Here is a 414,918-nt window from a genome sequence, read left to right as displayed (position 1 = left end):
GAAAACTCCCCTCATAATAGACGTAGAAGTTTTGTTTTTTTCTACTGTCTACTATGAGGGGAGCATATCAAGGACAACCTCTTTTTTATGTTTATATTGTTTTAACTGCTAATTATTCACTGCGTTTCAGAACACTCTTGTGATGCGAGAACACATCAAAGCTCTGTTGTCCGTGATATGAGCCCATACCGCTCTCTCCTACACCACCAAACGGTAGATAGTGTGAAGTCATATGCGAAAGTGTGTCATTAATACATCCCCCACCGAAGGATACTTGATTCAGAACCTGATCCTGCAGTTGCTCATCCTGTGTGAAGAGATATAGCGCCAATGGTTTTGGCCGGCGAACAATCTCATCCAGCATAGGATTCAGGTCACTGTACGTAAACACAGGAAGAATCGGACCGAAGATCTCTTCTTGCATCACAGCTGATTCCCATTTCACATCTCCAAGTACAGTCGGCTCAATGAGCAACTGCTCACGTACAGAACGTCCACCAATTAGCGTTTTGCCCTCTGTGAGGAATTTCGACAACCGATCAAAGTTACGCGCATTGACAATATGCGGGAAATCAACGTTCCGTAACACATCATCCCCAAATTTATCTTTTATCTCTGCGTCAATCATATTGATCAATTCATCATGAACTTGTTCATGCACAAGCAAATAATCCGGAGCAACGCAAGTTTGGCCTGCATTCAGGAACTTACCACGAACAATTCGCTGGGCCACCAGCTTCAGATCTGCATCACTATGCACAATAGCCGGACTCTTACCACCCAACTCAAGAGTTACAGGAGTCAAGTGCTCCGCAGCTGCCTTCATCACAATGCGACCAACACCTGTGCTGCCTGTGAAGAAAATATAATCAAACTTCTCTTTCAACAATGCTGTACTGGCCTCAACTTCTCCTTCCATAACCGCAATATACTCCTGAGGGAAGATCTCCTGAATCAGATCATACGTCAGACGAGATACGGCTGGTGTTAATTCAGAAGGCTTGATAACTGCACAGTTACCGGCTGCAATTGCTCCAATCAGTGGACCAAAGGCCAGTTGGAAAGGATAGTTCCAAGGTGCAATAATAAGAGCCACTCCATATGGTTCAGGGTAAATGGTGCTCACCCCATCCGGCATAGCCGAATTGGTTGGGACTTGTTTTGGTGCAGCCCATTCCTGCAGGTGTTCTAATGCAAAATCCAGTTCACCCAAAACAAAGCGAATCTCGGAACCGTAAGCTTCCGCCTCAGATTTGTTCAGATCAGCCCGAAGTGCGTCTTGAATCCGTTGCTGATACTTTTCAATTCCCTTTCTAAGCTGTTGAAGGGCATTAATCCGATATTCAGTATTTTTAGTTTGTCCTGTATAAAAAAATGTACGTTGTTCTGTCACCAGTTGTTTTGCTTGATCCATATTAACATCTCCAATTAATTATTCAAAATTAAATTGCTTAAAATTTAATTAAAGTATACCTCTTCTATATGAAACTTTCAACATACACATGAAACATTAATATGAAAGTATTTATTGTCAGTCTTAATGTTGAACAATAGCAATAACAGCATGTTGAAGTGAGACAGAAAAAACAGCGAATACAGTGTATGTGAAATCAACTGAAACAGAACCAGTAGAAACGAATGTATTAGTAGACACTGAGTAGGCAACAGAAGAAACTAAGCAAGAGGAAATAGCAAAAACAGTTGAAGCAACCGAATATGAACTTGATGGTTTAAAAATATCAGAATTGTCCGTCAAAGATGAAAATGGGATGTGGTCTTTAACAGCCTCTATTAAAAACACTGATTAAGAATTCGAAGTTGCTTTGCTCAAGGCGACCATTAACAACAAAGACGGAAAACAAATCGGTACAGCAGACGGTACGGCTGACTTCCTGTGAAAAGGTGAAAGCAAAACGGTTGAATTTGACTCAATGGATGATCTTTCGGGTTACGATTCTTTCAAATTTCAGATTGACAGTAAATTGTAATGAAGATCGTATTGTGAAGCCCAGCCTGAAAGAGCATTTTCCGGCTCAAACCAATATAAATAAGTCATCGTTCATCTAACTGGGATATGGATAGCTATGAAATCCGAAATGTGCATTTTATAACTAAGTCTACCATCAGACGAAAATCGACATTGTTAAGAAAAGTCTGATTAAATGAAAATAAGGCCCTGTCAGCTAAGTGCTGATAAGGCCTTATTCTATTTCGAAACGCCTGGAAATATATCGCTTATAAAAAATTATCTACATTTAATGATAAAGTAGCACTCATAGTTTTTCAATTACAGAGTAAATTACTATGAAAAAATCTCTTTGATTAATCTTGTTATATAGAACGTCATTAAGAAACTAACAAAATTTCTACAGTCGCCAAATTGGGTAATACATGGTAAATAAACTCGAGGCGGCAATGAACATGAGTAACAAAGAGACTGAACGTTTGAATACAGCCATGAAACAAACCTCAGACAAACGGCTTTATGAAAGATATCTAGCGGTTCGCCTTCGTTTAGAAGGACACACCTTTGATGAAATCGGTGAGTTGCTTAGTCGTGCGCGTCAAACGATCAGTATTTATTGGCAAGCCTACCAAGCTCAAGGGCTGAAGGGTCTGGAGATGAACCATTCTCCTGGACAACCGACAAAACTCACGAAAGAACATCGTCATCGATTAGCCGTGATGCTGGAGCAACATTCACCCGTCGATGTGGGTTTTGAGGCTCGTTATACCTGGACCCTTCCGTTGGTGGCGGAATGGATGAACCGAGAATTTGGGGTCACCATGAGCGTACGCGGGATTAGCGCAATGCTCAAACGAATAAACTTTAGCTTTACCAAGGCCACTTACACACTCGCCAATGCTAATGAAGAGGCCCAAGCTTTCTTCAAAAAACATACTTTTGCTCAACTCAAGAAACAGGTGGAGATGGAAGAAATCGACCATCTGCTGTTTGAAGACGAGTCCATGATTCTTTCGTATCAAGCCCTTCAGTACAATTGGTTTCCTCGCGGCAAACAACGCAAAGTGCCAACGTACGGCAAACATGAAGGAGCTAAATTATTTGGTGCTACTAACTACGAAACAGGCCAAGTTCATCATCAAGAAGAAGAAAAAGCAGATACGGCTGCTTTTATTCGATTTCCACATGATCTTCTCTCTGCCTATCCAAATGGAAAAATGGCATTGATTTTGGACAACAGCCGGATTCATCACGCTACAGTGTTACAGCCGTTTTTAAAGGAACATCCGCGGTTGCAGTTAGTTTTTCTACCACCTTACAGCCCAAACCTTAACCCGGTTGAAGGACTTTGGCTGTGGCTGTGGCTCAAAGCCGATGTGGTGAACAACATCTTTTTTGAAAAATTTTATAAGATCAGACTTCATGTGAATCAATTTATGAAGCGAATCAACAACCGACCGATGGAAACAATAGATCCTCTCCTCGTTAGGTTATAAACTTAATTGCGGTCTATATAATAACTATTTTTGTCCATTTATTTTCACACAAATAGAGAACTTTTGTTGGGATTTTGTGGGCACTTTGGTTTTTCATTAAGTATGTAGAGACTTGCCCACAAAAAGAAAAAAACCTCAGCGCTAGAGCACCAAGGGATGAGCTATTAGTACAACTTGATATATTGATCGCGTTCCCATTGGTAGACTGGTGTCCGGTTTATGTACGATCGTTTCACATTATTGTTTCTTTCAATATTTATGCGCTATTTACGAAATAAAATAGGAACTAATGTTCGTTTTCTATCATAGCTTTTCACGACTAGAGGAACGTTTGGGAGACGATTTGGGGGGATGTTCCACGAATTTTAAATGAACCGTCAGTACCGCTCCAATGGATTATAAATCATATGTCAGAAACACCCCAATACAATAGTAAAACAGCGGTCAGGCGATACCGATTGCCACACTCAAAAGCATCGACCAAAAGGTTAGCGAGTTTTCTTATTTACCAAAACCAAAATAGTAAGGTAACAACTTAAATTTTTAATTATTGTTTATATTTTCCATATAAGGTATGATAAATTTACCGATCGGGATAAAATAACTAAAGGGAGAGTAGATTAAATGAAAAAAAAATTACTTGCTGGATTATTAGCTGTATCTGCATGTTTTTCAATTGGATCCACGTCCTTCGCTGCTGATGCCACTATTTCAACATCTAATTCTTCACCATCGGTAATGTCCCAGGGGATAGCACCTCATGCTTTTTTTGAGCGCGATATTTACCTAAAAGTAGGCCAACCTGGGCAATGGTATAGCGGCTACACTTATGATGTAATCTATAGCGATGGCGCTTGTGATATTGGCCCTGACTTTTTAGTTACTCCTATTCAACCTGGGCTTACAGTTGTAAGTGCAAACCACGGTACTTATACGATACTTTTCAAATTCCATGTTAGCTATTAGTATCAACGAACAATGACAAACTTTAGTGCCCCCATGCCAGGTGCACTAAAATAACAGGCGCTGTCAGAAGTCCCTCCGACAGTGCCTGTTTTAAATCGAACTGGTTTTTCCTATTCTTTCATTACGATAGTTAATAACTAACAACCTCCAAAAATCATAGCTACCTATATTCTCATCTATGCAGTCCTTGTAATACTCATAACCTTCTTCTGTCCATTTAGGATATTCCATGTTCTCCTTTGCCTTCTGACTGTATTCCACTTGGCCTGCGATTTAACAATGGCCTTCAGATCATCCAACTGTTCACAATTCTATCGTCATAGGCTTCTCCCCCTTCACGGATTTAGTCTTCAGTCCCAGGTATGCCACAATACCAAGAACATGACCCGTCAATAATCGCATCAATCACCGAAGCCTGCTTGAGACGATCCAAAAAGGAAGTCCACTTTATTGATTCCGATGATATACCATTGTTTATGCAAAACTAACGTCATTATGGTTATGTATACTGGATATTTTTCCGAGTGTTAATTGAAACTGGTATGCGAAAAGGCGAAGCAGTTCCTCTAAAATGGATCGATATTGATTTGGATAATCATTTCATTACAATTGATGAAACTCTAGATTTCACAGCGAAAAACAAAGAAGAATTATTCTGTGACACCAACAGAGAGTGGCAGGAACATAACAAAGGGATACTTGGGGATAGATACTACCATGACCTTGATCTGGTACTATGTAGGGAAGATGGAAACTTCATGCCTAAATCATCATTGTTCAATGCCTTCTCCCGCATCTTACAACGTTGTGATCTCCCATCCCTCCCCATTCACTCTCTCCGACATACCTGCGCGGTTCTTTTACTTGAGTCCGGGGCAGATATGAAATTCGTTCAAGAACAATTAGGTCACGGAAGTATTCAGATCACATCAGATGTATATGCCCACATCTCAGGCAAGATCCAGAAAAGCAATATAGATAGATTTGAGAAATTCACTGAAGAAATTTTCGAATAGAAAAATATTTTGTGGGCATTTTGTGGGCACTTTGTTTTTTCTTTAAATATATAGGTACTTGCCCACAAAAAGAAAAACCCCTCAGCGCTAGAGCGCCAAGGGATTGAGCTATTAGTACAAAGTGATATATTGATCGCGTTCCCATTGGTGGACTTGTGTTCTGTACATATCCCACTCAATTTCTTTCAGCTCATAGAAGTGAGCCAAGGCGTGGTCGCCGAGAGCATCACAGATGACTTCGCTGCGGATCAATTCATTCAATGCTTCTTTCAGGTCAGCTGGCAAGCTTGGAATGCCTTCTTCCACACGCTCTTCTTCTGACATGATGTAGATGTTACGGTCAATTGGAGCCGGTAAGGAAAGCTCACGTTTGATTCCGTCCAGACCTGCTTTCAACAGAACAGACAAAGCCAGGTAAGGGTTAGCAGCCGGATCCGGGTTACGAACCTCAACACGTGTACTCAGACCACGGGAAGCTGGAATACGAATCATTGGGCTACGGTTACTAGCAGACCATGCTACATAGCAAGGTGCTTCATAACCTGGTACAAGACGTTTGTAAGAGTTCACAGTTGGGTTAGTAATTGCTGCAAACGCACGTGCGTGCTTCAGAGTTCCAGCCATGAAGTGACGAGCAGTTTTGCTCAGACCCAACTCGTCCGACTCATCAACGAATGCGTTCTCATTGCCTTTAAACAAGGATTGGTTACAGTGCATACCGGATCCGTTCATACCAAACAGCGGTTTCGGCATGAATGTAGCATGTAAACCATGCTGACGTGCAATCGTTTTAACAACGAGTTTGAACGTTTGGATCTGGTCAGCTGCTTTCAGAGCATCAGCATATTTGAAGTCGATCTCATGCTGACCTGGAGCTACCTCATGGTGGGAAGCTTCGATCTCAAAGCCCATTTCTTCAAGTGTGATAACAATGTCACGACGACAGTTTTCACCAAGATCCGTAGGCGCAAGGTCGAAATAACCACCTTGGTCATTCAGTTCGTTAGTTGGGTTTCCTTTTTCGTCTGTTTTGAACAAGAAGAACTCGGGTTCAGGACCGACGTTGAAGGAAGTGAATCCCATATCCTGGGCTTCCTTCAGGTTTCGTTTCAAGATGCCACGTGGATCTCCTGGGAACGGATTACCATCCGGAAGATATACGTCGCAAATCAGGCGTGCAACACGGTTCTCTGCGACCCATGGGAAAATAAGCCAAGAATCTAGATCTGGATAGAGGTACATGTCGGACTCTTCAATACGTACATAACCTTCAATGGAAGATCCATCAAACATCATTTTGTTATCCAGAGCCTTAGTCAACTGACTCACAGGAATCTCAACGTTTTTGATAGCTCCAAGCAAATCAGTAAATTGCAATCGAATGAATCGTACGTTTTCTTCTTTCGAAATGCGGAGAATGTCTTCTTTTGTATAACTCACTATAACCTCTCCCTTTCTTATCTGCGTATTTGGCTTGCCTGTTATATTTGTACATTAGAAAGTTCCACGGGTCAAGGAGTCTCACACCAAAAGTGCATGTTTTCCCCTCACTCGCCAAGTTATACGAATTTACTTTTTATTAAAAAATCGGGAAAGCTCTCCCTGAATGAGAGATACTTGTCCAGGTCTCTTACCTGATACAAGCTGCTGCTTCAGCAAGCGGTGCAACTGTGTATCGGACAGCTCTCTGCGTTTAACTTCAGTGTCTGGCGTGATAACTGTAGCTTCCTCGGATTCTTTCGAAACAGGATTCATCACTTGTTTGATCCCCGCGATGTTAACTCCTTTTTCAATCAAAGCCTTGATCTCTAGCAATCTCTCTACGTCATTAAAAGAGAACAAACGTTGATTACCTGACGTTCTCGCAGGAACGATCAAGCTGTGCTGCTCATAATAACGAATCTGACGTGCAGACAGATCCGTAAGTTTCATTACAATACCAATCGGGAATAAGGCCATATTTCTGCGAATTTCATCACCCATGTTCATCAACCTTCCAGTCATCTATTCTTCACCCTATTGTACATTTAGTTATTACCAAGTGTCAATGATGTGTTAGATAAACTCACAATAATTTACGATCTTTCATCGTCTGTAACGCCATCAAAACGCCATATTTGACATGAGAGTAGGTTAATCCGCCTTGCATATACCCGATATACGGCTCCCGAATAGGCGCGTCGGCTGATAATTCCAGACTTCCACCCTGAATGAACGTACCTGCCGCCATAATGACAGGGTGCTCATAACCAGGCATATCCCACGGTTCAGGAACCACATGACTATCCACAGCTGCTGCACGCTGAATCCCCTGCACGAAGGCGATCAGATGCTCGGCAGAGCTAAACTGAACAGCCTGGATCAGATCTGTGCGAGCTTCATTCCAGGCGGGTTTGGTTACAAATCCGGATTCAGCAAACATCGCAGCAGCAAACGTACTTCCTTTGATAGCTTGTCCTACAATTGTCGGTGCCATGTAAAGTCCTTGGTAGATGCCGCGTGTTGTTCCCAACATTGCTCCAACCTCTCCCCCAATTCCCGGGGCTGTCAGACGATAAGCTGCCAGCTGAACGTATTGTTCCTTCCCACATATGTATCCACCGGTTTCCGCAATACCTCCACCAGGATTCTTGATCAGTGATCCGGCCATCAGATCAACTCCGACTTCTGTCGGTTCACGTTCCTCCGTGAATTCACCGTAACAATTATCTACAAAGACGATGACATCTCCCTTCATTGCTTTGACACGGGTAACCATCTCAGCAATCTCAGCAACACAGAAGGAGGAGCGCCATTCATAACCACGTGAACGTTGAATCCCAATGACTTTTGTAGCCGGTGTAATGCTTTTCTCAACTGCTGCCCAGTCCACTCCACCCTCAGCAGTTAAGGCTGTCTCACTATAGCCGATGCCAAAATCGCGTAGCGAACCTGTACCATCACCGGGTTTGCCAATAACTTTATGCAATGTGTCATAAGGCTTACCCGTGATGTACAACAATTCGTCACCTGGACGCAACACGCCAAAGAGAGCTGTACTAATCGTATGTGTACCTGAGGCAAAATGAGGACGTACCAGTGCGGCTTCCGCACGGAACACATCAGCATATACTTCATCAAGCACTTCACGCCCACGATCGTTATACGCATAACCTGTTGAACCTGCAAAGTGAAAATCACTTACTTTTCGCTGTTGAAAAGCATTAATGACCTTCCATTGATTGTGATCTGTGATCCGATCAATCTGTTGCAGTTGTCCTTCAATCTGACGCTCCACTTGACGTTGAAGTTCAGATATTTCTGAATCAAAGCTTACCATCTTACTTCATTCTCCTTCATAGCACGAATCTGACGTCGAATATCCATTACCGTGTAACTTATCACATCAATATGTCATGAATATTACAATTCAATGAATTCTTCAAGCATATAACCAAATTTCTCATATTCACCTTTTTGCAATTCAACTTCATAAATTACATCATTCTCTTCAAAGCTGGTATCCACTACATCACCAATTTTGTAGAGTACCGACGTAAGATCACCACGTTCTGCCGGAATACGGAAGCGCTTCGTATCACCTGTCAGCTCTGTCTGAATTAATTCACGGATTTTAAGCAGATCCTCCGAGTCTAATGCGCTTACTTTAATATGACCTTTATCCAATGGAAGCATCTCAAGTTGCTCTGGCGTGCACGCATCTTTTTTGTTATACAGGACTAACTGCGGCTTGTCCCCTGAACCAAGTTCTTGCAAAATCGTATTAACTGTCCGCATCTGATCTTCGCGCATAGCTGATGAGGCGTCCACAACATGCAGGATCAGGTCAGCTTCATTCACTTCCTCCAGCGTTGCCCGGAATGCTGCAATCAGATCATGCGGGAGATTTTGAATAAATCCAACCGTGTCGGTAAGTACGATTTCTTTTCCACTTGGAAGTTCCATCGTACGTGATGTTGGATCCAGAGTAGCGAACAGTTGATCTTGAATATACACATCTGCAGCAGTCAACTGTTTGAGCAAGGTTGATTTGCCAGCATTGGTATAACCAACAAGGGCCACCTGTACAATACCTGTTTTTTTGCGGCGTTCACGATGCAATTTACGATGACGAGTCAATTCTTCCAGATGACGCTTCAGATCATCGATGCGACCACGGATGTGACGACGGTCTGTCTCCAGCTTGCTTTCACCCGGGCCTCTTGTTCCGATTCCGCCCCCGAGTCTGGACAGGTTCTTGCCATGACCCGACAACCGTGGCAGCAAATAGCTATGTTGAGCCAATTCCACTTGAATAATACCTTCTCTAGTGTTGGCACGTTGTGCAAAGATGTCCAAAATTAATTGGGTACGGTCAATAATTTTGAGATCAAGGGTTTCTTCCAGATTACGAACCTGTGCACCTGACAATTCCTGATCAAAAATAGCTGTAGTTGCTCCGAGTTCCTCTGCAATTGCACGAAGCTCTTCCACCTTACCTTTACCAATGAACCATTTGGTATCACGTTTCTCCCTGTTCTGAGAAAGTACACTTAGCACTTCCACTCCAGCTGTCTCCGCAAGTTTCACCAGTTCCTCTAAAGAGTACTCAGGGTTGATACCTGTACGTTTTACATCATCCGTAACAAGACTCACCAAGACGGCGCGATCTTTTTTGACCATATCTGTATCATGCGTGCCATTTGTCATGTATATGTTCACTCCCTCTAATTACTAATCCGTTGATATACATTGCCACGAATATGCCATGGCATGCCTTAAGCCGAACCGGTTGGCCCGGCCGGCTGGTGTAAAAACTATATTATCGCTTACTTTCGCTCAAAGTTCAAATCCTCTGTACGGATTGTCATCAGCTCCAGTTTTCCTGGGCTGCCTTCCGAGTATTGTTCCAACAAACGAACCGCCTGATGCCTGATCGAACGCTCAATGGCATTACGAACGTATCTGGCGTTACTGAACGCATGAAGCGAATCATTTTTTTCCTGAAGCAAATGCTGCTTTAGCTTGAGTATGGTCTGTGGCATTAGAATATAATCACGCTCTTTGGCCATAATCTCAGAGATTTGAATCAACTGATCAATGCTATAGTCTGGAAACTCCACTTGAATGGGGAAGCGGGAAGGTAATCCGGGATTCGTCTGGAGAAAAAAATCAATCTCTTCCGAGTAACCGGCAAGAATCAGTATAAACTGATTTTTGTTATCTTCCATGGACTTAACAAGCGTATCAATAGCTTCCTTGCCAAAATCCTTCTCTCCACCGCGGGCCAAACTGTAAGCTTCATCAATGAACAATATCCCACCGAGTGCCTTCTTAACCAGATCTCTTGTTTTCTGCGCCGTGTGACCGATATATTCTCCAACCAGATCCGCACGCTCTACTTCAATAAGATGACCTTTACTCAACACACCCATCTTCTGAAAGAGTTTGGCAACGATCCTCGCCACGGTGGTCTTACCGGTTCCCGGATTGCCTTTGAAGATCATATGATACACGTGCGCACCACTAAGTAAGCCTGCTTCGGTACGCATCTGAGCAATCTGTAGGAAAGCATAGATCTCAAATACCAAGTCTTTGATATTTTCAAGTCCAACCAGTTGCTCCAATTCACCTTGTATCTCCTGGAAGTGCGCATGTTTGGTTATACTTTTGGCTGCCTGTACTGCCGCTGCTTCATCTTTGACCAACATCTGAGGTTCCTGGTTACGCAACACAATATTAATTTGTCTGGATGGTCTGCCTCCTGGTTGCTCTCCTGCAGCCATGACCCGTCCGTTCATTCGCCATCACCTCTATTTTATCGGGCTGAACTCTCCTGATTATTAATGTATTCTATCAGGTGCTCCAATATTAGAAGGATCATGAAGAATTCTACGGATAGGTACATGTCTCAAATCTGAATGTTTTTTCGAAACTCTCCGTTCTCAAACAAACTCTGCCTATGCTTCAGCGATAGCTGAAAGTATGGGAATACATGTGCATCAATGGCATGCAGCAGTTCCTTTGCCGTTTTGTTAGCCAAGTCATAATCACCTGTAGTAATATGCTTCCGTGACAATGCATCTTCAAGCTCATCTTCATCCAGCAAAAATACTTCTCCATCTTTCAGTACAACGACATCCAGATACAGGTCATCAAACCAAGGAACACCCTGATCGGTTATCCCCTGACTGCGACATGTATCAATGTACCATTCCACAATCCGTTTCTGATCGTCAAACATCGCCGTAACTACAAAGTGCTCTCCCTTCGGATAGTATTGCAGCCAGGAATAACCTTTATCTGCGATACAGAAGGTACTGCCTCCATATGTTTTCCACAGAGGTTCTTTCAAATCCTGTATGGTGTACAACGTAATATAACCTGTGAAAATTTTGGATTGAACGAACCGGCATGTGAATTGTCGGTTCGTAATCCGGCGCCAGTTCGCGCGGTCCCCGAATTTCCGTTTCATACGAACCCCTCTTTGCCGACTACAGGTCCGTGACCTGCTCTGATGTTATTGATGAACAATGTAATAACGTCCGCATATGCATTCCAGCGCTCTGGGCCCATCTTGCACAACGTATTACGAATAGTTACAGCTTACCATATTTAAGGTTTACACTCAAAATCAAGCTTTGTCCCACCTATTCGTCAAATCAGCTGCTATTCTGTATAACAAAAAAACTGCTTCACCGAAATTTCGGGAAGCAGTTTTTAATGCAGCTATTTAGTGATTCAATGGCTTAGCCGCCGGTTCCAGCTTGAGAATCTGCAGGTGCATCTGTCCCTCCAGTATCTCCACTCGATCCGCTGTCTGGAGTTACAACCTCGCCTGGCGTTGTTACGGCTCCATCATCGGAACCTTCACCGGTACCGCCTGGATCTGTTGTCCCCTGACCAGGTGGGGGCGTATTTCCTTCCCCAGGTTGACCGTTTCCGCCGTTATTACCACCGTTGCCATTGTTTCCGTTATTACCATTACCATTTCCGTTGTTACCATTTTCATTTCCATTACCGTTATTACCGTTTGAGTTGCCATTATCCGGTGAACCATTGTCCGGATTCTCTGTACCTGGCTGCTCAGGATCTATCTCTGTTCCAGGATCTATACCAGGATCAGGTTCTTCCGGCGGCATTTCCTGTGCTTCAATCATCAAGGAAATAGTGTTGGAAGGATCCGTCTCAAGTCCTGATGCCAAGTCGTAAGCTGTCACATAGTACTCATAGGTTAGACCAGGCAACGCACTTAAATCTTGTGCATTGGTCGTTCCTATTGCATCAATGAGATGCGCGAACTGGGCTTCAGAAGTTTCTTTACGATACACCCGATATTGCGTACTCGCGTCCCCCGTTCCAGTCCAACTCAGGGAGACGGTTTGTGCATTTGGATCGTATGATCCACTCAGCCCACTAACGGACAAAGCTGGCTGCTCTGGTTCTTCTACTGGCGGAGGTGCCTGCCCTCCAGCCGGTGCTTTGAATTGCTTCACAGGTACACCTTTCAACGCATCTCCCATGACTTTGGCAAAGAAAGCTGCCGACAGCTTACTGCTGTTCTTAAGCATATGGTTCGCATCCGGATTGTCATAACCCATCCAGACTGCGGCAGTCCATTCCGGTGTGTATCCAACAAACCATACATCACGGTTGGCACTGTTGCCAGAGATACCACTTTGAACTGTTCCTGTTTTACCCGCTACCGGACGATCCAGACGCGCTGAACGTCCCGTACCGTCATTAACGACATTCTGCAGCATCTGTGTGAGCTGATACGCATTTTGCTCACTCATGACACGCGTTGTGTCCGAGTTATCATGTTTGTACGTGGTTTTGCCTGCGCTATCCTTGATTTCTTTAATCGCATAGGCTTGTCGGTATTCTCCGAGGTTGGCAAATGCACTATAGGCTTGCGCCATCTCCAGTGTATTTGTACCTTTACTTAGACCACCAAGGGCAATCGCCAGGTTTTTGTCTTCATCTGTCAGCTGTATGCCTACACTTTTGGCAAAATTAATGCCTGTGTTAACGCCTATTTTATCAAGCAACCAAACCGCAGGAATATTTTCCGACTTCGTGATGGCATCCGTCATACTGATTGTTGAAGAATATCCATGCAAGTTACCAGGACAGTAGTTACCAAAACATTGCTTCGCATTACTCAGCGACGAGTTAGCACTGTAATTTCCTGATTCAAGAGCCGGTGCATAAGACACAATCGGTTTAAAAGCTGAACCTGGTTGTCTTCGACTCTGCGTTACACGGCTATAACCTTTAGTCTGATAATCCCGTCCACCCAGGAGGGCAACGAGACTGCCATTCTCGTGGTTCATGATAACCATGGAGCCTTGGACCTGTTGATCGTCTTTACTTGCCTCGAACAGACTATCATCTGTAAAGGCAGTTTCCATGGCTGTTTGAGCCTGAGCATCCATGGTTGTATAGATTTTGTATCCGCCGATATTCAGATCATCTTCCGTTTTACCTGTTACACGCTCAGCTTCACGGAGCACATAATCTATAAAACCTTGATACTTCCTGTCTTTCTCTGGTCGCTTGTAATTATAGTTAATCTCTTTTGCTTCATCCATCTCCGCCTTGGTAATGTAGCCTTGTTCGTACATCAGCTGTAATACCACACCTCGACGTGCTTTTGAGTCGTTTGGATTGCTAACCGGATTATAGGCAGAAGGCCCTTTCGGCATAGCTGCCAATGTAGCAATTTGCCACAACTTTAACCTCTTGAGATCAGTAACTCCAAAGTAAAATTCAGATGCCGCTTTAATCCCGTAACGCTGATGACCGAAGAAAATCCGGTTCAGATACATCGTCAGGATTTCGTCTTTTGTGTACTTGCGCTCCAATGCCATAGCAATCGATACTTCCGTTGCTTTACGGAAGAACGTCTTGTCACGGGACAAGAACATGTTCTTGGCAAGCTGTTGGGTTAGTGTACTACCACCTTCTACCATGGAACGAGCCATGACGTCCTTAACCGCTGCACGCCCAATGGACCAGATATCCACGCCCTGATGATCGTAGAAGCGTTTATCCTCCGTCGCAACAAAGGCTTGCTTCACCAGCTCAGGAATATCATCTTCTTTGACGGGGTCCAGCTTCTGAATGGACAGCTCCCCCATTAATTGGCCATTGCGATCATATACTTTTGAAGTTTCATTAATTGTAGTTTTGTCTTTGTTGGCTTTGAGCAGATTTTCACCACTCACCATAATAAATAAATATCCACCGAGTGCACAGAATATGGCGATTGCCATTGTGAAAAACAGTGTCCATCCAACGCGTTTACCCGTAATTTTTTTCTTTTTAGAGGTCTTTGGCTTCGCTTTTTTGGGTGACTTGTTATTGTTGTTGCGATTGTTAGACCTCGATAACGGATCGTTTGGCATGTTTACCTCCTGACTCCCTTTCGGTTGCATAATTTCTAATCGTCTGTAGGCTCAGGCGTATATTAAACATATTTTGCCCGGAATGAAAAGAACAACCCTTTATTCAGGTTGCTCTGTTTCGATACCTATACTTGTAGACGAAATGGTTGGTGAAAAGGTTTCGTAATTTTTTTAAGCTTCGCCGCTGTTATCTTGCTGCATCAGCGATACGCTGCGTTGCGGCGTGAACGTGGAGATGGCATGCTTGTAGACCATTTGCTGGCGTCCGTCGCTGTCAATGACGATCGTAAAATTGTCAAATGCCTTGATCGTCCCGCGGATTTGGAAGCCATTGGTCAGATAGACCGTAGCAGGAATATTTTCTTTCCGCAGTTGGTTCAAGAACGTATCTTGGATGTTGATGGACTTGTTCATTAGCCGTACCCCCATTGGTTCATTTGAATTCGTGTTCGAGTAATATTCAATATCGCTGAGTAGCTTTCGTGCTATTATATCATGAATAGTTTCATATAATCCACAAAAACCCCTTGTCTGCTATTTTTCACCCAATCTTGACGTGGTACATAACTAGAAGACTTATCCATTATACACCGCTTGCCAGATTTGCAAAAGAGGGACAAATTTTTGATTTTAAAACTCATTTATTCGTTGTTTAGCGAACCTTCAATCTCTTCCATCTGTTCTAGTGATAAGTAAAAACCTCTATCCTTTTGATGACTAAAAGGTAGAGGTTTACATATCCTGATCTAATCGATGATTGTCAGAACAATACTATTAATCGCATAAATCAATCAAATTTTCGTGTAATCAATTCACTTATCTGCTTGTATTTCCCTTCAAAATCCTGGGTATCCGTCATGTCCACCCATTCAATATCTTTCATATGCCGGAACCAGGAGAGCTGCCGTTTGGCAAAACGACGCGTATCTCTCTTCAACCACTCTACTGCGGCTTCCCAACTCACTTCCCCTTGCAGAAACGCTGCAATCTCCTTATACCCCAGTCCTTGCATGGAAATATGACCTCTGGCCACTCCGCGTTCCAACAGGGACTTCACTTCATCCACCAGACCTTGTTCGATCATGAGATCAATCCGCTCTTCTACCCGGGCATACAACTTCTGGCGATCCATTGTCAAACCAACAATAAGAAGGTCATAAGGCGACTCTTTCTTCTGTACTGCCAGCTGATCAGACCACTTCTCGCCTGTGAGGTGATGGATCTCAAGCGCACGTACAATTCGCCGCTGGTCATTGGGGTGCAGACGATCCGCACTAACTGGGTCAACTTCCCTCAATCGATCATGAAGGGCCTGAGCTCCATGTTGCTCAGCATAGCTGAATTGTTCCTCTCTGAACGCTTCATCTGAACCGCTATCGGAAAATTGGAAGCCGTAACATACCGACTCCACATACAGACCGGTGCCCCCTACAATAAAAGGCATTTTACCACGTTCATGGATTTCACTGATCAATCGTGTGCAACTCTCCTGAAACTCGGCCACAGAATACGGATACTCCGGTTCATGGATATCAATGAGATGATGAGGTACACCCTTCATTTCTTCAGAGGTAATCTTGGCTGTTCCGATATCCATTTCACGATATACCTGCATCGAATCCCCCGAGATAATCTCACAATTGAAAGCTTGGGCCAGTTCGATGCTCATTCTTGTTTTGCCTACTGCTGTTGGTCCAACCAACACAAGCAGTTTAGGTTTTGGTTTAACTTCCACGTTCAACATTAATCACTCCGTACAGGGTTTTTGCATTCGCCCGATCAAGTATTTCAAATCCGAGCCTGTCAAACTCCGCGCTGCCGCGCTTTTCTTTCATCACTACCCGTTTACGGGCAACCCGTTTCGCTTCCATAATGCTCTGTTCGTCCAGCGCGTGAGCATTTGCATAATCTCGCAAGGGCTGTATAGCGCTTGAATCCATCATCGGTTCACGGAACATGGGGTCAAAATATACGGTATCACAGCTTCGATCCGGCATGGACCGCAGCAACTCAAGATGATCCACATGCCGTAGGTCTATGCGCCTGAAAGCCTCATCCACCAAGGGCTGATTGCTCTTATAATGAGACATGCCCTCTAGCAGCAGGGTATAGAGCGGCTGAGAACTTTCACATGCAATGACTTGTCCACTCTTCCCAGCAGCAACCGAAAATACCAGCGCATCTGAACCGAGTCCAGCAGTACAATCAACAATGATGTCTCCTTCGAGTACCGCACCAGCTTCCAGCATAGGATCGGCTTCACCTCTTAGAACACGTTTAGCGCGAACAAATCCCATACTGGGGTGGAACTCAAGCTCCGTAGCATCCTTGCGGAACAAGCGCGCTCTGCCATTGAGCACGACCAGTATTTCGTTGGTACCATACTGTTCAATCAGTTTGGGTAAAGACGTTCTATTGCGCGGTACGTAGGTACCTCCTGTCGTTTCGGCGAGCTTACGCGCACGATCCACCTGAGAGGCAATCTCCTTGTCACCGGTTGTAATGTACATAATGTCCCCCTAAATAGCTACATCACTCGTTTAAATAATTTCTCCAGATCATACGTTGAAAATGAAACTACAATCGGCCGCCCGTGCGGACAAGTGTAGGGCTGACGACATGAACCCAGACGCTGAATCAGCACTTCTGCTTCCTGATCCGTCAGCTTCTGATTCGCTTTAATAGACGCCTTGCAAGAGCACATAATAGATGCAGCTTCTCGCATCTTGGCCACATCTATGCTGCGTTCACTAAGAACCCATTCGGACATTTCTTCAATAATGTCTTTCTCGTCTCCTTTGGGGAACCAGAACGGATGGGAGCGCACACGGAACGTTTGTCCACCAAAATGCTCCAAATATACACCTGCCTGCTCGAACCAGGCCAGTCTCGTTTTCAGCTTCTGCGTCTCCGAAGGTGTAAACTCCAGCGTAATAGGCAGCAGTAACTCTTGTGAGGCCTGGGCAGGGTTACCAAATTTCTCGTAATAGTACTCATAATTTACGCGTTCATGAGCGGCATGCTGATCAATCAAATATAAACCTTGGTCATTTTGCGCGATCAAATACGTACCATGATGCTGTCCGATCAGACTCAGCTCCGGAAATGCGGGCATGGATGCATCCGATTTAATGGCAGCAGCAAGTTTAGTGGCATCAGGCAGACCTGAGGTTTTCCATGTCCGTTCACCTCTTGCAATCGTAGACGGGTTGTAGGTTGACCGAGCTTCCCTAACCGGTGAATTTACGGATTCGGAGCGATACGTAGCCGGTTTGCCTTCAGCCAGCGGTTTCTCTGTTGTTCCACGCCCTCCACCATCTTGAGGAAACAGGTCCGTTTTGGGAAAAGCTTCGGTAGAACTTGTACTTGAACTTGTACTTACATCCTTAGTGCCTTCTTGCACGTTAACGGATGTATGCCCCCCATCATGACTAGCAATTTTCTGTAAAATATCCCCGTTCCAATTTTCTAACTGCTCTGGGGGGGGTGTAATCTCAGGTGGAGCTTCGGGCAACGGCACTGTCTGTCCCTGTTCAGATACTGGCTGTGCTGCAGTCACATCCGCCGGAGCATCCAAATCCAGATCATCATCTTCGGCAGTCAACTTCAGCGGTGCAGCGGTAGGTTTCCCCAGCGGGCCATGCTGACCATATCCTTCTGCATCAGATGTTTCTTTCAGAGGACCACGTGGAAAGAGGAATTGTTCCTGGATAAAGGAACTATCGTCTCCACGTCGAATCTGCTGTTTTTTGACCTGTGGAATCAATACCTCCTGCCGGAGTATCCCCCGCAACGTCGTCTCTATGAATTCATACAGTTCTGGCTCCTTGCTGAAGCGAACCTCCAACTTGGCCGGATGCACGTTCACATCCACAAGAGATGGGTGCATCTCCAACTGCACTACGACAAGTGGGAAGCGATTAATGGGCAGCAAGGTATGGTAGGCTTTGAGAATCGCCTGATTGAGACCGTAATTGCGAACAAATCGCCCATTAACAATCGTCGACATACCACCACGATTCGCTCGTGTCCATTCTGGCAGGCTGATCAGCCCGCTCAACCGGTAATCCAGACTTTCTCCCTGGATGGGAAGCATCGCTTTGGCAGCACTTGTACCATAGATGGCTGCAACCACTTGCAGCAGATCGCCGTTGCCCAACGTCTGAAGCAACACATTCTCATTATGGCGCAGTCGGAACGAAATGTTCGGATGAGACATCGCCATCCGGTAAAGGACATCTGATATATGTCCCAGTTCCGTCTGGATCGTTTTCATATATTTGAGTCTGGCTGGTGTATTGTAAAATAGTTCTTTCACTGCAAAATCCGTACCTTGGGGTGAGGTTGCATCTTCATGAGAGACAAGGTTCCCGCCTTCAATCACGATGCGGCGTCCTCGCCCGTCATTGTCACTTGCCGACAATACCTCTACCTTGGATACTGCAGCAATACTCGCCAAGGCTTCGCCACGGAATCCAAGACTTGTGATATGAAACAGATCTCGGCCATGGGCTATTTTGCTGGTCGCATGACGATAAAAGGCGGTTTCCATATCCTCTGGCTCAATACCTGTACCATTGTCTTTGACACGAATACTGAGGAGTCCGCCCTCTTCCACTGTTACTTCAATCTTGGTAGCGCCTGCATCCACTGAGTTTTCGAGCAACTCTTTGACAACCGAAGCAGGCCGTTCAACCACTTCACCCGCCGCAATCTGGTTGGCAATATGTTCATCAAGCACATGTATTTTCGCCACAGGTTTTCCCCTCCCTTATATTCAGGATAATTGCTGTGCCTTCAATTTGAGATCATTCAATATCTGCATCGCCTGAAGAGGCGTCATATTCATGACATCGATATCTTTCATCGTACGGATGAATTCTCGCGCTGGTTTATCCACCGCAACTACATCCGGTTTCGTTGCTACACTCGGCTCATCATCCCCAAAGATGGACAGTTGAAATACATCCGAATGGTTTGCATCGGACTGTTCTTTGCTGTTTGCTTTCTTCGCATGTTTCTTCCCAGCCAAATCTTCAATAAGAGGTGTGTTCTCTGCACTCTTCGCAATCTCGTGTTCCCGGATCATTGGTGCTGAATCCGTGTGATGGAATTCTACACCCTGTACATTCAAGCCTGCTTCCTGCTTCTCATTGCCGATATATTCACTGCCCACTGCTACCTGAGCAGCTGCATGTTCAAACCCATGCAACAGTCCATTCGCGCGCTCAATAATGCTATCAGGCAGACCTGCAAGGCGTGCACAATAGATACCATAACTGCTGCTGGCTGCCCCGGCAATCAATTTGCGCAGGAAATTAACTTTGTCACCGCTCTCCTGTACCGCCATCGAGTAGTTGGCCAGCTTGTCCAGACTCTCTTCCAGATGGGCAAGCTCATGGAAATGAGTTGATACAAGGGCTTTACACCCGATGATATCATGTACATATTCAATAACAGACTGAGCAATGGCCATACCTTCGCTGGTTGACGTTCCCCGTCCCAATTCATCGATAATAATCAGACTGCGTGGTGTGGCTTTGTCCGTCATGACCTGAATGTCCGCCATCTCCACCATGAATGTGCTTTGTCCACCAATGAGATCATCCGCGGCACCAATCCGTGTGAAAATGCGATCCATGATCGGCACTTCCGCCTGACCTGCAGGTACAAAACAACCTACTTGCGCCAAAATAGAGATTAAAGCGACCTGTCGCATATACGTACTCTTACCAGCCATATTCGGACCGGTAATCAGCAGAATACGTGCCTCTTCCTTGGTCATTGCCGTGTGATTGGCAATAAATGCGCCATCTCGCATGACCGCCTCAACGACCGGATGGCGTCCTTCTTCCACAACCAGATCATAACCGTCGGTCAACGTAGGCCGTACAAAGTTGCGCTCAGCACTGATCACCGCAAAAGATTGATACACATCAATTTCCGCTACCTGTTCAGCGAGCTTCTGCAGTCTTGCGATCTCTTTGTTCAACCGCTCGCGCAGCTCTGCGAACAGCCCATACTCAATATCAACCATTTTGTCCTGAGCTTCGAGAATCAACGTCTCTTTTTCCTTCAACTCCGGCGTGATGTAACGTTCTGCATTGGCAAGTGTCTGTTTACGTTCATAACGCCCCTCTGGCAACGAGGATAGATTGGACTTGGTGATCTCAATATAATAACCAAACACTTTGTTATATCCAATCTTCAGCGATCGAATGCCTGTCGCCTCACGCTCTCGTGCTTCCAGCTCTGCAATCCACTGTTTCCCGTTAACCGAAGCCTCACGCAATTCATCCAGACGTTCATGGTACCCTTCACGAATCAGACCTCCGTCCCTTACCGATACCGGCGGCTCATCCACAATGGCTTGCCCGATAGCTTCACGCAGATCATTGCAATCATCCATCGTTTCGGCAATGTACTGCAATGTTGCTGAAGATGATCCAACGCAATGTTGACGAAGTCCTGGAATCTTCTCCAGCGATGACTTGAGCGCATTCAGGTCACGACCATTGGCATTACCAAAAGCAATCCGGCCCACCAAGCGCTCCAGATCATAGATATCTTTGAGTTCTGCCCGCAGGTCCTCACGCAATATAAACTGGTTATACAACGTATCCACCGCTTCAAGACGCTCATTAATCTTCCCTTTTTGCAACAATGGCTTATCGACCCAGCGACGCAGCATTCTTGCACCCATAGACGTCTCAGTCCGATCAAGCAACCAGAGCAATGAACCTTTTTTGGAGCGTTCACGCACGGTTTCCACCAATTCCAGGTTCCGTCGGGTAAACGGGTCCAGGATCATATAATGATCCGGCTCATACGTTGAGATTTGTGTTAATTGCCCAAGAGAACGTTTCTGTGTCTCACTCAGATAGGAAAAAAGTCGTGCAATGCACGCTTGACGTTCAGGCTCTAATCTTGCCCACACAGCCTCGCCAAACTGCTGACGGACCAGATCTTCCTTATTCTTTGTCCACGACGTGTAGACCACCGGGCGACCGATTGGAGATGCCTCGGCTTCTACCGTTTCAAGCAGCGCTGCATCCCCTACCAGCTCTGATGGTTCGTAGATGCCGATTTCATCCTTGAGCCATTCCTTGGAATAGGGTACGGATGTCACATACAACTCCCCCGTTGACAGATCACAGGCCGCGAGCGCCAGCGTATTTTGATTACCTGTAAGACACACCATATAGTTGTTGGATTTATCCCCCAGCGTTTTGCCTTCCATTACCGTTCCGGGGGTAACCACACGTACAATTTCACGTCGTACCATGCCTTTAGTTACACTTGCATCTTCCATCTGTTCACATATCGCAACTTTATATCCTTTTTCAATCAGACGCTGTATGTAATTGTCAGCCGAATGATAAGGTACACCGCACATCGGAATTTTGTCATCCGCTCCACCATTACGTGCGGTCAGCGTGATCTCAAGTTCACGGGCAGCATTAATCGCATCCTCGAAGAACATTTCATAGAAGTCACCCAGTCTAAAAAATAGAAAAGCATCCTGTGCTTCGGCCTTCACTTGCAAATATTGTTGAATCATTGGCGTATACTGAGCCATGATGAATATCCTCCATCCCGTTCCTATAATGTCAGGAAGAAACGCGTCCTGGAAGGACAATAAGACGGTCAGGCACTGTGTTTACGCCTCCGCCTTATGTGTTGGCTATTCGCCACTTCCTTCAAGGGTTGCTGCTCCATCTCTTCCGTAGTAGCTTATTACTCATAAAAGACTTGTTTCTTATTATATCAAAAAAACGTCCGCTCTTCATGAACCTGGCCGAATATTCCAGAGTTTACGGATATCTCGGCTCTCATCCCAGGTTCTTCCCAGTTTTAATTGAAGGAGTAGCGGAGATGCATACCGTTCATAACGTGCATATCCATCCAACTTCTTCAGGTCATCTATAAGAGCTGGAATGTGTTCCTTGATCACCTCGCGCTTTCCTTCATAAAAAGCGGTATGAACCTCAGCTTTTGCCAACGGACGCTGCCGTAATTGAGTATACCCGCTCGCGATCAGACCTGCCAAGGCCACAACCCCTTTCGCAACAAGGGGCGACACAAGAAAGCTGGGTAACGTACGATACTCAAACCCACCGTAGGATTTCAGGCGAAAATCACCAAGTGCTCCATAACGTGGTCGTCTTCCCGATCCACGCGGGTCTTGAAGAAATGCCAATGGCAATGCAAGATAATTGTCCAGTGCACGGAGCAGTTCCCCGGTAAGATTCACCCCGCTAAAATGAATATGACCACCCAGAGGTAACCCCCGCTGCGGCATCCCTCCTGCCTGCCAGATGAGCGAGTGATCACTGATGCTGCGGGAAGCGGCTGCGAATGCCCTCATCAGATGAGCCAGTAGCTCTCGTGGTTCGGAGCTGGGAGCGGGTCTCAGTTCGGCAACCGGATATATACGCCGCCCACCAACCGTCACCGAATCACAGCCTGCCATTCCTGTACGTTCAAGAAATCTGGAGGCGGGTACGATTTTGGATTCGGGCATCTGCACCAGAAGAAACTCCGGGTCCATGCCGAGTATCGGAGTGGGTCTGTGACTCGCCTCCTCATTCAACAGTTCCTGATGTTGCTTCCAGCTTTCCCTATAGGTTGCAGCAAGGTTGGTCATCCCTTTCCATGGATCCGGATCGATCGAAATCACTGCACATCCGCCGTTCCCTGAGGATTCCAGTCGAACAGCTCCATGATCCAGTCCTAGCGTATACAGCGTTTTGATCGCAAGTCGTTCTATGCGCTTGAACAAGGTTGAACTGGCTTCACGCTCCAACAGAGTTTCCTGTCCCCCTCCCATGCCACTAGTATCCTTGCGCTTGATCCGGATCGCCTGCAGACAGCTTATCTCTACGTCATAGCGTACACGCAAGCCTGGTTCACGTTTGCGTCGATCGTGCAGTGACAATACTTCAATGCCTGCCTGTTTCAACCGTTCTGCACGTTCTCCAGAAGTCATCTTTTCATATCGGTGGAGCGCTTCCTCCGCTTGTTCCATCACATTCATTACGTCCCCCCTCCCGGATCATGCAACCAAAATAAAAATAACCCCGCAATGCGGAGCCTTCCCGTGAAAGGTATTCCAGGCACATTGCGAGGCTCGTTACCACCCATTTTTCAATATTTAAGAAGAAAGAGGGCTTACGCCCTCTTCACCGCGCCTTCTGGCGCATATGATACCTTAGGTTATCAAATACAGGCGTCAAACTCACAGCTCATCGTCGAGCAGATCGGGATCGAGATCGTCATAATCTCCATCGGCACTGCCAAAGTCATAGTCCTTGTCTTCGTAATCACCGCAACCATCTGTGCAGACCTTCACACAAACTTTGGTTTCGGCAACGAGTTCCACAGCGAATTCCCGTTCAACCCGGATAATTACACTGCTTCCACCTGCTGATACTGTGGCTTCCACACAGCTGGGTTCCTGCGTTGCATCCGCAGATACCTCCACTGTGGAAGTCCGGTGTTTCGGGTCCAGATAGGACAATGGCACATGTTCTACATACGAGACCGTTTCTTTGGCTACATCCGTCTGAGAATTCTTGTCGTAGGAATACCAAATGTTGATATCGTAAGTACCAATAACTTCAATTCCGTCACCCGCTGATACGGCTTCATATTGGTGGTTGATAATCCAAGCCCCCAAAATACTTGTCGGACCATTTGGCGGAGTCACGGTATGTGTTACGGTAGAGAACTTACGACCTTTGCCGCAGATCGCCTTCGTGATAATCTCTCTACATTGATGTTTATGACTCAATGACATCTTTAAACCTCCTCCATACAATCATTCACTACAAGTGTATGCAGGGCATTCGTCTAGGGTGACAACTATTTTCTATTATTCGTTTGTAGATTGGGACCGGTCCGAGATTGGGGACGGTGCTTTGTCCTTCTTCGCGACTTTCAGATACAGCGCGAGTTCGCGGCACAGCTGGAGAATTGCGGAACGAATCTCGAATTCTTCCCTTGTATCCGGCAGCTCCATACGTTTGAATTCTTCTTGCACATCCGCAAGAAGTTTTTCAGTTCGTCCGGTGTAGGATTCAGTAAGTACATCCTGACTAAGCTGATCGAACAGCTCCGATACCATTTCCGCATGTGGCATCTTCTGATAGATCTGGGACACAAGATGCATCATGTGCTGGATGGAGTCGAGCTGCGTTTTGCGCATATAGAAGTAGACACTCCATTCCTCGTTCGGATGAATCACCTGATTCTCCAGAGAACGCTTGGCTGCATCAATACCGCCCAGAATCGCTTTATCCGCTTCAATCAGCTCTCTCCCCGCCCATGCTTCATTGGGATTACGCAGCGTGGCTGCGAATTCCTTGAAAATCTTCGAAAAGAGTTCATCGATTCGTTTGCGAATGCGAAGCATCTGTGGATCTGCTGCCGGCATATAGGCCAGGTTAACCGCCATTGCGGAACCAAGACCAATCAGCAGCAAAGCAATTTGTTCGAGGACGACATACACGTCCATCTCCCCGCCGCCGAACACCCGAAACACCACAACTGAACCTGTTACAATACCTTCCTTGAAGCCTACCCGGACAATGACGGGGAATGCGATCAATATGTATACGGCCAACACCCAATAATGGAAGCCTAGAAAGTGAAAAAGTACACTTGCAAATAAAAGTCCAACTACTGAAGCAAAGAACCTCGCCGATATGGTGCGAATACTTCGTTTTCTCGTTACATCCACCCCAAGAATGGCAAGCAATCCCGCTGATGTTGGTCCTGGCAAGCCACACCAGTCCGCAATCAGCACGGCCATTAATGCGGCGATTGCGGTTTTAATTACCCTAAAACCCATTTAACATTCCATCTCCTCTAAGCTGCAAAAAAATTCTTAGCCAGCTCGTCGCCTCATTCATTTATCATGACTAGTATGTCTCATCCAAATGTAAACTAGACGACATCAACCGACATGCGCATGCATGCCGGTCACAGCAACACGCCCCGAATGAGGGACGCTGGCAAGTTAGATCGTTGCGACAGAACCTCAAGGCCCTCTTCTCCAATCATCGCATTCATTCCGGGTCTGCGCGGAATATTCATACTAAATATGGTACTTGATTTTACAGTATCGGGCAACGTGACACCCCTTGTGAAATTGTATACATATCATACCCGGTCACATTACGAGTAAAACACGTCCGAATTACCTGCGGCCAGCCAGCATTTTGCGTTCTGCATAGACAACAAGTTGATACATGGCTGTTGCAACTGCAGCAATAATTAACAGACTCGATAATACAAGCGTGAAGTTGAATACCTGAAATCCGTAGATAATGAGATAACCGAGCCCTTGTTTGGCGACCAGAAACTCACCCACAATTACACCCACCCAGGCCATGCCCACGTTTACTTTCAAGGTGGATACAATCGCCGGAAAAGAAGCAGGCAATACAACTTTCATAAAAATCTCGGAACGCTCTCCACCAAACGTACGAATCACTTTAATATAATTGGGATCCACTTCATTGAAGCTGTTATACACGACCAATGTCGTAATAATGACCGTGATGGACAATGTAGTCATAACAATGGCTGTAAAACCAGCGCCAAACATAACAATAAAGATCGGGCCAAGTGCTACCTTTGGCATACTGTTGAACACAACCATATAGGGGTCTAGCACTTTGGACAAAAAAGGAGACCACCAAATTAAAACCGCAAGCAAGGTTCCAACGAGTGTTCCCAGTAAAAAACCAACTGCCGTTTCCCCTACGGTTACCCCAACATGTGCCCATAATTCGCCACTAGCGATGTCCTTGCCGATCTGGGCAAAAATCTTACTGGGATAACTGAATAACAGTACATCAATCCAACGGAGTCTGCCTGCCACTTCCCATAGCAAAAACATACATACCAGCATGGATAATTGTACGGCAAGCACTTGATGTCGCCATCTGGCCATCTGCTGAATATGATTACGATGCAATTGCCCCATCCATTCGTCACGCTTTTCCTGCTTCGGATTCGTTTGATTCACGCGTCTTTCTCACCTCCCCCGGACTGGTCCAGTTCACTCCATAACGCCTGAAACAGCTCATTGAATCCTTCTTGCTCCCTGGCATGGAACGGCTGAGATTTGCGTATTCCATCGGGAATGATAAATTCACGACGGATGCGGCCCGGATTGCGCTCAAGTACAATGACGCGGTCACTGACAGCGATGGCTTCAGACAAGTCATGGGTGACAAGTACAGAGGTTTTGCCAAACTGTTTTAACGTGTCCGAAACCAGATCCTCCAGTTGCAGCTTGGTTTGATAATCGAGTGCCGAAAATGGTTCATCCAACAATAAAATTCCCGGGTCGGTTGCCAGCGTGCGCACCAGAGCCACCCGCTGTCTCATGCCCCCTGAAAGCTCTGAAGGGTACTGATTCTCCGTTCCTGCCAGACCCATACTTACCAGAAGTTTACGCACACGCTCACGACTCCGTTCATCCAATCTACCTGTCAGTTCAAGTCCGATCAACGCATTATCCAGAATGGTCCGCCATGGAAACAGATAGTCCTGTTGGAGCATATAACCAATCTGCGATGAGGGGCCGCCTACGAGCTTGCCTTTAACCTTAACCTCTCCTTGAGTGGGTGTGAGCAGCCCTGCGATGATCGACAACAATGTCGTTTTACCGCATCCACTCGGTCCAACCAGACTGACGAACTCTCCTTTTTGGATCTCCAGACTCAAGTCTTCAATCACCAATGAAGCTTCCCGCTCGCTGACGTAGACTTGAGAGATCCCCTCCAGTCGGATCACACTTTCGGATTCAGGCATTCCTGCTCACTTCCTTTCCTGAATACCCATTACTTTGATTTCGTGACTTCTTCCGCATAGGCATTATCCACAATGGCATTCAAATCCACGCGTTCTTTCAGCTCGCCAGCGGCACTCATGACATCAAGTAGATTGTTCCACTCTTCCTCATCAATGATCGGGTCCGTTGCATAGCTACCCTGTTCCTTATAACGGTTTACACTACTGATCAATATGGCTGAATCGATGTCTTTGAAAAAAGGAGAAATGACCTCCGCAATCTCTTCAGCGCTGTGGGAATCTACCCATGCCTGCGCTTTGTGCAGACCATTTGTAAATTTCTGCACGATATCCTTATTGTCATTCAGATAACTCTGTTTCGTCATAAAGACGGTGTAAGGCAAACGACCACTTTCTGTTCCAAACGATGCAACAACCTTGCCCCGATCTTCTTGTTCAAAGATGGATGCCTGGGGTTCAAACAGTTGAACATAATCTCCCGTACCTGAGGCGAAAGCAGACGCAATATTGGCAAAGTCCACATTTTGAATCAGCTCCAGATCACTTTGCGGATCAATACCATGTTTGTTCAGTGCGAACTCCCCTGCCATTTGTGGCATGCCACCTTTGCGCTGTCCAAGAAATGTGGAGTTCCTCAGTTGCTCCCAATCAAAACTGCCTTCCGTGTTACGAGCGAACAGGAACGTACCATCTGTCTGCGTGAGTTGGGCAAAGTTAATGACCGGGTCTTCCGCTCCCTGCTGATAGACATATATGGACGTCTCCGCCCCTACCAGTGCGATATCCACCGAACCTGCGAGTAATGCCGCCATCGTTTTGTCACCGCCAGCAGTCGTTTGAATACCCACCTCAAGTCCCTGCTCTTCAAAAAAACCTTGAGCCACAGCCACATACTCTGGTGCGTAAAATACCGAACGAGTCACTTCGCCAATCGTAATCCTGGCTTCATTCTCTTCCTTATTACAGCTGGTGAGCGCCACAATGATAATCAGCAGAATAACGATCCCCCGGACGAACCATGGCGTGTATTTCATGTTGTTTCCCTCCTTCACTGGTTTCAGCAGTTTCTCTCTATTATGGATATGCCGATGCCCAACAAAAGGTTAAGAACTTAAATACAAAAAAGAGCCGGGCAATGATGCCCGACTCTTCAGCTCTTCGAAATGTTATACAATATGTTATTTATGGGATGCCTACAGCTTGTAAATCTCGGCATATTTGGCTTCCAGATAATCGGCCAGATAATCCGGGTTCAATTCTTCACCCGTTACGGCAACAATCAATTCGGAAGGTGTGCGACTTTTACCATAACGATAGATCTTGTCTGTAAGCCATTCCTTAATTGGAATCAGATTACCTTCGGCAATAAGGGTATCAAACTCCGGCATTTCATTGCGCAATGTATGTAGAATTTGAGCTGCATACATATTACCCAGAGAATACGAAGCAAAGTAACCAAAGTCACCACCAGACCAGTGAACATCCTGAAGAACGCCGTCTCCATCATTCGTCGGCATAATACCGAGGTATTCCTTGTATTTTGCATTCCAGGTCTCTGGCAAGTCTTTCACTTCCAGGCCATCGTTGAATAACATTTTTTCAATCTCATATCGGATAATAATGTGCAGGTTATAGGTCAGTTCATCCGCTTCAATCCGAATGAGTGAACTCTCCACCCGGTTGATTGCACGATAGAAATCTTCCAGTTCAACCTCACTCAGTTGCGGGAAATGCTGCTGCAAATCTTTGTAATAACGTGACCAGAATGGCAGGCTGCGACCAATCATGTTTTCCCAAAGACGGGACTGGGACTCATGAATCCCCATGGACGTTCCTTCGGCAAGCAGAGTACCCGCCAGACTGTCATCAATATTTTGTTCGTACAGGGCATGTCCGCCCTCATGCAGTGAACTGAAGACTGCGCTTGCTACATCATCTTGCAGATAATGGGTTGTGATCCGCACATCACCCGGGTTAAGACCCGTTGCAAAAGGATGAACACTCTCGTCCAATCGTCCAGCTTCAAAGTCATAGCCCATTTGTTCCAAGATGAACAGACTGAACTTTTCCTGCTGTTCGGTGTCAAACAACTGATTCAAAAACTCTGTATTTGGCTTGTTTTCTGAAGCATTAATCTTCTCTTGCAGAGGCACCAAGCGTGCTTTGAGGCGGGCAAATACAGCATCCACTTTCTCAACCGTCAGATCCGGTTCATACATATCAAGCAGCGTATCATAACGTGTATCCTTCACACCCCAATAATCAATAAACTCTTGTTTGAGCTTAACGATATCTGTCAGATATGGGGAGAACCCTGCAAAATCACTGTTATGCTTGGCATCTTCCCATGCGGTTTCGGACTTGGCCGTGAGCACGGTATATGCTTGTACTTTCTCAGGTGGTACAGACTGACTGCGATCATATTCTTTCTTGCAATCTTCAACCAGACGACGATCTATATCTTCGAGCTGTTCCAATACCGCTGGAGTCGCTAATGCATCCAGGTAAGTCTTCATGTCGGTCGAAGTTTGCAGCTTGAATGCTTCGGTGGACAACATACCCAGCGTCTCCGAACGAGTCGGAACGCCTTTTTTCGGCGCACCTGTGCGCAGATCCCAGTGAAGCAAACCAATGGCTTCATGATAGCTCTTAATTTTACGAGCCAGATTACGGAAGGATTCCAAATGTTCCTGTGTTTGTTTATCCATTGTTATCGTTCACCTCTTCAAAAAAAATGTAATACCCTATTGATGATACTTTTTGCATTGCGTATAATCAACTTTTAACAGATGAAAATTGCATTGTTCTCCTAAAGATACGTGTTCAAAAAGTCTGGTTTTCATTACCGAGAAGATAGAAATGGAATTCAACTTCGATGCTGATGATGCCCTCAGGCATGATTTGTAATCAAAAGTGGACTTTTTGAACAACCTCTAAAAGGTTGGAGTAATGCCATCTGCTGACCATGAAACACTATCAAAGCAAAGGCGCGTAGGACAAGTTGCATCATATGCAAGTGGCCGTGCTCGTCGTATTGGATAACAGGAGGCAATGGACATGAACAACATTCAAGAGATTTTGGCTTACAACAAATCATTTGTCGAGACCAAAGAATACGAAAAGTATACGACTAGCAAGTTTCCTACCAAAAAGATGGTTATCATCACTTGTATGGATACACGTCTGGTGGAATTGCTGCCCAAGGCTATGAACCTGAAAAACGGTGATGTGAAAATCATCAAAAACGCAGGCGCAATTATCTCTCAGCCTTTCGGGAGTGTAATGCGTAGTGTACTTGTCGCCATCTATGAACTGGGTGCAGATGAAGTCCTGGTAGTGGGGCATACGGAATGTGGTATGGCTTCCCTTCACGCTGAGACCATGATTGGACATATGGTAGAGCGTGGTGTATCGGAAGAAGTCATGACTACTCTGGAGAATTCGGGCATCCGTTTGCAAAAATGGTTGCGCGGGTTTGACAGCGTCCAAGAAGGGGTAAAACATACTGTGGAAGTGATCAAGAAGCATCCTTTACTTCCTCCCAATGTACCCGTCCACGGCATGGTTATCGATTCTGCCACAGGTGAGCTTGATCTTGTCGCTGAGGGGTATGGACAACAGGCATCTCTCTAAATGGTTTGGAGTGCGGACCTTATGGTTCGCACTTTTTTTGTCTAAATTAAGGCAGTTGTTCTGTCAGGTTGTCAAACCATACAGTTTCAGTGTACACTTTTTATGAAAGCGGTCAAAGAAAGTAAAAACGATTGTTCTCTCTGACCTAGCCCTAATATTAAGGAGACATGTGCATGAACATACTTTCCTACGGATTACTCGGGCTGCTTACCCGCGAGGAGTCATCGGGCTATGATCTGATGCTGAAAATCCAGCCTCATTGGCAGGCGAAGCACAGCCAGATCTATCCACTCCTGTCCAAGATGGAAAACGATGAGTTATTGGCCTCCCGCTGGGTACAACAGTCTGACAAACCGGACAAGAAAATGTACGCAGTTACGGAAAAAGGCATTGAAAAGCTCTTGGAATGGATGATTACTCCTGTTACCGCACCGGTTACACGCGATGAATTTAATCTGCGTATTTTGTGTGTTGGCATAGCGGAAGACGGAAGCATGAGACGCATTCTTAACGAGCGTAAAAGCTGGTTTATGGAGCGCATACGTTATTTCGAGGATCTGAAGTCACGTATACCTCAAGATAATCTTCGTGTAGGCAACCGAGATTTTGGAAGCTACATCCTGGTACAAAAAGGGTTAATGCACGCACAAACAGGCCTGGAATGGTGTCATTGGGTTACCCAATTGCTTGATGGCCAAGCTGCAATTCAAGACCCAAGTCCAAGCGTTTCAGAAATTCAATAAAATTTGAAACGTTCCTGCAAGTTGACCGTATCACATGAGTAAGGCCCTTTTTTGGGCGATTCAAACAAATTAATCGGGGGGTTACGATCTTTACAATGAAGAAAAAATTTGGAGTTAAACATCTAATGATGGTATTTATGGCCTTTACATTATTGTTCGCAACAGTGGGAGTAACGAATCCGGATTCTGCGGATGCAAGACGTGGTGGCGGATTCAAATCCGGTACAAAAAGTTATACCAACACTCCTAAGAAATCCGACTCCAACAACAACGTGAATCAATCCAATTCCGGTAATAACTCCGGTACTGGTGCAGCTGCAACCCGTGGTGGTGGATTCTTCGGCGGTGGCGGTGGATTCATGAAAGGCATGATGCTTGGTGGTCTTGCTGGTATGATGTTCGGCGGACTGTTCGGTGGCATGGGTGCTCTGGGTAACATCCTTGGATTGCTCGTGAACGTTGCAGCAATTATGTTGATTGTTATGCTGGCTATGGCACTCTTCAGAGCCATCTCTAATCGTCGCAAACCTGCAGCGGATGGCCGTTATGACCGCCGCAATGATCGTGATGATGACCGTAACAGAAACGGACGGTACTAATCTCTATGGTTCTGAGCATGGATGAAATTGTGAATGCAATCTGTATTCATATGGCAGAACGTAAGGGTGTACGTCCAACCGATGTGAACGTAGAACTGAGCTGGGAAGAAGATACAGGTTATTCCGCTGAAGTTTGGATTCAAGGCCGCAGTCAATATCTGGTGGAGTCCAATATGATTGAAGCGATTCTTCGTTACCTGCACAGTGAATACAACATGCGGGCGTACCGTGAGAACGTACGACTTGATCTGGATGAAGAGATCACAGCAATCGTTAATCAATAAACTAGGTCAAGCAATGACCTGTTATACTAAAGACCGTCTCCCTTCTGTCGCCTGACAGAGATGGAAGACGGTCTTTTTGTTTCTGTATTTGGTTTTTTTGTATTTCTATTGTAGTCTCTTACGTGTCTGTGTTACGTTCTATTTCTTCGACACCTACGATTGAAGTTTAACCAAGCTGTAATTCTTCTTACCTTTACGGATAATGATGAATTTACCGCCAATGGCATGCTCTGCCGACACTGTGAATTCAAGCTCTGTGATTTTCTCACCGTTCATGGAGATAGCGCCTTTGGTGACATCCTCACGCGCCTGGCGCTTCGATGGCTCCAACCCCAGCTCTACGAGCCAGTCGACGATATTTTTTGCTAAGCCATCCGTTTCAAATGTTGGCATTTCCTTGAAGCCCTGCTCGATTTCATCTGCTGTCAGGGAACGGATATCACCACTGAACAGCGCCGCTGTAATACGTTTAGCCTGTTCGAGCATTTCTTCGCCGTGAACGAATTTTGTCATTTCTTCCGCGAGTGCTTTCTGTGCTTCACGTCTGTGCGGCTCTGTCTCTACCTTTTCAGCCAAAGCTTCAATTTCTTCTTTGCTCAAGAAGGTAAAGTATTTCAAGTATTTGATCACATCACGGTCATCTGTATTTGCCCAGAACTGGTAGAATTCAAATGGTGTCGTTTTGTTCGGATCAAGCCAGATTGCGCCGCCAGCTGTTTTACCGAATTTGGTTCCGTCGGATTTGAGCATGAGCGGAATGGTCAGACCGTACGCCTTCGCTTCAGATCCTTCTTTTTTGCGAATCAGATCAAGACCACTCGTGATATTCCCCCATTGATCAGAACCGCCGATTTGAAGCTGTACATCTTCGTTCTGGAACAGGTGCAGGTAGTCGAGCGATTGAAGGATCTGGTAGGAAAACTCAGTGAACGAGATTCCGCCTTCCAGTCTGCTCGCAACGACATCCTTAGCCAGCATTGTGTTAAGGTTGAAGTTTTTGCCGTAGTCACGCAAGAATTCAATGACATTGATTTTGTGTGTCCAATCATAGTTGTTCACCATGCGAACCTGATTATCACCGTCTGTTACAAACAACTTCTTCATCTGCGCGGTCAGTGCATCCACATTCTCCTGCACTTGCTCCATCGTTTGCAAAGAACGCTCTGCCTGACGACCACTTGGATCACCAATCGTGCCTGTAGCTCCACCAATCAAAATGACTGGACGATGTCCTGCCAGTTGAAAACGTTTAAGCATCATGAATGGAATGAGATGTCCGATATGCATGCTATCCCCCGTAGGGTCAACGCCGCAGTACAAAGAAACGGACTTCGTTTCAGTCAATTCACGTAATCCCTCTGCATCCGTCTGCTGGTTAATGGCGTCACGCCATTGTAGTTCATCAATAATATTCATTTGTACAACCCCTTTTCTATCCTCAAAATTCAGTCATGATCTACGTCAAATTACGAAATAACACGCTGGAACGGATTTTTTGGACACAAAAAAATCGCCTCCTTGTCTTCATTAGACACAGGGACGATTATCATAACCGTGGTACCACCCAAATTGCATGGACAACACGTAACCTTAACACGTTATCCATACCACTTTTAGCAATATATCGTTTGCCCATCCGCTTGGCATTACCCAAGTACTCCAGAGTGTAATTCGCAGCCCTTGTATGTATCAGGTTCCATCAACCCCTGACTTTCTGTAACAGGGACAAAGCCGCTACTGCGCTCTATCAACGTGATTCATGTATTCAATTTATAGCAAGTATAGCCGAACGTTTCAGTCATTGCAAGACCAAGTATGCAATCTTTGAACAGAACAACGGATGTATAGTTGAAACCAAATTATATTATCATTATGTTCAATTTTCCGTGATAATAACCATAGGCTTTCTCTGCAAATACGTATCTTCTCTACTCGCTACATAGGGCACCCCATCCCACTTAAGGGTCTCAAACAAGCGGTTAACATAGTTTTGCATCTGTTCCCTAGGAAAAGATGTACGCTCTAAAAGCTGTAAAAGGATGTCTACCAATTGTTCTTTGCTTAACATGTTGGACATGAATGCACCTGCCTCTATAAAAGTTAAATCTCTACTTCTCTAATTATTGTATGACAATCTCCAAATTCAATAAAAACGTTCGATTCTAACGTTCATGACAGAATGAAAAAAATGAAAAAGCTGCCCAAGGCAGCCTCTTCATTCCACATTGTTAAATCAGGTTCCACAAAAAGTTTGGTACGAAGTATTGCATTGTGCAGGTAGTTCGGCATATTGAGCCTGCTCAGGTGAGTGCGCAAACGGATCTGAAAGAACTGCCAAAAGCTTCTGCATCACGCTAAGATCTCCGTAGTTCTCCGCTTGCTCAAGCGCTTCCTCGACCCGATGATTGCGGGGGATGACCGCTGGATTGTTCGTTCTCATCAACTGTCGAGAGACTTCCTTCTCCTCTTCCTGTCTGTCCAATCTTGCTTGCCACCGCTCATTCCATTCAGCAAATTCTGTCGTGCCAAACAAAGCAGTCCCTTCCAATGTATCAAATGTCAATGCCAGGAACGTATTCGTGTAATCTGAACTATGCTTCTCCATAAGTTCAAGAAGATCCTTGATCATGGCCTCATCTTCGGCCTCTTCATCCAACAAGCCCAGTTTGGCACGCATCCCCTTGAGCCAGTGATGATGGTACAATTCAGAAAATTGTGCGATGGTATCCTGCGCGAGTTGCACGGCCTGTTCTTCATCTTCATGCAACAACGGCAGAAGTGTCTCGGCAAAGCGAGCCAAATTCCACCCGGCAATATACGGTTGATTACCATAAGCATAGCGACCTTGTCTGTCAATGGAGCTGAATACGGTTGAAGGATTGTAAGCATCCATAAAGGCGCACGGACCATAATCGATGGTCTCACCACTGATCGCCATGTTATCCGTGTTCATCACGCCATGAATGAAACCAACATGCTGCCATTGGGCAACGAGTGCCGCCTGCCGTTTAATTACTTCCTGAAGGAGCAAAAGATAACGATCTTCAGCTTGAGCAACCTCAGGAAAATGTCGATTCAACGTATAGTCAGCCAATGCCCGAAGATCGTCTATAGAACCCCATCTGGCTGCATACTGGAAGGTTGCTACCCGGATATGACTGGAAGCCACCCGGGTTAATATGGCCCCAGGCCGCTCTGTTTCGCGGATAATGTTTTCTCCTGTTGATACCACCGCCAGACTGCGTGTCGTTGGAATACCTAGTGCATACATCGCTTCACTAATGATATATTCTCGCAACATGGGCCCCACAGCAGCACGTCCATCTCCTCCACGAGAGTACGGTGTTCTCCCTGAACCTTTCAGCTGGATATCCACTCGCTCGCCCTGTGGCGTAATCTGTTCACCCAGCAGCAAAGCCCGTCCATCTCCAAGCATGTTAAAATTGCCGAATTGATGTCCTGCATAGGCCTGAGCCAGAGGCTCGGCTCCTTCCGGAATCGAATTACCCGCAAAAATTTGCGCTCCTTCATCACTGTCAAGAGACTCCACATCCAGTCCCAAGCTGGAGGCAAGCAATCTATTGAAAATGATCAGCTTTGGTGATTCAACAGGCACCGCGCCCTGACTTGTGAAAAAGGGTTGCGGTAACTGCGCATAACTATTCTCCAAGTTCCACCCTTTGTTCAACGTTTCTTGTTGCATAGTGAACACAACTCCTTTTCTGTACCCAATGGATATCCCCTGGTTTTTATTTTAGCCTTGTGAACCAATGCTCATTTATGTAGTCGCATGGAAATTCAATTCAAGAGGTTGTTGACTTAAACGAACATCTAAAATGTTCTTGATGAAACTTTAGCATATTTGCATGCCTTTTGCATTCTCATGAATCGTAAGCACAAAAAAATCCAAGAGGTTTCTTTGCCAAGTGGAGTCATTGTCTTTCATTCCACTTCCCAGAAAACCATCTTGGATCTATTCCGCTTACTACCAGATGACACGTCCGTTATTACAAGGATTTACGTATGTGCTTCCTGAGCCTGTACAGGCTGTACTGGCAAGCTCTCTTTTTTCAAAGCGAGGTTAAAGAAGACATTAAGCAGAATCGCTGACAGGCTTCCCGTGATAATACCATCGCTAACAATAATCCGAATACTTTGAGGAAGCTGGGCAAACAGGTCGGGTACAGCAGTAACACCGAGCCCAAGTGAAACGGAGCAAGCCACGATCAATAGATTGGATTGTTTGCCGAAGTCGACATTTTGCAGCATTTTGATCCCGGATGAGACGACCATTCCAAACAGGACAACAGTTGCTCCTCCAAGGACAGCACTTGGAATAATGGTTGCAAAAGCAGCTACCTTCGGAATGAGTCCCAGAAAGACCAGAATACCTCCGGCTGCAACAACAACATTGGTCGTTTTCACTTTGGAGAGCTGAACCAAACCGACATTCTGTGCAAATGTATTGTATGGAAAAGCATTAAATATGCCGCCCAGGACAAACGCAAGACCTTCTGCACGATATCCCCGTGCCAGATCTTTTTCGTTGATCGGTTGATCACAGATTTTACTCAAAGCCATAAATACACCTGTTGATTCGATGATAACCACCGTACCTACAATAATCATTGTAATGATTGGGCCGATTTCGAAGGTAGGCCATCCAAAGTAAAAGGGTTGAGGTAAATGGAACCAGGAGGCTTCCTGTACAGAGGCAAAATTCACTTTTCCCATGATGGATGCGATGAGGGTTCCCACGATAATACCAAGGAGAACAGCCAAGGATTTAACAAACCCGCGAGCATAGCGATTCAGGATTAGAATGAACAGTAATACACCAAATGAGAGGGCCAAATTATCCAAACTCCCAAAATTCTCACTGTTTGCTCCACCCGCCATGTTTTTAATGCCAGTTGGGATTAGCGCAAGACCGATAATGGTTACCACTGTACCGATCACGACTGGCGGAAACAATTTGACGATTTTGCTAAAAAATACGGCAAAGATGACGATAAATAACCCGGCTGCGATGATCGACCCATATATGGCAGGTATTCCGTATTGCGATCCAATCGCAATCATGGGTGTCACCGCTACAAAAGAACTTCCGAGCACCGCTGGCAAACCAATACCCAAGTACTTTCCTTTCCGAGCCTGAAGCCATGTTGCAATCCCGCACGTTAACAGGTCAATGGATACCAGATACGCCAACTGCTCTGCAGTCAGATTTAGTGCTCTGCCCACAAGCAAAGGCACCAAAATTGCTCCCGCATACATCGCGAGTACGTGCTGAATCCCCAGTGAAAAAACTCTCATCTTTTTGGTTTCTTTCATTCCACGTTGCCCCCTGAAATTAGAATCAACCGAACCGCTGCAAAATCATGTTATGTTGATTCACATTATATAAACTATTCAGGGAAGTTCCATGATTCATAACATAGAATTGTGATAAGAGATAAAGAGCCTAACTTAAATTGGGCGTGTTGTACAAAAGGGGCTCTCAAACCGTTTATGTCGTGTTATATTAGTTTACACAGAATATTTAAATAATTCTTTTACACTCAGAAGCAATGAAACATAAACGTGGAATTTAAATTCAGTGATTCATACCTGTATGAGGCAAAAGTTCATCCACTGAAGGATCTGCCATTTGCAGCAAACCTAATATTTGTTATGTCAGGGTATCTTCGTCGTCCTCCCCATGGATGATTTTCTCCAGCCCTTCTTTTCCACGTTTCACCTTCGGCCAATCTGTATTAATCAAGTGATTACTAATCCCGTATATCCCGGTTCCAACTTCATCATGACGTTGCCCACATTATCCATTCAAATAGTAATGCAATTTCGTTAAAGGGTTGCAGTAATTTTCAGCGTTTTGAGATCTACATCCTCCGCTACTTTGCTCATTAATTCAAGAAGGAATTGCTCCAGCTGTGTCTTGATGTTTTGTTCAATAATTGGTGTAACTGTCTGATATTTTTTGATGCATCCATTACTCGAGAGACGTAATAATCACATAATGAAAATATAAGCTGCTGTATGGTTTCGGCTGATAACCGGGCATCCGGGTTCACCCTTTTCGTTACATATTCCATACAAGCATCCGATAACAAGGCTTCAAGCAGTGCATATTTATCCTGAAAATGCTGAAGTTGGAGCAGATAAAACAACACATCCAGGTACGGGCGAACTCATGAAGCGATATAAGCAACTTATAGGCTTGAACTCATGAATCAACTATACTAAGCAAAGGGCTCCTTTCCCTCCGGGACTTCGGGAATTTTTTTAGGGATATCTGTCCGTTCAAACACTTCGAGCAATAGCAATATCGTTCAAGAAAATTCCTTCTTTACAACCTATACTGACCTTAACATACCAGAAAGAAGGTGCATCATGACTCGGGAAGTCCGGACTGTGGTATTTGATACCGATCTACAGCTAGAAGCTTATCAATTTGAAGGCATTATGCAAAAGTTTCCCAATCATTTTCATGACTATTACGTCATTGGATTCATTGAGCAAGGCAAGCGACACCTCGTCTGCAACAACGAAGAATACATTCTGAATAGTGGTGACATGATTGTTTTTAATCCACATGATCCTCATGCCTGCGAACAGGTCGATGGAAGAACCCTCGATTATCGCTGTATCAACGTCCAGCCTGAGGTTATGCGAGAGTATGTGAGAGAGATTACTGGACAAGCTTACATGCCACGGTTTACATCCCCCGTTCTCTACCAAAGTGAACTTGTGGATTCTCTGCACGAGCTGCATCAGATGATTCTGGAAGAGCAATCCGATTTTTGCAAAGAAGAATTGTTACTCTTACTACTGGATCAATTGCTGCGAGATTATTCGGATGCTGAACCACCTGTTTCCACACAGGATGTTACTGCTGAGATCAGACGCATATGTGACTACATAGAAGCTCATTACATGGAGAGCATCTCGCTGAACGAGATAGCCGACTTGACGGAGATGAGTAAATACCACCTGCTGCGTTTATTCACTCGCCAGAAAGGGATATCACCTTACCGTTACCTGGAAACGATTCGCATTAATCAAGCCAAACGTCTTCTGGAACAAGGCCTGCTTCCGATTGAAGTAGCCGCACAGACAGGATTCAGTGACCAAAGCCATTTCACGAATTTTTTCAAAAAACTGATCGGCCTGACGCCGAAGCAATACAGACGTATCTTCAACCATGATACGGAGTTGAAACGAACCATCGATAACCTCGTATGACGAGTCATCATAACACCAATGCCACTACCGGACATTTGCTCGCTTTATTTACTATACTGATCTGGGGAACTACCTTTGTCTCCACGAAGGTTCTGCTGATTGATTTCACTCCTGTAGAAATTTTATTTTTTCGTTTCCTGATGGGGTATTTGGTACTGTTATTGATCTATCCACGTTCACTGCGGATCACCTCATTCAGAGAAGAGTTGTTATTTATCGGCGCAGGACTATGTGGGGTGACATTATATTTTCTTATTGAAAATATTGCTCTGGTGTACACAACAGCATCCAACGTGGGTGTAATTGTCTCCATTGCCCCGTTCTTCACTGCCGTGCTCGCACACTTCTTCCTGGATGGTGAGAAGTTAACTCCCCGCTTCATTATCGGATTTGGGATTGCCTTGAGCGGCATCCTTCTCATCGCACTGAACGGCAGTTTCATTCTGCAACTGAATCCGGTAGGTGATCTGCTTGCTTTCATAGCACCTGCGGTATGGGCGATTTATTCTGTGTTAATGCGGAAAATTGGCCAGCTTTCCTATCACACCATTGGTGCGACCCGCAGAGTATTCTTCTATGGCCTGATCTTCATGCTGCCAGCTCTGTTCCTGTTTGAATTCCATTGGGATCTCGGGCGCTTCACGAGTGTGACCAATCTTTCCAATTTTCTATACCTCGGTGTAGGTGCCTCCGCGTTATGTTTCGTGACCTGGAACCGGGCCGTGAATCTTCTCGGAGCTATCAAAACGAGTGTCTACATCTATCTGGTGCCTGTCATTACTGTCGTGTCATCTGCACTAATTCTTCAGGAACGGATAACCTGGGTGATCATACTCGGGGCGTTCTTAACCCTATTTGGCTCTTACATTTCAGAGCGAAAAGGACACAAGCTTAACAACAAAAACACTAATCTGCATAGGGGTTAGTGTTTGCTTCATTTTTTACTAATAATTTAATTGAGACATCAGAATCTCCAGTTCATCTTGCTCCAGATGACGCCATTGCCCCCGCTCCAGTTGATCCAGCGTAATATTCATAATTCGCACGCGCTCCAGCTTCAGGACTCGATACCCCAAAGCTTTGCACATTCTGCGGATCTGCAGGTTGAGACCCTGTGTCAGAATAATACGAAATACATTGTCACTTTGCCTATACACTTCGCAGGGCTTGGTCACCACATCCAGAATTTCAACGCCATCAGACATGGACTTTACAAATTCGTCGGTTATGGGTTTGTCTACAGTCACTACATATTCTTTATCATGATTATGCTCCGAACGCATCATCTTGTTCACAATGCCTCCGTCATTCGTAAGCAGAATCAACCCCTCAGATGCCTTATCCAGCCTGCCTATCGCAAATATGCGAGAAGGATAATTCATATATTGAATAATGTTCCCCTCCACATGTTCTGCTGCTGTGCAGACAATACCGATGGGTTTGTTCAGAGCAATGTAGACAGGTTCGCTGTCATTACGAGGAATCTCCTTCCCATCAATGAGTACCACATCATGAGGTTCAACATCCTCCCCTTTTTCACATATCCTGCCATTGATCGTTATACGTCCAGCTGCAATTAAACGGTTCGTTTCCCTGCGGGAGCAGAATCCCTTTTCACTTATGTATTTGTTAATTAACATGTGTCACCGCTTCTCATCTGTAATATATCTGCTGGTTCATTGATTTAATGATACATTCATTTACTTCATATAAGAGTTAGTACCTTGTACTGATTTTCATTCCACATCATCTCATTTATACTGAAACGAAGCAATGATTGGTTATATGAAAACACATACAACGGTATATAGGAAAGCCAAAATACACTTTGAAAGGAGTCTCTCATGTACAAAGTTACTCGATTTACAATTGACCCCGATGATCCAAACCAAGACTCTGGCATGTGGATTGGTGGAGAAATGGCATACGTTTGCGACTGGCCGCTCAATCCTGAGGGGCAGCCTTTATTACATCTGTTCTCCATCAATTGCAATACATTTTCACAGCAGGTTCATATCCCTTCTTTGCCACAAAACAAATATATCTCGGTCTTCTCGACCTACTCCGCCTCAGAATATTTTCTGGATCAGGTAACCTATACCGGAGATGAGCTGGAATGGAGCGAGAATATTCTCGCCGGATGCACTTATGTGTCGGTATCTTCGAATCCACTCACTTCCGTATGTCCCGTTCCACCCATTCCATTAAGCGGCATACGTTTGATTGAAATGGAGCTTCACGATCAGGAGTTTCCTGCATTTTCATTTTTCTCTCCCACTTTACCAAACGGTGTGAAAGGGATTGACCATTTGCTAGAGGAACATCAACTGGTGTGTCAAATATATTCCGGAGATTTTCCTGAACCTTATCGGGATATATTGGGTCTTCCCGATGCAAACGGTTATTTATTTTTGCGAAGAGGTCCCGCGTCTGCTCACGCACCATTCGATGGAATTTTCTTTGTACAGACTGCTTAATGGTGATATGTTGAGGTCAGGTGTCATCATATAGAACGGCTAATCAGAACGTTTCCCGTCTACTCAGACAGGGAACGTTTTTTATTATGCACATTTTACAATTCCTGATCAATACACATGCCAAACATTGTTAAAAGGTCATATTGATTTGATCATATCTATCCTTTCGACACAAAATCAATTTAGGATAACACGATTCGATAAACTTGATTTATTCGCCAAAATATAACATTATTTTACAATAAAAAGCATGTACAATTTCATGATTATGGTATAAGTTATATACGAAAGATACATTTATTACATAATATTAAATTTATATCCACCTCAGGAGGCTAACGGATGAGACGAATTTTCGCTTTAAGCTGCGGTTTTTATCTATTAATCGGCATAACCAGCGTAGTAATGGGGGCTCTTTTACCCGTGGTGTTGTCACACTATGGGCGCGGTTACAGTGATGGCGGCTTTTTACTCTTTTTGCAGTTCCTCGGTTTTCTTGTAGGGGTGCTTGTCGCTCCTTCAATGACTGCCCGCATCGGAAGAAAATCCATGCTGCTGATTGCGCTTGTCTGCATTGTAGCTGCTTATGCTGTTCTCGGATTTTTGCCTTCCTGGACTGTCGTTCTTCTACTTACCATTCTCATAGGCTTCGGCTCAGGTATCATTGAACCCTCTGTAGGTGCATTTACGATCGAATTCACTGAGAATCAAAAAGCGGTCGCCATGTCCAAGCTGGATGTCTTCTTTGCTCTTGGAGCACTTCTCATCCCCGCTGTCGCTGCTTTATTTATCTGGATGGATCTGTGGTATCTTACTTTTTACACAGTGGCCGTGTTGTCACTGGTTCTCATGCTGCTGTGGATCACCATGCCCCGTTCAGCCGCACTATATCTGGAACAGGCTGGCGAGAATACAGTGGCACATGCAGCAGGTAAAGCCCGATATTCGAGAAAACATCTGGGTCTGCTGACAATCTTCGTCATCTTCTTTTTCATCTACATGGGATTGGAACTGGGATTGATGAACTTCCTGCCCTCCATTCTTGTAGAACGACTGCACCTTCAGGAATCTGTCGCATCGCTGAGTGTCTCCATCCTGTGGATTGCGATGATCATCGGTCGTCTTTTCTCCGGGAAAATAGCGGAAGCCGTCAACTATATGCCTTTCCTGATCTGGAGTACGGTTGGCACGCTTTTGTTCACAGTCGCTATGGTATTTGTAACTGGACAATGGGCAACGTATGTGCTCATCTTCGGAACCGGTCTGTTCATGTCAGGCCTGTTCTGTATCGCACTGGTCTATGCAAATATTCTAATTCCTGGTATGACCGAGCGGACAACCAGTATCCTGATCGCATCAGGTGGTATTGGAGGTGCCATCTTGCAGTATGTGACTGGATGGAGTATGAGCACAGGGCCTGTCGTGAATACAATCTGGATTTTGGCCGGATTCTGTCTGATCTTGCTGCTCACATTGATGGTCTCTTATCTATGGACTGTAAAAAATAATGCAGTACGTGTTGCTCTCTCACAACATAACAAGGAAATGTAAACATCGTTTCTTAAGGGAGGTGATGCCCGCATCATCCGGGATTGTTGAGCTTCATTCGAGCTATTACACCATTATATTGGAGGAAATCGTATGCAAACTTTAACCAACAACCGCTTCATAGCCGGAAAAGGGATTAAGTTGATTGACGATTCAGGTGTGGAATACCTAGATGGCGTGTCGGGCACGTTTAATCTGTCACTGGGCTATAATCACCCACATGTTGTCAGCAAAATTCAGGAACAAGTCGGCAATCTGACGCATATGTCTTCCTCCTTCACCGAACCGTACGTAAATGAAGTGCTTGATCACTTAATCGAATATGCTCCAAACGACATTAATGCCGGATGGATGCGGGATATCACTGGTTCAACTGCAAACGAATGTGCAACCAAAATTGCGCAGAAGTATACCGAATCGACAGACATCATCAGCCTGTATCTGTCCCATCATGGGCAGACCCAATTTGCCACCGGGATTTCGGGGAATGCCTTCCGGCGGAAACGCTTTCCCAATTCGGCTGTGGCTAACGCTCTCCATGTACCTGCCCCATACTGTTATCGCTGCCCATTCAAATCCTCAAATGGAGACTGCGGCTATCAATGTGTTGAAGCTATATCTGATGCGATAGAATATGCAAGTTCCGGCTCAGTCGCCTGCATGATTATCGAACCCATACTCGGGAATGGCGGCAATATCATCCCTCCCGCTGGATATTTCAAACGTCTGCGTAAACTGTGTGATGAGTACAATATTATTCTCATTGCTGACGAAGTGCAGACAGGAATCGGTCGTACCGGAACGATGTTCGCCAGCGAACTGTTTGATATCCAGCCTGATATGATTACCCTAGCGAAAGGTCTTGGCGGAATCGGCGTACCTGTTGCTGCGGTATTAATGCAATCCCGGCTGAATGTGCTCGAAAAACACGAACACTCCTTCACCTCAGGAAGCAATCTGATCTCCGTAACCGCTGCCAAATCCACCTTGGAAGTGGTATCCGAGCCTGGGTTTCTGGATGCCGTGAAACGCAAAGGTGAAATTTTGGGTGAATTGCTGCAAGAATTGGCTATGAAATACCCAAGTATCGGTGAAGCTCGTGGTGTCGGGTTAATGTGGGGGTTAGAGATCGTAGCTGACGGTAATGAACCCGATACGCTAAAAACCAATGCCATTGTTGACCGCGCTTTTACAGATGAACATCTGATCTTGAGAAGTTCAAGATATGGCTTCGGCAACGTTGTTAAGGTCCGGCCTTCCCTTACCACAACCGAAGACGAACTGGTTGAGATTGTAGAGCGGCTGGATTCAGTGCTCGCCAGCGTTAATTAAAACATTTCAATGCAACTGTTCGAAGTGGTCGTTTCGGTTACGAATCGTTCTTATGATCGCTGTTATCAACGGATTTTCTTGATTTCCCTTTCCCAAGGGAAAAATCCGTTGATAGCGTGTGCTTCCGAAGTAGCTTTCTTTCAGAAAGCTTTGAGGCGAACGCTTCGCTTCTCCAGAATCGATTTCGTCCCCTTCATTACTTTCGTATCTTGAAAAAACTATTTTAAGATGAATCGCTATTTTTATATTTTATATAATTACAAGGAGGTTATATCATGCTTGCATTGGTATACAAATCGGCTTGGGATGTGGCGCTTGAGGATCGGCCTGTACCGGTAATTACAAGAGATAATCAGCTGTTGGTTCGTATTCGAGCAACCGGAGTATGTGGTACCGATCTAGGCATCGTCAGCGGTAAATATCATGCGGTTCCTTCTGTCATCCTCGGTCATGAGTCTGCCGGTGAAGTCATTGATGTTGGCTCTGCGGTAACGACATTACAACCGGGCGACCGCGTTGTGATCGACCCTACCTACTATTGCGGACAATGTGACATGTGCAGAACAGGCAGACAAAATCATTGCACACACAAGTCTGTTACCGAGACAGGTGTGAGTGCTGACGGAACATTTACAGATTATTATGTGACCGAGGATCGCTTTTTGTACAAATTGAAGGATCATGTGAGCTATGAGGAAGCAACTTTGACGGAACCGCTCAGCTGTATGCTGACGGGGATTAATCAGATCCATTTACTACCGAATTTCAGAACAATTATCCTCGGCGCTGGTCCGATTGGCATTCTGTACAGCTACGCGCTCGCTTCCAAAGGGGTCACCGGCTGTCTGGTCGACATCTCCGAAGAACGCTTAGCCATTGCCGGTTCCATTTCACCCGATCGTTGGGAGGTTCATTCTTCCTTCGAAAATGCAATAGAATCACTGTCACCCGCAACCCACCAGGTTGATATGATCGTGGATACAACAGGTGTTGTGGGCACACAAGTGCTTTCCCAGCTCGCCAGCGGAGGTTACCTGATGCTGGTTGGGCTGAGAGATGGAATCACATCATTCAATCCCAAGGAAGTTGTGGACCGCAGTCTGAAAATTATTGGTTCCATCGATTCTCTGGGGACATTTGCTACCGCACATTATATGATTGAACAAGGGATTATTCCGGCAAAAAAAATCATCACCCACTCCTTCCCGTTGGAGGATTACGAAGAGGCATTCCGCACACTTGGCTGCGATATTCAGGGACGCACACTTCAAGCCTCTTCACATGCCATTAAAGTTGTGCTGCAATCCAGCGGTTCCAGTTTCTAAAGTGGAAGGTTAACCATGAATGGATTACATTAGAGATATATGTTTACACAACCCTGGAGGAGGAGTACAACATGGCAGCAAACAAAGAATCTAACAGACTGGGAGCACCCAATGATGACATCATTCAAGCAGTCATTTTTGACATGGATGGTGTACTGATTGACAGCGAACCGATTTATTTCGAGATTGAGCGTAGCTCTTTTGCCCATTTTGGCGCAAGGGTGACTGATGAAGAACATCATACCTATGTTGGAGTTACGCTGGAATCCATGTGGCAGCAAGTATTGGACAAACATCAGCTGACAGCTACGCTGGAAGAAATATTTGCTTATCATCAGCATAATGTGATGCAAACCATGCTTGCCCATAAGAATCTGACGGCAATGCCTTCCGTGGAACGCTGGTTAAGCTGGCTGCATGAGCAGGACATTCCCATAGCCGTTGCTTCTTCCTCTCCACGTGCACTGATCGATTTGATCATGGACAAGACCGGACTTGGGCAATACTTTGAGGTACGAATGACAGGAGAGGAAGTTACAAACGGCAAGCCGGCACCAGATATTTTCCTGACCACAGCTGAAATGATTGGCGCATCCCCGTCGAATTGTCTGGTGATCGAGGACTCTCGCAATGGTGTTCAGGCCGCCAAAAGTGCAGGCATGCGCTGCATGGGCTATCGCAATCCGGGATCAGGCAACCAGGACTTGTCCAAAGCCGATTTTCAGATTTCCAGTTACGATGAGTTATGGACATTGAAGGATACGCTACCCTTTGAAGGCAGATTGCCAAGTTTGTCAAAGTTTCGCTGAGAAGATCGTAATAAAAAGATCGTAATTTCGGAATGAGTAATAAGAAAAAAACAACCAAAACGGCCTCAATTCATTCGAATTGGGGCTGTTTTGGTTTTGCTTGCTGCAATGGGTGTTACATGAGGACACATGCTGTAATTTCAACTAAACCGAAAGATCGAGACTTCCACCCAGATTGGGATGAGGAGCAGGCACTGACTTCAACATTTCCGCCATCTGCTGGCCTTGTTGCTGTGCCATGTCTTTCGTAATCGACATCACTTGCAAGCTTGCCGACTGCACTACTGAAGCTTGGCTCATCGCCATTGATAATGCTGCAATATCCATGTTCTGTGCTCCTTTCAATTCGGATCACTTAGGCGTACTTATTATATATCGGACAATGAGGATCAAATGTTGAGCAAATCAGATCAAGCAAATAATTTCTGGTTATGACCGTTAGCTTCATGCTATAGTTTTAAGGTAAAAAAATACTATACGAGGAGAATCTGCGATGAATAGTTTTAAGAAATTGATCTGTATTTTTATTAGTTTTAGTTTACTGTTCATATTACTTCCGTCTCACATGTTAGCGGCTGGGAATCCTCTAGCTGAGTCTTACCGTGATATTGAATACACTGTATTCATTGATGGAAAGCTTGCAAGTTCCAAAGATCAAGCATATTTAGCGGATAATGATACCCTCTACATCCCTATCAAAATGTTCAAACAAATCGGTTCACTTATTGATGTAGGAAATGGATTTGAAGTCAAAACCAAATTAAAGAAAGAACAAGTAAGTAAGAAAGACACCATATTGTACAAAGGAACAACCTACATATCATATGAGAAGTTTTTAAAGGTTTCCGGTTACTCAGGTAGGAATGAAGATGATTTAATGGTGGCATTTATATGGGGAGACGAGGATGGAGCAACACGGACAAAGAAATTAATGAACGGAGTCCTTAGTGTTCCCAAAGCATATCGTTCCGTTTTTGGATCAAAAGTATACTCCTATGCGCTAGATCAACCTGGCTGGATCGTTGGCATGACGCAACTTTATCAACTCACGGAAGTAACTATACAATCAGCAAGTGGAAAGACCGTTACAGAATACATATATAAAGACATTGGATTTTCGAATTTTTGTTATTATTTTGATTACGAACATTTCATACATATAGCTTTTAAGGGGGGCGAATATTGGGCTAACAAAAATAATTTACCTAATTCAAATCCACTTTATCATTTAGAAAAAATAAAAATTCTTTCCGTTGATATTAAAAATAATAATGTGATTGTGAAAGCCAAAAGAGCTAGTGGAAAATCGGTTACGTTCAAGTTGCCTGTTACAGACGAGCCAAATGATTTTATTAAAGGGTTGTTCTATGACAGTGATCCTAAAAAAGATTACCCAGGCTGGCCTTCAAACGTCTGGAAACTTATTAGTCAGCAAAAGATCAAATTAGGGATGACGTTTAATCAAGTGTTACTTTCTTGGGGGAGTCCAAATAGCACCAGTAACTCTACTAGTTCATTAGGTTCTATTGATATTTGGGTCTATGGAAATACCTACGTAACCTTCTACAATGGACAAATATATTCATGGTCCGATTACTAAAATTCGAGAGCAACTAGGTTGCTCTCTTTTTATTAGCTGTTCATTAGTGATTCCGTATGCACTTACCCCTCAATCAATCCATACTTCACAAAACTATGATACAATCCATCTTCCTCTACTGTTCCAGTAATATCATCTGCAATGGCTTTCAGACCTGGCTTGGCATTGCCCATGGCAATTCCGACTTTACAAAATTCCAACATCTCGGCATCATTCATTCCATCACCGATGGCGAATGTATCCTCCTGCGACATGCCCAGATGCTCCAGCAGATCGGCGATTGCAATGGCTTTGTGAATGCCAGGGATCATCAGCTCACCACTTCCTTCACCAAAGATCGGCACGGTACACTGAATGACTTCGAATTTCCCTTCAAACTCTTGCTTGATCCGCTCAAACGGGATGACTGAACTCTCCAAGAAACATACTTTGTTCACGTCATCCTTGTACAGGTCGGCCTCTCCATACGTCAATCCGGCAATAAACGGATGCGGTTTCAGCTCCTTCTTCTCTCTGGCTACAGGGTCATTCTCCACATCGCCATAGATACGGCGTTCCAGGTGAGGTTGAAGATTGCTACTCGCATACAATGCCGAATTGGATTCAAGATAGAAGTCAATGCCTTGTTCATTGAAGAAATCAACCATATGTCGAACATCTTCCGCTGTTACCCTTTTGTGATATAACACGTCCTTGCCAAACTCCACATAGCCTCCACCTGCACCAATCAGACCATCAAATCCGACATTCCAGATGGAATCATAGATCTCCGCCTTGGAACGACCTGTACATAAATAGAGCAAATGCCCATTTTCACGAGCCTGTTTGCAAGCCTTCTGTGCTGATAACGGAATGTTTCCATCATCGTCAACCAATGTGCCATCAATATCAATAAAAACAATTTTCCGCTTCGTTTCTTGCATCTGCTTATACTCCCATCATGTAAATTGTCTATGTCTATGTTATCGAGTATATAATTACCGATTCCTTCAATAATTCCAATGGTTACTTACATGCCAACTTGTCCATATGCACGGTTTGCCAGTCATCATCCTGCTCAGCAATAACCGTAAACCCTTGGCGTTTCCAGAATTCTACGGCTCCCGGCAAGAAGCGATGGGTATGCAAATACAGCGTCGTATAGTGCATATCCTTTACCACGTTCTCCAGTTCGTTCATCAGCATCGAACCAATGCCGAACCTACGATACGCAGGATCTACATAACATTTTACTATTTCAGCAGCCGATTGAGCTGCATATCGACCTTCCACAGCTTCAATACGTCCATCATATGGTAGTATCCCAATAGAACCGACGATGCCCGCATCCCCCATCATTGCAACGAGAAAAATCGAATCATCGGAATTCAGATAATGTTCTCTGAACTGCTCGAAGTCCACAGGCAATTTTGTATGATCCATCATCGGAAACACTTCTCTGCGTACACGCATGGCAAAATCAATGGCATCATGAATCTGGTGCGCCTGAACTGGTGTGACTGTCGGTATACTCTGAAGTTGTGTCAATACATCCACATTCCTTATCCTCTGTATTAGGAGCTACTTCTTGGCCCTTCCTTAAATCTTGTTCATGCCAGATCGGCTCTCTTCATCTCATCTTAACGAACTTATCCCGCCCTATCAACCTATCTACACTACTAACCAAATTGAAAGAGTGCCCACGCAGTCTGATAGAGTTCGCATACGATAAGGCGTGTCACAATCCTTATTGGAGGGAGAAACGCTCATGTGGTTATGGTTAGGTGTTTTTGGTTTCATTTTGCTAGCAATCATCGTGTTCATGTATCGTTATCTGGACCAACGTGCCGAGAGCAAGTTTCACCCTCATGCTCCCAAGCAACTCTTAGTCAAATTCAAGGAAGGTACAACGGAGGATGAAATGCACACCCTTCACAAAAAAGGGAGATGTAAGGTCGCTGAGACCTATGAAGATTTAGGGTGGTACCGTGTGGAATCTCGCAAAAAAATGCACCGGATGCTGAAACATTACCAAGATCACGTGCTTATTGAACATGCAGAGCCGAATTACCTCGTTGAGGCATCCTTCACTCCCAATGATCCATTCTTTCCTTATCAGTATAACCTGTCCAAAATCAATGCACCCGCTGCATGGGACATTACTCAAAGTAACAGCTCTGTCAAAATCGCCATTATCGATACCGGTGTACAGTTAAACCATCCAGAATTGGCCTACAAGCTTCTCCCCGGTTATGATTATGTTGATTATAATAACATCCCTGAGGACGGGAACGGTCACGGCACCCATGTAGCCGGGATCGCTGCCTCCGTTACCAACAATGGTGTTGGCATCGCAGGTGCTGCACCACTCGCATCCATCGTTCCGCTCCGGGTACTGGATAACAACGGGCAAGGAACGATAGGTAATGTCGGTAACGGGCTTGTCTTTGCTGCCAATAACGGTGTACAGGTTGTTAACCTGAGCCTTGGTGGGCCGATGGGAAATGCTTTCCTTCAAGCTGCCATACAGTATGCTTGGGATCGTGGAGCTGTGATTATTGCTGCAGCCGGTAACGACAACACTTCATTCCCGATTGTACCCGCATCGTACCCCAACGTGATTGCCGTCGCTTCAACCAATCCTTCTGATCTCAAATCCAATTTCTCCAACTATGGTTCCTGGGTAGATATGGCTGCACCGGGTGATATCATTCTATCCACATACCTGGGTAGTTCCTATGCCTACCTTAGCGGGACGTCTATGGCTGCACCTCATGTGGCTGGAGTGGCTGCACTTCTCGCTGCACAAGGAAAAACAAATACCCAAATTCGGGATGCGCTGTGTTTCGCTTCTGATCCAGTATCAGGCTCCGGGATCTACTGGAAGTATGGTCGACTGAATGCTTATCAGAGCTTGCAGGTGCCATAAAACCCACCTGGATCCGCACATCATTGCACAAAGGATTATCCTTTGTCTTTTTCACGAATACAAAAACGAAGGAGCATCTGTAAGTAAGATGCTCCTTCGTTTTTTAAAGTAATCGATGTTACACTTTTGCTGCCCAAAGCTCTATTTCAATTTTAATCTCTGGGAGACCTAACGCCGTAATATATCCAATCGTCATTGCAGGATAATCCGTACTAAATAATTGTCCCCACTCGGTATATAAGAAATCCCAATCGATTTCCTCGGTTGCCCATACGTTCACTTTGATAATATGTTCAGCATCTAAGCGCTCAGATTCGAGCACTGTTTTAATATTATTAAATGTATTCGTGACCTGCTCATTCAGACTCTCTGGAAAGAGTCCATTATGATCTGCTCCAATTTGACCCGAAGTCACAAATAACTCTGCATTCCTCGGAATTCTTGTAATATGCGTGTACTGACCTACAGGAGCTGGCATATTGGCTGGGTTTGTTCTAGTAATTTTGTCCATATTCATTTGGATTACCTCATCATTCTTAAGATTTTTCTGCGTTATTTCCTAGTTTTCTTCCGATTTTGGGCAGACCTCACCCTTGGAATAGATTCTAGAAAAAGACAGCAGTGGAGTATCCATATCCCGAAGATATAAACGCAAGTGATTTTTTCTTCATGAGTGGATGCTCCTCCCTTCTTAAGTGACAAGATTCTCTTGATTTTTTTATTATATCTGAAAGCCACATCATGGGTCAAATTCATCCCCTCATAAACAAAGAGCAATCCCGTAATAACGAGACTGCTCTTTGTTTATTCTATAGCGTTGGACACCTTGTATCAGAAATATTGGGCGCCATTACTCGCAATGACATCTTTGTACCAGTGAAAACTCTTCTTTTTCACTCTGCGAAGTGTACCCGTACCATCATTATTTCGGTCTACATAGATATAGCCATAACGTTTCTTCATCTCTCCGGTACCCGCACTGACCAGATCAATCGGTCCCCAGCTTGTGTAACCTATGAGCTCTACACCGTCTTGAATCGCTTCAGCCATTTCGGCAAAATGACTATTCAAATATTCGATGCGATAGTCATCTTCAACGGAGTCATCGTCTAAGAGCACATCGGTTGCACCAAGTCCATTTTCTACGATAAACAAAGGTTTGCCATAGCGGTCATGCAGTTGATTAAGCGTAATTCGAAGTCCCTTAGGATCAATGGTCCATCCCCACTCGGATGCTTGGAGATACGGGTTCTTCACTGAACCAAATACATTACCTTCTGTCGAATCTTTCAAAATCTCAGGGTCCGTACTTGTACACCGGCTTGCATAATAGCTAAAACCGATATAGTCGACCGTGTTCTGCATCAAAATATCTGCATCTTCCGGTTGCATGTCAATCCAAATGTCATTTTCCCTGAAGAATCTTTTGGTATAACCCGGATATGCGCCCTTCGACTGCACGTCAATGAAGAAGAATGACTCGCGATCTTTCTCCATGGCCTTCCATACGTCATCCGGATTAGAACTGTATGGATACACCATTCCAGCGGCTAACATACAACCAATCTGTGCATCCGGAATGATCTCATGACAAGCCTTAACAGCAAGTGCACTCGCTACCAATTCATGATGTGCTGCCTGATACAGAACCTGATCTTTGTTTTCACCATCCTGCAGAACAATCCCCGCTCCAATGTACGGGAGATGCAGCAACATGTTGATCTCATTAAACGTCATCCAGTATTTCACTTTATTCTTGTATCGATTAAATAGCGTCGTCGCATATTTCTCAAAAAAACCAATCATCTTACGATTCTTCCAACCACCGTAAGTCTCGACCAGATGTACAGGTACATCGAAATGGCAGATCGTTACCACAGGTTCAATATTGTATTTTAATAACTCATCAAAGACATCATCATAAAATTGTAAACCTGCTTCGTTTGGCTCCGCTTCATCACCATTAGGGAAAATCCGTGCCCAGGCTATGGAAAGCCTGAGGCACTTAAATCCCATTTCTGCAAATAACGCAATATCTTCCTTATATCGATGATAGAAGTCAATGGCTTCATGTGAAGGATAGAATTCCCCTGCTTTTGGCTCATACGAATCCAGGTTACCCAGAGCAATATTCCATCGATTGGCACCAATCGGAATGAGATCTACTGTTGTTAAACCTTTGCCACCTTCCAGATAAGCACCTTCCAATTGATTCGCTGCGGTTGCTCCTCCCCAGAGAAAATTCTCCGGGAAGGCTGTAAATTTTTCATTCATTGAGGAGTTCCTCCTTAACCATCCTTAGTTTCAATTAGCTTAATACCGTGATCAATTTATCTTTCTCATGAACGGATGCCTCTTTTGTTCCTACAATGTCCAAATAATTTGAAGTATTAGTCACAATGATCGGTGTAACCGTCTCATACCCTGCATCCTTAATGGCTTGCAGATCAAACTCAACAATCAGGTCACCTGCGTTAACACGGTCTCCATCTTTCACATGGGTTGTAAAATGTTGACCTTTCAGTTTGACCGTATCCTGTCCAATATGGATCAGCATCTCTACACCATCATCGCTTACAAGACCAATGGCGTGTTTGGTACGATATACGGTTTGAACAACACCTGTGATTGGAGATACCACTCTACCACTGGTTGGACGAATTGCAATCCCTTTACCCATGTGCTCACCTGCAAACGTTATGTCATTAATTTCGTTCAGTGCAACAACTTCACCAGCCATTGGGCTTACAATTTCGTATCTGCTGTTCGGATTTGGATCAAGTACTGGTGCAGGTGTAGACGCTTTATCGACCGGATCTTTGAAACCAACAACATATGTCAAGATGAAACCAAGGATGAATGCAATAATAGTTGCTGCAACCGTCCAGAAGAATACGGAATTCATTCCCTCTGTAGGACTTACATAGCTCGGATAACCGAAGATTCCAAGACCACCAATTATATAACCTTTAGTTCCGACAAAACCAAGGATACCACCACCAATACCACCAGCAATACAGCTCATAATAAATGGTTTTTTCAATGGCAATGTTACACCGTATATCGCTGGCTCAGTGACCCCGAAAATACCGGATATAAACGCAGGTGCACCGAGTGTTTTTATTTTTTGACTTTTCGTTTTCAGAGTAACCGCAAGCACTGCACCAATTTGAGCAAAGGAAGCTGCAAAAGACAATGCCAAAATCGAATCATAGCCAAGCGTTGCAAGGTTAACGAATACCAATGGAACGAGTCCCCAGTGGAGTCCGAACAATACGAATACTTGCCACAAACCGCCGATTACAAGTCCTGTAAGTAAAGGGCTCAGTCCGTAAATCGAAGATGTGAATGCACCTAACAGTTGACCCGCCCATGTCGCAACCGGCCCAATTACCAGGAACGTAACTGGTACAATAACTAACAAAGTACAAAATGGAACTAGGAAATTGCTGACTACTTTAGGCATAACCTTTTTGAAGAAACGTTCAATTTTGACCGCGAAGAACGTTGCTACGATAATCGGAATAACGGATGAAGCATAATCCATTAAAATTACCGGTATACCTAGAAACTCGATCCTAATCGGTGATTCGAACAAAGTGCCTGCAAACAAAGTGTATAACGGTTCTCCATCACGAATTCCCGCAAGTGTTGGGTAGACTAACGATGCACCGATAGCCATACCTAGGAATGGACTTCCACCGAATTTTTTTATAGCTGTGTAACCAAGGAAGATAGGGAAGAAGTAGAATAAGCAATCCCCTATGGCATTCAATAAGGCGTACGTACCAGCAGTATTGTCGATCCAACCCAGGGACACGAACATAGCTGTGAAACCTTTAATCATCCCCGTCGCTGCAAGCAATCCGAGCACTGGAGTAAATACACCCGAAATCATATCTACAAAACGGTTAAACAAATTGCCTTTGGGACCTGAATCTGCATCGTTCTCATCTACTTGACCTTCAGTAGACAAATTCCCTGCTTTAACAACTGCTTTATATACATCCGGCACTTCGTTGCCGATAACAACTTGATATTGTCCACCACTTTGCATAACGGTAATAACACCTGGCAGATTTTTAAGTTCTTCCGTTTTGGCTACGCTTTCATTTTTAAGTTTAAACCGCAGTCTTGTTACGCAATGGAATACACTGTTTACATTCTCGCGACCACCTACACGTGACAGAATGTCCTTAGCCAATTGATCGTAGTTGCTCATTGTAATTCTCCCTCTCTAAGTAGACTCCCCTTGCTTTTTGAAACAAATAAAACCTGAACCACTGAACATACACAACATACCGGATCGTCCGGAAATCAGTCGTGTTATTCAGCAATTCAGGTTTTGCCCTTAACGGTTGCAACCCTGCAAGGCTGTACACATTGGTATTTAATTATTTGGATAACGAAAGTAAGTTACATTCCATACCCTCTGAACTGAGGATGGTCGGCATTGCCTGATTAAACAGTTACAACCCGATTGATGTATGCGCTTACTTCTTGAACTCATCATAGTACATCTGAACTACGTTTGCAACACTTATTTTTATTAATTTCACAAATACATTTTAGTGACGGAAAATGAAAAACGAGACCACTTCGAAAACATCGAAGTGGTCTCGTTATAGCTTAACGTTCACATTAATAAATAGCACTGAATCAAAATCAACCAATAACCGTAACCAATTTATCCTTTTCTTGCACTTCACGACTTGTTGTAGCAACCACGTCTAAATAATCAGCCGTATTAGTTACAATAATCGGTGTTACGGTCTCATAACCCGCCTCAATAATGGCCTGCAGATCAAATTCAACGATCAGATCGCCAACACTCACACGATCTCCATCTTTCACATGGGCAGTGAAATGTTGACCTTTGAGCTGTACCGTATCCTGACCGATATGGATTAGAATCTCTACACCCTGATCATCTACAAGTCCAATTGCATGTTTGGTACGATAAATCGTCTGTACCACACCATTAATCGGGGACACAACTCTCCCACTGGTTGGACGAATGGCGATCCCTTTACCCATATGTTCACCAGCAAATGTAGCATCGTTAATTTCTTGCAAAGGAACCACCTCACCGGTCATCGGGCTGGCAATTTCGTAGCGATTGTTTGGATTAGGCTCAAGTGCAGCCTTCTCTTCTTTTACTGGCTCTGGAGCCTGTTTGGCAGCCTCTGGATTAGCAGGGTCTTTGAATCCTACAAAATATACGAGAACAAAGCCTAGTACAAAAGCAATGATAGTAGCAATCATGGCCATCCAGAATTCATAGTTGATCCCCTCTGTGGGACTAATCAGCGCTGGAACACCAAAGATTCCTGAAGCAAATACAAACATTTTGGAACCTGCAAAGCCAATAATACCACCAGCGGTTGCAGAGGCAATACAACTCATAATAAATGGTTTTTTCAGTGGCAAAGTAAGACCATAAATAGCAGGCTCGGTTACACCAAAAATCCCGGACACAAAGGCAGGAACACCCAGTGATTTGAGTTTGGTATTTTTCGTTTTAAGCATAACGCCAAGAACGGCACCAATCTGAGCAAAAGAAGCAGCAAACATCATCGCCAGTATCGGATCTGCTTTCAGAGTGGACAGATTGAGCAGCATAATTGGTACGATACCCCAGTGTAACCCGAAGATCACCAACACTTGCCACAATCCACCAACAACAATACCGGTTACCAACGGACTCAAGTCATAGATGCCCGATACCCCGGCACCAATCAGCTGACTTGCCCATGTTGCGATTGGACCAATCAAGAGGAAGGTTACAGGTACAACAATTAGAATTGTAAAGAATGGCGTGAGGAACGTTCTCACAACAGAAGGAATGATCTTTTTGAAGAATGCTTCTACCTTTGCTCCAAAATAAGCAGCAATAATAATCGGAATGACGGATGAGGAATAACTCATCAAGATAACGGGAATACCCAGGAACGTGATATGAATCGGTGATTCAAACAATGTGCCTGCAAACAGCGTATAGAGCGGTTCCCCACCACTAAGACCGGATAAGGTCGGATATACAAGTGATGCTCCGATGGCCATCCCGAGGAATGGAGATCCACCGAATTTTTTCATAGCTGTGTAACCCAGGAAGATTGGGAAGAAGTAGAACAAACAGTCTCCTGCAGCATTCAACAATTGATATGTTCCTGAAGCCGGGTCCAGCCATTCGAGAGAAGTAAACATGGACAGGAAACCTTTGATCATCCCTGTTGCAGCAAGCAGGCCGAGAATTGGTGTAAATACACCTGAGATCAAGTCGATAAACTGACCCAAGAGACTCTCTTTTTTACCGGAAGATTCTGAATCATCACTTGAGACCGGTTCATCCGCATTCATATTACCCACCTGTAACAAGGCTTTATACACATCAGACACTTCGTTACCCACAACTACCTGGTATTGCCCCCCGCTTTGCATTACTGTTATAACTCCAGGTAGATTTTTGAGTTCGTCTGTTTTGGCATTATTGTCATTTTTTAATTTGAAACGAAGTCTGGTCGCACAGTGCACCACGCTGTTAATGTTCTGTTTTCCACCAACGCCAGACAGAATGTCTTTGGCTAATTGCTCGTGTTTCATGAAGTCTTTTCTTCCTTTCTGGCTAGACACGGATTCGAAGCATATTGGAGAGAATAAAAAAACCTGAACATTTGAATGTATGGAACATCCCGTTAACGGTATGTTCTGTCATTCAAGCGTTCAGGTTTTGCCCTAGTGGTTGCAACCCTGCAAGCTGATCTATGGGATTATTCAGAAGTTGCATTCACAACTCTCTCAATATGAATCGTTAAGTACATCAATTCTTCGTCAGTTAGTTGATACGTGTAGTTGCTTTCAATGAATTTCTTAATTTTCTCCGAGCACTTGTGCGCTGCTGGATACTTTTTCTGAATCATCAGGAACAGTTCATCATCGTTGTTGCTCTTGTAATGTTTTCCCTTCACCAAACGTTGGGCGAAAAACTTCAAATGCGTCACAAAGCGATAAAATGTCAGTGAGTTCTCATCAAAATCAATCTTGAAATGATACTTGATGATTGTCAAGATTTCCTGCATGACCTGGGTCATACTCTTGATGTTGGGCATTTCCTCATTCAAAGCTGCATTGACAAAGTGAAGTGCCATAAAACCGGCTTCGTCCTCGGGCAAGATCACACCAAACTGATCACAGATCATATTGAGCGCTTCCATTCCGACTTCATATTCCTCTTTGTATAACTGCTTTGTCTCCCAGATTAACCCGTTGCGTATGGGCAGATTCTTGCGATACCGCTCAATGGCAAAGTGAATATGGTCTGTGAGATGTAAGTAAATGCTCTCATTTAATTTCTTGCCAAGTTTTAGCTTGGCGTAAGCAATAATTTCCTCGGATACTTTCATGTATTCCAGAGGAATGCTTGAAATTAATGCCTTGAAGTTTTCCTGAATATCTTCATTCTGTAAAGTAAATATCTTGTCGATATGCTGCTCGGAAACCATATCACCCGCCCGCTTCTGATAAGCAATCCCCCGGCCAATGATAATAACTTCCTGTTGTTCGTCATTCATTGCAACTACAGCATTGTTGTTCAGCACCTTCTCGATTTTCACTTTATCACTCCAATATACAGAAAAAGACAAACCAATCCCTTTTCTCAAGGTATACGGCTTTGCCTGATTCAACAGTTACAACCCGATATGTTGTACGCGCTTCCCTCATAATATTACAAATTTCTACACAGTGCAACAAAAAGTTAATATCGAATTAGCATGACTCCTGATCTAGGTAAATATACTCACAGGAGTGAGCAAATCAAGAATTATTTTACAGGAATTCACGGTTTATTGTTTTTGCTTTCTTTCTCCAGTTCCGCTTCGATTCTTCGATTAATCATGTTCATTTCTTCTGAACTCAATTGATCAACTTGCGTATATTCTTTATCCAACTCGTACTCTTTTGCCTCATTATTGTTCATTAGGCCCAGATGATTCTTGATATCCCGGATATCTTCACGCATATGCATCGTCTGGCGGTATTGGTCTACAACAAGTGCAAAAATAATACCCCCGGCCACTATTGGACCGAATGGGATCAGATAACATAAAACAAGTCCTATGAGCAGAAATATAACAAAGTACATGATGTAGTGCCCCTCTCATATAAAGTATCTACTTTGCTAAGTTAGACGTTTCTCAGATTACAAATTAAATCGTTCCTGAATTAACTTTGCCACCTCATCCGGGCTCTTGTGTGTGTTATCAATCCGTATGTAGTGTTCATGTGTGATTTCCCCCGGTTCCGAATTCAATCGATAAAGCTTCATCGTATCAAGCAAATCTCGCTCAGACCACGCGATGTCACGCTTGGTTGGCTTATGCAGCAAGCGATGCGGACTTTTATTGCGCTCCAATCTTTCCGATGGATCAGCCTCCAGTTCCACATAACAGACCTGTCCTCCCTTGAGATGTAAACAACTCACTGATCTCACGGATGTATTCACTATCTGACTCCGCGTCCAAAGCCCACACAAATGTGAAAATTAAACCCGGCGGGTCACTCAAACAATTTAAGCTTTGTTATCTTCTCCAGCTCTTGCCCCACCGTCATCTTGCCCACAGCCTGCGGACCAAAAATAATCACTAATTTCATTCGATCACTCCTGACAAGGTAGTGTTCATTCCATTAATTCAATTTTATGGACATTAAACTCTATAATACCTTCTTTAGCGCAAATAAAAAAGAGTTTTCAAGTGATTCCCTCAACGTGTGAGGGCTTGAAAACTCTTATCTTAAATGGCATATGTTTATTTTAACTTAACGTCCAATCAGTACCCATCCCCACTTCATCCGGCGCAATCCCATCGCGCAGATCCATGAGATCAGAAGCGCCACAACATAAGATAGTATGATGCCTACGCTGAAGTGCCGAGCCAGTTCATCTGTGAATTCACGCCTCCAGAAGAGCAGTACGAGTGGATGCATTAAAAATACACCGAACGCAACTGTACCCAAGGAGTCCAGAATACGCGTAGCTTTCCGAACCTCGGTATGTTTTCCTGTGCCGATTCGTTCACTAAAAGTCAGCAGGAGCAAGCAGGCTGACAAGGTAAACAGATTTCGGAACAGAAACAGCAAGGTATAGGTAATAACCGGGTATGCAGCAAAAGCGGTTTTGATATAAGCATTACCATATATAAAAATGGCACCTCCGCTCAACAACGTAGCTATAAGTACATAACGGTGAGTATACAGTTTCTTTAATGCCCACTCAAAGTTCAGCCCAACCCATGCGCCAAATCCAATCACGATCAGATAACTGGGTAACAAACTTCCTGTCCGTTCGAAGTGAAACTGCAAATGTAGTGCATAGAAGATCGCTTGGCCCGCAATAAAGAATAATGGCAAATAACGATTAAACAAACCGTGGCGTGTAAGGGACAGAAGCCATGGAAAAACGATATAGAATTGAATAATAATCAGAAAAAAGTACAAGTGCGTATGAGCGGTTCCCATCACCAATTGTTTGGCAAATTGAACACCATGGGTCAAAGGTTCTTTGCCCGCAAGCAACTGTTTAATAGCAAAGTAGATAAGGGACCACACCAGATAAGGTACAAATACATTAAATAAACGCTTTTTATAAAAAGCGAGCATCCAACCCTTTTCATTCACCTTGGAGCTGTAGTTGTAGAACAAGACCAGGGATGACAGAAACAGAAACGCTGGAACGGCAAATTGCAAAAACGTGTTCCAGAAATAATACACATCATGATCTAATGTATGCTTGGGGTAATGCGCGACTGCTGTTGAAGTTGCATGAATAGCTACCACTGCCATGATGGCAAAAGCACGATAGAGATCCAGATACTCAATTCGCCGGGGCCGATTAACCGGTTGATTCATAAAGATAACCTCACTTGTGCCTGATATGGGATGATAGTTTCCGGCCGCAATCCAGATTCTATGCTTCATTTTAATCAGCACACGAGGGTAATACAATCATAATCTATATTATTTTCGTTAAATTACATCGTTATTCTGCATTATTCGACAATTTCTATCCAGAATCGTTCAACAATGTTGCCATTGGACTCCACATAGTCTTCATCCCGAATGCCACCATTTCGAAGGATAACCCTTCTGGAAGGCTCATTAACCGCATCGCATACGATCAATACTTTGGTAATTCCAAGCTCTCTTGTTTTCTCCAAAGAAAGCCTGAGAATTTCGGAACCATAGCCACTTTGCCGCTCTCCTGGACGAATGCCATATCCAATATGCCCTCCACTGTTGAACAATTTATCGTTAAGCTCATGTCTTATATTCACGGCACCCACAATTTTTTGACTCTCCGTGACCAGCCAGTATGTACTGTCTTTGACCCAGCCTTCCGGGATGTCGATCCCTTGTTCATTGCGCTGCAAAAACGCCAACATCTCATCAAACGCAGAAGGATCTTTGGAAATGACCCAAGGTACCATCGATTCTCCACTTCTGACCCAGTCTTCATAAAATGCCAAATACGCATCCTTATAGGCTTTTGATGGTTTAATTAATCTAACGTTTTCTTTCACCATGATCACTACATCCTCCCAACAGATATTGATATTGCCATGTTCTCTCTTCCAGGACACGACGTTCTTGCTCTTCCATCAGACAGGCATAAAAGATAGCTTTCACTGCATACGTTGCGGCATGCACCGCATGGCCTTTGACATGGGCCGTTGCAGCTGCATGCCCCGCCGCACGAGATGCAGCAGAGGCAGCGACATTATCGGCTTCCCGTGCAGCAGTATGAGCTGCAAAAGCCGCCTTTCGAGCATCAACCATGGTAATCTCACCACAGATCCAACCTCTTCCTGCGTCAATGGCATCACGGGCGCGGAGATCCTCCGTCTTCTTCTTCTCAAATATATGCAAGACACGTGCCGCACACTCCGCAGCCCAACAGGCCAATGTATGGTGATCCTGTTGCTTAGCCAGATTCTCTATTTCGCGGCGCAAAGGCGCATCTTTAAATTCAGGTTTTGCCATGGTCATGCTCCTTTCATTGTTCAAATACTACCAATTCACTCTCAGACAAGTTCGAAAAAGGACCTGCGTGTGTGCAGATCCTCTTCAAGTGTACCTCTTACCGCTTATTCTATCATTATACGGACTCTGTCAATGCAGCCTCCTGAACATCCCGATCCTTTTTCGCATCCGTGTCTTTGTAAGTAAATTGGTAAATTCCAGATCCAAGGGTGACTTCAACATCGTCTCCAATGTTCTGAATATCCTGAACTCCATTTATCTGATCCAACGGTTTCCCTTGTTCCAGAACGATCTGTGCACCCGCTCCAGGAAGACGTACCGTACCTCTTGTGTTGGCGGGAATATGCACACGAATCTCCATTTCACTCTCCGCCAGCCGGTGCCAGCTTGAAGCAACTTGACCATACATCGTCTCCAGACTCGCTTCCACCCAATCCAGTCCAGGTCCGGGTTGCGGCTCGATATGTACCATTCGGAATCCTGGCTGATGTTCATCGGACCGAATGCCGGCAACGTAACGGTACAACCATTCCCCAATCGCACCGTACGCATAGTGGTTAAATGAGTTCATATCAGCACTCCAGAGACTGCCATCCTCCTTGATCCCATCCCAATGTTCCCAAACGGTCGTTGCGCCTTGAGTCACCTGATATAGCCAGGACGGATAATCCTCTTGAAAAAGTAATGTATAAGCCAGGTCGTGAAGACCTGCATCACTCAATACCGGATTCAGATAAGGTGTGCCCACAAAGCCTGTAGTAAGATGATTGCCCGCCTCTTTCACGAGTTTCGCCAATTGTTCAACTGCACGAGCTCGGGCAGTGGTGTCCAACAGGTCAAATTGAAGCGCAAGAACATGTGCTGTTTGCGTAGGAACAGCAATTTTTCCGGATGGGGTCACGAATTCATTTCGAAACGCATGAACAATGTTTGTATGCAACTGCTTGTAATATTCAGCATCATCTGTCTTTCCAAGGACCTCAGCCGCTTTATGAGTTAACGAAACCGAATAGGCATAGAATGCAGTTGCCACATAATCCGTGTCCGTTGCGCCGACATAACTATCAGGCTTGGAGTCCAGTCCCAGCCAATCGCCAAAATGGAATCCCGTGTTCCACAGGTACGGATTGTCACCCTGCACGTGAATATACTCGATCCACTGCTTCATACTCTCATATTGCTCGGCCAATAATCTGGCATCCCCATACATCTCATAGATGGTCCAAGGACAGATGACTGCTGCATCACCCCAAGCAGCGGAGGAATGACTGGTGTCACCCCATCCTCCCGACGTGGAACTTCTCAGATCCGGAACGAAGAATGGAATACCGCCATCTTCTCCCTGATCCGCTTCCAGATCCCGCAGCCATTTAGTGAAGAAGGGTGCCGTATTCATAAGGTAGGAGGATGTGCGGACAAACATCTGTGCATCGCCAGTCCATCCTAGCCGTTCATCCCTCTGTGGACAGTCTGTCGGCACGTCAAGGAAATTCCCTTTTTGCCCCCACAATATATTGTGATGCAGTTGATTCACCAGTGGACTGGAGCATGAAAACTGACCTGTTTGCTCCATATTCGAGTGCAGCACTATTCCGGTGAATTCATCCAGACGAACGTGTTCCGGGAAGCCAACCAGCTTCACATATCGGAACCCTTGGAACGTAAAATGCGGTTCAAATGTTTCCACTCCATCCCCCTTAAAGGTGTAGCGAATACACTGCTTGGCGGCGCGAAGATTATCGGTGTAGAAGTTGCCTTCATGATCCAATATCTCAGCATGGTGCAGCTCAACCGTCTTACCTGCCTCAGCTTGAATGCTAAATCTCACCCATCCCACCATATTCTGCCCCATGTCTATTACACGATCTCCCTGTGGTGTTGTTAACAAGGCGATTGGCTGTAGTTGTTCGACTTGAGTAACGGGTACATTTTCCTGTGCAACGATGATATCTTTCGGATGCTCCAGTACGTTCACGGGTGACCAATTCGTCTGAGATGAATCCGACCAATCGGACTCCATTCGTGCATCATACGTCTCCCCCATATAGATGTCCGACATGCAAATGGCACTTGGAGCAGCCGTCCACTCCCCATTGGATAGAATACATTCCTCTGATCCATCTGCATATTTCATATGCAGTTCCAGCAACAATGCGGACGTTGAACCAAATATCTCCCGTTCTTGGTTCCAGCCAAGATATCCTCGGTACCAGCCATCTCCCAGATTAGCACCTAAAGTATTCTGTCCATCCTGAAGCAGGTGGGTAACATCATAAGTTTGATATTGTAATCGCTTACCATAAGAGGTCCAGCCTGGTGTAAAATAATCTTCTCCTACTCTTGTGTTGTTCATATACAACTCGTATAATCCAAGTGCTGTTACATATATTCTTGCAGACGTAACAGGTTGTTTCACATTAAACTGCTTGCGCATACGTGGGCATGACGTATCTCCATCAACTGATGGTTGAGCTGTGATCCATTCTGCTTGCCACTTGTTATGACTATCCATAAGTCCCATCTCGAAAAAGGCCGTTTCGGACCAACTCGAATCACTTCCTGCATCATCCCATGCCCGAATCCGGTAATAGTACCGCGTTCGCGGAGAAGGCTGAAAATGGTTTAGTTCCACATGTATGGATTGATCCGTGCTTATTTTGCCAGAATCCCATTCAATCCCATTAAAATCTTCTGACAGGGACAGCTGGATCTGGTATGCGGATTGCATGCAGTTTCGACGATCAGACTGTAACTGCCAGCTTAATCTCGGTGATTTGACATCAAGACCTATCGGGTTGATTCTATACTCACAGCGAAGGTGACTAACGTTGAACATTAGCAGATCATCCTTTCCATCTTGGCTTCCCATTCGGGGTTACGATATAATTATATCGATCCTGTTGCCCTAAATACCCGGTAATCAGGACTATTTCATCCGGTGATCCAGCCATCTGTGCGAGGAGGTTGCTTGTGAATTCATCTGTACAACTCATGAAAAGTGAATACTTTCTGCATAATCATCTGCAACTTTTTGTCAATCGTTGCTCTGAAGATTTTGTGCTTCCTTTTCACGCACATGATTTTATTGAGTATAGCTATGTTGCCGAAGGAAAGGGCTTTCATCATATCGGTGAAGATGTCATTCCGGTGACAAAGGGGATGCTGTTTGTCATTCCTGTCGGCGTTCCTCATGTCTTTCGTCCTGTCAGTACAAACGTAACCGAGCATCCGTTAATTATATATAATTGCTTATTTAATGCTGAATTGATCCACACGCTGACAGCGATTATTCAGGAAAAAGAAATCATTCAACATCTGATGGATCTGGCACAAAACCAGGTTCCTTATATTTCCGTTGTGGATCACAACGATCGGATTGAAGAACTAATGGTGAAGTTATATCGTGAATCCTCCGTTCAGGGAATCGGTTCGTCTACCATGTTATACACCTTGGTAAGCCAGTTGGTATTGATGACCTACAGACAACTTTATCAAAAGGAACATGATGAAGAGAATCATTCCACCGGTTTTGATTACATTCTTCACTATCTCAAGCAACACGTGAGCGACCGTATTCGGATGTCTGATCTGGTACGTGTATCGGGCTGGAGCGAAAAACAGATTGGAAGAATGTTTTTGCGGCATACCGGACAGACCTTCAGCAGCCACCTACAACATCTCCGTATACAAAAAAGCTGCGAACTTCTAAAGAGTTCACAGCACAAAGTCAGTCTGATTGCAGAGCTGGTTGGATATCGGGATATGGATTCATTCTATGCTGCATTCAAAAAAATAACAGGTGAAACACCTCTCGCCTATCGCAAAAAATCCAGAGCACAGCACTCTGGACAATAAGATTTACTTTCAGACACCAACAACCTGTAACACTTCATCTATGTATGCCTTGGCCTCTTTCCATGAAGACATCAACGGAAAGTTATATCGCTCACGCTCCTGTATATTCCACGGATGCGGGATACAGATGACCTTTTTGCCGTCCTCATGCGCGGGAATCAAATTATGTGCTCCATCATCAATGAGCAGATCGAAACCGAGCAAGTTTTTTCGTTTGCATGTAATAAACTGTTCAGCGGTTATAAAAGGCATGTGCTGCTGAAGCCAGTTCCACTTCTCAACAACTGTTTTTGGTTCTGCTGCCGTCACGACGATGACATCATAAACATCGTTCAGCTTTCGCATCTCATCTACAACATACTCATCATATAACTCCAATTCCTCAAACAGACCCGGCCGACCATAAAATACATCATGCGTGCTCTCTGGATGACGCAAATGGGATGTATCCCAATGAATCATATCCTCATAGCGCAACGGATAGGTCGGGAAGTTGAGGTTGTTGTGATAAATAGCCCGCTTGACCAGATGACATATCGTGTCATCCATATCTACAGCAATAATAGGCTTCTTCATGGTTATCCCTCCCCCAATACGATCACAGTATACCATCCAGTATGTTATGAAGTCATCCTTTTTACCTTGAAGTGCCATTAGCGTTGATGAGATGATGGTAAAAAGGCCCCCCGGTGACGTAATACCAGCTACGCCCGGGGTACCTTTATAGGTTAATCTATTCCAAGTTCTCGCCATTTGAGGCAATGACTTTTTGGTACCAGCCAAAGCTCTTTTTCTTATACCGATTCAATGTGCCTTGTCCGTTGTCATCCTGATCCACGTAGATCACGCCATAACGTTTGGACATTTCCGAAGTGGATGCACTGATGATATCAATTGCTCCCCAGCTGGTATATCCCATCAGGTCCACACCATCCATAACGGCTTCTTTCATTTGTGTAATATGTTTTCTCAGATAATCAATCCGGTAATCATCGTTGATGGAACCATCTGCTTCAACCGTATCTTTCGCGCCAAGTCCGTTCTCTACCACAAACAATGGCAGTTGATAACGGTCATACAGCTCTTTCAATGCAACACGCAGACCAATCGGATCAAGCTGCCAGCCCCATTCCGTACGCTCCAGGTTCGGGTTCTTGATCGTACTGTACAGGTTGCCTCCAGTTACTCCATATTCCTCTGGATTAACTGCAGATACCAGGGATGTATAATAACTGAATGAGATGAAGTCAACTGTATGCTCACGAAGGATCTGCTCGTCCCCCGGTTCCATGGCAATGGTAATCCCGTTCTCTGCCCAGTACCGAGCCATAAACGTTGGATAACTACCACGAACTTGTACATCCGTATGCAGCAGGTTCAGCTGGTTATCGATCTGTGCTTGCAGCACATCCTCTGGCTTCGACGTCGCCGGGTAGTGAATCATGCGCGCAAGCATACATCCAATCTGGAAGTTCGGGTTAATCTGACGTGCCTTTTCGGTTACCAGGCTGCTGGCTACAAATTGATGATGAAGTGCCTGATAAGAAGCCTGCATCGTATTCTCAACCCGGTCTTCAATAATACCGCCACCTGTGAAAGGTTCAATAATGGTTGTGTTAATCTCATTAAACGTCAACCAGTATTTAACCTTGTCCTTGTACCGGGTCATTACTGTTTCCGCATATCTTACAAAATGTCCAATCACTTCGCGGCCAGCCCAGCCGTTATATTTCAGGACAAGTGCCATAGGCATCTCATAATGTGAGAGTGTTACCAGTGGTTCGATATCGTATTTACGGAGTTCATCAAACACTTCGTCATAGAAACGTAGTCCCTCTTCATTTGGATCGGTATCGTAACCATTCGGGAAAATACGCGGCCAGTTGATGGACAGACGGAATGTCTTGAAGCCCAGCTCTGCGAAGAGCGCAATATCCTCTTTGAAACGGTGGTAAAAATCAATCCCGTAACGCTTCGGATAACCTTCTGCACTGTGATGTGCCATTGCTTTCTCAACCGTTGCACTGGTAACATGCATCAGTTCTCTAAGGTTGGTGTAATCCTTTTTCTCAAAATAAGGAACCATGTCGGCTGTGGACCATCCTTTGCCGCCAGCGTCGAATCCACCTTCGGCCTGATTGGCGGCAATAGCGCCGCCCCATAGAAAACCTTCGGGAAACCCTTGTTGATGAATCATCCGTATCTCTCCTTCTTTTCTTGAATTTGTCTATTAGTCCTAAGACAGTTTAGACTTCAGCTTTCAAGACGTCTTCACCCATCGTGATTTCGCCCAGTTTCACAGGTAGAACCTGCTTGTAATCTGCCGTATTGGTAACAACCATAGCGGTTGTAATGTCGTATTCTTTTGCAATCTCGGCCAGTTCAAATGTGAGAAGCTTGTCTCCGGCTTGTACACGTGCTCCTGTAGCAACATGTGCATCAAAATACTGTCCACGCAGCTTCACCGTGTTAATTCCAACATGAATCAACAATTCCATTCCGTTATCACTGCGGACAACGATCGCATGTTTTGTTTTGAACACATTCATGATGGTACCTGTCACTGGAGAAACCAATTCGCCCACCGTTGGAACAAATGCTACACCTTTACCCATCAGTTCATCACCGAATGTTGGGTCATTGACTTCTTGGAGCGGAATGGATTTACCTGTCATTGGTGCAACGGCTACCGCATTACTCGTTGGTGTTGGAGCGCCCATGTCGTCCACGTTCACGCTTGCCGCATCACTTGAAGGTGCTGTCGCTGCCGCAGAAGAAGCACCCGGTGAGAATTGAGCTAACGCCTCAGCGTCTCCTTCTTCTTCTTTGATACCAAATATTGTAGACATGATTGCACCCACGACAAAGGCCAAAATCATACCCCCAAAGGAATACCAGAAAGTTTGTCCGATAAGGGAAGGAAGTCCTGGGAGACCACCGTTACCCGCAAGCACATAAGCTTTCGCGCCAAAAGCAAGGGCGAATCCGCCACCGACTGCGCTACCAATCATCGCTGCAGCAAATGGTTTTTTATACTTCATGTTAACCCCGTACATAGCCGGCTCCGTTACACCCATGAGTGCGGTGAAGCTCGTTGACAATGCCACGGTTTTGAGTTTTTTATCTTTTGCCCGGAAGAATACGCCGAGTGTTGCACCAGCCTGACCCATATTGGAGATAAAGGTCAATGGCAAGAATTTATCAAAGCCCAGTGTAGCGATATTACTCAGGATGATCGGCACAAGTGCATAGTGCATCCCTGTCATAATAATGAGCGCCATCGCACCGCCAAGAACAATACCTGCAATCAATCCGCCTTCATTCAGCAGCCAGTTGATGCCGCCAGACAATCCGCTACCTACAAATGTACCCAATGGACCGATCGCAATCAGCGTTACCGGAACCATAACAAGTAAGGTAATCAGCGGCACAAGCAGCAGCTTGAGTGCAGCAGGGATAACGCGGTCAACCCATTTCTCAACATAGGACATCAACCATACAGCGAGTAAAATCGGAATAACCGATGAAGCATAACTTACTGCTGTAACCGGGATTCCCAAAAATCCAACCGATTCACCGCTAGATAACAATGCTGTCATGTCTGGATACATGAGTGCCGTACCTAGTGCAATCGCAACAAACGGGTTACTACCGAATTTACGAGCAGCGCTGACTGCAATCAGTAAAGGCAAGTAGTGGAATACGCCGTCACCGATGGCTGAAAGAATACGATACGTATCCGTTCCAGCAGACATCCAACCCAAGGACACGAACAGGGCGAGTAATCCTTTGAGCATACCTGCCGCAGTAATCGCTGGAAGCATTGGAGCAAAGACACCTGCGATTGTTTCAAAAATTTTCAGGACTACATTTTGTTTTTTATCCGACTTTGGCTCTTTATTTTCTGTACTTTGCTGGATTGCCGGATTTTCCTTCACCATGGCATCGAACACTTTTGCCACATCATTACCGATAATGACCTGAAATTGGTCACCAGAAATGTTAGTACCCATGACCTTATCCAATTTCTTGAGTGAGCCGTTGTCGACTTTCTCGTTGTCTTTCAGATCAAAGCGCAAACGTGTGACGCAGTGATAGACTGAGTTAATATTGTTTGTTCCCCCAACGGCTTTAATGATTTCCTGCGCCGTTTCCTGATGTTTCATGATGTTTCCCTCCTCATTTTTCCAATAAAAAATACCCGAACGAATCTAGCGCATATGGATAGCGCCATCTCATTCGGGTATTGCCTGATTGAACAGTAACAAGCCCATAGGATATCCAGTTGTGATTTGCTTCTATTGCGTGGACTTTTCGTTCCGCTTGGTTTTCATCAAACGTTCCAGATGAAGCGTTAGATATAACTGCTCAGAGTGAGTCATGTCATACTGATAGTTCTTATGGATAAAAGTCTCGATCTTGCCAATACATTTGAATGTCTCCGGATAGTTTTTCCGAACCACTTCATACAAATACTCCTCGGCATCATCATGTGAAGAATGCGTAATGACACGCTGACAGAAATATTTCAAATGGGTGATGAAGCGGAAATAATTGACGCTATCTTCATCCAATTCGATGTTGAAGTGATATTTGATGATATTCATAATCTCCTGCAGCAGCTGCATTAGATGAGTGACATCGTTCATGGAATCATTTACTTCCGCATTGATGAAATGTAATGCAATATTACAGATTTCATCTTTGGGAAACTCAATATCCAGTCTTTCCTTCAACAAGGTCAGTGCTTCTCTGGCCACATCATACTCCGCCTTATAGAAATGCTGAACTTCCCAAGAAAGTGGATTACGAGTAATCATTCCTTTTTCCAAGCGTTGAACAGCAAAATGAATGTGATCAGACAGCGAGACATAGATCCCGTCACTGATGGTTTTGTTCAATTGCGTTCGTGCAAGTGTCACAATATCATCTGTTGCTTGCAGAATCTCAATCGGCACTTCAGCTACGATGGATTTGAATTTCTCATAGATTGATGCATCCTGAAGACGAAATACCTTCTCAATCCGCTCTTCATCAATCTCATCGCCTGCTTTGAACTTGAATCCGATACCCCGGCCGAGGATCAGCAGTTCCTGATTTTTGTCATCCACGGTACTGACAATATTGTTATTAAATATCTGTTTAATAATCATTATGGACCCACCTGGTTTTTTTTGAGGAATAAAAAAGGGCAAAACCAAAACAGAAATAATAAAATCATTTCCATAGTGGTTTTGCCCGCATTACCGGTAACAAGCCTCGGATCTAAATTTATCATAACCTGAAAACGGTGTCAACCAAAAATACTACTACTGCTGCTCCACTTCATTCCTTTAACATGAGTTATTTTCCTAAGCTTCCACGTTTAAGGGCCATATGTATTAATATTCACATTTTGGAGCAGATTCAAACTGAGTCATCCAACAACTATCACTTGCTCGAACAAAAAAGACCCTTCTCTCGAAGGGCACTCTGTATTACTGCTGGAAGGTCACATTAATCTGTACAATCTCCGAACGGCTGCTTGTGCGAATTGGAGGTCCCCAGAAGCCAAATCCGGAGGTTACGATGGAGTGCATGGAGCCCTTTTGCAGATAACCCCAATCATTCTCATATATAGCCTGTGTGATGAACTGAGCAGGTGCAATCTGACCACGATGTGTGTGACCGGATACGACCAGATCTACGTTGTTCTGTTCCGCAATATCCAGATCATACGGCTGGTGATCCATCATAAGTACCGGTTGGCTCAACTCAGTACCTTGCATTAACGTAGCTACTTCTGCGCGATCCTTCTCTGTCCGGTCTTTACGTCCAATCAGGGTGATCTTGTCATCCAGTACGATCTTGTCATCGTACAGCACTTGCATGTTGCTCTTCTCCAGCGCAGCGATCAGATCTTCAATCGGACCATCGAACTTGTCGTGATTCCCAAGAGAAGCATAGACGCCGTACGGAGCCTGAATGTCACTGATAATATCGGCAATTCCGCTATTGAGGTACATATCCAGATTGTCATCAATAATATCTCCAGGGTACAGCACCAGATCCGGCTTCAGTGCATTAATTTCCTCCACCATGCGTTTGGCATGTGCAGGGCCAGACAGAAGTCCGAAGTGCATATCGGCAGCCATGACAATGTTGAGCTTATCTACACCTTCTACTTTTTTATCAATCTGGATATTATATGTTCTCACTACCGGGCTGTAGGCGTTGAAAATTCCATACCCCATTGTTGACACTAACAGTACCAGCGTAACGACTCCCGCCCATTTCTGTGTGTGATGTCTTGGAATACGGGTTAATCTCAGCAGCCACATCGTCAGGTGAACGACGGGCAGGATCAGCAATAACAACGAGAAGATTGCCAGCCAGTAAGAACCGATGATACCGAGGAACGAAATGCTTCCAAATACCCGTGCCAGAATGAAGGAAACGGCAAGAAATACAAGCCCTATAATATAAAACCATCGAAATCTGGCGGACACAACTGGTTTCATCCAACTCCAACCGCTCCAGCCTATGTAGAACACTAATAAACCGTATACGACCAAAAACAATATACCCGCTAATACAAACATGCCCGGTCTAACCTCCACGTCAATAAGTTGTATTCTGAATTTTCATCACGGACACAGGTCCGTCTGAACAAGTATAACGTAGTTGATGAGTCAGATCATCTGTTTGCCAAACCCAGATTCGTACATTTTATTACAATTTGATGATATTCAAATTCGAACCATTAACGAGAAAAAGCATTCCCGCAGCTTCCCTGAATAGCTAAATTCAAGGACAACTGCAGGAATGCTATATTTTCGGAATTAAAATTACTCGTTTGTGTCCATCCACTGGAAGTGGAATGAACCTTCTTTGTCCACACGTTTGAATGTGTGAGCACCGAAGTAGTCACGTTGAGCTTGCAGCAAGTTTGCTGGCAGACGCTCTGTACGGTAGCTGTCGTAGTATGACAGTGCGCTGGAGAATCCAGGTACCGGAATACCTTGTTTTACAGCAGCCGCTATAACTTCACGCCATGCACCTTGATAAGATTCAACGATGTTTTGGAAGTAAGGATCCAAGAGCAGGTTTTTGAGTTCTGCATCTTTGTCATATGCTTCTTTAATGTTTTGCAAGAACTGCGAACGGATGATGCAACCACCACGGAAGATCATGGCAATGTTACCGTATTTCAGATCCCAGCCGTATTCATCGGAAGCTGCACGCATTTGTGCAAATCCTTGTGCATAGGATACGATTTTACTTGCAAACAATGCTTTACGCACGTTCTCGATGAACGCTTTTTTGTCGCCGGAGAACGCTTCAATCGCTGGTCCATTAAGTATTTTGCTAGCTGCTACACGCTCGTCCTTCATCGCAGAGAGGAAACGGGAGAATACGGATTCCGTAATCATGGACAATGGAACGCCGAGATCCAGCGCACTTTGGCTTGTCCATTTACCTGTTCCTTTTTGTCCAGCCGCGTCCAGAATAACGTCAACCATTGGTTTACCCGTTTCTGGATCGTATTTGGAGAAGATATCTGCTGTGATTTCGATCAGGTAACTGTCCAGCTCCCCTTGATTCCACTCCGTGAAGATCTCATGCAACTCTTCAACGGAAACGTTCAATACGGATTGGAGCAAGTGATAAGCTTCACCAATCAACTGCATATCTCCGTACTCGATACCGTTATGCACCATTTTCACATAGTGTCCGGCACCATCTGGTCCGATATATGTGCTGCAAGCGTCATCGCCAACTTTGGCGGAGATCGCTGTCAGGATCGGTTCTACCAACCGATAAGCACTTTCCTGACCGCCTGGCATGATTGCCGGGCCTTTCAGTGCGCCTTCTTCACCACCGGATACACCTGCTCCGATGAAGCGGAAACCTTTTTCTTCCAGTTCTTTACTGCGACGTTGTGTATCAGGGAAGTAAGCATTACCTCCATCGATAATAATGTCGCCTTGATCCAGATGAGGAAGCAGCTGCTCGATCGTTGCATCTGTTGCTTTACCTGCTTGCACCATGATCAGAATTTTACGCGGGGACTCCAGGGATTCCACGAATTCTTCAATAGTGAACGCACCTGTCAGATTTTTACCTTCTGTTTCTTTCAGAAGATCATGGGTTTTCTCTGGGGAACGGTTAAATACCGATACCGAGAAACCTTTGCTCTCAATGTTCAAAGCCAGGTTTTTACCCATTACTGCCAATCCAATAACACCAATCTGTTGTTTACTCATTATGTCCTCCCAATACTCCATTATTTATATAGTAAGTTGAAACGAATAAACGGTTATAGTTTATTGTACTGTTTTATTCCAGTCCGCTGCAAATTTGTCCATACCTTGATCTGTCAGCGGGTGTTTGGAGATCTGTTCAATGACGGAGAATGGAACAGTAGCAATATGTGCTCCAGCCATGGCTACACGTGTAACGTGATCCGGATGTCTTACAGATGCCGCAATAATCTGTGCATCCAGGTTATGTGTACGGAACAATTCAGCAATTTTGGTAACCAATTGTACGCCATCCTCGGAGATATCATCGAGACGTCCCAAGAATGGGGATACATATGTGGCACCAGCACGCGCAGCCAGAAGCGCCTGATTCACTGTGAAGATCAACGTTACGTTGGTTTTCACACCTTTTTTGGTCAAGTAACGACAAGCTTCAAGTCCTGCAAGTGTCATTGGCAGTTTGATGGTAATGTTTTTGTCGCTGTTGTTAATTTTGATCAATTCTTCTGCTTGTGCAATCATCTCTTCAGCAGTAAGAGCATCTGGTGTAACTTCCGCAGATACGGACTCCACTTCAGGTACCAAACGCAAGATTTCTTCAATACGATCTTCGAATTTCACGCCCTCTTTGGCTACCAAAGATGGATTTGTTGTTACACCAGACAATACGCCGATTTTGTATGCTTTTTGGATATCTTCCACGTTAGCTGTATCGATAAAAAATTTCATGATTAAATTACCTCCAGATATATTTTGTATTTTGGTTTAGAGATTCGCATTAACCGCCAAGGGTATGCTATTTGTAACTACAGACTCCTGATCCGCCTGCTCATCAAACCACCAGTGGTGACCTTCTTCTTCAAGCATAACATCTGATTCAGCCGGTCCATAGCTACCCGCAGGATACAGATGAAGTGGCAACAGATTTTCCTGGAATGCATCCAGAATTGGCTGCACCCACGCCCATGACAATTCTACTTCATCCCAGTGGGCAAAGAATGTTGGATCACCCAGCAGAGCATCACGAATCAAATTCTCGTAAGCTTCCGCGAGGTCACCTTTATCCGGAGAAAGATCGATATGAACCGGTTTGAATTCACCTTTATTCTCAGGATCACTTGCATTCAGTTGCAATGTCATGCTCTGATCCGGACTCATCTCAATGACAAGCAGGTTTGGCTTGGAACCCTTGTTTTTCAGCACATTTGTCTGTCCTGAAGGTTCTTTGAATTCAATCACGATACGTGTTGATTTCTCCTTCATTCTTTTACCCGTACGAATGTAAAACGGAACACCACGCCAGAAGAAATCATCAATTTGCAATTTGGCAGCAATGAATGTGTCATTCATTGTATTCTCGGCTACACCCGGTTCAGCAGCATAAGCATTTACCGGCTGGCCTTGAATGTTGCCTGCTGCATACTGTCCACGGATGATGTTTGCGCCCACAGTTTGTTTTTGTAACGGCTGAATCGATTCCATGATGTGCTTTTTCTTCAATCCAACTTTTTCGGAAGTACTGTTGTATGGAAGTTGAATCGCCATCATCATGAGCAATTGCAACATATGATTCTGGAACATGTCTCGTACTGCACCAACATGATCATAATAGGATGCACGTTCTTCGACACCTACAGTCTCATTTGCCGTAATTTGCACATTGGAGATGTATCGGTTGTTCCATAACGCCTTCATGATTGGGTTACTCTGATGCAATGTCTCCAGACGCTGTACCATCGGTTTGCCCAAATAGTGGTCAATCCGATAAATCTCTTCCTCCGTGAACGATTCGCTTAATTTGCGATTAAGGTCTCTGGCGGACTGCAGATCGTGACCAAATGGCTTCTCGATGACGAAGCGTTTCCAGCCCTCTGTGGAACCCAGCCCACTTTCTTGAATATTCTCGGCAATCGGTTCGAAAAACTCCGGACCAACCGAGAGATAAAACAAGCGATTTGACGGAATGCCAAGCTCAGCTTCTCTTTGTTCAACTAATCCCAACAGCTTTATATAATCTTCCTTATGGCTTATATTCAATACACTGTAGCGGAAAGCTTTCACAAATGACTTCACAACTTCAGGATCAGCCTGGCGTCTGGAAAATTCATTTAATGATTTTTCCACTTGTGCCTGAAAGAATTCATCAGACCAATCTCTACGCCCCAGACCAATCAATGAGAAGGTTTCCGGAAGCTTCTGCTCAAGATATAGGTTATATAAGGCAGGATATATTTTTCTTTTGGCTAAATCGCCAGTAGCACCAAATAAAACAATGGTAGTTGGTTCCATCTCACCGTTCTCCTTCCAAGTAACTCTGGTTTCTTTGTTGTAGTTACACTATAATACGTTTTATAGCTATACAAGTAATTAATATATTTCACAGGAGCTATAGACCACATCTATGACAACAAATTACGAACTATATAAAGTCTTTTATTGGGCCGCCAAAACGGGAAGTTTGACACAGGCTGCGAAAGCACTGTATATCACTCAACCCAGCGTCAGTCATGCCATTAAGCAATTAGAAGAGAGCTTTGGTCTTATCTTGTTTTATCGAAATTCCAAGGGTGTAGCATTGACACAGGAAGGTGCCAGTCTGTACTCCTATATTGAACAATCCCAGATTCTGATCTCACTTGCGGAAGAAAAAATGGCCGCACTGAAGAATCTCGACAATGGTGAATTGAGAATTGGTGGCAGTGACTCCCTGTTCAAGCATTACATGCTGGCGTATCTAGAGGAATTCCACACCTTGTACCCTAACATCAAGCTACATCTGAGTCATGGAACCACGCCGGAAGTCATTACCTTTCTAAAAGAAGGCAAGATCGATCTTGGTGTTGTTCGGATGCCCATTGTTGATCCACAGCTTGAAGTCAGAGAAAGTATTCAGTTGAAAGACTGCTTTGTAGCTGGGGAACGATATGCTCAGTTGAAGGGTAAAGTCATGACACTTGAGATGCTTCTAGAGCATCAACTGATCCTCTTCTCCCGGAACAGCCGGGTTCGGATGGCTATAACCGAGTTGTTTAACAGCTATAATTACACGCTGAAGCCTGAGATTGAGGTGGGTAGCGTTGATCTGCTCATTGAATTTGCCCGTCGGGGATTGGGTATTTCCTATGTCACACGTGAATTTATATCCAAAGAGCTGGAAGAAGGTTCTCTCTTCGAAATTCAGCTTGATGTCCCACTCCCGCCTTCTCATGTGGGGATTATGACCAAACGTAATATGCCGATTTCTCTGGCAGCCAACCGATTTATGGATCTTATTTTCAAATCCTGAGTGGTCAAAAGGTACAATGAAGAGCCCCACCATCCAGGTATGGATGATGAGGCTCTTTGGCCTGCATAATACTTATTTACCGATTAAAGACTCACCAGATAGGACGCGTCCAATATAAGGGCAACCTTACCATTACCGAGGATCGTTGCGCCAGATAGATGGTTCATCGCACCCAGATACGTACCGAGTGTCTTGATCACCACTTCCTGATTTCCTATAATCTCATCTACTGCGTAAGCTGCAATTTTATCAACGGAACGCACGATCACAAGTGGAATAGTCTTGGATTTGCGGTCCGTTCGTGGATAGTTGAGCCTGTCGCACAGTCGGTGAAAAGGTACAATTCGTCCATGATTCAGAATGGCTTGTTGCCCCTGGATCATCTGAATATCTTCAGGTGAAATTCGAACAATCTCAGCAACATTATACATCGGCAAGATCAGCACACGGCCCGATACTTTAACTAACAGACCTTTAATAATCGCCAATGTGAGTGGTAGACGAATCGTAAATGTGGTGCCTACACCAACCTCCGTATCAATATCAATGATGCCGTTAAGCCGCCCGATCTGGCTACGCACGATGTCCATTCCAACACCGCGCCCCGATACTTCACTGACTGCAGAAGCTGTGGAAAAACCAGGCTCAAATATGAGATGGACAGCTTCCTGTGTTGTTAGACGTGCAGCCTGTTCCTCACTAATGATACCTTTGCCCAAGGCGGAAGCTTTAATCTGCTCACCATCGATACCTTTGCCATCATCCGAATAACAAATGACAACATGATTTTCTTCATGAAACGAAGTTAATGTAATACGTCCTTTGGACGGCTTACCGTTCTGCGCCCGAACCTCTACACTTTCAATGCCATGATCAGCACTGTTGCGGATGAGATGGATCAGCGGGTCACTCAATTCTTCAATGATCATTCGGTCCAGTTCAGTCTCTCCACCTTGAATAACCAGTTCCAGATCTTTACCCAGCTTCTGCGAAAGGTCACGAACCAATCTCGGAAAGCGACTGAATAGTTGATCAATGGGTAACATCCGTGTCTTCATTACACCTTCTTGAAGCTCTTTGATTACCCTGCCCATATGATCTGATACACCACTAATACTCTGAATGAGTGAAGATGGCTCTTTACGCACACCCGATCCACTAAGATCTGCAAGGGATGTCTGATCAATTAGCAGTTCACCGACCAAATTCATCAAATGATCCAGACGTTCAACACTCACACGAACTGTAGGTTGAGCAGCTTTCACTTTCTCACCCGGGCCAGACGTAGTCACGGTAGGCAAGCTTTGTTTTGTTTGCTCTGTTTCAGAGATTAATTCAAGTGGTGCAGAAGTCGCTGCAACCTCATTGGATTCCAGCAGATATGGATCAATCTCCAGCATATGAATATCCGAGTCTGAAGACAACTCTTCCTTAAGCTGCTGTGGGTCCTTCGACGTTGCCACGATGATGATGAACTGAGCATATTGATCATCTTCATTATCCGCACCCGGTTGGCTCTCCATGAGCGAAGTAGCGACAACCGTACCGCATATACCCTCAATGTGTTGTCGCAAAATATGATATCTTGCGGCTTTCATCATGCACTTCTGTTCCAGCACAATGTGAATGGACAATAGCTGTTTGCCTGATACAATAGCTACCTGTGCAACAATCGATTCTGCTGGTTGCAATTGAGGTGTTACAAGTTTCCCGACGACTGCCGGGGTTTGAATTAAATCCTTTATTTCTCGAACTACCGTTCGAAAGTCTGCATAGGCTTCCCCACGGATGTACTGATCACGAAGCACCTTCATGGCGTCCAAAGAGCGGAACAACGTATCAATTAGCTCCGATGTTATCTCCGGTTTCTTCTCCCGGACCCATTCAAGGGCATACTCCACTTCATGCGTGAGGTCGCTTAATTCACGGAAATCCATTGTGGATGCCGATCCCTTGATGGTATGGGCTGCCCGAAACAGCGTCTGAACCAGTTCTACAGAAGGTGTAAGCTCCAATGCCAACAAAGACTGATCCATACGTTCCAGTTGATCATTCAGTTCTTCGATAAAGATGTCACGGTAGGCAGACAAATCCATCATTCGTATATACCTCCCTAACCGCCCAATATTTCGTCCAGTTTCAAAATGCCTACAAGCTTGTCTTCCTGTTGACCCACACCATGGAAAAAGCCTTCACGGTTACGACCATATCCTCCGGTTGGCGGATGTATCTCCGAATATGTGGTTACCTTGTTCACACGATCCACGATCAAGCCAATATATTCATCCTGATGTCGAACTACGATAATACGAGTCGCTCTGGTGTCCGGTTCATCCGGCATACCCAGCAGGTTCCGCAGACTCATCACACATACAACCTTGCCACGCAGATTAACGACTCCTTTGATCTCTGGACGACTGAATGGGATATCTGTGATGCTCAGTATTTTAATAATTTCGTGAATTTCTTTGATTCGAATGGCGCAAGTCTCTGCACCTACAGACAGTTCAATATATTGTTCCTTCTGAAGTGAAGACATCGATTCACTCTCAATTCAATTGGTTTATTGGGTTTTGAAGACAGCTGCAGAATTCGCCAGCTCTTCCGCCAGATGTGCCAGAGATTGGCATGTTGCCGCCGTCTCTTCCGATGCAGCCGCGGATTCCTCACTGGAAGCCGAGATGGATTCAACAGAGCTCATCACCTCTGCCGCTTGAGCCGCTTCTTCCTCACATGCAGCTGCAATTTCGTTTACTTTCTGTGAGGAGTTATTGACCATATCAATGATCTGATCAAACGCCTGTCCAGTCATGGAAGACTGCTCAACACTGGCTGCTACGGCCTGTACACTTTGTCTCGTATTTTCCTGCATCGCTTTGATGATGGCTGTAATTTCTTTGGTCGCCTCGCCGCTTCGCTCGGCAAGCTTCCGGACTTCATCTGCTACTACGGCGAATCCTCGCCCTTGTTCTCCCGCACGTGCCGCTTCAATTGCAGCATTCAGCGCAAGCAGATTGGTCTGCTCAGCGATATCGTCAATCACTTCAATAATGTCACCGATTTTACGAGAATCATCTTCAAGCTTGGTCATTTTCGTATTAACAGCTTGCATGCCTACCAATGAATTCTGCACAACGAGTCCACCTTCACGCGCAGTCTTCACAGTATCATTGGACAATTCAGCCGCTTCTTCCGCACTTGCAGCGACAGAGTTAATGGCAAGTGAGAGCTCCTTGAACAATTCGGAGATGTTTCCTGCCTCGCTGGATTGACTTGTGCTGGTACTTGCAATTTCCTGTGTACTGGCTGAGATCTGTTCCGAAGAAGCGGCAACACTTTGGGAGTTCAACACAATATTGTTGATTAACTCTTTCAGATTATCAACCATCTGATTCAGTGCCACAGCGAGTTGACCCACTTCATCTTTGCTGGAGATGTCTGACTTGAGGGTCAGATTTCCTCCTGCAACTTCCTTAGCCAGACCAAGCATGGCCATGAGTGGCTTGGAAATGGAACGAGAGATGATATATCCAATGAGGATACTGAAGAGTACTGATGCCACAACCATGATGATTGTAACAGTGAAGGCTTTGGAGTAGGCTTCTTCAGACTTCGTGTTCGCTTGATCTGCCAACGTTACATTAAGGTTCACCAGATCCGCCAGCGTTTTTACAACCTCATCACCGGGAGGTTTCAATGTCGCTTTCAGGAATACTATAAAAGCTGTATCATCATCTGATAACGCTAGAGTGACACCTTGATCGTAAAATTTCATATAGCTGTCATACTGGGTATCTAATTTACGAAGTAATTCCGTTTCTTCCAGGGTAGTCGCAAGAGGGCGATACGACGCAAGTCGCTCCTCCATGGATTCACGAATCGTAGCAATATTCTCCGTAAGTCTGGTCTTTTCTGCTGCTTCAGTTTCGGAGTTCAAATCACGCACGTTAACCCGCAATCTCTGATATTCAACCTGAGCTGAGGACAGTTCTCTGACCGATACCAGATTGTTGTTATACATCTCTTGCATTCGTTCATTCGTACTTCTTAATGTTACTACAGAGTAGACGCCAAGCGCCGCAATGATTATCGACACAATTAAAAATGCTGAGATAATCTTTGTTGCTGTTTTTAAATTCCCAAACCACTTCATGTAATCTCCTCCTAGGCATCGTAGTGTCCAGTTATGTATATAACGCTTGGTAAACCCTTCTCTAGGGCACGCTCCAGACAACTTACGATCTATTTCGACATAAATATATTAAAACTGAATAGGAGATTTTTATTTCTATAATTTTGCACTATTATGAATTTTTATTTCAGATATAAAGAATCTTCTTTTTCATATAATTTATACTTTTTACCTATTAAATCGGTTTTTCTGCTTACATATATACGTATAATCAACATTCTGCATTGACTTACACATAGTTCTCCATACAAAATTTCATGTGACATGGTCTTCTTATATTTTTACATAAGATGTGTATAGTTCTTACGTCTAACAAATATCATTTTCCACGCAAAAAATTATGTATTTTGCTGTACACACTCAACATTTCAGGACTTAAGTCTAATAAATGTTTACTCAATACTGAGTCCATTTTCTCACAAAAAAACCAAACCCGAATCAACAAAGTTTGGTTTTGAAGCGAAAAAAACACACTTTAAATTAACATAAAACCCGTTTAAAACTAATTACTTATGTGTTATATAGCTGCTCCAGTTCAATTAAGCGGTCCTTAATCCTGTGCGGAATAATACCAAACAGTTCATCCCACGTCATGAACATCTCCGGCTTTAGTAAATATTGTTCGAACTCCATGGTAGGTACAAACGCTTTGGTCTGCAGATAACGCTCCACCTGAGCATCGATCTGTTCATTCGTTTCAAAATAACCTTGAAACAACTCATTCACAAGTAGCCCATCACATCCAGCTTCGGCACCTGCTGCACTATACAGGTTTGGCAATAACTCAAATACAACCGGAAGTGGTGAGAAAGCATGTTTGCCAGGCTGCGAGTACAGACATACATGATGTCCAACCACATTAACCCGTTCCTTCAACAATCCACGCAGCACCTTCCCGTGAAAGCTGGCTTCACAGTCTACTACCTCTCCGTCATGACCCACATAAACCCATACATGCTCCATTTCATACAGATGTCCAATCTCATAATCCCACCAGATTGCATATTCAATTACATATTGTACTGCCTCGGTCGGAAACTTAATGTCCCTCCTGAACGATGGTGAAGGCCCAGATTGATGCAACACAGAAATGCCAACAAAATCAGGATAAAAGGGTTCGTTTCTGTCAAACATCAGAATAGGTGCATAACTCATTGCAGTTTCAAGCGTTTTCATTTTTGACATGTTCATTAATGAGTCCTCCGTTTTTGTTGGATGTTCATACTATACTAACGATTATTACATCAACACGTCAAAAAACCTGTAACTGTTATTCTCCAGTTACAGGCTGTGTACTTTGATAATGAATAAGGAATCTTCAATTAAGACTTCTGTTTATTGGATAGTGACACAGACATCTTGGAAGGTGAAGTCGATTGATCAGAAACCTGCGTATCACACCCTATTGGAGGTCCCAGAATGGCATCATTTTTAATGGACGCAACGGCTCTGGCATATGCCTCTTCATCCAAACAGTACGCGCGGTGAGCCACCTCCGGCGGTGTAGCTGCCAAGAAATCCGCTCCAAACACAATATCAGGTGTTGGTTGATCAAAGATAGTTAATACATATACATCATCTGTCTCAGCGACAAACCAGTGAAACCAGCCTTTCGGAAATACCACAACCTGACCTGGTTTCAGACGATATGTCAATCGTTCACGTGTAAACGGATTGAATACTGACGCTGTAATTTCACCGGTGATGACCACAACCATCTCCGTAACATTGGTGTGCCAGTGCGGCTGCACAATGATTCCTTTACTTAAGTACACGTTGAAGAAACCATTCGCAATGGTTGGAAGCTGTTCTCCAAACAGCTGGGTTACATAGTTGCGTGAATCCCTCTGATAATTGACAACCGCATTGGAATCGGCTGCCAGCGGAACATTCGGGGCTTGCAAAATCGGATTCATCATACGATCATTTCTCCTCCTTGGCCATACACCTCATTGTTGTACTGTATGCCGGAGAATAGAAAGTAATACCGTTGACACATGTTATATATTGTTTTCAATCCTGAACTGTAGGTTTCTTGGAATCATGTACAAATGACCTGTCAGGAATCCCCGCCCCAATGGGCTGTAAGGAACCAAGCCCATGTTCAATTCATGCAGGACAGGCATAATCTCATCCTCAAGCTCTCGACTTCCTAATGAATATTCGGTCTGCAACGCTGTAATCGGATGAACAGCATGTGCACGCCGAATGATCTCTACTGGCGCTTCCGACAAACCAATAAATCGAATCTTCCAGAAAAGCTATAACTGTTGTTTCATCAACTTCATTAGATCCAAATATCATTGACTGCTGTTAATTCCGACTCGGTTCCGCCTGTATTTACTACTCCCCTAGGCTCTACCATCATGATATGACATTCCTGGTGTGCAAACGTTTTATGTTCAACTCCTCTTGGTACAATGAACATCTCTCCTTCGGAAATCTTTACTTGGCCATCGCGGAAATAAACAAACATCTCCCCTTTGATCACGATAAACACCTCATCGGTATCTTGATGATCGTGCCATACAAAATCCCCTTCGATTTTAACCAATTTAAACTGATAGTCATTCATTTCACCAATAACTTTCGGAGACCAATGTTCATTGAACTTAGATAATTTCTCATTAAAATTAATAGGCTGGTAACTCATATTAAACACTCCTTTTTATTGAGGCTTTAGGGCTAGACTATTGATTCAAAATAAGCATAAATAATTCATGGATAAGCAGCGGTTCATTATCTTCACCATTTTTACGTAAGAGTCATTCAGCTCTCCACTTATTCTGGGATTAAAATAATCATGGATTCTCATAAATTTATCTTGTATATTGATCTTTGAAATCATGAGATTCCCTCCTCATTATTCGATAACGAGATAATCAACCCGTTGGCAATGGTGTTAATCCCCCTGATTCATTAAGTTTACATCCTGTTATGCATCACGTAAAATTAAATAAAAGTATATAGATCATCATAATATGTGATGCAAAAGGAGAGGGCTGTTCTGGATATTAGGTCTTTGGAAGTATTTAAGGCAGTTGCCATTGAACAAAGCATCACCAAGGCTGCTGAGAAATTGAATTATGTACAGTCCAACGTTACTGCACGAATACAACGTCTTGAGCAAGAATTGGGTGTTCCTCTGTTATATCGATATCATAAGAAGGTATCCTTAACGCCTGCAGGACGTGAGCTGTTGCCGCATGTAAACAAGTTGCTTTATGATTTCGAGGAAGCGATTGAGGCAGTTAAACTTTCATCTGCCCCGCGGGGAACCTTGCGCATTGGAGCTATGGAGTCAACTGCTTCTACACGATTGCCATTGATCTTCACACAATATCACAAGAAATTTCCACAAGTAGAATTAAGCTTATATATGGCACCTACCGTAGATCAAGTAAGTACCCTTCTCGAATATAAGGTAGACGGTGCATTTGTGGATGGACCCATTCTTCATCCGGAGATTGTTGAATACCCTGTCTTTGAAGAATCTCTAGTTTTGATTACGAGTTTCTCTCCCGAGCCCTTTCAAGTAAAATCGATTTTACATGAACCACTGCTTTCGTCATTCGCACATTGCATCTATTTGGGACGTTGGCAACGATGGCTAGAGGATCATGGTTATGCTTCTATGAAGGTCATGGAATATGGCACACTAGAGGGTGTCCTGAAATGTGTCGAGAACGGGCTAGGAGTCACTGTTTTACCCGTGTCTATGGTTGAATCACGCATACAGCAGGGGAAAATTAGCTGTCATCCATTACCAGAATCGTATGAAAAAGTGCCCACGGTGTTTATAAGGCGACGTGACTCGTACATGACAAGTGCTCTCTCACAATTTATGGAGCTGGTGGGCATCACTAATCTCTGATTTATTTCCATATGCTCACTAGCCTGTTTGGCGTGAGCCTTTCTCTGTCAGAATTGCCGCAGCCGCACCTGCGGCCTCGCCCTTCTGTAACGTAAATTCCATAATCTAATCCATCTGCGACTTCATTATCAAGGGTAAACGCAAAAAACGGAACGAAACATGCTGATACCCTGCTTCGTTCCGCCCATCTTTTAATCTTCGTCCCATTTCGTTAGTGAACTTACTCTACTCTAAAGCAACCCTTTATTGAATGGAAAAAACTTCTTTTTTCAATAATTCTTCTGGTGTCTGCCCTATCACATCACTGTGAAAATAATCGCGTATAACGCCATCTTGAAGATAGTTGGCGATCGACACCATAATCATCCCTTGATCCAGTGCCAGATAAGCTTTTGCAAGTTCTCCCGTTTCAACATTGACTGAGTCATAGAACCCATATTTGCCAAACATTTTGAAGTTCTTTAAAGCTTTAATGTTCTTTCGAACAGCTTCAGGGGCATAATCCAAGGCCAGAAATGTTGCATGTGCTGTTACCGTTGCTCCATCTTTATAACCTGAGGTACCTAACGGCGTTGCTGCAAACTCACTGTAACCTGTCGGAGTTGCAGAAGGTGAAAAGCCCCATGCGGCATACCCTTTTTCTTTGGCATATTCGATCTGCAATTCAACATGACGCTGGTTGTTCAATCCCAAAGCTTGAGTACCCAACTCTTTTTCCTTTATGACCATACCGGGCATAAGAGCTTCAAACATACTACCTCCCCAGCTTGGCACGAACTTTTTATCCTTGTATACATAACTCCCTTCAAACACATCCACTCCATCGTACTTAACGGATTTACCTTGAGGAATCTGAGCTTGCCAATCCCATTCTTGTGGTAATGTGCGATACATCTTCCACCAATGATCTTGGGGAACGTCACCTTTCCCAATGGCAATATAACTGCCTACACGTGGTTCCGTATAAAACATCCCATAATGGTGGTCCGTCAGCGCGCCTTTAGACACATCATAACCTCCGCGGAATTGGCCGACTTCAGGATCATATAGCGGAGTATAATTCATATTTGTAACCAACTTGCTTGTTTCCCCATGAAGTTCTTCATAGGCTTGCCCAACAACAATTAAACCAGCGGATAACCAGCCATTATCGACTTGGGAAATAAATTGGCCCCAATCTTTCTTCACTGATCCGTCATCCGTGTTATACCAGTTATAAAATAGGCCGTTCCACTTTTCTAACTTTTCGAGGGAATGTATAGTCGTTTGCAGGCGTTGTACAGCTTCTTTCTTTGAAATAATGCCCAATTGTTGCGCTGAAACGGTACTCATCATATACATTGCAATGTTCGTGGGCGAGGTACGTTTAGCTTCTTCTGTCCCGTTTTCAGTGTGCCGTACTTCATCGTAAGTCAAGCCAGTGTTCTGATCTGTATAGTCCTCAAAAAACGTATAGGTCTTATATGCAATCGCTTTCAATTCTGCTCGAAATCCAATTAAATGGTTTGAGTCACCTGCTGAAGCCATAGGAGTTAAAGCTAGATTAGCTAACAGACAAAAAGTTAAAATAAAGCTGAATATTTTTACTTTTTTCATGATTTTCTCCCTTCAAATGGATTCGAAACGTTTCGTGTATATGTTATCATAATTTTCCCATTTCCGTAAACAATAAAATAAAACGCTTACAAAAACGGAATATAATGTGGCTTAATTATAAAGGTAAATTCGAAACGTTTCATTAAAGGAACTACTTTAAGGCAACTCACGTGGAATTATATGACGATTTGATCGTTCGGGGGACTTTTAGATTCAAAATTGAAGAGATAAAAAGCCTGACTCCATAGGAATCAGGCTTAACCCTTCACGTATCCATTCTGAACCTTTCTAATTTGCTACAACTGTTGTTCCGCAATACTCGCAGTCCGTTGATTGCTTAGGAAGCACTTTTGCCTTCGCCCCACACCCCGGGCAACTCACTGAAATAGGCCTTTGTGGCTCTTCAACTTTTTCTTCGGCTTTCTCTTCAGCGTTTTCCTTGTCTGAAAAATTGATCTCTGTATAGTTAATTGTATTATGACTACTGTAACTCACGGTGTTGCTATTGTAACTTGAATAAGTATGCGGATTCACATTTTCGCGATCAAGATGACCTCCATAGTCTCCTCCATAAAACTTTCGTTCCGGGACACGTTTTTTCCTAAGCAATTTAATACCAAAATATAAAAACAAAAATTCAACGATCATAAATCCAGCCATAGCAATGAGATTTTTAGTACCTCTGAAATTATTTGCATTAAACATGGCAATCGGGATCGCAATGGCATAAAATATAAAAAAGAGTCCAAATAACTTCCTTAACAACACGATTCCTCCTTAAAACATCACACTACACCTAGCTGTGTATATTACAAGTATCCGTAAAAGAAGTCATTGAGTCAGCTATGCAGTTTAAGAGATCCTCATTGTCGTTCCACAATACTCACAATCCGCAGACAAAGTAGGATATACCTTTACCTTGGCCCCACACCCTGAACAATTCACGGCTACAGATTCTTGAAGTTCATCTTTCTCTTCATATTTCTCATGATGCTGATCCTCGTAATTTTGCTTATCAATAGAATCGTAGTGATGATATTGATCAGTGTTAGAACGAGACTTAGGTCGACCACACATTTTAATGCCCGTAACAAGTACGATAACCCCAGGGATAAAAAGAATTATCGTACTGATAATGGCCGTTTCTGTTCCCTCGGATATTAATATTAAAGATAACAAGATCGTCAGAGACGAAAGGATAATGAATATAATTCCAAAAAATCTTTTCACCGCGTTTCCTCCTACAATTTATGATTTGCTTGTCATGATCTGTTGATTGCGCTCTTTCAAACGGAACTTTAACTGGGATAGTTGCGAAGCAAAACGTTCACTATTTATTAATTCCCCTGCTTCATACTGATTTGCAAGCTCACTGTTCATCAATTCAATATCCAGCAAGATCTGGCGGTCATTTTTCTCAAGGGAATCCGGTGTGATTGGGTCACTATACTTTACAAGTTCAATTAATGATTGAACGGTTTTGCGCTCCTCTTCCACAGTTAGGACGGGATGTTGCACCATGGTATGAAGCAATTGCTGTAAAGCTTTTTCGATTAATTGTAAGTTTGCGATTTTTGTCTGTTCATCTGTTTCATGACGGCGCACACTCTGAATATAGATCATAATGATTCCGCACAAAATAGTTGCGATCGCAATCGTTACCGTGTGTAACAATACGAACCAACGAAGCGCATGATCTGCTGAACCTGTTAACAACGTGTAGATCATCACACAAATTAGATAAATAACCAATACTACACCTAACGCTGTGTAACCTGGAACAAATCGTTTAAACCGATCCATATTTTGCATAATGAACCGTGCGTAGATCCAAATAGCCGTAATCGCTACATAAGAAGCAACGAGATTCATCCAAAAAGAAAACGATAGAAGCGCATGATTAAACACCGTAAAAGAAACGATTGACGATACTATCATGCATATTAAATAAACGACATCCAAAATCAGGAGATTGCTGCGTTTTACCACCACTATGCCTGTCCCCCTTCTTGCAGATTGTTTCCGCAATCAAGACAGAACTTCTGGCCGGGTTTTACTTCATGTTGGCACCGACTGCATTTCAAGCTTAAACTTGTGCCACAGTTGCCACAGAATTTTGTATGACCGGAATTCATATGGTTACAGTTAGGGCATGGGCTAGGCATCGGTTGATGACATTGAATACATTCCAATGCGTTCTCTGCATTATCCGCTCCACATGATGGACACGCATGGTATTTGTCACCACAGTTAGGACAGAATTTGGTTCCCTTTGGCAAAGCATGTCCACAATTGTTGCAATCTGTTGTTACTGCGGACTTTTCGGCTAGTGAATTGCCACATTTGCTGCAAAAAGAGCTGTTCTCCTGGTTCGGATGATTACACTGCTTACATATACTTACTGCAGGCGTTTCCTTAGTCGACATCACTTTAGACATCTGGGACATCTCGCTACTGAAAGAACCACCCAGACCAACCCCCATACCCATACCAAGTCCTGCGCCCATGATGTCTGACTGCATGCTTCCTTCATTCTTCGCTGCACCTTCAAGCGTATCAAACGAACGTTCTTGCTGATATGTGTACCCAATAATATCCATCTCAGCTTTGCGCGCCAACGCTTCTCTTAATCGAATGACGGAAGGATCTTCTTCGGGCAGATTGACGTTGTGAATATAGAGGTTGATCAACTCAATACCAAATTCTTCAAAAGTAGAAGCTATTGTGTCTGCGAAATGCTTTGAAATCTCGGCGATATAGGCATTGATCTCCAAAACACTAACTTTTCTATGTATTAGATAGGATGACAACATGGAGTTAATATTCATGATAATTAGCCCGCGGAAGTAATTAATCATATTAGCTTGGGTAAACTCAGGCAGTGTGCCCACAAGCTTGATCAAAAATTTCCGTGAATCCGAGATTTTAATTCCCATTTGTCCAAATGTTCTTACGGGAACAATAATATTATACTTGGGATCCTGGATCTGAATCGGATTCGCCGTTCCCCATTTAACGTCCAATGCGCTTACTTGATTGACATACCAGACTTCTGCTGCAAAAGGTGACTTTCCTCCGAACGGAAGGTTAACGAGTCGGTTCAAAATTGGGATATTCGCAGTACTCAGCGTATGCCTTCCGGGTCCAAACATATCAAGCGCTCTTCCGTCCTTGAAAAGAATTGCTTGTTGAGATTGATTCACAATCAACTGGGTCCATGTTCCCAACTCAGTCTCAGGATGTTTCCAAGCAAACACATCAGGTGAGCCATCATACTTAATTACGTCAATAATCGCCATGTTTAATTCCTCAATTCAGTATTAGATTACTATAATTTACTAAAAGGTTCTTTTGAAAAACACTGATTCTAGACCAATTCCTATATTAAAAATTTTTCAGAATCTTTCATAAACTTGTTTCCATGTTTAGGCATTGATATTTTACCATTTCTAACCTTAATGCGCACTAACATAGTTCATTTTTCATATGATATTTTTCCTATTTCGACATGTTTATAATAGTAAAAACCTCTTCCAAATGTTAAATAGGAAAGAGGTTAATAGAAAGTTCGTATACAATCTATCTAATTCAAGAAATCCTCTATAGCTGCAATAGGATCTCCCATGAACTCTTCAAATGTAGCTATCGTTCCATGTTCTTGATGTTCAATATCTGCATATCCAATCATTTTTTTACTCGGATTCCAAACAATCAGAATATGTGAGTATTGATCGATGTTTGAGGATATGCGCAGCAGCTTTTGCCTGCCCATTTTCATCTCCACCGTATCAATCAGATGAAAGAATTCTATATATCGGATGCCTGATTCATTATCTTGCAAGTCCATTCTTCTATGAGTGCTGGTTAGAAAATCAATGAGTTTTTGTGGCAGTTTATATGATTTCAATGCATGCAATTTGTTGCTCATATCCTGAAATTCTTGAGGTTCATGCCCCTTTAGATATTCCGCCATTTCTTCATTTTTCTGACTCACTGCAATCGTATACGCCCGCTCTCCATCCTTCTCCTGAATAGTCACATCTGCTCCTTGGTCCACCAGATATCGAACCATCTTCATGTTATTATGTCGTGCAGCTACCGTGAGAGGCGTAGCCTTGTACGGATATACCATATCCGGTTCATTGTAATTGACATCCACTCCTTGATCCAGCAAGTACTGGACTGTCATCATATCGTGATCAGCTACCGATTTCTGAATATCCAATCCCAGTTCATTCAGCACTGTTATATTCTTTTTGTTACCATAGTAGCCTTCATCATATGCACTAGATTTGACCCGATTAAGTCCATTTAACTTGGCACCGTGCTTGTACAGGTATCGCACCATTTCTTCTCCACAATATCTGACTGCCTTCAGGATCGCCGGATTATTTTTGGCATTCAGATTAACTCCATGCTCTACCAACAACTTAACCACTGCCGGTTGATTACAGATTAAGGCAAGGTCGAGTGGCGTTAATACTATGTATTTACTGAGCGTAATCTCTTCTTCGAGATCCATGCCCTGTTTAATGAATTGTTCTACAGCATCGGTATCTCCCTCGTATATTGCCCTGGCATGAGCAGGAAGCGTTTCAAACGATCCTTAATTTCCGATTTTGAACAAGAAAGTTCCCCCTATTCCTTTGTCTAAACCTCTTCTATATAACCACATGTTGTGAAAAATCAAAATATTAGCTTGAGTATCCACTCTCGATCATAATCAACGTCCCAATTTTGAATCCACTCGCAAAAGCCTCTTTTGAATGTATAGAGTGAACTTGATCCATCATATCAAACAATAACTGAAGTTGTTTAAATTCATCCTCCGAAAGCTCTCTCTTGAATTTTTCAATATAAGCTGTAATCTCCTTATTAATAGATCGATACGCCGAATCTTTAGGAACAATACTTTCCTCCGGTCTCAGGTTACCGTAATATAATTCTTCTATTATATTTCCCACATCACATCCCCCTTTCTCTAATAAATGCCTTGTGCTCTTCTCATGACAATTATATAAGATTGACAGACAATGCTGGAGATTTATGCAATATTCGCATGAGATTCTTATCGCTTTCATAGGATATCGCATTTTACAAGCTTGGTGTGACATAATAATGTAGCGCTTGTTGAGCCCTACCTCGGGAGTATGCTAAGATAATGGACACCTATTTCTACAAAATCCTATAACAAAACAATCGCACAGAAAGGACACTATGAATCCTTCATCACTGTCATCCAAATTACAACAGATTGTTCCACAGCTGGATCTGCGAAGCTGCCTCGTCAGCGTACGCGGTGAGATCATGTACGAACACTACCGCAACCAGGAGGCTGCGACCGATATTGCAAAAATTAATTCATGTACCAAGAGTGTGCTGTCCGCACTCATCTGTATAGCGATGGATAAAGGTTTGTTGCCAGAGGCTTCAACCCCAATCTCCACCTTTTTTCCACAGTTGACATCCGATCCTGACCCGCGCAAACCAGCGATCACACTGGAACAACTGCTCACCATGACAGCCGGATTCAACTGGGATGAGTTCGGTGGGCAGAATTCATTCCCTCGCATGACCCGCACCGATCATTGGGTGGATTTTGCATTGGAACAACGGTTAAGTCATGTACCGGGTACACATATGGAGTACAACTCAGGAGTATCACAGATCCTATCCGCCATCCTGATGCAAAATGCAGGTATGAACGTAGCCGAGTTCGCAGAACTTTATCTTTTTGGCCCGCTGGGAATTAAGCATTACGAATGGGAAAGTGATCCTCAAGGTGTACATACTGGCGGATTCGGCCTAAAGATGTTCCCCGTAGATCTGCTGAAATTCGGTCAGCTGTTTCTACAGCAAGGGATGTGGGAAGGGGAGTCTCTCATTTCCAGTCATCTCGTATCCCGTTCGACGCAGCCTTTCATTACAGTCACTCCACCGAATCACGGCAGTTATGCTTGGCATTGGTGGGTGGATGTCTATCCGAATGAAAGGTCTGCCGCCGAAGGTATTGCTGCTGAAGACGACCAACCCAATCTTCATTATTATTACGCGCGAGGATTTGGTGGTCAGTATGTATATATTGTCCCAGAGCTCGAACTTGTTACGGTGTTAACCAATGACAAACGAAAGAAAGAGAAACCTCCGTTGGATATTTTCCCTCGATTAATTGCCCCTGAGCTATGGAAAATGTTATAAACGCAGGCAGTCCTTCTCTCCTGTTCGACCAATAAACCCCCAACCTTATGTAGGCATAACCAGCCCATAGGTTGAGGGTTTATTCGTCATGCCAAAGCTTCTTCGATAGCAATTGTTATTGGATACGGACCAGACTCTTGATTAGAGACCACAACCAGTTGTAGATCATAGTCCGGATACACGGAAGACATGAACGAAACCCCTGGATCAAACCCCATGACATGAAATTTGAAAATGTCTTCCTCCTTGCGGTCAATCCAGATACCCTGCCCATAATACTCTTCATCCTCTTGATGAGCATGTGGTGTTAATAACTGCTGTGTCGTCTCTTCATTCAACAATTGGTGACCCAGCAAAGCCTCCCAGAATCGAATCATATCCGGCGCTGTAACATATGCCCCACCATCTGATCCACCTTTGACAGGAATAGAGAACATATTAGTATTCCAAGAGCCATCTTCATGATCGATATACCCTAAAGCTGTGTTACGCGGGAGCTGATCTGTTACGAAATAACCGGAGTCCTTCATGCCACACCTTTTGAAAATGTGCTCTTCCACATAATCTGTAAATGACAGTCCTGAATGTTGTTCCACGATAAGTCCCAGCACAATGAAACCCGCATTGTTGTAATGAAAACGTTCACCCGGAGCAGACTTCATTGGCAGATGCTGAAACATGGGCAGAAAGTCACTTAAACGCCGCATCGCGTAGACGGGTCTGTCTTTCCATAATTCTGAAAAGTCTTCCATCACTTCTTCATCGAAATAATCCGGAATGCCTGACGTGTGTGTTAACAACTGCTGGATGGTGATCCCTTCGTCCCACAGTGGGAACTCCACATCCAACACATCCGTAAACTTGGAATCCGCAGACAACTTGCCTGCTTCAATGAGTTGGCATATACTCACTGCCGTGAAGATCTTACATCCTGATGCAATTCCAAAGCGTGTGTCCACCTGATTGGCAAGCTCTTCACTGCGATTCGCATAACCACGTTTCATATTCAAAAGGGTTTTCCCGGCTTGCTGGAGTAATACAACACCCGAAAAATTCACGCGTTCCATGACTTCTTCTACTTTTGTTGTCAGCTCAACTGCATTTAACATTTTGTTGTTCACCTACTTGTCTATGTATTCATTACATTCTCATTCTTCGTTATATCCTACATACCTGCCAAATTTTCATAAAAAGAAGGATTACTCCCTTATAAAAGGAAATACCCTTCTTCAGACAACGTAAGATTAAGTTGGACAAAGCATGCTCAAATGCTGTTCAATCACTTGTTCCACTCGTTTTCCCGTAAGTCTATCTGGCTGCATGCCCCAAGACAACATGAGTTAGCGTAACGCTTGCAGGTCCGACTCGGGACTTTCTGCACTCTTCTTCGTTTCACCGAGAGACCTCGTATTGATCAGATAATACAATGCGGCATAGATTGAAGTGATAAACGTGCCAAAGAACAGGCAAAACGCAAGAGACGGGCGGCTTACACTTTCGTGCATCAGTTCAATCAGCGTCTCGCGATTTGTCAGTGCATCCCAGCTATTCAGTCGATATACACGTCCAAGCAATACCCCGTAACTTCCCAAAGCACTGCCAACCAGTACAAAGATCCAGGATGCCCAGCGTCCAATTCGGTGATAGATCACTTCCTGAAGCTGATACATCGACAGGAATCCAAGCAGGAGTCCAGTCCAGACAAACATTAATACAACACTCAAGTCGTACCAATACGTGTAGTCCACTCCGTTCCCACCATAATACCTGGAACTTCTCGCTGTCAGATGAACCAAATCCGTAACAATGTAAGAAGAGTTCGGGAAGAATAACAACCACAGCAGACCACTTGCGACTGCAAGCCATGCGGCACCTTTCCATTTCACATCACTTAGAAGATAGGCTGCATAAGAGAACACAAAAGGAATCCAGCCCAAGAACAGATTCCAGATCAGGAAGCGGAAATAACGCTGATCCAGCCAATCTGCGGCTACATAGTACAATCCAAGCGTTACTATTGTGACCACACTAAGGAAAATAAATATGCGAATATAATTCAGTTTTCTCAATGATTCTGACCTCACTTGATAAAATTCAAATTAATTTCGAAAATATCGGATGATTTCTTCCTTGTTCTTTTCAACACGTAAATTCAATCCACGTTTATCCTTTAATCCATACTGCTGTAGTTCATGGCCTGGATCAAGCACCAACGGTTTAGTCGCCACATCGACCAGCAAGTCCATCGTCAATTGATAGGTTTCCCGTAACTTGTCCATCGGCAGAGAAGATTCATACCGTTTAATGAGCTCAATCAGACGTTCAGCATACACGAGACGAACCATACTGTCCGCACTCTTCAATTGTCTTGAGGCAAATTCTGTAATTGCCTTAATTATATTGGGTTCTGTCCGATGTTTGGCAATCAACGCAAGTTCATCCACCGCATCCCAATTCATGATAGACAGCTCGGAACTTAATTGTTGAATTCGCTCCCCTATCCATTGTTCCTCTAACTCTTGGGGTACGTCCCATCGCTTATAGTTGGCATACACGCCTTCTCGATGCATCTGTATAGCGGTCCCGTAATGTTTGACGAACAAATCCTTTGCTACACCCCAATCGGTCTCTTCCATCTTTAACCACCACCATACCTGTTCCTAATTGTGCGTATATTCCTAACACATTACATAAGTTTACTACTCTCTAAGCATACTATAGAAGTTGAACTATACATTTGCACGAGAACGCAGAGGACAGAAAGAACCTGAAGAAGCAAAGCGTTCGCTAAAAGCTTTCTACAAGAAAGCTACTTCGGAAGCATAAGCTTATCACCGGATTTTCACCTTTGTAATATTAAATTAAAAATCTGGGGATAACAGCGATCGGAAGGTTGTTCTGTCATCGGAGTGGCAAGTGTAAATATTTTTTCGTTCAACTTATATAGAATCATACCATTTACCAAAGGAGAATCAAATTTACAATGAATCCAAATTCCATGAACCCTCAGAATGTAGTACAACCCACATTGAATGCTAATCCAAATGTCACCCCTAACATGAATCATGGCGGCCATGAGATGTTCGATGTGCATGAGATTCTGTCCTCCACCATTAACGTGCTGGATCAATACATGATCTTTCGTACATTTGTGCAGAGCCAGGAACTGATTGGTATTCTGGACCGGCAGTACAACTTCATATTATCCCAGTACAATCTGACAGCAGAGTGTTTTGCATCCGGACAGAAGCCTCATCAAGAGACGGCAACCTACATGATCCCCAACATCGTACCACCGGTATATGGCCTTAAGCCCTCAGCACCGAAAAAGCCAAACCAGAGCTTGGCCGATGTTAAGGATGCCGGGATTAGCGCTCATATGCTGGGACTGATCAAGTCACATGCGAGTCTGCTCGGCATGTCCTGCAGCGAGATCACAAATGGAACGGTTCGCCGAGTCATCGCTTCTCAGATCCAGCATTTTATCGAGATGGCCTATGAAATTTTCATGTTCCAGAATAAAAACGCCTATTATCAAGTCCCTCAACTCAATCCAAGTGATACACAACAGATGCTTCAGGCATATATTCCAGCAACCGGAGCACCTCAGATGCCTATTAACAGCAAACCACTTCATTAATTAGAAAATAAAGTCAGAATACCTAGAACAGTCTCTTTAACCCTTTCGGGTTTTAGGGGCTGTTCTTTAATTATTTGTAATCATTTCCCTACTGAAGACACTTGATTCGCTTACCAGAAACTGGTTTAATCAAAGACAGAACTTACATATTAAACATACGGATCATACATATAAAATGCGGTAAAATGCAGTTATAAGAAAATTCTAATGGCTTTTTCTTCATTACGGGGAGGTATACAAATGAGATGGAAGCAACCTGCTAAACTTGGTTTACTGGCTATGGCTCTCGGCTGTACTGCCATTGGCGCAATAATCACACCTTCAACAACACTGGCTGCACCTGTTCCCGCTTCCAAAGCGGTGTATCATCAGTTCCAAACCTATCGAACAGAGGCACTGAAGTCCACAGAAAGTCTGGTTAAAGCCCGTAAATACCTGATGAATCATATCAAAAAAGTCGGTCCTTGGCAGGCCACGCTAATGACGCTGCAACTGGAGAACATGCAGAACGTGAAATTGGCTAATATGGATCACCAAATGTATACGGAACAATTTCAACAGGCCATATCTCAAGCCCATGAACAACTTGGTTACGAACAGAAGCTTACATATAGTCGTCTGCTCAAAGAAATTAAAGATCCGACCGTGAAGAAGCTTCTGCAGGAAGCATCTGATCTCGGGTTCAAACTGGAAACCAGTGAAGGCTTGTATTACCCCATCATCAATTATGAGATATACCAAAAGTTCAAACCCTTTGTTAAGGCTGATATTGCTGCATACATTAATATTATGGCTACCGAATCCAACCAAATGACGACTTCAGATGGTGGCATTATCATCTCTTGGAACGAATTAATCCAGCGTGCATTGGAGAAAGAAGCCTTTTTGAACAAATTCCCGAATTCCAATCGCACATCAGCAGTGAAGCAAGGGTTATTTGTGGATTATCTCTTTTATGGAAGTGACAACACGCCTGCATATGATTGGTACACGGATGAAGAAATCCGCACCATGGACCCTGAGGTGAAAAAAGCTTACGAGAAAGCTTTGGCTAAGCGGGAGCCTAATACGGGGAGTGTTCTTCTCGATACCATGGAAAAGATTTTGCAGGTTCTGAATCAGAACAATGATGAGCTTACACCTGAAGTCCGAGCAATCATTGAGCCTGTTCAACAACAATTTTCCAGGGAATAATTGGATGCTAAATCGCAAAATGTGAATGCAAAAAAGCGGCAGTCCTCGAGAGAGAGGTTGCCGCTTTTTTGGCAATCATATTAAGTCCTTACATTTGGATCACAAAGTTGAAATGTCTATTGATGTAAGTTTGTTCGGATTAACGACGAGATACACGCCCTCAATCCGCTCTCCAGAAGCGTCCAACTCCAAACAGAGTACCTCGGACAATTGTCCGTCTTTCATCAACGCAAGTTGAAGCTCACCATTGATCCACATCGGTACCCATTCTCTCTCACGCAATCGCGTAAGGACTCGCCGTGAGGTCAGGAGTGCAAGCACACCTTTGTGCACGTTCATTGTTCTCATCACCGTATGCACAACGCCACCGCCATCTGCTGTAAATACAGGCTGATCCGCCAATAACTCGAGCATGGCAGAGACGTCATAACGAAGGAAAGCCGTTGTAAAACGGTTCAGCAATTCACCTTTGGCGATCATATCCGCATCACTCTGCTCGATCGGCGGAAGTCTTTCGGGCAGATTTCGTCTGGCACGGCTAAAGATTTGACGGCAGTTACTCTCCGTTTTGCCCAGCCAATCCGCAATTTCGGAATAATCATATCGGAATGCTTCACGAAGGACAAAAACAGCCCGTTCCATGGGCGATAGACGCTCCAACATGACCAGATAGGCGTAGGAGATCAGCTCTTTTTTCTCCATCGTTTCCTCTGGCATGTTCGCCTCTTCACTGTCACCCATCGGCTCTGGCAGCCACTCACCAACATAACTTTCCCGCTGATTACGGGCGGAATTTAGCAGATTCAAGCTTCGGTTCACAACCAGTCTGGCGATGTAGGACTTGGGATTACGAATATCCTGAGACGTGCTCTGAATCCCCGCAAAGCAATCCTGCACTATATCCTCAGCTTCTACCACACTGCCCAGCATGCGGTAAGCTATTGAAAATGCATATTTTTTATAACGAATATACAACTCACCAACATCCAGAGAAGACACTTCTGGCTCATTGGCGTGGAAATTAGAATTCATAAGAAGCCTCCTCTGGCATGGTGCGTGTATTTTTAGTTAAAGCAACCCGGATACATTCCAGTTGTGATCGCAATCCGGTTCCAGTTATTAATCGTGTTAATGGCCAAGATCAGATCCACCAGTTCGGATTCACTGAAATGTTCACGAACCTTATCGTACAACGCAAGGGGTACACCGTGCTCCGAGATTCGGGTCACCGCTTCAGCAAGCTCCAGCATAACACGTTCTTGATCCGTGAAGAAAGCCACTTCACGCCACACACTCAGCAGGAGAATATGATCCGCATAATCTCCCAGTTTCATCAGATCTTTGGCATGCATATCGAGACAAAAGGCACAGCCATTGATCTGGGACACGCGGATTTTCAACAACTCGTATAACACTTTATCCTCAAATTGCCCGGATATATATTGCTCCATCGCCATCATCGCTTTAAAAGCGCCTGGACTCACTGCTCTGTAGTTGGTTCTTAAATTCATTTCATTCGCCTCCGTCATTTGGTTTACATACTGTAGACAAACGACGGACGGGATCTGTGACATTCTTTGCGAAAATCTTTTTTATTCCCACACGAATGGTTGCTCAACTAACGAATATTCACACTGAGATTCTGATGACAGGACAACCTTCATGGAGTCCATAATCAGTAATAGAAAAACATACTGAAGGTTGTTCTCTTTTCTATAATTAACATCTGGCGTGAGAAAAATCCGGATTTTTCCGTATCCATGTACGGTTTTCACTAAGCTGTTTGTGATTTCAACCAAAAGTAGGTTGGATATATTGATACATTGACCAAAAGAGTAGTAACATACGGCTAATCAAGTAAACTTTTCTAACATCAATAAGAGAATCGTTTATTCATCTCGGCAAGGAGTGTTTAATATGATAACTTCCAACGCAAACCGTAATGTGACGTCCGAATTGCCTAGAGGCTGCACGTTCACCGCTGAAGACTGGCATGTATTATCCCAATATTGGTATCCGGTAGCCCAAGCAACCGAAGTAACAGACAAACCCCTGGCTGCTCAATTACTCGATGTGAAGCTGGTCCTTTATCGCAGTAATGATCAGATTGTCGTAGCCAAGGATCTTTGTTTTCACCGCGGGGCCCCGCTAAGCAAAGGCTGGGTAGAAAATGGCGAGATTGTCTGCCCTTATCACGGTTTTCGTTATAATTGTGAAGGAACATGTACCGCAGTTCCTGCGCACCCAAGTTCCAAGATCTCGCCTAAGCTCAAACTTATCGTGTATCCGGCAGTCGAACGTTATGGCTTAATATGGACCACTTTAGCGGGAACGGAAGAACAGATCCCCTCCTTCCCTGGATGGGATGATCCAGATTATATCAATATTTTGCCACCCAACTTTGACATTGCTGGTTCCTCTGGACGGCAAATGGAGGGATTCCTCGATGTATCCCATTTTGCCTATGTGCATACGGAAACGTTTGGTGACCGAAACAATACAGAAGTGCCCCAATACAAAGTGAAACGCGAGGGTAATGAGTTACTGGCCGAGTATTGGAGTACGGTGAGCAACTATGGCAAAGGGCAAGATCTGGTTGCTCCAGAAGGTTTCCAATGGTTGCGTGAGTTTCGGGTGTTCCCGCCTTTTGCGGCTTCTCTGACGGTACATTTCCCAGGAGACGACAAGCTGAATATTCTGAATTGTGCTTCGCCGATCTCTGCCCGTTATACACGTTTATTCTGTCCAATCACACGAAACTTTGACAAAGACGCTCCGATTGAAGACACAATCAAGTTCAACTTGCAGGTATTTGAAGAAGACCGCGAGATGGTCGAGTCCCAGAAACCGGAGGATCTGCCCCTGGATCTGCATGCCGAGGCCCATATTCCCGCTGACCGTACTTCAATTGCTTATCGTCAATTATTAACGGAGCTTGGCTTGGGACGAAATTACACATCGTAAATTTAAATCATATATAAGTTCAACTAATGAATATATTTACACTGGACGTCTATGATTCGTTAACACTCCATGCTCCGGACACGTTCAGGTATGGATCGGCTTTCAGCAGGTTTGAAGACACCTTTAATCAAAAAAGAAGCGTTCCTTTGCGGACGCTTCTTTGTCTATACCTAATTCAACTGAAGTACCACTGTGTATTAGATAAACCTTGCCTAATAAACCATCATTTTTCCACTTGATTATTCGTATTCACAGATAGCTCTCTATAATACGGACAGCCCGGCTCATGAATAATACGGGGATCTACCCAAGTACCCCAGTACGGAAGACGGTTTACGTAAGGTTGCATATTGGGCTGAATATTTGGTGGCATATTTGGTTGCGTGTTTGGTGGCATGTTGGGTTGTGTGTTTGGTTGCATGTTTGGCTGTACATTGGGTTGTACATTAGGCATTACGTAAGGCTGATGATTCACATTTGGAGCATTGTTAGAGGCAGGAGCAGTTGAAGGCTGGCAATCTGCCGGCGGGCCAATAATCACTGTTTTTTGGATGGGAGCCAGCGCATCTTGAACTTTTTTCTCATCCAGACAGTACGTATAAGCCAGAAGTTTTGCAGGTGTAAGTCGCAAGGTGTCTGAGCCAAATATCGCTTCAGGAACCGGAGCATCAAAGATTGCGAGTAAGTGTGTATGATCTGCAGTAGCCACTTCATAATGCCACCAGCCTTGAGGAACGTTAGCCACCTGCCCCGGAGTAATCGGGAAATGAAGCAGCTCGTTCGTAAACGGATTAATGAGGGAAACAACTGCCGAACCGCTGATGCAGTATACCAACTCGGTTGCATTCTGATGAATATGAGGTTCAACCACATTGCCAGTGTTGAGGAAAATATCCAGTAAAGAAGTATTGCCCAGTGTGTTTAACTGCCTGATGGAAAGAGAGTTAATATAGTTGTTCTCATCCTTCTTGAATAACGGATTCTTGCTCAAATCGTAAGTAAATTGGGTGGTTGGTAAAGTGTAATCCATGTATGAGGTTGCCAAAATAAAACGCCTGCCCTTCGCTCTCGGTTTAGGTCATAACTTATATGCCAGCTTATGCCCAGCGCCCAGATCCGTGAGCCCATTTCCTCCAAGTTATTAACGAGTAGCCAATGAGCCCTGAGTCAGACATCCCGAGCAGGGCTCATTTGATATTAAGATTTTGCTTCGTCGGGAATGTCCTCCCAACTAATCCCTAATGGAGTACTATTCAAATTTACACTCTGAAGCCAACTCATTCGCTTGACCATGTCTGGCATTCCCTCGATCAAACCATTAGTTACACTCAAATAACGTAGTTTCTTTAGTTTCTCTAGTTCAGGCGGAAGCTCACGAATACCAGAATACCCTATATCCAGAGTTACGAGTTCACTCAATTCACCAATCTCGGCTGGAATATGTTTCAGACCAAGATCCGACTTCTTCTTTGGCTTCCACCCGGTAGGAACATGATAAGAACTGCCGCAATAAATTCTAAGCTCTCGAAGTTGTTTCAATTTTCCAATGTCTTGGTGAATACCTTCCAAATCCGCCGTCATGATCTCCAATTCTTCCAATGATGTCAATTCAAAAAGGGCTGGAGGAAGCGTATAAACATCCTGCTCAAAAATTGTCAAACGTTTCAAGTGCTTTAATTCCCGAATACGTTCCGGAATCTCTTTCAAGTAATGTGAACTAATATTCAGCACATCCGTCTGATGCCTGATCGCATCGTCCAGTAAGCAATGAATGTCCTGATGCCGATCTAATCTAAAAAATAACCCAGTGATTCGCTCCATTAGCTCAATCGCTTCTTCTTCTGTAATATGCATGCCATACATATTCTCATGAGCAACAGTGTAGAAGTAGTCACTTCCATCCTCGTTCAAAAAACATAGATCATCTGGCATTGAGGGATATAACCAGTCATGAAAGCGGTTGGCTTCCTCCTTAAGGATCTGCCCTGATTCCGGCGTGCAACGATATATGTAATAAATCCCCTCTGAATACATGGCGCCACTTTTCATCATCATTTCTTCCATCGTACTGCTTTCAATCAGATACGGATCCAATCTCCGTAACACTGTGATAACTCTTTCGGGTGTAGCTTCCTCAGCATATTTTCTGTCAACCAGCATAAAACGATCTGTCTTCTCGATCAATTCGTCAATCAACAGTTCATAGGCATTTCCTCTTGGATCAGTGTGAAAAGCTACGGCTACCATACGTTCCCCCTCATGACTCTATATTCATTAATCTTCAATCTGCTGTATCATCTGAAACCACTGTGGCATAGGCTGATATCATCATTCCAGTTATTGGAGGCTTGTTACATGGCATACGGCCCTGGTTCAGCATCATCCCCGCAACCTGCGGGTTATCCTTACCCTTATTATCCACCACCACCGCCACCGTACCCTTACCCGTATCCTTATCCATACCCACCCATCGTTCCTGTTCCACTGCCATATCCGATCGGCGGACCTTTGTGGCATGGTGGATATCCCGGCGGTGGCTACCCCGGTGGACACCCTGGTCATTTTCCAGGAGGTGGCTATCCCGGTGGACCTCACGGAGGTGGATCTGGCGGTCCGGGTGGACACGGAGGACCTCCAGGGGGAGGATTTCACGGACATCGTTTCTTCCAGTGGTAATCTTTAGACTCATTCAAAGTACTGGTTCATATCAGATAAAGAAGTTGCTTCGGCAGCTTCTTTATTATTGAAGGAATTGTCTAATCGTTCAGGATTTAATACGTGATCTCATCCATCATCTTCAGATTATGGTTCGACATGCTGAGGAGATCCGTGAAGGTAGGCGTTAGATAATAGACAAAGTCCGGATCGTGCACGTACATAATAATCTGCCCATACGTGCCTTCCTCCGTTGGATCGAAATCGAGCATCGGATACAGTGAACCTCCCGCGATCGTTGCAAAAGGAATCCATGGTTTATGGAACAGGTATGGCTTGATCTCCGGGTCCAATTGGCTGATTTCTTCGGCAGAATAATACTCTTCGAGCTTCTCATCCACTTCACAGAAGTATTGTTTGGTCTCTCGAATCTCTTCCAATGACATCAGATAAAAGGGTGTACATCGGCCCGTCTCGGCATCACCCGGGTACAGCACATGCAACCCGTAACCACTGCCGTCTTTGCCTTGATAAAAGGTACGAAAATCGCCAGGCAACCGGACGCCATACTCCTTTTCGAATAAATCGAGACTTTCCTCGGATGCACCTTCCCGATGTTGATATTCTTCGAACAATTGCCGAATCTCTTGATCCTGTATTTTCTCATCTAACAAGCGATTTAGCTCGTCCATTAGCACGTTTAGTGATACATTCGGCTCCAATCTCACCACACCTCCCCTAACTCACTTCTTCCCTTCTTGCACATATTGATGATATCCCCAAAACGCTTCTTCCTCTCCGCCGCCTTCAATCAAAATCATGACTGCGTAGGATAACAATTAAGCCATTGTTCCATCAATGCCACCTGTTCGTCCGAGATGAGATTGTTTCTGCGGAGCATGCCCTCGGGTTCAACGGCCCAAGCACGGGCCATGTGAGTAATTCCCCATAAACATGCCATGACTTCCCGATCAAGTGAAGGCCGTGCAAATTCGGGTGCCAGAACCCGCAATACCTCCATCAACTCATGAAAATTCTCCTCAATCAAATGTCCACGGAAAGGCCGCAAACTTCCAATAAAACCGTTCTCCATCTTGGGTTGAGTCAGATCATCATAGGCAAAGGAGTGACATTTTAATAACGTTACAGCCTCTTCACGTTCCATTCCTTCACCCCTAACCAGGTCATAATGCTACCTCACCAGCGCAGAGGTTCCTCTCCACGCCACAACACATACCTCTCCAACTCACGAAGAGTGCCTGTACCGATCCCGTATTCATCCATCTCTTTCGAATGAAGATCGAGCACATGCAACATGCCACCATACGTACCTACTGCAAGTTTGGACCGCTCTGGTGATACGGCGAGAGAATAGATCGTACTGCCTACAAAATGACGCCATACTTCCTCACCCTTGTCATTCACACAATACAAATAACCGTATGCATCTCCAAGTACCATGCCCGCCTCTATTTCCACTGCTGCATACACACGTGCATTCTCATTCATCACTGGCCAATCTTCCTTTGTTTCGTTGCCTGCAATAGATTCCAGCGGGACCTGTATCGTGACCCCGTTATAGAAATGACATGCATTGAACCAGACGGTCTGGTTATCACTGGTGAATGCTGCATAATGAGGGTAGCTCGATTCTGGATAGAGAGAGTATGTTTTGTTCAGCTGGCGGTCCATCACCATATGATTGCTTCCTTGGCTACCATATCCAATCCATCGACCATCCCGTGATACAGCTGCATGTCCCATATCTATCTGTGTATCCTCTAGTTCATATTCTTCGATCTCTGAGAGATCGGGATGAAGCAAGGTCACCTGGGCTTGTGTGACAAGATATATCCCGTATCGTGAATGTATAAGTAGTGCTCTGCCTTCATCCATAGGTATAAGTCCTTCAAGTGTCCGTTCGGGATGCTCACAGTCCGCAAGCGATTCGATCCGAGGAAAGGAAGACTGTATCCGGGCTTGAATATCCTCCCAACGATATGTCGCCAACTCCTGTCCTTCCAACCTGCGATCAGGCTGCCGGATGACACGAATCCCATCCGGCCCTGCAAGCGCATAGTCCAATCCATCTGATGAGCACCCTGCAAAAGTATACGTAGAAATCAACTGCCATCCGTGCTGATCCATCGTATAGATCTGACCCTTCTCCGTGAAGATTCCCGTGTTACATACACACGTTTCTTCGTTCAGATAACCTGCAACTTTGACCGCTTGCATAGAAGTCTGAAACGCCTCATTCAGTGGCCACGTCGCTGCTGGCAGCTCACGTCGGAGCACCTCCAAGTCACCGTGGAGATTGGCCTGTCTCACCATATGGAACACTTCAGTACTCATTCTGCTTCTGGAGTCTCCCTCCACTCTAACCCTATTCATATGCCGTGCAATGATGTGCTTGCAAAAACAAACTGATTTCGTTATCCGTCGCCTCCTCCGCACCATTCTTTTCTTCATAGAACAGGGCAACCTCTCTCCCTGTTGCATAGTTAAATCGTAAATATCCTCCCATCGATACCATGAACATCTTGCACATGTACTCATTCTCCAACACAGCGTCCCACTTAAATTCTGTTTTGCATGTATCGGCGAGTTCCTTCATGGAGCTTCCCTGTTCCGTCCCTGAAAAATGGTAAAAGGTATGTTTCCGAAGCTCATTCCACGGTTCAAAGTATAGTGGCGTTATCGGTTTATCCTGATGGTAATACCCACAATAGATCCGGTCCAGCGTTTCGCCAAATTCAGTCTCTGAGCATGTCCATAAGGTGATATTCTCATCATGACGCGGTAGCCACAACAGTCCCTCAACTTCCGGATGAACAGCAAGGAAATCTCCATCTACAGAACTGCCGATGGAGATGCACTGCTCAAGTTGATGTTGACTTATAGGCGAATCATCCGTATGTATCCAAAAATTATATTCAACAAAAGGCTTCAGCACTTCAGGGTCCGGTCTCTGCACATTCATCCATCCCGTATATGTACCTTCCCCGTAGTGTTCAATCCAGGTACGGTATGACAAAGGTAGCGAGATGGCGTGCTGTTGTTCAAAGTGATCCAGTTCCTCTGCTGGAACTGGCTTAAGTACACGGGATACAATATACATTAGTCGACATCTCCCATCTCAGTTTGGTTCATTCGTGATCAGATCTAAGCCAGTTCTTCCTGTACAATTTCAGTCCATACCCCTTTACGATTCAGAATGCGAATGGCAAAGGCATCATATCCATTACGCTTGACCTGATCAAAATCCATGCGTTCTCCCGTGATCAGTTCATAGGCACCATTTTCATCTACATCTTCGCCAAACTCATCATCCCAAGGCACATTGTAGTAGGCCGTCAACTCTACCTCAAAGATATCCTCTCCTTCAACATCCAGATAAGGACGAAGGGGTCTGTCATGTAGTGCTTCTTCCGGATAGGTCTCACATAACATGGCATCATATCCATGCTTGGCAGCATCAATGAGCAGATAACGCTCACCCGTGACGGTATGCTCCGCATATACAAGAAGGGGTATCGAATCATGCCAGGCAATCAGATCATCTTCGGTTAAGTCACCATAATAAAAAATATGGAATTTATCATGTCCATCACTCGTTTGAAGTTTGCCTTTCCACTCCACTTCATCGGACGTTATGTCCTCTTGCTTCCAGGTTAATCCTTCCAGATAAACAGGTCCGTGTTGCACACCGTACTCATTCATCATCTTGCCTCCGATTTGTTCATTCGAATGGTAACCACTTTGTGTTCCTCATCCACTGTCAATTTCACATCAATGTTTAGTTTGTCGCGAAATAACGCCGTAATATTGATATAAGGATCGCGCACGGCTTCACCGCCACCCCCATTCGTAGAACGGCTCATTCCCTGATGAATAATGGATTCTACAAGCTGTTTATCCCCCTTGCCAGTGTTATCGTAGGTGTAGATCACCTGCCCATCCTGATCATACAGATTCAAAACCGTTGTGAAGTCATTCGCGTTCTCATACTGTCTCTCGGTCTGCACATAGTTGTGATCTGTACGTTGATAGTTTACAGTACCAGCTAGATACGGATTGTCCACGCCGGGCTTCACATCATACTCCTTATAGGCCAGATTAAACAGGTATTGGAGATGACTCATGTCGATCCGGTAATAAAACTGACGGTTCTCCTCTTGTTTATCCATCGCTGCAAAACTGTTAATCAGCGGCCAAGCTTCATAGGACTTGCCATTCACATCAACGGCGAGAGCATAGTCAGATAATACTGTCTCTTTTTGAAATACACCAAATGTCTGTAAAATAAAATAAGCCGGAATCATCAACATACCCAGAATGATTGCAAAAATGCTAAGTTTAACTCGTAGTTTCATGTCTTCTCTCCCTTGCAGCTTTAATGCTTCATCTTCGCTTACAGTCTCATCCAGTCTTATGCTGAAGCTTCGACAGTGTACGCACAACCATATCCCTGTTCTTCGCATCTTTAATATAAGCCGGAATACTATGTGAAGCTGTTCTTAAAGGCATATTTCCAGGTTTCTCACGCAGATCTGCGGAAACATAAGCAATGAGATAATTCAGGTGCTCCCGATTCACAGCCCATATTATTTTCCCTCTGAAATCATCCATGAAGTATAATTCCAACCCGAATACAGGATCTTTCCCTGCACAAATCTCGGAAAAATACCTTTGGTATGTCGGCTTGGCGTGTAATTCAACCTGATTTACAGAACTACAGTGCGGACATTCCACATGCGTCGATCGGTGAGAAGTCTTCTTCTCGTCTGTGACTTCCACGTTAAACCAACGTTCACATACAGCACAATTCCCCTTAGCTTTATATTGATATACTGGTTCTTCAAAAGCTTGAGCGTAACATTCGTAACACTTCCATCCCAGTTGACCATTCCGTTGATCAATCGAAGCGTGTCCACCGCATTTGGGACATTTCACATCAATCCGCTCTCCCCGTCGAAGAACCGAATAGAAACTATACTTATACGCACCTTCATCTTCGAAACGTTTCATCCTGCATTCACCCCTTTCCTGAAACTACAACACACCGCGTCATAATACTCAACATTTACCAATCCATCTCTCTAAAATTATATGAAACTCCGTTGCTCAGCACAACAATTGAAGACAGATTGTTGGAAATGCCTTAATACGACATACCCAAGTGTGTGCCTCATCACACCTGTCTCCACCTCAATAACGTAATCTATAACTAAATAACTACTGAAATGAAAGAAAACCTGCTTTTTAGATTGTGAAAAACATCACTTGAGTAAAGGTTGTGCAACTATGTTCTCCTTACTGAATGTATATAAATACTCTCTCGTCTTCGCCATCTTCACGGCCACTCTGTCTCATTGTAGTTCAACCGATACAGTTCCACCTGTTCACCAGGATGAAATCTCGCCTGCGCCCATCAGTCAAGCCCCGGTGGACCCGATCATCCGTAAAGAAGGCACAACAGTATATATTGAGATGACAGCTCAAGTTACAGATATCGAAATCTCCGAAGGCGTGATCTACAACGCTTGGACGTTTAATGGTACCGTTCCCGGACCCGTCCTGCGAGTGACCGAGGGAGATACCTTGGTGTTCACTCTAAAAAACAAAGATTCCAGCCTGCCTCACTCCATGGATTTTCACGCTGTACATGCCGCTCCCAGCAGCAAATTTATAGATGTTATGCCCGGCGAGGAAGGCACGTTCACCTACCCAACCTCATCACCCGGTGTATTCATGTATCACTGTGGAACCAAACCGGTTCTTGCCCATATCGCGAACGGTATGTGCGGCATGATTATTGTTGAACCCAAGGCAGGATACCCTTCCGATCATCTGGTTGATCGTGAGTATACCCTTGTTCAAAGTGAATGGTATAAAGAGCATGATTACGAAGCTTTTTTGAACGGGGAACCGGACTATGTCGTATTTAACGGCAATGATTATGGATTGACCAAGCATCCCCTGCTAGCCAAAGTAGGGGATACGGTGCGGATCTATGTCAGTAATGCCGGACCCAATGAAGTCTCTTCCTTCCACGTTGTGGGTACGATTATGGACCGTGTGTATACCGATGGGAACCCACGTAACATCCAGTATGGAATACAGACGGTTATGCTTCCCGCAAGTGGTGGAGCTGTCGTAGAGTTCACCGTGACCGAAGAAGGCGATTATGCGATTGTAACCCATCAGTTCAATCATGTAGCCAAAGGTGCTTCCGCCGTTCTCCGTGTAACCATGGATGGTACGGATCATGGTGGACCCGCAATGTCTCACTGAAACATGACAATGGCTATACCCATCCTGAACAATTCGAGGTGATTACACGATGATCTGTGCACATGAAGCGAAGGATGCCTGTTTCTCCAAAGTATCTCTGTTCCAGCATCTTGATCCAGCCGAAGCTGCATTGCTGACCTCCCTTTTGCATACCCGCAAATATAACAAAGGCGAAGTTGTCGTTCAGGAGGACGAACGCTCAGATACGCTTTACGTGGTTCATCAGGGATGTGTAAAGTTATCCAAATACAATGAAAATGGCAAGGAACATATTATCCGGTTTCTTTTTCCCGGTGATTTCTTTGGACAAGATTCCCTGTTACACCAAAAACCACATGCTGCGAACGCCGAAATTCTGGAGCCTTCAGCCATCTGCTCTATCAGCAAGCATGACTTTGACCAATTACTTGAACATGATCCGAAGCTTGCTTATCATTTCCTGCTTGCCATTTCTAAGCTGCTCCGTGAAACCGATGAATGGAACAGCTCGCTCAGTGCGATGACAACGGAACAGAAGATTGCCAAGTTGCTTTTGTATTTTCATACCCGAAATCATGCAAAGCATGAGATCCGCTTGCCTGTTTTCAAAAAAGATATGGCTCTGTTACTCGGGATCACACCCGAAACACTTAGTCGCAAACTCGCCATAATGCAGACCCAGGGACTGCTTCAGGTTACAGGGAACTGTATCCTTATTCTTCAACTGGAGCAGCTTAGGGAAATGGTTCCGTTCTGAACTAAAGATTATTTGCACTAACACCACGAGGGCAGAATGACCTTCCCATCAATGTTAACGTGTGAATGATTAGTTCAGCTTATATAGCTTTGGGACAAGTATTATATTTCACATTGGATGTGAGTATCGTCACAGTGAAGCTTAGCGTTACAGTATACAGTTAAGAAAAGATCTACAGGAGGTTTATACGATGAATACGGTTGTTAAATTGGACAAACAGATCATTATGCACAAAATGCAGGAGCTATGTTCACTGCTATTACAAGATGAAGGCTACAAAGAGATGCGAGACATGATTGATCAGTTTGCAGCAGATGAGCAAGCCACAACCCAGTATGAACAATTTATGGAGAAACATCAGGCACTGGAGGAGAAAGAACGACAGAACATTGAATTGCTTGCATCTGAAATCCAGGTGTATGAAGAGGAAGAACGTGCACTCTATGATCATCCCCTCATTCGTCGGTTCATCTATGCTCAGCGGGAATTCAGCCAGCTGCATCAGCAGATCAGTCACTACTTCACGAAATCCGTGGAATTGAACCGCCTGCCCGAAGCCAATGAACTAGGTAAGGAAGCTTGCGGGTGCGGAGGAAGCTGTTCCGGCAATCACTAGTCCTCTGAATACATATACAAGCAAAAAGAGTATCCGATCAGAAGTCACTCTGTTCGGATACTCTTTTTTTGCTTAATTCAATCTCTTGTTTACAGATCCAACAACAGCGATACGAGCAATCCCATGGATGCAATCAATCCCACAACAGGTCCGCCCTCTTCGAAAGCCTCCGGCATCATGGTAGAGCAGATCATAGCAATGATTCCGCCACCTGCAAATGCACCAATTGCTGCCCCCATCTCCTCTGGAAGCTGTTCCAGAAACAGATATCCACCCAAAGCCGCAAGCGCGGAGATCAATAGTACACTCAGCCACATTAATATGATTTTGCCACGGCTGTACTTGCCCTGTAGTCCAATCGTACTGGACAGACCTTCAGGGATGTTGCTGACAAAGATTGATACTACCAGGACCACACTAACACCGTTACCGGCTAGCAAGCTGGCACCAAGCATGATGGATTCCGGGATAGCATCCATTACCGTGCCTGCAAAGATTCCGAGTCCGCTCTGATTCGAATCTTCTGACTTTGCCGAACGTTTGCGCCCTGCCCCTCCCTTTGCAGAAACGAGCAGGTCAAACAGGGTATACACGACGGCACCCGCCGTAAATCCAATGGCTGTAGGTATAATCCCTCCATCATTCAGCGCATCTCCAAGAAGTTCAAATGTAGCTGCACCGATCAGTGTCCCTGTCCCAAAAGCCATAATCCAGCCTATGATTCGTTTCGGTATTTTCAGGAACAATGCGGTGAGTGCGCCAATGACAACCGCTGAGGCAGAGATGCCGCCCCACATGAATGCAGTCCACACCCGGACCGACCCCTCTCAAGTTCAATTATGTTCTATCATTCCATTAACCTTGGCTGACTAATTAAAAACAATGCTATAACGTTGTGATCTATATCACCTGTTGTGTTCAAAAATCACGCTATGATGAAATGATGCGGATTACAACAGAATAGACCAGAACAGGAATTGCACGGCTCCAATAATCTCGATCATACCAACCTTCATAGGGCGCAGTGTTCTGCCAGCATATATGAAGGTGCGCACAGTGGAATAGACATACGCCAAAGACATCCATGGGTATCCGATCATGATCGGTATGAGAATTAGAAGGATATGTACCAGACGAGTTAGCATCAGCCAACGCTTATTGGTTCGCTCTCGAAAGACCGATTTCACAAAGAACGTGCTTCCTGTAAAATGTAAGAAAGAAAACAAAACTACGATTGCCATTCCAGAATCCCAGTGCCCGCTCCCAATGAGATAAGCAGCTGCTCCCCCTAAAGAGAATACCAGCATGGCACACAGGTCATTGGTAAGCGAGCGTTCTACTTTGTGTCTCACATGCCAGATGTTCACAAGTAAGAGTCCACCCAGCACAGGGCCGAAGAATAACAGCGAGGTCTGACCCAGAACGGGTGGGATCAGACAGATTAGAGCCACTGTACCGTAGATTGCAGCCCACTTGTATAGGCGATGTCGGTTGGCATTTCTTTTCAAAGACTGCAGTAAGGGATACGCGGTTAGATATAGTCCAAGCCAGGCTACAAATAAGGGCACATGTAACCAGTGCGGACCACTTGCAATCACACCTACCAGAAAAGGTACACTAACCATGGCCCAGCCGCCATGTTCATGAGGGATAACGATTGTATTGGTTTTCACTTCACAGTTAACCTCCTAGGATTGAATGATGTCGAAGTTCAGAAATATGAACACAGAGAGGAAAGATTCTCATGAGCAGGGTAAACAAAGATACAGCAGCGGAGTTTCTACAACAGTTCCCCATCTTCCAGGACCTTAGCCCCGAGGAATTGAAGCAAGTCGAAGATATCGCCATTTCCAGAAGTATTCACAAGAAAACGGTCATTTTTAGCGAAGGTAGCGAAAAAGAAGCTGTCTTTTTCATTCGTACCGGCATTGTAAAAGCTTACAAAACCGATGAGAATGGACATGAACAGATTGTCTCTTTCCTCAAAACAGGAGATATGTTCCCGCATACCGGCTTTTTTAACGCGCACCCCTACCCGGCTACCGCTGAAGCGATTACGCCTACCGAACTACTGGCCATACCTGTCAGATTGTTCGAACGATTAATGCTGAGTACCCCATCGATTGCAATCAAAATTATGCGTGTACTCGGAGACAAAATACGTGAACTACAGGACAAATTGCAGGTGCTCTCTGGTCAGGATGTGCGCAACCGTGTGCTCTCTTTCCTTCTTATGCTCGCAGAGCAGCACGGACAGACGCATGAAGACCAAATTATCATTAACCTGCCCATGACACACCAGGAGTTCGCCAACTCTATCGGAACAACAAGGGAAACAGCGAATCGACTGTTAAACCAGCTCACCAAAGAACATCTGATTGAAGTCGATCGCAGTCGGATCATCATTCTTGACTTGCAAGCATTGAAGCAACAAAGGGATGCGTGACCATCCAGATCAACTGGTGTTTACCCCAAACCCTTACACCATTCCGGATGTGCAAAAAGAGACCTTAACGCCTGCAATCGATGTTAAGGTCTCTTGCTGTATACACAATTACTGATACATGTATCAGGCTATTGTGAGCTCTGGCCTGCCCATATCACTGAACATGGCCGCATAATATTTGACTTCGCCGGCTTCGTTACGGATTGCCGTAATACTCAGCCATTCCTGATAGATCTCTCCGTTTTTCTTCCGATTCCAAATCTCGCCCTGCCAATATCCTTTTTCACGTAATTCCATCCATAATTGGTCATAGAAGGGTTTATCCTGCTTGCCGGATTTCAGTAAGCTTGGCTTCTGTCCAACTGCTTCTTCGGCACTATAACCAGTGACCGCCGTAAAAGCCGGGTTCACGGAAGTAATAACACTGTTCGTATCGGTGATCAGAATCGCTTCAATGGTATTCTCCAGAATGCTGGCAGATAACTGAAGCTTCTCCTGGTAGAACATCCAGATCACGAGTACCAGACTGACCAACGCGATCTGGGATAACGCCATGAAACCAATCGCATAATGACCTGTAATGCTGTACAACAAAGTCAGCATCAGTGGAGGAAAGAATCCGCCTAGCCCCCCCATAGCCGAGATCATACCATTCGCTACACCTGGTTGTTTGACGAAATACATCGGCACTAATTTGAAAATAGTACCGTTACCAGTCCCTGCGCACAATGCAACAGTCAGGCACCCAATGGTGTAGATATAGAATGACGGCGCGAAAGATAATACAATAGCTGCAATCGTTAATCCGCCGAAAACAAACATTAATATTTTGAACGGATTAAATCGATCTCCAAGCCATCCTCCGATAGGCCGCATGATGGTAGCAACGAGAATAAATCCCGCTGTACGTATACCTGCATCGACTTTGTCCAACTGGAAGTTCGTAACCAGGAAGTTCGGCAAGTATACCGTAAATGCAACGAACGAGCCAAATGTCAGAAAATAAAACAGGCAGAGCAACCATAGTTTATTGTTGTGTGATATGGCCTTCAGTTGTTGCATGAGCGGAACATTAACACGAGTTTCCTTTTTGTCCCCCAAAGCAAAATTTAGCGCTGCCATCCCTAGTAGTAGAATACTGTAGAGCAGAACCGTCGTAGACCACCCCATACGATCAGCAATCAGCGGGGCTCCGAATGCAGACAGTGCTGTCCCCAGGTTACCAATTCCGTAGATCCCGTTAACAAATCCATGTTGCTCTTTCGGATAATATTTGGGCAGTGAAGTTACACCGACCGAGAAGACAGCTCCACCAATACCGAGGAACAGTCCACCAATCACCAGATCGCTGAACGACGTTGCACGGCTAATCCACCATACAGGGGCCAGCAGCAGGACAAAGCTGATCATGAAAATATTACGTGCTCCATATCGATTCGTCCAATAACCAATCGGAATACGGGCAATCGACCCGATCAATACGGGAATCGCTGTCGCCCATGCAAGCTGTGAAGACGTAAGCGCAATATCCTCTTTAATAAATGGCATCAGAGATGAGAGGATAACCCATACCATGAAACCAAGAACCAGACTTACAGTTTGCAAGGGCAGTTGAACCTTTCCTTTATGTTGCATTTACATCGCCCTTTCCTTTTTTTGTTCTTGATTCGGATACACAGATCCATCTCTTCTCCGATACAACACATAACTGCGTTTCAGATAACCCAGCGGCATACTAAGCATGTGAACCAGACGTGTAAATGGAAACACGCAGTACAGTACAAAGGTGAGCAGGATGTGTACTTTGAAGTTCATGGGTACCGTCTGCATCAGAACCGGATCAGGCTGGAATACGATCAGACCGCGCAACCACGGATTAATTGTTGTTCGATAGTCAAATCCACTGTGATTCACCGCATTGGCCGAGGTCGCCAGTATTCCGGTTACAATGACAATAATTAGCATGGCGAGTGCCAGCCAATCCCCGATGCTACTCGTTGCCCGTACTCTTCGAACAACATATCGGCGTACCAACAGAATGACTGCACCTGCAAATGCAATGATGCCTGCAGGCAGTCCTCCTGCAATAGCCATCAAGTGATATCCTCCATCACTTAGGCCAATCCAGCGATAGAATTCCACCGGTACAAGCAAACCGGCAATATGTCCACAGATTACAGCGAATATTCCGATGTGGAAGAGCAGGCTTCCCCATCTCAGCATACGTTTCTCCATCATCTCACTGGACTTGGACGTCCAGCTGAAGGGGTTCGTCAAATATCTCCAGATCGTCGCCGTAATACAGAAAACAATGACCATATAAGGGAGAGCGCCCCATAACAACAGTTCCAGTGTACTCACCGATTCCCCCTCCTCATCTGAGCTGCGATCTGCATAAGCTCTTCAGGTTGTTGTTGGTTAACTGCTTCCAATTGTTCTGGTATATCAGGGGCAGGAGGCTCAGGAATGACCTGTAACATCAGACTGAGCAATGGTCCATATGGGCTGTTCTTTCCCGTGATACTTTCGGTCATCGTGACCAGAGCCTTATGGCAGCTGGAGAGCACACCCAAGGCATCTTCCTCGGGAGCCTCAGCTACAAATTCAAGTACCATAGGCAGGTAATCTGGCAACTCACTTACTTCCATATAAAATCCCGCAGCTTCATATCTGCGTTTCAATTCAATCAGAGCCGGGCCCCGATCCCGCTCATCGCCATGAAGAGCATACGTGAGATAGAGGTTACACTTTTTATCAAAATCGAATGTGCGAACATAGGAGTCCTGCCACTCAATCGAGCTTACAGCCTGTACTTCTTCTACAAACATCAACAGGATCTGGTTCACCGTCTCATCGGAAATGGACCGTATAGCTTCCTGAACACCCGGCAGTCCCTCCCTCCACTCTGTATCGGGATATTGCAACAGATAAGAGATCAGCTTACAGACCATTCTTGCCTTATCCGTTCCATAAACCATAGGGTGTGTTCCTTCATTGGTATCGATCGTCATCGTTGTCGTTGTCTCCTCTCCCATCAGAATACCCCGCAAGAACCTGGACCACCTGCAAAATCAAGTCCGCAGCTGCCCTGTTCACTGAAGAGATCTTCTACTTCCTCGCGGTGGGCTGGCGGGATTACAAAACGATCATTGTATTTCGCAATGGCGAGCAGACGATACATGTCTTCCACTTCCTGAGCCTCCATGCCTACTCTTTCTAACAATGCCGACTCACTGGTCTTTCCAGTCTGCTGATTACGCATGTGAATGCGCATAACGGCCATTTTTCGCAGCACTTCACGGATTCGATCCGTATCTCCTGCCGTAAGCAGATTGGCCAGATATTCCACTGGAATACGCATGTTATCAATCGCCGGAAATATATCATTGGCTTCCAGCGAACTTCCCTGTCCCTCTACCCGGTTCGTGATCGGGCTAAGCGGCGGAATATACCATACCATTGGCATGGTGCGGTATTCAGGGTGAAGCGGGAGTGCAATTTTCCAGTCGATAACCATTTTGTAAATGGGCGACTGCTGCGCTGCAATAATCCAATCCTCAGGGATTCCTGCCTCGCGTGCTTCACGAATTACCTCAGGGTCATTTGGATCAAGGAAAATATCCATCTGGGATTCATAGAGATCCTGATCATTTTCAACCGAAGCTGCAGCTTCTACACGGTCTGCATCATACAGCATCAGGCCGATATAACGGATACGTCCCACACAAGTTTCGGAACAGATCGTTGGCAGCCCTGCTTCAATCCGCGGGAAGCAAAGGGTACACTTCTCGGCTTTGTTCGTCTGCCAGTTGAAGTAGACTTTTTTGTACGGGCAACTTGATACACAGAATCTCCATGCACGGCATGCATTTTGGTCGACCAGTACGATCCCGTCTTCTTCACGTTTGTACATCGCTCCAGAAGGACAGGAGGATACACAGGCCGGGTTAAGACAATGTTCACAGATCCGTGGCAGGTACATCATAAATACCTGTTCAAAATCCATTTTAATTGAATCTTCGACCCCCTTCATATTGGGATCTTCCATTCCGGTTATATGGGCACCTGCCAGATCATCTTCCCAGTTCGGACCCCACTCCAGATTCATATATTCACCCGTAATCTGGGATTTCGGTCTGGCTACAGGCTGATGTTTCTTCTCCGGACTGTTCGTCAGTTTCTCATACTCGTATGTCCATGGCTCATAATAATCATCAATCGTTGGTTGATCCGGGTTATGGAAAATGTTAAGCAAGCGTCTTGCCCGTGTGCCGGACTTCAATTCCAGTTTGCCATTCTTCATCTCCCAGCCACCGCGATAACGCTCCTGATCTTCCCACTGTTTTGGATAACCAATTCCTGGTTTAGTTTCTACATTATTCCAATACATATATTCTGCACCTGGACGGTTAGTCCAGGTGTTTTTGCACGTTACACTACATGTATGGCACCCTATGCATTTGTCCAGATTCATGACCATGCTGACTTGTGCTTTAATCTTCAAGCCAATCCACCTCCTGCAGTTTTCTAATGATGACGTTGAGGTCACGCTGGTTGCCTGTCGGGCCATAGTAGTTGAAGCCATAACTTAACTGGGCATAACCACCAATCATATGTGTCGGCTTCACATGAATACGTGTCGGACTGTTATGTGTACCCCCACGTGTCTGTGATATTTTGGTGCCCGGAACATTAATGTGACGGTCCTGAGCGTGATACATGAATGCCATGCCACGAGGAATACGGTGCGTTACGACTGCTCTCGCAACCACAACTCCGTTACGGTTGAAGCATTCGATCCAGTCATTATCGACCAGTCCAGCTTCTTCCGCATCCTCATGGTTCATCCAGATCGTTGGGCCACCCCGGAACAAGGTCAGCATCGGCAGTGCATCATAGTACATACTGTGGATCGACCACTTATTATGCGGTGTCAGATAGTTCAATACAATTTCCTTGCCGCCCTCAATCGGACGTTTGCTGTTTGGATGGAATGGCGTATGCTTCAGCACAGGTTTAAATGTCGCTAATGTCTCACCAAATTCGCGGAGCATCGCATGATCAATGTAGAACTGCTGTCTACCCGTCAATGTACGCCATGGAATCAGGCGTTCCACATTGGTGGTGAATGGCGAATATCGACGTCCACCTTTTTCCGATCCGCTGAATGCAGGCGAGGTAATGACCGTTTTCGGTCTCGAAGTAATCTCGTCAAACGTAAAACATTCCTCAGACCGTTCCTCGGCCAAATCTTTCAGATGCAACGCAGTTTTCTTCTCAAGTGCTTCCCATGCACGTACAGCCATCTTGCCGTTCGTTGTTGATGACAAAGTCAGAATAGCCTCCGCAACATTACGGTCTGTGCTCAGATCAGGACATCCTTGTCCAACACCATCTTTACGGTTCACGCCCAGAATATCCTTGAGTTTTTCATACTCTTCACTGGCAAACCATGATATGCCTTTGGTACCAATAGGTTTATCTCTTACAACAGGTCCAAGACTGATCATTTTGTTATATACGGCAGCATAGTCGCGTTCCACCACCTGAATATGCGGCATCGTTTTACCCGGAATTGCTTCACATTCTCCCGCACTCCAGTCTTTGATCTCTCCGTACGGTTGAGCAAGCTCATCCGGTGAATCATGCAACAGCGGTGTAGCTATGATCTCCTTCTGTGGACCATCGAATTGCTGCGCAGCCATCTCGGAGAATACACGTGCGATTTCCTTGAAGGTATCCCAGTCCGAACGAGATTCCCACTGCGTGGCTACCGCCGGGTTGAATGGATGAACGAACGGATGCATATCCGTACTGCTCAGATCGCTTTTCTCATACCAGGTTGCTGCTGGCAACACAATATCGGAATACATCGCTGTTCCTGCCATACGGAAATCCATATTGATCATCAGATCAAGCTTGCCTTCCGGTGCCTCATCAACCCACTCCACATGCTCCGGGCGCAGTCCATGATCGTCATCGTTCAGCAATCCGTTCGTTGCACCGAGCAAATGTTTCAGGAAATACTCATGTCCTTTGCCGGAACTTGAGATCAGATTTGCTCTCCAGACAAATAACACACGTGGGAAGTTCGCCGGATCATCCGGTTGCTCGATCGAGAACTTCAGATTTTTGTTCTGTAACTCGGAAGCAACATAAGCACTAATCTCTTCCTTCGTCGTTGCTCCGGCCTGCAATGCATCCTGATGCAGATCAATCGAGTTTCGATTGAATTGTGGATAGGATGGAAGCCAGCCCATACGTGCAGCCATGACATTATAATCAGCCACATGCTGGAACCGCGGTTCACCCTCAAGCGCTGAAGTCAACTCTCCTACTTGGGTCTCCTCGTATCTCCATTGATCTGTTGCAAAGTAGAAGAAGGATGTTCCGTTCTGCAGACGTGCAGGTCCGGTCCAGTCACGAGCAAAGGCAATCGTCTGCCAGCCTTCAGCTGGACGCAGTTTCTCCTGACCGACATAGTGGGCCCAGCCTCCGCCGTTCACACCCTGACAGCCTGTCATCAGTATTAGATTGATAATGGCGCGGTAGATGACATCGGAGTTGTACCAGTGATTAATACCGGCTCCCATAATGATCATGGACCGACCTTTGGTGTCGATCGCATTTTGTGCAAACTCACGTGCAATCTGTACGACAGTCTCTTGATCCACGCCAGTGATTTTCTCTTGCCACGCTGGAGTAAATGGTTTTACTTGTGGTTCATGCAAGATGTCGTTTCCACGGTTAACACGTACACTCAACTGCTCCGCACCAGTGACTACTTCTGCTGAATCCGCAGAACGTGTCATTTCACGTTCAATTCCGTATTTGGCAAGTACCAGATCGTATACGGCTGTTACTGTAATCCATCTGTCCCCCAGCCAGATCTGGCGTACAGGAATCTGCCGCTGCATGACATGTTTTCCCTCATCATCAAAGTACGGCAGTTGAATGGTTACGAGGTCATGATGAACACCAAGCATGGATAATCTTGGATCAATTGGCTCACCATTCTCCACCTGTTCCATTTTGAGATTCCATGTGCCTTCTTCACCCCAACGGAAGCCCAAACTTCCTTTTGGCATCGCATAGGTTCCACTGTTCTCATCGTATACCAGCGTTTTCCATGCCATGTTGTTGCCCGTGATACCCAGGTCTTCCCCAACGAGAAATCTGCCTGCTGTGTGTATGCCGTCCTTTTCTTCCACAATCAGCAGATTTGGAAAGTCCGTATACTGTTTGGCATATTGCATGAAATAGTCCGTAGGCTTTTCAATATAAAACTCTTTCAGGATGACATGGCCCATAGCCATCGCCAGAGCGCCGTCCGTCCCTTGTTTTACCGACATCCACGTATCTGCGAATTTCACATATTCCGCATAGTCCGGGCTGATTGACACCACTTTTGTTCCCCGATAACGTGCTTCAGCCAGGAAGTGGGCATCCGGTGTCCGCGTCATTGGCAGATTCGAGCCCCATACCAGAATGTATCCCGAGTTGTACCAGTCACTGCTCTCCGGCACATCCGTTTGATCGCCCCAGATCTGAGGTGAAGCCGGCGGCAGATCCGCATACCAGTCGTAGAAACTGAGCAATGGTGATCCCATTAAGGACAAGAACCGTGACCCTGTTGCATAACTGACCATCGACATGGCAGGAATCGGAGAGAAACCAATAATCCGGTCTGGTCCGTATTCTTTGATCGTATGAATCAGCGAAGCGGCAATAATCTGTGTCACTTCACCCCATGACGCGCGAATTAATCCACCTTTACCACGTACCGATTTGTATCTTTTCACTTTCGCAGGATCATCCGATATGCTCGACCACGCTTGTACCGGATCACCGTGTACCTGAAGTGCTTCACGCCACATATCCAGCAATGCACCACGTACGTAAGGATGTTTGACACGCAGCGGGCTGTACAGATACCATGAAAAGCTTGCTCCACGTGGACATCCACGTGGCTCAAATTCCGGCATATCCGGTCCGGTTGAAGGATAGTCGGTAGCCTGCGTTTCCCAGGTTACAATGCCGTCCTTTACATAGATCTGCCAACTACATGATCCCGTACAGTTAACACCATGTGTGGAACGCACCACTTTGTCATGCTGCCAGCGGCGGCGATAGACATCTTCCCAGTCCCGATTAACCGGGGACATTTCACTCCAGCCCTCCGCACTTTTTTCACGTTTGGCAAAATATTTGAGTTTGCCCATCCAGGGCATGCTTTTGTTACTCATTGTTGTCCTCCCACATATATGACCTTTGATGAAAGTCGAATCCTGAACTGCTGTTGCTAACCTCCGATTTGCGACATGTGTCGCAGCGTTGGCGTGCCGTCGATCTGTTGCCCGTTTAAGGCTTTTAACATGTCATGTGTTTCAGGTTTGGCTCCAAGCGCCTTATAAAATAAATCCTGCACCGCCTTGTCATCACCTACGAGTGGACGAACATTGAACTCATCCGACCAGTAGAGACAAGGTTTGATATTTCCGTCTGCCGTCAGCCTGAGCCGATTGCAATTTCCGCAGAAATGACTGCTGACCGGATGGATCAGACCAAAGGTTCCAGCAGCTCCCTTAATGCGGTAACTATCTGCGGGACCATTGCCGTATACTTCACCACAGCTTTCGTAGTTCCATGATGCTCCACAGGTTTCCAGCACATGTTCGAGTGGCATATATCCTGATCTCCAGCCATCACCACTCTCACCTATGGGCATGTACTCAATAAAACGAATATGAATGGGTTCATCCCGAGTCATCCGCAGGAAATCTTCCACCTCATCGTCGTTCACGCCTTTCATCAGCACCACGTTCAGCTTGATCGGATGAAATCCGGCCTTTTGGCTTGCCTTAATGCCTTCCAACACACGCTGCACCTTACCGCCTCGAGTAATGCTTGCGAATCGTTCTGGTTTCAAAGAATCCAGGCTTATGTTCACGCGGGTTAACCCGGCAGCCTTCAGCAGATCCGCATAAGCTGCTAAATAGATGCCATTGGTTGTCAATGCGATGTCCTCAATTCCGGGAATAGCGGATAAACTCGCAATTAGTTGATCCAGCCCCTTGCGAACAAGAGGCTCCCCTCCGGTCAAACGCAATTTCCGAATGCCCAATGGAGCAAGCGCCTTAACGATGGACGTGATTTCTTCATAGGACAGGATGCGTTCTGTCGGTTCAAACTGCATTCCTTCCTCCGGCATGCAATACACACAGCGGAGATTACAGCGATCCGTAACCGAGATTCTTAAATAATCATGCACTCTTCCAAACGGGTCCATTAATTTTGATTCCATACACGTACCTCCCTTCTCTAGGGTGCTGTCTTAACATCAGCCGAAGGAGGAACCTGCTCTTCCTCTCATCTAGTGTCATCTTGACGCTAAATATAAGGATGTCTCGATCAGCGAACTGTGCAAAATATCACAAGAAGTGAAACATAGCGCATAGTTGCACATCTATATATGCTCCGCAACCCTTTTCCAAACAGGATTCTGGTCTAAATAAGGCAAAATTATGGAAAAAGAAAATGTGTGAGCAGGCTCACACAGACCCCTCTTCACGTTTTCTATAATCAAATTGCAACACCACACTATCCCTATTTGGAGGAATGACACATGAACACATACGCAGCAACCATCAATGCCACGGAGTATCCACCGCATTTGAAACATAAAGTTATTTTCGAAACGTTTGATCAGTTGCAACCACAGGAATCCATGCTGCTTATTAACGATCACGATCCTAAGCCACTTCGATTCCAATTCCAGTCCACACATCCTGATGGCTTCAACTGGGAGTATATTGAGCAGGGTCCTACAACCTTTCAGGTCAAAATCAGCAAATTATAGATTGGAGCTGAACCGCTATGGCGCACGTTGAAATCATTGACGATACTACACTTCGCATCACGCTACGGCTGGAAGACGCCACAACCATGATTCAATTGGCACAGCGTGAGCAAGCGGAATATGCGCAAGAGATTATCACCATTTACGAAAAAATGCCTGTGTTCGAATATACTCATTTCTGTTTTTACGCCTATGACAGTGCAAGAGTTTTTGAGCGTGTGCTCGGCATGGACCCCAAAGCCTATCTGTCCTTCTCCCTCGATGCGCCGGAATCATTCTTCTATGCGCTGTACGGTGGGATGGCCGCCCTGTATGAATCATCTCTGCAGTTGGTACAGCAGGCGGGTGTAGCTAGTGCAGGATCGGATGTGAACGCACATGTCTCCATCTGATGTCCATATTGTTGAATTGGATGTGCGTCCTCATCTGAGTAAAAAGTTGGAGCCGTTTCAACTAATCATGGACACGGTCAAAGGCCTTCAACATGAAGATGTCTTTGTACTCCATGCTCCATTCAAACCAACGCCTCTGCTCGGTATTCTCAAGATGAAAGGGTACTCCAGCACATCGGAACGAAAGGGTTCAGATCACTGGGTTACCACGTTTGTGCACAAAAAAAATAAAACCGGTGCCAAAACATTATCTGCAATAGTTTTATCTGGATCGGAAGTCGATTCTGAGCCCGGTTCAGACGAAGAATCAGCTTCATGCAAAGGCCACCCAGAGGAGCAAGCTGTTGCGTTTGAAAACTTTGAATCCCTACAGGCGCCCACCATACTGGACAATCGCGGATTGGAACCGCCACAACCCATGATGCGAACACTTGCCGCACTGGAACGTTGCAAACCTGGGGAAGTCGTACTGATTCATAATGACCGTGTGCCAGTCTTCTTGGTTGAAGAGTTAAATAATCTCGGTTGCCCCTTCACGGTTGAGGATCAAGACGATGGTACGGCCAAAGTGAGAATCGAAAAAGGGTAAGGAGGCAAAAGCTATGTCCAGGTTGCCGTTTCTTTTTATCATCACGGGCATCTTTGGATTTGTAATGTATCACGCATTCTCCCTGCTCTCGCTGACAGGCTGGCTTGGTGATGAACTCAGAGGACCCGAAGGCTGGTTTCATGCTCATCTGTTTGTGCTCGGGTGGGCAACCATGCTGGCTATGGGTGCCGTTTATCAGTTGATACATGTTATTTTGCAATCCAATATTTACAGTCTGTTTCTTGGTTATTGTCATTATTTCTTGTTCAGTATCGGAATCGTGGGCATGTTATACGGCTTCATTCGTGCAGATGTCATCTGGATTGCCGGTTCTGCGACACTCGCGCTCTCTGGCATCCTGTTGTTCGGATGGAATATGGCTGTTACCCTCTTCCGTGCCTCACAATGGAATCCAGTAACGATTAGTGCAGCATGTTCGTGTCTTTATCTGATTCTTACCGGGCTATCCGGTATGCTGATGGGTCTGAATTTTGCCTTTGGTGATTGGAATGGTATGCATGAACGCTTATTCGGCGCACATATCTGGATGGGAACACTCGGCTGGTTTGGCATGTTAATTACCGGATTCAGTTACAAAATGCTGCCCATGTTCTACCTGTCCCACGATTATTCCATTCGACTGCAAAAAGTGGTCCTGGTTCTGTGGAATGCAGCTGTAGTTACAGGAGTTGTCGCATTTCTAACAGGTATTAAGGGAGGCCTGCTCTGGCTCGCGCTTTTACTTCTAACCTCAGCCCTGCTCTTTTATGTGTATCACTTGGAGCAAATTCAAGAGAAACGGCACAAAAGTAACCCAGGTCCGGGCATCCGCTGGTCTGTGTATGTAAGCCGTGCGTTTGCTGTATATGCTGTTGCCCTACTGATCTATTCCTCGCAAGGGACTGAACTGCTGCTCCATCCACGTGTTGTTCTGCTGTCTGGATGGGTATATCTCGGGGGTTGGGTGTCTCTCACCATACTTGGTTATGCCTCCAAAATCGTGCCTTTTCTATGGTGGACCCACAAATATGGCAAGCAGGCAGGCAGACCCGGAACACCGCTGATGGCAGGTATGCTGAGTGAACGGTATGTCAATTGGGGTATGCTCGCCATGGTGGCTGGAAGCCTTCTGCTTGTCAGTGGAATTCTGATTAATCTGGCAGAGGTCATGATGGTTGGTGGGACGATCTTGTCTCTTGTCTCCATCGTTTATATAACAAATATTGCTTTGGTATTCAGACGATAACATAAATAAGGTGGACTGGAGAGTGAACATGATGGAACAAACCACGCATTTGCTAGAATGTCTCAAGGAAGTGTATGACCCTGAATTAGGTGTCAATATCGTTGACCTGGGTCTGGTATATGAAGTAAGGGAAGAGACTGAACGGGTACATGTACGGATGACGCTGACTACACCAGGTTGCCCGCTGCACGATACAATTGTTGGTGCGGTGAAATGGGTTTTGCAGGAAAATACAAATAAGACCGATATTGATGTTCAAGTGGTGTGGGAGCCACAATGGTCTCCCCAGCTGATGTCGAATGAAGCCAAAGAAATGCTGGGATACTTCTAGGCAGAATGACTACAGACCGGATGAATGAACAAATTGCTGGCGGAATACGAAGAAGCGTACTTAAGATCTGATACTATCAGACCCAGGTATGCTTTTTGTTTTTCAATGGAAACATACATTTGATATACACCCCGGAGATTGCTAGAAGGACGAATGTTGCAGAAGAGTGTTCTTGAATAAAAATAAATAAGGAAACTCCAGAATAGAGTTTCCTTATTATTAGTGCCGAGCAGTGAATCATTTTATCGATTCCTTGATATTAGATCTTAGATGTCCTTTGCATACGATGCTGCTGGCACTTTGTTTAACACCACGAACAGACGAACCACCTGATCTCCTGTATTACGGAATGCGAACTCTACCTCACCACCGCAATGGATTACATCCTCTTGTTTCACCTCTTGTTCTTTTCCATCCAGTATAAGTGTACCCGTGCCTTCGACCACTAGCAAAATAACGTCTGTGCCCGGATGTTTATGAACGGGAAGCTGTTGGCCTGGCAGAAAATGAAGTACAAAGGTCACTCCTCCACCCTGTTGGAATAAAACACGTTTCGTAAAACGGTCCTCGCTGAATGCTTTGACTTCTTGCAATGACGTGATACTCATCATAATCGTCCTCCTCGATAATGTAAGCTGTGAATACATTCATCTTAACGCAAGAAAGCCCGCATTTCCTTGATTTGAATCAAGAAATGCGGGCAATGAACAGATCATGGTCGGTTCCTTATGATCGTTTGTTTCTAAATGGTTACACCATCATTTTGCGCAGAGAAGTGATATATCTCGAACGTATAACAATGAAATAAAACGTCTGTGCAAGTACAAAGGCACCAAATACAGTCAAGACCGGCATCGTATAATTGGTAATCCCGAATTCAGTCAGGAACGGCTTAACCACGACCAACGTTTCAATGATAGCTACTCCGATCGGTAAAAAGAACAGAATGGCAATCTGCACGGTGGATGATCGTTTCATCTCATGGAAACTGAGACCCATTTTCGAAAGAGAATGTACCATCTTTCCATCGGCTTCAAGATCGGTATGCAGTCTGAAATACAAAAAGCTTGCGGAAGAGATCGAGAAGATTAATCCGATAAATATACCCAGGAAGGTAAATAGTGCTGTCCCCTGTCGGAATCTTTCAAAATCACCGTACCGCGTACTCAGATATCCAGAGTGGTTATCGGTCGAAGCGTTGCTTCTTTGAATGGAATCCGCGGAGAATAGAAGCTGATCGCTAACCATAGCTTCCGAGGAGTGGCGGTCAGGTACCGCATGACCCCATGCAGGGATCTGATACAGATATTTACCAGATATCATATTCTCTTTGATCTGTTGGGCAATCTCTTCATACTTCTCATCCGGTAGGACAACTACACCTGTAGCATAGAGCAGTGTTCCAAACTGTGGATCGATATCTGTATCCGTAACCCGAGCTTCCAGTGGGCTAGCATCCAGACTCAACGTCAACTTGTCTCCCTTCGCATAATTACGAAATCTGTTGCGCTCGATCTGCCCCTTCTCATTACGTGTATCCACAAATAAGGCGGATCCGGTATCCAATTGGAACATCTTTCTCCCTTGTGTCAGATTGTATTGGTTGTAGTGACTAAGCGGCATAACCGAGACAGCACTCTGATCTGCATTAGACCAGAAATATTCAATATAGACTTGCTGATAATCCAAGCCTGCGGCTTCAAGTTTCGAATCAATAGCGCTCATATCCAATTGCTCTGTTGGTCTGAATACGTTGTATTGAATTGGGAAATCGTTGTTCGTAAACTGCTCCCGGTTCTCCTGATCCAGTGATAAAATTACAACTGCACTCATTGAAGCAATCGCAATCACCACGGTCACCATAAACAACATGCGGGCATTATCCTTCATTTTGTAACTCATCTCTGAGATCCATAACAGACGTGTACCTTGCCATACGGTTTTGCGGTTACGCTTCAGTAAGCGAATGATCAGCACAGAAAGTTGAGAGTAGAAAAAATACGTCCCCGCTATGCCTGTCACTGCTGCAAGCAAGATCGTCCCGCCATTCAACTCGCTGCGGAGTGCCACAAAACCGACTGTAAGTAATGCCAATCCCAGAAGTGAGAAGAGCCACGAAGCTTTGGGTTCTTTCTTAGGTTTGCTCGTACCCGTCAAGAGCTCTAACGTCCGCTTGTTCCCGATAAAGAGCAATGTGAAGAGTGAGATGCAGAAAAATAATAACAGAAAGGCCCCGATTGTAATCAGAATCGCTTTCACGGGAAAATAAAAGGGCAGATCATCCATCCCGATAAAACGAGTAGTTAACATCAGGAATAGCTTAGACAACAACATTCCCCCACCGATACCGGCAATAATGGACAGGCAGCCGATCAACATGTTTTCCAAAATAACCAATTTCCGAATCTGTGCGGGCTCTGCACCAAGTATGGTCAGAATGCCAAACTCCTTGTTCCGTGATTTGAGAAAAGCACTGATGGAATACATAACAAAGAAAAATGCAAACACATACACGATAAGCGAAGCGATCTGCATCCCCGTAGCGGTTGTGTCACCCATTGGCAACTCTGCCACATATGGATGATAGATAAATACCGCATAAGCGAAGAATATCATGACCATAAACACACTACTTAGAAAAAAAGCAATATACGCTCGCCCATTCCGGCGGATGTTATTAAACGCGAACTGAGGAAAGCTCATGTGAATTCCCTCCCCAGAAGGATAAAGTATCAATGATCCGCTGGAAAAACGTCTGTCGATTATCTCCGCGGTGTACCTCGGCTGCCAGTTTTCCGTCCTTGATGAACACGATGCGGTTGCAATAACTTGCCGCAAGCGGGTCATGTGTTACCAACATAATGGTCGTTTTCTCCTGCTGGTTAATCTGTTCAAGTGACTCCATGACCGCTTGGGATGACGCAGAATCCAGGGCACCGGTGGGTTCATCCGCCAAAACAATCGAAGGCATATTGATCATGGATCTCGCAATGGCTGTTCGTTGTCGCTGTCCACCCGAAATTTCGTAGACTCGTTTATCCAGAATGTGATCAATCCCGAGCTTGGCTGTAATGCGATGTAGTCTGCTCTCCATCTCCTTCAGTTTAACCTTGTCCAGTGTCAGTGGAAGTACAATATTCTCAGCAACATTCAGCGTGTCCAACAGATTGAAATCCTGAAAGACAAATCCGAGTTCCCGACGTCGGAACATGGCAAGTTCTTTCTTTTTCATATCAAACGGGTTCATGCCATTAATCAGCACCTTGCCTGAGCTGGGTTCATCAATGGTGGAGACCATGTTTAACAATGTGGTTTTGCCACTGCCCGACGGGCCCATAATACCCACAAACTCACCTTGCTTGATTGTCAGATGAATATCACTAAGGGCTTGAGTCTTCACTTTTCCCTGATATACTTTGTTCAGTCCCGATACCTGTAACATTTCCATGCGTAATTCCCTCCTGATCCATCATTCTTTATACATTAATTCTATTCTTATCCTAACTGACCTCCCGTAACGGTGTTATCGAATTACCTTAAACTTCCCTTACAGCACGTTTAAGGTTCTGTTCCCCTGCTTCTCTATCACACTTCTGTGCATTAAAAAAAGCACCTCGCCCATGGGCAAAGCGCTCTTCACTTCGGATATTTCGAATGAATCCAGCTGAATCTGACCAACGTCCCCTCATTCGGCTCCGAAAACAACTCGACACGGTTATCCAGGCGGACACTGATCTCACGAACCAGATATAATCCCATTCCCGTAGATTCGTGGTATTGTCTGCCCCGTTCACCTGTAAAATAGGGATTGAACACGCGGTGAATATCCTCGGACGAGATGCCGATTCCCTCATCCTGAATGTCCAGGATTGTACGATCTTCCTGTTTATAGCCTGTAATGATCACTTTTTTGCCTGATTTTCTATCGGAATAGTTCACGGCATTGGTCAAAATCTGGGTGAACATGAACCGCAGCCACTTGGAATCACTATATATCTGAAGGTCACCCTCCATCCGGATATCCGGCGTAATACCTCTGCGTATAAACAAACGTCGGTTCTCCGCTACACTGCTCCGAAGCACTTCTTGCAAAGACAACAGTTCCACACGAAAATCCCCTTCGAACTGTTCAAGCCGTGAAGAATGCAAGACCATTTCAAGTCCTTTGCGCAGCTTATCCAGCTCATCCTGAATACTGCCCGCCGTCTCATCGTCCACATCTTCCAATGTCAGTTGGATGATGGACAAGGGCGTCTTCATCTGATGAACCCAGCGATTCATGAATACCACCTGCTGTTCCTTGCTAGTACGTAACTCACCCATCTCGTTCTGCCGATTACGCTCCAGTTCATGTAACAATTCCTGGATGGCTTCCGCCACGACCGAATTTCCAAGCGCTTGAAAAGGCTCGTTTACCCGTTTACGTGGTTGTTGAAGCAGACGGTAATATGCTCGCAGCTGGAAGTAACGAGTGACCAGATAAACCAACAGCACAACAGTACTGATCAGCATGCCATAGAGGACAATCTTCATCGGACGGCCCTCACCAGAGAGCCAGTACACACACGGGACCAGCAGCATCTGTAACACATAAAATCCGACTAACATCAGGTGGTCTTTCAGGAAAAGTCTCATTTCCCTTTTCCCTGTGCGGTTGAATCCAGTTCCAATACGCGATAACCTGCTCCGCGAACCGTCTCCAAAATTTCTTCTGCACCCAGCTCCTTCAACTTCCGACGAACACGTGTAATATAGACATTCAACGTATTATCATCAATAAAATGCTGATCTTCCCACATCTGTTCAAGCAATTTTTCACGGCTGACCACTCGCCCTGCCTTTGCCATCAGTGCTTCCACCAGTATCGCTTCCTTCTGTGTCAGCTCTGTTGATCGTTCGTCATACTCCAGTACAAATCGCTCAGGATAGAGGATCATGGGACCATTCTTCACTGTCACTTCCTGCTGAACAGCAGCGTAAGAACCATAGGCTCGGCGTAGCTGACTACGGACTTTGGCAAGAACGACTTCATATTGAAAAGGTTTCGTAATATAATCATCCGCCCCATGTTCCAACGCCATAATCTGATCCATACCACTATCACGAGCCGATATGAATAAAATGGGACATATGGAATGTGTGCGTATCTGCCTGCACCAGTAGTATCCATCATATTGAGGCAAATTCACATCCATCAGCACAAGGTCCGGCTTCACTTCCACAAATTCATCCAATACATGACGAAAATCAACTGTCACCTGTACCTGGAATCCATTTCGGGTCAGATAAGCCGCCAGCAATCCTGCAAGCTTGGCATCATCTTCAACCAACAATATCGACTGCATCGTTAACCCTCTTTCCGTTTCCTGACGTCAGTGTAGCATATCTAGTTACCCATTCTAGTCGGAAACGGATTGAAAATAAAGGGTCAGACCACGAGACGCCCCCTCTTCTCTGCCAAACCAATGATGGCTTCCACCCCTGAATTAAACTCAAGAAAGTCCTGCTCGACCCCATCGCTGAAAATAACACCATCCTCTGGCATCTGGGATACAATGTGCAATGATTGCTTCGAATGAATCTGTCCAAACACGAGATTAGCCGCTGTCGTCCGGCTCGGGAACGGTTCACGTACTGAAAAATATAAGTACGGCGCATCCCAGTTAAAATGATTCAGCTCCTGCCTGCTTCCATGAATGGATGCCGATGCTGTAGCGACCTCTGCTTCGGAATTCATGTTCTGCCATGCAGCCGACCCTACAATTCCGGCGGCTCCGGCCAGCACACTTTTGAACCAGCCTGTCGATCCCATGCCTGTGGATACAATAATACCACTGGAAGATTGTTGTTCTGCGGATCTACCCAAACGCACTTCATAACGAGCCGATACATGTGTCTTTCGACCAATGAACAGATCATTCACACCATATAGATACTGTCCATCATTGAGTTCCACTTTGGCGAGAGTGACTTCTTTCAAGCTTCGTTGCTTTCGAATGACATCAGGAACAATGAAGCTCAGATCCTCCACGGTAAAAGGTAATAACACGCCATCCCACCGCATCGGGTCCGGATTCACACCAATGAGCGGCTGCTCGGTGACATATTTGAGGGTATTGGCTACAAGCCCATCCTGTCCAACCACAACCACGATATCCTGCTCTCCAAAGATAAAATTGGGCACATGTTCCCGATCAATCGTCTGGACGCGGCCCAATTGTCCCAGCTGCTGCTGCGCCTGCTGAACAGATAGCCGATAACGACGGTCTTCCTCCATATAATCACTGAAGTCTGCGCCCAGACGTTCAATATAGAACTGAGCTTGCTGCACCGTGTTATATCGAACCACCAGCTCTTCCAGTCTGGTCCGGCGCTTAACGAGAATCAGCTTGTGTTCGCTCATTCGTTCGTCCGTTGCAGCCTTCTGACGTACTGATTTTTCTGCCTGCTCTTTTCTTCCCAATCTCATCTCGCTCGACCTCCCTGATCTCTACTCGGCGCGGGAGACATCAATCCCTGCAACAGATCCGGCGAGATATTAAGCTGTCCAATCTTGCCTGCGTTTTCAGCCAGTTCCTGGAACGCAAGTGCGATCAGCTTATCAGAATTCATGCCCATGTTCGCCATCGCTTGCAGTACATTTGGCTGTACATTTTGTAACGAATTCATCACGGCAGCAATCTCATATGCTTTGGCATCTGCCTCGGCATTGTGATTGGCAATGGTTAACTCAATCAGTTGCTGCTTACGTTCCTCCATCGCTGTATTGAACTGAAGCTGCTCCTGCTCCATCTCGTTTTGTTTCTGTTTCACCGAGCGTTCTGTCTGCAATTGGGTCTCACGAATTTGCTGTTTCTTCGTCTCTACGGCAATTTCGGTGTTCAGTTCGTTCTCTTTCACTCGTCTTTCCTGTTCAATGGAGGCATTGCGACGCACATAGAGCGCTTCATCTGCTTGTCGCAAAATCTCTTCCCGCGCTTGTGCTTCCAATGCACGCATCGTTTCTTTATTAGGCAGAATGGCCAGTATCGATAGACTCATCAACTCAACGCCCAGTTTCTCCAACTCTTCACTTTGCACAACCTCGCGTTTCATGCTGCTTGCCAGCCGTTCACTGGATTGTATAGCTTCTTTCAGCGGCATTTGCTCCAGATGTTTCTTGGTTAGTACTTTGGCTGTGGTGATCACCCGTTGATCCAGCTTGCCGGGGTCGTCGGAGATATACCGATTTTTGCGCAAATTGTATGTGTAATTCAGGCTCTGCGTTATTTTCAAATAATCCACAATGCGATAGCTTAATTGCCCCTGCACAGTAACCGTCTGATAGTCACCTGTAATCTCTTCAAACATGAATGGTACATCCACCGAGGACACAGGTAGAACCACTACCGATGTAGTCGGCTCATAATAATAAAAGGACAATCCCACACCTTGACGCTGTACCTCACCATTTTTCACTTTCATGACATATTCACTGGGTTGAAACTTCACGAATCGGAATCCAAACATGGCTCATTCCTCATTTCTTAATATTGTCGTTTTGATATTATCGAAATGATAACAAATGGATTCGATATTGTCAATACGACATTAATAAATTGTTCATATGCCTATTTAGAGAAAGGGGTACAGTCTGATCTTCTTTTTTTCGCAAAAATAAAGAGACCGAATCACATGATCCGATCTCTTTACCTGCTTTGTTATTTTCTAATACAGTTGTTCCATCAGTCGGGCGACTGCAACTGCACCTTGTGCGCGATTCGCCGTTTCTTTCGGAGCAAACGTACCATCAGGCATGCCATTTAGCAATCCAAGTTTTTGCATCGAGGCTACAGCTTCTTTGGCGTATTCCGCGATCTCGGCGTTGTCTACAAACACCATATTTCCTTGTACAGAATGGGTCGCATCCTCACGCTGCACAACCTTCAGTGCTCTGTTCAGCATAACGGCCATATCTTCTCGTGAAATACGTTCATTGGCTCCAAAGCTTCCATCCGCCCGGCCTTGAATAATGTTCATTTCAATGCCAAGTCGTACTGAATCGGCATACCAGTGCCCCTCCTTCACATCCGTTGGTGTTGAAATAGATGGATCGGGCTGGCGTGTATCACCAATACCTTTAATAATCATTTGCAAAAATTGTGCTCTGGTTAGTTCACCTTGCGGGGCAAAACGAGTTGCACTCATCCCCGTAATAATCCCTTTACCGTAGAGGTTCTTCACCTCTTGGATTGCCCAATTGTGGTTTTGCAGATCATTTAATGGCACGTCAACTTCTGCAATGACATAACTGCCGGATTCCAGTGGTTTGAACGCCATCGTCTTCGTCTTGTCATCGTACTTGGAGTACGTAACAGGCTTCATTTCCCCACTTGGAGATATGGAATGTACAACCATAACTACATCATTCTTTTTAGGTTGCTCCACATTGGATAGAGCAACTTCAATCGCTCTGTTTGTCCATTGCAATGGCTTATTATTCATTAACAAATTCACATCAACAATTGCATGATTACCAATCGCTGCTTTTTGAGATGTGGACAGTGTATCTGTCGATCCTTTTGCCACTACGATGTCGAACGTTCCCGCAATCTCCGCAATGGTTAGCGGCAGTGATTTTAGAGGAACACGAACGGTAGTCTGTCCTACAACTACATCCAGGGATTGCACCTCCTCGGAACGAACCCATGCTGCCAGTTGACTTGCAGCCAACTGGAATGTGACTGTCTTGGCTGAGTCAGGCACATCTGCAATCAGCTTCAACGTACGATTTCCTGCGTCCATGGAATGAATTGCCTGTGTTAATTGGGATGCATCCGGACGAATCGAATACTTGTCATCCCCGGTTGCTGTTCCTTTTACCGTGATTGAACCCTTCGCTGGCGGATTACCAGGTTCAGCCGGTGAGGTTACAGCCGGATTCCCCGTCGAAGGAGCTGTTCCCGGGTTGGAAGGTTGTGAAGGTACACTTGGTTGTGATGGCTGGCCAGGGCCAGGTGTTACATCTTGACGTACAAGCTTACTCACAGCATCTTGTAACGCACGATCCGCATTACTCACATCTTCCGTTGAAGATTCAACATCCAGAATGAACGCCTTCGCTTCAGCAAGTGCCTTACTAAATACATTCCAGCTTGATGTCGTGTATTCGGTTTGTTTTAATTTCTCAGCGGCATCTACAGTAACTTGCAGTGCAGTTTTGTCTGCCGGGAACGTACCGTATGCTTCAAATTCCATGAATCCTACCCATGTGGGACCTGTTTTAATCGTTACCCGAATGTAACGTCCCTCCGTGCCTTCTGGAAGTACATGGCTAGGTGCGGTCGATACAACAACATCACTTGTGGTGTCCACTACTTTCACAAAATTTTTGTTATCATTGGACACTTCAATCGTATATTTGATGCCGCCACTCCACATCGACATTTCGATTTTGGAGAGGTTAGCAACCTGACCCAAATCCACTTGCCACCAGCTATCCTTACTCTGGTCTGTTCCCCATGAAGTGTTCGGATTGTTGTCAATCGCACCTTCAGGAGAGTTGGCTTGATTGCCTCCTGTCCCTGCACTACTTGAAGCCGTTGCCGTTTTCCCCGTTGTTAAAGCCTCCAGAGAGACCAGACTAGTAAAGGCTTGTTTCAACGTATTCAGTGCTGAATTCACCTCAGACTGAACAACAGCATTGTTATCTCGGACCTGAATCGCTGTCTGCAAAAATTGTTGCAATACAGACCAGCTCCGGCGTGTATAGGAAGATTCATTCTGCTGCTGCATTTGTTGAATGTACTGGTGCAGTTGTGTTTTGTCCACATTGGATAGACCTTGAATGGCATCATGCAAACGTTTAACCGCTGTATTCGCATCCGTCTGTGTTGCTCTTGGATCATTCAAGACCTGATCAGCGCTTTCCATCGCTTTGGTCAATACCGCCCAAGTGGCCGCAGACCAGTCAGCCTGCTGATACGAACGCGCTTCCGCTATTTTAGCTCTGAGCTCGTCAAGCTGCGGGGGGATAACCTGCATTTGCTGCATCACACGTTCCAATGCTGTTGTTGCTGCATCTGTATCTGCTTGAGTCACCCCACCCGGCGTGTATGCCTGTTGGTATACATCATTCGCTGCCGAGATTGCCGGAGCCAGAGTCACCCAGCTTTCTGGAGTAAAATCAGTCTGTACCAATGATTTGGCTCGTGTAAGTGCCGCATCCAGTTGCTGGCGGTCTGCGGGCAGAAGACCCAATCCACGTTTGTACACATCAAGGGACCATAACGCTCTGCCTTCATACGAATGCCCGCCGTTGGCCGGAAATTCATCGTAATCAAACATAGCTTGGTTCTCCCATGCATTCCCTTCAGATGCAATCCAGCCTACACCGGCCGGAATCCATGCTGGCTCCCAGTAGAAGAAACCTGCACCATGATTATTCGGCACGTCAGCAATCATGTCCATAATGCCGGCGATGGTATCATATTGACCTTGGACTGTTGCAGGGAATGTTGCTCCCCCAACATGCAGCGCTTCGTCCGACCCGATGATGTTCCCATGAGCGTCCCCGTTTTTATATGAAAAAGGATATGATGTCTCGGCAATAATCACGTCTTTTTTGAACTTGTCAGATACTTCATTCATGGTCTTCTGCACATCGGCAAATGTCCCATGCCAGAACGGATAATAGGAAAGTCCAATGATATCGTACTTCAGTTCGCGTTTCTCCAGCTCACTGAAATACCAGTCGAACGTATCCGCCTTGCCGCCTTCAGCCAGATGGATCATGATCTTCACCTTATCCGCGTTATTGGTGATCTCTCCTTCTACTGCACGTACAGCATCAATTCCGCTTTTCAGCAATGCAACATTTTGATTGAAATCCACATCGCTGCTCAAGCCGTTCAGAACACCACTGTTAATCTCGTTACCAATCTGCACCATATCAGGCATGGCGTCCTCTGCTTTCATCTCCCCCACAACTTCAACCGTATAATCGTATACAGCTTGCTTCAGCTCTTCAAACGAAAGACCTTCCCAAGCTTTTGGACGAAGCTGCTGACCCGGGTGCGCCCACTCATCCGAGTAGTGGAAATCCAGCAGGATCTTCATGCCTTTTTGCTTCACCCGCTTAGCCAGACGAATGACATCTTCCTTATCGTTGTAGCCCCCTGATTTCTGTGGATCATTCCATAGACGAAGACGCACATAATTGACACCGCGATCCTTGAGAATATCGAGCAAATCACGCTCTGTACCGTTGCTGTCCACGTATTTGCCACCTTTGTCCTCAATGGCAGTTAACGTGGAAATATCGACACCTCTAACATAATCCGTTCGATATCCCTCAACGATCACCTTAGCTTTAAGCTGAGGCTCTGGAGGCGCACCATATACGATCCCTGTTACCGTAAAATCGCCCGCAGAAGCGTATTCCAAAGGGTCGATAGTATCCCATGTCACAGGTACCATTCTCGATTTCCCCTTCGGGTAATGTGCTTTTACCTCGTTTGGCAGAATTGGCGCACTTCTTGTCACCGTTTTCACTTCGATTGGATCATATCCGGTAATGTTGGCAGGTTCAGTGCCTTCTGATTCTCCCCACACTTTGAACTCCAATATTTCCGGCCAAACTCCCTCACCCTTGTAAAAGGAGATGTTCAGTCTGATGTATCGTACATCATTCTGCTCAAACGTCAGATCAGCGATCTGTTTGGGATCGGCATTTTCACTTTGATCAACAACTTTGGTCCATTCCTGCTGGTCAGCAGACGTTTCTACCATATATTTCACAACCGTATTTTCTCTCCACGTTATTTCCGCTCCGGACAGATTGTACTCTTCACCCAGATCAATCATAGCCGATTGTGGCTGTTCCACCGTAGCTCCTGCGGTTGTACTCCAATGCGTATCACTTTTGCCATCAACCAAATGGTCTTTGTTACTACCCCACTCCAAATATTCTGTGCTTACCGTAACTGCCTTGTTAAGAGCCACGTTCACTTTTGCATCTTCTGCAGCCGCTGGACGAACCATCAGCCCCAGATCACAGAACAGCATCAGTAATACCAGACACCCGCTTATGTACCTCTTTTTCACTCTTGATCTCCCCCTTTTTGTGTTTGATTGTGCATGGATCAATGAATGTTATGAATCCTCCTCATTGTAAGCGCTTAATAGTGATGGGTAACACGGCATTATCCAAAGGAAACAGCAGTTATTTTAACAATATGATCCTGTAAAAGTTACATTTGTACGATAAGAATCACACTATTTGTAAGAAACAAAAAATCTGTCCGCCCACCGGAAGGCGGAAGCAGAACAGATTGTTAGGTATATGATCGTTGCTACACTTATTTGGAGAGTTTCAATTCAAGCTGTACCTGAATATCATTTTCAGTCGAGAGCACAACGGAGTGCGGATTTTCCATTCCGAAATCTTCGAAGGTTACCATCGATGTCGCCGACAACAATACTTCGTTATTCTCATAAGCAGCTTTTGCATCAAAAGTCACTTCTTTTTCAATACCTTTAACCGTAATGGTACCATTCATTTTGATATCAACCGTTTGACCGACAGGCCATTCCGCAGGTACCCCTTCAAAAGAAGTCGCTGTAAATGTAGCTTGTGGGTATGTCGCAATGTCGAAGAAATCGGCTTGCTTCACGTGACCATCACGCTGTCCATTCCCGGAATCAATTCCGTCCATTTCGATCTGTCCTTCTGCTTTCATCTGCGCAGCATCGTCTACATTAATCGTCCAATTGCCTGTTACCTGCTCGTCCACAAAATTAACTGTCTCCTGTGATGTGGTTACGGAGAAGTATACTTTGGAACCTTCGCTGATGCTCCAGTCTCCATTCAGTTGCTCTGCTCCCGCAGTTTCATTGGCTACAGGCGTTCCTGTGTTATCTACAGTTGTTGTGGAAGCCGCTGTGCTCGCAGGAAGCACCTGCTCAATCTCCACATTGTTCCCCAAGTAGCTATTAGTGAAGTAGTAACCACCGCCACCGATTACGGCAACCGCCGCTACACCTGTAATAAGCCATGCTTTTGCTTTCTTGTTCATCTCTATGTTTCCTCCAGTACATGATTGTTTAGGTTGCTTGTTGGAGTGAATCATATCAATTGAATGTGTCAGGAAGAAGTCAAGAGAAGATAAGTCCCATTATTTTTTTAAAACCGTAATACAAGATTGGCTTTACGCTCTGGCTCATGTAAAATCAGTACAAGTTTACAAAGCGAAAGGAGACCGCTTTTCTTGAAATCCATACTCATCGTTGAGGATGAGCAAGCTATTGCACGAGTACTGGCTGCTTATCTGAGAAAAGCAGAATTTGAAGTTCATCATGCTGCAGATGGACCGACTGCACTTACCCTTTTTGATACCGTAACGCCTTCCCTTGTATTACTTGATGTGATGCTGCCAGGAATGGACGGATGGGATCTGCTGCGGATTATTCGTGAAAAAAGTGCTTGTCCCGTGATCATGCTAACCGCACTGGATGACATTTCAGACCGTCTCAACGGACTGAATGCTGGTGCTGACGATTATATGAGCAAACCTTTTGTACCGGAAGAAGTGGTCGCCAGAGTTAATGCGGTGTTGCGCCGTAATCCACATTGGACCTCAGGTGGCGAAGAGAAGCGTTCCTTTGGAAATCTCGTCATTGATCTTGCGGCCAAGCAGGTGCTGCTGAACGGTGCAGAGGTTGCACTCACACCTCGTGACCTGTCGTTACTGTTCTTCCTGTCCGATTATCCGAATCGTACATTTACCAGAGATCATCTTATTGAACAGGTATGGGGGATGGACTATGATGGCAGTGACCGTGCTGTGGATTTATCGATTAAACGACTACGTCAAGCCCTCTCCCACTGGTCGCCAGAGACGGGAGAAATTCGGACGTTGCGAGGAATGGGGTATCAATTTTGGATCGCCAACTGAAACAGAAGAAACCCAAACGAACGATATCCATTCTGTCACACTGGACACTGCGATATTTTCTCATTTTGTGCATTGGTTTCACGATTATTGCGGCAGGGGCACTCTACTGGATTCGAACAACTTCCATTGAGAAAAGCCTCAAAACCGCAGAACTGCTTGGTCTGGAGATTGCAGATCGAGTAACCAGTGAAAATAATATGCTTCGGGTTCCGCCCGATCTTGACAGACTGGTAACCAAGCGAGAGAAACTATTTAATACAGATCATTATTTTTGTGTCATGATCTTGGACAATAACAATCAATTGATCTTTTCCCAGCCTAAAATGGAGCAAAAAGATGTGCATTATCGACTGTCAGACGACTATCTTGAACCGCGAAACAACAAATATGCAGGTGTAACGGTCAACATATCCGAGGGCGATCAAACCTTGGGTAAAGTGTGGGTTATGCAGTCCAAACAATCCATTACATTTGGTCCAGAGACCATATGGCTTGTCGCTCTAATTCTGGGAGGATTAATCCTCTGTGGATGGTTTACAATCTATCTCCTGTCCAATAAGTTATCCAGACCTATTCGTCAGGTAGCCTATGCCGCTGAACAGATTCGAGGTGGCAATTATGATGTCAGTCTTGACTTGAATACACGAGAGCGTGAGATCAATGAACTTGTCAATTCATTCCGCGATATGGCCACTCGTCTCCAACAACTCGAAGAATGGCGTACACTTTCGCTGGCAGGGGTGAGTCATGAACTCAAGACACCGGTAACTTCTATCAAAGGGCTTGTTATGGCAGTACGTGACGATGTCGTGAGTCCACAGGAAGGAAAAGAATTTTTGGATATCGCTTTGAAGGAATCTGAACGCATGGAGCGTATGGTCGCAGATTTGCTTGACTATAACGCCATGGTTGCAGGAAGTGTTGCCGTTCGCAAGGAACGGACGGATCTGAAGCTGTTGGTCGGTGAGATCATCTATCAGTGGAAGATTGCGTATGAGGACAAAATGCCAGAGGTTCAGCTACACTCCTCACCCGTTACGTTCTTTACCATGGGGGATGCTCTCCGCATTCAGCAGATCATTGTTAATTTGCTCAATAACGCACTTCATGCCACAGCTCCTGAACAAAAGGCTGTCTTCGATATTTATCTACACGCAGAAGAACAGATGCTGTACGTTGATGTCAAGGACAACGGCACAGGTATCGCGGCTGAAGACCAACCCAAAATCTTTGAACGCTTCTATCGTGGAGAGCTCAAGAAACGTCGTAACCGCGGCCTGGGTCTAGGATTAACATATAGCCGCCTACTCGCTCAGGAACAGGGTGGTGAACTGACACTTGTCTCCAGCAGCCCGGAAGGCAGCATGTTCAGATTAAGCCTGCCACGCTGGACTGCAACACAAGAAGCCATGAATACAGAAAAAGCATACGGAGCAGCCGTTAAAGTGTAACGAACCTCGCTAACATGACAACTAGCCCAGAACTCCATTCAGGAGACTGGGCTAGTTCAACGTGTTCCTTGTTGCTTTATCCAGAATGGAAGCAATCAACACTCTAATACACGTGGTCTGTATTCATCGTAAGCATCCGAGATCAGTTGCTTATGAAGCACACTACTGGTAATGATGGCTTTCCGCTTTGCTTTCAAAACGATCTGCTCTATATCCGCATAACTGCACCCTTCCAAGCGTTCACATATGTAATCTTCCAGCCGGGTCTCCTGTTCAAATGATCCCACCAACTTATGGATATACAATCTGCGACTTGAATCATCAGGCATTCCATAGGTCATCTTCGTATCAAAACGCCGCCAGATGGCATGATCCAGTTGGGTTTCCAGATTCGTCGCAGCCACCAGAATACTGTCCCCATCGAATTCGTCCAAACATTGTAACAACGTATTGACGACACGCGCCATCTCTTTTACTTCATCATTGCTCTCACGTGTCCGGCCTATAGCATCAAATTCATCCAGAAATAACACACAGGGATTCATTCTTGCATATTCGAATAACTTGCGTACGTTACTCCCCGTCTCCCCAAGATGGCTATGAATGATTGCATCTAATCTCACGAGAACCAGTGGAAGATCAAGTCGCTCCGCCAAATGTGATGCCGTTAATGTTTTTCCCGTACCGGGAGGCCCGAACATGACCATCTTGTTGGGGATTGATACATCATGCGCTCTGAACTTCTCTTTCATGCCCAGAATGGTGATAAATTCATTAATGATGCGTTCATTTTCAGCGGAAAATACAATATGCTGGGCTTTGCGCCTACACTCTTTCGGCGTGTAAAATGTAGCCATATCGATCCCTTTCGCGCGGGGAATCCGATTCATATGATTTATTTTGCTCATGTAAACACATGCTCCTTCATTTATGGTTTCGCTCATTAATCGTAATTATTACTATTAAATAATAACATACTACTTCCTTTTTGCAAAGATAACCACAGCACGTCCACTATTTTGCCACAGGAGGGGCATTTGGTTGCATGCTTCAATAAAATTTGCTATTCTAAATATGCATCGTTGTGTATAACGCAAAAAAGCCCTCCGAATTTCGCGAGAGCAAAAATTTCCCAGCTTCGCAAGCGGCAACTTGCTGTATCTGGATTCTTTATACCAACGAATGTAATCCAATTAAAGTGAGGTTAACAATCATGGCAAAAGACGTATTGTGTGAAGTTAATTCCTGTCGTCACTGGGCTCAAGAAAACAAATGTAACGCTTCTTCGATCTACATCGTGAGCCACAGTTCCAAAGAAGCAAGTCAGTCTGCTGAAACAGACTGTAAGACTTTTGAAGTAAAATAAGTAATCTCATGTGATTCACTTAAAGGAGCCCTTACCGGTTCCTTTTTTCTTTGTCTATTGTAACAAGAATGATAATTATTATCAAGCCTATTCTGTAAAAATCCTTCTCACCTCTTCAATGCACATTGGACAGATGACCTACGTACACTACGTAAGAAGTCAGTATGCCCATGAACGATTAGAACCAAGAGGTGAATAACAATGCCTGTTAAAAGTGGCACACAGTATCGCGAACGAATTGATGCACAGTCTGTCCCTTGCTGGTACAAAGGTAACCTTATTTCTGGAAAACGCTCTGAACATGTAGCATTTGCTGGTTTAATGGAGACTCAGATGTACATGTATGATCTGCAATCTGATCCTAAATTTGTAGAAACGATGACGTATGCCTCCCCGGCAGACGGCAAACCTGTGGGCATATCCTTCCTGCCTCCAACCAGTGCCGACGACCTCCGTAAACGACGGGAAGGGATGAATATCTGGGCAAATGTGCATCATGGCTTTCTTGGTCGCTCACCCGATTACATGAATACAGCCATAATGTCCTTTTACACAGGTGCCGATCTCCTGAACGAACTATCTCCCCTATATGCAGAAAATCTCAAGAATTATTATACGTACTGCCGTGATCATGATATCACGCTATCCCATGCCTTCATTCAGCCATATGCCAGCAAAATCTCAGGGCAATTGGATGCTACTGAGGATGCTATTGCCGCAAAGGTCGTGGATCGCACCGAGGAAGGCCTCATTATTAGCGGTGCATTCATGATGGCTACACAAGGTGCAACCTCGGATGAGATTTTTGTGTATCCGTCACCTTCTCCCGCCCCATTTGATGAAGAAAATCCATTTGCATTCTCTTTTGCTGTCCCCAATGATCTTCCAGGAATCAGTCTGGTATGCAGGGATACTTACGCAGCCGAATCTCACACTAATTATCCCCTGAGTTCCAGATATGAAGAAATGGACAATATCGTCATCTTTGACCGGGTGCTCGTTCCGCATGAACGAATATTTTTTGCAGGAAGTGAGAAAATGTCCTCACGTCTCTTCAGCGGTAGCAACTTTCATATTCACGCAGGTCATCAGGTATTGTGTCGTTATATTGCCAAGACGGAATTTGTTCTCGGTACAATCCAGCTTCTCACGGATACGCTGGATCTGAATACGGAAGCACATGTGATAGAGAAAACCGCACGTTTGTTCGCAGGTCTTGAATCGTTAAAAGCATTGGCCTTGGCCGCGGAGGCAGGTGCCATACCAGACGGAAGAGGATTTGTATTACCTGCACCCAAACCGTTGATGGCAGCCAATCTCCTTTTTCCGAAACTTTATCCTGAGATGATTGAAATTCTGCAGCTCTTGGGTTCGAGCGGGGTGATTATGATCCCTCAGGAAGAAGAGTTTCAATCCGATATCGCTCCTTCACTGAATATATATCTGAAAGGGAACGATATGGCTTCTCATGAACGCAACGCTCTGTTCCGCCTGATCTGGGAGCTTGGGGCTGGATCATTCGGGGGCAGACAGACCCAATTCGAACGATTCTTTTTTGGCAATGTCCTTACGTTATCCAATCGGTTGTTCTCCGTCTACAACAAAGATCAGACGAATCGTCAGCTCGTTCGTGATTTTCTATTCAGCACCAGCAAATAAGAGAACTAATGAATCATTTCTTTATACCAGATGGTCATAGACCGTCATCAGTTCAGAGGCTGGTCTGCTTGCATCCATATCCCGCAATGCTGGCTGGTCTCCGTAACCGATATGGAATACCCCCAGCACCTTCTCTTCATTTGTCAAACCCATCAAATTCATAAATACAGGATGTTGTTGATAATCATTGATCTTCCAGATCGCATTCAAACCCTGTTCCGCAGCCAGAATACTAAAACGTTTGCTCCAGGCTTTGGCCGGCAGAAGATCATCCTCACGGGCATTTCTCGGCGCCACGACAACCAGATGGGTAGGGATTGCTTCCGTGTATTGATATGTAGCCCAATCGCCGTAGCGATCTGCCAGATGGGGGGGATAGCTCTGTCTGACCGCTTCCAGATAAAGCTGTCGTCCTTCGCCTGCAAACAACATAAACCTCCAAGGTTCTGAACCCATTACATATAATGAAGGATCTGCTTCATCAAGCAACTTTCGTATAACCGACTGGGGTACTGGCAACGGACTGAATTCGCAAGTTCCTGCACGTCTCTTGCCGCTGCTTATATTTTGACTTAGATCGGTAGACATGGCGACTTCCCCTCCTTTATCTGCGTGATATATCGTTATCCTTCAACTGCCTTCACATCAACCATGTTTTCTTCGGTTCAACGGCTTCCGTTCTCCAGCGATCTACCTCTTCGTGTATGCGAGCTTTATCACGCGTCGTAAACTGTTCTGACTCCACCACTTCTGCTTGCGGCATGCTATCACGTACTAAGCGAATGTAGTCCATGGAACGTATCAAAGACTGGCGTCCAGGGATGTATCTAATTTTGCGTCCTTCCAACAAGCAGTATATCTCGATCATACCCGGTAATTTTCCGAAGGCTTCCCAGCAGAATGCACTGACCATATGCTGAAAGGCCTCAACTACGTTTGGATCATGGACAACTATATATTTCTGAATAAGCAACGAATCCCAGCCTTCTGGTTGCCAGGCCGTCTGAAATATCATCGACAAATGCATGGATAATGAAGGTAACTCCGTTCTCCACTGTTCAAAAAGAATGGCTGGATGCTTCAGATCATCGTTCATCGCAATCGCGAGTGACAATTCATCCGTAATCTTGTTCTTCACATCCCAGTAATGGAGAACAGATTCGAATCCATCCGTCTTTCTGGGCCACCACTTCTCAAGTAAATACTGTACGGGTACCTCTTTGCGAACATCGGGGTCGAGACTATAAAAGGCATTGACCGCATGGCTCACCGCATATTGTACACGGTGCCTCCATTGCAGTGGAGAACGCTGCTCAGACACTGGTTCAGGGCGGATGAATCGGTGTGGGCTGCGCAGCATTTCTTCCAATCTGTAATCTTCAAGCAGGCGTCCAGGAAGATCATTCCTTCCGACTGACATCGCTGCCTGAAAATTATGTCTTAACATGACCTTTAGGATACCTGTAATCCGGCAGCAGCGAAGCGTTTGCCAAAGTCACGGCATGTTTCTTTCTCCTGCTCAAGCGGACTATATTCAATTTTCAACATCTCTGGAGATACCTCCGCCCCACGCTCTTGCAACTTGGCAGCCGCGAGATCAACTGCACCGCAGAACTGCTCATATGAGGTGTCACCACTACCAAACACCGCAGCCCTCTTACCACTCAGGTCAAGCTCATCCAGCTCCTCATAGAAATCAAGGAATTCATCTGGCAACTCCCCGTCTCCCCAAGTGTAAACACCGATCATGAATCCGTCATAGTCCAATACATCAGATGCATTACAATCCGTTACGGATTTCAGGTCTGCCTCGTGGCCTCCCTGTGTAATTCCCTCCACAATCAGTTCTGCAATTTCTTCTGTATTTCCTGTCATGCTCGCATAAGCCACTAACAATTTAGCCATCTATTTTTCCCTCACTTTAATTTGATCATGTTATATTCTCTCTATGAAGAAAGAATGAATTTTGGATTAACAAAATCATATGTGATAATGATTATCATTGTCAAATTAAATTTTTGGTTATCTTTGTTTTTCAGTATATGGCGCACGTTGTATTTCAACACAGCTAAAATACTTCACCCTTTTAAGGTCAGATCCGCTCGGTTCCTTCAATCCCGCCCTTCCCCAACTGGCGTACAAGCCCTTTTTTGTTGTACAATAGTATCCAAATGACTTTTGAAGGATGGATAAATCATTATGTACGTAGCTAAGAATTGGAAGGACTATGAAGTAATCGATACAGGAGGCGGCGAGAAACTGGAGCGTTGGGGAGATGTGATTTTACGCAGACCCGATCCACAGATTATCTGGCCCCTTGAGCAAGAAACCAATGAATGGCGTCAGGTGCATGGTCACTATCATCGCAGCTCTTCCGGTGGCGGTAACTGGGATATGAAAAAGCCCATTCCCGAGCGCTGGACGATCGGATACGAAAACCTGAAATTCCACATTAAACCTACCAGCTTTAAGCACACGGGCCTGTTCCCTGAACAAGCCGCCAATTGGAGCTGGATGATGGATAAAATCTCCAATGCAGGACGCCCTATTTCCGTCTTGAACCTATTTGCATATACAGGTGGTGCAACGGTAGCTGCTGCTTATGCAGGCGCTTCTGTCGTGCATGTGGATGCAGCTAAAGGCATGGTTCAATGGGCCAAGGAAAATGTTCAATTATCCGGACTGGCTGATCGCCCTGTTCGTTTTATTACAGATGATGTATTCAAATTTGTACAACGGGAACAACGTCGCGGAAATCGTTACGACGCCATTATTATGGACCCTCCTTCTTATGGCCGAGGCCCTAATGGAGAGACATGGAAACTGGAAGAGAACCTATATCCTTTCTTGAAGTCGTGTATGACGATCTTGTCGGATAATCCATTATTCATGCTGGTTAACTCCTACACTACGGGCATTTCCTCTACGGTTCTGCGCAACATGTTGACCATGACGATGTCTGCTCAGTACGGTGGTGACATTACTGCAGGTGAAATTGGTCTGCCGATCACACGCAGTGGTCTAGATCTGCCTTGTGGTATTCTGGGCCGTTGGGAGTCTTAATCATGTCAGAACATCGGCATGACCACGATGCAATTCCAATTCTGTTCGAAGACAACCATCTGTTAGGTATTACGAAGCCGGTCAATGTACCTACCCAGGAAGATTCATCAGGTGATCTCGATTTGCTTACATTGCTGAAGCAGGATCTGAAAGAACGATACAACAAACCTGGCAATGTTTATCTCGGGTTAGTACACCGACTTGATCGCCCTGTTGGAGGGGCAATGATCTTTGCCAAGACATCCAAAGCCGCTTCGAGATTGTCCGAGACTGTACGCGGACGTCATTTCCGTAAAATATATGCGGCTGTTGTACATGGCAAGTTGCCTGCACAGCAGGGAACGTTAAAACACACGTTGCTGAAAGACGCGCGCACGAATACCGTTACTGTTGTGCCTAAGGGTACCGCTGGCGGTAAGGATGCCGTTCTGGATTACCGTGTTATCGGGGAAACAGACCGTTACAGCCTCGTCCATATCGAACTGCACACCGGCAGATCTCATCAGATTCGGGTGCAAATGAAAGAAATCGGTTGCCCTCTGTACGGGGATCAGAAGTACGGTGCAAGCGTGAATAAACCCGGACAACAGATTGCTCTATGGTCTGCAATTGCAGCTTTCCCCCATCCCGTTACCAAGGAAGAAGTTATTTTGCAATCTTTGCCTGCAAGAGAATTCCCTTGGGCAGAATGGCCCGCTGCCGTGTACCAAAAAGCTTTTGGACAACATCCATAAGTACGTGTTCAAAAAGACTGGTTTTCAGTACCGATAAGATGCGATCACAAGCGGTTTATCGAACAACCTCTTTAAATACACAGGATCAGGTTAGATCTGTCCATATCACGTGTCGTTCAGATTCTGTATCTGAACGACACGTTTTTTCATATTTTCAGCTATATACCTAAGATACAGAGAGGAGACATCATGATGACCCCTTTTACCAAACGAGTCGTTGCGATCATCGCGGCGATTCCCGAAGGTAAAGTGATGACTTACGGTCAAATTGCAGCACATGCCGGAAGTCCAAGAGCCGCGAGACAAGTCGTACGTATTCTGCACTCGATGAGCCGCAAGGAACGTCTGCCCTGGCACCGTGTCGTCAACGCAAAAGGCGAACTCTCCATACCAGATGAACACTCGCGCATGATGCAGGAAACAGAACTGATTAGCGAAGGTGTAGAGTTTCAACTGAATGGAACCATTAATCTCAAACAGTTCGGTTATGAGCCCGATCCTGTATTTCTTCTCGATCCAACGATCCAGCCCGAATAATAAGAGTACTCTCTTCATATCGCTCACACCAAAAAAAAAAAGAGATCTCAGGCAGTTAGGGTTACCCCTTTTCAACTGCTAGAGTTCTCTTTTTTGGTTTTTTATCTGATGTTCGTTACGCTGTAGCCGTCGCTTTTTCCTGTTCTACAGTAACAGGTTCAACAGCTGGTTTCGTTTTCCGAATAAAGAACGCCATGATCAAAGCAACCACGGTCATTCCGGTAGCCACGATGAATGCATAGTTAACACCGTAAATTGTTGCATCTGCTGTAGCAGCAATCATTGCTGTCTTATCATTTGGATTAACCTGACCCGCAGCCACTGCATCCGCCAGATGTGTTTTGAGCTTACTACTCATGATGGTAACCAGAATGGCTGTACCGATCGCACCGGCAACTGTACGCAATGTATTGGACATCGCTGTACCATGCGCGTTCAGACGCTGAGGCAGTTGGTTCAGACCTGCTGTCTGGATCGGCATCATCAGCATCGACATACCGAACATACGAGCCGTGTAGATAAACATCATGTAGCTGTAAGTGGTATCGATGGCCAGACGACTCAATCCAAAAGTTGTAATTGCCGTAATGGCAAGACCTGCAACCGAAAGCCAGCGTGCGCCCACTTTGTCAAATATGCGACCAGTAATAGGAGACATAATCCCCATCAATATCGCACCGGGCATCATCAGAAGTCCTGATTCAATCGGTGAGAATCCACGAATGTTTTGCAGGAAAATAGGGAGCAGAATCATACCTGCAAACATCGCCATTGTCACGAGCATATTGATAATCGTTGTTAATGTATACATGTTGTACTTGAAAATACGGAACTCAAGGAGCGGATGATCTGTTGTCAGTTGACGAATAACGAACAGAATCAGGGATATCGCACCTACAACGAGGCATCCAATGACAATTGCACTGCCCCATCCATCGGTACCCGCATCACTAAATCCGTAGAGCAAACTACCAAAACCTAGTGTAGATAAAATAACGCCTGGATAATCCAGTTTAGGTCTGGACTGACGTGTTACGTTTTTGACAAAAGCAATACCGATTGCCGTTGCAATAATAGAGAATGGCAAGATGATGTAGAACAACAATCTCCAGGAATAATGCTCAACCACATAACCTGAAAGTGTAGGCCCAATCGCAGGAGCCAGAATCATCGCAATCCCCATGGTTCCCATGGCCTGACCGCGTTTCTCAATCGGGAAGATGGTCAGGAATACAACGGTCATCAGAGGCATCAGGATACCTGCACCTGCCGCTTGAATGACACGACCTACCATCAGAATGGTGAAGGTTGGACTAAGACCACAGACTAATGTACCTATGGTAAATAGAGTCATGGCTGTAATGAAAATTTGACGCGTTGAAAATTTGGCAATCAGATATGCCGTAACCGGAATTAGTACACCGTTCACAAGCATGTAACCCGTAGTTAACCATTGGGCTTTGTTGGCATTGATCGCGAGGTCTTCCATGATTTTAGGAAGCGCTACGTTCATCAGGGTTTGGTTCAGGAATGCCACAAAGGCACCAATTAACAATGCCGCTACAATCGGGCCTTTCTTGATGTTGTCCATCGCGGAGGATGGAGCTGCAGCAGTAGTCGTACTCATATGTTGTTCATCTCTCTTCCTTCTAACTTTTCAATCATTTGACTATGAATTCTAAGTAGGTGCTCAAGGTCTTCCTTCGATATATCCAAAATAGGTGACACTCTTTCCATCCACAAATGGTGCGTTTCCTGTTGGGCCTGTTCCCCTTTGTCCGTAATCTGAAGCTTAACGGATCGGCGGTCAGCATCTGAACGTGTCCGAACGATATACTCGCCTTTGACCAGTCGCTCCACAACAGCGCTCATGGAACTGCTGCCCATATGGCATAGCTCAGCCACTTCATTGATGCCAATGGAAGGACGCTCCCTCAGAATGGATAACACCATAAACTGGATCGAAGTCAGCTCGATCTCCTTGTTTTCATTCCAAAATGCTCGAAAAAGCATTTGATTCACTTGGCGGAACGAATTAATAATATAGAATACTTCATACGTATCAGTCATTGATTCACCCTTTTACTTTTGGAATATAATATTTCGTACACGAAATATCAGGGGAACAATTATTTATTATAACAAAAATATTTACATAGTCAACTCTTTACATATTAAATTACAAAAATAATATTAGGACATACTAACTGTGTTACTTCCCTACCTTTACTCAACTAAACTAACTCGGACACAGTGTGTATCATATGTATTTTGTAAATAACATAACCATAGGGCTCCTGCATGAAACGAGCAGGCACTCCTATGGTTATTCAGAAGAATTAGCATGGTATCATACCGAAGTAGATAAGGCAGGCTCTTTGGTCTTAGGTGTTGTCATTTTGCCTAACAGATATACCAGCAATTGTTGATTGTGCATCGAAATGTTACTGAGAACAGAGTTCATGAATTCGTTACGGATGGTGATTCCCCGCTCTGTCTCCATTCTTCCTTTCTCTGACAGAGATACCCACACAATGCGTCGATCCTGATTATCCCGATTCCTGCGAATCAGATCATTCTTCTCCATCCGATCGAGCAGCATGGTTACGGCAGCTGGCGTAGTCGCCAGATAAGGAATCAGATCCGAAGGTTTCATCTTCTGATGATCTTCAAGCACCTCCAGAACAGCCAGCTGAGCCTCCGTTAATGAGGGTGCCAGCTCTTGATCCATATGCAATTTATAATCTTTGGTTAACCTGAACCAGCACTTGGCAAAATCGGAATTATACATCTTCCATCGCTCCTCTCTGCAACCGGTTATCACTTCACCTGCTTAAGTTTTCGCGCTCTAAAGCCGCATTCCTGCTGCCTTTTTTCAATTTCCTAGCGATCGACCGTAATCGACGAAGGTTGTTAAACTTCGCATGGATGACCTCTTCTAATCCGCCTTCGAACAACAAAAAAAGACTCTTCGCATGACAGGATTAGCTGCGCTGCGAAAAGTCTTGTTTGCTTTTTTTATGAACTTGTTTTTTTATGAAGATGCTGCTGGTTGATTCTCATTGAAGTCCCTCAGAAGTTCAACGATCTCGTCCTGTTTATCCACAGGAACGATCAGTTTGCCAATATGTTTGCGCTCAGTAATCGGAACACCTTCCGAAGAGATCGGATGCACTTGGCCTTCCTTGGTCATTACAGTGATGTTACGTTGCTCTTTGCAATAAAACGCTCCAACAATACGGCTGCCATTCGGTTTCACACGTTTGCCTTCTTTGAACTCAAATGTGGCAAGCCCCTTGCCTCCACGGCTCTGGACAGCATAATCCAGGAGTAATGAACGTTTACCATATCCAAGATCGGACAACACGGCAACTTCACCTACATCTCCTTCTACCCATAGGGCAGATACAACTTCATCTGTATCTTTCAACTGAATACCACGAACCCCACCGGATACACGTCCCATTGGATTAACCTCATCCTCTCGGAAACGAATCGCCATGGCTTCTTTTGTAATCAGCATAATATCTTGACTGCCTGTACTTAGATGTACAGATAACACTTCATCGTCCTTGCCCACTTTACAAGCCGCAACCGCACCGGAACGTTTGGTAATATAATCCTTCAGTTCCGTTCGTTTCACCTGTCCTCTTCGCGTAACGAAGACCAGACTGTGATTCGGTTCTTCAAAGGATTTCACAGCAAGCACACTTGCAATACGGTCATCTTTCGCAAGGGGAATCACGTTCACAATGGCTGTGCCTGGGTCTTTCCACTTGAATTCAGGTACCTGGTGAACAGGTAACAGGAAATACTGACCTTTCCTCGTAAAGACAAGCAGATTCTCAAGTGTATTTACTTCCAGAACCTGAGCGATATAATCGCCGTCTTTCACACCACTTCCACTCCGTTCACCACCAGAACGTGTAAAGGACTGCATTCCTGTACGTTTCACGTATCCTTCTTTGGATAACGTAACAAATACATCTTCCGCGTTCACAAGTACTTCGAGATTAACCTTGAGTTCTTCCACTTCACCCTGAATCGCAGAACGACGGTCTATGCCGTATTTCTCACGAATCTCCATCAATTCTTTGCGGATGACTCCAATGAGCTTGCGGTCACTATCCAGAATGGATCGTAGTTGTGCAATCTTTTTCATCAGTTCACCGAGTTCCTTTTCCAGAGAATTGATCTCCAGATTAGTCAAACGGTACAATTGCAAAGTAAGGATGGAATCCGCTTGGCGTTCTGTGAATCCAAACATCCACATCAGGTTATTTTGAGCATCTTGACGGTTCTTCGACGCTTTGATCGCTGCAATGACCTCGTCAAGGATGTTAAGAGCTTTAACCAAGCCCTCCAGCACATGTGCACGGTCTTCCGCTTTCTCCAGCTCAAACCGGGTACGGAATGTAACAACTTCCCGCTGATGGGCAATGTAAGCCTCCAGAATTGATTTCAATCCCAATTGTTGTGGTGCTTTATTCACAATCGCCACCATATTGAAGTTATAGGTGACCTGCAGGTCGGTTTTCTTCAGCAAATAAGCCAAAATACCTTGTGCGTCCGCTTCTTTTTTCAGCTCAACCACGATTCGCAGACCTTCACGTCCGCTCTCATCACGCACTTCGGCAATACCTTCAACCTTCTTCTCAAGTCGGATGTTCTCCATCGCTGTAACCAGGCGAGACTTCACAACTTGATAAGGGATCTCGGTAATGACGATTTGCTGTTTGCCACCACGCATGTTTTCAATATCGGTTTTGGACCGGATATAGATCCGTCCCTTACCTGTGCGATAGGCATCCAGAATGCCGTCACCGCCCATAATTAATCCGCCGGTTGGAAAGTCAGGACCCTTCATAAACATCATGATCTCGTCCAGCTCAATCGACGGTTTCTCCATCACAGCGATGGAAGCATCAATGACTTCACGCAAATTGTGTGGAGGAATCTCCGTTGCAAACCCTGAGGAGATACCGCTGACACCATTAACCAGCAAGTTCGGATAACGGGATGGCAATACAACCGGTTCTTTGGCCGTATTATCAAAATTATCCTTAAACAGCACCGTCCGTTTCTCGATATCGCGAAGCATCTCCATCGCGATGGGCGACAAACGGGCCTCCGTATACCGCATCGCCGCTGCCGGGTCATCATCCTGTGATCCCCAGTTACCATGACCGTCCACGAGCATATGGCCCATTTTCCAAGGCTGAGCCATCCGCACCATACCTTCATAGATGGAGGAGTCACCATGTGGATGATAATTACCCATTACGTCCCCAACGGTTTTGGCAGACTTGCGGTAAGTCTTGTCAGGCGTATTACCTGAATCGTACATGGCGTACAGAATACGCCGTTGTACTGGCTTCAACCCATCCCGGACATCCGGAATGGCTCGATCCTGAATAATATATTTGGAGTAGCGACCGAACCGGTCCCCTACGACCTCTTCGAGAAAGGCCGGCATAAATTGTTCTGATGGACTCATTCCAAGCACCTTCTATTCTTCGTACTCTGTAAAGTCGACGTTCTCTACAATCCAGCGTTTCCGCGGATCAACCTTATCACCCATGAGCGTAGATACACGACGCTCTGCTTTTGCTGCATCAACAATCTGTACCTTCAGCATCGCACGAGTTTCCGGATTCATTGTTGTCTCCCACAGTTGATCCGGATTCATCTCACCAAGACCTTTATAACGTTGAAGCTCAACATTATTACCGAATTCCTTCATATAATTCGCTAGTTCTTCATCCGTCCATGCATATCGAACACTCGCGAGCTTACCAGACTTACGAGTAAGTTTGTACAATGGCGGCTGAGCAATATATATTTTGCCTGCATCAATTAAAGGCTTCATATAACGATAAAAGAAGGTCAACAGCAGCACCTGAATATGTGCGCCATCCGTATCCGCATCGGTCATAATGATAATTTTGGAATAATTGCTGTCTTCAACTGCAAATTCGGTTCCTATGCCCGCCCCGATCGCCGCTGTAATAGCGCGGTATTCTTCATTTTTGAGAATGTCGGCCAGCTTCGATTTTTCCGGATTGAGGGGTTTTCCCTTGAGCGGCAGAATAGCCTGAATCTTCGAGTCACGTCCCTGTTTGGCAGAACCACCTGCGGAATCACCTTCAACAATAAATAACTCATTTCGGGTAAAATCCTTCGATTGCGCCGGCGTCAGTTTGCCGTTCAGGTTAGAACTTTCACTGCGTTTTTTGCCTGTACGCATATCATCACGTGCTTTGCGAGCTGCTTCTCTGGCTCTGGAGGCTTGAACCGCTTTGCGAATTAACGTTTGCGCTACCTGCGGGTTTTCTTCCAGGAACCTTTGAATATTTTCGGACACGACCGAATCCACTGCACTTCGAGCGGAAGCGCTGCCGAGCTGATCCTTGGTCTGACCTACGAACTCAACATCTGACATTTTGACACTGATGACGGCCATCATACCTTCACGCAGGTCATTACCTTCGAGGTTTTTATCTTTTTCCTTAATCATGCTGGTACGCCGTGCGTAATCATTCATTACACGGGTATACGCAGCCCTGAATCCAGTCTCATGAGTACCGCCGCCCCGAGTAGGGATCGAGTTCACGAACGAAGCCAGTGTTTCCGTATAACCCGCGTTATACTGGATTGCCACTTCGACTTCAATGTCATCCTTCTCCGCATAGAAGTGAATAACATCATGCAGCACATCTTTATTTTCGTTAAGAAAAGCAACAAACTGGCTTGCTCCGCCTTCATACATGTATTCATCCTGATTGCCCGAACGTTCGTCCTTGAGCACAATTTTCAGACCCGAATTCAGAAAAGCAATCTCCTGAAGACGTTCTGCCAATGTATCATAATTAAATTGAATGCCGCTCTGGAACACCCGAATATCCGGTTTAAATGTAACTTTTGTACCTGTCCGATTGGTATTGCCCAACACTTCGAGACCGGAGACCGGTTCACCGACATGTTCAATCCCTTTTTTGTCCTTCCAGTACTCGAATCGCTGACGATGAATCTTGCCATCACGGAAAATCTCGACTTCAAGCCACTCGGACAATGCGTTTGTAACTGACGCACCTACACCGTGCAAACCGCCTGATTTTTTGTATCCTGATCCACCGAACTTTCCGCCTGCGTGCAAAATCGTAAACACGACCTGGGGAGTAGGAATCCCTGTTTTATGTATACCTGTCGGAATTCCCCTTCCGTTATCCTGAACCGTAATAGAACCGTCCTTATGCAGCGTGATATCGATTTTGGAGCAGAATTTGGCGAGATGTTCGTCGACAGCGTTGTCGACAATTTCCCATACCAAATGATGTAGACCCGAAGTGCTGGTGCTGCCGATGTACATCCCCGGCCGTTTCCGTACCGCTACCAACCCTTCAAGTACTTGAATGTCGTCCGCGTCGTAGCCTGAAGACCCCTGTCCTCCGCCTGTCGAACCTGCCGACATATCGATTTGCTCGACCATTCATGCTCCCCCTTCTTAACTTGCAACTAAAAAAATGCCTAAAATGCAAACAGATGTTTTCTTATCCTTGTCCATTTTAATTCAAGATATCCCGTTTCGTAAAGACAAGGAATGACACAATGAGTGAAGCAATGCCCCAAACACTAAGCACAATAAGGGAAAAACCTAAATTCATACCCTCGATTGGTGGTAATCCGCCAGACAAATAATTCGGAAGTTCGAGGTTAACCATGAACAGATACTTCGCTGTCTGCCAGGATGCAGCCATACTGGTCAAGATTGTTCCTGCAATCAGCGCGGCCATCATGATAACGATACTTGCAGCAGTACTTCGCACAAGCACGGATACCATAAATGCAAGCATAGCCACAATTACACTCACAAACCAGATCAGTCCTGCCTGCATAAGCATATACAACCACTGGTCTACAGCATGCACTGCCGACATATCGACATCTGTTCCCACAACCTTGAATCCTGTGAAGATTGGCATGTTGAAGCCTTTATAACCAAAGACCGCACCCGATATGACATAACATATAATGTAGGCTGATACCACTATGATCGATACAAACATAATCAGCGTAATTAATTTGCTCAGAAGCACTTTCCAGCGTCTAACCGGACGTGTTAAAAGCATTTTAATCGTACCTGTCGTACGTTCACCGGAAACAAGATCTGAAGCAATAGCCATGATTAACAGTGGAATAAACAATCCAACCGCGTTGTTCATGAACTCCCGCGTAAAGGTAACACCACCCGGTTCTTTGGGATTGATGTCATTTTCAAGATAGTACTGCATCTGCTGGATATACACTGTTCTATATTTCTTGTACTCTTCAGGTACCCGATCACTACCGAGCGAGTTTTGATTGTCTGTGATGGCCTGTTGCAGTTCAAGACGCCAATCGCCGCCAAACTTGTCGCGATTATTCTCCGCAGATTTCATCTGGGCATACGTAAACATCGGTACGAGGACCGCAAGTACAATAAATATAATATAAAGCCGTTTTTTCTTCACCATCTTAATCGTTTCATTGCGAATCAGCGGCATGATATTATTCAATGGATTCACCTTCTGTCATTTTTAAGAATAGTTGTTCAAGCGTAGGCTGAATCCGCTGTACCCCTTCAACCTGTATACCAGCTTGAACCATCTGCTGCACCAGATCAGGGATTCGATCTTCATGCATCTCGGCAACCACAGCGTTGGGACCAAGGCCCGCAACAATGGTATCATCCATAACATCCGCAGGTCGACTTACCAGAGTAATGCCTGCATCCAGTAACATCTTTTTGCCTTGCTCCAGTGGTGAAACGTGCCATATAGCCAGCTTGGAATGATCTTCAATCAGTTCGCTTACACCTCCAACGGCAAGCACACGCCCAGCACTGATAATAGCTACTCTGTCACAGAGAAGCTGGATCTCACTTAACAAGTGACTGCTGACAAATACAGCCATACCTTCACTGGCAAGTTGCTTAATAAAGACACGAAGTTCCTTAATTCCTTTTGGATCAAGGCCATTCGTCGGTTCATCCAGAATGAGCAGACGCGGTCGACCAAGCAGCGCTTGTGCAATACCGAGCCGTTGACGCATACCGAGTGAGTATGTTCTGACTTTATCGTGAATCCGCTGATCCAGACGCACAATATCCACAACTTCCTGAATGCGCTCGTTGTCCACACCTGGTTGCATGCGGGCAAAATGCTCCAGGTTCTCCCACCCTGTCAGATATGTATATACCTCCGGATTTTCAACAATGGAGCCTACATACTTCAAAGCACGCTCAGGGTCCCGATTCACATCATAACCACAGACTTTGATTTTCCCTTCCGTCGGTTTGATCAGATCCACCAGCATCCGTATCGTTGTTGTTTTCCCGGCACCGTTGGGACCGAGAAAGCCAAAGATTTCACCAGGTTTTACGTCAAATGTAACGTCCTTAATGATCCACTTGCGTCCGATCCGCTTCTTCAGATGCTGTACAGACAAGACGGAATCATACTGCAGCTCTGCCATTTATTTTCCGCTCCCTTCTGCCGATGTATCTGCCTGGAATTCCTGTGCGATCCGAACTGCAATTTGCTCATAACCTTGTCCGTTGGGATGGAAATGATCTGACGAGAGATACTCCCCCAGATGATTTTCAAATAAATCGAATGTAGGGACCAGTGTCATCTTGTCCTCATTGTTCAAAATAGCCAGTGCAGCATCGTTCCAAGCAGCAACCACTGCATTACCCGGCTTCTCCAGTTCCTTCACATCGCCAAATGGATTGTACAGTCCTATGTACGCAATCTGTGCATCGGGATTAATTTCTTTGACTTTCTTCAAAATCTCTTGAAGGCGCTTCGACGTTTCCGGCAAAGCCGCTGCCAGCTGCTCTGCTGTTGGCGGATCTTCCCCCTGTAGAACTTGTCCTCCCTGAAACAAATCATTTGCGCCGATCGAGAGCAAAATAAAATTGGACTGTTGCAGGACGTAACGCACACCTTGCTCATCGAGTTTCTCCAATAAAGCATCTGTTCTCAAACCGTTTACACCCAGATTATTAAGAACCTGAACGTCATATCCTTTATCTTTAAGCAGGTTTCCTGCACGTCTCACAAAACCGAGTCCTTCATCATCTCCCGTGCCTCTTGCCAGGGAATCACCGATGACGGCCATCCGAATCTTGCCATCTTCCACGACTGCTGGCTCCCCCTCGTTATCCTTAGATGGAGCAGTTGTCTCCTGGCCTGTAGTTAACGCAGAGTCTCCCTCGGGGAAAATCACGTCTTTTATGGCATATCCAAATCCAAATAACAACAACAAAGTTGCCAAGATGGATACTGTACTGACAGTTCTCCAGATCCATGGTGCTGAATCAAGGCTTTTTTTCTTTTTCATCATCACATCTCCACTCATGTACACCAGTCCGGGTGCTTAATAATTTATAATGACTTTACATTAAGGCGTGTCTGAAAACTCCGAAGGAAGCGGATTTTCAGACACGCCCTGATGATGCTATTCCTAAATAACATAAATGTTCTGTCGTCAATTTGCAAATTTTGACGCCATATTCGCAGAATTCATTTTCCTTATGTCATTTTACGGAAAAAAGGTTATACCATACACAGATTTGAACTGTGTGCTGGCATAACCTTGTGGAAAAGAAATCCATACTCTCTTCATTATAAATCGATTACTTACCGATAAACTCTTGTGCCCAGTATCCGTTGTAGTAGCCTACACCGATATGCGTAAAGTTTTTGCTCAGGATATTGGCACGGTGACCTTCACTATTCATCCAGGCTGTAACAACTTCTTGAGGTGTTTTTTGTCCTTTGGCAATGTTCTCACCTGCATAGCTGTAAGTTACTCCGAATTGTTTCATCATATCAAACGGAGAACCATACGTAGGTGACTGGTGATCAAAATAGTTATTGTTACTCATATCTTTTACTTTAGCAACAGCTACTTTGTCCAGAAGTGCATCTGAAGTCAGAGCGTTCAGACCTGCTTTAGCACGCTCAGCGTTCACAAGTTTTACAACTTGAGTAGCAAAGTCGGATTGTGTGCTTTCGCTACCATTATTACTTGTATTGTTACCTGTATTACCTGTGTTACCTGTGTTTGAAGGATCTTTTGCTGGTGTAGTTGCCGGTTTTTCTTCTTGAGCTGGTTGTGCTGGTTTAGTCGGTTGCTCAGGCTTTGCAGTTGGTTGAGCAGGTTTAGCAGTTTCAGGTTTAGCAGTTTCAGGTTTAGTAGCAGGCTTTGTAGTTTCTGGCTGCTCAACAGGCTTCACTACTATTTGTCCCTCGGATACGGTGTATCCGTTTTGCTTCAGCCATTTCTCAATGTAAGCCTTCAGGCTGTCTGTGCTCGTAATCTTGTACGTCGTTGTAGTCTTATATGTTGTATCTGCAGCAGATGCGGAGGCAGGGAGCATGATCCCTACGGCCAGTACAGCTGTCAGACTGCTTGTTACGACTGTTTTCATCCATTTCTTCTTCAAATTTATTCATCTCCTTATGAATTAGTTATTACAACTTTGTAATGAATACTCTAGCAGTATATCAATTCAACAGAAGATTGTGAACCTATAAAATATGGAAAAGTAACTTTTTTGTCATTTTTTAGCCATAAAAAAAGACATTCGGACAAAAAATTCTTGTCGAATGCCACTTCATCATCTATTTATCATTCACCACAACAGAACGTGAAGATCACGATATAATGAGAATCGTTTAATTACAAGAGAACTTTACTGAAACGATAGCCTTTCTTCTGGAAGCCAATATGCTCATAGAAAGAACATGTTTTGGAAGTAATTTCACGGTTCGCACCCATGAAAAACAGTTGCTTACCGCCTTTTTTTCTACCCCACTCTTCAGCACGAGCCATCAGTCGGCGACCAATTCCGCCTCTACGATATTCCTGACCTACAATGAGGGAAGTAATTTGTGCTGCTGGTTCTGGATAGGCATGACTTTGTACACATTGCAAGCCAATCACACCAATAATTTGTTCGTCCACTTCGGCAACAAGCATACAAGCGTTTGGATTAGTCTCCAAATATTTAATGCGCTCTTTCATGACATTGGCTGTTGTCGGGTAGCTGACCTCTCGCATCAGTCCCGTTACCGCTTCAGCATCTCGCAGCTCACACTCTCGGATCATCAGTACAGGGGCCAGGGCATTATTGGACATGATTTACCTCCACTTTCAGCATATTAGCGGCTTGTACCGCTGTTTTACGAGCTTCTTCCACATCTTGGCCAGCACTTAAGGCTACAGCCATTCGGCGTCCTACTTTGGTCTCAGGTTTGCCAAATACACGAATCTGAGTACGAGGAAGAGCCAGTGCTTCTTCAATCCCGCCTACAGTAAAGTCAGATGTTGCATCATTAGCCTTCAGCGTTGCTGAAGCTCCCGGTGTCAACAGATGTACACCTGTGACCGGAAAACCAAGAATTGCACGTACATGCAGCGCAAACTCGGAACTGTCTTGCGTCACCATTGTAACCATACCTGTGTCATGCGGACGAGGAGATACCTCGCTGAACACAACACCATCCGAGGTGAGGAATAATTCCACTCCAAACAGTCCATATCCGCCAAGTTCATCCGTAACGGATTTGGCAATATGACAAGCCTTCTGCCATTGCTCAGGAGTCATTGCATGAGGTTGCCAGGATTCGACATAATCCCCATCCTTCTGAATATGACCAATCGGAGGACAAAATACGGTGCCTGATACAGACTTAACGGTGAGTAATGTAATCTCACTGTCAAATTGCACAAAGCTCTCCACGATAACACGAACGGATTTGCCACGAGCCCCCGAAAGAGCAATGTTCCAGCAATCCTCCACGTCGCCCGGTGTGCGGCATACACTCTGCCCTTTGCCGGAAGAACTCATCAATGGTTTAATCACACAAGGTGTGCCAAGCTCACGTACGGCTTCCTGAAGTTGTTCCAGGTTGTCCGCAAAAAGGTAGTCAGCTGTCGGAAGTTTCAATTGTTCAGCTGCAAGCCGACGGATGCCTTCGCGATCCATCGTTAGACGTGCAGCTCGGGCAGTAGGTACTACACAAAACCCCTCTTCCTCAAGCTCCAGTAATGCTTCTGTTGCAATAGCTTCAATCTCAGGTACGATGTAATGAGGTTTTTCTTTACGGATCAATTGTTTCAAAGCTTCGGCATCCAGCATGTCGATGCAGTAAGACCGGTGCGCGACCTGCATTGCAGGTGCGTTCTCATAACGATCAACAGCGATCGTCTCTACTCCCAGTCGTTGGGCCTCAATAACGACCTCTTTTCCCAATTCTCCACTGCCTAGTAGCAGCATTTTTTTGGCTTGAGCCGTAAAAGGAGCACCCCACATGTTCTTTCCAATCCTCCCAAAGAGAAATCTTCTATATCTGTCTCTCTATTTTCGGGGTTTTGGTTAAAGATTGCAAGAGTGCTCCCTATTTTTCTTGTGAATTTTACAAGATTTTTTGTGTTTTTTCGATCAAATTTTACAATTACCGCTCACAGATTCGATACTCTTTCCATTCCTCCCAAAATTAAGGAAATGTTAAAAGAGCAGACTTTGATAGTCCAACGAATCGGAATGGGCAAACAAATCCCAAGTTTAAAGACTTGGAATTTGTCGATTTTTTTCTCGGAAGATTTCATTATGGGAGGAAACGTAAGCCATCTGGGGTGCGTCTGGCGTCATATATTGTTTGGCACTATTAACTGCCACGATCGCATCATTGAAGGCTCCTGCAATGAGTCTAACTTTGCTCTCGTGGGTCGCACAGTCCCCTGCTGCAAAAATACCCGGAAGACTCGTCTGTGCATGGTGGCTCATTAGAACCATTCCATCGTCCATTTCTAAGCCACAGCTGGCAAGATCACTTAAATTGCTTTTATATCCATGACTAATAACGACTTCATCCACTTCCAGCACCACATTGGCCTGAGTTTTCATATGCGTGATCACAACCTGCTGGATTCGCTTGCCATTATTATGAAGCTGCGTGATGCTGTATGGTGTTCTCACATCCGTTATGCTGTTCATCTCACTTACATTTCGTTCCATCGCGCGAAACTCATTATTCCGGTGGATTACGACTACGCTACGAGCAAGTTGAGCAAGTTCAATTGCCCAATCTACTGCACTGTTGCCTCCACCTGAAATAAGCACACGCTTCCCAGAGAAATGTTCTGGATTTTGCACGGTGTAATGAAGATTTTCATACTCACATTCAATCGGCTCTTGCAGCTCCAATTTCTGAATTTCTGCGATACCCCGGCCTACTGCAACAATCATCGTACGCGTATAATGTATCTCGCCTCCAGTGGTAGACATACTCCATATTTCGTTATCCAGTCGATTGAACCTTTCCACTTTGCAATTCAATACAACCGTTGGATTAAATGTATTGGCCTGCTGAACAAGCCACTCGATCAACTTCAAACATTTCATAGGCGGCAGACCGCCTACATCCCAAATTGTTTTTTCCGCATAGGTGTGCAGAAATCCACCAAGCTGGTCTTTACCTTCGATGATTTTAACTTTCATATCGCGCATCCCTGCATAAAAAGCCGCATACATGCCGGCAGGGCCGCCTCCAATGATGGTTACATCATAGATATCTTCTTCATTCATTTTAAACACACCCTGTTAATTTAGTTATGAATTCGAGATACATGTAACTTTAGCAGTTTGCTTTATTTGTTTTTTGCTTCAAAAGCAGTAACAATATCGTCAATGACATATTCATCAGCAAGCGGGGACATTCCCAGATTAAACCATTCTTTGCCACCCACCATGTAAACATGGTCCTGTTTAACAGCTTTCAGATTTTTCCATAACGATGTCGATAACATATCTTCAAATTTCTTTTTAATTTCCGGATTTGTCTCATCATCCAACTGAACAATCAGATGATCTGCATCGTATTCAGGCAATACTTCCAAGGATACGGACATGGCAGTTTGATCTTTCGGGAAATTCGGAAGTGGCTTCATGCCCAATCGTTTGTGAATGAAGTTTCCTCGGTCAAGGTTCTCCCCATGAAGTACGATTTCTTTTTCCATCACTCTAATGTAGAGAACAGTCTCCTCACCAATCAGCTTATCCAATTTGTCAGCAGCTACCTTCTCCTTTGCTACCAAATCCTGAATAACCTTTTCTGCCTGCTCTTCTTTGTCCAGAATTTTGGCCATATCCCGCATTTCATCGCGCCAATCATCACGCTGTGGCAAAAGTACGGTAGGTGCAATCAGAGTAAGCTGATCATAATCCTTTTTGGACCACCAGTCAGGAGCGATAATTAAATCTGGAGCTGCCTCCATGAGGGCTTCAAAGTTAGGCGTTCTTCCTATACCCATTTTCATCGTGTTTGCGAATGGCTCTTGCAAGTAAGAAGGAAAATCCTCATGGTAGTTCTGTACAGCAATGGGTACGATGCCAAGTGAATATAAAAATTCTGGATATACAACGGACAGACCAACTATTTTTTGTGGGTTTACCGGGATTTCAACTTCTCCCATTTCCGTGTTCACTGTTTTCACCTGACTTGCTTCTGTTGTTGACGAATTGGTGGTGCCCGCTTCTTGTCCCTCGCTTGTGGACGTTTCTTTGCCTGCTGCACCACAAGCCGAAATAACAAGCATCAAGATCATTGTGCATATGACGGTTAACCATCTGAATCTCATTTCTGTATGTACCCCCTATAGGTCATTAATATATGACAATGTCTAATCAATAATAATTATCATTATCACTACGATATAGGAGTAGTATAATAAAATATGTTCAGGCATGATATTGACTATTCAGACTTTTTGCTATGGACGATCTTGCCATAACTTTAATATTTCGTCCAACATAAGCTCATGGGTAAACGCAGTGTAGTCCAGCAGAACGCTCGACAACAGGATATCCATTCTGCCATTCTGTACCGCTAACAATGCAAGCCATTCTTCAGACTTACACACAGCAGACCATGTCTGCCTGGATGTCTCATCATCCCCCACAATCAGTAATATTCTTTCCACGTTGAGAACAGATAACTCCTTAATGGTCACTGTGCCCCGTTCCCAATAAGTCTCAACTCCTTCGGGACCCTCCATTTGCATGTCAACGTAAAAAACGGAAGCAATGCTCCTTGGGCCTAACATCTGCAACGCTTCACCATGAACTTTGAGTACAATGAGCCTGTCTTTTCGTATGAAATCTGTAAGCTGATTCTTAATGCTTTTTGCCTTCTGTTCATATCTTTGAAGCCACACCTCTGCAATATCAGATCTGTCCAAAAAGCTTGCAACATATCTCAAATGTTCTCTCCAATCGCCTTTTTCCCACGGGAGGTCACACACAGGAGCAATGGATTGAAGCTGACTTTGCAGAGCCTCAGACTCTGTCCCAATCGTAATAATATAATCAGGTTTAACTAATCGAAGCTGTTCCAGCCAGGTGGTCTCACTCTCTGCAAGTGGCATAACTTTGTCCGTTTCATATTTACGTCTATAATAGTATGTCCATGGATGACTTGCCCGCGCGGCACATGGAATGATCTGCAATGCAAGCAGTATACCAATGCTCAGAGAATGAACTGCAGCAATTTTTTGTTTACTATTACGTATAAATGCTGCTGGTGGAATGCCAGAGATTTGCTTGAATTTACGCCGGAAATACGTTTCATCCTGATAACCCACGTACGATGCCACATCCTTGAGTCGATAACTGTGATCATTTCTCATTAAGATCTGGGCTTGTTTAATTCGGTATAGCGTTAAATAGTCCACTGGACTATAACCATACCTTTTCTTGAATAAACGCATGAAGTGTCGAGGGCTCATTCGTGCCACATTTGATAATTCCTCAATGGTTAATCTCTTCGAATAATTCTGCTCCATGTAGCCTTTTACATGTTCAATTGGTGAAGCCATATCCGTCTTTTCGGCACAGGCCACGTCGTAAAACATGGTATACAACAGTTCCTGAAAACGAATCTGACCATAGTACCTTTGCAAGCCATCCTTCTTCAATGTGTGGTGGTAAATCATCTGACAGATCACACCAACAGCAACGGGTGAAGATGAGCTGACCTCGCCATTCACGTCATTACGTAAAAGTTGTTTCATCATCTCAAGGGCTGTTCCACCCTCCTGCTCCAGTGCGTACATGACATCAAAACTCATGTGATACACGCCTCGTTCATCCAACGAATGCACATTGGCCTCAACCAGTTGCCCCGGGAAGCCTACATACAGTCCGCCCGCCTTCAATTCAATGAAACTGCCATCTATCTTTAACCACCCTTGTCCACTGGCTACAAATAATAACATGTATGTTTCAATGAAGTGTTTCCTCAGAAGCCACTCCGTCGCAGGATCACTCATATAATTCACGTGAAGGAGCCTAAAATTCATATGATCCAGGTGATCCAAATGCTTTGAATTTATTTCGTTATTGTCCATCTGCATTGATCTCCCTCCAGCCATGAACGATTGTATTGATTTCATTCTTCAAAAATATAACATACCACACTAACGAATAAAAAAAACACTCCGGCTATCCTCTAACCTGTCTTCAATGAATAAGATGCACTTATTATTGAAGGATCAGGCTATAGAACGCCAGAGTATTATAAGTTCATATCTATTCAGACGCTTCACAGGCGTCCAAGGAGTTCATCACAAAAATCTGTATTGAGCTTCTATTAATCCATTATAAACGCCTTGTTTTTGGATAAGCTGCTCATGGTTGCCCTCTTCTTTGATTTCACCATGATCCAGGACGATAATGTTATCTGCATTCCGAATGGTTGAGAGACGGTGAGCGACCATAAAGGACGTTCTTCCCTGCAACAGCACCTTTAACGCTTCCTGGATCTTAAGCTCTGTCTCCGTATCAATGCTGGCTGTAGCTTCATCCAGAATCAGTATGCGTGGATCAGCAAGCAGCGCACGGGCAAAGGATAACAGTTGTCGCTGTCCCATGGATAATACGTTCCCGCGTTCCTCTACTTCGGTATCATATCCGCCAGGCAGCTTCATGATGAACTCATGTGCATTGACTGCTTTGGCTGCGTCCTCCACCTCTTCATTCGTTGCATCCAGTCGTCCAAATCGAATATTGTCACGAATCGTCCCCGAGAAGATGAAGGTATCCTGTAATACAATGCTGATCTGGCTGCGTAAACTCTCTACCGTTACATCCCGCACATCCTGTCCGTCAATGGTGAGACGTCCGCCGGATATATCATAGAAACGACTGATCAGATTGATGATCGTACTTTTACCTGAGCCCGTATGACCAACAAGTGCAATCGATTGTCCCGCAGCCGCCGAGAAGCTGATCCCTTTCAGCGCCTGTCTGCCCTTCTCGTATTCAAACACAACATTTTCGAATGCGATATCTCCTTTAATAGAAGGAAGTGGCTTGGCACCTGGTTTATCCGCAATACTTGGTTTTTCATCCATGAATTCGAAGATACGCTCCGATGATGCCATCGCAACCAGCAACTGATTGTACATCTGTCCCAGACGGTTGATTGGGTCCCAGAAGTTGCCGACATAGTTGGCAAAGGCAACAAGTAATCCCACAGTCAATTGACCTTCCTGAATCAGATAAGCACCAAACCAGAAGAGGATTAATGTACCGAATCCGCCGGTAATCTCAATCAGCGGTCCGAAGCCCTGGTTCATCGCTGATGCTCTATCCCATGACTTTTTGCTGGACAGATTCATGTTGTCAAAATACTTCATGTTCTCTTTTTCCTGTGTGTAAGCCTGAGTCACTCGAATCCCCTGAATGGATTCATTTAAGTGGGAGTTAATCCGAGAGTTCTTCATGCGCACATCCTGCCAAGCCCGACGGATCAGCACCCGCAGTTTGGTCGAGATGATAAACATGATTGGCACCGTAATAATCACGGCAAGACCCAGTTTCCAGTTAATCAACAGCAAGATTACAATGATCCCGAGCAGCTGTACACAGTCGATCATGACGTTAACGGCACCGTTGGTAAACAGATCCTGAAGGGAGTTAATATCATTCGTAACACGCACCAGTACCGAACCAGCCGGTCTTTTGTCAAAAAAGTTAAAGGACAGCTTCTGGATATGCTTGAACAAATCCGAGCGAAGATCATAAATAACGCGCTGTCCGATAATGTTTGTCAGTTTGATCCGATACGTATTCGCAGCCCATTGAATCAGATACAACACAAATATGGAGCCTGCGATAAGATAAAGCATAGTCAAGCTTGGTAACCCTGTTGCAGGTGCGATGGCCCGGTCAATTGCCAGACTGATCAGAAACGGTACGGACAATTTCGTAATGGTGCCCAAGATCATCATTAGAATAACGAGTGGTAACAGTTGTTTTGCATAAGGTTTCATGTATGCAAACAAACGTCCGAATTCTTTCCAGTTAAACGGTTTTTCAATAATTTCATCATCCTGATACACAAATCGTTCATTCAGTTTCTTCTCAGAGGCCTCTTTTGCCTCGCGCCTGTCTGCTATCGTTTCGGCACTCATGAATTCACCTGCTCCCCAGCCTCCCGCTTACCGCGGGCAATATAATCTGCATATTGAATTTTATAAACATCCTGATATGGTCCAGGCACCTCAATGAGTTCGGTATGTTTGCCACGTTGTACCACGCGGCCTTCATCGAGCACCAGAATCTCATCTGCATGTCTCAGTGAAGATATCCGGTGTGCAATAATAAATGTCGTTCTGCCGCGCATGACTTCCTGGAAACCAGATTGAATCTCATGTTCCGTCTCCATGTCCACGGCGCTTGTCGCATCATCAAGTACCAAAATTTTCGGATTTTTCAGCAAAGCCCTTGCGATCGCAATCCGCTGTTTCTGTCCACCCGATAAACCCATGCCGCGTTCACCAACCACCGTGTCGTATCCGTCCGGGAACTCCATAATGAAGTCATGAGCCTTGGCCAGCTTGGCTGCACGGATGATCTCATCCATGGTGACATTCTTAAGTCCGTAGGAAATATTATTGCGAATACTGGATGAGAACAGGAATGTTTCCTGGAAAACAGAAGCGATCTGACTCCGCAAACTGCGAATACCTATATCTTTGATGTTTTTGCCATCCAGCTTGATCGTTCCCGAGTTCACGTTATATGCCCGCATCAGAAGCTGAATGATAGTCGATTTACCTGACCCTGTTCCCCCGAGGAAACCGATTACAGAACCGGGTGCAGCATCAAAGTTAATATCGGTTACCGCTGGCATTTTATTGCCGTAGGCAAAGGTAACGGATTCAAATGTTACATGGCCGTTGACCTGGTCTGCCTCCACAATGACCGGATCTTGCGTTTCTTCCACATCCACTGGCGTATTCAGCAGTTCGAGCACCCGTTCACCTGAAGCTTTGGATTGCGTATAGTTGTTGATATGAAACCCAAGGTTCCACATTGGACCGATTATGTACCAGATCAAACTGAAAAAGGCAACGAGTTCACCGAGTGTCAGCGTCTTCTGTATAACCATTCTTCCACCGATTATCAGCAACAGCACGATACTCACCGAAGCAAGAATCTCCATGATTGGAAAATAGCGACTCCACAATGTTGCGGCATGAATCTGATTTGTCTTGTAACGCTCATTACGTATGGAAAATTTCTCCACTTCATAAGGCTCACGTGCAAAGGATTTTACCGTACGTACGCCAGTGATATTCTCCTGTACCGCTGTTGTCAGTGAACTGAGTGCCAGCCGCATCTCCTGAAATGCAGGGTGAATTTTGGATTCGAATCTCAGCGCAACAAAGGCAAGTAATGGGATACATATGAGCGTGAACAGCGTCAGCTGCCAACTCATGGTGATCATCATGATTGCGCCAAATACGACCATGAAAACCATGTTGAGAATCTGGGCGAAACCAAATCCAATAAAGTTACGGATGGCTTCCAAATCTCCCGTGAGGCGGGACATCAGATCACCTGTCTTGGCCGTATCATAATAACGGAAGGATAAAAATTGAAGCTTTTCGTAACATGCGTTACGAAGTCTGTACGCCAGGAAGTTACCCAAGCGTCCTCCAAAAAAGCCATGTAAAAACTGCATTCCCGCTTTCAAAATAACTACACCTAACACAGTCAAAGCAATTATGGGAACGTCTTCAAAAGTGCGCGGAACAATGATGTCATCAATCAGTATCCTCAGCATGTACGGATACACCAACCCTAGTGCGGTCGCTATGGCGAGGAACAAGATTGATACAAATAAATACGTTCGCTTTTCCCAAAAAAAGGTTTGCAGTTGCCTAAGAACATCCATGTTTCTCCTCCTCTTATATCGTTCAAAAATACGATGAACATTTATGAAGTTTATCACCGTACCCCATTCGCGGCAAAGCGAATAACAGACCATATTCTGCCTGCTTTCAGCTTATTGACGCATTAACGAAGGTAAATACCCACCTTTCAATCAAATGTTTGAATATTCTCTTTATTTCAGGTTGTTCGTACCAAAAAAAGGCTCCCTATATGCCTTTTCGGCAGGGGCCTTTTTGGGTTGATTTTCACAACATTTTCAATGTGTTGCTGTATCATTCATTTTGTTTTACAAAGACTTCCAGAGAATACGCGTTATGCCGTGATTTTAACTGCGTTCAATCTGTTCCAGTTGGTTAGACAAGCTGGTCCATTGCTCCGCCGGAATTCCGCTCTCCAGTGTATCTTGAATTCCGCTCACCGCCTCGTCCAGACGTTCTTCCAACTGACGGGATTGGTGTTGCAAGGATTGACAGAGCTGGTTGTCATAAAACTGAATCAGCTTGTCTTGTGCAGCAGGAAGCACTTCAATGATCATCTGTTTGAGGACAGGATCCAGTGCCTCCTGTAACCGCTGACGCCCATCCCCTTCGAAGAACTGTTTCGGATTGCGGAAATAATTCAAATAGCTTTTCCATCCAGATGGTTCATCCAGACGAATTTCTTCAAGCACAGGGGTACTCCAGCGTTCGTTCAGTGGCAGTGACACATCCACGCCCCCTGATAACTGTCTCACCTCATCTATACAATCCGTAACTTGCTTCATCAGCCAGGTCTGACCCGCCTGTTCAAGTCTGAGGGTGGTAGCGAGCAGTTCCTGCTCCAGTTCAATGGCAATCATACGCAACAGTTCACGTCCACAGGCTGCAAAAGCCATCTTCAGATTGCCCCGATCCTCCCGAAGTACGGATGGATGGAATGCTTCTGCCATGAATAGGCCAAGGCGATAAGCAAGTCGCTGCCGCACATGGAAGAGCAGTTCTGCTGTTTCCTGTGACAGTTCTTCCTTCATGGATCGTGCTGCAAGTTGCTGTATGCGCTGGCGTGACTGTCCCTGAATGGTCTCCAGTTCATCCCGACGCTGCTGCAAGGCTTCCTCACCCTGAGCTGCATCCTCCGCGCGTTTCTTCAAACGCTGAATGACACGTGCCATCTCTTCGGAAGCGCCACCGACGGCAAGATCAGCTAATTCTCTGCCCGCAAATTGGTTGAACTCTTCCTCAAACCGGATAAATCCGGATTGCTCCAGCAGCTTCGAATCTCCGGCCATCTTGCCTTCCATCGCCAGGATGCTGGATACCGGGAAGAGTCGTGGTGCCCGAATTCCATTACTGCGCAGTTGGGTGCTCACATGATCGAGAACCTGCTCCAGTTCTTCCTCAGAGGAAGACAGGTCACTGGCATTCACAACAAAGAACATCTGATCCATGGCAGAACTATCCTTAACACGTCCCAACTGATTCAGGAACTGGCGATCTCCTTGGGAGAAAGCATGGTTGTAATACGTTACAAAAATGAGGGCATCCGCATTCTTCATATAATTGAAGGTTACACCCGTATGACGAGCATTCACGGAGTCCGCTCCTGGTGTGTCGACCAATACAATGCCTTGTTCAGTTACATCGCAACTGTAATACAGATCGATACTGTCTACAAAACAGGACTTTTTCTCGTTTGCCACAAAGTGACGATAACCGTCCAGATCCACCAGCACATCCTGACCTAACTGGTCCGCTGTTTCTTCCCAGCCGGCTGCCGCTGCCTGCAAAAAGCTGTAATGCGGGCGCCCCGCGGGGTGTACATCCTGTGGTGAGAGAGAGCGTACTCGCTTCTGCCACTCCGCTCCAGGCTCACCCAGTCCGAGCAGACGGAAGGAATAGCCGAGGTCTTCCTGGAAGGCCTCCCGGGTCTTCATGCGGACCCGGGCTGTTCCATGCTCCGCGCCCCCGGCAGGAGCCATGATCCGGTTAATCGCCGCTGTCGTTGGATGCGGCGAGACGGGTAATACAGCTTCGCCCAGCAACGCGTTGGCGAAGGAGGATTTGCCGGCGCTGAATGCTCCGAACAGCGCCAGAGTGAACGTGCCGCCCGCAAGCGAAGCCGCGCGTGCACGCAGATCCCGTACCGCCGACCCCATGGCGGGGTACGGCTCCACCAGCGCAGCAGCGGCTTCGAGCCGTGCCGCTGCTGCGTCCAGGCGTTGGCGGCGCTGCGCACCAGCCGCCGACGATGGCCCAGGCACCGCCGCTGCTACGACTGCGCGCTGCGCTGGCGGCGGTGCCGCTGGCGTCTGTGGCTGCACAGCCACAGACGCTGATGTGCCCGCATGCGGACCGGGAGCTTCGCCCGGTCCAGGCACCGCGGGCACGTGCGGGCCCTTCACCTCCGGCAATAGCCCGGAGGGAAGTGGGCCCGCATCGGGCAGCAGGCTGCGCAGCCCTGCTGCCTCTGCGGCGGCGCTGCGCTGGAGCGCCGTGTAGCGCGCCGCCGCCGCGGATTGCGCCAGCAGCGCTGCGCGGCTGGCGTCCAGCGCCTGGAGCGCGGCTTCGCCTCGCGCGCCCAGCGCTTCCAGCATGCGGTCGGCCAGCATCATGGCCGACCTGCGATAGCGGGCCTCAATCTCGCCCCGCACATCTTTACTGAACTGAATCACATACTCGGGAGATACCTCTGCACTGGCACTGCGTTTCATCTCCAGCAGTGCTTCATCTACAGCAGGCAGCTCTGTATTAAGCGCCTGCTCCCACTCCGCTCCCCATAGCTGATGGGATTCACCCAGCTGTCTAAGCATCGTACGAATATGTACCTCGACTTGTCCGGAAGCCTGATCCTGTAACAGTCTGACCAGCTCAGAAGCACGGCGTTGTTTCTCCTGCTCGGTTTTGCCACCAGAGAACAATAAGCCTACCCTGAAACCTGGTTTGCGGCTCTCCAAATAGGCGGCAGCCGACGCACGAATATCCGCAGGTGTAAGATTTGCATTTGCCAGAAGAGGTTCCAGCTCTGCCCGGAATTTCTCGCGCACTCGCGAAGGCCCGGTACGAATGTCTGCTGCTTGTTGATCAAGAAGCTCCAGCTCTCGTTCCAAGCGTTCAATTCCTTCCTTGCCACCAATCTCATCCAGCAGGGAATTCTCTTCGTCTTCACGTTTCTCCGCTTCTCTCGTCAGATGTTGCTCCGTTACATGACTGGCCGAACTTGCCAAACTGTGCGTAATTAACGCTTCCTTCTCTTGCATCATGTGACCAATGAGTTCCGGAAGCACATCCCACTGGTTGTAGCGATGCTGCTTGTCGCGGAGGGAAGTAAACAACAGTCCGTCATATCTGACTTCCCAGGCCGCAAATATAGCTTCGACACCTTCGGTATATTGGTCAAAAGAGAGCTCACGCTCCCGATGCTTGTCGATCTGGTTCACGATCAGAAACAGCGGCTTGCCCCAATCCGACAGACTCTTGGCAAATGAAAGGTTTGTCTCGGACTGAACATGGTTATAGTCCATGACATAGAAGACCACATCCGCCAGATGAAGCGCGGAATGGGTTGCGAGACTATGTCCGCGATCTGTTGAATCCACACCTGGTGTATCCAGCAGGACAGCATCATCTTTCAGCAGAGGAATATCATCCCATACCTCAATTGAGCTATAAGCTCCACCATTTTTGCAATACGCCTCCAATTCCTCTGGAGAAACTTCAAGTGCTCCTGCTCCATTGTCAGCGCTTACGTTTGGAGTAGTATAAATAAGCGCTCTTGGCTTACCATTACGTATGGATACCACATTTGCACTTGTTGGAACGGGACTTGAAGGCAGCACCCGCTTACCGCATAAACTGTTGATGAGACTCGATTTGCCTGCAGAGAAATGACCACAGAACGCAATCGTCAGATGTTTCATTTCCGCCTTGCTGATTAAATCCGTTATAGCCTGTACAGCCGTATGGTCCCCTGTCTGCTCCATCGCTTCACGCAGCGGAAGCAGAGGTTTGGCCATTTTTTTTGGGTAATCTGTTCTGGACATGACTGGCCTTCCCCCTGGCTCCTCTAATTTGACATCCATTTCGACGTCTATCTCTTTTACAACATTTATTTTAACATTATCAAGTTTGAATTTGAACGGTTGGAATTGAATATACATAAATGAACGTATAAGTTCTATAAATCTAAAAAAAATAAAACCGAACAAGTCGGTTTTATCTGTAATACGTTTTATACTCGGTATTTAGCAAAATTAATACAACAGAACCAATAGTGTAATCACTTCTTATGAAACTGCGTTCTCCATGGAAGGCAGCAAGATTTCAAATACTTGTCCATGTTGCAGAATTGTAATGTCTCTGCCTTTGTCTCTCATAACCACAACTTCTGGTTTAACGGACATACGCTCCAGATAATGTTCAGGCACGTCGCCAGAGTGGCTTACTGTGATGCCTTCTACTTCTTTTTCTTCATTTTCAGCCATTTCCTGTTCAACGATTTGTTCAAAGATATCGGAGAAGGCCTCAAAATTGTCAGTGTACACGGAAATGCATTTCATGATTATTCATCCTTTTCTGCTCATTAATTTATTTTTCGTTTTCGGGTGGTGACACGTTCCTTATCTTTCCTGATTTGGGACGTTTTCATACGTTTTTTCCCTTCCCTGCATATGTCCAGCAATGGACAGATATGACACGCAGGGTTCTGTGCCTTGCAATGGTAGCGTCCAAAAAATATAAACCGGTGGTGAGTTAAAGTCCACTCGTCCCGGGGTACGCGCTTCATTAGTTTCTTTTCGACTTCAAGTACGGAGTCATCCCAACCTGCAAGCGCCAGCCGCTTGGATACACGTTCAACATGCGTATCTACCGCAATTGCCGGTACTCCAAACGCATTGGAAACAACTACATTCGCGGTTTTCCGCCCGACACCTGGTAGCGTCACAAGCTGATCATGTTCCTGCGGTACATCACCGCCATACTGCTCTATTAAAATTCGGCACATGTTCTGAATATGCTTGGCCTTGTTCCGGTACAAACCGATTCGCCGAATATCCTGTTCCAACTCTTCGAGAGGAACCGCCAGATAATCTGCTGGGCTTCTGTACTTCTGGAACAAATCTGCGGTGACCTTGTTAACCGTTTCATCGGTGCACTGGGCAGACAAAAGGACAGCTACCGTCAATTCAAATGCATTGCTGTGATTTAATTCGCAATGTGCATCAGGAAACATTGCTTCCATAGTTTCGAGTATATGTCTAACCGTCGCTGCGTTCATGAAGAGCTACCTCCCACAAAATGACTCCACTCTGCGGAGCCTTACTTCGAAGCTTCATCCGAGTACTTTGCGGGGACCTCAAAAAGCTTGCAAAAAAAACGTCTTGATGCGGGAAAGATCCCGTATCAAGACGGTCATTCTTTTGATCCTCGAAAAGAAACGATTACTGTTTTTGAATCTCCAGAATAACATTGTTCAGGAGATACAATACAATATTATCATTATCTCTGAGAGATTGCACGCTTAAAGTATTGTCACCCTGGTGAACAAATACACTTGATCCGAGTGCAAAACGATAGTTCGTGTCTGCTGTCGTTTCCCGTTTAACCAAAATCTGGTTACCCACGCCATCATAAGACCAGAATTGTTTGCTCATGACAGTCAGTACTCTGAAACGTGTGGAATTATCCGTATCTTTTGTCATTTCCACACGATCTCCGACCGTAAGACTCGTCAATGAAGTTAATGTGGAGCCAGATTTTACGACTTTAACCGAACCGCTAACAGGCACGGTTTCAATCTGACCGTTAAACTGTTTGAGCGTTACAGATGAAGCATCCACCGCAGTAACTTCAGCTAGCGTACGCTTCACGACTTGAACCGCTTTTGGCGTAGCTCCTTCAAACGTTACATTAATCAGGTTGCCTGCTGTCAGTTGTGAAGTCGTGATCGTCTGACCACTCTCTCCTGTCAGTACTGCTTGATCCACGTAGAACTGACTAGTCAACAGATCGGATTTTACTCGAATACGACTATTTGCTTCCAAGGCAACCACTTCGAATTGAGCCACAGTGTTCAGCGCAACCTTCTGCACTACATCCTGATTTGCTCCAAGCGTTACGGTCACTTTGTCACCAATCTTCAAATCTCCCAGACTTGCGCCCGATTTGTTATAGATCTCAACCGTAGGTGCTGTAGTATAAGGCACTGTAATCGTCTGATTACCAGACAACACACTGATTTTTCTGCCCGTTGTGTCAATGTTGCTGATCGTACCTTCATACTTGTAAATCACTTTAACGGACAATGCACGTGTTCCCACATAGGTCAGATCCAATTTGCGGCCATCATTTAAAATCGACTCCAGACCAGCGAGTGTAGGTTTGGTCGTATTGTAGTCCAGTTTGGTTTTTTCGTCCAATGTAAATACAAACGGTTTTTTGTTGTTGTCCAGTACGGTAAGTACCTTTGTTTTGCTGTTGTAAGATACAACCGTTACTCCGTTCATAGGTTCCATTTGACGTCCAATCACCTGAATACGCGTTACCTGATCGTCAGCGTTTAATGACAACTCCACCTGATCCCCGTTCGTTGCATCTGTGATGAGATCATTTAGCGTCGCATCCTGAATACCATTAATAATAACTTCCGGCTTTTCAGTCAGCAGTTTCGCCTCAAGGGAGCCCCCTTCACGTTTGAACGTTAACGTGGACTGGTTGCCACCGATCTCAACCAATGTTCCGCGCACAGATTGCTCCACACCTTGAGACAATGTGATAGTTTGCAAAACACTGTCATTTACGGTGTATTTCACGGCACTGCCGGCTTTGAGATCAGCCACTGACATGATACGGTTTTGATATGTGATAAGAAGATTGTCATTGTATGCAAACTGCTCTGTTGCACCCGCTGCATTGACAAGTTTGATCGTTTTGCCAGAAGTGGATACTTCAGCAACTACGCCATTGTCACTCTTGTTAACAATGCCGGATTTCACACGAATAGCGACTGTTTTTTTGTCAGTCGAGAACGTCTCACGCTGTACTTCGATGATGCTATCTGCCGTAATATCGGACAGTTTGATTGCATTACCATTCTGATCGATGAATGCAGTTGCCTCATCATAACTGTACGTTTCGTAATTCTCGCCCACAAAGATACCAATCTTATTACCAGACAATGAACGTGCAAATGTACCTTCAACACTTTCCACCTGTGGTGTAGCATCCACAACTTCCACATAGGAAGCCCCACCTGCCGAACCTATAACCATAACTTTCGTATATAGTTTCACATCTGTGGCGGAAGCACGAGTTTCACTGTCTTTCGTAAAGTAAGGCGTACTGCTGTTCACTGCGAAGTTAACGGCTTTACCGTCCACAACCAGCGTGATCTGCCCATCTTTTAATCCAGTCACATAACCCGTGGATGTGTTCGGGTACTTAGTATCCGTTAACGATTCACCACGACTGAAGAAGGTAGCCAGTTGAGCACGGGTTACGGAACCGGTTGGATTGAATTTGTTACCTTCCACACCTTTGGCCAGATCCAGGCTAACAGCCAGATTGACATAACCTTTACCACTTTCGGAAATACTTGCATTATCAGCAAATCCGGTAGATTGATTGTTTTGTGCCTTGGCTTCAGCATCTTTGTCCAGTGAACGGATTAACAATTTCGTAATCCATTCCCGTGAAGCCGGCTTTTGACCCCAGGATGTCTTGGATACATCCACCGTTGATTCTTCCGTCTTGTCAATCAGTCCCAGTTGAAGTGCCAGCGCGACATATGGCTTGAAATAATTTCCCACTTCCATGTTTGTCGGTAATGCCGCAGCCGTATCGGTATTCAACTGGCCCTCTTGATTCATAAAACGGATTGCCATCGTTACAGCTTCTTGCTGTGTTACCGCGTCTCCTGGACGGAACAGGCCGTTGTTACCGAGAAGAATGCCTTGATATGCCAGTTTGTACACATGTTTTTCAGCCCAATATCCGACCTTGATGTCACTGAACAAACTAGTTGGTGCAGCCGTATTTGTTATTGCAGCAGTCTGACCCTGCCCCGTTTCAGTTGATTCTGCTGCCATGGCAGCTCCGCCGGCGCTAAGAGCCATCATGCCTGCAAGCACGGCTGATACTACTTTTTTAGAGTGTGATGAATTGTTATATTTAAAAGTCACCTATGATTCCCCTCTCTCATGTAAAACGACCCATATTCCGTGGATTAACGGTACAACAGCATGCTGTTTAGCCTATTCGGATCTTGTCATTGGATGTTCAAGATCCACATGGCCCATCAGACTCTCAGTCTGCTGACCATCCACCAGTAACTCAAGTGATTTCACTTCGTCAAACTGGAAGAACGTTTGTTTTAGGGCATCCAGCGCATAAGATTCCCCACCTGCTCCAAGACGTGCCGTATCTGGCATATGAATATCCAGCGTAAGAGCTCCATCCTTGAACTGTACAGATTTCAATTCAATTTCTTTAGCCCACAGTGGAACTAATTTGTCGTCTTTGCTCTGTTGCAATGATTCAAAGGCAGCTTTGTATTTTGCATCCTCCGATGCATATGAAATCTCTACCGAAGCTTTGTGCAACTCCAGTTCTTCTTCATCTGTATAGATTACAGTGATCGTTTTCTTTTCATTACCTTCGGAAGTTGCTGGCGTCTCCGTGGACGTTCCGCTAGGCGGAGTAGTCGTCTCTTCTGAGCTGCCTTCCGTGGATTCTGTAGATGTTGTGTTCTCTTCAGGTTCAGCGGTTACCGGTTCAGTAATTGTTTCGCCTTCAACCTCGGTTACATTGGTCTCGGTTCCTGCGCCTTGCGTCTGATTCGGAGCGGCTGTTGGCTTGCTTCCACATCCAGCAGCAACTGCCATAACCGTAACCAGCAAGGCTGCAATCCATATTTTCTTGTTCATTCTAACTCCGCCTCCTCAACATAAGGGCTTGTCCCTTATTTAATTCCCAGATACTCCTTGATTCCTGCAACAATCCCTTTGGCAACACTGTTCTGGAAACTCTCGGTGAACAGGGCAGCTTCGTCGCTCTTATTGCTAAGGAATCCACCTTCCAGCAGAACTGCTGGCATTGTCGTTTCACGGGTTACATGGAGACTTGCCGTTTTTACTCCACGATCTTTCAGTCCGGAAGACTGCAAAAGATACTTGTGCATTACAGTGGCAAGTGCTTTGCTGTTGGAGCGTGTATAGAATGTCTCTACACCGTTCGCAGCAACTGGGCCACTGTTAGCATGAATGGAGATAAAGATATCCGCTTTTATATCTTGTGCAATCTTCACACGTTCTTTTAATGCCAAAAATGTATCATCGCTGCGCGTTAACACAACGTCAATTTTGGATTCTTTTTTCAACAAGGCTTCCACTTTCAGAGCCATTGCCAGATTGAAGTCTTTTTCACGTTTACCAGTTACACCAATTGCCCCAGGATCCTGATCTCCGTGACCTGCATCAATAACAACAACTTTTTTGCCATTATTACCAACTGGAGGAGCAGGAGTACCACTTTGATTGTCGAGGTTAATCATGATTAGTCCAGAATCATTTTGCACACTGTACCCTTTCGAACTGGACAGATCGATCACAAAACGAAGTGTGGACGGACTGTTGCTGTATAACGAGTAACGAATCTTAGACACATCCGGATAGCCGCTAACGACGAGTTGTCCATTCTGGTTGCTGTCTAGAGCCTGTCCTTCACTGAATGAATCAGCAAATGCGGTATTCGGCAAGTCTATAACGATCCGATCTGGTCCTGTCATCGTGAAGACGTTCGGCTTCGTACTTCCGCTTGTTGCTATCATGAGGCGGTTGTCGCTGAAGCTGATGCCGTTCACCAGTACAAGACCTTCCTGATTCGATCCCCCGCCATTATTGCCAGAGTTCGGAGGAGTGATTGTCCCGTTTCCGGAACCTGAATTCTGGGTAACTAATGTTACCGTCTTCGTGGTATTGTTCCAACCCACCTTAAGACCCATTTCCTCACCAATAAATCGGAGAGGCACGAGTGTAGTACCGTTTTTCACGAGTGGCGGGGCATCCAGGGTTACGTTACTGCCGTTCACCGTTGCCGTCTTCTGTCCAACAATCATCTGCATGGCAGTGTTGTCTTTGCTGATAGTCACCGTTTGCGTTTGCTGCTTCCACTCCACGCTATACCCAAGATTTTCGGACACAACCCGGATCGGAACCATCACCTTGCTGTTGATAATTTCCGCTTTTGTATCCGATGGCTGCACGATTTCTTTTCCGTCCAGGATAATTTTCGTGTCTGTTGCTGCGTGACTATAGCCCGGTAATACGAGCCCAAAGACAAATAACAGTACCAAAAAACCGAACTTCTTCATCCTTCACCCCTACCATTCTCATATTTTTTCGCCGCATGTTGTCATTTTCCAACTCCGACTGACCGCTTGGGCATTACCAGACACCTATTAGACGCCCCACGCTCTCAAAAGTTGCGAATATATTCCAACATAACAGAAAAAAAACGTTGTCAGATCAAGCTTTTTTTACATTTTAATGTCTTCTTTTTACCTTATTTATCAAGTATACATCTCTAAACAACGTACTATCCTAACCTTCATATTTGCGCATAATTCAATTTACAGTCCCAAAAACTCAACGATTCCGTCCACAATCGCCTGTGCACATTTGTCCTGGTATTCTTCCGTGAGCATGACTGCTTCATCTGTAGGGTTACTTAAAAAACCAAGTTCAAGTAACACAGCAGGCATGGTTGTTTCACGCGTCACATGCAGACTAGCCGTTTTAACCCCACGATCCTTGAGTCCTGTTACCGGTAACACATATTTGTGAAGAGTGTCAGCCAAAGCCTTGCTTTCTTTACGACTGTAGAGCGTTTCAATGCCGTTTGGTACCGGTGTAGTGAATTTGTTTCCATGAATGGATACAAAAACATCTGCCTGATTCAATTCAGCAATATCCACACGCTGTTTGAGCGAAAGTTCTGTATCATCCTGGCGTGTAATGACCGTTTGAATATTTTGGTATTGTTGCAGGATTGCCTGTACCTTCAGCCCTACAGCCAGATTGAAATCCTTCTCATAAGCTCCTGACAGACTCACTGCACCCGATTGACGACCACCATGTCCCGGATCAATGACCACAATCGTTTTACCATCATTCGTAGGTACTGCCGGTTGGCTTGTCGGTTCTCCACTCGTGGCTGTCAGGTCAACGAGCAAGACATTGTTATCTCCAACAGACCATTTGGCTGTAGCCGTCTGATTCAGATCCAGAACGACACGAACGGTAGAAGGCGATTTACTGAACATGGCATACCGGACTTTGGAAACGATTGATGAATCCGTAACGAGAATCTGTCCACTGCCATCCGGATTAGATGCTTGTCCCTGAATGAATTCCTGAGAGAATGTAGCTGAAGGCAGATCAACAATAATTCGGTCTGGCCCACCAATACTGGATACTTTGGGGCTAATATTACCGTTTGTTGCTACAATCAACCGATCTCCGCTGAAGCTGATCCCTTGAAGTTCTGTCAGACCATCCGGGACAGGTGCCACGGCGGGGTCACTGTCACCTTCCGTTCCAACTACGGGAGGAATACTAAATAGGCTTACTGTCTTGGTTCCATTGTCCCAGCCAACACGCAGACCCATGCCTTCTCCAACAAAGCGTAATGGAACAAGCGTAGTTCCCTGTTTGATCAGTGGGGGCGAATCCAAGTTCACCACGTTTCCATTCACTGTAGCTGCATCTTTGCCAGCGGTCATTTGAATGGTGCTGCTTCCTTTTTGAACCTGGACTGACTGAGTTTCCTTCTCCCACTTCACCTTATAACCCAGGTTCTCGGATACAATTCGAATTGGAACCATGACCGTTTTTCCGATATTCTCTGCAGGTGCACCCGTCTTCTGGTTAATGGTTACACCGTCGAGTACAATCGAGGGAGTGGTGTCTGCATGGGCCATGACTGGGAATAAACATAGGAACAGAAGAAAAACGACTGCTACCGACCATTTTTTCATACCTCATCCACCATTCTTTTTGTCTTTTGAACATCCGACCTGATTCTCTGCAGCGTAACATCAATGACACTATGTAACCTTCCATAATCTACTAATCAGTTTATCAGATATTGTCTAATCATCCGGTTACAACGTTGTCATATTTAGTCGGAAACAAGATAATAAAGCAGATCACATTTAAGAATATAATCTCTTTTACACGAATGTGTATCGATCTCGTGTCAAGCAAGCTTCTGAAATTACAAAAAAGCTTCTGTCTCACCGATGGGAACAAGGTCCCTTGGGCGAGGCAGAAGCTTTCTGCTATGCAATACTTTAATGATTAACCGAACAGTTTTGCCGCGTGGCGTTGTTCGTAAGCAGCGATCTCATCATCATGTTGAAGAGTGAGACCGATATCGTCCAGTCCTTGCAACAGGAATTGACGACGGTGCTCATCCAGATCAAAATCGATATGCAGTCCGTATGCATCGGTGATCGTTTTATTTTCCAGACTTACATTCATCTCATAGCCTTCATATGTCGCTGTACGTTGGAATAAGTCTTCAACTTGCTCTTCTGACAACTTGATTGGCAAAATTCCGTTCTTGAAACAGTTATTATAGAAGATATCTGCAAATGATGGTGCAATCACGCAGCGGAATCCATAGTCCATAATCGCCCATGGCGCATGCTCACGAGAAGATCCACAGCCAAAGTTGGCGCGAGAAATCAGGATGGATGCTCCTTCGTAACGAGGTTTATTCATTTCGAAGGAAGGATTGTTGTTCCCCTCCTCATCAAAACGCCATTCATAGAACAAAAATTGTCCAAATCCCGTCCGTTCAATGCGTTTCAAAAATTGTTTAGGAATGATTGCATCTGTATCTACATTGACCCGGTCTACCGGTGCAACGATGCCTTGCAGTGTTTTGAATTCTTCCATATGATCCGTTCTCCCTTCTATCCGTTATTGGTTAGATAACCGCTTCTGTTTTGAAATTCCAGTCACGTACATCTACGAAGTGACCTTTAACTGCCGCTGCTGCTGCCATTGCCGGAGATACCAGATGTGTACGTCCTCCGCGCCCTTGGCGCCCTTCAAAGTTACGGTTGGAAGTCGAAGCACAACGTTGACCTGGCTGCAATACATCCGGGTTCATTGCCAGACACATGCTGCATCCTGCATCGCGCCATTCAAATCCAGCTTCCGTAAAGATTTTATCCAAGCCTTCTTTTTCCGCCTGGATTTTAACTCGTCCCGAGCCTGGGACAACGATTGCTGTAACATTACTGGATACCGTGTGACCTTTGGCTACTTGTGCAGCAGCACGCAGATCCTCGATCCGTCCATTGGTGCAAGAACCGATAAATACGTAGTCAATTGGAATTTCGGAAATTGGAGTTCCAGGTTCAAGCCCCATATATTCAAGCGCCTTTTCAGCCGCTTTACGTTCATTTTCTGTTGGCAGTTCAGCTGGAACAGGAACTTTAGAAGAAATGTCGGTTCCCATGCCAGGGCTTGTTCCCCAAGTTACTTGCGGAATCAATGTTTCCACATCGATTTCAACCACATGGTCAAATTCAGCACCCTCATCTGTTACAAGCTGTTTCCAACCTGCTACAGCTTCATCAAACTTGGCACCCGCAGGTACGTACTCACGTCCACGCAGATATTCGAATGTCGTTTCATCTGGAGCGATCAAACCAGCTCTTGCTCCACCTTCAATGGACATGTTGCAGACCGTCATACGCTCTTCCATGCTCAGCTCACGAATGGATTCGCCTGTATACTCGATAACATAACCTGTTGCAAAGTCTGTACCGTATTTTGCAATAACTGCGAGGATCATGTCCTTCGCTGTTACACCCGGATTACGTTTGCCGACAAAACGAACTTCCATCGTTTTGGCTTTGGCTTGCTGCAAACATTGGGTTGCCATAACATGCTCTACTTCACTCGTTCCGATCCCGAATGCCAGTGCGCCAAACGCACCGTGGGTGGATGTATGGCTGTCGCCACAGACAATCGTTTTGCCTGGATGAGTCAGACCCAATTCAGGTCCCATAACGTGCACAACACCCTGGTCAAGGGAATCCAGATCATACAATTTCACACCGAAGTCACGGCAGTTTTGCGAAAGTGTATCGATTTGTTGTTTCGAAATCGGATCAGTGATGTTGAAACGATCCTTGGTTGGAACGTTGTGGTCCATTGTTGCAAATGTAAGCTCAGGGCGACGGACTTTACGTCCGCTCAGACGAAGACCTTCAAATGCCTGTGGAGAAGTTACTTCGTGCACCAGATGCAGATCGATATACAGAATGCTTGGTTTGCCTTCTTCTTGATGAATCACGTGATTTTCCCAAATTTTCTCAAACATCGTTTTTTTACTCATCATTTTCACCTCATTATAAGTTCGGTCCTTGGAAGAGCCTCGTGTTTCCTTTAAAAAGTGAAGCTCTTGAATGACATAAATATATCACCCTGTCCTTCATTGTTCCAAGATATAATATCTATAGATGTAATAGGTTTAACCTATAATGCGAAAAAGGCAAATAAACCACTGCTCTAGGCAGAGGTTTCAATTGATAACAATTATCATTATCAGATAATTCTTATACTACGTTTCCGCTGCTTCGCTGTCAATGCTTTTTATCTAGAACATAAAAAAACAGCCCTGAATCCAGAGCTGCTTTGCTAGTTTCTGTTATAAAATGAAAATGATCATATCAACGCCCACTATGAGAGTACTTGTCCTACTACTGTATTACAAACCGTTATTCGCAATCAGATCTTTGTACCAATAGAAACTCTTTTTGCGTTTTCTCTCGAGTGTTCCATTGCCGTCATTATCCTGATCTACATAAATAAAGCCATATCTTTTCTCCATCTCTGAAGAAGAATAACTGATCAGATCAATCACTCCCCAACTGGTATAGCCCAACAGTTCAACACCGTCCAGAATCGCCTCATGCATCTGTTCAATGTGAGAGCGGAAATAATCAATACGATAATCATCCTGAATGCTACCATCAGCTTCAATCGTATCTACGGCTCCAATCCCATTCTCAACGATAAACAAAGGCACCTCGTAACGGCTGTACAGTTCATTCAGTGAGATGCGCAGACCTACCGGGTCAATCTGCCAGCCCCAATCATTCGTTTGGAGATAAGGGTTCTTCACCCCTCCAGTTGTATTGCCACTCACCTGCTCCAATCGGTCGCCATCCACACTTGATACGAGGGACATATAATAACTGAATGAGATAAAGTCCACAGTGTGTACTTTCAGAATCTCCTCATCCCCCTCAAGCATATCGAGGTTAATCCCTTTTTCGGCAAAAAATCTCTTCGTAAAGTATGGATACGCTCCTCTCACCTGTACGTCCGTAAACATAAGATTGAATTGATTATCCCGGGAAGCAACGAGTACGTCTTCGGGATTACATGTATGAGCATACGTCGTCAGTTTGGTAAGCATACATCCGATCTGGGAACCGGGAATGATCTCATGACAGTATTTCACTGCGAGCGCACTCGCTACAAATTGATGGTGCAACCCCTGATATACGGCCTGCTCCACATTTTCGAAACGCTCTGGAACAATACCACCGCTCGTAAACGGATGACGAACAATGCTGTCAATTTCATTAAATGTAATCCAATACTTCACTTTGTTCTTATAACGGGTGAACACGGTTTTGCAAAAGTGAACAAAATAATCGACGACTTTCCGATCCGTCCATCCACCGTGGTGATTCACCAGATACATCGGCATCTCGTAATGTGACAACGTAATCAATGGTTCAATCCCTTGTTTCAGCATGGCATTAATAACACGGTCATAGAACTGCAAACCGGCTTCATTCGGCTCTGTTTCGTTGCCATTCGGGAAAATTCGGGTCCAAGCAATAGATAAGCGCAACGTTTTGAGACCCATCTCCCCAAACAGGGCTATATCCTCCTCGTAACGGTGGTAGAAATCAATGCCTCTGCGTTTCGGATATTCTCTATCCGAGGTAGATTCCATCCCAGCCTTGATCTGTTCTTCTGTGATCACATTATGTTTCTTATACTCACTCTTGGCCACACCTTTTCGATAGATAGCAATGTCGGCTGTAGATAGACCTTTGCCGTCCACATTCCAGGCCCCTTCCGCCTGATTGGCAGCTATTGCCCCTCCCCATAGAAAATCTTCTGGAAACCTTCTTGTTGTAGTGGTCATTGTGTATTCCTCCCTCGATTAACTCTGTGACTCTTTCTTTCTTGCTTAATTACGACTCATGACTCGATTGATATGAATAATCAAATACATCATCTCCTCATTGGAGATCGTATGTTCAAACCGGGCTTCAATATAATCCTTGATCAGAAGTACGCAGGCTTCTTCCTGCGGATATTTACTCGCGATCTGCTCAAAAAGCTCATGATCCTGCGTGTTTAACGTTTTATGCTCAAAAAGCCTTTGAATAAAAAACTGCAAATGGGTCAAAAAGCGTGAATAGTTGATGCTGTGTGTATCCAGCTCCACGTGAGAGTGAATTTTGATAATATTGAGTACATCCTTGACGGTGTTGGTCATCAGCATGACCTGATTCATATTGTCATCATTCTGCTGGGCATTAACGAGATGAAAGGCGATATTGGCCGCTTCCTCTTCAGGCAGGGAGAGACCAAGCTGTTTTTGAATGAGAGACAGGCCGTGCAACCCGATACTGAACTCCTGCGGATAGAACTTTTTCACTTCCCACAACATTCGGTTCTGGATCGTCATATTGTCCTTGAATCGCTTCATGGCCATATACAGGTGATCCGTTAATGCGACATAAAGATGATCACTCAGATGGCGGGACAATGTATGTTTGGCATGGGAGATGATTTCATCAGCCAGAATCAGATATTCTTTTGGCGTTTCCTTCATCAGGGCAGTGAGATCCGAAGAGATCGTTTCATTTTCAAGAACATAGATCTTCTCGATCTCCTCCTCGCTCACGACATCTCCCGGTTTGCTCCTGTAGCCAACGCCCTTTCCCATCACAATAACTTCCTTGTCATCCTCACCACGTCTGGCGAGAACAATGCTCGAATTCAGTATTTTTATGACTTCCATATCAGGCTGCCTGCCTTTCATTCATATTTCAGCGGGTTATAACACCGTAATTAATGGTTTCCCCGGTCCCGTCATCGCCGCAGATTCATTGCCCAGTACCTCCAGATAATCCGAGGAATTGGTCACAATTACAGGGGTCGTGGTGTCATAACCTGCGGCTTGTATGGCTTCAAGATCAAATTCGATCAGGAGCTGACCATGGGAGATCTGTTCTCCCTCGTTCACTTTTACATCAAAATGCTGGCCTTTCAGTTTCACCGTATCCAGTCCTACATGAATCAGAAGTTCTACCCCCTCTACCGATCTCAGACCGATGGAATGTTTGGTACGGAACACCGTCTCAACGGTACCATCAAACGGGGCAAACACCTTGCCAACACTTGGCTGAATAGCCATCCCTTGTCCCATGGCTTCTTGCGAGAATGCCTCGTCCTTCACTTCTCTTAATGGCAGAACTTTACCTTCCAATGGAGAAAAAACGATCTTTTTCGATTTGATCCCTGTGGATGGCTGGATTTCAGATTCGCCTCCCGCTTTGGCTGCGGAGCTCCCCGCCATCGGCACTGCTGTTGGAACAACATCCTGAAATCCAATGACATATACTGCGACAAATGCGACAATGGCAGAGATCAGCATGGTAATGATCGCATAGATAATATTCATATGATCTTCACTGATAAACATGGGCATGGATGCAATCCCCGGACCCACGGCAGCATATGCCTTGAGATTCACAATACCTGCGAACAACCCAGCAACTCCGGCGCCGATCATGCAGGCAAACAGCGTTTTCTTAAGCCTTAAATGTACACCGTATAAAGCGGGTTCCGTGATACCGAATACACCTGAAATTCCTGCAGACAAAGCGACTTGTTTCAGCTTGATGTCTTTGGTTTTGAATGACACCGCCAGTGCGCCTGCTCCCTGTGCCATATTGGATGCCAGCATCGCGACCAGGACCAGAGTCTCGTAACCCGGTGAAGCCAGTGCTGCGAAAATAATGGGGTAAAACACTTTGTGCATGCCAAACATAACAATTAAAGGCATCAGTATTGCCATAATAACTACGGTCAACCATCCAATTTTGTCCTGAATCCAATAGATCAGGTTGGACATTCCCGTTCCGAGATACATCCCCAGAGGTCCAAGTACAATCAGGGCAACTGGAGCAACAATGAGAATAACAATTAATGGTTTAAGGAAAATCTTAACCGGTCCTGGTGAGATCTTGTCCGCGAACCTTTCAATATAAGACATGAACCAGACCGTTAAAATAATCGGTACCACGGATGTCGCATATTGGACGGAAGCAACAGGTATTCCAATAAAGGACACCGGATCTTCACCGCCAAGCAGACCAATCATATTGGGGTGTAACATGATGCCACCGAACAGAACGGCAACAAAGGGATTGGTTTTAAATCTATTTGCACTGGAATAGGCCAGTAGAATCGGCAGAAAATAAAAGGCAGCATCCGACATGACACTCAAAACGGTATAGGTCTGGCTCTCTTTGGACATCAGGCCGGTCACGGTCGTCAGTAACAACAGTGCCTTAAGCATGCCTGAGGCAGCAATAGCCGGGATAATAGGTTGGAAAATGCCTGCAATGACGCTGGCAAAGGTATTAAACAGACCTTTGGGGCTGTAATCTGCTTTTTGCTTTTCTTGAACCTCGCCTGATTGCTGCGTATCCACCATCTTGGCAAGTTCATTGTAGACGTATCCGACGTCATTGCCGATAATCACCTGGTATTGCCCGCCGCTGTTCACTGCGCCAATGACACCATCCAGGCTCTTAATTTCGCTGGTTTTCGCCATGTCCGGATTTTTAAGGGTAAGTCTTAGCCTGGTTGAGCAATGAATTACCGTATTGATATTATCATTGCCACCCACCAGTTCCATTATCGATTGAGCTAATTGTTTGTGATTCATGGTGCACCTCCGCCATTTCTTCTTGATGGGAACAAAAAAAGACCTAAAAAGGGTAGGAAAAAGAAACTCTTCCCACCCAATCTAGGTCTTGCCTGCCGAACAGTAACACGCCATCGTTGGATGAATTGTTATTCAATTATATAAACGAAAAAGAATATGAACATTTGAAGTGGTTCCGTGCTTAAGCTGGCACATACGAAAACGTTGATTTTGTTTTACCCGGGTAAGTGGTTCTCTTAAGCGTTTTCAAAATTAGTATATCAACTCTTCTTATGTAGTGCAAGCGGTTAAGCGAAATTAATGATTTCTTCATCTGTAGTGATATAATGGTGGCATAACGAAAGGAATGACCAATGACGATGGAATTCAGACAACTTCAATATACGCTGCAGATTGCGGCTGAACGCAATTTCTCACGGGCAGCAGAGAAGCTGCATATTGCCCAACCTTCATTAAGCCAGCAATTATCCAAATTGGAAAAAGAATTGGGAGTACTGTTGTTTCAGCGTAATACGAGTTCCGTAGAGTTAACCCATGCCGGTGTGACATTTGTCGAGCAAGCCCAGAAGATCGTAGATGCCGTGGAGCTATTGCGTCAGGAAATGTTAGACATCTCCCAGCTTCGCAAAGGCAAAGTCGTTGTGGGCAGCATGCCCATCACGGGTTCACACTTGCTCCCACACGTGCTTCCAGCGTTCCAACAAGCTTATCCCGAGATTGAGGTTACCTTATTGGAAGACTCCGGGCTTACGCTTGAGAAATTGACAGCAAGCGGCAAAGCAGATCTCAGTCTGTTATCTCTTCCTTTACAAGAGCCTAGTCTCGCCTACGTTGCCATTGGAGAGGAACGGATTGATCTGGCAGTTCCCCCGAATCACCCTCTGGCACGCAGGGCAGATCCGGAAAATCCGCTTCCTGTGCGAATTGAAGAGCTTCGGGATGAACCCTTTGTTGTATTGAAAAAAGGACAGGGTTTCCGCAAGCTTACATTTGATCTCTGTGAGCAGGCCGGTTTTGATCCGCAAGTTGTATTCGAGAGCACAAATATTGAAACCGTTCAGTCCCTGGTCGCCACAGGTATGGGCATTACACTGGTTCCACGCTTTATTGCCCGTGCGCCGCGCAGTGAATTCGTACCTGTGTACCTCCCGCTTGCTGAGCCTACTCCTAGCAGAACACTTGTTGTGGCTTATCGTCAAGGCAGAGTGCTGTCGAAGGCAGCCGAAGCATTCATCCATACGTTTCAACAAACGGTGGCCGAATTGTCAAAGGGAGACTAAGGAATTCCTCCTGGGTGCATGGGAACATTTCATACTGAACCAAAACAAAGGCTTGACCCTTATGGGCCAAGCCTTTGTCATATACTCGTTTCCCGCATCCGCAGGATAAAGTTCTTACTTTGCAATCACAGTAACTGGTTCCAGTACAATGTTGCTTGTTAAATTTTTAGCTTCAAATTTATAATGTTAACGTAGGAACGTACATAAGAAAACTTCATGTTTGGCGGTTTATTTACGCAAATTACGATCGCTTGTCAGCCTGTTTTGCTGATTCATTACACGGCCTTCGTCCTGAACAGTTGAATCAGGGGGTGATAGCCCTCCTGCTCCATTCTCTAAGAATGCCTTTAAGTGATCTTCCCTTGTGTTATCCTGTTCCAGTCTCCTGAGCGTATCTTTCACATGGTTGTCCATTGATTGATCATCCTCCTTGGTGACGGGATAGTTATCATTACCCGCGTCCTGGAAGAATAAACACTTTTTCTGAAGAATTTTATTTCAGTTTTTTATTTTTCGTCAAAATAAACGCCAGGTCGACGGTCTTCAAATACGGGAATACGTCCGCGAACCTCATCCACCAGGGAAGGGCGAATAATTCCGGTCACGATCTCTTCCTCTTCGCCACCTTCAGCCACAATCTCCCCCCAAGGATCAATGATGAGTGAATGTCCGAAAAATTCAGTATCTCCCCCTTTACCTACACGATTACAGGCGATCACATACATCTGATTCTCAATCGCTCGTGCCGTAAGCAACGTACGCCAATGGTGCAGACGAGGGTTCGGCCATTCAGCCGGAACAATCAATGCCTTGGCACCATTTAAAGCAAGGGTGCGGGCAAGTTCCGGGAACCGGATGTCATAACAGATCGAAGCACCCGCTGTAAGACCGTTCTGCAATTCAAAAATTTCAGGTTCCGCACCAGGCTGTAAATATTTCTCCTCGTCCATCAGACGGAACAAATGTAATTTATCGTATCGTGTTACCTGTTTTCCTTCCCGATCATAAGCGTACATTGTATTGTATATTTGACCATCCCGTTTCTCGGCAATTGAACCGCCAACGATGGAAATTTGATGTTTTTGAGCAAAAGCAGATAGCCATTCCCGAGATTTCTGGCCTTCCGGGTCAGCGAGTTCATGAATTTGAGTCAAAGCGTATCCGGTATTCCACATCTCAGGTAACACTGCCAGCCCCAGGTCCGGATATTGTTCTACCGCACGTTCAAGCAACGTCTGCATATGTTTATGATTGGCCTCAGGGTCTCCGAGTTGAATATCGCCCTGAATCAGGGCTACACGCATTTCTCCCTGTTGTTTTTCTGTCATGACAAGCACTCCTCTGAACCGTAATACCTGCTATCATAGCTTGATCCTCTTAAGGACTGCAACCCTGTTTCCGTTAGAAAAATCAATATAACAACACAGGGAGCAGGGTCAACAATCGATCGCTCGTGAGCGCGTCACCTATATTCCAGGTTGACTCCCTCACAGGGTACACCCGTCTATTCTTCACAGCTCTGCCCGCCGCAAGTGTTTCTTTAGCATAATGGACGTCCACTTACTGAATCGTTCTGTGTAGTCTTGCTCCATGTACTGTATATTCAAGTGTATTTCCCTCTATACAGCTCGGGATTGGCGTGATAAATTAATGAGAACTATTTAACATTTTTAATAACCGGAGTGATGAATATAATGACCCATTCAGCCCATATAACTGCTCGTTCAGCCTTTAAGATACCAACTTCTGATGTGATCGCACAGCTGCCAACGCAATTTTTTGCTACCCTTGTTCAAAATGTAAATCGTGAAATCGCAAGTGGACATGACGTGATCAATCTGGGTCAGGGGAACCCGGATACACCTACACCACCTCATATTGTGAAAACACTTCAAGAGTCTGCTGAGAATCCCCTCTACCACAAATACTCCCCTTTTAGAGGGTACTCTTTCCTGAAAGAAGCTGTCACCAAACGTTATAAGGAAGATTACAATGTTGATCTGGATCCCGAGACTGAAGTAGCCATTCTGTTCGGAGGCAAAACCGGATTGGTTCAGTTACCTCAGGTCCTGCTTAACCCCGGCGACACCGTTCTCGTTCCCGATCCGGGCTACCCGGATTACTGGTCTGGTGTTGCACTCGCAAAAGCAAACATGTCATTTATGCCTTTGCTGGAGTCCAACGCATTCCTGCCGGATTACGAAGCTGTTACAGCCGAAGATCGGGAGAAGGCCAAGCTGATGTTCCTGAACTATCCCAACAACCCGACGTCAGCGACGGCTCCACTTTCGTTCTACGAAGATACGGTTGAATTTGCCATTCAAAATCAAATCGTCATTGCCAGCGACTTTGCTTACGGTGCAATTGGATTCGACGGACATCGTCCAGTCAGTTTCCTGCAAGCCCCTGGTGCCAAAGAAGTGGGCATCGAGTTCTATACGTTATCCAAAACATACAATATGGCTGGATGGCGTGTTGGATTCGCACTTGGCAACGCAGAGATTGTCTCTAAAATTAATCTGCTTCAGGATCATATCTATGTCAGTCTCTTCGGTGGAATTCAGTCTGCGGCAACGGAAGCACTGACTGGCTCCCAGGAATGTGTGACCTCGCTGGTTTCACGTTACGAATCGCGTCGCAATACATTTTATGAAGCTCTATCCTCCATTGGCTGGCAAGCTTCGAAACCCGCAGGTTCATTCTTCAGCTGGTTGCCTGTACCTGCAGGTTATACCTCCGCTTCATTTGCAGACTTGTTACTGCGAGAAGCCAAGGTGGCCGTAGCACCAGGTATTGGTTTTGGTTCGCATGGTGAAGGCTATGTGCGCGCAGGACTGCTAAGTGATGAAAACCGATTACGCGAAGCTGTAGAGCGGATTGGCAAGCTGAATTTATTCAAGTAATTTACAGGACCATAACCCCTTTGCATATGCCAAGTTTCCATGGTATGTTATAAGAAATATTGAACGAAACGTGATGACGGGACCAGTAAGAGAATATCAGTCGCGCCCAGAGAGTAAATTCCACCCTGCTGAAAGAATTTACCGCGGCTCTTCTCTGAAACCTACCCCTGAGCGGCCTGTTAAGTACAGGACAGTGCCTTCTGTTACAGGGCATGAAGCCGGATGATCTAATCATCAATAAAGGTGGTACCGCGGAAGTAACGAACTTTCGTCCTTTTTAACTAAAGGGCGGGAGTTTTTTTTGTACCCGCAAAAGCCTGCTCCAGAAGCACTTATTAATCATGTTTAAGGAAGTGAAATCATGACTTCACGTATTGTAGTTAAGATTGGAAGCAGCTCGCTTACAACAGAAGAAGGTGGTCTGGATCGCAGTTCGATCACTTTTTTTGCCGGAGAAATTGCAGCATTGGCTGATCAGGGCCATGAAGTACTTCTGGTCACCTCAGGAGCAGTAGCGGCCGGATTCCGGGAGATCGGTTACCCTCAGCGCCCTAAACTGCTGCATGAGAAACAAGCTGCAGCGGCCGTTGGGCAGGCATTACTGATGCAGGCATATCAACAGGCTTTTGCAGCGCACCGCGTTACTACGGCGCAAATTCTGTTAACTCGTACAGACTTTCACAGTCGTAAACGCATGGGTAATGCAGGCATGACCGTAGAAGAGCTGCTCAAACAGCGAGTGATTCCGATTTTCAATGAGAATGATACGGTATCGGTGGACGAATTGAAGTTTGGTGATAACGATCTGTTGTCCGCATTGGTTGCAAACCTGGTGAAGGCACAGCATCTGATCATCCTTACCGATACCAACGGCCTGTACACCGCAGATCCGCGTAAAGATCCTTCTGCCGTGCGTTACGACCGGATCCCCGAGATAACGGCTGAGATCTACGCTTTTGCAGGTGGTTCAGGATCGTCGGTTGGCACTGGCGGAATGCGATCCAAAGTCGATGCAGCCAAGGTTGCTACGCGTGGAGGCGTACCTGTATTTGTGGGAAGTGTGAAAGAACCCGGAGATATGCAGAAGGCAGTTGATGGCACGGGCAAAGGAACTTACTTTGAGACACGACTCGCTTCGTTATCCCGTAAAAAGCAGTGGCTTGGCTTCATGTCTACTCCGCTGGGTACAGTCGTTGTGGATGATGGTGCTGAAGAAGCACTTGTCCATGGGGGCCACAGTCTTCTGCCTGTAGGGGTCAAGCGAGTACTGGGAACATTCCATGCCGGAGACGTCGTAGAGGTCATTGGTTTGGATGAAACCTTGCTCGGTCGCGGTATTGTCAATTATGATGATGACCAGCTTCGACTCATTGCCGGACTTCCCAGTGGCGAAGTGATGAAACAACTCGCTAGCATCCACAGACTTGAGGTTATTCATAGAGACGAGTGGATTACGTTAAAATAACTATGAAGCTATATAGTAGTTGGAATACTCAACTATATATATGAGGAGGAATTAAGATGAGTGAAGTCAGAGAAAAAGCCAGCAAAGCCCAAGCCACGGTTCCACAGCTGAACCGATTGAATACAGAACAGAAAAATACGGCCCTGCGTGTCATGGCAGATGCTTTGATTACAGAGACGGATTCCATCATTACAGCAAACGCTGAAGATCTGGAACGCGGCAGAGAACAAGGTACGCCGGAATCCATGCTGGATCGACTCGCACTTAATAAGGAGCGCATTGCTGGAATCGCTGAAGGATTACGTCAGATTGCAGATCTGCCTGATCCAGTTGGCGAAGTGTTAGAGACATTCACCCGTCCAAACGGATTGCATGTTGAAAAATTAAGAGTGCCGATTGGCCTGATTGGCATCATCTATGAAGCTCGTCCTAATGTAACTGTAGACGCAGCCGGATTATGTCTCAAAACAGGTAATGCAGTGCTTCTGCGCGGCGGCTCCTCTGCTCTGTCTTCCAACCGCAAAATTGTGGAGGTGCTGCATCAGGCACTGACCACGACAGCCATGCCTGCTGATGCGCTGCAACTGGTTGAGGATGCGGATCGTGCTTCCGTCGATGAGATGCTCAAGTTGAACGGCCTACTGGACGTTATCATTCCACGCGGCGGGGCCTCCCTCATTCGTAATGTGGTTGCCAACGCAACCGTACCTGTTATCGAAACTGGGGCAGGCATCTGCCATACCTATGTGGATGAATCAGCCGATCCGGTCATGGCAGCCGAAATTGCCATCAATGCCAAGGCACAACGTCCATCCGTATGTAACTCCATGGAAACGTTGCTGCTGCATGCCGCATATGCGGAAGAGCATCTGCCTGCTCTTGCCGAGCAATTCCGTGAGGCCAATGTGGTCTTGAAAGGTTGTGACACGGTGCGCCGTCTTGTTCCTTCTGCCCTTGAGGCAACCGAGGAAGACTATGCGACCGAGTACAACGATTATATTTTGAATATCCGTGTAGTTGAGAACCTGGACGAAGCGATGCAGCACATCGCACATTACGGAACCAAACATTCCGAGTGTATCGTAACCCGGGATACAGCCCATGCAGAGCGCTTCATGCATGATGTGGATGCAGCAGCCGTCTATCACAATGCGTCTACGCGTTTCACTGACGGATTTGAATTTGGCTATGGAGCCGAGATCGGAATAAGTACCCAGAAATTGCATGCACGTGGACCGATGGGACTGCCAGCACTGACGTCAACCAAATATCGTGTTACAGGCAATGGACAGATTCGTCAATAACATCCCAGCACCAGTTATATAGGAGGAACGATAAATATGAGTCAAGAGCAACAGACGTTACTACAACAGAAGATTACTTTCCACGGAGCAGGCGCGATGGCTGAAGCCATCGTGCGCGGACTGATCTCCCGCCTCGTCGTTCGTCCTCAGGATATAACGATGCTGAACCGCAGCAACCAGAAACGTCAGGAGGAGCTCAGCACCCGTTATGCTGTACATACCGGAACGGCCTCACAATCTCTGGATCATCTTGCCTCCACTCCGGTCATTGTACTCTGTATGAAACCGAAAGATGCTGCCGCAGCGCTGCGCGAACTCGGTCCATTGTTATCACCGGATCAACTGATCGTGTCTGTCATTGCCGGTTTATCAATTCGTACGATGCAATCCTTGCTTGGTCGTAAACAGCCGATTGCCAGAACCATGCCAAACACATCCAGTACCATTGGACTTGGTGCAACCGGCCTTGCCTTCTCTGCGGAGATAACGGATGAGCAGCGCAGTACAGTAATGACCATGTTTGAAGCTGTTGGTATCGTGACCATCGTGCCTGAAGATAAACTCGAAGTGCTCACAGGGATTTCCGGAAGCGGCCCTGCTTATGTATACTATTTAATGGAGGCCATGATTGCCGCAGGTATTCGCGGTGGCTTATCCAGCCAGCAATCTCGTGATCTCACTGTTCAGACGGTGCTGGGCGCGTCACGTATGGTACAACAAACCGGTTTGGAGCCGATGAAGCTGCGTAGTGATGTGACCTCCCCTGGAGGAGCAACCCAGGCAGCATTGAAGACGCTGGACGAAGGAGATTTCTTTGAAAATGTAATCGCAGCCGTCAACCGCTGTGCAGAGCGCTCACGGGAGATGGGAGCTGCTTTGGAAGGGGATTTAAAATGAATAACATGTGCACAGCCACATATCGTCTGCATGATGATCATGCAGACTTTCGCAAGAAGGCTCAATCCATCGCGATCGGCATGACCGTGGGTAGCTGGACTGAGTTGCCACAGGCCCAGCGTGAAGCGATGCAAAAGCATCTCGGTGAAGTCATAAGTGTAGAAGTCCATGAAGCTGATGGCATGGCTACAGGTGAGCGTTACGCCGACATTACCATTGGATATCCCGATATCAACTTCAGCCGAGATATCCCTGCCCTGCTCGTGACGGTCTTTGGCAAAATCTCAATGGATGGCCGGATCAAATTAACAAAGCTTGGTTTCTCGGATGGCTTCCTCAGTGCATTCCCGGGACCCAAATTTGGACTGAATGGTGTTCGTGATCTGCTTGGTGTGCATGATCGTCCACTGTTAATGAGTATCTTCAAGTCAGTTATTGGGCTAAATGCAGATGAACTGCGTGAACAATTTATTCGTCAGGCTCTTGGTGGCGTTGATCTGATCAAGGACGATGAAATTCTGTTCGAGAATAAATTGACACCCATTGAAAAAAGAGTCGAGGTCTGTATGAAAGCTGCCGAACAGGCACGCCGGGAGACAGGCAAGAAACTTCTGTATGCAACCAATCTCACTGGACCTACATCACGTCTGAAAGAGCAAGCTGAACGTGCCATTGGCGCTGGCGCGAATGCATTATTGTTCAACGTATTGTCATACGGATATGATGTGCTGCATGAACTCAGCAGTGATCCTGATATCCATGTGCCAATTATGGCTCACCCTGCACTTGCAGGCGCACTATATCCTTCACCATATTACGGCATGTCTGCTTCGGTTGTACTAGGCCAGTTGATGCGTCTTGCGGGTGCCGATCTGGTGCTGTTCCCTTCTCCTTATGGATCAGTTACGATGCCGAAGGAAGAAAATATGGCGATCACGGAACAATTACTGACAGCTGATCTGCCTGTACGAACCAGTATGCCAGTGCCTTCAGCCGGTATCCATCCAGGCCTTGTACCGCTTATTTTGCGCGACTTCGGCACAGATGTCATCGTTAATGCTGGTGGCGGTATTCATGGACATCCTATGGGCACTGAGGCAGGCGGACGTGCATTCCTGCAAGCGATTGAGGCAGCCCAGCGCTCCATTCCACTCGCGCAATATGCAACTGATCATCCGGAACTGAAAAGCGCACTGGATCTGTGGGGTGGCGAACGATGAGAAGTGATAAAAAAACAGTCATTTTCTGTGACTTTGACGGTACGATTACCCTCTCGGACAATATCGTAGCGATCATGAAACATTTCAAGCCTGAGGGCATTGAAGCGATTATGAAAGATACGATTGAGCAAAAAATCTCGCTGCGTGAAGGTGTTGGAGCCATGTTTGCTCTGTTGCCTGCATCCCAGAAAGATGAAATTGTGGAATTTGTGCTTGGACAAGCGGGGATCCGTGAAGGATTTAGCGAGTATCTTGACTATGTTCGCAGCGAAGGGATCGAATTCAATGTAACGAGCGGCGGCATGGACTTTTTTATCGAACCCTTACTCGCACCGTTCCATATCCCACGGGATCATATCTATTGCAATGGAGCTGATTTCTCGGGTGAAACCATTCAGATTGAATGGCCGAATCCCTGCCAGCCTCCTTGTGAGAACGGCTGCGGCATGTGTAAAACAACCGTAATTCGTACCTTCCCGGAAGATCAATATAATCGAATTCTCATTGGAGACAGTCTGACAGATTTTGAAGGTGCCAAAATTGCTGATCTCGTCTACTCCCGCTCCATTTTGACGGACAAATGTATTGAGCTTGGTGTGGACCATGTGCCATTCACAACTTTTTACGATATCATCGAAGATATGAAACAGAAGCAAACACAAGGAGTGCTGTAAACGATGGGTTTTGAAAAGATTACATTGGAACACAAACGTCAGGTCCTTGAAGAACTGGCTGATATTAAAGCATTGTTCGCCAGTCGTAACTGGTTCCCCGGAACAAGTGGCAACCTGTCGATGCGTGTAGGAGATTTTGACCCAGAGCAATTTTATTTTGCGGTTACCGCCTCTGGCAAAGACAAATCTCTTCGCACTCCGGAAGACTTCCTTTTTGTAGACAAGCATGGCAAAGCGATCGAAACAACAACGTTGAAACCGAGTGCCGAGACGTTGATTCACTGTGAAATCTATCGTTTGACTGGCTGCGGTGCTGTATTCCACGTGCATACCGTGTTTAACAACCTGATTAGCGAATTTTTTGGAGGAGATGGACATGTACCGATTCAAGGAATCGAATTGATCAAGGCTTTCAACATTTGGGAAGAAAATGCGGAGATTCGTGTACCCGTCCTGCCTAACTTTGCAGATATTCCATCTATCGCTGAGTTGGTACCGGATGTTCTGGATGCCAAAGTTCCGGGAATCTTGCTTCGTAATCACGGCATATATGCGTGGGGTAAAGATGCTTTTGAAGCGAAACGTCATCTGGAAGCGTTCGAGTTCCTGTTCGAAGTGATGTACCGTCAACTTCTGCTGAAGGGTGCTACGAAATAGCATTCATTTATTCAAAATCAAAGCTGCAAAACCAAAAACACGCCAGAGGCTGGCATACATAGCCCTTGGCGTGTTTTTATGTTGTGGGATAACAGCGATTGGAAGGTTGCTCTGTCATCGTAGTGTCAGTGTAAATAATCTTTAATTCAACTTGGATCGTAAATTACAGTCGATCATCCCGATCCTTGAATAAAAAGAGACTGTCTGCTCCCTCATCATTTCGATGAGCAGCACTATGGATCCCCGCCCCCCTCTGCTTGCCAAACAGCAGCTTCAAGCCGCCAAAAATGAGCAACAAGGATACAATGACGGTGTTCAAATAGGAACGGATCTCGTATGTCATAAATGCATTAGGGAAGAGCTCATTAAGCTGTGGAATGACAAGTCGGATCGTCAGGTAATATAGACCCAGCGCGGCAATTCCGAATCCAATCAGACGCTGATGGCGAGCCCAGTCCTTGAAGATCGGTTGATCAACCAAAGGCTCGCGTCCATAGCGACTGGAGTACTGTAGCCCGTCAAAGAAGCTGTAGAACCAGATCAGCGGAATCATGAACAGAAACACCGATAAGTGAAGCAGGTCCAGAACATAGATACTGCCCAGGAACAGGAACATCAATTGCATGCCTCTTTTTTGCAATCCCAGATAGAGATGACCCGCACCTGGAAAAGCGGATAGCAGCGTTGCAAGCACTTTACTTCGTCGTCCGGCTACTCTGCCCATCTCCAATTCTTCGAATAATGTCCGATCCTGCAATATCTCACCAGCCTGCTTACGGTGGACATGCTGCACCGCATCAAACATGCAATATACCCATATTACTGGCAGAATGAGTAAAAACATCAGAAATACTGATTCATTGGTGATCGAGGCCACAAAAACCATCATGGCAAATGAACCAAAGAACGCCATCAAGAACGACAAACCGCGATGCAACAATCCCAGATGAAGGTGGCCCAATCCCGGAACAAATGAGAGCAAAATGGTGAAGAACCTTTCACCCTCACTGCCTTTTCGGTACATGGGTTGACCATAGGGACCCTCATGATGACCATATTCACCACCAGGATGCTGATGCAGCTCCTCTTCATTCATCTGCTCCATAGGCCCTTGCTGCCCCATGTATGCTCCCTGGTAGGCCACTCCTGCATGTTGTGGTCCGTAATGTGCTCCGTATCCCTTGTAATGAGCATCTCGGGCAGAAGGCGCACGGAGGAGCACAATGACGATGTCCAGCATGCTGATTCCCCAGAAAAACATGGCACCAAGTGCACCAATAATCATTAAATCCTGGTCATTCACGACCATCGCGAGCATAAAGGAACCAATCGCTGTACCAAAGAACAACAAAGGATAGATCACAGCCTTTGCGGTTCGACCCCAATACAGAAAACCAAGACCGGGTATCAGGTTTAGTAGAAATGCAAGTAATTTATTACGATCTGAGTGCACAGTCGTCATCCTTTCTTTTCAGGCAATGCGAAACTATTTATGGTTTAGGCTTGAAGTTATCCAGCCATGATGTGGCTGCCTCCGTCCATTTCTCCGTAAAAGACCCTCTGTGGTCGCCTTCCTGGAACTTGTGATATGGTGCTACCTTGTCAAAAAGTCCAGACGAGAGGAAGATCAATGTCAAACAGGCTGCTACCGCGTAATGGAACACTTTATGTTCAAGCCAGCGCCGGTTTCGTCCAGCACGGGATTTGCGTTGTACCTTGGATGATTGAATGTCCTCAATCCGATGCATGACTGAATCCGCAAACCCTGTTGGGTCATGTAGCGGAGGCAGTTCCCCATGGATACCGAGTGCTTTCAAATAACTGTCCATCGCATCCGGGTCTTCCATCAGAAGCTGTTCCATTTGGTTCGCTTGAGTTTCACTCATATGGCCTTCAATATAATCAGTCCATTGCGCGGTGGTATACTTCTCCTGTTTACTCACGCCATTCATCCTCCTTCCAATGTTTTCGAATCCACTGCCGGGCACGATACAAGCGAGATTCCACGGTCTTGACAGCCACCTGTGCATCACTGGCAATCTGCTCATAATTTTTTTCGCTTAGATAATACGCAGTGATAATGTCACGATGCTGAGCAGGCAACTGATTAATTCGTTCGCGAAGTTTATCCTGACGTTCTTCACGAACGAGACGGGTAAGAACGTCTTCATCCCGTCCGGGCATATTGATTATTTTTTCTTCTCCACCCAGATCCTCAACAGTTCGTCTGCCCAACTTGCGTTTGGCATCAATCGCTTTGTGAAAGGCAATTCGGGTTAACCACGTTTTGAAACCTTCAGAACGGTAGTCGGGGAGAGACTTATACATCTGTATGAACGCCTCCTGAGCTGCATCCTGTGCTTCCTGATCGTTCCTGAGTACAGAATAGGCCACATGGTATACATGCTGGCTATACTTATCAATCAGAGTACGCATCTGGGATGTATCTCCTTGACGGATTTGTTCGATTACGCGCGCTTCATCAATAACTCTCCCCTCCTCTCCAATACAATAGACGACAGCTTGTGAGTTAACCCCTGCGTGATCCATCAAATTTTTGTGAAACAAAGTGAAATCATTGCCTGAAAGGTTGATGTTGCTGATCACTCATCCAATCTATAATCCAAAAAAAACAGGCACAGAATGACTTCTGGCCTGTTTTTTGTCCCTGTCTACACTTGAATTAACGTCCACCATTACGAAACCGCTGCGTGTACGCCTTCGCGTCTTGAACGGTCTTGACACGATTGCGACTCCACTCAAGCAGTATTCGATCGATATACCGGAAATGTACTTTGCCTGCAAAAACCGCTTCCTTCAGAGCCATTAGAATCAATTCCTCTTGGTAACGGTCCTGATCCAACCAGCCGGATATTGTCTCACACTCCATTGGAGAGAGAGGACGTCCGAATTCTTTTTCAAAGATCGAGAACATATTCCGTTCTTCCTCTTCTTTTTGAACACTGTTCGAATCTTGACGTGCTGTATTGCTGCTCAGCTGCTCCGCACGGTATGCGGCTACTTCTTCAGCAGTACACGCTGCAAGCTTGGCATATAATCCATGTAAATCATATCGCTCGTACTGGATGTCACGTTCTTCGTCACGGTGCTCGTCAATAGCAATATACCCATCCCTCATCAGACGTTGCAACATTCTGGCAATGCCTTCGGGTGCAAGTCCCATGCGCGCCGCAAGCTCTTCAAGCGTGGGAAACTCATTGAACTCCGCCTGACGGAACCCTAGCAATTGAATCAGAAGAAGCACTTCTGCATCTGATAGGCCAAGCTGGTGATAATAACGTAACAAGGCATACGGCAGATGGGCTGTACCCGAAGTCATGCCATAAGCTGCTCCATCCAACCAAGCTTTGGATGTGGTGTCTTCCATAGACGCTCCTCGGTTAAGCATTAAGGGTACAGACGATAGAGCATACGTGGGAATGCGATAGTTTCACGTACATGATCCAATCCACAGATCCATGCTACCGTCCGCTCCAATCCCAGACCGAAACCGGAGTGAGGAACCGATCCGTATTTACGCAAATCCAGATACCATTGGTAAGCTTCATCCGAGAGATTGTGCTCCTCAAAACGTTGTTGCATCAATTCCGGATCATCGATACGCTGCGAACCGCCAATAATCTCTCCGTAGCCTTCTGGTGCAATCATATCAGCACAGAGGACAACTTCAGGACGATTCGGATCTGGTTTCATATAGAATGCCTTGATTCCAGCAGGGTAATGTGTGATAAAGACGGGTGTATTGTACTTCTCAGCAATTGCTGTTTCGTGCGGTGCACCAAAGTCTTCTCCCCAAGGAATATCAAAGCCTTGTCCATGCAGGAATTCAATCGCTTCATCATACGTAATTCGTGGGAATGGCGCTACAATGCCTTCGAGCTTGGATACGTCACGACCGATAGATTCCAGTTCTGCACGGCAGTTTTTCACCACGGATTGAACGACATGAGCGATAAATTTCTCTTGTACACGCAGACTTTCCTCGTGATCTACAAATGCCATTTCCGGCTCAATCATCCAGAACTCAATCAAGTGACGACGTGTTTTGGACTTCTCAGCTCGGAATGTTGGACCAAAGGAATATACCTTGCCCAGCGCCATGGCTGCGGCTTCCATATACAATTGACCACTTTGTGTCAGATAAGCATCTTCATCAAAGTATTTGATGTGGAACAGGTTCGTTGTTCCCTCCGCAGACGATGGTGTCAAAATCGGAGGATCAACTTGTGTGAATCCGTTACCATCAAAGAACTGCTGAACAGCGCGAATAATCTCTGCACGAATCACCATAACAGCACGTTGCTTCGTAGAACGAAGCCACAGATGACGATGGTCCATCAAGAAATCAACACCATGCTCTTTAGGCGTTATTGGATAGTTTTCAGTCAGGTGAATGATCTCAACCCCTGTAACAGTCATCTCGTAACCGGACGCACTGCGAGGTTCTTCACGAATCATACCTGTAACATACAAAGAGCTTTCTTGTGTCAAGCTTTTAGCATTGTTCCAGATCTCTTCACTAACTTCACTTTTTACAACAACCCCTTGGATATATCCGGTTCCATCACGCAGTTGCAAAAACTGAATTTTACCGCTGGAACGTTTGTTGTTAATCCAGGCACCGATTGTTACGGTTTCGCCCACATGCTCGTTCACATTACGAATTACACAATTCGTATTCATGCCCATATCTCCCCTTGGTTCCTGAATTTGAAAATGCAGCGGGCAGGCTTATGCCTGTCCTCTGCACTTCCTTGTCATTCTATATTTACTTTACAGTTAGATTACTGAGAATTCAATACGATTCGGTGAGTATCACGTGCAATTACCAATTCTTCGTTTGTTGGCACAACGAGAACTTCCACTTTGGAATTCGCTGTTGTGATCCGGCGCGGTTCGCCGGAACGAATGGCATTCAACGCTTCATCCAGTTCAACACCCAGATAAGTGAGCTGCTCACATACTTTTTGGCGAAGAACAACGGAGTTCTCACCTACACCAGCCGTAAAGACGATCACATCTACACCGTTCATTGCAGCTGCATATGAACCGATGTATTTACGCAGACGGTATTCGTACATTTCAAAAGCCAGCGTGGAGTTGGCATCACCATTCTCCATACCTTCCGTAATCTCACGCATGTCACTGCTGATTCCGGAGATCGCTAGCAATCCGCTGTGTTTGTTCAACATGGAGTTCACTTCACTTACGCTCAGTTCTTCCTTGTTCATTACATAAGGTACGATGGCTGGGTCAAGGTCACCAGAACGCGTTCCCATCATAAGTCCCTCTAGTGGAGTCATACCCATCGAAGTATCAACGGATACGCCTCCTTTAACTGCTGTTACACTGCCGCCGTTACCAACGTGACAAGTGATGATTTTCAGATCTTCCAATGGACGATCCAGATACTCAGCAGCAGCCTTGCTTACGAAATCATGGGAAGTACCATGTGCGCCGTAGCGACGTACTTTATATTTTTTGTAAAGTACACGCGGAATGGCATACAGATAAGCTTTTTCAGGCATCGTCTGATGGAACGCTGTATCAAAGACCATAACCTGTGGCACACCAGGCATATTGGCTTCAGCCGCACGAATACCCATCATTGCTGCAGGGTTATGAAGTGGAGCCAGGTCGAACAAACGACGAATTTCAGCTTTGGCAGCATCATCTACCAATGCAGATTCTTTAAATGCTTCACCACCGTGAACAACACGATGTCCAACAGCTTGAATTTCACTTACAGAATCCAGTACACCATTTTCTTTGTGAGTCAAAATATCAATGACTTTACGGATCGCTGTTGTGTGTTCCAAAATTTCACTAACTTCTGTAACATCCTCACGGCCTGTCGGTTTGTGTGTCAGAATGGAGGAATCCATTCCGATACGCTCTACCAAACCTTTAGCCAGTACAGATTCGTCAGTCATATTATACAGTTGATATTTGAGCGAGGAACTCCCCGCATTAATTACGAGTACTTTCACAGTCGGTCACCATCCTTGTCGTACTTGAAGAATCCTTCGCCTGTTTTGACACCCAGGTGTCCTGCACGCACCATTTTCTTCAGGACCGTAGAAGGACGATATTTCAATTCTCCGAATTCACGGAACATTCTTTCGAGTGCAGCTTCAACAGAATCCAATCCGAAACGGTCAGCCATTTCGAGTGGTCCATGTTGGAAGTTGTATCCGATACGCATTGCATCATCGATATCTTCAGCAGATGCAACACCTTCTTGCAATACATGCAACGCTTCGTTAATCAGCAGGCAGATCAAGCGGGAAGTTACGAATCCAGGTGATTCATAGATCATTACTCCTTTTTTGTCCGCTACTTCTTCAACAAAACGTCTGGTCTCTTCGAATGTTGTATCCGAAGTTTTCAGTCCACGAATAATCTCTACAAGATCAACCCGGGATACCGGGTGAATAAAGTGCATACCAATAACACGCTCCGGGTATTTGGTCGAGCTTGCAAGCTCGGTCAAACTCAGCGTGGATGTATTACTTGCCAGAATGACATTGCTTGGGCAAACTTGGTCCAGTTGGCTGAATACTGCTTTTTTCGCATCCAGATCCTCTGAAATCGTCTCAATGACCATGTCGCAAGTTCCAAGTTCAGCTAAATGAGCTACCTTGGTAATACGGGAAAGAATCAATTTCTTCTCCGCTTTTGTAATCGCCCATTTCTCCAGTTGTTTATCCAGATTGGTTTCGATCATGTCATATGCATGATCCAGCTTTTGTGTTGTATGCTCCACGAGAAGCACATCAAGTCCTTTGGCTGCGAGCATCTGGGAAATACCTTGCCCCATCGTACCGCCGCCGACAACTCCTATTTTTTTGAAAAACATGGTTCTGCTCCATCCTTTCGGTTCTCTATTTCTCTATTGTACCCTGTTCGCCGAAAATTACAAATTTCGACCCAACATATAATAATATCTTAGCACGAGTGAAATGTAAAAAAAAATAACCAGCATAAATAAATTATGCTGGTAGAAGGGCACTGTCACGAAATTGACAACGAAATTGTTCGCCAGACAATACTTCCTCACGAATCAAGATGTCGAGCGAATTGTCGAAAATTGTCCGTTGTTCTTCAAGCAACTGCTTTGTCTGTTCCATCAGTTCTTGCAGAATTAATTTGTTCTCTCGCATCAGTTCCTCAGTTGTTACCATATCCATGTTCACAATCCCAAGTGAAGTCAACCCCGAAGCCATCATGGTCTGTACGACATTGGTTGCCTGATCAAAGTCATTGCGTGAACCTGTGGAACGACCACCGTAGTACATTTCCTCCGCAGCTGCTCCTCCGAGTGCAATCATAATCTGCTCTTCCAGGAAAAGCTTCGTATAGAGGAACTGTTCCTGTTGCGGGTTATGACGTACATATCCCAGCGCCTGACCGCGTGGACTAAGTGCTACCTGGCTTACACTGCCTGGACGCACAAGTTCAGCCATAATGGCATGTCCCAACTCATGAATGGCGACCCTTTTCTTCTCTTCCACACTGGATTCACGGTCTGTCTTCTCACCCATCATGACTTTATCAATAGCCAGGGACAAGTGCCGCTGTTCAATGTTTAACAGCCCGTCCCGCATGGCGTATATAGCTGCTTCGTTCATCACACTTTCGAGCTGTGCACCGGAGAAACCATATGATTCTTCTGCTGTCTTCTCCAGATTAACTTCCTTCATCAGAGGTTTGTTCACCGCATGCAGTTCCAAAATATGCTTTCTGCCCTTCTTGTCAGGCAAGTCCACTTGAATGTGGCGGTCAAAACGTCCCGGGCGCGTCAGGGCGCTATCCAGCATCTCTTTGCGGTTTGTTGCAGCGATGACAAGAATTCTCGGTGTATCGGAAGAATAGATTCCATCCATTTCGGTCAAAAGCTGATTCAGGGTTTGATCATATTCACGCTGTTGACCGCCCTCACGTTTCCCCCCGATGACATCGATTTCATCGATAAATATAATAGCGTTTTCCTTATTTTCCTTGGTGGCACGGGTTCTCGCGTCCTTGAACAAATCCCGAATTCTGCTGGCACCCACACCAACATACATTTCCACGAACTCACTACCCGATGCTGCTACAAAAACAGAATCGGTGTAATGGGCAGCAGCCTTGGCCATCAACGTTTTCCCTGTCCCTGGAGGGCCCGTCAGCAGGATGCCTTTTAACGGGCGAATCCCGAACTTCCGGATTTCTTCATGTTTGATGAGAAAGTCAAGTGCTTCACGCAATTCCTGCTTGGCACTGTCCTGTCCTCCAATTTCTTCAAAAGTAAGCTTGGAAGGTCCTTTTTTCTTCCGTTTACGTTCCTCGGCAGCGCCTACTGTAATCCCGCCACGCATTTGCATCATGAACAGCAAAGCTCCGACAAACACCGCTGCAATCAGAATCGGAACAATATTAACACCAGTAAAAGCAAGGAAAATAATCAATACGGGAAAAAATCCGATGGCAACTTCTTTTGTCCACTTAGGCATTAGGCCACACTCCTATCTGACCGGGCACACGCGGCAGAATAATAAACTTGCTGGCATCTCCGTCTCTGAGACTGACATACACATTGTTGTCATCCATCGCTGTATTTACCTTTATTCCATTCGTCGCCATCTTCGACAATGTCGGTGTAATCTCGGTATACTGCTTGTTCTCCATCGCCTGAGCTACAGTAAACATCGCATCACCCCACCAGCTCTCCAGTGCTTCACTGGAATGATCCACAACATCCAACTTTAGTGAGCGTGTTCCAATTAACGTCTGTCCTTCTTTGTGAATATATTGTACCAGTCTGCCTAAATCAACATCGGGTTGCAGATCCAGTTTCAATTGTACGTCATTGCGGTTAATAGTTAATTGAACGTCATTGACTCCATCGTACTGGGTAACCATCTTTTCAATCGGATTCTGCACGGCCACCTGACGATACACAAACCAACCTCCAAACAACAGGGCGGCTGAAATGACGGCAGTTAAAACAATAGGCAATACTTTTAGCTTCAAGTGAATTACCCCTCCCAGATTTTGGCCTAACCTACTGGCTTATTGGTATATACGAATATGTGCACATTGACTCCTGCGATATTTTCGACAGGTTTATTTGTTTTGAATGTTACTTTGAGTACATATCTGAGTATATCACATCGTATATACAATTTCGAAGGCGAAAATATGAATAAATTATTAATTTTAACTATTTAAATCAAAACTGTTTACAGACAACACAAAGAACCGGTTCAGTCGGATATCCGTCTGCCGGTTCTTTCAATTGTTTAATTCTCTAGATACGTTACTCTATTCGTTCTAGCTGTTCGGGAGTGTGTAGACCAAGTCCACCTGTTCTCCATTGCTAAAACGATAAAAGCGATAGTGGTTATGCGTACCGTCTTTATAATACACTTGCCACACATATATTCCATTCACAACTCCGGGCATGATTCGCTTAATCTCACCGGCAGGAACTTCAGAACTAAAGCGATTGCGGATCTGCGCTTCGGACATGCCATTCTGCAGCAACTCGCTGTGTACAGCGTTTGCACCCGTAGCAGGTTGATTGTTTGCATCGAATTTGACCCAGACCATAACATCCTGGTTATCTTTATTTTTGCCGATCAGTGTCCAGTAGATGTTGTCAGAGCCTTCTTTGTCTCCCCAGATGTACTTACGCAATTCATCATAAGATGTAATGCCCAGTTGCTCCTGTGCTACTTGTATGGCGAGCGCTTCTTCCTTGCGCTGGTCCTGCGTGACATAGACGTAATAACGCTGAAGTCCAAACAGAATCAGAACCAGTGCAAGCAGCGAAATCCATATCCACTTCTTTTTTTTCTTCAATGCCGAACTTCCTTTCCCTATGATGCTCTGTCCTGCAATTAACGAGCAAGCAGACCATCAAATGCCAATTGAGACTCACGCAAAATGCGCTCTTCATCCAGAGTCAGACATTCGCCATGTTTAACCACTTGTTTTCCATCCACCCATACGTGCTCTACATCTTTGGCAGAAGACGAGTAGACCGCATGTGAGATCAAGTCGGTATGTGGATAGAAATGTGCCTGTTCAATGTCAAGGGCGATAAAATCAGCCTTCATTCCGACCTGTAGTGCTCCGGTATTGTTCAAAAAGATAGATTTGGCGCCATATGACGTTCCGAGTAGTAACGCTTCGCCTGCTGGCACTGCCGTCGGGTCACCAGATACACCTTTGTGGATCAATGCAGCCAGTCTCATTTCCTCGAACATATCCAGGTTGTTGTTGCTTGCCGGTCCGTCTGTTCCGAGTGACACGGTAACTCCTGCTTTCAGCAACGCTGGTACCCGCGCAACACCGGAAGCGAGTTTCAGGTTGCTTCCCGGGTTATGGGATACAGCCACATCATGACGGGCCAGAATCTCAATCTCTTCGTCATTCAGATGCACCGCATGTGCAACCAGGGATGGACGGGAGAAAAAGCCCAGTTTCTCCAGATGTGCCACAGGACGCAGTCCATAATCAGCCACGTTCTGCTCGACTTCACGAAGCGTTTCAGACATATGTGTATGGAGAGGAAGGTTCAGGTCATTCGCGACCTGTACAAGCTTCTCTATGTAGTCAGGAGGGCATGTATATGGTGCGTGTGGCGAGATTACGGTTGTAATGCGACCATCTGCCTGTCCATTCCACTCACGTGCAAACGCTGCCGACTCCTCCAGCTTCCGCAGTTGCTCTTCTTCCGAGCACAACCCGATTACACCACGTGCCAGTGCTGCTCTAACGCCGGATTGCTCCACAACTTTGGCAACTTGATCCATGTGATCATACATGTCCAGGAAAGCTGTAGTTCCGCCTTTCAACATTTCAAGCACCGATAGCGAAGTTCCCCAATATACGTCTTCTGAGGTCATTTTCGCTTCCATCGGCCACATTTTTTCCTGCAACCATACTTGCAACGCAAGATCGTCTCCGTGCCCTCTGAGCAGCGACATTGCTGCATGACCATGCGTATTGATCAGACCCGGCAGGAAGAACAGTCCTTTTCCATCCACTTTGGTACAATTTTTGTCTCCATCCGGCAATGTCTCACCAATATGCACAATCTTGTCATTCTCAACAACCATGTATCCTTGAACCACGTTCCATGTTGTGCCGCCTTCATTAACGGCAAATTTGCCGTTGTGGATTACCCATCTATTTGTTGTCATCTTCCTCGTCGTCCTTTCCAGTCTCCAAGTAATAAGCCAAACTAAGCAGATCCGTTGTAAAGTCAGCATGGTGAATGCGGATATGCGGCGGTGTTTTTAGAATTGTTGGTGCAAAATTAAGGATCGCTTCGATCCCGGATTCAATAAGCTGATCGGCTACATTTTGAGCTTCCGTATCCGGAACCGTGATAATTCCGATGCGGATGTTTTCCGTTTTAACCGCTTCCGTCAATTCATCCATTGGTTTTACCGTCAAACTGTTGATTTGACTGCCAATCTTCGGTCCATATGCATCAAATACAGCAACAATCTTCATGTTGTCTTTCAGATATGCGTTGTAGTTGGACAAGGCTTGACCTAGATTACCCGCTCCTACCAGAGCTACATTAATTTGCTGATCGATTTTGAGAATGTGACGAATTTTCTCAATCAAATAGGATACATCATACCCGATCCCTTTACGACCAAAATCACCGAAGTAAGCCAGGTCTTTACGAATTTGGGCTGGATTCAGATCCAGCCTCTGTCCAAGCTCTTGAGAAGAAACAGTGGCCACCTCACGCTGATGCAACTCGTTCAAATAACGCAAGTATACAGGCAGACGTCGTACCACCGCTTCCGAAATTTTATCCGATTTCATTCTTGCTCCCCCTTACCAAGGTCACGATAAAATAATAGATGAAAAGATGAGCATCCTGTATAAACTCAAAGATAAACGTGACATTTTATACAAAATGCTCCTTGTAATTTAGGTTATAAGTTCTTACGTGCAACTGCTTTTAATCGGATACGGAAATATCTAATAAAAGTTTAACGCCAAACGATAGGGTCATGCAATGATATAACGAACAAAACAACCATTATTTTTGTTCATTAGCAGGTTTTTCCAACCACTCGGTAATTCGTGGAACCATCTGCTCCGTGAGCATATGCTCCATTTTGGGACCAGGTAATGAATATAAAAAGAATTTACCATAATATGCTTCTATCACCCGTGTATCATAAACAATGACAATTCCTCTGTCCTTTGCTGTACGCACCAATCGGCCAAATCCCTGCTTGAAACGAATGACCGCTTGCGGCACGGACAGTTTCATGAACGGATTTTTCTTCTGTTCCTGAAGCAGCTCACTCTTGGCTTCCACCAACGGATGATTCGGTGGCTGGAACGGCAATCGTACAATAGCGAGGCAGGTCAGCGCATCTCCCGGGATATCTACCCCCTCCCAGAAGCTGCTTGTGCCCAGAAGTACCGTTGCTTTGGCATCCTGGAATCTGCGAGTCAACTTGGAACGGCTTCCACTGTCAACGCCTTGCCCAAGCAACGAGATGTCGTTACCAGACAGTGCCTCCTTCAGCGGATCATAGACCTGTCGCAGCATCTTGTATGAAGTAAACAGAACCATCATGCGTCCACGCGTGGCAATTGCCGTCTCTGCGAGGGATTGCACCAGCATATTGACAAAGTGCGCATCCCCCACACTTCCCTTCACACTCGGGAAATCACGTGGAATCACCAGAAGTGCCTGATCACGATAGTTGAACGGTGATGGCAGCATCGACGTTAACAGCCGATTATTCTCGGAAGCTTCCTGCAAGCCAAGCTGCTCAATCATGAACTGGAATGACTTATCTACCGAGAGCGTGGCCGATGTAAGCACAACACTTTTCTTTTTGTCAAAAAATAAATCCTTAAGTTGTGTACTCACATCTACAGGTACGGCATACAGCTGGAGAGATTTACTGCGGAACTGGCCGCTGGCTTCCATCCAGTACACCGTTTTGGCATCATCCATACGCATGAAGAAACGTAGATTCTCCTTCAATGTGGTCAGATCTTTCAGCAATCCTGTAATATCCGTGATCAGACTATCCGATTGATAATCATCCTGATCCTCTTTCACCTCAAGCAGCAATTTGTCCCCTTTGCGAACCAAATCGCCCAGAGTGACATAGATCTGGTTCTCCAGATCCTGCAACTCCTGCCATTTGGCAGGTTGCTGAGATGCCTTCAGACGCAGGGAAAATTGCCCTGTTTCTCCTGGTGAAGCATCACTTCGTTCAGGCAACAGACCGAACAAGGCATCGCTCATTCGATCCCACAGTTCCTTGACCTCAACAGCGAGCGGGAACATCTGATCCACCATGGTGCCCCATTGCACCGAATTTTCATGCCCGGATAACTGCGAACGAAGCATAGGCAGCTGTCCATTACGACTGTCTTTAAACAGACGGGTCAGTGTATGAACCAAGGTGAAATATTTCATATGCATTCCAAGATGTTTACCAGCTACATCTTCCAGATGATGGGCCTCATCGATCACAAGACTCTCATAGGCTGGCAGCAGCTGATGCGCTGCTTTTACATCCGTAAATAATTTGGAGTGATTCGTAATTACGATATCAGACAACCCGGCCTCATGTTTGGCACGATGATAGAAACATTTGCGGAACCATGGACAGGATCTTCCCAGACAGGACTCAGATTCGCTCTGTACCGTCTCCCAGAAGTCCCCTCCGCGTCCGCTAAGGTTAAGCTCCTCATCATCTCCGGTTTCGGTCTGCGTAAGCCAGACAATCATCTGAGCAGCTGTGAAATAATCCTCTTTGGGTGTGGCGAATTCACGTTTATTGATTTTGTGTTCGAATTTGCGCAGGCACAGGTAATGTCCACGTCCTTTGAAGACAGCGGCCTTAAACGGGAATGGAACCACTTGGGTCAGCATCGGAATATCCCGCTCTCTCAATTGCTCCTGCAGGTTGATCGTATGCGTGCTGACCATAACTTTCTGTTCTTGTTTCACACTTTCGTAAATAGCAGGCAACAGATACCCTAGAGATTTACCGGTACCCGTTCCAGCTTCGATCAAGAGATGTTTCTCTTCATCCAGGGCTTGCCTTACACTGCTGAACATCTGCGTCTGCGCTTCACGCTCTTCGTAATGATCCAGCGTATCCTTCAGGTTCTCCCGAATCTGGTCCATAAACTGTTCAAAGCTTACAGCCTCGAGGGGGTTACCCTCCCGCTCATCGCGTGGTGCACCAATATCGGTCCAATCACTTACATTAAGAGCAAGCTGACGATAATAGGTATGTCCGTCCAGATCCTGAATCGGCTCTGCTTCCTTCTCACTGCGCATTCCGTCCATGAACCAGCCCAAGTCACTGTCTTCTGGTGCAAACAGGTCACTGAGGCGCTGAATCGTTATGAGCGGTAATTCCTTTAACTCATCCAGACATTTGAGCAGCACATAGGCTGTCGCCAGTGCATCACTGTCTGCCTGGTGAGGGCGATCATGTTGAAATCCAAATTCGGAAGAAACATAACCGAGTTGATAAGAACTCAGTGATGGGAATGTAATCTTCAGAAAATCAATTGTGTCCAGAATGCGACCAGTGAACGGCAAATAACCGCAACGGTCGAGAGCATTCTGCAAAAAGTGAAAATCAAAAGCGACGTTGTGTCCAACAAGCACCACATCATTAAGCAACGGAACCATCTCCATCATCATCTCTTCGAGTGAAGGAGCGTCCGCCACATCTTCATCGGTAATACCCGTCAACCCCGAAATAAACGGGGGAATCGGTACACCAGGGTTCACATAAGAACTATATATTTGAGTTATGCTGTAGTCATGATCTATGATGGCAAGCCCGGCCTGTATAATCTCACCGTCGGACTGCGTGCCGGTTGTTTCGAAATCCAATACGGCAAATTTCATTGCAATGTACGGTCCCTTCCATTCCAGTCTATGTTACAGCATAGCAAAAAAAAGGAGATTTGAAAATTAACTGACAAAAAAGCGGTGTCCCCGCCGCTATGCCAAAGGAGGGAACACCGTTTTTTGTCGCCGAATTCCCGCTTAATGAAGGGTCGTCAGCTGATTAGCATATTGCAATTTTCCCCTGTTCAACCTGCAAGCTTCCATGTTGTACAGTGGTTCGGTCAATGTCGGGTCATACTGAAGGGCCTGTGCAAAGAGTGAACATGCAGCTTCCGGATTCGCAAGCTTGGCTTGAATACAGCCCAAGGCGTTACACACAAGCCCTTTTAAGCGAGGTGAACCCTTAAGGTACATAATCTGCTGCAAATGTGTTCCGGCTTCAGCCATTTGTTCCAGATTCAGATACGCGAGCGCCAGGTAAAAACGAGTCAATGCACTCTCCGGATGGTCGTTCACAACCCGGGAGAACTGCATGATCGCCTGCGGATACATCTGTAATTTGAAATAGCCCTGACCTCGACTGAAACATTCCAGATGGAGTTCAGGCAGAGCGGTAACAGCTTCCTGTTCCGGTTCAAGGGAAGCAGGCTTATCCATCTCCCGCTCCCTCACCTGGCTCATCTTTTCTTCAAACAGCAGCCATTCATCCAGCATTCCGTCACTCATCCGCTTAAGCAAGTTCCACTTTTGCAGCAATTCTTGTTTGTTCAGGCCTTCAGCGGAAGGATAGCTCTTGATAATTTCATCTAACATGTCGTTCATTTCTGCGAAAACATGCTGGAACATCGATGCATCCCCACCCTTGAAAAAATGGATTAGTGCAGTGACCTGTACTCATTTTTTGCTTCAAGGGCCGATTTCATTCTCCTTACCAGTCGATTACATAATTGTTGCGTGGACTTCCTGTTTCATCGTTTGTACAGGTTTATTCTGTCCATCTACAAATACCACGGTTGGTTTGTGAGTATTTGCCTCTTCTTGCGACATCATGGCGTAAGAAATGATAATGACGTTATCTCCAGGCTGCACCAGACGTGCAGCTGCGCCGTTAAGACATATGACCCCGCTTCCGCGCGGTCCTGGAATCACATAAGTTTCCAGACGGGCACCATTGTTGTTGTTCACAATTTGCACTTTCTCGTTTTCCATCAAGTCGGATGTTTCCATCAAGTCTTCATCTATGGTAATACTACCCACATAGTTCAAGTTGGCTTCCGTTACCGTAGCCCGGTGAATTTTGGATTTCATCAGTGTTCTAAACATGGGACAGTACCTCCGATTTTTGCAACCTTATATTGTCAATCAATCTTGTTTTTCCGATTTTCACCGCAAGTGCAATGAGCAGATCTTCACGTCCTTGAACTTCTTCCTGATCTGTGAGTGGCTCCAGACTTGGAAAAGCCTGAATCTCAGCGTAGTCAATAACGGCAAGCGGTGAGCTTGCAATCTGCTCGCGCAGAATACGACGTATATCTGCGGCGTTTATAGCTATACCTGTATCTGCGGCTTCCTGAGCTGCGCGCAGTGCCTTCGACAGAACTAACGCCTGTGTACGCTGTTCAGCGCTAAGATAGACATTACGTGAACTGAGGGCAAGACCGTCCTCTTCACGAACAATCGGACAGGGTACAATTTCTACAGGCATATTCAAATCACTCACCATCTGTTGAATGACCGCAACCTGCTGAGCGTCTTTCATTCCAAAAAATGCACGCTGTGGCTGTACGATGTTGAAGAGCTTGGAGACTACAGTTGTTACTCCGTCAAAATGTCCTGGACGGGAAGCGCCACATAGGCGCTCTGTCAGTTTTGAGACAGATACCGTTGTTTGCGTTGCCTGTGGATACATCTCTTCAACAGAGGGAATAAATACGATATCCACTCCTTGTGAGCGTGCTGTTTCCAGATCTCTGGCCTCATCCCGCGGATAGCTGTCAAAATCTTCATTAGGACCAAATTGAATCGGATTAACAAATATGCTTAATACCACGATATCGCTCTGTTGTCTGGCTGCCTGCATCAAGCTGGCATGACCTTGATGAAGATAACCCATTGTCGGTACGAGACCTACAACGGACGCATTGGACCGAATCGCTTGACGCTTCAAGCTTAGTTCCTGTCTTAACTCTGCGATTGTCCGTAATACTTTCATGAGTTATTCCCCACCTTTTCCTTGCGTTGTCCGCCGTACAGTTGATCCAGTACACCATCCGCAGCATTGAATACATGCTCTTCGGCCGGGAACGAGCGATCTTTAACTTCTTTCACGTAAGCTTCGATGCTGGTTCTGATTAATGTACCCACATCTCCATAGGTTTTGACAAATCGTTTGGGCGTATACGGGGAAGCGTATTGAACCACATCGTGGAATACCAGTACCTGACCATCACAGCCTCGTCCTGCACCAATTCCGATGGTAGGGATGGACAGTTCCTCCGAGATCGCCCGTGCAACTTCTTCCGTAACCAGTTCAAGCACAATGCCAAACGCGCCTGCAGCTTCCAAGGCCTTGGCTTCGTCCATCAGACGTTTCGCATCCGCTGCATCCTTGCCCTGAATGCGGTAACCACCAATCTGATTAACCGATTGAGGTGTCAGTCCGATATGTCCAAGAACAGGCACGCCTGCTTGCACGACTGCTCTGACGGTGTCCGCTATTTCGACTCCGCCTTCCATTTTAACCGCATGGGCATGCCCCTCTTGCATCAGCCGACGTACACCCTTAAGCGTCTCATCCACGCTGCCATGATAGGTCATAAAAGGCATATCAGCCACTATAAACGTCTTCTCGGCTCCGCGCACTACGGAACGTGTGTGGTACACCATGTCCTCAATGGTCACCGGAAGCGTCGAGTTATAACCCAGTACTACATTGCCGAGTGAATCGCCAACCAGGATCAGATCGATACCCGCTTCCTCTGCGAGGAGTGCAGTTGGATAATCGTAAGCCGTGATCATGGTAAGCGGCACGCCATCCTGCTTGTATTTTTTCATTTTCACAATATTCAACGCTTGTTTGTTGGCCATTTTTTTCATGGCTCCTTTCTTCTTTTCAAATAAACGCAACAAAAAAACCTTTTAGTTTTCCACTAAAAAGTCCCGAAAAGTCAAAAAAGAGTCACTTGCGATCGTCCCTTCTGTCTCGGTCCTCTTCGGCTCAGAGCAGAATCCAACAACTCACTTCAACGTATTTCATTCTTGCACTGCGGTCTGCTTGTATAAAACACATCAAAGCAGAACAAAGGTTACTGCCTGCGGGAGTGCAATTCGGACTGCATTAGCCGATATCGCCTCACGAACACAGTATACCAAAGTTCTGCTCAAACTTCACGTCTTATGTTCATTTTACCAGTAAAATTCGACATATTGTTTACGACTTCCAGGAAATCTCACCAGAGATGATTAGTGTATGTTCTCCATCGTGTTTCTCAACAAGGAGTGCTCCTGAGGAGTCCAATCCGATTGCCTTCCCTTCAATGACACCATGAGGATTAGTCACTGTAATCTCTCGATTCATCGATACGGACAGGGCCTCCCATAGAGCTGAGATCACACCAAATCCTTCTTTTTGATACAAAAAATACAACTGTTCAAGCTCCGTCAAAATGGCAGCCGTTAGTTTGGTGCGATCAACGGACTGCCCCGTCTCCATCTTGAGCGAAGTAGCGATTGTGGTCAGATCTTCCGGATAATCCTCGGGATCAAAGTTCACGTCAACACCTATACCTGCAATGCAGTATCTGACTTCATGATCTTCCACCGTGGATTCAAGCAATATGCCACATACCTTGCGTCCGTCAATCAACACATCATTTGGCCATTTGATGCCTGCATCAGCTCCAGAACAAGCTCGAACGGCACGACATACAGCCACTCCTGTTAATAAAGTTAGCTGCGGCGTGTGCTGAAGTGGTAGATCAGGGCGTAACAGAATACTCATCCAGATTCCTTTACCTGGAGGAGAGAACCACTGTCGACCAAAACGTCCTCTTCCTCCTGTTTGTTCTTCCGCAATGACCACAGCACCTTCTGCCTGCCCTTGCTCAGCTAACTTTAGAACATCCCCTTGCGTAGACAAGGTCGAGGTCAGCAGAACAGCCTTACGGCCAAATACGGTTGTATCCAGTGCCAATTGGAGAGCGGTAGCATCAATACTTTCCGGCTTCGTTACCAGACGGTAACCTTTGCGGGATACAGCTTCAAACTCATAACCCATGTCTCGCAACTTGTTCACATGTTTCCACACAGCAGTCCGACTGATGGACAGATTACGACTGATCTCTTCACCTGATACGAATCGTCCTTCTGCATTTAATAACATATGTAACAGATCTTCATGCTTGGTCATCTTGAATCACCCGCTTCACTTCTGCACTTAGCACTTCATGCTGATTCGCTATCGTTCCAATCGCCGTTTGTCGTAACAAATGTTTCATCAGTTGACCCAGCCAAGGCCCACCTTTGCGCTGCACCATTTGTAACACTTGTTCCCCTGTGATATCCAGCTCTTTCAAGTGATGCACAGGGATCGTTTGACTCCATTCGCCTGCAAGTTCCTGTACCAAAACAGCCTGCATTTCTTCCTGTTCAGACTGATTCCTCCACCTTGCTGGCAGGACAGACTGTATTCGAAGCCAATCATCCGCCGCCTGAACGCCACAATCCAGAACAGTAACAATCCAATCGGAACGGAGACTGACCGTATCCTTCTGCTCCTGAACGGAAGTATGAATCAACTGCTCCACCTGAAGGACCCCTGTTATTCGAGAACGATGTTCATTGGAGAATGTCCACTGACGTAATAATACGTCTGCTTCGTCCTTGCTATAACCACCAGCAATCAGAATGAGTGACCAGCGGAGCAACACATGCTCACCTGACAATTGTTCCAGATTGGATAACAACGTCTTGTTAAAACGCGCCGAGCTAACCGGCGCTTTGATGTGCGCAAGGGAATCACTTCTGTATATCAGCTCCAACCCTCTTAGAGGATGCGGTCCCGACATCATTTTTACCATCTCGGTGCGTACCCGTTCCATTGCTATATGTTGAAGCAGGTCTTTCTGCCTTACAAGACCCTTCCAAGTATTATGGGCAATTTTGAAATCAAATACGGAAGCAAACCGGACACAGCGGAGCATCCGCAGTGCATCTTCACCAAATCGTTCCATCGCAGAACCCACACATCTGACTCGCTCTTTCTTGATATCTGCCTGTCCACCGAATGGGTCAACGATTGTCCCAGTGATGTCCATAGCAAGAGCGTTCATTGTGAAGTCACGCCGTTGTAAGTCTTCCTTGATATCCTGAACAAATTGAACCGCAGCAGGTCTGCGGTTATCCTGATATTCGGATTCTGTTCGAAATGTGGTCACTTCAAAGTAATAACCGCCTGAACGAACGGTAACCGTACCGTGCTGCAAACCTGTTGGAATACAATCATCAAAAAGTTCCATGACTTGCTGGGGAGAAGCGGATGTCGTGATATCCATATCGTCTACAACTCGTTCCAGCAATTCGTCACGAACACAGCCACCTACCCAATATGCCTTGTAGCCATGTTTGTTTAATGTTGTGAGTACATTCTCACTTTGCCTTGCCATTTCACGATCTACCTGTGTCCATTGAACCACCACATATCACCTCTTCTCTTGCCTGTTGTGGTATCCACAGTATAATTTCGTCAAAGAATGATTAACCGCATACTGGCTTCAAGTTCGGAACTTCCCTTCCCAACACCCGGTAATAAATCTGTTCATATTCTCGTCGAATTTTATCATTGCAAAAATCATGATGAGCGCGCTGTAGACACGCCTCCCTGAACTCAGCAGCCAAACGATCATCCGTCAACAAACGGATGGTGTTCTCGGCCATGGATTGTGTATCCCCAATCGCGGATAAATAACCCGTCTTACCATGTAAGACCAGTTCCGGAATTCCTCCGGCCTGTGAACCGATCGTGGGTACACCACAAGCCATTGCTTCGAGCGCCACAAGTCCGAAACTTTCCTTCTCCGATGGAAGCATCAATACGTCTGCCATGGAAATAACCTGAGCAATGTCATCCTGTTTGCCAAGGAAATGAACCTTATCATTCAAGCCGAGATCATTAATTTTCCACTGCATCTTCGGCAAATCAGGCCCTTCACCAACAAATAACAATTTGGCAGGAACCTGCTCCTGTACCTGACGGAAGACCTCCACCACATCCTGAGTTCTCTTCACCGGTCGGAAATTAGAGATGTGCATTAATATTTTTTCGTCGGGCGCAGCGAAGTCTCTTCGCAGACTGGCAGCATCCCGCGGATAATAAATTCGTTTGTCAATAAAATTATAGGTTAGATCGATTGGACGCTGAATATCCAGCAATTCGACCGTTTCCCGAATCAAATCTTGGGATACGGCAGTAACCGCGTCACTTTCATTAATGGCTAGACGGATCAGATCCTTCAAAGATTCATCCTGAGCCAGAACCGTAATATCCGTTCCATGTAACGTGGTAACTACTTTCAGGCCGTCCCCTACCATTTGTTTCGCGAGAAAGGCACATACAGCGTGTGGCACGGCATAGTGAACATGCAGCAGATCGAGCTGCTGTGACTTAGCCACCTGAGCCATCTTTGTTGCCAGTGACAGGTCATACGGAGGGTAACGGAAAACATAATAATCATTTACTTCAACTTCATGATAAAAAATATTCTTCTGGAACGTACCCAGTCTGAACGGGATACTGTTGGCAATAAAATGAACCTGATGCCCCTGTTCGGCAAGTAATTTGCCCAGCTCTGTTGCGACAACGCCAGACCCGCCGAGGGACGGATAACAGGTGATGCCGATTTTTAGCTTTTGATCCATCCTGTGGACGCTCCTTTGATCTCCCGCTTTTATGCAGGTTGATATAATGCAACGGAATAATGAAACCCTTCGTTTCATTAAACGTTAAATGTGAAATTGTTTATTGGGCACCCAAGCCAAATTGATGAACCACGTAAGGAGTAATTGTAGCAAAACCTTCTGCAAACGGGATGAGACTGCGTTGTCCGAGCAAGGAATCACGGGCTCTTACACGTTCAATATACCCTTGATTCAGTGGTGTCGAGACCGCTCCGTCTCCCAGTTCGAATTGGGAACGATAAGAGAGCAATGATGCTTCTTTTTGCTCATAGTGTTCCGTAATATCTACAATCAAATCCGTAGGCCCGATGTCATTAATAAAGTAAAAATAAAGTTCCTTCACCTGCACGGCAGGCATGTCCGGCATGTAGTTGCGAAGCTTGGCGTTAAATACAGCCTCCTGCACAAGTTTACTGCAATTGACATGATCCGGATGACGATCTTCCCAATAGGGAGCAAACACCATCCGAGGTGCATGACGACGTATCTCAGCCGTCACCGCCTGTACATGTTCAGGCGTAAGATACAAGCCACGATCAGGAAGTCCCAGGTTCGTTCGACACGAAAGACCGAGGACGCGGGAGGCTTGCTCCGCTTCCTCGGTTCTGCGCTCTACTGTTCCGTTGGAAGACATCTCAGCACGAGTCAGATCACACACGCCTACTTTCAAGCCAGTAGCGGTATGTTTGGCAATCGTACCACCCATACCAATCTCCGCATCGTCTGCATGTGCTCCAAAGATGAGAATATCCAGACTCATTCGGAATCACCCGAATTTAATCCAGCCTCCGGCTTGTATTTATGTACCAGCTCTCTCCAGGCAAAATCGCCACGATCCAGAGCCTTAACCAGAATCTCAGCGGTTGCGATATTGGTGGCAAGTGGAATTCCCTGCACATCACAAAGACGCAGCAACGCATTAATATCTGGCTCGTGAGGTTGTGCCATCAGTGGATCACGCAGAAAAATAATCAGATCCATCTCATTTTGCGCAACCAAAGCTCCAATCTGCTGATCTCCACCCAGTGGGCCTGATTCGAATCGATGAATCTTCAGAGACGTGCCTTCCATAATACGAAGGCCTGTTGTTCCTGTAGAATACAATTGATGGTCCGTAAAAACAGGCTCATATGCCGTCACGAAATTAACCATCTCTTCTTTTTTACGGTCATGGGCGATAAATGCTATTTTCAACATGACAATCTCCTTTAGTCAATAAAGTGGTCAAATCCGTAGATCATTCCTGTATATTCCATAACCTTCTGCACACCAATCTTAACACCAGGCATATAACCTGCGCGCTCGTAGGAGTCATGGCGAATTTTGAGTGACTGTCCATAGTCTCCGAAAACAACTTCCTGCTGCGCGAATACACCAGGCAATCGTACACTGTGAATTCGGAAGCCGTTGTAATAACCGCCGCGTGAGCCTTCAATGGTTTCTTCCTCATTTGGATTACCCTGACGAAGTTCTTCCCGATTGGCAGCAATCAGTTCGGCAGTTTTGATCGCTGTTCCGGAAGGAGCATCCAGCTTCTGGTCCCCGTGATATTCGATAATCTCCACATTCGGCATATGTTTGGCAGCCTGTGCTGCGAATCGCATCATCAGAATGGCACCGATCGAGAAGTTAGGGGCAATAAGCCCTCCAATTCCTTTGTCCTGACATTGCTTGTCCAACTGTTCAATTTGCTCCGGCGTAAAGCCGGTAACACCCATGACAGGTCTGACTCCATGACGGATCGCGATCTCGGTATGTGTAAAAGCATATTGCGGCACTGTAAAATCCACCATAACCTGAGGTTTTGTTTCGGCAAAAGCCATTTCGATATCATCAGTCACCAGCACCCCACACTCCGGCAAACCAACAAGGGTTCCTGCATCCGTGCCTGCTCCGGAGCGGTTGACAGCCGCTGCAAGCTCCAATTCCGGGTCCTGAAGTACCAATTTCACAACTTCACGGCCCATACGGCCAGCCGCTCCGATCACGGCAACTCTGATTACTTCACTCATATTGACTGCATCTCCTCGCTATGTTAGATCATATCGTTGAATCCATATCAACTCGAAAGAAATCTTTGCAAAATGAATTCTTATTGAATGGATTTCATACGTTGCTTGATTTCCTGTAACATCTGATGCAGTTGCCCATTCTGCGGGTCCAGCAAAATTGCCTCACGCAGCGCCTGAATTGCATAGTTAAATTCATTCAAATCACTGTAAGCCAGCGCAAGCATAACATGAGCTTCCACTGAAAGCGGATCAAGTTTGACCGCTTCTTGCAGAAGCGTAGACGCTTGCACATAGCGCTCCTGTGTTGCAATACCTGTCTGCTCCAACAGCAACTTCGCTCTGGAGGTCAATTGTTTTGCTTCCAACGTCTGCAGATGTAAAATATACTCTTCTGTTCCTGGCGACAATCCAACTGCCTTACGCGCATATTCAAGCGCTGGAACCAGATGCTTGCTGCGCGCGTGTGTAATGGAACAGCGATAATATAACTCCGCATGTTTTGGATGAGCGTGAATGGCTGACTCAAACCAACGAATCGCCTGCTCAAAATCATTTTGCAATATACAGCGGTAAGCCTGCTGCATGTATTCTTCCGGTTTCATCATTAAGCTGACCCTCCCCGATCGGGTGATGGTACAGCATATGTAATCTATGCCTAATCGGTGTTTTTGGGAGTCCACCGATTGGCATCGCGGGTGTTAAATTTATGCAAGACTTTATCGTGCGCCTCAGCCAGATCAATTCCCAGTGAGTTCGCAAAACAAATCGTGATAAATAAAATATCTCCAAGCTCAAGTTCAATGGAATTGGCTGCTTCGGAAGACTTCTTCGGCTTCTCGCCGAACTCATGATTCACTTCCCTGGCAAGCTCCCCAACCTCTTCAGACATCCGGGCCAACATAGCCAGAGGACTGAAATACCCCTCCTTGAACTGGGAGATATATTGATCAACCTCACGCTGCATTTCTGCGATGCTTTTCTCCATGAGAACGGATTCTCCTTTTGAAATGATGTCGTATTTGTCCCTAATAATATCAGTTATTTAGATTCACTTCCACCATCATCAGCGACAAATCATTTTTAAAGAATCAATAAACAGGTATACTAGATGAGAATGATAACTTCTTCATTCTAAATTTACTACAGCGAGGGATCTTATGAGCACTTCCAAAACCTGGGTTCAAGTTAAACTGGTTCTGCCCATCCTGCTGGGTACAGCCTTATATGCCTTTGGGCTCCTCTATTTCATTATCCCCAACCAGCTTATGGAAGGCGGCCTCACCGGGGTTACGGTGCTGATCAATTACGCTTTTGGCATCTCACCTTCACTTACAACCTTGATTCTGAATGTTCCCCTCTTTTTGATCGGGCTCAAAATCTTGGGCGGCAGACAGATGATCTATACGGGTATTGGAATCGGGGCACTGACCGTTTTTCTATGGTTGTTTGAGAAGTTGATTCATCTGGGCTGGATTGAACCATTACATACCGAGAATGACTTACTGTTAGCAGCACTATATGCAGGTGTCACCCTTGGAGCCGGTCTTGGCATCGTATTTCGTTGGGGTGGAACGACGGGCGGTTCAGACATCATTGCTCGTATTCTCAACCGCAAGTATGGGTGGAGTATGGGACGAGTATTACTGGGCATCGACTTCATCATTATCGGGCTCTCTCTCATCTACATCCCCAAAGAAAAAATCCTGTATACGCTCGTAGCTGTATTCATCGCCTCCAAAGTCATCGACTTTATTCAGGAAGGTGCATATTCTGCCCGGGCATTTATGATCATTAGTGACCATGCACCCGAGATTGCGGACCAGATCACACGGGATATGGATCGTGGTGTTACCCTTATTCCAGCCATTGGAGCGTACTCTAAACAGGCCAAACACATGGCCTACTGCGTGATCTCCAGGCAAGAGTTCAGACGACTGCAGACCATTGTACGTTCCATTGACCCCAGAGCTTTTGTCATCATCAGCGATGTTCACGATGTACATGGAGAAGGTTTCAAAGAAAGTTAATGCACTATACAGAAACTACAAGAAAACCTCTTTTCACATGAAGAGCCGTTACCGGGGCTGTTCATGCTGGAAAGAGGTCTTTTTTTTATATACCACGATCAACTTCATATCCAACTAGCGCCGAAAAGGAAAAATCCCCTGCTGCTGCGCACGATATTTACGATATCCGGCGTAACTTAACGTCGCCACAATAACCGAACTAATGAGCAGCCCGGCTGCCCTGCGATCAGGACCCTGTACAAACGGTACAAAGGCACTCTCGTCTTTCTCGCGACCAAATAACTGGTTCACCAGCTCCTCCCCATGGCCTACCATACTCTTTAACTGAGCCAGATCAGGCTGCTTGGCTGTGGTAAGCCCTTTGGTATGAGATAACCAGGCGTCCATCTGGGCGATCTCATACGGTTCACGGCGAATCAGTGCGGCAGGACGAATCGTCTCATAATGCTCCTCCAGAATGGCGTAGCGGTTTGCCAGTACAGCCGCAGTTTGCCCTTGATTTGTAGCAGCGGATAAAGCGTCCAGATCGTTTTTCACGATTTTATAATACTGCAACCATAAAGGCTTGGTTGGATTCGCGAGACTATCTGCTGCAAGTCTGAGTTTGGCAGAGGACTGCTGAAGAGAAGCATCGTCATTTTTCACCTTCACAACGGCTTGTTTCACTTCAACTATGGTTTCGGACAAGGCGTGAATGCCCTCAACTGTTGTTTGTCCCTCAAAGGAGATATGCTCCAGACTTTTACTGATACGCAAAATGCTTCCACGCACTTCTTCAATATTATTCTCGAGCGCCTGACGATACAATACGGCTGCTTCCTCATTAAGTTGTGCAATTGAATTGCTCGTGGACACTTGCTCATCTGAATTCGAATTCAATGCTTCACTTTGCGCGGATACACGATATGCTAAATTCGTCCAAAGCAGCAGAGCCATGAACGATACCACCAGTAAGCCCGTTTTGATCCCAAACGTTCTCTTCATGGACATCCCTCCCACCACCAATGTATGGCGAGGGACAGTTCGTTAGAACAAGCAGAGGACGATTCCTTACCTACTCGACTTGTGACCCTTCATCTAGAAAACGATACCTAAACCTGTTACATTATTTCCGATTTTTTGAATGGAATAGTTCATACTCTGCCCATCGTAAAATTCGATCCTGACCTTCATTCTGCCATCCGCAACCAAGCCGTCAAATGCATCTTTCAAGAGGGTGAATGTTCCATCCGTATAGTCAGCTGTAAAATCACTGCCAAACTTCATATATGGAAACCAGGCATTGCCGCCAATTCGGTTACCAGATTCATCGAGAAGTGAGGCACGTCTTACGTTGGTCCCGTTATATTGGACCGGAATGACGATTCCCTCTGTTATTGTGCCTGCTGTCGTTCCAAACACAGGTGTTGAATGTTTGATAATAAGCTGATGCCATTCTGCGCCTTTTGAGAATTCAAAAACCATATCAGCAATGGTGCCGTTTGAAGCCTGATTGAATTTCTCGTTTATAAATTCTTTAGAGATCGTAAGTGTTGAGGTAGCTTTATCAAATGAGTAATATTTTTTGGGGACTTCTTTAATGTGCTTAAAGCTATTTCCATTCAGAGTAAGCGGAATTTGAATATCGTTTGCAGCTTGCTGATTCACATAGATTTCATTCAAACCTGTGGAATAGGAAGAACGCTGTTTCATATTGGCTACTTGAATGGTAGTTCCATATTCATCATGCCAGTCAAAAGGTGGAACTCGCCAAAACGCACCTGGCCATATCATTGAGCTAACTCCATATTGGGATGCCTTGTAGTTCAGATATTCAAGATATTTCCGTTTTTCACCTGACTGCATTTTCGCCGCGCCATCATCAGGGGATAACCAGCCATATTCACCAATGACAACTCCAATCCCCTTGGAAATTAAGGCATGATTTAATGTGTTAAACATCTGGTCTATATTACTTCTTGGCGTATCTTGAATTCCATCGTAAAGCTTTTCATCAAAGCCCGTTCTCCCCAAGTTGCCGCTGAAGACCCAGTCGCTATAAAAATGCACAGTGGCGATTAAGTTTGGATCGTTCAGCCCCGTGATAAAATGATAGGCTGCATCGGCTTTATCCATATCTGCGCTCGTAGAATACGTTGGAATAACAATCATTCTTGTTGCATTATTTCCACCAGAGCTGCGGATAACATCATATGCAGCCTGATTGATCATATCCAATTTATCCTGTTTGGTGACGGTTCCGGTATCATTTTCGAAATAAGGTTCATTCATGGTCTCAAACATGACCCGCTCAGGTTCATTCTTAAAATGATTAGCAAGCTGCGTCCAGAGATCTACATATCTGATATATTCCTCTGACGCCTTATTTCCATCCCAATTGGAAAGCCATGTCCAGGAATCATGATGAAGGTTGATCATCACATACAGGTCTGCATCAACGGCCCAATCAACCACTTGCTCATATTTGGCCAACCATTCGGAATGGATTACATAGTGTCCATCTGCACCAAGTGTATACCTTGTATAGGCAGTCATTGGAATCCGAATACTATCAAAGCCTTTTGCTTTCGCTGATAATATTAATTCTTGGGTTACTTTTGGTTGCCCCCAGGAGGTTTCGTCAGACAGGGAGAGATCGTCGGTTCTAAAACTGTCATAGGTGTTGAATACGTTCCAGCCTTTACCCATTTTCTGCACATATGCCTGAGATGGAGTTTGTGGAGTGGCATTGGCTTGAGAATTCCCATCATCAACTTGATATGAAATTGATAACGCTATCAAAAATACAGTTAATAGTTTTACTATTCTTGTTCTTTTCGTCATACATGTCACCATCCCTCTCCGGATTATCTGACAAAGCAGATCACTCGTCACCTCTTTCAATATTGAGTAATTATGGAAAATAATTAAAAAAATCCAGTTTCAATTTTATTATAAGGTGCAGAACGGAGATATCCTTGATTTTCAAGCCATGAACTAGCACAATATGGACACAAAAAAAGCCGCTAAAATAGCGACTTTTCATGAGACGTGTTATTCTCTCTCCAAAGTATGAGGTCAAGATCAGGTACGTCTTGCCTGTCTTAAGGCCAGCCACGCGCACAGAATGCTCACCAGTGTCAGTCCGAATGTGAAATTACGCACACCATCTACATGATCATAGAGAGAAGCGGGTAACCAAGGGTAAATATCATATGTATAATCCATCGTATCGTTCCACAGCGTCCAGAGACCTGCAACGACAAGGGCAGCCCAACGGAAGCCGAAAAAACGTACATAAATAAGAGCTTCAATTGCCATCGCACTATGCGAAGCAATCAACATCCAGTCTTGCCAGTGCTGTGTACCGCCTTGCATCCAGCCAGCGAAAATAATGGCTACGGCCCACACGCCATATTTCACAGATGTGACCACGGCAAGCGCCTGAATCACATGTCCGATCCGTTTGATAATGATGGACCGTGGTGGGTACAAGACCCATAGCAACGCTAAAGTAAAAAACAAACTCGCTGTTGGGCTATCCGGCACAAATACGATCTGCCACACCGGCTGCTCAGCCAGCGTCAATTTCATTTGCTCTCCGTACCAGATGTATCCGTATACCGTTCCTACCGCATTACACCAAAATAATAGCCACAGGAAATAACGATTGGTTAGAAATTCCCTACTCCAGAAATACGATAAAGCCACATTCCCTGCCCCTTCCTTCTTCACATGTTGTGCACGTTACAGTGCTGACCAAAAAACACTTCAAAAAAACCTGACCGCATAAACGATCAGGTTTCATTGGTTATTTCGATTTTACTGTTCTGCTTTCTGTTTCGCAAGCCATTCGGTCAGATGAGTGATCTCTTCATCCGTAACACCTTGAGCAATAGCATTATTGTACTGAGGCTGCATCTCGTTGTAGCCTTCTTTGATAATGGTCAGAATCTCTTCCTGGCTATGCTTGTCACCCACACCCCGAAGTGAAGGTCCACTTGCGCCCTTCATATCAGCCGCATGACAACCAATACATCCAGCCTTTTTGTACGTTTCCATTGCAGGATCATCCTGTTCCACGATCGCAACTTCTTCTTGCTGTCCGGGTGCGTTGGAAACTGGTGCGAGCCCCTGTTCACGCCTCTCCAGCGCTTCTTCTTCACGTTGAATATGTTCAGGCTTCTGTCCATTTGCTTCCAACTCATGCTCGTAGTGAGTCCACGCTACATTTGTCAGGTAAAATACAGAAATGACCGACAAAATCATCAGTGATGAAGCAATTGGGCGTTTATAGAAACGCCGCTCCTTGCCTGTGTCCAGAAATGGTGCCAGCAGCAAAGCTCCAAAAGCGACTCCGCTGACCCCCAGTACCCCGAGCAAAACGTAATCGCCCGATGCGTATGGATACTTCAAGTACTGATATAGAAAAAGGAAGTACCAGTCCGGCATAGGAATTACGGATGCGCTTGGATTGGCCGGATAGCCCAAAGGTGCAGGTTCTGAGATCGTTAGTACCAGAATCCCCACCAATACAACGACACCAACCATCCATTCTTTCAGCAGGAAGTTGGGAATAAAGGCTTCGGATTTGCCAGGATACGCCGTGTAATCAGGAGGGGTAATAAATCCCGCCCCTTTACGGACCCGTGAATCACCGACAAAGATAACCTTTTCCTCATCATCCTTCTTATGTCCGTGAGCCATTGCGATTCCTCCCTTCTATCGTTTATAGTGGTCCCGAAATGCCCTGTCTGCGGATCATGATAAAGTGTCCGACCAGAAGCACCAGAAGCACAGCGGGGAGGAAGAATACATGCAGGGCAAAGAATCGGGTTAGTGTCTGTGCACCGACAATCGTACCGCCTTGCAGGAATTCTTTGATAATTGGTCCCAGCCAAGGAACCGTATTGGCAATCTCCAGGGTTACTTTTGTTGCAAAATAGGCTTTGTTATCCCATGGCAACAAGTAACCTGTCAGCCCCAGACCTAACATGACGAAAAAGATCAGCATGCCGACAACCCAGTTCATTTCACGCGGTGCCTTGTAAGAGCCTGTAAAGAACACACGCATCGTATGTAAGAACATCATTACGATAACCAGACTGGCTCCCCAGTGGTGCATGCCGCGAACAATTTGGCCGAAGGCTACTTTGGTCTGCAGGTACTCCACACTTGCGTAGGCATTGATAATATCAGGTACATAATACATGGTCAGGAACATGCCTGACAGAATCTGAATAACAGTAATAAAGAACGTCAATCCACCAAAGCAGTACACGAATGCGGAAAAGTGATGAGCCGGATTTACATGCTCTGGAACTTCATGATCCGCAACGTCCCGCCAGATTGGCGTGATGTCAAGACGCTCGTCAATCCAGTCATAGACATTTTTAAACATCTGCGTTCACGCCTCCTAATTCACTCGGGTGTTCGGAACAATGTCGCCCAGATATACCCAACCCTGCTCTTCCTTGACTACGTACTCATCCAGCGGTTTGGGGGCTACGGCAAGATTCTTCCCTTCCTTGTCATAGTGCGCGCCATGGCAGGGGCAATGATACTCGTCAGGGTACTGCTTGTCACTATTCCAGCCTACTGTACATCCCAGATGTTTACAGATAGGTGAGAGTGCATAAATTTTGCCCTGCTCGTCTTTGCGAATCCACGCCACTAACGATGCATTACTCAGATACCATCCATCCTGTTGTTTAAGTTCAAAGGTGAATTCTTGAGGCTCATTCGTAATTTTGCTGATTTCAGCTACTTTGACAGAGGTGCCTTCTCCCTTATGTTGCAAAATCGGGTCCACCGCAAAACGAACCATAGGAAGAATTGCACCGGCGGCCATGTAGGCTGTAGCTCCACCAAGCGTGTACGTCAAAAACTGCCTGCGTGACATCTCCATGCGGCTTGGCAATTTCAATGAAGCTTCGTGGTGGTCATGCTCACTGCTCATACTGTCTCCAACCCCCTTTTTCAGCCAACTCTCTCAAACGTTTTCATTTTCATAAATTCCACGACTTACTAGAACATACATAATCATATAGTAGCCCTAGAACACCGTCAAGAATTTGTCACACATTTTTAAGGTTCAATTGTAAGCGTTATTAAAAAAATGTTGGTAAATTGTCACATTTGTCGTCAAAAACTATTTTTTCCACAACTCTCGTATCTTTTCTCCTACAAATCTCGCAATCCCCTCTTCTCCGACCTCTTGAGTTAACACGGACCGACTCAAAACCAGATCAGCAGATGGAATTTCCACTTCATTTAAATGACCATCTGATGACATAATAACCACATATTTGAATCCTGAAGATTTAAGCTGACCGGACAAGGAATTTAATGTCATTGACAATTCCGAATTAGCATAATGAAAGGCTGGATAAGTCATGATTCTCCCTTTGAAAGGAATTTCGACCAGATCCAGAAAATCTCTCAGCCGCTCCAATGCCTCGGTAGCTTCTACTGGCGACTGCTCACCGCTAAGAGCTGTGTATGGAATAAGGCATGTATCCAGATAGAGTTGCAGTTCAGCCCAGCTGTCTTGAGTCATCTCACTGAATTTCAATTCCCTATATCCCCTCTCTATCCATTTTATTCCCATATTATATATGACCATACCTTATAAATCCAGACATTCATTTCGGAATTACACATATCAAAAAGGAAATACGCATCTGCGCATTCCCTTTTATCTCAGAAAGGATATATTTTGCCCATCAGTTTATGGTCCTCAGTTCATCCGTCAGACTCCGGAAAGCTACTTCGTCTCCGGTAGCTAACGCTTTATCGATTTCCAAATAGAGCTTCTCGCTGCGCTGTTTGCGAAGCGCTTCGTCCCACACCATCTCAGCTGCCAGCCCCAACATGACTTCGTACGTAACTTTCATTTTATCCAATAGGATGCACCTCCAAAACGGATTTAAGAGCTCCTATATTCTTTTCCTTTGGTAACATAACCCAGTGAAGTTCTGGACATCCGCTCCAGATCGGCATCAGTCAGCTCACGTATCACTTTGGCAGGTGTCCCCAAAGCAAGAGTATAGGGCGGAATTTTACTATTCTCAGTAACAACAGAACCGGCTCCAATCAGCGTATATGCGCCAATATCGGCTCCATTCAGCAGAATGGCTCCCATGCCGATTAATGATCCTGTTCCAATACAACAACCATGAATGATCGCTGTATGTCCTACTGAAACATCATCTCCCACAATCAAAGGTTGATCAGTATTGACATGCCCGACAACGTTATCTTGAATATTACAGCGCTTTCCAATGATAATAGGAGCCAAATCAGCCCGCAGGACTGCATTGAACCAGACGGAAGACTCTTCTCCCATTCTCAAATCACCGACCAGTTTTGCACCTTCAGCCATATATACCGAAGGGTGTAACTGAGGTTGTAGACCTTTGTATGGAACTATCATTATTATCACTCCTTAATTTGGGAGTGATTTTAGCAACTTGTCCTTCACTTGTCAAACATAATAGGTGTAATGTCTCCTGAGATGGAGCGACAGGATGCAGCAAGACGTGTGCCCCAGGCTGTCATTTGTATCGTCCGGCCTTCCTCATGTTCCCCAATACGGACCATGCCAAGATGCAACATCATTTTAACAATTCTGTTATCATAGATGGCCTCGGCCGTATCATAATAGAATGGCTGAATGAATGGACCGATCTGACGAAACAGCGACTCGGCGGTTGACCATTCTTGGGCACATTCGCCTGTCCAGTACACAATAGAGGACAGATTGGGAATAGCACCTTTATACAATCTTAACCAAAACCTAAATAGCTGTATCATTTCGGCTGTTTTCTCAGCCCCCAGCCTGTCTTCTCCAGCTGGTGATAACTTCAGCGTGCCTTGCTCCTCACGAACCAGCCGATGGTGAAATGCATAGTCGTAGAGCAGTGCGAAACGATCCGGGTAATCCTTGAAGGAACGGCCATATCCGAATCTCCATCCACCTTTGCCCACCAATTCCTCACTAATGTGCAGATGCTCCATAATTTGCTGTTGAGAGCGACGGTACATCATGCCTTCAGCGTTAAGGGCAATTTCGTGCTGCTGGACAAACTGCAGGAACAACTTGAGATCATCCGCTAAAAGATGATATTCATCCCGATACATGGGTGGTTCCGTTGTTTTGGTAATCCCTGCTCGCAGATGTGTGGATAACACATCCCTGAATCTTAATTTCAGATCCTGGGGTACCTGATACAAATACCTGGTCTGCTGCGTTGTCCCATTGAACAACCATCCACTCTTATTAAAGCGAACGATGAGATCACGTGGACTGGCGCCAGCCTCACTCTCCTTTTTGTCCATCGATTGACGGGCTATGGCAATGAGTTCTTCCATACCATAGTACTGGCGAGGATCAAACAACAAGTTGTTCAAAAAGCGCTGATCTGCTTGATTCAGTTGACGTACCTGCTGCTCAAAAAAGGGTCTGCTGCCCAATGTAGTGAGAATACTCTGGATGAGTTCATGTTTGGAATTGGGCTTGCATTCACATTGGTAATAGTCTGCTATTCGATTAAGCTGGCCAATATCGGCAAAAGTAAGCATATCCGCTAGATTCATGGGTCCATCGCCTCGCCCGTTAACTACTTCGACTGCTGATTCGAAGCCTGAAATAGTTTGGTTTTGTAAACATCGTTGACGGAATTCCCATAATCTAAACCTCTTTTTGGAAATCTTTTATGTTTGAATCAATTTCATAATATCTTTAGTGAATTATGAAATTAATTCGTTAATCATACTATGCCCGAAGTTGGTTAATCAGAAGAAAAATGAGAGGTTTGAAATCATATAAAGTCTTTATTTCCCCATAAAACGCAAAAAAAACAACCCAAGTTAGATTACTCAGGTTGTTTCGCTGTGTCCAAAGACAGATGTCGTGTGCAATTATATAACAGCGGACTCCAGTCATCACGTTCCTTTTCCAGGATCGTCAGTGACAGGTTTCCAATCCGTTCTGTATACCGATCTTTAAACAAGGCTGATAACAGGTTGGCTAAGAAAGCTCCGTGAGTGACAATGAGCACGTTTTGGTCCGGATAGGCAGACCATAGATCTTCCAGAAACGCCAGTGCACGAATCTGGATATCCGCAATCTGCTCCTGTCCCAAGTCCAATGTCTCCCAGGATTTGCCCCAACGGGCAACCCGTTCTTCTGAAGTCAGACCTTCAATCTGACCAAAAGCCCTTTCTTTCAACCGTGCGTCCGGCTCAAGCAAAGGTACATTCAACAGTTTAGAGATAATCTCCCCTGTTTCCTGTGCCCGCGATAATCCACTTGTGATGATATAGTCCCACTGGTATTCTTCCGTCAATAGACGTCTTCCCAGTCGTTCTGCCTGTTCACGACCTTCCACATTCAGAGGTATATCCGTCTGCCCCTGTATACGGCCTGCCGCATTCCAGTCTGTAAGACCGTGACGAATAAGCCCGATTCGCACTTACATCCCTCATTTCTCCACACGGCGAACGAAAGGTTATTACCTATGCACTCGCACCTTGTTTACGTTTATTCGTTGTTCGATGCATACGACCAAGAGAAAATAACGCCATTCCTATTGCAAGTAAAGAGAGGGCCATCCAATACTGCGGATAAGCAGGTCCCATGCTCACAACAAAAGGTTCTATGATACTTCCTCTGTCCGCTCCAGTCATGTTGTACTGATACATTCCAGAGGACGATGGTCCGCTTCCGGCAACCCCTGTCTCCAGGATACCCGTAGCAACAACGTTGGTTTGCTCAGCTTCTGATACGTCTGGCTTAAACATTGCCATATACAGAAAGCTGCATAAAAAAATAGCCAGGAACGCGGCAATCCACAAAGACATATGCTTGCGGATCACAGCAGAGAAACGATTAACCTTTGCCTCTTCCGGCAGTAGCCATGGAGACTCCGCGTAGATCCGGTCCATAACGTTACGGTTCACTCTCTGTGCTTGTTGTTCTGTCACTGGAACCGGAATGCTGTGCAGCAAGATCTGAGCTTCTTCCCAGACCTCAAACTGTTCGGAGCACTCTTCACAACCAGCGAGATGAGCATGAAATGCAATCCGCTGAGGATGAGTTTCCGGCAAGTCCCAGACCAGTGCAAACAGTTCCTGGGCTTCATTGCAATTCATCGGTTCTTCATCCCTTCATATGGCTCGTACACCGGTTCGAAGAAATAAGGTTCCAATTGAGTTTTTACGCTTGATCTTGCTCTGAATAATAACGATTTCACAGAACTGACGCTCTGCCCAAGAATATTCGCAATCTCTTGGTAGTCTAGTTGATCATACTCGCGGAGTATAATCGCAGAACGCTGCTTCTCCGGCAAATTGTTAATCGCATCCCTAACCAGCATCACTCGCTCACTGCGCAATACAGCATACTCTGGCGCATTCTCGGACGGAGCAACAGGTACAAAACCGCTCTCTTCGAGTGGAATATTCCCGCTGCGCTGTTTGCGAAGCTCACTCAATACCGTATTTCTCGCAATGGTATACAACCAGGTTGAGAATGAGGCATCCACCTCGCGGAATGAGTGTAGACTGCGGTACGCTTTATAGAAAGTCTCAGAACAGAGATCTTCCGCAAGCAGCTCCATATTGGAACTTTTCAACATATGATATACGAAAGCCAGTATTTTACGCTGATAACGACTCATCAGCTCGGAATATAACTCCAGGTTACCTTCCTTGATCTCTCGAATCAACTGGGAATCCGTCATTTGAGTGCGACCCCTCCTCGCCCATCCATGTGCTTCTCCCCGTTCGACTCTATCCATGTATTACCGAACAGGCACAAAAAAGTTGCGGTTCTCACCGCATATAAACAGCGTTCAGCGCCATAACTGGCCTTCCCGCCAAATTCCCCTATGTAATGGCAATTTCCCCAACGTTTCTACATTAACAGTATTTATTGTACAACGGTCTGCATCATCCTGGCAAATCCATTGCGATCGCCAGAACCCGACCTGTCATTCATATGCAGTCATTTTCACGTTCATGACTTCATTTTGAGCCTTTTTGGTAGGCCTTGCTTATATAGACGGACGAGATCCCGAAAAGGTTACAAAAATGTGATATTTTTTTGATCTAAGGTATCCCTAAAAAAAGGAGTTATTATCCTGAATTACCGAAAGATATAATTAATTCAAACAAATTCACTTAAAGTGTTGACAAAATGAAAACGTATACATATAATAAGGGTACAGTATGGTTTCTCTCCACTCCTATCCAATAACTGTATTGCTCCACGTGAGCAATGGCCGCTTTTGTAAGCGGTCTTTTTTTTGTCTTTAAAAAGATATCTATATGTTAATATTTATATAAACCCTCTTTGATCTGTGACTGAAAATCAAATAACAACTCCAATATAACCTCACAAAAAAGAGGGCTTTCGCCCTCTTTCTCGTCTTATATCCACACTTGATAGCCTAAGGAATCCAATAACGTCTTCGCTCGTTCCATATCCTCTTCCTGACGGAAAGACAGACGCATAATGCCCGGCACATCCACCCGGTTTTCGATAATCTCCAAGTTGCTCAGGTTGATATCATTCGCCCCAAGCTCAGTTGCGATCTTACCGATCATACCCGGTGCATCCTGTACATCGGTGTACAGATCAAATAACGAGGAAATCATGCCTTTGCGTCGTTCGGGCAATACACTGCGGAACTCACGGGCCTGACGAAATGCTTCTTCTATGCCTTCACCGTTCTTATGCTCCAGCATATCCGTAAAGGCCGTCATCTGGCTATTCCAGTCCTTAAGCAAGCCTAGCAGTACATCACGGTTGCTAAGCAAGATATCTCTCCACACAATCGCATCACTGGACGCAATCCGGGTAATATCCCGGAAACCACCTGCAGCCAGCATTTTATATAGCGGGTTCGACTCATTATATTCACGCACCTGATTCACCAGCGCAACAGCAATGACATGTGGCAGATGACTAATCGCCCCCACGATGTCATCGTGCAGCAGGGGCTCAACACGCACGATCTGTGCCCGCGTATACGCAAGCAGCTCAGACAGCCTGCTGTAGGCTTCCTCAGGTACATATTCTGAAGGAGTTAAGACATAGTATGCATTCTCGAACAACACGGCTGAGGCCGCATCTACGCCTGCACGCTCCGACCCTGCCATAGGATGACCACCAATGAAGTAAGCGTCAGTCAGCCGCACATGCTCGGCACAGGCGGCAATGGAAGCTTTAGTGCTTCCTACGTCCGTGATGATACATCCTTTTTTCAATGGCAGCTTGGAGAGCTTTTCGAAATAGGATTCAAGCAAACCTACGGGAACGCACAAAAAAATAAAGTCGGCATCCTCTACCGCTTCTTCCAGAGAGAGCGTAGCCTCATCCACTACACCGCTCGCTATGTACTTGTCCTTCAGTTCATCCAAGTGGGCGTAACCCATCACGGTTACACCTGGCTTGCCTTTGAAGCAGAGCGCCAGTGAACCGCCAATGAGTCCTACACCGATCATTGCAATTTTTAGTTTCATGGGTCCTCACTCTTTCATCGCCAGTATTAAGGGCGTGCTACCGCCTTCTCAGCCAGCGTGTTCTCCAGTGCCGTGACAAATGCACGGTTCTGTTCTGATGTTCCGACGGACACACGAATGTAAGTTGGATATACGTGAAATCCTGGGCGAACGATAATGCCTTGTTTGAGCAAGGATTGGAACGCAATTGCCGAAGGCATATTCAGATCAACCATAATGAAATTACCCTGTGAAGGGAAATACGACAATCCGAGCCGTGTAAATTCATTTTGCAGGAAATCCCGATCCGTTGCATTCCGCTTCGAGCACTCTTGAACAAAATCCTGATCCAGCAGTGCAGCCGTCGCCGCAACCTGTCCAAAACGGGAGGTGTTAAATGGCTCACGTACTCGGTTAATCAAATCAATAATTTCGGGACGTGCAATACCATACCCGATCCGGAGCGAAGCCAAACCGTAAATTTTGGAGAATGTCCGCAGAATGACCAAGTTCGGATACCGTTCGATCAATGGTACGCTTTGCGGGTATGCTTCATCGGTTACGAATTCATAATAAGCTTCGTCCAGTATGACCATCACATGAGCAGGCACACGGTCCATAAAGGCTGTAAGTTCCTGCTCGGAGATAATCGTACCTGTCGGATTATTTGGATTACACACCCATACTGCTTTGGTCTTGTCGTTAATTTGTGCGAGCATCGCGCTCAGATCATGCGTGCCATCTTTCAGAGGCACTTCGATGGTCACGGCACCCTCAATATCTGCATTGCTTTTATATACAGAAAATGTCTGATCTGCCATGATGGTCTCGTCACCCGGCAAGAAGAAAGCTCTCGTGATCAAAGCAATAATCTCATCGGAACCACAACCAAATATTAAGTTGTTCCGTTCAACGCCAAGATGCTTGGCAAGAACTCCCGTCAGCTCAACCGAGCTACCGTCTGGGTATATGCTTATATTAGTCATTTCTCTCGTAATGGCTTCCAGGGCGGCAGGAGAACTGCCGTACGGGTTTTCGTTGGAGGCCAGCTTGATGACTTGTTCAAGCCCCAGCTCACGTTTCACTTCTTCAATCGGTTTGCCCGGCTGGTACACAGGCAGATTGACAATCTGGGATTTCGGTTTCAACCCGACCGCCTCCTGTTATTGAAATAATGTCAGACACGAATCAGCGTGCACCTCACGTGTCCAAAAGATGTCCTTTCAGGACATCCCTATCCCTTTAATTGTGCCACAAAGTTACGAATTTGCAACAGTCCCGCTGCACGCGTATCCGGATTTTCAAGCAGAGGAATCGCATCTTCCACCTGACGAACAATGGCACTACCTACAACAACACCATCGCAGATGCGGGAGAAATGTGCCACCTGCTCATGACTGGAGATACCAAAACCTACCGCAACAGGGAGGTCTGTCAGACTTTTCACCGTCTCAATGAAGCTCTCTACGCCATCAAAGAAAGAAGCTCTCTCTCCGGTTACCCCAAGGGAAGATACACAGTAGATAAAGCCACTCGCTCCCGTTACAATCCGCTCAATCCGAGCATTAGATGTAGGTGCAACAAGCGGCACCAGATGCACACCAGCACGATTTGCACGTTGTCGCATCTCTTCCGCTTCCTCAATTGGCAGGTCCGGAATGATCATGCCACTAATATCGTGTTTGACCAATTCATCAAAGAATACATCCAGTCCTGTCTGCAATACCGGATTATAATAGGTGAACAGTACAAACGGCAGTTTCACACCTGCCTTACGAGCTTTTGCTGCGGTTTCCATAACAGTACGAATGGTAATCTGGCTTTTGAGCGCACGTTCGGAAGCACGCTGAATGACTGGGCCATCTGCAAGCGGATCCGAATAGGGAACACCCAGTTCCAAAATATCCGCTCCAGCCTGTTCAAGCTCCTTGATGATATCAATCGTTGTATCCACATCCGGGTCTCCCACGGTTAAGAATGGAATAAGTGCCGTGCGATTCTGTTGCTTCAATTGCTGGAAGGTCTGGTCCATCAGATTCATCCCAAGTCGCCTCCCGTGTATTTCATAATCGATTCAACGTCCTTGTCTCCACGTCCCGACAGACAAATAACTACAATATCATCTGCTGTGAGTTCAGGCGCCAGTTTGACAACTTGGGCAACCGCATGTGCAGACTCCAGAGCAGGAATGATTCCTTCTGTCCGACATAGCAATTGCAGGGCATCCAGTGCTTCCTGATCCGTGATCGGTACATATTTTGCCCGTTCAATATCCTTGAGATAGGAATGCTCCGGACCAACACCCGGATAATCAAGTCCGGCCGAGATGGAATGCGCTGGCTGAACCTGTCCATACTCATCCTGCAACAGGTAACTCATAGATCCCTGGAATACACCATGCGTACCTTTGGTCATCGTCGCCGCATGATACTCGGTATCGACCCCTTTGCCTGCGGCTTCAACACCAACAAGCTTCACATCCTGATCACCGATAAATGGATAGAACATCCCGATCGCATTACTTCCTCCACCAACAGCTGCTACAATTACATCCGGCAAACGCCCTTCGATCTCCTGAATCTGACGACGGGTCTCATCACCGATTACACGTTGGAAATTCCGCACCATCATCGGATATGGATGAGGACCAACCACTGATCCGAGCACATAAAACGTATCCTCCACATTGCTGACCCAGTAACGAAGCGCTTCATTACCAGCATCCTTCAGTGTCCGTGTTCCGGACGTCACCGGAATTACTTCTGCTCCGAGCAGCTTCATCCGAAATACGTTTAACTGCTGACGCTCTGTATCTTCTTCGCCCATAAATACTTTGCATTCCAGTCCAAGCAATGCGGCTACTGTTGCCGTTGCAACGCCATGTTGACCTGCACCTGTTTCGGCAATAACTTTCTTTTTGCCCATCCGTTTGGCAAGCAAACCTTGTCCAATGGCGTTATTAATTTTGTGCGCACCTGTATGATTGAGATCTTCACGTTTCAGATAAATTTTCGGTCCGCCCAATCGGCGTGACAATTGCTCTGCATGATACAATGGCGTTTCACGTCCAGAGTACTCACTCAGCAGATAGTTCAGTTCCTTGTTGAATTCCTCATCTTCAGAGAAGTGGCTATATGCCTCCTCCAACTCAATAAGTGCGTTCATTAATGTCTCAGGTACAAAGCGGCCTCCGAAGTGACCGAAACGCCCGTGTTGATCCGGCAATTGATGTGTCATGCCTGCTTCACCCTTTCTACGAATGCTGTAATTTTGGCAATATCCTTCACACCTTCAGTCTCAACGCCGCTGGATACATCGACGCCGAAAGGTGCATATGTCTGTATTAGTTCTTGTACATTGTCCGGCTGCAAACCTCCTGCAACAAACAGGGCAATTTCGCGACTTTTCGCCCATTCAGCATAGACAGGAATTCGCTCCCAGGCAAACGTTTTCCCAGAGCCCCCTCCATATAGAGGATCATGGGTATCAAGCAATATCGCATCCACGAATTTATCGTAAGTATCAAGAGCCCTTATGGCTGCATCATCAGCTTCCGGTCCCGTTTCATCTTTGGGAAAAGAAAAAACTTTGAACACTTTAGCATTCCACCTCTGCTTCACCTGCTGGCAAAATTCCGCAGTCTCCTGTCCATGCAGTTGAATAACATCCAGTTGAGCTAACATCATAATATGCTCCAGCTCTTCCAGCGTAGGATTCACAAATACACCCGCAAGCTTCGGTCGATCATAGGCCGACCATTCGAACAACACCGTTCTTAATGCAGCAGCCCGCTCGGGTTCGATTCGGCGGCGTGATTTGGCAAAAACAACACCAATGTAATCCACAGGCAAGTTTATCATCGATTTTAGCACTTCAACGTCCTGAAGTCCACATATTTTTACGGCCGCTGGCAGCGGGTTTCTCAGTTCTGACATACTGTCGCCTGTGCCATCGTGTATGGAAGTATTCATCATTTGGTTCCCATCAGATCATATACAGCCGCCTCGACATCATCCTTGCGCATGAGATGCTCACCTACGAGAATACCATGAACACCGGCCTGGATCAGAGGTACTATTGATTCTGGCCCGTCAATACCACTTTCGCTAATCAAGGTAACGCCACTTGGAATCAATTCCATCAAATCCAGTGTCGTGTTCAGACTGGTTTCGAATGTTTTCAAATTACGATTATTGATGCCCACTAGTGTTGCCTGCGGGATCTCCAATACTTGCTCCAGTTCTGTTCGATCGTGGACTTCAATCAAGGCATCCAGCCCCAAACTTTTGGCGAATTCCAGATATTGACGAATCTGTTCAGGTGTCAGAATGCTGGCAATCAGCAGTATCGCATCCGCACCCAGTAATCTTGCCTCGGCAATTTGTCGTTCATCTATAATAAAATCCTTGCGTAATAGCGGAATGTTCACCGCCCTATGGATCGCCTGCAAGTACTCGTTGCTCCCTTGAAAATACGATACATCCGTTAATACAGAGATGCAATCTGCACCCGCTCGCTCATAAGCAGCAGCAATCTCTACCGGATGAAAATCAGGACGGATCAATCCTTTAGATGGCGAAGCCTTCTTCACTTCAGCAATAAGGCCGAGTTTGCGATTGCGTCCGCTCGATAGTGCTTGTTCAAACCCACGTGTTGCGGGTAGTTGTTCGATTTGTTGGATAGCTTCATCCATGTTAAATGTTTGTGCCAGAACTTCAACTTCTTTATGTTTGGTTGCAACGATTCGATCAAGATACATGACTGTACGCCTCCGTTGTATGAATTAACTGTTCAAGTTTCCCGGCAGCTTTGCCCGAATCTACCGCTTCTGCGGCAAGTGTTACCCCTTCAGCAATGCTATCCGCAAGACCGGATACATAGATGCACGCTCCGGCGTTCAACAGAACGACATCACGGTAGGCACTCTGCTCACCCTGGAAGATCCTCTTAATAATTTCGGCATTCTGTGCTGCATCTCCTCCAAGCACCGCTTCGAGCGGATGCAGAGACAAGCCCATATCACGTGGATCAATATCATAGGTGTGCACTTCACCATTGCGAAGTTCAGATACCTGAGTTGGTGCCGAGATACTGATTTCATCCAGACCATCATAGCTGGCCACAACCAACGCTCTTTTGAGACCAAGACGATTCAATACTTCAGCAATCATCGGCGTCCGGGAACGATCATACAGACCAAGCAATTGGCGATCTGCTCCCGCAGGATTGGTTAATGGTCCCAGCATATTGAAAATGGTCCGAACACCCAGCTCCTTTCTTGGTCCTGCCGCATGTCGCATGGAAGGGTGATATACCTGGGCAAAACAGAAGCAGATTCCGATATCATCCAGACATTGTCTAGCCTGCTCCCCGTTCAGATGGATATTTACACCGAGGGCCTCTAATACATCTGCACTTCCCGCTCTGCCTGAAGCTGAACGGTTGCCATGTTTGGCAACCCGAACCGAGACGGCCGAAGCAATGATCGCGGATGCTGTGGAAATGTTGAATTTGTGAATACCCGATCCACCTGTTCCACACGTGTCCAGCAAGCCGCTGCCATCCGTTAGAATCCGTCCGCCCTGACCACGCATGGCTTCCGCAAAACCGGTGATCTCATCCACTGTTTCCCCCTTCATCCGCAGCGCCATCAGCAAACCTCCGATTTGAGCCGGCGTTGCCTCACCTCTCATAATCGAGTACATCAAATCTCGTGCTTCGGCTTGCTCCAGATGGCTGCCCTCCAAAATCTTTGCCAAACCATTCTTCATGCCATCCTCGCGATTAATCTCAGCAATCGGGGTTACAGGGTTCTCATTTATTATCGGGTTTATGTTCATCTCCTGTCTCTCCTCTCTCAGTTCTTAGCGGCCGCTGGTGTGACAAAGTAGTCTGCATTCGCCAGTCTCAACGTGCTGTCCTTTTCTTTGGCAGGAAACATCGCTTCTGCTGTTCGAATCGCCTTGAGCAATGCTTTAGCTTTGTTAACCGTTTCCTCATATTCATTCTCAGGCACAGAATCCCATACGATTCCCGCTCCGGCCTGTACATATGCTTTTCCTTTTTTGAAAATAATCGTACGAATTGTAATACAGGAGTCCATGTTACCCGAGAAACCAAGGTATCCGATTGCTCCTGCATAGGCACCACGTGCCTCTTTCTCCAGTTCCGCGATAATCTCCATTGCACGCAGTTTCGGTGCACCGGATACGGTACCTGCTGGCAAGCACGAGAGGAACGCATCGAAGAAATCCTTGTCTTCTCTAAGCTCGCCTGTAACGTTGGATACCATGTGCATCACGTGAGAATACCGTTCAATCTCCATGAACATGTCACACTTCACACTGCCAAAGCTGGATACCCGGCCCAGATCGTTACGGCCCAGATCAACCAGCATCAGATGCTCCGCGCGTTCCTTCTCATCCTGGAGCAGATCAGCAGCGAGTGCACGATCTTCCGCTTCAGTAGCTCCCCTTGGACGTGTGCCTGCAATCGGACGTGTCTCCACACGATTCCCGTCCACCTTGACCAGCGCTTCAGGCGAAGTACCCACGATAATCTCATCATCCATTTTGAGGTAGTACATATAAGGCGATGGATTCAGAGTCCGAAGCACACGATACACGTGAAGCGGAGAAACCTCCGTATCAATGTGGAAACGCTGGGATAATACCACTTGAAAAATATCACCTGCGCGAATATAATCTTTCGCTTGCTCCACATTGCCGATAAATTGCTCCTTCGTGAGGTTGGAGCGAATATCCCCCAGTTCCACGTCTCCCGGAATAGAACGCGGATTCAGGTTCTCCCCTGGTCCTTGCTGCTGCAAACGTTCTGCGGCCTGCTCCAGCTTCTCCGAAGTCACTGCATACGCTTGCCGTATCTCGTCATCCGTTGCACCGTCCTTGACGTGTACATTCCCGACGAGCAGCATCTGCTGCTTCACATGGTCAAACACGATAATCTGGTCACAGAACATAAAGCGAATGTCATCCATGTTCAGGTCATCCAGCGCATGGGCTGGAAGCTTCTCATAATAGGACAGCAGATCATATCCGAAGAAACCAATTGCCCCACCTGTGAATGGTGGCAGTTCATCATCTTTTGGGCTGCGATACTTACGCAGCAGTGCTTTCAGTTCTTCAATCGGTTTGCCTGGCAATTCACGAGTTTTCCCTGCTTCTTCTACAACGATCCGGCCCTTCTTCGCCGAAATCATCAGGAACGGATCTGTACCGATGAACGAGTATCTCGCCCATTGGATCCCCCCCTCTACACTTTCCAGCAGGAATGCCCGGTCGTTGTCAGCATAACGGCGGAATATTCGAATCGGTGTCTCCATATCTGCCAGAATCCGTTTGACTACCGGAATCAGATTATACTCATTCGACATTTTCAGTACTTGATTAACGTTTGGCGTTATCATCAGATCACGTCCTTTCAGATTTAGGTAGAAGAAAAGGGTATATGTACAAAAAAACCTCTACCATCAGGTAGAGGTTTGGTTATAAGCTGTATTTAACAGGGTGATGTTTCATAAATAACAAGTCCCTATACTTCGCTCTCGGATTATTCACAGGTCGCTGAATTGATGCATCTCACATCATCCAATTCGGGAAAATAGTTCAGTTATAACACTTCAACTACTCACTCCAATATTTCGTAAAATATAGGAGGGTGCATTGATTGTGTTTGTACCAAAATATATCAAAACAAGATGTCCTATGACACGTTTGTTTTCCCTGTTCCTGTTACGTATTCCGTAGCACGACGTACCGTGAATCAGTTGACCGGTTTCTGTTGCCCCGGTTACCACCCACTGGACTCTGCTATATACTCCACTAGCTCAGCTGCTCTCAGCTCAATCTCTACTCTACTCAACTGGTTCTCACTATACATCATTATGATCGGTTTGACAACCCACCACTTAAGAGCCGGAAGGTGCTGCCAAATCCGGACGTAATGCCTGTGCACCGTTCAGATACACATGGTTGATTTCATTCTGAGCTTTATTCGTATTGACATGCACCATGAAACGAATGCACTGTGCCAAGGCACCTTTAACAGGAACCTCCAGTGCACACATAAGTGGTACAAGTTCCCAGCCATCCAGTTGGCGAATAGCTTTTGCCGGGAAAGCAGCATCCAGATCCCCAGTTAACGTTATCCACACACTGCAGATATCTTCCGGTTGGATCTCATTGCGATCCACGATCTCCTGCAACAATACAGCCGTTTCCTTCAAAATCTGTTCTTCGTTGTTCTGCGTAACTGTTGTAGCTCCGCGAATTCCCCGTGTGACCATTGCCTGTTATTCTCCCTTCCTGAGCATTTCAATGACGTCCCGAACTGCCGACACAGGTACGTCCTTCACAATTCTTGCAGCCCCAATCCGATCAGGAATGATGAACACCATATGACCTTCACGGAACTTTTTGTCATGCATCATCGCTTCCATTAATGCATCCGTGTCCAGATGCGCAGGCATCGTTGTTGGAAGGCGAAGTGAACGCAACATGCGGACCGTATCTTCATAGAGCCCTGCTGGCGCACCAAGCTTCTCACCAAGCAATGCTGATCCAGCCATACCGATCGAGATCGCTTCTCCGTGCAGGAATTCTCCATAACCAGCAATCGCTTCAATGGCATGACCAATTGTATGTCCAAGGTTCAACAACGCACGTTCTCCATTTTCCCGTTCGTCTCTGGATACAATCTCTGCCTTAATACCACACCCGCGCTCCAAGCCGTATCCCAATGCTTCCGGATTAAGCGCAAGCAACTCTTCCGCATGCTCCTCACACCAATGTGCAAAAGCCTCATCACGGATCAGTCCGTGCTTCAGCATCTCTGACAACCCTGCCGAAACATCTCGTGGCGGTAAGGATTGAAGTGTGTCCACATCGTAGAGTACAAGTTCGGGCTGGTGGAATGCACCAATCATATTTTTAGCCAGCGGATGATTGACAGCCACCTTGCCGCCTACACTGCTGTCATGCGCCAAAATCGTTGTAGGTACTTGAACAAACTTGATTCCTCGCATATATGTAGCGGCAACAAAACCAGCCAGATCACCTACGACACCACCACCTAGGGCCAGAATCGCAGAACTACGATCCAGTTTACCTTCGATCGCAACGGTCATCATATCCTGGTACACCGAAAGGGATTTCGATGTTTCACCAGAGGGCACAACCGCCGATACGACGGTATAACCAGCCGTACGCAGCGTTTGCTCCAAACCTGACAAGTATTTGGGAGCCACATTTTCATCTGTAATGATGAGTAGCGGACTTTTTTTGGTCAAGCCATATTGCTCAAAATATTGAGGGGCTTGTGCCAATAGGCCGCTACCAATCAGAATCGGATATGAGCGTTCCTCCAACTGTACCGTCAGCTGACGCATATTAGTAACTCTCCAGTTGAGCGTTATAACTAGCAACATTGGCACGGATCTCTTCCATGGAATCCCCGCCGAATTTCTCCAGGAATGCTTTGGCAATTTCCCACGCTACAACATGCTCCATAACCACACTCGCTGCGGGTACAGCACAAGCGTCCGAGCGCTCCACCTGAGCTGTAAATGCTTCTTTTGTATCAATATCAACACTTTGCAGTGGCTTATACAACGTTGGGATCGGCTTCATTACACCACGTACAACTACTGGCATACCGTTTGTCATACCACCCTCGAATCCACCCAGACGGTTGGTTGCCCGGTGGTAGCCGCGCTCATCCGTATGCATGATTTCATCATGCACCTGTGATCCCCGAATGACTCCTGCTTCGAATCCGATACCAATCTCTACGCCTTTGAATGCATTAATGGACATTACGCCTTGAGCGATTCGTGCATCCAGCTTGCGATCGTATTGAACATAACTACCAAGACCAATAGGTACGCCTTCAACGATACATTCCACGATTCCTCCGATGGAATCGCCTTCTTGTTTAATCTGGTCGATGTAGGCTTCCATCTTCTTCTCTGTCTCAGCATCCGTGACACGTACAGAGGAAGCTTCTGTCACTGCGATCAGTTCATCAATCGGAAGGTCCTGATACGGAGCTTCGATCTCTCCAATACGAAGTACACGTCCAGCTACCTTGATTCCGAATTCAGCCAGGAATTGACGTGCAATGGCACCACATGCCACACGTACCGTTGTCTCACGTGCACTGGAGCGCTCCAGTACGTTACGCAAGTCTTTAAGATTATACTTGAGTCCACCGTTCAGATCAGCGTGTCCGGGACGTGGACGATGAACGCGACGTTTCTCTTCGTCGCTGCCTTCAATCGGCTCAATATTCATAATATTCTGCCAATGTTTCCAGTCGTTATTTTGAACAACCAGCGCTACCGGAGCACCTGTTGTATATCCGTGACGGATACCACCAACGAAATTCGCCTGATCCTTCTCGATCTGCATCCGGCGTCCACGACCATATCCCTTTTGGCGGCGGTGAAGCTGGAAATTCAGTTCTTCAAAATCAATTGTCAAATTACTTGGCAATCCTTCAATAATAGCGGTCAATTGGGGTCCGTGCGTCTCCCCTGCGGTTAAATAGCGTAAACTCATAATACGTTCCCCCTTTAAACTGTTAAACTTCACATTGCTAAAATCCCATAATTTCTTTGCTTATTATAGTATAGCTGACCGGCTTTGACAAGAAAGTCGGCTCTTTCTTGTGCTTGGTATACAAATAACCGCCTGATCACATGTACATGTGCATCAGACGGCTCAACAACCATTATCATTATTTTTTCCGATAGAAGAATGTCTCTGCTGTCTCCAGACCATATTGTCCCGGGGAGAAGATCTGCTCCGTACTACCCACAAACAAAATACCGCCTGGACGCAAACTTGCTGCAAATTTGTGATACAACAGGTTTTTGGCTTCCTCGGTAAAGTAGATCATGACATTCCGGCACACAATCAGATCGTACCCATCGTCAAAACGGTCTAACAGTAGATTTTGTTTCATGAATTTGATCGAATTTTTCAGCTTATCATCAATACGATAAACCAAGCCATCCTGTTTAAAGTAACGACTTGCCGTTTCTTTGGGTACATCCTTAAGCGAGCGTTCCATATAACGCCCTTCCTTGGCTTTGGCCAATGCACCTTCATCCAGATCACTTGCCGTAATGGAGCTGTCCTTCAAAATGCCCATCGTGTCCAGAATCATGGCGAGTGTATAAGGCTCTTCACCTGTTGAACAGGCTGCACTCCAGACTTTGACACGACGCTTGGACCCCAGCAGCTCAGGCAGGATCTCATCCCGCAGCACTTCCCAACGATTGGGATTACGCCAGAATTCCGATACGTTAATCGTCATACGATCAAGGAATTCGTAGAACAATGATTTATCCTTCTGCATAGCATCAAAAAAGTTAGAAAATGTATGAAACCCGTTTTTGTTGCGAAGTGTGGTCAGCCTTCTTTTCATCTGGCCTTCCTTGTATTGAGCAAGATCAATGCCTGTGCTCTCTTTGATTTTACGAATGAATCCGGTGTAATCCGGGTCTAGTAGTTGTTCTTGCTCCAGCATCGTGTATCACCCTTTTGGCTAATAATTACAACCAGGCTGCGATGCTCTTGTCGTATACCACCAGTTCATCTGAAGCAAAGAAATTTGCTGCTTCACGGGAAGCACTTTCCGGTGAATCTGCCCCATGAATCAGATTATGTGGTGTGTGGCTGGCGAAGTCTCCGCGAATGGTACCCGGAGCTGCTTCTTTCACATTGGTTTTTCCGATGACGATGCGCGCAAGCGCCACAATATCGTCCCCTTCCCACACCATGGCAAATACAGGCCCAGATGTGATAAAACGAACCAAATCATCGAAAAACGGTTTGCCCTCATGTTCAGCATAATGGCGTTTTGCCTGATCCTCAGACATCTGCACCAATTTGCCTGCCACCAACTTAAATCCTTTGTCTTCCAGACGGCTAATAATTCGACCGATCAATCCACGCTGCACACCATCCGGCTTCACCATCAAAAATGTACGATCCATCAGCTCACTCCTCACTCACGGTTCAAAGTTAATCACTATGTAAACGCAATCCCTCTGATTGTAACATACATGTCCAAATCCTCCCAATGAGGAATCTCACAGTTCTGTTCATCTTTGGGCATGAGCAATCCGAGAGTCGAAGGTCATACAAAGTTTAATGCGTACGTTTAACCACAAAATGAGCGATATCACGCAGGTTTTTGGTCGTCTTGATGTTAGGTAGCTGATCGAGAGCATCGAGCGCTTTCTTCATATATCGGTCAGCAAGGGCTTCTGCTTTAGCAATTCCTTGACTTTGGCGAATCATTCCAATTGCATCCGATGCACTTGCCCGTCCTTCTTCATGCTGGACACGGGAGATCTCCTTAAGCAAAGGTTCCCGCAGATCGGATTCTTCTAAGGCATAAAGTACTGGAAGAGTGATATTCCCTTGCTTCATATCACTGCCAGGTGGCTTGCCAAGTTGTTTCTCGGTACCTACCAGATCAAGTACATCATCTTGAATCTGGAAAGCCATCCCTACATTGTATCCGTACGTATACAGCAGAGAAGACACATGCTCAGGCGCACGTGTAGCCAATGCCCCTAACTGACAGCTAACCGCAATCAGAAGTGCTGTTTTGCGGCGAATTCGCAGCAGATAGTTACGAACACTTTGTCCCGTATTGAAAAAGTCGCGAATTTGCTCCATCTCACCAATGGACATCTGTACCATAGCTTTGGCAAGGATACGATGAATAGCTGGATCGGATAATCCGGCAGTCATTTCAAGTGCCTTACCGTAGATATAGTCTCCAGTATACATGGCAATCCGATTATCCCATTTTGACTTCACCGTGGGTTTGCCTCGGCGCGTCTCCGCATTATCAATAACATCATCGTGAACGAGGGATGCCGAATGGATGAGTTCCAGCGGAACCGCAACCAGCTTCAGACGTTCAATGTCGTATGTACCAAATTTCCCACCAAGTAACACAAAAACGGGCCGCAACCGTTTTCCTCCTGCTTTGAGCAAATGAAGTGACGTTTCACTCAGCAGCTTCTGTTCACCTCGAACACTGCGATACAACTCTTTCTCAATGTAATCCATGTCCTTTTTTAACAACCCGAAAATATCCAATAGTTTCATTCGTTCACCCGTATCAGCGTATTGTCAGTCCATAAATTCATGCTTACCTTCCCCTCCAGCAAGTCGGGCCTGCAGGCATTACGAAAAACCCGGCTTACCGTTCTTGCTTGTGTTTTTCTATAAGGTAATCTAACGTATTTTTCTTCTCCGAATGTCATAGCCGACACCCGGAAATTAAACGCAGCGACTTGTTCTGAAACAAAATACAGAAGTTGCCGGAGCATGGGTCAAGACTGTGGTTCATGAAGACTCACCATCAGCACTCACCAATACCCCGGGATTCGGGGGACAAATAAACCGAGCAACACTTTGGCAAAAAACAGCCTTGTATCGAACTCAGTCGTTATCCCCGTTCATCCGGTTCTCCCCATCTTGTAAACAGTTGATGTGGGATGCGCAAGCTATCCAGCACTTTCCCCACCAAAAACAGAATCAACTCATCCATAGTCTGAGGTTTGTAATAAAAAGCAGGCATAGCCGGTATCATTCGTACACCAAGACGAGAAAGCTTCAGCATGTTCTCCAGATGGATTGCATGAAGAGGCGTCTCACGTGGTACGAGGATCAATGTTCTTCCCTCTTTCATCATGACATCGGCTGCGCGGGACATCAGATTATCCGACGATCCCTGCGCGATGGACGAAAGAGTTCCCATAGAACATGGCATGATAATCATGCCGTCGGCCAGATAAGAACCACTTGCGATGGAGGCCCCTATATCACTCACAGGATGATAGATCAGAGAACCGGATCGGTTGCCAAATTTTTCTTCCAGCACCGCGTCCCGATTCGTCACATCCCAGTCCAATTCTTCTTTCAGTACACGCCACCCTGCATTAGATATGACCAGATGAACGTTATATTCCAAATCAAGCAGCGTTTCAATTAATCGAATGCCATATATGCTGCCACTCGCTCCGGTAATTCCGACAACCAGTCGTTTATTGTCCGGCTGCTGCACCATTTATTTCACCGCCAGATCAATCAGAGTGAACGTAAATACGATTAAACTAAGCAAACTGTTCATGGTAAAAAACGCCGTTTGAACACGGCTCATATCATTAGGCGATACAATATAGTGTTGATAGAACAGAATTCCATACGTCACCAACATACCTGCGCCATACCACCAGCTCAGATCTGTCATCAACAATAACGCAAGAAAACCAATTGCAGTAATCACATGGAAGAACTTAGCGATCTGCAATGATTTGACCAGACCAAAACGGGAAGGTATGGAGTGAAGACCCTCTCCCTGATCGAATTCCAGATCCTGACATGCATAGATAATATCAAAGCCTGCTGTCCAGAAAACAATCGTAACGTACAGCACAATCGCTGTCCAATCCATCGTTCCTGTTACAGCTACCCAGCCACCAAGTGGTGCCAAACCAATCGTCATTCCGAGAACGACGTGACATAACCATGTGAATCGTTTGGTGTACGAATACAGTACCAACATAAACACAGCAATAGGCAACAGTTGCATGGATAATACATTAAGATTGGATGAGGCCCAGAATAACAATATAAATGAGATAATGACAAATATAACAACTTCCCCATTTTTCAACAGTCCTGCCGGGATAGCTCTCATCGCGGTACGCGGGTTTTTGCCATCAATCGCTTGGTCAATAATTCGGTTCAAACCAAAAGCCGCACTACGTGCGCCGACCATCGCAAGCAATACCCACATGATCTGCATCCAGCTTGGGAAGGTATCATTCACTACCATGGAGCCCAGGATGGCCCCCATAAATGCAAAAGGTAAAGCAAAAAGCGTGTGTTCAATCTTGATCATTTCTAAAAAGATGCGAATTTTCCTAAACATGCTGATTCTCCTTGGTTCCAATATGCAGTGCCGCGATACCTCCGGTCAGAGGGTAGGCCTGCACTTGTTGTAATCCAGTTTCTGCAAAAATGTCTGCCAGTTCCTGCCTTCCCGGAAAAATGGCCAGTGAGTCCGGCAGCCATTTGTACTGCTCAAAACTTTTTGCAAACACTTTGGCAAGATTCGGTAAAACCTTCTCAAAATAAAAATAATAAATACCTTTGAACGGCTGCCATGTTGGCTTGGACAATTCCAGGCACACAACCATACCGCCCGGTTTGACCACACGTTTCATTTCAGACAACACTTGTCTGAGATCAGGTACATTACGCAGCCCGAACCCGATCGTCACATAATCAAATGAATTGTCTTCAAAAGGAAGTGACATGGCATTTCCCTGTGTCAGGGTAATCTGCTTTTGACGTTGCACCGCATTGATCTTTGTCTGGCCGACCTCCAGCATGTTGCTACTGAAATCAAGTCCGTGCATGTGCCCCGTTTCACTTGCCTCTGCCATAGCAAGCGTCCAGTCACATGTGCCGCAGCACAAATCTAGACCAGTATCGCCTTTGGACATGTTCATCTTTTTCATGGTGAATTTACGCCAAGCCTTATGCCTGCGGAAACTTAGAATATCATTCATAACATCATATTTTCCGGCTATACTCTGAAAAACCGAATGGACATATTCTTCTTTCGGTTTGGTCTCTCCGCTCCCCATTCGTCTGTCTCCCCCTCAATCTTCCCTTACTGCCGCATGTGAAGGCTGCAAATATGCCAAGTAAGGCTCTAGAATTGCATGTATCTCATGCAAGCCCATCCGCCCTTCCTCGTCTTGCAACAACAGTTGAATGCGGTGTGTACACTCGCGAAGCTTGTCCAGCAAAACCTCGCCAACCCTATGCTTCAGCACCATAGCGTTCCATGCACGTGTATCCGGTTCAGACTGACGCAGCACACTGCGCTCATCGTCATTACCATGCTCGTATATATGCCAGTATGCATAGCTGTGAAGATATTGTTTTGCGTCATTCATCCGCTTCAGTTCTTCCACGATCGTTTCGCAGGAGCTGAATTCGGTCAACAGGCTGTTCCATAATGACTCTTCATTATGTTGAATCATGCCTGTAAATGAAAGAAACAGCTGCATCCTCAGCTGTACCGTTTCACGCAAGTATTCGTCAGCCGAAACGAGAAGCTTCTTCATCCGTTCATACAGCGTCATCTTGCGTGCGTTCACTCCGGATACAGCACCACTGAGTTTGCCAATCATTTCAATTCTGCCCGCTTGGGCAAGCAATTGATAAAAGCGGCTACTTAAATAATCCCCGGCGAGTACATTCAACTGGCGTGAACGCATCTCCTGCTCTCTCCGCTCACCGGAAACGGTATCGATTCGATCATGCGTATCCATGGCCAACTGAACGAGCGAAGTTGCTAGAGCATATAACTCTTGATGCACCTTTTCGTCTGTGCGGCCCACAAATACCTGCAACAGACGTGCCCGGCTATCCGGAAATGATGGGATTTCCGTATGTTGTCGAATCATGTCGTAATCCGTATATTTCTTTGCTAGTTGGGGTACGCGATATGAATTCATTCTCAGCCTCCGAGCCTTAACATTGTTAAACCATTTATGCACTACAATCTTATATATTATAGCATATGTTGAACGGGCACGCACTGAATCCTGCTATTCTATTACCCCTTACTTGTCATTTCGAATTGCTTCTTCCAGAGTTCGGTCTCCATCAAATGAAACCAGTCCTTCAATTCATCTGAAAAGGCCGCACTTTTCCAGTTCCGTAATGTTTCAATCGCATACAGAGGCCACTCTCCACGCCGAATATCAGCAGCAAGTAACAGATGTCGTTTATGCATCCATTCATCTTCTGCCATCACACGTAGCAGCACCTGATCCACGTTATCCAGGCTCCGAAAGCCCAGATCCGCCACAGCTGCCATGTTCTCATAGATTTCAGTGTAACTTGTACCCGTTCCTTTAACTTTGAGGTCCAGTGTCAAAATGGACTGTTTCCATTCCACTCTTGCAATGGGAGTTGATAGTTGCATGGAGCTTAACACATCAACCAGATTGTCATCCGTCAGCTGAACTGGATGATGTGATGCAGAGGCAGGCAGTACGTTGGCCCCGCCCCATGTACGCATATGTAAGGTTTGTATCGCAACAAGCAGAAAGACCGCCGCAACCGTAGCCAGCATTGAAGCAGTAACAATCATCCGCGGTTTCATATACGCCTCCCTGCCTTTACCTGTTAGTGTAGTCTGTCCGGTAAAGGCTCATACCTCATTGTACAATGAAAAAAAGCAGGCTATGCCTGCAATCTTCATTTGAATGTATTCAATCTGTCCATTACTCCGATTCAATCTGTCCATGCTTGGTAATCAGCGTGGCTTTGCCCCGAATTTTAATAGCTGAAGTATGGGTAGTAAATTGGGCAAACATCACTTCACCCTTGTCCAATTTCTCGGTGTGGTGAAAGCGTGTATCCTGACCTCGGGTTAATCCGATCACCTGGACACCATTTTCCTCTGCCTTAATTACAATATAATCATTGCCGGTTGGATGATCCATCACGCATGTCCCCTTCTTTCGTTCGATAGCGTTAATGATGATTAAGATTGTTTCATTTGTCAACCTGCGCCTTCTACGAATGAACCGCAAGAATCATCGTTAAAAGGCAAAAGAAAAGGCCGTGAACAAGTCACGGTCTTTTTGTCGACATATGGAATATGTAGAAATCTTATTTAATTCCGTCTTTGAGCGCTTTACCTGGTTTGAATGCAGGAATTTTGCTCGCAGGAATTTCGATTTCTTCACCTGTTTGCGGGTTGCGTCCTTTACGTGCAGAGCGCTCGCGAACTTCGAAGTTCCCAAAACCAACCAATTGTACTTTATCTCCGCTTTGAAGAGCCTCAGAGATTGCTTCGAATACGGCATCAACCGCTTTCGTTACATCTTTCTTGGACAATTCAGTCGCTTCAGATACGTGTGTAATCAAGTCTGATTTGTTCATTTGTTTTTCACCTCCTGTATCAATGTCCTGAATGTTATACTGTGTTTCCGTTTTATAGCGAAATATACGTTCATACGCAAAAAATCTACGTACATCTTGAGCGCTGAACACAAATCTCCGCCTGCGGTCAACAGTCATTTTCGGCAGAATGTCGTCTGAAACCACTGGCATTTCAGACGCCGAACAAATTTCATACTAATACAGACAGCCCACAATTTCAAGTCCGGTTGCGGTTTAAGACGTAAAATGTAACCGCCAGGGCAAGCACGAGAACCCCACCTTTTACAATATCATGTGTGAAATACTGTACGTTCATCATCGTTAAACCGTTCACAAGAACACCAATCAGAACCGAACCAATGAAGGTTCCAATGACATTTGGTTTACCCGCGCCAAACACAGAGAAACCGACAAATACTGCAGCTACGGATTCCATTAACAACGGTGATCCCGCATCAATTTGTCCAGATCCTACTTTGGAAGCATAGATGATACCACCGATTGCTGCAAACACTCCAGCGGCTACATAAGCGAGTGTACGCACCTTTTTCACCTTGATTCCAGACAACCGTGCAGCTTCCTCATTACCGCCTGTAATGTACATCTGGCGACCATATTTCGTATACGTCAAAAAGATATGCACACCTATTACTGCAATAAGTAGCATGATAACCGATATCGGCATACCAAGCCATTTACCCTGCCCTATAAGCAGGAATGTTGAGTCCATCTCTCCCGCAGCTTTACTCCCGTCAGGGAACTGCATGTGATTGTAAATGGTATATCCCTGTGCATACGTTTTGTGAATACCTCCGATGATGTACATCGTGGCAAGGGTTGCGAGCAAATCCGGAATACGCAATTTTACAATGAGCAAAGCGTTCAGTAAACCAATAACAGCGCCAATGATTAGTGGCACAATAATTACAATTGCCAGAGGTTGTTGATACCAAATCATTAACGAAGCAGTAACGACGGTAGTTAATGAGACCGTCGCCCCAACCGAGAGATCAAATCCATCAACAATGAGAGATAACGTAACACCGATCGCTACAAACGTAACGATAGAGATCGAGCCCAAAATATCGGTCAAGTTACTGTACGTAAAGAAATAAGGCAATTTAATGCCGAAAAATGCGATAACACCTATGATGACTATAATCGCCCCGTAACGGAACGCAAAATCCAGTGATTTATCCTTCATGATTGCACCTCTTGTCCACCGCTTGCATAGTATAGCAGCTGTTCTTGGTTAGTCTCGCCTCGTTTGAACTCTTTTACGATAACACCCTCGCACATGACAGCGATTCGGTCACCAATTCCCATGCCTTCATCCAGTTCACAGGTGAAATAGATTACACCCTTGCCCGCCAAAGCCAGTTCATTGATGATGCGGAAAATGTCACTTTTTGCCCCAATATCCACGCCTTTGGTTGGCTCATCAAATATAAATACATCCGCATCCGCATTAAGCCATTTACCAATGGCTACCTTCTGCTGATTACCACCGCTTAGATATTTCACTTCCTGTTTCACGGACGATGTTTTGATTCCAAGCTGTTTCACCAATGACTCCGCATTCAGACGTTCCCGTTTGCGGCTTACGAAACCTAATGTACTGAGACGGCTTAACAAAGGCAGACTTAAATTCCGTTCCACGTTCTCCTGAATCAGGATTCCTTGTTTACGTCGCTCCTCCGGTACAGAAACAATCCCCAGAGCCGCCGCATCCGCAGGCTGAGACAGACGGAGGTTACGGTTGTTAAGCCGGATCTCGCCTCCCTCCAGACGATCTGCACCAATCAGCAAACGAGAGCTTTCCGTTTTACCCGCGCCTACCAGACCCACCACAGCAAGGACTTCACCTCGGCGTACAGAGAGGTCAACACCTTTGACCTTCACTCCACGACGAAGCCCACGTGCCTCTAACAGCAGCTCCCCCACGGGCGCTTCCGTCTTTGGAAACTCTTCTTCAAATGGTTTGCCTAACATCTGAGTAACCAAATCATTGATCGTCAGTCCATTTGCTTCACCGGTAAATACATGTTGCCCATCTCTCATAACCGTAACGCGATCACAGTGACCCGTCACTTCCGCAAGACGATGGGTAATGAAAATACAGGCTACTCCCCGTTCCTTCAGCAGATGAACAATCCGGAAAAATGCATCCGTTTCTTCCTGACTCAGCGGGGCAGTAGGTTCGTCAAAAATGATGACCTTGGCATCCTGAATTAAAATCCGTGCCAGCAGTATCATCTGTTTTTCTGCAAGTGTCAGATCGGCCACTTTTTGGTGAACGGATATGTCCGCCCCTAATTGTTTCAACGCCTCAACCGCACGCTGTTGCAGCTTCCGCGGACTTTTCCACCAACCCCCGGCAGATGAAGCCAGCTGATCCAACATGATGTTCTCCGCAGCCGTCAGCTGAGGCACCAGTGCCGCATCCACTTCCTGATAGACACAGTGAATCCCGCTTGCCTTCGCGTCTCCCGGAGAACTTAAATGAAGCGCTTGTCCACTCAACTGAATCGTACCCTGGTCCAATGGATAGGCACCCGACAGAATTTTCATTAACGTGCTCTTACCGGCACCATTGGCACCCAGCAGCGCATGAATCTCCCCGCCTTTTACAGAGAAATCCACATCCTTCAGTGCAGGAATACCTGAAAACTGCTTGTGGATATGTTCCATTTGAAGCAGTATCGGTGCAGTGCTCATGATGTTAACCTCCAATCGTTCCCTTCCGGGAGCATCCCTTTTTTCATCCAGACCCACATGTCTTCATTTATGTTTGAAAAAGCGCGCCTTGCGGCGCGCTTCCCATACGCTGCTTATTTAGCAGTAACTCCGTATTCGCTCATCCAGCCCTTGATTCCTTGTGTACTGCCTCCCCAACCCTCAACGAATTCTGACAGCTCCGAAGTGGAGATTTGTTTATCTGGCAGAGCTTCACGTTGAACATAGACCGGGTTAAGAACAACTGCATCTTCCGTCTCGTCTCCGTTCAGCTTCTGATAAGCATAACGTACCTGGACGCGACCAATATCCGTTGGATCAACAGCAGCTGAAGCTACCCAAGGATTTTTCGGGTCCTGAATCATTTGCAGGTCCTCGTCACTCATATCAATACCATACACTTTGATCTCGTCACGTCCAGCTTGCTGAATGGCACGTGCCGCACCTTTGGCGAACTCATCCCAAGCAGTCCATACGGCTGTAATTTCGCCTTTTGGATACTGTTTGAGGATGGCCTCCATTTTGGCCTGCGTATCCAGTGCCGGGTTCTGTGCAGAACCGAATGTAGCTATTTCCTTGATGTCCGGATTTGCTTTCATGAATTCACCGTATGCGATCTGACGGCGTTCCATCGGTGCAAAACCAGCTACCCATACTTTGACGATGTTACCTTGTCCATTGATATCTTTTTTCATTTGCTCCAGCGTCAGCTCAGCCATCTTCTGGTCATCCTGCGACAGGACTGTAGCTCCCGGAACACTAATAGCTGCGTCGAACACAACCACTGGAATGTTCTGTTCTACTGCCTTCTTCACACCTGGCTCCAGCAGGGAGTCCCCGTGATCCGTGAGAATGGCATCGAATTTCTGATTAATTGCGCTATCAAGCAAGGATACCATCTTTGCTTTGTCATTATCGGCAACAAACGTTGTCAGTTCTCCACCGAATTTTTCGATTTCTTCTTTTACACCCTGTACATATTGCTGCGAGAAAGTACCTGTATTAAACTCCATAATAAGTGCAATCCGCTTGCCACTTAGAGGGCCTGTAACTGCTTCCGTTTTTGGTGTATCATTTGATGCACCCGAGGCGGAAGTGGCAGCCGGTTCTTTTTTGATTCCGCAAGCGGACAGCGCCAATGTAAATACTAATAACACACTCAACCATACCCATTTTGTCTCTTTTCTTTTCATCTCTGTCTCCCCCTGTCCACTCTCTGTGATCTCGATCACAATAGTTGAATATTAATATAACGGCTAATCCCTAGTATGTAAATGGGTTTTAGCAATTTAAAGCTAAAACTCGCTAAGTTTTTTCGAAAGTACTATTCTTCCTATCCATTTCATCCAAAATAAAGAAATCGCATAAAAAAGACCGCGAGGGGATGCCCCCTTACGGTCTTTTGGTGTCTTACAGGATGATAGCGATCAAGCCACCTGAACCTTCATTAATGATTCTTCCCAGCGTCTCTTGCAATTTGTATCTTGCATTATCCGGCATCATGGCAATTTTGCCCTGAATACCTTCTCGCACAATGGAGTGCAGCGAACGACCGAACATGTCTGAATCCCATACCTTGATCGGATCGTTCTCGAAGTCCTGCATCAGGTATCTCACCAGTTCCTCACTTTGTTTCTCCGTACCGATGATTGGAGCGAACTCCGATTCCACATCAACCCGGATCATGTGAATGGACGGTGCCGTTGCTTTCAGACGTACGCCAAATTTGGTGCCCTGACGAATGAGCTCAGGTTCATCCAGAGCCATCTCGGCGAGAGATGGAGCAGCAATGCCGTATCCGGTCGTTTTGACCATCTCCAGCGCTTCTGCGAAGCGGTCATATTCTCTCTTCGCATGCGAGAATTCCTGCATCAATTGCAGCAGATGATCCTTACCGCGAATCTCGATGCCAACCACTTCCACGAGAATCTGATCATACAGTTCATCCGGCGCGTACAGGTCAATTTCGGCTACACCCTGCCCCATATTCATGCCACTCAGACCTGCGCGATCAATGAATTCATATTCCATGAACTGAGCGACTACCCGATCCACGTCACGAAGTCTGCGAATATCCTTGACGGTGTCACGTACGGAATTTTCGTAGTTGTTCCGCAGCCAGTGAGTCTCGCTCAGCACCATAACCCAGCTCGGCAAGTTTACATTCACTTCATGCACAGGGAACTCATAGAGCACTTCACGAAGTACACCCGTCACATCATCTTCCGTCATGGTCGCTGCACTGAGTGTCATCACCGGAATGTCGTATTTGGCAGCAAGCTCACTACGCAATTGCAGGGTTTCTTCACTGCGAGGACGAGTGGAGTTGATGACCAGGACAAACGGTTTACCCACTTCTTTCAATTCTGCAATGACCCTTTCTTCAGATTCCACATAGGAACTGCGGGCAATTTCGGCGATTGTGCCGTCTGTTGTTACCACAACACCCAGTGTAGAATGCTCCTGAATGACTTTGCGAGTACCAATCTCGGCGGCTTCCTGGAATGGAATTGGTTCCTCGAACCAAGGCGTGGAGATCATGCGTGGACCATTCTCATCCTCGTATCCCTTGGCTCCTTCCACCGCATAACCTACACAATCCACAAGTCGCACATTGACATCGAGTCCTTCTGCCACCTTGATCTGGACTGCGTTATTTGGTACGAATTTCGGTTCAGTAGTCATGATGGTCTTACCTGCTGCACTCTGTGGAAGTTCATCCACCGCTCGACCACGGTCAGCCTCGTTAGTGATGTTTGGCAACACAATGGTTTCCATGAATCGTTTAATAAATGTTGATTTTCCCGTCCGGACTGCGCCGACAACCCCGAGATAAATATCCCCTCCGGTCCGCTCAGCTATGTCCTTAAAAATGTCCACTTTCTCCAATGAAATCCCCTCCCTAAATTACTCCGAAGGAAAAATGCTAAAGAGCATCCGCTTCGTTTTTTCAATCAGAAGACTGAAATCCCTGCAACGGTAGAGCCGCCTTTGTGAGTGCCCGGAAGTCGTCCGCCGCCGAACGTTGCATTCTGATGAAACCGGCGAGAGCGGCGTTAACTCGTACATGCAATTGGACTAGTATCATCTTATGTATCCGTATGCGGCAATATGACGCGTATTTTTGTTTTTTTATCTTAAGGTGATGACATTAGGAGAATCCCCCGATCTCGGACTGCGCGTCTTTATTTCAATCTACTTTATGTGATCCGTGAAGCTTTTATGACGGTTATTGCTCATACTGACAAAAGAAAAAAGAGATATCCCTTATTTGGAATATCTCTTTTTGAACCATTAGAGCCATGGTGGTCATACAGCTAGAACATTTTGCAACCATGCTTATTTTATCGGCTGGGCAACTGGCGCATTATTTTGCCAAGCGTAGAAAATGGATTTTACAGGTACGAAGTAGGAGTGTTCCACCAGCAAATCCCGAACATCTTCAGTCTCTGCTGGAGACACGTCAGACTTTTCCACTGCCTGCATAATATCAAAAGCATAATCTACATAGACCTTGCCTTCGTCATCCATCATAAAAGGTAAGGCCTGACCTGAATATACACTATTCAATGTTATGGAAGGTGTACCCGCCTGTGAAGCCTGCTCCATATCCACAGCATATAACCCCGGATACAGTTCTTCCCCAGTTGGCAGCTTATTGTTATGTACGGACTTATATTGATTAACCATTCGCTGTACATCATTCACTTTCTGTACGGTCAGAAGATCCATCACTTTAACGGTGGGATTCACTTCTTCATCCTGGATCAGGAAGTAAGCGCTACCACCACTTTCAAAAGCGGTTCCCGGTATTTCATCCAGATACCCCAGTTGCTTCAACTTGGGCAGATCCACTCTGAACTTTTCATATTTTGGCGTTTCCATGTCTGCATTGATGATTGGTAAAATCCCCTCATCTTGCTGGAATGCCTCGACCGCACTCTGAATACGGTTTACGCTTTCTCGATAGGCGATCTTAGGGTCCGAATTGCTCTGCGATGGATACATACAACCACTTGCTGTAAAAGCAAACAACAGGAATAACAGCAGACCGCCCATCTGATACATAAGACGCTGCCGTCTGCTTCCTTCAACACATTTTGGCTTGTTCCTAATCATTCGTGTCCTCCTTGAATAACTCATTAGAGAATCAATTTCATAACGCTCAGAACCAGTCGTCTTCCTGTTGCTGACGTTCCAGTTGTTTGCGAATGGCTGCCTTCAGCGGGTCCTCTGGAACATGAACCGATAGAGATCCACACACCTTGGCCTGACAGGACAGTCGCGTACCTGCTTCCAACAGTGAACCCAGCTTGCGCTTTTCTGCATCTGTTGGTGGATACAGTTCCGCCCGATGTTCTTCGTCCACGTTCACCTTACACATCAGGCAAGCCGCTTTACCATCACATCGGGTCGTAATCTTAACTCCGGCACGTCGTGCTGCATGCAGAAGTGTTGCTCCTGGTTTGAGCGCTATCGATTTGTTCATAGGCAAAAAAGTAACTTTATAGTCCATTATTTTCCTCCCTCAACCTACTGGGGCCATGCAAAGCCAACAAGTTCTTCCACTTCGGCTCTAAAGCGGCTTGTCCATACATTCTGTTGACTTAACAGCATCATTATAGGTTGATGTGCATGTGGTTGCTGACGCATCTGTGACGCAATGGGTAGATAACGATCTTCACGACCTCGCAGCAGATTAAACAACAGCTCATGCGCAAGCGGCATAAGTCGCAGGGTATATGGACCCACTTGTGCTACTGGTGCATGCGGAGCAAGTACATGTTCAATCTCGATACGGTACCAACTTTTGCGAGCCCATATTTCGAAACCACCAACCAGTTCCAACGCACATTCACCCACCTGATAGTGGCTCAGCAGAGAAGCATACGGTCCTGTCTTGTCCACTGTAGGCTCGTCAAGCATTTCCCCCGGAGCGCTACGGTGAAGTCCTTTAGCAGCAGCAACATCCGCATAGATATCAATATCTCTCGGAGCCTGTTGCAACTCCACCCCTTGAAGCAGCAACCCACAACTTCCTCCAAGTAACCATGTCTGCGGCTGTGTGTTCCAGGCTTTGGCCGTTTCCAGCAAAGCCGCGTGTAATTCCGGATAACGCCCTGTCCGACCCTGCGTATCATGCGGCCCCATAGGCTCACACTCCCCTCATCCGTGTTCATTGTGTCAGTTCTTATGATGTGCTTATGCGGATGTTATCCTTCAGGCATAGGAAATCAGGTCAGAGAAGCGATTCCACCAAAAAAACCAATCAGCATAATCAAAAATGCAATCAGAGAAAGAAGCCCCCGTACAATACCTTTTGTTTTGGCACGAGCAAACGTAATCAGGAATACAGATAGTCCCATAATAAGGATGGCGACCAATGACAGCCACATCTTGTCCATTGCGCTCATAATCCAGCAGTCTCCCCTTTAGTCCGATATTCATCACTGACACTGTGACAATTGCAACCATTATAACACGAAATTCAGCTCAATTTTCCAAAAAAAAGACAAAAAAGCAAGCCGACAGGAGCCGACTCGTCTTTTTGTCTTACTGGATCACCTGCACAAGCAGGTGTGATCTATTATTTTTTCATCATCATTTTCATTAACGATTCCATACTGCTCGGATTCAATCCGCTTTTCTTGACCGCACTCACAATATCCTTAACCGTATCCTCAGATACCGGAACTTTCGCCATGGCGGATACTTGTTTGATCAATTGGCGCAACTGAGCTTCATTCTGAATCGTCGTTGGTTTCACCGTACTTGCCAATTTTTTGACGGCACCTTCTGTTATCGTTTTACCCGTTTTCTTGTTGATTGCATTCAGTGCATCTTTGGAAATGTTGTTACCCATTCGTCTCCCCTCCTCCGGCAATACTCATGTGTATAGTATGAGTCTGCTACAGAAAAGGTGAATAAGCTTCTTATTTCACAAGGTACATTTAGGCTCATTACAATCAGGAATGCCACTGCTCCCAGGTTTCAAGCTTCATGACTTCCATTTCAGTCTTCGGGTCACGTCCCATCAAGGCTTCAACCGCATCACGCGGCTGTCTCTCCTGGAATAAAACGTGATATAACTGATCCGCAATTGGCATTTGCACACCGTATTTTTGTGAGATGAAATAGGCAGCTTGCGTAGTTCGAATGCCTTCTACCACCATGCCCATGGACTTCAGAACATCATCCAACTTCTGTCCCTGGCCCAACATGGAACCTGCTCTCCAGTTCCGACTGTGCTGACTTGTAGCCGTTACAACCAGATCCCCGATTCCAGCAAGTCCCGAAAACGTTAGCGGATTCGCTCCCATCTCAACACCAATACGTGTGATCTCTGCCAGACCTCGTGTTAGCAAAGCGGCTTTGGCATTATCACCAAATTGAAGACCATCGGACATGCCAGCACCAAGAGCAATGATATTTTTGAATGCGCCCGCAAGCTCAACACCGATCATGTCCCGATTCGTGTAAACCCTGAAATAGGCATTCATAAACAAAGCTTGGGCAGACTCGGCAGATGCCTTATCCAGTGAAGCTACAACAACCGTCGTTGGACAACGCTTCACCACTTCTTCCGCATGGCTTGGGCCAGAAAGAACAACCACACGTCCTTCTTCAAATTCAAGCTCTTCTGAAATGACTGTGGACATCCGTTTCAGGCTTTCTGTCTCAAAACCTTTGGTTGCATGAATGACTAACATCTCAGGCTTGTAATAAGCCTTAAGCTGGTTCGTAACTGCACGCATGGCTGATGAAGGCGCAACAATTAACACAGCTATAGCGCCTTCCACCGCAGCTTCCATATCAGTTGTTGCTTGTATCCGTGTTGAAAGCTCCGCATCTGGAAGATAGCGAGTATTGGTGTGCTTGCTATTGATTTCGTTTGCCTGGTCTTCACCACGTGTCCACATCATCACATCCAACTGATTGGCGGCGAGTACACTGGCCAGAGCTGTCCCCCAGCTTCCAGCGACCAGAACAGCAACTTTTTTAGACAACTCGTTTACCCCCTCCAGGGTTTTTCGATCCCAATTTATTTTCCTGTCCTTTGGCGAGCTTCGCAATGTTGGTGCGATGTCTCCAGAACGCAAACAGACAAATAATCAGACTCCCCCAGAAGATATTCATTGAATATCCGGGTAATACCAAGATAAAGATGGGTGTAAATGCTACAAAAATCAGAGACCCCAATGAAACATAGCGTGTCAATACAATAGACAGAATGGCGATCACCCCAGCACATAACGCAGGTATGAAAGCAAGACTCACCAGAACACCAATGGCTGTGGCAATGCCTTTTCCTCCACGAAAATGGAAGTAAAGCGGCCAGTTATGTCCTGCGATGGCTGCTATACCACTGAGTGCAGGAATCCAGGCAGAACCGTCACTCAGCCAGATTCCAATCCATACAGCTGCAATACCCTTAAGTACATCAAGTAACAGAACAGCAACTGCCGGTCCTTTACCCAAAATACGTAATGTATTGGTAGCTCCCGCGTTTCCGCTTCCGTGCTGACGAATATCGATCCCCCGTATTGCTTTGGCAAGGAGGACACTAAAGCTGATCGAACCGAGCAGATAACTCAGTACAATCGCTGCGATTTGTAAAATCACACACTTCTCCCCTAACTTTCGTCGGACTTCTTCCGAGTAAATATGCGAATTGGTGTTCCTTCGAAATCAAACGCTGCACGAATTTTATTCTCCAAATAGCGCTCATATGAGAAGTGCATCAACTCAGGGTCGTTCACAAAAATAACCATGGTCGGCGGTTTAACTGCAACCTGAGTCACATAGTTAATTCTCATTCTCCGTCCTTTATCTGTTGGCGGAGGATTAATCGCAACCGCATCAGACACCACATCGTTAAGCAGATGTGTCTGCACACGTAACGAGTGTTGTTCTGCTACACGTTGCACAACCGGCAACAGTTTTTGTAAGCGTTGTTTTGTGAGGGCTGACAAGAATACAACCGGAGCATAAGTCATAAACAGGAAGTGATCCCGTATTTTTCGCTCAAACTCTTTCATCGTTTTGTCATGCTTCTCTACCACGTCCCATTTGTTCACAACAAACAATGACGCTTTACCAGCTTCGAAGGCATATCCTGCAATATGCTTGTCCTGTTCAATAATGCCTTCTTCACCATTAATGACAATCAGAACAACATCTGCACGCTCAATCGCACGCATCGCACGCATTACACTGTATTTCTCAGTTGTTTCATATACCTTACCACGCTTACGCATACCTGCTGTATCAATCAGCACGTAACGTTGGCCGTCTTTTTCAAAAGGTGTATCAATCGCATCCCGGGTCGTTCCAGCCACGTCACTTACAATGACACGCTCTTCACCCAGAATCGCGTTCACTAGTGAAGATTTACCCACATTAGGACGTCCGATCAGAGCTACACGAATGACATCTTCATCGTATGTCTCTTCCTCAAGTTCTGGCAACTTCTCCACAATTGCATCAAGCAAATCACCTACACCTGTGCCGTGACTTCCGGATACGCCGATGGGATCACCGAAACCAAATCCATAAAACTCATAAATGAGCTCACTTCGTCCGATATTATCCACTTTGTTAACGGCTACAACAATAGGCTTGCCTGAGCGGTAGAGCATCTCTGCTACCTCTTCGTCCGATTGCGTAATACCTGCTTTTGCATCACACATGAATACAATAACATCCGCTTCTTCAATAGCAAGCTCTGCTTGCATCCGAATCGATTTTAAAATTACATCTTCACCATCAATTTCGATACCACCTGTATCAATAATACTAAATGGTTTACCGTTCCATTCACCGATTCCATATATGCGGTCACGGGTAATGCCCGGCTTATCTTCCACAATGGCCAGTCTGTCGCCGATGATCCGATTGAAAATGGTGGATTTACCCACGTTCGGTCGTCCGACAATTGCCACAACGGGTCTTGCCATACATTCCACTCCTCCTGTCCATACTTACGATACTCATCATAGCAAAAAAGATATGTCTTGGCTAACGTTTCATGCCAAATTACTCGCAATAAAAACAATCGGCGAACCCGCCTTGGGCTCGCCGATCTTGCTTTTGATATTCAGCAAAATATGCAGTATATAACTAAGAACCATGCATTGTTAACTTATTTGAATTTGCTGAGTTTGTCTCCAAACAGTTCGCCGAGCGTAGTGCTCATACCTTGATTGTTCAAGGAAACGTTTGGATTGTTGATTTCTTCACGCGGAGCGTTGTTTCTTGAAGGTCTTTCTGATTTTTGTGGTTGAGCTGGAGCTTCTTCTGTTTCTTTGATGCTCAAGCTTACACGTTGCTCAGAAGGGTTCATGTCCAAGATTTTAACTTGAACTTCTTGTCCTTCTTTCAACACTTCATGAGGAGTGCCGATGTGTTTGTGGGAGATTTGCGAGATATGCACAAGTCCCTCAACACCAGGAGCGATTTCAACAAATGCACCGAAGTCGACCAGACGTTTTACAACACCTGTTACGATATCGCTGGAATTAAATTTTTCGCTTGCTGTTTCCCAAGGACCTGGTTGAACAGCTTTCATGCTCAGGCTGATTTTGCCTTTTTCAGGGTCAACTTTCAGCACTTTCACACTAACTTTATCACCTTCAGACAGTACGTCGGATGGTTTTTCAACGTGTGTCCAAGCCAGCTCGGATACGTGAACCAAACCGTCAACTCCGCCCACATCAACGAATGCACCGAATTGAGTCAAGCGTTGTACTGTACCTTCGATCACTTGACCTTCTTGCAAACCAGCCATTACTGTAGCTTTGTTTGCTTCGAATTCTTGCTCCAGTACGTCTTTTTGGGAAAGGATCACTTTGTTGTTCTCACGGTCGATCTCTTTCACTTTAACACGCAGTGTGCGTCCTTTGTAGTCGCTGAAGTCTTCAACGAAATGGCGCTCAACCATGGAAGCCGGGATAAATCCACGTACCCCCACGTCTGCTACCAGTCCGCCTTTAACAACATCACCTACAACAACCTCGAATACGTCTTGGTCTTCAAAATGCTTTTGCAATTGATCCCATGCGTTTTCGCTGTCGATTGCACGTTTGGACAGAACGAGTTTTTCTTTCTCGTCGTCGATGCTAAGAACTTTAGCTTCAACTTCTTGTCCAACTTCTACTGCGTCAGACGCGCTGTCAACATGTAATGAAGACAGTTCACGAATTGGAATGACACCGTCATATTTATATCCAATGCTCACATAGGCTTGGTTATCTTCCAATTTGACGATGGTTCCTTTTACGGTATCTCCTTTTTTCAAGGAAACGAATTGATCCAACTCATCTTGGGTTGCTTCTTGATTTTTCATTTCTTCCGACATGTCAAATACCCTCCTCAATTCAAAAACCCCATTATATTCAAACCTGCCTGTAGCAGAGTTCAAAACACTTTCATCACTGAGTGCTCAAGCTTAGTCTCCCTCAAAAATATGGAAACATGCACTCAGTTAACGACGATGCCACTACTTGCTTGGCACGCCCGTTTGCACCATTTCGTTTATCTTGGACATAATTTTTTCAGTCGCCTTCTCCAGAGCTTCTCCAGATGGGTCTTCCTTGAACTCGTCCAAACTTACTGGTGCTCCATATACAACTTTCATCTTACGAAAAACTTTGTAGTTACCGATAATAGCAGTAGGAATAACTGTAGCGCCACTGCGGAGAGCAAAACTCGCTGCCCCTTTTTTGCCGATACCTCCATCATTGTGACGGCTTCCCGAGGGGAAGATTCCAAGCACTTGACCATCACGCAAAATATTGAGTGAGGTTTTGATGGATTCCTTGCTGACACCTCCACGTTTAACGGGGAAAGCGCCCACGGCTTTAATAATTCGGCCGAGTACCGGAATTTCAAACAATTCGCTTTTGGCCATGAAACGCACCTTACGGCGAATTTTGATACCAACGGTTGGAGGATCGAAGTTACTAATATGATTGGAACATAAAAGTACGCCGCCTTCTTTCGGAATATTCTCCCGTCCAACGGCCTCCAGGCGGAAAAGAATGGTGTAAATGATCCGCAGTAATGTGCTGCAAAATGTGTAAATCATAGACCGATCTCTCCTCTGACCATTGTGCAATAAGATACGATTTTGTCAACCACTTCATGAATGTTCATCTCCGTTGTATCAAGGACGATAGCATCCTCAGCACAACGTAGTGGGGAAATTTCCCGATTCTCATCCAATCTGTCACGGGTGGCAATGTCTCGCTCCAGCTGTTGCAACGTCAGTCCTTCAGAGGGGTCCAGTTCTTTGAAGCGGCGAAGTGCACGCTCTTCGACACTGGCAGTCATGAAGATTTTCACTTCCGCATCGGGCAATACTGTCGTTCCGATATCGCGTCCATCCATGACGACGCCCTTGCGCAAAGCCATTTGCCGCTGAGTATCCACTAATTGCGTACGCAGCCCCTCGATTTGCGCATATCGGGACACGATTCCCGTCACTTCACGGGAGCGGATTTCCGAGGTTACTTCTTCCCCATTACAGAACACTTTCTGTCCGTCGGGATCCGGTTGTAAATCAATGACCAGCTTTTGGGCTTCCTGAAGTACCTGTGTCACTTCTTCCGGCGCAATATCTTTCCGAAGCATGTGCAAGGTTACCGCACGGTACATTGCGCCTGTGTCGACGTATACATACGCGAGCGCCTCTGCAACCAATCGGGCCACCGTGCTTTTCCCGGCACCGGCAGGTCCGTCAATTGCAACGTTCATTTTCCCGTTCTCTGATGTGTTCTGGCTTGCCAACGGGGCATTCCTCCTCAAACGATAAACCTCAATAAAAAAACAGGCATTGCCTGCATCGTGAAAATTATACCACACTCTACACATGGATGCAAAAACAGACAAATCACGGATGTTGATAATCATTTAAAGACTGCACTTGAATGGGTGTGCCTTCCAGACGGTCAATGGTGGTCAAATTCTTTTTGAAACCTGGTACCAACAGCAGTAATTGATACACCACAAGCAGGATTATAAGGGCTGTAATCAGAATCGTAACCTTTCGTTCCATTCGCCTGGAGAAAACATAATAAAGTCGTTCATATCTGCGGGTTGCATGACGATAATTCAAGGGAATACCTCCATTTTTTCATTACGGTACCCGCAGTTCACTCTCTTTATGCCACAACATTCCTATTTCGTGCGATAGTCCAGTTGCCGTTCGAAACAAAACTTGATAATTTTCTGGCGCTCCGAATCTGAAATCTGCACAAATTTCAGCATGCATAGCTGTCTGCCGGTTTCCAGGGTTTTAATACGCACAACTTCAGCTTCAAAATTCACATGTTCGATGGTTGAGTTCCGGTAGGGAACCAGTAACCAGCATTTCAGTTTTTGACCTTCAGCTATTGAAAACCCTGTTTCGCCGTAGATGGACAATCCACCGCCACCAATATCTTCAGTCAATCCGATGGCACGGGTCAGATCTTCACTCTGGATGGCTAATTCGAGGTTTGCATGAACGCGAAGAAAGCTGCGACGTTGTATTTTGGATATATCGCTCGGAAGAGGTTTGTGGATACGAACAAGACGGACCACATCTTCTTCAAATCCCGTAACATAAGTATTAAAATAATGCCGGACCCCATCCTCCGTAATATATGAAATAGACAATTCCTCTCCGAAAAAGAGCCTTTTCAGACGACTGCTTCCTTGTTGCATCGGTACCTCAATCAGAAAACTGCTATCATCCATATCTGCAATGCGTGATTTGTACTCTTTGTGTTCCTCTTTTTCATCTGCAGAAGCAATCTGGATGTATAAAATTTCATTTATTTTAGGAAACAAGCTATTCACCGCCACTTTATGTATTTATCTTCGTATGTACAAGGACTATTATACCATGACCTTTCTCACATTGAACAAGAAAAAACAGACCACATCGTGGTCTGCCGCAGTTATTCGCTCAACTTCAAATTTAAATTATCCATCTTTTTATGAGGTTGCATTGACCGGTTTGATCTCTTCAACCGCTTCTTCTATTCCTGTATTCGCATTAATGTATATCCGGTAACGGGAACCGTTAATTTTCCCTCCGAATTCATAACACAATACTTCTTTGCTGTAATCATTCTCAATCAAGGATTTGCGAACATAATGTTCTTCAAACTCCGAATTAAGCTTTTTGCGCACTTGTTGCTCCGTAAGAGTTGCTTTCGGAATTTTGCGCTTGTCATTATGTTCGTAGACAAAGTCACTCGCCTGGAAGCCGGTTACTTCGCCTGTATCCAAACCTACACGAACTGACATTTTCTCGGGATAGATCAAGGTGTCTCCTTGCTTACGCACATAAGTAAGGTTACCCAGATTACCATATTCATCGTAGTTTACAGCCTTCATATCCTTATAGCCTTTGTTCATTAGAAATTGATCTGCTTTAGCCATGGCATTCTGACGAGACACTTTTTTGGTACCGATTGGACGCGTATTACTGTAAGAGATCAGCATTCCGCCATTACGGGTGAAATCCATCATCAGTTTACCATTGTTGGCATGGTCAATCGTGGCAGTGTAGGACTCCCAGTCTGTTCCTTTGCCGTTCTCCTGCACTTGGATTTTGCTACTGTCCACATTAGAGAATTTTGCAGCCTTGCTCTGAATCTGTTCTTTGGTCACTGGCAAGCCGTCCAGTTTCTTCACTGATCGTTTAGCATAGATATTAGATACGGAAGGACCCCAATCAAGCTCCGGGTATTCCTGTACCTTTTTGTTCACAGTACGAAAACCATCAACAATCGTGTTGTCCATAGTTTGCTCTTGCGTTGCCATGGCAGTCTCTGCATCCATCCAGCGCAATCGGTCCGTCAGGACTTTCTCCTGCACATCCTGCAGATTCTTGGTAATCTCGGATGAATTCTGATACAGCTTTTTCAGGTTGCCCATTTCCTTCTCACTTAGCGGTTCGTTTGTTAGATCACGCATCGACGCCCGATAGGCAAAGTTGGAAATACGCGAGAGAAACTCCTCCGTCTCGTTAAATGGCAGCATGGTGAGTGGCAGTTGGTTGATCTCATTCTGCGCTTCACTGGTGAGTCGCCAAACATTCATCAAACCTTTGCGATGCATCCCCTGTGATGTAGAGTGAACCGCCAAGGTGTTACCAATCTCCGAATGCAATTTGTCCATATGAAAAGATAAATCGTGAAAGGCACGCTGATATTGATTCTCTGCCTTGATCAGAATTGCATTCTTCTCCTGATTCTCCTGATAGCCCCACACGAGCGCACCGACCAGCAGAACCGCAAATATCGGAAACATAACTGAACTTAAACGTTTATACATCGGTAGAGTCTCCTTTCTTCTAAACCACTACCTCTATTGTGGATCGAAGAAAGATCTCTTATGCATGCGATTTCCAGTCCTTACACAAGCAGGCTGCTAAAGTACCGTTTGGGTCCTCCTTTTAATTCAGCTGAATCCCAGTTGCCATGCCCTCTTCTTCAATTTCGAACTGGTCTCTGTTATCACAGAGGCACTGCTTGAATCCCGTCTCAATCCGGCCCCGTTCTTTCTTGCCTCGTAATGTAAATCGTTCACCGCATTGTTTACATCTGATTTTAATTTTAATTCTCATCACAACGATCTCCGTTTCTGTTGTTCATTCCCCGGGAGTTTAGCTATAAAAATAAAAACACACCGGAGCCATAGGCGCAATATGCGCTTTATGTCCACCAGTGTGTCCGTATTTTTATAATTTAACCTCTTCCTCCCGCTTCACAAAACGAAAAGGAGAACGGTTATTAGCTCGTGTGATTTTACCCATTGCCCCATACCACAGGCCCGCCATTAGCGGCGCTATAAACCACAACCAATGATTCACCATGGTGTTCATGATGACATCGTACAATGCATGCCAGAAAAAAGGTAAAACCAGAGACAGCACCAGATACCACCGCTTTTTCTTACCACCGATAAACTTGGCTTTACCCATGTAATAACCCATGATTACTGCGAACATAGCGTGCCCTGACACAGGGAGCAGTGCCCGAAGGAACATGGCTGAGACGGATGCATTCCCCGCAAAGGCATACAACACATTCTCAACAGTGGCAAATCCAAGTGAAACAGCGACTGCATATAAGATCCCGTCATACGGCTCATCAAATTCGGTGTGATTATAGATGATATGATAAAGTACGAACCATTTAACGAATTCCTCCACACCACCTGAGATCAGAATAGCCTCAAGATAAGGATTATCCCCGAGCCACATCATCATGCCACGCTGAATAATCATCACAGGCAGTACCATCAGAATCCCCATGAGGAAAACCCGCAATACCATATGAAGTGGCTCATAATCATAACGGTCTTTCAGGTAAAAGTATGTTAACAAGGCGAGACCCGGAGCAACTGCTGCCGCTAAGACCGAAAACAAAAGCACCGAAATTCCCTCCTCTGACTAAAGACGCGATTACAACTAGAGATTAATCCTGGCGTTTGAAGTGGGTGCAGATAACATCAATCGCTTGTGCAGGAATAACAACCTTACCATACTCTTCCATAACTGCCGGAGTAACTGAGGAGCCTTCACCAAATTCAGCAAGCAAGGCAATCAATGCCGCATGTTTGATGGAATCTACCTCATCAGGCTCCAAATGCAAGAACCACTTGTCTTTATAAGAATAAAGTCTCCCAGCATCCGTAACATGCTGACGCAACATATGTGCAGCTTCAATGAGCACTTCAAAGTCCTTGAATGCATAAACGATGGAATCGCTTTGCTCGAGTGTAACTTCCATTTCATATACTTCTTCAGGAAGATCATCTTCATGACCTAAACCATATTGTTGCGGATCATATTTTCCACGTGTGACAATGACAACCATCCCTTGAGCGGGAAGTGCGAATACTTCGACAGCGAGTGGACCTGTGGCATCAAATCCAAGTTCGGAATAGGCCTGATCCATCATTTCAGTGAACAGTTCATGAACCTTAGGTATTTCCTGCCACATATCTTCTTTTTGTATTCCGCGCTCGCTCAGATCGTCAAAGGTCAGGAAAATCCGTATCTTATCGTGACTTAGTCGTTCTATTTTCATACAGGATCTCCCCTTTATAAGCAAGTCTTATAACAGATTATGAAGCACAAAACAATATGTGCTGAAAATAAATCTATGTAGTTATGTTATCATTTTATACCTCTAAATGCACGAAGTAAAATCGACAAAAAAAGAATCATTCCACAGCCAATCCAGACTGTGGATGATTCTAATTGGAGGTTTTGGTTTATAAACCCGGTACTGTTGTGTTTGTTTGACTTAAAATTTGCTCTACTTCATGCTTCACATCGGGATTGGTGCGAATAAAATCTTTGAGCATGCTCATATTCGCTTCTTTTTCCTGTGGTGTGATTGCTCTTGCGGTCTTTGCTGCAGGATTTTTGTGGGATTCACCATGTTGATTTTGCTTGCTTGTGAACCCGTCCATACCCGGGAAAGTCATTTCCATCATCTTATGTTTTGCCTGATCCATCATATTTCGTGATGAACCCGATGACATCATGGGCAATTTGCCTTTGGACAGCCATGAACTGGCTGCAACACCAATAACAATGCCCCAAAAAAAGGATGACGTCTTCATTACACCAACCTCCTTCAAGTGTTAAAATCATATTTAGTGTTTGCGGTAATGAGCGATCTCATTCCGTATAAATACAGGAAAGCGAGTTGAAATCATGTTCAGACATACCGCCGCATTGATCATTGCTGCAAGTTTGCTGCTGTCAGCTTGTGGGACAGCGGAAGAAAAAACATCTGATAATTCCGCACCAGCAGGCGAATCAACTACCACGGTTCATGAAGAGCAAGGTAACTCTAACCCAACTGAAACAGGAGAATCCGGAACTGGTGTGCCCGAGCCATCAACCGAAGATTCAACTGCGACAGAAGAAGAACCTGAATCTTCGGAGAAGGTTTCTACAGAAGAGAAAGTGGAAAAGACGTATCATATGAATGAAAATTATTATATTAAACCAAACGATGAAGCGAGCCCAAACAAAGTGGTCTTGTTAACTTTCGATGATGGACCCAAAGAAGAAAAAATGATTACTTCTCTGATCGACACTTTAGATAAACATAATGCTAAAGCGATATTTTTCGTCAATGGATATCGGGTGAAAAGCCATCCGGAATTGCTCAAACTCATACATGAACGGGGTCAGATTGTAGGCAATCATGCCTGGGATCATGAGGATCTCAAAAAAATGTCAACCGCTGAGGCGGCAAAACAGGTTACAGATGTCCAAAAAATAGTGAAGGATACCATTGGTGAGGAACCGCAATTCTTCCGTCCACCTTTTGGGTCGGGAAATGATGCACTGAAGGCTGCTGTGAAGAAAAATGGCATGTTATATATGACTTGGTCTAATGGTTCGCTCGATTGGGATAAAAGCACCAAAGACAAACCGGAAAAAGTCATCCAAAATGTACTGGACCAGTTAAATCCCGGAAGCAATATTTTGATGCATGAGTTGCCATGGACGGTTGAAGCATTGGATGAGTTGCTGACCAAGCTTGAAAAGAAAGGCTATTCCTTTGTTGATCCGCGTGCAATAGAATTGGAAGCTCGTTAAATTGTAGTTTTGCGCATAAAATGAAACAGCCTTGATCCGATGGATCAAGGCTGTTTCTCTGTGAGTGCTTTTTCCGCGGGCACTCTTAACGTGATGATATGCATCTCCGCAGGACAACCTAGTCGGAGAGGAAGATGATTTGTACCGTATCCTCTGCTAACAAGCATTTTGCCTTCTTGATGAACGTCCTCGGCATTGCGCTTCAGGGAGTACCACCCATTAGATACGGGACGATACGCTTTGCTCAGGAACACAGGTCCGAAAAATGGTAAAACTAATTGTCCGCCATGTGTATGACCGCTTAAAATAAGATCTGCATTTTCTTCCAAGCGAAGGGCCTGCAAAGGATCATGAACGATAGCAATTTTGCAGAAACGGTTACCAATCTGCTGTAGTAATACATCGCCCTGTTTGGAACGATAGTCTATACCGATCAGGCTCAATCTGTCGTTGCCCCTTTGCAGATATTCCACATTATCCTGCAGGAGCTTAACGCCCGATTCCCGAAGAATTCGCGCAAGTTGAGCGGTACCAGCCCGCTTGTCATGGTTGCCATACACTGTAAAAGAAGGAGCAATGTTTGATAAAATTTTCATGTTATGTCTAACCAAAGACCATGAGATTCCTTTTTCCGCAACATCCCCACCGATGAGAACCCAGTCCACCTTGTTTTTAAATTTTTCCAGATCCTTCTGCTTCAGCTTGCGCTTGTGAGTGTCGGATACATACAAAATCATAGCCCCGTCAAAGGATGTTGGCAGATGAGGCACTTCAACCTCTTCTTCAATCATTTGATGAAGATGGGCTTCACGCCACATATGAAAAAGTACTAAAACTCCTATCAAAATGATTAAACATTCGAGTAAAAGCATTACCACGGCAAGGGAAGGAACGTATTCAGAGCGGGTGCCCCTTCAACCCCCCACCAAACCAGACTAATCGTTAACATGACAAAAATAAAAATGAGTGAATTGACAAACCTTTTGCTCAATTTTAGCCGACGTGAAGGATGTAATTCTGTTCGTGTAGGAAGCGAACCCGCTTCGGGGATCGATTCTTCCGTTGATTTTGGCGTTTTTTTGGAGCGTGATGGTGCCCTTTGAGGAAGTACTGGACTTTCCAGCTTTTCTGTATAGGGCTTCCGCTGTGATCTAGGTAAAGTAACGGAAGTAACTGGTGTGATTCCGCCAACCTCAGCAGCTGCTGCCGTTTCAGCAACGATGCTTACTTGAGAAACCACCTGACGCTCGGATGTCTCTTTTTTATCCGATTGACGATGGCGCTGACTGCCATATGTCTTCATTCTACTTAATGGCTGATTCATGATCCCCTCCGAAAACGTATCGCTAATCCGGACACCAAATCAATAATAAAGTGACATAATATAGGCGCCCATAATGTGCCGGATTGCATGTAAATCCAACCCAATCCATAACTTGAGACAAACACCCAGCCTGTTGGAATCCAGTGGCGCAAATAACGAATATGGATAACTGCAAATAAAATACTTGTCCAGTAAGGACCAATGGCGTGTTGGATGGCTCCACGGAATAATAATTCCTCACACACAGCAACAATGGCTGCTATACATACAATGTGCCAGATCGGACGCCCACGGAAAAGCATCTCGTTAATTCCACCGTCATCCATGCTTTCCTGAGGTATAACATACGACAGTACCAAGTCCATAACAAGCATAATACCTGCAAGACCAAAACCCCACCAGATAAATTGGTAATTGTCAGGCCATGCGAGTACATCTAACAAGTTTCGTTTCTGCAACAAGATCCACACAACTCCGATAATCAGTGTCAGACCTTGTGTAAAGTATAGATTGATCAAAAGCAAACGCTCGGTAAGCTGCTGTGGCTCAGCCTTCTGAATCTTGAACTTGGGAAACTTGAATTTTTTCATCGGATGCGTCTGTCCTCTTGAGTTAAATTTGATGGATAACAATTACGTTGTCCAATCGGATAGTATACTAAATGATAGCCAAAAAACCAAATAGGTTCAAGACCTGCCCCAAGTCCTGGTTTTATGTCCGTGCCATTACTTCATTAAAGCAGTAAAATCCAGTTCACCAAACAGCTTACTTTCCATCTTCTTGTGGTAGTTATATTCACTATTGTATTACTTATGGTGACTCTGTTTATGTATGAATCTAAAGACACCTGCAAAACAATTTAAAACATTTAAGCCTATTGACATGCTCATGTCAGCCATGATACATTATGAAAAAATTAGTCACGTTAAACACGATGATGGAAAAAAGACGTTGCTTCGTCTTACAGAGAGCCGATGGTAGGTGTGAATCGGTGGCAGGCAAATGGTCTTGAGCGCTCCTGAGTTATTGCATTGAAATTGGAGTAGGTGCAATCGGTTTAGACCCGTTATCCTCTTCGGTCTTCATTGACCGCTAAGACTGTCGTTGCGAAACGGCGGTGAATTAGGGTGGTACCACGACAACTCTCGTCCCTTATTGCGCAAGCAGTATGTGGATTGAGAGTTTTTTGATTTATTTTAAAGGATATCTGTGGGATCACTCTATTTGTTTCACCTTCCCCCTCTGCTGCGACACCGCGTTGTTGGGAGGAAGAAACAACCTGGTTTTAAGGAACACCTCTTCGCTGAGGTCAGACCTTGACGATATAGATACACATACCTAAGGAGGAAGAAACCATGTACAAAGTGTTAGTGTCGGACCCAATCAGTGATCTGGGTATCCAGCAACTGGTGGATGCAAATGATGTTGTTGTTGAGAAGAAAACCGGTCTTAGTGAAGATGAACTTGTTGCCATTATTGGTGATTATGATGCCCTCTTGGTTCGCAGTCAGACTCGTGTTACAGATCGTATTATGACGGCTGGTACCAACCTTAAGGTGATCGGACGTGCAGGTGTTGGTGTGGATAACATTGATCTGGAAGCTGCTACACAGCGCGGTATCATCGTTATTAATGCACCTGATGGCAATACCATTACAACCTGTGAGCACACGTTTGCCATGATGATGGCATTGGCACGACACATTCCTCAGGCATACGCCAAGACAATTCAGGGTACGTGGGATCGTAAAACCTTCCTGGGCGTGGAATTAAGAAATAAAACGCTCGGTGTACTGGGTATGGGACGGATCGGTAGTGAAGTTGCCAAGCGCGCCAAAGCATTCGGAATGGACATTCTCGCTTACGACCCATTCCTCACGGAGGAGCGTGCCGAGAAGCTGCAAGTGAAGCTGGCTAGTGTAGATGATATCATTCGCAATGCGGACTTCATGACCGTTCACACGCCATTAACTCCGGAAACACGGCATATGATTTCACGTCCACAATTCGAAGTGATGAAAAAAGGCATGCGTATCATCAACTGTGCTCGTGGTGGAGTTGTAGATGAGATGGCACTTGTCGAAGCCATTGATCAAAATATTGTTGCTGGTGCAGCATTTGACGTATTCGAAAGCGAGCCGCCAGCCGCTGATCACCCGTTCCTGAATCACCCTAGCATCATTGTCACACCTCACCTTGGTGCATCCACTGTAGAGGCACAAGAAAACGTAGCGATTGACGTATCCGAACAAGTTCTTCATATTCTGCGCAATGAACCGTTCAAGAACGCAGTTAACATGCCGGCTGTTGCACCAACCGTGATGAATAAATTGCAGCCGTATTTCAAACTGGGTGAAACGTTGGGTAGTTTTGCAGCACAGATTACACAAAATGCAGTGCAGGAGATTCGGATCGACTATGCTGGTGAACTTTCTGAGGTAGATACATCTCCTCTCACTCGCTACATTGTGAAAGGGATTCTCGCCAGACATTTGGGTGGAGAAGCCAACATCGTCAACTCCATGCATCTGGCCAAAATCCGTGATCTGAATGTCGTTGTAAGCCAAACCTCAGCAACTAAAGGATTCACTAACCTGATTACCGTAACATTGGTTACGACTCAGGATGCTGAGGAACGCCGTGTAGCAGGTACGTTGCTTGCAGGTTATGGAGAACGTATTGTTCGTCTGGACAAATTCCCGGTAGATATCGCTCCGGAAAGTCATCAAATCTTGATCTCCCATAACGATAAACCAGGTATTATCGGACGTGTAGGAACCCTTCTTGGACAAAACGATGTCAACATTGCATCCATGCAGGTTGGACGTAAAATTATTGGTGGTGCAGCGATCATGATTCTGACTGTAGATAAAGCTGTTCCAAAAGATGTGCTTGTGCAGCTTGCTGCGCTGCCTGAAATCAATACTGCTGTTGAAATTGTTCTGGAATAATCAAACTTATTTTTATAATGTATAAGGAGAGACGGACCCTCGTGGTTCCCGTCTCTTTTTGTTGTGTACCCGCTGAAATATCGGTGATGAAGCTTGCAAACAAAATTTAACTTAACTGAATAATGTTTAGTGTAGCTCCCGGAGGAGAAAGAACGGCTGCGCCAACAAGCCCGAATAATTGTAACTGTATTGTTGAACCAGCGGTAACGGTGACCATAAAGTCAGACTGCAGCTGACTGAGAGAAAGTACTGGAGATACTACACTCGCTGGAATAGCTGTACCGTTAAGTAAAACCCGAGATTGGATAGCAAGTGCAGCTGTCAGACTTATTTTGTATGAGATATAGTAACGACCTGCATTGGTCAGCGTGAAGGTGTCATTAGCCCCATTGACGGTTATACCTGTGCCAATATTTTGGTTATTCGGTAATGGAACGAGTGTACCACCCAATATTACAACAATCGTACCATTAGTGTTCTCAGCAAAATCCGAGTTAGATGTTACAGATGTTCCTGTTGCTCCTGTTGCTCCGGTAACGCCGACTCCCGTGGCTCCCGTTATACCTGTGGCTCCGGTTTCCCCAGTGATACCAGTTGCTCCGGTAATTCCCGTTACACCGACTCCCGTGGCTCCCGTTATACCTGTCGCTCCGGTTTCCCCAGTGACACCAGTAACTCCGGTAATTCCCGTTACACCGACTCCCGTGGCTCCGGTTATACCTGTAGCACCAGTTGCTCCGGTTTCCCCCGTAACACCGGTTGCTCCGGTACTTCCCGTTGTACCGACTCCCGTGGCTCCCGTTATACCTGTCGCTCCGGTTTCCCCAGTCGCACCAGTTGCTCCGGTACTTCCCGTTACGCCAACTCCCGTGGCTCCGGTTTCACCTGTCGCTCCTGTTTCACCAGTGACACCAGTTGACCCGGTACTTCCCGTTACGCCGACTCCCGTTGCACCTGTTATACCTGTTTCTCCGGTTGTACCTGTGACTCCAGTACTACCTGTTACACTTACTCCTGTGGCTCCTGTGATCCCCGTCGCCCCAGTCAACCCTGCAACACCAGTCGCTCCTGTTTCACCAGTACTTCCTGTCACTCCAACGCCAGTTGCCCCCGTCACACCCGTTGCTCCCGCACCAGCAAGCAACGTGTAATCCGGCGATGTGCCCGGCGTTCCGGTTGGTGATGCCACATTCGCAATATACGTACTGCCATTAAACGTTACTACCTGACCCGCTGGATACGTTGGGGCTACGGCTGGATCGAATGGTACTAGCCCTGTCAATCCCGCCCCTGTTGTTCCCGTTACACCTGATGCACCTGTGGCTCCTGTAGGTCCTGCACCAGCAAGCAATGTATAAGTCTGGCGAAGTACCTGGCGTACCCGTAGGAGAAGCCACAGTCGTTATATACGTACTGCCATTAAAGGTAACGACCTGACCGGCTGGGTACGTTGGAGCTACTGCAGGGTCAAACGGAACTGCACCATTGAGACCGATGCCCGTAGCTCCGGTCGCACCTGTAACTCCCGCTCCTGCTAACAACGTATAATCTGGCGAACTTCCTGGCGTACCCGTTGGCGAAGCGACATTTGTAATGTAAGTACTGCCACCAAACGTGACGATCTGTCCAGCTGGATATGTTGGTGCTAATGCGGGATCGAATGGCACGATGCCACTTAATCCTGCACCTGTGGCTCCAGTTGCACCAGTCGCCCCCGCAGCAGCGATTAATGTGTAATTCGATGAAGATCCTGGTGTTCCTAGAGGACCAGCTACACTCGTAATGTAAGTACTACCGTTATACGTAATTACTTGACCTGCTGGATAACTCGGGGCGAGCACTGGATTAAATGCCACGGCTCCTGTCAAACCAGCTCCGGTTGCTCCCGTTGCTCCAGTCGTTCCACCCGACAGCAAAAGCGTGTAGTCTGGAGAACTTCCGGGTGAACCCAAGGGACCGTTTACATTGGCAACATAAAGACTACCCTCGTAGCTTACTACTTGACCTTGAGCATAAGTTGGTCCCAGTGCAGGATCATATGCAGTAATATTGTTCAAGCCAACACCAGGTGCTCCTGCCGGACCCTGTGCTCCCTGTGGACCAACTGGGCCAACCGGGCCTACTGGGCCTACTGGTCCAATTCCTCCCGGTGTGCCATTAGCCCCTTTCACCCCCGGGACTCCTGGCACTCCCTGTGGGCCAGCTGGTCCGGTAATCCCTCCAGTTCCAAGAGTTGTCGTCGCCCGGCTTAGCGATATCGAGATCGATCGAATTAATCCCACAAGTTTATCTTTTTCTGCAGGTGGTGCTTCCAGAAGCAGCGTCACACTTAACAAGTCATCCAGTAAGTTTTGCAGGTTACCTGCGAGATTAATAAGAGGAACAGGGACAACCTCTGAACCTGCAATCGTTAATTCCAATACGGCTTGTAATTCAGCCTTTACCCCGGCACGAAATCCGGATTGATTTACAAAAGTAAGTAACTGACGTAATCCGTTCTGCAATGACAGTATATTGGCAGAAGTCGGCTGACTGATTGCAGCAGGAATAGCTACAGCCAAAGAACGCAGTATGGATTCAAACTGCTCCAGTTCACTTGTGGTTATTGGAATAAACGTAAGAGCCCGCTCTAAAAGATCTGCCTTCCAAGAATGCTTTAATATTGACCCTTTTTCGATCATCGGACATGCTTAACTCAATCCTCCTCTATCTTGCTTGCTTTTCAAGCTTATGTCATATAGGAAGAAAAATTATCTTGGACACTCTTTTTAGTCAAAAAAAGACCATTCATGTTCCACGTTGAACAAGATTAAACGGTAGTCTTCAACAAAAAAACACCCTGCATAAGAGGGTGTTTCCGCACTTTTTGTATGAAATTCAGCCTATTTCGATGAATCCAAAGGAAATTGCAAAATAAACTCTGTTCCTTCGCCAAGCACACTATTAACGGTAATCATGCCTTGATGCGCATCAACAATATTTTTCACAATCGCTAAACCAAGCCCCGTACCTACACTTTCTCCCCGAACACGAGCCTTGTCTGCTTTGTAGAATCGTTCGAAAATAAATGGCAAGTCAGATGAAGGGATACCTACACCCTGATCCTTCACAGAAACTCTGACAAATGGAGCACGAAGATAAGTGACCCGCTCGGCTGAGATCATTACATTTTTGCCAGTAGGCGTATGTCTAAACGCATTATCTAGCAAATTCGTAAATACTTGCTCAAGTCGATCCTCATCTGCTTGTTGAAGTGCAATGGTTGGCTGTTCGAACTTAAAGCGCAGTTGAATTCCCTGTTCTTTTGAACGGACCGAGAACTTCCGATATACACGCTCAAGTAGTTCTCCGAGGTCAACTTCCTTCATCACCATGTCCGTGTGTCCAGCTTCCATCCTCGCAAGGTCAAGCAAGTCTTTAACCAGTCTGCCCATCCGCAGGGACTCATCATGAATGACCTGGATCAGTTCTTCGCTCTCTTCCGGTGAGGTTGCCATACCGTCCAATAGGGCTTCACTGTAGCCTTGCATCATGGATAGCGGAGTTCGTATCTCATGAGATACGTTAGCCACGAAATCACGCCGCATTTTCTCCAGACGCACTTCTTCTGTTACATCTCTTAAGACAGCCACAGCCCCTCTGACAACACTGTCAGCATACAACGGTGCCATCTGAACAGACCAGACACCTTGCTGCACGTGAACATTGGAGTTCTGGTCCCTACCTTGCTCCATCACCATTCTGAACAAAGGAAGAAGGGGCTCAGGTACATCACGCGAAGTCTTGTCAGACTGCTCGGAATCTTGTCCTTCGTCCATTTTTGCCCAATCGAGATCATACCATGCCTGCATGATCTTCTCTCCTGGCGGATTCGTCAGAATAACTTTTCCTTCACCATCAAATGTAACCACCGCATCGGTCATGCTGCGAAGCACACTCGCCAAATGTTCTTTCTCATGGTTAAGGTTTCGAATATTATCTTCCAGTTGGGCAGCCATATGATTAAATGTGTTGGCAAGTTCACCAATCTCATCACTCGTTACCAGAGAGAGACGTGTTCCGTAGTTCCCTTTGCGAATCGCATTGGCTGCCTGAATCAATTGCTGCATGGGCTGCGTTATTTTGGTGAATAGAAACAATGCAAAAAACGTGGTTAAACTGAATCCGATAATACAGATATAGGTGAACAACCGCTTAATATCTCTGGATTCGGATTCTGCAAAGTTCGTATCAATGTAGGGCAGCAAAAATAGACCCAGCGCTATAAGTACACAACCCACAAGGCAGATAATAGTGATCCATAACTTCCCGACCAGTGATCTCCAGAAACTAAAACTACTTCGGTACTTCCAGTTTATAACCCACACCCCACACCGTCGTAATCATGGCCGCCGACTCAGGCGATACCTTGTTAAGTTTCTCGCGAAGACGCTTCACATGCGTATCCACGGTACGAAGATCGCCAAAGAATTCGTAATTCCATACATCTTTGAGCAATTCTTCTCTGGAGAAAACTTTGTCGGGAGATGTTGCCAGGTAGTGCAGCAATTCATATTCTTTTGGTGTAAGACTAATCTCTTCACCACCAGCGGTTACCCGGTGGGCATCATGCTCAATAACCAGATGCGGGAACACGATGTTGTTACTCGAATTGCTCTCCTTGGAGAGATAAGCTGTCGCGGAAGATCGACGCAAAATCGCTTTGACGCGATAAATCACTTCACGCGGGCTGAATGGTTTAACAACATAGTCATCAGCGCCAACTTCGAAGCCTTGAACCCGGTTAATCTCTTCACCTTTTGCAGTGAGCATCAAAACCGGCGTTGATTTCACCTGACGAAGACGGGTACACACTTCAACTCCATCCATACCCGGCAACATCACATCAAGCAAAATCAGCCCGTAGTCCCCTGCTGTTGCTTTACGCAGCGCAGTTTCCCCATCCTCCGCTTCATCGATTTCATAACCTTCTTTTTCAAGATACATTTTTAAAAGCCTGCGGATTCTCTCTTCGTCATCCACGACCAGTATTCGATTCTCATGTTCAACCATGCCTCTCCAGCCCCTTTGCAATAACTCCTCATCACTTCTATTATGTTCGATCTGGCGAACAATATTTGAATACCCTTCAATAAAAAGGTACGTTTGTGTTTCCCGCTTCTAAACTCAACCTTTGCAATACGAGTCTGTCCTTAGTCAGCTCCAGCATAAGAATGTAATCCGGCAATGATCAGATTCACTCCAACCAGCGTAAACATGACCACCAGGAAGCCAAGAACTGCAAGCCATGCAGACTTTTGACCTTGCCAACCTCTGGATAAACGCAAATGCAGATACACACTATAATATAGCCATGTAATTAATGCCCACACCTCTTTGGGGTCCCAACCCCAAAAGCGACTCCAGGCAATCTGAGCCCAGATCATGGCAAAAATTAATGCGCCCAGCGTAAATATCGGAAAACCGATGGCAATCGCACGATAACTTATCTCATCCAGATCATCGGCATCGATTCCATCCATCATTGGCTGCAACGCTTGTCCAAGTGGTCTGCGCACAAGAAGTCGTACAATTCCATACAGGATCAGACCTACAATAAGTGACCAAACCACCGTATTCAGCTTGCGTCCGGCATTTACCCCGTTCATCCAGGAAGGCGTCTCAAGTAAAGGTTTTTTCATGCCAAGAAACGGTGTCATGCTCTCCACTTCGCTATTATATGGTGCAAAAATCGGAGGCATGCGATAAATCACTTTCTCTATTGTACTATTTTCCTGTACCTCTGTGTCAATGCTGACCGTTTTCTGTACAAAAACCGCCTCATAGCCAGCTGCACGAAAGGCAAATACCGTTCCGATAAATCCGATGACTACAACGATCGTAACCAGGGTGAATTCAACCCATCCTCGTTGACGTCTTGAAGATTTGTCTTTACCACTGAAATCAACAGTACGGAGCAAATACATGAACCCTGCGGCAAAACCCACGGCGAAGAATGCTTCACCAAGCGCGGCCAGCGTCACGTGAATTTTCAGCCAAATGGACTGAAGCGCCGGGATTAATGGTTGTACCTCCTGAGGAAATACAGCGGCGTACGCCATAATAATAATGGTAAGTGGTAACGCAAACAAACCCAGTAATGACTTGCGGTATATGGCATATACAACAATAAATGCAACCATGATCATCATGGACAGAAAAGACATGAACTCATACATGTTACTAACCGGGATATGACCTGCCCCAGCCCATCGGGTTACAAAAAATACGATATGTGCCGCCAAGGCGACAGTCGAAGCGATAAAAGCTCTTTTACCCCAGCGATTCATATGGTCCAGAGGATCACGATTACTCCATTTTTTGCCCATGACCGCGACAGCATATAACAAGAATGCAGCACAATAGAGAAAGAAAGATACGATAAATGCATCGCTGCTGAAATCCAATAATCTCATGCCTGGTTCCCCCCGTTATCCAACGACTTCTCTTCCACTTCCAGATTCATCTGTTTCAAGACGGCCGCAACTTCACGCCTGAAGCCAAACCAGTTTTTGTTGGTATGTCCACCCAAAGTGAGCTGTTTATCATCAAAACGAATCCAGATACGGCGATGATGCCAATAAAAACCCATGACCAGACCCAACATAACAATCCCGGCTCCTACCCACACAAAAGGCATTGCCTTATCCACTCTTATATTGAGATAACTTACGGACTGAATAATATCGACCTTGTCCATGCTGTCTACTTCCAGCTGTAAAGGAATCTCAGCTCCAATCAACTGTTGGTTAATCTCATCTTGTTGAAACCGTTGTTTATCAATCTGCTTTGCAAAGTACAGATATTGTATCCCCTCTTCGGGCAGATCCGGTCCCTTGATGAGAAAGAGAAAAGCAGGTGCATTAGGTGAAGGCGATTTGGATTTGGGCTGACCATTCTCATCTAATCCAAAGTCCATAAACTTTTCTTTTACCGTGAGCTTATAAGGACCAGCTTCAAATGTTCTTTGGGTATCTACCATATCGATCTTAATTGCCCCGTATACTTCACCCGTCTTTGTATTGACCAGATCAGGCGTTACGGACCGAATAGTTGGAGTTAGATCATAATCAAACTGATATGCTTTCAGACCGTTATAATTCAATGGATGATTCACGCGTACATCATGTCTGGCCACCTCAGCTAACTGAGGTTTCTTCGAGAGATCCGAACAATCTGCTGTACATTCATACAAAACAACTTTTGTTTCGAACAGTTTTGGAACGGTCTTATTCAGGTTACGGAATTGCTCAGGTACTTCTTCCTCACTGTAGAATTCAACATTAAACTGTTCATTTTGCAGATACATCGACGTGTTTGGGATCTTTTTGATCTCACCTTCAGGAAAAGCGACATGCTCGTCCAGATTCAGACCTGGAAGCCCTCGTGCGAGCACCGCCAGCAAAAATATAATGAGTCCAATATGGATGACATATGGGCCCCATCGACTAAATCGCTGTTTCTCGGCGAGTAATGCATCCCCTTGGGTGTGCACGCGGTATCCTTTCTTTTTCAGCGGCGTAACCGCTTTCTTAACCCAGTCTTCTGGTGCCTCTTCGATGGTACCTTGGTACACCAGACGCTGTCTTGTCAAAAATTGCGTATGTTTACGTATTCTCTGTTTATTCAGTGCTTTGTAGAGCGGTAGGACGCGATCCAGACTGCATATCACCAATGATGCCCCAATCAGCACCAACAGTAGAATAAACCACCAGGATTCGTATGTATGGGATAACCCCAACAGATAATAGATATGACCCAATTGACCGTATGTTTCTTTGTAATACACGGAAGGATCAATATTCAAGAATGTACTTTCTTGCGGATAGATTGTACCAAGCATAGAACCTACAAGCGTAAAAACAATCATATAGACAGCAATTTTGACGGATGAAAAAAAGTTCCATATGCGGTCAATGATGTTGGGATTACTGCGCTGTGAACGGCGCGCCATGCCATCATAACGCATTTCCAGCACTTCATCCGATTTAGCTTCAGACTCCAGCAGCGGTTTCCCACATGCTTCACATAGTACAGTGCCTACCGGATTCTGGTGTCCGCACTCACATTTGGTATTTTGGAACACGAATAGACCTCCTGTCAGGGCTGCTTCGCCAGTTGCGAAATTTGAGCGTCAAGTGTGTCCAAATCAAGTTGCCCGATATGAATGGTAGAGATTTTGCCCGTGTCGGATACAAAAAATGTCGTTGGCATCGGAGAGATCCCAAAATCACGAACCGAGTTTTTCTCCCGGTCAAGCATGATTGGAAATGTAACCCCAACCTGCCGTACAAAATTATCCACGGTCATCTGATCTTCTCCAACATTAATTCCGACAAATTGTACTCCCTGGTCCTTCCATTTGTCAGCTTGTGCCTGAAGTGCGGGCATTTCTTTAACACAAGGTTCACACCATGTGCCCCAGAAATTGATCACCATCGCTTTTCCTTTGTACTCATCAGACGTATGAACTTGACCATCCAGGCCCAGCAGTTCAAAAGAAGGAGACTTGTCCCCTTCCTTTGGCTTGCCATTCGAGCCGGATACCGATGTCGTAATCGCATATCCGCCCAACACCAGGATCAATAACAAAATAACGATTTGCACCGTTCTTCTTGATTTCCCCATGTGCTGCTCCCCTTTTAAGTGACTGTAGCATTCGCATTTTATTGGTCTAAGACAACTGTGAACATCCTATGAACAATTATAGCGAATTTCGTCACAAAACTGCGGCGGTTTTATGAAAATTATGTGTCCTCACATTACCTTTTTTTCATTTTTTTGGCTGGTTCTGATTGTGCGAGGGTAATCAGGTTGTTGACTTCCTCTTTGGTCAGATGACGTGTCAGACCACGTTTCAGGTTTTGTAGCAAAATACCCCCAAACGAAATCCGTTTCAGACGGGTTACCGGATGGTTGATTGCCTCGAACATACGTCTAACCTGACGGTTACGTCCTTCATAGATCGTAATGGAAATGACCGACTCATTGGCCGCTGTATCCACATCTTTGTACTCTACCTCTGCAGGAGCAGTCATGCCGTCATCCAGCATAATGCCTGTCTTTAATTTCTCCAGAGCTGTACCATGCGGCACACCTTTAACTGTTGCATGATACGTTTTGGGTACGTGATGCTTCGGATGCGTCAGCAAATGTGCAAACTCACCATCATTGGTAAGGATTAATAAGCCCTCTGTGTCATAATCCAGACGACCTACAGGATATACGCGTTCCTTGACACCTTTCAGGTAGTCGGATACAATTTTCCGACCTTCCGGGTCAGATGCACTTGTGATTACGCCTTTTGGCTTGTTCAACATCAAGTACACTTTTTTCTCACTGCGGATTGGTTTTCCATTAACCGTAATCATATCCTCTTCGGGGTTCGCTTTTGTACCCAGTTCGGTTACGACCTCCCCGTTAACTTCTACTTTGCCGGACAGGATTAGTTCCTCGCTCTTGCGGCGGGATGCAATGCCTGCCTGTGCGATAATTTTTTGTAATCTTTCCATGTTTGTCATGTCACCTCACACTAATGATACCCATCACGCAAGGAAATCACAAGGATAATCCAAGGATTTTGTAAACTGGCGACACGAATATGCATTTTAGACTACATTCCCCATTGAGATTGACAAAAGAAAAAGCCTGCCTTTACACGACCTGTTGAACACAGATGGCGTAAAGATAAGCCTTTTTCTCAACTCATTTAATTGGAAACTTTGCCGGCAACTGCAACCTGTTTTTTGGCAGGTTTGGTACTCTCTTTAATGAAAGTCTGCACTGTTTTGGAAGTAATATAATAGGTACGTCCACCGTACACAAATGTCATCATACCAATGACCCGGTTGTTCTGATCCAGAACAGGGCCACCTGAATTACCTTGGGCCATGGATTTCACAATACTGCCGATTCCCTTTTTACCTGGAACGTCCGAAGCTTGGGAACTGAACACTCTGCTCTTGGCTACCGTATTGTAGGTTGAAGGAAATTCTTCATCCAGGATGACAAGATCACCAGCAGGATTTTTGGGGAATCCAATCGTATAGACAACCTGGTTATCCCTTGCGTTTGCAAACGTGACCGGTTGGGCGTCTATTTCCTTATCCAACTTCAGCAGTGCCATGTCTGTGACCGGGTCTGTCTTAATAATCTTCGCCTTTACAGGCTTGCTAAGGGAACCCGGACTTGCAACAGTCAGTGTACCTTCATCGCCATCAGACAGTTCAGCAAAACTCTGAACGACATGGTAATTCGTGAGCACTTCATCCTTCGAGATCAATATCGAGGTACCAACATCATAATATACCATATCGGGTTCATCCTGCTTGACCAAACGTACATTCACGACTGGAAAAGAATCAGCCGTAACTGCCATTTGTGCACGCAGCTGCTTGTCGAAGTAACCTGTAAAATGTATCGTCTGAACGGCTTGAGCTGCCGCCAGCCCCGTTGAACCTGCGAGCATTGCAATAGCAAGCACGCCTGTCATTCCGACACGGAGCATTCGTTTCCAACTCTTCTGCATGTCTCACTCTCCTCCGCTATTATTCTAGCATATCTAATATATCGGAAGGAAAGGAGATATCTTTTAACCAAAAACGAGCAAACAAATGGCGAGGGCAGCAATAAAACCAACAACATCGGAAAACAACCCTACTTTGAGTGCATATCGACCGTTCCGTATGCCTACAGCCCCAAAATAAACAGTCAGCACATATAACGTGGTGTCTGTACTCCCCTGAATCGTAGATGCCATACGTCCAATCATGGAGTCAGGGCCATGGGTTTTGATTAGATCGGTTGTAAACGCCAGAGAGCCTGTCCCCGTTAAAGGACGGAGTATTCCGAGTGGCAATACTTCGCCCGGAACACCCATCCAGGACACCAGCGGAGCGAACAGACTAATCACAAAATCCAGTGCACCCGAGGCACGAAATACGCTGATTGCGACCATCATGCCCACGAGATGTGGAATAATACTGATTGCAGTAGAGAATCCATCCTTGGCCCCATCAACAAAGGATTCGTAAACCGGGACCTTTTTGGTAAACGCATATAATGGAACAAACGCGATAATAACCGGGATGGCCCAGACGGAGATCCAGTTGATGAAGGTTAACAAAGGTGCTCATCCTTTCATGCCGGGATTGCCACTTTTCTGTATGCGCGGCGGTTTGTGTAAAGCCCTGTTTCGATACCAGCGATCGGCGATGATAGCAGCAAGTGTAGCGATAATGGTAGCCATCAATGTTGTTCCCACAATCTCTGTAGCATTTGCAGAATGATAGTTTAGCCGGATGGCAATAAGGGTTGTCGGAATGATGGTAATACTGGCCGTATTCAGAGCCAGTAAGGTGCACATGGCAGGAGAAGCGGTTTGTTTGTCCGGATTAAGCTCCTGCAGCTGTTGCATGGCTTTGATTCCCATGGGAGTAGCTGCATTTCCTAGCCCCAGCAGATTGGCACTCATATTGGAGAGAATATAACCCATCGCCGGATGATTTTTGGGCACATCGGGGAACAGGAAACCCACAACCGGACCGAGCAGCTTGGCAATACGGGCCAGGAGACCCGCATCTTCAGCCATTTTCATCATGCCCATCCAGAACACAAGCACACTAATAAGTCCAAAACAGACCGTGACTCCCGTTGCCGCCCCATCAAAAGCAGCTTGCGTGACCACTTCGATATTGCCGCTCACGGCTGCAAAAGCAAATCCGATTAAAATCATGAGCAGCCAAATTAGATTAATCATGGATTATATCCTCCCTTCAATGGCGATTTAGCTAAGGAGACAACAGGTGGCTTAACACGGCACGCCATGCAGCTGCCCAGGAAGAGACATCACCGATTCCACCCAACGTTGCATCTTCTGTCTTCGGTTCAGGAGGAATATAACTGCCTTTGCGATACACCGGAATTGAGCCAACAAGTTTGCCGTCAAGCTGCATATCAATGCGACCTGCCAATCCGAACGAAGGATCTGTCGATTGTTCCTTGCCTTCCGTTTCCGACTGTCCTCTATTTTCGTGTAGGATCAACTTCTTGGTCAATGAGCCTTCTTCACTTTTAGCCAGTGGGTACCAGAATCCCCGGCCCGTAACGACATCTGTATTTTGCACAGGCTGTTCTTGCTTGGCGACCTCTACTAACGGGAAGTACTCAAACCCGAAATCAAGCATCCGAGCATGATCGTTCCAATCGTTTCCGTCGTTCAGCGTTACTGCGGCGAGCTGCTGTCCGTTACGTGTAGCCGAGCTGACCAAACATCTGAAAGCTTTCTTTGTGTAGCCGGTTTTCACTCCATCCGCACCTTCATACATCCGGAGCATTTTATTTTTGTTATGCCAGGAGTACTCCCAGCTTTCATTGGGATTCGGTGCGGATTTGTCTTCCGTGGCTACGATGCGTTTGAACACCGGATTGTGCAATGCATATGCCGTTAATCGTGCCAAGTCGTTAGCTGTTGAATAGTGACCTTCTGCATCCAGTCCATGAGGGTTCATAAAATGAGAATGCGTCAGACCGATTTGCTCCGCCTTTTTGTTCATTAACAGGACAAAGCCTTCTTCCGATCCACCGACATGTTCTGCGATCGCAGAGGCCGCGTCATTGCCTGAACGGAGCATGAGCCCGTACAACATGTTTTCAAGCGTCATCTCTTCACCTAACTTGAGATAGAGAGAAGATCCTTCTTTGGCAAAAGCTGAGGGAGACACTTTCACTTTCTCATCCAGCTTGCTGTGTTCGATCGCTACGATCGCTGTCATGATTTTGGTCAAGCTGGCAATTCGCAGTTCTTTATCCCCATCCTTGCTGTATAAGATCCGGCCTGATGTGACATCAATGAGAGCAGCGCTTTGCGCATGTGTAGACGGACCTTGAATCGTTGCCTGGGCTTGAGTAACCCCTAATGAAGACAGCAAGAAGACAGGGATAAGCATGCATGCAAGTACTTTCGTTATTTTTCGCATCAATTCATTCCTCCGGGTCACTTGGAATCTTGTACTATCTTATGTCCGGACAACTTGGAGTATGTCCCATAGGGCAAAAACAGCAAAAATCCCTCACGCTTAAATGCGGGAGGGACGTTATGTATGAGACGTTATATAAGATATGAAGGGTTGAGACGACGATCATGCCTGATCCTTTTTATTCAGCATTTTAGCTACTTTTCGCATAATTCTAGAGACTCTCATCTGGCTAATGTCTTCCATATCTGCGGTCTGAGTTTGATTAAATCCTTCTACACGATACTTCAGTACAGTCATTTCTTTCTCACTAAGCTTGCGCTTGACCGAATCAATAACCGCATCAACGTATAACTTGTCCAGAATACCTTCTTCAATGTTCTCCCCACTATAGATGGTATCCATCAATGTCACGGATTGAGTTTGTTGATCATCAGCACCTACAGGCTCATCCAGGTACTTCACCCCTTTACCCACTTGGAGTGCTTTGTTGATCTTCTCTTCTTCCTCATCCAGTAACAATGCGATTTCATGTGGTGGTGGCAGGTAGCCCATATCGTGTTCAAGTCGATTGATTCGGTTGATTAATTCCGTAGCTGTGCGAGTTGGACGAATAATGCTTGCACTATCTCTTAGAAAACATCGGATTTCTCTGACAATCGCAGTGACAGCAAACGAACTAAATTTCACGCCACGTCCCATATCAAATGCCCTAATCGCTTTAATGAATCCCAGACGGCCCAGTTGGAGAATATCATCCTTCTCTACACAATGATTCTTAATAATCATTTCGGGCTTTCCAATGTACTTATGAACGGAATGCCAAATCAGGTTCTCATTGACCAGAATACAATCCCCGAGGAAATGTTCATCGAGCTTACAACGTTCAATATTTTCTAGGTCATCCATTGTGTAATGCTTCTTATCTACCTGCAAATTCGTACTAATATGTTCTGGAAATTTTCCCATTTGGATCTCCCTATGTAAAATTGATAAACGATATTGTAGTATTAAAAATCTATTGTTAACTGATGTTTATTGACCTTTTTTGATTATTCCAAGCATCTTGTTATGATGTTCCTTCACTTGATTGTAGTACCATGGACGAGCCTTTCCCTTAGCTACATTGCCTTCTCCCTGATTGTACGCAATGGTTGCTGTACGAAGATTTCCATCGTACTTATCCATAAGATATTTCAAGTATATAATGCTTGTCCTGATATTTGTTTCAGGCTGATGTAGCTCCTGTTTGCTAACTCCCAACGATTTCGCTGTGCTTGGAAGAATCTGAAGTAAACCAATCGCTCCATGGGATGATACACTTTCCTCTAACATCCGGCTCTCTTGCCACATCATAGCCAGAATCCAGACGGAATCGATATCCGTATCCTTCGTATATTGGCCTACCCACTTCACATACTTCAGCAGTTTTGCCCGGCTCACTGTTTTCTCATGATGGAGCTCTATATACTGCTCAAGCATATCCGTCATTTGTATGTGCGCAGCAGCAACAGATTTAACTTGTTTCTGTTGTTTCTGTTGTTTCTCTTGTTTTTCTTGCTTCGTTGGCTTTACTTGCTGTATCCGCTCTTCTTGTGTTACTTCCTTCAATATCTTCGAGTCAAGCGCTTCTTCGTCAACGCGTTTGTAATTTCCTGATGCCGATAGACTCCCGTATTGCGAAGCTAATACCACCACCGCAATAATAATACCTATTACTCTTTCTAAAATGAGCAACAGATTCGCCCACCTCCTTACTGAAAGCCTCTATATTATAGAAGGAATAATCTCATACATAAGTTAGGATTGGTCTTGTTCACTTGGCTGATATACGATGATTGCTGCAAATTCCAACGTGCTGCTGGATGGATCAACGGTGGAGGTAAACTCCAGTCCGGTAACGAACGTGTGTGGTTTGGATAACATCCATGCGTTGATTAATTCTTCCACACCTGCAGCGCTAGCTGACACAAACGTTTTTACAGCTAAATCAGAGGCGTAGTTTAACACCTTCATTGCTCTTCACCAGATGAGTCTTGTTCCTCTTCCTTTTTCTCTTCAATGAGTTGATTAAACTCCTCTTCGGTCAGTTCATGAATCTCCAATTCGTAAGCACTTGTCAGAATGTATCCCATACCATCCGTTAAATGAACGTTATAAAATGTTTGTAGTTCTTCATGAAAGGTACCCTCTTCGTAGTTGAATCCAATAACGGCTTTTTCGTAACCAGCTACACTACCAGCAAACCAAACGTTGGCTTTCGTTGTTGCGCCGGTTGGCGTCTGGATTTCATGCATATTGGTCGGCGCGTGGATATACTTTCCAATCATACTGGCTACGATTTCTTCCGTTAATTTATCATCTTTTGCTTTGATCATATGTGTCATCGAATTATTCCTCCATTAGTTAAAGTCTAGCGAATATTGTTACCCTTACATTCTCTATACGTATTATCGGAGCGGCAGTTAAATTGGAGCCGCAGATGAAGTATTGGTACCGCTGCTTAGGATCATATAGTTCGTCCGCATATGGTGTACAGCCACGCTCAGATCAGCCACTCGTTTGGAGACAAAGTCTTCGATGACAGGCTCCAATGGCCTGAAACCCACACCCAAGATCGGTTTTTTTTGTATATAAGCATGATGCATGATCACAATATCAGTAGATGTCAAATGATCCATATCCAGATTAACCAAGACAGCATCAGCCTGTACCACTACTTTCTCAATGATCAAGGCATACTCCCTGTTGCTTAAATCAGAAGCTGTCGAAGAATCATGACTTGCCCAAGCGATATCCGAATACCCCTCTAGACGTTCCACAGAAAATCCTAAAACCACCACACTAAGCATCCTTGTTCCGCCTTTCTTTCTGTACTAATCTCTCTATACGACATAAAAAAGCACCCAGTTAAGGGTGCTCTCTCTGTTCTATGTAGGTTACTGATCTATCTTCATCAAACTTAGGCTATTAATTGCCACTTATGACTACAATGCTTCGTATTTCTCACGAATCGCTTTCCATAACTGGGATATACGTGCCTTGGATACACCTAGCATTCCTGCAATCTCTACAAATTCATACCCCGAAGTCCGAAGCTTAAAGATTTGTTTCTCACGTTCGTTCAGCCTCATATTTTCCATAATATCTGTTACAAACTCAAAATTCTCATAAGCAAACCCAGCATGACCAAGCGCTAAGGCGATATCTGAGCCTTCCGATTCATCCCCACCACCCTGATCCGTACACATGATCTGTACAGCGTTAACCACACTGAGATTTTTCTCAGACATGCACTTGCGGTACATGTCCTTGATTTTATTTTCGATAAGATGATCAACAAACGTCGACATTTTGGCTTTTTCTGCATCATACTTATCCAGGGAGTTAACTAATTTGATCATAATCTCCTGGGTCACATCTTCTTTCTCCATCCCGGCAAACGTTTTACCTCTAAGCTTGTGACGACACTTCTCCTGAGCTTTATTCAGGAACATGTCTATATCCCCAATCTCAAATAAATCATCAAAACCCATAGCAGTTGTAGCAGACATTATACATTTCCCCCATTAACTATTTAATTATTAGTAGTTCGTATTCTTTCTTCACAATCTAGTCGCTATCCAGCATGATCTTACTCTATATTCCCGCTATTGCTCCCGAAATCTCATATACCTTATGTAGTCTTATTTACACAGAATTGAAGCTAATAAGCCTAATTACATACAAACGATCAAGAAATCTCCCTTTGATCCGCCTCCCCATTCCCATCCTATTACATTCAGAATAACAAATACGAACTAATGTTCGCAACATTTATTTATTTCGTTCGCTTATATGCCTTTTACTGACTATATACGAAGTATACGGTGAAAGGTAAAGCAGCATTTTTACAAACAAAAAGACCAACACAGAGCGCACCACTGGAAAATACCAAAATGGTGGAATGTGTCGGTCTTGGTCTGACATCTATTTCGTCCCAATTACCGAAGATATGGCCTTCAAGTTCTTTAACAAGGTTATAGGCTTCGTCAAGATTATTACTCTATTCAATCGCCATAAGGGTAGTATAAGGAAATATGTAGGATATTGTCAACAAAAAAATCAGTTCCTAAGAACCAGTCCAGTATTCAAACGTTATTTCATAGGCCTTAAGGCATGTTTATCTCATCATTTTTCAGCAGCACTTCAACATCCTTGTTCATCTTGAAGACTGTAATCTGCTCTGCAAAATCATGACCAAAAAATGTTGTTTCGATGTCTTCGATCTTCAGACCCATGTTAATATAGGAGAAAACGGGGTTGAAATCTTCTCTCATCCTATGTGCTAGCTTCATCTTGTATTCGGCGAAAATTTGACTTGAGTGTGATTGCATATGTTCCAGCATGAATGCTTCAGGCTTGGTGAATTTTGCTGTAAACTTTAAGATGATAAAATGATTCATGATAGAGACTCTGGTATCTACCGGCCCGCGTTCAGTAAAATCTTTTCTTATTCTAGATGCCAACTTTGCGAGCTCTCTTTCCAAGTCTTTTATCTCAATGTCCCATCCCTCCTTGCCAATCATCCTGACCCCTTCTACTGCCCCTGAACATATGAATTCAACCTAGTTTAATCAAAACTGCTTGTACAAGACAAGTTTCAATGGATGCATTAAATCAAGTCACTATCAACTTTTCATGAAAAAGGAATAGACCCCAGAACTAGGCTTGGGGTATATCACTTTATTAACTATATTTTATAATTATTCAAATAAATTAGCAGTTAGTGCTGAAAAGCTAACATTAGTTAGCTTAAACGCTTAATTTATCATTTCATTGGTGAGCTCTATTTTGAGCATGCTAAACGCAACCAGGTTCAAAACGACATTAGCACCATAGTCTCTTTCGATCAAATCGAACGCTTCTTCCGTTGCTCCAACCAGATCCTCCTTATCGGAGGTCATCTCGGTAGTGACAATTTCCTCATCATTCAGTGCAAAGGTCAGCCTGTACAGCATCTGCATTCCCCTCCTTAGAGGTCAATTCAATATTTCGCACATCGGTAAGATCAATGATATGAACCACATCGTCTGTATCTTCCAACGTGATTGATTTCCCCTCGTTCTTGTGTTTGGTGAAAAGTCGGCGATATTCTTGCTTAACCTCATCCGCAGTTAACGGGATCTCACGTACGACCTTATCCGAATCTTTCTCTTTCTGTTGTAATCTAGGATTATCTTCCATCCAGTTCACCGTCTTTTTCTTCCCACTTCCCTTGAAATAGAAATGAGCAGTAAGTTCAATATTCATCGTACACTACCTCCCGGAATAATTACGTTCTCATACTACTTTCTCTATACGCCTTGATCAGCTAATTGTTAATGCAGATGTAGGATACACAAACTATTTCGTTGTTAAAAGAAAAAAAAGGACAGCATATGCTATCCTTCCGTATTAGTATTTCTTAACCGCTATACGATTGCCGTATGAGTCATGTATATATTGGAAGTTAGTTTGAACAGGTGTTGTTCCCAACCTGGTGATGGACTTGGCCACCAATCTTCCCTCATCATCATACTGATAGATGACATCAACCAAAGTAGGAAGCTGCACGAAGTCCAGACCATCATATCGATATATCTCACCAATCGAAATGACCAAGAAGGAATCATCCTGTGCATAACCTTCTGGAGAAGCCGGCATGGTAAGTACAGGTTCTCTAACCAGCTGCTCGGTGTAGTTGTCTGTAACGACTTGTCGAATAACTCTTCCCTGCATGTCAAAAGCAAAATATGTAACTACATCCGTATAATCTACCAAATCACTGATCGATTCCCACGGATCAATGACATTCAGGCGTTTTCGTTCACCCCAGGTCATGCTCACATGTGTTTCTCCATCGCTGATCATATCGGCACTGTGTGTGTCAGGATGTGTGTAATGATTGGCCTCAAGCTCGATGTTGGACAACTTTTCACGTTCGTTCAGAGTCATGATAACGTTATGACTTCCATCTGTTAACATATCAGCACTGTGTGTATCCGGATGGCTATAGATCACCGTTTTGGTACCATTAAGATTAATCGTTCCATTCTCAGGATGGTTCGAAACTCGATCACCACCCACCTTTACATATTTCCCACCGCTGTATGTATAGGTCGTTGATTCATTTTGATTGCTTGAGTCTTGGCGTACCAGATATAATCTTCCTGCTTCACCTACGGTTGGAAGTTCTGTTTTCAGTCTGACCGAGACCACGTTTCCTACTGACACTGCGTCCAGTCTGCCATCAAGGGAGGCATAAGAATCCCTGGCTTGTTTAACTTCACGTTCTACTTTGGCAGCTTTGCTGTATGAAACAATATCCATGTGGTGGTCCTCCTTTCACCTTGTAGTCAAACCAACGACCTCAATATCGAAGTTGGCCACATCTGTACCCAGATTTTTTAACGACAAGTGAAGTGTTGAAGTCCCATCTACGTCCTCATATGGCAAATCGATCATATCGTAAATCCCTTCCATAAAATTTCCCGTCGAGTATTGGGCATTGTTGAAATAGAGAACCTCTGGATGTGGACCTGCACTGTTCAAAACATGAACTTCCACATTCGTCTCTCTGGACGGAATGACCCTAATCGTTTTGATCATGAATCGAGGATGTTCCATGGGAATATCAATCATTGCCTTCGCCCCACCGCCAACATACTCTACTCTTTGGGCAAACGATACCGGCAATAGCACTTTTCTCATCTCCTCCATCAGTTTCCATGTCCTGTTCAAGAGCCTTCCCTCCTTCTAGGAATATGTGTATCCGGATACCGTCGTGGACGAAGATGACTGTCAGATGTGTTGCCACTTCCGGTGTAGGACCAATCCCCCCACGTTTTCCCCACTAACCCAGCCTGTTGGACAGGAATCTTGACCTTAATACACCAATCGAGCCCCGCATAATTTTGTTTCACTTTGAGGCCTCTTATGGTATCACGAATTAAACCTACTCCACTGGACTGGGTCAAAAATTTATGCTTTAGTATCATATTTTTTTCATCAGGAACTCCCACTCTGGTTCGTGGCCCATAAATATATTTATCCGTAACGTATCCAATCAATTGATCATTATGGTTGTCCAGCATCCTCCATGTACCCCAACGGTAGATGTCAATTAATTCAGCCGTAGTGGATAACGTTCCTAATGAATAGACTATTTCCTTACCTTCAATGGTTACTGGAACAACATCAAGATCGTATCCAATGCCATGGAGAACTGCCGCCTTACTCTGGGTATAGAGAGAACCGCTCTCGGCGGTCCCTACAACTTTCCCTTGATGTATAGCCATGTCCATCACCACCTTAATTCATCAGGACAGCAACCGTAGCTCCTGATAAGAAGCTCTGTCCACCAATTGACAGCGAGTATACCTTATATGTTTTAGTGCCCACTTTGATCTCATCTCCATGGGAAACTCCGGCAGAAGGTACCGCATAGATATCAATAAGCTCGCCTCTAGGACCTTCCACACCATTACACATAATAACCGGAGCAAGATGATAAAGAGACCCCCACCCTGGATTAACAGGAAGCATGGCAGAGTAGGCATCATAAATGTTATTCACCATCTGTTTATCTTTATCACGCAACGTCCGGATACCATTATCCCCATTGTAGCTGAGGCCAACACTCAAACTCGAGGAATCTGTCTCTGTGGCATACCTGTTCAGAATTCCGAAGTAACCCAAATTGGATATACCGGTAACCGAGTTCACATCCCCCTGCAAATACATAATAATCCGGTTTGGTTGTACTGAAACTTGGTAATCGATTAATAGATTCGTATCAACGGCACTCGTATGACATAGAAAGTCCTTTTTCACTTCGGCTCTGCCCAAAGGAATACTACCATCAGTTGCCATCACATCTTCAGCCACACTCACGGTCAATTTGTTTCCCGTAGTTTCCTTCGTGTTTCCAACCTCAAGTCTGAAAAACAGTTTATCTGAACCCGTTGTGCCCACCGATTTCAGCACGATCACACTCGCTGTCTCGTAAAAAATGGACCAGGGAGATCCCGCAATCGTTTTAAAACCTTGAACAATATTCGCGAATAATTCATTCATCTTAACTTTGCCTGTGAAATTAGCCATCCCTCATAAACACCTCCTATATTTGGAAAAGTAACGCTCTTTGCCCGCCACCAAGCAGTCTGGCACCATGGAAGAACTTCGGTCTTGAATACACAGGAGCCAGGTTCGAATTGTGGTAATAACGTCCATAGTCTGTATTCGGATAATCCTGATCTACCACATGAAACACGTAATACTTGCCATCATTGCCAAGATCCAGGATCGATCCATCGGGGTGCTGCGCACTGTTTTTAAAAACAATGGAACGCATACCCTTGAATTCACCCCTAGCTCCTTCAGATGGATGATAGACCATGAAAGGCGTAACATAGTATCTGGAACCCACACCTGGAGAAGGAATCGACTCAGTTCCAAAATTGTACAGTGCATACTCCGTTCCATTCCGTGAAGTCATCACGACACCTCTCGGTGTATCATATTGATCTGATGTGTTGTTATCCGAAGCGGATAAAGGCATATGTGGGAAAACCCCATAAAATTTATTGGCAATCGCCGGGTCTTCTTGCTCTAATGGCTGGCATTTACCAAGGAATATTCGTACCGGGTAAGCTCTTTCCGGATAGTTCAGACTCTCTCCGTGGATAAACAGGATATCCTCATTCGTAATTACAGACCATTTATAGTTCACATTGTACTGTCCGTTATGACACAAAAAGGGAGTTTCCAACATGAATTTATCCGTGTCTACTGGCGGATTGACGAATAGATCTGGTGATGCCACATTGCTTCCGAGGTTCTTCAGCCCCCAACGAATGTTGACTCCTCTTGCATGCGCCCATACACACATGGTAAAACGCATGGATGTATTTTTTTTATTGGTAAGCAGCGCATTTCCCCAGTTGGCATAGGTTGTTTCGGTCGTATGTATGGTATCCCAGTAAGGATCGAGTGCATCCTTCAAGGTGTTAACAAGCGTTGAAGTAAATAAGCTTAGCGTACTGGTAAACTCGTGTCTGCGAATCATAGTCACGCCCTACACCTCCTTCTCAATTTCGAAAAGCAACACCCGCTGTCCACCACCGAGGAGTAACGGTGAATCGAAGAAGTAGGGTTGACCTGCATACGCGGTACCGTTTGTTGCATAAAACTGCTGATTCGTAGCAGGATGAGCTTGGTCGAATGCATGGAAGACATAATATCTTTCATCGCCCAAATCTAAGATTGATCCATCGGGATACTTACTGGCATCCTTGAGTACCGCAGTTCTTATACCTTGAAATTCACCTCTGGCACCTTCTGTTTCATGCCAGACGTAAAATGGTGAGATGAAAAATCTCCCGCCTAAACCGGGTGAAGGTACTTGTGAACTCGTTGCAAAGTGATATAATGCATTTGGCGTTCCATTACGTGAAGAACGCATGTAACCGCGCCCTGTTCGATATTTAAGTTCATCATCGTTATCGATTAAACCGTGCGGAAAATGAGAGAAAATACCGACATTATCGTTAGCAATCAATGGATCCTCTTCTTCGAATGGTTTTACTCTTCCAAGATACATACGGAAAGGATATGCTAGATTTAAGTTTGTCTGAGGTTCACCAAAGAGAAATATATAGTTCTCTGTGATAAATAGACTCCACTTCCAGTAGATATTAACTGCGGTGTTTACACTACTATGAGAATAATTATAAACAGAAGCAGCATCCATCGTATGAAATGGAATTTCTGAAATAGATCCCAAGGTGGTATAAAGATCAGCTACTACGCTCGAACCATTATTTTTAAGACCCGTCCTTAGAACATAGTTCTTGGACATGGCTCCATAACTATTATTGTTATCATAGTTATATGAGGAAGAATTCATGCAAATTGTAAAGAACATACTTGGATCTTTTACATTCATGGCAGTAATTGTACCCATATTGGCTACCCCAATCTTGCCTGTGTTCCAAGACTTAGGTTGAGCATACGTATTAGTGTTACTATAAGACCACTCCCAGTGGACATCGCCATACAAATCCTGTGTTACTGTGTCGTACAGGGTCTTAATAAACGTTGAACAGTACGAGTAAAACTCATACCGACGCAGGGCACCTAATAAAATATTTTCAGCCAACTACCTCACCTCCTTAGGCACCAAATCGGATTTTCATTTCGTGAAAGATGTTCTCTTTAAGTACGGTTAACAGAATTGATTTCACCATGTCGCTTCTCTCTGTTATGAGATTCTCTTGATAAGACTGCTCTTTATCCTCAGCTCCATCCTCTGATTCCACACCACTACTAGCAGCCTCATAAATTTCAGGTAGCCCTCTGAGTGAAGGCAGAAACTTATGAGCCACATTATCAAACAGGATATTGCTTTCAAAAGCAAAGATCAGGATTTCAATTTCCTCTGTACTGAATGGCTCTAAGTGATTGCCCACTAATTTATCCATAATGGTATGTAGTGCAAACTTCACATCCTGCACGGTCCTCGTCACGTCAAATCACAACCTTTCTAATTTTCACTTGTTTGATGTTACCGCTAGCATCGTATTCAAATGCCTTCTGAACTCCCTGGCCGTCATAGATCAAGGTCTCAGTCTTAACGGTACCATCTACATTGTAAGTAAACGATGTTTTCTTCAATAGCTGTGGGGTCAAATCTACTGAGAACACTTCTTCTGACTCAATGTCACCATTTGAGAAGTAGTTATACACGACATCCAGCTCAAGTGTACTTCCTTCAAGAAAGACAAGTCTCCTCCGGATGTCCGTGTCATCGAAGGTAGCACCTCCTTGAAGCACATAATACTCTGCACCATTGTTGATTTCGCGCAGTACTTTACCCGTAATGTCACGCTGATACTCAATGGACTTGATCTGTCCGTTACTCTCGGTAACCTCCTGTCGTTCCAGATTTCCATCCGGGCTATAGAAGTGCTCAATGGTGCGGTTAATCCCTCCATCAATCTTCTCCGTATGTACTTTTCCATCTGGATAATAGGTATATTCGGTTACCGAAGTGGTGTTAATAATAGACCCACGACCAATGACCGTTACCCGAGCTTCCTTGGGCACATCAAAAGTAAACCGTATAAGCGTATCATTATATTCAATGTAATCGTCTCCTGCATCCATGCGTATTCCATCCAGAAATACCTCTGCGGAATTTGAACCGATCACATATCTGGGCACTTGAAAATCTCTAGTCGTCGACAACCTGTTGTTAGGAGCAGATGTGAAATGAAATACGGATTGATGCTCCATAGTTCCTCGACTCTCAGCGAGTTCAAGACGGCTCTGCATGTTGTCGAGTCTGTCTTTGAGAGCATCATAGACGACTCCGTTTTTATCTTCTCTTGAAACCACAAGTTCTTCAGCAGTTGCTTCCAATTGGGCTTCCATCGCTTTGATCGCCGCATGATGTGTAGCAATTGTTGTGGTTTGCTCACCAACGTTTTTTTCCAGATCATCTACACGAATTCCCAATGCAGACATATCATTTTCAATAGAACCCTTTGTTAAGAAATACCTGAAATCTAAAGCCGTGAGTGAAGTTGTTGGAGAAACTCCGACATCGAGTCCACCAATGAGCATGGCATCCTTGGGCTCTTTTTGATCTGAACTGTAAGAGTACTGCCCATTTTCATGAAGGAAAATATAATATGTCGTATTGGCTTCAATGTCTGGAATGCTGAATGTCTGGGTAAATTGATCCACAATAACCTTGTTGATACTGGCTCGTCCTGCATTAATCGTAACTTGAACACTGTTATTAGTATCTAGGTACGTGGGGTTGGTAACACTGAGATCCTGAATGGGTTGCTTCGCTACAACTTCAAGCGCTCTCTCCAACGTGTCAAATCGATGATCTATGGATGCCTCTGCTCCACGTGCTTCTTTCATTTCCGTCTCAGCCAGGCTCAATCTCTTCTCGTGGTCATCCTGACTTTTGGAAAGGGTGTTGACATCTGCTCTTGCCGTCAGAATATCCTGCTGAACATCATCCAATCGTGAGCTGTTTGAAGTAACCTTAGTCTCGACATCGCCTAGTCTCTGCTCATGATCTTTTACTGCATCTCGGCTATCGTGTGCAGATTCTTCTACGAGTGTGATTCGATCACCTAGACTAAGCGCAGTCCCTCTGGCTTCATCCAACTCTGCAAGATAGGAATCAATCTCATCATGCGTAAGGACCCCAGTATCACTTAATTCCTTATGACTCTTGGTGGATGATCTATGAGACTGGTTAATTCTTACTGACATTTGACCACCTCCATTCATGCCTTACATGATTTATACGTAATTACTCCAATATTATTAAGTCATATGTATGTCGAATACATCTGTAGCGAAAATTTGACTTGGGAAGCATACCTGTCTTGAGATTCTTCCCTATCCATTCGCAGCCAGAATGGATAGGACGCTCCTGGCAAAATAGTAAACGCGGTGATGGAGAAGCTGAAGGACCCAGGAATGCCTTCAACATCTGGCGCAATCTGCACTTTATCCGTCCCGCTTGTGAGCGCAAAGGTTACATTTTTAAAGTCTCCTGATATCATGGGGTTCTTGGCAAACATTCGAACTTCTTGTGCAGCAGAACCACCTGCGGTTAAATAGCCTAGAAACCTATCCGTGTTGGGATAAAGAAGCACATCGAAATCTTCTCCAGTTTCAGGATTCGATTCTTTGTAATATAAATCTGGTGTAACCTCAAAATACATGAGGTCTCCCTTGTATACCTTTATAGAATCCATCGCCTGAAACCGATTTCCATCCGGAAGCCTAATCCCGAAATTACCCTCAAACGGATATGGATATGGATCCATGTTAAAATGTACTACCGTTTCTTCAGATCGGCATACCCTGGACTCAAGCACAACACCATTCTGATCGATTAGATCAACCACAGTTCCTTTGGTTAGATTGTCTACGGCAATAGATGTTCCTTTGTTAATTCGAATATACTGAACATGCATGGGGTGATCCCCTTCACCCTTCAGATAGAGACCAATTTTAGGAGCTCCCACCAGTTCTACAGAACCAATAATGTTCCAAATCACCCCATCATCTGACCAATACGCCGTATAATAGTTGTAATCTCGAATCAAACGTATCCACGGGTATGTCTTCAGCAAAGGCGTTGGCAAGGACATATCCAAAAACTCTTCAATCTCCATGTAGTTATGTTCGTCTACAAACACGATAACTCCACCGTAACATCCCTCTGTATCGGGATTGTAACTGTTCTTCACATCCATGACGAATTGCTTCATATCTGTCAGAGGTTTATAGAACATATACAGCGGATCTTGACCATGTTTGAGTACCAGGCTGCCACTACCCGCTTCATAGCGAGTAGCATCGTTAGGGAGTACTTCCCATTTGGAATCCAGGTTGGAGCTTACGAACGCATCCTCATAAATCCTGCCTGACTCTTTCAACCTCACAACACCCATACAGAACCTCCTTTCTTTACGTGAATAGCCAGATGCGTTTACCGATCAAACACATCTTGGGCCTTGCTTTCCAAACTTCCAGCAAACATTTAATAAGTGCTTCAACACACTTATCTCCACCACCACCTTCGCAGTAAGGAATGATATAGACATCATCACATATCCAGTTGGTCAGCTCCATCCAGTCCAGATTAGCATATTCGTAACTACGCGTACCCACTTCCTGAAGTGAGGTGAACACCCATTTGAACTCATGTTTGCCTTTGGGCACTGGATGTGAAAATGTATAGTATCCACCCTCTTGGGTGAATGTTTTGATAAGCTCATCGTCAATGAAGAAGTCCAGTTGACAATCAAACGGCTCAGGCACCCATACCCATCGTTCGTAGGCTTTGAAGTCGTGCACCCGGAAGGTGGTCAGATATCGTTTTCCTGTCCAATCGCTGATTTGCCCCTTCTGATCTGTTGTAATCTCCACCTTATACTTGCTATATGGCTTGGGAGCCAGATCATTCAGTTCGAAGCCACGATACCCATCCCCGTAATACTTTTCATCCCATAACACTTTTCCGTCCTCACGTGTAATTTTTACGCGCATATTACTGTTATCGCAGCCGCCCATCCAGATCGGTTTATTATTCCAAACTTCAAAGTGAGTCACCTCAGCCCAGGATGGATCAACTTTGATAATATCATCAATATTCAGTTTCCCTCCCCAGATCATCGCTCCATCTCCCGGGCATCCTCTCTCGAATCGAACGCGAACCTCGTAATTTTTTTTCTGATTTGAGGTATTCTCGACTTCAACTGAAATGATTTGGTCATCTTCATTTGTTACTTCTTTTATTGGAAGTATTAATTGGCCATCCTCAAAAATTTCAATGACAATCTTTGTGCCAGAACACGCTCTGTTGTTATTCTTGTATAGACGAATAACATCTAGCCAAGCATGACTCCCACCATCTGGTGTTGTCGTGTCTGGTGGATTCGATGGCTCTTGGCCTGGGTGAGGAGAATTGCCTTCAGGGAACATGTTTCCACTTGCATCAATACAGTAGTTAGGCCATCTCTCGGAAAAACTACCTTCACTTAATGTAAATCCACCTGCATCAAGACCTGTCGCGTGGGTTGAGGTTTTATCTTTAATAAGTGTGTAAACCACTTTATATTTGTGCCCGGGTATTAATGAGTAAGGGCTGTTAATGTGATCGCTAACTTTTTGACCATTTTCAACGGATATTTTAATCGGATTAAATTTGTTTTTTTCGTCTGTTAAATCAAACCACTGCACATTCACATAAGTTGTTCGATCCACTAAGACTGGATTTAACAGTTTATTTTGATTCACACCATCAGGATCATCCGTGCGAACCACAAGGTCTTTTATGGCTGCATAATAGTAATTACCTTCTTTTCCTCTTTCACGCCCATTATAAGTATCAGTAAGACCTATAATTAATGTATATTTTCCAGGTTTCTCAACTGTAATTGGAATAGAAAACTTTTCTGCTTTTTTCCATTTTGTTTCATCAATACTTTTGCTATTATATCCTTTTTGATCTCCATAATTATCGTTACAATCAAGAATTGTTACCGCTTGACTTGCTTTATCTTTAGGATAATAAGCAACCCTAAGTCGCCCGGCTTGAATTGAATCTTGCAACAGGTAACACAAATATTTAAATTTAATATCAAATGATTCAACACAATAGAATTCAAAAGTTATCTTCTTGGTATCTGGACCAAATAAACTATATTCAGGACTTTGAGGGTTGTTTCCAGAAACATCCAATGAGTAATAGTCCACTGTACCATTTGATTTGTTAATAGTCTCAGCACGATCATATTGAGCACTCTTATTATTTAGTTCTCTTTTCACAAAGACTCTTCTCTTTGTTACTGGATAGACTGTCAACAATTCAGAGTAATTGAAACTTCCAATCTTAGGGGCAGTAAACGTACGAACAATTGTCGAATTTTGTTTAGTAACACCCAATGCGTACGCTTGACCAGAGGATGAGTAAACTTCACCTCTATTGATTGCATCAAACTTAGCAGCACGTGGCGAATGCCCTCCATATGATTTTTGTGCGTACTGGATGTTATTCGTTTTTGAATCTCCTGTGTAACACTTCACTCCATATGGATCTTTCGTTGTATCGCCTTGCTGATCAGTTCCCGTACCTGGTCCAGTAGAATCTTCCGAAACACCTTCTCCGTTACCTGGCGTATATTTTTTACCGTCACGGTATCTCCATCGGAATTGATGATTCCCCGAAGGTAGAGGATACATACAATTGGTCCCTTCTCTGTCATTCGACTGACTCCCTGTCCATACAGAGATACCATCAATTTGTAGTTCCAATTTTTCTCCCGGATCAAATTGCCCTCCATACTGCCAACAGATGTAACCAGCATTATCTAAATGAGCTTCAAAATCACATATAAAATCCTGATCATGCCCCTGTGCCCACATGACCCCATCACCGTTCACAATTTTTTTCCACACCCAATTTCCAGAGAACCTCAATGCTTCATGATACTTGCCTTCCTCATTAAACAATTCTTCAAAAACGTTAAAATCTCTTGTTACCCCCTTGTCTGGATCGTATGACGAGTCCATTGCTGGATAGATACGCATATGCTCTTGAATGCTAAACTTAGCTCCAGGATTTAACTCTGCATTATATCGAATGGTATCACCATTTTTTTCAGTTCTAGCACCTGCATCTGTTACATCCCATCCACGTGTCACATCAACGTACGAACCTAAATCAGTTACAGTTCGATATGTATTGCCAGTATTGTTCCCGTACGTGAATAATTTTTCTATGTTATCGATGAAAGGCTGCTCAGTGTAATAATCTCGAATACAGAATTGGATAATATTTAAACCTTCCTCTAGCGGAATTCGTATCTGCTCCCCCTGGCTATGCATCGTTGAATAGTATTCAAGCATGCCATTTACAGTCACCTCGAACGATTCCGTAGCTCGTAATTGATGAGAATAACTAAACAAAAACCAACCCTCTTCTTGCAAGTTCACTTCGGTTTGAGCAATCATATCCCCTTCTATAGGTTCATCCAGTCTTAATACATTTCCTGATCTTACCCATGGTGGGTTGCCCGACATCTGCCACTGATAATTTCTAATGCTTTGGCTATGGAGCGATGGTTCCCAATGATCAATTTCATACGTTGGACATATAACTTCAACTACACCTCTTAAATCTACAGTCGCCTCAGGACCTGTTATAATTTCGTATTCAATTTTGGCTTGATTAGCTGTTGTTTCGGAAAATTCCTCATTGAGATTCCACTCCATACCGTGTACAGATTGAGCGTGACTACCATGCCTGCTTTCTCCATGCTGAGTTCTGGATTCAAAAGTGTCATCAAAAAACAATTCATAATCTTTAGTTGGATAAGATTCTTTGTCTACTCCCATGTAGTAAGCAAAAGAAACTGTACCATCACATTCATTATCCAAATTCATTTTCATCGTCTTACTTCGCTCTTCATCTGTAATGAACTGAGCTTGAAAGTGGGCTTGTGCAATGCTTTGTGATGACTTTACATACCAATCACTATCACTTTGTTCCCCATCCAGATCAATATCCAGAGGCGCAGGCGGCTTGCGTGTATCCACAATCTCAACGACTTCAACATCCTTGATATAAATACCATTGTTCTGCCATACTTCGGGTCTCATTTTGCGGATTAACCAGTCGAACTTGTACATCTGTCCTGGTTGCAACGTAAATGCAGCTTCTTGCCATCCGCTATTCTCGCTCCATTCGCCCCCAACTTGCTGCCCATTAATATAGAACAGCATGCCATTACCGCGCTTGGCACTAGCCAGGTACTTGAACCTGATCTGTCCATAACGCTTCACACGCCAGTTAAATGTAATTTTGGATGAGTTGCCAATCTCCAGAAGCCCTAAATCCAGTTTTAAGATCATCTCTGATCCAGATTGTTCATTTCGGCCTACGGAGTGGACAGCTACCCATTCCTGATCCTCCGTCGATGATACATATCTGAAGAAATCAGGGAATTTATTCGAGAACGGGACGTCCTTTTTCATTGAAAAGAGCGGAATCTCATATACGGTTGCATCAAAATGATTAAAGTAATTCCCACTAAAATGATGGTAGTAGGGTGCCGGACAAACGGGCAATGATACACCATGATGACTACCGCCAGGCTTCTGAGCATTTTCAAGAATCTTGTGAATACAATCTTTAATCATCTGCAGTACTCGCTGATATTGTGTTTTATCTGGAGGCTGCTGTTGTTCTACCCACCATTCAATCCTGCGATACATATTCCACAGTGCTTCACGGCAGCGTACACTCGCATACCACGACTTATCTTTCAGATATTGCTCAATGATTTGATCAATACTATTTTCCAGTGCATCCAATTGAACCGTCTGCCATCGTCCTATCTGACCGTAGCCTGGATCACCCAGAATAGGATTATTTTCTTCGCCATGCCGGTCCGTTTCACTCCTCGGTGCATTGGGACTCTGCGGTAAATACGCAGGGTTATTGGGGTTGCCGTAACTTTCGTCCGCAATCTTCGCTCTCATATTCGCGAACAATACACCTTTCTGTGACTTGGAGAACAAACCAAATGTATGACCCATACCAATCACCTCCCAATCTCTCTATACGACAAAAAGAGCACCGAGTTAATCGGTGCCCGTCAGATCATATTGCAATTTCGAATCTGTGTAGATCTGGAGTTTATTTTTCATGACCGACACGGACAATGTATACCATTTTTCCTTCTCCCATTTAAAGGGTTGCATCGGAGAACCCACTGCAGTTGGATTGCCAGCAACGATTTTATATAGCTGCATCGGCGTTCTCATATCCAGACTGTTATCGCTATCTCCTCCGTGAACCATAAACATCCAATAATTATTTTCATCGAAGTATTTGAAAATAATTCCTGCGCCATTCCCATCCGTACTTGTATCCACCTTGAAATCAATGGAGAACTTATACGTCTCAGCCAGGAAATTATTGCGGTACCATCCACTGATGTCCTTTGTATCTGCCTTGGAATAAAACTTTCCAAGCAATGGATCCCGATCCCAATCGCCTTGACCGAATTTAGTCCAATCGTCTGACTGGGATAATTCCAGCGCATCCATATCCTTTGAATACGGATAGTACACATTAAACGGATCATTCGGATCATAGTCCTCTGGAACACCCAATCCCCCTTCCCAATCTTCAGGATCCATCCCTCGATCGAGCAGATCTTCCGAGTAATCGAATATGAGACCCTGTGCCATGGTATCCATCATTGGAATGTAAGCATCAGCGGATTCACGTTCAGCCACCGGATGATCATTCAGTGTGAAACTCTCACGCGGTTCCATCTTAGCTTCGTGATACATTTCCATAAGATGAGCTGTTCTCTCGGGAAGGAACGCGTGCAACTGTTCCAGATACTCTGCTCGTTTCTCAGGTCTTTCAGCGAAAATAAAACCTGTGATGACTTGAGAACAGCGTTCTTCAAATGAAGCCATGAGAGAATCAGGATCCTCAATTTCAGACAATCTGGCGTTCGCTATACCAGTCGGCAACTCTCTTGCTATACTGGATTCACGTTCCACAGTTATCCCTTCAAAATCATCTTCACTAAGATAACCCGGGTCTATTAACTTACTGCCAAAGCTCTCGCTGTCATTAACAATGTAACTTGTGTATGGAAGACTATTTCCGTAACTTAACTCCTCACTGGAGAAAGCAAACCTCTGGAGTGTGGTACCATATATCCCATCAAAATGCTCACCAGCTCGCTCACCCCCAACGCCACTTTCCATTTCATGTGAATGACCATATCGATCTATTTTCTCCGCTGCGAATTGCTCCCAATCCAGAGTCGTGCTTCTTAACAAGTTCATTCCAGAATCCAATTGATGGTTATAAGCGTCATAAGAACTTCTGGAGCTCATGAACGAATTATCTTCAATATGAACGTCTCTCGTTTTAAGGTAAGCATATTCGCTTTGGATCAGGTCTTGCTGTTTATATTGGAAGCCAACCAGTTCCATGTCCAAAATGGATTCATTAAATTCCTTGTTTCCGTAGAACATGTCCTGATCCAGCGATCCATTTCGCAGTTTCACTACATCATTGATCGTCTCATGGGTATGCGCCCATCTTTCAGCTTTTACCCCCAAAAGGTTGTCATGCAGGAATGCTGACCTATCCTCTTTATTTAACTCAAGCGTTTGGATCAAATCAGCTTCATTACCGTTTTTAAACGCATGAATTTGCTCATCAATAGTGGAATCTTTGGCATTTTTCAGACCATACATGTTCTCTTCCAAATATCCATATTGCGGTTTGTCAGCGAGAAGATTCTCTTCCATATTACCGTACTGGGGTTTGTCCGCTGAAAGTACAATCTCTGTTGCTCCATACTTCAAGTTTGTTCCACCAACAATCTCAACTGGAACATCACCGTATTTCAGATTCGTTCCGCCAACAATCTCTACAGGTATATCTCCATAACTGAGCCCCGTCCCACCCACGGATTCCACTGGAACATCAGCATATTTCAGATTTGTACCTCCTAGTGGTAGCGTGAGGTCAAGGTAACCATATTGCGGTTTATCCGCTATCAGTTGTTCTTCAAGTTTAGCAATCTTTTCAATCGTGCTATCAGTTGTCTCATGATGGTAAGCATCATGAATATGCTTGTAGCCAAGGATCACATCATGATCCAGTGCTGAATCCTTTTTACTCTTTATCGAATCATAGATCAGTTCGACCAAGTCAGTATCTCTGATAACTTTACCACCGTACCAACCCTCACCATGCAATTCACTCAAGCGTACCTTGACAACTTCACTCTCAATCTCATGGACTGATGCCTCTTTCACGATTCTTGTAGAATGGTTATCTTCAAGCATGAGAGATAATCTGTTCATGTTATCCGAAATGATTTCAACGTTCAATTGTCCTTTGCGCATGATTGAATGAGCCGTCAACATATCGTCAAGATTCGCAGATTTCATTACAGTAGTGGCTAGAGATATCTCATCTTGCACCGATCCATATCGATCTACCCTAATCGCTTCAGGTGTAATATTTACCAACGTGGATTCCCAAGCTTGCCGCATACCTTCGTTAAACTCAATATCCATCGCACCTTCTCTTGCCCACGATGAACCAAGCGTATATCCAATCTCAGCTACTCCATCTCGATATTTCGAGCTGCTTATGGAATAATCCTCGCTGAGCAGCGCAGATCTCCATTCCAAAGTCGCCAGTGAGTAATCTATATCAATAGCTGCCTGACGTGGTTCAATCATGCCAATAGAATAGCTCTCATTCAAATACAACTGTCTGATCTTGGCTGTTCCTATGGAGTACTCACCACTGATTAAACCTTCTCTTATTGGATTAGTAGCCATAAGTTGTTGTTCATACGAGTATCCCACACGAGTCTTTGACGTTCCAATAGCATATTCGCTGTTCAAAAGCATCTGGCGCAAGTTCGTGCCACCCATGGTGTATTCATCATCAATTATTCCATATCGATACCGGGAAACCCCGCCCATATTAAATTCGGTATGAATCACACTCTCACGGTTCATGTTGGAACTCACGATATGATGGTCGAGAGCCATTCCGTCCCGTTTATATTTTGCGCCTATCCCGTACTCATCAAAGGTTTGTCCTCTGCGTTCAACTTGACTTCCTTCATACGCTGGGTCATCCGGGAATAATCCCCCTCCAGGATTCAGGTAACCTAATGAATCTTCAAACTCAATAATAGCCGGTCTTGCATTAAAATCTGCGCCGTAAATGACTTCCGTAATTTCGCCATGCTGATCTTCCTTTACTTTCACTCCCTCGAAAACGTCTGTCTCTAGAGTAGAATTACGTCTGTTCAGTTCAGCCGATCGAGATTCATCCTCAAGTACTGTTATGCTCAAATCTTTGGATGCTTCTGCGAGTTCCGTCCCTATATCACCAAGCTGAGATTCCTTCGCACCTTCGAAATTGAAGGAAATGATGCCTGATCTACTTCCTTCTTTGTCAGCTGCTAAGATCCCACAATCGATTAACGCATCTACCCGCTCTCTAACCCCAGCCAAAAACGGTTCATCAAAATAAACCGAAGCGTCTGCATTATTCACAGCTTCCATCATCATTTCCAGAATGACTGCCGGGCTGTTCTCCAAGATCTCCCCTACGATAAATTCCTCGTCCAGATATCCAGGGTAGGCTTTATTCCCCAACCATCCTCCACCAACCAATTTGTCCAAAAGCTCATCCCGAATCATGGTTGGGCGACTACGATCTCGGATGGATTGAAGGATCGTTTCCAGATGTAGCTTTTTACGATCTCTATGTGATACAAGTGGTTTCTCAGTCAGATGTACATGCTTCTGTTCGTCGTTCTTTCCATACGAATTTAGCTTTTCGAGCATGGTAGAACGTAATAATTCTTTGTCAGCCAAATGGTCCTCAGACTCAGGTAACCACAAATCATGAGCCAAGGCTCTTTCTGCCGTTGTTGAACCAGCCGTATAACTTTCAAAGGATGCTTTTCTTTCTGCACCTTCTTCGCTGTTCGGGATGAACAAATTCCTTTTTTCTGTTTTTGCAGTATGGAACTTGTCCTCAATATAGCTATCGAACTTGCTTTCCCTTTCACCAAGTGAATGCTTGTTGAGTATTTCAAGAGCCTCTGCAGTCACTCGTTTGCCTAACCTACTTTCCCTCTCCACATACCCAGGAACCTTACTGATTCTTCTGCTCTCCTGCAAATCTCTGAAAACAAAACCGTGCTCCGAACTTTCACGATAAGCCTGTTCTGCATGACGGTCCACCTCACTATGAACCACATAAATCCGTTGTGCCTTAGGACGCTCATGCTCAATATACATTTTCTCCAAATAAACTCTTTGCCCCGTAGTCAGATCACCCATGACGTTCATATCTTCCGCTTGATCCCGAACAGCCCAAGGAAATTGCCTTTCCACATCCGTAATAGTCCCTATATCTCTGGATGCCAAAATGATACCGGATGCTGTAGTTGCTGGATGTTTGTCTATAATTCTGTGAGCTTGGAGCGGATGCCACAGGGTATCACTCGGACGAAAGACTAACGCATTTCGATGTTGGTCACGGCTGCTTTGACTGAGATCATCATGAAAGTAAAGTTGCTTGTTGACTTCTCGCGTACTTCTCATTTCGGTATGTAGAACAGTCGGATACTGACGAACCTTCAGTTTGGCAAGTACATTCTCGTGAGTTGTCATTTCATTCTTAATAACCCTCGTAGCATGATTCAGTTGTGAAAGAAACATATTCTCTTCGTTGTCTCTCATTGCTTGAACAATTTTGCCTGTAGTCGTTCCACCAAACGTTGTTGCTCGCACAGCTGTTCCCAGTGTATGCATGAGTGTCAATTGTGAAATGTTATCCACTCTTTGGGCTAACGGCAACGTCCGATCAAGGTGCATATACTTTATTTCCTGAAATCTACGAATATAAGCAGTCGACATATCAGAGAAAATGGATAATTGCTGATGATTATCTACCCTTTTCCCAATCATGGTAGCTTGTTCAGCAAATGTTTCTTTATGATCATCACGTAAACCTAACAGGTCCTGATATAGAATTTCCACATCTTGTTTGCTTACTTTCCGGGAATGGAGACTTCTCTCAAGTTCTGTACTTCTGAAGTGGTCTTGAATAGCTTCTAACAAAAATTCATTTTGTGTGGATCGTCCAATGATCTTCTCCACATTCTCGAAAACTTCTGCCACGTCCATATCTGGTTTATCGTTTCGAACAGAGTGTATCAATTGTTTAATCACCAGTTCAGAACTGCTATCTTGCTCTGCACTATCTGCATAATCCGCAATCATCCCAAATTCACTAACCCTGAAACTGATTTTTCCAGGCTCCAGCTTATCCAAGTTCTTCACAAAGTTACGAGTTAGACCCAAATTACGGACAATCTTCAGCTCTTTGTCGTTATCTACGCGCCAGCCCTCTGACACATCTTCATGAATGAATGAATCCTTTAATCCTCCGGGCCTGTGGCCTTCATCATGATGATCCATCTCCAAAGCTTCAATTAAAGCAGACCGCTGCATTTCAAACGAAAATTCCATGACATCACCTTGCTTGGTAGCTGAGCTCGATCCTTCCATGGAACTGTGTAAAAGTCCTTCTTTATCCTGTTCAGCATCACTTAGAACAATAAATCGTTCTTCTCCTTCCAGATCCTTGCGAATCGCTTCCACAAGTTGATGATTAAATCCATGAGAGATCGATCTTGCCATGTAAAAATCAAGCATCAGGACACTTGGATACCGGCTGTAAGGCATATATATAAATCGATAATCCTCAGGCCTGCTTCCTGTAGTTCCGACTGTAAACAGGTAACCGTACTGAGTTGTCGTGTAATCTATAACGGTGAAATCAAACTTATTGACTACTTGACTCACGTCACTGCCCCCTTCCAACTAAAAAAAGGGAACCCCTGAGTGGAGTCTCAGAAAGTTCCCTCTCACTGAATCTATACGACTCAGCTTTGATTCAGTTTAACTTACGCCGTATAACGGACTTCCTTCAGAATAGCCACACCCATGCGTTGGTTGGCAGACAGATTCATGAAATTCTGTGTCGTATCGGTATCAAAGTAACGATACACCTCTTGGTCCCAAGACTTGCCTTCCACATCAATAATTAACTCATCTAGATGAAGGATATTATGCTTCGTAACCGCGATGCAGTTATCGAATTGACCGCGGTAGCCCTCGTAAGGGTGAACCACGTAGATCGGAGACAAGTGATATTTGGATGTCCATTTGGACGCTTGAAAGCCTTGAGGCTCCAGTTCCAACCCCGTATCCCCCAACTCCGGATCTTGATAAGCTTTCCCCTTCGGTGGAGCTTGAGTAATAAAGGAAGGATAGTGCTGCTGGAATTCAATACCTGATTTGGTTTTCAACATCTGAAGTGTGTTGTTACCTGCAGAAGTATATTGACCGTAGTAATACGTTCCTGTTGTTGCAATCTGAGAGATATCTGGTTCTTCGATTACTGCTCCAGCTGTCAGCATTACGTTTCCGTCTACGTCATTCAGGTTGTATTTGAACGGTTTCAATGCACCTGCATACAGGAAGGATTTTTTGTAATCAAGGAAGTTTACTGCTGGGTCCGCAACGAGAACCATCGCCAAACGATTGTTCATGACATTTACATACATGTATACAGGTTTTTCTTTATTCCGATCCGTTGGTGTGTAGTTTTCCAGTGCCCATTGGTAGAGTACCGGATGTCCTGTTAGCTTGAATGTAGGGCGAGTGGTAACTGGTAGTGTAGTTGGTTCGCTGCCTTCGAATCCTTCAAGCAACTGAACAGTCAACGTACTATGCTCCTCATAGGCTGGAACAGGTGCAACGACGCGCGGTACCAGAGCGTGATTGATGAAACTTACATAGAACTGTTTAGTAATCGGTGTTGCTTGTGTTCCAATGGTCATGATCCCGCGAAGAATAAGTTCCTGAATACGGTCATTACTGTCCTTTTCTTCGTAAAATACTTCCCACAGATTTTGTTCCTGAGACTCGCCTGCAGTGGATTCAAATGGGAAACTCTTAAACCCTGTTACTTCCTCTTTCAGTTTTGTCAACACGTCCTGTGAAGTGGTGATTGTTTCTACATATTTAAAATTTGCCATTATGTAATCCTCCTTATTTTATCTCTTTCAAAAATGCAATCGTAATTACATCTGGTGATGGGGAATGCTTGAATAGATTCAACGGACTCTTGATACTAAAAAACTTGTAAACCTCTGTCCATGTACCCAACGCAGGTTTGGAAGGATCTTTCAGAATTTCTGTATCTACGATTAATTCATCGCGATTGACCAAATTATGGTCGTATATCGCAACTACACCGTCCATATAACCCCGATATCCTTCTGCCTGATGCACAAGGTAGATTGGGCTTGCGTGATACTTTCCTGTCCAGAGAGATTTCTGGAACCCGTCCGTATCTACAATCAATTTCGAGAGGCCCGGGGGAAGTTTACCCACAGAAGGATAGTTCGGAAGATGCGAAATAAATGCCGGGTAATACCGCTGGAACAAGACATTACTGCGTGTCTTCAACATGGACATGGAGTCCATACCATTTGAAGTGTACTCACCGTATTTGGCATAGATATCCGGATTAAGATCCGTGAGAATATCATTTTTCGTATAACCTGTCATATCTGTTCGCAGATCACCCATGCCAACAGTAACACCAAAGTTTCCTCCATGGTCGTAATCATTGAACGGAACGATCTTGCCTATGTATCCAAAACTGCGATAATAGCTATGAATATTCGGTGAAGGATCACCTTCCAGAACAAGAACTACTCGATCATTGTTTACCGATAAAGTGTAAGCTACCAGGTAATCCGGTCTGCGTTTTTTGTTAGGCAACCATGACGTGGTAGAATGTCTGCCGTGGAAAAAGCGAGCTGCCGGACTTACGATCTCTGTCTTGCCATCATAGTCCAGCTTCCACTTCGTGGACGGTGGGATGAATGTTTTGACAATCGTATCTGTGTTCCACATCTCGTAAATGGCTTGTGCCTTGGCTTGATCTATAACTGTAGGCGTTAACCCCGGTTTAACCGTAGCTGGATCACAAGCTCCTCTGTATGTGGTCGTTGAATCTCCACTTGTGTTTGTACCTTCAAATTCTTCACCATAATAAATATTAATATAGTTCCAATCATTAGTTGGTTGCTCCAACATTACAGAGTACTCTCGCACAGGAATTCCTGTTGGTACAGTTGGTGCAGTCTTAATCACTACTCTAGAAGGCACATCGTGAACGGGATCCGCAGTATAATAACGCTCAGTAAACGTGTATTTTGATTTACCGGGTTCCACAATACTAGATTTCAAAGAAGTCCAATCTCCGTAACGGTCAAAATATCTTACATACTCCCACTGATATGCCGTCTTAAGACCGTAGTTCCAGTCATCAGGAAGCTCCGTAACTAACTCAAACTCATTCCAGTCGTCCAAGTAAACTACGTCACCCGTACTAAGCGTTTGCTTCTGCTTTACAATGTAGGCAGTAACACCATCAGGTTTAGTGAGGTCTGTAACCAAAATAGCAAGTTGATTAGGAACGTCTACAAATATATTAGCCCCTGTCTTATCCGTATAAGAAAACTGGACAACTTGAATCTTTCTGCCGGTCTTGTAATTACCGTAATCCTTTTCTCTAACTGTGGGACGACTATCACCTTCGACAATCTGATCCCAATATACCGAACTCACTTCATGAAGATAACCATCATCTTCAACAGCTGGTGTTCCATCTTTAAACTTAAGTTTACTGTAGTCAGGAATTTTAACCACGTCATACAAGTTACCATCCGTATGAAGGTACTTCCCTTGGATATTAGGCCGAGTTTTAGGGGTGTAGGTTACCCAGTAATCTTGCTCAGCCTCGTAGACTTTCTCCCAGCGATTGGCGTCAATCCCGCCCTCTACTCTGGGAATATCAGCACCTACGATTTCATCGGCCAGCGTGTTGATCAATTTTTGTGCTTCCGACTCTCCGTCAATATAAGCGGCAAAGTTCGTCTGCGGTTTTTGCAGTGCCATCGTCACCCTCCTTATCTCAAAAATTTGATGTTGTACCAGACCGACTTGGCTTCAGCCACCGCGTTAAAAAAGTCAAACGTGATAGTCGTTCCAGCCGGAATCGGGTAGACAATTCCGAAACTGTTACCCATGGAAACCGACTCGGGAAGTTCCTTCGTATAAATGGTATGACATACCTTCTCCGTCCCGATCGTCAGTTCCCAGTAATCGCCGACACAGTAGTGGCTCGCAGCAAACGCAATGCTCAGAAACTCTGTGTCATACGCCAAGGTGAACGTATCAGACTTGGTGGTCTTCGCCGCCGGAATGTCCAACATCTGTCCCCGAATGAACGGGATCGTCTTTTTACTGAAGTGTGGGTACGGCAGCTCGCGCACTTTGTCGATGACGCCACCCGCGATGTAAGATACATTAAATGCCATGGAACCACCTCCTACATGTTATATACGACTTACGCTCGTTCCAGTTAAGCGTCCTTCGTCATCATAATTTAGACCAATATTGTAAGTGAACATCGACTCTCCACTCGGATCATATGTACGGGCCGTCACCTGCGTTAGCCTGAAATACTTGTAATAATCATAATCCGGGTGGGAATAGCCCACCCCGGAAGGAAAGTCTTCCTCATCCTCTGAGCCAAACTTCATCCAGATCGAAACCTTCCATGCCGATTCATACAAGAGGTCTGCTCCAGTCACCCGGTCCGGGTCCTGCATGTGCTCCCGATATAATGTAACGGAAGGTTCACCTTCAAGGGGAGAAACATTCGAATTGGAGATACTGCTATATTTGCGAAGCTCTCGGTGGATTAGATCCAGCACGGGAAATACAATATTTTCATTCACAATGCCGGCCATTACACCATCACTCCCTTTCTTGCCCACATCATATCAATGACCTGTAACATGCCACGGTCAACCGAATAACTGGTTTTAATACTTTTAATCGTATATACAGCTCGTGTGGTGGTCGTTTTATCCGTCACAATGACGTTGTCGAGCAGATCAAGCGCAGGATTCGCAGGAATGGACACCTGTAGCGTACGGCACATCCGTTTCATATCAAAAAAAGCTCGTTCTGCCACCTGTCTCTTGGCTTCAACCGTCTTCGCCCAAGGAACGGCCAGCACCATGGTTCGGATTTCTCCTTTGAGTTCGAGTAAAATCTCCTTGTCTACGAAACTGCTCTGACTATCATTCGAGTCAATAACAACAATGTGGCTTCTTCCTCTGGACCAATCCGTGGATTTGGTAATGGAGATCAGATTGTCATTCTCGGAAAACTCTGCAACGACAGGTTTGTCATAATTCAGGCGCTCAAGTCGGTATGTACCATAACGGTCACAGTAGCTTCGATACGGAATTTCCGAGATCACCTCCTGAACAGCTTCCGTAACTTTGGCAGACCATTGCTCAAACGTCCTGCCATATTCCTCGACAAATGGATTAAGCCATCCATTCGGTGTCAGCACTGTACTTGCATCCTTAACTTCAAACTCACCTTCTTGACCCGGTACGGGGACAATGACCCTACCCGTCTTCTGATTTACCTCAATCAGATAGGTCTCGTCAATCACGTAGTCAGGATAAGAGCGATCCTCACTGGTAGCCCGCCAACCCACCATACCTGCATGTTTAACGAGATCTAGTACTACCGTAGATTTGACCCAGGCCGGCTTTTCAAGCTCCACAGGCTGAGCTGGTGTTGGTGTAACTGCGGGAGTGGAGGTTGCTGTAATGGTCCAGCTTGCAGGGTCAGCAAGCATCTCCTGATAATAGGTCCATACCTTGTCCACCCAATTCTCCCGATCTTGACTCCAGGTCATGGGAGCAATGTCTCCACCATTATGGAAATAAAGTACATCCGCCTTGGAACTCACTTTTTTCCCTCTGGAAGCCAGCGCCTTGGACATCCGTTCTGCTCCGCGCTTCATCTGCTCCTGAATACCCTTGTAAAGGGGATTGCACGCACTTTTACTAGGACAGCCATATCCAAGTATAAAGCTGCCGTTTTCTTTTTTGCCCTTCCCCTGTGTTCCCAAAACAGTCTCGTGCCTGCATATTGCAAGCAAAAACTTATGATCAGGTACACCATACGCCGCAGCTTGGGCCTGTGCAGCCTGAATAATGGATGATGTCCGGTCCGTGCCAACTGCTGCAGGCGGCACCGGATCTGGCACATTATCAATCTCTTCTACCTCTGGATAGGCTTTTTTCTCGGAAATGACTTTCTCGATAATACGCTTGTACATATCTCGGGCCGTGATTTCCAGCGTGGAGCCTTCGCCATTGATATCCACCTTGTCAATAAGTCCGGTAAATACCCGCATCATGTGCTGACCATATCCCATATATATGCGTATTGGTGTATTTTCACTCAGAACCCCGATATGGAATCCGTTTGCGAAATAAGACCATGGAGACGTCACACCACCAAGTTCAGGAAAATGAGCAGGATTATAATCCGGAGAGAAGAAGCCTCTCGGATTGGAGATGGTCAGTCGTGCTTCCCTGGCTTCAGAATCAAACTGATCATCGATTTCGGCACTAATGATATTGGGAAGAACCTGTGTGTCCATATAGACAAAAGACCCGACCTGTATAACATCCGACTCTATCCTTCTATTATTAATAAAATCTGAGTAGCTGTTCGTTTGATAATATCCTTTAGACGGATCCAGCCCTTCCTCACTCTTTTGATTCTTCAACGGAGCAGGCAACAACTCTTGTATGCGAATATAATCAATGGCGAATTTTTTATACTTCTTACTCGAAGCAGGAACAGACCCGGTTGGGACAGTGGGGTTTTGTTTGCCCCCATAGGTCACCTTAATCTTGATACTCTTGGCTTTTGCAGGGATCACAATATTATTCAATTCCGTGAGTTTGGTCAGATCATATGCCCCGTTAAACTTATTGACATAGGCATACGTTTTACCATCAATCACAACAGCGAAAGAATCCCCTTCCGCATCACTAAAATTAGTCCCCATTCCAATACTAAGCAGCCCTTGCGTGGGCATACTCAGTTTCGTCACGTTAATCTCAAATTCAACTACGGCAGCTTTGCCTTCAAAGGTGTATAGCAACTTGCCTCCTGAATCAAACATAGTCCAGCCCGATTCAATCTTGGCATAATCCGAAAATTTCAATCCGGTTGTATAAACGTTTTTCTCATACCAGTTTCGCTTGTCGAACTTCTCATTCAGTTTGATCTCTCCGGGATATCCCTCGACCTGAACCGGCTTTACATCAGTAAATGTTGTTTTCGCATTTCCATGCAGTTTGCGCTGTCCGCTCAGATATAATCTAGGATCAACTGGCTTGCCACCCTCTCCAGTTCTCGTTGTTGGATTAACTCCTTCCCAAATTTCAAAATGCAAATGTTTTCCCTTGCCCGCCGCACGTTCAGCCGCGGACACCTTATGACCACCAGTATATACGCCACCCGTATTGCCTAGCGTTCCAATGACAGCCCCTTGAGCTACTTCATCATCCACCGAACAGAGAATTTCTTTCAGATGAAAATATTTAGTGATAACACCATTATCATGTCTTATATTTACGGCATTACCGGCACCTTCTGTTTTATTTAAGGATGTTCGGACTACTTTTCCGGCCCATGCAGCCAAAATTGGCGTTCCGATCTTCTCCGACAAATCGATGCCACGGTGAATTTTTGACGCACTATTACGAGGAGCACCAAATTCATCTGTAACAGGAGTAGTAATCAGTGTTTTACCCTTGATCGGAAAACAAATCTCCTGAGCATTCGCTTGAGTCGAACCGTTATATATACCATTACTCGACTCATCCACCCAAACGGATTCTGTACTGATGATGGGTACCTGCTCGTTTACGATATGCCTGAACTCTTCTGTCCGTCCCGGGATAAATGCTAACCGATCTACTTCGACCCGGATATTGGGAAGCGCTCCTTCCCCCAGCTTCAGACGCTGGGACAGCACGTTCATAACCTCATCCGAAATTGGAATCATATTGTAATCTCCCCCTTACTTGAATCGCTCGATGGTCCACTTCATGAATCGGTCCAGGAAAGCTACAGCTTCAGCCCGGGTCATAGCTGAATTCCCAAGGAACCATACCTCTGCCTGTTCTGTGCCATTTGTAGGTCTCCCCATATCTGTTACTATCGCTGCACCATCCAGCTTATTATTGATCGGAATGCCAGCAATTAGTGGATCATTGTTTGCAAATGTTTCGTCTTCCATTTCCGAGACGGCTATTTTCCAGAAGGCATCCTTGTTCTGTACAACTCGCTCCTTTTTGTCCCGATAATAAATGGCCGAATCTTTGCCGACGTCTGCGAACCTCTCGCTCACATCTTTGAGATAATAGAACGTCACTTCGTCGCCTTCTGAGAAAGGTTGATTGAAGACAACCGTATGGTTGTCAATTTCCGAATAAGCCGGTGTTTCTTGGACTTTATCTTTTTTTTCGTCTTTGAATTTCACTGTAATTTTAAGTTTCTTTTTACCTGCAGGATAATTGCCGTTAAGTCTAAAAACCCGTTGTCCCTGAAATGCCGTAATAGGCTGATTAATCCCCGTCGTTGGTGCTTTCATGTCCGTAAATCTGGCATAGAACACCTTGCGTAACTTGTTAATCAGATGAAAAGCTTCTCCCCGCTGTATAATGGCATTAGGAAAGAAACAATTGTTGTATGCTGGTTTGAGGGTTGTCGCTTTGATATCTTCACTCATGAACTTGTTATTCTTTGTCCAATAATTGAACTTGCAGGTGACACCGTTCAGATTAAAAGGAAGAAACACCGAGCCCCCTGGGCTGACACAATATACATCCGTTCGGTAACCAATAGCCTTTGTTGCAATTTTGGTTACCGCCTCTGCATCTCCCATGGTGTCTGCCCATACTTCGGAAGGAATACTGAGTCTGCGAAGCGGTTGGCCTGCTGCATACAAATATTCCTGATGATTACGACTGAATGGATCGTAGAAATAGGTCGTCGCTGCACTAAGTACAGCTCTGGGCAGATCTCCAGTCCAGGATACGGGTGGCCTTTTCCAAGCACTGTCTAGCAACGGTTCACCATAACTACAGAAGGACACCACCTGTCCTGCTTTTACACCGGTATACAACTCCACATCGGTTAATCCCTTACTATTGGTTTCAGCCGTTTGGTAGATTGTTTGAACACCGTCAATAAACACATACAGTGGATTGTCATCTGTTGGTTTAATCAGCACAGGCAGACTAAATGAGGTTTGCCCCGCTTTCCCCTTGATTTCTTCATATACAAAAGGCTTGCCTTCCTCAAACTTGTTATAGTTGATCCCGGCAACAAAGACTTCACCATCTTCCAAAACCATATTCGTGGCTTCCATAACATCGTTATAGAACCAGTCCCCTTCGTTTACATCAACCCATTTTCGTATGATAAACACCTCCTATCTTTAGAATAGACAGAAAAGAGAGTAGGTCACCCTACTCTCGAATTGTTCGTTCCAGCAGACGCTTAGTACGCATCAGGAAAGTAACAAACTCTGCTCTGGTTATAAAGTTTTCCGGTCTGAAATATAGAATAGGGGTGCCATCCAGTTGTGTTACAACCGTCAGCCCCAAGTCAGCCAAACGTTCAATGGAATCTCTTGCCCAGTGGTCCTTCCCTTCTGTCGTCTGTAAATCCTGAAACTGTATTGCACTCTTACGGTCATATCCATCTTTTTTGATCAGGGTCATGGTCAATTCGACCTTGTAGCCCTTCTGATCTTTATCCATCGTATCCTGATGGTAGAAAATAGGGTCAACTTTGATGGACTCTACAACACCAACATAAATATTGCCCTTCTCATCATAAAATTTGTGTGTCCAGCCTACGTACATGGCGTAATCGTGATAGGATTGTTTATCTTTAAACAAGATGTTAATGATGGCCTTGTACGAAGATACGCCCATCTGATGAAAATGCGAGGGAGCATTAATCATTTTAATTTCCCTTACTTGCGGATTGGGCGAAGGTGAAGAGTACGGATCAATGATTCTTCCGTTCACTGGCTCAAACTTCATGCCTGTATCTACATACAGCTTTCTTTTATACCGGTCATTTACTAAGCCAAACGGGTCTTGCTGAGTCATATCAGAACTCCTCCTTATCTACTATATTTAGAGATATGATTACTTCCCATTCCCGCACCTACATTGCTGGCCATATAGTTCACCATACCCGGGTTGTTCTGCCGCAGTGTCTTGTCCAACGTAGATGTCAGTCTCTCCACATCTTTTGTGCTGCCAGTCATATTATCGATGTTCACATGAACCGTGACATCACCTGAGCCAACCATCACACTTTTATGTGTATTGTTCGTCGTCATGTAATCAAAGTAATCCATGACCTTAAGACCTGCTGGAATGTTGAATGAAGATATCGGTTTATCCATTTTTTTGCTAATTTCAAACAAATTTTTAGACTGTTCTACACCTAATGACTGGATTTGTTTTAAAATCTCCATATATTCATTTGACCCTGGTTTAAACACACCACTATTCAGCAGATTCTTCCAATCTTGCTTGATCGAACTTATTTGTGAGTTCATTTCTGATGCACGGGATTTGTTCAATGCAATTAATTCTGGTGCATCTTCCTTACCCCCATTAGCCGCCAGGAGATCATACATTCGTTTATCATAATCCAACTGCGTCAACTCAAACTGATCATTCATCTTGCGTCTAAGCTCATCAATTTGGCTGTTTTTGACACCATTCAGTTCAAGCTCTGATTGTGCCTTCTGCTGTTTCTTCTCATTGATCTCCAGGCCCAGTTCATCTTTCTCCTTACCTTCAGCCATCTTGTCGTACGTCTTCTGTAAACTTGCAATGGCCTTATCGAAGAACTTGATATTCTCTTGCAAATATTTCTCCATTAGCGCGCGCATCTGACCAGAATCTTCGCGAACACCACTAATCAACAGACGGGATCGAGTGACTTGGTAATTGGTTTCGTTATCACTTGTCGATTTGTTAAGCTGCCGATTAATCTTGGCGATCATTTCATCAATACCGTTGCTTTGCGGCTGAGGCCTATAACCGTTAGCAATAGTTCCTATTCCGCCTGCAGCAGGAATATACTGCATTTGAGGTTGAATGTATTGTATCTGCGGTTGTTGTTTTTTGCTGTCCGCAGGCGGCTTTCCAGACTCTTTATCCAATTGAATCTGGGCTTCTTTTTTCTCCTGCTTGTAGTTGTATTCCTTGCCCAGTTTCTTCTCAACTGCATCTCCGCCGTCTTCGCTCCATACCGCCTTAAATCCCTTCCAGTAGTCCCCGAACTTATTATTGGTAGCATTGTTTCCGAATAGGCTGCTGATTCCTCCCTTAACAACTGCATCCATTCCAAGGTTAAGGCCTTTCCACACTTTACCTACAACTGAAGACTGCTCCATATCTTTAAAATCCTTGGCCAGTTCCTCTTTATTTGTTGCACGAATACTTTGCTTCTCCGCTTCTGACTTCCCCATATTACTCAGCGGATCAACTACACCGGATACTACATCCACAGCAGTCATGGCAGCACCAAGATAAGGAACGGCTTTTAGGGGTTTTAGTATCGACTTACCGAACTTGCCGAGCTTTGCTAATTTCCCTGGAATGTCTCCTTTTTTCTTACGCTCGCTTGTAATATCACGTTGGGTAAGGATATCTCCAGGGGTTCCATCAGGTTTATCCGGACCTCTTAGTACGTTCCCGTCCTTGTCACGAATAGGTGCATGACCGTTAAAAAATGCTTTTTTACTACCGACTTCTTTCATATCTTCGAATCTCTGTTTTATCCCTCGTCGCTTCGGCTTGTCCTTTTTCTTCTTGTCTGAACCAAAATCCATAACTTCCTCAATCTTTGATTTAGCCATATCCTTAATTACGTCATTGATAAAATCTTGATGTCTCTCTAAAAAAGGTTTGTTTGCTGAATCTCCCTTGTCATCCTTAACAGGTGATCCACCACTTCCTGCACCTGGAACAACTAACAATCCTCCTGGACCACTCATCATGCTCGCGAGCTGAACCTGTTCAAGTTCCTTCAGTTTGGATATGTATGCTGTAGCATCGATCATGCCTTGTCTAAAAGAAGCATTTAACTCATTGACTTCGATTCTCAGTGTGGAGAGAACATCATTCAATAGCGTTGACTGTTTACGCAGCTTCTGGATCTCGGATTCGTAGCGCTGAACATCGGTTGAACCGTATGTAAACTCAGCATTAAGGAAATACAACTTGTTTCGTAGTTCAACTGCATCCAGGTCCATATCATCCATGGCCATCATCAAAACTCTAGCTTGGTGTTCAAATTGCATCATTGCTCTACTCGTGTCATCCAGCTCTCGCCCTAGAAACTCAAGACTTCGCTTCGTCTTTGCAATCTGAATATCGAGAGAATGCATTTCTTCTCGCAACAGAAGAAGTTCTCGACTATACGTTTTGACTCGCTTCTCCGCTTCGTCACGTTCTTCTCCATGAATGGAAGAAGCCGCTGTATCCCCATCTTCTATAGCCTGATTGTACATTTTATCTTGATGATCTCGGTTAGTCCGAGCCTGAAGTACATCATCTTGCTTGGAGGCCGCCCTACTTTGAATTTCTGTTCTGCGATGATCCAGCGTCTGCAGACGACTCTGCTGTCTGCCCATTTCCTGCGCTACACCAGCACGTTGCACATCCGTGACTCGAAGTGGTTCGGGAACATCGCTCCCCGTATTTTCGACTTTCCCTGGATCCGCATTCGTAGCACTGTATCGCTTCTGATCGCCTTCATTCATCACTTCACCGAACTTATCCCACGCAACCTGAACTCCGACTTCATCCATAATTCGGTTAAGCAATTCCATCTGATCAACAATGCCACCCGTACGATCTCCAATTAACCGCATGACTGCGATAAGATAATCGCCCAGCTCGGCAAATTCCTCTTTCAACCCTTGCATCGCCTCATGTGTTGCAATCTGAAATGCGATTTCGATCTCTCGTTGTCGGAATTGAAGGTTGTCTCTACTGCCAGTGCGCTGATGGATCGACGCGTTTGCATCCGTAGCCTTCAATTGTTCAGCAAGAAGATCGAATCTAACTCGATTCGATGCAAAGCCCTGCTGAGGATGATCTCCTTTTGACTGAACCAACAATCCAGCCTTACTAATCCAGTTGGCTAATACATCCTCTTGTGCAAGCGTTCCATCAGGGTTACCAACTATTGGAAGGGTCTGACGCATCCTATCCATCAAGTCCAGAATGCCAACATCCAACATCGTTGAAGCTCTAATCATCATGTCTGTGACTTGAGACAGATCAAAGCTACTGCTTCCCCATGCCGAAGTAACAGCTTCCAGACCTGTTGCCGTCTGTTCTACATCCATATTGCCCACTGAATTCAGCTTGGCTACTTCTTCAGCAAACGCGACAGCTTCAGATGAATAATCATAATTACGAGAACCAATGCGATAGGCAAGACCTACATCTTCCTGATCCATACCATGCTGCAGTGCAATTCGTTGCAGATTTTTGACCGTTCCGGTTTGTGTGAATTGCCCACTGTCATTTGTTGTCCCAGACGATCTAAGCTCCAAATTTTGGTCGGCCCGGCTTATCTGTTGATCCATCTGCTGCGACGAGTCAAGGGATTTCTTGAGTAATGTTGATGAATACCCCTTGGTTTCACCTGCTGAAATATATTTCATCGTATTCATCACGGAGTCTATCAACCCCTGTGAGCCAGCTGCAGACACATCCTTCATTTCACTGAACGCTCCACGATAAAAGTGCTCCAAATCGGTAGTCAGTGTTTCAATCATTTGCGACTGCATATCACTTCTGATTGTCTCTACACGTCTAACCAATGTGTTAACACCCGAAAGGTAGCTTTCTTTCAGCGCTGTATTTTGTCCAGTTAATTGATCCTTATCCGTTAATATTTCTTGTGTTAAGGAATGTTTGTCTCCTTGTCCTTCTGTTTCAGTCAAAAGAATCACCGCCTTTATGCATAAATCCCGTTCTACCTTCATTTAGGCAAAACGGGATGTCTCTCTCTTATCCTCCGAGCGCTTGTGCAAGCATACCGATATCATCTTCTGATATCTCCGTGTAATCCTCGTCATTGAAGGTTCTTTGACGTCTGACGGTCCCATCTTCTTCAACTTCCTCGCCCCCACCGCCACCGAACATGCGAAGAGGTGCTGTCATAAGTTCAACCTCAAATTGAATATATTTCTCGGCTGACTTGCACAGCTCCGCAACCTGAGGGAGTGTGTACTCCCAAATCTCCCACTTGTTCAGCCCACAGTGTTTATGGAGGGTGAAGAAGATTTCTCCCCAGTGAACGGGTTCCTGTGTTTCCGTATCACGGATTTCGGTTCCCTCCAAAGACTCCCCCTCGGTGCGTTCTACTTTTTTAAACCATTGAGTCCAATGAGCATATCAATGACTTTGCGAGCTGTGTTCAGATCAAGGTACTCATCCAGATACTCTCGATTGATGATATACTCACCACGCTCATCTTTGGTCACGATATGTGGATAGTTTTTGAATGCCATTGCCAATACATCAAATAAATCCTGCTGACGCTTTTCGTCCAGTTCATCATTCTCAGTCGGAATGAAATTAAGAATAATGGCATCGATATTCACCGTTTTCAGCAACTTCATCAGACGGCGGGCATCCTTCAGGTTACATGGCGGAATACGATATTTCCGTCGATCCCGCAGCGTAATAATCTCATCATCTTCGAAGAATGCACGCTCAGCAGCCTCCACTTCCTCCGGAGTCACCCGTTTGTTTTCCGGATCATCTTTGATTCGTTTCGCCGCTTCCTCATTCAGCTTTTCCGCAAGCTCACGCTCGGCTTTTTCTTGTTCTGTTTCCATGAATTTAAAGACCTCCCCAGGACATTCTCCCCCATATAATAAAAAACCTGGCAAGGCAAGGCTCTGTGAAGGGGAGGACACAAATGCCGTTTGATACCTTGCCAGGAGCAATCAACCTTATTTAGATATTAGATCTTGCTTGGTGCGCTGAAGCGTTTGATACTGCCGATTTTTCCGTCAGCACGTTCAGGATCAAGAATCTGCAAGGAGATTGCAGATGCAGAAGCGGCAGCACGCTGGGCATTGATGCTGAATGTTCCTTTTGCACGGCACATGTACAACTCGGTTTCAACACCTGCATACGAACCATCTTTTTGCTGGAAAGTACCGTGATGAACGACAGAGATCGGGAATGGTACTTCGTCAACCAACAGATCAACCATGTCTACAATTTGATCTCGCTTGTAGTTCAGCACAATGTCTTTACCGATATGGACAGCATTCAGGATGACTACACCATTTGCTTCGTCGTAGAAGAATGCATTTGGTTCCACAGCCGTTCCTTTGGAAGTGAGTTGCTTCAGCAATGTGTTGGAATCTTTGAGACGAACCGTGATGCCACCGTTGCTTCCATAGATTTCACTTGCATGCTTCGGTTTAGCTTCAGCAAATCCGGAATTGGATACGCCTGCAGCCACTGTAGACTGCTCATTCAGCACCCACACATAAGACTTCACTTGTTCTTGTACCGTTGAACCCATCATCAGCTGGATTGCATCCAGATCGAATTTGGCATCTGTTGCCGACACTTCAATCGATTTGGACTTCACCAGTACATCAATGGCGAACAGACCGTCACCACCAAAGATATCCTCAAGCTCCACGTTAAGGTCAATTTTCAGATCTTGCAAGGTACCCAGGGTAACTACCTCAATTTCGCCCATCGGATCTTTTGGAAGGCGTTTAGCCATAAACGTACCTACACCTTTGATAATCATTTTTTTAGCCATTGAACAGTCCACTCCTTAGAATAATATGTAATTTTAGCTACCGAGACTTGCTTAAGCCGGATCAGGTTAAATGACTTGATGATCGGGAGATCCATTTCGTTTAACCCGTCTGACTGTTCGCCGTCTCTGCTTTTTATAGTGTAGAACGCTATCTTCAATCCCTAACGATAATGTAAATGTAAACGAAATATATTGAAGCAGGATTAGCCCCGTCATCTTTGCAAAAGTAAAAGGCCTATATACGATCAAAGAAAAGACCCCTACATTAGAGGGGCCGTTCTGTTTGGCAAAGAATCAATAATTTGCGCTACCTGTTCCGCACGTTCCTTGATATCAAATTCATCGGCAGTAACCAGATGAACATGTGAGCAATATTTGCCATGCTCATAGATTCTCTCAGGTGTAATGAAGACAACGTCAGCAACAGCTTCCATCTTGTGTTTGTGCTTTTCGTACTGATCCGGATCGGTCAACGAATCAAATACGACCAGATCAGGATAGGCTGTCTCGACAGAACTTGCCAGCCGGCTATCGTTCACCCAATAGATTACGCGATCACCTTGAAACAGCGTACGGACATTATGGCCCACACGGGCTACGACAAAGTTTGGAAGCTCTGGATGGGGATACTCCAAGGCATCTACCTGATAGAACTCATCACTGGAGTTGATATATATTACATTGTAGCCTACTTCCGCGAGTGCTTTTAACAGCCGTTGTGGTCGACGCCCGAATCGTGCACTATGGAAATCGATCGCAGGTAGATATACAATCGTTGTATCCGTGTTTGGGGTGTATGTCGTAACATTGAACTCCGTCGCGTCAATCTCTATTTCTTCAAGCTCAATTGTCGGTGTAGTCGATTGGCTACCAAACATTCTTTTAAATATCTTTCTCATTTCTCATACCTCCTATGACCTGATTAATCATCTTCACGGCATCCATTGCCCTGCCATCCCAGCTATTAGACATAGCCACCCTTACTCTTGCCGCAATTTTGGAAGCACTATTCTCACGAATCGCTTTCTCCAACATCAATCCACAATTATGCTGATTCATAAAGTAAGTTACATCACTGTACTTATGAACAATTTCCTCCATACGCGTTGTCAACACAGGTTTGCCCGCAGACAAATATTCATAATACTTGATTGGATCGCAGCCCCGGATCATCTCTGTCAGCTTGAATGGCACGATACAGACATCGAATTGAGCAATGTAGGCGGGAAGCACCTTATAATCTTTGTGCGGAAGACAAGTCACATTAGGATGCACAATATTTTTTTGATAGAGGGCATTGTTTCCAATCAAAACAACACGATAACCTTTATCCGCAATAGCGGTAATCAGCGAATAATCCACCCACGATGCCATTGCACCGTGGAAACCCACAATCTTTTGCCCATCATGAACATCGGGGAAATCCGCCGGTTTGGGCAGAATTGCCCGCGCTTTCTCAAAATGTTGGTAATCTGCCCCGTTAGGGCACATAAAGATCGGTTTGCCGTCATGTTTATGGGCCTCATACATCACCTTGGCAGTCGTCGCAATAAGATCTGCACGGTCAAAACATTTCGGGATGTAGGATTTCCACACAGCAAATTCGTCAGCCGAATTATCAAGGTAATCAAATACGGTAAAATCAAACTTTCGTCCATCCGAATAATTGTACTGACCTGGATTCGAGAACCAGAGTACCTTCTTTCCTTTGACCAAGTGATCGTAATTCACACCTTTTTGTACAAGGAACAGATCCTCATTTAACTTTTCAATCGGTCGGCTCTGCTTTCTGTACGTTTCTTCATTGATAAAGATAGCCCGTATACCTGGAATATTGGAGAAGGCGGTCATCAATTGCTGAGGACGCTGGAACAAGAGGTTCCAGTCAAGTGCGGGCGGGTAAACAATGGTCATTGCTATACTTTCAAAAACCGGATTTTCTCGTTGTTTTCTACGAAGCAGCCAATTGAGCAATCAACTCCACCCCTTCCGCATAGGCATGAACGGGACGCAACCGACTATCTACAAACAGTTCAAACCCCAGTCTTCGTGCTTGCTCACAGAATGGTGCATCTTCACCTGTTGGATGCGAAGCATATCGAACGCCTGCTTCAATCACTTCACGCTTAATCAAATATACGGCACCTGTCAGATCTACCGGGAACAAACCTGCTTTGAATTCAGGGATATGTTTTCCGCCGATCATGGCATTATGAGCCTTCAACTTTGGATGATTGCGTATAAGCATGGAACATACATCCTTGTCATTATCCATTAACTGCCGTAGGCTACCCTCAGGAATGATGATATCCGTATCAATCGAGAACAGATAATCACAGTCCGATTTCAGAAACTCATCCAGAAGCTTATTTCTGAGCAACGCCAGGTTGTGATAGGAATATTGTCCACGCATATGACCATATGTTCTCCCCAGATGATGAGTCAGATAAGGAATCCGATGACAATTAAGGATATGCTCCGTCTGATCTTCACTATCATTCAGAATGTACATATAATGCTTCTGCACTGCTTGCTGCTCAAGTGATTGCAAGTGCCGTTCCATAATCCAAGCCCGATTTCGCACAGGACTACCTATAAATACGTTTTTCACAGTCCATCCCCTCTCCCTTTTTATATAGTCTAGACTGTTCCTCAATAACCTTCGCACGTAGAACAAAAAAGGAGTGATTCCTCAAAAGAAGAGAGAGAACGAAGCATTTTTCCTATTCTAGTACAGAAGGAGTTGATGAATATGTATACCAAAGAAACCATTATTCACACATGGGAAGAAGGTGACATGCATGCTGGGGAGTGTAGAATTAATCCGCAACTGGTTCCAAATGGCCTCTGATGGAGAAGCCCATGCTTCTGTTCGATTTGGGGATGCTTCCAACACCATTCTGGCCCACGATACCGTTCTGACTATGGATTTCATCAAGTCTCATTACGGCTGGTTGAACGATCCTACCTATTGCGGGATAACCTTACCCAACGCGAGTGCGAGAGAAATTATTGTACACTGCCTGCGAAAAGCGGATTACGTCGGACATCTGATCCAGACAGATCACTGGTATTTCAAACCGTTATTCGATATGTGCCTTGCATATTACAAAGTTGAACCCAGGGAGACCTTCTATGCTTTTGAGAATAATTACATCGCCCGATTCAAGTTATTCTATGAAACTTTCAAGGCCATGCCTATTCTGATCTGCGGAGCCAAGGCCGAGCAATATCGAGAAGTTCTGGAGCGGAGATACGGGTGGACAAGCATCGTAGGAACGGTGGACTGCCCCTCGTGGTCTCATGTGAGCACAGCATCCAAACAAATGGAACATATCTACCAACAGACACCGTGGAAGCTTGCTCTGGTGTGTGCAGGTGCACCCGGCAAGGTACTGGTTATTAAGGCCAAAGAACTGCAAACCGTAGGTGTTGACTTTGGTTCCGGAGCAGATGTCGCCATTCAGGCCGACAGCGAAAATCTGGACGCCTGGGATTACAACGGATTCCCTGATTATTGGGAAGGCAGACCAAAAAAATGACTCTCTCCGGGTCTTTTTTACTGGATAAAACGGTGATTCCAATCCGATTTTATTGACTTAGTGGCTGTTGATAAATTAAACTATCTGCCTTATTATTGTTAAGATAACTCCTAATCTAACCTGGTTTAAACTTGCATGAAGAGGAGCTCTGCTAAGATATTCGAACCGTTGGAGGGAAATGTAATGGCGTACTCGCAGTCAAAGACCGAAATAGTAGCAACTCATTTACGAACAAGATTTATGGAAGGTAACGTGGAGGGACATGAGATCGTAGTTGCCTTGATTAGTATGGTCAAAGCTGAGAAGATTAATTTAGATGAGGTTGCCCCTATTCTCTCTACAGTCTTTTTTGAACAACCGCAAGGTATTCTGTTGGCACTCGAAAAAGCTAGCACTCTGATTGATGATGAATTAATTGATTCCATTATTCACGAAGTAAACGAAAAAGCTTAATCTTACATACAAGGGGAGAGCTTAGCATCAGATTTTAATTTACATCAACCAATTATTCTCTCCACACTTTTAGATTGAATAGATTCATCACTGAGAAATTGGACTTTCTCGTTATTTTCCGTCCTCCTCCGCTTATTCTAGTAGTATTACGAAGGAGGGGACACCAATCGAGACAGTGAATAAAGCCATTTTATTTTTAGCAGTTATTGAAACCATGCTTGAAGCGCTCCACCATACAGAAGTAGATCAGACAGAACTTGTGGATTCGCTTGTCATGTTAGGCTTTGATCCCATTGAGATGTTGTACGAGACAAATACGATTAGATCTTTCCAAAAGATATGCAGGGCTTTTGCAGAACTCCATCTTACAGATGAGGCCCTGGACACGTTCTCAAAAGAGTAGTTACATAAGCAGAACCCCACATCACATTCGACGTGGGGTTCTGCTTTTCTATATTTATGAATTTTGAACCCTTTTTGAACCGGATCAGCTTAACCTTCCCCATCCTGCCTCGTATAGGTCATCTAGGGACTATGGACATCTCCATCGCCCCTGTTGACTCTGACTTAATAAACGAAAGGATGGTTGTATGAGCTCACCCACACCAACACATGTGATCGAAACAAATCAACTCGCTGTTATTGGAGTCGTCGATGAATCCTCGATCCAGACCCAATATGAACTTGAGTATCCTGACTATATCGTGATTATACAACATTTTTATTTTTTGAAAGATCCGGCACACTTTAACTCCTGGTTAACCAGCAGACAGGAATAACCCCTATATGAGATGTACTTTGGGTCAGGACTTTTTACGTCTGCGCTCATCAATTAAAACCTTCAGTAACAGCAACTCTCCATAGGTTAACTTCTTCTTGCGCACCTTCTCTACCCATGACCAATCTTCAATCACCTTGTCGTTGTAGGCATCTCCAATGTACTGATCAAGTTCATTCCAGGCCCATTGTGCATAATCAAGAACCGTATTCATATCATCATCCTCCGTGACTGCTATTGGTTGCAGCGGGTTTAATTTTATATGTACTGCTTGCTTAAATCTTTCATATTCAGCTGGTTGTTTAATCCATGGCAGTGGGCATTCCTTCCATCCTACGACTTCTTTATGTGTGAAGAAGACGGGTGGAAAGCCCCGTTCCCTGATTAGGTATACCGCGAGGTCTACAACGTTATTAAATGTATCTTCATGGATACTGCCATCCTTTTCAATGCACATCTCAATGCCCACTGTACTATTGTTCGGATATGTCCCAAGTTTGGCTAGAGCTTCCTTCGTGTATGTTGCACTCCCACAGTGATAGGCTAGTTCATCATCCGGGAGACTGTTATATATCGAAGTACGATCTACCGAGAAATGTGCACTTGCATAACGGCTTTTGACTGCTTTATTGGAATCTTGCTGTGCCAGACTTGCAAAGTACTTGCTAATGTTCTTGGCGGGCGCCCCGGGAGAAGCCGTATAATGCATCACAATCCCACGTTTTGCTTTTAATTTCAGTCCAGCTCGGCTGTATTTATTCACAGGTATGTAATCCTTCATGATCTGTAACATTACATCTTCCCCTCGTCTTCAACTTGATCTTCATTGCCTCTAAGCTTAAAGAGAGCTGAAGTGATAAACTTAGGTACAGGCAGGCCCAGTTTCCCCAGATTCTCCAGTATACTGATTCCTTCCGTACCGATAATAAACATTAACATTGCATCTCTCATAAAATCATTTGAATTGCCTGCAACCATATCCAGTTGATGTGCAATAATGACAAAAATAAATGTCAATGACTTACGAACAAGCCCCCACCATCCTACCCTGCTGGATAACTCCTTCCTATACCATGCAGACAGCACCCCTGTGATGTAATCCAGCCCCACAAAGATGGTCACTGCAATAAACAGGTGATCAATTCCTCCTACCAAATACACGACTGCCGATAGCACCCAGCCAAACAAAACCATAAAAACGGTGTCTCTGTGCATTAACGTTCCCCCTTCAATAACCTATTTCATGTCTAGGTTAGGCGGATCACAGACATAAGTCTCATGCAATACGGAAACCTCCGAAAAAACACTCACCATTCGCTATACAAACAGCAAAAATCCCTCACGCTTGGATGCGGGAGGGATCATGACGAAATGATTCAGCTATACGTTGATGGATCTGGTGTAACTGGTACACCTGTTGTATTCGTTGGTGTTGTATTACGTTGGAACATGCCTTGAATTCGGTCCAAAACATAAGGGGTAGAGTCAATGAGTTTCTCAAACAGATGTGTGGAGTTATCGAGTGGTACAATGTGTACCCCCTGTTTACCTACCACCAGGAACGCAATAGGACGTATGGATACACCGCCGCCACTACCGCCACCAAACGGAGAAGCAACTTTAGCTGAACTCGCATGTTCAGCGGAGGTACCCGTAGCACCACTTTTGCCACTACTTTCTCCATTGACGTGAAAATCACTACCACCGGCAGCAAATCCGAATCCCACCTTACTGATTGGCAGAATCACGGTACCATCTGGTGTTTCGACTGCATCGCCAACAATTGTATTGACATCCACCATGGCCTTGATATTTTCCATTGCGGTTTCCATTAAGCCTTGAATTGGATGATCTGACATCTAAATTCCCTCCAGTTTCAATGTAAGCTAGGTTTGATCTAACCATATCATCCCCAAACTTGAAGGGACTTATGTAAATAAGCATTTTAAGTACACTCACCAAAACCCCAACCTCATATTTCCAAAACAGCCCGGTTATGATGAGCATCTACAGAGATGTTCCACTAAGCTTCTTCTTTTGCTTCTCCTTATGCCTGCGGCGCTGTTCCTGAAAAAGCTTGAACCACATCCGCCATCCGCCATCGACTTGAAGCACACGGGTGAGTAGTGTAACTCCAGCGATCAATAAGGCTGCAATCCGAATTTTCACTCTGCAATCAAGCTCCGTTCTGAATTCCATTTCATCGGACCATACCGGCATAACCTGAAGCACAGGTGCCTTATCAAAGCGGAGCTGATATGTGAGAAAACCAATAATAATGGACTTGATACTCCACACCCAGCCCGTCAGCACCGCTGTATATGCCGCATCACCAACGCCGATGTGGGTAACCCAGGACAGTTGAGTCATATGTACGCGTGTGAGTGTTTGCTTAACCCACAGCTTGAGCGCATCCGTCGCCCTGAGCATAATTTTCACATCTTTAGCCCACTTCTTGACTTTGCGTTTGTTGACACGCTCGCTTCCCTGGGCCTCCCCTCTCGAATGATTCATGGATTGTTCGGTCTTGACCAGAAAACCTTCCTTCATATTACGAAAAACAATACTCGGGATTTCATAGTTAATCCGCACAATTCCATAGAGAAAACGAACATTAATATTGGCGTAATCATCACTTTTATGTTTACTGAATGTAAAATGTACATGAACATTTGAGATGAGGACTGCGGCAATCAGCAATGCGAACAACAAACCGATTCCTCCAAGCCAAATCCACACAGGCCTTACCTCCAAGCCCTCAATTCTTTTCTCGTCTAGTATGGCACTCTGGATAGGAAAAAATTCACGTCTGACCTAAAAATCCCATCTCATATTTGTTACACAAAAAAAACCGACTCCACTGATGGGTGTCGGTTAGTATGAGCTTGCAAATTAGAGTGAAGAATCCGTATCATCATGTTCGTTGTCGATATGACTTCAATCATCCGCCGGATCAGCACTTCCCGGTTCCAGTTGTTGCAAATCCAATTTGTTGAATAACAGTTGTGTCTCTTCCTCCAGGTTCTCCGAATCTTCGAACAAGCCTGGTTCCGGAAGGTCCTTAATTGAAGCCAGTCCGAAATAATCCAGGAATGACTTGGTCGTTCCGTACAGAATTGGTCGTCCGATCGCCTCGGCTCGTCCCACTTCAATAATCAGATCCTTATTCACAAGCGTATGGATGGCCCGCTCCGATTTCACACCGCGGATTTCCTCGATCTCTACCCGTGTAATTGGCTGCCGGTACGCTACAATGGCCAGCGTCTCCAGAGCCGCCTGGGATAAGGAGGTGCGTGCCGGAGAGTATGCCAGTTTCTCGAAATATACAGCGTGGTCAGGCAAGGTGCCCAACTGAACTACACCAGCGATCTTGAGAATCTGTACACCTCGTCCCTGCTGTGAAAATTCATGAATCATCTCCTCAATCGCATCCGTTACAAGCTCCACTCGCTGGTCGACGATCTCGGCGATTTGTTTGATACTCAGACCCTCTTCTCCGGACAAAAACAGCAGGCCTTCAATAATCGATTTCAATTTCGGAAAATCCATGATTCTTTGTTTCCCCTCTCCACTCCATAACGATATCCTCAAACATCCGTTCCTGATAACAGACAATCTGCTTCATCTTCATCAGTTCCAGCACCGCCAGAAAAGTGACAACAATCTCATGGCGATAGATATGCTCATCCATCAACTTGGAAAATAACAGTCTGCCTCCCGGCCCCATACTTTCCAAAGCGCCGATGACATCCCGTATCCGGTCCTTAACCGATATTTCATCCCGCTTGATTCGGGTTACAGTTGTACGCTTCTCAGCCTTGCGTATAGCCTTCTGAAATGCTGCAATCAGGTCCGAGGTGTGTAAACCCTCAACCGGGTTCGATTGGGCTTCTACGGGCATATAGGGGCGCAGATCCTCGGGCTCTTTGGAAAATATAAGGCTGCGTTCCCACTCCCGTGCATGAAGATGACGCGCAATTCCCTTGTACTTGCGATATTCTATCAGACGTGCAATCAGCTCTGCACGTGGATCATAATCTTCTTCTTCCATATAATCATAATCCTCGAAATCCTCAATGACCGGTGGTTTAGGCAGTAAAAGTTTGCTCTTGATCGCCAGCAATGTTGCTGCCATGACCAGAAATTCACTCGTAATATCCAGTTCCAGTTCCTGCATCGAATGCAGGTACGCCATGTATTGATCGGTAATATCGCTGATGGGAATATCCTGGATATGAATCTCAGCCTTATCAATCAGATGAAGCAGCAGATCCAAAGGCCCTTCAAAAGTCTCCAGTTTGTATGTAACTACCGTCACTAGACGAATCCTCCCGCCAGAAAAATACAAAACCCTGCCAAGCCGTCCGAATCCGGTTTCCCGTGTTCGTCTGCGCAAAGCAGGGCACTACTATTAAATAAGCACTATTTTAGCTGTTTCGTCAAGTTTGCCATCTCAATTGCCGCCGTAGCTGCATCCCAACCTTTGTTACCCGCCTTGGTTCCGGCACGTTCAATCGCTTGTTCAATATTTTCTGTTGTAACCAGTCCAAAGATTGTAGGCACGCCAGTTTTCAGGTTGATTGCTGCTACCCCTTTAGCCATCTCGTTGCACACATAATCGTAATGCGTAGTGGATCCACGAATGACTGTACCCAGGGTAATTACCGCATCATATTTGCCGCTCTCCGCCATTTTCTGCGCAATCAGAGGGATTTCGAACGCTCCTGGAACCCAGGCTACATCCACTTCATCATCCTGCACACCGTGACGTTTGAATGCATCGAGCGCTGCGCTAAGCAATTTACTGGTAATGAATTCGTTGAAACGTCCAACGACAACTCCATATCGTGATCCTTCTGATACTAAATGTCCTTCAAAAAATTGTGGCATTCAATTCATCTCCCTAACGGTATAATGTAACGTAAGTAACGAAAACCTCTATTTAATCTCTTCCATAAATTACATAGTGAACGTTATTCATCTAAAATATATTTACTGTTCGTTCTGCTCGATATCATCGAACTTGAGCATATGCCCCAGCTTGGCTTGTTTGGTATGAAGATAAACCGTATTGTCCTCGTTCTCCTCCATCTGGATCGCGACACGCTCTACGACTTCAAGTCCATATCCTTCAAGACCTCTAATTTTACGAGGGTTGTTAGTTAGCAGTCTGATCTGACGAACCCCAAGGTCTTTCAGAATTTGAGCGCCAATTCCGTAATCACGCAAGTCGGCAGCAAAGCCCAAACTCAGGTTTGCATCAACAGTATCCATACCTTCCTCTTGCAGCTTATAGGCTTTTAGTTTGTTGATTAGGCCAATACCCCGACCTTCCTGTCTCATATAAAGCAGTACACCATTGCCTTCCTCGTGAATCTGTTTGAGTGCAGCATCAAACTGCGGACCACAGTCACAACGATGCGAATGGAATACATCACCTGTCAAACATTCAGAGTGCACACGTACAAGTACAGGTTTCGAACCATCAATTTCTCCTTTGACCAAAGCCACATGTTCCTTATTGTCCACTGCGTTTGTATAAGCCACCGCTTGAAATTCACCAAAGTCCGTTGGCATACGCACAGCCACTTCACGTTGAACCAGCTGCTCTTTTTCGTTACGGTAACGAATCATGTCCTGAATACTGATCAGCTTCAGATCATGTTTGCGGGCAATCTCCTGCAGATCCGGAAGTCTGGCCATCGTGCCATCTTCCTTAATCACTTCACAGATAACGCCGGCAGGATAGGAACCACACATGATAGCGAGATCTACAGCCGCTTCCGTATGTCCGGCACGCCGAAGTACACCGCCGTCTTTTGCAATCAGGGGGAACATGTGACCAGGCTTACGGAAGTCCCCGGCTTTCGCCTCAGGATCGATCAGACCTTTCACGGTAATAGAGCGTTCATGTGCCGAAATACCTGTTGTTGTGTCTTTGTGGTCCACAGAAACGGTGAAGGCTGTTCCATGGAAATCCGTATTTTGTTGAACCATCGGTTTCAAGTTAAGTTCGTCCGCACGTTGTTGTGTAATCGGAACACAGACCAGACCTCTACCTTCAGTAATCATGAAATTAATGACTTCAGGTGTCGCCTTTTCGGCCAAAGCGATAAAATCGCCTTCATTCTCCCGATCTTCATCATCCACAACAATGACGGGTTTGCCACGCATGAGATCATATATGGCTTCTTCTATTGTATCCAAAATGGATTGTTCTGACATTAGTCCACCTCCAGTTTATTTCTGTTCTCTATTTATGCGAATCCGTGATTGGCGAGAAAATCTTCACTGATACTGCGCGGCTTGCCAGCACCCGTCTCCCGATGTCCTCTCCCATACTGGAGCAGATGATCCACATATTTGCCCAAAATATCGCATTCGATATTAATGGTATCCCCTGTCTTTTTCACATTTAGTACAGTTTCACCAATGGTATGCGGGATAATGGAAACCGTGAATGCGGTATCCGATGTATGGACAACGGTCAAGCTAATGCCGTCCAGTGTAACCGATCCTTTGGGGATCAGATATTTGAACAACTGGTGATCATCAGGCTTGATCTCAAACACAATTGCATTCTGATCACGTGTTATACTACCAATGATTCCAGTACCATCAACATGGCCTTGAACGATATGTCCGCCAAAACGACCGCCGGATTGCATGGCCCGCTCCAGATTAACTTTACTGCCAGATTGCAGCTGACTGAGATTGGTATGGCGATAGGTTTCAGGCATTACATCGGCGGTAAAACCTCCACCTTCGAGCGTTGTCGCAGTTAAGCACACGCCGTTCACTGCTACACTATCACCAATCTTCAGATCGTCCATGATGGCGGAAGCTCCGATATTCAGGACCATCGCTTCGCCTTTCCGACCAATACGCCGGATCTGACCGACTTCTTCCACCAAACCGGTAAACATGCTGCCGCCTCCCTTTTTCAAGTTATACAGAACCTGACTTACTTTTTTTCGAATCCATTTATTTATTCAGGCCACACCGGAATACCGCCAATACTGATATTATCTCCAACTTGTTCGATCTCCAACTGATTCAATTGAATCGCCTGATTCATATGTTCCACACCCTCGAAGCGGAAGCTTCCAGGTGTATCATAACCGCCTACAATCTTCGGAGCGATGAACATCAGCAATCGATCGACCAACCGTGCCTCCAGCATGGCTCCATTTAAGGTGCCTCCACCTTCAAGCAAAATTGAACCAATCTCACGCTCACCCAACTTGCTAAGTCCGTTTAACAGATCTACACGTGGTCCAGGACCACAGCGTATAATTTCGACGCCGTAGGCTTCCAAACGCTCAGCAGCTTCAGGTCTTGCTTCGTCTGTTGTCAGCACCCATGTTGGAGCAAGACCATCCTTAACCATTTTGGCACCTACAGGAAGACGTAACTTGGAATCCACCACAATGCGCACTGGACTAATGCCTTCCACTTGCATGCGGGTTGTAAGCTCCGGATTATCTGCGATCACCGTATCGACGCCAACCATGATTCCCTGGTGACGATGACGAAGGGCATGCACAATCTCACGAGCAGGCTCGTTGGAGATCCACTTGCTGTCTCCGCTGCGAGTAGCAATTTTCCCATCCAGAGTAGTAGCCGTCTTCAGTGTCACAAAAGGTAGGCCCGTTGTAATAAACTTAATGAATTTTTCATTCATGCGTCTACCACGATCACGCAGTACGCCAACTTCAACTTCAATGCCTTGTTGACGAAGCATGCTTATGCCTCTGCCGGATACTTGCGGATTTGGATCTTCACAACATACCACAACACGTTTTACCTTTTCATGAATCAGGCGTTCACTACAAGGTGGCGTCTTGCCATAATGACTACAAGGCTCAAGTGTAACGTATACCGTACTTCCTTCTGCATCACTGCCTGCCATGTTAAGTGCATGCACTTCTGCATGACCGGTTCCACGTTTCAGATGGCTCCCCAGGCCTACAATACGACCCTCTTTCACAACTACACATCCAACGACCGGATTAATCCCCGTCTGTCCCTGTGCTCGTTCCGCCATATCCAATGCCAGTGCCATATAAAATTCATCATTGATCATTTCCAAATCCGTTCACCCCGCGGTTTAAAGTCTTGTTTATAAAAAAATCCCCGTCGAACAATCAGTTCGATGGGGATGATGAGAGACAATTGTCACCAGCAGGAGTGAAATGGATACAGCACGCCAACACTTCGCCCAAAACTTCATTTCGAGCAAGTGAAAATAGACACATACCTTAATGAACATCAATTACAGGTAAAGAGCTTTTATAGTGCGGCATATGTATGGAACTGTCCGGCGTAAGCGGATCTTCCCTGCACAGTGCAAGACATCACAAATCGTGACTGTGCAGCAATACTCCTGCTGAATGCAAACCTGTTAGGTCTGCACCTCTCCTTCTCCCATCCAGACTATACTGTCGGTTCTGGAATTACACCAGATCAGCCATCTGCCAATGGCAGACAGCTCACGGACTTTGCATCAAGTGCTGGACATATGCCTAACACTTCCTGCATCACCGCCGGTAGGGAATTGCACCCTGCCCTGAAGGATTGCTTTCGTTATTACTTGGATGTTAGCACTTTAATGCCAAAAAATCAATTGTTTTTTGTTCCTTTTTGTCACATACTAACTTTTAATAAGCTAAGAAACAACAAAAAACCGCTGCCTCTCAAGGAGGCACGCTTTTTGCTTGGAGGCACATTTCACATCCATCGTATCATTCTACATATCAGGAAAACACCAACTCGCCATATGTTTTAATTCTTTGGCATTATGGAATGGAGTGCGGTCAGGTTCTTGCAGGGGCGAAGTCGGAAGCGGGAAATCTCTTGCCACCCTTCTGACCCAACTTGTGGAATCGATCGCAATAGCCGAGCATTTCCAGCGTCCATTCGCTCGCGGTCGAAACGTCCCATGCAAATCTGCTTTTCCCGGCATGTTTGGAAAGACACCCTCCAGATATTCGACGATGACGCGCTTGTCTCTGACTTCATGACAATACACTGTGACCCATACACCTTCCCGGACCCGAACAGCATACACATCTCCAGATTGTACCTCCCCGGTACCTGCATCAGGAGATGCCTTTGGTACTTTTCCGCGAACACTTCTCTTCTTCTCCAATCCCCCTAAGATCGTGTCCTGTAAAACTGGACTCTCTTCAGGCTTATCCGCAAGAGATATATTATTCAGATCAAAATCATGAAATATCTTGTTCAGGTTGTTCTCATTAATTCCGACAGATGAGTCCCACCACGCCAGAGGGGCCTGCACTTCAACCCGCACATTGGGGCGTGCGTCACGCTGCATGTAAGATGTGAATTCTGTGATCATTCCAGGATGTTCCGGCGTATCCAGTATGCCAATCAGAGCTAATGTCTCAAGCAAATCACGGTAGGCATATTCCTTCTGTATAGGCAAAAGACGTTCCTTCTTGAGCGCTACTGCTGCCTTGCTGTAGCGTGTTTTGGGAGGTAATTCGCGCAGCACCGTTAATACCGCACGGAATGTCCAGCGGTCGTATTCATTGGGTATTGGAAGCTCCTGCGCGGCAGCCAACTCTCGAAGTGCCAACACATATCCAAAAGGATCACCGTCCAACGGGGTTCCATTGGTCATCCGCCAATACCATTGCAGCGTCGTGTCGGTTGCTTGATCTACACTTAATCCGCAGATCTTACAAGTGTTCGAATATGGATATGGCGTATGTTCATGACTTGGCATGCTGCTTGCAATAAGCTTTCCCGTAAGCAACGAGCGCCAGATCATGGGTGCTGACCACAAAGAGGATACAAATGCCTGCGCTGCATCATTTATCGTCCATTGATTCGCAACTTTTTTCAGCTCAGTAATCGTTTCATCATGTTGCGGACGTACAAATCGATTCGGTTCACGCCCCGCTGCCTCAAGAGCTTCTCGCTCCTTTACGGATAGACTATCCGGAACGACATGCCGGGATGCCCGCAGTTCTTCATCCCACAACGTGCGCTCACTATAAATCTGTTTTAACAAGCTTAGCTGAGTAACCATATCCAAGGTTTTATTCATCCTTTCCAATCATCGATTTCGAATACGTGACATCTGAAAAGAAAAAAAGTGCTTCTATAAAAGAAGCACTTCATGTTTGGATCCAGTTAAGGTGAAGGTATTAAGCTTCTACAACTTCAACAGTTTCCATTTTGTCTTTACCTTCTAAAGCGTCCACGAACTCCATACCTTTAGTTACTTTACCAAATACCGTATGTTGTCCATCCAAATGTGGTTGCGGTTGGTAGCAGATGTAGAACTGGCTTCCACCTGTGTTACGGCCAGCATGTGCCATAGCAAGTGTTCCGCGCTCATGTTTGTTCGGGTTAATCTCACAGTTGATCGTGTAACCTGGACCACCTGCACCGCTACCGTTAGGGCATCCACCTTGAGCTACAAAGCCCGGGATAACGCGGTGAAATGTAAGACCATTGTAGAAACCGGAGTTAGCCAGTTTCTCAAAATTTGCTACTGTGTTTGGAGCTTCTTGATCGAACAGATCGATCAGAACTTCTCCGCCGTTTGCCAATTTAATTTTCGCTTGTTTCGCCATATGTAAATGACTCCTTTCGTATTGACCATCGTTAATGGTACCAAAATGCATGACCCTGGGCCAAGCATTACAGCACTTTTATTAGTGTACACCGAAAATGTCTGGATCGCAAAAAAAACGACAACTTTTTTCATAATTTAGTCCAAATACACAAAAAGCAGACGAAAAAGGAAGTTCCCTTTTCATCTGCTTCAACTGTAAAATCCCTATATCTTGAATAATGCAGAAACGCATTATCTTTGACGATTAGCGAGTAACTGGCTGTTTGCCAATACGCGCAGGTACCAGGTCATTCTGGATGATATCTTGATACGTCTCACGGCGTACTACGACATCTCCTTGACCGTCTTTGACAAAGACTACTGCCGGACGACGAATCCGGTTGTAGTTGCTTGCCATGGAGTAGTTGTATGCACCTGTACAAGCTACAGCGAGCAGATCGCCACTTTCCACTTTTGGCAGGTCCAGATCCCAGATCAACATATCGCCACTCTCGCAGCATTTACCCGCAACAGATACTGTTTCCTGAGCAGCCTCATTCGCACGGTTGGCAAGTACAGCTTCGTACTTGGATTCATACAAAGCAGGACGTGGGTTATCGGTCATACCACCATCAACGGCAACGTATTTACGCACGCCTGGAATGTCTTTGCTTGTTCCAACGGTATACAGTGTTGTTCCCGCTTCACCCACGATGCTGCGGCCTGGTTCAACCCAGATCTCAGGTACGGCATAGCCGATTTGAGCAAAATGATTTTTAACGGCGTCTGTAATAGCCTTCACATATTGCGCAACTTCAAGCGGCGTATCTCCATCGATATAACGGATTCCGAATCCACCACCAAGGTTAACCACTTTGAAAGCAACATGAAGACGCTCATATACACTTGCTGCAAATTCAGCAACACGTTGAACAGCCATCTGGAAGCCTTCAACTTCGAAGATCTGGGAACCGATGTGGGAATGCACACCGAGCAATACCAGGTTAGACTGCTTGGAAGCCAAGTCAATCGCTTCAAATGCTGTACCATTGCCGATATCGAATCCAAATTTAGAATCCGTCTGACCTGTGGAAATATATTCATGCGTATGAGCCTCAACACCAGGCGTCACACGAAGCAAAATGTTTACTTTACGATTTTTGTCCGCTGCTACAGCCTGCAACAGATGCAATTCATTGAAGTTATCAACAACAAAGCATCCGATCTCTGCATCCAGAGCCATTTCGATCTCTTCCAGCGTTTTGTTGTTACCGTGGAAGTGAATACGCTCAGCCGGGAAGCCTGCTTGCAGTGCAGTAAACAGTTCACCATCAGATACAACATCCAGGGAAAGTCCTTCTTCAGCTGCAAGGGCACACATCGCCATTACACAGAATGCTTTACTTGCATAAGCAACCTGGAAGCCCAGTCCGGAAGCACGGAATGCTTCCATGTACTCTCTGCAACGCTCGCGAACCAATTGCTCGTCCACAACGTACAGGGGAGTTCCAAATTGTTCTTTCAGATCTGTTGCATCCACTCCGCCAATCTCCAGATGCCCTTGCGCATTTATTTTACTTGTACCATGTAAATACATAATCTGCATTCCTCACTTTTTTATATACTGGAACAATTGCTATTCCAATGATTTTACACCAGTATATCAAATTAGGCAGCGAGATGAATGGATTTTTCGGAAGATCATTTGTGTTTTTTACTTTTTCGCAGTTCCCCGTCCGGATCGTCGGACATTTTGGTGTTGTCACGTGTTTTGTTAAATGATGGACGTTTTTTATTTTCCAGCAGCGGAAGCCTGAATAAAAAGTTGCCCAGGGCCTTTGCATTAAACGGTATAAAAGGCCAGAGATACGAAGAATTGTACGACCGATGAATGGTGAGTGCCACTATGAGTAATGTACTGCCTACGACCAATCCCGGAACCTTGAATATTGCAACAGTGACTAACAGAATCAGCCTGACCAGCCTATTGGCGAGTCCCAACTCGTAACTTGGCGTGGCAAACATACCGATTGCTGCGATGGCCATGTACAGCACGACTTCGTTAACAAAGTATCCTGTTTTCACAGCCATATCCCCGATCAGAATGGCTGCGATCAATCCCATGGCTGAAGCCAACGGTGTAGGGGTATGAACCGCCGCCATCCGCAGCAAATCCACGCCAAGCTCAATCAGGAGGAATTGCAGAATGAGCGGCAGTTTTGCATTTTCCTGTGGACCGATAAATTCCAGCCCCATCGGTTTGATTGAAGGGTCGATCACCATTAGAAGCCAGAGTGGCAGCAAAAACAATGAAATCAAAATCCCTGCAAAACGCACCCAGCGTAAATACGTTCCCATCAAGGCCGTCTGTCTGTTTTCTTCCGCATGCTCACACAGGTCGAAGAAGGTCGTAGGCAGAATCATTACACTGGGGGACGTATCTACGAAAATGACAACTCGTCCTTCCAGCAAATGGGAGGCAGTAACATCTGGTCGCTCGGAATACCGAACGAGTGGAAACGGGTTCCAACCCTTGTTGATAATCGCTTCTTCCAGCTGTTTATCGGCAGAGGGAATACCATCAATATCCACTCGCTGAATTTTTTCACGGACCGAATCCACCTGTACTTTATCCACAATATCGTCAATGTACACCACGCAGACATCGGTTTGTGTTCTCCGCCCCACCTGCATAATCTCAAATTTCAGTCCAGGGTCGCGTATTCTACGGCGCACCAAAGTCACATTGGTGAGGAGCGTTTCGGTAAAACCGTCTCTCGAACCACGGACTACCCTTTCCAATGAAGGTTCTTCGGGTGAACGTACCGGATAACTCCGGGTATCCATAATTAAGACAGAACGGTCTCCTTCAACGAACATTGCACTCATGCCGGTAAGAACCTTGTTGATGACGGCACTCATCTTTTCCACTCTTTCTACCTGAATATGGGGAATGTAACATTCAAAATAGGATTTGAGTGCATGTCCAGACACGTCATCCGGCGTGAGATAGGTCAGTCTTTTCAACACTTCAAGCAAAATTTCATCCTTCGCAAAACCGGTGATCATCAGCAATCCAACGTGCTTGCCACCCAGAACCATTTCCCTCATATTTACGTCGAACGATTCTCCAAGCCCGAGCACCTGTTGCAACGTATATCTATTCTCACTCATACGTGGGGAGATATCATCGTTTTCCTGCCAATATTGTACGGATTCCTCAACGCTGTCGGACATCTCATTTTGTTTTTTCTTGTTGTACGCTTTCTCCTCTTCTTCCTTCTGAATCTCATAAGCAGACTTCTGTAACATCTCTTCCGTTATACCTTCACTTTTTTCCTGGCCTGTGTGCTCCGTTCGTTCATCCATCTTCCATCCTCCTATGGCCACGAGTTACCGCTGATATATAAAAAAATCAAACAGGGAACCTGTCATTTTGCCCAAAATCATAGCGAGCAGTAATCCAAACAAATAAGGTTTCATGCCCAATCGTTTGGCTAGCACGGGCAGTACATTAAGCACCTCGGTGAGCGCTGCGGCGAGCAGACCGATGAACACGCCACAGAACAAACCAACAATCGGGCTGAGCAGCAGCACCCCATGCATTTTCCAGTGCCAGAAATCCGCCACCGTCCCGAGCAGTGAACCACCTATTAGCGCCCCTTCGTACCAGTGAGTTTTGTCATACGATTGCGTAAGTTGAGCCAACCGGGGAATCATATCGAGCACCAGAATGAGCGCAATTACGCCGCTTCCTACGGCAATTCCCCCTGCAATACCCAATACAATGCTGATTGCTCCATTAAGAACGCTCATCCGCATTCATCTCCCCGCGTTCCTGCTCATGCATCCGTTCGCTTTCTTCAATCACCACATATTTATCTACATTTTGCTGGTATAGGAACATCTCCACTTCCAGCGGGGTAGGCTCCTCATTCCACTTTTTCTTGAACAAATGATTAAAAAACACTGCCATTCCGAATCCAATGCCAATGGAATACGCCACTTGGAACAGATAGGGATGTTCGTCCCGATGCCCAGTGAGCATCTCCACTATGCGAATCTGTACTTCCTGCATGTTCACATCGGCATGAAAATTCATAATGGTTAAGGCTGATCCAAAGAACAACAGCAGCCAAACCAGAATGAACAAGGACTTGGAAGGTTGACCATTTCCCGCAATGACTTCAACCAACGTATGACCTGATCCCATCAGTTCCACACTTACCTCCGGCAAGATGTGCCGAATTCGGGGAATAATCTGCAATATATCAATGAGGATCAGATTGCCATCCTCCGGTCCAGGGCGCAAAAGTTCAAGCTCCAATAGACTTCCCTCCTGGTCTTCAGAAGAGGTCAGTACATGTGCAATGTCTCCAAGCTTGACTGCTCTGCCCCTCTGGATGCGAATACGGCTGCGCAGACGAATATAGACCATTGGAGTGGGTGTCTGGGACATCCATAGCACTCCTTTACTGCGTAATTTAGGTTAGTATTTGAAGAATGTGCAAATTTATTACAAACTAGTTGGAAAAAGATCGGGAGGTGGTGTGGACGCTACGGAATGGATCGGTCATTGGTCGCTGTTGCTCGGGGGAGGATACACGCAGACACTCCGACGGCAGACCAACCTTCTGATCGCTGTTGTCTCCAAATTCTTATGATTGATTTCTAAGTGTTAGAAATTTGGAGACAAAGGCGAACGCTTCGCTTCTTCAGGTCTAATCTGCCGCCTGCGTTGCTTATGTATCCTTAGGTGAGCCCTCACGCTTCGCTCCTTTTGACCTATTCCATCCCTCCGCTCCACCTCGTCCTCCCGTTTCCAAACGTTTGAAATAAATATGCTGGGGAGTAGGCAGGAAGGGAAATGAAAGATGAGCTTTTCAGGGTTATTTTGCTTAAAATTCAATGACTTGTGAAGGTAGCTTCTGGATATTAATTTTAAGCAATTTTGGGTGTTTTAGGCGCAACTGAGTGCGGAGCATTTTGTTACATATCAAAAAAGTCGCCGTATGGGCGACTCTTCGGTATTGGTAGATAGGTTCACGGATCATGTACAAGAACTCAACAATTATGTTCTTTTTCTCTTTTGTTCAAATCCCTTCTAAATCGTAAAGGGGTTGCATTCATTGTTTTGCGGAATTGGTTAATGTAATAACTCGTGCTGTTAAAACCGACCTCATAGGCAATTTCGGTGATGTTACGCTTGGAGGATTGCAATAGTTCAATGCTTCTTTGGATGCGGTACTCTATCACATATTGCATGGGTGTGGTTTTCAGGATTTGCTTGAAATAACGGCATGTCTCCGAACGACTTAACTGTCCGGCCTTCGCAATATCTTCCAGCTTAATTGGATCGGCATAATTGAGATTAATCCATTGTAACATGTCTTTCATTCGGTTGTTTCTGCTCATCTCTGATGGATCATGTTCTAGAGAATACCCGTTCATAATCAGCAGTTTCCACATATTAAGCACCGCCGAAGCAACATTCACTTCGTAAAACGGAACTTGGTACACTAGCTCCTTTCTAATCCGTGCAATAGCATCCAAGATCTGTTCTCCCCAAGCGTTAGCTCTTTCGATATACAGAAAAGGTAAATTAGTTGCTGTTACATATGGATGTACGTACTTTATATACAAATCCGAAGGTATGATAACGTGTGGGGACAAATTCAGACATAAATAAATGCAGTTCTCGCTCACACCTTGATCTTCGGCCATATGCATTATTCCACTGTTGATAAAAATCCCGTCACCTTTGGACAAAATCATCTTTTGATCGTTGATATGGAACAACGCCGTACCCTGAAGAACGGTAACAAACTGCAATTCATCATGCCAGTGGAGAGGAATATGTCCGTGAACATTTTGAACAATAGTTGTCTCATAACAGGCTATAGATAATGTATCGGTACGGTGTTGCGTCATTTCTTTCAAATGTTGATCAATGGTAAATTCGATCTTCTGCATGGCCCTCATCTCAATATAGTTATATTTTTAAGTGTAATATTGATATAAATGTATCGCATTTCTCCTTAATATAACACTATTCTTATATTTAAGGTGAGGCGAACAAGAATGACAACTACTGCAAAATCCAAAATTTCAGGCATCGTACTCGTTCTGACGGGAGCCATCTGCTTGGGCATTGGGGGGACCGTATCTCAAAAACTGTTTCAACTGGATGGAATTGAGGTCAATTGGTATGTCACTGTACGATTGTTGATTGCTGGGTTACTATTACTGGTTATTCAATCGTTTACCAATGGACGATTTCAGATTTTTGATGTGTGGAGAAATAAAAAAACGGCTGGGCAGATGATCATTTTCGGATTGGTGGGCATGCTTGCCGTTCAGTATACGTACATGGCATCCATTAAACACGGCAATTCAGCGGTGGCTACACTCCTGCAGTACCTGTCCCCTGTCATGATCATGATTTACATCGCACTCCGTAAGCAGTCTGTCCTCACACTTAATGACCTTGCATGCGCCGTTCTGGCTCTGAGTGGGTGTTTTCTCCTGCTGACGAATGGCTCGTTTACGCAGTTATCTGTCTCCTCGCTTGCCGTGATATGGGGGCTGTTATCTGGGGTTTCAGCTGCATTTTATACGCTGTATGCCGTGCAACTGATTAAAAAGTTCGATTCACTTGTTGTGGTCGGCTGGGCTATGATCATCGGTGGTTTGGGAATGAGTTATATTCACCCACCCTGGAAAATGAATTTTGCTAACATCACGCTCGAAACCTACGGTTATTTGATATTTACGATCCTTTTTGGAACCATGATTGCTTTTTGGTTTTATATTGCGAGTCTCAAAAGTCTTACACCCAAGGAAACTAGCCTGCTCGGGAGTGCAGAGCCGCTTGCTGCTGTTGGAACAACCGTCATATGGCTCCATGAACCTTTTGGCTTCTATCAATGGATTGGTATGGCATGTATTCTTGGCATGATGCTGGTCATGCAGTCCAATCGTTCGAGATCTCCCCGTATTAACAACAAATAACCTTCCTCGCCATAATGCGCGATAGAAGGTTGTTAGTTGTCGTATATTGGTGCATATGCGCCAATATTGTTGTTGCACTCCACAAAATCACTGCGCGATCTGATCGCGGATGGATTGCAGTATTTTTTTCTCCAGACGTGATACCTGCACCTGAGATATTCCCAGCCTACTGGCAACCTCAGACTGGGTCTGATCCCGGTAATACCGAAGATAAACGATCAACCGCTCCCGCTCACTGAGACCACCGATGGCTTCGTTTAGCGCCAGTTTGTCAAACCAACGTTCCTGAGACTCGTCGGCAATCTGGTCCATTAACGTAATGGGATCACCGTCATTCTCGAATACCGTCTCATGGATGGAGGTCGGTGGTTTGTTCGCTTCCTGGGCAAATACGACTTCCTCCGGGGTCACTCCCAGCTCTGCAGCAACTTCCTTAATCGTTGGCAGACGATCCAGATGTTTGGACAGTTCGTCCCTTTTTTTGCGGACTTTATTCGCCATCTCTTTTAGTGAACGACTGACCTTCAGGGTACCGTCATCCCGCAGGAAGCGCTGGATTTCTCCGATGATCATCGGTACCGCGTAGGTTGAGAACTTCACGTCATAACTGAGATCGAATTTGTCTACTGACTTGAGCAGACCGATACAACCAATCTGGAACAGATCTTCCGGATCATATCCCCTGTTCATAAAACGCTGTACGACGGACCAGACGAGTCTGATGTTGCAGTTCACCAGCGTATCCCGTGAAACATGGTCACCCGACTGACTGAGCGCAATCAGCCGTTTGACCTCGGCATCGTCCAAATAGGTCTGTGAAGATGGTTTCACTTCAGCATCCATAAGAACACCAACCCCTAATTATACAATGCTTTCTTGGATTCAATCCTTTTTTTCATCTTGATGGAGGTGCCTCTGCCGGGCTCACTGCTGACTTCGAATTCATCCATAAAGTTTTCCATAATGGTGAAGCCCATGCCCGACCGCTCAAGTTCGGGTTTGGACGTATATAGCGGCTGCTTGGCCAGTTCAAGATCTTCGATTCCTTCACCACGGTCTTCCACAATAATCGTAATCATGTCTTCCCGAATCTCGGCCTGGATGGACACAACACCTTCGGAGTTGTTGTTGTATCCGTGGATGATGCTGTTAGTCACAGCTTCCGAAATGACCGTCTTCAGGTCACTGAGCTCGTCCATCGTTGGATCAAGCTGGGAGATAAACGCAGCAACGGTTACCCGTGCAAACGATTCATTCTCTGACTTGGCCGCGAATTGCAGATTCATGAAATTTGTCCCTGTTCCTTCATTCATGAGACGACCTCCAGACCTGAGAGAGCAGTTCCCTCATTTTCGTATATCGGCATAATCTTGAACAGACCCGACATTTCCAGCAAACGGTACACCGGCGAATTAACGTCACAGACCACCATCTTGCCACCTTTATTCTTAATGAGCTTGTATCTTCCCAAAATGACACCCAGACCCGAACTGTCCATAAATTGCAGATCTTTCAGGCTGAGTACGAGATGCTCGCTTTGTCTCCGCTGGATGGCTTCATCCATTTGCATCCGTACCATGTCAGCTGTATGGTGATCCAGCTCCCCGGATAATCGTACAATCAGAATCCCGCGATGGTGTTCCATTTCCACATGCAAGTTCACGTTTGCTCACTCTCCTCCCTGTCTTAGAACAAGGATTTCTACGCTTCCGAAGGCTTTTCCTGCCCCCCGACAAAACTAGAAGAAAACCCCTATTTAACTACAAAATATGTTTGAAGGATACGTGCAACTCGCAGAAATCGCCGTTTTAGTCAAACAGGTTGGACGTTGTCCGCTTGAACAACTTCCACCAGCCAGCCTTATTCACATCCTGCGGAGCCTGAATATCAAACTCCTTGATCACGTCATTACCCTGATAAACCACCAGTTTTCCTATACTTTGCCCTGCTTTGATCGGGGCTTTCAATTCTTTGGCAACCAGCAATTCATGACGGATGTCATTGGATTTCGCTCCTTTGCGCATCAGCACACTATAATTTTGCGTGGCATTCAGAGGCAATTCAGCAACTTCACCTTTTTCGATCTTCAGACTGCCCAGCAGATCCCCTGCCTTGTAGAGAGCCTTCATCGTATATTGACTAAACGCATAGTCAAACATCGAAGACACCTCACTGTTCCGTGTTTTGGTATTTGGTTCACCGAGTACCACGGAAACGACACGCAGTCCATCTTTGGACGCTGTTGCGGACAAGCAGAATTTCGCTTCGGATGTGTAACCTGTTTTCAAACCGTCTGCCCCTTCATAAAAACGAACCAGCTTGTTTGTGTTCACCAGCCAGAATGGCTTTTCCGTATCTTTGCGAAGGTAATCCTGATATGCACCGGTGTACTTCGTAATTCCGGAATGCTTCAACAGTTCACGGCTCATGACGGCAATATCGTGGGCGGAAGAATAATGATTATCGACAGGCAGACCGTTACAGTTGGCAAAATGAGTATCCTTCATGCCAAGCTCCTTCGCACGCTCATTCATCAGTTGTACAAAAGCTTCTTCGGAACCAGCGATCTTCTCAGCCATCGCTACCGAGGCATCATTGCCTGATGCCATCGCAATCCCTTTTAACATATCATCAACCGTCATTTCTTCCCCGGCCTCCAGAAAGATCTGCGAACCGCCCATCGAAGCGGCATATTCACTCGTTCTTACCTTATCCGTCAGCTTCAGCTTGCCCGAGTCGATTGCTTCGATCGTGAGCAGCATCGTCATAATCTTAGTGATGCTTGCCGGAGGCAGCTGATCATGACTGTTTTTCTCATAAATGACCGTTCCCGTGTCTGCATCCATTAAAATCGCGGAGCGAGCCGACGGGGCCAGATCAGTTCCTCCCGCTGCCTTCGGTTTCTCTTCAGCCAATGCCGTTGATGCCATAAGGGACAGCAGGATACAAAGGGTCATGAACGATGCCATTATTCTTTTCTTCACAAGGTTACCTCCTCAAATGACTTGCTTACTGCATGTTCCATGCATGTACTGCTAATCATTGTCGGCCCGTTTCCAGTAAATTATTCCATGTAAAGCATGATTTCCCGAACTTTTATTGAAAATGTGGTCAAAGCAAAAAAAACGTACTGCACTCAACGAATGAGTAACCGTACGTTCAACACAGCTAAAAAAGGTTACCCCCGATGATTTCTCATCCAAAGAGGTAACCTTCTTAACTCAAATCTTGCTTACATTTGTGGAATAACAGCCAATACCAGCGCCAGGAACGACTCACGCACACGTTCCGTCGTTTCCATCACCTCATCATGTGACAGCGGCTGGTCCAGAATTCCGGCAGCCATGTTGCTGATACAGGAAATACCGAGTACTTCCAGGCCTGTGTGGCGTGCCACGATCACTTCAGATACAGTGGACATACCCACTGCGTCTGCGCCCAATGTACGCAGCATTCTGATCTCTGCCGGTGTCTCATAGTTCGGACCAAGCATACCTGCGTATACCCCTTCACGTACGTTAAAACCTTGTGATGCGGCCGTATCCTTCGCCAGCGCACGCAAACGGCGGCTATATGCTTCGGACAGATCCGGGAAACGCACGCCCAGTGCAGCGTCATTTGGTCCGATCAGTGGATTTTTGCCTGTGAGATTCAAGTGATCAGAGATCAGCATCAAGTCTCCAGCTTCATACGACGTATTCACGCCGCCCGCAGCATTGGTTACAAGCAGGCTACTTACACCCAGTTCTTTCATAACACGTACGGGGAAAGCTGTCAATTCCGGACCATATCCTTCGTACATGTGGAAGCGGCCTTTCATCATCACGACTGGACGACCTTTGATGGTTCCGACCAATAGTTCACCTTCATGCCCTTCTACTGTGGACACCGGAAAATGTGGAATATCCTGATAAGCGATACTTACGCCATCTTCAATCAGTTCTGCCAGTACGCCAAGACCCGAACCCAAAATCAAACCGACCTCCGGCTTAATGGAGCTTTTGCTTTGAATATAAGATGCTGCTTCCGAAATCATTTGTTGGTTTAATGCTGTCATGCGATGTATGTTCCTCCTTGAGTTGAAACGATCCGTCTTATGTATAACGGCGTTTGGATGTATTCAATTTATTTTATCCTAAATCGGCCCAATGTTCCGCATTTATTTGTGAATGCCATGCGTCAAAATCTATCTTGCCCTCGGATGATGGGTTTCATAGATTTCTTTCATGGTTTTGCGACCATGATTGCCATATTGTTGTCCAGGCTGCTCCACGTGACCCAGCATGTCTTGAACCGCACGTGTATCCGCCCCATTGGCAATCAGGTGTGCAGCAAAGGAATGACGAAGCGTATGCGGCGTAATTTCTTCCGAGATTCCCGCATCCACCGCCGCTTTTTTGAGCAGCTTCCAGAAACCCTGCCGGGTTAAACGCCTGCCAGACACATTCACGAATAGTGCCTGCTCGTCCGAATCGGTTTTGAGCAACTTGTTGCGAAACTCCTCCACATATACACTTGCCCAATGTGCAGCTGGCGCACCAATGGGAAGGATACGTTCCTTGCCCGCCCCACCGCATCGTATGAAACGCATGCCTGTCTGTACATCCCGAATGTCAAGGGCAATCAGTTCCGAGACCCGAATGCCTGTAGCATATAACAGTTCAAGCATCGCTCGATCCCTCACACCCTGCGGTGAACGAATATCAGGCGCTGTCAGCAGTTGTTCGATCTCCTGGATACTTAACACCTGTGGTGGCGTCTTGTCCGCCTTGGGAGCTTCCACATCAAACGTAGGGTCCTGTATAATATCACCCCGCCGCAGCAAAAAATGAAAGTAGGAGCGCAGAGATACGATGCTGCGGGCAATGGTTGCATTGGCACGTCCTGCCTGTTTGAGCTGACCTGCAAACAGGACGATATGTGTCCGTCTGACCTGATCGGCTTCGCGTATGCCATATTCCTTATCCGCAAATTCAATGAACTTGTCCACGTCTCGGAGATACGATTCAAGCGTGCTGCTCGACATCCCTTTATCATCTTCCAAGTATAAGGCATAGGCGTGTATCGTCTGTTTCATGTACAACGCTCCTCAACTGACAGATCTGCCGCTCTGGCAGACTGCTCCCGTATTTGCATCCCTGGCTGTTCCAAGCTACTCCCCGTACCAATAGAACAAACGGAGACGCTCTGCCATCGTAGGACGTCCTTCTCCATTACCCGGCCAATCCGTTTCCTGAAATACTTTGATTGCATTGCCAGTCGGCATCTGATACTGATCCACAGGTGAGATCCAGCCATTAAACAGATCCAGAACATGATAGAACAGATAAACTAATGCAGCAAAAAATAGTATAAATCGAATAAAACGGAGCCCTCTCCGCACTGATATAATCATGGGCGCGTCCCCTCCTGATTCGAATCCGGTATTGTCCTTGAATCAGGGTATGTCCATAAACACAGGTTTATGCCATTCGGGGGAAACTCCAGATCATATCCGGTGCCAAAAAAGCTCTCCCGTCAAAACCGCCGGTGAGAGCTTGAAGATATGCTATGTTATTCTTCATCTTTGGGTTTCTGTTCATTTTTAGCTTTGCAACGATAACAAATTCCATGAAAGTCCAGTCGGTGATCTACTACCGAAAAGTTGAATTCCCGCTCCAAACGCTCTTCAAGCGGTCCAAGCCAGTCTTCACGTATTTCATCCATACTTCCGCATTGAACACAGATTAAGTGATGATGGTGATGCTTGGATGTATCTCCGCGCAGATCATAACGCGCTACACCGTCGCCGAAGTTGATTTTCTCTACAACATGCAGCTCACTCAGCAGTTCGAGGGTACGGTACACGGTTGCCAGACCGATTTCGGGAGCCTTTTCTTTAACGAGCATGAATACGTCTTCTGCGCTCAGATGATCTTCTTCATTCTCAAGAAGTACTCTTAAGGTGGCTTCCCGCTGGGGCGTTAATTTATATCCTTGGGACTGTAGTTGCTGCTTAATTTTATCAATCCGTGCTTCCATTTTCTCCCTCCCCCTAGGAAATCACTGCACACTGCAACTTAACCCACTCTTTTCATTATAGGGGGAGTGCGTAATTAAAGTCAACATTTTACACTATACGATGAACGTTAGGCCGGTAGTAACATTGGCGTGACCCAACGCATCATCGCAGGTGTAACCCATGTTTCAAAAGACGCCACGCCGAGCAGCAATGCAGCCATAACCAAAGTTAAAACTATATATGAAGCAAAAGGCCTTTGTCGACCCGGTGTTCGCTGCATCAAAACACGATTGCGAATGATGTATAACGAGAACGTCATCGCCGCCACACTGCAGACCAGAAGGATCGGAATGACGAACAAATTATGCGGTGCCACGGACACCAGTGCAAACAGCAGCCCTTTCCAGGAATACTGTCCAACAAGGTACCCCACTGTGAATCCAATGAGCACACCTTTCAGAAAATCCAGAACCAGTATACCGGGTAGTCCAACAACGGATAAACCCAGAATAAAGATCAGACCCACCCATTTCAGATGGAGCATGGCAATGTCCCAATATGCCCCGGTCTCTGTTACCTGTGCACTGTGCTGCACGGTCATGAAGAAATTGCCGAGATAACCCTCCAGATCCTGACGTTGCTCAAGAGACAATGCGTTGACCATGAGCGCGCCAAAAATGACGCCGACCAGAAACAAGACGGCCACGAATACATATAACGAAGTCTGACCTTTAAATGTAAAGTAGGAAGAGCGCATACAGGTACGAGTCCCCTTTCCGGTATCATGCTGCAAGGATTCTCAGTTACATCCTCATAGTCATTCTTATGAAATGGAATGCACCTGTATGACTTCTTGTCCAGATTGGACCTCTGTAAAGCGAAAGCTATATGACTTGAACCTCAGAATATTACTACAGAATATTCACACGAGTCACTCCGAGACTCTTTCCTGAACAGCAACTTTACCGTACGTGCCTCCACCTCCAGAGGACAACTCCAGTTGTCCATTCCGTGCAGCCACAATCAAGCCAGCCAGTACAGGTCCAACAACCGCAGCAAGCTCTTCCTCATGCGTGCGATGAAGTACGTTCATTTCTGTACCAAAATGGTCCAGTAGCTGACGCAGTTTGGCTTTGCCAAGTCCGGGGATGAACTCCAGTGGTACCTGATAATGATAAGCTGGTCTGTTTGCAGGAACATGAGGACTCTCCCGATCAGAGATCGCCAGAATGCGGTCCAGCACCCCCTGAACCAGCTTCAGACTGCCACAGTGAGGGCAACGCTCTGCTGACATCGCCTGCTCGTCCATAATACTGCCACATGCTGCACAATAAGTACGGTGATACTTGCCCAGCCTTGGATTCAGTCCATAATTGGCAGCAATTTTCCTGCCGGCTTCTCCTTGAAGTGCCATACGGAATTCATCAAAAGAAGGGGCAGCAACTTGCAGTTCGTTATACTCCCGTCCAATCTTACCGAGTGAATGAGCATCCGAATTGGTCAGAAACGGTACATGATCCAATTCCCGAATATAACTGGCCATGGATGAATCAGAGCTTAACCCCAGCTCGACAGCGTCCACGAGACGGGTATCCAGTACATCGCCCATACGGGGCGCAGTACTGCCATAGATGCCTTTATGCGGTGTAAATACATGTGCAGGCACAATAAGCCCACCACGTGCCTTAATCTCGGCTTGCATCTCTAGAGCGGGCACGTAGACACGCTGAGAACTGAGGTTCACATTTTTCATATAACGTTTCATCCAGTCCGTGAAGGACTTCATCGTTTTCAGATCACGGAAGTACGCCAGCATATGGAACTCACGCATTTCAGGCTCGCGCAGCTCAATCTCTGTACCCAGCAGAATGGTGGTGTCCTGGTAGGCAATGCCGCCGCCCTCAATCTCGGACATGGTACCCCTCTCCAACAATTGCTCAATATCCATCTGTACAACCGGAGAATGACAATCGATAACACCAAGCAAATGAATTCCTTTGCGATCCGATGCTTCCCGAGCAATATTCTCAAATGTAAGATCACGACTGCCACTGATTTTCACGGCCTCACCGCGAGAGGTTCGTCCGATGTGGATATGCAGGTCCGTATAACAAGGCTCCCACGTCGTAGACGTTGCCAGTTGGTCTTGCATGCCTAGAACCGTCCTGTCGTTCTGTAAAGGTCCCACGCGTACACGGCCATCATCGTTTTGGCATCGCTAATCCGGTTATCGTCCATGAGTGCGTAAGCTTCCTCCAGAGTTATTTCGGCAACTTCAAGGAATTCATCTTCATCCAGCGCCATATCTCCGGCTTCCAACTCTTCAGCGATGTAGAGATGAATGATCTCATCTGCGAACCCCGGTGACGTGTAGAACGAACGCAAATGACGCAGAGACTTGGCCACATATCCCGTCTCTTCTCGCAATTCACGTGCTGCGGCAACTTCCGGCTCTTCTCCCGGGTCCAGTTTTCCCGCAGGAATCTCCACTTCGGTGCGTCCCATTGCCTGACGATACTGATCCACTACAAGCATGCGATCCCCATTCAGAGCAAGTACAGCTACCGCTCCAGGGTGCCGAATAATTTCACGTGTAGCCGTCTGACCGTTCGGAAGTTTAACGGTGTCGACCTGAAGTGAAATCACTTTGCCCTCGAAGATTGGCTTGGTGGATACAGTCACTTCATCCAGTTTTGAATTGGCAGGTTGAGCTGCATGGATGGATTGGGCAGATTGGTTTGGTTTCATTGGTTCTTCAACTCCATATCGTCGGATTATATATTCAGTTAATGTATAAATCTCTGATTTTGGGCATATGGTGAGCGTATAGAAATCTCACAGCAAATATAAACGAATCAGGGGGACTTTCGATGAACAGATATATGACGCCTCAATCCGTACACGTGGTAGGACAAGCCCGGCAAGTACAGCTCATACTCAAGCAATGGTTGCGCGAGTGGGGCCCGGATGCCAAGTTAATCGATCTGCTCGCTGGACGCAAATGAATAGGTCATTAATCCATTCACCCATTGACTCAATTTGACCCTAAATTAACGAGTATTCTCTCCTGAAATATAACATGAATTCACAAAAAGTCCGAATCCGTACAAACCGGGTTCGGACTTTTGTCTAACAACATGTGAGGTAACATGTGCTCTATATTATTTCTTGTCAGCTGCTGTTTCCTGAATAATAGCCACGACTACCTGGGATAACTTCACAATGTCTTCGGCACGAATGCGTTCTTTGGTTGTATGAATATCCTCGTACCCTACCGCCAGATTCACTGTCGGAATGTCGAATCCGTTAAAGATATTGGCATCACTGCCACCACCGGAAGCAAACGTACTTGTCTCCAGCCCAATACTGCGGATGGCACGCTGTGCAAGCTGTACAACTTCGTGTTCATCATGGAAACCAAATGCAGGATACAGAATCTCGCTTCTGAATTCAGCTGTTGCACCGTATTTGCGACATGTTGTTTCGAGCGCGTCACGCATCTGTGCAACCTGCAATTCAACTTTCTCCTGCACAATACTGCGGGCTTCCGCTTCAAGCTGTACAAAGTCACATACCACGTTGAGTGGTGATCCACCCTGGAATTTCCCAATGTTCGCTGTTGTCTCATCATCAATTCTGCCCAGTGTCATCGCTGCAATTGCTTTGGCTGCAACCTGAATGGCGCTGATCCCGTCTTCCGGGTTCACGCCCGCATGTGCGGACTTACCATAGATGCTCATTTGAATTTCAGCTCTGGCCGGTGCAGCTACACAGATCGTACCTACAGCTCCGTTGGAATCCAGCGCATAACCGAACTCGGCATCGATATCCTTCGGATTCATCGCACGTGCGCCGACCAAGCCAGACTCTTCGCCAACTGTAATGATAAATTGAATTTTACCATGAGGAATTTTGTTTTCCTGGATCACACGAATCGCTTCGAACAATGCCGCAATCCCTGCTTTGTCATCTGCTCCCAGGATCGTTGTTCCATCACTGCGAATCCAGCCATCTTCACCCAGTTCAGGCTTGATTGCCTGTCCCGGCGTCACGGTGTCCATATGACATGTGAAAAAGATCGGTGCAACCCCTTCAGTTCCTTCGGCTTCCCAGGTAATGACAAGGTTTCCCGCGCCATGTCCAGTTTGTTCCATGGTATCATCCTCATAGACATGAAGACCGAGATCTGCAAACTGCTCTTTAAGCACCTTTGAGATATTCTGTTCATTTTTCGTTTCACTATCAATCTGCACCAGTTCCATGAACTGATCGATAACACGTTGTTGTTTAATCATAGGACTTTCCTCCCTCTCGTGGATACGGTACAATACAATTACTATGGCTTGTTTACTTTATGTTGAAAGGAGTTCTCTCATCATGCAAAAAAAGAAATGGTTCAAAATCATCATCTATCTCATGCTGATTGCCATGATCGGGTCCACCCTTTTCATAGCTCTCGAACCATTGCTGTTCGGATAGCAACCTAAAGCCTTTCGACGAACTGTTTACAGACGTTGAAGGGCTTCTTTTTCGCTAATCCAATTGATTTGATATGGAAAAATGCGACTAAAGTACGGAACAATCTCGCGTGCTACCTGCTCCACTGTATAAGACTTGCCCGTTATATCCTCCAGTGAAGTAACACCATACTGCTCAATCCCACAAGGAACAATCCCCTGAAAACCTGCATGTTGAATGCCTGAGCTGATGTTAAAAGCAAACCCGTGACTGGTCACAAAACCGCGGCGGTGTTTGCAACGATTAAACTTGATGCCGATTGCAGCGATCTTCATATCGCCAATCCACACACCCGTGTAACCCTCTTTGCGTCCAGCTTCGATGCCCTGGTCTGCGAGATAATCCATAAGTACCTGCTCAAGTTTCCGTAAATAGCCGTGTAGATCCAGATCTTCATCCCGACCAAGAATCAATAACGGGTAACCTACCAACTGGCCCGGGCCATGATAAGTAATATCACCGCCGCGGTCAATTTGAAACAAAGAAATCCCTTGCTCACGCAACTCTTCCGGACTGAGCAGCAGATGCTCCGGATGATTTTGTGAACCGATCGTATACGTTGGCGGGTGCTGTAAAAGCAGCATCTGCTCCGCTCCCTCGCCCTCGTCCAAACGCTGCACAATCGCTTTCTGGCGGTTCCAAGCCTCTTCATAATCAAGCATTGGTATGTATGCAACATCCAGCGGCTTGCTCATGATTCCCCACACCCTTCTGCTTCAGGTTCAGTGTACAATGGAGCACCTGTCCGTAGACAGCAGGAAAAGTGCACGGCCTCCGGCACATACACTTTCCCATCAACTTTTTACTTAATACACCTTGGTTTCCATGGTATATCCTTCAAGGTTTTCTTTGACACGTTGCAAGAAACGTCCGCTGATTACGCCATCCAGGATTCGATGATCCAGAGACAGACAGAGATTAGCCATCGAACGAACGGCGATCATATCATTAATAACCACCGGCTTTTTGACAATCGACTCAAATGTAAGAATCGCTGCCTGCGGATAGTTAATGATTGGCTGGGACAGGATCGAACCAAATGAACCTGTGTTATTCACCGTAAACGTACCACCTAGCATATGGTCCAGCTTCAACGTGCCTTCACGTGTTTTACGAGCCAGCTCATCTACTTCACGAGCCAGACCTGCGATATTTCGCTGATCGGCATGTTTGATTACGGGTGTAAGTACGGAATCTTCGGTTCCTACCGCCATGGACAGGTTAATGTCCCGTTTGACGATAATTTTGTCCACTGCCCATACCGAGTTCATGATCGGGTAGTCTTTAATCGCGTTAACGACTCCCTTCATCATGAAGGACAGATATGTCAGATTGATGCCTTCCTTACGCTTGAACTCATCCTTAAGTTTATTGCGCAGCATCACAAGATTTGTTACGTCCACTTCGATCATTGTCCATGCATGCGGGATTTCCGATACGCTTTGACGCATATTCCGGGCAATGGCATTACGCACAGGGGTAACATCGATGAAATACTCCGATCTTCCCTGGCCGCCACCTTCCACTTCGATCTGTGGAATTTTTGGGCTTTCGGTTAGATGAATACCTGAATGTCTCACAGGAACTCCTGCATCGGACGCTGAGATCGCTTCTCCAGCGGTTAAACCCATTTCACCATTTCCACGATTCACTCCGCTGAATGGAGAAGCAGACGGCACACCAGAAGGTGTATGCTGAGCTGCTGCAGATGATGCTTGTGCAGATGATCCAGCCGCGTTACCTCCCTGTGCAACAAATGCCAGCACATCTTTGCGGGTAATACGACCACCGGCCCCAGTTCCCTTGATGCTTTGCAGGTTCAAGCCATGCTCTGCTGCCAAGGATTGCACTGCCGGGGAATACCGATTGCGCATCGGCTGGTTGGGGTCATGTGCTGCTGTATTTGAGGCGGCAACAGGAGTGCGGCTCGCATTTTGCTGCACTTGCTCCTGGTGCTGCGATACTTGTGTTACTTGCTCGGTCGCTTCTTCGCCCGAAGCAGCGACCTGCATGCGACAGATTGCTTCACCAACAGCAATCGTTGTGCCCTCTTCCACCAAAAGATCACCCATAATGCCATCCACAGTGGATGGAATCTCGGCATTGACTTTATCCGTGATTACTTCACAGATCGGCTCGTACTGTTCCACACGGTCGCCCGGTTTTTTCAACCATTTGCCTATGGTAGCCGAGACCAGCGATTCCGCCAATTGCGGCATAATGACCTCGATCCATTTCATACGTTCAGCCATTTGATTATCACTCCAAACTTTACTTTTAAACGATCCAAAAAAGGAAATTAAAACTCGGCAAGTGTACGCATTGCTGCTTTGGCTTTGTCCTTGCTCAGCATGTAGAATTTCTCCAATGTTGGGCTAATTGGCATGGCCGGCACGTCAGGTCCGCAGAGACGCTGAATCGGTGCATCCAGTTCAAACAGACATTCCTCGCTAATAATCGCGGCAACTTCGGCCCCTACACCACCCGTTTTGTTATCTTCGTGTACAATCAGCACCTTACCTGTCAGACGAGCGGAAGCAATAATCGCTTCACGATCCAACGGTTGCAATGTGCGCAGATCGAGAACGTGTGCTGTAATGCCTTCTTCACGCTCCAGCTCCTCAGCAGCCTGCATCACAAAATGCAGCGGCTGACTGTAACCGATCACCGTAATATCCGCACCCTCACGAAGTACGTTGGCTTTACCAATCGGAACGATGTAATCATCTTCAGGCACATCTTCTTTGATCAACTTGTAGCATTTTTTATTTTCAAAAAAGAGTACCGGGTCCGGGTCTCGAATGGCCGCCTTGAGCAGTCCCTTGGCATCGTATGCCGAGTAGGGAGCTATAATTTTCAGACCTGGTGTACCAAAGAAAATCGACTCCGGACATTGGGAGTGATACAACCCACCGAAGATCCCGCCACCAATCGGCGCACGGATAACAATCGGACAGCTCCAGTCATTGTTGGAACGATAGCGGATCTTGGCCGCTTCACTAATGATCTGGTTGGTTGCCGGCAGCATGAAGTCCGAATATTGCATTTCGGCAATCGGCTTCATGCCATACATCGCTGCACCAATGGCAACACCTGCAATAGCGGATTCAGACAAAGGTGTGTCCATCACTCGCATTTCGCCGAACTGATCTTGCAGTCCTTTAGTTGTGGTAAACACACCACCTTTGAGACCTACGTCTTCACCAAGGATAAAAACATTCTCATCCCGTTCCATCTCTTCTTTCATCGCGAGACGGATTGCATCAATATATTCCATCACTGCCATACTTACCGTCCCCCTTCTTCGCTGTCCGCATAAACGTGCGTCAGAGTGTCCTCAGGTTTAGGATATGGCGCATTGTCTGCATATTCAGTTGCTTCTTTCATTTCCATCGCAAGCTGGGAAGCCAGATCCGCATCCCGGGCTTCGTCCCAGATGCCGCAATCGATCAAGTAGTTCTTCATGCGAGGAACGCCATCCTTCTTCCAGTTCTCCTCGACTTCCTCTTTGGTCCGGTAAGCCAGATCATTATCGGAGGTGGAATGAGGTGACAACCGATACATCATCGCTTCAATCAGTGTCGGGCCTTCCCCGGCTATGGCACGGCGACGCGCTTCCTTCACTGCAGCGTATACTTCCAATGCATCGTTACCATCTACACGCAGTCCGGGGAATCCGTATCCTTGTGCTCGATCGGATATTTTGCCGCTCAACTGTTTGTGAATCGGTACCGAAATTGCATATTGATTGTTCTCACACATAATAATGACAGGCAATTTATGCACACCTGCAAAGTTGGCTCCCTCATGGAAGTCACCCTGATTGCTTGATCCTTCGCCAAACGTAACAAAAGAAACAAATTCTTGCTTTTTCATTTTGGCAGCCAGTGCAAATCCAACAGCGTGCGGAACCTGTGTTGTAACCGGGCTGGAACCCGTCACAATCCGCAGCTTTTTGTGACCGAAGTGACCCGGCATTTGCCGACCGCCACTATTCGGATCTTCTGCCTTCGCAAAAGCAGACAACATCAACTCACGCGGAGTCATGCCTACCGCCAGTACAAAGCCGTAATCGCGGTAGTAAGGTAAATAATAATCGTGATCCCGATCCAGACCAAAAGCAGCGCCTACTTGCGCAGCTTCCTGTCCTACACCGGATACGTGAAAGTTAATTTTGCCAGCCCGTTGCAAGAGCAAGCAACGCTCGTCAAACTTGCGCGCGAGCAGCATGTATTTGTACATATCCAATACTTCACCATCGCTAAGTCCCAGCTGTTGATGCCGGTGGACCGCGTCTGCAGTACCTTGTGAACTCATATGAGGTACCTCCTTTTAATCAGAGCCTGTGCCACTCTTACTACCCGATCTTATAACCTGGTACTAAGACTTGGCTTAACCTTATTATAATCCCTTTTACCCAAAAAAGGAAAGGACCTTTCTCATAAGCTTGTTTGACTTACATTCCAATGGCCTTTCCATCGACCGCCAGCATGGCTTCACCCATGATTTCCGACAGAGAAGGGTGCGGATGAATGGTTTGTCCGACTTCCCAGGGTGTGGCATCCAGCATCTGAGCCAGCGAGGCCTCAGCGATTAATTCCGTCACATGGGTGCCAATCATATGTACCCCCAATATATCATTCGTCTTGGCATCTGCGATCACCTTCACAAATCCATCACGACTTCCATGAATGAGCGATTTGCCAATGGCCTGGAACGGGAATTTGCCTGTTTTAATATCATAGCCACGTTCTTTGGCTTCACGCTCGGTGAATCCGATGCTTGCTGCTTCCGGACGTGTATACACACAGCGCGGAATAAGGTGGGATTCTACGGCATGTACCGTTTCGCCCGCCAGATGATTGACAGCGAGAATACCTTCATGACTTGCGGCATGGGCAAGCTGTAAACCACCGATGCAATCACCAATGGCATAGATGTGACCTTCACCCGTTTGTAGCTGCTTGTTCACAGCGATGAAGCCACGCTCCAGTTTGATATCTGTATTTTCGAGTCCGATATTTTCAACATTGGCCTGACGTCCAACCGACACGAGCATTTTCTCCGCTCTCAGCGTTTCCTGCTTATCTTCACCAAGCAGCACATCAATCTGGATGCCCTCTTGATCCGTACTATATGTTTCCGTTTGAACGGTGGCACCTGTCAGGAAACGAACACCTCGTTTGCCGAGCAATCGCTGCATTTCTCTGGCAACATCCTCATCCTCGGCAGGCAACACGTGAGCAGCTGCTTCTACTACTGTGATGTCTACGCCAAAGTCATTCAGCATCGATGCCCACTCCAGTCCAATCACACCCCCACCCACAATGATGAGTGATGCAGGAAGTTCATCCATACGCAGGGCTTCGTCGCTGCTCATTATGAATTTTCCATCCGGTTCCAGGCCCGGCAGCACACGAGGACGCGAACCAGTGGCAATGATGAGATTGGTTGGAACTACCGTATCCATCTCTCCATCTTCAAACTCCACAGCGACTGCTCCGCTCTGCGGTGAGAAGATGGAAGGTCCGATGACGCGACCTTTCGCGTGTACAACCTGGATTTTATTTTTTTTCATCAAATATTGAACGCCCTGATGGAGCTGTTCGACAATTGCATCCTTGCGCGCCTGTACTTTGGGAAATACAAGTGTAGCCCCAGCGGTCTCGATACCATACGTCTCGCTCTCCTGGATCTCGGCGTATACTTCCGCACTTTTCAGCAAAGCTTTGCTCGGAATACAACCACGATGCAGACAGGTACCGCCTAGCTTGTCCTTCTCAATGATAACGACCTGTTTTCCCAGCTGTGCAGCCCGGATCGCGGCTACATATCCACCAGTTCCTCCTCCAAGAATTGCAACATCACATGTAATTGGCATCTCTCATGCTCTCCTCTATGAATCAAATTTCAATATCATTTATGATGGCTTGAATCATGGTTTGACTTATACCCTCTATATGCCATTGTACTCTCCTTGAGCGGTCAACTCAAAGTTTGAAACAATCACACATGGACAGCCTATGCATTCCAAGCTATGATGGAATCAGGTATGATCTGTAAGCGTAACCTTTATTTAATGTCGACTTTGGCAGAAAGGGTATAATGCTCATGAATACAAGATTGGTCTTTGCGCGATTTTTGGCAATTGTTGTTCTGGTCATCCCCGGGTTAATGGCAATGAAGGGTTTTCTGATGATGAAAGATGCCCTGTTCCTATATTATGCCGAGCACGGGAACGAACTGATTTCACCAGGGTTCCAATGGCTCTCCTTTGGCGGTGGACTTGTCCTTTTTGCCGCAGGTATGAGTTTTCTGGGAGGCTGGATCCTGTTCCGTGACCGCAAGCGTAATTATGTAGGTCCCCGTTTCCGGTCCAAAAGTGTACCCGAAAAAGCAGAGACGCCCGGAAGGACTCCATGAGTCCGGGCTTTTTGTGTGTTTATACAACACACCGCCTACTTTACATAGACAGGATGGATCATCATGGTATCATTTCTAATCACGTTACAACGATTGCTAAAAGGCATTTTCCATGCGTTCAAAGACCCCAAGTTTCTGGCTTTGTTTGCATTAACGGCAGCAACGTTGCTGTCAGGCACTTTGTTTTACACTCGTGTTGAAGGTCTGCACTGGATCGATGCTTTATACTTCTGTGCGGTTACTCTGACTACGGTGGGACATCCTGAATTTGTGCCAACCACCGGATTCAGCAAAGCCTTTACCGTAATCTACATGTTTGCAGGCATTGGTCTCACCTTTGCCATGATTGCCAGAATTACAGCAGGTATTCTATTCCCTCGCAAATTAAAGACAGAAGAGGACCCGGAGTAATCTCCGGGTCATTCGTATAAGGCATCCCGCAGTTTGGTAGACATACGTGATTCTTTGGAAGAAGACTTCAAGATCGTTCTACGCAAGGTAAGGTTACTTGCCTGCAGTCTCTCCGCTTCTGCGAACAGTTCTGCAAATAACGCCTGCGCTGCTTCATCTAGAGATCCCTGTTCTTTCAGGCTTTCATATCGCTCTTGAAGTGATGTTAATGCTTCACTCATACTAAACACCTCTTTTCACAACTCCTGTTAATTAGCTGCCGTAACCAATACCTTAACAATCCATATAGTAACACAAAGCTGAGCAGATTAGTTCTGGCTCTTTCCAAAGATTTTGTGGTACTCTGTAAAGGTCGCTTTTTTTGTTGAATCCCGTATGTGAGAGGAGTAGCAGCACCGTGCAAACAGGACGTATTACCGTAATTACTGGACCCATGTTCAGTGAAAAATCCGGTGAACTCATTCGCCGTTGTCAGAAATTAATACAATTTGGCCGTAAAAAGGTTGTGGCCTACAAACCAGCCGAGGATAATCGGTTTGCCCAGGACGAGATCGTAAGCCGTATTGGTTATCGACTCCCTGCCCATTCCATTCCCCGGCAATTAACCCCGGAATCCGTAGAAATGATCTTGAACCAAACCATAGATGCTGATGTTGTTGCATTTGATGAAGTACAATTTTTCAGCAGTGCCATTATGGAGCTTGTCTCGGAGTTAGCGTATTGTGGCAAACATGTCATTGTGGACGGACTTAATATGGATTACCGTGGTAAGGAATTCGGATATGTCGGTGGTTTGCTTGCCATGGCAGACGACATTGAGAAACTCTCGGCTTTCTGTGCGGTATGTGGCAGCCCGGATGCAGCCTTTACGCAACGTATCGTCAATGGGGAGCCTGTTACCTTGGGTCCTGTTGTCATGATTGGCGATTCAGAAGCTTACGAGCCACGCTGCCGTTGCTGCTTCATTCCTCCTCACAAAGTTGAATGCTCATCATAATTCCTAAAAGATCTTAGATATCTTCCAAAAAGGCCCCTTGGGGCTTTTTTTGTTATAGAGCAAACACTCGCACAAAAAAGCACCGCTTCGCAGCGATGCTTCCAGAGTCACTTCCCGCTAGTCCCGGGAAACAAAATATTTGTTGGTCATGTAGTAAGCGTCACCACGCGACGTTTCTACCATTCCTTTTTTGGCATCCAAAAATACAATTTCTTTACACTTCGTGCAGTACCATTTTGTACGCTTATATGGAGATTCCGTCACATAAGCTGTGCCACATTTACAATCAATCTTCATTAATAACTCGGTTGATTTATAAGCACTGGACAAGCGTTCCAGGTTATCCTGCTGCTGTGTAGGCATAATGGTCTGCTGATAATCCGATAAATGATTTTGAACCTTGAAGTCTGCTACCAATCCTGCATTCAATCCAAAAAACTCCTTGCCAATTTCGGTCACGAAGCGCTTCTCATTTCTGTAGCAATCCAGCCACTCAATAATCTGCTTATTAGACAGTGGAACCGTACCCTTGATACCGCTGTTTAAGGTGTAGGTCATGATGTATAAAGTATCGTCTTGTCTACCTGAGTACATTAGAATCCTCCTTCGAATACATTTGCTAATGTACTACAAAAACGCGCATAAATCAAAAAATTCTTATTTCCTGAGCGCATCTCTTCTTATTAAATGGGAAACATTCCTCGTTCATCCGCCAAAGACTTACAAGAACTGCATACACCTGAAACATTTCCCTGTGGAGCCGCATAATGCACGACCGATTTAACGTTTTTCTTGCATATGGAACAGTAGTGCCTCCTTTCCTTTTTTGGGATATAGTCCGATAGCTTAACCACATTTTTGTTCGGTCGGAATCGTTGTAAGAAGCCCGGCCATTTCATCTCGCTTCACTCTTTCTTGTTCGTCTACTTTGTAGTCATTTTTTGCTCTGGGCTAAAAATCATCTTGCCTTTTTTTATGTATACGATTCCAAGTTGTGTGTGCCTATCTCATAATCTATTCGACGTTTTGGGCGTTTTTCCTGTTTTTAATCTCTACACATACAAAAAAAACCGACAGAACCTGCTCTCCTTATTTTCAGATGAACAGTATTTTAGTCGGTTCAAGCCTTATTTATAAAAAGTTCCCAGAACATCCAGCTCTGATGAGCGCTCAATTCGAAATGGATAGATATAACCCTGATTCATTCGGGTAAATTTGCGGCTCCACAGATCCAGTCCCGATGTGAACTGATAGGCCTGATATATAAACTTGGAGCAGTAATTGCGCTCAATGCTGCGCAGATTGGTCTGCAAACGGTAGAATTTTACCTGCTTGTAATGGTCATGTACCCACCCAGCGGCCTTCATCCCTGCCTCATTCAGTCTGGAACGGAATACAATGAAGCGATCTCCTTCATAAAACCGCGTGAGATACCACTCTAATGAATCAGCAAACACAGGGCCATAAGGATGCACATGATACACTTTGCCGTCGAGACCGATGATGCCCATATGTCCGGCGTAATATGTTGATTCCGAGCTTGGCGTGTACACGATATCCCCTGGCTCCAGCTTCATCTCTCCCAATGCGTTAATAGGCAAGTCCTGATGCAGCCGTTTGGCGGCTGAACGTTCACGACGACCTTCAACTAACAAGCGATGAAGCGCACCAGCCAGTGCGAGATACATTTCAGACCATTTGATCTTTTTTTTATCAGATCGTTTGAACCACCGCTGGATGAAGGTGAAACCTCGTTGTGGCCGTGATCCCTTTTTCATAAGCTGCACTCCACTCTGATCTAGATATTGTATCTTGAAGTTATTCTACAGTTTCTCAGGCTTATTATAGACATTTGGTAGTGTATATTCAATTCGGCTACCATTGTATCTGTTGAAATTATGCCTTCTTATTACCCATTTTATGCAAAAAAAGATGACTTCGGGATTAATTATTAACCCGAAGTCATCTTGCTCGTATCCAAATGTATACATTTATTCTTCTACAACACCAAGAGCTTTATTTTTCTCCTTAAAGCGACTGTTATGGGAAGAAACATAAGCCACTTTTTCCGCTTCAGGGTCCATGTAAAGCTTCGCACTGTTTACCGCTAGGGCTGCATCAGTGAAAGTACCCGCAATCAGGTACAGTTTGCTACCATAATCTACAAAATCACCTGCGGCAAAAACACCAGGAATATTGGTTTGTAATCTCTCTGTCGTAGTTACATGCCATTCGCCAAGATCAAGTCCCCAATCCCGGATTGGACCAAAGTCACTCTTCATGCCGTGGTTTACAATGACAGCATCGACTTCAAGCAGTTCAGTTTCACCAGTGTCCACGTGTGAGATGGTTACCTGTTCAATCACATCACCACTCATACTATGCAGTGTCTCTACCGCATAAGGTGTACGGACATCTACAGAGGATTCTCTCATACGCAGTACATTACGCTCCAACCCGCCAAAGCGGTCACGACGATGCACAACCGTAACTTGCTCTGCCAATGCTTCCAGTTCATTCGCCCAGTCCACAGCAGAGTCGCCTCCACCCGAGATCAGCACACGTTTACCACGGAATGGCTCTAATTCCTGCACAGTATAGTGCAGATTGCTAACCTCGTAACGGTCTGCACCTTCAAGCTCCAGCTTGGCCATTTTATATATACCATATCCGATTGCCAAAATGACGGTACGTGTCCAGTGTTGTTCACCTGTTGCAGAAGTTAACAGAATCGTGCCATCAGGTTGACGCTCGAATCCTTCGATCTGTTGTTCAAAAACGAGGGTTGGCTCAAAAGTCCTTGCCTGTTCTTCCAATTGTTTAATCAGATCTTCACACAGAATTGGTGTCACACCCCCGACATCCCAGATCATTTTCTCCGGATAAAAGAGCATGCGACCTCCCAATCTGTCACGCGCCTCAATCAACTTGGTCTTCATATCTCGCATGCCGCTATAAAAGGCAGAGTACATGCCCGCAGGGCCACCGCCGATAATGGTTACATCATAGAGTTCCAACTGCTTATTCATATTAAAAATACCTCCGTTAATTCGATCCAGAACATCGAGTATTTGATATCGATTCTCATTATCACTTAAAGCCTAGTGTAATGGTAATCTTATCAAAATACAATGGCTAAAAAACAAACATTTCTTGTACAAAAATTTCACGAACACATCTGCTCTTTACTATTGCGCTCTTGGAGCCGCCAACAGCTTTTCAACAACAAAATCAAGCTGTTTATTAATTGAATAGATATCCGAATAATAGAAGAAATCGAAATCAATCTCAATCAGACGACCTTCTTTAATCGCAGGGATGCTGCTCCATATTGGATTATCTGTCAAGTTATCTGCCCCTTCATATACCGAGCGAAACACATAGTCTCCGATATATTCAGGCAGTACTTCCATGGATAAATTAGAGCCTCCCGCTTCCGAAACCACGTCGATTTTTTTCTGTACGACTTCAGGTGCTTTCATTCCCAAGTACTCATATAACGCCTGAGATCCTCGGCCATATTGCTTGCTCTCTACAACGACCATACCTTTCAAACCGCCCTCCACAATGGAAACCGTTTTGTCCAATATGCCTGCATCTGCTAGTGTTTGCTTACTCTCTTCGACTTTGCTATTGAGATTATTGATTAATGTCTCAGCCTCCTGTTCTTTTCCAAAAATACTCGCTATACTCTGGAGTCTTTCTTCTGTTGTCATTTTCTCGTATGGAATATATACCGTAGGTGCGATATCCTTCAACAACGTATACGTCTCTTCTGAAGGAACAATGATTAGATCCGGATCAAGGTCAATGACAGCTTCAGGATTTGGTTCGAACCAGGTGCCTAGTGAATTTACACCTTCAAGCTCACTCTTGTAGGCAGCCCCGTTGAATACTTCAGATGTAGCAATTGGCTTAATTCCAAGCGCAACGACGTCTCCCTGGAGATACAATACAACAACCCGTTTCGGATTCGCTGGAACAACGACGTCACCCTTAACCGTCGAGACCGTACGTGTTTCATTGTCTTTGTTCGTCTGGCTTCCTGTGTCTGATGATACTGCCGTACTACTGTTATTGGAACTGGCACCCGTTCCTTCGCCAGCTGCTGGTGTTGTTGCTGTACCTGAAGAGCAGGCTGCGAGGAGCATCGTTATGCTCAATAATGCAACCATAATCATACTGGAACTTGTTTTTCTTCTTTTCATTGGTGTAAACCCTCCGTCTATATATTGATAATGATTCTCATAATCAATATATCCCGACTTCCATCTTCGGCCAATGGACGATTCAGAGATTACCAATGGACGATCCTCTGTTCTCGCTTCTTCTCTTATCTTTCGTTGATATTGAATCGGAGAGATCCCCACATGTTTTTTGAAGATACGACTAAAATAATACACATCCGCATAACCCACTTCTGCTGCAATTTCACTCAGCGTTGCATCAGATCGTACAAGCAGATTCCGAGCCTTGGCGATTCGGGTCTGAATTAGATAATCAATGGGACTGTAACCCGTCTGTCGTTTGAATTGCATGGATAAATGCCGGGAGCTGTAGTTGAATTGTTCAGCCAGAAAATCAAGCGTGACCTGTTCCCTATAATGGTTCTGTATATAACGAAGTGTTTGTTTCACCGGGTCAGCAAGCTCTGTTTTGATCTCCTGATCTGCCAACTGAACCATCATTTCATGAATGAATTGGTAAAATAAACTTTTTGTATGAAGCAGATCCAGACTGCCAGATTGAATCCATGCACCCTCAAGCCCATCAAGGTAACGTAACAACTCCAGCGGACTACTCGGTGCAAATCCATATTGCAAGGAGAACGGTGCAACTTCCGGCTGTGCCAATAACCACTTTTTACGATAACTAGGAAAGGCAAGGAATGCTCTGTAATAGAGCAGAATATATTCGAAATCTTCGTTGGTTTGGATATCCAGCGAAGATCCTTTCGCCCCATGAAGCATGTAAAATCGCTCTGCATTGTAGGTTTGTCCATCCAATTGAAGTTGAGCCGATCCTCGAATCGTATATATATAACCATTTGCCGGAAGTGTGTAGGAACTCAGTTGTTCCCCTGCCTCCATAACGATTCGGCGTATATCCAGAACCTTAACAGCGGCATGATTCCAGCATTTCATCTGTTCGTCTAATTGCATCGAATACTCTCCAATCCTAGCCTCACCCGGAACAAAGGCCTTACAAGGTCATCATTCTGTCACACATCCGATAACATATGTGTAGCAGAGGTTCACTAATATACCTTTATTATAAATGATAATAATTTTCATTATCAACTGAAATTTAAAGTGGAATTGGATTTCATCTTTTCATATGCCTCTAATTCTATGTAACGAATATCTGTTATACTCACCGCAGCATAGTTCCAGAGGATATAATAATCATTCCACATTTTGCTAACCCATCTCCGTCTACATAGATTGTGTCTGAACTTCCGCTCATTTATTGATAACCATTATCAATTATTATGATGAAGTACGCAATAAAACAGAGCAAATGAATCCATTCAGACGAAAAAAAAGCTATTCAAATCCTTCTCTTAACATCTGATATATGTAAATAGAACCATGATAAAGAGTAGAAGGAGAACAGAGGATATGAATTCAATCTCATCTGCAACCAAGAGCAGTTTCACTCCCGGGAATATAGTCTCCAGTCGGGATAAAGAAATTCAGGGACTCATGCAGCAGAAGATCCGGCTCAATGAAGAAATGCAAGGGGTAAAAACCAATGACGAGTTGGATACCAAAACCAAAGCTCAGCGAATTAAATCCTTAACAAGCTCCATATCCCAGATCGACAGCCAAATTGCCCAAATTAAAGCAGAGGAATTACAGGAAAAGAACAAATTAAGACAGCCCGAAAAGAGTCAACAGCAACAACCCAAATCAACTGACGAGACACAAGCCCCTTCACTGGATCACCTAATCAAGCATAGTCAGACTTATGATCAATTGGGTAAGCTGGTCGGTTTGCGTGATCGCATGCAGGGCTCCATTCAGACCACCGAAGGAGAAACCCGCTTCGACCGACTTGTTCTGGAGATCAATCCTCCCACAAATGATCTCGATCTCGGCAAATCAATGATGCTGGAAAACTCAGAACGTACCGTCTTTCAGGCAAAACGAGAGGTTGTTCAGGACATCAATTCTCAGCTCAGCAAGGTCAATCAAAAGATTGGAGATCTGGTGAAAGAGATCCATCAGCCCGCACCTGAAAACGGTGTACAACCACTTATCTCTGCAACACCTGGAGAAGAAGATCAGGAAATTAATGACGGAAAGAAACCAGGAAATAAGGAGCACCCGTCAGATGGCGGAACCACAGATCAGGAATCAGGAAACAGTCCGCAAACTCCGACTTCTGCATCTCCTTCTTCATATCCATCCGTCGATATTCGAATCTGAGTACCCTTTCCCCGAAAATATTTACATAGATAATGAGATTGAAGTGTTTTCACCTGAAAACCTTTGACCCGGATCACATAATAGATAAACCGCTATTACCAGGTGACTAGCTCCTGATAAGTAGCGGTTTTTCTTGTATCTTTAACGTTAGTAGTTGTAGCTACTATGAGTATTTCTAGCACGGAGTACTGGCGGTATCATTTGCACAGATGATACTGCCAGCAATCGCTTCACAACCTTTTTTGATGCGTGTGGCCTCATCAATAATCTGATCTATGTTTTCATATTTTCGCTTGCTATTGGTTACAACGGCGATGGATACCGACACGAGAGGAATGGGCCGATTTAGCCCGGAACGTCCTTCCCCCAGAACATATTGATGATGCCAATCATGTTCGTTGTAGAATGTCTTTTTCATTTCCTCAAAACCTGAGATGACTTCCTCACTAATATATTTGTAATCATGGTGATTCAGGATTGTAATAAAATCATCACCACCGATATGTCCAAGAAAAGCTTCAGGGGGAACAAATAGCTTGCGAAGCAAGTTAGCTGTCGCTTGAATAAGCTGATCCCCCATTTTGAAGCTGTAGCTATCATTGTAGGATTTGAATTGATCGAGATCAACGTACAGTACGCTAAATTGGTCCATCTGAAGAGCCTGAGACAGCCTTTCATCTATAATATGATTACCTGGAAGACCAGTCAGCGGGTTCATAAAAATCGCCATTTCAGCCCGTACATCAGCAACAGCAAGTAGCAAACGTCGAATACTCACAGCTCCAAAGAAACTTTCCCCTGACGTGACCAACACAAGATCATATATTTCACCTTCATCCCGGTCCATGGCTAGAACACTGACATCTGTAATCTGTTCCGAATAATCCACGACCAGTGCCTGCGTGTTCATTACCAGTTCTACAGGACGTCCCATGTACAGATTATAGCCATACTGGGTACCAATCTGCACATCGTACCACTTTCTACTTGAAAAAGCGTTAACTGAAGGTAAAAGTTTATGAAATAAAATTTTTATCACCATGATCTGTGTTATTTCGTTATGCAAAAATACCGTCAATTACTGGATTAAAGATATCCAATAATTGACGGTATTCGTTGGCATATATTACAGAAGTTTATCGGCATGAAATGAACGAATTCAGATATAGGCCGCCAAAAATCCATTTGGCTAGAATCAAATTTGAATCCAAACTATACTTGCCAGCTCACTACTCCTGACCCTTTCAGCTTACCTTATGCTCAATTCTTAGTTTGTCAGCCACCATCGCGATGAACTCTGAATTTGTCGGCTTCGACTTGCTGATGTTGATCGTGTAACCAAACAAGTGGCTGATGCTGTCGATGTTACCACGAGTCCATGCCACTTCAATGGCATGACGGATGGCACGTTCGACGCGGGACGGCGTCGTTTTGAATTTTTCGGCAATGGCTGGATACAGTGTTTTGGTGATTGCGCCCAAAATTTCGATATTGTTATAAACCATCGTAATCGCTTCGCGTAAATACTGATATCCTTTAATATGCGCAGGAACGCCGATTTCATGTATGATGGACGTAATGTTTGCATCCAAATTTTTGTGTTTGCCCATCGGCACCACATTGGATTTGTTCATAAACATGGATGATCCACTGTTGGTAGACATCGCAGTTTGATTTCCAACTAGCTGACGCACACGATTCGCGAGCACTTCCATGTCAAACGGCTTGAGAATATAATAAGAAGCTCCGAGTTGCACGGCACGCTGTGTGATATTCTCTTGTCCGAATGCCGTAAGCATAATGACTTTAGGCTGTGGAGACAGGTTCAGGTCGCGCAAGCGCTCAAGCACACCCAGTCCGTCCAGGTGAGGCATGATAATATCCAGAATCAATACATCCGGCACATCCCGAGTTTGCTCCAGCAGTTGCAGTACTTCTTCTCCATTGTATGCAATACCGGTTACTTCCATATCTTCCTGTTCAGATATATATTCGGCAAGCAAATTCGTAAATTCACGATTATCATCGGCCAGCAATACCTCAATTTTTTGCAAAACGGTATCCTCCTTTAAATTAAACATCGTTTCGTACATTTCCTTACACGTTAAATTTTCGACACAGCAAGTTAAATTCCTCCTGTCGAAAATTATTTTTCTTTATTTTTTTTTCTTGATCCTATATAATAAATAATTCATTTCATTATCCGATATATTATGTTTGCTTTCGACAAAAAAGAACCTCCGGGCTGTTTAACCAGCCTTGAGGTTCTTATCGTTTTCCTTTTTCATCATAACGCCAGCATCTTGTAACATCCATTCAATGAAGCAACCATAACCCGATTTTGGATCATTCACGAATACATGAGTAACTGCACCGATCAACTTACCATTTTGTACAATGGGGCTGCCACTCATTCCTTGAACGATGCCTCCGGTCTTATCCAACAGCTTCGGATCCGTGATTCGAAGTACCAGACCTTTCGTTGCTGGCTCGGTTTGATCTGCTACATGAACAATGTCAATGGAGAAGCGTTCAACTTGTTGACCGTCAACCACGGTAAGTATTTCGGCCGGTCCTTCTTTGACTTCATGAGAGAAAGCGACGGGAATACCTTTCGAATACAAACTGTGCTCAGGATTTCCGGACATTTTACCAAAGATGCCAAAAGCCGTATTACGTTCAATATTGCCCAAAATTTTGCTTTCCTTGAGGAAATGAGCACGTTTTTCACCCGGATCACCGGTCTCACTTTTAGAAATGGACGTCACATTGGACTGAACGATCTGACCACTACCTACAACAATAGATGTTTGTGTGTTCATATCTGTAATGACATGGCCCAGTGCGCCGTATACGCCCTGATCGGGAGCATAGAAGGTAAGTGTGCCAACACCGGCTGCGGAATCACGAATGTATAAACCAAGCCTCCAGGCTTGATCCTCGGAGTCATACGCCGGAGTTAATCGTGTCTTAACCGTTTCCTTACCACGTTTCAACACAACATCAATACCTTTTTTACTTTTACCTGCAAGTTCAACGGCTTCAGAGACACCTGCCACGCCATCAAGACGTTTACCATCCATATGCGTAATCAGATCTCCGAGCTTAATGCCAGCCGCTTCTCCTGGCGATACACGCTCATCCTGCCCAGAATGGACCAGATGATGACCAACCACCAGAATGCCTGCCGATTTAACTTTGACGCCAATCGTTTGACCCCCGGGTACAATACGCAAATCCGGTATCACATTCACATGGACTGTTTTGACGGGAATTTTACCCCACAACTTCAACGTTAATTTGGCATGTCCCGTCTGTTGAGGGTGAAGATGCAAAGGTTGTTGCCTGGTAACATGCATCGCTGCCTGATCATCCAAACCAACGATATCAGGACGATCTACAACGGCGCTTGAAACAGCAGGTACAGCGAGCCGGACATCAGCTTGCCTGCCAGCAAACACTTGCAATTCATCCGGCAGTGAAGCATAACTTTGCACAGGCTGAATGGCCTGGCTAATCACACAAAGAAAGAAGGCAAATAAAAGACCTAGCAATTTCTTCCTGAGGGGGGAATTCAATGGCTGTCACACTCCCTTTGCTTCTTTCGCTTGACGAAAGGTGGTCGCCAATTGCGTACCTATAAGATAACCTCGCCCCCAGGCTTTTATTACTGTCAATCATTACGCCAGCCGTCCGTTTCACCCTTTTTTGGCTTCCGCCAAATTCAGCATTTCCTGTGCGTGATGCAGCGTTTTTTCTGTAATTTCCACGCCGCCCAGCATACGTGCCAATTCCTTCACTCTGCCTTCGTCTGACAGCGATTCCACCTGCGTCATCGTCCGTCCATCGTAAACATGTTTCTCAATGAGATACTGATGATCTGCCATACAAGCCACTTGTGGTAAGTGAGTTATTGAGAAAACCTGACAAGTCGAAGACAAGCGGAACAGTTTTTCCGCAATGGATTGAGCTGCTCTACCGCTAACTCCAGTATCAACTTCATCAAAAATCAACACAGGTATCCGGTCATGTCGCGCAAAGATACTCTTCATCGCCAGCATCATTCTAGACAACTCACCACCTGAAGCAATTTTGCCAAGTGGTCGTAATGGCTCGCCCGGGTTCGGTGAGATCAGGAATTCCGCATTGTCCGCACCATGACGATTCAGACGAATACGACGTCCATTCCATTCAATGCCCTTCGGATCTTCAAAAGGAGTAATCTGAACACGCAGTGTAGTCCGCTCCATTTGCAGATCCTTGAGCTCGCTTTCCACCTGTGCAGCAAGTTCCTCGGCGCATTGTTTGCGAACCTTGCTGAGTTCTTCAGCAGACTCCATCACAAGGTTAAGCATTTTGTCACGTTCAGCTCGCAATTTCTCAAGCCGTTCGTCCTTGTTCTCCAGTTGGTCTGTTTCATGGCTAATCTGATCATAATAACTCAGAATAAGTTCAACACTGTCCCCGTATTTCCGTCTGAGGCCAGAAATCAGATTCAGCCTTTGCTCCACTTCTTCCAGCCTTGCCGGATTAAATTCAATCTTCTCCCGGTAATCCCTTAACTGAAATGTCGCATCTTCCAATTGATAAAATGCAGATTGCAGCTGCTCTACAATCGGTTGCAGTCCTTTGTTATCATATCCAGAAATGTCTTCAATTCTAGAAAGAGCAATGCTTACAGCTTCAAGCCCGCGTTGACCACTGAGCAGATCATATGCACCAGCAACACTGTCCATCATTTTCTCACTATGGGATAGTTTGACCCGTTCTTCCCCGAGTAATTCATCCTCGCCTCGTGTAAGGCTTGCCGCCGCGATCTCCTCAAGCTGAAAGCGATACATGTCCAAGAGTTGATATGCCCGCTGACTGGACTCCTGAAGCGCACGCAGTTCTTTTTCCGCCGTGATAAACTTGCTGTAACGCTCCTGGTACTTCGCTTTGACAGGTCCGATGACTTCCGAGCCATAGGTATCGAGAAGCCCCAGATGGCTCTCTGCACGCAGCAGACTCTGATGTTCATGTTGTCCATGGATATTGATCAGCTTCTCGCCTACTTCCCGCAGCATGGTCAGATTGACCAATTGCCCGTTAATGCGGGACGTACTCTTCCCCTGAGTATTCAGCTCACGCCGAATAACCAAATGCTCTTCAGGCTCACAATGAATACCCAGCTTCTCTAATGTCAGCCAGACCGGATGACTTGGTTCCATCTCAAAAAGGGCTTCCATCTCTGCCTTCTCACATCCGTACCGGATCAGATCAGCTGAACTTCGTCCACCCGCAATTAAGCCAAGTGCATCTATAATAATCGACTTCCCGGCACCCGTTTCCCCAGAAAGTACATGGAATCCCGGATGGAATACAACGTCGACTTCTTCCACCACAGCCAGATTGCGAATCGATAACGTAACTAACATCTGCAAAAACACCTCCGGATGACTAATTCAGATATTATGTTTTTGAACCATTGATTCAAGAGGTTGTTCCAAAAGTCCGCTTTTGATTACGAAGGATGCCTGGTGGCATCATCAACATCGAATATGGAATTCAGCCGAAAAAAGTGGAATGCTTACGAAGTATGTTTCCTTCGGAAACATTGCAGTTGCTCACGTAGTTTCCCTACGCTCCGCTACTCCATTCTAGCTTCATCCCATCTTCTCGGTACTGAAAACCAATCTTTTTGAACACGCACTTTAAGCAATGTAACCCATGATCCGCTCAATAACGGTCACGCTGTTACCTTCAGTCCGGCAGATAATCAGAATGGTATCATCGCCACAGATCGTGCCCATGACTTCATTCCACTCAATATTATCAAGTAAAGCAGCAATGGAATTGGCTGTTCCTGGCAAACATTTCATCACAACCAGGTTGTTTGTGTGATCAATGTGCAAGAAGTTGTCAACAAGTGCACGCTTCAACTTTTGAATCGGATTATATCGTTGATCTGTTGGCAAAGAGTACTTGTATCTTCCGTCGTCCATCGGAATCTTGATTAACAGAAGTTCCTTGATATCCCGGGATACCGTTGCCTGAGTCACCTGGAAACCTGATTTGCGCAGTGCTTCAACCAGATCATCCTGAGTCTCAATTTCATTTTGACTAATGATTTCACGAATCTTGATGTGCCTTTGTCCTTTCATACATGCCTCCAGTTAAATGTATTGCATTAAAGCAGCAATTGTAATTCGCCGCAGACTTTGCCCTGCAATGTTCATTCTCTTATGTTAGTCCAGATCATCCCCATCATACACATCTTCCTGATAGTCCATGAGCCTGATTAACTTAATATCGGAATCCTCCAAGTCAACATACAGCAATCCTTCACAGCCAGGATATAACAACAGATAATTGAGGAAGCGATCCCTTAGCGCAGGGCCAGTCATTTCTAACGGCTGTCTGCGACGGGACGTTTTCACCAGGTATCTGAGATCCTCACGTGCTGCAACATAATCAATGAATAATCTGCTGTAATAAACGGATTCATTGGCCTCAAAAGCCAGAGGGACTTTCATTTTGCCACCGATGACTTCGTAACCCTGTGCTTCAAGCAAATCCAAGGCTGGGGAATCCTGAATCTTCACGTTCAGTTGCATTCCTGACAAGCTGACCGGCATCGGTCGGTTCACCCAATCACGCAGGCCAAAGAACAGCCACAAGATCAAACAGACAGCAAGTACACCTATAAAGATTGTGTCATATTGACCATCCATTATCGCTCACCTCGAAGACATATTCGAGGTTCAGTAACGATTTCCCTTTACATCAATCACCTTTTCAGCGAAAAGAAACCCATCTTATGATGAGTTTCCCGTAAATGTATGAGCTGCTTCCTTCGCAACTTGGTCCGCAAGTGCGTCAAGTGAAGCTGGATCGATCTCTGGTTGTGTTGCCTCTGGTGCTTCCAGACGCCAATGTGCGAGAAATTCGATATTACCTTCTCCACCCGTTATCGGTGAAAAAGTTAAACTCTGCAGATGCAAACCAAGTTGACTGGCAAAATGAAGCATCGTCTGCAACACATCCTTGTGTACCTTCGTATCACGAACCACACCGGACTTGCCTACTTTTTCACGCCCTGCCTCAAATTGAGGTTTAATCAATGCAACGATATCTGCAGGTTGTTGCAAAAAAGCCAGAAGTGGCGGCAATATGATTCGCAGTGAAATGAACGACACATCAATGCTCGCAAAATTCGGCACTGGTCCCGTCAGATCTTCGGGAGTCACATAGCGGAAATTAGTTCGTTCCATAACAGTAACCCGCTCATCATTACGCAAAGACCAGTCGAGCTGATTATAACCCACATCAATAGCGTAGACGTGAGACGCACCATGCTGTAGTGCACAATCCGTAAACCCACCAGTGGATGAACCAATGTCGAGCATGACAAGTCCATTCATATCAAGACCGAAATGACGGATCGCTTTTTCAAGCTTCAATCCGCCTCTGCCGACGTAGGGATGTACCGAGCCTTTAACTTTCAGCTCGGCTTCCCTTGGAATTTTCATGCCAGCCTTTTCGATCGGCTCATTATTGGCATACACCAGTCCAGCCATGATTGCAGCTTTTGCCTTCTCACGACTTTCATAATAGCCCTGCTCAACCAGCAGAACATCAATTCGTTCTTTCGGGAGTGACATGTCTGTCTCCTATCATGTAAATTTACGAAGGAAAACGTGTTTTGGGTATGCCGTAAGATGATTGAACAGCCATTTTGCGCAGTTCAGCACATACATTTTCAACGGTAAGACCCACTTCCTCACGTTGTTCCTTAATACTGCCATGCTCGATGAAGCGATCCGGAATCCCCATCAATTGTACATGAACATCATGCAGTCCCTGTTCTGCATAAAACTCCAGCACTGCACTACCCATGCTGCCTGCTTGGGATGTTTCTTCAAGTACAATCAATTTGGTGCCTCGAACAGCCAGATCACGCAACATTTGCTCGTCAAGAGGTTTCAGGAAGCGAGCGTTGATTACGCCTGCTGTGATACCTTCCCGCTTCACCATCTCCGCTGCTTCTTCTGCAAGCTGCACCATCGACCCTGAAGCGATGACAGCATATCCGTCCGATGGACGCAGTTGCTCCCATGATCCGATTGGAATCGAAACAAGTACATCATCCAGAGGTACACCAACTACATTGTTTCGTGGATAACGGTAAGCAATTGGACCTTCATTATAATCAAGCGCCGTTTTCATCATATGACGCAATTCATTTTCGTCTTTTGGCATCATCAGAACGATATTTGGAATATGGCGCATGAATGCCACATCGTATACCCCTTGATGTGTTTCCCCATCTGGTCCAACAAATCCGGCACGGTCAATGGCAAACATCACGTTAGCGTTATGTCGACAAATATCGTGTACAATCTGATCATATGCACGTTGCATAAATGTGGAATACACCGCAAAGACCGGCTTCAAGCCTTCCATAGCGAGTGCAGCACACATGGTTGCCGCATGCTGTTCTGCAATCCCCACGTCAATCATACGATCCGGAAATTCCTTACTAAAAGGAATCAGACCTGATCCTGTAGGCATTGCTGGCGTTACCGCTACGATCCGCTTATCCTGCTTCGCAAGATCAATCAGCGTTTGACCGAACACTTCCGTGTACATCGGTTTCCCGACTGCCTTCAGGACTTGACCAGATTCAATTTTGTACGGAGAAATCCCGTGCCACTTGTGTGAATCCGCTTCTGCTGGCTGATAGCCTTTTCCTTTGGTTGTCAGCACATGAACGAGCACAGGACCATCCACGTTATCCGCCTGTTTAAAGGTTTCAATCAATTTGGGAATATCATGCCCATCGATTGGCCCCAAATACGTGAAACCCAGTTCTTCGAAAAGAACACCTGGTACCATCATATATTTGACACTATCTTTGATCCAGCTGGCTGATTTGGCCAAACGATCTCCAATAGCAGGAATTTTTTTAAGTATCCCTTCGACATCATCTTTCGCTTTCAGATAATGACGATCCGAACGAATTTTGCTCAAATATTTATGCATGGCCCCAACATTTGGAGCAATGGACATTTCATTATCATTTAGAATAACCATCAGTTTTCTCTGCTCATGACCAATATGATTGAGGGCTTCAAATGCCATACCACCTGTAAGCGCTCCATCACCAATCATCGCGATGACTTGATTATCTTCACCCTTCAGATCACGTGCAAGGGCCATCCCCATCGCAGCGGACAATGAAGTACTGCTGTGGCCAGCTTCCCATACATCATGTTCACTTTCGTTACGTTTAACAAATCCGCAGAGTCCATTGTGTTGACGCAATGTATCAAAGCGATCCATACGCCCTGTCAGGACTTTATGCACATAAGCCTGATGCCCTACATCAAAAATCATTTTGTCTGCTGGACTGTTATAGCAGTAATGCAGGGCTACCGTGAGCTCAACCACGCCTAAATTGGGTGCGAGATGCCCACCTGTAACAGACAGTTTCTCAATCAGAAACTGCCGGATCTCTGCCGACAAAAGGGCAAGATCATCCTGAGACATCGACTTTAGATCACTGGGTTGTTTAATTTGTGGAAGCAGCACGAGAATCTCCCCGCTTTCCTAGATTGTTTAGTTATTGTTGTAAATCAATATATACATTATGAATCAAATGACATTAAAACATTATAACATAAAAGAACAAGAATCATAATTTACTGCTCTATACTCCCGATAACGAGCATTCTCACCAGCAAGTTATTTAGAATTCTTCTCCATATGTATTCCCGCATCCACCCGGACAGACTTTTCCCATCCACTCGGAAAAAGGACATTACATTCATTACACGGTTATACAGGTTTTGAAACAGCGTGTTTTATCAGAATCTAATGGTCTCGACTCATCAGGTAATCTGCAATTTCCAGCAATCTGGATGCATCAGGTAACTCGGCTCTTTCAAGTGCATCTTTTGCAGATTGGGTAAGGGATTTCACTTCATCTACAGAAGCCTCCATACCAATAAAATAAGGATAGGTTACCTTCTGCTGATTCACATCGCTCTGTGTTTTTTTGCCCATCTTCTGCTCGTCGCCCGTCAGGTCGAGAATATCATCTTGAATCTGGAACGCCAAGCCAAGATCACGGCCAAACACACGCAAGGCTTCCAATTGTCCTTCCGTTGCTCCACCGATTCGTGCTCCGGCAATGAGAGAGAACACAATCAGATCACCCGTTTTGTGCAAATGAATATATTGAAGCTGTGCAAGATCAGTCATGCCTTGTTCGCCTTCCATATCCGCAACTTGGCCGCCGACCATGCCTCTTGCTCCAGCAAGTTCAGACATGTCCTCTACGATGGACAGCAACGCATCTGCCGCCACACCACTACGGCGTCCAGCTTGAACAATGCTATAAAAAGCATGGGTTAACAGCGCATCGCCTGCCAATATGGCTGTTGCCTCACCATATACCTTATGATTTGTTAATTTTCCCCTGCGGTAATCATCATTATCCATAGCAGGCAGGTCATCGTGGATCAGTGAATACGTATGAACCATCTCCACGGCGCAGGCTACCGGCATTGCAGCTGTACGCTGTGCACCGAAGGCTTCCGCCGCAGCAACGACCAGAAGAGGACGAAGGCGTTTGCCTCCGGCCATGAGTGAGTACTGCATCGCATCCGTCAGCGATCGGGGTACATCCCAGTGATCGGGAAGCGTATGTTTCAACGCTTCTGTCACTTCAGCTGTGACCTCTTCGAGGTATGCTTGAAACGAAGGACGATTACTCATGGACTTCACCGCTCTCATCGTCAGCAGTTCCGAAAGGCTTCTTGCGAAGCTCTCCATCTTCTTCTACGATCATCTCGATCTTGCGTTCCACTTGTTCCAGCTTCAGACCGCACAGTTGCGAAAGTTTCATTCCGCGTTGGAACAGATCGATGGCCTGCTCCAACGGAACATCACCATGTTCCAGCTGACCTACGATGTCTTCCAATGCCGCCATTGCCTCTTCAAAATTCAATTCCGGTTCATTCGCCATGGGTATTGTCGTCCTCCTTCATTCCCCAAACCTGACAGTCCAGCTGTCCGTCTGTTAATTTAATCTTAATTGAATCTCCAGGCTGTACATCCTTCGTTGACTTGATCAAACGCTGTTCTTGCTCGTCATAGACAAGGCTGTATCCTCGTGACATGACTTTAAGCGGGCTAAGCGCATCCAGATGCCGCACAGATGATTTCCACTGTTGCTGCTTCGATCTGGTTATAGACCTGATTGCAAGTTCAAGTTGTCTGCGTGCTGCCGCATTCTCACGGCGTGCTGCATTGACCTGCTCACGAGGATTGAATCGTTGCAGTGCTGCCCGCAGACGCTCCTGCTTCTCTCCTGTCCATTTCATACGCGTATCCACTGTCCTCAAAAGCCGTTGGTGCATCATATCCAGCCGTTCCGTATGCTGCATCAAGGTACGTCTTGGATGAACCAGCACTGGCGAACGCTGTAATCTTGCGAGCCGTTCACGATTATGTACAGCACGCTGACGCAAGCTATGCTGTAACTGGCGCTGCCGTTGTCCGATCTGATCAAGCAACTCAGCCCGATTAGGTACAGCTAATTCAGCAGCTGCTGTAGGTGTAGCCGCACGCAAATCGGCTGCAAAATCAGCAATAGTGAAGTCCGTTTCGTGCCCAACCGCAGAAATGACAGGAATATCCGAAGCGACTATCGCTCTTGCCACAATCTCCTCATTGAACGCCCACAATTCCTCCAGTGAACCGCCTCCGCGTCCAACGATAAGTACATCGGCTTCTCCCATCCGGTTCAGGTTGCCAATCGCTTTGACAATGGAAGGTGCTGCACCTTTGCCTTGAACCAGAACCGGATACAAAACAACTTTGGCAGAAGGATATCTGCGCTGGAGAGTAATCATGATGTCTCGCACCGCCGCTCCCGTCGGTGAAGTTACAACCCCGATGGTCTGTGGATAACGTGGGATCTGTCTTTTTCGTGAAGGTGAAAATAACCCTTCATCCTCGAGCTTTTTCTTCAGCTGTTCGTAAGCCAGATACAGACTTCCAATCCCGTCCGGCTGCATATGGGTAGCGTAGAATTGATACTGCCCATCCCGTTCATACACCGAGACATTACCACGGGCAATAACCCTTGCACCCTCTTTCGGTACAAAGGGTAATCGCTGGTTATGGGACGCAAACATAATCGACTTAATCCGGCTGTCCTTGTCCTTCAATGTAAAATACATATGGCCGCTGGAGTGATGTGTGAAATTTGAAATCTCCCCGCGTAGCCAGACGTCCGACAGGACCTGATCCGATTCCAGTTTCATCCGGATGTATCGGTTCAGGTCTTTGATGGAGTAGATCTTTTGATCTGCCACAGACAAAACCCTAGGCCAATCCGTGAGCGCGCTTGGCAGCGATCAATGTATTTTGCATCAGCATTGTGATTGTCATCGGACCAACACCACCAGGAACAGGTGTAATTGGACCAGAAACTTCTTTCACACTATCGAAATCAACGTCTCCTGCCAGTTTGCCATTCTCCAAACGGTTCATGCCGACATCAATAACAACTGCACCCGGTTTCACAAAATCAGCATCCACAAAGTTTGCACGACCGATGGCTACAACCAAAATATCCGCCTGACGTGTAATTTCTTTCATGTTTGCTGTACGGGAATGACACATCGTTACCGTCGCATTCTCACGTTGCAGCAACAGGGATACCGGTTTGCCAACGATGTTGCTTCTTCCGATGACTACTGCATGTTTACCGGATATTTCCAGTCCAGTACGTTTGATCAGTTCAATTACACCCGCTGGGGTACATGGAAGCAGACTATCGTCTCCAATGACGAGATTACCAACATTGACTGGATGGAATCCGTCTACGTCCTTATCCACGGCAATCGCATCAATGACCGCTTTTTCTTCGATATGTTTCGGCAGTGGGAGTTGAACTAAAATTCCGTTAATGGATTGTTGATTGTTCAGCTTGTCCACCAGCGCAAGCAGATCTTCTTGGGATGTATCTGCATCCAAGCGATGCACTTCGGAGTAGAAACCGAGGTCGTGACATGCTTTTTCTTTATTACGCACATAGACTTGGGATGCCGGATCTTCCCCGACGAGCACAACAGCCAGACCAGGTACTACCCCCTGTTCGCTAAGCTGTTTTACTTCTGTTGTCATGCTTGCGCGGATCTCTTGGGATACTTCTTTACCGTTAATAATAGATGCTGTCATTGTACTCTCTCTCCCTTATGTGAATATAATTAAATAACTAGCGAACTAAGAAGACAATTTTGCTTTAATGGCATCTACTTCCTGAATCATGCGTCCAAGTACGCCATTGACAAACTTGCCGGATTCTTCTGTGCCAAAATATTTGGACAGTTCGATTGCTTCATTGACAGATACTTTTGCCGGAATATCATCACGGAACACCATTTCATACGTTGACAGTCGTAGAATCTGGCGATCTACACGTGACAGACGGCTGATCTGCCAACCTTTCAAATAATCCACAAGCAGCCCATCAATTGCTTCCTTATTGTTCCAGGCTCCTTGTACCATCTCAGTAACATAAGTACGCATTACATCTGCATCGCGGATAACCACTTCGGTTTCGTTATCCTCAGCGGCCTCATTGATCAACATGTTTACAGCTTCTGCTGCACCCACCTCATTCATTTCCATCTGATACAGACTTTGTACTGCAATTTCCCTTGCCAAACGTCTTTTCATGTCCTGCCTCCTGCAGCGCTCCGTCTGGAGCGTCATCATGCTTATTTTATAATCCATCCAACCATCTCATCAAATCCTTTAATAGATTGATCGATGGCTTCCACGGTATAGTTATTGTTATCCCTTTTCACAAAAAAAACCTGCAATACGTTTCCTCCAAAAAACGGGCAACCTAAACTACAGCTCTATTTTCGGAAGAAACATATTGCAGGGTTCAGGTAGGTCACTTAAACGGACGCCAGCGATCGCCCAGCCATTGTCCCCACTCCCTCCAGGGAATGGACGAACCCAGCTTCGAATCGCTTCGTCTGCCTAACGTATAACCGATGAACACCAAGAGTGCAAAGAACAACATATCCCAAAACCCGATCCATACATAAAGAAATCCAAAAAAGATGCCGCCGATAATTCCGGTAATTCGGCCTCTGTGACTATCCCAAATCTCTTTCCACAGCATCAGTGAAAATCACCTCATTCCACTCGACTCTTGTAGTTAGGCGACTGGGTTACATTAGCGATATACACCGTGACAAAAGAAACCGGTATGCCCGTAATCTCTTGTACATGATCATGTATCGCCTTTTGCAGATCAGAAGTCAGCGCAGGAATAGGTGTCTCGCCATCCACTACCGCACGGATCATAATCTCCAGTCCTGACTCAACCACGCGTATGCGTGCCTTGACATCACGTACTCCCCGGAAACGGGAAGTTGCCTTCAAACAGAGATTCTCAATGGTCTCCATCGAAATCTGTACATCACCAAACTCAGTACGTTGATCTACAGACGGCAACGATGCACGCTCACGCCGAACCGAGATGTAGAAAAACCGTAAACTCAGGATAAACAAAATCGCTGCTGCAATAACCGACGCAACAATAACATTTTGTTCCTGCTGGTAATTCAATTCGTAAGGCAGCACACCGCTGATCAGAAGAATGACGGCTGCCGATATTGCTCCAACGCTTATGCTGTATATAAACAACAGAAGCCGATCCAGTATTTTAGCCACGAACTGCACAGCCTCCCTTGCTCACTAACATGACTTAACCTGTTCACTAGCAAAAAATCAGATCCTCATCTAGCTTTCGCTATCATGAAGACCTGTCCAAGACGGGGATAACCCCCGGCAGAAGATGCCGGGGGAATCTGTCTTCTTTTATTTTACGCGCTGACTGTTCAGGTCGATCTCTTCCACTTTCTCGGTGCTCTTGAACTGAACGTCATGAATGTGCACATTCACTTCATTCACATTCAATCCTGTCATGTTCTCGATGGAACGTTTCACGTTCTGTTGAATCTCCGTAGCTACTTGTGGCAGACGGTATCCGTACTCGATAATTACAGAAACATCAACTGCAGCTTCACGTTGGCCCACTTCAACTTTAACGCCTTTGGAAAGGTTTTTGCGACCAAGCAACTCAGCAAATCCGCCAGCGAATCCGCCACTCATGCCTGCAACACCTTTCACTTCAAGGGTTGCCAATCCAGCAATCACTTCAATAACTTCAGGTGCGATCTGGATTTCACCGATATCCGTTCGTTCAAATTCAGTCGGTAGTGTACTCATAACTGTTCAACACACCTTTCGCGAGATAAGTTTGCGGCCATCCGTCAGGGCGCTGGACTCAGGTCATTCAACCTACAGAACCCTTCCGGTCCGGCTTTACCGGAACTCCTGCAAACATCCGCGAGGTGCGGGCTTATCCTTTGCAGGAGACATGCGCTCTTATTATTACATACTATATCATTTGGGCTACATTATGACAAACAAGCCCAATATACCTTTTAAATCTCGTTTTCTTCAAGAAATTTGATATCAAAGTCACCACGAATAAACGTTGGGTGCTCCAGCAATTTCTGATGGAAAGGGATGGTTGTGGATATGCCTTCAATCGCAAATTCTCCAAGCGCACGCTTCATCTTGGCAATCGCCTCTTCCCGATTCGCTCCCCACACGATCAACTTGGCAATCATGGAGTCATAAAAGGGAGAGATGGTGTAGCCGGGATAAGCTGCACTATCTACACGTACACCTGGTCCTCCCGGTGCAAGATAGAATCCGATTTTGCCTGGTGATGGCATAAAGTTACGTTCCGGATCTTCTGCATTGATACGACATTCAATGGACCACCCGTTGATAACCACGTCTTCCTGACGGAATGAAAGCGGGTTGCCTTCAGCTACCGAGATCATCTCACGGATCAGATCCACGCCAGTAACCATCTCGGTTACCGGATGCTCTACCTGAATACGCGTATTCATCTCCATGAAATAGAATTCGCCATTCGGGCTGAGCAGGAACTCCAATGTGCCCGCTCCCGAGTAATCGACGGCAAGAGCTGCCCGTACCGCTGCTGCGCCCATTTGAGTACGCACCTCTTCGGAGATTATCGGACATGGAGCTTCTTCTACCAATTTCTGGCGACGACGCTGAACAGAACAATCACGTTCTCCCAAATGTGCAGCATTACCGTGTTTATCAGCAATGATCTGAATTTCCACGTGTTTCATACCTGTCAAGAATTTCTCCAGATACACACCAGCGTTGCCAAAAGCCTTTTGAGCTTCCTGCTGAGCAGCTGTAATCTGCTTAATCAGCGTTTCTTCATCTTCGGCAATACGAATTCCCTTACCACCGCCACCAGCAGTAGCTTTGATAATGATAGGATATCCGATGTCTCTAGCAATCATGATTGCTTCTTCCATCGTTTCAACGAGACCGTCTGATCCAGGAATAACAGGCACTCCCGCATCCTTCATCGTTTGTTTGGCAACAGCCTTGTCTCCCATTTTGGTAATGGCTTCAGGGGAAGGACCGATAAACGTAATATTGCAAGATTCGCAAATTTCCGCAAAATCGGCGTTCTCCGCCAGGAATCCGTAACCCGGATGGATAGCATCACAATCCGTCAGCGTGGCTACACTCATCAAGTTGGTAAAGTTCAGGTAACTGTCCTTGGACGGTGTTGGTCCGATACAGTAAGCCTCATCTGCAAGACGAACATGCAGAGAATCCTTATCCGCTTCCGAATAGACGGCTACCGTTGAGATGCCAATTTCACGGCAGGCACGAATAATACGTACCGCAATCTCTCCACGGTTCGCAATCAGTATTTTTTGAAATTTCATTTCGTTTTGTCCTCCTTCGAAGCTCATGCGGTTAGCTGTTAACCAGCTATAACGGTTATTCCGGTTTCACCAGGAAAAGGGGCTGCCCATACTCGACCAGCTGTCCGTTCTCAACCAGCACTTCAACGATTTCTCCCTTGATGTCCGCATCAAGCTCGTTCATCAGCTTCATCGCTTCGATGATACATACCGTTGTTTTCTCAACAACTTTATCACCAGCGCTTACAAAAGGACCCGCTTCCGGCGAGGAAGCTCTGTAAAAAGTACCTACCATCGGAGATACAATTTTATGTAAATGACTTGTAGTATCGACCTGCGGTGCAGCTTCACTTACCACTGCTGACGGCTGTACTTGCGGAGCAGCAATCATTTGCGGTTGCACAGCAGCTGCTTGAACATACTCCGTTTTGCCTGGTTTACGGATCGATAACCGTGATCCTTCATTTTCAATTTCCAACTCTTGAACGGAACTTTCATCTACCAATTTGATCAATTCTTTGATCTCACTCAATTTAAACATTTCCATTATTCACTCCTTCGGCATCATGCCAGTCTCACTAGGACGGTCATATGGCTTTATGTATTATATCATAATCGTTAAAAATGGAAAGAGCCCGAGAGTACAACCAGCTCCCGGGACTTCATTTTCATGATTTGGATTACTGTTCTGTAACGTATTGCACGCTGATTTTGTTTTGGGATACAGCCAATTCTTTCATGACCAGATCCACAATAGATACCGCCTGTTTTACATCCAGTTTGTCACTGAGGACCACAACTTTATACTTGTCGGCATCTTCTTGAACAATCGCATTAGCGAATTGTTGAGAGAGCGTCTCCTCAATGCCAGTGATTTTAGCTTCTTTTTCTTCCAGTGTACGGAGTTGCTCCGTTGCTTTGGCATTCTCCTCTGGTGTTTTACTCAAGTCACCCGCCACGGTCATCAGTTCCTCATACTTGCGATTGTTGCTTTCCTCACGTTGCCACTGGTAGTTCTGGAACTGGCTGCTCGCAGATGCTGTCGTATTCTGCTCTTCCATTTCCTTGAGGACTTCCTCATCTGTCTTGGTTGCAGTGCCGCCTGCCTCACCGTCTGTCTCCGGTGTAGTTGTTGCCCCTTTGTCGGTCTCTTTGTTGGTTTCTTTGCCTGCCTCACCCTTATTCTCGCCTGGTTCTACAGCAGGTGTTTTCTCTGTATTCCCAGCTTCTTCACCTTCCGTAGCCGCAGGTTCTTCCACAGCCCCAGCCGCATTTGGATCACTTTCAACTTCGCCGCTATTCACCACTTCATTTACAACCAAACCTTCTGTAGGATTAAGAATGCCTGCTGTTTCCGTCGCTTCCGCTTGCTTGATTCCATCCACTTGCTGACTGTCAGCCACCGGCGGATTCACTGGGCCAGAATCCTCAGTGAACAGATAATACGCGGACAAAATGACCATCAGACTCAGCATGGAAACGAGCCATACCGTTTGACGTTTGTTATTCATTAGATCTTCCTCCTCAAATTGGCTTCACTCTTATGAGAATTGAATCTTGCGATTCATCACACCAGATTAGTCTTGTTTGCGCGGTACAACCGAGATCCGGTAGGCGGCCACATTCAGTCCTTTTTCCACAGCATCGGTTATCAGTTCCTTCACAACCTTGTTCTCTGCCCCCCTCGCAACCACAAGCACACCACGGATCTGCGGTTTGAGCTTTTTGGTTACTATCGGTGTCTGATCCCCTGCTGTTTCGTACGTAATAATTTCGCCATCGCGGGTATATTGCGTCATATGTCGCTTGCCCCCGTTAGCATCGGTTTCTTCGGTCAGTTGCTGAGAATCCTTCACGTTCCGCTGTACGACCAGTTCTTCTGTGGAATCCACGGTAACCATCACATCAACCGTCCCCACACCCACAATGTTTTCCAGCACACCTTTGATTTTGTCTTCAAATGCAATTTCAATCGCCTGAAAAGGATTCTGTTCTGACGGATCACTCTGTATGGATGCCATGGATGTTGCCGGGTCCGGTGGTTCCCGACCGATATTTTCGGAATCAATTTTTTTGACATTGACAAAAGAATTGAACAGCATGATTCCCACCCCGATCAAACCCAGGATAATCAGCCAGCGGAAGGTTTGATTCCGCCTTGCCCCACCCTCTCCGCCACCCATCCAGGTTTCCATCTTTTTGAACCATTGTTTCATCGGACACCCTCCTTCTCAGAGCACTTCAGCACTTTTCGGCTCTTTCACCTGGACTTTGTTCGCATCAACATCCCACTTTTCAGTCAACAATGTAATAATTTTTACCGCATGTTCTGAACGTGAAGATGTCTCGCTTGGGGTCTTGGTTTCATCTGCCTGGTCACGGATAACAGGCTCAGAAGAAACTTCATTTCCATGATGCTGACTTTCACTCACATCAACCTGTACTTCAGGCACCTCTACCTGACCAATCTGGATGGGTTGCCGGATTTGCTGTGATTCATCCTTATCTGACTCTGTATCTGTGCCGAATATAGGTTGTGTATTTTGAGCGACTTCTTGCTGCGTTGAATTTACTGCTCCTCCTGCATCCTCTCCTGCCATCTCGACCAATACACGCTGGATCACAGGCAATTCGACTGATGAGGCAGCTTCCATCTCGGTTTCATATTTACTCATTGCCAGTTGTACCTCTACGGACCGCACCTTCGCTCCTGTTGTTTCTTCAATCTGACCTTTCATCACATTAGCCAGTTCTTTCGCTGTCCATTGCAGGGATTGCTCCTGTTCATTGGATTGCAGCCGCTTGCCCTGAGCCAAAATCTGTTCGAGTGTTGCATTCCCATCCGATGGAGCATCCATTGCCGACATTGCCCGTTTCAGATCGCCAACCGGATCACTTTTGAGGAGCTTGGTTATGGGTGATAAAAGGGTCAGCAGGATGAGAAGGCTCAGCACAAGCTTGACATAACGTTCCATAGATCGATTGGGCAACAGCATATCCACGAAGGTCGCCAGCAGAACGATCATAATCAATTCCTGGAGCCAGTTGCTCAGCCACCCCATCCTTTCCAACTCCTTTCTTCCCAACCCACACTCAGCGCATCATGACAGTCAGATTGCCCGCGGTCAGCAGGATGGTAATGGCCAGGAAAAACATCAGCCCGACGGCTGCGAGCGCCGCAAATACGTAGATCATGCTCTTGCCGATGGCCTGCAGGCATCCAACAATCGGGGTGTCTCCTAGTGGTTGCATAATGGCACCGGTTACGTTGTATATCAAGGCAAGAGCCAGGATCTTGAGTGCCGGAAAGGCACATAGAAACAAAATGATGATCACTCCGGTGAGTCCAATTGCATTTTTGACAAGTAAAGAAGCTGTAATTACCGTATCCGTCGCATCTGCAAATGTTCTGCCCACGACAGGAACAAAGTTGCCTGCGATGTATTTGGCGGCCTTCAGGCTGACTCCATCCGCTACCGATCCCGATGCTCCCTGAACCGAGATTACACCCAGAAACATCGTCAGCAGGATACCCAGCAGTGCCACACTAATATTGCGCAGGAGGTCTGCCAGCTGTGTCAGCTTGTACTTGTCAGACAATGAACTGACGAGATGCAGAACAGCTGAGAAGAAGAGTAACGGGAATACCAGCAAGTGAATCAAAGTACTCACCAGATGAATCATGAAAATGATGAGTGGATGGGTCACGGAGACGGTGATGACGTTACCCATGGACGCGAGCAGTGTGAATAACAACGGAACCATCGCCATCATGAAGTTAATCATGCCGGTTATGGCATCCTTGGCGTATCCAATCGCCACACTGAAGCTGTTGATTGCAATAATGATGATGACCATATAACAGATGGAATAGGCGATTTTGCTAATATTATTTTTCTCAAATGCGGTCTGAAGAGTCTCCAGAATCATGCTGAGTACACTTAACATCACAATCGTGACCAGAAGTTTGCCGTTATATAAAATTTCATGCAGCATGAAGGTTCCGATCGCTACAAACACCGATTTCATGCTGAAACCTTCATTGCCGGGGACTAACATATCCATGAAGGAAGGGGTTTTCCCATCCGGGAAGAAACCACCGTATTGTTGCATCAGTTGATCCCAGTATTTCTCCACCTGATCCTTGGGAAGCTGATCGGCCTGCTGCGCCATCCACTCACCGGAAGGTGAGCTTGCAGTGACCTGCCCCAGGATACCAAACAGAAAACAGAGCATCAGCACAACCGTAAGGCGCCACTGCGGCTTATGATGCATTGATTTCATATGAAGTCCGCACGCCCCTTCTACACCGGCATCAGCTTCATGACGGTTTCGATAATAATGCTGATGATCGGTATAGCAAGTACAAGGATCAGTACCTTACCAGCCAGTTCAATCTTGGACGCAATGCTTTCCTGGCCTGCGTCCCTGACAATCTGTGCCCCAAATTCAGCGATGTACGCTATGCCAATAATTTTCAGCACCGTTTTCAGATAAATACTTTCCATGCCTGAATTCTCGGCAAGTCGCTTCAACACTTCGATAACTGCACCGATTTTGCCAATCAACAACATGAAGATGACAATGCCGGTCGCGGCAGCAATCAGAAAAGCAAACATCGGCTTCTGTTCCTTAATGACCAGAATAAGCACTGTTGCGATGAGCGCCAAACCTACAACTTGGATAATTTCCACAGGTCACCACCATCCGGCTTCATGACCGTTTTTCATTGAAAAAGAAATATCGATTTGATCTCTTGTAGCAGGCTGTCCAGCATACGGACCACCATGAACAATACAACGACAAATCCGATTACGGTCACCCAGTGAGCCATATCTTCCTTTCCCATTTGTTTCAGTACCGTGTGAATCATGGCGATGATGATTCCGATACCCGCAATTTGAAAGATTGCGTTCACTTCTAGATTCATGACCTTGGCACCTCACTATCCCGGCTATTTCAGAAGATCAGAATGACGATTAACGCTCCGACAAGCATCCCGAGGCTTCGGCTCATTCGTTCATATTTCATTTGATCGGCCTGGGCACGGGATTCCTCATGCATTAGTTGTTGAATGGCTAACGATATATGTTTGGTCTGATCCTGACGGTCACTTGTGCCAAGGCTGAAGCTTAATTGCAGCATCACTTCCTTCTCGTCAGCCTTCATGGCCGATCTTCCCCACGCCAGATCCACGCCTGACTGCAGACTTTCCCGGGCAGTGAGTCCATGAGGAGGTTCCATCTGTGTGGCTGCATGAAGGAACAGCGTCTTTACAGGTTCTTTGGTCTGGGCTCCCATCTTGCCCATGGCATCGGGAAGTGGAGTGAGCCCATAGTTAATCTCCGTCATCAGTCGCTGGAGGGCTGCTATAAGTTCTCGCAACTGTCTCGGTCTTAATGCATACTGTCTTGCCTTGTAAAAACCAGCGAGGGTGCTGGCTAACAGAATAATTACTGCACCGAGCATGTTAACCAAAGGCTTCACCTCCTGCCCCGGTCTGCTGCAACCCACGCATTTTGCCATCCGCCAGCCGAAAGGTCATGCCCCGGCTCGTCCGTTGCAGCTGGACATAACGTTGAAACATCTGCTCCGTAATTAAGGTTCTGAGGGCTGGTCTGGCCGACAGTTCCGACAGATCACGGCCATGCGCAGTCGCGATCACAGAGACTCCTGCATGCAGGGCTTCCATCACCGCCTCGGCATCCTCCGGACGACCGATCTCGTCCACAATCAGGACATCGGGCGACATGGAGCGAAGCATCATCATCATGCCCTCAGCCTTCGGACAACCATCCATCACATCTGTTCGGGGACCTACGTCGAATCCAGGTACTCCTTTGTAGCTACCAGCGATTTCGGACCTTTCATCCACAATGCCCACTTTCAGACGCGGACGTATTCCCTGAACCAGTTCATTGCCCCCTGTAAGCTTTGTACCACTGCTAATTTGTCTCGCCAGATCTCGCAGCAACGTTGTTTTTCCTTGTTGAGGCGGTGAAAGGATCAGCGTGTGCAGGACCTGTCCGCTCTTCATATCGAGAAGATAAGGAAGGATACGATCAGCCACTCCATGTACCTCACGAGCTACCCGAACATTAAACCCGTTGATGTCACGCAGGTATTCGACACGCCCACCGCTTAGTACCGTTCGTCCAGCAAGCCCGATTCGATGTCCCCCAGGTATGGTGATGAACCCTTTGCGCAGTTCCTCTTCCAATGTATAAAGTGAATGGTTACTGATCAGGTCCAGCAGCCTGTGCGTCACTTCTTTCTGAGGAACATACGCTTCTTCAGGATTCCCGGTCGGACAACCTTGAGGTGTCAGAAAGTGGTATGTGTTGCTTGCATTAATCTCCAGGGGTCTGCCTTCACGAATACGTACTTCCTCCACTTGTTCCAATAGAGCGGGTGGCATTCTTCCAAGAATGGTTCGGATCGGTTCCGGAAAAAGTTCCCTCCAGTTCACCTTCATGAGCAGGCTCCTCCAACCTTGAGATCATTTGGTTCACACTTCTGGCGCTTGTTCATATCTCAAGTTTATGCCTGTACATTTAATTTATGACGCTGAAATCTATCAATTCTTCAGAATACGGATGAGAGTTGAAACCATAGATCCCCCTTCTGTTCTAGGCACCCGTCTAGATGTGCATGCATATAGTAATTGCAGATAGGTAAGTTCCATTCAGGTTCAAAACAGAACTACCGATCCCCAGATACAGAAAGGAGTTGTGGGGAGTGCGAGTTGATGTCGTTGGCAATGTGAATGAAGTACGTACCATTGATATTGCAGGGCGAAGTGCAGTTGTCATTGATGTATTGTGTACGACCAGTACGATTATTACGGCTCTGGCGTATGACGCTTCCGCTGTGATTGCCGTAGAGACCGTTCCACAAGCCAAACAAATGGAAGTGAAAGATTGCATTCGAGGCGGGGAACGTTTTGACAAAAGAATCACCGGATTCGAGGTGGGTAATTCCCCCTATGAATATATGACTGCAGGCATTGCAGATAAAACAATCATTCTAACCACAACCGATGGAACCCGAGCCTTGATCAAGGCTTCCAAGGGGAAACATGTATTCGCTGGTTCATTTCTCAATGTGCAGGCTGTTGCAGCAGTTCTATGTGAACTTCAACGAGATGTATTGCTGTTATGTGCGGGGAACCAGGATGAATTTGCTCTGGAGGACAGCTTGTGTGCTGGATGTATCATCGACGAAATGCACCGTCAATCCTGTTCTCCCCTCCAACTAAACGATCTCGGCATAGTGCTTCATCAGGCGGTATCCCACTGTCAGGAGAGCATTCCTGATCTGGTGCAGAGATCTGTTAGCGGTCGGAGGCTTGAAAAGTTGGGCAGAGTTCATGATATTTCGTATTGTTCTCAATTAAACCTGCTGGATTGTGTTCCCGAGATGGGGGAGGGGAACCGCATGCAACCTTATAGAGGTAGAGGCATACGCGGAGGAAAGATGTTCAAGTTGATGTGAGAATTGCCATGAGAAAAACAAAAAAAGGTGTACTGCTTGCCCGTTGGCAACAGTACACCTTTGCTAATTTACATACACAGAAAATACTTATCTGCGATCTTGAGGTCCACCGATAACGGCTTGCTCGGCAGTGTCGAGATCATATGCTGTATGCAATGCCTTAATGACGTCATGCAGCTTATCACCGTCAATAACACAAGATACTTTGATCTCGGAAGTGCTCACCATCTTGATACTCACGCCTTCAGCGGAAATGACTTTGAACATCTTCGCAGCTACACCCGGGTGACTGACCATCCCTGCGCCAACAATGGAGATTTTAACGAGGTTCTCCTCAGATGTGACTTCACGGTAAGGCAAACGGCTGTGAAGGCCTTCAATGACACGTAATGCGTTCTCACGATCAGACAGCGCCACAGAGAACGAGAAATCCGCTTTGCCATCCATCACTCCGCTCTGAACGATAATGTCCACATCCAGCTGATTGGATGCAAGTGCACCAAATACTTCGGCCAGAACTCCTGGTACATCCGGCACACCCAGAATACTGATGCGAGCCACATTTTTGTCATAGGCAATACCACTAACCACTACGCCTTGTTCCATTGCTGCTTCCTCCTTCACAACCGTTCCTTCATTATGGTTAAAGCTGGATCTTACAATTAAAGGTACACCGGAATGCTTCGCATACTCTACTGCACGCGGATGCAGCACCGCTGCTCCCAAATTAGCGAGTTCCAGCATTTCGTCATACGATATTTCCTTCAGCTTGCGCGCAACCTTAACGATCCGCGGATCCGTAGAATAGATTCCGTCTACATCTGTATAGATCTCACACGCATCTGCCTTAATTGCTGCGGCCAGCGCTACAGCTGTTGTATCCGAACCACCACGACCTAGCGTTGTGATCTCGCCGTCTTCCGTCATGCCCTGGAAGCCTGCAACAATCACAATGTTGCCCTCAGCAAGTGCTGCATTCACACGGTCAGGTTGAATATCATGAATACGTGCTTTTCCGTGAACCGACTCTGTGCGGAATCCCGCTTGCCAGCCCGTCAACGATACTGCCTTACGTCCAAGCGCTTGAATAGCCATCGATAACAAAGAAATCGAAATCTGTTCTCCTGTCGTTAAGAGCATATCCATCTCACGAGCAGGCAGATCACTATTGAGTTGTTTTGCCTGATCAATCAAATCATCTGTTGTATCCCCCATGGCCGAAACCACGACTACACACCGATGTCCTTCATCCGCTTTTTCTACAACACGTCCGGCTACACGCTTCATGCGTTCTGTATCTCCGACCGAGCTGCCCCCAAATTTCATGACGTACAATGACAACGCAAATCCACTCCCTACCTTGTGCAGTATGCATAATTAATGTCCATCGTCATTATTCTCTACGAGAAATGACTTTAACCCAGTATATTACGAAAGCGTCTGATAGGCTAATCTTTTTTCGAAAAAACCCTCTGCCATCGGAATGGCAAAGGGTTATCATTAGCGTTTATTTCGCTTACAGCTTGTGAAAGTTACGCACGGGAGGAATATTTACCTTCACGTGTATCAATCAGGAGAACGTCACCTTCGTTAATGAACAAAGGAACCTGTACGTTCAAACCGGTTTCCACTTTTGCATTTTTGGTAGCACCTTGTGCAGTGTTCCCTTTAACGCTTGGCTCTGTTTCGATCACTTTCAACTCTACGCTTGTAGGCAAATCAATTCCGAGGATTTCACCTTGGTAGCTGATGATCTTTACGTTCATGTTTTCTTTCAGGAAGTTCAATTCCCATTCCAGTTGATCACTAGTCAATGTGAACTGATCATATGTTTCGTTATCCATAAACGTGTGCTCTGTACCGCTTGCATACAGGTAGGATACGCCACGGTTTTCAATGATGGCACGACCAATCGTTTCGCCTGCACGGAATGTTTTTTCAACGGTGTTACCATTGCGCAGGTTTTTCAATTTGGAACGTACGAAGGCAGCGCCTTTACCTGGTTTAACGTGTTGGAAATCAAGCACGGTATAGATATCGTTATCCACTTGCACGGTCAAGCCTGTTTTAAAATCGTTTACTGAAATCACAAAAAATCCCTCCTGGTATGGTTAAAAAGTAGGTGATATAAGGCGACGGGTTAATGTAAAGGTGGGTTTATTCTGAATTGATGACCATGTGCGATGTGACCGTTACGGGTTAGGATCGTTCCTCCGATCGCTGTTGTCTCCTCATTTTCCCGACTAGATTTTAATAAGGTTTAAAATGAGGAGACAAAGGCGAGCGCTTCGCTTCTTCAGAATCGATTCCGCTCCCTTCACTACTTTTGCTATGGTCCATAACAATCAGCAATAACCTGTACCTTTATATTAAAAATCGTCTTATATCCCTGGTGGCTGTAATTTAGCCGATTACGGTGAACTTCTTGTCCGACTTCGTGAGAATATGAATACCCGTCTCGGTAATCACTACGTCATCCTCGATACGCACGCCGCCAAGCCCGTCAATATATATACCCGGTTCAACGGTAACGACCATACCCGGTTTCAATACATCATCGCTAAGCTTGGACAAGCGAGGAGCTTCGTGAACTTCCATACCCAGACCGTGGCCTGTGCTGTGTCCGAATTGATCTCCATATCCGTGACCTGCAATGATATCACGAGCCAATGCATCTGCTTCCCGTCCGGTCATGCCCGGTTTCAGGTTCTCCAGCGTATGTAACTGAGCTTCCAGTACAATGTCATAAATTTTGCGCAGTTCAGGTACAGGTGTGCCTGTTGCAATGGTGCGTGTCAGATCTGAACAGTATCCGTCCAAAAGTGCACCAAAGTCAAATGTAATTAACTCATTCTGACCAATGACCTTGCTGCTTGCTACACCATGAGGCATAGCAGAACGTTCACCCGAAGCTACAATGGTGTCAAACGAAGAGGACGTTGCTCCATGTTTGCGCATGAAAAACTCCATCTCCAGATCCACTTCACGCTCCGTCATACCTGGTTTTGCAAACTGCAGAACGTGGCTGAACGTGGCATCCGCCAGATCTGCTGCTCTCTGCATGACCGCGATCTCGTCTTCATCCTTGAACATACGAAGTTGTTCCACGATCCCGGATACAGCTTTCAGTTCGATAGATTGAAGTGCTTCAGCATAAGCGGAGTGCGTGCCAAATGTAACACTATCCTGCTCGAAGCCAACTGCTTTGATATTTGCAGATGCCAGAAGTTCGCGCACCGTATCCATCGGCTTGGCTCCATGCTCCACAACGGTGAATCCTTTGGCTTGCTGAGGCGCTTGTGACATGTAACGGAAATCAGTCAGCAAAAATGCATCCTGTTCCGTAATCAGCACATATCCCGCCGAGCCTGTAAAGCCCGTCATATAACGACGGTTAATCGGGTTTGTAATCAGCATTGCAGTGAGTTCATGCTCACGCATGGCTTCACGCAACTTATTTACTCGTTTGTTTTCCATCGGTAACCCTTCTTTCTCTCACATTCCCGGGTTCCCGGCTCAGGTTTGTTTGTCCAGATGACGCACAAGAGCCAGCAATCCCAGTTCATAGCTTACTTCGCCAAATCCGGCAATCTGCCCGATTGTTTCCGCTGCAATCACTGAATGATGTCTGAACGCTTCGCGTGCATGAATGTTGGATAGATGTACTTCCACTGTAGGGACTTTTACAGCATTGATTGCATCACGTATAGCATAGCTATAATGGGTAAATGCTCCGGCATTCAGTATGATTCCGTCTGCCTCACCCATCGCTGCATGAATGCGGTCAATGATGTCCCCTTCATGGTTCGATTGATAAAAAGCGATGGAGACGCCAAGTTCATCAGCCTGTCTGCGAATTTTGTCTTCAATATCCTTCAGACTAAGCGTTCCATAGATGCCCGGTTCACGTACACCAAGCATGTTCAGGTTCGGACCATTGATCACAATAATTCGTTTCATCGCTGCTCCACCCTCTCTGCAAATAACCATCTGCTATTTTAACACAGGCATTGCCGGATTGAGAAGCTTTTTTGCGCTATGCTCCCGCTTGCTCTGGCTCGCGTTTGCGTTCGTCCGTGTACTCCATGGCTACCGTGTAACCAATGAACAGCCCCCATAACAAAAAGAAACAGAGTTCCGTGATGATCGAATCCCATGTTAAACCGTTCAAAGGTTTCATCATACCCAGTTTTGGTCCGACCAGTACAAAGAGAATCAGCCACCAGACAATTCCATACAAAATACCGGGTAACGGCCCTTTCAGTTTTCTAATCGTGAACGTATAAAGTAAGGAAGCCAAGATGGAAAAGACGATAAAAAACAACCAGCCTGTCAAATGTCCAGCTGCGGTATATATATATTTATGTTTAAAAAAAGGCTCGGCCAGAAATCCGACAGGTACAATCGTAAAATGCAGCAGATAGAATAGCCAATGTAGCCCACCCCAGATAAAACCGGCAAAAAAGCCAAGCTCTAACGCAAAGGAAAATGGCTTGGTGTAGTAGTGTGCTTGACCTTGCCTCTGGGTAGGGCGCCTGCCCCTGTCTTTTTGCTGCCTTTCTTTTGGACGTTGACCTTCATCGTGAGATGTATCTTCATGCTTACGTTCTGTCATCGATATTCTCCTTCATTTAGTTGATAATCCCGCATTATGCCTCGAATTTCCGCTCCGATTCTACGAGGTAGTATGTTCAAAACAGGTCAATCTTAACAACATCCTTCAAGGTTTGACTCACAAACTAGAAATTGGTCTCAAAATTCGATACAATAGGGTTATTAAACTGCCTTTGATCGCGAAGGCCTAGAACAGAATAGGAAGGTGAATAATTTGCCTCAACAATCCAAGCCTGTCAGCTATGGGGGGCAAGCTGTCATTGAAGGCGTAATGTTCGGTGGGAAACATGTCAACGTTACAGCTGTTCGTAGAAAAGACGGCGAAATTACGTATCTGGAAGTTCCCAAGCAAGACAAGTCCTGGGTCACGAAATTGCGGCGGATTCCTTTATTACGCGGAATTGTCAGCATTATAGATTCAAGTGTCAAAGGTAGCAGACATCTCAATTATTCTGCTGACGCCTATGCTGATGATGAACTGGAACCGGAAGAGAAAGCCAAGCAAAAAGACAAAGAAGGTTCGGGCTGGAGCCTAAGCATGATCATTGGTGTGACCGCCGTCGCCATCCTTTCATTCCTTTTTGGTAAAGTTGTGCTCACTTTGCTTCCTGTTGTTATCGAGAATTTTCTATTCAAAAATGCATTCGACAATCAGTTTTTGCATAATTTACTGGAAGGCGGCATTAAGCTGATCCTGTTACTCGCCTATCTGTGGTTAATCTCACAGACGCCGATGATTAAACGTCTCTTCCAGTATCATGGGGCGGAGCACAAAGTAATCAGTGCACATGAAGCTGGTGAAGAACTGACACCGGAGAACGTGCAAAAGTACAGCCGGTTACACTACCGCTGCGGAAGCAGCTTCATTATGTTGACTGTCATTATTGGAGTGTTTCTATACTCTCTCTTCACGTACGATAACCTCTGGGAGCGTATGGGTCAGCGTCTGTTGTTATTGCCAGTTGTGCTAGGCATTTCTTTTGAACTGTTAAAGCTTACGAACTCCGTACGTGATATTCCTGTACTGCGTTATCTCGGATACCCGGGATTGTGGCTGCAATTGCTGACAACAAAAGAACCGACCAACGAACAGGTAGAAGTATCCATTGCTTCGTTTAACCGTATGCGCGAGTTGGATGCCAAGCTTGCCAATGTCTCTGCTACGTCAGAAGTACCTGTTGCAACACTCGATCCTGTGAAAGGGTGAATGATATGAACAAGCAGGCAATCTTATTTTGGACGTTCATCGCACTAGCTGCTGTTGGAGTCTTGACTTGGCTGGGGAACGCTAGTCCATCCAGGATCATTATTCCTCTGGTCGTGTTCGGAGCCGTATTCCTGCTGTACAAATATCCACCTCGTCGCTGGGCAAGCAAAGCCAAAACACCAAAGATTAAGCCATCTGCACGAACCATGGCGAAAGTCAATGCACAGTCCAGTGCCAGAAAGAGCAGCGGCTCTTCAAAGAAACGTAAGGATTATCCTTTCCAAGTGATTCAGGGACAAAAAGGAAAAAGCGATGAAGATATACCGAAATTTCACTAAATAGTTATTGAACAACCAAAAAAGCAGTTCTCCCAACATGCGGAGAATTGCTTTTTTCACGTTTATACAGGAATCAGAGGCGGAGCTTCTGCTTGTTTCTTGCGCAGTTCTTTTCTTTGTTTGTCCAGCTGTTCACCATACATTTTTGTATTCCACCCATGGAAAAATTCGCTCCCTGCGGTTGCGCCTGATCGATATAAGGCTGTGCTGTCCTGTAACGATAAATGAAATTGCGTCGGTTTAATCCCAAGCGTTGGTATCTTCACTGTACGAAACCGGTTAATCTGTTCGATGTAGCGTTCATCATGTGCTGTGAGCATCGTCTCCACAAGGGCCTGAAGCATGCTTAGCGGTCCTTTAATCCGGGCAGGTTCCACTTCTGTCTTCCCCACCATTTTGAATCCAACAACCGGAATAACGTCTCCTCCTCGTGCCGAGCGATCACCATCGAAGAGCCACAACGGAAAATTGCTAAGCAATCCACCATCCACGACATACACAAACTGATCTTGAAAAGGAAGGCCTTTGGAGAATACTGGTGATTTGCGTATGACTACCGGATCGAAAAAATACGGGATACTGCAACTCATACGTACCGCCTTTGCAACATCCAGCTTCGCAGGGTCAATGCCGAACCGCCGAATATCGTCCGGCAGCACCAGTATGGTCCCATTGGATATATCGGATGCGGTAATAAGCAACTTACCTTGTGGCAAGTCAGCGAATGTGCGAATCCCTTTCTGCTCCAGCATCTTGCGAATCCATGATTCCAGCGCTTCTCCCGAATACAGTCCTTTCTTCAAGAACAGCCTTGCCGCGGGTCCGATCCATCGGGTATTAAATATGGGGGAACGACGCAGCAATGAAACGAAGGGGGTATTCTCAATAATGACTTTCATCTCTTCGGCCCTGTAACCCGCCGCTAGTAGAGCAGCTACAATGGAGCCCGATGACGTCCCAGCCACCCGATTAAACTGAATGCCGCAGTCTTGAGCACCCTGCACAGCTCCCGCAAGCGATATTCCCTTGACGCCTCCACCTTCAAATACCGCGTTAATTAACATAACAAAAAACCCCCGTTCTCCAGGCAGCCACATTTCTACTGCCACTCTATGAGAACAAGGGTTTGTCTTATCACTGTATTGTTAAAATGTCTTATAGCCCATAATAAGCTTTTAATTTGGCAATCAAGCCAAGAGGGTTCTTCGTCAGGTACTGTGAACTAAAGAAAATATCTCCTTTGACCGAACCATACTTCTTGTTGTAATTCAGCTGATCGATAATCTCCTGTGATGTCTGCCAGCCAATTTCCGGCGTACCTAACTTATAAGGAGAGTGGCCGATATACAATTTCACATTTGTATTAGCCACTTCATTTGCCCACCAGTCCACGACTTTGTCATATCGGGCTACGTTCAGTGTCATACTCCAATACACCTGCGGAGCGACATAGTCGATCCACTCCTGGTTAATCCATGTCCGCACATCTGCATTCATGCTGTCATACGCGGTTACTCCTGCTCTGGTATCAGAACCTGTCAGATCAACGGATTTGTTACGCCATACACCAAATGGACTAATTCCATATTCAACGTTAGCTTTCACGCTGTGAATGCTCTGCCCGAGTTGCTTGACAAACTGATTGATATTGTCACGACGCCATTCAGCACGGTCTTTGGTATTTAATGTGTTATAGGTTTTGAAGGCTGCATCATCATTAAAAGTCACATTGGTTGGATAGAAATAATCATCCAGATGTACACCATCAATATCATACTGATTGACCACTTCCATGATCGTATCGATGATATGCTGTCTGGCTTCCGGGATACCCGGGTTAATGTACATTTTGCCGGATGCATTCACAATCCAGTCGGGATGAAGCTTGGAGATGTGGTTTGCAGCCAAGTTCGATGCATTCGCTGAGTTCGTTGCTCTAAACGGATTAAACCAAGCGTGGAACTCCAGCCCCCGTTTGTGTGCTTCCTCGACCATAAACGCGAGGGGATCATAACCAGGATCTTTACCTTGTGTTCCTGTTAATACGCTGTTCCAAGGTACCAGACCTGAAGGATAGATGGCATCCCCATTGGCTCTCACTTGGACAAATACGGCATTAATGCCCATACCTTGCAAAGTATCTAGCTGTTTCGTATACTCCTGTTTTTGCTTCTCTACATTTCCCTTGGCTCCGGATGAAGGCCAGTCTCCATTCACAGTGGAGATCCATGCTCCTCGCATCTCTTCAGAAGCTGGTACAGTGCCCGTGCCTCCAGGCTCCGCTGGGGTTGCCGGGGTTGGTTCAGGAGTTGGGACTGATTCGTCTCCTGTGTACAGATCAATGGTCTGGGCTGTCTGATTCCAGTTCACTCGAATGCCCAGGTTCTCACTGACGAATCGAATGGGTACCATCACCCGACCTTGTTTCAATTCGACCGATGCATCCAGACCAACTACAGCGTTATCCACGGTCGCCTGCTGGCGCCCGCTCGTCATAGAGATGACCGAATCGGATTTCTGAATGGTCACGGTACGAGTAGCTTGAGACCATAAAACAGACGCACCCAGTCCTTCGCTAATAACACGCAGAGGTACCATCGTTACATTTACTTTGGGCAAGATGTAGGGTGATACATCCGATTCCAAACGGTTGCCGTCTAGAAAAATAGCGATTTCCTTCTGCCCGGCTGCTTGTGCCGTCATGCCTGCTGTCTGTAATCCAAGTACAAAAATGAGCAGCAGCATCAATCCTTTACGAACGTTCATTAGTGCAGTCCTCCAAAATCAATATAAATTTGCGGTAAATTCTACTAGTTTAATAGACGCTTCTACCGTTCGTTTAGTTGCGAAAATCACCAAATTATGGTGTGATTGCACAAAAAAAAATGCTTCTTGCCATTGAAACGGCAAGAAGCATCCTTTGATCACAGGATACAATTCATTGTATATCACCATGTGTATTCCGCTGCTGAAACTTAAGACTCCGTATTACTCATGACGTCCTGAAGGTTTTTGAGGTCACGCAACCGGCTCTCATCCTGACGGAAGTATTCAACCAAGGACTCAATGCATGTAATGGAGTCCCAGCTCAGATGATGTTCAATGCCTTCAACATCATTGTAAATATTTTCTTCCTGAACACCAATCGTTGTCAAAAATTGTTCAAGCAGATGATGGCGCTCCATCAAACGTTTGCCCATCTTTTTGCCTTTTGGCGTAAGCACCAGTCCGCGGTACTTCTCATAGATCAGGTACTCGTCTTTGTCCAGCTTTTGGATCATCTTCGTCACCGATGAAGGATGTACTTCCAGTCCTTCAGCTATATCAGACACACGAGCATAGCCCTTTTCATCAATTAATTTGT

391 protein-coding genes, 4 pseudogenes, 1 riboswitch and 3 other annotated features (1 of these 399 cut by a window edge) are annotated in these 414,918 nt (G+C 45.5%); of the genes and pseudogenes, 65 read left to right on the top strand and 330 right to left on the bottom strand.

All coding sequences use genetic code 11. The features are described 5' to 3' along the window. Positions 1-112: 112 nt before the first annotated feature. A complete protein-coding gene (locus J7E78_RS11000; protein WP_215076182.1) occupies positions 113-1,414 on the bottom strand; it encodes an aldehyde dehydrogenase in 1,302 nt (433 codons plus the stop codon). Positions 1,415-2,415: 1,001 nt separating this feature from the next. Here J7E78_RS11000 and J7E78_RS10995 point away from each other — a divergent pair. From J7E78_RS10995 to J7E78_RS10985, 3 genes are all read left to right on the top strand, one after another. Further along, positions 2,416-3,462, top strand: coding sequence for an IS630 family transposase (locus J7E78_RS10995; protein ID WP_215076181.1), 1,047 nt, complete (start codon positions 2,416-2,418; stop codon positions 3,460-3,462). 624 nt (positions 3,463-4,086) lie between these two features. Then, a complete protein-coding gene (locus J7E78_RS10990; RefSeq protein ID WP_215076180.1) occupies positions 4,087-4,428 on the top strand; it encodes a hypothetical protein in 342 nt (113 codons plus the stop codon). Positions 4,429-4,952: 524 nt separating this feature from the next. After that, positions 4,953-5,444, top strand: coding sequence for a site-specific integrase (locus J7E78_RS10985; protein WP_311516979.1), 492 nt, complete (start codon positions 4,953-4,955; stop codon positions 5,442-5,444). A 111-nt stretch (positions 5,445-5,555) separates the two neighbouring features. Here J7E78_RS10985 and glnA read toward each other — a convergent pair whose 3' ends face one another. The 19 genes from glnA to J7E78_RS10890 form a co-directional block, all read right to left on the bottom strand. Continuing rightward, positions 5,556-6,884 carry a type I glutamate--ammonia ligase gene (gene glnA / locus J7E78_RS10980; protein WP_076210082.1) on the bottom strand — a complete coding sequence of 443 codons (1,329 nt, stop codon included), beginning with the start codon at positions 6,882-6,884 and terminating at the stop codon, positions 5,556-5,558. Between the two features lie 129 nt (positions 6,885-7,013). After that, positions 7,014-7,427, bottom strand: a complete 414-nt coding sequence (locus tag J7E78_RS10975) for a MerR family transcriptional regulator (RefSeq protein ID WP_056689944.1) — start codon at positions 7,425-7,427, stop codon at positions 7,014-7,016. 82 nt (positions 7,428-7,509) lie between these two features. Then, positions 7,510-8,763, bottom strand: a complete 1,254-nt coding sequence (locus J7E78_RS10970) for a methionine gamma-lyase family protein (protein ID WP_215076178.1) — start codon at positions 8,761-8,763, stop codon at positions 7,510-7,512. An 83-nt stretch (positions 8,764-8,846) separates the two neighbouring features. Beyond that, positions 8,847-10,133, bottom strand: coding sequence for a GTPase HflX (gene hflX / locus J7E78_RS10965; protein ID WP_076331536.1), 1,287 nt, complete (start codon positions 10,131-10,133; stop codon positions 8,847-8,849). A gap of 119 nt (positions 10,134-10,252) precedes the next feature. Beyond that, the gene (locus tag J7E78_RS10960) at positions 10,253-11,224 is read right to left on the bottom strand and encodes an AAA family ATPase (protein WP_062834999.1); all 972 of its coding nucleotides are present in this window, start codon (positions 11,222-11,224) and stop codon (positions 10,253-10,255) included. 110 nt (positions 11,225-11,334) lie between these two features. Continuing rightward, a complete protein-coding gene (locus J7E78_RS10955) occupies positions 11,335-11,898 on the bottom strand; it encodes a ribonuclease FAU-1 family protein (RefSeq protein ID WP_017687920.1) in 564 nt (187 codons plus the stop codon). A 274-nt stretch (positions 11,899-12,172) separates the two neighbouring features. Then, a complete protein-coding gene (locus J7E78_RS10950) occupies positions 12,173-14,833 on the bottom strand; it encodes a PBP1A family penicillin-binding protein (RefSeq protein ID WP_215076176.1) in 2,661 nt (886 codons plus the stop codon). 171 nt (positions 14,834-15,004) lie between these two features. Then, a complete protein-coding gene (gene hfq, locus J7E78_RS10945) occupies positions 15,005-15,247 on the bottom strand; it encodes an RNA chaperone Hfq (RefSeq protein ID WP_017687918.1) in 243 nt (80 codons plus the stop codon). A gap of 373 nt (positions 15,248-15,620) precedes the next feature. Then, the gene (gene miaA, locus J7E78_RS10940) at positions 15,621-16,577 is read right to left on the bottom strand and encodes a tRNA (adenosine(37)-N6)-dimethylallyltransferase MiaA (RefSeq protein WP_251034938.1); all 957 of its coding nucleotides are present in this window, start codon (positions 16,575-16,577) and stop codon (positions 15,621-15,623) included. After that, positions 16,558-17,343 carry a class I SAM-dependent methyltransferase gene (locus J7E78_RS10935; protein WP_215076175.1) on the bottom strand — a complete coding sequence of 262 codons (786 nt, stop codon included), beginning with the start codon at positions 17,341-17,343 and terminating at the stop codon, positions 16,558-16,560. The genes miaA and J7E78_RS10935 overlap by 20 nt, the downstream gene beginning before the upstream one ends. A 17-nt stretch (positions 17,344-17,360) precedes the next feature. Then, positions 17,361-19,589: a DNA mismatch repair endonuclease MutL gene (gene mutL / locus J7E78_RS10930; protein WP_215076174.1), complete on the bottom strand. Its 2,229-nt coding sequence runs from the start codon at positions 19,587-19,589 to the stop codon at positions 17,361-17,363. Between the two features lie 21 nt (positions 19,590-19,610). Then, entirely contained in the window at positions 19,611-22,412 is a 2,802-nt protein-coding gene (mutS, locus tag J7E78_RS10925; RefSeq protein WP_215076169.1) for a DNA mismatch repair protein MutS, read from the bottom strand. Between the two features lie 207 nt (positions 22,413-22,619). Beyond that, positions 22,620-23,870 (bottom strand): putative amidoligase domain-containing protein, encoded by a 1,251-nt coding sequence (locus J7E78_RS10920; protein ID WP_251034937.1) that lies wholly within the window; start codon positions 23,868-23,870, stop codon positions 22,620-22,622. Between the two features lie 201 nt (positions 23,871-24,071). After that, positions 24,072-24,632 carry an outer spore coat protein CotE gene (locus tag J7E78_RS10915; protein WP_017687912.1) on the bottom strand — a complete coding sequence of 187 codons (561 nt, stop codon included), beginning with the start codon at positions 24,630-24,632 and terminating at the stop codon, positions 24,072-24,074. A gap of 75 nt (positions 24,633-24,707) precedes the next feature. Beyond that, entirely contained in the window at positions 24,708-25,685 is a 978-nt protein-coding gene (locus J7E78_RS10910; protein WP_215076168.1) for an aromatic acid exporter family protein, read from the bottom strand. A gap of 348 nt (positions 25,686-26,033) precedes the next feature. After that, positions 26,034-26,792 carry an ABC transporter permease gene (locus tag J7E78_RS10905; protein WP_251034967.1) on the bottom strand — a complete coding sequence of 253 codons (759 nt, stop codon included), beginning with the start codon at positions 26,790-26,792 and terminating at the stop codon, positions 26,034-26,036. Between the two features lie 71 nt (positions 26,793-26,863). Continuing rightward, positions 26,864-27,658 (bottom strand): ABC transporter ATP-binding protein, encoded by a 795-nt coding sequence (locus J7E78_RS10900; protein WP_215076167.1) that lies wholly within the window; start codon positions 27,656-27,658, stop codon positions 26,864-26,866. Positions 27,659-27,687: 29 nt separating this feature from the next. Then, a complete protein-coding gene (locus J7E78_RS10895) occupies positions 27,688-28,692 on the bottom strand; it encodes an ABC transporter substrate-binding protein (RefSeq protein ID WP_215076166.1) in 1,005 nt (334 codons plus the stop codon). A gap of 159 nt (positions 28,693-28,851) precedes the next feature. Beyond that, positions 28,852-30,366 (bottom strand): carboxypeptidase M32, encoded by a 1,515-nt coding sequence (locus J7E78_RS10890; RefSeq protein ID WP_215076165.1) that lies wholly within the window; start codon positions 30,364-30,366, stop codon positions 28,852-28,854. Between the two features lie 349 nt (positions 30,367-30,715). Here J7E78_RS10890 and J7E78_RS10885 point away from each other — a divergent pair, with 349 nt between their 5' ends. The 4 genes from J7E78_RS10885 to J7E78_RS10870 all read left to right on the top strand — a co-directional run bounded on the left by J7E78_RS10885 (position 30,716) and on the right by J7E78_RS10870 (position 32,917). Then, a complete protein-coding gene (locus J7E78_RS10885) occupies positions 30,716-31,291 on the top strand; it encodes a beta-class carbonic anhydrase (RefSeq protein WP_215076164.1) in 576 nt (191 codons plus the stop codon). A 173-nt stretch (positions 31,292-31,464) separates the two neighbouring features. Beyond that, positions 31,465-32,034, top strand: a complete 570-nt coding sequence (locus J7E78_RS10880; protein WP_215076163.1) for a PadR family transcriptional regulator — start codon at positions 31,465-31,467, stop codon at positions 32,032-32,034. Between the two features lie 95 nt (positions 32,035-32,129). Further along, positions 32,130-32,633, top strand: coding sequence for a hypothetical protein (locus J7E78_RS10875; protein ID WP_091029269.1), 504 nt, complete (start codon positions 32,130-32,132; stop codon positions 32,631-32,633). Between the two features lie 5 nt (positions 32,634-32,638). Further along, positions 32,639-32,917: a YxcD family protein gene (locus J7E78_RS10870; protein WP_215076162.1), complete on the top strand. Its 279-nt coding sequence runs from the start codon at positions 32,639-32,641 to the stop codon at positions 32,915-32,917. A 153-nt stretch (positions 32,918-33,070) separates the two neighbouring features. On the opposite strand, the gene tyrS is transcribed toward J7E78_RS10870, so the two are convergent. From tyrS to J7E78_RS10845, 5 genes are all read right to left on the bottom strand, one after another. Further along, positions 33,071-34,333 (bottom strand): tyrosine--tRNA ligase, encoded by a 1,263-nt coding sequence (tyrS, locus tag J7E78_RS10865; protein WP_215076161.1) that lies wholly within the window; start codon positions 34,331-34,333, stop codon positions 33,071-33,073. Between the two features lie 116 nt (positions 34,334-34,449). Then, positions 34,450-34,677: a binding site (T-box leader), on the bottom strand. A 116-nt stretch (positions 34,678-34,793) separates the two neighbouring features. Then, positions 34,794-34,994, bottom strand: coding sequence for a hypothetical protein (locus J7E78_RS10860; protein ID WP_215076160.1), 201 nt, complete (start codon positions 34,992-34,994; stop codon positions 34,794-34,796). 156 nt (positions 34,995-35,150) lie between these two features. After that, positions 35,151-36,620 (bottom strand): protein adenylyltransferase SelO, encoded by a 1,470-nt coding sequence (locus tag J7E78_RS10855; RefSeq protein ID WP_215076159.1) that lies wholly within the window; start codon positions 36,618-36,620, stop codon positions 35,151-35,153. A 314-nt stretch (positions 36,621-36,934) separates the two neighbouring features. After that, positions 36,935-38,251, bottom strand: coding sequence for a nucleobase:cation symporter-2 family protein (locus J7E78_RS10850; RefSeq protein WP_215076158.1), 1,317 nt, complete (start codon positions 38,249-38,251; stop codon positions 36,935-36,937). Positions 38,252-38,588: 337 nt separating this feature from the next. After that, entirely contained in the window at positions 38,589-38,681 is a 93-nt protein-coding gene (locus J7E78_RS10845) for an NRDE family protein (protein ID WP_215076157.1), read from the bottom strand. 629 nt (positions 38,682-39,310) lie between these two features. Between J7E78_RS10845 and J7E78_RS10840 the strand changes: the two genes are divergently transcribed. Together J7E78_RS10840 and J7E78_RS10835 are read left to right on the top strand one after the other, a co-directional pair. Beyond that, the gene (locus tag J7E78_RS10840) at positions 39,311-40,162 is read left to right on the top strand and encodes an AraC family ligand binding domain-containing protein (RefSeq protein WP_215076156.1); all 852 of its coding nucleotides are present in this window, start codon (positions 39,311-39,313) and stop codon (positions 40,160-40,162) included. Further along, positions 40,159-41,088 (top strand): DMT family transporter, encoded by a 930-nt coding sequence (locus J7E78_RS10835; RefSeq protein WP_215076155.1) that lies wholly within the window; start codon positions 40,159-40,161, stop codon positions 41,086-41,088. The genes J7E78_RS10840 and J7E78_RS10835 overlap by 4 nt, the downstream gene beginning before the upstream one ends. 18 nt (positions 41,089-41,106) lie before the next feature. Here J7E78_RS10835 and J7E78_RS10830 read toward each other — a convergent pair whose 3' ends face one another. Next, positions 41,107-41,802 carry a pseudouridine synthase gene (locus tag J7E78_RS10830; protein ID WP_215076154.1) on the bottom strand — a complete coding sequence of 232 codons (696 nt, stop codon included), beginning with the start codon at positions 41,800-41,802 and terminating at the stop codon, positions 41,107-41,109. A 204-nt stretch (positions 41,803-42,006) separates the two neighbouring features. On the opposite strand from J7E78_RS10830, the gene J7E78_RS10825 reads away from it, so the two are divergent. From J7E78_RS10825 to J7E78_RS10805, 5 genes are all read left to right on the top strand, one after another. Further along, a complete protein-coding gene (locus J7E78_RS10825; RefSeq protein ID WP_215076153.1) occupies positions 42,007-42,639 on the top strand; it encodes a DUF1963 domain-containing protein in 633 nt (210 codons plus the stop codon). A gap of 342 nt (positions 42,640-42,981) precedes the next feature. Further along, positions 42,982-44,190: an MFS transporter gene (locus J7E78_RS10820; protein ID WP_215076152.1), complete on the top strand. Its 1,209-nt coding sequence runs from the start codon at positions 42,982-42,984 to the stop codon at positions 44,188-44,190. Between the two features lie 90 nt (positions 44,191-44,280). After that, complete coding sequence (locus J7E78_RS10815; RefSeq protein ID WP_215076151.1) at positions 44,281-45,519, top strand: aspartate aminotransferase family protein; 1,239 nt, start codon at positions 44,281-44,283, stop codon at positions 45,517-45,519. A gap of 275 nt (positions 45,520-45,794) precedes the next feature. After that, positions 45,795-46,844 carry a zinc-dependent alcohol dehydrogenase gene (locus tag J7E78_RS10810; RefSeq protein WP_215076150.1) on the top strand — a complete coding sequence of 350 codons (1,050 nt, stop codon included), beginning with the start codon at positions 45,795-45,797 and terminating at the stop codon, positions 46,842-46,844. A gap of 71 nt (positions 46,845-46,915) precedes the next feature. After that, a complete protein-coding gene (locus tag J7E78_RS10805) occupies positions 46,916-47,653 on the top strand; it encodes an HAD family hydrolase (protein ID WP_215076149.1) in 738 nt (245 codons plus the stop codon). A 144-nt stretch (positions 47,654-47,797) separates the two neighbouring features. On the opposite strand, the gene J7E78_RS10800 is transcribed toward J7E78_RS10805, so the two are convergent. Then, positions 47,798-47,980: a YjfB family protein gene (locus J7E78_RS10800; RefSeq protein WP_017687882.1), complete on the bottom strand. Its 183-nt coding sequence runs from the start codon at positions 47,978-47,980 to the stop codon at positions 47,798-47,800. A gap of 166 nt (positions 47,981-48,146) precedes the next feature. Between J7E78_RS10800 and J7E78_RS10795 the strand changes: the two genes are divergently transcribed. Next, positions 48,147-49,253 (top strand): hypothetical protein, encoded by a 1,107-nt coding sequence (locus J7E78_RS10795; RefSeq protein ID WP_215076148.1) that lies wholly within the window; start codon positions 48,147-48,149, stop codon positions 49,251-49,253. 62 nt (positions 49,254-49,315) lie between these two features. On the opposite strand, the gene J7E78_RS10790 is transcribed toward J7E78_RS10795, so the two are convergent. Continuing rightward, a complete protein-coding gene (locus tag J7E78_RS10790) occupies positions 49,316-50,176 on the bottom strand; it encodes a Cof-type HAD-IIB family hydrolase (RefSeq protein ID WP_215076147.1) in 861 nt (286 codons plus the stop codon). 82 nt (positions 50,177-50,258) lie between these two features. After that, positions 50,259-50,780, bottom strand: coding sequence for a GNAT family N-acetyltransferase (locus J7E78_RS10785; protein WP_215076146.1), 522 nt, complete (start codon positions 50,778-50,780; stop codon positions 50,259-50,261). A gap of 220 nt (positions 50,781-51,000) precedes the next feature. On the opposite strand from J7E78_RS10785, the gene J7E78_RS10780 reads away from it, so the two are divergent. Further along, complete coding sequence (locus tag J7E78_RS10780; protein WP_215076145.1) at positions 51,001-52,161, top strand: S8 family peptidase; 1,161 nt, start codon at positions 51,001-51,003, stop codon at positions 52,159-52,161. A gap of 118 nt (positions 52,162-52,279) precedes the next feature. Here the strand turns inward: J7E78_RS10780 and J7E78_RS10775 are convergent, their stop codons facing one another. From J7E78_RS10775 to J7E78_RS10725, 11 genes and pseudogenes are all read right to left on the bottom strand, one after another. Continuing rightward, positions 52,280-52,678 (bottom strand): RidA family protein, encoded by a 399-nt coding sequence (locus J7E78_RS10775; RefSeq protein ID WP_215076144.1) that lies wholly within the window; start codon positions 52,676-52,678, stop codon positions 52,280-52,282. Between the two features lie 314 nt (positions 52,679-52,992). Next, entirely contained in the window at positions 52,993-54,435 is a 1,443-nt protein-coding gene (locus tag J7E78_RS10770; protein WP_215076143.1) for a 6-phospho-beta-glucosidase, read from the bottom strand. 34 nt (positions 54,436-54,469) lie between these two features. Continuing rightward, positions 54,470-56,383, bottom strand: a complete 1,914-nt coding sequence (locus J7E78_RS10765; RefSeq protein WP_215076142.1) for a beta-glucoside-specific PTS transporter subunit IIABC — start codon at positions 56,381-56,383, stop codon at positions 54,470-54,472. Positions 56,384-56,826: 443 nt separating this feature from the next. After that, a complete protein-coding gene (locus J7E78_RS10760; protein ID WP_215076141.1) occupies positions 56,827-58,764 on the bottom strand; it encodes a beta-glucoside-specific PTS transporter subunit IIABC in 1,938 nt (645 codons plus the stop codon). Positions 58,765-58,931: 167 nt separating this feature from the next. Then, positions 58,932-59,774: a BglG family transcription antiterminator LicT gene (gene licT, locus J7E78_RS10755; protein WP_074095537.1), complete on the bottom strand. Its 843-nt coding sequence runs from the start codon at positions 59,772-59,774 to the stop codon at positions 58,932-58,934. Positions 59,775-59,998: 224 nt separating this feature from the next. Beyond that, complete coding sequence (locus J7E78_RS10750; RefSeq protein ID WP_215076140.1) at positions 59,999-60,304, bottom strand: hypothetical protein; 306 nt, start codon at positions 60,302-60,304, stop codon at positions 59,999-60,001. Positions 60,305-60,361: 57 nt separating this feature from the next. Beyond that, positions 60,362-60,813 (bottom strand): annotated as a pseudogene (locus J7E78_RS10745) (DEAD/DEAH box helicase family protein). A 165-nt stretch (positions 60,814-60,978) separates the two neighbouring features. Next, the gene (locus J7E78_RS10740; protein WP_215076139.1) at positions 60,979-62,067 is read right to left on the bottom strand and encodes an acyltransferase; all 1,089 of its coding nucleotides are present in this window, start codon (positions 62,065-62,067) and stop codon (positions 60,979-60,981) included. Positions 62,068-62,207: 140 nt separating this feature from the next. Continuing rightward, positions 62,208-62,741 (bottom strand): GNAT family N-acetyltransferase, encoded by a 534-nt coding sequence (locus J7E78_RS10735; protein ID WP_215076138.1) that lies wholly within the window; start codon positions 62,739-62,741, stop codon positions 62,208-62,210. Next, positions 62,722-63,198: a putative immunity protein gene (locus J7E78_RS10730; RefSeq protein ID WP_215076137.1), complete on the bottom strand. Its 477-nt coding sequence runs from the start codon at positions 63,196-63,198 to the stop codon at positions 62,722-62,724. The genes J7E78_RS10735 and J7E78_RS10730 overlap by 20 nt, the downstream gene beginning before the upstream one ends. Before the next feature lie 115 nt (positions 63,199-63,313). Continuing rightward, the gene (locus J7E78_RS10725) at positions 63,314-66,034 is read right to left on the bottom strand and encodes a family 78 glycoside hydrolase catalytic domain (protein ID WP_215076136.1); all 2,721 of its coding nucleotides are present in this window, start codon (positions 66,032-66,034) and stop codon (positions 63,314-63,316) included. A 134-nt stretch (positions 66,035-66,168) separates the two neighbouring features. Here J7E78_RS10725 and J7E78_RS10720 point away from each other — a divergent pair, with 134 nt between their 5' ends. Then, positions 66,169-67,053 carry an AraC family transcriptional regulator gene (locus J7E78_RS10720; protein ID WP_215076135.1) on the top strand — a complete coding sequence of 295 codons (885 nt, stop codon included), beginning with the start codon at positions 66,169-66,171 and terminating at the stop codon, positions 67,051-67,053. 9 nt (positions 67,054-67,062) lie between these two features. On the opposite strand, the gene J7E78_RS10715 is transcribed toward J7E78_RS10720, so the two are convergent. The 8 genes from J7E78_RS10715 to zwf form a co-directional block, all read right to left on the bottom strand. Beyond that, positions 67,063-67,629 (bottom strand): 5' nucleotidase, NT5C type, encoded by a 567-nt coding sequence (locus J7E78_RS10715; RefSeq protein ID WP_215076134.1) that lies wholly within the window; start codon positions 67,627-67,629, stop codon positions 67,063-67,065. 157 nt (positions 67,630-67,786) lie between these two features. Next, the gene (locus tag J7E78_RS10710) at positions 67,787-69,250 is read right to left on the bottom strand and encodes a glycoside hydrolase family 1 protein (RefSeq protein WP_215076133.1); all 1,464 of its coding nucleotides are present in this window, start codon (positions 69,248-69,250) and stop codon (positions 67,787-67,789) included. Positions 69,251-69,299: 49 nt separating this feature from the next. Further along, the gene (locus J7E78_RS10705) at positions 69,300-71,219 is read right to left on the bottom strand and encodes a beta-glucoside-specific PTS transporter subunit IIABC (protein WP_215076132.1); all 1,920 of its coding nucleotides are present in this window, start codon (positions 71,217-71,219) and stop codon (positions 69,300-69,302) included. Positions 71,220-71,351: 132 nt separating this feature from the next. After that, complete coding sequence (gene licT, locus J7E78_RS10700) at positions 71,352-72,206, bottom strand: BglG family transcription antiterminator LicT (RefSeq protein WP_215076131.1); 855 nt, start codon at positions 72,204-72,206, stop codon at positions 71,352-71,354. A gap of 324 nt (positions 72,207-72,530) precedes the next feature. After that, positions 72,531-73,634 (bottom strand): metallophosphoesterase, encoded by a 1,104-nt coding sequence (locus tag J7E78_RS10695; RefSeq protein WP_215076130.1) that lies wholly within the window; start codon positions 73,632-73,634, stop codon positions 72,531-72,533. 246 nt (positions 73,635-73,880) lie between these two features. After that, positions 73,881-75,299 carry an NADP-dependent phosphogluconate dehydrogenase gene (gene gndA, locus J7E78_RS10690; protein WP_215076129.1) on the bottom strand — a complete coding sequence of 473 codons (1,419 nt, stop codon included), beginning with the start codon at positions 75,297-75,299 and terminating at the stop codon, positions 73,881-73,883. A gap of 60 nt (positions 75,300-75,359) precedes the next feature. Continuing rightward, a complete protein-coding gene (gene fsa, locus J7E78_RS10685) occupies positions 75,360-76,025 on the bottom strand; it encodes a fructose-6-phosphate aldolase (protein ID WP_215076128.1) in 666 nt (221 codons plus the stop codon). Positions 76,026-76,061: 36 nt separating this feature from the next. Further along, entirely contained in the window at positions 76,062-77,585 is a 1,524-nt protein-coding gene (zwf, locus tag J7E78_RS10680; protein WP_215076127.1) for a glucose-6-phosphate dehydrogenase, read from the bottom strand. 112 nt (positions 77,586-77,697) lie between these two features. Here zwf and J7E78_RS10675 point away from each other — a divergent pair, with 112 nt between their 5' ends. Beyond that, the gene (locus J7E78_RS10675) at positions 77,698-78,582 is read left to right on the top strand and encodes a LysR family transcriptional regulator (protein WP_215076126.1); all 885 of its coding nucleotides are present in this window, start codon (positions 77,698-77,700) and stop codon (positions 78,580-78,582) included. Between the two features lie 83 nt (positions 78,583-78,665). Here the strand turns inward: J7E78_RS10675 and J7E78_RS10670 are convergent, their stop codons facing one another. The 7 genes and pseudogenes from J7E78_RS10670 to J7E78_RS10640 form a co-directional block, all read right to left on the bottom strand. Further along, positions 78,666-80,681, bottom strand: a complete 2,016-nt coding sequence (locus J7E78_RS10670; RefSeq protein ID WP_215076125.1) for a chemotaxis protein CheW — start codon at positions 80,679-80,681, stop codon at positions 78,666-78,668. Between the two features lie 14 nt (positions 80,682-80,695). After that, entirely contained in the window at positions 80,696-81,121 is a 426-nt protein-coding gene (locus tag J7E78_RS10665) for a chemotaxis protein CheW (protein ID WP_215076124.1), read from the bottom strand. Between the two features lie 24 nt (positions 81,122-81,145). Beyond that, the gene (locus J7E78_RS10660) at positions 81,146-82,735 is read right to left on the bottom strand and encodes a methyl-accepting chemotaxis protein (protein ID WP_215076123.1); all 1,590 of its coding nucleotides are present in this window, start codon (positions 82,733-82,735) and stop codon (positions 81,146-81,148) included. A 549-nt stretch (positions 82,736-83,284) separates the two neighbouring features. Beyond that, entirely contained in the window at positions 83,285-83,965 is a 681-nt protein-coding gene (locus tag J7E78_RS10655) for a hypothetical protein (protein ID WP_215076122.1), read from the bottom strand. Between the two features lie 131 nt (positions 83,966-84,096). Continuing rightward, positions 84,097-84,693 carry a cupin domain-containing protein gene (locus J7E78_RS10650; protein WP_215076121.1) on the bottom strand — a complete coding sequence of 199 codons (597 nt, stop codon included), beginning with the start codon at positions 84,691-84,693 and terminating at the stop codon, positions 84,097-84,099. Between the two features lie 129 nt (positions 84,694-84,822). Then, a pseudogene (locus J7E78_RS10645) lies at positions 84,823-85,026 on the bottom strand (aldo/keto reductase); the annotation flags it as partial. A 35-nt stretch (positions 85,027-85,061) separates the two neighbouring features. Continuing rightward, positions 85,062-85,427 (bottom strand): cupin domain-containing protein, encoded by a 366-nt coding sequence (locus J7E78_RS10640; protein WP_215076120.1) that lies wholly within the window; start codon positions 85,425-85,427, stop codon positions 85,062-85,064. A 354-nt stretch (positions 85,428-85,781) separates the two neighbouring features. Between J7E78_RS10640 and J7E78_RS10635 the strand changes: the two genes are divergently transcribed. Continuing rightward, on the top strand, positions 85,782-86,648 hold the full coding sequence (locus J7E78_RS10635; protein ID WP_215076209.1) for a LysR family transcriptional regulator: 867 nt from the start codon (positions 85,782-85,784) through the stop codon (positions 86,646-86,648). 243 nt (positions 86,649-86,891) lie between these two features. Here J7E78_RS10635 and J7E78_RS10630 read toward each other — a convergent pair whose 3' ends face one another. The 7 genes from J7E78_RS10630 to J7E78_RS10600 all read right to left on the bottom strand — a co-directional run bounded on the left by J7E78_RS10630 (position 86,892) and on the right by J7E78_RS10600 (position 93,208). After that, the gene (locus tag J7E78_RS10630) at positions 86,892-88,244 is read right to left on the bottom strand and encodes a glucoamylase family protein (RefSeq protein WP_215076119.1); all 1,353 of its coding nucleotides are present in this window, start codon (positions 88,242-88,244) and stop codon (positions 86,892-86,894) included. 288 nt (positions 88,245-88,532) lie between these two features. Beyond that, entirely contained in the window at positions 88,533-89,009 is a 477-nt protein-coding gene (locus J7E78_RS10625) for a hypothetical protein (protein WP_215076118.1), read from the bottom strand. Positions 89,010-89,096: 87 nt separating this feature from the next. Then, positions 89,097-89,474 (bottom strand): hypothetical protein, encoded by a 378-nt coding sequence (locus J7E78_RS10620; RefSeq protein WP_215076117.1) that lies wholly within the window; start codon positions 89,472-89,474, stop codon positions 89,097-89,099. Positions 89,475-89,492: 18 nt separating this feature from the next. Next, positions 89,493-90,236 carry a hypothetical protein gene (locus J7E78_RS10615; protein ID WP_215076116.1) on the bottom strand — a complete coding sequence of 248 codons (744 nt, stop codon included), beginning with the start codon at positions 90,234-90,236 and terminating at the stop codon, positions 89,493-89,495. Continuing rightward, entirely contained in the window at positions 90,236-91,543 is a 1,308-nt protein-coding gene (locus J7E78_RS10610; RefSeq protein WP_215076115.1) for an SPFH domain-containing protein, read from the bottom strand. The genes J7E78_RS10615 and J7E78_RS10610 overlap by 1 nt, the downstream gene beginning before the upstream one ends. Before the next feature lie 284 nt (positions 91,544-91,827). Continuing rightward, on the bottom strand, positions 91,828-92,814 hold the full coding sequence (locus tag J7E78_RS10605; RefSeq protein ID WP_311516984.1) for an ankyrin repeat domain-containing protein: 987 nt from the start codon (positions 92,812-92,814) through the stop codon (positions 91,828-91,830). Between the two features lie 124 nt (positions 92,815-92,938). After that, positions 92,939-93,208 (bottom strand): DUF6809 family protein, encoded by a 270-nt coding sequence (locus J7E78_RS10600; RefSeq protein WP_215076114.1) that lies wholly within the window; start codon positions 93,206-93,208, stop codon positions 92,939-92,941. Positions 93,209-93,461: 253 nt separating this feature from the next. Between J7E78_RS10600 and J7E78_RS10595 the strand changes: the two genes are divergently transcribed. Beyond that, complete coding sequence (locus J7E78_RS10595) at positions 93,462-94,442, top strand: serine hydrolase domain-containing protein (RefSeq protein WP_215076113.1); 981 nt, start codon at positions 93,462-93,464, stop codon at positions 94,440-94,442. 86 nt (positions 94,443-94,528) lie between these two features. Here J7E78_RS10595 and J7E78_RS10590 read toward each other — a convergent pair whose 3' ends face one another. From J7E78_RS10590 to J7E78_RS10580, 3 genes are all read right to left on the bottom strand, one after another. After that, positions 94,529-95,551, bottom strand: a complete 1,023-nt coding sequence (locus J7E78_RS10590; RefSeq protein WP_215076112.1) for a serine hydrolase domain-containing protein — start codon at positions 95,549-95,551, stop codon at positions 94,529-94,531. Between the two features lie 231 nt (positions 95,552-95,782). After that, on the bottom strand, positions 95,783-96,511 hold the full coding sequence (locus J7E78_RS10585) for a DUF1361 domain-containing protein (RefSeq protein WP_215076111.1): 729 nt from the start codon (positions 96,509-96,511) through the stop codon (positions 95,783-95,785). A 30-nt stretch (positions 96,512-96,541) separates the two neighbouring features. Beyond that, positions 96,542-97,078 carry a hypothetical protein gene (locus J7E78_RS10580; RefSeq protein ID WP_215076110.1) on the bottom strand — a complete coding sequence of 179 codons (537 nt, stop codon included), beginning with the start codon at positions 97,076-97,078 and terminating at the stop codon, positions 96,542-96,544. A 362-nt stretch (positions 97,079-97,440) separates the two neighbouring features. Between J7E78_RS10580 and J7E78_RS10575 the strand changes: the two genes are divergently transcribed. Both J7E78_RS10575 and J7E78_RS10570 read left to right on the top strand, forming a co-directional pair. Continuing rightward, positions 97,441-98,082, top strand: coding sequence for a spore coat protein (locus J7E78_RS10575; RefSeq protein WP_397330533.1), 642 nt, complete (start codon positions 97,441-97,443; stop codon positions 98,080-98,082). 240 nt (positions 98,083-98,322) lie between these two features. Beyond that, positions 98,323-99,276, top strand: a complete 954-nt coding sequence (locus J7E78_RS10570; protein ID WP_215076108.1) for a hypothetical protein — start codon at positions 98,323-98,325, stop codon at positions 99,274-99,276. 99 nt (positions 99,277-99,375) lie between these two features. On the opposite strand, the gene J7E78_RS10565 is transcribed toward J7E78_RS10570, so the two are convergent. Both J7E78_RS10565 and J7E78_RS10560 read right to left on the bottom strand, forming a co-directional pair. After that, on the bottom strand, positions 99,376-100,308 hold the full coding sequence (locus J7E78_RS10565; protein WP_215076107.1) for a sigma-70 family RNA polymerase sigma factor: 933 nt from the start codon (positions 100,306-100,308) through the stop codon (positions 99,376-99,378). Positions 100,309-100,340: 32 nt separating this feature from the next. Further along, positions 100,341-100,787, bottom strand: coding sequence for a carboxymuconolactone decarboxylase family protein (locus J7E78_RS10560; RefSeq protein WP_215076106.1), 447 nt, complete (start codon positions 100,785-100,787; stop codon positions 100,341-100,343). Positions 100,788-101,193: 406 nt separating this feature from the next. On the opposite strand from J7E78_RS10560, the gene J7E78_RS10555 reads away from it, so the two are divergent. After that, on the top strand, positions 101,194-102,240 hold the full coding sequence (locus J7E78_RS10555) for a Rieske 2Fe-2S domain-containing protein (protein ID WP_215076105.1): 1,047 nt from the start codon (positions 101,194-101,196) through the stop codon (positions 102,238-102,240). A 223-nt stretch (positions 102,241-102,463) separates the two neighbouring features. Here the strand turns inward: J7E78_RS10555 and J7E78_RS10550 are convergent, their stop codons facing one another. Both J7E78_RS10550 and J7E78_RS10545 read right to left on the bottom strand, forming a co-directional pair. Next, positions 102,464-103,285: a cupin domain-containing protein gene (locus tag J7E78_RS10550; RefSeq protein WP_215076104.1), complete on the bottom strand. Its 822-nt coding sequence runs from the start codon at positions 103,283-103,285 to the stop codon at positions 102,464-102,466. 152 nt (positions 103,286-103,437) lie between these two features. Continuing rightward, positions 103,438-104,487 carry a leucine-rich repeat domain-containing protein gene (locus J7E78_RS10545; RefSeq protein ID WP_215076103.1) on the bottom strand — a complete coding sequence of 350 codons (1,050 nt, stop codon included), beginning with the start codon at positions 104,485-104,487 and terminating at the stop codon, positions 103,438-103,440. A 108-nt stretch (positions 104,488-104,595) separates the two neighbouring features. Between J7E78_RS10545 and J7E78_RS10540 the strand changes: the two genes are divergently transcribed. Beyond that, positions 104,596-104,916 carry a hypothetical protein gene (locus J7E78_RS10540; protein WP_215076102.1) on the top strand — a complete coding sequence of 107 codons (321 nt, stop codon included), beginning with the start codon at positions 104,596-104,598 and terminating at the stop codon, positions 104,914-104,916. Between the two features lie 95 nt (positions 104,917-105,011). Here the strand turns inward: J7E78_RS10540 and J7E78_RS10535 are convergent, their stop codons facing one another. From J7E78_RS10535 to J7E78_RS10505, 7 genes are all read right to left on the bottom strand, one after another. Further along, on the bottom strand, positions 105,012-105,617 hold the full coding sequence (locus J7E78_RS10535) for an SMI1/KNR4 family protein (RefSeq protein ID WP_251034935.1): 606 nt from the start codon (positions 105,615-105,617) through the stop codon (positions 105,012-105,014). Positions 105,618-105,712: 95 nt separating this feature from the next. Further along, positions 105,713-106,060 (bottom strand): hypothetical protein, encoded by a 348-nt coding sequence (locus J7E78_RS10530; protein WP_311516978.1) that lies wholly within the window; start codon positions 106,058-106,060, stop codon positions 105,713-105,715. A gap of 32 nt (positions 106,061-106,092) precedes the next feature. Next, positions 106,093-107,250: a hypothetical protein gene (locus J7E78_RS10525; RefSeq protein WP_215076101.1), complete on the bottom strand. Its 1,158-nt coding sequence runs from the start codon at positions 107,248-107,250 to the stop codon at positions 106,093-106,095. 31 nt (positions 107,251-107,281) lie between these two features. Beyond that, positions 107,282-108,016 carry an SMI1/KNR4 family protein gene (locus J7E78_RS10520; protein WP_215076100.1) on the bottom strand — a complete coding sequence of 245 codons (735 nt, stop codon included), beginning with the start codon at positions 108,014-108,016 and terminating at the stop codon, positions 107,282-107,284. A 44-nt stretch (positions 108,017-108,060) separates the two neighbouring features. Further along, complete coding sequence (locus tag J7E78_RS10515; RefSeq protein ID WP_215076099.1) at positions 108,061-108,621, bottom strand: hypothetical protein; 561 nt, start codon at positions 108,619-108,621, stop codon at positions 108,061-108,063. Beyond that, positions 108,618-109,271 carry a hypothetical protein gene (locus tag J7E78_RS10510; RefSeq protein WP_215076098.1) on the bottom strand — a complete coding sequence of 218 codons (654 nt, stop codon included), beginning with the start codon at positions 109,269-109,271 and terminating at the stop codon, positions 108,618-108,620. Before J7E78_RS10510 ends, J7E78_RS10515 begins: the two co-directional genes overlap by 4 nt. A gap of 46 nt (positions 109,272-109,317) precedes the next feature. Further along, entirely contained in the window at positions 109,318-109,926 is a 609-nt protein-coding gene (locus J7E78_RS10505) for a hypothetical protein (RefSeq protein WP_215076097.1), read from the bottom strand. 276 nt (positions 109,927-110,202) lie between these two features. Between J7E78_RS10505 and J7E78_RS10500 the strand changes: the two genes are divergently transcribed. From J7E78_RS10500 to J7E78_RS10490, 3 genes are all read left to right on the top strand, one after another. After that, positions 110,203-111,192: a multicopper oxidase domain-containing protein gene (locus J7E78_RS10500; protein ID WP_215076096.1), complete on the top strand. Its 990-nt coding sequence runs from the start codon at positions 110,203-110,205 to the stop codon at positions 111,190-111,192. 49 nt (positions 111,193-111,241) lie between these two features. Further along, positions 111,242-111,928 (top strand): Crp/Fnr family transcriptional regulator, encoded by a 687-nt coding sequence (locus tag J7E78_RS10495; RefSeq protein ID WP_215076095.1) that lies wholly within the window; start codon positions 111,242-111,244, stop codon positions 111,926-111,928. 190 nt (positions 111,929-112,118) lie between these two features. Continuing rightward, positions 112,119-112,544: a YlbF/YmcA family competence regulator gene (locus J7E78_RS10490; RefSeq protein WP_215076094.1), complete on the top strand. Its 426-nt coding sequence runs from the start codon at positions 112,119-112,121 to the stop codon at positions 112,542-112,544. A gap of 89 nt (positions 112,545-112,633) precedes the next feature. On the opposite strand, the gene J7E78_RS10485 is transcribed toward J7E78_RS10490, so the two are convergent. Continuing rightward, complete coding sequence (locus tag J7E78_RS10485; protein ID WP_215076093.1) at positions 112,634-113,356, bottom strand: ZIP family metal transporter; 723 nt, start codon at positions 113,354-113,356, stop codon at positions 112,634-112,636. Positions 113,357-113,494: 138 nt separating this feature from the next. Next, a complete protein-coding gene (locus tag J7E78_RS10480; RefSeq protein WP_215076092.1) occupies positions 113,495-114,217 on the bottom strand; it encodes a YwiC-like family protein in 723 nt (240 codons plus the stop codon). A 71-nt stretch (positions 114,218-114,288) separates the two neighbouring features. On the opposite strand from J7E78_RS10480, the gene J7E78_RS10475 reads away from it, so the two are divergent. Then, positions 114,289-114,990, top strand: coding sequence for a Crp/Fnr family transcriptional regulator (locus J7E78_RS10475; RefSeq protein WP_215076091.1), 702 nt, complete (start codon positions 114,289-114,291; stop codon positions 114,988-114,990). Positions 114,991-115,113: 123 nt separating this feature from the next. Here J7E78_RS10475 and J7E78_RS10470 read toward each other — a convergent pair whose 3' ends face one another. The 6 genes from J7E78_RS10470 to moaA are packed head-to-tail and all read right to left on the bottom strand — an operon-like array spanning position 115,114 to position 124,294. Then, positions 115,114-116,625 carry a nitrate/nitrite transporter gene (locus J7E78_RS10470; protein ID WP_215076090.1) on the bottom strand — a complete coding sequence of 504 codons (1,512 nt, stop codon included), beginning with the start codon at positions 116,623-116,625 and terminating at the stop codon, positions 115,114-115,116. Then, positions 116,626-117,351, bottom strand: coding sequence for a respiratory nitrate reductase subunit gamma (gene narI / locus J7E78_RS10465; RefSeq protein WP_215076089.1), 726 nt, complete (start codon positions 117,349-117,351; stop codon positions 116,626-116,628). After that, a complete protein-coding gene (gene narJ / locus J7E78_RS10460; protein WP_215076088.1) occupies positions 117,348-118,040 on the bottom strand; it encodes a nitrate reductase molybdenum cofactor assembly chaperone in 693 nt (230 codons plus the stop codon). The genes narI and narJ overlap by 4 nt, the downstream gene beginning before the upstream one ends. Further along, positions 118,025-119,494 (bottom strand): nitrate reductase subunit beta, encoded by a 1,470-nt coding sequence (gene narH, locus J7E78_RS10455; RefSeq protein ID WP_215076087.1) that lies wholly within the window; start codon positions 119,492-119,494, stop codon positions 118,025-118,027. The genes narJ and narH overlap by 16 nt, the downstream gene beginning before the upstream one ends. Further along, entirely contained in the window at positions 119,484-123,236 is a 3,753-nt protein-coding gene (locus J7E78_RS10450; protein ID WP_285229358.1) for a nitrate reductase subunit alpha, read from the bottom strand. Before J7E78_RS10450 ends, narH begins: the two co-directional genes overlap by 11 nt. A 56-nt stretch (positions 123,237-123,292) precedes the next feature. After that, positions 123,293-124,294, bottom strand: a complete 1,002-nt coding sequence (moaA, locus tag J7E78_RS10445) for a GTP 3',8-cyclase MoaA (RefSeq protein ID WP_215076086.1) — start codon at positions 124,292-124,294, stop codon at positions 123,293-123,295. 321 nt (positions 124,295-124,615) lie between these two features. Here moaA and J7E78_RS10440 point away from each other — a divergent pair, with 321 nt between their 5' ends. The 5 genes from J7E78_RS10440 to J7E78_RS10420 are packed head-to-tail and all read left to right on the top strand — an operon-like array spanning position 124,616 to position 127,407. After that, complete coding sequence (locus J7E78_RS10440; protein ID WP_036613358.1) at positions 124,616-124,849, top strand: DUF2249 domain-containing protein; 234 nt, start codon at positions 124,616-124,618, stop codon at positions 124,847-124,849. 17 nt (positions 124,850-124,866) lie between these two features. Further along, positions 124,867-125,241 (top strand): hypothetical protein, encoded by a 375-nt coding sequence (locus J7E78_RS10435; RefSeq protein ID WP_215076085.1) that lies wholly within the window; start codon positions 124,867-124,869, stop codon positions 125,239-125,241. After that, on the top strand, positions 125,228-125,830 hold the full coding sequence (locus tag J7E78_RS10430; RefSeq protein ID WP_215076084.1) for a DUF2249 domain-containing protein: 603 nt from the start codon (positions 125,228-125,230) through the stop codon (positions 125,828-125,830). The genes J7E78_RS10435 and J7E78_RS10430 overlap by 14 nt, the downstream gene beginning before the upstream one ends. Before the next feature lie 13 nt (positions 125,831-125,843). Continuing rightward, on the top strand, positions 125,844-127,076 hold the full coding sequence (locus tag J7E78_RS10425) for a hypothetical protein (RefSeq protein WP_215076083.1): 1,233 nt from the start codon (positions 125,844-125,846) through the stop codon (positions 127,074-127,076). Between the two features lie 31 nt (positions 127,077-127,107). After that, the gene (locus J7E78_RS10420) at positions 127,108-127,407 is read left to right on the top strand and encodes a metal-sulfur cluster assembly factor (protein ID WP_397330532.1); all 300 of its coding nucleotides are present in this window, start codon (positions 127,108-127,110) and stop codon (positions 127,405-127,407) included. Positions 127,408-127,673: 266 nt separating this feature from the next. Here the strand turns inward: J7E78_RS10420 and J7E78_RS10415 are convergent, their stop codons facing one another. The 9 genes from J7E78_RS10415 to J7E78_RS10375 form a co-directional block, all read right to left on the bottom strand. Then, positions 127,674-128,018, bottom strand: a complete 345-nt coding sequence (locus tag J7E78_RS10415; protein ID WP_311516977.1) for a cupin domain-containing protein — start codon at positions 128,016-128,018, stop codon at positions 127,674-127,676. A 139-nt stretch (positions 128,019-128,157) separates the two neighbouring features. After that, positions 128,158-130,110 carry an ABC transporter permease gene (locus J7E78_RS10410; RefSeq protein WP_215076081.1) on the bottom strand — a complete coding sequence of 651 codons (1,953 nt, stop codon included), beginning with the start codon at positions 130,108-130,110 and terminating at the stop codon, positions 128,158-128,160. Further along, positions 130,085-130,855 (bottom strand): ABC transporter ATP-binding protein, encoded by a 771-nt coding sequence (locus tag J7E78_RS10405; protein WP_215076080.1) that lies wholly within the window; start codon positions 130,853-130,855, stop codon positions 130,085-130,087. Before J7E78_RS10405 ends, J7E78_RS10410 begins: the two co-directional genes overlap by 26 nt. 188 nt (positions 130,856-131,043) lie before the next feature. Beyond that, a complete protein-coding gene (locus J7E78_RS10400) occupies positions 131,044-132,042 on the bottom strand; it encodes a sensor histidine kinase (protein WP_215076079.1) in 999 nt (332 codons plus the stop codon). After that, positions 132,039-132,752, bottom strand: a complete 714-nt coding sequence (locus J7E78_RS10395; protein WP_215076078.1) for a response regulator transcription factor — start codon at positions 132,750-132,752, stop codon at positions 132,039-132,041. The genes J7E78_RS10400 and J7E78_RS10395 overlap by 4 nt, the downstream gene beginning before the upstream one ends. A gap of 83 nt (positions 132,753-132,835) precedes the next feature. Continuing rightward, entirely contained in the window at positions 132,836-133,810 is a 975-nt protein-coding gene (locus tag J7E78_RS10390; RefSeq protein WP_215076202.1) for a diacylglycerol kinase catalytic domain-containing protein, read from the bottom strand. A gap of 62 nt (positions 133,811-133,872) precedes the next feature. Then, positions 133,873-134,916, bottom strand: coding sequence for an SPFH domain-containing protein (locus tag J7E78_RS10385; RefSeq protein WP_215076077.1), 1,044 nt, complete (start codon positions 134,914-134,916; stop codon positions 133,873-133,875). Between the two features lie 198 nt (positions 134,917-135,114). After that, a complete protein-coding gene (locus J7E78_RS10380; protein ID WP_215076076.1) occupies positions 135,115-139,491 on the bottom strand; it encodes a glycosyl hydrolase 53 family protein in 4,377 nt (1,458 codons plus the stop codon). 254 nt (positions 139,492-139,745) lie between these two features. Further along, positions 139,746-140,462, bottom strand: coding sequence for a YceI family protein (locus J7E78_RS10375; RefSeq protein ID WP_215076075.1), 717 nt, complete (start codon positions 140,460-140,462; stop codon positions 139,746-139,748). Positions 140,463-140,654: 192 nt separating this feature from the next. On the opposite strand from J7E78_RS10375, the gene J7E78_RS10370 reads away from it, so the two are divergent. Continuing rightward, a complete protein-coding gene (locus J7E78_RS10370; RefSeq protein WP_036613325.1) occupies positions 140,655-141,341 on the top strand; it encodes a response regulator transcription factor in 687 nt (228 codons plus the stop codon). Further along, positions 141,326-142,792 carry a HAMP domain-containing sensor histidine kinase gene (locus tag J7E78_RS10365; protein ID WP_215076074.1) on the top strand — a complete coding sequence of 489 codons (1,467 nt, stop codon included), beginning with the start codon at positions 141,326-141,328 and terminating at the stop codon, positions 142,790-142,792. The genes J7E78_RS10370 and J7E78_RS10365 overlap by 16 nt, the downstream gene beginning before the upstream one ends. 95 nt (positions 142,793-142,887) lie before the next feature. Here J7E78_RS10365 and J7E78_RS10360 read toward each other — a convergent pair whose 3' ends face one another. After that, complete coding sequence (locus tag J7E78_RS10360; RefSeq protein WP_215076073.1) at positions 142,888-143,700, bottom strand: AAA family ATPase; 813 nt, start codon at positions 143,698-143,700, stop codon at positions 142,888-142,890. 305 nt (positions 143,701-144,005) lie between these two features. On the opposite strand from J7E78_RS10360, the gene J7E78_RS10355 reads away from it, so the two are divergent. Then, positions 144,006-144,158: a DUF1540 domain-containing protein gene (locus J7E78_RS10355; protein WP_074095586.1), complete on the top strand. Its 153-nt coding sequence runs from the start codon at positions 144,006-144,008 to the stop codon at positions 144,156-144,158. 201 nt (positions 144,159-144,359) lie between these two features. Then, positions 144,360-145,817 (top strand): 4-hydroxyphenylacetate 3-hydroxylase family protein, encoded by a 1,458-nt coding sequence (locus tag J7E78_RS10350; protein ID WP_215076072.1) that lies wholly within the window; start codon positions 144,360-144,362, stop codon positions 145,815-145,817. 21 nt (positions 145,818-145,838) lie between these two features. On the opposite strand, the gene J7E78_RS10345 is transcribed toward J7E78_RS10350, so the two are convergent. The 3 genes from J7E78_RS10345 to J7E78_RS10335 are packed head-to-tail and all read right to left on the bottom strand — an operon-like array spanning position 145,839 to position 147,722. Continuing rightward, positions 145,839-146,405 (bottom strand): nitroreductase family protein, encoded by a 567-nt coding sequence (locus J7E78_RS10345; protein ID WP_215076071.1) that lies wholly within the window; start codon positions 146,403-146,405, stop codon positions 145,839-145,841. 52 nt (positions 146,406-146,457) lie between these two features. Beyond that, positions 146,458-147,264 carry a hypothetical protein gene (locus J7E78_RS10340; protein WP_215076070.1) on the bottom strand — a complete coding sequence of 269 codons (807 nt, stop codon included), beginning with the start codon at positions 147,262-147,264 and terminating at the stop codon, positions 146,458-146,460. Between the two features lie 5 nt (positions 147,265-147,269). Next, positions 147,270-147,722, bottom strand: a complete 453-nt coding sequence (locus J7E78_RS10335; protein WP_017687802.1) for a flavodoxin — start codon at positions 147,720-147,722, stop codon at positions 147,270-147,272. A 294-nt stretch (positions 147,723-148,016) separates the two neighbouring features. Between J7E78_RS10335 and J7E78_RS10330 the strand changes: the two genes are divergently transcribed. The 3 genes from J7E78_RS10330 to J7E78_RS10320 all read left to right on the top strand — a co-directional run bounded on the left by J7E78_RS10330 (position 148,017) and on the right by J7E78_RS10320 (position 150,151). After that, positions 148,017-148,880: a class I SAM-dependent methyltransferase gene (locus J7E78_RS10330; RefSeq protein ID WP_017687801.1), complete on the top strand. Its 864-nt coding sequence runs from the start codon at positions 148,017-148,019 to the stop codon at positions 148,878-148,880. A 2-nt stretch (positions 148,881-148,882) separates the two neighbouring features. Beyond that, entirely contained in the window at positions 148,883-149,614 is a 732-nt protein-coding gene (locus J7E78_RS10325) for an RluA family pseudouridine synthase (protein ID WP_215076069.1), read from the top strand. 192 nt (positions 149,615-149,806) lie between these two features. Then, a complete protein-coding gene (locus tag J7E78_RS10320) occupies positions 149,807-150,151 on the top strand; it encodes an MGMT family protein (protein WP_215076201.1) in 345 nt (114 codons plus the stop codon). Between the two features lie 115 nt (positions 150,152-150,266). Here the strand turns inward: J7E78_RS10320 and J7E78_RS10315 are convergent, their stop codons facing one another. The 28 genes from J7E78_RS10315 to J7E78_RS10180 form a co-directional block, all read right to left on the bottom strand. Beyond that, positions 150,267-151,778 carry a DHA2 family efflux MFS transporter permease subunit gene (locus tag J7E78_RS10315; protein ID WP_215076068.1) on the bottom strand — a complete coding sequence of 504 codons (1,512 nt, stop codon included), beginning with the start codon at positions 151,776-151,778 and terminating at the stop codon, positions 150,267-150,269. After that, the gene (locus tag J7E78_RS10310) at positions 151,775-152,221 is read right to left on the bottom strand and encodes a MarR family winged helix-turn-helix transcriptional regulator (RefSeq protein WP_036613308.1); all 447 of its coding nucleotides are present in this window, start codon (positions 152,219-152,221) and stop codon (positions 151,775-151,777) included. The genes J7E78_RS10315 and J7E78_RS10310 overlap by 4 nt, the downstream gene beginning before the upstream one ends. Positions 152,222-152,501: 280 nt before the next feature. Continuing rightward, complete coding sequence (locus J7E78_RS10305) at positions 152,502-152,942, bottom strand: MarR family winged helix-turn-helix transcriptional regulator (RefSeq protein ID WP_215076067.1); 441 nt, start codon at positions 152,940-152,942, stop codon at positions 152,502-152,504. A 243-nt stretch (positions 152,943-153,185) separates the two neighbouring features. Further along, positions 153,186-155,648: a DNA gyrase subunit A gene (gene gyrA / locus J7E78_RS10300; RefSeq protein ID WP_215076066.1), complete on the bottom strand. Its 2,463-nt coding sequence runs from the start codon at positions 155,646-155,648 to the stop codon at positions 153,186-153,188. A gap of 12 nt (positions 155,649-155,660) precedes the next feature. After that, positions 155,661-157,640, bottom strand: coding sequence for a DNA topoisomerase IV subunit B (gene parE / locus J7E78_RS10295; RefSeq protein ID WP_215076065.1), 1,980 nt, complete (start codon positions 157,638-157,640; stop codon positions 155,661-155,663). Between the two features lie 76 nt (positions 157,641-157,716). Next, entirely contained in the window at positions 157,717-158,706 is a 990-nt protein-coding gene (locus J7E78_RS10290) for an ABC transporter permease (protein WP_215076064.1), read from the bottom strand. Beyond that, on the bottom strand, positions 158,699-159,664 hold the full coding sequence (locus tag J7E78_RS10285; RefSeq protein WP_215076063.1) for an ABC transporter ATP-binding protein: 966 nt from the start codon (positions 159,662-159,664) through the stop codon (positions 158,699-158,701). Before J7E78_RS10285 ends, J7E78_RS10290 begins: the two co-directional genes overlap by 8 nt. Beyond that, positions 159,665-160,537 carry a GDSL-type esterase/lipase family protein gene (locus J7E78_RS10280; RefSeq protein ID WP_311516976.1) on the bottom strand — a complete coding sequence of 291 codons (873 nt, stop codon included), beginning with the start codon at positions 160,535-160,537 and terminating at the stop codon, positions 159,665-159,667. It lies immediately after the preceding gene. 292 nt (positions 160,538-160,829) lie between these two features. Continuing rightward, positions 160,830-161,642, bottom strand: a complete 813-nt coding sequence (locus J7E78_RS10275; RefSeq protein WP_215076062.1) for a CAP domain-containing protein — start codon at positions 161,640-161,642, stop codon at positions 160,830-160,832. 236 nt (positions 161,643-161,878) lie between these two features. Further along, on the bottom strand, positions 161,879-162,337 hold the full coding sequence (locus J7E78_RS10270) for a GNAT family N-acetyltransferase (protein ID WP_215076061.1): 459 nt from the start codon (positions 162,335-162,337) through the stop codon (positions 161,879-161,881). Continuing rightward, positions 162,327-163,514 carry a formate-dependent phosphoribosylglycinamide formyltransferase gene (gene purT, locus J7E78_RS10265; protein WP_215076060.1) on the bottom strand — a complete coding sequence of 396 codons (1,188 nt, stop codon included), beginning with the start codon at positions 163,512-163,514 and terminating at the stop codon, positions 162,327-162,329. The genes J7E78_RS10270 and purT overlap by 11 nt, the downstream gene beginning before the upstream one ends. 252 nt (positions 163,515-163,766) lie before the next feature. Continuing rightward, entirely contained in the window at positions 163,767-164,789 is a 1,023-nt protein-coding gene (locus J7E78_RS10260) for an NAD(P)/FAD-dependent oxidoreductase (protein ID WP_215076059.1), read from the bottom strand. A gap of 62 nt (positions 164,790-164,851) precedes the next feature. Beyond that, on the bottom strand, positions 164,852-165,841 hold the full coding sequence (locus tag J7E78_RS10255) for an ABC transporter substrate-binding protein (RefSeq protein ID WP_215076058.1): 990 nt from the start codon (positions 165,839-165,841) through the stop codon (positions 164,852-164,854). Positions 165,842-165,973: 132 nt separating this feature from the next. Further along, positions 165,974-167,614, bottom strand: a complete 1,641-nt coding sequence (locus J7E78_RS10250) for an AraC family transcriptional regulator (protein WP_215076057.1) — start codon at positions 167,612-167,614, stop codon at positions 165,974-165,976. Positions 167,615-167,824: 210 nt separating this feature from the next. After that, the gene (locus J7E78_RS10245) at positions 167,825-169,675 is read right to left on the bottom strand and encodes an ABC transporter ATP-binding protein (RefSeq protein ID WP_215076056.1); all 1,851 of its coding nucleotides are present in this window, start codon (positions 169,673-169,675) and stop codon (positions 167,825-167,827) included. Continuing rightward, positions 169,672-171,444: an ABC transporter ATP-binding protein gene (locus J7E78_RS10240; RefSeq protein ID WP_215076055.1), complete on the bottom strand. Its 1,773-nt coding sequence runs from the start codon at positions 171,442-171,444 to the stop codon at positions 169,672-169,674. The genes J7E78_RS10245 and J7E78_RS10240 overlap by 4 nt, the downstream gene beginning before the upstream one ends. A 324-nt stretch (positions 171,445-171,768) precedes the next feature. Continuing rightward, entirely contained in the window at positions 171,769-175,461 is a 3,693-nt protein-coding gene (locus J7E78_RS10235) for a dynamin family protein (RefSeq protein ID WP_215076054.1), read from the bottom strand. Positions 175,462-175,704: 243 nt separating this feature from the next. Continuing rightward, entirely contained in the window at positions 175,705-175,977 is a 273-nt protein-coding gene (locus J7E78_RS10230; protein WP_017687779.1) for a hypothetical protein, read from the bottom strand. A gap of 23 nt (positions 175,978-176,000) precedes the next feature. Continuing rightward, entirely contained in the window at positions 176,001-176,696 is a 696-nt protein-coding gene (nth, locus tag J7E78_RS10225; RefSeq protein WP_036607558.1) for an endonuclease III, read from the bottom strand. A 163-nt stretch (positions 176,697-176,859) separates the two neighbouring features. After that, positions 176,860-179,598: an S-layer homology domain-containing protein gene (locus tag J7E78_RS10220; protein WP_215076053.1), complete on the bottom strand. Its 2,739-nt coding sequence runs from the start codon at positions 179,596-179,598 to the stop codon at positions 176,860-176,862. A gap of 72 nt (positions 179,599-179,670) precedes the next feature. Then, positions 179,671-180,342, bottom strand: coding sequence for a GerMN domain-containing protein (locus J7E78_RS10215; protein WP_215076052.1), 672 nt, complete (start codon positions 180,340-180,342; stop codon positions 179,671-179,673). Between the two features lie 35 nt (positions 180,343-180,377). Next, complete coding sequence (locus J7E78_RS10210) at positions 180,378-181,787, bottom strand: N-acetylmuramoyl-L-alanine amidase (protein WP_215076051.1); 1,410 nt, start codon at positions 181,785-181,787, stop codon at positions 180,378-180,380. A 258-nt stretch (positions 181,788-182,045) separates the two neighbouring features. Next, on the bottom strand, positions 182,046-183,452 hold the full coding sequence (locus tag J7E78_RS10205) for an N-acetylmuramoyl-L-alanine amidase (RefSeq protein ID WP_215076050.1): 1,407 nt from the start codon (positions 183,450-183,452) through the stop codon (positions 182,046-182,048). A gap of 322 nt (positions 183,453-183,774) precedes the next feature. Next, positions 183,775-184,377, bottom strand: a complete 603-nt coding sequence (leuD, locus tag J7E78_RS10200) for a 3-isopropylmalate dehydratase small subunit (RefSeq protein WP_215076049.1) — start codon at positions 184,375-184,377, stop codon at positions 183,775-183,777. A 31-nt stretch (positions 184,378-184,408) separates the two neighbouring features. Beyond that, positions 184,409-185,830, bottom strand: a complete 1,422-nt coding sequence (gene leuC, locus J7E78_RS10195; RefSeq protein ID WP_215076198.1) for a 3-isopropylmalate dehydratase large subunit — start codon at positions 185,828-185,830, stop codon at positions 184,409-184,411. Positions 185,831-186,202: 372 nt separating this feature from the next. After that, the gene (locus tag J7E78_RS10190) at positions 186,203-187,660 is read right to left on the bottom strand and encodes a glycoside hydrolase family 1 protein (protein WP_215076048.1); all 1,458 of its coding nucleotides are present in this window, start codon (positions 187,658-187,660) and stop codon (positions 186,203-186,205) included. A gap of 45 nt (positions 187,661-187,705) precedes the next feature. Further along, positions 187,706-188,545 (bottom strand): BglG family transcription antiterminator LicT, encoded by an 840-nt coding sequence (licT, locus tag J7E78_RS10185; protein ID WP_215076047.1) that lies wholly within the window; start codon positions 188,543-188,545, stop codon positions 187,706-187,708. A gap of 36 nt (positions 188,546-188,581) precedes the next feature. Further along, complete coding sequence (locus J7E78_RS10180; protein WP_215076046.1) at positions 188,582-190,480, bottom strand: beta-glucoside-specific PTS transporter subunit IIABC; 1,899 nt, start codon at positions 190,478-190,480, stop codon at positions 188,582-188,584. 359 nt (positions 190,481-190,839) lie between these two features. Here J7E78_RS10180 and J7E78_RS10175 point away from each other — a divergent pair, with 359 nt between their 5' ends. Further along, a complete protein-coding gene (locus tag J7E78_RS10175) occupies positions 190,840-191,760 on the top strand; it encodes a LysR family transcriptional regulator (protein ID WP_215076045.1) in 921 nt (306 codons plus the stop codon). A 228-nt stretch (positions 191,761-191,988) separates the two neighbouring features. Here the strand turns inward: J7E78_RS10175 and J7E78_RS10170 are convergent, their stop codons facing one another. Beyond that, positions 191,989-192,174, bottom strand: coding sequence for a hypothetical protein (locus J7E78_RS10170; RefSeq protein WP_215076044.1), 186 nt, complete (start codon positions 192,172-192,174; stop codon positions 191,989-191,991). A gap of 92 nt (positions 192,175-192,266) precedes the next feature. Continuing rightward, positions 192,267-193,088: a carbon-nitrogen family hydrolase gene (locus tag J7E78_RS10165; protein WP_215076043.1), complete on the bottom strand. Its 822-nt coding sequence runs from the start codon at positions 193,086-193,088 to the stop codon at positions 192,267-192,269. Positions 193,089-193,454: 366 nt separating this feature from the next. Here J7E78_RS10165 and J7E78_RS10160 point away from each other — a divergent pair, with 366 nt between their 5' ends. The 7 genes from J7E78_RS10160 (at position 193,455) to J7E78_RS10130 (ending at position 200,880) form a co-directional block, all read left to right on the top strand. Then, positions 193,455-194,663 carry a pyridoxal phosphate-dependent aminotransferase gene (locus J7E78_RS10160; protein ID WP_215076042.1) on the top strand — a complete coding sequence of 403 codons (1,209 nt, stop codon included), beginning with the start codon at positions 193,455-193,457 and terminating at the stop codon, positions 194,661-194,663. A gap of 64 nt (positions 194,664-194,727) precedes the next feature. Continuing rightward, positions 194,728-194,942: a binding site (T-box leader), on the top strand. Between the two features lie 82 nt (positions 194,943-195,024). Beyond that, positions 195,025-196,128: a glutamate 5-kinase gene (gene proB, locus J7E78_RS10155; RefSeq protein WP_215076041.1), complete on the top strand. Its 1,104-nt coding sequence runs from the start codon at positions 195,025-195,027 to the stop codon at positions 196,126-196,128. Between the two features lie 56 nt (positions 196,129-196,184). Next, on the top strand, positions 196,185-197,432 hold the full coding sequence (locus J7E78_RS10150) for a glutamate-5-semialdehyde dehydrogenase (RefSeq protein ID WP_215076040.1): 1,248 nt from the start codon (positions 196,185-196,187) through the stop codon (positions 197,430-197,432). 36 nt (positions 197,433-197,468) lie between these two features. Further along, on the top strand, positions 197,469-198,329 hold the full coding sequence (proC, locus tag J7E78_RS10145) for a pyrroline-5-carboxylate reductase (RefSeq protein ID WP_036671976.1): 861 nt from the start codon (positions 197,469-197,471) through the stop codon (positions 198,327-198,329). After that, complete coding sequence (locus J7E78_RS10140; RefSeq protein WP_215076039.1) at positions 198,326-199,549, top strand: 2,3-diketo-5-methylthiopentyl-1-phosphate enolase; 1,224 nt, start codon at positions 198,326-198,328, stop codon at positions 199,547-199,549. The genes proC and J7E78_RS10140 overlap by 4 nt, the downstream gene beginning before the upstream one ends. Then, positions 199,546-200,223: a 2-hydroxy-3-keto-5-methylthiopentenyl-1-phosphate phosphatase gene (locus J7E78_RS10135; RefSeq protein WP_215076038.1), complete on the top strand. Its 678-nt coding sequence runs from the start codon at positions 199,546-199,548 to the stop codon at positions 200,221-200,223. The genes J7E78_RS10140 and J7E78_RS10135 overlap by 4 nt, the downstream gene beginning before the upstream one ends. 3 nt (positions 200,224-200,226) lie before the next feature. After that, a complete protein-coding gene (locus J7E78_RS10130; protein ID WP_215076037.1) occupies positions 200,227-200,880 on the top strand; it encodes a methylthioribulose 1-phosphate dehydratase in 654 nt (217 codons plus the stop codon). A gap of 163 nt (positions 200,881-201,043) precedes the next feature. On the opposite strand, the gene J7E78_RS10125 is transcribed toward J7E78_RS10130, so the two are convergent. The 25 genes from J7E78_RS10125 to J7E78_RS10005 all read right to left on the bottom strand — a co-directional run bounded on the left by J7E78_RS10125 (position 201,044) and on the right by J7E78_RS10005 (position 225,709). Beyond that, on the bottom strand, positions 201,044-202,333 hold the full coding sequence (locus J7E78_RS10125) for a multi-tm2 domain protein (RefSeq protein ID WP_397330528.1): 1,290 nt from the start codon (positions 202,331-202,333) through the stop codon (positions 201,044-201,046). A gap of 37 nt (positions 202,334-202,370) precedes the next feature. Continuing rightward, complete coding sequence (locus J7E78_RS10120) at positions 202,371-202,823, bottom strand: hypothetical protein (protein ID WP_215076035.1); 453 nt, start codon at positions 202,821-202,823, stop codon at positions 202,371-202,373. Next, positions 202,816-203,316, bottom strand: coding sequence for an RNA polymerase sigma factor (locus tag J7E78_RS10115; protein WP_251034934.1), 501 nt, complete (start codon positions 203,314-203,316; stop codon positions 202,816-202,818). Before J7E78_RS10115 ends, J7E78_RS10120 begins: the two co-directional genes overlap by 8 nt. A gap of 247 nt (positions 203,317-203,563) precedes the next feature. After that, the gene (locus tag J7E78_RS10110) at positions 203,564-204,268 is read right to left on the bottom strand and encodes a DnaD domain protein (protein WP_215076033.1); all 705 of its coding nucleotides are present in this window, start codon (positions 204,266-204,268) and stop codon (positions 203,564-203,566) included. Positions 204,269-204,288: 20 nt separating this feature from the next. After that, the gene (gene asnS / locus J7E78_RS10105) at positions 204,289-205,584 is read right to left on the bottom strand and encodes an asparagine--tRNA ligase (RefSeq protein ID WP_215076032.1); all 1,296 of its coding nucleotides are present in this window, start codon (positions 205,582-205,584) and stop codon (positions 204,289-204,291) included. A 101-nt stretch (positions 205,585-205,685) separates the two neighbouring features. Further along, positions 205,686-206,891, bottom strand: coding sequence for an acetate/propionate family kinase (locus J7E78_RS10100; protein WP_076209944.1), 1,206 nt, complete (start codon positions 206,889-206,891; stop codon positions 205,686-205,688). Further along, on the bottom strand, positions 206,888-207,760 hold the full coding sequence (locus tag J7E78_RS10095; protein ID WP_062835158.1) for a 3-hydroxyacyl-CoA dehydrogenase family protein: 873 nt from the start codon (positions 207,758-207,760) through the stop codon (positions 206,888-206,890). The genes J7E78_RS10100 and J7E78_RS10095 overlap by 4 nt, the downstream gene beginning before the upstream one ends. A gap of 133 nt (positions 207,761-207,893) precedes the next feature. After that, on the bottom strand, positions 207,894-209,396 hold the full coding sequence (locus tag J7E78_RS10090) for an AAA family ATPase (protein WP_215076031.1): 1,503 nt from the start codon (positions 209,394-209,396) through the stop codon (positions 207,894-207,896). Beyond that, positions 209,389-209,916, bottom strand: a complete 528-nt coding sequence (locus J7E78_RS10085; protein WP_215076030.1) for a hypothetical protein — start codon at positions 209,914-209,916, stop codon at positions 209,389-209,391. Before J7E78_RS10085 ends, J7E78_RS10090 begins: the two co-directional genes overlap by 8 nt. 300 nt (positions 209,917-210,216) lie before the next feature. Further along, positions 210,217-210,747, bottom strand: a complete 531-nt coding sequence (locus J7E78_RS10080; protein WP_215076029.1) for a cell wall elongation regulator TseB-like domain-containing protein — start codon at positions 210,745-210,747, stop codon at positions 210,217-210,219. Positions 210,748-210,785: 38 nt separating this feature from the next. Then, on the bottom strand, positions 210,786-212,093 hold the full coding sequence (locus J7E78_RS10075; RefSeq protein ID WP_215076028.1) for an amidohydrolase: 1,308 nt from the start codon (positions 212,091-212,093) through the stop codon (positions 210,786-210,788). Further along, positions 212,080-212,733, bottom strand: a complete 654-nt coding sequence (locus J7E78_RS10070; RefSeq protein WP_036671997.1) for a redox-sensing transcriptional repressor Rex — start codon at positions 212,731-212,733, stop codon at positions 212,080-212,082. Before J7E78_RS10070 ends, J7E78_RS10075 begins: the two co-directional genes overlap by 14 nt. A gap of 220 nt (positions 212,734-212,953) precedes the next feature. After that, on the bottom strand, positions 212,954-215,815 hold the full coding sequence (gene dinG, locus J7E78_RS10065) for an ATP-dependent DNA helicase DinG (protein ID WP_215076027.1): 2,862 nt from the start codon (positions 215,813-215,815) through the stop codon (positions 212,954-212,956). Between the two features lie 141 nt (positions 215,816-215,956). After that, a complete protein-coding gene (locus J7E78_RS10060) occupies positions 215,957-216,604 on the bottom strand; it encodes a tetratricopeptide repeat protein (RefSeq protein ID WP_215076026.1) in 648 nt (215 codons plus the stop codon). A gap of 93 nt (positions 216,605-216,697) precedes the next feature. Next, complete coding sequence (gene panD, locus J7E78_RS10055) at positions 216,698-217,081, bottom strand: aspartate 1-decarboxylase (protein ID WP_017687742.1); 384 nt, start codon at positions 217,079-217,081, stop codon at positions 216,698-216,700. After that, positions 217,074-217,970: a pantoate--beta-alanine ligase gene (gene panC, locus J7E78_RS10050; protein ID WP_215076025.1), complete on the bottom strand. Its 897-nt coding sequence runs from the start codon at positions 217,968-217,970 to the stop codon at positions 217,074-217,076. Before panC ends, panD begins: the two co-directional genes overlap by 8 nt. Next, positions 217,967-218,845, bottom strand: coding sequence for a 3-methyl-2-oxobutanoate hydroxymethyltransferase (gene panB / locus J7E78_RS10045; RefSeq protein WP_215076024.1), 879 nt, complete (start codon positions 218,843-218,845; stop codon positions 217,967-217,969). The genes panC and panB overlap by 4 nt, the downstream gene beginning before the upstream one ends. Before the next feature lie 343 nt (positions 218,846-219,188). After that, complete coding sequence (locus J7E78_RS10040) at positions 219,189-220,166, bottom strand: biotin--[acetyl-CoA-carboxylase] ligase (RefSeq protein WP_215076023.1); 978 nt, start codon at positions 220,164-220,166, stop codon at positions 219,189-219,191. After that, a complete protein-coding gene (locus J7E78_RS10035) occupies positions 220,153-221,451 on the bottom strand; it encodes a CCA tRNA nucleotidyltransferase (protein ID WP_311516975.1) in 1,299 nt (432 codons plus the stop codon). Before J7E78_RS10035 ends, J7E78_RS10040 begins: the two co-directional genes overlap by 14 nt. Positions 221,452-221,512: 61 nt before the next feature. Continuing rightward, positions 221,513-222,673, bottom strand: coding sequence for an N-acetyl-alpha-D-glucosaminyl L-malate synthase BshA (gene bshA / locus J7E78_RS10030; RefSeq protein ID WP_215076022.1), 1,161 nt, complete (start codon positions 222,671-222,673; stop codon positions 221,513-221,515). A gap of 100 nt (positions 222,674-222,773) precedes the next feature. Continuing rightward, positions 222,774-223,472, bottom strand: coding sequence for a bacillithiol biosynthesis deacetylase BshB1 (gene bshB1 / locus J7E78_RS10025; protein ID WP_215076021.1), 699 nt, complete (start codon positions 223,470-223,472; stop codon positions 222,774-222,776). Beyond that, positions 223,469-223,909: a methylglyoxal synthase gene (gene mgsA / locus J7E78_RS10020; RefSeq protein WP_017687735.1), complete on the bottom strand. Its 441-nt coding sequence runs from the start codon at positions 223,907-223,909 to the stop codon at positions 223,469-223,471. The genes bshB1 and mgsA overlap by 4 nt, the downstream gene beginning before the upstream one ends. Before the next feature lie 11 nt (positions 223,910-223,920). After that, positions 223,921-224,724: a 4-hydroxy-tetrahydrodipicolinate reductase gene (gene dapB / locus J7E78_RS10015; protein ID WP_017687734.1), complete on the bottom strand. Its 804-nt coding sequence runs from the start codon at positions 224,722-224,724 to the stop codon at positions 223,921-223,923. Positions 224,725-224,804: 80 nt separating this feature from the next. Beyond that, a complete protein-coding gene (locus tag J7E78_RS10010; protein WP_251034933.1) occupies positions 224,805-225,329 on the bottom strand; it encodes a tetratricopeptide repeat protein in 525 nt (174 codons plus the stop codon). 50 nt (positions 225,330-225,379) lie between these two features. Further along, entirely contained in the window at positions 225,380-225,709 is a 330-nt protein-coding gene (locus J7E78_RS10005) for a nucleotide pyrophosphohydrolase (RefSeq protein ID WP_215076020.1), read from the bottom strand. A gap of 172 nt (positions 225,710-225,881) precedes the next feature. On the opposite strand from J7E78_RS10005, the gene J7E78_RS10000 reads away from it, so the two are divergent. Further along, positions 225,882-226,751, top strand: a complete 870-nt coding sequence (locus J7E78_RS10000) for a YitT family protein (RefSeq protein WP_215076019.1) — start codon at positions 225,882-225,884, stop codon at positions 226,749-226,751. Positions 226,752-226,865: 114 nt separating this feature from the next. On the opposite strand, the gene J7E78_RS09995 is transcribed toward J7E78_RS10000, so the two are convergent. The 56 genes from J7E78_RS09995 to J7E78_RS09720 form a co-directional block, all read right to left on the bottom strand. Beyond that, a complete protein-coding gene (locus J7E78_RS09995; protein ID WP_215076018.1) occupies positions 226,866-227,735 on the bottom strand; it encodes a sporulation protein YpjB in 870 nt (289 codons plus the stop codon). A gap of 93 nt (positions 227,736-227,828) precedes the next feature. Beyond that, positions 227,829-229,574, bottom strand: a complete 1,746-nt coding sequence (locus J7E78_RS09990; protein WP_215076017.1) for a cellulase family glycosylhydrolase — start codon at positions 229,572-229,574, stop codon at positions 227,829-227,831. 240 nt (positions 229,575-229,814) lie between these two features. Then, a complete protein-coding gene (locus J7E78_RS09985) occupies positions 229,815-230,441 on the bottom strand; it encodes a DUF1405 domain-containing protein (protein WP_215076016.1) in 627 nt (208 codons plus the stop codon). Positions 230,442-230,552: 111 nt separating this feature from the next. Beyond that, positions 230,553-231,437, bottom strand: coding sequence for a menaquinol-cytochrome c reductase cytochrome b/c subunit (locus J7E78_RS09980; protein WP_215076015.1), 885 nt, complete (start codon positions 231,435-231,437; stop codon positions 230,553-230,555). Between the two features lie 22 nt (positions 231,438-231,459). Further along, positions 231,460-232,131, bottom strand: coding sequence for a menaquinol-cytochrome c reductase cytochrome b subunit (gene qcrB, locus J7E78_RS09975; protein WP_017687726.1), 672 nt, complete (start codon positions 232,129-232,131; stop codon positions 231,460-231,462). Between the two features lie 15 nt (positions 232,132-232,146). After that, the gene (locus J7E78_RS09970; protein ID WP_017687725.1) at positions 232,147-232,689 is read right to left on the bottom strand and encodes a QcrA and Rieske domain-containing protein; all 543 of its coding nucleotides are present in this window, start codon (positions 232,687-232,689) and stop codon (positions 232,147-232,149) included. Positions 232,690-232,881: 192 nt separating this feature from the next. Beyond that, a complete protein-coding gene (locus J7E78_RS09965; RefSeq protein WP_215076014.1) occupies positions 232,882-233,304 on the bottom strand; it encodes a DUF2487 family protein in 423 nt (140 codons plus the stop codon). A 151-nt stretch (positions 233,305-233,455) separates the two neighbouring features. After that, positions 233,456-233,635: an IDEAL domain-containing protein gene (locus J7E78_RS09960; protein WP_017687723.1), complete on the bottom strand. Its 180-nt coding sequence runs from the start codon at positions 233,633-233,635 to the stop codon at positions 233,456-233,458. Between the two features lie 23 nt (positions 233,636-233,658). Next, complete coding sequence (locus J7E78_RS09955; RefSeq protein ID WP_215076013.1) at positions 233,659-234,165, bottom strand: gamma carbonic anhydrase family protein; 507 nt, start codon at positions 234,163-234,165, stop codon at positions 233,659-233,661. A 44-nt stretch (positions 234,166-234,209) separates the two neighbouring features. Then, positions 234,210-235,328, bottom strand: a complete 1,119-nt coding sequence (locus J7E78_RS09950) for a hypothetical protein (RefSeq protein ID WP_215076012.1) — start codon at positions 235,326-235,328, stop codon at positions 234,210-234,212. A 278-nt stretch (positions 235,329-235,606) separates the two neighbouring features. After that, a complete protein-coding gene (locus tag J7E78_RS09945) occupies positions 235,607-236,206 on the bottom strand; it encodes a histidine phosphatase family protein (protein WP_215076011.1) in 600 nt (199 codons plus the stop codon). Between the two features lie 43 nt (positions 236,207-236,249). After that, positions 236,250-236,885 (bottom strand): anti-sigma factor family protein, encoded by a 636-nt coding sequence (locus J7E78_RS09940; RefSeq protein WP_215076010.1) that lies wholly within the window; start codon positions 236,883-236,885, stop codon positions 236,250-236,252. Beyond that, positions 236,882-237,475, bottom strand: coding sequence for an RNA polymerase sigma factor (locus J7E78_RS09935; protein ID WP_215076009.1), 594 nt, complete (start codon positions 237,473-237,475; stop codon positions 236,882-236,884). Before J7E78_RS09935 ends, J7E78_RS09940 begins: the two co-directional genes overlap by 4 nt. A 688-nt stretch (positions 237,476-238,163) precedes the next feature. Next, positions 238,164-239,258, bottom strand: a complete 1,095-nt coding sequence (locus J7E78_RS09930) for a prephenate dehydrogenase (protein WP_215076008.1) — start codon at positions 239,256-239,258, stop codon at positions 238,164-238,166. Positions 239,259-239,284: 26 nt separating this feature from the next. Further along, positions 239,285-240,385 carry a histidinol-phosphate transaminase gene (gene hisC, locus J7E78_RS09925; protein ID WP_215076007.1) on the bottom strand — a complete coding sequence of 367 codons (1,101 nt, stop codon included), beginning with the start codon at positions 240,383-240,385 and terminating at the stop codon, positions 239,285-239,287. 86 nt (positions 240,386-240,471) lie between these two features. Then, entirely contained in the window at positions 240,472-241,278 is an 807-nt protein-coding gene (trpA, locus tag J7E78_RS09920; protein WP_215076006.1) for a tryptophan synthase subunit alpha, read from the bottom strand. Beyond that, on the bottom strand, positions 241,275-242,474 hold the full coding sequence (gene trpB, locus J7E78_RS09915) for a tryptophan synthase subunit beta (RefSeq protein ID WP_215076005.1): 1,200 nt from the start codon (positions 242,472-242,474) through the stop codon (positions 241,275-241,277). Before trpB ends, trpA begins: the two co-directional genes overlap by 4 nt. Next, positions 242,471-243,172, bottom strand: a complete 702-nt coding sequence (locus J7E78_RS09910) for a phosphoribosylanthranilate isomerase (protein ID WP_215076004.1) — start codon at positions 243,170-243,172, stop codon at positions 242,471-242,473. The genes trpB and J7E78_RS09910 overlap by 4 nt, the downstream gene beginning before the upstream one ends. Positions 243,173-243,207: 35 nt before the next feature. Continuing rightward, positions 243,208-243,996: an indole-3-glycerol phosphate synthase TrpC gene (trpC, locus tag J7E78_RS09905; RefSeq protein ID WP_215076003.1), complete on the bottom strand. Its 789-nt coding sequence runs from the start codon at positions 243,994-243,996 to the stop codon at positions 243,208-243,210. Continuing rightward, positions 243,986-245,026: an anthranilate phosphoribosyltransferase gene (gene trpD / locus J7E78_RS09900; RefSeq protein WP_215076194.1), complete on the bottom strand. Its 1,041-nt coding sequence runs from the start codon at positions 245,024-245,026 to the stop codon at positions 243,986-243,988. Before trpD ends, trpC begins: the two co-directional genes overlap by 11 nt. Before the next feature lie 68 nt (positions 245,027-245,094). Further along, entirely contained in the window at positions 245,095-246,663 is a 1,569-nt protein-coding gene (trpE, locus tag J7E78_RS09895; protein WP_036607674.1) for an anthranilate synthase component I, read from the bottom strand. Positions 246,664-247,164: 501 nt separating this feature from the next. Next, on the bottom strand, positions 247,165-247,542 hold the full coding sequence (gene aroH, locus J7E78_RS09890) for a chorismate mutase (protein WP_047843558.1): 378 nt from the start codon (positions 247,540-247,542) through the stop codon (positions 247,165-247,167). Between the two features lie 6 nt (positions 247,543-247,548). Further along, a complete protein-coding gene (aroB, locus tag J7E78_RS09885) occupies positions 247,549-248,643 on the bottom strand; it encodes a 3-dehydroquinate synthase (RefSeq protein WP_036607679.1) in 1,095 nt (364 codons plus the stop codon). Position 248,644: 1 nt separating this feature from the next. Further along, the gene (gene aroC / locus J7E78_RS09880; RefSeq protein ID WP_091028940.1) at positions 248,645-249,814 is read right to left on the bottom strand and encodes a chorismate synthase; all 1,170 of its coding nucleotides are present in this window, start codon (positions 249,812-249,814) and stop codon (positions 248,645-248,647) included. A 178-nt stretch (positions 249,815-249,992) separates the two neighbouring features. Next, positions 249,993-250,787: a CheR family methyltransferase gene (locus J7E78_RS09875; RefSeq protein WP_215076002.1), complete on the bottom strand. Its 795-nt coding sequence runs from the start codon at positions 250,785-250,787 to the stop codon at positions 249,993-249,995. Positions 250,788-250,812: 25 nt separating this feature from the next. After that, on the bottom strand, positions 250,813-251,256 hold the full coding sequence (gene ndk / locus J7E78_RS09870) for a nucleoside-diphosphate kinase (protein WP_017687704.1): 444 nt from the start codon (positions 251,254-251,256) through the stop codon (positions 250,813-250,815). A gap of 154 nt (positions 251,257-251,410) precedes the next feature. Further along, positions 251,411-252,385: a polyprenyl synthetase family protein gene (locus J7E78_RS09865; protein WP_017687703.1), complete on the bottom strand. Its 975-nt coding sequence runs from the start codon at positions 252,383-252,385 to the stop codon at positions 251,411-251,413. A 343-nt stretch (positions 252,386-252,728) separates the two neighbouring features. Next, positions 252,729-253,349 carry a UbiX family flavin prenyltransferase gene (locus J7E78_RS09860; RefSeq protein ID WP_215076001.1) on the bottom strand — a complete coding sequence of 207 codons (621 nt, stop codon included), beginning with the start codon at positions 253,347-253,349 and terminating at the stop codon, positions 252,729-252,731. Beyond that, the gene (locus J7E78_RS09855) at positions 253,350-254,216 is read right to left on the bottom strand and encodes a UbiA-like polyprenyltransferase (protein ID WP_062835193.1); all 867 of its coding nucleotides are present in this window, start codon (positions 254,214-254,216) and stop codon (positions 253,350-253,352) included. Then, positions 254,209-254,937 (bottom strand): demethylmenaquinone methyltransferase, encoded by a 729-nt coding sequence (locus J7E78_RS09850; RefSeq protein WP_036607690.1) that lies wholly within the window; start codon positions 254,935-254,937, stop codon positions 254,209-254,211. Before J7E78_RS09850 ends, J7E78_RS09855 begins: the two co-directional genes overlap by 8 nt. Before the next feature lie 15 nt (positions 254,938-254,952). Beyond that, positions 254,953-255,816 (bottom strand): heptaprenyl diphosphate synthase component 1, encoded by an 864-nt coding sequence (locus tag J7E78_RS09845; protein ID WP_215076000.1) that lies wholly within the window; start codon positions 255,814-255,816, stop codon positions 254,953-254,955. A 101-nt stretch (positions 255,817-255,917) separates the two neighbouring features. Next, on the bottom strand, positions 255,918-256,469 hold the full coding sequence (locus tag J7E78_RS09840; RefSeq protein WP_215075999.1) for a hypothetical protein: 552 nt from the start codon (positions 256,467-256,469) through the stop codon (positions 255,918-255,920). Between the two features lie 121 nt (positions 256,470-256,590). Then, on the bottom strand, positions 256,591-256,812 hold the full coding sequence (mtrB, locus tag J7E78_RS09835; RefSeq protein ID WP_017687697.1) for a trp RNA-binding attenuation protein MtrB: 222 nt from the start codon (positions 256,810-256,812) through the stop codon (positions 256,591-256,593). 169 nt (positions 256,813-256,981) lie between these two features. After that, entirely contained in the window at positions 256,982-257,254 is a 273-nt protein-coding gene (locus tag J7E78_RS09830; protein WP_024630670.1) for an HU family DNA-binding protein, read from the bottom strand. A gap of 217 nt (positions 257,255-257,471) precedes the next feature. Continuing rightward, complete coding sequence (locus J7E78_RS09825; protein WP_215075998.1) at positions 257,472-258,458, bottom strand: ABC transporter permease; 987 nt, start codon at positions 258,456-258,458, stop codon at positions 257,472-257,474. Next, complete coding sequence (locus J7E78_RS09820; RefSeq protein WP_215075997.1) at positions 258,455-259,972, bottom strand: sugar ABC transporter ATP-binding protein; 1,518 nt, start codon at positions 259,970-259,972, stop codon at positions 258,455-258,457. Before J7E78_RS09820 ends, J7E78_RS09825 begins: the two co-directional genes overlap by 4 nt. Before the next feature lie 113 nt (positions 259,973-260,085). Next, entirely contained in the window at positions 260,086-261,183 is a 1,098-nt protein-coding gene (locus J7E78_RS09815; RefSeq protein ID WP_215075996.1) for a sugar ABC transporter substrate-binding protein, read from the bottom strand. Between the two features lie 217 nt (positions 261,184-261,400). Beyond that, a complete protein-coding gene (spoIVA, locus tag J7E78_RS09810) occupies positions 261,401-262,879 on the bottom strand; it encodes a stage IV sporulation protein A (protein ID WP_215075995.1) in 1,479 nt (492 codons plus the stop codon). A gap of 450 nt (positions 262,880-263,329) precedes the next feature. After that, complete coding sequence (locus J7E78_RS09805; protein WP_215075994.1) at positions 263,330-264,109, bottom strand: DUF3939 domain-containing protein; 780 nt, start codon at positions 264,107-264,109, stop codon at positions 263,330-263,332. 46 nt (positions 264,110-264,155) lie between these two features. Continuing rightward, a complete protein-coding gene (locus J7E78_RS09800) occupies positions 264,156-264,506 on the bottom strand; it encodes a 2Fe-2S iron-sulfur cluster-binding protein (protein WP_074095650.1) in 351 nt (116 codons plus the stop codon). Between the two features lie 17 nt (positions 264,507-264,523). After that, positions 264,524-265,141, bottom strand: coding sequence for a hypothetical protein (locus J7E78_RS09795; RefSeq protein ID WP_215075993.1), 618 nt, complete (start codon positions 265,139-265,141; stop codon positions 264,524-264,526). A gap of 83 nt (positions 265,142-265,224) precedes the next feature. Then, positions 265,225-265,404: a DUF2768 family protein gene (locus J7E78_RS09790; protein WP_215075992.1), complete on the bottom strand. Its 180-nt coding sequence runs from the start codon at positions 265,402-265,404 to the stop codon at positions 265,225-265,227. Between the two features lie 173 nt (positions 265,405-265,577). After that, on the bottom strand, positions 265,578-265,853 hold the full coding sequence (locus J7E78_RS09785; protein ID WP_017687687.1) for a stage VI sporulation protein F: 276 nt from the start codon (positions 265,851-265,853) through the stop codon (positions 265,578-265,580). 103 nt (positions 265,854-265,956) lie between these two features. Further along, complete coding sequence (locus tag J7E78_RS09780) at positions 265,957-266,997, bottom strand: NAD(P)H-dependent glycerol-3-phosphate dehydrogenase (protein ID WP_215075991.1); 1,041 nt, start codon at positions 266,995-266,997, stop codon at positions 265,957-265,959. Continuing rightward, on the bottom strand, positions 266,990-267,613 hold the full coding sequence (gene plsY, locus J7E78_RS09775) for a glycerol-3-phosphate 1-O-acyltransferase PlsY (protein ID WP_215075990.1): 624 nt from the start codon (positions 267,611-267,613) through the stop codon (positions 266,990-266,992). The genes J7E78_RS09780 and plsY overlap by 8 nt, the downstream gene beginning before the upstream one ends. Positions 267,614-267,624: 11 nt before the next feature. After that, positions 267,625-268,947 carry a ribosome biogenesis GTPase Der gene (gene der, locus J7E78_RS09770; protein WP_076209907.1) on the bottom strand — a complete coding sequence of 441 codons (1,323 nt, stop codon included), beginning with the start codon at positions 268,945-268,947 and terminating at the stop codon, positions 267,625-267,627. 185 nt (positions 268,948-269,132) lie between these two features. After that, a complete protein-coding gene (gene rpsA / locus J7E78_RS09765) occupies positions 269,133-270,347 on the bottom strand; it encodes a 30S ribosomal protein S1 (RefSeq protein WP_036607712.1) in 1,215 nt (404 codons plus the stop codon). Positions 270,348-270,488: 141 nt separating this feature from the next. Further along, a complete protein-coding gene (locus tag J7E78_RS09760) occupies positions 270,489-271,076 on the bottom strand; it encodes a lysophospholipid acyltransferase family protein (protein WP_215075989.1) in 588 nt (195 codons plus the stop codon). Then, positions 271,073-271,777: a (d)CMP kinase gene (cmk, locus tag J7E78_RS09755; protein ID WP_091028913.1), complete on the bottom strand. Its 705-nt coding sequence runs from the start codon at positions 271,775-271,777 to the stop codon at positions 271,073-271,075. The genes J7E78_RS09760 and cmk overlap by 4 nt, the downstream gene beginning before the upstream one ends. A gap of 103 nt (positions 271,778-271,880) precedes the next feature. Further along, the gene (locus J7E78_RS09750) at positions 271,881-272,105 is read right to left on the bottom strand and encodes a hypothetical protein (RefSeq protein ID WP_215075988.1); all 225 of its coding nucleotides are present in this window, start codon (positions 272,103-272,105) and stop codon (positions 271,881-271,883) included. 62 nt (positions 272,106-272,167) lie between these two features. Continuing rightward, positions 272,168-272,821, bottom strand: a complete 654-nt coding sequence (locus J7E78_RS09745) for a flagellar brake protein (RefSeq protein WP_215075987.1) — start codon at positions 272,819-272,821, stop codon at positions 272,168-272,170. Positions 272,822-272,968: 147 nt separating this feature from the next. Then, the gene (gene ypeB, locus J7E78_RS09740) at positions 272,969-274,315 is read right to left on the bottom strand and encodes a germination protein YpeB (RefSeq protein ID WP_215075986.1); all 1,347 of its coding nucleotides are present in this window, start codon (positions 274,313-274,315) and stop codon (positions 272,969-272,971) included. A gap of 121 nt (positions 274,316-274,436) precedes the next feature. Next, complete coding sequence (locus tag J7E78_RS09735; RefSeq protein WP_165980215.1) at positions 274,437-274,607, bottom strand: hypothetical protein; 171 nt, start codon at positions 274,605-274,607, stop codon at positions 274,437-274,439. Between the two features lie 114 nt (positions 274,608-274,721). After that, entirely contained in the window at positions 274,722-275,417 is a 696-nt protein-coding gene (gene prsW, locus J7E78_RS09730) for a glutamic-type intramembrane protease PrsW (protein ID WP_062835211.1), read from the bottom strand. Positions 275,418-275,460: 43 nt separating this feature from the next. Beyond that, positions 275,461-276,075 (bottom strand): genetic competence negative regulator, encoded by a 615-nt coding sequence (locus J7E78_RS09725; RefSeq protein ID WP_215075985.1) that lies wholly within the window; start codon positions 276,073-276,075, stop codon positions 275,461-275,463. A gap of 187 nt (positions 276,076-276,262) precedes the next feature. Next, the gene (locus J7E78_RS09720) at positions 276,263-276,616 is read right to left on the bottom strand and encodes a hypothetical protein (protein WP_047843572.1); all 354 of its coding nucleotides are present in this window, start codon (positions 276,614-276,616) and stop codon (positions 276,263-276,265) included. A gap of 94 nt (positions 276,617-276,710) precedes the next feature. Here J7E78_RS09720 and J7E78_RS09715 point away from each other — a divergent pair, with 94 nt between their 5' ends. Continuing rightward, a complete protein-coding gene (locus J7E78_RS09715; protein ID WP_215075984.1) occupies positions 276,711-277,607 on the top strand; it encodes a polysaccharide deacetylase family protein in 897 nt (298 codons plus the stop codon). Positions 277,608-277,651: 44 nt separating this feature from the next. On the opposite strand, the gene J7E78_RS09710 is transcribed toward J7E78_RS09715, so the two are convergent. The 3 genes from J7E78_RS09710 to J7E78_RS09700 form a co-directional block, all read right to left on the bottom strand. After that, positions 277,652-278,398 carry a metallophosphoesterase gene (locus J7E78_RS09710; RefSeq protein WP_215075983.1) on the bottom strand — a complete coding sequence of 249 codons (747 nt, stop codon included), beginning with the start codon at positions 278,396-278,398 and terminating at the stop codon, positions 277,652-277,654. 80 nt (positions 278,399-278,478) lie between these two features. Continuing rightward, a complete protein-coding gene (locus J7E78_RS09705; protein WP_215075982.1) occupies positions 278,479-278,931 on the bottom strand; it encodes a hypothetical protein in 453 nt (150 codons plus the stop codon). Then, complete coding sequence (locus J7E78_RS09700; RefSeq protein WP_215075981.1) at positions 278,928-279,521, bottom strand: CPBP family intramembrane glutamic endopeptidase; 594 nt, start codon at positions 279,519-279,521, stop codon at positions 278,928-278,930. The genes J7E78_RS09705 and J7E78_RS09700 overlap by 4 nt, the downstream gene beginning before the upstream one ends. Before the next feature lie 335 nt (positions 279,522-279,856). Beyond that, positions 279,857-280,087, top strand: a binding site (T-box leader). A 199-nt stretch (positions 280,088-280,286) separates the two neighbouring features. Here J7E78_RS09700 and serA point away from each other — a divergent pair. Continuing rightward, positions 280,287-281,882 carry a phosphoglycerate dehydrogenase gene (gene serA, locus J7E78_RS09695; protein WP_215075980.1) on the top strand — a complete coding sequence of 532 codons (1,596 nt, stop codon included), beginning with the start codon at positions 280,287-280,289 and terminating at the stop codon, positions 281,880-281,882. 106 nt (positions 281,883-281,988) lie between these two features. Here the strand turns inward: serA and J7E78_RS09690 are convergent. The 46 genes and pseudogenes from J7E78_RS09690 to J7E78_RS09470 form a co-directional block, all read right to left on the bottom strand. Beyond that, positions 281,989-283,549, bottom strand: a pseudogene (locus J7E78_RS09690) (BclA C-terminal domain-containing protein). A gap of 588 nt (positions 283,550-284,137) precedes the next feature. Next, positions 284,138-284,563 (bottom strand): annotated as a pseudogene (locus J7E78_RS30185) (collagen-like repeat preface domain-containing protein); the annotation flags it as partial. A 201-nt stretch (positions 284,564-284,764) separates the two neighbouring features. Beyond that, positions 284,765-286,249, bottom strand: coding sequence for an ATP-binding protein (locus J7E78_RS09685; protein ID WP_311516973.1), 1,485 nt, complete (start codon positions 286,247-286,249; stop codon positions 284,765-284,767). Continuing rightward, positions 286,218-286,934: a response regulator transcription factor gene (locus tag J7E78_RS09680; protein ID WP_215075979.1), complete on the bottom strand. Its 717-nt coding sequence runs from the start codon at positions 286,932-286,934 to the stop codon at positions 286,218-286,220. The genes J7E78_RS09685 and J7E78_RS09680 overlap by 32 nt, the downstream gene beginning before the upstream one ends. A 140-nt stretch (positions 286,935-287,074) precedes the next feature. Next, the gene (gene ccsA / locus J7E78_RS09675; RefSeq protein ID WP_215075978.1) at positions 287,075-288,337 is read right to left on the bottom strand and encodes a cytochrome c biogenesis protein CcsA; all 1,263 of its coding nucleotides are present in this window, start codon (positions 288,335-288,337) and stop codon (positions 287,075-287,077) included. Continuing rightward, positions 288,334-290,007, bottom strand: a complete 1,674-nt coding sequence (resB, locus tag J7E78_RS09670; RefSeq protein ID WP_215075977.1) for a cytochrome c biogenesis protein ResB — start codon at positions 290,005-290,007, stop codon at positions 288,334-288,336. Before resB ends, ccsA begins: the two co-directional genes overlap by 4 nt. Positions 290,008-290,021: 14 nt before the next feature. Continuing rightward, on the bottom strand, positions 290,022-290,549 hold the full coding sequence (locus tag J7E78_RS09665) for a redoxin family protein (protein WP_017687661.1): 528 nt from the start codon (positions 290,547-290,549) through the stop codon (positions 290,022-290,024). Positions 290,550-290,683: 134 nt separating this feature from the next. Further along, entirely contained in the window at positions 290,684-291,433 is a 750-nt protein-coding gene (locus tag J7E78_RS09660; RefSeq protein ID WP_036607741.1) for a pseudouridine synthase, read from the bottom strand. A 197-nt stretch (positions 291,434-291,630) separates the two neighbouring features. Continuing rightward, positions 291,631-292,449 carry a S1 family peptidase gene (locus J7E78_RS09655; RefSeq protein WP_215075976.1) on the bottom strand — a complete coding sequence of 273 codons (819 nt, stop codon included), beginning with the start codon at positions 292,447-292,449 and terminating at the stop codon, positions 291,631-291,633. Positions 292,450-292,512: 63 nt separating this feature from the next. Further along, positions 292,513-293,046 carry a spore maturation protein gene (locus J7E78_RS09650; RefSeq protein WP_017687658.1) on the bottom strand — a complete coding sequence of 178 codons (534 nt, stop codon included), beginning with the start codon at positions 293,044-293,046 and terminating at the stop codon, positions 292,513-292,515. 6 nt (positions 293,047-293,052) lie between these two features. After that, entirely contained in the window at positions 293,053-293,679 is a 627-nt protein-coding gene (locus tag J7E78_RS09645) for a nucleoside recognition domain-containing protein (RefSeq protein ID WP_215075975.1), read from the bottom strand. 31 nt (positions 293,680-293,710) lie between these two features. After that, on the bottom strand, positions 293,711-294,898 hold the full coding sequence (locus J7E78_RS09640) for a D-alanyl-D-alanine carboxypeptidase family protein (RefSeq protein ID WP_215075974.1): 1,188 nt from the start codon (positions 294,896-294,898) through the stop codon (positions 293,711-293,713). A 162-nt stretch (positions 294,899-295,060) separates the two neighbouring features. Then, entirely contained in the window at positions 295,061-295,864 is an 804-nt protein-coding gene (locus J7E78_RS09635) for a sigma-70 family RNA polymerase sigma factor (RefSeq protein WP_215075973.1), read from the bottom strand. A 66-nt stretch (positions 295,865-295,930) separates the two neighbouring features. Next, on the bottom strand, positions 295,931-296,632 hold the full coding sequence (locus J7E78_RS09630; RefSeq protein ID WP_215075972.1) for a lytic transglycosylase domain-containing protein: 702 nt from the start codon (positions 296,630-296,632) through the stop codon (positions 295,931-295,933). Positions 296,633-296,695: 63 nt separating this feature from the next. Beyond that, positions 296,696-296,911 carry a hypothetical protein gene (locus tag J7E78_RS09625; RefSeq protein ID WP_215075971.1) on the bottom strand — a complete coding sequence of 72 codons (216 nt, stop codon included), beginning with the start codon at positions 296,909-296,911 and terminating at the stop codon, positions 296,696-296,698. Further along, entirely contained in the window at positions 296,908-297,282 is a 375-nt protein-coding gene (locus J7E78_RS09620; protein WP_215075970.1) for a hypothetical protein, read from the bottom strand. The genes J7E78_RS09625 and J7E78_RS09620 overlap by 4 nt, the downstream gene beginning before the upstream one ends. Positions 297,283-297,360: 78 nt before the next feature. Next, positions 297,361-297,747, bottom strand: coding sequence for a hypothetical protein (locus J7E78_RS09615; RefSeq protein ID WP_215075969.1), 387 nt, complete (start codon positions 297,745-297,747; stop codon positions 297,361-297,363). Positions 297,748-297,882: 135 nt separating this feature from the next. Beyond that, entirely contained in the window at positions 297,883-298,449 is a 567-nt protein-coding gene (locus tag J7E78_RS09610) for a sigma-70 family RNA polymerase sigma factor (RefSeq protein ID WP_127550955.1), read from the bottom strand. Positions 298,450-299,046: 597 nt separating this feature from the next. Then, complete coding sequence (locus J7E78_RS09605) at positions 299,047-299,463, bottom strand: Na-translocating system protein MpsC family protein (RefSeq protein WP_127550957.1); 417 nt, start codon at positions 299,461-299,463, stop codon at positions 299,047-299,049. Between the two features lie 234 nt (positions 299,464-299,697). Continuing rightward, positions 299,698-299,895, bottom strand: coding sequence for a hypothetical protein (locus tag J7E78_RS09600; RefSeq protein ID WP_215075968.1), 198 nt, complete (start codon positions 299,893-299,895; stop codon positions 299,698-299,700). Beyond that, complete coding sequence (locus J7E78_RS09595) at positions 299,864-300,187, bottom strand: hypothetical protein (protein WP_215075967.1); 324 nt, start codon at positions 300,185-300,187, stop codon at positions 299,864-299,866. Before J7E78_RS09595 ends, J7E78_RS09600 begins: the two co-directional genes overlap by 32 nt. 144 nt (positions 300,188-300,331) lie before the next feature. Then, positions 300,332-301,246, bottom strand: coding sequence for a hypothetical protein (locus J7E78_RS09590; protein ID WP_215075966.1), 915 nt, complete (start codon positions 301,244-301,246; stop codon positions 300,332-300,334). A gap of 15 nt (positions 301,247-301,261) precedes the next feature. Further along, on the bottom strand, positions 301,262-301,657 hold the full coding sequence (locus J7E78_RS09585) for a hypothetical protein (protein WP_036672279.1): 396 nt from the start codon (positions 301,655-301,657) through the stop codon (positions 301,262-301,264). After that, positions 301,654-302,214, bottom strand: a complete 561-nt coding sequence (locus tag J7E78_RS09580; protein ID WP_215075965.1) for a hypothetical protein — start codon at positions 302,212-302,214, stop codon at positions 301,654-301,656. The genes J7E78_RS09585 and J7E78_RS09580 overlap by 4 nt, the downstream gene beginning before the upstream one ends. Positions 302,215-302,227: 13 nt before the next feature. Then, positions 302,228-303,019, bottom strand: a complete 792-nt coding sequence (locus J7E78_RS09575; RefSeq protein WP_215075964.1) for a hypothetical protein — start codon at positions 303,017-303,019, stop codon at positions 302,228-302,230. A 16-nt stretch (positions 303,020-303,035) separates the two neighbouring features. Continuing rightward, entirely contained in the window at positions 303,036-303,989 is a 954-nt protein-coding gene (locus J7E78_RS09570) for a hypothetical protein (protein ID WP_215075963.1), read from the bottom strand. 3 nt (positions 303,990-303,992) lie between these two features. After that, complete coding sequence (locus tag J7E78_RS09565; protein WP_215075962.1) at positions 303,993-305,075, bottom strand: hypothetical protein; 1,083 nt, start codon at positions 305,073-305,075, stop codon at positions 303,993-303,995. Between the two features lie 13 nt (positions 305,076-305,088). Next, entirely contained in the window at positions 305,089-305,421 is a 333-nt protein-coding gene (locus tag J7E78_RS09560) for a hypothetical protein (RefSeq protein ID WP_215075961.1), read from the bottom strand. 22 nt (positions 305,422-305,443) lie between these two features. Next, the gene (locus tag J7E78_RS09555; RefSeq protein WP_215075960.1) at positions 305,444-307,210 is read right to left on the bottom strand and encodes a hypothetical protein; all 1,767 of its coding nucleotides are present in this window, start codon (positions 307,208-307,210) and stop codon (positions 305,444-305,446) included. A 59-nt stretch (positions 307,211-307,269) separates the two neighbouring features. Then, on the bottom strand, positions 307,270-308,403 hold the full coding sequence (locus J7E78_RS09550) for a hypothetical protein (RefSeq protein ID WP_215075959.1): 1,134 nt from the start codon (positions 308,401-308,403) through the stop codon (positions 307,270-307,272). A gap of 16 nt (positions 308,404-308,419) precedes the next feature. Then, on the bottom strand, positions 308,420-313,054 hold the full coding sequence (locus J7E78_RS09545) for a hypothetical protein (protein WP_215075958.1): 4,635 nt from the start codon (positions 313,052-313,054) through the stop codon (positions 308,420-308,422). A gap of 45 nt (positions 313,055-313,099) precedes the next feature. After that, positions 313,100-318,898 (bottom strand): hypothetical protein, encoded by a 5,799-nt coding sequence (locus J7E78_RS09540; RefSeq protein WP_215075957.1) that lies wholly within the window; start codon positions 318,896-318,898, stop codon positions 313,100-313,102. Positions 318,899-318,999: 101 nt separating this feature from the next. Next, complete coding sequence (locus J7E78_RS09535) at positions 319,000-320,136, bottom strand: hypothetical protein (RefSeq protein ID WP_215075956.1); 1,137 nt, start codon at positions 320,134-320,136, stop codon at positions 319,000-319,002. A 13-nt stretch (positions 320,137-320,149) separates the two neighbouring features. After that, entirely contained in the window at positions 320,150-322,069 is a 1,920-nt protein-coding gene (locus J7E78_RS09530) for a hypothetical protein (RefSeq protein ID WP_215075955.1), read from the bottom strand. Positions 322,070-322,080: 11 nt separating this feature from the next. Beyond that, positions 322,081-322,491 (bottom strand): hypothetical protein, encoded by a 411-nt coding sequence (locus J7E78_RS09525; RefSeq protein ID WP_215075954.1) that lies wholly within the window; start codon positions 322,489-322,491, stop codon positions 322,081-322,083. Positions 322,492-322,509: 18 nt separating this feature from the next. Beyond that, positions 322,510-322,926 (bottom strand): hypothetical protein, encoded by a 417-nt coding sequence (locus tag J7E78_RS09520; RefSeq protein WP_036607798.1) that lies wholly within the window; start codon positions 322,924-322,926, stop codon positions 322,510-322,512. Next, complete coding sequence (locus J7E78_RS09515) at positions 322,926-326,066, bottom strand: M23 family metallopeptidase (RefSeq protein WP_215075953.1); 3,141 nt, start codon at positions 326,064-326,066, stop codon at positions 322,926-322,928. The genes J7E78_RS09520 and J7E78_RS09515 overlap by 1 nt, the downstream gene beginning before the upstream one ends. 15 nt (positions 326,067-326,081) lie before the next feature. Further along, a complete protein-coding gene (locus J7E78_RS09510) occupies positions 326,082-327,419 on the bottom strand; it encodes a hypothetical protein (protein WP_215075952.1) in 1,338 nt (445 codons plus the stop codon). A 115-nt stretch (positions 327,420-327,534) separates the two neighbouring features. Further along, positions 327,535-328,185, bottom strand: a complete 651-nt coding sequence (locus J7E78_RS09505) for an S-layer homology domain-containing protein (RefSeq protein ID WP_036607803.1) — start codon at positions 328,183-328,185, stop codon at positions 327,535-327,537. Between the two features lie 14 nt (positions 328,186-328,199). Continuing rightward, the gene (locus J7E78_RS09500) at positions 328,200-332,054 is read right to left on the bottom strand and encodes a coiled-coil domain-containing protein (RefSeq protein WP_215075951.1); all 3,855 of its coding nucleotides are present in this window, start codon (positions 332,052-332,054) and stop codon (positions 328,200-328,202) included. Positions 332,055-332,121: 67 nt separating this feature from the next. Then, a complete protein-coding gene (locus J7E78_RS09495; RefSeq protein ID WP_251034930.1) occupies positions 332,122-332,454 on the bottom strand; it encodes a hypothetical protein in 333 nt (110 codons plus the stop codon). 20 nt (positions 332,455-332,474) lie between these two features. Next, complete coding sequence (locus tag J7E78_RS09490; RefSeq protein ID WP_215075950.1) at positions 332,475-332,954, bottom strand: hypothetical protein; 480 nt, start codon at positions 332,952-332,954, stop codon at positions 332,475-332,477. Positions 332,955-333,082: 128 nt separating this feature from the next. After that, on the bottom strand, positions 333,083-333,904 hold the full coding sequence (locus J7E78_RS09485; protein WP_215075949.1) for a hypothetical protein: 822 nt from the start codon (positions 333,902-333,904) through the stop codon (positions 333,083-333,085). Positions 333,905-334,164: 260 nt separating this feature from the next. Further along, on the bottom strand, positions 334,165-334,803 hold the full coding sequence (locus tag J7E78_RS09480; protein WP_215075948.1) for a hypothetical protein: 639 nt from the start codon (positions 334,801-334,803) through the stop codon (positions 334,165-334,167). Continuing rightward, complete coding sequence (locus J7E78_RS09475) at positions 334,787-335,878, bottom strand: glycosyltransferase (protein ID WP_215075947.1); 1,092 nt, start codon at positions 335,876-335,878, stop codon at positions 334,787-334,789. The genes J7E78_RS09480 and J7E78_RS09475 overlap by 17 nt, the downstream gene beginning before the upstream one ends. Continuing rightward, a complete protein-coding gene (locus J7E78_RS09470; RefSeq protein WP_215075946.1) occupies positions 335,856-336,515 on the bottom strand; it encodes a glycosyltransferase family 2 protein in 660 nt (219 codons plus the stop codon). The genes J7E78_RS09475 and J7E78_RS09470 overlap by 23 nt, the downstream gene beginning before the upstream one ends. A 190-nt stretch (positions 336,516-336,705) precedes the next feature. Between J7E78_RS09470 and J7E78_RS09465 the strand changes: the two genes are divergently transcribed. The 4 genes from J7E78_RS09465 (at position 336,706) to J7E78_RS09450 (ending at position 338,678) form a co-directional block, all read left to right on the top strand. After that, the gene (locus J7E78_RS09465; protein ID WP_215075945.1) at positions 336,706-337,446 is read left to right on the top strand and encodes a GT-D fold domain-containing protein; all 741 of its coding nucleotides are present in this window, start codon (positions 336,706-336,708) and stop codon (positions 337,444-337,446) included. Positions 337,447-337,629: 183 nt separating this feature from the next. Next, a complete protein-coding gene (locus tag J7E78_RS09460; RefSeq protein ID WP_133385387.1) occupies positions 337,630-337,899 on the top strand; it encodes a hypothetical protein in 270 nt (89 codons plus the stop codon). A gap of 175 nt (positions 337,900-338,074) precedes the next feature. Further along, on the top strand, positions 338,075-338,302 hold the full coding sequence (locus J7E78_RS09455) for a hypothetical protein (RefSeq protein ID WP_036607823.1): 228 nt from the start codon (positions 338,075-338,077) through the stop codon (positions 338,300-338,302). Positions 338,303-338,489: 187 nt separating this feature from the next. Continuing rightward, positions 338,490-338,678 carry a hypothetical protein gene (locus J7E78_RS09450; protein ID WP_215075944.1) on the top strand — a complete coding sequence of 63 codons (189 nt, stop codon included), beginning with the start codon at positions 338,490-338,492 and terminating at the stop codon, positions 338,676-338,678. A 24-nt stretch (positions 338,679-338,702) separates the two neighbouring features. On the opposite strand, the gene J7E78_RS09445 is transcribed toward J7E78_RS09450, so the two are convergent. The 17 genes from J7E78_RS09445 to J7E78_RS09365 form a co-directional block, all read right to left on the bottom strand. Further along, positions 338,703-339,470, bottom strand: coding sequence for a peptidoglycan recognition protein family protein (locus tag J7E78_RS09445; protein ID WP_215075943.1), 768 nt, complete (start codon positions 339,468-339,470; stop codon positions 338,703-338,705). Next, the gene (locus J7E78_RS09440) at positions 339,470-339,892 is read right to left on the bottom strand and encodes a phage holin family protein (protein WP_215075942.1); all 423 of its coding nucleotides are present in this window, start codon (positions 339,890-339,892) and stop codon (positions 339,470-339,472) included. Before J7E78_RS09440 ends, J7E78_RS09445 begins: the two co-directional genes overlap by 1 nt. Positions 339,893-340,053: 161 nt before the next feature. Further along, the gene (gene ytfJ / locus J7E78_RS09435; protein WP_036607830.1) at positions 340,054-340,536 is read right to left on the bottom strand and encodes a GerW family sporulation protein; all 483 of its coding nucleotides are present in this window, start codon (positions 340,534-340,536) and stop codon (positions 340,054-340,056) included. A 148-nt stretch (positions 340,537-340,684) separates the two neighbouring features. Beyond that, entirely contained in the window at positions 340,685-341,416 is a 732-nt protein-coding gene (locus tag J7E78_RS29805; protein ID WP_215075941.1) for a DUF2953 domain-containing protein, read from the bottom strand. Positions 341,417-341,614: 198 nt separating this feature from the next. Continuing rightward, positions 341,615-342,226 carry an SMC-Scp complex subunit ScpB gene (gene scpB / locus J7E78_RS09425; RefSeq protein WP_215075940.1) on the bottom strand — a complete coding sequence of 204 codons (612 nt, stop codon included), beginning with the start codon at positions 342,224-342,226 and terminating at the stop codon, positions 341,615-341,617. Continuing rightward, entirely contained in the window at positions 342,195-342,995 is an 801-nt protein-coding gene (locus J7E78_RS09420; RefSeq protein ID WP_215075939.1) for a segregation and condensation protein A, read from the bottom strand. The genes scpB and J7E78_RS09420 overlap by 32 nt, the downstream gene beginning before the upstream one ends. A 104-nt stretch (positions 342,996-343,099) precedes the next feature. Next, positions 343,100-343,567 carry a 6,7-dimethyl-8-ribityllumazine synthase gene (gene ribH, locus J7E78_RS09415; RefSeq protein ID WP_017687651.1) on the bottom strand — a complete coding sequence of 156 codons (468 nt, stop codon included), beginning with the start codon at positions 343,565-343,567 and terminating at the stop codon, positions 343,100-343,102. Between the two features lie 102 nt (positions 343,568-343,669). Next, positions 343,670-344,902: a bifunctional 3,4-dihydroxy-2-butanone-4-phosphate synthase/GTP cyclohydrolase II gene (locus J7E78_RS09410; RefSeq protein ID WP_251034929.1), complete on the bottom strand. Its 1,233-nt coding sequence runs from the start codon at positions 344,900-344,902 to the stop codon at positions 343,670-343,672. Between the two features lie 32 nt (positions 344,903-344,934). Then, positions 344,935-345,603, bottom strand: a complete 669-nt coding sequence (gene ribE / locus J7E78_RS09405) for a riboflavin synthase (RefSeq protein WP_215075938.1) — start codon at positions 345,601-345,603, stop codon at positions 344,935-344,937. Positions 345,604-345,665: 62 nt separating this feature from the next. After that, a complete protein-coding gene (gene ribD, locus J7E78_RS09400) occupies positions 345,666-346,769 on the bottom strand; it encodes a bifunctional diaminohydroxyphosphoribosylaminopyrimidine deaminase/5-amino-6-(5-phosphoribosylamino)uracil reductase RibD (RefSeq protein WP_215075937.1) in 1,104 nt (367 codons plus the stop codon). A 323-nt stretch (positions 346,770-347,092) separates the two neighbouring features. Continuing rightward, a riboswitch (FMN riboswitch) is annotated at positions 347,093-347,258 on the bottom strand. 168 nt (positions 347,259-347,426) lie between these two features. After that, on the bottom strand, positions 347,427-348,734 hold the full coding sequence (locus J7E78_RS09395) for a hypothetical protein (protein ID WP_251034950.1): 1,308 nt from the start codon (positions 348,732-348,734) through the stop codon (positions 347,427-347,429). Positions 348,735-348,852: 118 nt separating this feature from the next. Beyond that, entirely contained in the window at positions 348,853-349,284 is a 432-nt protein-coding gene (locus J7E78_RS09390; protein WP_017687646.1) for a peptidylprolyl isomerase, read from the bottom strand. A 246-nt stretch (positions 349,285-349,530) separates the two neighbouring features. Then, positions 349,531-350,862 carry a diaminopimelate decarboxylase gene (lysA, locus tag J7E78_RS09385; RefSeq protein WP_215075935.1) on the bottom strand — a complete coding sequence of 444 codons (1,332 nt, stop codon included), beginning with the start codon at positions 350,860-350,862 and terminating at the stop codon, positions 349,531-349,533. 104 nt (positions 350,863-350,966) lie between these two features. After that, a complete protein-coding gene (locus J7E78_RS09380; RefSeq protein ID WP_215075934.1) occupies positions 350,967-352,634 on the bottom strand; it encodes a spore germination protein in 1,668 nt (555 codons plus the stop codon). Between the two features lie 24 nt (positions 352,635-352,658). Next, on the bottom strand, positions 352,659-353,087 hold the full coding sequence (locus tag J7E78_RS09375; protein ID WP_026080996.1) for a stage V sporulation protein AB: 429 nt from the start codon (positions 353,085-353,087) through the stop codon (positions 352,659-352,661). After that, positions 353,068-353,724, bottom strand: coding sequence for a stage V sporulation protein AA (locus J7E78_RS09370; protein WP_215075933.1), 657 nt, complete (start codon positions 353,722-353,724; stop codon positions 353,068-353,070). The genes J7E78_RS09375 and J7E78_RS09370 overlap by 20 nt, the downstream gene beginning before the upstream one ends. Before the next feature lie 605 nt (positions 353,725-354,329). Then, on the bottom strand, positions 354,330-355,238 hold the full coding sequence (locus J7E78_RS09365; RefSeq protein WP_215075932.1) for a helix-turn-helix transcriptional regulator: 909 nt from the start codon (positions 355,236-355,238) through the stop codon (positions 354,330-354,332). A gap of 108 nt (positions 355,239-355,346) precedes the next feature. Between J7E78_RS09365 and J7E78_RS09360 the strand changes: the two genes are divergently transcribed. Continuing rightward, positions 355,347-356,276: an EamA family transporter gene (locus J7E78_RS09360; RefSeq protein WP_215075931.1), complete on the top strand. Its 930-nt coding sequence runs from the start codon at positions 355,347-355,349 to the stop codon at positions 356,274-356,276. A gap of 87 nt (positions 356,277-356,363) precedes the next feature. On the opposite strand, the gene sigF is transcribed toward J7E78_RS09360, so the two are convergent. The 11 genes from sigF to J7E78_RS09305 all read right to left on the bottom strand — a co-directional run bounded on the left by sigF (position 356,364) and on the right by J7E78_RS09305 (position 365,025). Continuing rightward, entirely contained in the window at positions 356,364-357,119 is a 756-nt protein-coding gene (sigF, locus tag J7E78_RS09355; protein ID WP_036607856.1) for an RNA polymerase sporulation sigma factor SigF, read from the bottom strand. A gap of 14 nt (positions 357,120-357,133) precedes the next feature. Beyond that, positions 357,134-357,589 carry an anti-sigma F factor gene (gene spoIIAB, locus J7E78_RS09350; protein ID WP_036672324.1) on the bottom strand — a complete coding sequence of 152 codons (456 nt, stop codon included), beginning with the start codon at positions 357,587-357,589 and terminating at the stop codon, positions 357,134-357,136. Continuing rightward, positions 357,586-357,939: an anti-sigma F factor antagonist gene (spoIIAA, locus tag J7E78_RS09345; RefSeq protein ID WP_017687636.1), complete on the bottom strand. Its 354-nt coding sequence runs from the start codon at positions 357,937-357,939 to the stop codon at positions 357,586-357,588. Before spoIIAA ends, spoIIAB begins: the two co-directional genes overlap by 4 nt. 145 nt (positions 357,940-358,084) lie before the next feature. Then, positions 358,085-359,260 carry a D-alanyl-D-alanine carboxypeptidase family protein gene (locus J7E78_RS09340; RefSeq protein ID WP_397330527.1) on the bottom strand — a complete coding sequence of 392 codons (1,176 nt, stop codon included), beginning with the start codon at positions 359,258-359,260 and terminating at the stop codon, positions 358,085-358,087. Positions 359,261-359,508: 248 nt separating this feature from the next. Next, complete coding sequence (locus J7E78_RS09335; RefSeq protein WP_215075930.1) at positions 359,509-360,333, bottom strand: purine-nucleoside phosphorylase; 825 nt, start codon at positions 360,331-360,333, stop codon at positions 359,509-359,511. A gap of 129 nt (positions 360,334-360,462) precedes the next feature. Then, positions 360,463-361,353, bottom strand: a complete 891-nt coding sequence (locus J7E78_RS09330; protein WP_215075929.1) for a tyrosine recombinase — start codon at positions 361,351-361,353, stop codon at positions 360,463-360,465. A gap of 75 nt (positions 361,354-361,428) precedes the next feature. Beyond that, on the bottom strand, positions 361,429-361,671 hold the full coding sequence (locus J7E78_RS09325) for a DUF4227 family protein (protein WP_215075928.1): 243 nt from the start codon (positions 361,669-361,671) through the stop codon (positions 361,429-361,431). Between the two features lie 158 nt (positions 361,672-361,829). Continuing rightward, positions 361,830-362,297, bottom strand: a complete 468-nt coding sequence (fur, locus tag J7E78_RS09320; protein WP_036607866.1) for a ferric iron uptake transcriptional regulator — start codon at positions 362,295-362,297, stop codon at positions 361,830-361,832. A 107-nt stretch (positions 362,298-362,404) separates the two neighbouring features. Further along, the gene (spoIIM, locus tag J7E78_RS09315) at positions 362,405-363,034 is read right to left on the bottom strand and encodes a stage II sporulation protein M (protein ID WP_124116446.1); all 630 of its coding nucleotides are present in this window, start codon (positions 363,032-363,034) and stop codon (positions 362,405-362,407) included. 174 nt (positions 363,035-363,208) lie between these two features. Then, the gene (locus J7E78_RS09310) at positions 363,209-364,429 is read right to left on the bottom strand and encodes an endonuclease Q family protein (RefSeq protein ID WP_215075927.1); all 1,221 of its coding nucleotides are present in this window, start codon (positions 364,427-364,429) and stop codon (positions 363,209-363,211) included. Between the two features lie 2 nt (positions 364,430-364,431). Continuing rightward, on the bottom strand, positions 364,432-365,025 hold the full coding sequence (locus J7E78_RS09305; protein WP_215075926.1) for an NUDIX domain-containing protein: 594 nt from the start codon (positions 365,023-365,025) through the stop codon (positions 364,432-364,434). Positions 365,026-365,147: 122 nt separating this feature from the next. On the opposite strand from J7E78_RS09305, the gene J7E78_RS09300 reads away from it, so the two are divergent. Next, positions 365,148-365,282, top strand: coding sequence for a Z-ring formation inhibitor MciZ (locus tag J7E78_RS09300; protein ID WP_215075925.1), 135 nt, complete (start codon positions 365,148-365,150; stop codon positions 365,280-365,282). Between the two features lie 156 nt (positions 365,283-365,438). Here the strand turns inward: J7E78_RS09300 and J7E78_RS09295 are convergent, their stop codons facing one another. Further along, positions 365,439-366,572 carry a M20/M25/M40 family metallo-hydrolase gene (locus J7E78_RS09295; protein WP_215075924.1) on the bottom strand — a complete coding sequence of 378 codons (1,134 nt, stop codon included), beginning with the start codon at positions 366,570-366,572 and terminating at the stop codon, positions 365,439-365,441. An 82-nt stretch (positions 366,573-366,654) separates the two neighbouring features. Here J7E78_RS09295 and prli42 point away from each other — a divergent pair, with 82 nt between their 5' ends. Continuing rightward, positions 366,655-366,756: a stressosome-associated protein Prli42 gene (gene prli42 / locus J7E78_RS09290; RefSeq protein ID WP_017687624.1), complete on the top strand. Its 102-nt coding sequence runs from the start codon at positions 366,655-366,657 to the stop codon at positions 366,754-366,756. A gap of 26 nt (positions 366,757-366,782) precedes the next feature. Here prli42 and lipB read toward each other — a convergent pair whose 3' ends face one another. The 5 genes from lipB to lpdA all read right to left on the bottom strand — a co-directional run bounded on the left by lipB (position 366,783) and on the right by lpdA (position 372,676). After that, a complete protein-coding gene (lipB, locus tag J7E78_RS09285) occupies positions 366,783-367,490 on the bottom strand; it encodes a lipoyl(octanoyl) transferase LipB (RefSeq protein ID WP_251034928.1) in 708 nt (235 codons plus the stop codon). 111 nt (positions 367,491-367,601) lie between these two features. Beyond that, positions 367,602-369,047 (bottom strand): dihydrolipoamide acetyltransferase family protein, encoded by a 1,446-nt coding sequence (locus tag J7E78_RS09280; protein ID WP_215075923.1) that lies wholly within the window; start codon positions 369,045-369,047, stop codon positions 367,602-367,604. Positions 369,048-369,094: 47 nt separating this feature from the next. Further along, entirely contained in the window at positions 369,095-370,081 is a 987-nt protein-coding gene (locus tag J7E78_RS09275; RefSeq protein WP_017687621.1) for an alpha-ketoacid dehydrogenase subunit beta, read from the bottom strand. A gap of 2 nt (positions 370,082-370,083) precedes the next feature. After that, positions 370,084-371,112, bottom strand: coding sequence for a thiamine pyrophosphate-dependent dehydrogenase E1 component subunit alpha (locus tag J7E78_RS09270; RefSeq protein WP_036607878.1), 1,029 nt, complete (start codon positions 371,110-371,112; stop codon positions 370,084-370,086). 139 nt (positions 371,113-371,251) lie between these two features. Further along, on the bottom strand, positions 371,252-372,676 hold the full coding sequence (gene lpdA / locus J7E78_RS09265) for a dihydrolipoyl dehydrogenase (protein ID WP_215075922.1): 1,425 nt from the start codon (positions 372,674-372,676) through the stop codon (positions 371,252-371,254). Positions 372,677-372,900: 224 nt separating this feature from the next. Between lpdA and J7E78_RS09260 the strand changes: the two genes are divergently transcribed. Together J7E78_RS09260 and J7E78_RS09255 are read left to right on the top strand one after the other, a co-directional pair. Next, positions 372,901-373,218 carry a DUF2627 domain-containing protein gene (locus J7E78_RS09260; RefSeq protein WP_017687618.1) on the top strand — a complete coding sequence of 106 codons (318 nt, stop codon included), beginning with the start codon at positions 372,901-372,903 and terminating at the stop codon, positions 373,216-373,218. A gap of 63 nt (positions 373,219-373,281) precedes the next feature. Beyond that, positions 373,282-373,629 carry a potassium channel family protein gene (locus tag J7E78_RS09255; protein WP_036607883.1) on the top strand — a complete coding sequence of 116 codons (348 nt, stop codon included), beginning with the start codon at positions 373,282-373,284 and terminating at the stop codon, positions 373,627-373,629. An 8-nt stretch (positions 373,630-373,637) separates the two neighbouring features. On the opposite strand, the gene J7E78_RS09250 is transcribed toward J7E78_RS09255, so the two are convergent. Continuing rightward, positions 373,638-373,850: a hypothetical protein gene (locus tag J7E78_RS09250; protein WP_047843592.1), complete on the bottom strand. Its 213-nt coding sequence runs from the start codon at positions 373,848-373,850 to the stop codon at positions 373,638-373,640. A 176-nt stretch (positions 373,851-374,026) separates the two neighbouring features. Between J7E78_RS09250 and J7E78_RS09245 the strand changes: the two genes are divergently transcribed. After that, positions 374,027-374,626: a thymidine kinase gene (locus tag J7E78_RS09245; protein WP_017687615.1), complete on the top strand. Its 600-nt coding sequence runs from the start codon at positions 374,027-374,029 to the stop codon at positions 374,624-374,626. 117 nt (positions 374,627-374,743) lie between these two features. On the opposite strand, the gene J7E78_RS09240 is transcribed toward J7E78_RS09245, so the two are convergent. From J7E78_RS09240 to J7E78_RS09225, 4 genes are all read right to left on the bottom strand, one after another. Then, positions 374,744-375,220 (bottom strand): hypothetical protein, encoded by a 477-nt coding sequence (locus J7E78_RS09240; RefSeq protein WP_017687614.1) that lies wholly within the window; start codon positions 375,218-375,220, stop codon positions 374,744-374,746. Positions 375,221-375,753: 533 nt separating this feature from the next. Continuing rightward, positions 375,754-376,404 carry a hypothetical protein gene (locus J7E78_RS09235; RefSeq protein ID WP_215075921.1) on the bottom strand — a complete coding sequence of 217 codons (651 nt, stop codon included), beginning with the start codon at positions 376,402-376,404 and terminating at the stop codon, positions 375,754-375,756. 213 nt (positions 376,405-376,617) lie between these two features. Further along, positions 376,618-377,655, bottom strand: a complete 1,038-nt coding sequence (locus J7E78_RS09230; protein WP_215075920.1) for an NAD(P)/FAD-dependent oxidoreductase — start codon at positions 377,653-377,655, stop codon at positions 376,618-376,620. A gap of 159 nt (positions 377,656-377,814) precedes the next feature. Next, positions 377,815-379,788 carry an AraC family transcriptional regulator gene (locus J7E78_RS09225; RefSeq protein ID WP_215075919.1) on the bottom strand — a complete coding sequence of 658 codons (1,974 nt, stop codon included), beginning with the start codon at positions 379,786-379,788 and terminating at the stop codon, positions 377,815-377,817. Between the two features lie 459 nt (positions 379,789-380,247). Here J7E78_RS09225 and J7E78_RS09220 point away from each other — a divergent pair, with 459 nt between their 5' ends. Continuing rightward, the gene (locus J7E78_RS09220) at positions 380,248-381,057 is read left to right on the top strand and encodes a FlxA-like family protein (RefSeq protein WP_215075918.1); all 810 of its coding nucleotides are present in this window, start codon (positions 380,248-380,250) and stop codon (positions 381,055-381,057) included. A gap of 175 nt (positions 381,058-381,232) precedes the next feature. Here J7E78_RS09220 and J7E78_RS09215 read toward each other — a convergent pair whose 3' ends face one another. The 26 genes from J7E78_RS09215 to spoIIIAA form a co-directional block, all read right to left on the bottom strand. Continuing rightward, positions 381,233-382,027 (bottom strand): GGDEF domain-containing protein, encoded by a 795-nt coding sequence (locus J7E78_RS09215; RefSeq protein ID WP_311516970.1) that lies wholly within the window; start codon positions 382,025-382,027, stop codon positions 381,233-381,235. Between the two features lie 274 nt (positions 382,028-382,301). After that, complete coding sequence (spo0A, locus tag J7E78_RS09210; protein WP_215075916.1) at positions 382,302-383,111, bottom strand: sporulation transcription factor Spo0A; 810 nt, start codon at positions 383,109-383,111, stop codon at positions 382,302-382,304. Positions 383,112-383,306: 195 nt separating this feature from the next. Continuing rightward, positions 383,307-384,635 (bottom strand): SpoIVB peptidase, encoded by a 1,329-nt coding sequence (gene spoIVB / locus J7E78_RS09205; protein WP_215075915.1) that lies wholly within the window; start codon positions 384,633-384,635, stop codon positions 383,307-383,309. Positions 384,636-384,755: 120 nt separating this feature from the next. Beyond that, positions 384,756-386,474 (bottom strand): DNA repair protein RecN, encoded by a 1,719-nt coding sequence (gene recN / locus J7E78_RS09200; RefSeq protein ID WP_215075914.1) that lies wholly within the window; start codon positions 386,472-386,474, stop codon positions 384,756-384,758. Between the two features lie 276 nt (positions 386,475-386,750). Then, positions 386,751-387,200 (bottom strand): transcriptional regulator AhrC/ArgR, encoded by a 450-nt coding sequence (gene ahrC, locus J7E78_RS09195; RefSeq protein ID WP_017687604.1) that lies wholly within the window; start codon positions 387,198-387,200, stop codon positions 386,751-386,753. Between the two features lie 84 nt (positions 387,201-387,284). After that, positions 387,285-387,770: a hypothetical protein gene (locus tag J7E78_RS09190; RefSeq protein ID WP_215075913.1), complete on the bottom strand. Its 486-nt coding sequence runs from the start codon at positions 387,768-387,770 to the stop codon at positions 387,285-387,287. Between the two features lie 84 nt (positions 387,771-387,854). Beyond that, positions 387,855-388,700: a TlyA family RNA methyltransferase gene (locus tag J7E78_RS09185; protein WP_215075912.1), complete on the bottom strand. Its 846-nt coding sequence runs from the start codon at positions 388,698-388,700 to the stop codon at positions 387,855-387,857. A 22-nt stretch (positions 388,701-388,722) separates the two neighbouring features. Beyond that, complete coding sequence (gene dxs / locus J7E78_RS09180) at positions 388,723-390,630, bottom strand: 1-deoxy-D-xylulose-5-phosphate synthase (RefSeq protein WP_215075911.1); 1,908 nt, start codon at positions 390,628-390,630, stop codon at positions 388,723-388,725. Positions 390,631-390,912: 282 nt separating this feature from the next. Next, on the bottom strand, positions 390,913-391,818 hold the full coding sequence (locus tag J7E78_RS09175; RefSeq protein ID WP_397330526.1) for a polyprenyl synthetase family protein: 906 nt from the start codon (positions 391,816-391,818) through the stop codon (positions 390,913-390,915). Further along, the gene (gene xseB, locus J7E78_RS09170) at positions 391,811-392,068 is read right to left on the bottom strand and encodes an exodeoxyribonuclease VII small subunit (protein WP_017687599.1); all 258 of its coding nucleotides are present in this window, start codon (positions 392,066-392,068) and stop codon (positions 391,811-391,813) included. The genes J7E78_RS09175 and xseB overlap by 8 nt, the downstream gene beginning before the upstream one ends. After that, positions 392,058-393,422 (bottom strand): exodeoxyribonuclease VII large subunit, encoded by a 1,365-nt coding sequence (xseA, locus tag J7E78_RS09165; RefSeq protein ID WP_150364559.1) that lies wholly within the window; start codon positions 393,420-393,422, stop codon positions 392,058-392,060. Before xseA ends, xseB begins: the two co-directional genes overlap by 11 nt. A gap of 10 nt (positions 393,423-393,432) precedes the next feature. Continuing rightward, positions 393,433-394,290: a bifunctional methylenetetrahydrofolate dehydrogenase/methenyltetrahydrofolate cyclohydrolase FolD gene (folD, locus tag J7E78_RS09160; RefSeq protein WP_215075909.1), complete on the bottom strand. Its 858-nt coding sequence runs from the start codon at positions 394,288-394,290 to the stop codon at positions 393,433-393,435. Positions 394,291-394,335: 45 nt separating this feature from the next. After that, a complete protein-coding gene (nusB, locus tag J7E78_RS09155) occupies positions 394,336-394,791 on the bottom strand; it encodes a transcription antitermination factor NusB (RefSeq protein WP_215075908.1) in 456 nt (151 codons plus the stop codon). A gap of 223 nt (positions 394,792-395,014) precedes the next feature. Next, positions 395,015-395,248, bottom strand: a complete 234-nt coding sequence (locus J7E78_RS09150) for a DUF2273 domain-containing protein (protein ID WP_017687595.1) — start codon at positions 395,246-395,248, stop codon at positions 395,015-395,017. A 14-nt stretch (positions 395,249-395,262) separates the two neighbouring features. Beyond that, positions 395,263-395,802: an alkaline shock response membrane anchor protein AmaP gene (gene amaP, locus J7E78_RS09145; protein ID WP_017687594.1), complete on the bottom strand. Its 540-nt coding sequence runs from the start codon at positions 395,800-395,802 to the stop codon at positions 395,263-395,265. Between the two features lie 147 nt (positions 395,803-395,949). Continuing rightward, positions 395,950-396,360 carry an Asp23/Gls24 family envelope stress response protein gene (locus tag J7E78_RS09140; RefSeq protein WP_017687593.1) on the bottom strand — a complete coding sequence of 137 codons (411 nt, stop codon included), beginning with the start codon at positions 396,358-396,360 and terminating at the stop codon, positions 395,950-395,952. Between the two features lie 218 nt (positions 396,361-396,578). Further along, positions 396,579-397,922: an acetyl-CoA carboxylase biotin carboxylase subunit gene (accC, locus tag J7E78_RS09135; protein ID WP_215075907.1), complete on the bottom strand. Its 1,344-nt coding sequence runs from the start codon at positions 397,920-397,922 to the stop codon at positions 396,579-396,581. A 55-nt stretch (positions 397,923-397,977) separates the two neighbouring features. Beyond that, positions 397,978-398,442 (bottom strand): acetyl-CoA carboxylase biotin carboxyl carrier protein, encoded by a 465-nt coding sequence (accB, locus tag J7E78_RS09130; RefSeq protein WP_215075906.1) that lies wholly within the window; start codon positions 398,440-398,442, stop codon positions 397,978-397,980. 139 nt (positions 398,443-398,581) lie between these two features. Then, positions 398,582-399,412, bottom strand: a complete 831-nt coding sequence (locus J7E78_RS09125; protein ID WP_215075905.1) for a SpoIIIAH-like family protein — start codon at positions 399,410-399,412, stop codon at positions 398,582-398,584. Between the two features lie 66 nt (positions 399,413-399,478). Next, on the bottom strand, positions 399,479-400,117 hold the full coding sequence (gene spoIIIAG / locus J7E78_RS09120) for a stage III sporulation protein AG (RefSeq protein ID WP_215075904.1): 639 nt from the start codon (positions 400,115-400,117) through the stop codon (positions 399,479-399,481). A 15-nt stretch (positions 400,118-400,132) separates the two neighbouring features. Further along, the gene (gene spoIIIAF / locus J7E78_RS09115; protein WP_215075903.1) at positions 400,133-400,963 is read right to left on the bottom strand and encodes a stage III sporulation protein AF; all 831 of its coding nucleotides are present in this window, start codon (positions 400,961-400,963) and stop codon (positions 400,133-400,135) included. Positions 400,964-400,994: 31 nt separating this feature from the next. Beyond that, on the bottom strand, positions 400,995-402,185 hold the full coding sequence (gene spoIIIAE, locus J7E78_RS09110; protein ID WP_215075902.1) for a stage III sporulation protein AE: 1,191 nt from the start codon (positions 402,183-402,185) through the stop codon (positions 400,995-400,997). Positions 402,186-402,205: 20 nt separating this feature from the next. Further along, positions 402,206-402,595, bottom strand: a complete 390-nt coding sequence (spoIIIAD, locus tag J7E78_RS09105) for a stage III sporulation protein AD (RefSeq protein ID WP_017687586.1) — start codon at positions 402,593-402,595, stop codon at positions 402,206-402,208. A 32-nt stretch (positions 402,596-402,627) separates the two neighbouring features. Next, positions 402,628-402,831 (bottom strand): stage III sporulation protein AC, encoded by a 204-nt coding sequence (spoIIIAC, locus tag J7E78_RS09100; RefSeq protein WP_017687585.1) that lies wholly within the window; start codon positions 402,829-402,831, stop codon positions 402,628-402,630. Positions 402,832-402,860: 29 nt separating this feature from the next. Continuing rightward, positions 402,861-403,379, bottom strand: a complete 519-nt coding sequence (gene spoIIIAB / locus J7E78_RS09095; RefSeq protein WP_215075901.1) for a stage III sporulation protein SpoIIIAB — start codon at positions 403,377-403,379, stop codon at positions 402,861-402,863. Next, entirely contained in the window at positions 403,372-404,376 is a 1,005-nt protein-coding gene (gene spoIIIAA / locus J7E78_RS09090) for a stage III sporulation protein AA (protein ID WP_215075900.1), read from the bottom strand. The genes spoIIIAB and spoIIIAA overlap by 8 nt, the downstream gene beginning before the upstream one ends. Before the next feature lie 263 nt (positions 404,377-404,639). Between spoIIIAA and J7E78_RS09085 the strand changes: the two genes are divergently transcribed. Beyond that, on the top strand, positions 404,640-405,395 hold the full coding sequence (locus J7E78_RS09085; RefSeq protein WP_215075899.1) for a 2-phosphosulfolactate phosphatase: 756 nt from the start codon (positions 404,640-404,642) through the stop codon (positions 405,393-405,395). 87 nt (positions 405,396-405,482) lie between these two features. On the opposite strand, the gene J7E78_RS09080 is transcribed toward J7E78_RS09085, so the two are convergent. From J7E78_RS09080 to J7E78_RS09060, 5 genes are all read right to left on the bottom strand, one after another. Next, positions 405,483-406,736, bottom strand: coding sequence for an aspartate kinase (locus tag J7E78_RS09080; RefSeq protein ID WP_215075898.1), 1,254 nt, complete (start codon positions 406,734-406,736; stop codon positions 405,483-405,485). A 191-nt stretch (positions 406,737-406,927) separates the two neighbouring features. Further along, entirely contained in the window at positions 406,928-407,485 is a 558-nt protein-coding gene (gene efp, locus J7E78_RS09075) for an elongation factor P (RefSeq protein ID WP_215075897.1), read from the bottom strand. 313 nt (positions 407,486-407,798) lie between these two features. Next, positions 407,799-408,872, bottom strand: coding sequence for a M24 family metallopeptidase (locus J7E78_RS09070; protein WP_215075896.1), 1,074 nt, complete (start codon positions 408,870-408,872; stop codon positions 407,799-407,801). 39 nt (positions 408,873-408,911) lie between these two features. After that, positions 408,912-409,355, bottom strand: coding sequence for a type II 3-dehydroquinate dehydratase (gene aroQ / locus J7E78_RS09065; RefSeq protein ID WP_062835278.1), 444 nt, complete (start codon positions 409,353-409,355; stop codon positions 408,912-408,914). Between the two features lie 76 nt (positions 409,356-409,431). Beyond that, positions 409,432-410,010 carry a YqhR family membrane protein gene (locus J7E78_RS09060; RefSeq protein ID WP_215075895.1) on the bottom strand — a complete coding sequence of 193 codons (579 nt, stop codon included), beginning with the start codon at positions 410,008-410,010 and terminating at the stop codon, positions 409,432-409,434. A 213-nt stretch (positions 410,011-410,223) separates the two neighbouring features. Here J7E78_RS09060 and J7E78_RS09055 point away from each other — a divergent pair, with 213 nt between their 5' ends. Continuing rightward, entirely contained in the window at positions 410,224-411,216 is a 993-nt protein-coding gene (locus J7E78_RS09055) for a DUF1385 domain-containing protein (protein WP_124116156.1), read from the top strand. A 5-nt stretch (positions 411,217-411,221) separates the two neighbouring features. Beyond that, positions 411,222-411,554: a hypothetical protein gene (locus J7E78_RS09050; protein WP_091018145.1), complete on the top strand. Its 333-nt coding sequence runs from the start codon at positions 411,222-411,224 to the stop codon at positions 411,552-411,554. A gap of 62 nt (positions 411,555-411,616) precedes the next feature. Here the strand turns inward: J7E78_RS09050 and J7E78_RS09045 are convergent, their stop codons facing one another. From J7E78_RS09045 to mntR, 3 genes are all read right to left on the bottom strand, one after another. After that, on the bottom strand, positions 411,617-412,618 hold the full coding sequence (locus J7E78_RS09045; RefSeq protein WP_215075894.1) for a patatin-like phospholipase family protein: 1,002 nt from the start codon (positions 412,616-412,618) through the stop codon (positions 411,617-411,619). Positions 412,619-412,709: 91 nt separating this feature from the next. Then, positions 412,710-414,320 carry a family 10 glycosylhydrolase gene (locus J7E78_RS09040; RefSeq protein ID WP_215075893.1) on the bottom strand — a complete coding sequence of 537 codons (1,611 nt, stop codon included), beginning with the start codon at positions 414,318-414,320 and terminating at the stop codon, positions 412,710-412,712. 209 nt (positions 414,321-414,529) lie between these two features. Further along, positions 414,530-414,918, bottom strand: the 3' portion of a protein-coding gene (gene mntR / locus J7E78_RS09035) for a transcriptional regulator MntR (RefSeq protein WP_062835284.1). It continues 40 nt past the right edge of the window; only the last 389 of its 429 coding nucleotides appear in the window; its start codon lies off the right edge, out of view; the stop codon is at positions 414,530-414,532.

It is taken from the genome of Paenibacillus polymyxa (genome assembly GCF_018614975.1).
In the GTDB taxonomy this organism is placed as follows: Bacteria; Bacillota; Bacilli; order Paenibacillales; family Paenibacillaceae; genus Paenibacillus; species Paenibacillus polymyxa_E.
The sequence above is the reverse complement of the archived record's forward strand: the minus strand, read 5'-3'. Positions and strand labels throughout refer to the sequence as shown.

What these genes read in the sequence shown, in the direction of transcription:
- J7E78_RS11000 (WP_215076182.1), bottom strand. Translation starts at nt 1,414, where the DNA reads ATGGATCAAGCAAAACAACTGGTGACAGAACAACGTACATTTTTTTAT.
- J7E78_RS10995 (WP_215076181.1), top strand. Translation starts at nt 2,416, where the DNA reads ATGAACATGAGTAACAAAGAGACTGAACGTTTGAATACAGCCATGAAA.
- J7E78_RS10990 (WP_215076180.1), top strand. Translation starts at nt 4,087, where the DNA reads ATGAAAAAAAAATTACTTGCTGGATTATTAGCTGTATCTGCATGTTTT.
- J7E78_RS10975 (WP_056689944.1), bottom strand. Translation starts at nt 7,427, where the DNA reads ATGGGTGATGAAATTCGCAGAAATATGGCCTTATTCCCGATTGGTATT.
- J7E78_RS10970 (WP_215076178.1), bottom strand. Translation starts at nt 8,763, where the DNA reads ATGGTAAGCTTTGATTCAGAAATATCTGAACTTCAACGTCAAGTGGAG.
- hflX (WP_076331536.1), bottom strand. Translation starts at nt 10,133, where the DNA reads ATGACAAATGGCACGCATGATACAGATATGGTCAAAAAAGATCGCGCC.
- J7E78_RS10960 (WP_062834999.1), bottom strand. Translation starts at nt 11,224, where the DNA reads ATGAACGGACGGGTCATGGCTGCAGGAGAGCAACCAGGAGGCAGACCA.
- J7E78_RS10955 (WP_017687920.1), bottom strand. Translation starts at nt 11,898, where the DNA reads ATGAAACGGAAATTCGGGGACCGCGCGAACTGGCGCCGGATTACGAAC.
- J7E78_RS10950 (WP_215076176.1), bottom strand. Translation starts at nt 14,833, where the DNA reads ATGCCAAACGATCCGTTATCGAGGTCTAACAATCGCAACAACAATAAC.
- hfq (WP_017687918.1), bottom strand. Translation starts at nt 15,247, where the DNA reads ATGAACAAGTCCATCAACATCCAAGATACGTTCTTGAACCAACTGCGG.
- miaA (WP_251034938.1), bottom strand. Translation starts at nt 16,577, where the DNA reads ATGTTGAACGTGGAAGTTAAACCAAAACCTAAACTGCTTGTGTTGGTT.
- J7E78_RS10935 (WP_215076175.1), bottom strand. Translation starts at nt 17,343, where the DNA reads ATGTACATTACAACCGGTGACAAGGAGATTGCCTCTCAGGTGGATCGT.
- mutS (WP_215076169.1), bottom strand. Translation starts at nt 22,412, where the DNA reads ATGGCTCAGTATACGCCAATGATTCAACAATATTTGCAAGTGAAGGCC.
- J7E78_RS10920 (WP_251034937.1), bottom strand. Translation starts at nt 23,870, where the DNA reads ATGAATGTGATGGAACAAGCGGAGGAAGCGCTCCACCGATATGAAAAG.
- J7E78_RS10915 (WP_017687912.1), bottom strand. Translation starts at nt 24,632, where the DNA reads ATGTCATTGAGTCATAAACATCAATGTAGAGAGATTATCACGAAGGCG.
- J7E78_RS10910 (WP_215076168.1), bottom strand. Translation starts at nt 25,685, where the DNA reads ATGGGTTTTAGGGTAATTAAAACCGCAATCGCCGCATTAATGGCCGTG.
- J7E78_RS10905 (WP_251034967.1), bottom strand. Translation starts at nt 26,792, where the DNA reads ATGGCCAGATGGCGACATCAAGTGCTTGCCGTACAATTATCCATGCTG.
- J7E78_RS10900 (WP_215076167.1), bottom strand. Translation starts at nt 27,658, where the DNA reads ATGCCTGAATCCGAAAGTGTGATCCGACTGGAGGGGATCTCTCAAGTC.
- J7E78_RS10895 (WP_215076166.1), bottom strand. Translation starts at nt 28,692, where the DNA reads ATGAAATACACGCCATGGTTCGTCCGGGGGATCGTTATTCTGCTGATT.
- J7E78_RS10890 (WP_215076165.1), bottom strand. Translation starts at nt 30,366, where the DNA reads ATGGATAAACAAACACAGGAACATTTGGAATCCTTCCGTAATCTGGCT.
- J7E78_RS10885 (WP_215076164.1), top strand. Translation starts at nt 30,716, where the DNA reads ATGAACAACATTCAAGAGATTTTGGCTTACAACAAATCATTTGTCGAG.
- J7E78_RS10880 (WP_215076163.1), top strand. Translation starts at nt 31,465, where the DNA reads ATGAACATACTTTCCTACGGATTACTCGGGCTGCTTACCCGCGAGGAG.
- J7E78_RS10875 (WP_091029269.1), top strand. Translation starts at nt 32,130, where the DNA reads ATGAAGAAAAAATTTGGAGTTAAACATCTAATGATGGTATTTATGGCC.
- J7E78_RS10870 (WP_215076162.1), top strand. Translation starts at nt 32,639, where the DNA reads ATGGTTCTGAGCATGGATGAAATTGTGAATGCAATCTGTATTCATATG.
- tyrS (WP_215076161.1), bottom strand. Translation starts at nt 34,333, where the DNA reads ATGAATATTATTGATGAACTACAATGGCGTGACGCCATTAACCAGCAG.
- J7E78_RS10860 (WP_215076160.1), bottom strand. Translation starts at nt 34,994, where the DNA reads ATGTCCAACATGTTAAGCAAAGAACAATTGGTAGACATCCTTTTACAG.
- J7E78_RS10855 (WP_215076159.1), bottom strand. Translation starts at nt 36,620, where the DNA reads ATGCAACAAGAAACGTTGAACAAAGGGTGGAACTTGGAGAATAGTTAT.
- J7E78_RS10850 (WP_215076158.1), bottom strand. Translation starts at nt 38,251, where the DNA reads ATGAAAGAAACCAAAAAGATGAGAGTTTTTTCACTGGGGATTCAGCAC.
- J7E78_RS10840 (WP_215076156.1), top strand. Translation starts at nt 39,311, where the DNA reads ATGACTCGGGAAGTCCGGACTGTGGTATTTGATACCGATCTACAGCTA.
- J7E78_RS10835 (WP_215076155.1), top strand. Translation starts at nt 40,159, where the DNA reads ATGACGAGTCATCATAACACCAATGCCACTACCGGACATTTGCTCGCT.
- J7E78_RS10830 (WP_215076154.1), bottom strand. Translation starts at nt 41,802, where the DNA reads ATGTTAATTAACAAATACATAAGTGAAAAGGGATTCTGCTCCCGCAGG.
- J7E78_RS10825 (WP_215076153.1), top strand. Translation starts at nt 42,007, where the DNA reads ATGTACAAAGTTACTCGATTTACAATTGACCCCGATGATCCAAACCAA.
- J7E78_RS10820 (WP_215076152.1), top strand. Translation starts at nt 42,982, where the DNA reads ATGAGACGAATTTTCGCTTTAAGCTGCGGTTTTTATCTATTAATCGGC.
- J7E78_RS10815 (WP_215076151.1), top strand. Translation starts at nt 44,281, where the DNA reads ATGCAAACTTTAACCAACAACCGCTTCATAGCCGGAAAAGGGATTAAG.
- J7E78_RS10810 (WP_215076150.1), top strand. Translation starts at nt 45,795, where the DNA reads ATGCTTGCATTGGTATACAAATCGGCTTGGGATGTGGCGCTTGAGGAT.
- J7E78_RS10805 (WP_215076149.1), top strand. Translation starts at nt 46,916, where the DNA reads ATGGCAGCAAACAAAGAATCTAACAGACTGGGAGCACCCAATGATGAC.
- J7E78_RS10800 (WP_017687882.1), bottom strand. Translation starts at nt 47,980, where the DNA reads ATGGATATTGCAGCATTATCAATGGCGATGAGCCAAGCTTCAGTAGTG.
- J7E78_RS10795 (WP_215076148.1), top strand. Translation starts at nt 48,147, where the DNA reads ATGAATAGTTTTAAGAAATTGATCTGTATTTTTATTAGTTTTAGTTTA.
- J7E78_RS10790 (WP_215076147.1), bottom strand. Translation starts at nt 50,176, where the DNA reads ATGCAAGAAACGAAGCGGAAAATTGTTTTTATTGATATTGATGGCACA.
- J7E78_RS10780 (WP_215076145.1), top strand. Translation starts at nt 51,001, where the DNA reads ATGTGGTTATGGTTAGGTGTTTTTGGTTTCATTTTGCTAGCAATCATC.
- J7E78_RS10775 (WP_215076144.1), bottom strand. Translation starts at nt 52,678, where the DNA reads ATGAATATGGACAAAATTACTAGAACAAACCCAGCCAATATGCCAGCT.
- J7E78_RS10770 (WP_215076143.1), bottom strand. Translation starts at nt 54,435, where the DNA reads ATGAATGAAAAATTTACAGCCTTCCCGGAGAATTTTCTCTGGGGAGGA.
- J7E78_RS10765 (WP_215076142.1), bottom strand. Translation starts at nt 56,383, where the DNA reads ATGAGCAACTACGATCAATTGGCTAAGGACATTCTGTCACGTGTAGGT.
- J7E78_RS10760 (WP_215076141.1), bottom strand. Translation starts at nt 58,764, where the DNA reads ATGAAACACGAGCAATTAGCCAAAGACATTCTGTCTGGCGTTGGTGGA.
- J7E78_RS10750 (WP_215076140.1), bottom strand. Translation starts at nt 60,304, where the DNA reads ATGTACTTTGTTATATTTCTGCTCATAGGACTTGTTTTATGTTATCTG.
- J7E78_RS10740 (WP_215076139.1), bottom strand. Translation starts at nt 62,067, where the DNA reads ATGAATCAACCGGTTAATCGGCCCCGGCGAATTGAGTATCTGGATCTC.
- J7E78_RS10735 (WP_215076138.1), bottom strand. Translation starts at nt 62,741, where the DNA reads ATGGTGAAAGAAAACGTTAGATTAATTAAACCATCAAAAGCCTATAAG.
- J7E78_RS10730 (WP_215076137.1), bottom strand. Translation starts at nt 63,198, where the DNA reads ATGGCAAAACCTGAATTTAAAGATGCGCCTTTGCGCCGCGAAATAGAG.
- J7E78_RS10725 (WP_215076136.1), bottom strand. Translation starts at nt 66,034, where the DNA reads ATGTTCAACGTTAGTCACCTTCGCTGTGAGTATAGAATCAACCCGATA.
- J7E78_RS10715 (WP_215076134.1), bottom strand. Translation starts at nt 67,629, where the DNA reads ATGAAGAAGCCTATTATTGCTGTAGATATGGATGACACGATATGTCAT.
- J7E78_RS10710 (WP_215076133.1), bottom strand. Translation starts at nt 69,250, where the DNA reads ATGATTCATCAACAAGGGTTTCCCGAAGGTTTTCTATGGGGCGGCGCT.
- J7E78_RS10705 (WP_215076132.1), bottom strand. Translation starts at nt 71,219, where the DNA reads ATGAAACATCAGGAAACGGCGCAGGAAATCATTAAAGCCGTTGGGGGA.
- licT (WP_215076131.1), bottom strand. Translation starts at nt 72,206, where the DNA reads ATGATTATTAAACAGATATTTAATAACAATATTGTCAGTACCGTGGAT.
- J7E78_RS10695 (WP_215076130.1), bottom strand. Translation starts at nt 73,634, where the DNA reads ATGTTTGTATTAGCGGGTATATTGTTTTTGGTCGTATACGGTTTATTA.
- gndA (WP_215076129.1), bottom strand. Translation starts at nt 75,299, where the DNA reads ATGAGTAAACAACAGATTGGTGTTATTGGATTGGCAGTAATGGGTAAA.
- fsa (WP_215076128.1), bottom strand. Translation starts at nt 76,025, where the DNA reads ATGAAATTTTTTATCGATACAGCTAACGTGGAAGATATCCAAAAAGCA.
- zwf (WP_215076127.1), bottom strand. Translation starts at nt 77,585, where the DNA reads ATGGAACCAACTACCATTGTTTTATTTGGTGCTACTGGCGATTTAGCC.
- J7E78_RS10675 (WP_215076126.1), top strand. Translation starts at nt 77,698, where the DNA reads ATGACAACAAATTACGAACTATATAAAGTCTTTTATTGGGCCGCCAAA.
- J7E78_RS10670 (WP_215076125.1), bottom strand. Translation starts at nt 80,681, where the DNA reads ATGATGGATTTGTCTGCCTACCGTGACATCTTTATCGAAGAACTGAAT.
- J7E78_RS10665 (WP_215076124.1), bottom strand. Translation starts at nt 81,121, where the DNA reads ATGTCTTCACTTCAGAAGGAACAATATATTGAACTGTCTGTAGGTGCA.
- J7E78_RS10660 (WP_215076123.1), bottom strand. Translation starts at nt 82,735, where the DNA reads ATGAAGTGGTTTGGGAATTTAAAAACAGCAACAAAGATTATCTCAGCA.
- J7E78_RS10655 (WP_215076122.1), bottom strand. Translation starts at nt 83,965, where the DNA reads ATGAACATGTCAAAAATGAAAACGCTTGAAACTGCAATGAGTTATGCA.
- J7E78_RS10650 (WP_215076121.1), bottom strand. Translation starts at nt 84,693, where the DNA reads ATGATGAATCCGATTTTGCAAGCCCCGAATGTTCCGCTGGCAGCCGAT.
- J7E78_RS10640 (WP_215076120.1), bottom strand. Translation starts at nt 85,427, where the DNA reads ATGAGTTACCAGCCTATTAATTTTAATGAGAAATTATCTAAGTTCAAT.
- J7E78_RS10630 (WP_215076119.1), bottom strand. Translation starts at nt 88,244, where the DNA reads ATGAAAAAAGTAAAAATATTCAGCTTTATTTTAACTTTTTGTCTGTTA.
- J7E78_RS10610 (WP_215076115.1), bottom strand. Translation starts at nt 91,543, where the DNA reads ATGGCGATTATTGACGTAATTAAGTATGATGGCTCACCTGATGTGTTT.
- J7E78_RS10595 (WP_215076113.1), top strand. Translation starts at nt 93,462, where the DNA reads ATGAATCCTTCATCACTGTCATCCAAATTACAACAGATTGTTCCACAG.
- J7E78_RS10590 (WP_215076112.1), bottom strand. Translation starts at nt 95,551, where the DNA reads ATGTTAAATGCAGTTGAGCTGACAACAAAAGTAGAAGAAGTCATGGAA.
- J7E78_RS10580 (WP_215076110.1), bottom strand. Translation starts at nt 97,078, where the DNA reads ATGGAAGAGACCGATTGGGGTGTAGCAAAGGATTTGTTCGTCAAACAT.
- J7E78_RS10575 (WP_397330533.1), top strand. Translation starts at nt 97,441, where the DNA reads ATGAACCCTCAGAATGTAGTACAACCCACATTGAATGCTAATCCAAAT.
- J7E78_RS10570 (WP_215076108.1), top strand. Translation starts at nt 98,323, where the DNA reads ATGAGATGGAAGCAACCTGCTAAACTTGGTTTACTGGCTATGGCTCTC.
- J7E78_RS10565 (WP_215076107.1), bottom strand. Translation starts at nt 100,308, where the DNA reads ATGAATTCTAATTTCCACGCCAATGAGCCAGAAGTGTCTTCTCTGGAT.
- J7E78_RS10560 (WP_215076106.1), bottom strand. Translation starts at nt 100,787, where the DNA reads ATGAATTTAAGAACCAACTACAGAGCAGTGAGTCCAGGCGCTTTTAAA.
- J7E78_RS10555 (WP_215076105.1), top strand. Translation starts at nt 101,194, where the DNA reads ATGATAACTTCCAACGCAAACCGTAATGTGACGTCCGAATTGCCTAGA.
- J7E78_RS10545 (WP_215076103.1), bottom strand. Translation starts at nt 104,487, where the DNA reads ATGGTAGCCGTAGCTTTTCACACTGATCCAAGAGGAAATGCCTATGAA.
- J7E78_RS10540 (WP_215076102.1), top strand. Translation starts at nt 104,596, where the DNA reads ATGGCATACGGCCCTGGTTCAGCATCATCCCCGCAACCTGCGGGTTAT.
- J7E78_RS10530 (WP_311516978.1), bottom strand. Translation starts at nt 106,060, where the DNA reads ATGGAACGTGAAGAGGCTGTAACGTTATTAAAATGTCACTCCTTTGCC.
- J7E78_RS10525 (WP_215076101.1), bottom strand. Translation starts at nt 107,250, where the DNA reads ATGAGTACTGAAGTGTTCCATATGGTGAGACAGGCCAATCTCCACGGT.
- J7E78_RS10520 (WP_215076100.1), bottom strand. Translation starts at nt 108,016, where the DNA reads ATGTATATTGTATCCCGTGTACTTAAGCCAGTTCCAGCAGAGGAACTG.
- J7E78_RS10515 (WP_215076099.1), bottom strand. Translation starts at nt 108,621, where the DNA reads ATGATGAATGAGTACGGTGTGCAACACGGACCTGTTTATCTGGAAGGA.
- J7E78_RS10510 (WP_215076098.1), bottom strand. Translation starts at nt 109,271, where the DNA reads ATGAAACTACGAGTTAAACTTAGCATTTTTGCAATCATTCTGGGTATG.
- J7E78_RS10505 (WP_215076097.1), bottom strand. Translation starts at nt 109,926, where the DNA reads ATGAAACGTTTCGAAGATGAAGGTGCGTATAAGTATAGTTTCTATTCG.
- J7E78_RS10500 (WP_215076096.1), top strand. Translation starts at nt 110,203, where the DNA reads ATGTTCTCCTTACTGAATGTATATAAATACTCTCTCGTCTTCGCCATC.
- J7E78_RS10495 (WP_215076095.1), top strand. Translation starts at nt 111,242, where the DNA reads ATGATCTGTGCACATGAAGCGAAGGATGCCTGTTTCTCCAAAGTATCT.
- J7E78_RS10490 (WP_215076094.1), top strand. Translation starts at nt 112,119, where the DNA reads ATGAATACGGTTGTTAAATTGGACAAACAGATCATTATGCACAAAATG.
- J7E78_RS10475 (WP_215076091.1), top strand. Translation starts at nt 114,289, where the DNA reads ATGAGCAGGGTAAACAAAGATACAGCAGCGGAGTTTCTACAACAGTTC.
- J7E78_RS10470 (WP_215076090.1), bottom strand. Translation starts at nt 116,625, where the DNA reads ATGCAACATAAAGGAAAGGTTCAACTGCCCTTGCAAACTGTAAGTCTG.
- J7E78_RS10450 (WP_285229358.1), bottom strand. Translation starts at nt 123,236, where the DNA reads ATGAGTAACAAAAGCATGCCCTGGATGGGCAAACTCAAATATTTTGCC.
- moaA (WP_215076086.1), bottom strand. Translation starts at nt 124,294, where the DNA reads ATGGAATCAAAATTAATGGACCCGTTTGGAAGAGTGCATGATTATTTA.
- J7E78_RS10440 (WP_036613358.1), top strand. Translation starts at nt 124,616, where the DNA reads ATGAACACATACGCAGCAACCATCAATGCCACGGAGTATCCACCGCAT.
- J7E78_RS10435 (WP_215076085.1), top strand. Translation starts at nt 124,867, where the DNA reads ATGGCGCACGTTGAAATCATTGACGATACTACACTTCGCATCACGCTA.
- J7E78_RS10430 (WP_215076084.1), top strand. Translation starts at nt 125,228, where the DNA reads ATGTCTCCATCTGATGTCCATATTGTTGAATTGGATGTGCGTCCTCAT.
- J7E78_RS10425 (WP_215076083.1), top strand. Translation starts at nt 125,844, where the DNA reads ATGTCCAGGTTGCCGTTTCTTTTTATCATCACGGGCATCTTTGGATTT.
- J7E78_RS10420 (WP_397330532.1), top strand. Translation starts at nt 127,108, where the DNA reads ATGGAACAAACCACGCATTTGCTAGAATGTCTCAAGGAAGTGTATGAC.
- J7E78_RS10415 (WP_311516977.1), bottom strand. Translation starts at nt 128,018, where the DNA reads ATGATGAGTATCACGTCATTGCAAGAAGTCAAAGCATTCAGCGAGGAC.
- J7E78_RS10410 (WP_215076081.1), bottom strand. Translation starts at nt 130,110, where the DNA reads ATGAGCTTTCCTCAGTTCGCGTTTAATAACATCCGCCGGAATGGGCGA.
- J7E78_RS10405 (WP_215076080.1), bottom strand. Translation starts at nt 130,855, where the DNA reads ATGGAAATGTTACAGGTATCGGGACTGAACAAAGTATATCAGGGAAAA.
- J7E78_RS10400 (WP_215076079.1), bottom strand. Translation starts at nt 132,042, where the DNA reads ATGAGACTTTTCCTGAAAGACCACCTGATGTTAGTCGGATTTTATGTG.
- J7E78_RS10395 (WP_215076078.1), bottom strand. Translation starts at nt 132,752, where the DNA reads ATGCAGTCGATATTGTTGGTTGAAGATGATGCCAAGCTTGCAGGATTG.
- J7E78_RS10390 (WP_215076202.1), bottom strand. Translation starts at nt 133,810, where the DNA reads ATGAGCGAACACAAGCTGATTCTCGTTAAGCGCCGGACCAGACTGGAA.
- J7E78_RS10385 (WP_215076077.1), bottom strand. Translation starts at nt 134,916, where the DNA reads ATGTTTGGATTCCGATTCGTGAAGTTTCAACCCAGTGAATATGTCATG.
- J7E78_RS10375 (WP_215076075.1), bottom strand. Translation starts at nt 140,462, where the DNA reads ATGAACAAGAAAGCAAAAGCATGGCTTATTACAGGTGTAGCGGCGGTT.
- J7E78_RS10360 (WP_215076073.1), bottom strand. Translation starts at nt 143,700, where the DNA reads ATGAGCAAAATAAATCATATGAATCGGATTCCCCGCGCGAAAGGGATC.
- J7E78_RS10355 (WP_074095586.1), top strand. Translation starts at nt 144,006, where the DNA reads ATGGCAAAAGACGTATTGTGTGAAGTTAATTCCTGTCGTCACTGGGCT.
- J7E78_RS10350 (WP_215076072.1), top strand. Translation starts at nt 144,360, where the DNA reads ATGCCTGTTAAAAGTGGCACACAGTATCGCGAACGAATTGATGCACAG.
- J7E78_RS10345 (WP_215076071.1), bottom strand. Translation starts at nt 146,405, where the DNA reads ATGTCTACCGATCTAAGTCAAAATATAAGCAGCGGCAAGAGACGTGCA.
- J7E78_RS10340 (WP_215076070.1), bottom strand. Translation starts at nt 147,264, where the DNA reads ATGTTAAGACATAATTTTCAGGCAGCGATGTCAGTCGGAAGGAATGAT.
- J7E78_RS10335 (WP_017687802.1), bottom strand. Translation starts at nt 147,722, where the DNA reads ATGGCTAAATTGTTAGTGGCTTATGCGAGCATGACAGGAAATACAGAA.
- J7E78_RS10330 (WP_017687801.1), top strand. Translation starts at nt 148,017, where the DNA reads ATGTACGTAGCTAAGAATTGGAAGGACTATGAAGTAATCGATACAGGA.
- J7E78_RS10325 (WP_215076069.1), top strand. Translation starts at nt 148,883, where the DNA reads ATGTCAGAACATCGGCATGACCACGATGCAATTCCAATTCTGTTCGAA.
- J7E78_RS10320 (WP_215076201.1), top strand. Translation starts at nt 149,807, where the DNA reads ATGACCCCTTTTACCAAACGAGTCGTTGCGATCATCGCGGCGATTCCC.
- J7E78_RS10315 (WP_215076068.1), bottom strand. Translation starts at nt 151,778, where the DNA reads ATGAGTACGACTACTGCTGCAGCTCCATCCTCCGCGATGGACAACATC.
- J7E78_RS10310 (WP_036613308.1), bottom strand. Translation starts at nt 152,221, where the DNA reads ATGACTGATACGTATGAAGTATTCTATATTATTAATTCGTTCCGCCAA.
- J7E78_RS10305 (WP_215076067.1), bottom strand. Translation starts at nt 152,942, where the DNA reads ATGTATAATTCCGATTTTGCCAAGTGCTGGTTCAGGTTAACCAAAGAT.
- gyrA (WP_215076066.1), bottom strand. Translation starts at nt 155,648, where the DNA reads ATGAGTCCATCAGAACAATTTATGCCGGCCTTTCTCGAAGAGGTCGTA.
- parE (WP_215076065.1), bottom strand. Translation starts at nt 157,640, where the DNA reads ATGGTCGAGCAAATCGATATGTCGGCAGGTTCGACAGGCGGAGGACAG.
- J7E78_RS10285 (WP_215076063.1), bottom strand. Translation starts at nt 159,664, where the DNA reads ATGGCAGAGCTGCAGTATGATTCCGTCTTGTCTGTACAGCATCTGAAG.
- J7E78_RS10280 (WP_311516976.1), bottom strand. Translation starts at nt 160,537, where the DNA reads ATGATGAAAAAGAAAAAAAGCCTTGATTCAGCACCATGGATCTGGAGA.
- J7E78_RS10270 (WP_215076061.1), bottom strand. Translation starts at nt 162,337, where the DNA reads ATGTCCAATAATGCCCTGGCCCCTGTACTGATGATCCGAGAGTGTGAG.
- purT (WP_215076060.1), bottom strand. Translation starts at nt 163,514, where the DNA reads ATGTGGGGTGCTCCTTTTACGGCTCAAGCCAAAAAAATGCTGCTACTA.
- J7E78_RS10260 (WP_215076059.1), bottom strand. Translation starts at nt 164,789, where the DNA reads ATGAATGAAGAAGATATCTATGATGTAACCATCATTGGAGGCGGCCCT.
- J7E78_RS10255 (WP_215076058.1), bottom strand. Translation starts at nt 165,841, where the DNA reads ATGAGATTCAGATGGTTAACCGTCATATGCACAATGATCTTGATGCTT.
- J7E78_RS10250 (WP_215076057.1), bottom strand. Translation starts at nt 167,614, where the DNA reads ATGCAGATGGACAATAACGAAATAAATTCAAAGCATTTGGATCACCTG.
- J7E78_RS10245 (WP_215076056.1), bottom strand. Translation starts at nt 169,675, where the DNA reads ATGAGTGCCGAAACGATAGCAGACAGGCGCGAGGCAAAAGAGGCCTCT.
- J7E78_RS10240 (WP_215076055.1), bottom strand. Translation starts at nt 171,444, where the DNA reads ATGGATGTTCTTAGGCAACTGCAAACCTTTTTTTGGGAAAAGCGAACG.
- J7E78_RS10235 (WP_215076054.1), bottom strand. Translation starts at nt 175,461, where the DNA reads ATGTCCAGAACAGATTACCCAAAAAAAATGGCCAAACCTCTGCTTCCG.
- J7E78_RS10230 (WP_017687779.1), bottom strand. Translation starts at nt 175,977, where the DNA reads ATGAAATGCATTTCCGTGTACACTGACAATTTTGAGGCCTTCTCCGAT.
- nth (WP_036607558.1), bottom strand. Translation starts at nt 176,696, where the DNA reads ATGAACGCAGCGACGGTTAGACATATACTCGAAACTATGGAAGCAATG.
- J7E78_RS10215 (WP_215076052.1), bottom strand. Translation starts at nt 180,342, where the DNA reads ATGAACAAGAAAATATGGATTGCAGCCTTGCTGGTTACGGTTATGGCA.
- J7E78_RS10210 (WP_215076051.1), bottom strand. Translation starts at nt 181,787, where the DNA reads ATGAAGAAGTTCGGTTTTTTGGTACTGTTATTTGTCTTTGGGCTCGTA.
- J7E78_RS10205 (WP_215076050.1), bottom strand. Translation starts at nt 183,452, where the DNA reads ATGAAAAAATGGTCGGTAGCAGTCGTTTTTCTTCTGTTCCTATGTTTA.
- leuD (WP_215076049.1), bottom strand. Translation starts at nt 184,377, where the DNA reads ATGGAAGAATTCAAAACACTGCAAGGCATCGTTGCACCGGTAGACCGG.
- leuC (WP_215076198.1), bottom strand. Translation starts at nt 185,830, where the DNA reads ATGAGTAAAAAAACGATGTTTGAGAAAATTTGGGAAAATCACGTGATT.
- J7E78_RS10190 (WP_215076048.1), bottom strand. Translation starts at nt 187,660, where the DNA reads ATGACCACTACAACAAGAAGGTTTCCAGAAGATTTTCTATGGGGAGGG.
- licT (WP_215076047.1), bottom strand. Translation starts at nt 188,545, where the DNA reads ATGGAAGTCATAAAAATACTGAATTCGAGCATTGTTCTCGCCAGACGT.
- J7E78_RS10180 (WP_215076046.1), bottom strand. Translation starts at nt 190,480, where the DNA reads ATGAATCACAAACAATTAGCTCAATCGATAATGGAACTGGTGGGTGGC.
- J7E78_RS10175 (WP_215076045.1), top strand. Translation starts at nt 190,840, where the DNA reads ATGGAATTCAGACAACTTCAATATACGCTGCAGATTGCGGCTGAACGC.
- J7E78_RS10170 (WP_215076044.1), bottom strand. Translation starts at nt 192,174, where the DNA reads ATGGACAACCATGTGAAAGATACGCTCAGGAGACTGGAACAGGATAAC.
- J7E78_RS10165 (WP_215076043.1), bottom strand. Translation starts at nt 193,088, where the DNA reads ATGACAGAAAAACAACAGGGAGAAATGCGTGTAGCCCTGATTCAGGGC.
- J7E78_RS10160 (WP_215076042.1), top strand. Translation starts at nt 193,455, where the DNA reads ATGACCCATTCAGCCCATATAACTGCTCGTTCAGCCTTTAAGATACCA.
- proB (WP_215076041.1), top strand. Translation starts at nt 195,025, where the DNA reads ATGACTTCACGTATTGTAGTTAAGATTGGAAGCAGCTCGCTTACAACA.
- J7E78_RS10150 (WP_215076040.1), top strand. Translation starts at nt 196,185, where the DNA reads ATGAGTGAAGTCAGAGAAAAAGCCAGCAAAGCCCAAGCCACGGTTCCA.
- proC (WP_036671976.1), top strand. Translation starts at nt 197,469, where the DNA reads ATGAGTCAAGAGCAACAGACGTTACTACAACAGAAGATTACTTTCCAC.
- J7E78_RS10140 (WP_215076039.1), top strand. Translation starts at nt 198,326, where the DNA reads ATGAATAACATGTGCACAGCCACATATCGTCTGCATGATGATCATGCA.
- J7E78_RS10135 (WP_215076038.1), top strand. Translation starts at nt 199,546, where the DNA reads ATGAGAAGTGATAAAAAAACAGTCATTTTCTGTGACTTTGACGGTACG.
- J7E78_RS10130 (WP_215076037.1), top strand. Translation starts at nt 200,227, where the DNA reads ATGGGTTTTGAAAAGATTACATTGGAACACAAACGTCAGGTCCTTGAA.
- J7E78_RS10115 (WP_251034934.1), bottom strand. Translation starts at nt 203,316, where the DNA reads ATGCGTACTCTGATTGATAAGTATAGCCAGCATGTATACCATGTGGCC.
- J7E78_RS10110 (WP_215076033.1), bottom strand. Translation starts at nt 204,268, where the DNA reads ATGGAAGACACCACATCCAAAGCTTGGTTGGATGGAGCAGCTTATGGC.
- asnS (WP_215076032.1), bottom strand. Translation starts at nt 205,584, where the DNA reads ATGAATACGAATTGTGTAATTCGTAATGTGAACGAGCATGTGGGCGAA.
- J7E78_RS10095 (WP_062835158.1), bottom strand. Translation starts at nt 207,760, where the DNA reads ATGTTTTTCAAAAAAATAGGAGTTGTCGGCGGCGGTACGATGGGGCAA.
- J7E78_RS10090 (WP_215076031.1), bottom strand. Translation starts at nt 209,396, where the DNA reads ATGCCTAAGTGGACAAAAGAAGTTGCCATCGGATTTTTTCCCGTATTG.
- J7E78_RS10075 (WP_215076028.1), bottom strand. Translation starts at nt 212,093, where the DNA reads ATGACAACAAATAGATGGGTAATCCACAACGGCAAATTTGCCGTTAAT.
- J7E78_RS10070 (WP_036671997.1), bottom strand. Translation starts at nt 212,733, where the DNA reads ATGAAATCGGATAAAATTTCGGAAGCGGTGGTACGACGTCTGCCTGTA.
- dinG (WP_215076027.1), bottom strand. Translation starts at nt 215,815, where the DNA reads ATGAAATTTGCCGTATTGGATTTCGAAACAACCGGCACGCAGTCCGAC.
- J7E78_RS10060 (WP_215076026.1), bottom strand. Translation starts at nt 216,604, where the DNA reads ATGTTCCAGCATGTTTTCGCAGAAATGAACGACATGTTAGATGAAATT.
- panD (WP_017687742.1), bottom strand. Translation starts at nt 217,081, where the DNA reads ATGTTTAGAACACTGATGAAATCCAAAATTCACCGGGCTACGGTAACG.
- panC (WP_215076025.1), bottom strand. Translation starts at nt 217,970, where the DNA reads ATGAAAGTATTACGGACAATCGCAGAGTTAAGACAGGAACTAAGCTTG.
- panB (WP_215076024.1), bottom strand. Translation starts at nt 218,845, where the DNA reads ATGGCCAACAAACAAGCGTTGAATATTGTGAAAATGAAAAAATACAAG.
- J7E78_RS10040 (WP_215076023.1), bottom strand. Translation starts at nt 220,166, where the DNA reads ATGACCAAGCATGAAGATCTGTTACATATGTTATTAAATGCAGAAGGA.
- bshA (WP_215076022.1), bottom strand. Translation starts at nt 222,673, where the DNA reads ATGGATCAAAAGCTAAAAATCGGCATCACCTGTTATCCGTCCCTCGGC.
- bshB1 (WP_215076021.1), bottom strand. Translation starts at nt 223,472, where the DNA reads ATGAGTCTGGATATTCTCATCTTTGGAGCACATGCAGACGATGCGGAG.
- mgsA (WP_017687735.1), bottom strand. Translation starts at nt 223,909, where the DNA reads ATGTTGAAAATAGCATTTATCGCCCATGACCGTAAAAAAGAAGAGATG.
- dapB (WP_017687734.1), bottom strand. Translation starts at nt 224,724, where the DNA reads ATGAGTGAAGTAATCAGAGTTGCCGTGATCGGAGCGGCTGGCCGTATG.
- J7E78_RS10010 (WP_251034933.1), bottom strand. Translation starts at nt 225,329, where the DNA reads ATGATGAAACCGGAAGAATACATGCAGCAGGCTTACCGCTGTATATTG.
- J7E78_RS10005 (WP_215076020.1), bottom strand. Translation starts at nt 225,709, where the DNA reads ATGGAGAAAAGCATCGCAGAAATGCAGCGTGAGGTTGATCAATATATC.
- J7E78_RS10000 (WP_215076019.1), top strand. Translation starts at nt 225,882, where the DNA reads ATGAGCACTTCCAAAACCTGGGTTCAAGTTAAACTGGTTCTGCCCATC.
- J7E78_RS09995 (WP_215076018.1), bottom strand. Translation starts at nt 227,735, where the DNA reads ATGAAGAGAACGTTTGGGATCAAAACGGGCTTACTGGTGGTATCGTTC.
- J7E78_RS09990 (WP_215076017.1), bottom strand. Translation starts at nt 229,574, where the DNA reads ATGACGAAAAGAACAAGAATAGTAAAACTATTAACTGTATTTTTGATA.
- J7E78_RS09980 (WP_215076015.1), bottom strand. Translation starts at nt 231,437, where the DNA reads ATGGCTCACGGACATAAGAAGGATGATGAGGAAAAGGTTATCTTTGTC.
- qcrB (WP_017687726.1), bottom strand. Translation starts at nt 232,131, where the DNA reads ATGTTTAAAAATGTCTATGACTGGATTGACGAGCGTCTTGACATCACG.
- J7E78_RS09970 (WP_017687725.1), bottom strand. Translation starts at nt 232,689, where the DNA reads ATGAGCAGTGAGCATGACCACCACGAAGCTTCATTGAAATTGCCAAGC.
- J7E78_RS09955 (WP_215076013.1), bottom strand. Translation starts at nt 234,165, where the DNA reads ATGATAGTTCCATACAAAGGTCTACAACCTCAGTTACACCCTTCGGTA.
- J7E78_RS09950 (WP_215076012.1), bottom strand. Translation starts at nt 235,328, where the DNA reads ATGAATCTAGCGGATATGCTTACTTTTGCCGATATTGGCCAGCTTAAT.
- J7E78_RS09940 (WP_215076010.1), bottom strand. Translation starts at nt 236,885, where the DNA reads ATGAATTGCAATGAAGCCCAGGAACTGTTTGCACTGGTCTGGGACTTG.
- J7E78_RS09935 (WP_215076009.1), bottom strand. Translation starts at nt 237,475, where the DNA reads ATGACGGATTCCCAGTTGATTCGAGAGATCAAGGAAGGTAACCTGGAG.
- J7E78_RS09930 (WP_215076008.1), bottom strand. Translation starts at nt 239,258, where the DNA reads ATGAAACTAAAAATTGCAATGATCGGTGTAGGACTCATTGGCGGTTCA.
- trpA (WP_215076006.1), bottom strand. Translation starts at nt 241,278, where the DNA reads ATGAATCTGATGGACCAGACCTTCCAGCAATTGAAGCAACAGAATCGC.
- trpB (WP_215076005.1), bottom strand. Translation starts at nt 242,474, where the DNA reads ATGACACATCAATTGCCGGATCAACACGGGCGTTTCGGTCACTTCGGA.
- J7E78_RS09910 (WP_215076004.1), bottom strand. Translation starts at nt 243,172, where the DNA reads ATGTCAGAACTGAGAAACCCGCTGCCAGCGGCCGTAAAAATATGTGGA.
- trpC (WP_215076003.1), bottom strand. Translation starts at nt 243,996, where the DNA reads ATGTATCTTGATCGAATCGTTGCAACCAAACATAAAGAAGTTGAAGTT.
- trpE (WP_036607674.1), bottom strand. Translation starts at nt 246,663, where the DNA reads ATGATAACGCCAAACGTTAATCAAGTACTGAAAATGTCGAATGAGTAT.
- aroH (WP_047843558.1), bottom strand. Translation starts at nt 247,542, where the DNA reads ATGGTCACACGGGGAATTCGCGGAGCTACAACAGTTACGCAGAACAAC.
- aroB (WP_036607679.1), bottom strand. Translation starts at nt 248,643, where the DNA reads ATGCGTCAGCTGACGGTACAGTTGGAGGAACGCTCATATCCGATTCTG.
- aroC (WP_091028940.1), bottom strand. Translation starts at nt 249,814, where the DNA reads ATGAGTTTACGCTATTTAACCGCAGGGGAGACGCACGGACCCCAATTG.
- J7E78_RS09875 (WP_215076002.1), bottom strand. Translation starts at nt 250,787, where the DNA reads ATGCTGGAGCAAGAACAACTACTAGACCCGGATTACACCGGATTCATT.
- ndk (WP_017687704.1), bottom strand. Translation starts at nt 251,256, where the DNA reads ATGGATCGTACATTTTTGATGGTGAAGCCGGATGGTGTGCAGCGTGGA.
- J7E78_RS09865 (WP_017687703.1), bottom strand. Translation starts at nt 252,385, where the DNA reads ATGAAACTATTGGATATTTTCGGGTTGTTAAAAAAGGACATGGATTAC.
- J7E78_RS09860 (WP_215076001.1), bottom strand. Translation starts at nt 253,349, where the DNA reads ATGGTGCAGCAGCCGGACAATAAACGACTGGTTGTCGGAATTACCGGA.
- J7E78_RS09855 (WP_062835193.1), bottom strand. Translation starts at nt 254,216, where the DNA reads ATGTTTAGGAAAATTCGCATCTTTTTAGAAATGATCAAGATTGAACAC.
- J7E78_RS09850 (WP_036607690.1), bottom strand. Translation starts at nt 254,937, where the DNA reads ATGGGGAGCGGAGAGACCAAACCGAAAGAAGAATATGTCCATTCGGTT.
- J7E78_RS09845 (WP_215076000.1), bottom strand. Translation starts at nt 255,816, where the DNA reads ATGAATTCATATCGCGTACCCCAACTAGCAAAGAAATATACGGATTAC.
- J7E78_RS09840 (WP_215075999.1), bottom strand. Translation starts at nt 256,469, where the DNA reads ATGAAACCGCGGATGATTGTTACTGCTTCAATGCTGGCTACGGTTGCG.
- mtrB (WP_017687697.1), bottom strand. Translation starts at nt 256,812, where the DNA reads ATGGATCATCCAACCGGCAATGATTATATTGTAATTAAGGCAGAGGAA.
- J7E78_RS09830 (WP_024630670.1), bottom strand. Translation starts at nt 257,254, where the DNA reads ATGAACAAATCAGACTTGATTACACACGTATCTGAAGCGACTGAATTG.
- J7E78_RS09825 (WP_215075998.1), bottom strand. Translation starts at nt 258,458, where the DNA reads ATGAAGGATAAATCACTGGATTTTGCGTTCCGTTACGGGGCGATTATA.
- J7E78_RS09820 (WP_215075997.1), bottom strand. Translation starts at nt 259,972, where the DNA reads ATGAGCACTGCACCGATACTGCTTCAAATGGAACATATCCACAAGCAG.
- J7E78_RS09815 (WP_215075996.1), bottom strand. Translation starts at nt 261,183, where the DNA reads ATGAAAAGAAAAGAGACAAAATGGGTATGGTTGAGTGTGTTATTAGTA.
- J7E78_RS09805 (WP_215075994.1), bottom strand. Translation starts at nt 264,109, where the DNA reads ATGATTAGGAACAAGCCAAAATGTGTTGAAGGAAGCAGACGGCAGCGT.
- J7E78_RS09800 (WP_074095650.1), bottom strand. Translation starts at nt 264,506, where the DNA reads ATGGACTATAAAGTTACTTTTTTGCCTATGAACAAATCGATAGCGCTC.
- J7E78_RS09795 (WP_215075993.1), bottom strand. Translation starts at nt 265,141, where the DNA reads ATGGGGCCGCATGATACGCAGGGTCGGACAGGGCGTTATCCGGAATTA.
- J7E78_RS09790 (WP_215075992.1), bottom strand. Translation starts at nt 265,404, where the DNA reads ATGAGCGCAATGGACAAGATGTGGCTGTCATTGGTCGCCATCCTTATT.
- J7E78_RS09785 (WP_017687687.1), bottom strand. Translation starts at nt 265,853, where the DNA reads ATGGGTAACAACATTTCCAAAGATGCACTGAATGCAATCAACAAGAAA.
- der (WP_076209907.1), bottom strand. Translation starts at nt 268,947, where the DNA reads ATGGCAAGACCCGTTGTGGCAATTGTCGGACGACCGAACGTGGGTAAA.
- rpsA (WP_036607712.1), bottom strand. Translation starts at nt 270,347, where the DNA reads ATGTCGGAAGAAATGAAAAATCAAGAAGCAACCCAAGATGAGTTGGAT.
- J7E78_RS09760 (WP_215075989.1), bottom strand. Translation starts at nt 271,076, where the DNA reads ATGATTTACACATTTTGCAGCACATTACTGCGGATCATTTACACCATT.
- ypeB (WP_215075986.1), bottom strand. Translation starts at nt 274,315, where the DNA reads ATGTATAAACGTTTAAGTTCAGTTATGTTTCCGATATTTGCGGTTCTG.
- J7E78_RS09735 (WP_165980215.1), bottom strand. Translation starts at nt 274,607, where the DNA reads ATGAGAATTAAAATTAAAATCAGATGTAAACAATGCGGTGAACGATTT.
- J7E78_RS09725 (WP_215075985.1), bottom strand. Translation starts at nt 276,075, where the DNA reads ATGAAAATAGAACGACTAAGTCACGATAAGATACGGATTTTCCTGACC.
- J7E78_RS09720 (WP_047843572.1), bottom strand. Translation starts at nt 276,616, where the DNA reads ATGAAGACGTCATCCTTTTTTTGGGGCATTGTTATTGGTGTTGCAGCC.
- J7E78_RS09715 (WP_215075984.1), top strand. Translation starts at nt 276,711, where the DNA reads ATGTTCAGACATACCGCCGCATTGATCATTGCTGCAAGTTTGCTGCTG.
- J7E78_RS09710 (WP_215075983.1), bottom strand. Translation starts at nt 278,398, where the DNA reads ATGATTGAAGAAGAGGTTGAAGTGCCTCATCTGCCAACATCCTTTGAC.
- J7E78_RS09705 (WP_215075982.1), bottom strand. Translation starts at nt 278,931, where the DNA reads ATGAATCAGCCATTAAGTAGAATGAAGACATATGGCAGTCAGCGCCAT.
- J7E78_RS09700 (WP_215075981.1), bottom strand. Translation starts at nt 279,521, where the DNA reads ATGAAAAAATTCAAGTTTCCCAAGTTCAAGATTCAGAAGGCTGAGCCA.
- serA (WP_215075980.1), top strand. Translation starts at nt 280,287, where the DNA reads ATGTACAAAGTGTTAGTGTCGGACCCAATCAGTGATCTGGGTATCCAG.
- J7E78_RS09680 (WP_215075979.1), bottom strand. Translation starts at nt 286,934, where the DNA reads ATGGTTGAACATGAGAATCGAATACTGGTCGTGGATGACGAAGAGAGA.
- ccsA (WP_215075978.1), bottom strand. Translation starts at nt 288,337, where the DNA reads ATGAGATTATTGGATTTCAGCAGCGATGCATTTATCGTATCTTTCTTT.
- J7E78_RS09665 (WP_017687661.1), bottom strand. Translation starts at nt 290,549, where the DNA reads ATGGGGAAATCAAGAAGAACGGTGCAAATCGTTATTTTGTTATTGATC.
- J7E78_RS09660 (WP_036607741.1), bottom strand. Translation starts at nt 291,433, where the DNA reads ATGGAAAGATTACAAAAAATTATCGCACAGGCAGGCATTGCATCCCGC.
- J7E78_RS09655 (WP_215075976.1), bottom strand. Translation starts at nt 292,449, where the DNA reads ATGCAGAAGAGTTGGAAACGAATGCTCCGTGTCGGAATGACAGGCGTG.
- J7E78_RS09645 (WP_215075975.1), bottom strand. Translation starts at nt 293,679, where the DNA reads ATGATTAATCTAATTTGGCTGCTCATGATTTTAATCGGATTTGCTTTT.
- J7E78_RS09640 (WP_215075974.1), bottom strand. Translation starts at nt 294,898, where the DNA reads ATGCGAAAAATAACGAAAGTACTTGCATGCATGCTTATCCCTGTCTTC.
- J7E78_RS09635 (WP_215075973.1), bottom strand. Translation starts at nt 295,864, where the DNA reads ATGGGAAAATTTCCAGAACATATTAGTACGAATTTGCAGGTAGATAAG.
- J7E78_RS09625 (WP_215075971.1), bottom strand. Translation starts at nt 296,911, where the DNA reads ATGAAGGTGTTAAACTACGCCTCTGATTTAGCTGTAAAAACGTTTGTG.
- J7E78_RS09620 (WP_215075970.1), bottom strand. Translation starts at nt 297,282, where the DNA reads ATGACACATATGATCAAAGCAAAAGATGATAAATTAACGGAAGAAATC.
- J7E78_RS09615 (WP_215075969.1), bottom strand. Translation starts at nt 297,747, where the DNA reads ATGCTTAGTGTGGTGGTTTTAGGATTTTCTGTGGAACGTCTAGAGGGG.
- J7E78_RS09610 (WP_127550955.1), bottom strand. Translation starts at nt 298,449, where the DNA reads ATGTCTGCTACAACTGCTATGGGTTTTGATGATTTATTTGAGATTGGG.
- J7E78_RS09605 (WP_127550957.1), bottom strand. Translation starts at nt 299,463, where the DNA reads ATGATTGGCAAGGAGGGATGGGACATTGAGATAAAAGACTTGGAAAGA.
- J7E78_RS09600 (WP_215075968.1), bottom strand. Translation starts at nt 299,895, where the DNA reads ATGCTGTACAGGCTGACCTTTGCACTGAATGATGAGGAAATTGTCACT.
- J7E78_RS09595 (WP_215075967.1), bottom strand. Translation starts at nt 300,187, where the DNA reads ATGAATATTGAACTTACTGCTCATTTCTATTTCAAGGGAAGTGGGAAG.
- J7E78_RS09590 (WP_215075966.1), bottom strand. Translation starts at nt 301,246, where the DNA reads ATGGATATTGTTTCATACAGCAAAGCTGCCAAAGTAGAACGTGAAGTT.
- J7E78_RS09580 (WP_215075965.1), bottom strand. Translation starts at nt 302,214, where the DNA reads ATGGCTATACATCAAGGGAAAGTTGTAGGGACCGCCGAGAGCGGTTCT.
- J7E78_RS09575 (WP_215075964.1), bottom strand. Translation starts at nt 303,019, where the DNA reads ATGGCTAATTTCACAGGCAAAGTTAAGATGAATGAATTATTCGCGAAT.
- J7E78_RS09555 (WP_215075960.1), bottom strand. Translation starts at nt 307,210, where the DNA reads ATGTCAGTAAGAATTAACCAGTCTCATAGATCATCCACCAAGAGTCAT.
- J7E78_RS09550 (WP_215075959.1), bottom strand. Translation starts at nt 308,403, where the DNA reads ATGGGTGTTGTGAGGTTGAAAGAGTCAGGCAGGATTTATGAGGATGCG.
- J7E78_RS09545 (WP_215075958.1), bottom strand. Translation starts at nt 313,054, where the DNA reads ATGGGTCATACATTTGGTTTGTTCTCCAAGTCACAGAAAGGTGTATTG.
- J7E78_RS09535 (WP_215075956.1), bottom strand. Translation starts at nt 320,136, where the DNA reads ATGGCAAATTTTAAATATGTAGAAACAATCACCACTTCACAGGACGTG.
- J7E78_RS09530 (WP_215075955.1), bottom strand. Translation starts at nt 322,069, where the DNA reads ATGGCACTGCAAAAACCGCAGACGAACTTTGCCGCTTATATTGACGGA.
- J7E78_RS09525 (WP_215075954.1), bottom strand. Translation starts at nt 322,491, where the DNA reads ATGGCATTTAATGTATCTTACATCGCGGGTGGCGTCATCGACAAAGTG.
- J7E78_RS09520 (WP_036607798.1), bottom strand. Translation starts at nt 322,926, where the DNA reads ATGGCCGGCATTGTGAATGAAAATATTGTATTTCCCGTGCTGGATCTA.
- J7E78_RS09515 (WP_215075953.1), bottom strand. Translation starts at nt 326,066, where the DNA reads ATGATTCCAATTTCGGATGAGGTTATGAACGTGCTGTCCCAGCGTCTG.
- J7E78_RS09510 (WP_215075952.1), bottom strand. Translation starts at nt 327,419, where the DNA reads ATGGTTTTGGAAGATGGTGAAGTCTTTGTTGCCGGGATCAACTATAAC.
- J7E78_RS09505 (WP_036607803.1), bottom strand. Translation starts at nt 328,185, where the DNA reads ATGACTCAGCAAGACCCGTTTGGCTTAGTAAATGACCGGTATAAAAGA.
- J7E78_RS09490 (WP_215075950.1), bottom strand. Translation starts at nt 332,954, where the DNA reads ATGGAAACAGAACAAGAAAAAGCCGAGCGTGAGCTTGCGGAAAAGCTG.
- J7E78_RS09485 (WP_215075949.1), bottom strand. Translation starts at nt 333,904, where the DNA reads ATGGCTAAAAAAATGATTATCAAAGGTGTAGGTACGTTTATGGCTAAA.
- J7E78_RS09480 (WP_215075948.1), bottom strand. Translation starts at nt 334,803, where the DNA reads ATGAGAAAGATATTTAAAAGAATGTTTGGTAGCCAATCGACTACACCG.
- J7E78_RS09465 (WP_215075945.1), top strand. Translation starts at nt 336,706, where the DNA reads ATGCTGGGGAGTGTAGAATTAATCCGCAACTGGTTCCAAATGGCCTCT.
- J7E78_RS09460 (WP_133385387.1), top strand. Translation starts at nt 337,630, where the DNA reads ATGGCGTACTCGCAGTCAAAGACCGAAATAGTAGCAACTCATTTACGA.
- J7E78_RS09450 (WP_215075944.1), top strand. Translation starts at nt 338,490, where the DNA reads ATGAGCTCACCCACACCAACACATGTGATCGAAACAAATCAACTCGCT.
- J7E78_RS09445 (WP_215075943.1), bottom strand. Translation starts at nt 339,470, where the DNA reads ATGTTACAGATCATGAAGGATTACATACCTGTGAATAAATACAGCCGA.
- J7E78_RS09440 (WP_215075942.1), bottom strand. Translation starts at nt 339,892, where the DNA reads ATGCACAGAGACACCGTTTTTATGGTTTTGTTTGGCTGGGTGCTATCG.
- ytfJ (WP_036607830.1), bottom strand. Translation starts at nt 340,536, where the DNA reads ATGTCAGATCATCCAATTCAAGGCTTAATGGAAACCGCAATGGAAAAT.
- scpB (WP_215075940.1), bottom strand. Translation starts at nt 342,226, where the DNA reads ATGGATTTTCCGAAATTGAAATCGATTATTGAAGGCCTGCTGTTTTTG.
- ribH (WP_017687651.1), bottom strand. Translation starts at nt 343,567, where the DNA reads ATGCCACAATTTTTTGAAGGACATTTAGTATCAGAAGGATCACGATAT.
- J7E78_RS09410 (WP_251034929.1), bottom strand. Translation starts at nt 344,902, where the DNA reads ATGTCAGAACAATCCATTTTGGATACAATAGAAGAAGCCATATATGAT.
- ribE (WP_215075938.1), bottom strand. Translation starts at nt 345,603, where the DNA reads ATGTTTACCGGTTTGGTGGAAGAAGTCGGTCAGATCCGGCGTATTGGT.
- J7E78_RS09395 (WP_251034950.1), bottom strand. Translation starts at nt 348,734, where the DNA reads ATGGTTACTCAGCTAAGCTTGTTAAAACAGATTTATAGTGAGCGCACG.
- J7E78_RS09390 (WP_017687646.1), bottom strand. Translation starts at nt 349,284, where the DNA reads ATGGCGAAACAAGCGAAAATTAAATTGGCAAACGGCGGAGAAGTTCTG.
- lysA (WP_215075935.1), bottom strand. Translation starts at nt 350,862, where the DNA reads ATGTATTTACATGGTACAAGTAAAATAAATGCGCAAGGGCATCTGGAG.
- J7E78_RS09380 (WP_215075934.1), bottom strand. Translation starts at nt 352,634, where the DNA reads ATGGATGAACGAACGGAGCACACAGGCCAGGAAAAAAGTGAAGGTATA.
- J7E78_RS09375 (WP_026080996.1), bottom strand. Translation starts at nt 353,087, where the DNA reads ATGCGGATGAGCGTTCTTAATGGAGCAATCAGCATTGTATTGGGTATT.
- J7E78_RS09370 (WP_215075933.1), bottom strand. Translation starts at nt 353,724, where the DNA reads ATGTCCCAGACACCCACTCCAATGGTCTATATTCGTCTGCGCAGCCGT.
- J7E78_RS09365 (WP_215075932.1), bottom strand. Translation starts at nt 355,238, where the DNA reads ATGCAGAAGATCGAATTTACCATTGATCAACATTTGAAAGAAATGACG.
- J7E78_RS09360 (WP_215075931.1), top strand. Translation starts at nt 355,347, where the DNA reads ATGACAACTACTGCAAAATCCAAAATTTCAGGCATCGTACTCGTTCTG.
- sigF (WP_036607856.1), bottom strand. Translation starts at nt 357,119, where the DNA reads ATGGATGCTGAAGTGAAACCATCTTCACAGACCTATTTGGACGATGCC.
- spoIIAB (WP_036672324.1), bottom strand. Translation starts at nt 357,589, where the DNA reads ATGAATGAAGGAACAGGGACAAATTTCATGAATCTGCAATTCGCGGCC.
- J7E78_RS09335 (WP_215075930.1), bottom strand. Translation starts at nt 360,333, where the DNA reads ATGACAGCATTAAACCAACAAATGATTTCGGAAGCAGCATCTTATATT.
- J7E78_RS09330 (WP_215075929.1), bottom strand. Translation starts at nt 361,353, where the DNA reads ATGAAACAGACGATACACGCCTATGCCTTATACTTGGAAGATGATAAA.
- J7E78_RS09325 (WP_215075928.1), bottom strand. Translation starts at nt 361,671, where the DNA reads ATGATTATATCAGTGCGGAGAGGGCTCCGTTTTATTCGATTTATACTA.
- fur (WP_036607866.1), bottom strand. Translation starts at nt 362,297, where the DNA reads ATGGAAGCACGGATTGATAAAATTAAGCAGCAACTACAGTCCCAAGGA.
- spoIIM (WP_124116446.1), bottom strand. Translation starts at nt 363,034, where the DNA reads ATGCGCTCTTCCTACTTTACATTTAAAGGTCAGACTTCGTTATATGTA.
- J7E78_RS09310 (WP_215075927.1), bottom strand. Translation starts at nt 364,429, where the DNA reads ATGCAAGACCAACTGGCAACGTCTACGACGTGGGAGCCTTGTTATACG.
- J7E78_RS09305 (WP_215075926.1), bottom strand. Translation starts at nt 365,025, where the DNA reads ATGAAACCAAACCAATCTGCCCAATCCATCCATGCAGCTCAACCTGCC.
- J7E78_RS09300 (WP_215075925.1), top strand. Translation starts at nt 365,148, where the DNA reads ATGAACAGATATATGACGCCTCAATCCGTACACGTGGTAGGACAAGCC.
- J7E78_RS09295 (WP_215075924.1), bottom strand. Translation starts at nt 366,572, where the DNA reads ATGATTAAACAACAACGTGTTATCGATCAGTTCATGGAACTGGTGCAG.
- prli42 (WP_017687624.1), top strand. Translation starts at nt 366,655, where the DNA reads ATGCAAAAAAAGAAATGGTTCAAAATCATCATCTATCTCATGCTGATT.
- lipB (WP_251034928.1), bottom strand. Translation starts at nt 367,490, where the DNA reads ATGAGCAAGCCGCTGGATGTTGCATACATACCAATGCTTGATTATGAA.
- J7E78_RS09280 (WP_215075923.1), bottom strand. Translation starts at nt 369,047, where the DNA reads ATGGCTGAACGTATGAAATGGATCGAGGTCATTATGCCGCAATTGGCG.
- J7E78_RS09275 (WP_017687621.1), bottom strand. Translation starts at nt 370,081, where the DNA reads ATGGCAGTGATGGAATATATTGATGCAATCCGTCTCGCGATGAAAGAA.
- J7E78_RS09270 (WP_036607878.1), bottom strand. Translation starts at nt 371,112, where the DNA reads ATGAGTTCACAAGGTACTGCAGACGCGGTCCACCGGCATCAACAGCTG.
- lpdA (WP_215075922.1), bottom strand. Translation starts at nt 372,676, where the DNA reads ATGCCAATTACATGTGATGTTGCAATTCTTGGAGGAGGAACTGGTGGA.
- J7E78_RS09260 (WP_017687618.1), top strand. Translation starts at nt 372,901, where the DNA reads ATGCTCATGAATACAAGATTGGTCTTTGCGCGATTTTTGGCAATTGTT.
- J7E78_RS09255 (WP_036607883.1), top strand. Translation starts at nt 373,282, where the DNA reads ATGGTATCATTTCTAATCACGTTACAACGATTGCTAAAAGGCATTTTC.
- J7E78_RS09250 (WP_047843592.1), bottom strand. Translation starts at nt 373,850, where the DNA reads ATGAGTGAAGCATTAACATCACTTCAAGAGCGATATGAAAGCCTGAAA.
- J7E78_RS09240 (WP_017687614.1), bottom strand. Translation starts at nt 375,220, where the DNA reads ATGTACTCAGGTAGACAAGACGATACTTTATACATCATGACCTACACC.
- J7E78_RS09235 (WP_215075921.1), bottom strand. Translation starts at nt 376,404, where the DNA reads ATGAAAAAGGGATCACGGCCACAACGAGGTTTCACCTTCATCCAGCGG.
- J7E78_RS09230 (WP_215075920.1), bottom strand. Translation starts at nt 377,655, where the DNA reads ATGAATAAGCAGTTGGAACTCTATGATGTAACCATTATCGGCGGTGGC.
- J7E78_RS09225 (WP_215075919.1), bottom strand. Translation starts at nt 379,788, where the DNA reads ATGCAATTAGACGAACAGATGAAATGCTGGAATCATGCCGCTGTTAAG.
- J7E78_RS09220 (WP_215075918.1), top strand. Translation starts at nt 380,248, where the DNA reads ATGAATTCAATCTCATCTGCAACCAAGAGCAGTTTCACTCCCGGGAAT.
- recN (WP_215075914.1), bottom strand. Translation starts at nt 386,474, where the DNA reads ATGTTAGTTACGTTATCGATTCGCAATCTGGCTGTGGTGGAAGAAGTC.
- ahrC (WP_017687604.1), bottom strand. Translation starts at nt 387,200, where the DNA reads ATGAAAGGACAAAGGCACATCAAGATTCGTGAAATCATTAGTCAAAAT.
- J7E78_RS09190 (WP_215075913.1), bottom strand. Translation starts at nt 387,770, where the DNA reads ATGGATGGTCAATATGACACAATCTTTATAGGTGTACTTGCTGTCTGT.
- J7E78_RS09185 (WP_215075912.1), bottom strand. Translation starts at nt 388,700, where the DNA reads ATGTCACTCCCGAAAGAACGAATTGATGTTCTGCTGGTTGAGCAGGGC.
- J7E78_RS09175 (WP_397330526.1), bottom strand. Translation starts at nt 391,818, where the DNA reads ATGAGTAATCGTCCTTCGTTTCAAGCATACCTCGAAGAGGTCACAGCT.
- xseB (WP_017687599.1), bottom strand. Translation starts at nt 392,068, where the DNA reads ATGGCGAATGAACCGGAATTGAATTTTGAAGAGGCAATGGCGGCATTG.
- folD (WP_215075909.1), bottom strand. Translation starts at nt 394,290, where the DNA reads ATGACAGCATCTATTATTAACGGTAAAGAAGTATCCCAAGAGATCCGC.
- nusB (WP_215075908.1), bottom strand. Translation starts at nt 394,791, where the DNA reads ATGAAAAGACGTTTGGCAAGGGAAATTGCAGTACAAAGTCTGTATCAG.
- J7E78_RS09150 (WP_017687595.1), bottom strand. Translation starts at nt 395,248, where the DNA reads ATGCTGTGGAAAGAGATTTGGGATAGTCACAGAGGCCGAATTACCGGA.
- J7E78_RS09140 (WP_017687593.1), bottom strand. Translation starts at nt 396,360, where the DNA reads ATGAGTACACTACCGACTGAATTTGAACGAACGGATATCGGTGAAATC.
- accC (WP_215075907.1), bottom strand. Translation starts at nt 397,922, where the DNA reads ATGAAATTTCAAAAAATACTGATTGCGAACCGTGGAGAGATTGCGGTA.
- accB (WP_215075906.1), bottom strand. Translation starts at nt 398,442, where the DNA reads ATGTTTAAATTGAGTGAGATCAAAGAATTGATCAAATTGGTAGATGAA.
- J7E78_RS09125 (WP_215075905.1), bottom strand. Translation starts at nt 399,412, where the DNA reads ATGAATAACAAACGTCAAACGGTATGGCTCGTTTCCATGCTGAGTCTG.
- spoIIIAG (WP_215075904.1), bottom strand. Translation starts at nt 400,117, where the DNA reads ATGAAACAATGGTTCAAAAAGATGGAAACCTGGATGGGTGGCGGAGAG.
- spoIIIAF (WP_215075903.1), bottom strand. Translation starts at nt 400,963, where the DNA reads ATGGGGTGGCTGAGCAACTGGCTCCAGGAATTGATTATGATCGTTCTG.
- spoIIIAE (WP_215075902.1), bottom strand. Translation starts at nt 402,185, where the DNA reads ATGAAATCAATGCATCATAAGCCGCAGTGGCGCCTTACGGTTGTGCTG.
- spoIIIAC (WP_017687585.1), bottom strand. Translation starts at nt 402,831, where the DNA reads ATGAATCTAGAAGTGAACGCAATCTTTCAAATTGCGGGTATCGGAATC.
- spoIIIAA (WP_215075900.1), bottom strand. Translation starts at nt 404,376, where the DNA reads ATGAAGGTGAACTGGAGGGAACTTTTTCCGGAACCGATCCGAACCATT.
- J7E78_RS09070 (WP_215075896.1), bottom strand. Translation starts at nt 408,872, where the DNA reads ATGGAAAACAAACGAGTAAATAAGTTGCGTGAAGCCATGCGTGAGCAT.
- aroQ (WP_062835278.1), bottom strand. Translation starts at nt 409,355, where the DNA reads ATGAAACGAATTATTGTGATCAATGGTCCGAACCTGAACATGCTTGGT.
- J7E78_RS09060 (WP_215075895.1), bottom strand. Translation starts at nt 410,010, where the DNA reads ATGACAGAACGTAAGCATGAAGATACATCTCACGATGAAGGTCAACGT.
- J7E78_RS09050 (WP_091018145.1), top strand. Translation starts at nt 411,222, where the DNA reads ATGAACAAGCAGGCAATCTTATTTTGGACGTTCATCGCACTAGCTGCT.
- J7E78_RS09045 (WP_215075894.1), bottom strand. Translation starts at nt 412,618, where the DNA reads ATGTTAATTAACGCGGTATTTGAAGGTGGAGGCGTCAAGGGAATATCG.
- J7E78_RS09040 (WP_215075893.1), bottom strand. Translation starts at nt 414,320, where the DNA reads ATGAACGTTCGTAAAGGATTGATGCTGCTGCTCATTTTTGTACTTGGA.